Origin of the sequence: Bacteroides cellulosilyticus, from assembly GCF_020091405.1 — a bacterium.
Classification (GTDB): Bacteria; Bacteroidota; Bacteroidia; order Bacteroidales; family Bacteroidaceae; genus Bacteroides.
Map to the genome: position 1 here is coordinate 2,885,552 of NZ_CP081903.1, position 461,373 is coordinate 3,346,924.

At 43.1% G+C, this 461,373-nt stretch carries 360 protein-coding genes, 4 tRNA genes and 8 pseudogenes (1 of these 372 running past the window's edge); 185 read left to right on the top strand and 187 right to left on the bottom strand.

Translation table 11 applies throughout. The annotated features are described in order from the left end of the window. The 3 genes in view from K6V21_RS10280 to K6V21_RS10290 are tightly spaced (at most 24 nt apart) and all read left to right on the top strand, a layout consistent with a single transcriptional unit that may run on beyond the window. Window positions 1–718, top strand: the 3' portion of a protein-coding gene (locus K6V21_RS10280; RefSeq protein WP_217714758.1) for an efflux RND transporter periplasmic adaptor subunit. It extends 503 nt beyond the left edge of the window; the window shows 718 of its 1,221 coding nt (coding positions 504–1,221); its start codon lies beyond the left edge, outside the window; it ends in the stop codon at window positions 716–718. Window positions 719–742: 24 nt separating this feature from the next. Further along, the gene (locus tag K6V21_RS10285) at window positions 743–3,874 is read left to right on the top strand and encodes an efflux RND transporter permease subunit (protein WP_217714757.1); all 3,132 of its coding nucleotides are present in this window, start codon (window positions 743–745) and stop codon (window positions 3,872–3,874) included. Window positions 3,875–3,877: 3 nt separating this feature from the next. Next, window positions 3,878–5,251 carry an efflux transporter outer membrane subunit gene (locus K6V21_RS10290; protein ID WP_224321703.1) on the top strand — a complete coding sequence of 458 codons (1,374 nt, stop codon included), beginning with the start codon at window positions 3,878–3,880 and terminating at the stop codon, window positions 5,249–5,251. A gap of 124 nt (window positions 5,252–5,375) precedes the next feature. Here the strand turns inward: K6V21_RS10290 and K6V21_RS10295 are convergent, their stop codons facing one another. From K6V21_RS10295 to K6V21_RS10340, 10 genes and pseudogenes are all read right to left on the bottom strand, one after another. Further along, a complete protein-coding gene (locus tag K6V21_RS10295; RefSeq protein WP_224321704.1) occupies window positions 5,376–5,591 on the bottom strand; it encodes an immunity 17 family protein in 216 nt (71 codons plus the stop codon). 6 nt (window positions 5,592–5,597) lie between these two features. Continuing rightward, on the bottom strand, window positions 5,598–6,023 hold the full coding sequence (tsaE, locus tag K6V21_RS10300) for a tRNA (adenosine(37)-N6)-threonylcarbamoyltransferase complex ATPase subunit type 1 TsaE (RefSeq protein ID WP_224321705.1): 426 nt from the start codon (window positions 6,021–6,023) through the stop codon (window positions 5,598–5,600). Between the two features lie 25 nt (window positions 6,024–6,048). Further along, entirely contained in the window at window positions 6,049–7,638 is a 1,590-nt protein-coding gene (locus K6V21_RS10305) for a bifunctional response regulator/alkaline phosphatase family protein (protein WP_217714754.1), read from the bottom strand. Between the two features lie 77 nt (window positions 7,639–7,715). Beyond that, window positions 7,716–10,691, bottom strand: a complete 2,976-nt coding sequence (locus tag K6V21_RS10310; RefSeq protein ID WP_408912872.1) for a tetratricopeptide repeat protein — start codon at window positions 10,689–10,691, stop codon at window positions 7,716–7,718. A 60-nt stretch (window positions 10,692–10,751) separates the two neighbouring features. Continuing rightward, window positions 10,752–11,579 (bottom strand): metal ABC transporter permease, encoded by an 828-nt coding sequence (locus K6V21_RS10315; protein WP_026367615.1) that lies wholly within the window; start codon window positions 11,577–11,579, stop codon window positions 10,752–10,754. A gap of 1 nt (window position 11,580) precedes the next feature. Then, the gene (locus tag K6V21_RS10320) at window positions 11,581–11,997 is read right to left on the bottom strand and encodes a hypothetical protein (RefSeq protein WP_044269611.1); all 417 of its coding nucleotides are present in this window, start codon (window positions 11,995–11,997) and stop codon (window positions 11,581–11,583) included. A 113-nt stretch (window positions 11,998–12,110) separates the two neighbouring features. After that, complete coding sequence (locus K6V21_RS10325) at window positions 12,111–13,364, bottom strand: 3-phosphoshikimate 1-carboxyvinyltransferase (protein WP_217714753.1); 1,254 nt, start codon at window positions 13,362–13,364, stop codon at window positions 12,111–12,113. Between the two features lie 200 nt (window positions 13,365–13,564). Next, window positions 13,565–13,768 (bottom strand): annotated as a pseudogene (locus tag K6V21_RS10330) (hypothetical protein); the annotation flags it as partial. Continuing rightward, entirely contained in the window at window positions 13,765–14,097 is a 333-nt protein-coding gene (locus K6V21_RS10335) for a hypothetical protein (RefSeq protein ID WP_224321708.1), read from the bottom strand. The gene K6V21_RS10335 and the pseudogene K6V21_RS10330, both read right to left, overlap by 4 nt. A gap of 78 nt (window positions 14,098–14,175) precedes the next feature. Further along, a complete protein-coding gene (locus K6V21_RS10340) occupies window positions 14,176–15,090 on the bottom strand; it encodes a helix-turn-helix domain-containing protein (RefSeq protein ID WP_224321709.1) in 915 nt (304 codons plus the stop codon). A gap of 338 nt (window positions 15,091–15,428) precedes the next feature. Between K6V21_RS10340 and K6V21_RS10345 the strand changes: the two genes are divergently transcribed. The 4 genes from K6V21_RS10345 (at window position 15,429) to K6V21_RS10360 (ending at window position 20,869) form a co-directional block, all read left to right on the top strand. Continuing rightward, entirely contained in the window at window positions 15,429–16,739 is a 1,311-nt protein-coding gene (locus K6V21_RS10345; RefSeq protein ID WP_224321710.1) for a TolC family protein, read from the top strand. 160 nt (window positions 16,740–16,899) lie between these two features. Continuing rightward, the gene (locus K6V21_RS10350) at window positions 16,900–17,934 is read left to right on the top strand and encodes an HlyD family secretion protein (protein WP_224321711.1); all 1,035 of its coding nucleotides are present in this window, start codon (window positions 16,900–16,902) and stop codon (window positions 17,932–17,934) included. Between the two features lie 4 nt (window positions 17,935–17,938). Beyond that, window positions 17,939–19,534 carry a hypothetical protein gene (locus tag K6V21_RS10355; protein WP_224321712.1) on the top strand — a complete coding sequence of 532 codons (1,596 nt, stop codon included), beginning with the start codon at window positions 17,939–17,941 and terminating at the stop codon, window positions 19,532–19,534. A gap of 129 nt (window positions 19,535–19,663) precedes the next feature. Beyond that, window positions 19,664–20,869, top strand: coding sequence for a multidrug effflux MFS transporter (locus K6V21_RS10360; RefSeq protein ID WP_224321713.1), 1,206 nt, complete (start codon window positions 19,664–19,666; stop codon window positions 20,867–20,869). Here the strand turns inward: K6V21_RS10360 and K6V21_RS10365 are convergent. Continuing rightward, window positions 20,836–21,228 (bottom strand): hypothetical protein, encoded by a 393-nt coding sequence (locus tag K6V21_RS10365; RefSeq protein ID WP_224321714.1) that lies wholly within the window; start codon window positions 21,226–21,228, stop codon window positions 20,836–20,838. The genes K6V21_RS10360 and K6V21_RS10365 overlap by 34 nt on opposite strands. A gap of 232 nt (window positions 21,229–21,460) precedes the next feature. Between K6V21_RS10365 and K6V21_RS10370 the strand changes: the two genes are divergently transcribed. From K6V21_RS10370 to K6V21_RS10385, 4 genes are all read left to right on the top strand, one after another. Further along, window positions 21,461–21,898: a cupin domain-containing protein gene (locus K6V21_RS10370; RefSeq protein ID WP_217714746.1), complete on the top strand. Its 438-nt coding sequence runs from the start codon at window positions 21,461–21,463 to the stop codon at window positions 21,896–21,898. A 259-nt stretch (window positions 21,899–22,157) separates the two neighbouring features. Further along, entirely contained in the window at window positions 22,158–22,625 is a 468-nt protein-coding gene (locus K6V21_RS10375; protein ID WP_224321715.1) for a GNAT family N-acetyltransferase, read from the top strand. Window positions 22,626–22,638: 13 nt separating this feature from the next. Next, the gene (locus K6V21_RS10380; protein WP_044269598.1) at window positions 22,639–23,028 is read left to right on the top strand and encodes a DUF2721 domain-containing protein; all 390 of its coding nucleotides are present in this window, start codon (window positions 22,639–22,641) and stop codon (window positions 23,026–23,028) included. Between the two features lie 9 nt (window positions 23,029–23,037). After that, window positions 23,038–23,649 carry a radical SAM protein gene (locus K6V21_RS10385; RefSeq protein ID WP_224321716.1) on the top strand — a complete coding sequence of 204 codons (612 nt, stop codon included), beginning with the start codon at window positions 23,038–23,040 and terminating at the stop codon, window positions 23,647–23,649. Between the two features lie 2 nt (window positions 23,650–23,651). Here the strand turns inward: K6V21_RS10385 and K6V21_RS10390 are convergent, their stop codons facing one another. Then, window positions 23,652–24,899 carry a nitroreductase family protein gene (locus tag K6V21_RS10390; protein WP_224321717.1) on the bottom strand — a complete coding sequence of 416 codons (1,248 nt, stop codon included), beginning with the start codon at window positions 24,897–24,899 and terminating at the stop codon, window positions 23,652–23,654. A 284-nt stretch (window positions 24,900–25,183) separates the two neighbouring features. On the opposite strand from K6V21_RS10390, the gene K6V21_RS10395 reads away from it, so the two are divergent. Next, entirely contained in the window at window positions 25,184–26,602 is a 1,419-nt protein-coding gene (locus K6V21_RS10395) for an LruC domain-containing protein (RefSeq protein WP_224321718.1), read from the top strand. 442 nt (window positions 26,603–27,044) lie between these two features. Here K6V21_RS10395 and K6V21_RS10400 read toward each other — a convergent pair whose 3' ends face one another. From K6V21_RS10400 to K6V21_RS10420, 6 genes are all read right to left on the bottom strand, one after another. Then, the gene (locus tag K6V21_RS10400) at window positions 27,045–28,640 is read right to left on the bottom strand and encodes an aspartate:alanine exchanger family transporter (RefSeq protein ID WP_224321719.1); all 1,596 of its coding nucleotides are present in this window, start codon (window positions 28,638–28,640) and stop codon (window positions 27,045–27,047) included. A gap of 83 nt (window positions 28,641–28,723) precedes the next feature. Beyond that, complete coding sequence (locus K6V21_RS10405; protein WP_224321720.1) at window positions 28,724–31,924, bottom strand: S41 family peptidase; 3,201 nt, start codon at window positions 31,922–31,924, stop codon at window positions 28,724–28,726. Between the two features lie 786 nt (window positions 31,925–32,710). Beyond that, window positions 32,711–33,115 carry a lipocalin family protein gene (locus tag K6V21_RS10410; RefSeq protein WP_224321721.1) on the bottom strand — a complete coding sequence of 135 codons (405 nt, stop codon included), beginning with the start codon at window positions 33,113–33,115 and terminating at the stop codon, window positions 32,711–32,713. Between the two features lie 488 nt (window positions 33,116–33,603). Beyond that, on the bottom strand, window positions 33,604–34,242 hold the full coding sequence (locus K6V21_RS10415) for a recombinase family protein (RefSeq protein ID WP_117988839.1): 639 nt from the start codon (window positions 34,240–34,242) through the stop codon (window positions 33,604–33,606). 244 nt (window positions 34,243–34,486) lie between these two features. Continuing rightward, window positions 34,487–34,744, bottom strand: coding sequence for a hypothetical protein (locus K6V21_RS26815; RefSeq protein WP_408912788.1), 258 nt, complete (start codon window positions 34,742–34,744; stop codon window positions 34,487–34,489). 57 nt (window positions 34,745–34,801) lie between these two features. Further along, window positions 34,802–35,824 carry a DUF3871 family protein gene (locus K6V21_RS10420; RefSeq protein WP_224321722.1) on the bottom strand — a complete coding sequence of 341 codons (1,023 nt, stop codon included), beginning with the start codon at window positions 35,822–35,824 and terminating at the stop codon, window positions 34,802–34,804. Between the two features lie 592 nt (window positions 35,825–36,416). Here K6V21_RS10420 and K6V21_RS10425 point away from each other — a divergent pair. From K6V21_RS10425 to K6V21_RS10440, 4 genes are read left to right on the top strand one after another with little or no spacing between them, the layout of a single operon-like run. Beyond that, window positions 36,417–36,590, top strand: a complete 174-nt coding sequence (locus K6V21_RS10425) for a hypothetical protein (protein WP_224321723.1) — start codon at window positions 36,417–36,419, stop codon at window positions 36,588–36,590. Next, entirely contained in the window at window positions 36,583–36,846 is a 264-nt protein-coding gene (locus tag K6V21_RS10430) for a hypothetical protein (RefSeq protein ID WP_118421112.1), read from the top strand. The genes K6V21_RS10425 and K6V21_RS10430 overlap by 8 nt, the downstream gene beginning before the upstream one ends. Window positions 36,847–36,900: 54 nt before the next feature. Then, complete coding sequence (locus K6V21_RS10435) at window positions 36,901–37,065, top strand: hypothetical protein (protein WP_224321724.1); 165 nt, start codon at window positions 36,901–36,903, stop codon at window positions 37,063–37,065. Window position 37,066: 1 nt separating this feature from the next. Beyond that, window positions 37,067–37,843, top strand: coding sequence for a hypothetical protein (locus K6V21_RS10440; protein ID WP_224321725.1), 777 nt, complete (start codon window positions 37,067–37,069; stop codon window positions 37,841–37,843). Between the two features lie 376 nt (window positions 37,844–38,219). Here K6V21_RS10440 and K6V21_RS10445 read toward each other — a convergent pair whose 3' ends face one another. From K6V21_RS10445 to K6V21_RS10475, 7 genes are all read right to left on the bottom strand, one after another. Beyond that, a complete protein-coding gene (locus K6V21_RS10445) occupies window positions 38,220–40,013 on the bottom strand; it encodes a DEAD/DEAH box helicase family protein (protein ID WP_224321726.1) in 1,794 nt (597 codons plus the stop codon). Further along, the gene (locus K6V21_RS10450; RefSeq protein ID WP_224321727.1) at window positions 40,000–40,176 is read right to left on the bottom strand and encodes a calmodulin; all 177 of its coding nucleotides are present in this window, start codon (window positions 40,174–40,176) and stop codon (window positions 40,000–40,002) included. The genes K6V21_RS10445 and K6V21_RS10450 overlap by 14 nt, the downstream gene beginning before the upstream one ends. Before the next feature lie 64 nt (window positions 40,177–40,240). Next, a complete protein-coding gene (locus K6V21_RS10455) occupies window positions 40,241–40,723 on the bottom strand; it encodes a hypothetical protein (RefSeq protein ID WP_224321728.1) in 483 nt (160 codons plus the stop codon). Window positions 40,724–40,977: 254 nt separating this feature from the next. Beyond that, complete coding sequence (locus K6V21_RS10460; RefSeq protein ID WP_224321729.1) at window positions 40,978–41,976, bottom strand: hypothetical protein; 999 nt, start codon at window positions 41,974–41,976, stop codon at window positions 40,978–40,980. A 67-nt stretch (window positions 41,977–42,043) separates the two neighbouring features. Next, window positions 42,044–43,264, bottom strand: coding sequence for a site-specific integrase (locus K6V21_RS10465; protein ID WP_224321730.1), 1,221 nt, complete (start codon window positions 43,262–43,264; stop codon window positions 42,044–42,046). 129 nt (window positions 43,265–43,393) lie between these two features. Continuing rightward, window positions 43,394–43,467 (bottom strand) — tRNA-Pro (locus tag K6V21_RS10470). Window positions 43,468–43,890: 423 nt separating this feature from the next. Then, on the bottom strand, window positions 43,891–46,710 hold the full coding sequence (locus K6V21_RS10475; protein WP_224321731.1) for a M16 family metallopeptidase: 2,820 nt from the start codon (window positions 46,708–46,710) through the stop codon (window positions 43,891–43,893). Between the two features lie 153 nt (window positions 46,711–46,863). Between K6V21_RS10475 and K6V21_RS26735 the strand changes: the two are divergent. Next, a pseudogene (locus K6V21_RS26735) lies at window positions 46,864–47,076 on the top strand (transcriptional regulator); the annotation flags it as partial. A gap of 69 nt (window positions 47,077–47,145) precedes the next feature. Here the strand turns inward: K6V21_RS26735 and K6V21_RS10480 are convergent. Then, window positions 47,146–47,613, bottom strand: coding sequence for a hypothetical protein (locus K6V21_RS10480; RefSeq protein ID WP_224321732.1), 468 nt, complete (start codon window positions 47,611–47,613; stop codon window positions 47,146–47,148). A 677-nt stretch (window positions 47,614–48,290) separates the two neighbouring features. Between K6V21_RS10480 and K6V21_RS10485 the strand changes: the two genes are divergently transcribed. From K6V21_RS10485 to K6V21_RS10500, 4 genes are all read left to right on the top strand, one after another. Beyond that, a complete protein-coding gene (locus K6V21_RS10485) occupies window positions 48,291–49,292 on the top strand; it encodes an IS110 family transposase (RefSeq protein ID WP_224318936.1) in 1,002 nt (333 codons plus the stop codon). 434 nt (window positions 49,293–49,726) lie between these two features. Further along, on the top strand, window positions 49,727–50,707 hold the full coding sequence (locus tag K6V21_RS10490) for an Rpn family recombination-promoting nuclease/putative transposase (RefSeq protein ID WP_224321733.1): 981 nt from the start codon (window positions 49,727–49,729) through the stop codon (window positions 50,705–50,707). 419 nt (window positions 50,708–51,126) lie between these two features. Continuing rightward, entirely contained in the window at window positions 51,127–52,434 is a 1,308-nt protein-coding gene (gene guaA, locus K6V21_RS10495; RefSeq protein WP_044262509.1) for a glutamine-hydrolyzing GMP synthase, read from the top strand. A 227-nt stretch (window positions 52,435–52,661) separates the two neighbouring features. Next, on the top strand, window positions 52,662–53,165 hold the full coding sequence (locus tag K6V21_RS10500) for an HU family DNA-binding protein (RefSeq protein WP_044262508.1): 504 nt from the start codon (window positions 52,662–52,664) through the stop codon (window positions 53,163–53,165). Window positions 53,166–53,249: 84 nt separating this feature from the next. Here the strand turns inward: K6V21_RS10500 and aroB are convergent, their stop codons facing one another. Continuing rightward, window positions 53,250–54,311 carry a 3-dehydroquinate synthase gene (aroB, locus tag K6V21_RS10505; protein ID WP_224321734.1) on the bottom strand — a complete coding sequence of 354 codons (1,062 nt, stop codon included), beginning with the start codon at window positions 54,309–54,311 and terminating at the stop codon, window positions 53,250–53,252. 221 nt (window positions 54,312–54,532) lie between these two features. Between aroB and K6V21_RS10510 the strand changes: the two genes are divergently transcribed. After that, the gene (locus K6V21_RS10510; protein ID WP_044262504.1) at window positions 54,533–54,946 is read left to right on the top strand and encodes a hypothetical protein; all 414 of its coding nucleotides are present in this window, start codon (window positions 54,533–54,535) and stop codon (window positions 54,944–54,946) included. A gap of 99 nt (window positions 54,947–55,045) precedes the next feature. Then, window positions 55,046–57,958 carry a TonB-dependent receptor gene (locus K6V21_RS10515; RefSeq protein ID WP_224321735.1) on the top strand — a complete coding sequence of 971 codons (2,913 nt, stop codon included), beginning with the start codon at window positions 55,046–55,048 and terminating at the stop codon, window positions 57,956–57,958. Between the two features lie 77 nt (window positions 57,959–58,035). On the opposite strand, the gene K6V21_RS10520 is transcribed toward K6V21_RS10515, so the two are convergent. Next, entirely contained in the window at window positions 58,036–58,806 is a 771-nt protein-coding gene (locus K6V21_RS10520) for a porin family protein (protein WP_224321736.1), read from the bottom strand. 111 nt (window positions 58,807–58,917) lie between these two features. Here K6V21_RS10520 and cls point away from each other — a divergent pair, with 111 nt between their 5' ends. Then, complete coding sequence (cls, locus tag K6V21_RS10525; protein ID WP_022210507.1) at window positions 58,918–60,357, top strand: cardiolipin synthase; 1,440 nt, start codon at window positions 58,918–58,920, stop codon at window positions 60,355–60,357. An 82-nt stretch (window positions 60,358–60,439) separates the two neighbouring features. Here the strand turns inward: cls and K6V21_RS10530 are convergent, their stop codons facing one another. Genes K6V21_RS10530 through K6V21_RS10540 form a run of 3 tightly spaced genes read right to left on the bottom strand, consistent with a single transcriptional unit; the run spans window position 60,440 to window position 62,450 of the window. Beyond that, window positions 60,440–60,973 (bottom strand): RsmD family RNA methyltransferase, encoded by a 534-nt coding sequence (locus tag K6V21_RS10530; protein ID WP_217715455.1) that lies wholly within the window; start codon window positions 60,971–60,973, stop codon window positions 60,440–60,442. Next, the gene (locus K6V21_RS10535) at window positions 60,964–61,743 is read right to left on the bottom strand and encodes a DUF3822 family protein (protein ID WP_217715454.1); all 780 of its coding nucleotides are present in this window, start codon (window positions 61,741–61,743) and stop codon (window positions 60,964–60,966) included. The genes K6V21_RS10530 and K6V21_RS10535 overlap by 10 nt, the downstream gene beginning before the upstream one ends. 20 nt (window positions 61,744–61,763) lie before the next feature. Continuing rightward, window positions 61,764–62,450 carry a hypothetical protein gene (locus K6V21_RS10540; RefSeq protein WP_217715453.1) on the bottom strand — a complete coding sequence of 229 codons (687 nt, stop codon included), beginning with the start codon at window positions 62,448–62,450 and terminating at the stop codon, window positions 61,764–61,766. Between the two features lie 95 nt (window positions 62,451–62,545). Here K6V21_RS10540 and K6V21_RS10545 point away from each other — a divergent pair, with 95 nt between their 5' ends. Both K6V21_RS10545 and K6V21_RS10550 read left to right on the top strand, forming a co-directional pair. Next, complete coding sequence (locus K6V21_RS10545) at window positions 62,546–63,964, top strand: ATP-dependent RecD-like DNA helicase (protein ID WP_224321737.1); 1,419 nt, start codon at window positions 62,546–62,548, stop codon at window positions 63,962–63,964. A 94-nt stretch (window positions 63,965–64,058) separates the two neighbouring features. Beyond that, window positions 64,059–64,886, top strand: coding sequence for a hypothetical protein (locus K6V21_RS10550; RefSeq protein ID WP_224321738.1), 828 nt, complete (start codon window positions 64,059–64,061; stop codon window positions 64,884–64,886). Between the two features lie 44 nt (window positions 64,887–64,930). On the opposite strand, the gene K6V21_RS10555 is transcribed toward K6V21_RS10550, so the two are convergent. Together K6V21_RS10555 and alaS are read right to left on the bottom strand one after the other, a co-directional pair. Continuing rightward, the gene (locus tag K6V21_RS10555) at window positions 64,931–66,280 is read right to left on the bottom strand and encodes an ATP-binding protein (protein WP_224321739.1); all 1,350 of its coding nucleotides are present in this window, start codon (window positions 66,278–66,280) and stop codon (window positions 64,931–64,933) included. A gap of 759 nt (window positions 66,281–67,039) precedes the next feature. After that, window positions 67,040–69,658 (bottom strand): alanine--tRNA ligase, encoded by a 2,619-nt coding sequence (gene alaS / locus K6V21_RS10560; protein ID WP_224321740.1) that lies wholly within the window; start codon window positions 69,656–69,658, stop codon window positions 67,040–67,042. 152 nt (window positions 69,659–69,810) lie between these two features. On the opposite strand from alaS, the gene K6V21_RS10565 reads away from it, so the two are divergent. Next, complete coding sequence (locus K6V21_RS10565) at window positions 69,811–70,779, top strand: M23 family metallopeptidase (protein ID WP_007215113.1); 969 nt, start codon at window positions 69,811–69,813, stop codon at window positions 70,777–70,779. 5 nt (window positions 70,780–70,784) lie between these two features. Continuing rightward, window positions 70,785–71,162 carry a MerR family transcriptional regulator gene (locus tag K6V21_RS10570; protein ID WP_217715448.1) on the top strand — a complete coding sequence of 126 codons (378 nt, stop codon included), beginning with the start codon at window positions 70,785–70,787 and terminating at the stop codon, window positions 71,160–71,162. 83 nt (window positions 71,163–71,245) lie between these two features. Here the strand turns inward: K6V21_RS10570 and K6V21_RS10575 are convergent, their stop codons facing one another. The 30 genes from K6V21_RS10575 to K6V21_RS10725 all read right to left on the bottom strand — a co-directional run bounded on the left by K6V21_RS10575 (window position 71,246) and on the right by K6V21_RS10725 (window position 102,640). After that, window positions 71,246–71,953, bottom strand: coding sequence for a hypothetical protein (locus K6V21_RS10575; protein WP_217715447.1), 708 nt, complete (start codon window positions 71,951–71,953; stop codon window positions 71,246–71,248). Window positions 71,954–71,983: 30 nt separating this feature from the next. After that, window positions 71,984–72,553, bottom strand: a complete 570-nt coding sequence (locus K6V21_RS10580; protein WP_217715446.1) for a hypothetical protein — start codon at window positions 72,551–72,553, stop codon at window positions 71,984–71,986. Between the two features lie 58 nt (window positions 72,554–72,611). Continuing rightward, window positions 72,612–73,907: a phenylacetate--CoA ligase family protein gene (locus K6V21_RS10585; RefSeq protein ID WP_224321741.1), complete on the bottom strand. Its 1,296-nt coding sequence runs from the start codon at window positions 73,905–73,907 to the stop codon at window positions 72,612–72,614. Between the two features lies 1 nt (window position 73,908). Next, window positions 73,909–75,576, bottom strand: a complete 1,668-nt coding sequence (locus K6V21_RS10590) for a C45 family autoproteolytic acyltransferase/hydolase (protein ID WP_224321742.1) — start codon at window positions 75,574–75,576, stop codon at window positions 73,909–73,911. Beyond that, a complete protein-coding gene (locus K6V21_RS10595; RefSeq protein ID WP_224321743.1) occupies window positions 75,569–77,059 on the bottom strand; it encodes a phytoene desaturase family protein in 1,491 nt (496 codons plus the stop codon). Before K6V21_RS10595 ends, K6V21_RS10590 begins: the two co-directional genes overlap by 8 nt. Beyond that, window positions 77,056–80,913 (bottom strand): trifunctional MMPL family transporter/lysophospholipid acyltransferase/class I SAM-dependent methyltransferase, encoded by a 3,858-nt coding sequence (locus tag K6V21_RS10600; protein ID WP_224321744.1) that lies wholly within the window; start codon window positions 80,911–80,913, stop codon window positions 77,056–77,058. The genes K6V21_RS10595 and K6V21_RS10600 overlap by 4 nt, the downstream gene beginning before the upstream one ends. Continuing rightward, window positions 80,910–82,100: a DUF2062 domain-containing protein gene (locus K6V21_RS10605; protein ID WP_044262475.1), complete on the bottom strand. Its 1,191-nt coding sequence runs from the start codon at window positions 82,098–82,100 to the stop codon at window positions 80,910–80,912. Before K6V21_RS10605 ends, K6V21_RS10600 begins: the two co-directional genes overlap by 4 nt. A 2-nt stretch (window positions 82,101–82,102) precedes the next feature. Beyond that, a complete protein-coding gene (locus K6V21_RS10610) occupies window positions 82,103–82,480 on the bottom strand; it encodes a hydroxymyristoyl-ACP dehydratase (protein ID WP_224321745.1) in 378 nt (125 codons plus the stop codon). 1 nt (window position 82,481) lies between these two features. Next, window positions 82,482–83,033, bottom strand: coding sequence for a hypothetical protein (locus K6V21_RS10615; RefSeq protein WP_224321746.1), 552 nt, complete (start codon window positions 83,031–83,033; stop codon window positions 82,482–82,484). Next, window positions 83,008–83,640 carry an outer membrane lipoprotein carrier protein LolA gene (locus tag K6V21_RS10620; RefSeq protein ID WP_224321747.1) on the bottom strand — a complete coding sequence of 211 codons (633 nt, stop codon included), beginning with the start codon at window positions 83,638–83,640 and terminating at the stop codon, window positions 83,008–83,010. The genes K6V21_RS10615 and K6V21_RS10620 overlap by 26 nt, the downstream gene beginning before the upstream one ends. Window positions 83,641–83,647: 7 nt before the next feature. Continuing rightward, window positions 83,648–84,316: a polysaccharide deacetylase family protein gene (locus tag K6V21_RS10625; protein ID WP_224321748.1), complete on the bottom strand. Its 669-nt coding sequence runs from the start codon at window positions 84,314–84,316 to the stop codon at window positions 83,648–83,650. Continuing rightward, window positions 84,313–85,269, bottom strand: coding sequence for a beta-ketoacyl synthase chain length factor (locus tag K6V21_RS10630; RefSeq protein ID WP_224322024.1), 957 nt, complete (start codon window positions 85,267–85,269; stop codon window positions 84,313–84,315). Before K6V21_RS10630 ends, K6V21_RS10625 begins: the two co-directional genes overlap by 4 nt. Beyond that, window positions 85,269–86,459, bottom strand: coding sequence for a beta-ketoacyl-[acyl-carrier-protein] synthase family protein (locus K6V21_RS10635; RefSeq protein ID WP_224321749.1), 1,191 nt, complete (start codon window positions 86,457–86,459; stop codon window positions 85,269–85,271). The genes K6V21_RS10630 and K6V21_RS10635 overlap by 1 nt, the downstream gene beginning before the upstream one ends. Continuing rightward, on the bottom strand, window positions 86,459–86,716 hold the full coding sequence (locus K6V21_RS10640; protein ID WP_118217082.1) for a phosphopantetheine-binding protein: 258 nt from the start codon (window positions 86,714–86,716) through the stop codon (window positions 86,459–86,461). The genes K6V21_RS10635 and K6V21_RS10640 overlap by 1 nt, the downstream gene beginning before the upstream one ends. A 1-nt stretch (window position 86,717) precedes the next feature. After that, window positions 86,718–88,442: a beta-ketoacyl synthase N-terminal-like domain-containing protein gene (locus K6V21_RS10645; protein ID WP_224321750.1), complete on the bottom strand. Its 1,725-nt coding sequence runs from the start codon at window positions 88,440–88,442 to the stop codon at window positions 86,718–86,720. Beyond that, window positions 88,427–88,870 (bottom strand): acyl-CoA thioesterase, encoded by a 444-nt coding sequence (locus K6V21_RS10650; RefSeq protein WP_224321751.1) that lies wholly within the window; start codon window positions 88,868–88,870, stop codon window positions 88,427–88,429. The genes K6V21_RS10645 and K6V21_RS10650 overlap by 16 nt, the downstream gene beginning before the upstream one ends. Beyond that, window positions 88,867–89,301, bottom strand: coding sequence for a hydroxymyristoyl-ACP dehydratase (locus K6V21_RS10655; protein WP_044262457.1), 435 nt, complete (start codon window positions 89,299–89,301; stop codon window positions 88,867–88,869). The genes K6V21_RS10650 and K6V21_RS10655 overlap by 4 nt, the downstream gene beginning before the upstream one ends. Further along, window positions 89,298–90,383 carry a class I SAM-dependent methyltransferase gene (locus K6V21_RS10660; RefSeq protein WP_224321752.1) on the bottom strand — a complete coding sequence of 362 codons (1,086 nt, stop codon included), beginning with the start codon at window positions 90,381–90,383 and terminating at the stop codon, window positions 89,298–89,300. The genes K6V21_RS10655 and K6V21_RS10660 overlap by 4 nt, the downstream gene beginning before the upstream one ends. A 15-nt stretch (window positions 90,384–90,398) precedes the next feature. After that, window positions 90,399–91,283 (bottom strand): acyltransferase, encoded by an 885-nt coding sequence (locus K6V21_RS10665; RefSeq protein WP_224321753.1) that lies wholly within the window; start codon window positions 91,281–91,283, stop codon window positions 90,399–90,401. A 5-nt stretch (window positions 91,284–91,288) separates the two neighbouring features. Beyond that, window positions 91,289–91,546 (bottom strand): acyl carrier protein, encoded by a 258-nt coding sequence (locus tag K6V21_RS10670; protein WP_007212332.1) that lies wholly within the window; start codon window positions 91,544–91,546, stop codon window positions 91,289–91,291. Window positions 91,547–91,553: 7 nt separating this feature from the next. After that, window positions 91,554–92,774, bottom strand: coding sequence for a beta-ketoacyl-[acyl-carrier-protein] synthase family protein (locus tag K6V21_RS10675; RefSeq protein ID WP_224321754.1), 1,221 nt, complete (start codon window positions 92,772–92,774; stop codon window positions 91,554–91,556). Continuing rightward, window positions 92,771–93,499: a 3-oxoacyl-ACP reductase FabG gene (gene fabG, locus K6V21_RS10680; RefSeq protein ID WP_224321755.1), complete on the bottom strand. Its 729-nt coding sequence runs from the start codon at window positions 93,497–93,499 to the stop codon at window positions 92,771–92,773. The genes K6V21_RS10675 and fabG overlap by 4 nt, the downstream gene beginning before the upstream one ends. Beyond that, a complete protein-coding gene (hutH, locus tag K6V21_RS10685) occupies window positions 93,500–95,029 on the bottom strand; it encodes a histidine ammonia-lyase (RefSeq protein WP_224322025.1) in 1,530 nt (509 codons plus the stop codon). A gap of 123 nt (window positions 95,030–95,152) precedes the next feature. Then, the gene (locus K6V21_RS10690) at window positions 95,153–95,545 is read right to left on the bottom strand and encodes a polymer-forming cytoskeletal protein (protein ID WP_217715431.1); all 393 of its coding nucleotides are present in this window, start codon (window positions 95,543–95,545) and stop codon (window positions 95,153–95,155) included. A 22-nt stretch (window positions 95,546–95,567) separates the two neighbouring features. Then, window positions 95,568–97,826, bottom strand: coding sequence for a RelA/SpoT family protein (locus K6V21_RS10695; RefSeq protein WP_224322026.1), 2,259 nt, complete (start codon window positions 97,824–97,826; stop codon window positions 95,568–95,570). Window positions 97,827–97,895: 69 nt separating this feature from the next. Further along, entirely contained in the window at window positions 97,896–99,203 is a 1,308-nt protein-coding gene (locus tag K6V21_RS10700) for a lytic transglycosylase domain-containing protein (protein WP_224321756.1), read from the bottom strand. A 34-nt stretch (window positions 99,204–99,237) separates the two neighbouring features. Then, window positions 99,238–100,083, bottom strand: a complete 846-nt coding sequence (locus tag K6V21_RS10710; protein WP_224321757.1) for a DUF5683 domain-containing protein — start codon at window positions 100,081–100,083, stop codon at window positions 99,238–99,240. Further along, complete coding sequence (locus K6V21_RS10715) at window positions 100,084–100,971, bottom strand: ParB/RepB/Spo0J family partition protein (RefSeq protein WP_007212341.1); 888 nt, start codon at window positions 100,969–100,971, stop codon at window positions 100,084–100,086. It abuts the gene before it with no gap. Between the two features lie 17 nt (window positions 100,972–100,988). Beyond that, window positions 100,989–101,753, bottom strand: coding sequence for a ParA family protein (locus tag K6V21_RS10720; RefSeq protein WP_007215132.1), 765 nt, complete (start codon window positions 101,751–101,753; stop codon window positions 100,989–100,991). Window positions 101,754–102,130: 377 nt separating this feature from the next. Then, window positions 102,131–102,640: an HU family DNA-binding protein gene (locus K6V21_RS10725; protein ID WP_224321758.1), complete on the bottom strand. Its 510-nt coding sequence runs from the start codon at window positions 102,638–102,640 to the stop codon at window positions 102,131–102,133. A 512-nt stretch (window positions 102,641–103,152) separates the two neighbouring features. Here K6V21_RS10725 and K6V21_RS10730 point away from each other — a divergent pair. The 7 genes from K6V21_RS10730 to K6V21_RS10760 all read left to right on the top strand — a co-directional run bounded on the left by K6V21_RS10730 (window position 103,153) and on the right by K6V21_RS10760 (window position 110,547). After that, window positions 103,153–104,436: an ATP-binding protein gene (locus K6V21_RS10730; RefSeq protein ID WP_224321759.1), complete on the top strand. Its 1,284-nt coding sequence runs from the start codon at window positions 103,153–103,155 to the stop codon at window positions 104,434–104,436. A gap of 72 nt (window positions 104,437–104,508) precedes the next feature. Continuing rightward, a complete protein-coding gene (locus K6V21_RS10735; RefSeq protein WP_394799628.1) occupies window positions 104,509–104,823 on the top strand; it encodes a hypothetical protein in 315 nt (104 codons plus the stop codon). Between the two features lie 81 nt (window positions 104,824–104,904). Continuing rightward, window positions 104,905–107,064: a TonB-dependent receptor gene (locus K6V21_RS10740; RefSeq protein ID WP_224321760.1), complete on the top strand. Its 2,160-nt coding sequence runs from the start codon at window positions 104,905–104,907 to the stop codon at window positions 107,062–107,064. Further along, window positions 107,061–107,552, top strand: coding sequence for a DUF4625 domain-containing protein (locus K6V21_RS10745; RefSeq protein ID WP_224321761.1), 492 nt, complete (start codon window positions 107,061–107,063; stop codon window positions 107,550–107,552). Before K6V21_RS10740 ends, K6V21_RS10745 begins: the two co-directional genes overlap by 4 nt. 157 nt (window positions 107,553–107,709) lie before the next feature. Next, window positions 107,710–108,474 carry a 5'/3'-nucleotidase SurE gene (gene surE / locus K6V21_RS10750; RefSeq protein WP_044262530.1) on the top strand — a complete coding sequence of 255 codons (765 nt, stop codon included), beginning with the start codon at window positions 107,710–107,712 and terminating at the stop codon, window positions 108,472–108,474. Window positions 108,475–108,485: 11 nt separating this feature from the next. Next, window positions 108,486–109,622, top strand: coding sequence for a lipid-A-disaccharide synthase (lpxB, locus tag K6V21_RS10755; protein WP_224321762.1), 1,137 nt, complete (start codon window positions 108,486–108,488; stop codon window positions 109,620–109,622). Window positions 109,623–109,785: 163 nt separating this feature from the next. Continuing rightward, entirely contained in the window at window positions 109,786–110,547 is a 762-nt protein-coding gene (locus K6V21_RS10760; RefSeq protein ID WP_044262437.1) for a NigD-like protein, read from the top strand. Window positions 110,548–110,598: 51 nt separating this feature from the next. Here the strand turns inward: K6V21_RS10760 and K6V21_RS10765 are convergent, their stop codons facing one another. Genes K6V21_RS10765 through rsfS form a run of 3 tightly spaced genes read right to left on the bottom strand, consistent with a single transcriptional unit; the run spans window position 110,599 to window position 113,927 of the window. Then, complete coding sequence (locus K6V21_RS10765) at window positions 110,599–111,441, bottom strand: phosphatidate cytidylyltransferase (protein ID WP_007212352.1); 843 nt, start codon at window positions 111,439–111,441, stop codon at window positions 110,599–110,601. 21 nt (window positions 111,442–111,462) lie between these two features. Next, window positions 111,463–113,559 (bottom strand): ATP-dependent zinc metalloprotease FtsH, encoded by a 2,097-nt coding sequence (gene ftsH / locus K6V21_RS10770; protein ID WP_217715416.1) that lies wholly within the window; start codon window positions 113,557–113,559, stop codon window positions 111,463–111,465. Window positions 113,560–113,567: 8 nt separating this feature from the next. Further along, a complete protein-coding gene (rsfS, locus tag K6V21_RS10775; RefSeq protein WP_007212354.1) occupies window positions 113,568–113,927 on the bottom strand; it encodes a ribosome silencing factor in 360 nt (119 codons plus the stop codon). Between the two features lie 218 nt (window positions 113,928–114,145). Here rsfS and K6V21_RS10780 point away from each other — a divergent pair. From K6V21_RS10780 to K6V21_RS10790, 3 genes are all read left to right on the top strand, one after another. Next, window positions 114,146–114,216, top strand: a tRNA-Gln gene (locus K6V21_RS10780). Between the two features lie 79 nt (window positions 114,217–114,295). Then, window positions 114,296–114,928 (top strand): murein L,D-transpeptidase catalytic domain-containing protein, encoded by a 633-nt coding sequence (locus tag K6V21_RS10785; RefSeq protein WP_217715415.1) that lies wholly within the window; start codon window positions 114,296–114,298, stop codon window positions 114,926–114,928. 56 nt (window positions 114,929–114,984) lie between these two features. After that, window positions 114,985–116,163 carry a phosphoribosylaminoimidazolecarboxamide formyltransferase gene (locus K6V21_RS10790; protein ID WP_224321763.1) on the top strand — a complete coding sequence of 393 codons (1,179 nt, stop codon included), beginning with the start codon at window positions 114,985–114,987 and terminating at the stop codon, window positions 116,161–116,163. A 69-nt stretch (window positions 116,164–116,232) separates the two neighbouring features. Here the strand turns inward: K6V21_RS10790 and K6V21_RS10795 are convergent, their stop codons facing one another. The 3 genes from K6V21_RS10795 to rsmA form a co-directional block, all read right to left on the bottom strand. Continuing rightward, window positions 116,233–118,089, bottom strand: coding sequence for a DUF349 domain-containing protein (locus tag K6V21_RS10795; RefSeq protein WP_224321764.1), 1,857 nt, complete (start codon window positions 118,087–118,089; stop codon window positions 116,233–116,235). 116 nt (window positions 118,090–118,205) lie between these two features. Then, window positions 118,206–119,546, bottom strand: coding sequence for a magnesium transporter (mgtE, locus tag K6V21_RS10800; protein WP_217715412.1), 1,341 nt, complete (start codon window positions 119,544–119,546; stop codon window positions 118,206–118,208). A gap of 123 nt (window positions 119,547–119,669) precedes the next feature. After that, window positions 119,670–120,461, bottom strand: a complete 792-nt coding sequence (gene rsmA / locus K6V21_RS10805; RefSeq protein WP_217715411.1) for a 16S rRNA (adenine(1518)-N(6)/adenine(1519)-N(6))-dimethyltransferase RsmA — start codon at window positions 120,459–120,461, stop codon at window positions 119,670–119,672. Between the two features lie 171 nt (window positions 120,462–120,632). Between rsmA and K6V21_RS10810 the strand changes: the two genes are divergently transcribed. The 3 genes and pseudogenes from K6V21_RS10810 to K6V21_RS10820 all read left to right on the top strand — a co-directional run. After that, window positions 120,633–121,625: a lysylphosphatidylglycerol synthase transmembrane domain-containing protein gene (locus K6V21_RS10810; protein WP_224321765.1), complete on the top strand. Its 993-nt coding sequence runs from the start codon at window positions 120,633–120,635 to the stop codon at window positions 121,623–121,625. Between the two features lie 146 nt (window positions 121,626–121,771). Then, window positions 121,772–122,692 carry an Rpn family recombination-promoting nuclease/putative transposase gene (locus K6V21_RS10815; protein ID WP_224321766.1) on the top strand — a complete coding sequence of 307 codons (921 nt, stop codon included), beginning with the start codon at window positions 121,772–121,774 and terminating at the stop codon, window positions 122,690–122,692. Window positions 122,693–122,865: 173 nt separating this feature from the next. After that, a pseudogene (locus K6V21_RS10820) lies at window positions 122,866–123,102 on the top strand (PD-(D/E)XK nuclease domain-containing protein); the annotation flags it as partial. Window positions 123,103–123,239: 137 nt separating this feature from the next. On the opposite strand, the gene K6V21_RS10825 reads toward K6V21_RS10820, so the two are convergent. Beyond that, entirely contained in the window at window positions 123,240–123,461 is a 222-nt protein-coding gene (locus K6V21_RS10825; protein ID WP_224322115.1) for a hypothetical protein, read from the bottom strand. Between K6V21_RS10825 and K6V21_RS10830 the strand changes: the two are divergent. From K6V21_RS10830 to meaB, 30 genes and pseudogenes are all read left to right on the top strand, one after another. Further along, window positions 123,443–123,841 (top strand): annotated as a pseudogene (locus tag K6V21_RS10830) (GDP-mannose 4,6-dehydratase); the annotation flags it as partial. The gene K6V21_RS10825 and the pseudogene K6V21_RS10830 overlap by 19 nt on opposite strands. A gap of 15 nt (window positions 123,842–123,856) precedes the next feature. Beyond that, complete coding sequence (locus tag K6V21_RS10835; protein WP_217715383.1) at window positions 123,857–124,075, top strand: hypothetical protein; 219 nt, start codon at window positions 123,857–123,859, stop codon at window positions 124,073–124,075. A gap of 280 nt (window positions 124,076–124,355) precedes the next feature. Then, window positions 124,356–124,859: an HU family DNA-binding protein gene (locus K6V21_RS10840; protein ID WP_217715380.1), complete on the top strand. Its 504-nt coding sequence runs from the start codon at window positions 124,356–124,358 to the stop codon at window positions 124,857–124,859. 34 nt (window positions 124,860–124,893) lie between these two features. Then, complete coding sequence (locus K6V21_RS10845; RefSeq protein ID WP_217715379.1) at window positions 124,894–124,989, top strand: smalltalk protein; 96 nt, start codon at window positions 124,894–124,896, stop codon at window positions 124,987–124,989. Window positions 124,990–125,277: 288 nt separating this feature from the next. Further along, window positions 125,278–126,363 (top strand): carbohydrate-binding domain-containing protein, encoded by a 1,086-nt coding sequence (locus tag K6V21_RS10850; protein WP_224321767.1) that lies wholly within the window; start codon window positions 125,278–125,280, stop codon window positions 126,361–126,363. Window positions 126,364–126,423: 60 nt separating this feature from the next. Then, window positions 126,424–126,945, top strand: coding sequence for a glycoside hydrolase family 108 protein (locus K6V21_RS10855; protein WP_217715223.1), 522 nt, complete (start codon window positions 126,424–126,426; stop codon window positions 126,943–126,945). Next, window positions 126,945–127,481, top strand: coding sequence for a Pvc16 family protein (locus K6V21_RS10860; protein ID WP_217715222.1), 537 nt, complete (start codon window positions 126,945–126,947; stop codon window positions 127,479–127,481). Before K6V21_RS10855 ends, K6V21_RS10860 begins: the two co-directional genes overlap by 1 nt. Before the next feature lie 16 nt (window positions 127,482–127,497). Beyond that, entirely contained in the window at window positions 127,498–128,370 is an 873-nt protein-coding gene (locus K6V21_RS10865; RefSeq protein WP_217715220.1) for a hypothetical protein, read from the top strand. Between the two features lie 24 nt (window positions 128,371–128,394). Beyond that, a complete protein-coding gene (locus tag K6V21_RS10870; RefSeq protein WP_224321768.1) occupies window positions 128,395–130,440 on the top strand; it encodes a phage tail sheath C-terminal domain-containing protein in 2,046 nt (681 codons plus the stop codon). Between the two features lie 33 nt (window positions 130,441–130,473). Then, the gene (locus K6V21_RS10875) at window positions 130,474–132,006 is read left to right on the top strand and encodes a phage tail sheath family protein (RefSeq protein WP_217715218.1); all 1,533 of its coding nucleotides are present in this window, start codon (window positions 130,474–130,476) and stop codon (window positions 132,004–132,006) included. Window positions 132,007–132,052: 46 nt separating this feature from the next. After that, on the top strand, window positions 132,053–132,517 hold the full coding sequence (locus K6V21_RS10880; RefSeq protein WP_217715216.1) for a phage tail protein: 465 nt from the start codon (window positions 132,053–132,055) through the stop codon (window positions 132,515–132,517). Window positions 132,518–132,529: 12 nt separating this feature from the next. Continuing rightward, a complete protein-coding gene (locus K6V21_RS10885) occupies window positions 132,530–133,006 on the top strand; it encodes a phage tail protein (protein ID WP_217715215.1) in 477 nt (158 codons plus the stop codon). Window positions 133,007–133,011: 5 nt separating this feature from the next. Continuing rightward, on the top strand, window positions 133,012–133,194 hold the full coding sequence (locus K6V21_RS10890; RefSeq protein ID WP_217715213.1) for a hypothetical protein: 183 nt from the start codon (window positions 133,012–133,014) through the stop codon (window positions 133,192–133,194). 22 nt (window positions 133,195–133,216) lie between these two features. Then, window positions 133,217–133,876: a hypothetical protein gene (locus K6V21_RS10895; protein WP_217715212.1), complete on the top strand. Its 660-nt coding sequence runs from the start codon at window positions 133,217–133,219 to the stop codon at window positions 133,874–133,876. 8 nt (window positions 133,877–133,884) lie between these two features. Next, window positions 133,885–135,660, top strand: coding sequence for a type VI secretion system tip protein VgrG (vgrG, locus tag K6V21_RS10900; protein WP_224321769.1), 1,776 nt, complete (start codon window positions 133,885–133,887; stop codon window positions 135,658–135,660). Between the two features lie 50 nt (window positions 135,661–135,710). Further along, window positions 135,711–136,013 (top strand): PAAR domain-containing protein, encoded by a 303-nt coding sequence (locus tag K6V21_RS10905; RefSeq protein ID WP_217715209.1) that lies wholly within the window; start codon window positions 135,711–135,713, stop codon window positions 136,011–136,013. A 5-nt stretch (window positions 136,014–136,018) separates the two neighbouring features. Further along, on the top strand, window positions 136,019–136,438 hold the full coding sequence (locus K6V21_RS10910) for a GPW/gp25 family protein (protein WP_224321770.1): 420 nt from the start codon (window positions 136,019–136,021) through the stop codon (window positions 136,436–136,438). A gap of 147 nt (window positions 136,439–136,585) precedes the next feature. Further along, window positions 136,586–137,494, top strand: coding sequence for a hypothetical protein (locus K6V21_RS10915; RefSeq protein ID WP_224321771.1), 909 nt, complete (start codon window positions 136,586–136,588; stop codon window positions 137,492–137,494). A 633-nt stretch (window positions 137,495–138,127) separates the two neighbouring features. Then, window positions 138,128–141,343 (top strand): hypothetical protein, encoded by a 3,216-nt coding sequence (locus K6V21_RS10920; RefSeq protein WP_224321772.1) that lies wholly within the window; start codon window positions 138,128–138,130, stop codon window positions 141,341–141,343. Window positions 141,344–141,349: 6 nt separating this feature from the next. After that, window positions 141,350–142,093, top strand: a complete 744-nt coding sequence (locus K6V21_RS10925) for a hypothetical protein (protein ID WP_224321773.1) — start codon at window positions 141,350–141,352, stop codon at window positions 142,091–142,093. Window positions 142,094–142,097: 4 nt separating this feature from the next. Further along, window positions 142,098–144,362: a hypothetical protein gene (locus K6V21_RS10930; RefSeq protein ID WP_224321774.1), complete on the top strand. Its 2,265-nt coding sequence runs from the start codon at window positions 142,098–142,100 to the stop codon at window positions 144,360–144,362. Then, window positions 144,349–148,548 carry a contractile injection system tape measure protein gene (locus K6V21_RS10935; RefSeq protein WP_224321775.1) on the top strand — a complete coding sequence of 1,400 codons (4,200 nt, stop codon included), beginning with the start codon at window positions 144,349–144,351 and terminating at the stop codon, window positions 148,546–148,548. The genes K6V21_RS10930 and K6V21_RS10935 overlap by 14 nt, the downstream gene beginning before the upstream one ends. A 26-nt stretch (window positions 148,549–148,574) precedes the next feature. Then, the gene (locus K6V21_RS10940; protein WP_224321776.1) at window positions 148,575–149,168 is read left to right on the top strand and encodes a DUF4157 domain-containing protein; all 594 of its coding nucleotides are present in this window, start codon (window positions 148,575–148,577) and stop codon (window positions 149,166–149,168) included. Window positions 149,169–149,179: 11 nt separating this feature from the next. After that, the gene (locus K6V21_RS10945; RefSeq protein WP_224321777.1) at window positions 149,180–150,472 is read left to right on the top strand and encodes an ATP-binding protein; all 1,293 of its coding nucleotides are present in this window, start codon (window positions 149,180–149,182) and stop codon (window positions 150,470–150,472) included. Window positions 150,473–150,570: 98 nt separating this feature from the next. Continuing rightward, window positions 150,571–152,028 carry an aminoacyl-histidine dipeptidase gene (locus K6V21_RS10950; RefSeq protein ID WP_224321778.1) on the top strand — a complete coding sequence of 486 codons (1,458 nt, stop codon included), beginning with the start codon at window positions 150,571–150,573 and terminating at the stop codon, window positions 152,026–152,028. A gap of 222 nt (window positions 152,029–152,250) precedes the next feature. Then, window positions 152,251–153,195: a tyrosine-type recombinase/integrase gene (locus K6V21_RS10955; protein WP_217715193.1), complete on the top strand. Its 945-nt coding sequence runs from the start codon at window positions 152,251–152,253 to the stop codon at window positions 153,193–153,195. Between the two features lie 444 nt (window positions 153,196–153,639). Further along, a complete protein-coding gene (locus K6V21_RS10960; protein WP_224321779.1) occupies window positions 153,640–156,309 on the top strand; it encodes a PL29 family lyase N-terminal domain-containing protein in 2,670 nt (889 codons plus the stop codon). 730 nt (window positions 156,310–157,039) lie between these two features. Continuing rightward, a complete protein-coding gene (locus K6V21_RS10965; RefSeq protein WP_224321780.1) occupies window positions 157,040–162,832 on the top strand; it encodes an alpha-2-macroglobulin family protein in 5,793 nt (1,930 codons plus the stop codon). Between the two features lie 71 nt (window positions 162,833–162,903). Then, window positions 162,904–163,974, top strand: coding sequence for a DUF1573 domain-containing protein (locus K6V21_RS10970; protein ID WP_224321781.1), 1,071 nt, complete (start codon window positions 162,904–162,906; stop codon window positions 163,972–163,974). Between the two features lie 66 nt (window positions 163,975–164,040). Continuing rightward, on the top strand, window positions 164,041–165,141 hold the full coding sequence (gene meaB / locus K6V21_RS10975; protein WP_217715186.1) for a methylmalonyl Co-A mutase-associated GTPase MeaB: 1,101 nt from the start codon (window positions 164,041–164,043) through the stop codon (window positions 165,139–165,141). 82 nt (window positions 165,142–165,223) lie between these two features. Here meaB and K6V21_RS10980 read toward each other — a convergent pair whose 3' ends face one another. Next, window positions 165,224–166,135: a DMT family transporter gene (locus tag K6V21_RS10980; protein WP_044262345.1), complete on the bottom strand. Its 912-nt coding sequence runs from the start codon at window positions 166,133–166,135 to the stop codon at window positions 165,224–165,226. Window positions 166,136–167,227: 1,092 nt separating this feature from the next. Here K6V21_RS10980 and K6V21_RS10985 point away from each other — a divergent pair. From K6V21_RS10985 to K6V21_RS11000, 4 genes are all read left to right on the top strand, one after another. Further along, complete coding sequence (locus K6V21_RS10985) at window positions 167,228–169,312, top strand: sensor histidine kinase (RefSeq protein WP_224321782.1); 2,085 nt, start codon at window positions 167,228–167,230, stop codon at window positions 169,310–169,312. A 68-nt stretch (window positions 169,313–169,380) separates the two neighbouring features. After that, a complete protein-coding gene (locus K6V21_RS10990; RefSeq protein WP_224321783.1) occupies window positions 169,381–170,208 on the top strand; it encodes an AAA family ATPase in 828 nt (275 codons plus the stop codon). 13 nt (window positions 170,209–170,221) lie between these two features. After that, entirely contained in the window at window positions 170,222–171,223 is a 1,002-nt protein-coding gene (locus K6V21_RS10995; RefSeq protein WP_224321784.1) for a DUF4435 domain-containing protein, read from the top strand. Window positions 171,224–171,260: 37 nt separating this feature from the next. Next, window positions 171,261–172,514: a mechanosensitive ion channel family protein gene (locus K6V21_RS11000; RefSeq protein WP_217715181.1), complete on the top strand. Its 1,254-nt coding sequence runs from the start codon at window positions 171,261–171,263 to the stop codon at window positions 172,512–172,514. Window positions 172,515–172,656: 142 nt separating this feature from the next. Here the strand turns inward: K6V21_RS11000 and K6V21_RS11005 are convergent, their stop codons facing one another. Continuing rightward, entirely contained in the window at window positions 172,657–173,889 is a 1,233-nt protein-coding gene (locus tag K6V21_RS11005) for a hypothetical protein (protein WP_224321785.1), read from the bottom strand. 67 nt (window positions 173,890–173,956) lie between these two features. Beyond that, window positions 173,957–176,647 (bottom strand): TonB-dependent receptor, encoded by a 2,691-nt coding sequence (locus tag K6V21_RS11010; RefSeq protein WP_224321786.1) that lies wholly within the window; start codon window positions 176,645–176,647, stop codon window positions 173,957–173,959. A 229-nt stretch (window positions 176,648–176,876) separates the two neighbouring features. Here K6V21_RS11010 and K6V21_RS11015 point away from each other — a divergent pair, with 229 nt between their 5' ends. Continuing rightward, on the top strand, window positions 176,877–179,669 hold the full coding sequence (locus K6V21_RS11015) for an ATP-binding protein (protein WP_224321787.1): 2,793 nt from the start codon (window positions 176,877–176,879) through the stop codon (window positions 179,667–179,669). A gap of 121 nt (window positions 179,670–179,790) precedes the next feature. On the opposite strand, the gene K6V21_RS11020 is transcribed toward K6V21_RS11015, so the two are convergent. The 15 genes from K6V21_RS11020 to dxs all read right to left on the bottom strand — a co-directional run bounded on the left by K6V21_RS11020 (window position 179,791) and on the right by dxs (window position 196,258). Continuing rightward, window positions 179,791–181,233 (bottom strand): NADH-quinone oxidoreductase subunit N, encoded by a 1,443-nt coding sequence (locus K6V21_RS11020; RefSeq protein WP_224321788.1) that lies wholly within the window; start codon window positions 181,231–181,233, stop codon window positions 179,791–179,793. 45 nt (window positions 181,234–181,278) lie between these two features. Next, window positions 181,279–182,760, bottom strand: coding sequence for a NuoM family protein (locus tag K6V21_RS11025; protein ID WP_007212449.1), 1,482 nt, complete (start codon window positions 182,758–182,760; stop codon window positions 181,279–181,281). Window positions 182,761–182,821: 61 nt separating this feature from the next. Continuing rightward, window positions 182,822–184,711 (bottom strand): NADH-quinone oxidoreductase subunit L, encoded by a 1,890-nt coding sequence (gene nuoL, locus K6V21_RS11030; protein ID WP_224321789.1) that lies wholly within the window; start codon window positions 184,709–184,711, stop codon window positions 182,822–182,824. Window positions 184,712–184,859: 148 nt separating this feature from the next. Next, window positions 184,860–185,168, bottom strand: a complete 309-nt coding sequence (nuoK, locus tag K6V21_RS11035) for an NADH-quinone oxidoreductase subunit NuoK (RefSeq protein ID WP_217715168.1) — start codon at window positions 185,166–185,168, stop codon at window positions 184,860–184,862. Between the two features lie 12 nt (window positions 185,169–185,180). Continuing rightward, a complete protein-coding gene (locus K6V21_RS11040; protein WP_044262325.1) occupies window positions 185,181–185,696 on the bottom strand; it encodes an NADH-quinone oxidoreductase subunit J in 516 nt (171 codons plus the stop codon). Between the two features lie 101 nt (window positions 185,697–185,797). Then, on the bottom strand, window positions 185,798–186,286 hold the full coding sequence (locus K6V21_RS11045; protein ID WP_217715167.1) for a 4Fe-4S binding protein: 489 nt from the start codon (window positions 186,284–186,286) through the stop codon (window positions 185,798–185,800). Between the two features lie 57 nt (window positions 186,287–186,343). Further along, on the bottom strand, window positions 186,344–187,420 hold the full coding sequence (gene nuoH / locus K6V21_RS11050) for an NADH-quinone oxidoreductase subunit NuoH (RefSeq protein WP_044262323.1): 1,077 nt from the start codon (window positions 187,418–187,420) through the stop codon (window positions 186,344–186,346). A gap of 100 nt (window positions 187,421–187,520) precedes the next feature. Beyond that, window positions 187,521–189,113: an NADH-quinone oxidoreductase subunit D gene (locus tag K6V21_RS11055; RefSeq protein WP_224321790.1), complete on the bottom strand. Its 1,593-nt coding sequence runs from the start codon at window positions 189,111–189,113 to the stop codon at window positions 187,521–187,523. A gap of 30 nt (window positions 189,114–189,143) precedes the next feature. Next, complete coding sequence (locus K6V21_RS11060; protein ID WP_007215268.1) at window positions 189,144–189,737, bottom strand: NADH-quinone oxidoreductase subunit B; 594 nt, start codon at window positions 189,735–189,737, stop codon at window positions 189,144–189,146. Then, window positions 189,725–190,078, bottom strand: a complete 354-nt coding sequence (locus K6V21_RS11065) for an NADH-quinone oxidoreductase subunit A (RefSeq protein WP_007212460.1) — start codon at window positions 190,076–190,078, stop codon at window positions 189,725–189,727. The genes K6V21_RS11060 and K6V21_RS11065 overlap by 13 nt, the downstream gene beginning before the upstream one ends. Window positions 190,079–190,192: 114 nt before the next feature. Next, window positions 190,193–190,573 (bottom strand): hypothetical protein, encoded by a 381-nt coding sequence (locus tag K6V21_RS11070; protein WP_217715164.1) that lies wholly within the window; start codon window positions 190,571–190,573, stop codon window positions 190,193–190,195. A gap of 102 nt (window positions 190,574–190,675) precedes the next feature. Further along, entirely contained in the window at window positions 190,676–192,127 is a 1,452-nt protein-coding gene (locus K6V21_RS11075; protein ID WP_217715162.1) for a TrkH family potassium uptake protein, read from the bottom strand. A gap of 36 nt (window positions 192,128–192,163) precedes the next feature. Next, window positions 192,164–193,504, bottom strand: a complete 1,341-nt coding sequence (gene trkA / locus K6V21_RS11080) for a Trk system potassium transporter TrkA (RefSeq protein WP_217715160.1) — start codon at window positions 193,502–193,504, stop codon at window positions 192,164–192,166. Beyond that, complete coding sequence (locus K6V21_RS11085) at window positions 193,501–194,352, bottom strand: Bro-N domain-containing protein (protein WP_224321791.1); 852 nt, start codon at window positions 194,350–194,352, stop codon at window positions 193,501–193,503. Before K6V21_RS11085 ends, trkA begins: the two co-directional genes overlap by 4 nt. Window positions 194,353–194,356: 4 nt before the next feature. Further along, window positions 194,357–196,258, bottom strand: coding sequence for a 1-deoxy-D-xylulose-5-phosphate synthase (dxs, locus tag K6V21_RS11090; protein WP_217715156.1), 1,902 nt, complete (start codon window positions 196,256–196,258; stop codon window positions 194,357–194,359). Window positions 196,259–197,069: 811 nt separating this feature from the next. Here dxs and K6V21_RS11095 point away from each other — a divergent pair. The 6 genes from K6V21_RS11095 to K6V21_RS11120 all read left to right on the top strand — a co-directional run bounded on the left by K6V21_RS11095 (window position 197,070) and on the right by K6V21_RS11120 (window position 205,943). Next, window positions 197,070–197,792 (top strand): S24 family peptidase, encoded by a 723-nt coding sequence (locus K6V21_RS11095; RefSeq protein WP_224321792.1) that lies wholly within the window; start codon window positions 197,070–197,072, stop codon window positions 197,790–197,792. 4 nt (window positions 197,793–197,796) lie between these two features. Continuing rightward, complete coding sequence (locus K6V21_RS11100; RefSeq protein WP_217715151.1) at window positions 197,797–198,786, top strand: GSCFA domain-containing protein; 990 nt, start codon at window positions 197,797–197,799, stop codon at window positions 198,784–198,786. Further along, window positions 198,762–201,263 carry a bifunctional UDP-N-acetylmuramoyl-tripeptide:D-alanyl-D-alanine ligase/alanine racemase gene (locus K6V21_RS11105; protein ID WP_224321793.1) on the top strand — a complete coding sequence of 834 codons (2,502 nt, stop codon included), beginning with the start codon at window positions 198,762–198,764 and terminating at the stop codon, window positions 201,261–201,263. The genes K6V21_RS11100 and K6V21_RS11105 overlap by 25 nt, the downstream gene beginning before the upstream one ends. A 133-nt stretch (window positions 201,264–201,396) precedes the next feature. Beyond that, window positions 201,397–201,615 (top strand): twin-arginine translocase TatA/TatE family subunit, encoded by a 219-nt coding sequence (locus K6V21_RS11110; protein WP_007212470.1) that lies wholly within the window; start codon window positions 201,397–201,399, stop codon window positions 201,613–201,615. A gap of 114 nt (window positions 201,616–201,729) precedes the next feature. Continuing rightward, window positions 201,730–202,551 carry a twin-arginine translocase subunit TatC gene (gene tatC / locus K6V21_RS11115; RefSeq protein ID WP_224321794.1) on the top strand — a complete coding sequence of 274 codons (822 nt, stop codon included), beginning with the start codon at window positions 201,730–201,732 and terminating at the stop codon, window positions 202,549–202,551. Continuing rightward, window positions 202,551–205,943 (top strand): DEAD/DEAH box helicase, encoded by a 3,393-nt coding sequence (locus K6V21_RS11120; protein WP_224321795.1) that lies wholly within the window; start codon window positions 202,551–202,553, stop codon window positions 205,941–205,943. Before tatC ends, K6V21_RS11120 begins: the two co-directional genes overlap by 1 nt. Window positions 205,944–206,410: 467 nt before the next feature. Here K6V21_RS11120 and K6V21_RS11125 read toward each other — a convergent pair whose 3' ends face one another. Next, window positions 206,411–207,955 (bottom strand): MFS transporter, encoded by a 1,545-nt coding sequence (locus K6V21_RS11125; protein WP_224321796.1) that lies wholly within the window; start codon window positions 207,953–207,955, stop codon window positions 206,411–206,413. A 301-nt stretch (window positions 207,956–208,256) separates the two neighbouring features. On the opposite strand from K6V21_RS11125, the gene K6V21_RS11130 reads away from it, so the two are divergent. Further along, complete coding sequence (locus K6V21_RS11130) at window positions 208,257–209,477, top strand: glycoside hydrolase family 105 protein (protein WP_217715143.1); 1,221 nt, start codon at window positions 208,257–208,259, stop codon at window positions 209,475–209,477. Between the two features lie 4 nt (window positions 209,478–209,481). After that, window positions 209,482–210,450 carry a pectinesterase family protein gene (locus K6V21_RS11135; RefSeq protein ID WP_224321797.1) on the top strand — a complete coding sequence of 323 codons (969 nt, stop codon included), beginning with the start codon at window positions 209,482–209,484 and terminating at the stop codon, window positions 210,448–210,450. 114 nt (window positions 210,451–210,564) lie between these two features. On the opposite strand, the gene K6V21_RS11140 is transcribed toward K6V21_RS11135, so the two are convergent. Further along, a complete protein-coding gene (locus K6V21_RS11140; RefSeq protein ID WP_224321798.1) occupies window positions 210,565–210,912 on the bottom strand; it encodes a cupin domain-containing protein in 348 nt (115 codons plus the stop codon). Window positions 210,913–211,058: 146 nt separating this feature from the next. On the opposite strand from K6V21_RS11140, the gene K6V21_RS11145 reads away from it, so the two are divergent. From K6V21_RS11145 to K6V21_RS11165, 5 genes are all read left to right on the top strand, one after another. Next, window positions 211,059–212,825: a pectinesterase family protein gene (locus tag K6V21_RS11145; protein WP_224321799.1), complete on the top strand. Its 1,767-nt coding sequence runs from the start codon at window positions 211,059–211,061 to the stop codon at window positions 212,823–212,825. A 45-nt stretch (window positions 212,826–212,870) separates the two neighbouring features. After that, window positions 212,871–214,187, top strand: a complete 1,317-nt coding sequence (locus K6V21_RS11150) for an acetylxylan esterase (protein ID WP_224321800.1) — start codon at window positions 212,871–212,873, stop codon at window positions 214,185–214,187. 265 nt (window positions 214,188–214,452) lie between these two features. Next, complete coding sequence (locus K6V21_RS11155) at window positions 214,453–217,794, top strand: SusC/RagA family TonB-linked outer membrane protein (protein ID WP_224321801.1); 3,342 nt, start codon at window positions 214,453–214,455, stop codon at window positions 217,792–217,794. A 31-nt stretch (window positions 217,795–217,825) separates the two neighbouring features. Further along, window positions 217,826–219,955: a RagB/SusD family nutrient uptake outer membrane protein gene (locus K6V21_RS11160; RefSeq protein ID WP_224321802.1), complete on the top strand. Its 2,130-nt coding sequence runs from the start codon at window positions 217,826–217,828 to the stop codon at window positions 219,953–219,955. Between the two features lie 111 nt (window positions 219,956–220,066). Then, on the top strand, window positions 220,067–221,218 hold the full coding sequence (locus K6V21_RS11165) for a dienelactone hydrolase family protein (RefSeq protein ID WP_224321803.1): 1,152 nt from the start codon (window positions 220,067–220,069) through the stop codon (window positions 221,216–221,218). Window positions 221,219–221,628: 410 nt separating this feature from the next. Here K6V21_RS11165 and K6V21_RS11170 read toward each other — a convergent pair whose 3' ends face one another. Both K6V21_RS11170 and K6V21_RS11175 read right to left on the bottom strand, forming a co-directional pair. Next, entirely contained in the window at window positions 221,629–226,050 is a 4,422-nt protein-coding gene (locus K6V21_RS11170) for a two-component regulator propeller domain-containing protein (protein ID WP_224321804.1), read from the bottom strand. Window positions 226,051–226,074: 24 nt separating this feature from the next. Beyond that, window positions 226,075–227,229 (bottom strand): dienelactone hydrolase family protein, encoded by a 1,155-nt coding sequence (locus tag K6V21_RS11175; RefSeq protein ID WP_224321805.1) that lies wholly within the window; start codon window positions 227,227–227,229, stop codon window positions 226,075–226,077. Window positions 227,230–227,314: 85 nt separating this feature from the next. Here K6V21_RS11175 and K6V21_RS11180 point away from each other — a divergent pair, with 85 nt between their 5' ends. Further along, a complete protein-coding gene (locus tag K6V21_RS11180; RefSeq protein WP_224322027.1) occupies window positions 227,315–231,739 on the top strand; it encodes a two-component regulator propeller domain-containing protein in 4,425 nt (1,474 codons plus the stop codon). Between the two features lie 227 nt (window positions 231,740–231,966). On the opposite strand, the gene K6V21_RS11185 is transcribed toward K6V21_RS11180, so the two are convergent. From K6V21_RS11185 to K6V21_RS11215, 7 genes are all read right to left on the bottom strand, one after another. After that, entirely contained in the window at window positions 231,967–233,376 is a 1,410-nt protein-coding gene (locus K6V21_RS11185; protein ID WP_224321806.1) for a glycoside hydrolase family 140 protein, read from the bottom strand. A gap of 370 nt (window positions 233,377–233,746) precedes the next feature. Then, window positions 233,747–235,324: a fibronectin type III domain-containing protein gene (locus K6V21_RS11190; protein WP_224321807.1), complete on the bottom strand. Its 1,578-nt coding sequence runs from the start codon at window positions 235,322–235,324 to the stop codon at window positions 233,747–233,749. Between the two features lie 23 nt (window positions 235,325–235,347). Continuing rightward, a complete protein-coding gene (locus K6V21_RS11195) occupies window positions 235,348–237,150 on the bottom strand; it encodes a RagB/SusD family nutrient uptake outer membrane protein (protein ID WP_224321808.1) in 1,803 nt (600 codons plus the stop codon). Between the two features lie 20 nt (window positions 237,151–237,170). Next, window positions 237,171–240,389 (bottom strand): SusC/RagA family TonB-linked outer membrane protein, encoded by a 3,219-nt coding sequence (locus tag K6V21_RS11200; protein WP_224321809.1) that lies wholly within the window; start codon window positions 240,387–240,389, stop codon window positions 237,171–237,173. A gap of 281 nt (window positions 240,390–240,670) precedes the next feature. Beyond that, a complete protein-coding gene (locus K6V21_RS11205; RefSeq protein ID WP_224321810.1) occupies window positions 240,671–243,154 on the bottom strand; it encodes a glycosyl hydrolase family 95 catalytic domain-containing protein in 2,484 nt (827 codons plus the stop codon). A gap of 314 nt (window positions 243,155–243,468) precedes the next feature. Continuing rightward, on the bottom strand, window positions 243,469–244,125 hold the full coding sequence (locus K6V21_RS11210; RefSeq protein ID WP_217715118.1) for an HAD family hydrolase: 657 nt from the start codon (window positions 244,123–244,125) through the stop codon (window positions 243,469–243,471). 334 nt (window positions 244,126–244,459) lie between these two features. Then, the gene (locus tag K6V21_RS11215; protein ID WP_217715117.1) at window positions 244,460–244,678 is read right to left on the bottom strand and encodes a hypothetical protein; all 219 of its coding nucleotides are present in this window, start codon (window positions 244,676–244,678) and stop codon (window positions 244,460–244,462) included. Window positions 244,679–244,714: 36 nt separating this feature from the next. On the opposite strand from K6V21_RS11215, the gene K6V21_RS11220 reads away from it, so the two are divergent. Beyond that, a complete protein-coding gene (locus tag K6V21_RS11220; protein WP_224321811.1) occupies window positions 244,715–245,182 on the top strand; it encodes a hypothetical protein in 468 nt (155 codons plus the stop codon). A gap of 71 nt (window positions 245,183–245,253) precedes the next feature. On the opposite strand, the gene K6V21_RS11225 is transcribed toward K6V21_RS11220, so the two are convergent. The 6 genes from K6V21_RS11225 to K6V21_RS11250 form a co-directional block, all read right to left on the bottom strand. Then, the gene (locus tag K6V21_RS11225) at window positions 245,254–245,574 is read right to left on the bottom strand and encodes a HigA family addiction module antitoxin (protein ID WP_044262297.1); all 321 of its coding nucleotides are present in this window, start codon (window positions 245,572–245,574) and stop codon (window positions 245,254–245,256) included. 5 nt (window positions 245,575–245,579) lie between these two features. Next, window positions 245,580–245,900, bottom strand: coding sequence for a type II toxin-antitoxin system RelE/ParE family toxin (locus tag K6V21_RS11230; RefSeq protein WP_224321812.1), 321 nt, complete (start codon window positions 245,898–245,900; stop codon window positions 245,580–245,582). Between the two features lie 509 nt (window positions 245,901–246,409). Further along, entirely contained in the window at window positions 246,410–248,092 is a 1,683-nt protein-coding gene (locus tag K6V21_RS11235) for a glycoside hydrolase 43 family protein (protein WP_224321813.1), read from the bottom strand. Between the two features lie 16 nt (window positions 248,093–248,108). Then, a complete protein-coding gene (locus K6V21_RS11240) occupies window positions 248,109–249,332 on the bottom strand; it encodes a DUF4861 domain-containing protein (RefSeq protein ID WP_217714176.1) in 1,224 nt (407 codons plus the stop codon). Between the two features lie 93 nt (window positions 249,333–249,425). Beyond that, on the bottom strand, window positions 249,426–253,295 hold the full coding sequence (locus tag K6V21_RS11245; protein ID WP_224321814.1) for a family 78 glycoside hydrolase catalytic domain: 3,870 nt from the start codon (window positions 253,293–253,295) through the stop codon (window positions 249,426–249,428). Between the two features lie 21 nt (window positions 253,296–253,316). After that, window positions 253,317–254,921 carry a glycoside hydrolase family 28 protein gene (locus K6V21_RS11250; protein ID WP_224321815.1) on the bottom strand — a complete coding sequence of 535 codons (1,605 nt, stop codon included), beginning with the start codon at window positions 254,919–254,921 and terminating at the stop codon, window positions 253,317–253,319. 526 nt (window positions 254,922–255,447) lie between these two features. Between K6V21_RS11250 and K6V21_RS11255 the strand changes: the two genes are divergently transcribed. Then, window positions 255,448–256,305: an enoyl-ACP reductase gene (locus tag K6V21_RS11255; protein WP_007212500.1), complete on the top strand. Its 858-nt coding sequence runs from the start codon at window positions 255,448–255,450 to the stop codon at window positions 256,303–256,305. Window positions 256,306–256,404: 99 nt separating this feature from the next. Continuing rightward, window positions 256,405–257,109, top strand: a complete 705-nt coding sequence (locus K6V21_RS11260; RefSeq protein WP_007212501.1) for an SAM-dependent methyltransferase — start codon at window positions 256,405–256,407, stop codon at window positions 257,107–257,109. Here K6V21_RS11260 and K6V21_RS11265 read toward each other — a convergent pair. The 8 genes from K6V21_RS11265 to K6V21_RS11300 form a co-directional block, all read right to left on the bottom strand. Then, the gene (locus K6V21_RS11265; protein WP_044262289.1) at window positions 257,075–258,193 is read right to left on the bottom strand and encodes a hypothetical protein; all 1,119 of its coding nucleotides are present in this window, start codon (window positions 258,191–258,193) and stop codon (window positions 257,075–257,077) included. The two genes, K6V21_RS11260 and K6V21_RS11265, sit on opposite strands and share 35 nt — an antisense overlap. Before the next feature lie 57 nt (window positions 258,194–258,250). Then, window positions 258,251–259,120 carry a lipoyl synthase gene (gene lipA / locus K6V21_RS11270; protein WP_224321816.1) on the bottom strand — a complete coding sequence of 290 codons (870 nt, stop codon included), beginning with the start codon at window positions 259,118–259,120 and terminating at the stop codon, window positions 258,251–258,253. 51 nt (window positions 259,121–259,171) lie between these two features. Beyond that, entirely contained in the window at window positions 259,172–261,382 is a 2,211-nt protein-coding gene (locus K6V21_RS11275; protein ID WP_224321817.1) for a S9 family peptidase, read from the bottom strand. A 56-nt stretch (window positions 261,383–261,438) separates the two neighbouring features. Then, window positions 261,439–261,747, bottom strand: a complete 309-nt coding sequence (locus K6V21_RS11280) for a HigA family addiction module antitoxin (protein ID WP_217714172.1) — start codon at window positions 261,745–261,747, stop codon at window positions 261,439–261,441. 4 nt (window positions 261,748–261,751) lie between these two features. Continuing rightward, window positions 261,752–262,063, bottom strand: a complete 312-nt coding sequence (locus tag K6V21_RS11285; RefSeq protein WP_224321818.1) for a type II toxin-antitoxin system RelE/ParE family toxin — start codon at window positions 262,061–262,063, stop codon at window positions 261,752–261,754. A 162-nt stretch (window positions 262,064–262,225) separates the two neighbouring features. Next, on the bottom strand, window positions 262,226–262,987 hold the full coding sequence (locus tag K6V21_RS11290; protein WP_007212505.1) for a sugar isomerase domain-containing protein: 762 nt from the start codon (window positions 262,985–262,987) through the stop codon (window positions 262,226–262,228). Between the two features lie 35 nt (window positions 262,988–263,022). Beyond that, a complete protein-coding gene (locus tag K6V21_RS11295; RefSeq protein ID WP_224321819.1) occupies window positions 263,023–264,168 on the bottom strand; it encodes an MFS transporter in 1,146 nt (381 codons plus the stop codon). Window positions 264,169–264,201: 33 nt separating this feature from the next. Continuing rightward, entirely contained in the window at window positions 264,202–265,161 is a 960-nt protein-coding gene (locus K6V21_RS11300; RefSeq protein WP_224321820.1) for an ROK family protein, read from the bottom strand. An 813-nt stretch (window positions 265,162–265,974) separates the two neighbouring features. Between K6V21_RS11300 and K6V21_RS11305 the strand changes: the two genes are divergently transcribed. The 5 genes from K6V21_RS11305 (at window position 265,975) to K6V21_RS11325 (ending at window position 271,433) form a co-directional block, all read left to right on the top strand. After that, window positions 265,975–266,904, top strand: a complete 930-nt coding sequence (locus K6V21_RS11305) for a TIGR01212 family radical SAM protein (RefSeq protein ID WP_044262284.1) — start codon at window positions 265,975–265,977, stop codon at window positions 266,902–266,904. Between the two features lie 60 nt (window positions 266,905–266,964). Next, entirely contained in the window at window positions 266,965–268,164 is a 1,200-nt protein-coding gene (locus K6V21_RS11310) for an FprA family A-type flavoprotein (RefSeq protein WP_007212511.1), read from the top strand. Between the two features lie 52 nt (window positions 268,165–268,216). Next, the gene (gene nagB / locus K6V21_RS11315) at window positions 268,217–269,029 is read left to right on the top strand and encodes a glucosamine-6-phosphate deaminase (RefSeq protein WP_044262283.1); all 813 of its coding nucleotides are present in this window, start codon (window positions 268,217–268,219) and stop codon (window positions 269,027–269,029) included. Window positions 269,030–269,112: 83 nt separating this feature from the next. Then, the gene (locus K6V21_RS11320; RefSeq protein WP_224321821.1) at window positions 269,113–269,751 is read left to right on the top strand and encodes a hypothetical protein; all 639 of its coding nucleotides are present in this window, start codon (window positions 269,113–269,115) and stop codon (window positions 269,749–269,751) included. A gap of 47 nt (window positions 269,752–269,798) precedes the next feature. Next, window positions 269,799–271,433 (top strand): sialidase family protein, encoded by a 1,635-nt coding sequence (locus K6V21_RS11325; protein WP_224321822.1) that lies wholly within the window; start codon window positions 269,799–269,801, stop codon window positions 271,431–271,433. Between the two features lie 5 nt (window positions 271,434–271,438). On the opposite strand, the gene K6V21_RS11330 is transcribed toward K6V21_RS11325, so the two are convergent. From K6V21_RS11330 to K6V21_RS11345, 4 genes are all read right to left on the bottom strand, one after another. Continuing rightward, window positions 271,439–272,449 (bottom strand): AI-2E family transporter, encoded by a 1,011-nt coding sequence (locus K6V21_RS11330; protein ID WP_044262279.1) that lies wholly within the window; start codon window positions 272,447–272,449, stop codon window positions 271,439–271,441. A 51-nt stretch (window positions 272,450–272,500) separates the two neighbouring features. Then, window positions 272,501–273,115, bottom strand: a complete 615-nt coding sequence (locus K6V21_RS11335) for an L-threonylcarbamoyladenylate synthase (protein WP_044262278.1) — start codon at window positions 273,113–273,115, stop codon at window positions 272,501–272,503. Window positions 273,116–273,188: 73 nt separating this feature from the next. Continuing rightward, window positions 273,189–275,198: an AAA family ATPase gene (locus K6V21_RS11340; protein WP_217714168.1), complete on the bottom strand. Its 2,010-nt coding sequence runs from the start codon at window positions 275,196–275,198 to the stop codon at window positions 273,189–273,191. 21 nt (window positions 275,199–275,219) lie between these two features. Continuing rightward, on the bottom strand, window positions 275,220–276,005 hold the full coding sequence (locus K6V21_RS11345) for a Cof-type HAD-IIB family hydrolase (protein WP_217714167.1): 786 nt from the start codon (window positions 276,003–276,005) through the stop codon (window positions 275,220–275,222). A gap of 138 nt (window positions 276,006–276,143) precedes the next feature. On the opposite strand from K6V21_RS11345, the gene K6V21_RS11350 reads away from it, so the two are divergent. From K6V21_RS11350 to K6V21_RS11395, 10 genes are all read left to right on the top strand, one after another. Beyond that, window positions 276,144–277,022: a prenyltransferase gene (locus K6V21_RS11350; protein WP_217714166.1), complete on the top strand. Its 879-nt coding sequence runs from the start codon at window positions 276,144–276,146 to the stop codon at window positions 277,020–277,022. 1 nt (window position 277,023) lies between these two features. Then, a complete protein-coding gene (locus K6V21_RS11355) occupies window positions 277,024–277,641 on the top strand; it encodes a CPBP family intramembrane glutamic endopeptidase (protein WP_026367752.1) in 618 nt (205 codons plus the stop codon). 153 nt (window positions 277,642–277,794) lie between these two features. Next, complete coding sequence (locus K6V21_RS11360; protein ID WP_224321823.1) at window positions 277,795–278,961, top strand: MalY/PatB family protein; 1,167 nt, start codon at window positions 277,795–277,797, stop codon at window positions 278,959–278,961. Window positions 278,962–279,009: 48 nt separating this feature from the next. Further along, complete coding sequence (locus tag K6V21_RS11365) at window positions 279,010–280,668, top strand: helix-turn-helix transcriptional regulator (protein ID WP_224321824.1); 1,659 nt, start codon at window positions 279,010–279,012, stop codon at window positions 280,666–280,668. A 529-nt stretch (window positions 280,669–281,197) separates the two neighbouring features. Then, window positions 281,198–283,603 carry an outer membrane beta-barrel family protein gene (locus K6V21_RS11370; protein ID WP_224321825.1) on the top strand — a complete coding sequence of 802 codons (2,406 nt, stop codon included), beginning with the start codon at window positions 281,198–281,200 and terminating at the stop codon, window positions 283,601–283,603. Between the two features lie 216 nt (window positions 283,604–283,819). Beyond that, window positions 283,820–285,370, top strand: a complete 1,551-nt coding sequence (locus K6V21_RS11375; protein ID WP_408912818.1) for a pectate lyase — start codon at window positions 283,820–283,822, stop codon at window positions 285,368–285,370. A gap of 31 nt (window positions 285,371–285,401) precedes the next feature. Continuing rightward, entirely contained in the window at window positions 285,402–286,709 is a 1,308-nt protein-coding gene (locus K6V21_RS11380) for a pectinesterase family protein (protein ID WP_224321827.1), read from the top strand. 260 nt (window positions 286,710–286,969) lie between these two features. Further along, window positions 286,970–290,212, top strand: coding sequence for a SusC/RagA family TonB-linked outer membrane protein (locus tag K6V21_RS11385; protein WP_217714159.1), 3,243 nt, complete (start codon window positions 286,970–286,972; stop codon window positions 290,210–290,212). Between the two features lie 12 nt (window positions 290,213–290,224). Continuing rightward, a complete protein-coding gene (locus K6V21_RS11390; RefSeq protein ID WP_224321828.1) occupies window positions 290,225–292,306 on the top strand; it encodes a RagB/SusD family nutrient uptake outer membrane protein in 2,082 nt (693 codons plus the stop codon). A gap of 27 nt (window positions 292,307–292,333) precedes the next feature. Then, entirely contained in the window at window positions 292,334–293,962 is a 1,629-nt protein-coding gene (locus K6V21_RS11395; protein WP_224321829.1) for a DUF5123 domain-containing protein, read from the top strand. A 114-nt stretch (window positions 293,963–294,076) separates the two neighbouring features. On the opposite strand, the gene K6V21_RS11400 is transcribed toward K6V21_RS11395, so the two are convergent. Further along, a complete protein-coding gene (locus K6V21_RS11400) occupies window positions 294,077–298,495 on the bottom strand; it encodes a two-component regulator propeller domain-containing protein (protein ID WP_224321830.1) in 4,419 nt (1,472 codons plus the stop codon). 595 nt (window positions 298,496–299,090) lie between these two features. Between K6V21_RS11400 and K6V21_RS11405 the strand changes: the two genes are divergently transcribed. The 3 genes from K6V21_RS11405 to K6V21_RS11415 are packed head-to-tail and all read left to right on the top strand — an operon-like array spanning window position 299,091 to window position 306,635. Continuing rightward, complete coding sequence (locus K6V21_RS11405) at window positions 299,091–302,345, top strand: SusC/RagA family TonB-linked outer membrane protein (RefSeq protein WP_224321831.1); 3,255 nt, start codon at window positions 299,091–299,093, stop codon at window positions 302,343–302,345. An 18-nt stretch (window positions 302,346–302,363) separates the two neighbouring features. After that, on the top strand, window positions 302,364–304,349 hold the full coding sequence (locus K6V21_RS11410) for a RagB/SusD family nutrient uptake outer membrane protein (protein WP_224321832.1): 1,986 nt from the start codon (window positions 302,364–302,366) through the stop codon (window positions 304,347–304,349). A 21-nt stretch (window positions 304,350–304,370) separates the two neighbouring features. Next, window positions 304,371–306,635 (top strand): hypothetical protein, encoded by a 2,265-nt coding sequence (locus K6V21_RS11415; protein ID WP_224321833.1) that lies wholly within the window; start codon window positions 304,371–304,373, stop codon window positions 306,633–306,635. A 476-nt stretch (window positions 306,636–307,111) separates the two neighbouring features. On the opposite strand, the gene K6V21_RS11420 is transcribed toward K6V21_RS11415, so the two are convergent. Next, window positions 307,112–308,077 carry an IS110 family transposase gene (locus K6V21_RS11420; protein ID WP_224321834.1) on the bottom strand — a complete coding sequence of 322 codons (966 nt, stop codon included), beginning with the start codon at window positions 308,075–308,077 and terminating at the stop codon, window positions 307,112–307,114. Between the two features lie 230 nt (window positions 308,078–308,307). Further along, window positions 308,308–312,675 (bottom strand): two-component regulator propeller domain-containing protein, encoded by a 4,368-nt coding sequence (locus tag K6V21_RS11425; RefSeq protein ID WP_224321835.1) that lies wholly within the window; start codon window positions 312,673–312,675, stop codon window positions 308,308–308,310. Between the two features lie 150 nt (window positions 312,676–312,825). On the opposite strand from K6V21_RS11425, the gene K6V21_RS11430 reads away from it, so the two are divergent. The 6 genes from K6V21_RS11430 (at window position 312,826) to K6V21_RS11455 (ending at window position 317,109) form a co-directional block, all read left to right on the top strand. Continuing rightward, complete coding sequence (locus K6V21_RS11430; protein ID WP_217714152.1) at window positions 312,826–313,782, top strand: SPFH domain-containing protein; 957 nt, start codon at window positions 312,826–312,828, stop codon at window positions 313,780–313,782. A gap of 10 nt (window positions 313,783–313,792) precedes the next feature. Beyond that, window positions 313,793–315,133, top strand: coding sequence for an alpha/beta fold hydrolase (locus tag K6V21_RS11435; RefSeq protein ID WP_224321836.1), 1,341 nt, complete (start codon window positions 313,793–313,795; stop codon window positions 315,131–315,133). 40 nt (window positions 315,134–315,173) lie between these two features. Then, on the top strand, window positions 315,174–315,374 hold the full coding sequence (locus K6V21_RS11440) for a DNA-binding protein (RefSeq protein WP_217714150.1): 201 nt from the start codon (window positions 315,174–315,176) through the stop codon (window positions 315,372–315,374). A 25-nt stretch (window positions 315,375–315,399) separates the two neighbouring features. Further along, window positions 315,400–315,882, top strand: a complete 483-nt coding sequence (locus tag K6V21_RS11445; RefSeq protein WP_224321837.1) for a hypothetical protein — start codon at window positions 315,400–315,402, stop codon at window positions 315,880–315,882. A 135-nt stretch (window positions 315,883–316,017) separates the two neighbouring features. Continuing rightward, on the top strand, window positions 316,018–316,344 hold the full coding sequence (locus tag K6V21_RS11450) for a helix-turn-helix domain-containing protein (RefSeq protein WP_224321838.1): 327 nt from the start codon (window positions 316,018–316,020) through the stop codon (window positions 316,342–316,344). Between the two features lie 87 nt (window positions 316,345–316,431). Beyond that, window positions 316,432–317,109, top strand: a complete 678-nt coding sequence (locus tag K6V21_RS11455) for a HipA domain-containing protein (protein WP_224322028.1) — start codon at window positions 316,432–316,434, stop codon at window positions 317,107–317,109. 505 nt (window positions 317,110–317,614) lie between these two features. Here the strand turns inward: K6V21_RS11455 and K6V21_RS11460 are convergent. The 3 genes from K6V21_RS11460 to K6V21_RS11470 all read right to left on the bottom strand — a co-directional run bounded on the left by K6V21_RS11460 (window position 317,615) and on the right by K6V21_RS11470 (window position 319,484). Continuing rightward, window positions 317,615–318,502: a DUF4373 domain-containing protein gene (locus K6V21_RS11460; protein WP_224321839.1), complete on the bottom strand. Its 888-nt coding sequence runs from the start codon at window positions 318,500–318,502 to the stop codon at window positions 317,615–317,617. Between the two features lie 42 nt (window positions 318,503–318,544). Beyond that, window positions 318,545–318,892, bottom strand: coding sequence for an SH3 beta-barrel fold-containing protein (locus K6V21_RS11465; RefSeq protein WP_224321840.1), 348 nt, complete (start codon window positions 318,890–318,892; stop codon window positions 318,545–318,547). Window positions 318,893–319,115: 223 nt separating this feature from the next. Then, window positions 319,116–319,484, bottom strand: coding sequence for a hypothetical protein (locus tag K6V21_RS11470; protein WP_224321841.1), 369 nt, complete (start codon window positions 319,482–319,484; stop codon window positions 319,116–319,118). 642 nt (window positions 319,485–320,126) lie between these two features. Here K6V21_RS11470 and K6V21_RS11475 point away from each other — a divergent pair. From K6V21_RS11475 to K6V21_RS11620, 30 genes are all read left to right on the top strand, one after another. Further along, window positions 320,127–320,663 carry a UpxY family transcription antiterminator gene (locus tag K6V21_RS11475; protein ID WP_224321842.1) on the top strand — a complete coding sequence of 179 codons (537 nt, stop codon included), beginning with the start codon at window positions 320,127–320,129 and terminating at the stop codon, window positions 320,661–320,663. A 75-nt stretch (window positions 320,664–320,738) separates the two neighbouring features. Continuing rightward, window positions 320,739–321,227, top strand: coding sequence for a UpxZ family transcription anti-terminator antagonist (locus K6V21_RS11480; protein WP_224321843.1), 489 nt, complete (start codon window positions 320,739–320,741; stop codon window positions 321,225–321,227). 116 nt (window positions 321,228–321,343) lie between these two features. After that, complete coding sequence (locus tag K6V21_RS11485; protein WP_224321844.1) at window positions 321,344–322,090, top strand: DUF4751 family protein; 747 nt, start codon at window positions 321,344–321,346, stop codon at window positions 322,088–322,090. Window positions 322,091–322,345: 255 nt separating this feature from the next. After that, complete coding sequence (locus K6V21_RS11490) at window positions 322,346–322,504, top strand: hypothetical protein (protein ID WP_224321845.1); 159 nt, start codon at window positions 322,346–322,348, stop codon at window positions 322,502–322,504. Window positions 322,505–322,511: 7 nt separating this feature from the next. Then, a complete protein-coding gene (locus tag K6V21_RS11495; protein ID WP_224321846.1) occupies window positions 322,512–323,045 on the top strand; it encodes a GNAT family N-acetyltransferase in 534 nt (177 codons plus the stop codon). Between the two features lie 308 nt (window positions 323,046–323,353). Then, window positions 323,354–324,817, top strand: a complete 1,464-nt coding sequence (locus tag K6V21_RS11500) for a lipopolysaccharide biosynthesis protein (RefSeq protein WP_408912824.1) — start codon at window positions 323,354–323,356, stop codon at window positions 324,815–324,817. Between the two features lie 2 nt (window positions 324,818–324,819). Next, window positions 324,820–325,692: an SDR family NAD(P)-dependent oxidoreductase gene (locus tag K6V21_RS11505; protein WP_224321847.1), complete on the top strand. Its 873-nt coding sequence runs from the start codon at window positions 324,820–324,822 to the stop codon at window positions 325,690–325,692. A gap of 14 nt (window positions 325,693–325,706) precedes the next feature. Then, window positions 325,707–327,464: a thiamine pyrophosphate-binding protein gene (locus K6V21_RS11510; protein ID WP_224321848.1), complete on the top strand. Its 1,758-nt coding sequence runs from the start codon at window positions 325,707–325,709 to the stop codon at window positions 327,462–327,464. Between the two features lie 33 nt (window positions 327,465–327,497). Beyond that, window positions 327,498–328,487, top strand: coding sequence for an acyltransferase family protein (locus K6V21_RS11515; protein ID WP_224321849.1), 990 nt, complete (start codon window positions 327,498–327,500; stop codon window positions 328,485–328,487). A 78-nt stretch (window positions 328,488–328,565) separates the two neighbouring features. Then, on the top strand, window positions 328,566–329,714 hold the full coding sequence (locus K6V21_RS11520) for a polysaccharide pyruvyl transferase family protein (protein WP_224321850.1): 1,149 nt from the start codon (window positions 328,566–328,568) through the stop codon (window positions 329,712–329,714). A 26-nt stretch (window positions 329,715–329,740) separates the two neighbouring features. Further along, window positions 329,741–331,072 (top strand): UDP-glucose dehydrogenase family protein, encoded by a 1,332-nt coding sequence (locus K6V21_RS11525; protein ID WP_224321851.1) that lies wholly within the window; start codon window positions 329,741–329,743, stop codon window positions 331,070–331,072. Continuing rightward, on the top strand, window positions 331,065–332,090 hold the full coding sequence (locus K6V21_RS11530; RefSeq protein WP_224321852.1) for a glycosyltransferase family 2 protein: 1,026 nt from the start codon (window positions 331,065–331,067) through the stop codon (window positions 332,088–332,090). Before K6V21_RS11525 ends, K6V21_RS11530 begins: the two co-directional genes overlap by 8 nt. 172 nt (window positions 332,091–332,262) lie before the next feature. Further along, the gene (locus K6V21_RS11535) at window positions 332,263–333,288 is read left to right on the top strand and encodes a glycosyltransferase family 2 protein (RefSeq protein WP_224321853.1); all 1,026 of its coding nucleotides are present in this window, start codon (window positions 332,263–332,265) and stop codon (window positions 333,286–333,288) included. Between the two features lie 14 nt (window positions 333,289–333,302). Next, on the top strand, window positions 333,303–334,514 hold the full coding sequence (locus K6V21_RS11540) for a hypothetical protein (protein WP_224321854.1): 1,212 nt from the start codon (window positions 333,303–333,305) through the stop codon (window positions 334,512–334,514). Continuing rightward, window positions 334,489–335,214, top strand: coding sequence for a glycosyltransferase (locus K6V21_RS11545; protein ID WP_224321855.1), 726 nt, complete (start codon window positions 334,489–334,491; stop codon window positions 335,212–335,214). The genes K6V21_RS11540 and K6V21_RS11545 overlap by 26 nt, the downstream gene beginning before the upstream one ends. Continuing rightward, window positions 335,215–335,874 carry a haloacid dehalogenase-like hydrolase gene (locus K6V21_RS11550; protein WP_224321856.1) on the top strand — a complete coding sequence of 220 codons (660 nt, stop codon included), beginning with the start codon at window positions 335,215–335,217 and terminating at the stop codon, window positions 335,872–335,874. A 38-nt stretch (window positions 335,875–335,912) separates the two neighbouring features. After that, window positions 335,913–336,656 (top strand): hypothetical protein, encoded by a 744-nt coding sequence (locus tag K6V21_RS11555; protein WP_224321857.1) that lies wholly within the window; start codon window positions 335,913–335,915, stop codon window positions 336,654–336,656. Window positions 336,657–336,660: 4 nt separating this feature from the next. Continuing rightward, window positions 336,661–337,656 (top strand): NAD-dependent epimerase/dehydratase family protein, encoded by a 996-nt coding sequence (locus K6V21_RS11560; RefSeq protein WP_224321858.1) that lies wholly within the window; start codon window positions 336,661–336,663, stop codon window positions 337,654–337,656. Window positions 337,657–337,658: 2 nt separating this feature from the next. After that, the gene (locus K6V21_RS11565) at window positions 337,659–338,393 is read left to right on the top strand and encodes a WecB/TagA/CpsF family glycosyltransferase (RefSeq protein WP_224322030.1); all 735 of its coding nucleotides are present in this window, start codon (window positions 337,659–337,661) and stop codon (window positions 338,391–338,393) included. A 13-nt stretch (window positions 338,394–338,406) separates the two neighbouring features. Next, window positions 338,407–338,634: a phosphopantetheine-binding protein gene (locus K6V21_RS11570; protein ID WP_408912827.1), complete on the top strand. Its 228-nt coding sequence runs from the start codon at window positions 338,407–338,409 to the stop codon at window positions 338,632–338,634. Window positions 338,635–338,789: 155 nt separating this feature from the next. After that, the gene (locus K6V21_RS11575) at window positions 338,790–339,872 is read left to right on the top strand and encodes an ANL family adenylate-forming protein (protein WP_224321859.1); all 1,083 of its coding nucleotides are present in this window, start codon (window positions 338,790–338,792) and stop codon (window positions 339,870–339,872) included. 5 nt (window positions 339,873–339,877) lie between these two features. Next, window positions 339,878–340,612: an SDR family NAD(P)-dependent oxidoreductase gene (locus K6V21_RS11580; protein ID WP_224321860.1), complete on the top strand. Its 735-nt coding sequence runs from the start codon at window positions 339,878–339,880 to the stop codon at window positions 340,610–340,612. Between the two features lie 2 nt (window positions 340,613–340,614). Continuing rightward, window positions 340,615–341,580 (top strand): hypothetical protein, encoded by a 966-nt coding sequence (locus K6V21_RS11585; RefSeq protein ID WP_224321861.1) that lies wholly within the window; start codon window positions 340,615–340,617, stop codon window positions 341,578–341,580. Between the two features lie 15 nt (window positions 341,581–341,595). Beyond that, on the top strand, window positions 341,596–342,450 hold the full coding sequence (locus K6V21_RS11590; protein WP_224321862.1) for a polysaccharide deacetylase family protein: 855 nt from the start codon (window positions 341,596–341,598) through the stop codon (window positions 342,448–342,450). A 4-nt stretch (window positions 342,451–342,454) separates the two neighbouring features. Next, on the top strand, window positions 342,455–343,537 hold the full coding sequence (gene gmd / locus K6V21_RS11595; protein WP_224321863.1) for a GDP-mannose 4,6-dehydratase: 1,083 nt from the start codon (window positions 342,455–342,457) through the stop codon (window positions 343,535–343,537). Window positions 343,538–343,724: 187 nt separating this feature from the next. Next, the gene (locus tag K6V21_RS11600) at window positions 343,725–344,207 is read left to right on the top strand and encodes a DUF6169 family protein (protein ID WP_224321864.1); all 483 of its coding nucleotides are present in this window, start codon (window positions 343,725–343,727) and stop codon (window positions 344,205–344,207) included. A 7-nt stretch (window positions 344,208–344,214) separates the two neighbouring features. Beyond that, window positions 344,215–345,192 carry an NAD-dependent epimerase/dehydratase family protein gene (locus tag K6V21_RS11605; RefSeq protein ID WP_224321865.1) on the top strand — a complete coding sequence of 326 codons (978 nt, stop codon included), beginning with the start codon at window positions 344,215–344,217 and terminating at the stop codon, window positions 345,190–345,192. A 37-nt stretch (window positions 345,193–345,229) separates the two neighbouring features. Then, entirely contained in the window at window positions 345,230–346,180 is a 951-nt protein-coding gene (locus K6V21_RS11610) for an MraY family glycosyltransferase (protein WP_224321866.1), read from the top strand. 150 nt (window positions 346,181–346,330) lie between these two features. Next, window positions 346,331–346,837: an HU family DNA-binding protein gene (locus K6V21_RS11615; RefSeq protein WP_224321867.1), complete on the top strand. Its 507-nt coding sequence runs from the start codon at window positions 346,331–346,333 to the stop codon at window positions 346,835–346,837. A gap of 26 nt (window positions 346,838–346,863) precedes the next feature. Continuing rightward, on the top strand, window positions 346,864–346,959 hold the full coding sequence (locus K6V21_RS11620) for a smalltalk protein (protein WP_224321868.1): 96 nt from the start codon (window positions 346,864–346,866) through the stop codon (window positions 346,957–346,959). 64 nt (window positions 346,960–347,023) lie between these two features. Here K6V21_RS11620 and K6V21_RS11625 read toward each other — a convergent pair whose 3' ends face one another. Together K6V21_RS11625 and K6V21_RS11630 are read right to left on the bottom strand one after the other, a co-directional pair. After that, a complete protein-coding gene (locus K6V21_RS11625; RefSeq protein ID WP_224321869.1) occupies window positions 347,024–347,641 on the bottom strand; it encodes a response regulator transcription factor in 618 nt (205 codons plus the stop codon). Beyond that, the gene (locus K6V21_RS11630; protein WP_217714147.1) at window positions 347,631–348,341 is read right to left on the bottom strand and encodes a hemerythrin domain-containing protein; all 711 of its coding nucleotides are present in this window, start codon (window positions 348,339–348,341) and stop codon (window positions 347,631–347,633) included. Before K6V21_RS11630 ends, K6V21_RS11625 begins: the two co-directional genes overlap by 11 nt. A gap of 165 nt (window positions 348,342–348,506) precedes the next feature. Here K6V21_RS11630 and K6V21_RS11635 point away from each other — a divergent pair, with 165 nt between their 5' ends. The 6 genes from K6V21_RS11635 to K6V21_RS11660 all read left to right on the top strand — a co-directional run bounded on the left by K6V21_RS11635 (window position 348,507) and on the right by K6V21_RS11660 (window position 355,794). Continuing rightward, window positions 348,507–348,869: a BlaI/MecI/CopY family transcriptional regulator gene (locus K6V21_RS11635; RefSeq protein WP_217714146.1), complete on the top strand. Its 363-nt coding sequence runs from the start codon at window positions 348,507–348,509 to the stop codon at window positions 348,867–348,869. 21 nt (window positions 348,870–348,890) lie between these two features. Beyond that, on the top strand, window positions 348,891–350,735 hold the full coding sequence (locus tag K6V21_RS11640; RefSeq protein WP_224321870.1) for a TlpA family protein disulfide reductase: 1,845 nt from the start codon (window positions 348,891–348,893) through the stop codon (window positions 350,733–350,735). A 14-nt stretch (window positions 350,736–350,749) separates the two neighbouring features. Further along, on the top strand, window positions 350,750–353,008 hold the full coding sequence (locus K6V21_RS11645) for a M56 family metallopeptidase (protein ID WP_224321871.1): 2,259 nt from the start codon (window positions 350,750–350,752) through the stop codon (window positions 353,006–353,008). 15 nt (window positions 353,009–353,023) lie between these two features. Continuing rightward, window positions 353,024–353,788: a TlpA family protein disulfide reductase gene (locus K6V21_RS11650; RefSeq protein WP_224321872.1), complete on the top strand. Its 765-nt coding sequence runs from the start codon at window positions 353,024–353,026 to the stop codon at window positions 353,786–353,788. 93 nt (window positions 353,789–353,881) lie between these two features. Then, the gene (locus K6V21_RS11655) at window positions 353,882–354,487 is read left to right on the top strand and encodes a TonB-dependent receptor plug domain-containing protein (protein ID WP_224321873.1); all 606 of its coding nucleotides are present in this window, start codon (window positions 353,882–353,884) and stop codon (window positions 354,485–354,487) included. A gap of 59 nt (window positions 354,488–354,546) precedes the next feature. Then, on the top strand, window positions 354,547–355,794 hold the full coding sequence (locus K6V21_RS11660) for a carcinine hydrolase/isopenicillin-N N-acyltransferase family protein (protein WP_224321874.1): 1,248 nt from the start codon (window positions 354,547–354,549) through the stop codon (window positions 355,792–355,794). A 3-nt stretch (window positions 355,795–355,797) separates the two neighbouring features. Here K6V21_RS11660 and miaA read toward each other — a convergent pair whose 3' ends face one another. From miaA to K6V21_RS11710, 10 genes are all read right to left on the bottom strand, one after another. Then, window positions 355,798–356,694, bottom strand: coding sequence for a tRNA (adenosine(37)-N6)-dimethylallyltransferase MiaA (miaA, locus tag K6V21_RS11665; protein WP_217714140.1), 897 nt, complete (start codon window positions 356,692–356,694; stop codon window positions 355,798–355,800). A 128-nt stretch (window positions 356,695–356,822) separates the two neighbouring features. Further along, entirely contained in the window at window positions 356,823–357,383 is a 561-nt protein-coding gene (locus tag K6V21_RS11670) for an IS1096 element passenger TnpR family protein (RefSeq protein ID WP_118461859.1), read from the bottom strand. Window positions 357,384–357,406: 23 nt separating this feature from the next. Further along, on the bottom strand, window positions 357,407–358,174 hold the full coding sequence (gene lpxA / locus K6V21_RS11675; RefSeq protein ID WP_217714139.1) for an acyl-ACP--UDP-N-acetylglucosamine O-acyltransferase: 768 nt from the start codon (window positions 358,172–358,174) through the stop codon (window positions 357,407–357,409). 84 nt (window positions 358,175–358,258) lie between these two features. After that, entirely contained in the window at window positions 358,259–359,644 is a 1,386-nt protein-coding gene (locus K6V21_RS11680; protein ID WP_217714138.1) for a bifunctional UDP-3-O-[3-hydroxymyristoyl] N-acetylglucosamine deacetylase/3-hydroxyacyl-ACP dehydratase, read from the bottom strand. Window positions 359,645–359,647: 3 nt separating this feature from the next. Further along, complete coding sequence (lpxD, locus tag K6V21_RS11685; protein ID WP_217714137.1) at window positions 359,648–360,688, bottom strand: UDP-3-O-(3-hydroxymyristoyl)glucosamine N-acyltransferase; 1,041 nt, start codon at window positions 360,686–360,688, stop codon at window positions 359,648–359,650. A gap of 85 nt (window positions 360,689–360,773) precedes the next feature. Continuing rightward, a complete protein-coding gene (locus tag K6V21_RS11690) occupies window positions 360,774–362,000 on the bottom strand; it encodes an HD domain-containing protein (RefSeq protein ID WP_224321875.1) in 1,227 nt (408 codons plus the stop codon). A gap of 32 nt (window positions 362,001–362,032) precedes the next feature. Beyond that, window positions 362,033–362,863 (bottom strand): orotidine-5'-phosphate decarboxylase, encoded by an 831-nt coding sequence (gene pyrF / locus K6V21_RS11695; protein ID WP_224321876.1) that lies wholly within the window; start codon window positions 362,861–362,863, stop codon window positions 362,033–362,035. Between the two features lie 36 nt (window positions 362,864–362,899). Further along, window positions 362,900–364,651 (bottom strand): DUF4153 domain-containing protein, encoded by a 1,752-nt coding sequence (locus tag K6V21_RS11700; RefSeq protein ID WP_224321877.1) that lies wholly within the window; start codon window positions 364,649–364,651, stop codon window positions 362,900–362,902. Window positions 364,652–364,676: 25 nt separating this feature from the next. Next, complete coding sequence (prfA, locus tag K6V21_RS11705; RefSeq protein WP_224321878.1) at window positions 364,677–365,789, bottom strand: peptide chain release factor 1; 1,113 nt, start codon at window positions 365,787–365,789, stop codon at window positions 364,677–364,679. A gap of 4 nt (window positions 365,790–365,793) precedes the next feature. Beyond that, window positions 365,794–366,963: an AIR synthase-related protein gene (locus K6V21_RS11710; RefSeq protein ID WP_007215345.1), complete on the bottom strand. Its 1,170-nt coding sequence runs from the start codon at window positions 366,961–366,963 to the stop codon at window positions 365,794–365,796. 141 nt (window positions 366,964–367,104) lie between these two features. Between K6V21_RS11710 and K6V21_RS11715 the strand changes: the two genes are divergently transcribed. Together K6V21_RS11715 and K6V21_RS11720 are read left to right on the top strand one after the other, a co-directional pair. Further along, complete coding sequence (locus tag K6V21_RS11715) at window positions 367,105–367,263, top strand: hypothetical protein (protein ID WP_224321879.1); 159 nt, start codon at window positions 367,105–367,107, stop codon at window positions 367,261–367,263. A 2-nt stretch (window positions 367,264–367,265) separates the two neighbouring features. Next, on the top strand, window positions 367,266–367,688 hold the full coding sequence (locus K6V21_RS11720) for a type II toxin-antitoxin system VapC family toxin (RefSeq protein WP_224321880.1): 423 nt from the start codon (window positions 367,266–367,268) through the stop codon (window positions 367,686–367,688). A 24-nt stretch (window positions 367,689–367,712) separates the two neighbouring features. Here K6V21_RS11720 and K6V21_RS11725 read toward each other — a convergent pair whose 3' ends face one another. Further along, entirely contained in the window at window positions 367,713–367,937 is a 225-nt protein-coding gene (locus K6V21_RS11725) for a hypothetical protein (RefSeq protein ID WP_224321881.1), read from the bottom strand. A 619-nt stretch (window positions 367,938–368,556) separates the two neighbouring features. On the opposite strand from K6V21_RS11725, the gene K6V21_RS11730 reads away from it, so the two are divergent. Further along, entirely contained in the window at window positions 368,557–369,045 is a 489-nt protein-coding gene (locus tag K6V21_RS11730) for an RNA polymerase sigma factor (protein WP_217714133.1), read from the top strand. Window positions 369,046–369,058: 13 nt separating this feature from the next. Further along, entirely contained in the window at window positions 369,059–369,619 is a 561-nt protein-coding gene (locus tag K6V21_RS11735) for a hypothetical protein (protein WP_217714132.1), read from the top strand. Between the two features lie 121 nt (window positions 369,620–369,740). Here the strand turns inward: K6V21_RS11735 and K6V21_RS11740 are convergent, their stop codons facing one another. From K6V21_RS11740 to K6V21_RS11805, 14 genes are all read right to left on the bottom strand, one after another. Continuing rightward, window positions 369,741–370,322 carry a LemA family protein gene (locus K6V21_RS11740; RefSeq protein ID WP_007212564.1) on the bottom strand — a complete coding sequence of 194 codons (582 nt, stop codon included), beginning with the start codon at window positions 370,320–370,322 and terminating at the stop codon, window positions 369,741–369,743. Between the two features lie 138 nt (window positions 370,323–370,460). Beyond that, a complete protein-coding gene (locus tag K6V21_RS11745; protein WP_224321882.1) occupies window positions 370,461–371,366 on the bottom strand; it encodes a TPM domain-containing protein in 906 nt (301 codons plus the stop codon). Window positions 371,367–371,404: 38 nt separating this feature from the next. Then, the gene (locus K6V21_RS11750) at window positions 371,405–372,355 is read right to left on the bottom strand and encodes an alpha/beta hydrolase (RefSeq protein ID WP_118424332.1); all 951 of its coding nucleotides are present in this window, start codon (window positions 372,353–372,355) and stop codon (window positions 371,405–371,407) included. 21 nt (window positions 372,356–372,376) lie between these two features. Beyond that, window positions 372,377–373,123, bottom strand: coding sequence for a shikimate dehydrogenase family protein (locus K6V21_RS11755; RefSeq protein WP_224321883.1), 747 nt, complete (start codon window positions 373,121–373,123; stop codon window positions 372,377–372,379). 32 nt (window positions 373,124–373,155) lie between these two features. Further along, complete coding sequence (gene ubiE / locus K6V21_RS11760) at window positions 373,156–373,893, bottom strand: bifunctional demethylmenaquinone methyltransferase/2-methoxy-6-polyprenyl-1,4-benzoquinol methylase UbiE (RefSeq protein WP_118295409.1); 738 nt, start codon at window positions 373,891–373,893, stop codon at window positions 373,156–373,158. A 12-nt stretch (window positions 373,894–373,905) separates the two neighbouring features. Continuing rightward, entirely contained in the window at window positions 373,906–374,850 is a 945-nt protein-coding gene (locus K6V21_RS11765) for a phosphoribosylaminoimidazolesuccinocarboxamide synthase (protein WP_061436422.1), read from the bottom strand. A gap of 30 nt (window positions 374,851–374,880) precedes the next feature. Next, window positions 374,881–375,321 carry a hypothetical protein gene (locus K6V21_RS11770; RefSeq protein WP_224321884.1) on the bottom strand — a complete coding sequence of 147 codons (441 nt, stop codon included), beginning with the start codon at window positions 375,319–375,321 and terminating at the stop codon, window positions 374,881–374,883. Next, a complete protein-coding gene (locus tag K6V21_RS11775; RefSeq protein WP_224321885.1) occupies window positions 375,318–376,295 on the bottom strand; it encodes a PhoH family protein in 978 nt (325 codons plus the stop codon). The genes K6V21_RS11770 and K6V21_RS11775 overlap by 4 nt, the downstream gene beginning before the upstream one ends. Before the next feature lie 69 nt (window positions 376,296–376,364). Then, window positions 376,365–376,994, bottom strand: coding sequence for a M23 family metallopeptidase (locus K6V21_RS11780; RefSeq protein WP_394798921.1), 630 nt, complete (start codon window positions 376,992–376,994; stop codon window positions 376,365–376,367). Between the two features lie 15 nt (window positions 376,995–377,009). Then, entirely contained in the window at window positions 377,010–377,675 is a 666-nt protein-coding gene (locus tag K6V21_RS11785; protein WP_224321886.1) for a B3/4 domain-containing protein, read from the bottom strand. Beyond that, a complete protein-coding gene (locus tag K6V21_RS11790; RefSeq protein ID WP_217714128.1) occupies window positions 377,645–378,289 on the bottom strand; it encodes a lipoprotein signal peptidase in 645 nt (214 codons plus the stop codon). Before K6V21_RS11790 ends, K6V21_RS11785 begins: the two co-directional genes overlap by 31 nt. A 10-nt stretch (window positions 378,290–378,299) precedes the next feature. Next, complete coding sequence (gene pgeF / locus K6V21_RS11795) at window positions 378,300–379,121, bottom strand: peptidoglycan editing factor PgeF (protein ID WP_224321887.1); 822 nt, start codon at window positions 379,119–379,121, stop codon at window positions 378,300–378,302. Beyond that, on the bottom strand, window positions 379,118–380,290 hold the full coding sequence (gene obgE / locus K6V21_RS11800; protein ID WP_217714126.1) for a GTPase ObgE: 1,173 nt from the start codon (window positions 380,288–380,290) through the stop codon (window positions 379,118–379,120). The genes pgeF and obgE overlap by 4 nt, the downstream gene beginning before the upstream one ends. A 124-nt stretch (window positions 380,291–380,414) precedes the next feature. Further along, complete coding sequence (locus K6V21_RS11805; protein WP_217714125.1) at window positions 380,415–381,749, bottom strand: nucleoside hydrolase-like domain-containing protein; 1,335 nt, start codon at window positions 381,747–381,749, stop codon at window positions 380,415–380,417. 74 nt (window positions 381,750–381,823) lie between these two features. On the opposite strand from K6V21_RS11805, the gene K6V21_RS11810 reads away from it, so the two are divergent. Beyond that, entirely contained in the window at window positions 381,824–382,666 is an 843-nt protein-coding gene (locus K6V21_RS11810; protein WP_224321888.1) for a helix-turn-helix domain-containing protein, read from the top strand. A 95-nt stretch (window positions 382,667–382,761) separates the two neighbouring features. On the opposite strand, the gene K6V21_RS11815 is transcribed toward K6V21_RS11810, so the two are convergent. The 3 genes from K6V21_RS11815 to K6V21_RS11825 are packed head-to-tail and all read right to left on the bottom strand — an operon-like array spanning window position 382,762 to window position 385,502. After that, a complete protein-coding gene (locus K6V21_RS11815; protein WP_029427120.1) occupies window positions 382,762–383,334 on the bottom strand; it encodes an adenylate kinase in 573 nt (190 codons plus the stop codon). Window positions 383,335–383,387: 53 nt separating this feature from the next. Further along, window positions 383,388–383,924, bottom strand: coding sequence for a hypoxanthine phosphoribosyltransferase (gene hpt / locus K6V21_RS11820; RefSeq protein WP_217714123.1), 537 nt, complete (start codon window positions 383,922–383,924; stop codon window positions 383,388–383,390). A 39-nt stretch (window positions 383,925–383,963) separates the two neighbouring features. After that, window positions 383,964–385,502, bottom strand: coding sequence for a peptide MFS transporter (locus K6V21_RS11825; protein ID WP_217714122.1), 1,539 nt, complete (start codon window positions 385,500–385,502; stop codon window positions 383,964–383,966). Between the two features lie 272 nt (window positions 385,503–385,774). Between K6V21_RS11825 and K6V21_RS11830 the strand changes: the two genes are divergently transcribed. Continuing rightward, on the top strand, window positions 385,775–386,896 hold the full coding sequence (locus K6V21_RS11830) for a retron St85 family RNA-directed DNA polymerase (protein WP_224321889.1): 1,122 nt from the start codon (window positions 385,775–385,777) through the stop codon (window positions 386,894–386,896). Here K6V21_RS11830 and K6V21_RS11835 read toward each other — a convergent pair. Further along, window positions 386,890–387,717 carry a SecDF P1 head subdomain-containing protein gene (locus K6V21_RS11835; protein WP_224321890.1) on the bottom strand — a complete coding sequence of 276 codons (828 nt, stop codon included), beginning with the start codon at window positions 387,715–387,717 and terminating at the stop codon, window positions 386,890–386,892. The genes K6V21_RS11830 and K6V21_RS11835 overlap by 7 nt on opposite strands. 235 nt (window positions 387,718–387,952) lie before the next feature. Continuing rightward, the gene (def, locus tag K6V21_RS11840; protein ID WP_224321891.1) at window positions 387,953–388,513 is read right to left on the bottom strand and encodes a peptide deformylase; all 561 of its coding nucleotides are present in this window, start codon (window positions 388,511–388,513) and stop codon (window positions 387,953–387,955) included. A 286-nt stretch (window positions 388,514–388,799) separates the two neighbouring features. Between def and K6V21_RS11845 the strand changes: the two genes are divergently transcribed. From K6V21_RS11845 to K6V21_RS11870, 6 genes are all read left to right on the top strand, one after another. Beyond that, window positions 388,800–391,736: a TonB-dependent receptor gene (locus K6V21_RS11845; RefSeq protein WP_224321892.1), complete on the top strand. Its 2,937-nt coding sequence runs from the start codon at window positions 388,800–388,802 to the stop codon at window positions 391,734–391,736. A 27-nt stretch (window positions 391,737–391,763) separates the two neighbouring features. After that, window positions 391,764–393,035 (top strand): DUF4957 domain-containing protein, encoded by a 1,272-nt coding sequence (locus tag K6V21_RS11850; RefSeq protein WP_224321893.1) that lies wholly within the window; start codon window positions 391,764–391,766, stop codon window positions 393,033–393,035. A 12-nt stretch (window positions 393,036–393,047) separates the two neighbouring features. Then, complete coding sequence (locus K6V21_RS11855; protein WP_224321894.1) at window positions 393,048–394,922, top strand: heparinase II/III family protein; 1,875 nt, start codon at window positions 393,048–393,050, stop codon at window positions 394,920–394,922. A gap of 12 nt (window positions 394,923–394,934) precedes the next feature. After that, window positions 394,935–396,134: a glycoside hydrolase family 88 protein gene (locus K6V21_RS11860; protein ID WP_224321895.1), complete on the top strand. Its 1,200-nt coding sequence runs from the start codon at window positions 394,935–394,937 to the stop codon at window positions 396,132–396,134. Window positions 396,135–396,224: 90 nt separating this feature from the next. After that, on the top strand, window positions 396,225–398,018 hold the full coding sequence (locus K6V21_RS11865; protein ID WP_410490271.1) for a glycoside hydrolase family 2 protein: 1,794 nt from the start codon (window positions 396,225–396,227) through the stop codon (window positions 398,016–398,018). A 10-nt stretch (window positions 398,019–398,028) separates the two neighbouring features. Continuing rightward, on the top strand, window positions 398,029–399,585 hold the full coding sequence (locus tag K6V21_RS11870) for a sulfatase (RefSeq protein ID WP_224321896.1): 1,557 nt from the start codon (window positions 398,029–398,031) through the stop codon (window positions 399,583–399,585). A gap of 133 nt (window positions 399,586–399,718) precedes the next feature. Here K6V21_RS11870 and K6V21_RS11875 read toward each other — a convergent pair whose 3' ends face one another. Beyond that, complete coding sequence (locus tag K6V21_RS11875) at window positions 399,719–403,660, bottom strand: helix-turn-helix domain-containing protein (RefSeq protein WP_224321897.1); 3,942 nt, start codon at window positions 403,658–403,660, stop codon at window positions 399,719–399,721. A 343-nt stretch (window positions 403,661–404,003) separates the two neighbouring features. Between K6V21_RS11875 and K6V21_RS11880 the strand changes: the two genes are divergently transcribed. Both K6V21_RS11880 and K6V21_RS11885 read left to right on the top strand, forming a co-directional pair. Beyond that, window positions 404,004–404,822, top strand: coding sequence for a helix-turn-helix domain-containing protein (locus K6V21_RS11880; RefSeq protein WP_224321898.1), 819 nt, complete (start codon window positions 404,004–404,006; stop codon window positions 404,820–404,822). A gap of 239 nt (window positions 404,823–405,061) precedes the next feature. Further along, a complete protein-coding gene (locus tag K6V21_RS11885) occupies window positions 405,062–406,573 on the top strand; it encodes an NAD(P)H-hydrate dehydratase (RefSeq protein ID WP_224321899.1) in 1,512 nt (503 codons plus the stop codon). A gap of 104 nt (window positions 406,574–406,677) precedes the next feature. On the opposite strand, the gene K6V21_RS11890 is transcribed toward K6V21_RS11885, so the two are convergent. Further along, complete coding sequence (locus K6V21_RS11890; protein ID WP_224321900.1) at window positions 406,678–407,361, bottom strand: DUF5715 family protein; 684 nt, start codon at window positions 407,359–407,361, stop codon at window positions 406,678–406,680. Window positions 407,362–407,472: 111 nt separating this feature from the next. Between K6V21_RS11890 and truA the strand changes: the two genes are divergently transcribed. The 4 genes from truA to K6V21_RS11910 are packed head-to-tail and all read left to right on the top strand — an operon-like array spanning window position 407,473 to window position 410,354. Continuing rightward, complete coding sequence (truA, locus tag K6V21_RS11895) at window positions 407,473–408,234, top strand: tRNA pseudouridine(38-40) synthase TruA (protein ID WP_224321901.1); 762 nt, start codon at window positions 407,473–407,475, stop codon at window positions 408,232–408,234. Between the two features lie 28 nt (window positions 408,235–408,262). Then, entirely contained in the window at window positions 408,263–409,159 is an 897-nt protein-coding gene (locus K6V21_RS11900) for a DMT family transporter (RefSeq protein WP_115502595.1), read from the top strand. Window positions 409,160–409,176: 17 nt separating this feature from the next. Continuing rightward, window positions 409,177–409,647, top strand: a complete 471-nt coding sequence (locus tag K6V21_RS11905; protein WP_044262140.1) for a GAF domain-containing protein — start codon at window positions 409,177–409,179, stop codon at window positions 409,645–409,647. Window positions 409,648–409,697: 50 nt separating this feature from the next. Next, window positions 409,698–410,354 (top strand): DUF3256 family protein, encoded by a 657-nt coding sequence (locus K6V21_RS11910; RefSeq protein WP_217714110.1) that lies wholly within the window; start codon window positions 409,698–409,700, stop codon window positions 410,352–410,354. Window positions 410,355–410,409: 55 nt separating this feature from the next. On the opposite strand, the gene K6V21_RS11915 is transcribed toward K6V21_RS11910, so the two are convergent. From K6V21_RS11915 to K6V21_RS11930, 4 genes are all read right to left on the bottom strand, one after another. Beyond that, window positions 410,410–411,300 (bottom strand): YitT family protein, encoded by an 891-nt coding sequence (locus K6V21_RS11915; protein ID WP_007212615.1) that lies wholly within the window; start codon window positions 411,298–411,300, stop codon window positions 410,410–410,412. 143 nt (window positions 411,301–411,443) lie between these two features. Next, window positions 411,444–412,187, bottom strand: a complete 744-nt coding sequence (locus K6V21_RS11920; protein ID WP_224321902.1) for a LytR/AlgR family response regulator transcription factor — start codon at window positions 412,185–412,187, stop codon at window positions 411,444–411,446. 3 nt (window positions 412,188–412,190) lie between these two features. Further along, on the bottom strand, window positions 412,191–412,613 hold the full coding sequence (locus K6V21_RS11925; protein ID WP_224321903.1) for a sensor histidine kinase: 423 nt from the start codon (window positions 412,611–412,613) through the stop codon (window positions 412,191–412,193). Further along, window positions 412,568–413,260 (bottom strand): histidine kinase, encoded by a 693-nt coding sequence (locus K6V21_RS11930; protein ID WP_224321904.1) that lies wholly within the window; start codon window positions 413,258–413,260, stop codon window positions 412,568–412,570. The genes K6V21_RS11925 and K6V21_RS11930 overlap by 46 nt, the downstream gene beginning before the upstream one ends. 92 nt (window positions 413,261–413,352) lie before the next feature. On the opposite strand from K6V21_RS11930, the gene K6V21_RS11935 reads away from it, so the two are divergent. Further along, a complete protein-coding gene (locus K6V21_RS11935; RefSeq protein WP_217714106.1) occupies window positions 413,353–414,258 on the top strand; it encodes a DUF6268 family outer membrane beta-barrel protein in 906 nt (301 codons plus the stop codon). A 6-nt stretch (window positions 414,259–414,264) separates the two neighbouring features. Here the strand turns inward: K6V21_RS11935 and K6V21_RS11940 are convergent. The 4 genes and pseudogenes from K6V21_RS11940 to K6V21_RS11955 form a co-directional block, all read right to left on the bottom strand. Then, window positions 414,265–414,495: pseudogene (locus tag K6V21_RS11940) on the bottom strand (poly(A) polymerase); the annotation flags it as partial. Between the two features lie 73 nt (window positions 414,496–414,568). After that, window positions 414,569–414,901: pseudogene (locus K6V21_RS11945) on the bottom strand (RNA ligase family protein); the annotation flags it as partial. A gap of 35 nt (window positions 414,902–414,936) precedes the next feature. Further along, on the bottom strand, window positions 414,937–415,554 hold the full coding sequence (gene prfH / locus K6V21_RS11950; RefSeq protein ID WP_224321907.1) for a peptide chain release factor H: 618 nt from the start codon (window positions 415,552–415,554) through the stop codon (window positions 414,937–414,939). A 6-nt stretch (window positions 415,555–415,560) separates the two neighbouring features. Continuing rightward, window positions 415,561–416,958, bottom strand: coding sequence for an RtcB family protein (locus tag K6V21_RS11955; protein WP_224321908.1), 1,398 nt, complete (start codon window positions 416,956–416,958; stop codon window positions 415,561–415,563). A 515-nt stretch (window positions 416,959–417,473) separates the two neighbouring features. On the opposite strand from K6V21_RS11955, the gene K6V21_RS26820 reads away from it, so the two are divergent. Then, entirely contained in the window at window positions 417,474–417,530 is a 57-nt protein-coding gene (locus tag K6V21_RS26820; RefSeq protein WP_363317855.1) for a hypothetical protein, read from the top strand. A gap of 973 nt (window positions 417,531–418,503) precedes the next feature. Here the strand turns inward: K6V21_RS26820 and K6V21_RS11965 are convergent. The 3 genes from K6V21_RS11965 to uxuA form a co-directional block, all read right to left on the bottom strand. Continuing rightward, window positions 418,504–419,439 (bottom strand): Rpn family recombination-promoting nuclease/putative transposase, encoded by a 936-nt coding sequence (locus K6V21_RS11965; protein ID WP_224321910.1) that lies wholly within the window; start codon window positions 419,437–419,439, stop codon window positions 418,504–418,506. A 147-nt stretch (window positions 419,440–419,586) separates the two neighbouring features. Further along, window positions 419,587–420,402 (bottom strand): SDR family oxidoreductase, encoded by an 816-nt coding sequence (locus K6V21_RS11970; RefSeq protein WP_224321911.1) that lies wholly within the window; start codon window positions 420,400–420,402, stop codon window positions 419,587–419,589. A gap of 25 nt (window positions 420,403–420,427) precedes the next feature. Then, a complete protein-coding gene (uxuA, locus tag K6V21_RS11975; protein ID WP_224321912.1) occupies window positions 420,428–421,600 on the bottom strand; it encodes a mannonate dehydratase in 1,173 nt (390 codons plus the stop codon). 70 nt (window positions 421,601–421,670) lie between these two features. On the opposite strand from uxuA, the gene K6V21_RS11980 reads away from it, so the two are divergent. The 3 genes from K6V21_RS11980 (at window position 421,671) to K6V21_RS11990 (ending at window position 424,615) form a co-directional block, all read left to right on the top strand. Next, window positions 421,671–422,642, top strand: a complete 972-nt coding sequence (locus tag K6V21_RS11980; RefSeq protein WP_224321913.1) for an AraC family transcriptional regulator — start codon at window positions 421,671–421,673, stop codon at window positions 422,640–422,642. Window positions 422,643–423,398: 756 nt separating this feature from the next. Beyond that, the gene (locus K6V21_RS11985; protein ID WP_224321914.1) at window positions 423,399–423,779 is read left to right on the top strand and encodes a hypothetical protein; all 381 of its coding nucleotides are present in this window, start codon (window positions 423,399–423,401) and stop codon (window positions 423,777–423,779) included. A 2-nt stretch (window positions 423,780–423,781) separates the two neighbouring features. Beyond that, a complete protein-coding gene (locus K6V21_RS11990) occupies window positions 423,782–424,615 on the top strand; it encodes a retropepsin-like domain-containing protein (RefSeq protein WP_224321915.1) in 834 nt (277 codons plus the stop codon). 87 nt (window positions 424,616–424,702) lie between these two features. On the opposite strand, the pseudogene K6V21_RS11995 reads toward K6V21_RS11990, so the two are convergent. The 5 genes and pseudogenes from K6V21_RS11995 to K6V21_RS12015 form a co-directional block, all read right to left on the bottom strand. After that, window positions 424,703–425,125, bottom strand: a pseudogene (locus K6V21_RS11995) (site-specific integrase); the annotation flags it as partial. A 128-nt stretch (window positions 425,126–425,253) separates the two neighbouring features. Continuing rightward, a tRNA-Gly gene (locus K6V21_RS12000) sits at window positions 425,254–425,326 on the bottom strand. Between the two features lie 8 nt (window positions 425,327–425,334). After that, window positions 425,335–425,417: transfer RNA gene (locus tag K6V21_RS12005), tRNA-Tyr, on the bottom strand. Window positions 425,418–425,490: 73 nt separating this feature from the next. Continuing rightward, entirely contained in the window at window positions 425,491–425,985 is a 495-nt protein-coding gene (gene ribH, locus K6V21_RS12010; protein WP_217714088.1) for a 6,7-dimethyl-8-ribityllumazine synthase, read from the bottom strand. Window positions 425,986–426,123: 138 nt separating this feature from the next. Next, window positions 426,124–426,807 carry a tetratricopeptide repeat protein gene (locus K6V21_RS12015; RefSeq protein WP_044262115.1) on the bottom strand — a complete coding sequence of 228 codons (684 nt, stop codon included), beginning with the start codon at window positions 426,805–426,807 and terminating at the stop codon, window positions 426,124–426,126. A gap of 297 nt (window positions 426,808–427,104) precedes the next feature. Between K6V21_RS12015 and recF the strand changes: the two genes are divergently transcribed. After that, window positions 427,105–428,217 (top strand): DNA replication/repair protein RecF, encoded by a 1,113-nt coding sequence (gene recF / locus K6V21_RS12020; protein ID WP_022208806.1) that lies wholly within the window; start codon window positions 427,105–427,107, stop codon window positions 428,215–428,217. Next, window positions 428,214–428,504 (top strand): DciA family protein, encoded by a 291-nt coding sequence (locus K6V21_RS12025; RefSeq protein ID WP_007212658.1) that lies wholly within the window; start codon window positions 428,214–428,216, stop codon window positions 428,502–428,504. The genes recF and K6V21_RS12025 overlap by 4 nt, the downstream gene beginning before the upstream one ends. 3 nt (window positions 428,505–428,507) lie before the next feature. Here K6V21_RS12025 and K6V21_RS12030 read toward each other — a convergent pair whose 3' ends face one another. The 7 genes from K6V21_RS12030 to gap form a co-directional block, all read right to left on the bottom strand. After that, on the bottom strand, window positions 428,508–429,299 hold the full coding sequence (locus K6V21_RS12030) for a histidinol-phosphatase (protein ID WP_224321916.1): 792 nt from the start codon (window positions 429,297–429,299) through the stop codon (window positions 428,508–428,510). Further along, complete coding sequence (locus K6V21_RS12035; protein ID WP_240795334.1) at window positions 429,296–429,802, bottom strand: 5-formyltetrahydrofolate cyclo-ligase; 507 nt, start codon at window positions 429,800–429,802, stop codon at window positions 429,296–429,298. Before K6V21_RS12035 ends, K6V21_RS12030 begins: the two co-directional genes overlap by 4 nt. After that, window positions 429,744–431,486, bottom strand: a complete 1,743-nt coding sequence (locus tag K6V21_RS12040) for a S41 family peptidase (RefSeq protein ID WP_044262110.1) — start codon at window positions 431,484–431,486, stop codon at window positions 429,744–429,746. The genes K6V21_RS12035 and K6V21_RS12040 overlap by 59 nt, the downstream gene beginning before the upstream one ends. A gap of 85 nt (window positions 431,487–431,571) precedes the next feature. Beyond that, window positions 431,572–432,033, bottom strand: a complete 462-nt coding sequence (locus tag K6V21_RS12045) for a dCMP deaminase family protein (protein ID WP_217714084.1) — start codon at window positions 432,031–432,033, stop codon at window positions 431,572–431,574. Between the two features lie 4 nt (window positions 432,034–432,037). Beyond that, window positions 432,038–432,559, bottom strand: a complete 522-nt coding sequence (locus K6V21_RS12050) for a DUF4847 family protein (RefSeq protein WP_224321917.1) — start codon at window positions 432,557–432,559, stop codon at window positions 432,038–432,040. Further along, complete coding sequence (locus K6V21_RS12055; RefSeq protein WP_224321918.1) at window positions 432,556–434,613, bottom strand: M3 family metallopeptidase; 2,058 nt, start codon at window positions 434,611–434,613, stop codon at window positions 432,556–432,558. Before K6V21_RS12055 ends, K6V21_RS12050 begins: the two co-directional genes overlap by 4 nt. A gap of 183 nt (window positions 434,614–434,796) precedes the next feature. Then, a complete protein-coding gene (gene gap / locus K6V21_RS12060; RefSeq protein ID WP_007215415.1) occupies window positions 434,797–435,807 on the bottom strand; it encodes a type I glyceraldehyde-3-phosphate dehydrogenase in 1,011 nt (336 codons plus the stop codon). A gap of 139 nt (window positions 435,808–435,946) precedes the next feature. Here gap and mscL point away from each other — a divergent pair, with 139 nt between their 5' ends. From mscL to K6V21_RS12075, 3 genes are all read left to right on the top strand, one after another. Further along, window positions 435,947–436,384 carry a large-conductance mechanosensitive channel protein MscL gene (gene mscL, locus K6V21_RS12065; protein WP_007215416.1) on the top strand — a complete coding sequence of 146 codons (438 nt, stop codon included), beginning with the start codon at window positions 435,947–435,949 and terminating at the stop codon, window positions 436,382–436,384. Between the two features lie 393 nt (window positions 436,385–436,777). Then, on the top strand, window positions 436,778–438,331 hold the full coding sequence (guaA, locus tag K6V21_RS12070; RefSeq protein ID WP_217714081.1) for a glutamine-hydrolyzing GMP synthase: 1,554 nt from the start codon (window positions 436,778–436,780) through the stop codon (window positions 438,329–438,331). Between the two features lie 232 nt (window positions 438,332–438,563). After that, window positions 438,564–438,788, top strand: coding sequence for a type II toxin-antitoxin system YafQ family toxin (locus K6V21_RS12075; protein ID WP_291534612.1), 225 nt, complete (start codon window positions 438,564–438,566; stop codon window positions 438,786–438,788). A 68-nt stretch (window positions 438,789–438,856) separates the two neighbouring features. Here the strand turns inward: K6V21_RS12075 and K6V21_RS12080 are convergent, their stop codons facing one another. The 6 genes and pseudogenes from K6V21_RS12080 to K6V21_RS12100 form a co-directional block, all read right to left on the bottom strand. After that, complete coding sequence (locus tag K6V21_RS12080) at window positions 438,857–443,167, bottom strand: hybrid sensor histidine kinase/response regulator transcription factor (protein ID WP_224321919.1); 4,311 nt, start codon at window positions 443,165–443,167, stop codon at window positions 438,857–438,859. A gap of 76 nt (window positions 443,168–443,243) precedes the next feature. After that, window positions 443,244–443,558 carry an L-rhamnose mutarotase gene (gene rhaM / locus K6V21_RS12085; RefSeq protein WP_217714078.1) on the bottom strand — a complete coding sequence of 105 codons (315 nt, stop codon included), beginning with the start codon at window positions 443,556–443,558 and terminating at the stop codon, window positions 443,244–443,246. Between the two features lie 22 nt (window positions 443,559–443,580). Continuing rightward, entirely contained in the window at window positions 443,581–444,966 is a 1,386-nt protein-coding gene (locus K6V21_RS26740; protein WP_258771449.1) for a glycoside hydrolase family 105 protein, read from the bottom strand. A 54-nt stretch (window positions 444,967–445,020) separates the two neighbouring features. Then, window positions 445,021–447,030, bottom strand: a pseudogene (locus K6V21_RS26745) (rhamnogalacturonan lyase); the annotation flags it as partial. 213 nt (window positions 447,031–447,243) lie between these two features. Beyond that, on the bottom strand, window positions 447,244–449,328 hold the full coding sequence (locus tag K6V21_RS12095; protein ID WP_217714077.1) for a RagB/SusD family nutrient uptake outer membrane protein: 2,085 nt from the start codon (window positions 449,326–449,328) through the stop codon (window positions 447,244–447,246). A gap of 26 nt (window positions 449,329–449,354) precedes the next feature. Continuing rightward, entirely contained in the window at window positions 449,355–452,486 is a 3,132-nt protein-coding gene (locus K6V21_RS12100; RefSeq protein ID WP_224321920.1) for a SusC/RagA family TonB-linked outer membrane protein, read from the bottom strand. 398 nt (window positions 452,487–452,884) lie between these two features. On the opposite strand from K6V21_RS12100, the gene K6V21_RS12105 reads away from it, so the two are divergent. Genes K6V21_RS12105 through K6V21_RS12120 form a run of 4 tightly spaced genes read left to right on the top strand, consistent with a single transcriptional unit; the run spans window position 452,885 to window position 459,099 of the window. After that, on the top strand, window positions 452,885–453,574 hold the full coding sequence (locus K6V21_RS12105; protein WP_224321921.1) for a hypothetical protein: 690 nt from the start codon (window positions 452,885–452,887) through the stop codon (window positions 453,572–453,574). A 2-nt stretch (window positions 453,575–453,576) separates the two neighbouring features. After that, the gene (locus tag K6V21_RS12110; RefSeq protein ID WP_224321922.1) at window positions 453,577–456,309 is read left to right on the top strand and encodes a TonB-dependent receptor domain-containing protein; all 2,733 of its coding nucleotides are present in this window, start codon (window positions 453,577–453,579) and stop codon (window positions 456,307–456,309) included. Window positions 456,310–456,315: 6 nt separating this feature from the next. After that, complete coding sequence (locus K6V21_RS12115; protein WP_224321923.1) at window positions 456,316–457,470, top strand: DUF4249 domain-containing protein; 1,155 nt, start codon at window positions 456,316–456,318, stop codon at window positions 457,468–457,470. A gap of 12 nt (window positions 457,471–457,482) precedes the next feature. Beyond that, on the top strand, window positions 457,483–459,099 hold the full coding sequence (locus K6V21_RS12120; protein ID WP_224321924.1) for a hypothetical protein: 1,617 nt from the start codon (window positions 457,483–457,485) through the stop codon (window positions 459,097–459,099). Window positions 459,100–459,300: 201 nt separating this feature from the next. Here the strand turns inward: K6V21_RS12120 and K6V21_RS12125 are convergent, their stop codons facing one another. Next, the gene (locus K6V21_RS12125) at window positions 459,301–461,337 is read right to left on the bottom strand and encodes a beta-galactosidase (protein ID WP_408912881.1); all 2,037 of its coding nucleotides are present in this window, start codon (window positions 461,335–461,337) and stop codon (window positions 459,301–459,303) included. Window positions 461,338–461,373 lie beyond the last annotated feature (36 nt).

The following is a 461,373-nucleotide window of genomic DNA, read 5'->3' on the forward strand; positions in this document are numbered from 1 at the left end:
GGCTGATCTGGATCAGGCCGAGTTGGAATTGGGATATACCATTGTCCGCTCACCGCTTGCAGGGCATATCAGTGAACGATATGTAGACCTTGGTACACTGGTAGGTACGGGTGGTAAGTCATTGCTTGCTACCATTGTGAAGAGTGATACAGTACTGGTAGACTTCAGTATGACGGCATTGGATTACCTGAAAACCAAAGAGCGCAATGTGAATTTGGGACAGAAAGATTCTACCCGTTCCTGGCAGCCCAATATTTCTATAACACTGGCAGATAACACTGTTTATCCCTTCAAAGGTTTGGTGGACTTTGCCGAGCCGCAGGTTGACCCGCGCACCGGTACATTCTCTGTTCGTGCCGAAATGCCCAATCCGAAACATGTATTACTTCCGGGACAGTTCACTAAAGTGAAGCTCTTGCTGGATGTGCGGGAGAATGCGACAGTAGTTCCCCTGAAATCCGTTATCATCGAAAAAGGTGGTGCTTATGTGTTTGTAATGCGTCGTGATTCTACTGTAGAACGTCGTTTTATAGAACTAGGACCTGAATTCCAGAACCAGGTAGTAGTGGAGAGAGGTCTGGTGCCGGGTGAAACAATAGTGGTGGAAGGATATCACAAACTAAGCCCGGGTATAAAAGTTAAGGTTAACAATGCCCTGTTGAAGAAAGAAGACGAAGATCAAAGTCAGACACCGGATTCGGCTAAGACTGAAAAGTAATTGACGAACATAAAACAGACGCATATGAAAGTAAGTTTCTTTATAGACAGACCGGTATTCTCGGCTGTCATCTCCATACTGATTGTCATTGTGGGTATCATCGGGTTGACGATGCTCCCCATTGACCAATATCCTCAGATTACGCCACCGGTGGTGAAGATTAGTGCTTCATATCCCGGTGCCAGCGCACTGACAGTATCACAGGCGGTAGCTACACCTATCGAACAAGAATTGAATGGAACACCGGGAATGCTCTACATGGAGTCCAACAGTTCCAATTCCGGTGGTTTTTCCGCTACAGTGACATTTGATATTTCTGCCGACCCCGATTTGGCGGCAGTAGAAATACAGAACCGTTTGAAACTGGCCGAGTCCCGTCTTCCGGCAGAAGTGGTACAGAACGGTATATCCGTAGAAAAACAGGCGGCCAGCCAGTTAATGACTATCTGTCTGATGTCTTCCGACCCGAAGTTTGATGAAATATATCTGAGTAACTTCGCTACACTGAACGTACTCGATTTGCTTCGTCGTATTCCAGGTGTAGGGCGTGTCTCCAATATTGGTAGCCGCTACTATGCAATGCAGATTTGGGTGCAACCGGACAAATTGGCAAACTTCGGACTGACCGTAGCCGATTTGCAGAATGCTCTGAAAGATCAGAACCGTGAGTCCGCAGCCGGTGTGCTGGGGCAACAACCTGTACAAGGATTGGATATTACCATTCCCATTACGACCCAGGGGCGTCTTTCTACTGTAGGGCAGTTTGAAGAAATCGTAGTTCGTGCGAATGCGGATGGTTCCATTGTTCGTTTGCGCGACGTGGCACGCATCTCGCTGGAGGCGTCCTCATACAATACGGAGAGTAGTATAAACGGTGAAAATGCAGCGGTGTTAGGCATTTATATGCTTCCGGGCGCCAATGCTATGGAAGTGGCGGAGAATGTGAAGAAGGCGATGAATGAAATCAGCAGTAACTTCCCTGACGGATTGAGCTACGAGATTCCGTTTGATATGACGACATACATTTCGGAGTCCATTCACGAAGTATATAAGACTTTGTTTGAAGCATTGATACTGGTAATTATTGTGGTATTCCTGTCACTGCAAAGCTGGCGTGCCACACTTATTCCGATTGTGGCAGTGCCTATCTCCCTGATTGGTACGTTCGGTTTCATGCTGATATTCGGTTTTTCGCTCAATATCCTTACATTGCTTGGATTGGTACTTGCTATCGGTATTGTGGTGGACGATGCTATTGTGGTTGTGGAGAATGTAGAGCGCATTATGCACGAAGAGAAACTGCCACCTTACGAAGCTACGAAAAAAGCGATGGAGGGATTGACGGGTGCAATTATTGCGACGTCTCTGGTATTGGCGGCTGTGTTTGTACCGGTTAGTTTCTTGGGTGGTATCACAGGGCAGCTTTATCGTCAATTCACGGTGACAATTGTGGTTTCCGTATTACTTTCTACGGTGGTTGCATTGACTTTGAGCCCGGTGATGTGTTCGTTGATATTGAAACCGGAATCGCATAAGCGAAAGAATATCGTATTCCGTTATATCAACTATGCGCTGAATATGGGCAATCGTAAATATGTCCGTCAGATTTCACGAGTGATAGGGAATCCTCGCAGAGTATTGGCTGCATTTGGTGTGGTACTGGTAGCCATCTTATTGATAAACCGCCTGATACCGACCAGTTTCTTACCCGTGGAAGATCAGGGTTACTTCAAAGTGGAACTGGAATTGCCTGAAGGTGCGACACTGGAGCGTACACGTACCGTGTCAGAGCGTGCAGTGGAGTATCTGATGCTGAACCCGGCTGTAGAGTATGTACAGAGCGTAGTGGGTAGCAGTCCTCGTGTAGGCAGCAGCCAGGCACGTAGCGAACTGACGGTTATTATGAAGCCGTGGGGTGCGCGTGACGGACAAACCATTGACGAGGTGATGGCACAAGTGAAAAAGGATTTGCAGGAATATCCCGAGTGTAAAGTCTATCTTTCCACACCACCGGTTATCCCGGGATTGGGAAGTTCGGGTGGTTTCGAAATGCAGCTTGAGGCACGTGGAGATGCCACATTCGATAATCTGGTGCAGGCTACGGATACATTGATGTATTATGCATCGCAGCGTAAGGAGTTATCCGGACTGTCATCATCTTTACAGGCGGATATTCCGCAACTCTATTTCGACGTGGATCGTGATAAGGTAAAACTGGCGGGAGTGCCGTTGGCAGATGTCTTTTCAACCATGAAGGCTTATACCGGTTCGGTATATGTGAACGACTTCAATATGTTCAATCGTATCTACCGTGTATACATTCAGGCTGAAGCGCCTTATCGGGAACACAAAGAAAATATCAACCTGTTTTTTGTACGTGGGGCGGATAATGTAATGATACCGTTGACTTCTCTCGGAACCACTTCCTATACCACGGGACCGGGTAGCATCAAACGTTTCAATATGTTCAACAGTGCCGTAATTCGTGGCGGAGCAGCGGATGGTTACAGTTCCGGTCAGGCCATGGAAATCATTGAGCAGATAGCTCGCGAACACTTGCCGGAAAATATAGGTGTGGAATGGAGTGGACTTTCTTATCAGGAGAAACAGGCCGGAGGACAGACAGCAATGGTATTGGCATTGGTATTCCTGTTCGTATTCCTCTTCCTGGCAGCACTTTACGAAAGCTGGACAGTGCCCATTGCGGTGTTGCTTTCATTGCCTATTGCCGCGTTGGGAGCCTACCTCGGAGTGTGGTTGTGTGGATTGGAGAACGATGTCTATTTCCAGATCGGATTGGTAATGCTGGTTGGTCTGGCGGCGAAGAACGCGATTCTGATTGTAGAATTCGCCAAAGAACAAGTAGACCGTGGAGCGAATGTGGTTAAGGCGGCTTTACATGCATCACAGCTGCGCTTCCGTCCTATCCTGATGACGTCATTGGCATTTATTCTCGGTATGTTGCCGATGGTTATTGCCAGCGGACCGGGTTCGGCAAGCCGTCAGGCTATTGGTACCGGTGTATTCTTTGGAATGATTTTAGCTGTGACGTTAGGCATTCTTTTGGTACCGTTCTTCTTTGTACTGATTTATAAGGCGAAGGCAAAAGCGAAGAGTACGAATATTAAGAAAGTTACGAAGCGATTTAAACGATAAGTTATGAAAAGAAAATATACAATATATTACATGATGGCGTTGGTGCTGTTGTTCAGTTCATGCCAGTTGGGTAAACATTATGTACGTCCGGAACTGAACCTGCCTGGGCAGCTTGACTCAACGGAACAGGACACGCTCTCTATTGCCGACCGGCAATGGTGGGAACTCTACACCGATACTACGTTGCAAGCGCTCATAGAGCGGACGCTCGAATATAATAAGGATATGAAGATAGCTGCCGCGCGAGTGAAGGAGCTGGCAGCAATGAAACGCATAGATTTTGCTAATCTTTTCCCGCAAGTTAGTGGTAAGTTGTATGCAGACAAGGAAGCGGAGAACTATGGTGGAGACAATTATGATTCGGACCGTAGCTATGAAGCAAAGGCAATCGTCTCATGGGAAGTGGACCTTTGGGGAAACTTGCGTTGGGCGAAAGATAAGAGTATGGCGGATTTTTGGGGTTCGATAGAAGCGCAACGGGCACTGAAAATGAGCCTGGTGGCAGAAGTGGCCCAGGCGTATTTTGAACTGGTGGCTTTGGATAATGAACTGGCTATTGTTCGTCAGACACTGAATGCCCGTAAAGAAGGTGTGCGGTTAGCAAAGCTTCGTTTTGAAGGCGGACTTACCTCGGAAACCTCTTATCAACAGGCACAGGTGGAATTTGCACGTACTGCAACGCTGGTACCGGATCTGGAGCGAAAGATTTCCATTAAGGAGAATGACATTGCTTTCCTGGCAGGTGAATATCCACGGAAGATAGAACGTTCGGTGTTGCCCGAAGAGGTGAAATTGCCGGAAAACCTTCCTGTAGGACTTCCGTCTACATTGCTGGAACGCCGTCCGGATGTACGTCAGGCGGAACAGAAATTGATTGCGGCAAATGCGACAGTAGGCCTTGCGTATACTAATATGTTTCCCCGTCTGGCTCTGACGGCACATTATGGTTTGGAGAGTGCTGAATTCTCTGATTTCCTGAAATCACCCTATCATTTTCTGAGTGGTTCCTTGCTGACGCCGTTGTTTGCGATGGGTAAGAACCGGGCGATGCTGAAAGCTAAGAAAGCTGCGTACGAACAGGAGGTTTACTCTTACGAGAAATCAGTGCTGACGGCTTTCAAGGATGTGCGGAATGCAATTGTAGATTTCAATAAGATAAAGGATATTTATGAGTCGCGCCTGCAACTGGAACAAGCCGCGCAAACCAATGTGGAGTTGGCTCAGTTGCAGTATATCAATGGCGTAATCGGATATCTGGACGTGCTGGATGCGCAACGTGGATATTTCGACGCGCAAATCGGATTGAGCAATGCGATACGGGATAAGCAGATCACACTGGTGCGGCTGTATAAGGCACTTGGCGGGGGATGGCGGTAGCTGCCTGTGCGGACACCCTGCACAGGTCTATGCGGACACCCTGCATAGGTCTATGCGGACACCCTGCATAGGTCTATGCGGGCACCCTGCATAGGTCTATGCGGGCACCCTGCATAGTACGGCATCATCCCCTTGGCGTGTTCAGGAAGAAGAATACGGACATTGCGATGAGAATCACTCCCAGTACGCCATAGAATAACCGGGCACGCTGCCGTCCTACACTCTTTACGGCGAACTGTGTGTTGCGGGCAGTGAAAAACCACTCCCAGTCAAACACAGCCGCCAGTAATGAGATGCTGCCGGCTACCGCGAATATACCTTGTACGATGTATTGGCTCATAAGCTATTAATCCGGATTTTCCATTGTCAACCTGCGCGAACCGTCTTCCTGTTCCTCAATAGTCACTTTTATGGTATTGCCCGGTAGCAGTTCCTCCACCAGTTCCGGCCATTCGATGAAACAGAGTGCGCCACTGTAGAAGTAATCTTCGTATCCCATATCATATACTTCTTCCAGCTTCTTGATCCGGTAGAAGTCGAAATGGTAGATCAATTCTCCCGCTATGTCCGAACGATACTCATTGATAACGGCAAAGGTGGGTGACGTAACGACATCTTCAACGCCCAACTCCTGGCAAAGTGCCTTGATAAAAGTCGTTTTACCGGCTCCCATTTTACCATAGAGAGCGAAAACAGTATTGTCACCCATAGCGGCGATGAACTCGCGGGCGGCTTCATGGATATGGTCCAGAGATTGAATTTTAATTTCCATACTATATTTAATTATGATTTTACTTTCAGTTTCGTCCACTCAGTGTGATAAGTGGGATAATCATCTCTTCCATCGAAATGCCTCCATGCTGGAAGGTATCGGTGTAGTAGCTGACGTAGTGGTTGTAATTATTAGGATAGGCAAAGAAATCCCGGCCTGTGGCGAAGATATAGCGTGTACTCACGTTGGGTGAGGGGAGGTGTATCTCAGAAGGGCGGGTGATTTCAAACACCTGTTTGGGATTGTATGCCATGTTGCGTGACAGTTTATATCGCAGGTTGGCATTGATTTCTTTACTGTTGCTTTGCACTTTTATCGGGTTGTCTACGCGAATGCTACCGTGATCGGTGGTGATGATAACCCGGTACTGACGACTGGCAAGCGCTTTCAGCAAGTCACTCAGTGGTGAGTGGCGAAACCAGGAAAGGGTGATACTACGGTAGGCTGCCTCGGTAGAGGCGAGTTCGCGTATCATTTTGCTTTCCGTTCGGCTGTGGCTCAACATGTCGATAAAATTGAATACGGCAACATTGAGGTCATTCTGTGCTAAGGCGGGAAGTTGTGCCAGCAGACGTTCTGCACCGGAAGCATCATTAATTTTATGGTAAGAGAAGGTGTCACTGCGGCGATAACGTTCGATAATGGTACGTATCAGTGGGGCTTCATTCAGGTTTTTGTTTTCTTCTTCGTCCTCATCTATCCATAATTCGGGAAAAAGCTTGGCTATCTGGTCAGGCATCAGTCCGGAAAAGATGGCATTGCGGGCATATTGCGTGGCGGTGGGCAGAATACTGAAATAGAGTTGTTCTTCAATGTTGAATAAGCCGGATAGCTCATTGGCAAGAACGCGCCATTGGTCGTACCGGAAATTATCAAGTACAATAAAGAAAATCTTTTTCCCTTTGTCCAGCAGAGGGAAAAGGATGCGTTTGAAAAGATCCGGGCTCATCAGAGGGCGGTCGGTGTTTTCCGAAGAGGGCTTGCGTGTGTTAGTTGCCCCTTTCTCGTCTGATACCCAGTTGGCATAGTTTTTCTTTATGAATTTGGCAAAGGCAGAATTGGCTTCTGCTTTCTGCATGGCAAGCATCTCGCTCATGGGACTGTCTGTAGCTTCCAATTCCAGTTCCCAGTATACCAGGCGGCGATACAATTCCATCCAGTCTGTTGCTGTCAGCGAGTCATTGATTTGCATGCCTATCTTACCGAAATTTTGTTGATAACCGGTTTGTGCGGCTTCGCTGACTATATCCCGACGATGCAGATTCTTCTTTAGCGACAACAATATCTGGTTAGGATTGACGGGTTTGATCAGGTAATCCGCAATTTTTTGTCCGATAGCCATATCCATGATGTTCTCTTCTTCACTCTTGGTGATCATGACAACGGGGACGGTGGGGCAGATTTCTTTTATTAATGCCAGAGTTTGCAGACCACTCAGTCCGGGCATGTTTTCGTCCAGAAAGATTAGGTCGTAGGTTGTAGCGCGGCAGCGGTCGAGTGCATCCTGTCCGTTGGTTACGGTATCTACTTCGTAGCCTTTGCCTTCCAAAAACAGGATGTGCGGTCGCAACAAACTGATTTCATCGTCCACCCAAAGTAATCTATCTCTCTTCATATCTGTTAGTTTTTTAGCTACAAGCTACAAGCTACGAGTATAGCGCGGCAACTTGTAGCTCGTAACTCGTCACTGTTTCACTCGCCAAAGATAACACCATTTTCCGGGTCGTCCTCTTCCGTAGGCAGATTTTCTTCTCTCTGTCGTTCTTCTTCCTCTGTCGGCAGGTTCAGCAGAGGTTCATCCAGTGTATAGCCTTTTAGTTCCGGTTCCGGTATGGAAGAGAAATGTGTACGGTAGAAGGCATCATAATCATCGAAACTATATTGTTTGATTAATTGCGCATAGTTGGTCTCCGAGATGAGTATAGCACGCATACCACTGAGCCGTGCCGCCATTTCGGGATTTGCATAAAGTCGGTGGAAATACTGCTGTGTTTCATCGTAATTGTTGAACGGACGAATTTGCAACATACCGATACCCCGTTCGTGAGCAAATGCAAGGTCGAAGTTCTTAACCAGGAAAGTGGAGAAATTATAGCGTGCCACTTCAAACAGAAGCATATTCTCGTTTACTTTTCCTTCTTCATAAGCAAGGATAAAGAGGAACGGTACATTGCGCTCTGTGCTGAAAGCACTGTCTGGTGGGAGAATAGCGGCACTGCTCAAACTGTCACCCAGTAGATTGCCTGCTTCGGCCAGTTCGGCATTCCGGCGTTGCCAGATAGAACCGAATGTATGGCTGTCACGGGCCAGCAGACGCCCTTCCTGTACGCCTTTCAGTATATGGGCGGCCAGATCGGTGATTTCATTCTGCGGATATTGTTGTACAAGTTCTTTTAGAGTGGCGAGGAACCGTTCAGTTTCTCCTCCTTGCAGTCGGGTGACGGCTTCGAGGAACATAAACTTCGGGCGGTGTTGCCCTAATGGATATATTTCGGAAGAAAGATGTTCGGCAGCCCGCACGGTGGCTGTGTCGCCCATCTGGAAATGCTCATAAGCACGGACATAGAGTGAATCTTCGCGTTGTTTACCATGTATGGCATTCTCTGCGAAATCCGGGTCAGCCAGTGTCTTGGCATAACGGCTTTCGGGGAATCGGGCGATAAGTTCGGCTTTATATTTTTCAGCGGAACTGCCTTTTTTCTCATAATATTCTATAGCCAATTCCGTCAGGAATAACTGATAATAGGCTTCATCAGCTTGCGCGAAGTCCGGGAACTGCCGGATGAGCCTTTCGAACATGGCTTCTGCCCGTCGGAAATCGTGCATACGATCCTTGAAAACCATTCCGGCACCGTATAAAGCTTCCGATAGCAATGCGTTGGATGCCTGCATGGCCTCTTCTGTCAATGGGATCTGTGCCAGATAGTATTCCGGACGATGCGTGTCGTTGGCGATACTGTCGGCAGTTCCCTTTTTAGAATCTTCTTTGGGGGATACAGGACTTTCTGTGGTTTCATTTTCCTGACTGTTCCGGATACTGTCTTTGGGGGTAATATCTTCCGGTTCACTGTAATCTACCTCTTCAAAATCGTCCAGTGCAACCACAGTTTTGTTTTTCCTTCGCCAGTTGTCTTCCAGTTTTCTGCGTCCCCACAAACGTTGGAACTCTGCTTTTCCCTGTTCCACTAATTGTGGATTATAAAAATACCAATCCTGTTTTCCGCCTATTGCCGGCTGGGTAGTTTGTGAAGTAGTGGTATTGCCTTGCCCCGGTTTGCTGATAATCGAAGTTGCAGGTAACTGACTTTCCGCTTCTTCCCGCATCTGCAGGCGGTTTGTTTCCCGCTCTGCTTCTTCGGCCGCCTTGCGTTCGGCTTCCTCCCGGGCGATGACCTGTGCAATGATGTTTTCTATGACGGCCATTCGTTCCGCCTCCGGCATCCCGGCAAGGTGCTGCAAACTATCCTGCAACTGTATGGTATTGGTATGAGGTACCAGTTCGTCCAATATTTCCGAACGGGTGGTAATGTCGGCATATTCCCGGTGTGTCTTATCTATCAATCCTATTGCCTCTGCATATGCTTTCTGCGCTTCGGCATAGCGTGCCTGCTGCCAGTACAAGTTTCCTAATGTCAGTTGAAGAATTCCTTTCTCCACACCATTACGGGTGCTCTTTTCTATTCCTTTGTGGTATGCGGAAAGAGCCTGCGCCGTGTCTTTCCCGGCCAGGTAAACATTACCCAATGCATAGTAAATCTGATCCAGATACTCTTCGTTTTTCTCGTCTTTGCTCAGCCGCAGTAGCTTTCCTGTTATCTTACGGCTATTGGCGGTGGGCATCACTTCCGTCTGGCGGATACGGGCACTCAGTGCCAGTTCGTACGGAGGGTTGAGACGAATTACTTTGCTGTATGATTGATAAGCTTGTTCCGGTTGTTGCAATAGCTGGTAAGTCTGTCCCAAGAGATAATAGCATCGCGCTTTTTGCTGCTTGTTCTTCTCGTTTTTGGCGGTTTTTTCCAAATGGGGGATGGCTTCTTTGTATCGCTGACTGCCCAACAGGTAGTTTCCTGTTGCCGAAGCATAAGGGACTGCCAGTGATAGCGGCAGACTATCGTTATTTATCCGGTTCAGAGCATCTTCAGCATCGTATTGCCAGCCCAGAGCTGAGTAGCAGCGGGATAGCCAGATCAGAGCTTCGGAAGTGATGCTCGTCTGTCCGTCATAGAGGCGCACGATATAAGAAAAGGTTGAGGCAGCTTCCGGGAAATCTCCTTTCTGATATTGTGCTTTTCCCAATAGCAGCCATGCACGGTGTATGAAAGGATTGAACTCCCGACGTGCCAGCCATTTTTTGTATTCGTCCGTGTATGCCCGTCCTGGTTTACGTATGGGGCGTCGCTTGATAGAATGCTGACGAATGGCTTTTTGCGCTTTCTCAATGGCTCGCTCATAGTCGGAAGTACCGATACCTGTAGTTTCTTTATTGCCGATGGGATAGAGGGGGAGCATTTCCATGTAGTTATCCTTATTCCCTTGTTGCTGTGCCTGCAATCCGGCTTTATAAGCTTCGTTTCCGTTGAAGTAGACATTGTAACGGGTGGTTAGGGCATGATAGAAGCGTGTGCCGGCTGTATTCTTTCGGGTAGAACATCCGGTAATGAGCATCAAAGTGACTAAGATGCCAGTGAGGAGGATTGCTTTGCGTTTCAACTATGCCAGTAAGTTTTACGGGTTCTGCGTTTTCTGCCGTAAAGATAAATAAAAACTCTTTCCCAGCTTACATACTACGTATATAATGATGGAAAAGAAGATGATAGCCGCGCCGGAAGGAACGTTGAGATAATAGGATATCATTAATCCGCCCAGGCAACTGAGATAACCGATGCCGATGGATAGCCAGATAATGCGGTGGAAACGATGCGTAAACAAATTCGCAGTCATTTGTGGGATGGTGAGCAGGGAAATAACCAGCACAATGCCTACCATGCGCAGACATGCCACAATGGTCAGTGCAATGAACATCATCAGTACATATTCGAATATTTGTACGGGAATACCTTGTGAACGTGCAAATTCCCGGTCGAAAGCAACGTAAATAATCGGACGCAGGTATAGGATAAAGAAAATAGCCAGTATCACTGCAAGTCCCGCAAGCAAGGCGATGTCTCCGAATGTAATCGTCAGTATATTACCGAACAGATAAGCCGACAAATCAGGTGCGAACCCGGGTGAAAGGAAAGTGAACATGATACCCAATGCCATTCCCAGCGTCCAGAATACCGCGATAGCTGAGTCCTCACGCATATCATTGCGTTTGCTAAGCCACTCCACGCCAAAAGCCGACAGTACCGCAAACACTCCGGCTGCCAAAATGGGAGAAATTCCTGTATATAATCCCAGACCAATTCCTCCGAAAGAGGCATGTGTCAGTCCGCCACTAATGAACACCAGTCGCCTCGTTACGATATACGTACCGATAAGTCCGCAAACAATGCTTGCCAGCAAACTGCCGATGAGGGCATGTTGAAAGAAGGTGTATTGTAGTAGATCCACTTTAAAATCTCCTCTCTCCTATAATCAGGAATATTTCATCTTTGATATTGTTTGGCAGAGCTATTCCACGCAGTTGCAAACTGCGTACCCATCCGGCAACGTCGATGTCCTGCATCGTATAGAATACGTCCCTGAATTCATCTTCCTGTTCAGGAGTGTAATCTTCGGGGGCAATGCCGATGTACTTGTCCAGTTCTTCATCATCGTAGTACTCTATCTTTTTGCTGACGGCAGCTAACAGACTGTCCCGTTCGCATATTTCGTGCTGTCCGCAGCATTCTGCGTCGGCCTCTTTCACTTCAGGCATGGCATCCAGTTCTCCGCGCTCTATTTTCTTTTGTAAGCGTTGGTTACGGATGTATCCTGCCAAAAGGGCGATACAGACAAGTACAATAAGACTTATAATTAATATCCACATAGTTTTTTAATTAAGAATGAAGAATTAAGAATGAAGAATTACTTAGTGGTATGCTTGCGTAGCGCAGCCAAATTCTTCATTCTTCATTCTTTGTTCTTCATTTAAATTGTTCTTCATTTAATTATCTCAATTCCGAACCCTGCCTGTTTCAAATCCTCCCAATATCCCGGATAAGACTTGGACACCACTTGCGGATCAGCAATCCGTATGGATGGCATCCGAAGGATAGCGGGTGCAAATGCCATTGCCATCCGGTGGTCTTCATAAGTCGCAATAACGGGATGGGATTCCGGTTCGCAGCGCTCACCGTTCCAGATTAATATACTGTCCTGTTCCGATTTTACCACATATCCCAGTTTATCCAATTCTGTGATAAGCGCCTGAATGCGGTCGGTTTCCTTTATCTTCAAGCTCTGCAATCCGGTAAATCGGAAAGGTATGTTCGTTAAACAACAAGTCACAACGAAAGTTTGTGCCAAGTCGGGTATATCCACTAAATCTTCCTTTAAACAGACAACGGGAGTTCCCATCTTAGTCAGTACCACTCCTTGGTCGGTATATGTGGTGTGTACACCGAGTTTGGCAAATATTTCAGCTCCCCGGCTGTCGCCCTGATAGCTGCGTGGGAGAAGTCCGGGTAATTTTATTTCCGTTTTTGTAGATTCCTTTTTTTCATTATCCTGAATTAAGGCAACCATCTGGTACCAGTAAGAAGCACCGCTCCAGTCACTTTCTACAGTGAAAGGTATGTCTCTGTACTTTCCCGGACGGACGGTAATACTACTTTCAGAACTCCAGGCAGCGTCTGCACCGAATTCTTTCATCAGTTGCAGCGTTAGATCAATGTAAGGGCGGGAAATGATTTCTCCTGTAAGATTCAGCCTCAATCCGTTTTTCAGGATGGGACCGATCATCAGTAAAGCAGATATATATTGTGAACTGACATTTCCGGCAAGGCTGATTTCTTCGCCTGTTAATTCTGTACCTGTGATGCGCAAAGGGGGGAAGCCTTCTTTTCCGGCATACTCTATCTGTGCACCCAGTTCACGTAAGGCATCCACCAGAATACGTATGGGGCGTTGTTGCATCCGTTCGGTACCGGTAATGATGCGTGTACCCGGTGTTACACTGAGGTAAGCCGTGAGAAAACGCATGGCGGTTCCGGCGGCAAGAATGTCGATATGTCCGGGATTCCCGTCCAGTGCTTTTATCATGACACGGGTGTCATCGCAATCGCTCAAATTGCTTGGCGCGATATGCCCTTGGGCTAAAGCGTGTAATATCAAAGCCCGGTTACTGATACTTTTGGAAGCCGGGAGCTGGATAGTGGTATGCAAAGTGGTTGGTGCCGAAAGTTTATAGCGCATAGTTGTATTCCTTCTTAAACGTAATAGCTGGTTTACAGGCTACAAAAGTACGATAAATATCTGAATAAAGAAACTTGAGTTACATGACTTCTCCGTATGTATAAAGTATTACTGACCGAAATCAACCTATAACAGGCAAGATTTTATATATTCTTCTATTTCTTGTGCAGTGACGCTATAAACAGGTTCGAGCTGTTCAAAATGTGCATCTCTATTTGAAACCAGGCGACTTCCATCTTTTCTGTTTTTGAAGTGCGCCATCTCATAAAATCCAAATCCTCGCTCTGACGAGTGTTTATTTGCAAAGTCAGGGCAGTACCTCCTACTAGTAAATAGGATTTGATACTATCTAATTCTGAAACAGTTTCAAAAATTTGTTGCGTATGTGGAGCTAATCCTTTCATGTAAGCATTCTATTAAGACGGCGAGTAACCATAGATTTGATATAAGCATCCGGTTTCTTTGCTTTGAAATAATACCATGCCAAGAAACGATTCAGAGTATAAAGATAGTCCTCCTGGGGGACTAGGCAATCAAGCCACACCCGCTTTATTTTTTCAAAAGGATAAATTGAAAATAATTGATTGATCTCTTCTAAATCAAGATGTAGTAAGGTCTTTTCAATCAGTATATCATCTGGGATCTCCGTTATTGAATCCTCATTGTACGACCAGAAGCAATGTTCTTGCTTCAATTTCGCCAATAATTCTTGTTTAATACATTCACTTGACATCGATTCATTGTTTTAGAATAACACAAAATTAGTGATAATTCTTGTTTAAAACAAATCATCACAAAAAAAGATTCAGCTTCATTCCTCTTCAACGAACACTATATCTTTTCTGAAATCGACCGGTGATACACCGGCCTTCCGTTTGAAGAACTTTCCGAATGAAGACTGGTCGGAGAAGTTGAGGGTGGTGGCAATCTCCTGTATCGAGAGTTTGGAATGTGTCAGTAAGTTACGGGCTTCGCTGAATAGCATTTCGAAGATGAAGTCGCTCACGCTTTGTCCTGTCACGAGCTTCACGATCTGTGTCAGATGATGGGCGGATAAGTTCAGGTGGGCAGCATAGAAATCTACCTTATGTTCTTCACGATAATGCGTTGCCAATAGTTCGATGAATGATTTGATAATACTTTCGTATCGAGTCAGGCAGCCGTCCGTATGGGGGAGGTTGGTTCGTTCAAGGATGTCACTTAAATCAAGATAAAAGGCGAACAAACGGTTCAGAATGACTTCTTTGTGATAGAAATGCTCTGTACGGTCAATATTCTTATTGATGCTGGCTAATCGTTCGGCTAATAAAACGGCGTAAGGATGTGCTAAAGGAACTACCGGTTGGTTATATAGCCGCACACCGTATTTGGTCCGTCGGTAGATCATGTCGGTGGAGTCCATTTCATCCGTAAAAGCCTTGCTGACAAAGAGACATTGGCATTGAAAGTCATCACTACATTCATAAAAATGAAACAGATGAGCAGAAGATAGAAGTAAAAGCGTATCCGCTTGAATATCATACGTCTTGTAATTGATTACGGTATGTCCTTTTCCGGATAAAACCAATAAGATGATAAAAGCGTCCAGGTGGATATCTGACGAAAACTGTTCTTCTGCTTCCCGATGCCCGATAGTGATGCAACTGATTTTCTTTCGTATATCATTCCTGCTGCCACTAATGATGGGGAGTTCACTGATGTTTTTGATGCGTATGGAAGAGGCCATTAGGTGTGATTTTATGTTGTACAAAGATAATGTAAACCTTTGAAATCTCCAAATTAAACCAATTTTGCCCAATTTGGGATTTCCCTCCGGCAAAGAATTTATCCGACCTTTGCAGCCGTTTTGAGGTAAATGATAATTTAGCGGCAAAGCCGCTAAATTAAGTAACGAGCTACGAGCTACCAGTAACGAGTTGCTGCGCTGTACTCGTGGGCGAATAATAATTCGCCCGGCTATCACGCCGAAAGGTACTTGTCACTTGTAGCTTGTAGCTCGTTACTTATCGCGCTTTGCGCGATAAATTATCATTTTGATGCCCCTTTATTAATTTAATAGGTATTATGAGAAAATTGAAAGTATTATTTGTCTTTATCGGTGCATTGAGCATTTCGTTGGCATCTGCACAAACCTTTCAGAAGATGACAATTGAAGAAATGTTTGAGTTGGCAGATGCTAATAGTCGCAGTATTCGTACGTTCCGTCTGGCGGAAGAGGAAGCCGGACAGGCAGTAAAGGTGGCCAGGAATGCTCAACTTCCTTCGATTGACGTATCCGTTTCGGCAAGTTATTTGGGGGATGCCTGGTTGGCAGACCGTGATTTTACAAATGGGGAGAATGCCGCTATGCCACACTTCGGCAATAACTTTGCAATAGAAGCATCGCAGGTAATTTATGCGGGTGGAGCTATCACCAGCCGGATTGCCATTGCCAAATTACAACAGCAACTGGCAGAGTTGGATAAGGAAAAGAACAGGCAGGATATCCGCTTTTTGTTAGTAGGTAATTACTTGGAGATGTATAAATTGCAGAATCAGGCGGAAGTGTACCGGAAGAATATAGAGCAAACCCGGAAATTGGTAGAAGATATCAATGCCAAACAATCGCAAGGACTGGCTTTAAAGAATGATATCACTCGTTATGAGTTGCAGCTGAAATCTTTGGAACTGGCATTGACACAGATTGAAAATGGTATCCTTATCCTGAACAATCAATTGGTTACGGTATTGGGTTTGCCCCAGGAAACGGTGATAAATGTGGATACTACCTTGCTGGAACGACTTCCCAAGCCCTCGGAAGAAGCTCATTGGCAGGAAACGGCGGTATTGAGTTCTCCCGTACTGCAACAGATGAAACTGAATATCAAGCAGTCGGAGTATAATGAACGGATTGCAAAGGCTGAACGTTTGCCGTCCATAGCTCTTTTTGCAGGTGATAAACTAGATGGTCCTATTACGATTGAAGTGCCTCCCATTAACAAAAATCTGAACTATTGGTATATCGGTGTAGGAGTGAAATTCGATATTGCTTCTACTTTCAAGTCGGGTAAGAAAATTCGTCTGGCACAACTGTCCACCCAGCGTGCGCAAGAAAACGACTTATTGTTGCAGGAGAATGTGCGGACGGAAGTAAAAGCGGCATATATCCGTTTTCATGAGGCTTTTACCATTTGCGATACACAAGAGAAAAGCCTGGAATTGGCAGCACAAAACTACAGCGTGGTGAATAACCGCTATTTGAATGATTTGGCGCTGATTACTGATATGCTGGATGCCAGCAATTCTAAACTGAATGCGGAGCTGCAGTTGGTGAATGCGCAGATCAATATACTTTTCAATCTCTATAAGTTGAAGAAGACGGCGGGGTGCTTATAAATCGTCGTCAAGTAATTTTTCATCCGCAGATGACACGGATTATGCGGATTTTATTTTTCTGAAAGGCATAGCGCAGCCGTAGGGACTGTGCAATCCGCGTTATCTGCGGATGAAAAATGGTTTTTGATATATGAATGTAAACTAATGAATTAAATAAGACATGGAACGTAAAAAGAAAAAACTGATTTATAACGTAGTGGTTAGCCTCTTACTTATCACCGGACTGGTGTGGGTATGTTCCCATTTCGTTCACCTCGGCAATGTAGCCTATACAGACAACGCACAGGTGAAACAACTGATTGTCCCCGTCAACAGCCGTGTACAGGGTTTCATCAAGAAAATCTATTTCGATGAATACCGGGAAGTACATAAAGGCGATACTCTGGTCTTGATTGAAGATTCCGAGTTTCGTTTCCGCCTGGCACAGGCTGAGGCTGATTTTCAGAACGCCATTTCGGGAAAGAATGCGGTGGCCACCACAGTACATACTACTCAGAATAATATAGCAGTATCCGATGCCGGTTTGCAGGAGGCAAAAGTCCGTTTGGATAATGCCGAACGTGAATACCACCGGTATAAAAACCTTTTGGCACAGGATGCTGTCACTAAACAGCAGTACGATGCCGTGCAGACAAATTACGAGGCATCCAAAGCGCGCTATGAACTTCTGCTTCGCCAACGTCAATCTACAACTTTGGTAAAGCAGGAGCAGACCCATCGTCTGGAACAGACGGATGCAGGTATCAAACTGGCGCAAGCTGCCCTGGAGCTGGCGCGTCTGAACCTTTCTTATACCGTTATCCTCGCTCCTTGTGACGGAACTACCGGTCGGAAAGAAATTCAGGAAGGACAACTGATACAGCCCGGGCAGACTTTGGTTGACATTGTCGATGAAAATGAGAGATGGATAGTAGCTAATTATAAAGAGACGCAGACTACCCATATCCGGGAAGGCCAGCCGGTAGAAATAGAAGTGGATGCTGTGCCCGGAATAACGTTTAAAGGTGCTGTGAAATCTATTTCCCGCGCTACGGGTGCCAGCTTTTCTCTTCTGCCGCAGGATAACTCTGCCGGAAACTTCGTGAAAGTAGAACAACGTATTCCTGTCCGTATAGAATTCTCTGCCGGCAATCGTCCGGAAGATATGGAACGCCTGCGTGCCGGTATGAATGTGGAGTGCGTAGTAATTTATTGATATTATGCACGAAACAGGACCTTTTTCCATTCCGGCCATCCGTGATTTTGTTCCTCCTAAATTGCGTCCCTGGATCATCATTGCCTTTGTCATCGTTTTCCAATTTTCCGGTGGTCTCTATTTGGCGGCAGTCAGTGAGATGGTCGGTTCTACGGCATTGATACAGGAAGATATTATGATGGCAGGCTACGCTTCTATGATAGGCATGGGGCTGACATTCGCCATCATGTTTAGACTGAAGTTCCGCTTTGCTTCGAAAACTTCATTGATGACGTGTAGCATTGCTCTGATTGTTTCTAATCTGATCTGTATGCAGACGCATAGCATTCCTGTGCTGGTGATCACCTGTTTTTTTGCAGGAATCTTCCGCATGTGGGCTACGTTCGAATGTAATTCTACCATTCAGCTATGGCTTACCCCTAAACGGGATTTGTCGGTGTTTTTCTGTTTTATCTATCTGTTGGTACAGAGTTGTATTCAGCTGTCGGGACTGATAACAGTCTATACAGCATTTTGGGCAAAGTGGGAGTATATGCATTGGCTGATTATTGGTTTATTGTTATTGGTGATGCTGGCTACATTATGTCTGTTCCGTAGTTATCGCTCTCTGCCGAAGTTGCCGTTGTTCGGTATCGATTGGTTGGGGGCTTTAATGTGGGGACTTGTGTTGTTGTGCATCCTCTTTGTCTGTGTGTATGGGGAACATTACGATTGGTATCAGTCTTTCCAGATCCGGGCGGCAACCGTCATCGGTATACTTATTCTTGCATTGAATTTGTGGCGTGCATCTTTCATTCGTCACCCGTTCATTGCTTTGAAGACCTGGACGTATCGTGCCGTATGGCTTCCCTTTATACTATACATAGTAATAGATATTTTGCTGGCGCCTTCGCATCTCTTTGAGCACATCTATATGGAGAGTATATTAGGGTATGATGCCCTGAATGTAATTTCGCTCAACTGGGTGGTATTGCTGGGAATTGCAGTGGGGGCAGGCTTCACCTTTTTCACTTTTTCCCGTCGTAAGTGGCGATATAAGACAATGACTGTGATTGCCTTCTCTTCCATTACCGGCTATCTGATGTATTTTTATTTCGGCATTGAGTATGCTTTGCCCAAGGAGACATTGTTTGTACCGCTGTTCCTGCGCAGTTTCGGGTATGTGATGATAGCTATTTGTTTCCTTACAGTGCTGTCTCGTGTCCCTTTCCAGCATTTCTTTCAGGCGGTGTCCGTACAGTCGTTTGTCAGTGCCGGATTTGGCGGGGCTTTGGGAACGGCTATACTGGGGCACGCTCTCAATGGGGCAATGGCGAAAAATTCGATGTTACTGGGTTCGGCAGTGGATCATGTAAATCCTTTCGTCAGCCGGATACCCCTCGGAGAACTGTACGGTGCTGTGCAGCAACAGGCTCTGATGGTTTCTATGAAAGAACTGTATGGCTGGCTCATTCTGATGGCTTTGTTCTGTCTGTTGGTATTCCTGATTTACGAGAGTGATATTCGTCCATATAAAGTACTGTATCCTACCTATCGTTCCATTCGCCGTTTTGTGAAGCATGAGTTGCGTATGGACAAAAAACTGGAAGCTACAGCATAGGTTGAGAATTTTTTGTTCTTGTATTGGATAGCTTTGAATAAAATTGGTAGGGAGAATAAGGTGAATTATTCTTATTTTTGCTGCCCGAAAGTGGACGTATATTCCACGAAATGTATAAGTTAAGTTTATATGGTAAAAGATAATTCAAAGCTGTTTATTCTAATTTTATTAGGTATGCTGACGGCCTTCGGGCCTTTTGTTACGGACATGTATCTGCCGAGTCTTCCGTCTATGGGAGAATATTTCAGTACAAGTTCTTCAATGGTTCAGTTAGGACTGACTGCCAGTATGATCGGACTGGCCGTCGGACAGATATTCTTCGGCCCTTTGAGTGACCGTTATGGTAGACGCATACCGTTGCAGGTTGCTATGTGGTTGTTTATTGTATCAACGATTTTCTGTTTGTTTGCGCAGAATATTCAGCAATTCGTCGTTTTCCGGTTGATACAAGGTATTGCCGGGGCAGGCGGTATTGTTATAGCCCGTTCCATTGCTACGGATAAATTTTCGGGCAAAGATCTGGCAAAGATGCTGGCGATCATTGGGGCCATCAACGGCATTGCTCCCGTGGTAGCGCCTATTATCGGAGGAGTGTTTACGGAAGCCATCGGTTGGCAGGGAATTTTCATAATTTTACTTGCATTGGGTGTGCTCCTTTTGATAGGATGTATGCGTTTCCGGGAATCACTTCCAGTGGAAAATCGTCTGGCTACGAAATGGGCGGATACCTTTAATAGTTTCAAGGTGGTGCTTCGCAATAAACAGTATGTCGGTTATGTGCTACAACTCGCTTTTGCACAAGGAGTGCTGTTTGCTTATATTGCTTCCTCACCTTTTATAATCCAGCAACATTATGGCTATTCGCCCTTTGCTTTCAGCATTTGTTTCAGTATTAACGCCATTGCCATCGGTGGTGCGGCGGCATTTTCCGTGAAGTTTCGCCGGCCTGCAAACGGAACGCTGGTCGGTTGTATGGGTATGCTTATTTTTTCTTTACTCGAATGTTCCGCTTTGGCTTTGGGTTGCAGCTTCTGGATTTATGAACTGCTGCTGATAGCGGTTCTTTTTATGATGGGAATGACGTTTACCACCTCTACTGCATTAGCCATGGAGTGTGAGCGCACGAATGCCGGAACAGCTTCAGCACTGTTGGGTGCTGTTTGCTTTTCGTTCGGCGGCATTGTCTCTCCTCTGGTAGGCATTGGAAATATACTGGTTTCCACAGGGGTTATATTTGTTATCTGTTCTCTCTGTTCCCTTTCCTGTATTTTGTTGGCTTTAGGCAGAAGGCGTACGAAGCTTTACTTCGCATTCAGTACATCCCAGAAGCGTTGAGGCAGGTGAATGTTAGGAATATCCGCAGCCTCTTTAAATAAAGGAGCGATCTCTTTCGGGGCGAATCCGGCAATGCCGCATCCTATCTCTGTAACGAGGAAAATATATTGTGAGTGCTCCTTGGCAAAGCGGATAAACTCATCTACATAAGGTCTGATGGCTTCCGGTCCACCATGCATGGTCGGAATGCCATAGGTCTGTCCCTGTAATCCGGTTCCTTGTCCCCAGATGGCTCCCCATTTTTTCCATGCCAGATAAGCGGCTCCGCCGCCATGCGCGCCTTCCAGGTTGCTGCCAAAAACGAATATTTCGTCCGGATGTAGTTCTGTGATACGATTAGAGGTAATTCTTGTTTTCATACTTTTGTGATTAGGTCATAATTAGTTTTTTCTTCTTTTCTTCATTTTTAAACTCTTGCTTTTCAGCAAAAGTAACCTTTAGGTAACTATCTTACTGGTTTGTAACTTCTTGTTTATAAGTAAAATAGTATATAGCTTTGCATCATCGGAAAGTCACTGACTGCATTTGCGAAGTTAGTGAAAAAACTGATGAATGCAACTATTTTATAAACAATTTAAAAGCAAAAAAACAATGAAAGAACTTGCAGTAAAGAATTACAAGACCGCAGAAGGTCAGAAAATCAACCAGGGTGGTAATGAATTTACAGTGAAACCGATTGTTGAGCAAGCGGATGTGGACCAATGCCGTGTGAACTTTGTAGAAGTGGAACCGGGTAATTTTGCCTATGGATATCATTATCATGAAACGGACGAAGAGGTGTTCTATATCATCAGTGGTACAGGAATTGTCCGCACAGCAAATGGGGATGTGACGGTGAAGGCCGGTGATGCAATAACTTTCCCTACAGGCCCTGGAGGTGCACATGTCATTCGTAACGGTTCGGATACGGAAAAGCTGGTTTATATTGACTTCGATACGAATAATCTTCCGGAGATTGTACATTTCCCCGATACGAATCAAGTGATGGCCTACGGAAAATTCTCTAATGGCATTTATGATAAGAAGTAAATATCTGAAGAAGTCATATATAGGATAATCCTATATCTAAGCGGTACATTTGTACCCTCATTTATATCTGAAACGATAGGTCGTGGCAATAGCCCTTCCACCCGCTAACTCCGATGAATAAGGAGATACAGAGGTGTGGAAGGGGGATGCTTTATACCTCTTTTACAGATTCAGAAGCTAAAGAAGTTGGCATACTATGGGAGACTTCTAATTTTTATTGTAATTTTGCGTAATGCATTACTCTAAATAAATTTAGGATATGAAGATCAGAGAAATAACCTTGGATGATATCGACCTTCTCGTTAGGCTCAGATTCGATTTTATCAATATGATTGGAGTTGAATTATCCGATGAGCAAGAAGCTGCACTTAAAAAGCAATTGAATGAATATTATCGGAAACATATTTCTCTGGGAGATTTCGTTGCTTTTCTTGCAGTAGGGGAGGAGGAGGTTATGGCAGCCGCTTTCATGGTTATAAATGAGAGGCCTGCTGGAGGCGCTTTTATTACAGGTATTACAGGTACTCTGCTGAATGTAATCACTTACCCTGCATATAGGAAAAAAGGATATGCAACATTACTTATTGAAGCCTTGATTCAAAGAGCAAGGGAACTGAATGTTACAGCTATTGATCTCAATGCAACCCAAATGGGGGAAAAGGTATATCAAAATTTAGGTTTTCTGCCTATTAAAGATGTCGCTATGCGTTTGAAGTTAGAATATTAAAGATATAAGAAATATGGAAATCGATTTAACGACTCCGGCTCTGTTGTTTTCGGCAATTTCATTGATTATGTTGGCTTATACCAACCGTTTTATGTCGTATGCCCAGTTGGTACGTACTTTGAAGGAACAATACCGGGAAAATCATTCGTCGGTAACTGCGGCACAGATTGCCAATCTTCGTAAACGTCTGTATCTGACGCGTGCCATGCAGGTGACAGGGACAGGCAGCTTATTGCTGTGTGTCGTAAGCATGTTCTTTATTTATATACAACTTTATCTTGTATCCATCTATATCTTTGGACTGGCAATGGTGTTGCTGATTATCTCTCTGGCTATCTCTGTGTACGAGATTTATATTTCGGTGAAGGCTTTAGAGATACATCTGAATGATATGGATGAATAATCGGATAGAATGAGTAACCTTGTCCCCATATTAGGAGTGAACAGGCACCGCCTGCTGATTGACGGTGAGGGAGTGACCACATTGGTGGCTTTTCATGGTTGTCCTTTGCGTTGCAAGTATTGTTTGAACCCCCAGTCTCTATCCGATGATTTTGATTTCCCGCTTTATTCCTGCGAACAACTGTATGAGAGAGTGAAAATAGATGAGCTTTACTTTCTTGCAACCCGTGGCGGCATTACCTTTGGTGGTGGTGAACCTTGTCTGCGGAGTGAATTTATCAGCCGTTTCCGGGAACTTTGTGGGAAAGAGTGGAGGATTACAGTAGAAACATCTTTAAATGTCCCCCGGAAGTTTCTGGAGATTCTATTGCCTGTGGTAGATGATTATATCGTGGATATCAAGGATACGAATGATGAAATCTATCAGAACTACACAGGCAGAAGCAATCATCAGGTGCTCGAAAATCTGCGTTGGCTTATAGAGCATGGAAAAGCCGGACAGATCACAGTCCGTATCCCCCTTATTCCGCAATATAATAAGGAGGAGGATACTACGCATAGCATAGATTTACTAAGATCTATGGGACTGAGCCATTTTGATGTATTTACGTACCGAACTTAAAATTACTTCTTATCAGGTTCCGTCCAACGGTCATAATGTATATTCTCCGGTTTCCATTTATCTTTCGGAAGTGGGTTCTCAGCCGGATAACCGATAGGGATTACATTCAGAGGAACAATCTGTTCGGGTAATTGGAGTATTTTCTGTACTTCTTTTACCCGTTCGTCTATGGGATAAACGCCTGTCCAGACAGCTCCTAATCCTAAAGCTTGTGCAGCCAGCAACAAGTTCTCGCTGGCGGCGGAGGCATCCTGTACCCAGTACTCCATACCTGCACCACTGATGGCTTTGGTTAAATCTCCGCATACGGCAATAGCCAACGGAGCATCTTTGACCATCTTGGCGTAAGGAAGAGTAGAACCCAGTTCATTCATCGTTTCTTTGTCTCTGATGACAATGAAAGCCCAAGGTTGTCTGTTGGTTGCTGTGGGAGCTGCCATGGCAGCCCTTAACAATTGCTCTATTTTTTCATCTTCTACTTCTTTGGGCTGATAAGAGCGAATACTGGTTCTTGCATGTATGTTGTCAAGAACGGAAAGTTTATTATCCTGTTTCATGATAGGTTCCTCCATCTTATTAAGTTGATTTGGTTTCGGTTGGATAGATAATGCAGTTACTACTATAACCAAAGCTAGATTGAAAGTGTTCAGCGCATAGTGCATCGTTTGCCCTTTGGGTTTTCTGGATAGATATGAGATGATCAGGGTACATAATGCGATACCTGCCAGTAATCCCAGGAAAAGTATCCAGTCGAAACTGAAAGCGCTCGCCGGTTTGTCTGCCGAATGCTCCTTTGCATACTCCATGGCCTTATGTACGGACTGGATAATAGCTACGGAAGACTCTGTGGCTCCGGATATTCCATCCACTTCTTTATGGATTGCTTCCTCCGGTGAAAGATTGTTCCACTGTTGTAACAGACCGCTGTTCCGTACTTTGGCAAAGTAGCTGGGTGTTTCGGAGTTTTCCAGAGCTACTACTTTTAGAATACGGTCATCTTTTATATAGATTTCAAGAGGAACATTTCCGCCGTACCCGTTAATGTCTTTTGTTAGTTGCCGGGTAGATATTATCTGTACTCCGTCATCTGTATGTCGTAGTATCCCGGAAGTTCCTGTGCGCCCTTCTGTTGTATTTTCGCTTTCAGAAAGAATGTTCCCAAACTTGTTTCCCTTGCAGATGGTGACTGCCAGAACCAGGAAGAAACAGGTTATCAGGCTAATGATGACTTGGGCTTTTAATGTTTTCATATTTAGCTGCTATTTATAGTGTATGCAAATTTAGGGGATTTTTGCTGAAAATAGAAGTACTTATTAAAAAGTAATGGAGTGGTTTTACTTTATTTATCATATGGAGGGATAGATAGTTAATGTTGATATATTTTTTGTTTTAATGATGGATGGCCTATTTATAGCCACTTTTATTATAAATTATATTATTTGTTTTTATTAGTCTTTGATTTGTATATTTGAATTAAAAGTTGCATATTCGCATCGGAATAATATGCTAAATATGTTCATTTTATAAATAAAGTATGAAGAAATTATTATTGTTGTTTGTACCAATTTTTGCGCTTCTCTCGTGTGAAGTGAAAAATTCTTATCAGGAACCGGAGGCTGGTAAAGACTTCTCTTTGGTTGATGAAATTAGCGTGAGTGTTAATACTACGGAAAATACTCGCTGCCTGCTCTATGCCGGTGATCCTTATGTGGATGGTCATTTAGTCGGAGACCCCATTCTGATTGACTATGCTCCCTTTACGGAAACTGTCCGGATTCCTAAAGCTACAGATAAGTTGTATTTGTTGATGAATGGTCAGATGTCTACCTATTCGAAGGGGGATATTGTTGTCAATAAAGGTGTTACGAGGGCTGAGAGTGAACTGAGTGACGCGCTGATTACGGCCATCAATAATTATTATCCGGAAGGAATCAGAAATACGCCGAGTGATAGCTATGCTGAGTGTTCTGATTTGATAGTTGGAAGTGAAGAGAGTGAGGTCTGGATTACTTATGTGGGTAATGGTGGTGCTCACCTCAATAACAGTTTGTACTATTATACTTATAAAGATGGCGACGATGACTTTCAAAATCTGACTCTTGTATTCGATGGAACCCAAAGTATTGGTACGAAGAAAGCGCTTGGTAAATTTAAAGATTGTAAGATAGGGTTTGCTTGCTCGTATTCGTCAGGTGTTTATCGGTATTCAACTCCGAAATTTAATGTGAAGCATAACGATGGGCTATTACTGGCATCAGGGGTTATCAGAACACTGACGTTCAATGGTAAGGAGTATCAGACGTTGGGTATGGAGGATCAGATTCCAGGTGGATGGTTTGATCAGGATTACAATGATCTGTTGTGTGTGATTGAATCGACTCCTACTTTGAAGCCTGAGATTGAAGTTCCGGTTCCGGAACTGGATCCTGCTAAGATTGTCTGGCAAGGAATGTGGTTATTCGAAGATAACTATCCGTATCAGGGAGACTATGATTTTAATGATGTGGTGGTGAGATTCCGCATTGAAGAGCCTAAAGACGGCAATAATGCAATGGCATATATCCAGGTTATGGCAACAGGAGCAACCTTCAGTAATAGCTTTGGTATCAATGGCAAGACATATGTTGAAGGTTTGAGTGGTTTTATGAATGTATATTCAAATACTGCCAAGGTAGATACTGAGGTTATTCAGATTACTCTGCCGAAAGCATCAGAATATATCCCAATGCTGGATAACGGAAGAGCTACTTTCGACCTTAATTCTTATAATACGCATAGTGCTGATTTCCCCAATGTTCTTGAAGTTCCGTCAGCTGATTTCAAGTGGTGTCTGGAAAAAATCAGAATTGATGAGGCCTATCCTATGTATACGAAGTGGGTAGATAGTGGATGTAAATCGTACACTAACTGGTATAGCGGAGAACGAAATGATGATAAGGTATATTTGAAATAATATTTTTTTGAAGAAGTTCCTTTAGTTGAGGTAAATAGGTTTCTGTCCGGACTTGATGAACGGCTGAAACCTATTTTTTTGTTGCATTCAGTTCAGTTAATTCTTTATTTTGCGGGATATGAGCAACGCAATGACTTATTCACTATGCTAAACCGAAAGTATTTCCCACTACGACTGAAGGTATTTCCCACTACGACTGAAAGTACTTCCCACTACGACTGAACTCGTGTTTCACAACGACTGATCTTAGTGGAACACTAAATACATTATCGCACAAATACTTACGGGATATACAGAACTCTTGTTTGCTCCTTTCTGGCGGGATATGAATCAGTTACGAGCTACAGGCTACAAGCTACAAGTAGCTGCGCTATGTTCCGAAAGGCACTTGTAGCTTGTAGCCTGTAGCTCGTAACTTCATTCCTTTCTTTCCCGTTTAGACTTAAACCATAGTTGCAATAATCTGAATAAACAGTATGAGGAATACCATTGCAATAGGATAAACCGTAGCATAAGCCACACTTGGAATGTTGCTGTCAGTCATAGAATCAGCTGCTGCAAGTCCCGGAGTACTGGTCATACCACCGGTGATGGTTCCCAGCAAATCGAGTATGTTGATTTTGAATACAAACAGTCCGACGAATACCGCTACTAACATAGGTACCAGCGTAATTGCAGCGCCCACTCCGAATAGCAACCAGCCGCTTTCCTGGAAAGTCGCTACAAGATTGGTGCCTGCCGAGGTGCCGACTTCGGCTAGGAATAGCAACAAGCCCAACTGGCGTAATAACTGATTAGCCGGTCCGGACATAGACCACAGAATAGGACCTGTCTTACCAATTGCACTTAAAAACAAAGCCACAATCAAAATACCGCCCGTCAATCCCGGGGAGAAAGATAAACCACCGGGGAAAGTTATATTCAGCTTACCGAACAATACCCCTAAAACAATACCCATTGCGATAGGGAAGAAGTCTGTGTCTGATAACTTTTTAGCATTGTTTCCCAGCAAGCGAGCCAATCCTTTGAGTCCTTCTTTTTCACCTACCACCATTAGTTTATCACCGAATTTTAAAGTCAGATCCGGCGATGGAGACAGGTCGATACCGCTTCGGCGAACACGTGTGACAGTACATCCGAAGTTCTTCATCAGGTTCAGATCTCCCAATTGTTTATTGATCATATCCTTTTTGGTCAGCAATAAGGATTCGATCTCTTGCGTGTCTACCAAAGGCAATTCGCCCTCTTCGCGTTCTCCGACTAAAACGGAAAGCTGGTTCAGAGCTTCTTCACTGCCCACTGCCTGTATATAATCATTTTCATGGAGCACCGTTTGTGCTGTGGGGATGGAAATGATTTCATCATGTTTATGGCGTGAAATAACAGCTCCTGTCATGGCCCGTGCGTTGATTTGCATCAGGCTGCGGTTGAATACGGCAGGATTTGTAACACGATAGATACAGGTTGTCAGTTCGGGAAATTGGCCGCGACGTTCTTTTTCCAGTCGGCGGGCCTCCTTGTCCAGATCGATACGCATGATACGGGGGAGCAGTTTTACAAACAGGATGACACCAATAACTCCAAACGGATAAGCGATACCATAGGAAATGGATGCCAACGGAGAATTTGTACTGTCGATAGCTACGGCAAGTCCTGGTGTACTGGTCAGCGCACCGGCTATCAAACCTACCACACTAGGCGTATCGATGTCGAATAGGTATTTGAGCCCGACAGCTGTAAGAGAAGCCGAGCAGATAATCAGCATGGTAATGATGATCAGGGTCTTTCCTTTGCTTCGGAACGAGTCGAAGAAACCGGGGCCGGCCTGAATACCGATAGTAAAGATGAAAAGTACCAATCCGAAGTTTCCTAATTCTTTAGGAATGACTACACCGAAGTGTCCGAAGAGAAGAGCAATGAAAATAATTGCGGAAACATCCAGTGATAAACCTTTGATTTTGATTTTTCCCAGCATGAAACCCAATGCGACAATGAGGAAAAGGGCGAAATAGGAGGAATTAAGTAGGTCAGCAAACATGAATTTAGATTATTTGTTGATTTTGCCGCAAAGGTACGGAAAAAGGAGCCAAATTCATAGTCTGGCTCCTTAATAATCACTATCTAATGTAGTTGTTTCAATAATTCCTCTACCGCTACTTTCAGTTGTGCGTCTTCGCCTTTCACAATTGTTTCGGGTGAGTTGGCTACTTTTATATCCGGTTCCAACTGAGTATTCTCCAGATAACTGCCATCAGGCAGGCGGTAGCCAATCACAGGAATACCGAATACCAAGGTCGGATCTTGCAGGCGTTCCCATGATACACTGGTCATAGTGCCTGGGACAGGCATACCTACCAGCTTGCCCAGTTTCTGATGACTGTATACCCACGGTGTGCCGTGTGCATTGGAATAGTTGGCTTCGCACGTCAACATGATGGATGGCTTGTTCCAGCGGCGGCTGGGCATATCGCAGGCTTCACGACCGCGAACCACCTGTGTGAAGTATTTCTTACCACTGAACAATATTTCTATATCTTCGTGCAGACGACCGCCTCCGTTGAAACGTGTGTCGATGACAATACCTTCGCAGTTATTGTATTTTCCCAAAATGTCCGAGTAGATGGAGCGGAAACTGTCATCACCCATAGACTTGATGTGCACGTAGCCCAGTTTACCGTTCGACCACTTTTCAACATCTGCCGCACGTTGTTTTACCCAGCGTTCGTAAAGCAATGCGCTGAGTTCACTGTCCTTGATGGGGATTACTACTTCTTCCCAACGCTCTTTCGTCTTTGGATTATAGAGTGAAACAAGAGTTTTCTTTTTTACCTTGTCATTGAGAAGCACGTAATAATCGGTTTCGGGAGTAATCTCTTTGCCATCAATCTTTTCAATGACAACGCCGGCTTTCACCTTTGTGGTAGCCTTGTCGAACGGGCCTTTTTCTATCACTTCGGCAATGAGCATTCCTTTATCCTGATAGTTCCAGTCGAAAAGTAGCCCCAGGCTGGCTGTAGGCTCGCTTTGACCGTCCGGATAGAAACGGCCTCCGGTATGAGAGACATTCAATTCGCCCAGCCATTCACTTAAAAGTTCGGAGAAGTCATAATTATTATTGATGTGCGGCAGAAACTTACGATAGGCTGCCGTCATGGCATCCCAATTGACTCCGTGCATATTGGTATTGTAGAAACGCTTTTGCTGTTGCTTGTATACATGGTCAAACATATACTCGCGTTCGGCCGCCAGATCCAGTTTTACCTGAGCAAGATATTTAATGGGCTTCAGGTCATCGGAAGCCATGTTCATCTTCTGCATATTCTTACCGTTCAGAATGAAGAGGTTTTTTCCTTCTTTATCCATTTCCAGGGAAGTCCACCCGGCATCTACTTTGTGGAGTAGCTTGGTTTCCTTCTTGCGCAGATCCATCTTCCATAAGTTACGTCCACCTTCGGCACTTGCCAGGTAATAGAGGGTTTTGCCATCTTTGGAGATGAGGGTACTTCCCATATTAGATGAATTTGGAGTGAGACGCACGATGCGGTCTTCTATGTTTTTCAACTCTACCACGACATCTTTTACCTTACTGCTGTCTTTTTCCGCTATTTTCTTCCGGTCGGCGTTTGCTTCTTTATACAGTTCGTAATCCTCTTTGCTCAGACGGAATTTATCGTATGCATCCTGATTCAGGAATACCAGCATGGCATCATCCAGTGAACCCCATGAAGCATGCGCACGCATACCGTAGCGTTCGGTGATGAAAAGAATGGCGTTACCGTCGAGCACGAAGCTGGGCGAACCGCTTGTGTATCCGCTATTAGTCAGATTGACAATCTCGCCATTGCCTTGTGCGCTGACCAGACCTATATCCGAGTATGGATCGTGCTTGTTTCCGATAAATTCCAGTGTAAACCATTTGCCGTCCGGAGACCATGCATAGTCAAATCCTCCGCCTGTACTGTACCAGGTAGAGCCATCGGTGATCCGGCGTACTTTCTTGGTTTCCAAGTTGAGCACCATCAGGCGGTTACGGCCTTCAATGAAAGCTAACTCCTTACCGTCGGGTGAGAATTGCGGATGTGAACGTTCTACGGTGGTAGAGGGTAATAGCACCTCTTCCTTTATTAAAGTTGCGTTCGGGAAATTCGGATCTTCTTCCCGAACTATCTTAGCCAGATAAATCTGCCAGTTGCCACTACGTTCACTGGCGTAGGCCAGCGTCCGGTTGTCCGGAGCAAACGAGAGGCCATCTTCTTCTGCTGCCGTATGTGTGATCTGTTTGGTCGTGGCATAGTCCGCAGACGTGACGAATACTTCACCACGTACAGTGAAAGCAATCTGTTTGCCATCCGGCGAAACTGTAGCGGAGGTTGCTTTATCCGGATATTTCAGATAGGCTATTTGCGGCTGGTCGTCGCGAATGATTTCCACATTTATCTTCCGGGGATTCGTCCCTTCCTGCTGGGTATAAATCTCACCGTCGTATCCATAACACAAAGTGCCATTATTGCTCATTGAAAGGAAACGTACAGGGTGAGTTTTAAAACTGGTGATTGCTTTTACAGATTGCGGTTGTGAAAGCGGGAAAGAATATACATTGAATGAGTTGCCATTGCGTTCGCTCAGGAAGTACACGGTTTGTCCGTCCGGTGATAATACCGGATTGCGGTCTTCACCTCCGCGCTGGGTGAGGTTAGTGTGTGTGCCTGTCCGGACATCGTACATCCACACGTCGCGGGTGATGGAAGAAGTATGATGTTTTCTCCATTCGTTTTCACCTCCTTTGCGGTCCTGATAGAAAAAGCGTTTACCGGATTTATCGAAACATACAGCTTCGGCAGGGGTGGCCAGAATTTGTTCCGTGCGTCCGCCTGCTGAGGGAACTTTGTAGAGTTCAGTCATTGAAGCGGCGGGAAAGAGGGCGCTACTTGCGGGGTCCTGAATGGATGCCGCGAATAGGACATATTTGCCGTCCGGAGTAAAAGTGGAGGGGATTTCATTGGTTGAATGAGTAGTCAGCCGCCGGGCTGTTCCACCATTTGCGGACATCACAAAGATGTCGAAATTTCCATTCCTGTCACTGGCGAAGGCTATCTGTTTGCCATCCGGTGACCATACTGGGGTACATTCGTAAGAGTCTTGTGTAGTAAGCTGTGTAGCTGTTCCGCCCGTGGCTGGTACTTTGTAGATGTCCCCTTTATAGCAAAATACAATTTCTGTTCCGTCGGGTGAGATTTGTACATCACGCATCCAAAGGGGAGTTGTCGCATAGCTGGTTATTGCCGTGAAGCTAAAGGCAATGTAAGCAAGAATTTTCTTCATAAGTATATTTAATGCGTTTTTATGCAAATATAGGTAATTAGTCCGTAAATATGAAAAAAAGTCATTATTTTCCCTTACTCTGTTCAATCTGTTGATATCTACCGATACGATTCTTGCTGTTTCTGCAAATGTTGAAATCAACTTTTTACAATATAGTCGGTCTTAAAGTATATGAAAATAAGATTGTCACCTGCTGTTATTCAAACAAGCGGCTACGCATACGTTGTTTATTATCACCAGTCTCACAAATATAGTAATGTAGAATTATTACATCTAAAGAATTCATCAACAATAGAAACTATAGTATTGCGGACTTTGTGATTACGGGGAGATTTGTGATTGTTGATATTGGCAATGATCAATTGGTATGAATTTGGGGATAACAAGACAGCATCTTCCATAAAGCCGACAGAATAATGCACACCACCATCTGTAAAGAATTGATAGAAATCCGTTCTGTTCGGTCGGCTCTACTTGATAGGGAGTTTAAACCGCATGATAGGCATGAGCATATATAAAAGCAAAAAGCATCGATAACCTTGCGATTATCAATGCTTTATCGGTAGTCGGGATGACAAGATTCGAACTTGCGACCACACGCCCCCCAGACTTTTGAATTTATAGCTTGATAATGATTGATTATCAGATATATACACCCATGTCTATACTGCTCGGTTTAAATATGAGTTTAAACAAGGTTTATAACAGAGATATGGTGGATATTTAGATTGAGTAACTTTTAAATGGCGACACTGAATTTCTTCAATGTCGCCTTATTACTTAGTATTAGTTAACTTTCTTACAATAGAATGTTATGATACCTTCATCATCCCATTGCCAGTGAAATTCACTATCTGTAAGTTTCAATACTTCGATGGTATAAGAATTATCTTGGTTGACATAACTTGCGTTAATAATCTTCTTATCTGCATCATAAGTATAAGTACTGTAATCAGACTTTGTTTCTCCATTATCATCTGTAAAATAGAGATGCTTTTCTGTAACGACAAAATACGGATGACCATCCCATTCTAAGGTTTCTCCATCTTCGTTTATCTTTTCAATTTTCCACTTACCTACAAGGCTTGCAGCATTACCACCTCCCTCTTCATCATCATCACCACAAGCCATAAAGCTCACACTCATAATTACGGCAATAATTGCCATTCCAATAAATCTTAATGTTTTCATTTGAATAAATCTATTTGTGCTTCCATGTTCCCAATGGATAGCATTAATAAATAAGACAGTTGTGGGGAACACAGCATGAAGCTGCACACCGTTAAAATTGATTGCGACGTCAGAGATAGAATTTCTGTGTTTTTTGAAATATGTATTAGTAGCCAGTGTTCCCTACTGACTGTTATACAATAAGAAAGCGTGGGAACTATCGAATATTACTATCGTGAGGCTCTGGACTGCCCTAACATTGGTAATAAACAATAGCCCACGCCAAACGTTATATAATCCACTAAACAAGTGGGTATATAGCATTGACGTGAGCGTTCTTGCCTATTATTCCAATGTTATGAAATTGTCCAGATTTCACGATAGAATAATATCTTAAACGCTCTTCGTTAACTAATAAGTCCTTTCAGTTCTAACTCATTAGACCTCTGAAATTGCTGCAAAGTTACGAAAAGTGTTTATAATGGCAAGAACTATTGTTTATTAAAAGCTCATGTTTTTATAAATTGATTCTTTATCCGTTGAACTGTAGAAATACCAATACCTTGCAGTTTGGCAATATTCCTAATTGAATAGCCTTTCTTTAATAAAGCTATGGTATCTCTGTATTCCTCTTTCTTTCTGTCTTCCGTTTTAATACTGCCTTTCTTTCTTCCCAATTTACCACCTTTGGCAATGTAGTTAGCCCTACCACTGTTTAAGCGGTATTGTATATTTGACCGCTCTATGTTTCCCATCTCTGCCAATAAAGTTGTGAGTACTGAAACAATAGGATTGACCTTGCCATCTGTCTGTAAAGTGTAAAGCCCTAAATTCTGAATATATACAGATACCTTTGCCTCATGCAGTATTTCTAAAGAGCGAAGCACCTGCAAAGTACTTCTTCCCAAACGTGAGAGTTCAGATAGCAATAAGTAATTGACTGAATGTTGAGTGCAATACTCCAAACAGTCCGTTAGAACTTGCCTTTCCTCATTCTTCTTTGCGCCACTGATATGTTCCTCAAATATATTAATGATTTCTATATTCTTGGAAATGGCATACTTCTTTAAATCCTCTATCTGTCTTGTTGTGTCCTGTCTGTCATTATTTGACGAGACACGGGCATAAATTACCGCTTTTGTTTCCATCTTATTCTTTGATTAAAGTGATAACAGAAAGAAGCGTGTTCAAACCACTTATATAGATTTATTTGAACACAACTTCTTTTTGATAACTATTCGGCTTACTTGTTTTCCATGCCTTTTAGTAATGGCAGTAAAAGCACAATTGCAAAAAGCGGAACACAACCAATAAACATAGTGACTATTACAAAGAATAGCCAAACTAAAAATTTTATAAAGAACATCTTCGTTGTTTTTAAGTGATTAATAATTAATTGAAAGGTCTATTGCCATACTGATAATCTATTATAGATAAGCATACCCTATCAAAGAAAGAATGTCCTTTATCTGAATAGAAATACTTTTGATAGATATTATCATGTGTATCATTGGATAAAACATCCAATTTCAGCAACCAATATTTAAGAGCTTGTAATCTCTTTATGTATTGGAGATTATTTTCAGAATGGCAAATCAGTTCTTTCAGATATTCAATCTTATCTATAATGTTTTTCATTTCATTACTCATAACATTACAATTTAATAAAAAGGAGAATACTCCTTTTAAGAATATTCTCCATCACAATCAATCAATAAACCATCTATATTTTTCGTCTCCATGCAAAGCCGCATTTATACCAATTGCCATTTCTGTGGCATTTAGTGACCTGTCGAGGAAACTGTCTATATAGCTGTTCTTGTTAGCACCTGTCAGTAAATTGTAGAATTTCCACATTGATAATTCATTGCCAAAACTGCCAAAGTTATCATCACTTATATATGCTTTAGCAACACTGTTTATCTGTGTATCTGTCAGTAACATACGAGGCAGTGACTTTTGAAAACCTTGTGGCAATGATTGATAAAGCCGCATTTTGCCTAATAGTTGGCAGAATTGATGTTCTGTCATACAGGTATTGCCAAAAGACTGCATTAAATGTATGTGCTTGGCTGGGTTATACCTATGGAACATTTCTAATATGGCACGGTATAACTCATTTGTATTGGTTACTTCCAAACATGAAAGATAACCGTCTGTTGATACACATAAGTTCGTACACACTTTACAGGTAAAGCCTATGAATACCTTGAAACGCTCTGCGGTCTTCTTACTATATAAGTTCGTATGGTTATAAGCCCTAACTCCACCTATGGTAAGAGTTAACCTATTACCGTTCACAGTCTCGTAAATAGTAGGAATTTCAATCACAAAAGCACATCTTTCATAATAGATAGTCTTGTCACTCTCTAATAATTGATTGGCAGGCTTGTGAATTGCTTCGGGTATTCTTCCTTTAATAACATGAGATACCCTAATATCAGGTAGTTCAATCTGTTCACCTTGAAAGAATGTCCTTGCAGCGTCTTGCACCGTTTCAATGAATGAAACATGTGATAATGTAGCTTCATTATCTTTGGCGAATACAGGAATGATACAGTCACTCTTTAGATGTTCCAAAGTAGCCTCCATAGTATTGGCTTCAATGAACAAAGGTCTCTTTTCCCTTGTGGGCTGTTCTTCCATTACTAAAGTTGCATCTTCCGCATACTCACCCAAATTCAATGTTCTTCTGTTCTGTGGCAAATTGCCAATTACTAAATTTCTCATAACTAATTAATTTTTAAATGGTTTATAAATTGATGGAATGAAGAAATAGATATTTCATTTTTCTTCAAGTACTCTAGGGGGGTGTTAGAAAGTACTCTTCATTCTCTCTCGTAACTATTCTATTCATAAACCTATGAGAATTAACTATATATATACCTTAGTCTTTAAAGATGAGGGGAGGGGTATTTATATATAAGTACCTGTACTTTATCGTGCGTATTATCGTCCTGTTTTATATATGTGGAGGTAGTTACAGCCATTTCAGAACTGGCATCACCATAGAGCCATTGTTTAAGGAATGTATGCCATTCGTTTTTTTACCTAATTTTTTATTTGTAAATTTGTAATACTTTAGAAAACGAAAATGACATATCTTCAAATAGTCCACATCTTCCAATTATGACTAATGTTGAGGATAACTAATTTTTCTCTTGTAATCTTCCATAGATAAATTCATGCCATCAGATTAAAAATGAGCCATGCTATAAGCAACGGACTTATAGGGCTTTTTTCGTTTTGTACAATAGCGGTCAAAAGTGGGGCATTTAGGCGTGTGCCCCGCTTCCTGCCGCTTACTAATTTTCATTGTTATATGACCCATGTAGAAGTATATACCTATCAGGAACTGCGTGAAATAGCCTTACAGAACGGCATAAGGGACAATAAAGTCCATATCGGCGTATGGTTACAGACACAAGGCTATCAGAAACAGAGAGTACAGATTAACCACATAAGAAAAACATTTTATTTAAAATCCCATGATTGAGACAAGAATCCCAATAGCACCTGACACAAGTACCACCCTTACAGATGAAACAACAGAACACATTGTTAATCACAGGGTAACAATCAAAATAGACAGAGATTCTTTAAAAAAGAAATATGCAGAACTATACGAGCGACTGGCAAAAGTGGCGGAGAACTGTAACTTTACTCCGAAAAAGAGGCTTGTAAAAAAACAGGGGTACGGACATGTAAAAAAACAGGGTGTGCATACTAATAACTATATAGATAATAACTAATAAGCATAGACTTCTTGCGAAGTCTGCGTGACATATACACTCATATTTTTTCCAATGTATATAAATCGACTGACAAAAGAAACCTACCAGAACAGGAAAGAGGCTAAAATAGCCTTGGGAACTTCACTGTTCAATAAGTTATTCAAAGAAAAGATAATTCATTTTATTAATGACATGCCATCTGCCAACTATGGGATTCAGACTGATACCAGCGAGTAGAATGCTGGGGCTTGCAGCCAATGAAGCATACACCTATTTCTGTTTATTGATAAAGTCAGACTTCAATACATATATTTCACATGTAAAGCTCGATACGCTATCGGAACTTACAGGAATAAAAGAGACAGAATATATATCCAAACATATCAACACTTTAATTTCTAAAGATTTAATCCTTTATAAAGATAAGCAACGGCATCTTGGTAACAAGGGAGTTTTCGACACCTGCACTTACTATCTTTATAAACCAGAAAATGACTGGATTCGTATAGATACGGACTTATTGCAGGCGGACATATCCAACAAACTCAAAGGATTTCTCATCTTATTAAAGTGTCTATGCCTTAATAATACGAATTATACCGGATATAATAAATCAAAAATCAGTGAACTGCTCCATATCTCCCGACCGACTCTGAACGCTTATTTAAACCAGTGTATTGAAATAGGGTTGGTAAAAGAGAACGAAAAAGGCGGGTATGCAATTACAGATACACATCTGTTTAAAGTTGATGCAGTAAAGAATACACCGGACAGATTCTATTCTCCTGTCCGTGAATATTTGCAGCAACGGGGATTAATACCACCTGTTTACGAGAAAAAATATGTATGGAAGATGATGTATCATTTCAGTGGTATTCCTGACTATATGATTGCATCCTTAGAAAAGAAACATATTCCCCAAGGAACGAATTGTACTTGGGCGTATCTCGCAAAAATTCTAAAAGTGGATGTGGCAGAAAAGTCCCGTCAAGAGAAACGTTCCTTTATATTATAAATGTAAAATGCTTATAAAACAATGAAGTCCAACGTATAATGCGTTGAACTTCAGTTTTTAGTAAGTAAAGTATGTCTAAACTCTATTATTCAAGAGTGAGGGACATTTTTTGAACGGGGTCTATAAAAGTGTTTTTTGAGAAAAAATGTCCTCTTCCCCTTAATTCCATTTTTTCATGCCCTATTCTTTAGCAAAAAAAGTAATGCTGTCATCAAAGCTAATAATACAACTTTACAAATGTTTATAATGCAAAAATCCTATCAAGCTATAATCTGCAAAAAAAGTAACAAAAAAATATCGGCTGGCAGTCTTATTAAGGAGGACATTTTTCAAACAGGGTCTATAAAAGTGTTTTTTTCAGAAAAATGTCCTTGTCCTATATAATCTCACTAATCAGCAAATATCCCCTGTCTCCTTTGACCTTGCATTCGGAGGCAGTAAAAAAATCACTGATAGTTTTACCTGTAATGGCTTTGGGCGGATGTATCTCCAACAGTCCATAAATCCGAGTGATTTCTTCTTTTATAAATTTGCAGGAATACCTGTTGCCCACTTGGAAAGAATTCTTTATTAACTGAATGACTTCCGTTCCCGTTGCCTTCTCATTATATCGCTTCTGTATCATGGCTTCCGTTATCCTTTTCTTGGAATAATTCAACTGTTCAATCACGGCTTTACCCACTATATCATAAGCTTCAACGATAAAAGGGTCTGCTGCCATCAAGTCCTGTTTGTATTCCAGTTCCATTTCCGTGGCACATTCTCCAAGCATCTCCAACTGGCGGACAATTTCTTTGCGCTTGTCTTTAATGGATAAGGACTTGTTTTCCCTTTGCAGACGCTCCCCATCCCCCAAAGTACAATAAAATCCTTTCAGATAAGAGGTGAAAGAAGGACAATTGCGATACGCCTCATGGAAAGAACTCTCTTCGTGGTAGTAGTTCTTTATCAGTTCTTCATCCATGTAATTGTCTTTGGCAAACCAGTTCTCCTTTCCTTCCTTGTCCAGCATCCGGTTGAATGGCAAGCTTTCCAATGCTGCACGGTAAGCGTCACGGGATGCCCTGTCCGCAGCACAATCATAGAAGTTTTTCATGCTTTTATATATTTCCCCGCAACAGACAAGATATCCTTTTATTTCATCTTGGGTTCTTTGGGGCAATCCTTTATTTGTATTGCTGATATGGGAGATTGAAGACACCCCGTTCCGAAACCGTCCCACTATCTGGATGGTATCCGTATAAGGGTCTATCATCGTGTGTTCAGCAAAGAAAACATCGGTCAGTATGATTACATCAGGTTTCTCTTCCAGTTCAATATCCACCGCATTGAAGAAACGGCTTGTGAAGAAGTTGTACCTTTTCATTTTGTTTTTTTCCCATTGGTCGGAAGCATTCTTGAATTTATCCCTCTTTAGCTTCTCCACGCTTTTCGGGGCACAGAATACAGCCGACTGTTCCAACAAATCCAATTGTTTCATCAATGAATAGATTATGTCCGTTGAATTTATAAAGATGCAGACCTGCCTGTCTTCCAATTCTGGGAGTAGGTTCTTGAACGCTTGCAGGGTATTGTTCGTGTGGTACAGCCATATCTCCTTTTTATAATCGAAATCGGGCTGTATCTCTATTGTCTGGAAATGCTGTTCCTTGAAACGGGGGTCACTGAATTCTATCGGTGTAGCTGATACCAGTGCCTTGTTCTCAAACCGGAAGAAATCATTCAGAGGCAAAATGATGTCATTACGGTAATCCGCATCCTTTATCAGCTTATGGCATTCGTCAAACAGGAGGAAGCAATGGCTGTATATGTCCATTTCCAACTCTTCAAAGGCTGACTTTATTTTCGGAAAGCTTTCGGGCGTAGTCAGTATCTTATAATATGTCTTGGTGCTTCTTTCCAGATAGTTTATGACATCATCAGTGTATATGCCTTCATGCACTCCGAACAAATTGTCATTCTTATGCTTGGGGTCGCTGCATTTACCTGTGATAACGGGAACATTAGGCTCTATGATGATGGAATTGCGCTTTGCCTTGATTTCTCCATAAGTAGCACCAAGTCCGGTCAACTTCTTATAAAAGACTGTATTGGTAGGTATTTCGGGAAGAACTTCGGTAAGGTATTGTACCTTACCGAGTTCGTTCATACTGATTTTAATCTTTGTCATCGTCGTTACCATTGTCATCCACCATGTTGTCCATAGCATTTTCATACTCTTCCTGTCTTATTGCATCATAGTCAGGTGTTTCCTGCAATAAGTTACCGGGAGTATTGGCTTCCTGAACATACTTACTTAATTCATCAAATGGTTTAACTTTCACTATTGACATAATATAAAAAATTAATAGATTAATAAATAAGGGAAGGGATTGACCTTCCCCGTGAGTTATTCTTTTATGCAATCAAATCTCTTTCTATCAGATAATCCAGCAATTCAGTTGTCCTTGCCAAGCGGAAGAAGATTTTTCCTTTCAGATAAGACGCATATCCCTTGATATATTCACTTCTTTCACGGAACAAGGGAACGAACTGCAATCTTTTTTCATCGTATGCAGCCAACTGTCTGAATATTGCAAGCTGGAAATCCTTGTCTTCATCCTCTTCGAAAGCTGTCACATTGCAGGGATTGAAACCGAAGTCCTCGGTCTCTCCGGTCTGCAAATAAGTGCGCAGCCAATTCAGACCTTCTTGGTTTAATATCAGTTGGAAACCGGAAATCCTTTTTGATTCAATCCAAGCACAGGGAAAGTTATCCTTGTTAGTGTAGAATTTGACTGTCAACTGTTCGCCTCTTCTCATCATAACCTTTAATGCGTTCATTGCGCTTTCGTTGTCATACTGTGCTACCGCTTTCTTTACTTCAAAAATCAATTCCATAATTTTCTTTTTTAATTAGTTAAACATTACCAATCTCAAACGAGGTGCGCACCGTGTTCTTGATTATGATGCAAACTTACAGAGAAGTAGAAACGTATGAAATGAAGAAAAAAACATAAAGAATTCCCTTTTTTTATGTTTATTTCTTTATGTAAAAATACAGACGGTAACATATTGTTTATTAGCTATATATCTTTATTTATAATAGTTCTGCAATTAAAAACGGAATATTATTTCTTTTTATCTTATGTGCTTTACCAATAGGATTTCAAGTCTCCAATAGGGTTGTTGGGGGACATTTTACACATGGGGATTTTCCACCAGTTTGGGCGGACTTCATATTTCTGCAAATTTCTGATTGTGGCACGTAGATTCAGTATGTCGTTTTTGTTGCTGTCTTCATCAATCAACCCAAGATATATAAGAAGCTCCAGCATGAACTTCCCTTCATTATCTGTCAGAGCTTTACCTTTGGCTGCAAATGATGAATGACGCAACAGGTTATAGATGCTGAGGGTTACTGTATCAAGAATTGCATTTTCCCGCTTTCTGCCCCTTTTGCCAATGCTGGGATAATCTTTATCAAGTTCTCTTTCTGCTTCCTCCAAAGAAGGTGTGCCCAAGTATTTATCAAGATAGGGAGTTATCATGTTGAGAAACCAGCCATCATCGTTTGTAAGCTCTATCTTCTGCTTGTTGTATTCAATTGTGATGGTGTTATTCTTACTTTTCTTCCTCTCATGGAACATCTTGTACAGGTTCAACATGTCTGGACGAATGGAATAGCTGTACTTTACTTGCATAGGGTCAGCAACGTAATCCTCAAAGTCAAAGTAGCCGTTTGTCTGTGTATGCTTATAGTATATGCAGACAATTAGGAGAATTCCGTAGAAGACATCTTGGTCTTGTTGCTCAAAGGAGGGGTCTTCATTATTGCTGTATGAATTCCAAAGTTCCTCTATGCGTTCAGTTTTATAGTTGCCGCTTTCAAGCACGAGGTTCTTTCCAACGGTCATACTGAACTCATATCTTTCTTCATCTGTTCCATTGTTGGGATATGGAATGCTCTGTTCTTCTTTCTTTATGGATAAGTACAGGTCTTGCACTTCTGTTGGAAACTTCTTGCCAAGAAGATACACATCAGAAATGTAGTCCAGCTCATTATGCAGCATTGAACGGCTGAAACCTGCTTCATCAGTCAGCCATGATTCTATTCTTTTTATTGTGTTGATTGGTATTATCTGATATTCCATTATTTTTGTTTTTGTGTGTAAAGATATAAAAATACCACTTCACTGTAAAAATGAAATGGCATTTTTTTTAAAGAAGGTTCTGCATGGCGGCATCTATCTGTTCATTATCAAAATGGCTAAGATATATTTGTGTTGTTTTAATATCTTGATGTCCTAATGCTTCCGAAATAATACCTATATTAACTCCTGACTTCTTTAGAATAGTGGCGAATGAGTGCCTTGCAACGTATGTAGTGACTTCTGCATTGATGTTTAACTCTTTTGCAAATAAGCGTAATTCTTGGTTGACTTGATGGCAAATTTTATGTATGCGGTTATTCTTCTGCATAGGTGTAATATGCCGCTTATTATGCAGGATTGGAAATAGAAAACTTGTTTGTAAACAATAGTAGTTATATTTTTGGATAATCTCTAATGCTTTATCTGATAGTATAAGATTGATATTTCCATGTGTTTTCTGCCGTTGGTAAATAAGCCTTCCTTCTACTATGTTTTTACATGTAAGATTGGCTATATCCACGAAAGAGATTCCACCACATAGATAAGAGAATGAAAACAAGTCATGTGTTAGCTGTCGGAGTTCACTCTTACCACTGCAATCAGTGTTAATAATCTTTAGAATGTCTTCTTTTGATAGTGCTCGCTTAATCGTCTTGGTATTGAAACGGCTTAATTTGTATTCTATAAATGGATTTTTCTCTCTACTGACGATTTTAGCCTCAATTGCCTTGTTGAATGTTGCGCGTAACGTTCGAAACTGATAACTTAGAGTAGTATCTTTGTTACCTTTACTTCGTAACCAGTCTTCAAGTTTTTTACAGAATGCCACATCTATATGGCTGAAAGTGTAATCCAGCTTCTTGCCTTTATTGAAGTTCTTTAAAGTGTTATATGAGTTGAGATAGGCATAACTGTTGCCAATTTGCCCCTTTTCTCTCAGTTCATTAATTGTAAGTTGATAGAATTCTTCAACTGTTTTAGCTTTGATTTCATCATTAGTCTCGTTAATTAATGAAGTAGCTGTAAATTCTTCATCGTTAGCTTTCTTCTCTAATACCTTTTGTTGATACTCTAATTTAGCCTTAAGGATAATCTTTAGGATTAGGTCTTTATTAGGACAGTTGGACTTGGGGATATTTTTTTTAAAGTCCCAATGTTTCTCAGAGATTGATATATTCAAACTCTTGTACTTTATCTTTCTGTTCTGAGTGATTCTCAGCATAAGAGGATGCTCTCCATTAGATAAGGTTTTACTCTTGTAGCATATAATAGATATGGTAGTATTCATTGATGATATGGTTTAAACCTCAGTTTAAACATTTTGTTTAAACCCACGTTTAAACCGCATGATAGGCATGAGCATATATAAAAGCAAAAAGCATCGATAACCTTGCGATTATCAATGCTTTATCGGTAGTCGGGATGACAAGATTCGAACTTGCGACCACACGCCCCCCAGACGCGTACTCTACCGGGCTGAGCTACATCCCGAATTGCGGATGCAAAAGTAGTGCTTTATTTTTAAATAGCAAATATTTCCGTTGATTTTTGTTTTACTATTATCTTATTAGATAACGCATCTCTCTTATTCTTAATCTGTTATGGTGGAAAGTTTATTCTACTTTAGAATTAACCGAGGTGATGCTGTAACCTTTCATTTGATTATTACTAATGCGAATCGGTAGTTGAAATTCATTCATAATAGAAAAGAAAGGAATAAAGTTACGAGCTACAGGCTACAAGTAGCTGCGCTATGTTCCGAAAGGCACTTGTAGCTTGTAGCCTGTAGCTCGTAACTGATTTATATCCCTATAAAACTGCACTATCTTTTTGCGATTCTCCCATCAGTGGTTTCTTTTGCTTTTTCGGCATGAAACGGTTGTTCGTCTCATACAAGCTGTATTTTTTTCTCTATTATTCCTTTTCAGGACTAATCATTGAAACTTCTACCTCATTTTTCTGTTTGAACAGATCATCGGCAAACTTCTGAATATCTTTGGTTGTAATGCTGTTTACAATCTGTTCGTAGTCTTTTACAGGATTCATTCCGGTGAACAAATACTCATCGATGCTTCCCATCCAGTAGCCGTTTTCTTTCAGGTCTTCGGTATGCTTCTTCAACATGAACTCTTTTACCTTATTAAGATTGGTTTCAGATGGTCCTTCTTTGGCTATGTGTTCTATTTCCGCAAAGATGATTTTCATTAGTTTTTCCCGTTTAGAGGGTGCTGTGTCGAAAATTACTTGCAGTCCGGCTATCTCTTTAGGATATTTGGAGAGGTTACCACCTACGTATACGCTGTAAGTTCCGCCTTCATCTTCGCGTACTTTCTCTGTATAAACCAAGTCCATGACCTGGCCAGTCATATCCATCAGAATGGTATTTCTTAAATCATACTTGCATGTACCGATAAAGGAAACGAAATTAGAGGCTTTGGCTGTTTCCTGTTCACGGATGAACTCATTTTTGTAAACTCCTTTGCGATATTCTATTTTGTTATCTTTGAATGATTCCTTGCGGTTGATTGAAGGCAATGTTCCGAGATATTCGGCAATAAGCGGTTTCATCTCTTCAATATCTACATTACCAACAAAGATGAAGGTGAAATCGCTGGCATCTTTGAAACGATCCTGATACATTGCCAGTATCTTGTCATAATCCATCTTGTCGACCATATCGGACTTGACGCGTAGAGTACGGGGATGTCCCATTCGCAGAGCATACGTGACGCTGTCTCCGAATGCCGTCATGGGGTTCATTTCCTGGTTCAGCCAGGCTGCTTTGTTACGATTCTTGTAGGATGCGAAAGCATCATCGTCCCGGCGTGGTGCGGTAAATGTCAGATAGGTAAGCTGCATCATCGTCTCAAAGTCTTTTGGAGAGCAGTAACCATTGACGGACTCTGTCTTGTCACCGATGCCGTACCCCACAGAAGCTCTTTTACCTGCCAATACTTTTTCAAGTTCAACGGCGCTGAAGTTGCCCAAACCACCTACGGAGACGGCATCTAAACCATTGATGTTGATAATTTCCGAATCCGGAAACAGCGAACTTCCGCCCGGACTCACACCTTTCATGATAATCTCATCAGCTTTGAAGTCGGTCTTCTTGATGATTACTTTTACTCCGTTAGATAGTGTCAGCATGGTAGTGCCGAATACATCGTCCTTTTGTTCGGAAATGATTTTTCCTCCTTTCGGAGTTTCTCTCATCAGGGGCTCGTCTGATACTTTGTCGACGTATGGAGTCAGCTCCTCGGTTTTTACATCTTGCAGAATTTTCTTGATGGCATCTTCCGTCGGCATTTTTAGATTTTCTTTTTCGGGGCCGAAGATGGCGACCACCTGGTTGGTGTCCGTTACAAGTGTTTGCATCATCATGTTCAAAGGTTCTACGGGGATGCTCGGAGCTATCTGGCTGATGATGCCATATTCGTTTTCAATGCCCGGTATGGGTTCGTTATCAAGGAAGTGACGTACATATTCATTGATGTATTCATCGTTCTTGCGTTTGTCACGTTCGTTGTAGGCGGATTCCAAGTTGCGCAAATACTCGGCGCGGGCACGTTGGTATTCGCTCTCGGTGAAGCCGAACCGGCGGGCACGTTCCATTTCGCGAAGTAAGGTGGCGATACCACTTTCTACTGCATCTTCCTTGCAAACGACGATGCCGGTGAAGGCTTGTTTGGTTTTTGCAACGAAGAAGTCTCCGTCATAGCTTCCTGCGTAAATGTATGGAGGATTAGCTTCCTGAAGCAGTTCGTTTAATCGGGCATTCAGCATATTGCCAATAAGGTTGGTGGCATAGTTCTCCACCAGATATCCGATTTTGTCTTTCTCTGAGTCGGGAGTCGCCTTATGTTTGTTGAAGACGATGGCTTGAATATGAGGCTGTTCCTTATCCCGGGCAATAAGCACGATCGGCTCTTTGTTGTCATTTACCGGATAATACTCGCGTTTGGCAGCGTTGGGTTGTGCGGGGACATCGGCGAATAGTTTCTTGATCTGGACTTCGACGGCATCCACATCAATATCTCCTACCACAACGATACCTTGCAGGTCGGGGCGATACCATTTCTCATAATAATCCCTCAATGTTTGCGGTTTGAAGTTCATCACTACATCCATGGTTCCGATAGGAAAACAAGTGGCATACTTGGTTCCGGCAAACATGGCGGGGAGCAGTTTTTCCTGGAAACGCTGCATGGCGCTCATACGTGTACGCCATTCTTCGTTGATAACGCCACGTTCTTTATCAATTTCTTTCGGATCCAGGGTCAGATCGTTGCTCCAGTCGTGCAGAATCAGCAGACAGGAATCGACAGCACCCGGAGTATTGACAGGAACATTGGAAATGTTGTAAACGGTTTCGTCTACGGAAGTATAAGCATTCAGATTTTCACCGAATTTTACTCCGATACGTTCCAGATATTGTTTCAGGGCATCGCCTGGGAAATGAGTAGTCCCGTTGAAACACATATGTTCGAGGAAGTGGGCGAGGCCGCGCTGGTTTTCCTCTTCCTGTATGGAACCTACTTTTTGGGCGATATAGAAATCGGCACGGTTGGCAGGGAGATTGTTTTTGCGGAGATAGTAAGTCAAACCATTATCCAGTTTGCCGATACGTACATTCGGGTCAATGGGAATAGGAGGTTGCTGCTGCGCGAGAGCTTGTTGGAAGTTACAGCATACAATCAACGCTATAACCAATAAACTGTGGAATAAATGTTTCATATCTATGAAGATTAAAAAATGAATATTGTTCTATTTGTCTGGGAAAAGGGAAATGAATCACAAAGAAAAGACTTTTTTTGTATGGAAGATATTTTGTAATAACCTTTTTTTGTACAAAACGAAATTTATCAGAAAGTATCATACCATGAAGCTAAGTTTAGTTTGTCTTATTCAGCCTTAAATGAGGTACTTAATGCAAAGCGTCCGATAACTACAGAATTTGCTTTACTTTTGGAGGCAGCTTTAGGTATCAATGCAGATTTGCTTGTAAGAATGCAAACGGATTATAATATGCAAGTAGCACGTAGAAATAGTTCTTTGCTTGAGAGACTAAATAATATAAAGAAAATAGCTACTGTCTTTTAAGATAGAGTGCTTACGGGTAGAAGAGCGAGGTGTAAAGCCATATAACTTTCCCCCGCGCTCTTTTATTTTTTACAAGGTATCTGTCGATTCTTCTTTCAATTTATTCAGTAAGCTTTCTACGTTTTGAAAATGGTAATGTAAGATACCTTCCAATTGTTTCAGAAAACCTACATTGCTTGCCAGTTGCGTAATGAATTGTAGATGCAGACCGATTTCCCGGTTGGCTTGCAGAAGCGTTTTATGCGGGAGTGTGCTTTGCAGCATATAGATTCCACTGGCATCTTGTATTTCTGCAATGCCGTTTCCCCATTCGTGTGTGCCTATCAATCGTAGAACATGGATGAATTGTCTTAATTTGCGTTTCAGGCATTGCAAGCTTATATATTCCGAAGGCTCTTCGGCATACGTTATGTTCATAATGCCAATCAGTTGTAGATAGTACGCTTTCATGGCTTCTTCTGACGGGAAGCCCGTGCGTGGGTGCATTGCTGCGTTGGGTAATTCCTGAGCGGTTATCGGCTGAGTGTTGTTTTCCATAAATCGTTAAGTTTTAAAAGGTGAATAATTCGATTCATGGGAGAGGAGAAGAATTTAAAAAAGCAATCCCTGCCTGTCCCATTGTCGAACACTAAACCTATAGCCAGTATTTGGAGGTGCATTAACACTCCCCATGGGGGTACAGGGACCGCCATATAGGAGTGACGGGACGGACATAAAAATGCCCGCCACGGATTCTTGGCAGGTTTCCCTGCTATAGGTTTAAAAATATTCGACATCGCAAAGGTACAATAAAAAATGAAGTAGCCATGTAAAACGGTGAGGAAAATACGTTTATTATCCGGTTTACTTTATTAATAATGCGAATCAGAAGTTGAGATTCATTCATAGTGGTATAGAAATGAGTTTTCACCACAGAGTAACACAGAGTCTCACGGAGTTCTATTCTTTTGATTTCAAATTGATTAAACTCTGTGAGACTCCTTTAGATTTGCATTACTAAAACTTAGGGTTGAAATATTACCTTTGTAGTTAATAAGAGTTAACCAAGGGAAGCGGGTGACCTATTGTGAGATCTAGGCAGAAGCCCTATACACAGAACTAGTCCTGCCTCCCTTTTCAGTTGAATCGTCCCAATTAGAATTTTAGGTCGTTGGCCTATTAAAGGATTTAGTGAGTTCAACCTATGGTTAACTTCAAATAAGTAATGCGAAGTTATGAAAAAGAAATGGTTTATTGGCATTGACATCAGTAAAAAAACACTTGATGTTGTTATTTACGATCCCGCAAAGAAACATGCGGATGAGACAAACTACAAGCAAGTCTCGAATAATAAAACGGGTTATCAAGCATTGTTTGCCTGGATGAAGCAGAAGCGTATTTCTCCTAAACAGACTGTCATCTGCTTGGAGAATACAGGCATTTACAGCTATGATTTATGTCTGTTTTTAGAGTCATGTAAACAAGATTACAGTTCTTTCACTCCTCTGGATTTAAAGCGTTCTCTGGGGCTTGTCCGTGGAAAGAATGACCGTGTGGATGCCGAGCGGATAGCTTACTACGGTTACTTGCATCGGGATGAATTGACCTATTCCAAACTTTCCGGCAGTGCTGTCCTTATCTTGCGTGACTTGTCGTCCGAAAGGAAACGCCTGGTTAAGCATCTGACTGAAAACAAGGGATTTATCACGGACAGAAAAGACCGGGAGTCCACCTCTACGAGCAGGCGGGCAGAAGAAATGGTTAAGATTCTGGAAAAACAAATTCAAAGCGTAGAAGATGAGATGCACGGGATTGTCAGCTCTGATCCGACTATGAACTTAAACTATCAGCTTCTTAACAGCATTAAAGGGATTGGTAGTGTTAATGCCATCAATACAATCATACATACTAATAATTTCAAGGCATTTGAAACCGCACGGCAATATGCCTGTTATCTGGGTATTGCCCCTTTTGAACATTCTTCAGGAACCAGTGTGAAAGGGAAAACAAGGGTATGTGCTACGGGAGCCAGACTATTGAAAGCGGATCTATCGCAGGCTGCAAGATCGGCCGTTGTATGGGATAAGGAACTCAAAGAGTATTATGAAAGGAAAAGAAAAGAGGGAAAAGAACATGGAGTAGTGCTGAATGCGGTAAAGTTTAAACTTGTGTGCAGAATGTTTGCAGTAGTCAGAAGAGGGACACCCTTTGTTGATTTAATCACGTATAAAGAATAAACGAGCAGGGAAGCATTACGCTCCACTACTCGTTTGGTTTTATTAACAGTGTTTTTAGACCGAATTATTTGCTCAGGTCTTAGAATTCTGTGTCCTCTGTGGTGAACAGATTCATAACCTAACAGAAATGCACATATTCTCTCTACAGTTGTATTACACTCTTTTTGGTCTGTTTCTCCTGCTTCCCCCGTACCCGAACCGTATCAAGTCCGTATTATCTCCGTATCCTAACGCTTGGACTTGACACGGCCTTGGTACGGCTTTGATACGGACCGGGTACGGGGAAGGGCATGAGATTGGTTTATAAGTCGTAAAAAGAGGGCATCTATTTGGTTTACAGATGAGAAGTAATGAAATAAATTATTGCTTCCGGACATGTTGGAAACAGAATTTATGCTTACCTTTGTGCTAACTAGAAGACAAAAACAAAAGTTATGGAACAGAAAGATAAATATATACGTTTTGATTGGGCGGTGAAACGTTTGCTGCGTAATAAAGCCAACTTCGGCGTGCTCGAAGGCTTCCTCACCGTGTTGCTGGGTGAGCCTATCCGCATCGTCGAGATACTGGAAAGCGAGGGCAACCAGCAACGTGAAAGCGAGAAGTTCAACCGTGTGGACATCAAGGCGCGCAATAGCAAGGATGAAATCATCATCGTTGAAGTGCAGAATACGCGAGAAATATACTATCTGGAGCGCATCCTCTTCGGCGTTGCCAAGGCCATCACGGAGCATATCGAACTGGGAGAACTTTACTCCCAAGTGAAGAAGGTGTACTCCATCAGCATTCTCTATTTCGACATTGGCAAGGGGAACGATTACCTGTACCACGGTCAGAACTCCTTTGTGGGCGTACATACGGGCGATTTTCTGGAAGTCACCACCAAGGAGAAGGATGCCATCGTGCGAAAGTTGCCTGCCGAAATCTTTCCCGAATACTTCCTGATTCGTGTGAATGAGTTCAATAAGGTGGCCGTCACCCCGCTTGAGGAGTGGATAGAGTATCTGAAGACCGGTATCATCCGCCCCGATACGAAAGCTCCCGGACTGGAAGAGGCACGCCGCAAACTGATTTATTATAATATGGACAGGGCGGAACAACTGGCGTATGACGAGCATATCAATGCCGTGATGATTCAGAATGATGTGCTGAGTACGGCGGCGGAGGAAGGAAGAGAGGAAGGATGGCAGAAAGGTATGCAGGAGGGCAGACAAGAAGGCAGACAGGAAGGCAGACAGGAAGGTAGACAGGAAGGAAGACAAGAAGGGCTGGCAGAAGGGCTTGCAGAAGGGCTTGAACAAGGAAAGCAGGAGAAAAATATAGAGAATGCTCGTACGATGAAAGCCTTGAATATCTCCTCCGAGGTCATCCATCAGGTGACGGGTTTACCCATCAAAGACATAGAAGAATTATAAATAGCAAGATACTATTCATTTTCGTCTCGCCCGATTTTCGTTTTTTTGAGAAGCAGGCGGGACGTTCTGTTTTCCGACGTAGTTTTTTACAGATACCCTGGGTAGGTTCATGCCTCTGTCTCGAAGATGCAAGTCTTACAGGCTTAGGAAATACACGTTGGCAAATCATCATTTCATTCAAAACCGCTCCGATAATGAGTTGAATTAGATTCCTGATTTCCATTAACAATGCCGGAATAAAGGATCGATGAATAAAACTGATCTTCGGAAAGGTATGACTGCAAAAAAAACGCTACTCTGTTCTGAAACTTTAGAGAATCAATGTATTATAGTCTCTCTGAAAATCTTTATCTTTGCGGACAGTTTGAAAACAGAAGTGAATAATAATTGATACAATAACTTAAAACAACCAGAATCAAATGAAGCAGGATATGATTGTTATCCTTGACTTGGGTAGTCATGAGAATACGGTATTGGCTCGCGCCATCCGTGCGTTAGGTGTATATAGTGAGATCTATCCTCATGATATAACCGTTGAAGAACTGAAAAAGTTGTCCAATGTAAAGGGCATTATTATCAATGGTGGACCGTGTAACATAGTAGATGGCGTTGCCATCGATGTGAATCCTTCTATCTACGAGGCGGGAATTCCAGTGATGGCTGCCGGTCATGACAAAGCGACTTGTGCGGTGAAACTGCCACAGTTTACTGATGATATTGAAGCTATCAAAGCAGCTGTTAAGCCTTTCGTTTTCGAAACTTGCAAGGCCGAAGCTAATTGGAACATGACCAACTTCGTGAATGACCAGATTGAATTGGTACGTCGCCAGGTGGGTGACAGAAAAGTATTGCTGGCCCTTTCCGGTGGTGTTGACAGTTCCGTAGTGGCAGCTCTGTTGCTGAAAGCAATTGGCGACAATCTGGTATGCGTGCATGTAAATCACGGTCTGATGCGTAAAGGCGAATCCGAAGATGTAGTAGAAATGTTCGGTAATCAGCTGAAGGCGAATTTGATCTATGTAGACGTTACCGACCGCTTCCTTACTAAACTGGAAGGTGTGGAAGATCCCGAACAGAAACGCAAGATTATCGGCGGAGAGTTTATCCGCGTATTCGAAGAAGAAGCGCGTAAACTGGACGGTATCGACTTCTTAGGCCAGGGCACTATCTACCCTGATATTGTGGAAAGCGGAACGAAAACGGCCAAGATGGTGAAGTCTCACCACAACGTAGGCGGTCTGCCGGAAGATCTTCAGTTCGAACTTGTGGAACCGTTGCGTCAGCTTTTCAAAGACGAAGTACGTGCATGTGGTCTTGAACTGGGCTTGCCTTATGAAATGGTTTATCGTCAACCCTTCCCCGGTCCCGGTCTGGGTGTGCGTTGTCTGGGTGCTATCACACGCGATCGTTTGGAAGCTGTGCGCGAGTCCGATGCTATCCTGCGTGAAGAGTTCCAACTTGCCGGACTGGATAAGAAAGTGTGGCAATATTTCACCGTGGTACCCGACTTCAAGTCAGTTGGTGTGCGCGACAATGCCCGTTCTTTCGAATGGCCGGTTATCATCCGTGCTGTCAATACGATTGACGCAATGACCGCTACCATCGAGCAGGTAGAATGGCCTGTCCTGATGAAAATTACGGATCGTATCCTGAAAGAAGTAAAACATGTGAATCGTGTTTGCTACGATATGTCTCCGAAGCCTAACGCTACTATCGAATGGGAATAAAAGACTTTTTGCTAAATAGCTAGAGCATTAAGCCCTTTCGGATAGTTCATTTAAAGATACTTTCCGTATCTTTGCTATCTCTCTTACAAAAGGTGGTATCTTTTGCTGTAAAAGATGCCATCTTTTGTGTTATAAGATGCCACCTTTTGCTACAAAAGATGCCATCTTTTGCATGGAAGGAATAAGGGAAAGATATCAAAGGTAGTAATTAAAAACACGTAAAGACTATGGGAATGATTTACTTGGTAAGAAAGAAGCTCTTCCAGACTAAGGAAGGTGCAAAACAACTGTATTATGCCGTGCAACGTACACTGCAACCCAGAGGTGGGGTGACCGAAGACATACTGGCAAAACGAATCGCTCACCGGACAGGCAGGAGCGAAGGTGATGTAAAAGGAATATTGACCGACCTGCCTCACTTCATAGAAGAGGCCTTGAAGAATGGGGAGTCGGTATCCATCAAAGGACTGGGCTCTTTCCATATTGCGATAACCAGCGAGGGCTTTGAACACCCCGAAGACGTGATGCCGGGAACCGTGCGCATTTCGCGCGTTTACTTCACCGCTGACCGCGGATTGACCAGGGAATTAAGCCGGGAAATGAGATTTTTCCGCTATCCGCTGAGCAAATACTTCCCGGCAAGTATGCTAAGCAAGAAAGTTGTGGAAGCGGAGAAGAAGGCGGAACTGCAAGGAGAATTTCCGGAAGAAGACATAACTGAGAAACCCTAAAGAATACCCCTTCCACACTCTACCCCCTATGAATAAAGGGTTGCAGAAGTGTGGAAGGGGAAATAGTACAGGTGCACAGTGAGGTTATACCCCCATGCATTCCCGATAAAAATCGAACATTTCGTAAATGGTATCTTTGTCGGCACTCTGGTTGAGGCAGATGTCTCCGACTTCTTTCAATAGAGTGAAGTTGATGACGCCGGCAGTGTTCTTCTTGTCATGCTTCATCAGCTCATAAAGTTGGTCGTACTGTTTGCAATTGAAGGCAAAGCCACCGTAGTTCTCTTTGATGAACTGAATGGTCTGGCGCATTTTCTCTTTCGGAAAACCTACCTTTATATAAGAAAGGTATAGCTCGCAGACAATTCCCCAAGCAACAGCATAACCATGTAATACGGGGCGACCTTCGGCAAGAGCCAGACTTTCGAAGGCATGACCTACGGTATGTCCCAGGTTCAGCGCCTTGCGGATGCCGTGTTCCAGAGGATCTTGTTCCACGATATCCTCTTTTACTTGTACGGAACGGCCCACCATTGATTTCAGTGCAACGTAATCTATCTTGTCCGTATCGAAAGCCAATAATTCGGCAAGGTGCTCCGGGGTACTGATAAGACCGTGCTTCAACATCTCGGCATAACCGGAGAAGAAGTTGTGGGCATCGAGGCTGCGCAGGAACTCCGTTTCAAGAAGTACACTGGCGGCAGGTGCGAAAACACCGATTTCGTTCTTCAACCCGTTGAAGTTGATACCCGTTTTGCCTCCTACGGAAGCATCCACCATGGCCAGCAGGGTGGTGGGGATATTGATATAGGCAATGCCCCGCTTGAAGGTAGAAGCGGCGAAGCCACCCAGATCGGTCACCATGCCGCCACCCAGGTTAATCAGTAATGAATGGCGTGTAGCTCCCTGTTCGCTCAGAGCTTGCCAAACGGAAGCCAGAGTTTCCAGATTCTTGTGCACATCTTCGGCACCGATAACGATTTCGGTAGCTTCTTTCAGTGCCGGAATGTCATTGAGTTGCGGCAGACAGAGACGGTGGGTATGCTCGTCGGTCAATATGAAGAGCTTGTCATGGGGACAATTCCCGATGGCGTTTGCCAGGCTGCTTTCCAGTTTCTCGCAAAGGATTACTTCTTGTTTACTCATCTGATTAATTACAAATTACGAATTATAAATTACTGATTGTGGATTCTAAATTATGAAAGAGATGGATACCTTCTTTGTTAATTGTGGTACAAAGATAGCTCTTTTGGCAATAAAACGTTATCTTTGCCCATCGAAAATCGATGGGCTGACATGATGTTTCTGCCATCTGCCCCCCACAATCTATAATTTATAATTAGTAATTCATAATTCGTAATTTTAAAATGAGAGCATTACTACCGGTTTATTGTCGTCTATTAGGATATTTTGTGATAGCTTTGGCACTGTTTCTTCCGTTCCTGATGTTGATGCTGGGGAAAATGACGGATTCCAACCTCTTGTTTTATAAAGAATGTTCTAAGCTGCTGATGATGCTTGGCGCATTGATGATTCTGTTTGCCTACACCAAGAACGAGAATAAGGAAACTGAGCAGGTCCGTAATAGGGCTACACGTAATGCCATGTTCCTGACCGTATTATTCATCTTTGGCGGTATGCTCTATCGCCTGGCGAAAGGAGACATCATGAGTGTGGATACTTCCTCTTTTCTGATCTTTCTGATACTGAATGTTCTTTGCCTGGAATTTGGTATAAAAAAAGCGGCAGTTGATAGATTGTTTAAGCGAGATCGTCGATAATTAGAATATTTTATTTAAACCTCATTAAACTTTTCCATTGAAAGCTTGTCAAATGAAACAGTATAAAAACAGACATTTTGTTTCATAAAAAACAGGCGCATGAAAAAAGTAATCATCGGAACAGTGTTATTGTTGACAACCGCACTTTCCGCTTTCTCACAGACTAAGAACATTACCGTAGCGGGGCGTGTCATCGAGGATGACACGAAAGAGCCCGCAGTACAAGCCACAGTACAGTTACTTTCGTTACCGGACAGTGCATTTGCGGCGGGTATCGCCACTACAGCACAGGGATATTTCACCCTACCCAAAGTGAAGGCCGGGAAATATGTATTGAAAGTTTCCTATATCGGTTTCCAACCTACAGTGCTTCCTTTGCAACTGTCGGCTCAAAATCTCAATAAGAATGTAGGTACGCTGGCTCTGAAGACAGATGCCGTGATGCTGGCAGAAGCGGTGATTACCGCAGAAGCTCCGCAGGTCACCGTTAGCGAAGATACCTTGATGTACAATTCCAGTGCTTACCGCACACCGGAAGGGGCCATGCTGGAAGAGCTGGTGAAGAAACTCCCCGGTGCCGAAATTGATGATGACGGTAACGTGAAAATCAATGGTAAGGAGTTGAAAAAGATCATGGTAGATGGAAAGGAATTCTTTGGTGGAGACGTGAAAACGGGCTTGAAGAACTTGCCGGTGGAGATGATCGATAAGCTGAAAACGTATGACAAGCAGTCGGACCTGGCACGTATCACGGGTATTGATGACGGCGAGGAAGAAACCGTGCTTGACTTGACGGTGAAGAAAGGTATGAACCGTGGATGGTTTGGTAATGTGGATGCGGCCGTGGGTACTGAAGACCGCTACGCAGCCCGTTTAAATGTAAATCATTTTGTGGATAAGACACAGGTAACCGTCATTGGTTCTACCAATAACGTGAACAACCAGGGCTTTTCAGGTGGTGGAGGTGGTCCCCGCTGGCGTCGTAACAATGGTTTGAACGCGCCTAAAGAATTGGGTATCAGTTTTGCCACAGAGAATAAGAAGATAGAACTGGGAGGTAGTGCCCAATATAATTATAATGACGCTGATATCTCTAATATCAACTCGTCCGAGCGTTTCTTGCAGAATGGTAATTCATATTCCAACTCCAACTCGATCAACCGGAACAAGAATTCTACATTCAGAGCCGATTTCCGTATGGAGTGGAAGCCGGATTCAATGACGAATATCATTTTCCGCCCGAACTTCTCTTATGGTAAGACGGATAATGTTTCGAGCTCATTGTCGGGAACCTTTAATGCTGACCCGTTCAGTTTGGTTGCTAACCCGAATGATTATCTTGATTTTGATGCAATAAGTAGCGTAGACCCGTTGAAAGACATACGTGTAAATGCTACAAACAGCGGTACGCTTTCCGACAGCAAGAGCATTTCGACAGATGCAACTTTGCAGATTAACCGTAAGCTGAATGATAAAGGACGTAACATTACATTCCGCGGACGCTTCGGCTATGGCGATAATGACAATAATCAGTACACGGAATCTACGACACGTTACTATCAGATTCCTACGAACCCGGACTCTACTTTGATTCGTAATCAGTATATCACTACTCCGACCAATAACTATAATTATAGTGCACAAATTACGTATAGCGAACCGATTGCACGGGCCACTTTCCTGCAATTCAGCTATCAGTTCCAGTATAAATACAGCGAGAGTGACAAGACGACTTATGATTTGTATCAGATTAGTCCGGAGTGGGGAATTGGCGAACCGTTGCCTACCGGTTACGAGAACCATGCAGTGGATAGCTTAGGTAAATATGCCGAATACAGATACTATAATCATGATGCATCCGTATCGCTGCGTTTCATTCGTGAAAAGTATCAGTTGAGTGCAGGTATATCTTTCCAACCACAGAGTTCCAAGCTTTCTTATAAGAAAGGAAATTATATGATCGATACGACGCGTTCCGTATTCAATTTTGCTCCGAATGTCGATTTCCGTTATCGCTTCTCCAAGGTAAGCCAGTTGCGCTTTAACTATCGCGGACGTACCGGTCAGCCGAGTATGGAAAACCTGTTGCCGATTGTGGACAACTCCAATCCGTTGAATATCCGTGTTGGTAACCCGGGCTTGAAGCCTTCTTTCACGCACTCTATGCGTTTGTTCTACAATACGTATAATGCAGAACTTCAACGGGGTATCATGACGCATGCCAGTTTCTCGGCTACGCAGAACAGCATCAGTAACAGTACCGAATACAATGAACAGACCGGTGGACGAACCACAACGCCGAAGAATATCAATGGTAACTGGAGCGCATTCGGTATGTTCGGATTCAATACGGCACTGAAGAATAAGAAGTATACCATCAATTCATTCTCTAATATCAATTATCAGAATAATGTGGCGTATCTGTACAATCAGGAAACTAAAGTTGATGATAAGAATACGACAACGGGCTTGACACTGAGTGAACGTCTGAATGGCGCTTACCGCAATGATTGGTTCGAATTCGGTTTGAACGGTTCTATTTCTTACACTGCCGAGCGTAATAAACTGCGTCCGGACAATAACCAGGAACCTTACACTTTCTCTTATGGTGCCAATACTCAGTTGATGGCTCCGTGGAACATGACTTTCACTACCAATATCGCCAATCAGAGCCGTCGTGGTTATACGGATTCAAGTATGAACCGTAATGAGCTGATCTGGAATGCACAACTCTCGCAGACTTTCCTGAAAGGTGCGGCAACGATAAGTTTTGAAATGTACGATATCCTGAAACAACAAAGTAACATTAGCCGTTCATTGACGGCAGATGGTCGTTCGGTTTCGGAGTACAATGGTGTTAACAGCTACTGTATGGTGCACTTTATCTATCGCCTGAATATCTTTGGTAACAAGGCTGCCCGTGAGAAGATGGGTAGAGGTGGATTTGGTGGCCCCGGTGGTCCTGGTGGACCTGGTGGACGTCCCGGTGGATTTGGCGGACGCCGTTTTTAAAGTAAACTGACCAGTTATTATTATAAGTTTCCCCTTCCATTCGCTTTCGCTGAAAGAGATGGAAGGGGATTCTGTTATTAGCGTTTCCCTACACTAAAGCAAAAGCCTACATGGAATTCTATTCCTATGTTGTGAGGGGAGACAAGTGTCTGGTTTTCTTGAATAGAATATTTGAAAAGATCTTTAGGGAATTCTTTATCAATGGGAAGAAAGCCATATTCGGCACCGATGCCGGCAAAAAAACTTTTGTATTTGAAATCTACTCCGAGGCTTAAACCGATGTCCAGACGTTTCAGCCCATCGTTTTTTTCAAAGGTCTTATGCGTTGCTTCACCATTTACCAATGTGGCGCCATTGCCTTCACTGGGCGTGATAAAGTCATCATCATCAAGTCTTTCCTTAGTGGCAAGCACCCAGTTCACTTTGCTTTTTCCGCCAATTCCATAGGCAATGTATGGACCGCCACTGAATTGCAACCCACAGTTATTATTCAAAGGCAGATATGCGGCTACTTTGATGGGAACTTGTAAATAGATTCCGTTTATTTTAGAATCAATCCCCAATGCCATGTAGATTTGTTTGCCTTCCTCATTAGTGCCAAGGGCTGTTATTCCTTCGTCAACAGAATAGCTTCTGTTAAGGAATTGTAGTCCGGTTTGCATGGACCAAGTTTTGTCAATAGGGAATTCTACGCCGACTCCGAAACGGTAACCAAAGTTAGCATTGTAATTTTCATTCTTGGTGATGCCGGTCAATCCGGTTCCACCTTGTACACTGATTTTTACTTGCGAATGACAGATAGTAGTTGACAAGCCCAGCACGAGGGCGATTAAAAGATGTTTTTTCATATTTCATAGTATTAGTGTGTAATTACGCAAATATATGTAAATACTTTAAAGACAATCTCTTTTTTCTTATAAAAAAACAGGAATTCTTTTATTTTCTCTATATTTGCTTTTGTGATTGACTGGAACTATATACTAAACCAAGTAGCTACCGTCGCCTTTGATATTATTTACTTTGGCGCTATCATCGGAACAATTGTTGTCATCATTCTCGACAATCGTAATCCGGTGAAGACACTGGCATGGATATTGGTATTGATGTTTCTGCCTGTTGTGGGACTGGTCTTTTACTTCTTTTTCGGGCGTAGCCGGAGGCGCGAGCGAATAATAGAGCAGAAGATTTATAACCGTCTGTTGAATAAACCGATGGTGGAATACCTGGCGCAGGATGCCACTACCTTGCCTATAGCTTATAGCCGGCTCATTTCTTTATTTCGCAATACAACCCAGGCGTTTCCTTTTGACGGCAACCGTGTAGAGACTTATACCAGCGGTGCTTCCATGCTGCAATCTCTGTTGCGGGAACTGGCTAAAGCCCGGCAACATATCCATATTGAATTTTATATTTTTGAGGATGATGCCATCGGGCGAATGGTGCGGGATGTACTGATAGAGAAAGTACGGGCGGGCGTTGAAGTGCGTGTCATCTATGATGATGTAGGATGCTGGCATGTGCCCAACCGTTTCTATGATGAAATGCGTTCGGCAGGTATCGAGGTACGCAGCTTTCTGAAAGTACGTTTCCCCCTGTTCACCAGCAAAGTGAACTATCGCAACCACCGTAAGATTGTTGTGATTGACGGGCGAATCGGTTTTGTGGGTGGGATGAATCTGGCAGAACGCTATATGCGCGGGTTTTCATGGGGCATTTGGCGCGATACGCATCTTTTATTGGAAGGCAAAGCCGTGCATGGCTTGCAGACCGCTTTCTTGCTCGACTGGTATTTTGTAGACCGTACTTTGATCAGTGCCTCCCGTTATTTTCCGAAGATGGAGGCATCGGGTAATTCGTTAGTACAGATTGTGACGAGTGATCCTATCGGTCCCTGGAAAGAAATTATGCAAGGATTGAGTATGGCTATTTCCGGTGCGAAGAAATATTTCTATATACAGACCCCTTACTTCTTGCCTACGGAACAGATACTGGCTGCCATGCAAACGGCTGCATTGGCAGGAGTTGATGTTCGCCTGATGCTGCCCTTGCGTGCGGACAATCGCCTTACGCATTTAGGTTCTTGTTCCTATCTGGCAGATGTATTGCAGGCTGGTGTGAAAGTTTATTTTTATAAGATAGGTTTTCTGCATTCCAAACTGATGGTGTCGGATGATGAACTTACTACTGTTGGCTCTACCAATGTGGACTTCCGCAGCTTCGAGCATAATTTTGAGGTGAACGCTTTTATTTATGATACTGAAACTGCATTGCAAATGCGTGAAATCTTTCTTCAGGATCAACGCGAGTGTGTACAGGTCTTTCTTAAAAACTGGGTGAAGCGTCCCTGGTGGCGGAAAGCTGCCGAGAGTGTGGTGCGACTGATGGCACCGCTTTTATAATGAAGAATGAAAAATGAAGAATGAAGAATTACCATGCGGCATCATTGCGCAGCTAATTCTTCATTCTTCATTCTTTTATTTTTCATTTAAATATCGAGAAGTTCACACTGCCATATACCCGTCTCTCTACAAAGTTCGGATGATCTTCGAAGTTATCTTTCTTTCCATGTTCCAATACAAGCAAGCCTTCCTCTTTCAAGAGATTGTTTTCGAAGATAAGATTAGGAATGGTTTCCAATCCCTGCAATTCGTACGGAGGATCGGCAAAGATAAAATCGAACTGTTCACGTCCTCCTTTGATGAATTTGAATACATCGCCACGGATAGGGATACATTTATCGGTCTTTACCTCTTGCATTATCTTACAGATGAAAGCATGGTGGTCCCGGTCCTTTTCAACGCTGATTACGCGGTCGCAACCCCGTGATACCAGTTCGATGCTGATGCTGCCGGTTCCTGCAAAGAGATCGAGTGCGGATACTCCGTCCTCAAAATCCAGATAATTGGCAAGTACATTGAACAGATTCTCTTTGGCAAAATCCGTTGTGGGCCGTGCCTTGAAAGTACGGGGCACGTCAAATCTTCTTCTTTTATATATTCCGCTGATTACTCGCATGTGGTTATTGCTTGTAGGTCGAGGTTAGTGGCAGGGTTCATGATGAATACCTGCCGGATGAATTTTCGTAGTTCACTGAGCAAAGCTTCTTTGTCGGACAATTCACCGGTGAGGTGCATTTCGTCACGTTCCTGTTCAAAGCCGAGTTGCTTCCATATATATAATAGGTAATAGATGCGGTCCGCTGTCTGTTTGCATTCAAAAGAGTTGGCAAGCAACAGGTGATTGCGGTCGTAGCAATACAGGTCGGCGGCATCTTTCCGCAGATGCACGTACATTTTCCGGCTGTTGCCCAGGCGACTTTTGCTGGAGAAATGTTCGATGAACGAACTTGCCTGTGAATAAAATCTTACATCGGGATATTGTTCGCACAGGAAAGAACGGGCACTCTTGTCCATACTGAACAATACTACGGCATTATTCTTCCGCAGAATGTTGTATTGCACAATTTCGTTTTCCCGCTTCGGGTGGTTATGATAAAAAAGTGTTTCCGTCTGTTCGTCTTCAAAGAACTCCAGCGGCACGAGGGTAAAGCGCTTGTCCGCCATGAGTATATTTACCCGGCGATAAGGGTGTTTAAGCCATTCCACTTCACGGAAAGTCTGTTTTAGATTGGCTGTGAGGGAGAGTGATTCTTCTACTTTCCGGTCAAAGAAAGAGAGCTCGCCTTCACCTAGAGGGTTGAATACAGAAAAAGAAAATCCATCCGCACTGAGGCGGATGGATAACGTATATTGTTCCGATTTACTAAAGTCAATCGTTTCTATCATACAGTGTTGCGGATAGGGAATTATTCCCAGTTACCTGCGTTATTGTTAGCAGTTTCCAAGCTACCGATCATCAGACCGCAGTATTTACCCAACTTAGTTTGTACGTCTTTCATGTTAGCAATTTCTTGCTTGTCCAGACCACCCAGGTAAGTTTCATACGGAGTCTTAACTTCGAGCAGACAGAAAGGAGCACCGGATTTAGCTGTATCGTTCTTGATAGCCATTTCGAATTGTGCGCCGCCACCGTAAGGAACATATCTCATGGAATCAGGATTGAAACCTTTGGGGAATATTGTATCCAATACTGCAACCCACATGGTGTCACGCTTGAAGTTTTCCAAGCCTGCTTTCTTTACTTCATCGTATTTGCCGGTTTTCTTAGCTTTGTTGATAATGGCAATAGCTTTTCTTTCTGTCATACCGTCTTCCAACTGCTTGTCATTCAATTCACCTTGTTTGAAGATGAACGGCAACTTCTGATTTTTAACGAAGTCAATCAAAGTGTCGAAACTTGCCGTGTACTGTTGGTGGTTCAAATTACGATACTCCTGCTGTGCTTTACGGATGTCCATTAAGCGGGCAATAACTGCCTTCTCTCTGTGCTTTCTAGCCTTTTCGAAATTAATAGGACCCATAACGCTGGTATAGCAGATGTAGATCAGTACCACTGCACACAAGCCTAAAACGATATTAAATACTGTTTTCATGATAAATATGTTTTTTAGTTGTTATATTCGTACCGCAAAAATAAAATAAATAATTCTAATGGCGATAGTTCCTGTAACTTTTTTCTATTACAAAAATGATAAATAACTATTTAGAAACGCAAATTAAGGAAAATTTTCCTTATGAACCAACTTTTGAGCAAGAAATAGTACTAAAATCATTAGCTGCCTTCTTGTTATCTCCCCGTAATGATGCGGTTTTTGTGCTGCGCGGATATGCTGGTACAGGAAAAACTTCGCTGGTCGGAGCGCTGGTACGGACATTGGATAAGTTGCAACAGAAGTCAATTCTGTTGGCTCCTACGGGGCGGGCGGCGAAAGTCTTTTCGGCTTATGCGGGGCATCCGGCGTTTACTATTCACAAAAAGATTTACCGTCAGCAGTCTTTCTCCAATGAGGTGAGTAACTTCTCTGTAAACGATAATTTGACTACTCATACCTTATATATAGTGGATGAGGCTTCGATGATTTCGAACGAGGGGTTATCCGGTGCTGTGTTTGGTACAGGGCGTTTGCTGGACGATTTGATACAGTTTGTTTATTCCGGTACAGGATGTCGATTGATACTGATGGGGGATACGGCGCAGCTTCCTCCGGTGGGTGAAGAACAGAGTCCTGCCTTGTTTGCCGAGGCATTGAAAGGTTATGGGCTGGAGGTGATAGAGGTAGATTTGACGCAGGTAGTACGTCAGGTGCAGGACTCCGGTATATTATGGAATGCTACCCAGTTGCGCCAACTTATAGCTGAAGATGCCTGCGAGAGTCTGCCAAAGATAAAGGTATCGGGGTTCGCTGATATAAAGGTAGTTCCGGGCGATGAACTGATAGATACGCTGAGTACTTGTTACGACCGTGACGGGATGGATGAGACCATTGTCGTATGCCGTTCCAATAAGCGTGCGAATATCTATAATAATGGTATACGCGCGCAAATCCTTTGGCGGGAAGATGAATTGAACACGGGCGACTTGCTGATGGTAGCAAAGAATAATTACTACTGGACTGAGAAAAGTAAAGAAATGGATTTCATTGCCAATGGTGAGATAGCTGTTCTTCACCGGATGCGTCGTACACGTGAGTTGTATGGTTTCCGTTTTGCGGAAGTTCTGCTCACTTTTCCTGATTACGGGGATTTTGAACTGGAAGTTAATCTATTGTTAGATACTTTGCATAGTGATGCGCCGGCTTTGCCTAAAGCGGATAATGACAGGCTGTTTTATGCTGTGCTCGAAGATTATGCTGACATTCCTGTAAAGCGCGAACGGATGAAAAAGATGAAGGCTGATCCGCATTATAATGCTTTGCAAGTGAAGTATGCTTATGCCGTTACTTGCCATAAAGCGCAGGGTGGGCAATGGAAGAATGTATTTCTTGACCAGGGGTATATGACGGATGAATATCTGACACCGGATTATTTCCGCTGGTTATATACGGCTTTTACCCGTGCTACAGGTACTTTGTATCTGGTGAATTACCCGAAAGAACAAATCGTATAAATAGCTGGGATTAAAAAAAATATCTGTTCGCATACAGTAATTAACTATTTACTGCATTTTCATTATACGAATCCGATATAAAAAGACTAAAACAATGAAACACATCTATTCTATTCTAATGTTGATTTCACTCTTGTTTGTGGGTACTGCATGCGAGGATGATTATCGTGATATGGTATTTTTTACGGGAGATGCGCCTATTTACCAGATTGGGACTTGTGATAACCTGATCGGTTCCGTAAATCTCTATCTGAGTAAACCGGAAGGCATTATTGTCGGTGTGGATGGAGGTGATGGCAACTATGCCATAATAAATGGTAACGATGCCGTGGTGACCGCTGCTTTTGTGAAAAATGAAAATGGCTATCAGCGCATATTGGTTACTCCTAAAGGAATAGGTGAGACTGCGATAACGGTAAAAGACGGTAGTGGTTCTTCGGCAATGCTGCGAGTGAAGGTAGACGAATGTGTGAAATTAGTTTGGTCTAAGGAGAAGGATGGTATTGTGGTTATTGGAGAAGCTACAGAAGAGCAAAAGAAGACTATAGCGGATGCATTCACTGATTTCTTTACCGTAAAGGTGGGAGGACGTTATGAGATGATACCGGATAATGAATCTGATTTGTGGGAAAAAGGAACCCTGCGTGTTCGTCCGGATGATTCTGCTATTGCCCCTTTAGTAGGACAATATGAAATGGTTCCGGTTGTTGAAGGTGAAGCGGAACGTTTAGGCCTGCTATTTAAGTATAATGATGAAGAGCATCTTTATACTTTCAGTGGCCCCAGTCTTACCAGGACGTCTGTAATGGACTATATGGACTTTTGGGAAGATGTTACCGAAATCTGTCCGGTGGAAGTCCCGACAGGATGTAAAGTTTATCATGTGGAACGTCTAAAGCCACGTAATCAGAGTGGAGAATAATTGAAAAAGATATACTAATCTAACCTTTTTTGTCAAGAGAGAATTTATGTATGTTTAATGGAACGGGAGGGCTTCGGCTTTCCCGTTTCTAAATCTTCCAGAGAAAAGCCCTGGTATTCTATTTGATAATCTGTATATTTCTTGACTATCTCTGCCGCTTTATTCTCTAAAATGTGTAGGTTGATTCGTTCTCTATTCCGCTTTACTTCTCCTATCAGTAGTCTCTTCTCAAAATCGTTCACGGCAATGATGTCTATTTCGTTTTCTCCTTTCCGGTCCCAGTAGCTTTGCACGTCTGAATAGGACTTTGATTCGGCCAGTAATTGCCGGAAATACTTTTCGAGTACATAGCCGCTATACGTTTCATAATCACGCTCTACTATTTGACGTACATAGTCCAAGTTTCCAATTTCTACCGCACTGCGATACTTATAGATGAAGCGGAACCAGAATTGCAGGAAGTTATCCACAATCCGGTATTTGTTGTTCCGGCTTCCTTCCTTAGCCATGAATGGGCGTACGCGACGGATGATGTTGTATTCGTTCTCTAACTTATCCAGATAGCCACCGATGGGCATGTTCAGTGTACTTTCAATATCTCCGCGCGCTGTCTTAGAAGAAGCAATCAGTGCAAGGATCGAGAAATAGTTGTTATAGTCTCTGCCGAACTCTTCTATCAGTACATCTTTACCTTCCTCCAGAAAGTAAGAACCGGGAGACAGTACCGCTTTTAATATTTTCTCTTTGGTGAATGCCTTGCGGATGACCAGTTGCTCGATATATTTGGCCACACCACCGGTAAGCAGATAGAAAGCCAGCAGGTCTTCAGGCTTATAATCGGGATAATTATCGGTAAGGATTGCTTTCAGTGTACTGATTTCGAACGGATGAATATGCATCCGGGCAGTTGCTCTGCCATAGAGAGGTTCTTTCGAATTCTCGAATATTTGCTTCATCATTGAATAGATAGAGCCGCAAATCACTAAATTTATCCGGCTTTCTTCTTTATTGGCATCCCAGATATTCTGCATATCACTGAACAGTGAGCGACTGATGTTCCTGAATTCTTGAAATTCATCAATGATAAGTGTAAAATTCTTACGCTTGGAAAGTTGCATCAGTACTTTAAACAGTTGAGCGAAACTACTGAAACGACCGAAAGTCTCTCCCAGCTTTGCTTCTATCTCTTCCGTGAATTCCTCACAGAGCAATATTTCGTTTTTCCGCCCGATAAAGAAATAAAGCACCGGCGTTGCGATGAAAGCATTCCGCAATAACGTTGTTTTTCCTACACGTCTGCGTCCCACCATCATTGTCATTTGTGCCGATTCGGCGGACATTGCTTCAATTTCCCGCAGGATTTCCAGTTCCTGCACTCTATCGTAGAATTTCATAATCTTCCTCCTTAATTTGCCTGATTAGCGCAACGGCGGTTACTGTAACCGTGGTTGCGCTAATGGCAAAGATAGGGATTGTGGAGAGATTGGCAAAGGAATTGCCGACTATTTTTTTAGTTGACATTTGGCGGCAATGATACTTCAGGCTAATTTAATTCTACGGGCTGAACTATTAGAACTATTTACGGGGAAAGTGATATTTATATACAAACCATTCTTTTATATAGGGATGACTTATTGCTGATAATCAAATGATTGCAAGATACTGATTTCTTGTTTACAAGGTATTAAGAGTTTGTCGACAAGGAGTTAACTTCTTGTAGACAAACTCTTAATACCTTGTAGGCGGGAAATAGGATGCTTTTTAGTTTCTTTACATAATGTCTGCAAAGGGGATTAAACGATTACTATTGCAAGCATTCTTCCTTTAGAATGCGAGTGAATTTCTCTGCACCGACGTCGGAGAGATGGTTCACATCGAAAAAGTCGTCATAGAGCCGGTGGGGGGGCGGAACTACCCGGGCGTTTTATTTTCTCCGGTAGGAGAAAAGTTTTTTCCCAATAGGAGAAAAATAATTCAATAACCCGTTGGCGGAATTAATTCGTTTAAGTGACAAGTCGTTTTTTTAACGATACTAAAGATGTAGTCGCTTCAATAAATAAAAAGCTCCGCTTTCGACAGATTACAGGGCGTGCGCATTATAATCTGTCAAAAGCGGAGCTTCTATATTAATTATGTATAAGCTGGAAAGCGAATCAGATTCCGGCAAGTTCCAGTACCTTTTCTATTGCTGCATTCAGCCCGTCAATGTTCTTTCCACCTGCTGTTGCAAAGTGAGGTTGGCCGCCGCCGCCGCCTTGAATCAGTTTGGCAGCTTCCTTCACCAGGTTTCCGGCTTTCAATCCGCCGGCTACGAGGTTATCACTCAACATTACTGTCAGCATCGGTTTTCCTTCATTGATCGTTCCGGCAACGAAACACAGGTTTTCTGTAATCTCGCCACGCAGTTGGAACGCAATATTCTTAATGCTTTCTGCAGGTATCGGAGCACAAATCTTAATTACTTTTATGCCGTGGATTTCCTGCATGTTTTTCAGCAATCTTTCCTTTATCTGTGCCTCTTTCTCCCTCATGAAGTCTTCCATCTGTTTCTTCAATCCGGCATTCTCTTCAATGTACTTGCGAATGGTTCCGGCCAAGTCGGGTGCATTGTTGAAGAGTGCTTTCAGATCTTTCAGGGTATCTTCGATGGTGTCCATCAATTCCTCTACGCGTGCACCGGTGTAAGCTTCGATACGGCGTACGCCGGCGGCAACGGAACTTTCCGATACAATCTTTATCATACCGATGTTTCCGGTAGCGGCAACGTGTGTACCTCCACAGAACTCAACGGATGAACCGAACTGAATAACACGCACATGGTCGCCGTACTTTTCACCGAACAAGGCGATAGCACCCAGTTCCTTGGCATCTTCAATAGGAATATTGCGGTATTCCTTCAAAGGTATGTTGGCACGGATTTTAGCATTCACCAGATGCTCTACCTGGCGGATTTCTTCGTCTGTCACTTTCTGGAAGTGAGAGAAGTCGAAACGCAGTGAGTCGGGGCTTACTAAAGAACCCTTTTGCTCTACATGCTCGCCCAGTACTTCGCGGAGTGCAGAGTCCAGCAAGTGGGTAGCCGAGTGATTGGCTGCACAGGCAGCACGTTTGTCGGTATCTACGCAAGCCATCATCGGAGCTTCCGGATGTGCGGGCAATTTCTTGGTGATATGTATCGGAAGGTTGTTTTCCTTCTTTGTATCAATTACTTCAATCGTTTCGAATTCGCTGACCAATACACCTGTATCACCCACCTGACCACCGCTTTCGGCATAGAACGGGGTATAGTCCAGTACGATCTGATACAATGTCTGATTTTTCTGTTTCACTTGACGGTAGCGGAGGATGCTTGTTTCATATTCCGTATAGTCGTAACCTACAAATTCAGTAGTTCCTTCTTTCAGTGTGATCCAGTCGCCGGTTTCTATGGCAGCGGCATTGCGGGCACGTTGTTTCTGCTGTTGCATCTCGGCATCGAACTCCTTGATGTCGGCAGTCATACCGTTTTCACGGAGAATCAGTTCCGTCAGGTCGAGCGGGAAACCGAAAGTGTCATATAAGGTAAAGGCATCCTTACCGCTGATTTCTGTCTTTCCGGCGGCTTTGGCGTCAGCCATCGTCTTATCCAGCAAGCGGATACCGGTTTCCAGTGTGCGGAGGAAAGAGTCTTCTTCTTCTTTAATAACCTTGCTGATCAGTTCTTTCTGTGCTTCCAGTTCAGGATAAGCCTCACCCATATTCTCAATCAGAACCGGCAGTAATTTATACATGAATGCCTGTCTCTGCCCCAGGAATGTATAACCGTAACGAACTGCGCGGCGCAGAATACGGCGGATTACATAACCTGCCTTTGCATTCGAAGGCAATTGTCCGTCTGTAATGGAGAAAGCGATTGTGCGAATGTGGTCGGCAATCACACGCATGGCGATGTCTTGTTGGTTGTCTTTGCCATAGGTAGTGCCTGCCATATCAGCGATGGCTTTCAATATCGGCTGGAACACGTCCGTATCATAGTTTGAAGTCTTGCCTTGTAACGTGCGTACCAAGCGCTCAAAGCCCATACCCGTGTCGATAACTTTGGCGGGAAGTCCTTCCAGACTCCCATCAGCTTTACGGTTGAATTGCATGAACACAAGGTTCCAGATTTCAATAACCTGCGGGTGATCCTTGTTCACCAATTGGCTGCCCGGAACTTTGGCTTTCTCTTCTTCCGAACGTGAGTCTATATGTATCTCGGAACACGGACCACACGGGCCTGTATCGCCCATTTCCCAGAAGTTATCATGCTTGTTACCGTTGAGGATATGGTCTTTCGGAAGGTGCTGTTCCCAAAAGGCAGCAGCTTCATTGTCCCGTTCCAAGCCTTCTTCGGGGCTACCTTCGAATACGGTGGCATACAGATTCTTAGGGTCTATCTTCAGTACATCCACCAGATATTCCCATGCCCAGTTGATAGCCTCTTTCTTAAAGTAGTCACCGAACGACCAGTTACCCAGCATCTCGAACATGGTATGGTGGTACGTATCGTGTCCTACTTCTTCCAGGTCATTATGTTTTCCGCTAACGCGTAGGCATTTCTGCGAGTCCGCGACTCTTTTATATTTTGCCGGGTGGTTCCCCAAAATAATATCTTTAAACTGGTTCATCCCCGCATTAGTAAACATCAGTGTCGGGTCATCTTTAATTACCATTGGAGCCGAGGGCACTATCTGATGGCCTTTGCTCTCGAAGAAACTCTTGAATGAGTTCCGGATTTCATTTGCAGTCAACATACTCTTCTATTTATCTTAATCTGTTACTATCTTCTGTTCGCTATTATCTACTAACTACTTGCTACTTAGTATTAATATTCTTGAAAAAACTGTGCAAAGATAGCTTGTTTTTATTACTTTTGCCGTATTAATGAGCGAAATATTTCCAAAAGATGCGCAAAGTTTACTACATTTATAATCCACAGACGCAGACTTATGACCGTATTTACCCTACTGTCCGGCAACGGATGGTGAGTCTCCTGCGCCGTTTGTTTATCGGCATGGGCTTAGGGGCAGGTAGTTTCATTATTCTGCTGATTATCTTCGGTTCACCTTCCGAGAAAGAGTTGAGGAAGGAAAATAGCCAACTTTTAGCGCAATATAATGTGCTTTCCCGTCGTCTGGACGAGGCAATGGGGGTGTTGCAGGATGTGCAGCAGCGTGATGATAACCTGTATCGGGTTATATTTGCGGCTGACCCTGTACCTTCGGCTATTCGTCAGGCAGGGTATGGCGGCACTAACCGTTATGAACACCTGATGGATATGGCGAACTCCGATCTGGTAGTGAATACAACTCAGAAGATGGATATGCTCAGCAAGCAACTCTATATCCAGTCACGTTCCTTCGATGATGTGGTGGATATGTGTAAGAGCCATGATGAAATGTTGCGTTGTATCCCGGCTATCCAGCCTGTTTCCAATAAAGACCTTCGCAAAACAGCTTCCGGTTACGGAACGCGTATCGACCCTATTTACGGAACTACAAAATTCCATGCAGGTATGGACTTCTCGGCACCTTTGGGTACGGATGTTTATGCCACAGGAGATGGTACGGTGATACAGATGGGGTGGCAAACCGGATATGGTAACCGGATTGTGGTAGATCATGGATTTGGTTATCAGACTGTATACGCGCATTTGCGTGATTTCCGTACTAAGGTCGGAAAGAAGGTGGTGCGCGGTGAAGTCATTGGCGGGGTAGGCAGTACGGGAAAGAGTACAGGCCCTCACTTGCATTATGAAGTTCATGTAAAAGGTCAGGTAGTCAACCCTGTCAACTATTATTTTATGGACTTGAGTGCTGAGGATTACGACCGGATGATACAGATTGCTGCCAACCATGGTAAAGTTCTCGATTAACAGCTATGGATAAAGACCTGAAATTATATTATTCCATCAGTGAGGTAGCCCAGATGTTCGATGTGAACGAGTCCTTGCTTCGTTTCTGGGAGAAAGAGTTTCCACAACTTTCTCCGAAGAAGGGAAGTCGTGGGGTGCGGCAATACCGCAAAGAGGATATTGAAACTGTGAAGCTGATCTATCATCTGGTGAAGGAACGGGGAATGACATTACCCGGTGCCCGCCAGCGAATGAAGGACAATAAAGAAAACACTCTTCGTAACTTTGAAATTGTAGATCGTCTGAAAGCTATTCGTGAAGAACTGCTCAATATGAAGAGAGCCCTTGACGGATTTACTTATGAACAGGTGGAGGAACTGAAAAAAGATATTCAGCAGGGATAAGAGAATTGCAATAAATGAAAAGCGGATTGAGAACTACACGATGTAGACTTCAATCCGCTTTTATGTTATAGAAACTGCTTTACTTAGAATTCGAAACCGAACTTGATTCCGATACCATTTATTGACTCATTATCATAGTAATAGTAGCTGTTATAGTAGTATTCGTAATCATATTCTTGATATGCATATTCCAGTTTAAGATTCAGTGCCATTTTTTTGGCAAGGGCGAAGCGTACACCTATACCCAATGTAACAAAGGCCCCCTCTACATCACCAGCGGCATAACCGCTTTTAATATCAGCAAACGGAGTAATCTTGTTTTTGGTAAAATTTGCTCTGAAGCTGGCAAATATGGGAACAGAGTATAAATCTGCGTCCGTATAGTAATTTATTCCCAAACCACCTCCGACAAACAGATAATTGTTAAACTGATAACCATGTGTAGTTGATAAGGTAAATCTGTTAGCATTAGAATCACTCAAATCAAAAATGTAACCGGTTTCAACAAAGCCCTTATACCCTCTCAAAGTACTACTCTTTTTCCCGAAATTCTGGTATTTATTCTTTGAAGTACCTACTTCTTTCGTGATTTTCTCAACTTCATTCATTGGATAGGCAAATATGCTTCCATCAGCAGTTTGTATTTTCAGTGAACTGTTGGGTATTTGTTCGACAATAATGCCGCGAATAATACTTCCATTTTTCAAATAAACAACTTCGGTATAGTTTTGTGCTGCGCAGTGAAGGCTGATACCTACTAGTAAAGTGAATAATAATAGTAATTTTTTCATTGTATTTTGTTTTTAGTATATTTATTGGTGTTAGAGGTTGTTAATAACCTTATGGATGGAGCCTGCCCAATAATTACGCAGCCCGAAACCTCTTGCTTTACCACCGGTTGCCCAGTCCTGTATTATTTCTTTCGTTTCCGTATTGAAGAATACTACTTGATAAGAACCGTATGCTTCTGCTTTGTTCAGTAATTTGGCAATGATAACCAAGCCAATACCCGGTTTCTTTTGCGTGGGAAGTGCGTTTACAATTTGCTTAATCTGATCTTCACTCAGCACATAGCTTGCATTGGTCGTCATCAATTCTTGTGGATCGATAGCTTCATTGACCTGATTGACAGCATCGAGTGAGATTTCATTAACTCTTACTTTCAGCTTCTTACTTACGTCATATTTCTTGGCTTCGGTAATGAACAATTGGTTAATTCCATCAAATGCCACTTTAAATTGTGCCGGGGTTTCTGCTGCGCCAAATACTTTAGCCGCTGAATAGTCCACTCCATAGAAATTGATACTTTCAACTTCTTTAAGGAAGTTCTTGTTTTGTCCGAAACAAATCATGCTTGTTGCAAGGAACAGAAGGGTGAATAACTTTTTCATACAATTAATAATTTAGAATCAGTACTCAGTTTATTATTCTGTCAAAATTAGAAATTAGTTATCGTAAATCAAAGAATTTGATGCTTTTTCTACTCATCGGAGGCATTTGTATCTGGGAGATATATTCTGCCGGTTCAAACCGGATAGTAGGAGCTACCCGTATTTTAGACCGGAATAAATCTTTAATTTCTTTGGCAAAGCTTTCGCTGTTCTCGTCACTGCCAATCCGAATCAGTATCTCGTCTGTACCTAACTTGTTGGTGTACACCTCAACAACATAGTTCTTTACCCGGGGAATATCATCTAATATGTCGAATAATGCAGGTGGATACAGAGTTGTTCCTTTGTATTTTATCATTTGTCCTTTTCGTCCCAGCACGGAACTTAACCGGATGGTGTTTCTGCCACATGCACAAGGTTCCGTATATTGGTAACAGATATCTCCGGTTTTGAAACGAAGTAAAGGCATGCCTTCCACCCCTAAGGTGGTAATGGTTACTTCTCCCGGTTCTCCTGCTTTCACCGGAAGGTTCTTGTCATCCAGAAATTCTACAATGATAAGCTCGGGTTGCAGGTGTCCGCCATGGAATTCGGAACATTCGGTGAAGGACGATTGCATTTCCGTAGAGGCATAAGTGGAATAGAGTTGGAGTGACGGCCACTTTTCGCTGATACGCTGTCCAAGGGTGTTCAATGTAAAGTCAGGGTTGCGCAGTGCTTCGCCGATACATACACACTTCTTCATAGAACAGGTGTTATGATCAATTTGATTTCTTTCGGCAAACTCTATCAATTTAATCAGGAATGAAGGAACGACCATGCCGCAGGTAGGGTGAATACGGTGAATGGTATCCCATTGCAGTTCCGGTATACCGTTGCCTACACGGGCTACTCCCATACCGAGCTCTCTGGCTCCCAAGTAGTACGCCAGCCCTGCCATGAAGCGGCGGTCTATGGTAGTCATCAGTTGCAGTATATCGTGTCGGCTGCATCCGGCAGTATTGAAAGACAAATACTCGTTGTATGCCAGACGGTCCAGATCTTTGGAGGTCAGTACAAAAGTAACCGGATCTCCTAAAGTTCCGGAAGTGGTGACATAGTCGATAATATCATCCGGGTCTACACAGATGAATTCACTATTATGTAGTTGCAGGTCTGTTTTGGTGGTAACGGGAATTTGTTGGAGGTCTTCTATCTTCTTGATTCGGGTGATGTCTATGGAATGTTCTTTGAACATTTGCTGATAGAAGCGGGAATGTGCCTGCAAGTAAGCCAAGGTTTCAGTGAGTCTGGCTTCCTGATACAATTTAATCTCTTTAGGAGAACGAAACTGTATGTTTGGATTCTTTTCCATATTATTGGTTTTTGTTGATTTTTTGTTGGATTCGTACTTTTTCTGCTTGTTTGGGTATGGGCATTGTTAGTGCTTTCTGCCAATAGGTTATAGCTGTATCTGTTTGTTGTATTGCAGCATAATAATCTCCCAATACTTCGTAAACGTAATAGAACGAAGGATTGGATGCTTCATAAAGATTCAGGACTTTTGTTTCTATTGTTTCTTTCCGTTGGGTCTTTTCCCGGATGAGCTTCGTTAGCTGTTTATAAGCCATGAACTGTTTGTAGCTTGCTTGCCTGATAAAGTTGTCTTCGGGAATAGTCAGATTCAAAGTGGCGATTTCGTGATGGAAATCTATGGTATCGCTGAATATTTTGTTCAGATCGTATGCCATATACTTGCCGCATTGCCAGGGAGAAGTGGATACATACATGATCTGCTTCTCTGGCAGGAAAATAACAGAGTGATGGGCTATGAGTTGATTGATAGCCATTTCATTACCCATGCCCAAATCAATATTGTCCACTCCTTTTTGGTTGCGGAGTATGGAAGCAGCTTTCATCGGGTCGATAGGATTATTCTCTTTCAACAGTTCTTGCAGACGGGCAAAACGATAGGGACTATCGGAAGTAGCAATGTTTTCCTTATTGCGTTCATCGTTGCGGAAGGTCTCTGATTGATAATGGTTTGTACAAATAATCTGATTACCGCCACTCGTAAAGAGTGCCGTTTTCTCCGGTGACTTTTCAATGATAGCGGCTCTGCCATCCCGCGCAGAACCGATCAGTATGGATTCGGAAACAAATGTTTTCCGCTTCAAGGCGATGGCATAAGCTTCATCAATTGTTGAGGCATATTGCAGTATCTCTCTGGTCAGGATAGAGATAGGAGTGGCGGAAGCAGTCGGCATGTCCGATTTTGCAGCATTGATAGTCACCGTGAGTCCGGTTTCATTCATGCCCGAAAGTACACCGATCATACCCGGCCAACCTACAGATGCAAATTTATAGCTTTGCTCGAGCTGATAAAAAGATACCAGTTTGTTGTGTGCAAACTTATCCCCCATGTAAAAATCAAAATTGCGTCCGATGATGAGGGAAGAGTCGGCACTGTTTTCTCCCCAGGTGGCAAAGGAACTGCAACCTACCAACATGTAATCTTGCATGGCATGTCCCAGATCGTGAGCCGAATGATAATTGAGCTGGCGTTCGTAGGGAGTACCGATAAAGTCGTACTCATGGGTACAGGAGAGCGAAATGCCATAAATTTCATCTCTGAACTCTTCCGGGACATTCTTTCCTAAATTACGGTTGAAAAGTACGATGAAGAAGCGGAGGAATTTAAGATAGTTGTCAGAAGGTACGATTTCGCGTATCTGGTCAACGAAGACTTTTTCCTGATAGTATAGCAAATCAGAAGAAAGTTTGCCTATGGCCTCACCGCGCTGGAATGCGTCGCCACTCACCTTCAATTCCCACAGACCACTGTTGCTTTGCCGCAGATAATTGCCCGCATATTCCCGAAGACTATCTGTCTGTACCAATTCTCCGTTGGCTTTTGGGGTGTAGTCGGGAGTCAGCATATCCGCAGAGAAATAGAGTATGCTAACAAAGAGGATAATGGCAAGGAGAAGTACCCCTATGCCACATGCCGTATATTTAATTGTTTTCTTTACTATCTTATGCATGGCCTATTCGTTTAGCTAAATATTCATGTCCGAGTAATTCGCCGCAAGTGATGATGGAGGTTAATGTTACTCCTAAAGCACCGTGGACATTCAGGTTCTGTCCTGTGAGAAATAAGTTTCCCAGTTTGGTTCGGGTGGAAACAAAGCCGATTTGCGGACATTTGTAATCTTTGATAATTCCATAGGCGGAACCGTCACAAGTACCCGTAAAGTCTCTGTAGCTAAGTGGAGTAGTGGTATACATAGTCTCGATGTGATCGGTAAAATCGATCCCGTGGCTTTTGATGAACTCCAACAATTGCCTGGCTTTTTCCATTTTGAAGGCTTTATAGTCTTCACCTCGTTGTTCGGGAAGTGTATCCTGCCAGGCGGACAGTTCATCTATATACATGGGAGTCAGAATGGAAATGACGTCTGCATAATCACTGTTGCGGGAAGATGCTTGTGTGGAGATCATGCAATTGGTGGTATATCCCATATTGACTTTCTTATCATACCATACATCGTTGTCTCCATGCAGATAGAGGTTTTGATTCTGATACGGGTAACTTTTCTCTTTCATAATCAGATAAAGAGTGAAAATGCCGTATGTGTTTTCTAAAGAATTGATACGGGAGATATAGGCATTTTTGATACAGCGGGTTTTGTCCAGCAAGGTTAATGTTTGTTTGGGGTGTACGTTAGAGATGATGTACTTGCTTTCTATCCGCTCTGCATGGTTTATCTCTACCCCTGCTACCTGATTGTTCTCTACAATGATACGGGTGACTTCACTGTTGTTCAAAACTGTTCCGCCATGAGTGCGTATTACATTTATCATTTCAGAGGCCACTTGCATACTTCCGTCAATGAACCGATAGGCTCCTTGTATGTAGGAGTTGTTAATCATGGCGTGTTCATAGAAGTTGGAATGTTCTCTTAAACCACCATACAGAAGTGCCGAGCCGGCCAATACCGATTGCAAATCAGGATTGGTGGTAATCTTATCTATCATTCCTGCTGCTGAGGTATTGAAGAACTTCATTCCTTCAGTAGAAATAATACCTTTCTTCAGATTGTCCACACTGATCAGGTTGCCTACTTCTTTCAGTAACGTTGTATATTGCCGGAGATTTTCTTTTTCGTGAGGAAATGATTGGCAAAGGGTATCGGTAAAGCGTTCGTATCCCATTGCGTAATCATATACGTGATTCTTATAGAAAATCTTATCAAAAGCATTTTCATCCAGTTTCCGGACTTTGAGGTGCCCCATGATTCCTACATACCGGAAAAACTGATTCATGACTTGTCCTTCGTCCAGACTACCTATGTAATGAATTCCTGTATCCAACAAATGTCCTTTCCGGCGATAGGTCTGAAAGCATCCTCCAAACAGTTCGTTCTTTTCGAGCACACATACGTTATACCCTTCTTTACTAAGTATGGCTCCACATTCAAAGCCACCTAATCCGCTTCCAATGATGATGATGTCATACTTACTCATGGCAATTGCTTTTTAAGTATATAGATGGTATTCGATGTATATTTATCGTTTCGGATAGTCTTTACTTCCATTCCACACTCCCGGGCTATGCTTTGAATTTGAGCTTCGGAGGTGAAGCAGAGCTCATCCGTAGTGCGATTGAACTTGACAACTTGGGTAGAGAGAACTTCCGTGAGGCGGGTTAGCCGATGTTTATGGGTCTCAGCGGAATTTCCATCACGTACGATAATCATTCCTTCAGGACGAAGAAGATTGGCGCATCTCACTAGCAAGTCATGTTGATGTTCATAACTCATGTAATGCAATACATCATTCAGGATGAAGACATCACTTTCCGGGAACTCATAAACCGATGCGTCAGCATGTTCAAAGCGAAGGTTTTCGCCACGAAGCCAGCCGTGTTGAGCTATAGCTATTTTATCTTCATCATAATCGATTCCTACTATTTGCCTTTCTTTGGATATCATAGACAGCATATAACACAGAGGACCGAGACCACAACCGATATCCGTAATCTGTCCTTTCATCGGAATCAGTTGATTGAATAACTGGTAATTGTGTTCCATCTTTACTTTGATGCGGATGTACCACTCGATGACAGGACTTTTATAGATATAGTTCAGTACCAATGCCTCATAAAATGCCGGATTCGCCGGTGTATTCTTTTCCAGGCAAATACGTGCATATTCTTCTTTCATGTAGGAAGAGATGCGCTTGGTACGTTCCTGATAGGTCGTTCCGAATGAATCATCGTTATAAAGTATGCGAGGCAATATTTTAGAGTAAATAATGCCTTTGCGGACATAGAAAGGTTGTGCCTTGGCTATAATCTCTCCATTGCCGTATAGCAGAATAGGAATAATATCCAATTGCAGAGTTTTTGATAAATAGAAAGCACCTTTATGGAAACGTTTCATCTTGCCGTCATAGGTCCGGGTACCTTCGGGGAAAATGGCGATGGAGTATCCTTCTCTTACTTTTTCCCGCATCCGTTCCACACAAAGTTCATATCCTTCGTCTACATGGAAGAAACCTGCATATTGAATAATTTTTCCAAATACCGGGGAGTTCCATACCCAGTGATTGGTTATCATGATAATCTTCGGGGAAAAAGATAATAACTCCAGGATATCAATGAAAGACTGATGGTTAGCTATTATGATAGCCGGTTTTTTGAATGTCTCATTGGTTACGTTGATGTGTTCTTTACGTACGAATGTTGCTACTGTCAATATACCTTTGCAAGTAATGTTGATAATCCGGCAAACAAGCTGTTGCTTATAACCGCGGCGTACCGGAATGAGGTATAATAAGAAAATGAAAATTCTCAGAATGATGCATCCTGTAACGAAGAGCATGAAAAGGATGATCGTGCGGAGTAAGCCTATCAAGGTATACGGGGGTAATCCCTTGGAAGCCGGTTTAGCAATAAAGAACTGGAAAATAATAGGTTGTATGGTATAGGCTACTAATACCACCGCTGCCATTCCAAGGATGGAAATCAGTGAAATGGATTGCAGGGCGGGATGTTTGGCAAATACTAAAGTTCCCATTCCCACAACGGCTGTGAATGCAGAGAAGAAAATAGCTGTCTTATGGGAATTCAAGATCGCTTTTCCTGTCCGGTATTTGTTTTGGAGTCCATCCATGATGAAGATACTGAAGTCGTCTCCGATACCGAAAATGAAAGTAGAGAGGATAATATTGATAATGTTGAATTCGATACCCAGAATCCCCATCAGGCCCAAAATAATGGTCCAGCTGATAAGCATAGGCAGGAAACTGATCAGGGTTAATTCTATACGCCCGTACGAAATCAATAGAGCCAGGAATATAAGGAATGAAGAAATATAAAGTATCAGGTAAAAGTCATTATTGATGGCAGAGACCCATTGATTAGTGAAATAACTCCGGTCGAAGACTACAACATCCGTATTATCCTTGAATTGTTGATAGACTTCTTCCTTATTATCATCAGTGATGCGTACCTGGGTAACGAGCATCGTGATGGAGTCAGCACTTGTTTGCCATTCGTTCAGTAGGGTAGTGGCAATGCTATTTGTATCGTCCTGATAATTATAGGGCTGGAATGGGTGTTCTAACCATTGGTAAAATGCATTGAAACTACCTTCCCGGAAGTGATAGGTACGGGCGGCGTCTTCTATGTATTTGCGAATAGTTGGTATCTTTCCCGACTCTCCCCAATACTGGTTCCATTGTTCCAGACGCTTTTGCTGTTCTTCCGGTGAAATTAAGAATTGCTCGGCAGATGCATACGCTTTAATAAGTCCCTGCTCTTTAAAAGTGGATAAGTGCTGATTGGTATTTGCATAACTTTCGAGTGCTTCCGTCATGTTCTTACCTACGCTGACAAAAAGCACGGTTTTCTCTTGGGCATTGAAAAGATGCTCCAGTTTAGCCTCTGCCTGTTTCAAGTGTTGAGGCTCATAGTTGAGGCTCATCATGTCTTCGTTAAACTTTACTTTCTGTGAAGTAAACACGCTGATGAGTGTAATAATAACGATGCCGCCTACCAACCACTTGTTCTTTTCATAAGGATAGGCATTGATTTTTTCAATAAAGCGTAAGACCCTGCCTTGCTTCACATCAGCTTGTCCTTTCAGGAAGTGCGGAAGATAAATGAGACAGAAAAGAGTAGTACCGATAAGCGCCAGGGAAGCAAACAAACCAAAATCGCGCAGTAGTTCGGAGGTGGTAAAAGTAAGTCCGAAGAATGCACCAATTGTAGTGAAACTGCCTACTGTAAGCGGATAAGTTATTTCTTTAATCAATTGCTGGACGGTAGAAACATGATTTTGATGAGCCAGCATGTGTATGGAGTAGCTCAGCGCAATACCCAGAATAGCCGATCCGGCACCTACGGCAATTGCAGAAATATATCCCTGAATAAAGTAGATCAGGCATAAAGCGAACAATCCCCCGAATAAAACGGGAGTGACAATGAGAGGGATTGATTTCTTGTGCTTAAATACCAGCGAGATGAAAACAATGATAATCAGCAGTGCGATCGAAGAAGTAATAATGGTATCCTTTTTAATCTGCCGTGCATTATAGACACTGACAGAGGGACCTCCAAAGTAAGATGCATGAATGGAAGGATACTCTTTCTGAACCTGTTGCAACTCATTTTCAAGTATTCGGATCAGATTTTCATTCTCACCGGTACTTCCTGTTCCGAATACCGGAGTCATAAACATCAACAATGTATTTCCATCCTTCGAAAAGATGTGTCCGTTGTTGATTTCATAATTGGTTTCCAACTGAAAATCCTGCAGATGCTTTAATACGTTATTCCCAAGTCCTAACGGGTCTCTTTGTATATAACTTCTCAATGCTATACCTGCGGGAGAAAGAAGGTTGGTATAGTTCTTTCGCATCATGGCTTCTATGCCTTCCTGCGTTAAGAGTGAGTCGAAGTGCTGATAGTCTTTTTCCGTCAGGAACAGCGGAAGATTTTCATAGACAAAATCTGTTGCTGTTTCAATGGTTGTTTCATCTACTTCCGAAAAGATATCTTTAATCCAGGTTTGGTTAGACTCTTCTAATAAGTTTTGTTTCAGTTGGTCTCCGGCCTCTATCATTAAATCCGGAGTTACTGTAGAGTCGGCAGGAGAGATTAAGATGATAATCTTATCCTTTATTTTTAGGTTATCAAATACTTTGGTGATGCTCTGGCTGTTTTTCTTATCAGGAAAGAAACGGGTCACATTCTCTTCAAACCTGACTTGCCAGGCGAAGTACCCCATAAAAAGGACACAAACACAGAGTGACAAGTAGAAGAGAACTTTGTGTCTTTGAAAATAATTATATAGTCTGATAAAGAACTGAGTCATGTTGTTTTCGGCCTTCTGTATATAGTAAGCAGGCTGATCGTTATAATACCTGCCAGTATACTACAAGCGGTTGCAAAGATAACACTTCCAATTAAATATTGCTCTAAAACCGATTTCACATTTTCAAATGAAATATCGGTAAGATGAAGTTCAACCGGCCTGTTCAGGACTTTACATCCTGTCAGGTAACTGCCATATAACAGGAAAGGAATCATGGGAGGAATACTGATATTAGCTGCTACAATAGCTATTACTTTGTTGAGTTTAAGCACATGAGCCAAAAACAAAGTGGCAAGCATCTGGTATCCCCAAATCGGGACTATTCCCATAAATACACCTAACATAATGGCATAGGTAATCTTCAGATTCGATTCTTCGGACTGTGTAATGTGAGTCCGGAAGAATTTCCGGCAATTACTCCAGGTTAGTTTCCGAAAGAAGTTACGCGGATAAATCCAGAGGAAAGTAATGAACACTAAGAAGGTATTCAATATGCTGATGCGAGTGAAATCCCGGAAAGGACGGAAGTGGGAGACACGTTCTTCCTGAGGCGGATAATAGACATGTATGGGTATATTGCGGACTGTAGTTCCTCCCCATACTGCAAAGACCAGTGCTTCAAGCTCAAATTCATATTTAGCGGTATAGTAGAATCTCTGCACATTGATTTTATGTAGTGGATAGAGCCGGTAACCCGATTGGGTATCCTGAAGCTTTACTCCGGTTTCAAGTTTAAACCAGAAGTTGGAGAATTTATTGGCAAAAGTATTCTTGCCCGGCATATTGTCCGAAGTCAGATTACGGGCGCCTACCAGCAACGTATCCGGTTCTTTTTCTATTTCTTCCATGAAAATAGGAATGTCCGAAGCAAAATGCTGTCCATCGGAATCTATAGTGATGGCATATCGGTAGCCGGCTGCTTTGGCCTGCTTCAATCCGTTTTTCAAGGCAGTTCCTTTTCCTTTATTGGTAGGATGGGTGATGATATGCAGGTTCGGATAGTTTTCCAGAAGAGTAGGGGTGCTATCGGTAGAGCCGTCATTGACAACGATGATATCTTCTACATAGAAGAGTACATCTTCAATTACGGTAGTCAGCGTCTTTTCATTATTGTAGGTAGGTATAATAACTACAATACCAAGTTGCCTGGCTTTCTCATGCCATAGTTCCTCGCTACGTTCTTCCATATTTATTTGACGATTAGTTGTGCTTTTAATTTGATACAGATATCTTTTGAGGATGCTCCTTCAGCCAGAATCTGGAATGTATCCGTTTCGTTATTCTTGATAGTCAATGAGAGCTTTAATTCCGGTGTTTCATTCGGATTAATAACAGAAAGAAACTTGCATGAGGCTATTTGCTTGTATTGTAGGGGAGCTTGCTGTATTTTCTCTATGCACTCCTTTATTATTTGCAGCATACAAACGCCCGGAACTACGGGCTGTTGTGGAAAGTGTCCGTTATAAATAGCATGTTGTGGGTTGAGCATGACTTGCACTACCCAGTCTGTTTCATTGATATGCTCAGAGTGCGTGACTTTATAGAAATTGGAAAGAAGTTCAGCCATATTAGTTTGGGTTTTCTTTTAATTTGTCCAACTGTATACTTAGTCGCAGCCAGGGATGTTTGATTTTTATCTGTTCGGGATGTCCTGACGCGAACTCCGATAGATAGAATACTGATTTTCCAAATCCTCTGCCTGTGACTCTTTTTTCAAAGGTACCACTTTTCTTTTTGATGCGGATATTCTTTCCACTTAAAAATAGATTCCTGAAGTCTGTTTCCAGTAATAGCAGCATTTTCTTTTTCTTCATGGGCTCTATGCAGCTGTTGACGTGAAATTCATTTTCCCGGAGTGAAAAATCAAAAAGACTGAGGCCGAAGTAAGTAGATGCCAATATTCTTATTTCATTATCCGGCAATTTCCGTACAATTAATAAACCGCTGAAGTGATGCTTCATGAAGTCTAACTGCATATTGTATTTTTGCGAATATTCTTCAGCGCAAATGATAGGTGTCACATAAGATGTGGCATCTCCGGCTATTGTTTTTGAGGAGCCGCAGGAAGTGAATAGATACAGAATAAAGATCAGATTAGCGAATAGAAAACTTTGTTTCATCTTTCAAAGCATTAAATCTCTTGTTGTAAAACTCATATTCCGTATAATTGGTGGCTGTTTCGGAAAGACGTAATTTGTAAACCGACATATCTTTCTTATCCAGATATATCTCAATTTCCGAAATGTAGGCTTGTATGGCTTTATTGACCGGCTTAATCTTCACTATATAATAGGAATCATTTTCAAAATATTCCAGTTTGTAATCGGAAGACATTTTTGAGAGATCGCCTATCATGCAAGCTGTGAGCATATCTTGCATTTGATTCATCATCTTATTGGCGGTTAGGCTCATAACGCTCTTTTTACCGTCCGATACAATTTTAAGCCGGGAGTCGTTTATCACTATTAGGTAGTTGACGGGTTGGGCGTATTCCATACGTATTTTGCCACTCTTTTGATAATAGAATTTTCCTTTGGAGGTTACCTTCTCATCCAGAATATCCAGGTACTTCACTTGTGTAAAGTCACTTTCAATGGACTGCATGGCTTGTGCTTCCTTTGCCAGACGGTTTTCAAAATCCTGGGTATGGATTAGCTTCTTCATTGTCTGGGCATGGGTATAGGAAATACCCAATATGATTGATAATATTATTAGTATGGTTCTCATAATGCTTTTATAACATGCTGTCCAGACGGACAACTGTATATCCCTGTTCTTTAATTAAGTTAAGTATCTTTTTTAATAGCAGGTCACTGTCCGGCATCCGATCGTGTAGAAGGATGATAGAACCGGGGCGTAACCTTTTCTGAATACGCTTCAAAACTTTCTCTTTGGAAAGTTGCAGTGTATCGAGTGTTCTGATATTCCAGCCAACAGGAGTGTATCCCAATATGCGGACAGCTTTTGCTATAGTAGGATTCGTGACTCCAAACGGTGGGCGGAATAACTTGATTTTCTGCGAAGTTACTCGTTCTAATGCAAACTGGCAAGCTTGCAAGTCTTTTTTCATCCTCGACAGGCTGTACAAGGGAAAATGATTAGTGTGGGTAAAAGAATGATTACCAATCAGATGTCCTTCGTAGATGATTTGTCGGATCAACTCTTCATTCTCTTGTATTTTGTGACCGATGCAGAAGAAACAAGCCGGTATTTGTTGTTCTTTGAGTACTTGCAATACTTTGGGAGTTTGTATCGGGTCCGGTCCATCATCAAAGGTGATAGCTACAATTTTATCTTCAGTCTGTTTCTTGCAAAATACCTTGAGATAGATGTTAGAACGGATGTTGCAAGATGCATAGACTAGAAAGATAATCAGTAATGTGATCAGGATTTCTACTATCATTGTCTTTTCCGGATTAAAATAAGTGAATGGTTAATGGAGTGATAATGATTATATATCAGAACTGTCTGTCCCGGATTTAGATTCTCTTCAAAAGTTTTAGCCACTTTCCATAAAGCAAAGGAAGATGCCGTAGGATATTCACCACATTCATTCTTAAAGGTAGTGCATGTTGCTGTGGGAAACAGGCTGTTTTCTAAATCAGTATACAGGGTATCTCCTTTCGGGTTTCCATTTTTACCGGTAACAAACCAATCGACTTGTCCGGCTGTTAATCGGTTGCTTTGCAAAAAGCGATGAATCTTTTCAGCTACTTCCTGTGTACTGTTCGCATGAATAAAAGTTGATATACCGGCAAGTTCTGCTAATGTGGATTCGGTGATTTCTCGTCCCAGCAGGAAGAACTGAGCACCTTCGCCTGCTTGTATGCTCCTTAGCAGTCCCAGGCGTTGTTGTATAGTGTGACTGTTAGGGGTAATCTCATCAATAGCTCCTATAAGGACATTTTCATCACCTTCCCAGATTCTCATCATACCGTCCAATAGTGCACTTTCGAAACTTAATCCCCGGTGCACATACGTCATGTTGTAAGCATGTATCTGGCGGAGTAATGCTATTTGGGCTCCGATGGTGTTGAAGGTTGACTGGATAAAGGGTGTCGGATTCAGTAGTTGTTCTTCATTCTCAATGATTGTGTTCAGGAACTTCTCTGTATCTGCCAGGCATCCGAGTCCGGTTGCGGTGATGATCGCATGTACTTTTTCGGAAGGTAGGGTACTGATACATTCCAGTCCGCAGGCAACTCCCATTTTGATGATCCGGCTCATACGCCTCCGTAGTGTGGCATTTGTGATAATACTCTTGTAGTCCGGTTCGTTGGCGGATAAATAAGGGGATTCTCCGGAAACAGTATCCGCGTGAATAGAAGCAATATGATTGATATAGACAGGTAGCATCATTTCTCTTTTAATGTGGAAAACAGGATCGAAGAATCATTTCCACCGAATCCAAAAGAATTCGATAGTACATTACGAATGGGTAGTCCCTCGCGGAATGAGGTTTCGGGCATCAACTTGTTTTCTCCTATAGGTTCTTTGAAGTTCAGATTGGGATAGATGCAACCATGATATACGGAGAGAACAGAATAAACCGCTTCAATTCCTTCCGAAGCTCCTAATGTATGACCAATAAACGCTTTGACAGAACTGAACGGAGGAGTTTTATCACCAAAAATCCGCCGGATAGCAAGTCCTTCTGAAAGATCATTACTTGGAGTTCCTGTGCCATGTACATTGATATAATCAATCTCTTCGGGAGGGATTTCACTCTTAGCTATGGCTTCTGTCATAGACCAGAATGGTCCGTTTCCTTCGGGTGAACTGCCGGTCTGATGAAAAGCTTCATTCACATTCGAATATCCGCTTAATAAGCAATAAGGCTCTTTCCGGAGTAATTTCTCTGATTGAAGGACAATATATCCGGCTCCTTCTCCTAAGTTGAGGCCTGCACGGGATGCGTCAAAAGGACGGCAGTGTTCCTTATCCAAAATCATAAGTGAGTTGAAGCCGTTGAGGGTAAACTTGCACAAGGCATCTGTACCTCCTACAATGGCAGTGTCCAGTTGACCGTTCCTGATCATGCGGGCTCCTAACATGATAGCATTAGCTGCTGATGAACAGGCTGTACTGATAGTGGTTACAAAGTCATTTACTTTCAGATAATCCGCTATCATTTCAGTACTTGCACCGCAGTCATGAGAGATGACTTCCCGTAATCTTCCTTTTCTATTGTCCTTTTTAAAGGCATTGTAGAAATGTTCACTCAAATCCATACCGCCTACAGAGGTGGAAGAAATGAAACCTACACGCAAAGTATTCAAATCTAACCGGGCGTCATCGACTGCTTCCCGGGCAGCTAACATGCCTAATAAGGCTGTCCGGGAAAACGTTTTTTGTATATCTAAAGAGAGTAACCGTTTTAGTTCTTCATTACTGTATTTTACTTCTGATACGGGTACATTCAGTTCCGTTGGGAAAAGGGTTACTTTCCCCATACCATGCTGATGTTTCCTGAGTGAAGCTATATTTTCTGCAACACCCAGACCAATACCTGAAACAACACCTAAACCAGTTACATATATCTTCATTATTTTTGATTTTCAGAGATATAGTTAGCCAATGTACGTATTGAGTAGAAAATCTGTTTCCCTTCTGCAGGATTCTTTATTTTGATTCCATAGTTACGCTCTAAAATAAGAATAATTTCAAGTGCGTCAATAGAATCAAGTCCTAAACCACCGTCACCAAACAGAGGCTCATTGGGATCAATCTCTTCGGGTGTGACTTCTTCAAGATTCAGTTCTTCTATTAATTCTCTTTTTAGTTTTTCTATTAATTCTTCCATATCAATGTTGTACTTCTATTAGTTTAAAATCAGCTTTATACTCTTCCATTAAAAGGTTGCACCATCCGGTGATGCAAGCTTTTAAATTACTTTTCTTCATTACAATTCGTGCATATTCTTCCAATTTGTCTGCATCGAATTCTTTTTCTATGAAGAAAGTATTTTCTCCTTGTATTTTATGACGGATACATATCTCACCTGCTACAACGTTAGGCAGAGTGTATACAAATACCGTCGGACTGGCTGCATGGTCACCTTCCTGATTGATAATCATCTGATGACGAATATCCGTATTCAGTGAGGCGGCAGCATTAACCAGCAATATACCTATTTCTTCCGGTTGAAAGTTTTTCTCCTTTAACAGATATTCAACAGCAGTATATCCCAGTTTGCAAAGGTCGTCCATTTTGTAGAATTTCATGTTACTTCCGCCTGTATTTTTATATGCTTCGCGGACAAACTGCGCAAAGTTTGGGGCAGATGATGAAAAAACGGTCTCTCCATTCATACTTAAACAGCTATTCTCAATGGAAACAGTTGCGGTTGTATGAACTGTCACCGGTGATTGTACTCTTGAGGACTGTTTTTGATATGCGGGAAGTGTCAATACGATAGCAGCATTACAACCTCCGAAACCGGATGCTGTTTTGATACAATGCTTCATGGGTATTTCCTGATGGTCAGCTTGCACCAGAATAGGCATGCTGACACCGGGCTTTTCATAGCCTAATGTGCCGAATAGTACGTTTTCCTTTAGTTCGTGAATACAGATAATAGATTCAATCACTCCCGATGCCCCTAAAGTATGACCGAAATAAGATTTCAAACTATGAACCGGAACGGTTTCCAATCCGGCTAAATGAATAGCTTTCGATTCCATTTCATCGTTATAGACAGTAGCCGTTCCATGTGTATTCATGAAACTAACGTCTTCGGCAAGGACTGCGGCTTCTTCCATGGCCTGCCGTATGGCGAAGTAAAGTCCGTCTCCTGTACGTGACGGGCCTGAAATATGATTGGCATCGTTACTAATGGCTCCTCCGGACAGGATGATATCCGTATCGTTTCCTTCCGAACTCAGCAGGATAGCACCACAGGCCTCTCCTAAATTGAGTCCGTCTCTCCGGGCATCATAAGGGCGGCATCTTTCGGAACTGATGGATCTGAAAGATAGAAATCCGCTGGTAATGAAGTGGGAGAGGATATCACCTCCCGCTACTATGACTTTCTTGTATTTGCCGGATTCGATCCACCGCTTTGCTACAATCAAAGCGGATACTCCTGATATGCAGGCATTAGAAATAACTTCTACCCGGTTGCCGGCCTGAAAATATTCGCTTATTCTTCTTCCCATTTCCCATAGATGAACTCTGATATCAAGGTCGTCGGGATGATTGGCCAACAGGTCGATATTACCTTTAGTAGTGGATAGGATGAGGCCGCAGTCTTTATCCGCCAGATTCATTTCGGAATGGGACAGAATATCCTGAATGGCAAGTATGAATAATTGTTCCAAGCGTGTGTACGTACCCAATTTCTTTGCTCTTTCCCATTGTTCCGGTTGAATCGTGGCAGCTAATATAGAAGTATCAGATATGATTCCTGCTTCATGCCTGGTGATTCCGCTCCGATATTCCCGGATTGCTTTTATATTCTCCCGGGTATTTGCTCCTAAAGAACTGATCAGAGTATCAGCTGTGATATATACAGTTATAGGATGTTCCATTTCCTTTTCCACTCCTGATAAAAGGCCGGAGTTGCTAACTCCAGCTCCCTGTTAGTATTTAGAAAAACCTGAGTTGTACTTCCGGTAGCAACGATATTGTTGTCTGTGGCCCGGTATAGTACATATTCGAATTTAATCTTGGCAGCTTCACAAGAAATGTATCGGGTTTCAATGATAACTTCTTCACCGAAGGATAAGGATTGCTTAAATTGGCAATTTAATTCAACGATGGGTACCATATATCCTTCACTGTAGATATCCATATATCCTAAACTATAATGCTTTCCGAAAGACTCTCTTCCATCCTCAAAATAGCATACATATTCACCATGCCATACGATTTGCATGGAGTCTATTTCACTGAAACGTACCTTTATTGTGGTGCGGTCAATGAGTGCAGGTGTATGCAGATTCGTTTTTTGCCTCATTTCTTATCTAAAAATATTTTCATCCTACATTCTGCAATCACTCCTTCCGTAGTACTTACACAAGCAGATACCAAAGTAATGTCGAATACCTCCTGAATAACCGTAATTTCAGTGGATAATTCCTGTCCTGTCTCCGGTAAACGATGAAGGGTTAATTTATCTACCGAACCGATAAAGCCTAAGGGTACCGGTTCATTTTTCTGTAAATAGATATATCCGATCCGTGCCGCTGCCGATTGGGCTATGTGTTCAATAATACCTGCTTCCTGCAATTTGCCTTCCTGGCAGAAGATATTATCGTCAGTGACTGTGAGACCTGAATAGGAACAATTATCTTCAATGCCACAGAATGAATCTACCATAACGATTGGCGGTCGTTGTGGTATCAGGTTCAGGATTCCTTCACCGGATATGATAGGAGTTCTTTTCATTTCAGCTTACATTTTACAATACTGTGTCCCAATCCCAGGTTATCATATATTTCCTCTATTTCCAGCCCTGATTCTTGAATGCACCGTGCCATATCGTCGGAGTGATACATTTTGCTGTTACCATTTGCCATAGCAGTAAAGTATATACTGATCTGTGTCAGGCAGTAGGCAGCAGTTTCGAACTTCTGTCGGTCCCAGAATGTTTCCATGATGTAGAGTCGCCCTTCTGTAGACATGGACTGAGCAGCCCGTGAGAGTATACTGATAACTTCTTTCTCGGAAAAACAATCCAGAAACTGACTCATCCAGATCGCATCAAAACCTTTCGGGAAAGGTACATTTTCATCGAGAAGATTTACACCATGTCCATGAATACGCTCGTGGCCGGAAATTTTTTCCGTCTTTTGCTTCATCATTTCCAGTTGTTGGGGTAAATCCATAATGGTAACTTCTACTTTCTTGTTGTATTGCACACATTTGGTAGCCCATCTACCTGTATTGCCTCCTACATCAAGCAGAGTTCGGGGAGAGTGGCTGAATACGATTTCGAGTGCCTGATCGAAAGAATTGTCCGAATAAAAATGGTCGAAGCCGAACCAGCTTTTCTGTGCCTGCCCGGGTAAGTCGGATAATCCCTCGTAAATAGTAGGCCAGTCTCCCAGTTCTTTCAAACCTTCGGGGCGGCCATTTACCAACGCTTCTTCCAGGTGGAACAGACCTTTGTAATTGACGTCCTGATTAAAATTCATGTTCACTTGTGCCATCTCATCGTTCAACAGGAACCATCCGGCCTTTGCCAGTATATATTGATCGTCTTTTACCAATACAGTACCTATGGTGAGGGAGGCTTCCAGTAGAACTTGTGCTGCATATCTGGATAATTCGGTTTTCTGGCTGATCTGTTCCAGTGACAGACCTTCCCGATTATCGGATAGCAGGCGGAAAATACCGAATTTCAGCATCAGGCGTGAGACCTGAAATACGACGGGGCCAAAAGCGATTTCCTGAGCCAATCGCTGTGCTTGCACAGCGGTGAATCGCTCTTTGGCATATTTCTTTTGTAATGAAGGGAATAGTTTCATTCTGTTGATTTTTGTTTATTCAGATGGCTTCCAGAAAGAATAATAGTTAAACCATTGTTCGGGATATTGGCCGATTATTTTTTCCAGAGCATTCACATATTGTTCCAATAATAATTGTTCTGCTCTTTTCTCTTTCGAACCGGACACTTGCTCCGCAAGTATAAAATGGAAATGATAGGTTTGTTTAGCCTCCCGCATGGCAAAATAGAAGACTACCGGAACTTTCATCCGCGATGCCAACAGGAAAGGACCGATTGGAAAACGTGCTTCGTGTCCCATGAACTTGCAAGTCAGTAGTTTATCTGCATTCAGATAGCGGTCTCCTTGAAAACAGACATATTCTTTATGATCCAGTGCCTCTGTAATTTTAAATATATGTGCCAGATTATCTTCGTTGACCGGTATAATCTTGTAAGGTTGCTGCTGCCCGTTCTTTTTCAGTATTTCTTTAATCTTTTGATGTTCGGCATCGTACATCACCACATTCATTTTCTTGCTGTAGTCATTGAAAAAAGGAGTTCCGATTTCCCAATTGCCAACATGTGCACCGATCATGATTACTCCCTGATCTCCATCCAATACATTTAGAAACTCCTGATAGTGGTTGAACTTGAAATGATACTTGTCGATCATTCCATTTCCAATGGCTACCTTGTCTATAAGTATCTGTCCCAAACGATAATAGTTGTTCAGCAATAGTCCCACCGACTGTATGCGGTTTCGTTTTAAAATACGACGGGCATATTGCCAGATACTCTTTGTTGCTTTCGGAGCGAACGGAATAAAATAAAGAACAATCAGAGACAGAAAACCATAAGCGGCTTTTACACCACAATACCTGATCAGGTAAATGAAAAACAGGTATCCGGATACACCGCCACGGGTTTTACCTTTCCACATCTTGTTTATTCGTTTTTGTTTTCGGCCATACGTGTGATGACGAGATTATAGAAGTCCTGGAACGTTTTGATTCCGACAAAATCTTGCCCGGTTACATTAAAACCGAAGTTCTTTTCAATCAACACTACCATATCTACCAAGTCCAGACTGTCTAACTCAAGGGTTTGCATGAGCGGAGCATCAGGCTGGATAAGATCGATATCTACTTCAAATTCCTCGGATAAGGTTTCTCTTATCTTTTCAATGATTTCTTCGTGGGTCATACTTATATTACTTTACTTTTTTAATAATTAATGTAGAATTGGTTCCTCCGAATCCGAATGAGTTTGAGAGGAATGTATCAAATTCCATATTTACTCGTTGGGCGGGGATATTAAGTTGGGCAGATGCTTCATCCGGCTCTTCGAAATTCAGATTGGGAGCAATGAAGTTATTTTGCATCATTAAAGTAGAATAGATTACTTCACTGGCACCTGCCATCCACATTTCGTGACCGGTCATAGACTTGGTGGACGTCACGTATGGGCGATGTCCTTCAAATACCTCTGCTATGGCTTTTGCTTCATTCAAGTCACCTATTGGTGTAGAAGTGGCGTGCGCATTGATGTATTTAATTTCATCCAATGCGATTCCGGCATTCCGGATGGCCATTTCCAATGAACGCTTTGGCCCGTCTATATTAGGAACAGATATGTGATCTCCGTTGGATGAAAAACCGTAGCCGATAATTTCTGCCAGTATGGGGGCTCCTCGCCTGACAGCTGATTCATAACTTTCCAGTACCAGGCTGGCGCCACCTCCGCTGGGTACAAGCCCGTCCCTGTTTTTATCAAAAGGTCTGGATGCTTTCTGGGGTTCAGCTTCACGGTTGGAAAATGCACTTAACCCGTCGAAGCTACCCACAGAGAATGGATTAACTTCCTGTGCGCCACCACAAAGAATGCAGTCCTGCAATCCCGATTTGATAAGCAGATATCCCATGCCAATGGCGTGGGAACCGCTTGCACAAGCACCGGAGATTGTGAAGTTTACTCCTCTGAGTTTAAAGATGACTGACAGGTTCATCGACACAGTTGAATTCATCGACTGGAAGATAGAACCGGAACCTACCAGGACGGTATTCTTCTTTTCCCGGATAATATCCACAGCATTAATAATCGGTGCAGTGCTACTATCATTTCCATAGAGTACTCCTACTTCGTTCGCTTCCAGGAATGCTTCATCGATACCTGCATTTTTGAAGGCTTCCACACTTGCCAGATAGGCATATTCTCCTTGTTCAGGCAGGCAGAGACGTTTTCGTCTGTCCAGCATCTTTTTGAGATCAGGGCGCTCCAATAAGCCGGTCAGTGCAGACAGATATCCCATCTCTTTCCGTTGAGGATCAATGCCGATGCCCGATTTACCGTTATATAATGAGTCTGTTACTTCGCTCAGGTTTTTGCCGATGCATGAGTAAATCCCCATTCCTGTAATGACAACTCTTCTCATGTATGCAGTCCTCCATTGATTGAAATAACCTCACCTGTAATGTAAGAGGCATTGGGAGATACTATGAAACTTACGAGATCAGCTACTTCTTCCGGTTCGCCGAAGCGTCCGGCAGGGATATGTTTTTTCCATTCGTTCTCGTTGATATCTTCGGTCATTTCCGTGCGGATGAATCCGGGAGCCACCGCATTGACGGTCACGTGCTTCTTTGCAACTTCCTGAGCTAATGCCTTGGTAGCAGCAATGACACCTCCTTTGGCGGCAGAATAATTGGTCTGCCCGGGCATGCCTTTGATCCCCGATAATGAGACGATGTTGACAATACGTCCGAAGCGTTTGACAAGCATGTTCTTAAGCAATGCCTGGGTGACATAAAAGAAGCCGTTCAGGCTGGTGTTCAGTACCCCGCTCCATTCTGCTTCGGTCATCCAAAGCATCAGGTTATCTTTGCGGATGCCTGCATTATTTATCAGCACCTCGATATATTCATCCGGATGTTGTTCGCTCCAGTTATTTAAAGCTTCGGATACTGCCTTTGGATCAGTAACATCGAACTTCGATAGTTCTCCATCACCTCCTTTTTCACGAACTAATTGCAGTGTGTTTGCCGCTTCCTTATCGTTGCTTTGATAATTTATCAGCACGGTATATCCCATTGCTGCCAACCTGATGCTGACAGAACGTCCTATGCCCCGGCTTCCGCCTGTTATTAATGCGTATTTCATTTATAAATTGAATTTCTTATTTTTCAAGTATCCACTCATAGCCTCTATTTCCTTGTACTTGGGAGTATCCTGGGTAAATACAGGGAAAAATGCCCGGATCTCATTGTATACGCAACGCGATTCCGTACTGAGCTTTTCCTGTATCTTTAAGTAATCTACAGCCTGTACGATACCCATAAACAGGATGCTCATAACCTGGAAAGAATTCTCTATGACTGTTTTGGCTATTAACGCAGAATTAGTTCCCATGCTTACAATATCCTGATTATCATTGTTGTTTGGGATACTGTGTATATACATGGGATTAGATAACGTCTGACACTCGGCTGTTGTGGAAGTAGCAGTAAATTGTGAGGCTTGTAACCCATAATTCAATCCTAATACTCCCAAATTGACAAATGGAGGAAGTATTCCGTTGATGCGATCATGGAACAGATAATTCAATTGGCGTTCACTTAGCATTGTCAGTTTCGTTATGGCTATTTTCAGTTTGTCCATTTCAAAAGAGACGTAATCACCATGAAAGTTTCCGCCGTGATATACGTTTTGGGTTTCCGGATCAACAATCGGGTTGTCGCAAGCTGAGTTAATTTCGTTTATCAATACTTCTTCCGTATTTATAAGGGTGTCATAAACCGGTCCCAATATTTGTGGAGTACATCTTAACGAGTAATAAGGCTGCACTTTATGTTCAAAAATCTTTTCTTCATGTTTCTGTCCGTACAGTTCATTCTCTCTTTTGAGAGTACATTTACTGTCGGACATCCAGACTCTCATCATTTCAGCTATCTTTTGCTGCCCTTTATGAAGTTTGGCATCATTTAGCGGTTGAGAAACGAAATCATCATACGATGCGGCAATTTCATTCATCATTACCGAGGCGCATACGGACCAGTTGAGCAATTGGCGGGCATAAATCAAGTTAACAATGCCAATGCCTGTCATAACAGAAGTGCCGTTTGTTACTGAAAGCCCTTCACGGATATGTATGGAGAAAGGTTTGAGATGATTCTTCTCAAGTACCTGGGCGGTGGGTTGTAGCTGCCCTTGATAGAACACTTCTCCTTCACCGATCAGCGTCAACGCTATATGCGCCAATTGCACTAAATCGCCACTGGCACCTACACTGCCATGCTCCGGTATATACGGAAAAATATCCAGGTTAATGAACTTGACGAGTAGTTCGACCAGCTCTGTATGTATACCTGATTTCCCTTGAAGAAAAGTGAATAATCTGGCAATCATTGCTGCTTTCACATAAAGAGGAGGCAATGGCTTTCCCGCTCCGGTAGAGTGGCTCCTGATGATGTTGTATTGTAATTCCGTTAATGATTTATCTTCAATCCTATATTGAGCCATAGGACCGAACCCTGTATTAATTCCGTAAATAATTTTATCACTGGAGAAATCCTTCAAGAAACGAAAACTCTTATCTACTTCTTGAATACATTCATCGGAAATAATTACTTTTTCATCATCAAACAGTAGCTTTTGGAGCGTTCCCAAATTTATATATTTGCCGACTATCATAGTATACTTCATTGATATAGACTGCAAAAATAGCTATTTTATATCAATAATAGATGTCTATGCAAAATAAAACTTTTTTTTGCAAGGTGGTTTTTGACGGACCTGAATATATTGTAAATAATGTTATTCGGTAACAGCTTCCAATAATTTTATCTCATGGCTGGTATCATTCGTATTGCAGCTTCCATTGAATTTAGCCTGTGATTCTATTTCCAATTTTGTGGTATAGATATTGCCCTGCATCACACAGTTGGCTTTCAGGGTGAGTTCTTCCTTCACGTATGCATCACCGATGATAGTTCCGTGAAGGCAAGCGTGTGTACAAGACAGGTTGCCGTGTATTTTTCCTTCCGGACCGATGACTATTTTCCCGGTACACCGGATATTTCCTTCTACAGTTCCGTCGATACGCATATCTCCATCGATGGAACAATCACCTTTAATTAAACTTTGACTGGAAAGCGTGGTTAATTTATTGCTTACCTTATCTTCTATTCCTTTTTTTGAGTTAAACATACTAGTGTGCTTTTATAGTTTTTTATCCTTCTACGCGGGTTACTTGCTTGATGTTCTGTATCTGTTTCAGATTATTGCAGATGGTTTTCACATCATCCACATCATGCACGTACAATTGGATGTTTCCTTCAAAAATACCGTCTGTTGTTTCAATGGACAACTTACGGATATTTACATTCAGCTGACGCGAAATCACCTGTGTTACTTCGTTCAGCAATCCCATGGCATCTATACCTTTTATATATATATTCACCAGGAAGGAGAGTTCCTTATGGGTATCCCACTCTGTAGCCAGAATACGGTTTCCGTAACTGCTCTTCAAACGTGCGGCGACGGGACACTGGCGTTTGTGGATAATGATACGGTCGTTTTCGTCCATATATCCCAGTACATCGTCACCCGGAATGGGGTGGCAACATTCTGCCATGATATAATTCTTCTGGATATTCTCTTCCGTCAGTTTCAGGATTTGCTTCGTATTGATTTTCTCCTTTTCTTGCAGTGGTTTTTCTTCAATCGGTTCTTTGTTGTCCTTGTTACCGCCGAACGAGAAGGTGAGAAACTTCTTCCAGTTGGTTCCTTGTTTCTCTTTCAGGGCATTTTTATCCAGGTCGCCCAATACGATCTTTTTATTGCCGATGGCTATCAGAAACTCGTCCCGGTTCTTCATATTATGGGCTTTCACCAACTTGTCTATCAACAGGTCGTCCAGTCGCAGCTCTTCTTTTTTGAAGAATTCATTCAGAAGGGTTTCGCCTTCTTTCTGGCTGTTCCTTTGCTCTTTGCGCAGGATGGCGGCTATCTTGGCACGGGCACGGGCAGTAGTGGCAAATACTTCCCATTCCGGCTGTACGCGTTGTGATTTGGAAGTCAGAACTTCCACCTGGTCACCACTTTGAAGCTTGTGGCTCAGAGGGACAAGCTTATGGTTTACTTTTGCGCCGATACAGTGGCTACCGATGTCAGTGTGCAGGGAGAATGCAAAATCCAGTGCCGTAGAGTTCTGCGGCATAGTCTTGATTTCGCCTTTGGGAGTAAACACAAATATTTCCGATGCAAACAAGTTCAGCTTGATGGTATCGAGGAAGTCAATGGCATCCGGTTGAGGGTCATCAAGTATTTCTTTGATGGTGCGCAGCCATTTATCCAATTCGCCTTCATCTTCGCCACCTCCGCCTTCTTTATATTTCCAGTGGGCGGCGAAACCTTGTTCGGCTACGTCATTCATCCGTTCACTGCGGATTTGTACTTCAATCCATTGCCCGTTGTTTCCCATAAGGGTGACGTGCAAGGCCTGGTAACCGTTGGCTTTGGGATGACTCACCCAGTCGCGCAGACGGTCGGGGTGGGGTTTGTATATTTTGGAGATGGAGACATAGATATCAAAACAATCGTTCAGTTCTTCGTCCGCATTTCGTGGTTCAAAGATAATACGTACGGCAAGTAAGTCATAGATTTCTTCAAACGGTACATGCTTGGTCTGCATCTTGTTCCAGATGGAATAGATGGATTTAACACGCGCGAGAATACGGAATTTCAGCCCCATTTTGTCCAGCTGGGCACGTATCGGAGCAGTGAAATCATTGAATACTTTATCACGTTCGGTTGCTGTGGCTGCCAGCTTTTCTTCGATTTCCTGATACTCTTCGGGATGTTCGTACTTGAAACTCAGATTCTCCAGTTCTGTCTTTATCTTGTACAGTCCCAGGCGATTGGCGAGGGGAGCATAGATATACAATGTCTCGCCTGCAATTTTGAATTGCTTGTTGGGAAGCATCGAACCTAACGTGCGCATATTGTGCAGCCGGTCGGCTATCTTGATCAGAATTACGCGTATATCATCGGACATCGTCAGCAGCAACTTCTTGAAGTTCTCTGCCTGTGCCGAAGCACGGTCACCGAAAATACCACCGGATATTTTGGTCAGCCCGTCTACAATCTGGGCGATTTTCGGGCCGAATATGTTTTCTATGTCTTCTACGGTATAGTCCGTATCTTCTACCACATCGTGCAGCAAGGCGGCACAAATGGATGTAGAACCAAGACCTATTTCGTTGCATACAATTTGTGCCACAGCGAGGGGGTGCATAATGTAAGGTTCGCCCGAACGGCGTTTGATGCCCTTATGCGCCTGATTGGCAAAGTTGAATGCCTTTGTTATGATCTCAATACGCTTGCGGTGTTTGGTTGCCAAGTAGTCGTTTAACAGTTGCTGGAAAGCCTGTTCAATCATTTCTTCTTCGACTTTTTCTTTATCTTTCTGGCCCACATTCTCTTCCATATCCTGTTCTCCTTTCTTCAGTTGCTGCAAAAATAAGCAATTTTCAACATCACGCAAGCATTTGTGCCTTTATTTATATATCTTCAATTGCTTTCCGGCAGAAATGTTGGTATTGCGCAATCCATTCCAACTCTGAAGTTGTTTGACGGTGACGCCATAACGACCTGCAATGGCACCCAGTGTTTCGCCACTCCGTATCTTGTGGTAAGTCAGCTTCCCGTTGCCCGTTGTAGCGCGTCTTGCTGTAGAGCGGGTTTCGGGGATGGCTACAGTACGGCGGTTTTTGAATAATTCATTAGAACGGTGGGCGTAGATGGTGTCCTGGCTGTCGATAAATGTACTGATGTAATTCATTGGCAGGCGGAGGGTTTGCGCCTTGCTTTCACCGGGAATTATATTCTTTTTATATTGAGGATTAAGACTTTTGATCTCTTCCATACTCACGCTACAGATATCGGCAAGCTGTTCGAAATGTAAGTTTTTTGTTACCTGTACTGTGTCTGTTGCGTCGGGAATGTTGGTTTCCATGGGGCAGATGTTGTGCTTGCAGTAGTAGGTCATCACATAGTTGGCGGCGATAAACGCGGGCACATATCCACGGGTTTCTTTCGGCAAGAAGTTATAGATTTCCCAATAATCCGTTTTCCCTCCGGCACGGCGGATGGCTTTGTTGATGGTGCCCGGACCGCAATTGTAGGCGGCAATCACCAGATTCCAGTCTTGGTAAATGGCATACAGATCCTTCAGATAGCGCGCGGCAGCCCAGGTAGCCTTGATTGGATCGCAGCGTTCGTCAACGAGACTGTTGCTTTCCAGGCCATACATTTTCCCGGTAGCCAGCATGAACTGCCACAGTCCGCGAGCTCCTGCGCGCGAACGGGCGGAAGGGTTGAGAGCGGATTCGATAATGGGCAAGTATCTGAGTTCGAAGGGCAGTCCGTAAGTATCGAGTGCCTCTTCAAAGATAGGCATGTAGAAATTGCAGGCGCTCAGCATGAACGATACATTATTGCGTAAGCGTCCTGTGTACATATCTATGAATTTACGTACAATTTCATTGTATGGCATTTCCATCACGGCAGGGATGCGGCTGAGACGGTCGATGTAGACGGAATCACTGAAAAACGGATTCTCGGTGGAGGTACTGCAATCTTTGCCTAAATCAATATAATTCTTTGCTTTCCAGTCGTTGAGCAGGCTGTCCAGCGGATAGGTCATACTTGGAGGAAGTTCGATGCTTTCCTTCCTTTCCGTCCCGTTGTCGCGGATGAGTACATCCACGCTTTCTTGCGCTTGCACCTGGAAGGTGAAGAGTGACAGACAAAACAGGAACGGAGTGGCGATAAACTTCTTCATATTTACAGATTTATTCTTCATGTGTGATTATTCTTTGGTATGGCTTTATTCTCATTTAAAAACGGAAACTGCATTGCAGTCCGACGGATTTATTGGAGGTACCGGTGCTATATTGGTTGTTGATAACAGCCGGTTCTATTCTCATACTGAGGTCGGGCGTTATATCGAAATTAGATAATTCCGCATCTACATACGCATCGATAACCGATATCAGATAAACGCCGATAAAAGCGAAGATACTCAGGTCGCGATATCGACGGTATGTATCCTTTCGTTTTCGGAGCGTTTCTACTATTTGTGTCTGGGGAACCTTTTTGACATATCCCGGGGGGAGCAGGTCGTTGATACTGCTGGCATCCCAGTTGCCTTTGGAGGCATCCTTGTACGCTTGCATGTAGTCTTTATACATTTTCCCGTTCCAGGTCAGTGCATATGCACATCCGGCAAAGCCACCATATATAATAGGTAGTTTCCAGTATTTCCGGTTGTAGATCTGTCCCCCTCCCGGAATTACCAAAGCAAGCCATGTCGCTTTGGTCGGATTGGGAATAAAAACTTTTTTATTGAGTTCTTTGTTCAGACTGTCCGTTGGCGTATCGGGCACTTGCGGGGTGGGGGCGGAGGTCATCTCCAACAAACGCTTTTTATTTTCGGCAGCAATACTGTCGGCTACTGCGAGGCTATCAGCGGTTGAAACCCGTTGCAGAATAGGATCGCTTAGTGCATCCAGGCTATCCGGTACAATTTGCGATATCTTCCGCAATGTGTCCGCAAGCTCTTTTTGCTGTCGTTTGGCAGCGGCACGCGGACGGTCCTGCCCATACATAGCAATCCCTGCCGTCTGCACGAGGCAAAGCAGCAGGGCGATACACCATTGATATGTTTTAGTTCCTTTCGTCATTTATTTTTTTAGAGTATCGAGTATGCCGATAATACGTTCTAAATCCTCTTCGTTATTGAACGGGATACTGATTTTACCTTTTCCTTTCTCCGAACAGGTCAGCTGCACTTTGGTGCTGAAGAAGCCGGATAGCTGTTGTTTCAGCATATTAAATTCTTCGGGCAACTTGGCTCGTTTGGGAGCTATCTTGCGTCCGCCGCTTTTCACGGTTTCGCCTTCGCTCAGAGATTTTACTAATTCTTCCACCTTGCGTACGGAGTATCCGTGCTCGATGATTTCTTCGAATATCTTCACTTGCAGCTTCGGATCGGCCAGAGTGACGAGTGCACGGGCATGCCCCATGTCAATCTGCTTGTTTTGTATGGCCATCTGAATAGGTGCAGGCAGCTTCAACAGGCGCAGGTAGTTTGCGATGGTAGTGCGCTTTTTACCTACACGTTCGCTGAGGCGTTCCTGCGTCAGGCCGTATTGTTCCAACAGGTGCTGGTAGGCAAGAGCGATTTCCACAGAATTCAGGTCTTCGCGCTGTATGTTCTCGATAAGCGCCATTTCCATGACGTTTTCGTCGTCGGCGGTGCGGATATAGGCGGGGATACTTGTCAGTCCGGCAAGTTGCGAGGCGCGGAAGCGGCGTTCTCCGGCAATGATCTGATATTCATCGTCCGAGAGCTTACGCAAGGTGATGGGCTGAATGATACCTATTTCAGAGATTGAGTCGGCAAGTTCCTGAAGTGCCGTTTCGTCAAATTCATGACGTGGCTGATTCGGGTTGACGACAATCTTCGACAACTCTATTTCGTTGATGGAAGAAGAGCCTTCGGTCTGCACTTCGTCCATTGAGAGCAGAGCGTCGAGCCCGCGTCCTAATGCATTTCTTTTTTGTGCCATGGTTCTTCGTTTTTAAGTTAATTGTTGCGACTAATCAGTTCTTTGGCAAGTGCCATGTGGTTTTTGGCTCCTGTGGAGTCTGCATCATACAAGATGGTAGGCAGACCATAACTGGGGGCTTCACTCAGTTTGACGTTGCGTTGCACCACGGTTTCGAACACCAGTTCCTGGAAGTGGCGTTTCACTTCATCATAAATCTGGTTGGCCTGGCGCAGGCGTGAGTCGTACATGGTCAGCAGGAAACCTTCGATTTCGAGTGCCGGGTTCAGTTTCGACTTGATAATTTTGATTGTATTCAGCAACTTACTGATGCCTTCCAATGCAAAGTATTCCGCTTGTACGGGGATAATCACAGAGTCGGCTGCGGTCAGTGCGTTGATGGTAATCAGTCCCAGTGAGGGCGAGCAGTCTATCAAGATATAATCAAACTCTTCCTTCAGCGGGGCAAGTACTTCTTTCAATATCTTTTCCCTGTTTTTCAGATTGAGCATCTCTATCTCGGCGCCCACCAAGTTTATGTGTGAGGATATCACTTTCAGTGTATCAATCTCGGTGTCATGGATGGCTTCGCGGACATCAGCCCGGTCGATAATGCATTCGTAAATAGTGCATTCCGACTGCTTGATGTCGACACCCAAACCGGAAGAGGCGTTTGCCTGCGGGTCTGCGTCCACAACGAGCACTTTCTTTTCCAGGGTGGCGAGTGAGGCTGCGAGGTTAATCGTAGTCGTTGTTTTTCCTACACCACCTTTTTGATTTGCCAAAGCAATAATTTTTCCCATAATCTTAGTGTTTATTGGCAGCGAAATAAGTGATAATTCCGTATTGCGCCTACTAAAAAAGAGAAAGATTGCAAAATCTGTTGATAAGTCGCCTTTTTTGTTAATAACTCAAAGCCGTTTTATTTCATTTCGACCTGTTCCGGCACTTTTCGTTCTCTTGTTCAGCTTGCAAATATACGTAATTATCTTGAAATGAAATATCTTTTTTGTCTCGCTTGCAGAAGATTAAGATTTGTTTTAAGTGCCTGTCCGCATTTGGGGCGTGGTTTGTGCGAATAATCATGCGTTCTGCACTTTCATCTCTTTCAGCGGCTTTAGGCCGTTGTGTGTAAGGTGTTTAGACTGAAATCTCCGGTCGGGGACGGCTTTCAGTGCTTTCAGCCTGTTACCGTATCAATATCCTTTGCTTCGTCTTCCGGCTTATTTTTGGTCTGTACCCGTTCGCGTTCCAGCGTTTCGGGGCGCAGCATTTCGTGGGGGAAGTACTTGCTTAGCGGGTAACGGAAGAAATCCATGTCTTGGCGTAGCCTTCCCACCAACGTGCGATCCGGTTTGAAGTAGATGCGTGAAACCCGCACCTTGCCCGGCATCACGTCATCGGGATGTTCGAAGCCTTCGCTCGTTATGGCGAGGTTGAAGGAGCCGAGTCCTCTGATGGTGACGGACTCGCCCTCTCTGAGCGCTTCTTCTATGTATTTGGGCAGGTCCACCAGTACACTTTGCACGTCGCCTTCGCTCATGCCTTTACGGCTGGCCATGCGCTGTGCCAGCTTTTCGGTAGTTACTCCGCCGCGTGGTTGCAGGGTGCGCTGCACAGCGTAATACAGTTGCTTCATTCCTTCCTTGGAGCGGAAGAGTTTCTTCCTTACTAAATAAATCATTCCCATATCTTTGTTCTTGTTGATTGATGTTGCTGATGAGGCCTATGCTTCTCAATGTTAGCAGCATAGTACCCTAATGCTTGGAACTCATATTCCTATGGATTGTAGCTCCCTTTGTTTAGCCGCTCAAGATGGCATCTTGTGTAGTATGAGATGCTATCTTGAACAACACAAGATGCCATCTTGAGCGGCAAAGGTAATCATGCTTCAGTAGATATGCAAGCTTTTTGCGGGGGAAAGGTAAGGGAGATGTGCGTGATGGGGAGGGGAGGCTGCAGCGCGGACGTTAAATAACCGAAACTTCTCCTCCTTTTAGCCGCTTAAAGCGGGAAACTCCTCCTGAAAATGTGATTGGATGGAGGAAACTCCTCCTGATTTTTGTGAACGTGCCTCTTTATGCGGTGGGAAGTTTCTTTCGTTAGGTTGTATTGTATATGAAATAAAAATATAGGGATTTTGTGTCGTATATGAAACAAAAATCCTATATTTGTGTTGCGTATATAAAACAAATAAAGAAGATGGATCAAGAACTGATAAAACAGATTATAGGTGAAAATCAGGAGTTTGTTCAGAATGTGAAGTTGCTGCAACGTCCTTTCAAGTTTGAAGACAACGGGAACTATGTCTTTTTAGGCATTCGCCGTGCCGGAAAGTCTTATCTTATGTTTCAACGGATCCATGAGCTGATGAAAAGGGGAGTTGATATAGAAGAAATTCTCTATCTTAATTTTGAAGACGAACGTTTCATAGGACTGAAGTCGGAAGATTTGGATGAGATAAAGCGGGTGTATGAAGAAACATTTTCTTTTCGTCCAATTTTCTTTCTGGATGAGATACAGATTGTGCCAGGCTGGGAAAAATTTGTTCGTCGACTGGCAGATAAGAGCTATCGGGTATTTGTTACGGGAAGCAATGCTAAAATGCTGAGTTCTGAGATTGCTACGACCTTGGGCGGGCGTTTCCTGATACAGAATGTATATCCATTCTCCTTTAGGGAATTTTTAAAATTCGAAGGATTTGAATTGAAATCAAATTGGCTTTATACACCGGGTACTAGAAATGGGGTGGTGCGTAGTTTTGATACTTATTTCTATAATGGCGGTTTTCCGGAACTACTTTCTTTTGAAGATAAGCGTTCATGGTTGAGCGGATTGTATCAGAAGATATTTTTCGGCGATTTAGTTGCCCGTTATTCTTTGCGTAATTCGGATTCAATGCGGTTGTTGGTGAAAAAATTGGCGGAGAGCGTGATGCAACCTTCTTCTTATAATCGTTTGAAGAATATAGTTTCTTCAGCGGGAGAAAGTGTGGGGGTGCGTACCATTATTGATTATGTGGGCTATCTGCAAGAGACTTGGCTTATATTCAGTTTGGAAAACTATGCTGCGAGGTTCGCAGAGCGTGAGAGTAACCGTAAATATTACTTTATTGATAATGGAATCTTGAATTTGTTTATTTTCCGGCCGGAAACTTTATTGTTGGAGAATCTTGTTGCGATAACCTTGCATCGTCAGTTTGGAGAAAAGGTTTATTTCTACAATCAGCATATAGAAGTTGACTTCTATATACCGGAGGAAAGTTGGTTGATTCAGGTTTCATATAATATTTCGGATGTGCAGACTTTTGAGCGTGAAGTCAATGGAATTGTGAAGGCGGCTAAGTTCCTGAATGCGGAAAGACTTCAGATTGTGACTCGTAATGATGAACGGGTAATAGAAAAGGATGGGCTTTCAATAGAGGTGTTGCCTATCTGGAAATGGCTTATTCAGATTGGTAAAAGCCGGAGCGGTAACACATATTAAGTACCAGAGTTTGCGTTTTTAGCCAGAGATACATATCTTCGCAGCCTATTCAAATACTTGTCGATTAAGAAAGTGAATAACAGCGGAAAGAAGAGAGTAGTTATAGCATGGGTGCTGATGATGGCACTTCTGCCGTTCTTCGTGGTGAAGGCTTTTCACCATCACGAGGACGAGCATGCGGCTTCCTGTTCCCATGCAGATCATCCGCGCCATTCGTCCGATGATTGTGCTATCTGTCACTTTTCTCTTTCTCTTTTCACGGAAGCGCAGTCTGTTGACTTCCGTTGCATCTTAACGCCCATCACATTTGAGCAGGTTGTTCATCAGGATAAGATTGTTTATACACTGTCTTATTCACATTATCTACGCGCACCTCCCATAGCTTGATTACATAATTTACATTCATGTGGAGACGGGCTTTCTGTAGCTTGCCTCTCATTGTTTTATTCTAAATTAAGATTGTAATCAATGCGTATAGGAATTATTCCGGGCGTGATGGGAATGTTGTGTACAACCCTTTCCGTCCATGCGCAGGAATCTGATTCAGTCCGTAATGTAGCTTTGCCTGAAGTCGTGATAGCGGAAACCTATCAACAGCTTCAGAACAAAAAGACTGCACTTACGCTCGAAGTGGCTGACAGGGATTTCTTGCGGAAACATTTCACGGGTAACTTCATGCAGGCTATGGAAAATATCCCCGGCGTGCAGGCTATGGATATCGGTTCGGGATTCTCCAAGCCGATGATTCGTGGCATGGGCTTTAATCGGGTGGCTGTATTGGAGAATGGCATCAAACAGGAAGGGCAGCAGTGGGGTGCAGACCACGGTCTGGAGCTGGATGCTTTCAATGTGGATGCCGTGAATGTAATGAAAGGTCCTGCTTCGCTGCTTTACGGCAGTGACGCCATGGGCGGAGTGATTGACATTGCTCCGGTGCAGGTGCCGGCAGAGAATATGTTGTTTGGCGACGTGACGCTGTTGGGTAAGTCTGTGAACGGAACCATAGGCGCTTCACTGATGTTGGGTATCAAAAGAAATGCCTGGTATACGCGGTTGCGTTACTCGGAACAGCGCTTTGGAGATTACCGTATCCCGGCAGATACGATTGTTTATCTGACTCAGAAGATGCCGGTCTACGGTCGTCGGCTGAAAAATACGGCGGGATGGGAACGTAACGTCAATTTCTTTACCCAATATCAGAAGAAGGGATATAAGTCGAATCTCGCTGTGTCCAATGTTTTTCAGAAGACAGGGTTCTTCCCCGGAGTACATGGAGTTCCCGACTTGTCACGTCTGGAAGACGACGGTGACAGCCGGAACATCGATCTTCCTTACAGTAAGGTAAATCACCTGAAAGTAACCACTCATCAGCAGTATGCCTGGGAGAAGTTTATTCTGTCGGGTGATATCGGTTATCAGAACAATCACCGCGAGGAATGGAGTGCGTTTCATACCCATTACGGAACACAACCTCTGCCGGAAACTGATCCTGACAAAGAACTGGCCTTTAATCTGAATACTTTCAGTTTTTCGGCAAAAGGACGGTGGATCGGCTCTTCTTCTTGGGAACATCGGATGGGGTGGGACTCTCAATTCCAGCGAAATACGATTTCCGGTTATTCTTTCTTGTTGCCGGAATATGATCGTTTTACTACCGGTATATCCTGGCTTACGACGTATCGTCCGGATAATACATTATCCGTCAGTGGAGGTGTACGGTATGACTATGGTCGCATGCGTGTCTTTGCCCATGATGATCCTTACCTGGCTACTTATTTGCAGGAACAGGGGTATGATGAAGAGCAGGTGGAGTTCTACCGGTGGAACAGTCGTCGGGTAAACAGGAGCTTTGGCGACTATTCTTTATCATTGGGTGTGGTATGGACGCCCTCGACGCGGCATCAGTTGAAGGTAAATGTCGGGCGGAGTTTTCGTCTTCCGGGAGCTAATGAACTGGCTTCGAATGGTGTGCATCACGGCACATTCCGTCATGAACAGGGAGATGCTACACTTTCGTCCGAACAGGGTTGGCAGATGGATGCTTCTTATCAGTTGAAGTACGGGAGATGGTCCGTATATGTTTCTCCTTTCGTCAATTGGTTTAGCAATTATATCTTTCTGCGGCCTACGGGGGAATGGTCTGTTTTACCCCATACGGGACAGATTTACCGTTATACGCAGACGGAAGCCTTGTTTGCCGGAGCGGAGGCGAGTGTGGAACTGACTATTTTGCCCACTCTCAACTACCGTCTATCCGGTGAGTATGTCTATACCTACAATTGTGATGAACGTATTCCTTTGAGCTTTTCTCCACCTGCCACGCTGCGCAACACGCTCATCTGGCAAAGGAAGCGGTATATGCTTTATGCCGAATGGCAGAGCATAGCCAAGCAAAATCGTGTGGATCGCAACGAAGACCGCACGCCGGGTGCAAACCTCTTTCATATAGCTGGCTCTCTTGATTTACCCGTTGCCGGAACGGAAGTGGAGATTACTTTGACTGTCCGTAATCTATTCAATACGCGGTATTACAATCATCTCAGTTTTTATCGGAAAGTGGAGATTCCCGAACCGGGGCGAAACTTTCAATTATTAATTAAAGTACCATTTAAAAAATTATTCAAATGAAAACAAGATTTTATTTCCCGATGATTATTTCCCTTTTAGTGATAAGTGTCTCATTACTTACTGCTTGCGGAGACAGCGACAATCCGCTTAGTGATACTACAAAACCGGTGATTGATCTTAAATCACCTGCCGAAGGCGGAGTGCTGGCAATAGGCAGTGAACACGGAGTACATTTTGAGATGGACTTATCGGATGATGTCATGTTGAAATCGTACAAGATAGAGATTCACAATAATTTCGACCATCATTCGCATGATACCCGCACTGCTGAGACGACTGTTGATTTCACCTTTAATAAGTCTTACGATGTTTCGGAACAAAGGACGGCTCATATCCATCATCATGATATCGTGATACCGGTTAATGCCACTCCGGGAGATTATCACCTGATGGTTTACTGTACGGATGCTGCCGGAAATGAGGCGCATGTCGCACGCAATATCGTGTTGAGTGCGACGGGAGGAGATGACGGGCATCACGAAGAATAACGGTTTACGCTGGTTTTATTCGATATATCGAACAATATTGTATTATTTTTATTCGATATATCGAATGAAACGCAAACTTTGGGACAACAAAAGCAAAGTATTGTATTAGGTGCTTTCTTTATTTTTGCCTACTTTTGCATAGAAAATAAAGATGAATATGGAAAATCAGAGACCTTTGATATTGGTTTCCAATGACGATGGTGTCATTGCAAAAGGCATTAGTGAGTTGGTTAAGTTTCTTCGTCCGCTGGGAGAAATAGTTGTGATGGCGCCGGATGCGCCGCGTTCGGGTAGTGCAAGTGCGCTGACTGTAACGGAACCCATTCATTACCAGTTGGTTCGTAAAGATGTAGGGCTGACAGTTTATAAATGCTCCGGTACTCCGGTAGACTGCATAAAACTTGCTTTACATACGGTGCTCGATCGCAAACCCGATCTGATAGTCGGTGGTATCAATCACGGCGATAACTCTGCCGTGAATGTGCATTATTCCGGTACGATGGGAGTGGTAATTGAAGGTTGCCTGAAAGGTGTGCCTTCCATTGGTTTCTCTCTTTGCTGTCATGATCCGAATCCTGATTTTGAGCCTTCTGGTCCTTATATCCGTGAGATAGCCCGTCAGGTTTTGGAAAAGGGGCTGCCTCCGTTGACTTGCCTTAATGTAAACTTCCCCAATGTACAGGAACTCAAGGGAGTTAAAGTCTGCGAACAGTCCAAAGGACAGTGGACCAATGAATGGGAGAATTTCGCGCATCGCGGTGATACCCATTACTACTGGCTGACCGGTGAGTTCCAGAATACCGATTCCGATAATGAAAAGAATGATCATTGGGCACTTGATAACGGGTATGTAGCTATTACTCCGACCAAGGTGGATGTTACGGCTTACGAACTTATAGATGAACTGCAAAGCTGGTTCTAATCTGATTTGATATGAAGTATTACTTGATTGTCGGTGAAGCTTCCGGTGACTTACACGCGTCTCACCTGATGGCTGCTTTGAAGTTTGAAGACCCGCAGGCGGAATTCCGTTTCTTCGGGGGCGACCTGATGGCAGCAGTGAGTGGAACGATGGTGAAGCACTATAAGGAACTGGCTTATATGGGCTTTATCCCGGTGTTACTGCATTTGCGCACAATCTTTGCCAACATGAAACGATGTAAAGAGGATATCGTGGCATGGCAGCCGGATGTAGTGATACTGGTGGATTATCCCGGTTTTAACCTGAATATTGCCAAGTTCCTGCGGGCTAAGACGCAAATCCCGGTCTATTATTATATCTCTCCGAAGATATGGGCGTGGAAAGAATACCGTATCAAGAATATCAAGCGGGATGTGGATGAATTGTTTTCCATTCTGCCGTTCGAGGTGGAGTTTTTCGAAGGCAAGCATCATTATCCGATACATTATGTAGGCAATCCTACGGTAGATGAAGTGACTGCTTTTCGTGCGGAACATCCTGAAACGTACGATGATTTTATTCGTGAGACCGGATTGGAGTCTAAGCCGATCATCGCTTTACTGGCGGGTAGCCGGAAGCAGGAGATAAAAGATAATTTGCCCGATATGCTTCGTGCAGCTTCTGCTTTTCCTGAGTACCAATTGGTTTTGGCCGGTGCGCCCGGTATTTCTCCTGACTATTATTATGAATATATAGGCGGTGCGAAAGTAAAGATCCTTTTCGGACAAACCTATCGTTTGCTGCAACAGGCTGAAGCTGCATTGGTAACTTCGGGAACTGCTACGCTGGAAACGGCCTTGTTTCGGGTGCCGCAGGCTGTTTGCTATCATACGCCGATAGGGAAGGTCATTTCGTTCCTGCGCCGTCATATACTGACGGTAAAGTATATTTCATTGGTGAATCTTATTGCAAACCGTGAGGTGGTGAAAGAGCTCGTGGCTGATACGATGACAGTAGAGCAGGCCCGTGCCGAACTGGAACGTATCTTATATAATAAGGAGTATCGGCAACGGATGCTCGAAGGTTATGAGTATATGGCATCGCGTCTGGGAGATGCCGGTGCACCGAAGCATGCTGCGCAAGAGATGATACGCCTGTTGCGAAAATGAAATTCCTAACATAATGAAAGTCTTTTTGCTTCAAAAGGATATAAAATAGTTAAAAGAGATAAAGCCGGTGCAGTAAATGCCCGGCTTTCGTATTTTATAGTCAGAATACACGAAAGATTATGAACTAACAATTTTTACGAAAACAAGCAAAAGGACTTTGATTATGAAGAGATTACATTGGCTATTTTTTATGATGTGCTTGGCAGTACTACCTGCGTTGCAATCATGCGATGATTTAGATGACGGATACTCTATCGGTGATTTTTCTTATCCGAATTGGAGCACCGTACGCGTGAAGGGGAATACTTTCTATCTGGAAAGTGACACTTGGGGAACGCTTTGGCCTATTAATACTAATATGGGTTGGTATCAGCCTGTAGACGGGCAGCGTATAATAACAATCTTTAATCCCATCTATGATAATTATGAAGGATATGATCATGCCGTGAAGATTGAGAAGATCTGGCATGCCCTGACGAAAAGTGTGGAACCGCTGACATCGGAGAATGATGAGGAATATGGTAATGATCCGGTATTTATCTATAAAGGGGATATCACCATCAGTGGGGGATATATGAACGTTATCTTTATGCAGAATCTGCCGAAGAATTCGGGTACGAAACATCGCATCAGTCTGGTACAACGTGCAGAAGATGCCGAGGTTCCTTTAGCAGAAGAAGGTAATGATGACGGATATATTCATCTGGAACTTCGATACAATGATTATGATGACCTGAGTGGAGTTCGTGCTCCCGGATTAGTGTCATTCAATCTGAAAGAATTGAATATAACTTCTGAAACGAAAGGTATCAAGTTGAAACTGAATTCAGAAGTGAACGATGAAGTCGAAATTACCTTTGAAAAACAATCGGATAATTCCCAAAAAGCTTCTAGCTTAGATTTCTCAAAGATGCAATTGAAATAAAGTAAAGTGTTTTGTGTAGGGTCGGGTGAATGTGAATTCCTCCGGCCTTTTTTATTTCATCAACATTAAAACGTAGAGGTAAACCACTGCTGCGGGGATTGCCAGTAAAGCACTGTCGAAACGGTCGAGCATTCCACCGTGGCCGGGTAGGATGTGACCCGAATCTTTGATACCTAACTGGCGCTTCATTAACGACTCCGTCAGATCACCCCAAGTACCGAAGATGACAACAACCAGTGCCAGTCCCGCCCATTCCCAAACAGACAGGAATGAGAAGTAGTGGGCGAATACGAATGAAGAAGCAATAGAGAACACACCACCACCGATGCTTCCTTCCCATGATTTCTTGGGGGAAATACGTTCGAACAAACGATGCTTGCCGATTAACGAGCCTACACAATATGCTCCAGTATCACTCAGCCATATAAATACAAAGATGGAAAGTGGTAGGATGGGATTGTAGGTCACGCTGCTTTCTGCCGGGTTATATTGGAAAGCCAATACGTTGAGCAGCGCAAACGGTAATGCTACATACAGCTGGCTTAACATGGAAAAGGCCCAGTTGCCAATGGGATTTTTCTTTTTCAGATACAGTTCTGTAATTATCAGGTAAAGCAGTAATGCCAGATAAGGCAGAAATACCTGGGCTCCGATAGTAGATTGACAAAAGCCCATTACGGCCAAGAAGAGATAAGCGCCTCCTAAAGCGGTAATTGTTTTATTGATTTGTACTTCACCGTTTTGGTTTATCAGGTGGGCAAATTCGTGTACGCTCAGTGCACCGATAATGGTGAACAGGATACCGAATGAAAGGGGGCTGTATAGGATACAGCCCACCAATACTACTACGAATAACACACCTGTGATGGCGCGTTTTAAGAAATTGCTTTTCACGGTAATTCCGTTTTTAGTTCTTTATTCTTTTGCGGGTCGTTCTACAGAAACTTTGGTACCTTCTGCTGAAACCTTTGTTTTGCCGGTTTCTGTTCCGCCTTCAACATTGTTTTCTTCTTCCGCTTTTACTTCTTTTTCGCTCTCCACGGCTTCTTTGGCAGCTGCTTCTTCGGCTTTCTTAAGGTCTTCCGAAATCTTGTTTGCACTGATTTCTTCAGAACGGGAAGCCCAAGGACGTTTTCCGAAGATTTCCTCTACGTCTTCTGCGAAGATAACTTCTCTGTCTATCAGCAACTGTGACAGTTTGGCGTGCCCATCCTTATGATCGGAAAGTATTTTCTTTGCACGTTCATACTGTTCGTTCACCATATTCTTCACTTCTTCGTCAATCAGTTCAGCTGTTTTTTCGCTGTACGGGCGATTGAAAGAATATTCATCGTTGCTGTAATAACAGAGGTTGGGCAGCTTTTCGCTCATTCCGAGGTAGGCGATCATGCCGAAAGCCTGTTTTGTAACACGTTCCAGGTCATTCATGGCACCGGTCGAAATACGTCCCAGGAACAAATCCTCAGCGGCACGTCCACCCAATGTGGCGCACATCTCATCAAGCATTTGTTCTTTGGTGGTAATCTGGCGTTCCTCGGGCAAATACCAGGCAGCGCCCAGCGCACGTCCGCGTGGAACAATCGTTACTTTAATCAGCGGATTGGCATATTCCAGCAACCAGGAGATGGAGGCATGTCCTGCCTCGTGGATAGCGATGGAACGACGTTCCGCTTCCGTAGTGATTTTCGTTTTCTTTTCCAGGCCACCAACAATACGGTCTACAGCATCGAGGAAATCTTGTTTGCCTACGAACTTTTTGCCGTGGCGGGCAGCGATCAGTGCAGCCTCATTGCAGACATTGGCGATATCGGCACCGGAGAAGCCCGGGGTCTGGCGTGCCAACAGGTCTACGTCTACCGTATTATCTATTTTGATGGGGCGTAAGTGTACGCCGAATACTTCCTTACGTTCATTGAGGTCGGGAAGGTCTACATGAATCTGGCGGTCAAAACGTCCGGCACGCAATAAGGCTTTATCCAAAACGTCTACACGGTTGGTAGCAGCCAGGATAATTACACCGCTGTTGGAACCGAAACCATCCATTTCTGTCAATAACTGGTTCAATGTGTTTTCGCGTTCATCATTTCCACCCATTGCGGCAGCTTTGGCGCGGGCACGACCTACGGCGTCAATTTCATCAATGAACACGATACAGGGGGCTTTTTCTTTGGCTTGGCGGAACAAGTCACGTACACGTGATGCACCTACACCGACAAACATTTCCACAAAGTCGGAACCAGCCAGTGAGAAGAACGGTACGTTGGCCTCGCCTGCCACAGCTTTGGCAAGCAGGGTCTTACCGGTTCCCGGAGGGCCTACCAGCAATGCGCCCTTGGGTATCTTACCTCCCAGGTCTGTATATTTTTGCGGTTCTTTCAGGAATTCCACAATTTCCTCTACTTCCTGTTTGGCCTCGGCAAGTCCGGCTACATCTTTGAATGTCACTTTTACGGGAGTCCCCTTCTCAAACAGTTGGGCACGCGATTTACCGACATTGAAAATGCCGCCACCGCCTGCACCGCCACCACCGCTCAGACGGCGTGACATGAATATCCAGAAACCTATAAGGAAGGCAATAGGCAGAATCTGCCACAGTACGACCCCGAAATAATTGCGTTTCTTTTCGTAGTTGATAGAACCGTCAAAGTGCAGTTCATCTTTTTCCTTTTGCAGGAAGTTTCCCAAGCTTTCACGAGATGGTGCTTCAGTCGTAATCATGGGATTTTTACCCACTTTACTAGAGTCTGCCTGAAATACGTTTTTAACGTATTGCGGCTTGATATATGCTTCTACAGAGTTATCATCATAACCGATGATTTTGCTCATATAGCCGTCACGTACGTATTGCTGGAATTCGTCATAAGAGACACTTTTGATTCCGGTACTGTTTTCATTGGTGATGTACAAGCCCAGAAGCATCATAGCTATGATCATATACAGCCAGTTCAGGTTGAACTTGGGCATATTTACCTTATTGGGCTTTTTGTTAGCGTTATTATTATTGTTGTCCATAGGGCTTATTAATCAATGTCAGGTATTTGGGTTAATTTGGCGTCGGCCCAGAGATTTTCCAGATTGTAGAAGTCTCTCGTTTCGGGTAGAAACACATGGACCAGTATGTCGGAGTAATCCATTGCTACCCATTCGGCATTGCGCAATCCGTCTATTGCAAAAGGTTTGCTGTTAGCGCCTTTGCGGGTGAATTCCTTTACGGACTCTACAATGGCGGTCACCTGGCTTGGGGAGTTTCCCTGACAAATGACGAGATAGTTGCAGATAGTATCGCCAATTTTAGAAAGATCTGCTATTACAATATTTTTTCCTTTTTTATCTTGTATACCTTCGGTTATTTGTTGAATGAGTTTCTTTGATTCGTTCATTACTTATTATTAAAATTAAACAGTTGACAAATATACGCTGAATTCTTGTATCAAACACCTAAAAGGGAAAAAGTCTTTCAATTTTTGATTTTTTTTAGGTATATATTTCTTTGGCATACGGCATCTTAGCAGATTTTAGAGAAAAAAACACGAGAAATTGTTTTGGATTATCAAATTCTTTGTATCTTTGCAACCGCAAAACAGGAACGACCTGTTATTGGGCTATGGTGTAATGGTAACACTACAGATTCTGGTCCTGTCATTCCTGGTTCGAATCCAGGTAGCCCAACTAAAAAAAGCTGCGAATGTAATAAGTTCGTAGCTTTTTTGCTTTTTCTCCCTAAGTCTATTAACGTCTAATACAAATAATGGAGCTTATGAAGAGATTCATTCAGTTTCTGCTGCTATTTTTCTTTATTTTAGGATCAGAGGGTAGAGCATGTGTCAAATGTAGTGAAGGCATTACGGTAAATGCTGTCGATCATCAACGTCTGAAATCGAAAGCGCATGAAGCAAAGGCATATTGCGTTAGTAAGGGATTCAGTACGAATTATTGTTTCTTAGTAGATTTCAGCATACATTCTGGTAAAAAGCGTTTCTTTGTTTGGGATTTTAAAGGAGATTCCATTAAGTATGCAAGTCTTTGTGCCCATGGCTATGGGAAAGATAGTACACCTTCTAAACCTGTCTTTAGCAATACGCCGGGAAGTCTTTGCTCTTCTCTGGGAAAATACAAAGTAGGTATTCGGGCTTATAGCAAATGGGGAATCAATGTCCATTATAAATTGCATGGTCTGGAACCCACTAATGATAATGCTTTCAAACGTATTGTCGTATTACATTCTTATACTCCTTTGCCTGCGACAGAAGTTTATCCTTCACATCTTCCATTGGGTATGAGTCAGGGATGTCCGGTGATTTGCAATGAAACGATGAGGCAAATTGATGTGTTGTTAAAGGCTGAAACCAAGCCTGTGCTGTTGTGGATTTATAATGATTGATCATACTTTATGTTTTAAGTAATAATGTAGCAATTCTATTCAAAATAATTAAAACTATGGCAAAAGAGTTAGAACTCAAATACGGCTGTAACCCTAATCAGAAGCCGGCCCGCATTTTTATGCAGGAGGGGGAGTTACCTATCGAAGTCCTGAACGGACGTCCGGGATACATCAATTTCATGGATGCACTGAACGGTTGGCAGTTGGTGAAGGAGTTGAAAGAGGCTACCGGAATGCCGGCTGCGACTTCATTCAAACATGTTAGCCCTGCAGGTGCTGCTATTGGTCTGGAATTGGATGAGACAATGAAGCAGATTTATTTTGTTGATAACTTGCCGCTTTCTCCTCTGGCCAGTGCATATGTGCGTGCCCGTGGTGCGGACCGTATGTCATCTTACGGAGATTTTATAGCTTTGAGTGATGTCTGTGATGAGGCGACTGCCCGTTTTATTAACCGCGAAGTGTCCGATGGTGTTATTGCTCCGGGATATACGGACGATGCACTCGAAATTCTGAAGAACAAGCGTAAGGGTACTTATAATGTGATTAAGATCGATCCTTCGTATAAACCTGTACCGGTTGAGCGTAAGGATGTGTTCGGAATAACTTTTGAACAGGGACGCAACGAGATTCAGTTGAATGGCAGCGAATTGTTCGCTAATATCCCTACCCGGAATAAGACTTTTCCGGATGCTGCAAAGCGTGATTTAATGATAGCACTTATTACTTTGAAATATACGCAGTCCAATTCTGTATGTTATGTGAAAGACGGACAAGCGATTGGTATCGGATCAGGGCAGCAAAGCCGTATCCACTGTACCCGTTTAGCTGGGAATAAAGCTGATATCTGGTATCTTCGCCAGCATCCAAAAGTATTGAACTTACCTTGGGTAGAGAAAATCCGCCGTGCCGACCGTGATAATACGATTGATATTTATATCAGTGATAACCATGATGATGTGTTGGCTGACGGTATTTGGCAGCAGTTCTTTACAGAAAAACCGGAAGTGCTGACCCGTGAGGAAAAGCGTGAATGGCTGAATACTCTGAAAGGAGTAGCTTTGGGTTCAGATGCTTTCTTCCCGTTTGGAGATAATATAGAGCGTGCTCATAAGACTGGTGTGGAATACATTGCCCAGGCAGGAGGTTCAGTACGTGATGATCATGTTATTGAAACTTGCGATAAATACGGTATCGCTATGGCATTTACAGGTATTCGTCTGTTCCATCATTAATAAGATATAAATAACGAAGAGGGTGTTTCAAAAACGTTGAAGCACCCTCTTTGTATATATAGGCTTAAATTATTCGGCGCTACGAATGGAATCGTCGATAACTTTAATTTTTTGTTTTACCAACTCGATGTCTGCCTTCAGTTTTTCTACTTTGCGGTTTAGTTCCGTCAGCAGGCTGTTGCCTTTCTTTGAAGAAGCTGTCAGGAAGCCAAGATTATTCTCATAAGTCTGCAATTCGTTCTTCATGGCATCTGCTGCACGTACCAGTTTCTCGCGTTCGCGATAGAGTGACTGCGGGCTACCTTCCTGAATACTGCTGATGTTGGATTTGAAGTTACTCAACTTCTTATTGGCTGCGCTGATGTTGAAGTGGTCGAACAATTTATCCACTTGTCCGTGGTATTGCTTATACAAACGGTCTTTTTCCTTGAAAGGTACATGCCCGATGTTGTTCCATTCCTTCATTAATTCGCGTACCAATTGAGTCGCTTCATCCGTATCCATATTTTCATCAATGGCACCCAACTTCTCAATGATTTCCTTCTTCTTATTCAGGTTGTCTATCTCAACGGAACGTTGGGAAGAAGTAGCCTTGTTCTTCTGTTCGAAGAAGTAGTCGCAAGCGGAAATAAACCGTTTCCATATTGCATCAGAATATTTTTTTGCTACCGGACCGATAGTCTTCCATTCTTTTTGCAGTTTGGTTAGTTCGTCAGCGGTTGCTTTCCAGTCGGTACTGTCTTTCAGAGCTTCGGCTTTCTCGCAAAGAGCACGTTTTTTATCCAAATTTGCATTCATACCCTCTTTCAGGGCTTTAAAGAATTCACCTTTTTTGCGGAAGAATTCATCACACGCTTTACGGAAACGCTCGAATATCTTCACATTCATCTTTTGCGGTGCGAAGCCGATGGTCTTCCACTTGTTCTGCAGGGCAATGATTTCCTGTGTTTTATTATCCCAGGCAGCAAAATTGGTCAGCTCATTGTAGTCTATTGCTTCAATGATTTCACAAATCACTGTTTTCTGGTCAAGATTATGCTGCTCTACTTCCTTCAATGATTCGAAGTGCTGCTGATGACGGCGATTTACGGCTGTGGAAGCAGCTTTAAATCGGTTCCATACTTCGTCACGCAGTTCCTTGGCAACCGGACCCGTGTCGCGGAATTCCTGATGTAGCTTTTGTAACTGATGGAAAGCCGACACTACATCCGCTTCATCTGCCAGTTTTTCAGCGGCCTCGCATAGATGTGTCTTGATTTCCAGGTTTTTTTTGAAGTCATATTCGCGGAATTCATTATTCAGCTTCAACAGATCGTAGAACTTCTCCACATAGAGTTGATAACTCTTCCACAGTTCGTTGACTTTGGCTTGCGGAATAAGTTTCACTTCATTCCACTGTTGCTGTAATTTCTTGAATTCTGAGTAGGATTTGTTGGCATCGTCGGGTGACTCTACGAGTTCTTTCAGTTCCTCGATAATGGAAAGTTTGATTTGCAGATTCAGCTCTTTTTGTTGTTCCTGTTCAGCTGACAATGCACCTCTCTTTTCTTTAATGACGGACATGATATTTTTGAATTCCTCTTCAACGGTATCCGTTGTCGGAATGAAATTCTCTGCTATTCCCCCGTTTTCGATAAACAGCTTCTTTGTCGCTTCTTGTTCGGCATTATGAAGCTTATAGAAAGCCTGTTTCAGACTATCTATTTCCTGCTTGCCGGCATTTTCCACATCCGCGGAAATCTCTTTCAATTTAGCCAGGATATCTTCCTTGCTTAGCTTTTGTGCGGCTTCTACCGGCTGTTCTTCCTGCGTTGCTTCTTCAGCCGGAGTTTCCGTCAGAGCCGGTTCTGAAACCTCAGCTGCTTTCTTTTCTTCTTCTAATTCCACCGCCTTTTCGGGGAGATTAGTGTCATGAGTGTCCATCATTGTAGATACATTTTAAGAAACGGTTTTACCCGTTCGGGTTACATTAGGTCACAAATTAATGAAATAAAACAATTACTTCATACTTTTTTCATCAGTTTTTTTTCATTTTTCTTCATTTAGGCGAGTAGCACGGTTATTCCCATGTACAACATCATGCCTATAATGTCGTTGGTAATCGCTATAAACGGTCCGGTAGCAATGGCTGGGTCTACCTTCAACTTTTCCAGTGTCATAGGTACCAGTGTGCCGAAGATAGATGCGAACATCACTACGGCGAACAGGCTGATGGAAACGGAATAGGTGACGGTGGCGGTGGCGCCGAACCGGACAAAATTATAGATATATACTACTAAAGAAATGATAGTGGCATTGATGAGGGCTACTACGGATTCTTTGGTGATTTGCTTGAAAATATCTTTGGCATCCAGCGAATTGTTGGCGAGGCCTTGCACGATGATAGCCGAAGATTGTGTTCCGACGTTTCCACCCGTACCACCGATCAGCGGAATATAGAGCGCCATTTCGGGATGGGCGGCGAAGGTTGCGTCGAAGTTTCCCAGAATCATGGAATTGCCGATACCGCCCAGCATACCGATGATAAGCCATGGTAAGCGGGCACTGGTCTGGCGCATTACATTATCATCCGTTTCCACATCTTGGGAAAGACCGGATGCCAACTGGTAATCACGTTCCGATTGCTCACGAACTTCATCCATGACATCGTCTACGGTGATTTGTCCCACAAGCCGTCCGATGCTATCGATAACAGGAACGGCTACCAAGTCATATTTTTCAATGATCTGTACCACGTCGTCCACGGATGTATCCACATGTACGGAAATCGGGTCTTTCCGCATCACGTGTTTAACCTTGGATACAGAAGGGGAGGTGATCATCTTTTTCAGTGGAAACACACCTTGCAGACGGTTCTCGTCATCGATGACATAGACGTAGTAGATTTCGTCCAACTGTTCAGCTTGCTGGCGCATCTCTTTCAGACATTCCGGCATACTCCAATTCTCGTTCACGACCACCATTTCGGTACCCATCAAACCGCCGGCGGTGTCTTCGTCGTACTTCAACAGGTCTACGATGTCTCCTGCCTGCTCGATGTCTTCAATGTGTGAGAGGATTTCTTCCTGTTTCTCTTCATCCAGCTCACGCATCAGGTCTACGGCATCATCCGTATCCATATAGTCCACAAAGCGTTTGGCAATGGTTTCTGACGGGAGTATTTCCAGGAATTCCTTACGGACGTCTTCGTCCATTTCCATCAATACATCTGCCGCAGTCTCATTGTCCAGCAAGCGATATACAAAACGGGCCTCTTCCGGACTCAGGTCGTTGCAGAGTTCGGCAATATCCGCAGGATGCAGGTCTATAAGGAGCGATTTGACGTTCTCTGCGTCTTTCTGCTCTATGAGGTTTTTGACATTGTCAATGTAGGTTTCGTCCATAATTAATTAGTTTTTAGTTACAAGCTACGAGCTACAAGAGCTGTGTGGCATACTCGCAACTTATAACAATATAACTGTCAACCATAAATCTGTCATTCGTAGCTCGTAGCTTGTCACTCGTAGCTAACTCATCTTTTTTAACGCCTGCTCCACTTGGTTGGTCAAGTTGATGAACTCCTGTACGGACAGCTGTTCCGGCCTTTTGTTGAACACGGCATCTTCCGTCAGCGGACAGTCTTTGCCGAGTATCGGCTTTATCGAGTTTCGCAGCGTCTTGCGTCGTTGGTTGAAAGTGGTTTTTACTACTTGCTTGAACAGTTTCTCGTCACAGCCCAAGTCTTTAGTCTCGTTTCGCGTCATGCGGATGACGGCGCTTTTCACCTTTGGCGGTGGGTTAAACACATGTTCGTGCACGGTGAAAAGGTATTCCACGCGATACCATGCTTGTATCAATATGCTTAAAATACCATATGTCTTGCTACCGGGACCGGCAGCGATACGTTCAGCTACTTCCTTCTGTATCATGCCGGTGCAGCAAGGTATCAGTTCTTTGTTATCCAACATCTTGAAAAAAATCTGGCTGGATATGTTATAAGGATAGTTTCCTGTCAGCACAAACGGCTGTCCACCGAACAGGCGTTGCAGGTTCATTTTCAGAAAATCGTCTTCGATGATGTTGTCTTCCAATGACGGATATTCTTCGCGCAGATAGGCTACGGACTCATAATCCAGTTCCACTACCTTTACCTGACGTTCTTTCTTTACCAGAAACTGGGTTAATACACCCATACCCGGGCCTACTTCCAATATAGGAAGTCCGGGACATGCGTCTACGGTGTCGGCTATGTCCTGTGCCACTTTCAGGTCTTTCAGGAAGTGTTGGCCGAGAAACTTTTTAGGTTTTACTAGTCTCATTTATCAACTGAATCGTTACTTTTGAACAATCTTTGCACTATCTTTGCTTCGCGAAGACAGACTGCACCTCGGCATTAAAAATAAGCGAGCTTCTTTTGTACTGCTCTTGGTTTGCACTATCTTTGCAGCTCGCAAAGGTAATCCTTTTCGACGAAGAATAACGAATTCTGCATGAATAAACTATTAAAAAAGACACTGAAAATCCTTTTGCCGCTCGCTTTGGGCGGTTTTATTCTTTATTGGGTGTATCGTGATTTTGACTTTACACGTGCCAAGGAAGTGCTTTTGTATGGCACTAATTGGGGGTGGATGTTGTTTTCATTATTTTTTGGTGTAATGAGCCATGTGTTCCGTGGCTGGCGCTGGAAGCAGACGCTTGCGCCATTGGGTGCCTATCCGAAAACAGGTGATTGTGTGGATGCCATCTTTGTTTCTTACGCCGCTAATCTTGTTTTGCCCCGTGTGGGTGAAGTTTCCCGTTGTGGGGTGCTTGCCAAATATGATGATGTGTCTTTTACCAAATCGCTTGGTACGGTGGTGACGGAACGTTTGATAGATACGCTTACCATTCTTTTGATTACAGGAATTACCTTTTTGATGCAGATGCCCGTTTTCCTGCGTTTTTTTGAAGAGACGGGAACAAAAATTCCTTCGTTGCTGCATTTGGTGACGTCTCCCTGGTTTTATGTTGTACTTTTTTGTGTGATAGGGGTATTGGTGTTGCTCTATTTTCTTTTGCGTATGCTTTCTTTCTTCGAGAAAGTGAAGGGGGTGGTACTCAATGTGTGGGAAGGTGTGATGTCATTGAAGGGAGTGAAGAACATCCCGCTTTTCATTCTCTATACATTGCTTATCTGGATATGTTATTTTTATCACTTTTATATTACTTTCTATTGTTTTTCTTTTACCGGGCATCTTAGCTTTTTGGCCGGATTGGTTATGTTCGTAGGCGGAACCTTTGCGGTGATTGTTCCTACTCCCAACGGGGCGGGATCCTGGCACTTTGCCGTCATCACGATGATGATGTTATACGGTATCAACGCTACCGATGCGGGAGTTTTTGCTTTGATTGTGCACGGTATACAGACATTACTGGTTATTGTGCTGGGGCTTTATGGATGGCTGCATCTTTCGCTGGTGAACCGTACGAGGCAGAATTCATGAACTTATTGCTACAGTTTTCTGATTTTTATAATACTTTGCTGGTATTCTTGATGATAAATGCGTATCTTTGTCAGGCATTAAAAGTCCTCATTATAGGGATATTATAATGTATAAAGTACATATTTGCATTTAAAATTAGATGAATTATGAAATATTTGAATCCTAAAGCAGACTTGACCTTTAAGCGGGTCTTTGGCGAACATCCCGATTTGGTGATGAGTCTCCTGAATGCCTTGCTGCCACTGACTGCCGATCAGGAAATAGCTGATATTGAATATCTCCCTTCGGAGATGGTTCCCGAAAATCCGTTACGTAAGAACAGTATTGTTGACGTCCGTTGCAAGGACAAGCAGGGCAGACAGTTCATTGTGGAAATGCAGATGATTTGGTCACCGGAGTTTAAACAACGTGTGTTGTTCAATGCTTCTAAGGCCTATGTCCGCCAGATGAATGTTGGCGAAGAGTATGAGTTGCTACAACCCGTGTATTCATTGAATCTGGTAAATGAGATATTTGAACCGGAACTGGAAGGGTATTATCATCATTATCAGATGATTCATGTGGAAAACTCTGATAAAGTGATTGATGGCCTCCAACTGATTTTTGTAGAGCTACCCAAATTCACCCCGCATTCGTATTCTGAAAAGAGGATGCAGGTGCTTTGGTTACGATACCTGACTGAAATCAATGATGAGACCCGTGAAGTGCCGGAAGAACTAATGGCCAATCCCGAAGTAAAAAAAGCTGTTGATGCCTTGGAAGTATCGGCTTTTACGGATGCGCAATTGGCCGGTTATGAAAAATTCTGGGATATTATCAGTGTGGAAAAAACGCTGTATAATAGTGCGGAACGCAGAGGAATAGCTGCAGGAATGGCTGCAGGAATGGCCGCAGGAAAGGCTGAAGGAAAGGCGGAAGGGAAGGCTGAAGGATTAGCTGAAGGATTAGCTGAAGGGATGACAAAAGAGCGACATCTCATAGCCCTTAATATGAAAAAACAAGGTGTTTCTTTCGACCTAATTTCTCAGTGTACCGGATTATCTATAAAAGAAATAGAACTCTTGTAATATCACACATATTGTACATTGATGCTTAAAAGTTAAGCGTCGCCCCCTATTTTAATCATTCCAACATGTCAAACTAGCTTTCGTACTTTGACATATTGGAATGATTTTTTTTTGAAATTCCCTCCCCATGTCTCAATTATTAGATTCATTACCCCCTTGCTTTATCTCGCAGTGATATGGAAGTACATACTTCCTGCGGTCATGTGGATATAGTGATGCGTACTTTAGCGACTCTCTATGTTGTAGGGTTGAAACTTGACGAGAGTGCTGGTGTTGCCATGCGGCAGATTGACCTTAAAAATTATCCTGAACGTTTTGCACAGTGTGGTCTTCCGGTGGTGAAAGTTGGAATGAATTTCGATAGTGAGCGTCATATATTGGGAGATTGGAAAATAGAAAAACAGAATTAAATTACAAGGATGCAATACCTTGTCGACAAAAAGTTAGGAGTTTGTCAACAAGAAGTTAACTCCTTGTCGACAGGAAGTTAACTTCTTGTAAGAGGCTGATAATCAGTGCTTGCCTTTCGCGCTTGATTTCCGGGCTTTTACCCTTGTTTTCGTGTCTTGTTCAGCGCTCCGATAACGTATTTCCCATTGTTGTTTACCATACTCCACTTGGTGTTATGTATTATTTTCCAGACTTCATTTCCCAAACGTCCGTAATCTGACAGTTTTAATATTGCTTTTACCTCGTCCGGGTCTTTGATATGCAGATTTTCCAGTGAGAGCAGCAGACATTCCAGGTTATAGGTATTTTTGGTATGCAAAGGATTATGTGGAATGTATGTGGTTGATTCTACAGCATGACATTCCAGAGGATTTTGTGATAGCTACCGGGGAGATGCATACGGTTCGTGAGTTCGCAACTTTAGCTTTTAAAGAGGTTGGCATTGAACTACGTTGGGAAGGTGAAGGTGTGAGTGAAAAAGGAATTGATGTAAAGACTGGTAAATCATTGGTTGAGGTTGATCCTAAGTATTTCCGTCCTTGTGAAGTTGAACAGTTGTTGGGTGATCCGACAAAAGCGAAAACGTTACTTGGTTGGAATCCGATAAAAACGAGTTTTTCTGAATTAGTAAAGATTATGGTGACACATGATATGCGGTTTGTAAAGAAGCTATATATCAAGAGCCAAGTGACAGAATAATAACGGGGCAAATTGATGGATGTGAATTATAAGATTATCGATACCCAGCGAATCATCGATTATATTGCTTCTTTTCCTGAAGGTCTTCCCGTGGAAGAGATTATTCAGAACTCCGGTGCTGAAAAGTTACGGGTATATCCCGCTCTTTTTGAATTGGAACAAAGTGGATTTTTGGAAGTACTGGAGAGGGAGGAACTTGGAGCACCATTGATAGTACGTAAGAGGGGGCATTAAAAGAAACGACAGGTAACAGCGGTTATTTTGTTTTAGGCAGCAGCCGGGATTACTCTAGAAAAGGAGTGGTTCCGGCTGTTTTATTTAATTGTGTATCTTGGTTATAATGAGTCTGTAGATAAGTGGTTTATTCATAGTACTTTATGATAAACTCTGAAATAACCGTCTTGGTTATTCTGTTTTCTTTGGCTATTCCTGAATATATCCTCACCTTTGCATCGTTGGCCAACACAAGAATAAGTAAAACGAAGTTGAACTAAAATGTAAAAGGAGGAAGATTATGCCTTTATTGTATTATGCGAGACAATCGCAGTTGAAAACGAAAGCCGGTGTTAAGCAATGGCACCTGACATTGAAGAAAGTAGGACGTGCTGTAAGTTTACAGCAGTTGGGGGAGATGGTAGCAGAGAAGTGCTCGGCAACGCCGGGTGATGTGCACAACGTAATCAGAAACCTGATGTCAGTGATGCGGATGCAATTGTTAAACAGCCGTACTGTTCGTCTGGATGGTTTGGGGACATTTACCGTGATTGCGCGGACACGCGGTAAAGGGGTGGATAATGAGAAGGATGTGAATCCGAATCAGGTGACATCCCTGCATTTCATGTTTACTCCCGAATATACGCGTCCGGCGGCATTGGGAACTACACGTACATTGTGGCAAGGCGTTGAATTTGAAAAGTGGACGGGTGGAACTGCTACTGATGGAAATGAAGGTTCCGATGATGGTAACGGAGGAAATACCGGTGGCGGCGGAGGCCTCGATGAGAATCCTTTGGGATAGGTTCTGAAGCTTATGATTAAAAACACAAAATGACATGAAAAAAACGGTTTGGAATAAGATTCTGAAAATTGTAATAGCAGTGGCTTCGGCTATATTAGGAGCTTTGGGAGCTAATGCGATGAATATGTAATAAAAGTATCGTGATTAAAAAATGAACGGTGGGAATATGGTTTGATGGACTATATCTCACCGTTTTTTTGATTTCGGGGTGATATTTGTCTTTGCTAATTCGTCAAAATTAACACTAAAACGTAAAAAACAGTTTGAATTATAGTCTCTTTTTATGATTTAAAATATTGATAAATAGTTTATTGCACAATTCGTAAATCAAAATACTGAATTCGAAATGTATATTGCCTTTTTTTCCTCTACTTTTGAACAGTAGATAACTACTATTATTAATTAATACTTTTATATTATGGAAACTAAAAATAATCCGGAGCCTATTTATTATGAAAGAATAGACATGGGAAAAGAATCGAATTTTGTTCGTATTTCGAAGGAGGGAGTATATGTTGTTACAGGTACGAACCTGCAACATGGAATTACGGTATCTGCAAAAACTAATGCGACGATTGTTTTACGTGATGCCAATTTATGCGACCCGGGAAATATGGGAGTTGCATTCCATATTGCAGAAGATTGTTATATCACTGTGGTTCTTGAAGGAAAGAACATTTTGCAAAGTGGACGTGAAATGGCTGCTATTCAAACCAGGCAGAACTCTGTTTTGACAATTAAAGGTGATGGTGCCTTGATTGCATATGGTGGAGAAGGTGCTGCCGGCATAGGATGCGGATATGCTACCGAATGTGGTGATATAATTATCGAAGGGGGAACTATAGAAGCTTATGCAGGTTATCAGCACGAAACCTCCTGGCGTGCCGGATCTGCCGGAATAGGTGGTGCCGGACAATATGCCGGGCGAAAAAGTAAATGTGGAAATATAACGATCACAGGAGGAAAAGTCACGGCTAAACATGACAAAGGCATTTGGGATATTGGACCGGGTGATGCAGGGACCTGTGGTACTGTGCAGGTTAATGAAGGTACAATAACTCCCGGAGTACGGGTATATGATTCTGCTTCAGCTTCGGAACCTGTTCCGGCTCCTGAAGTTACTCCTTCTTCCAATATCAGAAAGATTGTGCAAATCAGACCGAATATACCTTGGCAAAATTCTGGTATAAGAGTAAAAAAAGGCCAAAGAGTACACATTGACTATATGGTTGGCAGATGGACATTTTCACGGGAATCCCGTCCGTGTACTACTGAGGGAGATCCCAGGATGATTGCTAAACCCGGTTATACTTATCCTGGAGGATATGAAGGTGAATTAATCGGCCGTATTGGAAATTCAATGTTCAGAGTTGGTACTCAGTGGAATGGAGTAGCTGCATGCGATGGCGATCTTGAATTCTGTATAAATGATGACCTTGAAGGAAGGTATGGAGCTGGATTATCTGATAATTTAGGAGTTGTAGCGATGGAAGTGCGAGTTTAAGAATTCTTTATAATTTCCTTTATCATTAATAAATCAATAGTTAAACTAAAAAAAAGTATTATGGCAGATGTCAAGAAATTAGCACCATTCATCCTGAAGTGGGAGGGTGGTTTCGTAAATGATCCCGATGATTTGGGAGGAGCAACCAATATGGGTATTACTATAGCAACCTACAGGGTATATCGCAAACGGAAAGGACTCCCCGAACCTACAGTAGACGATTTGAAACATCTATCGAATGATGAGTGGATTGATGTCCTGAAAAGTCTGTATTGGGATAAGTGGAAAGCCGACCAGATAAAAAATCAATCTGTTGCCAATATTTTGGTAGACTGGGTATGGGCTTCGGGAAACTACGGTATTGCGATACCACAAGAACTGCTTGAAGTTACAGCCGACGGCATTGTTGGAAAAAATACCCTTGCCGCTGTCAATAACTATCCTTTACAGGACGAACTCTTTGACAGGATAAGACGGGCACGCTTGGATTACATTGACCGTATCTGCAAGAGCCGCCCAAAGAACGAGAAATACAGACGTGGCTGGTGTAACCGTATCAATGACCTCCATTTCGAAGAATAATGATAAGGCGAATCCTTACATATTATGCAGCCTCTCTGGACGAGTACTTGCACCATAAGTTCCCGCAGCCCGAAGGTATGGCAGAAGTAGGATTCATTGGTAGTAGTGCGGGCGAAAAGCCTTGCAAACTGATTGTTTCACTTGTCAACATTGAGCGTGAAACGGCAGGAGGCATCTCGGCAGGTATCAATCGAAATAGTTCGGACTATATGCGGACGTTTGCGCCGTTATTGCTGAACCTTGACTTGATGCTTGCTGCTGTATATGACGAGAAACGATACGCCGAGTCGCTTTCCGTACTGTACGAATCGTTACTTTTTATCCAGTCGCATCCCTATTTTGAACTGGACGGGCAGAAATATACGGTAGAGATCGTCACACTTTCGGCACAGGATATTAATAATATCTGGACCACACTGGGCGGACAATATTATCCGTCGGTGATGTGCAAGCTGCGCAGGCTTGCGGTGGATGCGGAGGAAGCCGTCAGCAGTGGTGGTATTGCCCGTGAACCGTCGGTCAGCGTAACAAAATAGAAAGGAGAAAAAACAGATGAGCCGATATATAAACATAGCTACGATACGTATCGAACATAATTATTACAATCCGCCCGTAAACAGCTTTGTAAGCTTGGAACCGACACCTGAAACCAAAAAGTTGATGAAACAGCGAGGGGTGATGTTGAGACAAAGTCGTGGAAATGAGTGGCAATGGATCATGTCCGATGATGCTTCAGGATTTGCAGATAAGGATGTACTGGAGTTGTCTATGATTGTGAAGGACCCTTGTTTTCTGCAACAGATAGAGAGCGACGGATATGATCCTGACAGCTTTTATAAATTCAACATGGAAAACGGATTGGTGGAAGTGAATGACGGCTTTGTATGGAGAAAGGAAACGAACGGGCAGAAGCTGAAAAATGAGTTTTGCCGGATTGCGATGAAACCGGTAGAAACGGTGTCGGAGAGGTTACGAATACTCTATACGAAAGTAGAGCAATTGGGAGAGGGTCGGGAAGAAAACTGTGTACAGTTCGAGGCTATAAAACAAGAAATAAGGCAGTTGCAGGAAAGTTGTTGTCTGAAATTCACTATCCGGTTTTGTTCCTATGCTTATTATTGGGAGTATCTGTGTGTATTTAAGGATGAGAATGACATGCGGGGAAAAGACCTCATCTTGCGGACTCGCGAAAACATAGTGGCTTTCGGTCCGCCGGAAAAGTGTGAAAAAACAAGCCTGGGAACCAATGTTTGGAGACTGGCTTCTACTGGGCGGATTAAGGTGAAGGAACGGTACGACATAACGATGCAGCTTTACATCGGCAGAATGTTGGAAAGCCGGTTCATCTCACCACCGCAAATAGGGAAATTCCAGTCGGATTCTCCGCATACCCTAAGAGAGGTGTGCTATATTAAAGAACAATAATTGTAAATTTTAAAACTAATAATTATGGGAAGCATGAAAACTCCCGGCGTTTATATCATAGAGAAGAACGCCTTTCCGAACTCGGTGGTGGAAGCGCCAACCGCTATTCCGGCTTTTATCGGCTATACCGAGCGGGCTGTGAATGGGAATGATGACCTGACGAATGTGCCGTGGAAAATTTCGTCGATGACGGAGTATATACAGTATTTCGGTGGAGGGCCTGACTTGAAGTTCGAGGTAGATATAAAGGATGGCTCACTCTGTATTGAAGGGAAGAATAGTTATACATTATACTACAACATGATGCTGTTCTTTGCTAACGGTGGTGGTGCATGTTACATTGTTTCAGTGGGCAGTTATAAGGATGCATTGAAAAAGGACTCTATGATCACTGGATTGGGAAAGCTGACGCTTGAACAGGAGATTACGCTGGTGGCCATACCTGAAGCTGTGAATCTGAGTAGTAGCGAAGAGTTTAAGGATATTCAGCAACAGATGCTTTCTCATTGTGGTAACACAATGAAAAACCGTTTCGCGCTGCTTGATATCTATCCGAAAGCGAATGAGAAGACAAAAATAGAAGACCAAGTAAATTTCTTTTGTGATAATATAGGTTCCAGCTTCCTCTCCTACGGTGCAGCCTATTTCCCTTGGCTGAATACTTCGATAGTGGGAGAGCGAGACTTGAAGGGTGATATGTTTACATGGACTGATAATGCATACATTCACAGGACACAGCTAGATGCAGGTTTTGCTGAGATAGTGGAATCCCTTTTTGTTGAGGAGTTTGAAATAAAAGAAAATGTAGTAAAGAACGGTCATACTTTCAAACTTGAAGAAGTTGTTGAGGGTGATATTTATGCTGACAGTGACACGGAAAAAACAAAAGTAATAGGTCGGATAGAAAGTATAAAAGATATCAAGGAGGACGGGAATGAAGAAGTCATAAAAAAGAATGTGAAGGTAGTATGGCTATTTTCTAGTTTTATAGAGGAGCTTGAAATAAAAGAAGATGTAGTAAAGAATGGTCATACTTTCAAACTTGAAGAAGTTGTTGAGGGTGATATTTATGCTGACAGTGACACGGAAAAAACAAAAGTAATAGGTCGGATAGAAAGTATAAAAGACATCAAGGAGGCTGAGACTGGAAAAGTCATAAAAAAAGATGTGAAGGTAGTATGGCTATTTTCTAGTTTTACAGAGGAGTTTGAAATAGAAGGTAGTGTATTAAAGGACAATCATACTTTCAAACTTGAAGAAGTTGTTGAGGGTGATATTTATGCTGACAGTGACACGGAAAAAACAAATGTAATAGGTCGGATAGAAAGTATAAAAGACATCAAGGAGGCTGGGAATGAAAAAGTCATAAAAAAGAATGTGAAGGTAGTATGGCTATTTCCTAATAATGTAGATAAACAGGCGCTCCATCAAGCGTTGTACAATGTCTCATCCGTTTACAAGCAGGCTATAAAAGGTGTGCTGAAAAACTTGAATCTGTTTCCTCCGTCTGCTGCTATGGCAGGTATTTACACTATGGTGGATAATAGTCGCGGTGTATGGAAAGCTCCTGCTAATGTAACATTGAACTATGTGGGCAGTACGGTGGAAGACATTGACGATGAGCAGCAGGCCGAACTGAACGTCCCTATTCATGGAAAAGCCGTTAATGTGATACGCCTGTTCCGTGGCGAAGGTATCAAAGTATGGGGAGCACGTACATTGGATGGAAATTCCTTGGATTGGAGGTACGTGAATGTACGCCGCACCTTGCTATTCCTGGAAGAATCGATAAAGAATGCTGCCCGCGCTTATGTATTTGAGCCGAATGATGCAGGTACATGGATCAACATGAAGTGCATGATAGATAGTTTCTTGCGGAGTGTATGGAAACGTGGCGGACTGGCGGGCGCGACACCTGAAGATGCCTTCGAGGTGCATATAGGCTTGGGTGATACCATGACTGCTGAAGATATATTGGATGGTATCATGCGCATTACAGTACTTGTGGCTGTTACCCATCCTGCCGAGTTCATTGAGATAACATTCCAACAGCAGGCACAAAAGAGTTGATAACTGATTGTTGAACTTTAAATTATAAGAATCATGGGAGAATATAAGACCCCCGGTGTTTACATCAAAGAGAAGAATGCCTTCGGTAATTCCATAGTGGAAGTTGAAACCGCTGTTCCGGTCTTTATCGGACTTACAGAGGTAGCTCTGGATGGAACCTCATCTTTGCTGAATAAGCCGGTACGAATTTCATCAATGACGGAGTACAACACGTATTTCGGAGGTGCACCTACACCTCAGTTCATGCTTTCCTCTGAAGATATTAAGGCGGATGACAAGGATAAATTTTTGTTTTGTTTTCCTGATAGTGAAAAGAAAACGGCTTTGAAATGCGGAGTACTGGGGCATATTTGTACCTTGTATTATCATATGGTGCTGTTTTTCGCCAATGGCGGCGGAACGTGCTATGTAGTTTCATTGGGTGGATATAACGCTGATTTTTGTGAGTTGTATTCGGCCAATAAGGACACAGTGTTTGCCAATATCAAAAAAGAACAGGACATCACAATGGTAGTAGTGCCGGAAGCGGTAAACTCGGCCAACTGCATGAATGTTTATACCGATTTGCTGAAGGAGTTGTGCGACAAGCAAAAATATTTTGCCTTGTTGGATGTGCCAATGGAAGCGGGCGCTAAGACAGAGGATATATCGGATTCGTTTGGGACAGGTATAGGCACTACAAACCTGCAATACGCGGCAGCCTATTATCCCTGGCTGGAAACCTCGGTGTTATCGGATGCTGACATTGATAGTAGAGTGCTGGTCTGGAACTATAATGCAGAAACCACTCCAAGCACCTTTAGTGGTGATTCGAAGGTGGACGAGTATATCAAAAAGTGTATTACTATGATAAGCACATCGAAAGATGCAGCTGGTAAGGAACTGAAAGCGGACGATATTCAACAAGTTAAGACCGATCTTCATAATGCCTTGTTGCAGAACTGGCCGCAATATAAGTCGCTGGCGAAGAAAGTGAAAGACTATTTGAACCTGCTGCCTCCCTCGGCTGCAATGGCTGGAGTTTATACGATGGTAGACAATACACGTGGCGTGTGGAAAGCCCCAGCCAATGTATCTTTGAACTACGTGAACAAGCCTGCTGTTCCTATTACGGGCAAAGACCAGGAAGTATTGAATATGCCGATGACCGGAAAGGCTATTAATGCCATCCGTACCTTCCCCGGCGAAGGTATCAAGGTATGGGGTGCCCGTACACTGGACGGCAATTCGCAGGACTGGCGTTACATCAATGTGCGTCGCACGATGATTTTTCTGGAACAGTCGATAAAGAATGCCGCTCGTGCCTATGTGTTCGAACCGAACGATGCCAATACATGGATCAACATGAAGTGCATGATTGAGAATTTCCTGCGTAGTGTATGGAAACGTGGGGGACTTGCGGGCTCAACACCTGAAGATGCCTACGAAGTACATGTCGGCCTGGGTGATACCATGACAAGTGATGATATTTTGGAAGGGATTATGCGTATCACAGTGCTGGTAGCTGTTGTTCACCCGGCAGAGTTTATCGAAATCACTTTCCAACAGCAGGCGCAAAAGAGCTGAGAATAACAAAAAAAAATGAAAGTTAACAATTAAAAAATAGAATATTATGGCAGATAATGGATCAGCACAGAGTCAGGACACTAAGATGTGGCCGTTACCGAGTTTTCATTTCAAAGTGACATTGGGAAGTGTGGGTGAAATATCTTTCAGTGAAGTATCGGGCCTTGAAACCGAATTCGAAGAAATCACCTATCGTGCCGGTGACAGTAATGATTTCACGAAGTTGAAGATGCCCGGCTTAAAGAAAGTGAGTGACATTACCTTGAAAAAAGGCATGTTCGTTTCTGACTCCCAACTATGGAAATGGATTGGCAATGTGAACATGAATATCATCCAACGCGAAAACGTAACCATCAGTTTGCTGGATGAGTCGCATTCAGCCGTAAAGACCTGGTCATTGATAAATGCTTGGCCGAAGAAGATTACGGTGGAAGGTTTCAAGGCCGATGGTAATTCAGTAGCTATGGAAACATTGATTCTGGCACATGAAGGAATACAGATTACTGAATAATTTCTATAGATTATGATTGAGAACCTTGCATGGAAATTTCTGCCGCCCTATGAATTCTATTTTCGGGTGTGTTTTATGGAGAGACTTGTCTCACTGTTTTACGCCTCGTTTACAGAAGTCAGCGGTTTAGGGTGGAACTATGAGAAACAGACACAGACGGGGTCGGAGAATACTGCCCAAGAATTGCCCAAAGCAATCAAATACGGCAAAATAACTTTGAAATCACCGCTTGTGCCTTTAGTTGCACCGTTTGAACTCTGGGTGAACGACTGTTGTGACAGTTTGAACATGAAAAATGCCAAAGATCAAATTGTAGCTCTGGATATGGTCGTTACGCTACAAAGTCAGGCCAATGTTCCGGTTGCAGCTTGGCTGTGTTCGCATTGTTATCCGGTAGGATGCTCGCTCAGTGGATTGGATGCCGCAAGAAGTGGACTTGCAATGGAAACTGTCATTTTGAATTGTAATCGGTTGGAACGTAAACTGTAGAAATTATGCCTGTTGTTATAAAAGAAATACGTATCCGGACTGTTGTTGAAAAACGAATCGTTGCGGAGACGGAAATTTCGGAAGAGCTTATCCGAAAGGTTGGAAACCGCGTAAGGGACAGACTGGATGCCGAAGATAGTGTCCGGCCTGCCACCCGGCGGTGGCAGAGAAAGAAGAATGAACGTTAGTAATGCATAGAAGTAAGACAAAATGGGACGGATGACCATAGTAGCCTATACGGATGAGAATTTCAACAGCGAATATAAATCTGCACTGGAACTTCCCATCAATCCGGACAAGGTGAAGTTCACGAAAGGAGTCCGATATGCGGAGGATAAGCAGTTGGGGAGCCTGAACGGGTCGAACGTGTATGTGCGTTATCGTCCGGAAACCCTTTACTTTGAGTGCTTGCTCGATATGACCAATGCCATGGAGGACGATTGTGGGAAGAAACCCGTTCATGATGTGGTGAACGATCTGGAACAGCGACTCTATTGCTATAATAGTGAAGGGCATCGTCCTTCGTTCGTTAAGGTGCAATATGGCGACATTCTTTTTTTCGGGCAACTCAAGACGCTTGAAACGGAATATACTTTGTTCGACTTGGATGGCATACCTCTCCGCGCCGAATTGAAAGTGACACTGACGGGCTATTGCAGCCAGAAGGAGGAAAACAAACGATTTCCAAAACGTTCGCCCGATGTATCCCGGTTGGTTACGCTAAAGGAAGGGCAAACACTGGCAGCCCTATGTAATGAAGTTTATGGTGACCCGCTCCTCGTGGGCGAAGTTGCCCGATTTAATAACCTGAACGGTTACAGGAGCGTGCCCAGTGGTACAAAAATCCTGTTGCCGATGTTAAAAAAATAATTGAGATTATGGCTGAATCGCCTTCTGTACACAAAGACCGCGTACTAGCTTGTTCCGTTTATTGTAACGGAAGCAAACTGAAAGATGAGTACGCTTTAGTTGCCGCTACGGTGCATCAGGAACTGAACCGTATTGGCAAAGCAACATTGAAGTTTAATGCCGGAAATATAGGCAATCAAACCTTTGACGAGAGTGATGCCGACCTTTTCAAACCGGGCAATGCTATCCGTCTGGACGCAGGCGATACGGAAAAGGAAGATACGCTGTTCGATGGAGTGATTATCGGGTTACGCATTATCATTGATAAGGATTTTCGTTCCTATATGTTGGTGGAGTGTCGTGACCATGCCTATTCCGCCACGCAAGGACGTAAGAATTGTATTTTTGAGAAGAGGAAGGACTGTGACATCATTAAGGAAGTATTGTCTGCCTACGGTAGTGTGGAAGTAGATTCCACAACCTATCAGCACCCCACGCTGGTACAGTATTATTGTTCCGATTGGGACTTTGCCCTTTCGCGTGCCGATGCCAACGGCTTGTTTGTCTTCACTGATGGTAGTAAGATAAAGGTGAAGAAGCCCGATGTGAGTGCGTCGCCTGTACTGACTGTAACTTGTGGTGTTGACCTGACTGCTTTTGACCTCGAACTATCCGCTAACGACCAGTTTACGAAATATGAAGCGATGTCGTGGGATCCAGTTACACAGAAAGCTGTGAAAGTGTCCGCTACCTCCCCCTCGCTCAACAAGCAGGGTGACTTGCAGCCGAAGAGTATTGCCACGGGTGATAGCTTTCTGTTGCAAACCGATGCGCCTACAGACGAAAAAGCGTTGAAACAATGGGCGGATGGTATGGCACTGAAAGCTGGATTGGCACGTTATCAAGGATCATGCAGCTTTTATGGTTCCGCCAAGGTGGTACCCGGTTGCATCATCGAACTGAAAGGCTTGGGTAAACGATTCAACGGCAATCTGTTTGTCGGATCAGTGACGCATACTATCGAGAACAACGAATGGATAACCGAAGCGGGTGCAGGTGTTTCATCTCTGAACATTACTGATGAAACTGATGTGGTATGCCCTTCCGCTTCCGGCTTTCTGCCCGGTTTGCAGGGACTCCATGCGGCGGTAGTGACGAAACTGGACGGTGATCCGCTGAAAGAATGCCGTATCCAGATAGAATTGCCATGGATGGATGGGAAGAACAAACTGCTTTGGGCAAGGCTCTCCACTATGTATGCCACAAATGCATCAGGTAACTTCTTCCTGCCCGAACCGAATGATGAAGTGGTGGTGGGCTTTATGAATGAAGACCCCGGACATCCTATCATATTGGGTGGGGTGTATGGTGCAAAGCACAAACCGCCTTATGAATACGAGGCGAAAAATAATACGAAAGCCATTGTCACCCGTGAGAAGATGCGGATAGAATTCAATGAGGAAAAGAAGGTGATAACGGTTTCCACTCCTGGAAAAAACACAGTGGAAATCAGCGATGACGACAAGCATATTAAGTTGACCGACCAGCACAAGAATGAGATTGTGATGGATAGCAGTGGTATTTCCCTTTCGTCGGCAAAAGATATCAAACTGAAAGCGAAAGGTACCATCACAATGGATGCCACTTCAAAAATCAGCGCCACCGCCAAGCAGGATGTCAGTTTGGAAGGGCTGAACGTGAAAGTGCAGGCTAAAGTGGGAGCAACCGTTAAAGGCAATGCCACAGCGGAACTTTCAGCTTCGGGCCAAACTACCGTCAAAGGTGCAATGGTCATGATAAACTAATTGACAATTAGGAAACGGATTTTTAATTTATAACTTTTAATTTGAAAACTATGCCTCCAGCAGCAAGAATAACTGATATGCACACCTGCCCCATGCAAACCCCGGCGTTTCCCTCGCCGATACCGCATGTGGGCGGACCGATAACCGGTCCATGTGTGCAGAATGTTTTGATAGGGAAAATGCCGGCAGCCGTCGTAGGCGATATGTGCGTCTGCGTGGGACCTCCGGATACAATAGTAAAAGGTTCATCCACTGTAATGATAGGTGGCAGACCTGCAGCTCGTATGGGTGACAGCACCGCGCATGGTGGCACAATAGTCATTGGATGTCCAACAGTGATGATAGGAGGATAAAGAATATGAGCAAAAAGAACAATGTATTAGACAACGATGCCTTTTTGGGCAAAGGCTGGAGCTTTCCGCCTACGCTGACAGAAGACGGTGTAGATATGGTGGCTTATGAGCAGGATATTGAGCAAAGCTTGTATGTTCTGTTGAGTACATCGCCCGGCGAACGGGTAAACCGCTATGACTATGGTTGTCCGCTCCGTAAGTATACTTTTGAGGTGATGGATACGGAAATAGTAACGCAGATGCGGAATGACATCACAAGGGCAATCCTTCTCTTCGAGCCACGCATCACGCTGGAAGAAGTTTCCTTTGAAAAAAGGGAGGAGGAAGGGGTGCTGCTGATAAAGCTGGTATATACCATTGTGAGGACGAATAATCGAAGTAATATGGTTTATCCGTTCTATTTTAATGAAGGGACAAGTATATGATGCATGATGTGTGGATTTAATAATGACTTATAATATTTACTAATAGATTGCGAGTATGAAGTATTTTACTTTTCCTATAAAACGTACCTCATATGCAATAAGTGAGGTAAACAGATAAAATAGCAACAACATTAAAAATGAGCAACTATGTATACAGATCAACGACATAAAGACATCATCAGTCGGGTATTACGCCAAGTCGATGGGAAAAGAACGCAGCAATTTCGAATGGGGGATAAACGAGGGAGTAGTATGATGCAAAAAAGAACAATACGGTCTGTCAACAAACAAACTTGTGGTATAAATGCAGAAAGAAAGGTTTTGCAAGCAACAATAGATAATCAGATAAGTTGTTATAATTCTATAATTCAAAGAGTTGTATATCCCAAGACAAAAGATTGGCTTGATGATCAATGGAATAATCTTTGTATAGGTATTGATAATTATAACAAGGGGTATTACCTAAGCAATACTTCGGATATCATGAAATATATTAAAAATAGAGAAGAAGTTTGGTATCAAACTCGCGGACATCCAATGATAAAAGAATTACGAGTAAGGAGACTAGCACAACTTGTACGAGATGGACTACCAATATCAGCCAATTCAATAAAGCAATATAATTCTTTAATTAACGACATAATTTCATATCTTAATTCAGATATAGCTCCTACCAAAACAGAAGAGTTAAGTGAGTATTTTAATTGTTTTCCACATCTTGCAGGTGAGGTAAATTCAAATGAGAAGTTAGTAGGAGGGCATTTGTTAATATCCATGCAAGAAAAATGGGGCAAAAACGAGTTGCTTTTTTCTCGTCAAAAAGATGGTCCTCTTGAAGATATAGGGAGCATAAAGAAGGACTATATGCCTTGGAGAGCATATTGGTCTAATGGTGAAAAATGGAAAAATGAAGAGTCTACGTTTTTTCCTGCAACTTGGACTTTAGGCAGATTAAATAGAGAACTGGACTACTCTACGCTAATTGGTAGTAATAGGACCTTAGAGAGCCAAATAGTAGTAAGAAGAACTGATGATACATTTTATCCTGTAATTTAACTTGTCTATTACAGAGGATGTTATTGATCTGATTACAAGCATATTTATTTATCTGGAAGTAATGTTTGATATGTTGTAAATATTATTAAGCAGGTAAGGCTTGTTCCGTCAGATTTTTAATCTGATAAAAATAATATGTAGCCCTACATTTGCAAGTTGACGACAAGAGGAACATAAAATAGTGACTGGATCTCTCAGATATTAGCATGGATAATACTGAATATGAAGTCAGAATATATAATAATGAGTTTGTTCTTTTATACTGAGGTTTTCCTGTAGCGTTAAATGTCCGTCTTGGTGAGTTTGTAATTTGATGGTCATTGGTGTCAGGATTTTTGATCTGAAATAATATAGTAAAAACAAACAATGTAAGTCGGGTCGTAAATTCGATTGAATGCAAAGATTGAACGAAGATAGGTCTGAAAGTTTATGTGTGGGTGTTGATGAGCAATCATCTTTATGCGATTGTGAGCGCAGGTGAGATATAACTAAGCTATCTGTATAGTTGCAGATAGTGCGGGAGATAAGTGGTTATTGGAGGTGATGGTGATATGATATATATAGGCTAAATGGGAGTTGGAGTAAATGGGAACCAGCCTGAACGGGTTTTACTGTATAGTTTAAGAGGACGAAATGATGATAGAAAGAATGCCATATGAACTGAAAGGTATGCTCTGCATGGACTTTGAAACAGACTGTGCAGAGCTGGACGACTTTCCGGTACTGGAAAGCGACTGGAATAGGCTATTACATCGTTTGATCAAGGCAGGTGCTTCTCCACGCTATGGTGACGGAGAGGAGGACATATTGCGCCCCCTACTGGAGAATCAGGTGCTGACCGTATTTGTCGACATTGTCCGTAAGAAGTTGTCGGACTATGGCAATAACTTTGCTAATGTGCAAGGTACAGCCATGCAGACTGTTTATGTTCAGAAATTGCGGCATGACATCGACCGATGGATAACCCGGTTGGACAGCTATCTGCATAACACTTGGCAAGCAGGAAATAACAGCAGCCTTGCCGCTGAAACCGCCCGCTGGTTGAAGGATCGTCTGGAACAGTCATTGTCTGCCGATGATCTAGATGGAAACAATAACTATTACCGGATGCTCCGCACCGTGACCGCTATTCAGGAGAATGTCGATTACTATCTAAATCAAATAAAGGACAGTGGCGATATGAATCCTGCACTGTCCCTGCTCATTGTCTATCTGAAAAACTATGGTAGCATTGCTGAGGCTTTCAACCGCCGCCTTGCCACGTTGCCAGAACTCTATCGTAAGGATATCCTGCATGCCACACCACAGGAGGCGGTACAAGACAACGTTTACGTCATTATCACACCTACAGAAGGTCTCGGAGGTTTTACCTTGCCTAAGGATGAGTCATTCCCCGCCGGCCAAAATGCCACAGGAGAAGAACTTATTTATCGGACTGAAAAAAAAGAATATATCAGCCCCATGCAGTGTGTGGAAGCGGATGCACTGTACGGTTTTTCCAATCCTTCTTGTGGAGGAGCTTTGGAACTCTATAAACAAACTATACAACTTCAAGATACAACCGATGCCCAAACCCTGTTCACACATGGTGAAGAATTACGCATAGGCTGGCAAGTGGAGTCCCCTATGTTTGTGTTGAACGAAGGAGAACGGAATATTAGTATCTATTTCCACCTTACAGCCGATAGTTCTATACCCAACAATACAAAAGGTTTTGTCCTACAACTGAGCGGAGCGGAAGGCTGGATGGAGCAAACTAGCGAGTGTTATATTGAATCCGGTCGGTTATGTTTCAGCTTCAGCTTGGCATACGATGCAGTTGCTCCTGCATCCTGTATGGAAGAAGTGCATGGCACAACAACAGAATATCCTGTCATCCGTATCCTGACAGATAATGCGAGCTGTTCTTACAAGTGGGCAAAACAACTCATTTTCGACAGCGTGGAAATAAAGACGGAAGTGAACGGTATTCGCAACTTCAGCTTCTATAATGATCAGGGTGAAGTAGATACTACACAGCCCTTCCACCCCTTCGGTATACAGGCAGAGTGTGGCGCCTGTTTTCTTTTCGGTAACGAAGAAATGAGCCTGAAAAACTTGCAGGAAGTCCGTTTGAAAGGCATATGGAAGAAGCTACCCGGAACTGAAGCAGAATTCAACAAAATATATAAGGAATACGGAATCAATGCGGACGAGTTCAAAGTTTCCACCGAATACCAGAAAGGTGGCAGGTGGAAAAAATGCGGTGATGAGCAAAAGCTATTCAGCTTTAATGAAAACGGAGATCTGAATCCTGCCGAGATGGTATTTAGCTTTACAGTGCAGCCACAATCCATTTCCAGCGATGAAGCTGCCGTTCCTTACGAATACAGCCGTGACAAAGACGGTTTCTTCCGTATCACCTTGGGGGCCCCTTCCATCGGCTTTGGCACAAAAGCCTACCGCACCTTATTTTCTGAAACGATGGTACACAACAGTGGTTGTAAGGAAAAGAAACGTAAAGACTTACCTTCCGAACCGGTTATTCCTGTGATGGCGGATGTAGAACTTTCCTATATCGCTACGGAAGAGACGACTTTAAGTGATATGGAACGTTCGTTCATTCGACTAAGTCGTATTACGGCATTATCCCGGCAGGAACCATTCCCCATCGCTAAAGGAGAGAAGCAACCGTTTCTGCCTTCTGTCCCGGCTGAAAATCTGTTGTATTTCGGTTTACTTCACGCACTGGGAGAGCAGAACCTGCGGTTGTACTTCGATATGGTATTACCTCAGGAAAAGATCCCATTCTATGACCCGCAACCGGGCAGGCAGGTAACTTTGGCATGGGAATATTGGAGCGGAAATGAATGGCATCCCATTACCATAGAATCCGTCCTTGCCGAAGAAACGCTAGGACTAACGCAAAGCGGATTTATAGAAATCAAGTTGCCGGAGAAAATAAGCGGCAGCCATATGGATAAACAAGGCAAGGCATGGATACGTGCCGCCGTGACAGGCGACTTGTCTTCCTGTCTTGCCGTACGAGGTATCCGGACAAACTGTATCCGTCTCATCTCCCAAAATGGAGATGGTACTCCGTTGCCTGCCGGAACGATACAAGGTATAAAGGAACTGGATGAACGGATTGAAAGTGTCACCCAGCCCTTGAGTGGCTTCGGAGGCAAGCCTGCCGAAACAGCAACTGAGTTGGCTGTGCGACAAAGTTCACGCATCAGTAACCGTCATCGTGCCCTCATGATAAAGGACTACGAGCATCTTATGCTGGAATTTTTCCCCGAAGTGGATAAGATACAGTGCATTCCCATCCCGCAGAATAAGGGAGCATCGAAAATATGCCTGGTGGTATTCAGCCGTGCGGAAGACAGCCGTTATTTCCTCTCTCCGGCATGGAAACTGGCGGAAATACAGCAGCTTGTCCGGCAATATGCATCTCCGTTTGCTTCTTTGCGTGTAATTAATCCCGTTTACGAACGTGTGAATGTTCACTGCAAGGCAATCCTGTGGGACAGCGTGCCGGATAAAGGCAAGGCAGTCCGGCAACTTGTCGTTTTGGCACAGAACTATATCGCACCGTGGTATCGGAAAAAAGAAATTCCAATACTTAGGCAACGTTACTCCTACAAGGAACTTCATACCCGAATGGTGAATCATGAGGATCTGATGCGGCTGGTCACGTTGGAAGTGAACGGTAAGAGTTTGCCGCGTATAGATGTTGATACCGTGGACTTCACTTTCGAAGGCAAGCACCCTTGGAATGTATTGCTTCCGGTAATAAAAATAGAACTTCTTTCTCCCCACGACGGCATAGAGAAAGCCGAAGTCGGGAGTAACTTCATAATAGGATAGTGGCTTATGGAAATGAATAATAACAGACGCAACCGAAGTGTGCTGAAAAGCTACTTTCAGAAAGGTGATGTACCCACAGAACAACAGTTTGCTGAACTGATAGATTCCGTGTCGAACATTGTGGAGGATGGACAGGTGATGAGAACCCCCAGTGGATGGGCGTTTTTCCCTGGACAAGCCGGTCACTTGGATATCGGGCTTTACACGGAAGAACCTCTCACAGAAGTGGATATGCCCGCATGGACTCTCGCTGTCACATCCGAAAAGAAGCTGACTGTCAGGAATGCGAAGGGAGAAGCGGTGATGGAAGCATCGCAAGACAAATCGATAGTATTGTATGGTAGTCTGAAGGTGGAAGACGAAATTACCGCAACGGCTTACCGGACGACAGGCGGAGGAGGAATCACACCCAGCGGTGAAGGCTATCTGACTGTCCCTGCCGACAAACAGTGGCATGATCTGCCAATCGATGTGTCGCGTGAAGGTTTCGGTTGCCGTGTATACTCTGTATATGCCTCTTTTCGTGAACAGGGTACGGGGCTTTGCCAACTGACACGTGTTACCGCGCTTTGGCTTAACTTTATGCAACAGCGAATTGAATCACCCCAGAAGCACTGGTGGGGATGGACGGGCAGCGTCCGCTTCCGTTGGCAGATGCGGGAAAAGAATATATACCTGCAAATGCGTACCAAAAAGCAACTCCCATCCGGTGAGATACATTGCCGAGTGGTGGAAATGTATAAAGGATAAGCTGATGGGAAAAGACAATAATGGACCCTATATCAGGCAGTTGGCGGAAAACGAAAATCTGTACTCATACCTGCAAAGGCAGACGCTTGAAGAAGTGCACCGCCTCTCGGGAAAGGTATGGACGGATTTCAATGCCCATGATCCCGGGGTGACTCTGGCAGATATCGCCAACTATGCGCTGACAGAAATGGACTACAAGCTCGGTTTCGGTACGGTGGATTACTTGACCGGGGAAGATGGAATCTTCGAACCTGAACGTTTCGGACTCTTTCCACCCGAAAAGGTGTATACCACTGCCCCTGTTACACCGGAGGATTATCGAAGACTGTTCTTCGCCCGCATTCCGGAACTGGAAAACGTATGGGTGGAATGTAATGCGGCAACCGGCGGCTACACTGTCAAGATTGCTCTTTCCCCCTTTGAAGAAGAGGATAACGGAAAAACGGTGGTAAAGCAGGTTGCGAAGATTTACAACAGCCACCGTAATCTGTGCGAATACCTCGACAAGGTAATCATCGTACGGTCCGCAGAATTGGAATTTCATGCAGAATTTGAGATAGAGCCGGGCAAAGATGCATCTATTGTGCTGGCGAAGCTCTATGAAACCATCTTGCATTATCTTTCCGGCGGAGTGTACGTCTGTGCACCGGAAGGGCTGGAAACCTCTGGCTTGTCACCCGAAGAGTGGTTGGAAGGGTCGGAAAGCATTGTGCGTGTGGTAATCCCCATGCAAAAGAATACCGAATATGAGCTATATAAGAAACTTTGTCAGGTGGAAGGCATCCGGTCGTTCAGCACCTGCTACCTGATGAAGGATGGAAAGCCACAGACCGACTTCTCCGAAGGGTTCAGCTTGAAAATTCCATGTATGGAGAAAGAACTGAAAGTGCGTATCCGTCAGGGGCGCTCTGTTATGCGAGTCGATATGGAGAAGTTCGCAAGATATCTGAAAACCTTTTATTATGCTCAGAGGCGTATCAGCACGAATGAAAGCGACATAAAAGGAATTGGCTGGGGAAATATGACAGGAACATACCGCAACATTTTCACCTATTCCCCCATAGCCGGAGAATTCCCCGCATGTTACCGTCTCTCACCCGGACAGGAAACTCATGCTTCCTTTGAGGCATACTTGAAACTGTATGACCGAACAATACAACAAGGATTGCAGGAAGTGAAGGAACTTCCGAACGTGCTTTCCATTGACGAGAAAGACATGGATTGTCATTCTTCCTTTCGGAATATCTATGCACTGAAAAGTCGTTATCTGGACTTTCTTGACCATCTGTACGGGGTAGAGAGCCAGCCCGAATGGTTGGAAGAGTCAAACTGCTATGGTGAAATGGAGAGTGAGACGATTGGGCGGCGAATGTCATTCTTGCGCCATGTTGCCTATCTGATAAAAAATAGAGCAAAGGCGCGGGACATTACGATGTCGGAGGGAGAGCATAACGCCCCCATAGCGAAGGAGTGGTTTTGTAGGTTGTTGGGCATTAACGGAAACGAGGAACATACCGTGGGCAATGTTCTTCCCGGGCATAATCTACAACTGATAGAGAAGAAACCCGGCCGCCCCCTGGCGGACCGACTGGATGCTCTACTTATTGATGAACGTATACTGGAACCGGAGAACGTGACGACCGTAACTTATGAGCAACTGGCAACGGATGAGGAAGGAAAGCATAAAGAATATAGTCAGTTAAGAGCGGAATTGCCGATATTCAACCGGAATAGAATAAGCGGCGACTTATTCCGCCACGGCATTTCTCTTGGTAACTACCGGATTGTAGAAGCTAAAAAGGATGAGTATCTGTTGGTGTTCCACAATAAGGAGAAAGGCGGATGGACCAATCTTGGACGTACCGATGACAAAAAGAGGTTGAATACGCTGGCGAACATCCTGCGGAGATATTTACTGGAATTGAACCGGGAGTGTGAAACGGTTTACGTATTGGAACCGGTATTGGTGAGAAAAACGGAACCTTTCCGGCTACTGATTGTGCTCCCGATGTGGACGCTTCGTTTCCACTCGCCGCGCTTCAGGGAGATGTGCAGGGAATTATTGCGCTCTATTATTCCCGCTCACCTGGCAGGCCGGATATACTGGATGGATGAGATAAGTATGCAAGGTTTTGAACATTGTTACAAGTTATTAATGAGGGCTTTGACCAACAGTGACTTGGCGGATTACAGCGCCCAATTGCTGGAAGTCATATACGAGTTGCTGGGCAAAGCGGTAGAAATACAGACATTGGATGATACGAATTGACCATATATCGTTTGAGTTCGCTGCTGCGGACGAACGGTTCGTACACGACTTGTATGCGGACTGGGATGGCTTTTGCCGTAACTGTTTTGAAAAAACGGTGGATGAATGCTTTTCTCCTTTGGATAAGGACAGGGTGTTGCGTGAAATAGAATTGTTGGAACTGGATTTGGGTGGTATCCTCGAGGAGGACTTCTACCGTGAGTTTCCCCGGCGCCTCAAAGCGGAACTGCTGAAAGTGTTGCCTTCATGGGGCATACCGACAGAGAGCGAACGGAAAAAGACGGATGCTTCGCGCCTGGAAAATCTACTGTTCTATCTGGAACACGGTTATCAGAAGGTGGAATGGGACGACAGTGCTTTCGGCCTGACGGAAGAATTGGATTGGGCCGTTTCACAACAGGCACTTCATGCAGAGAGTATCGTATCTCTTTGTATGAAAAAAAATCACGCCTTGCGCCGTCTGTTATGGCAGACAAGTGATGACAAGGCTCTTATTCGGCTCTATGCCGACTTGCTTTCCACGTCATCGTTCGGCTTGCACGAGAAACGTCGTTTCCTTGCAATACTTCTGGAGATGAAACCCGGTATACCCGTGCGTTTCATTCATGAGGATACTGATGATAACAGGCTGCAAGGTATGGCGGAACTACTCGATACGCTGTCCGTCCGTCGGATAATGGAAACTGAAACAGAAGAACATGCTGAAGTCGATCTGCCCCCATACTGGCATTATTTGTATGAATGGCTTATCAATTATTATCCCTTTAACGGGATTGCTATCTTCGGAGGCAAAGGAGATTTTATCTGTCATCTGCACCATCGGTTGCTCACATTCATCCGTAAGCGGAACTACTCTTTCTACCTCTCCAAACAAGAACTGACAGTCAACTTCCTGCTTGAAGTCTTCGGGACTGATTACTATAGGGATGTATTAAATGCTATCTATGACCTCCAGCCGCACTATGCAGACGGTTCACCTGTGTATGACGGATATTTAAACCGGGAGTTGTATCGTATCTTTTTACAACTTTCTCTACTTCGTCTGCCGATGGCGGGAGAAAGTCCGAAAGAGAAACTGGATTCCGGGTGGAAGCAAACGGCATATTCTACAGATATGGAAATGGTGGCAGAATATCTAAATGATACGCAGAAAAGTATAGCGGACAAACGAAGTTTATTCAGACTACTGACAAAGGAAAAGCCGGAAATACTGATGGATTGGTTACAATCGGAGGCTGCCAAAGACAACGCTCTACTTAGTGTTATAGCTAATATGGTTGATACTGATCTTCTCAACCGTCTGCTTTCTTCCGTTTCTTTCATGGCGATGGAAGTGGTTGACCAGGTAAGAACCTATCTACTGAACCATATATCGAAAACAGAATGGCTAAAAGGGATTTCCGAAACTCAGTTTAACTTTATTTTTTGCAAAGCAGTGTTACTTTGGATAGAAAACGAACACTGCGGTCTTTCGGAGTCGGAACGCATCGAACAACTTCTGCATCAGTTCTATCAGGAGATTTCAAGTGGTAGTAATGAGTCTTCTATCAAAATATTATCTGAAAAATTGTACTTGTCGGAAGATGTTTGGAAGCAAGATGCAGGAAATGGTAAAATACGTGTTGACATTCTGAAACTTCGACAGATATTAGCCGACAAGAGTATACCGGAACTTGTAAAACGTAGAATGACGGCATTGTTCTTGGAGCAATCCATAGAAAATGAAGAGAATGCCATATGGCTGTTACACGAGCATGAAGTATTGGAGTATACACTTACTTTAATAAGTGAGCCCGTTTTAGAAGAAATTATCAGGCAGTCGGTTGTGCGGATGAACGGTATATCCCATATTACAGAATTGTTATCCCTGTTTGATTGGCTGGTAACTAACGAACAGGCCCTCTCAGCATATTTGAAGGATAGGACATCCGGACTGAAGGTACAGATGGTTTTATGGCTGGCAAAAGTTTCCCAATCGTCAATTAAGATGGAGGGCACTGCGAGAGAAATTCTTTATTTACTTCTTATGGCATTGTTTGGCAAGGAAAATATACCGGTTGTCATTAAACAGATATTTCAAGGAAGTATTAGGGAGACAGAAACCAGGAATGAGGAATATGATGATATGGAAGCAGTACTGGACTTGCTGATGACTATCGAGGCCGGTAACGGGAATCCTGCAAAAGTAAGGTTTGAGGAATGGGTACGGAAAACCAAAAAAGATTCCGACATCCTTCCCATACTGTTGGAAAACCGTTGGAGCGCTGGAAATGGCTTTACCGATTGGCTGGAAGACGCTACCATTTCTACAGATGGTAAGCGTGAGTTGTTACAGAGAATGGTTGTCGAAAAAGTACATGAATGGGTAGGTCTGCTACGTAGGCAACCCGAAGAAAGCAAGGCTGTAATGTTTGTTGCAACCTATTTGTCAGCCCCTCTTCTTCTGCAAAGCGTGGCACAAGCGGACTTCCGTCAAGCAGCGGTATTGTCGGAAACGATTGAATGGCTGCAATGTAAAGCTGATAGGATTCCATTCCTTACCGGAAATGACAGGCTTCTTTCAACGGCTCTTTCTGAAGCATTGCTGTTCTTTATGCAAGATAGAGATACATTAGGTGGAAGATCCTTAACGGAAAAGGAGGTGGTAAAAAAATTCCTGGCTCATTTGTATTTTGTCTATACCGGAAAGACTGATTTCCAAAGCGATACGGAATGGACGAATTTACCGGTCAATCTGGCTGTTGACTTGGAAATGGAGGTATGGCAAGATGTACGGGAGGACGAGTTTGCTGATGTATTGTTACAAAAGAATATAAGCAATACCATATTCAGTCATCATATTGTTTCCGTTCTGGAAAAGTATCCGGAGAAATTTTTGGCATGGCTGGAGAAGGATGCTGATCTGGTTTTGATAAAACGGATTGTCGATGTATCGGATATAACCATACTGGGACAATTGAGTCTGTTTTTGTCTGCCATTGCAGGATTTGAATATCCTGATGATTTCAGGCGGTTGACAGGCTGGCTCAGCCGATTCGCCAATGATCGGATATTTACTTCGGATATAACCAGAGTATTGCTGTTATGGGTAAGGGAAACAAATTGGAAAAAACAAACGCCGGAACAAATGGAAGATTATTTCATTTCCCGCCTGTTCGGTAAAAACGTAGCCCGATTACCGATAGAGTGGATTGCAGACAATACTTTGCCGGAAAGTGTACGAAAAAGAATGCTCTACAACCATATCTTCTTCCGACCGAAAGAACTGTTGGATTACATTCGTCAGTCTGTGGTACGGAATACATTGCATACAGATAAATGGTTGGAATGGATGAATACCGGAGAATGGCTGCGGCTGGTTGCAAGTCTGTCTCTTTCGCAAGCAGAACTGTTGCAGCAAGTTATGGATTACATATTGATAAGTTATCCGGTTCAAAAGGAACATTTAGAGACGGCTCTGGCAACCTATATCATTGAAAATCCTTCGGAAGAATGGGCGTACAATAGCAGGGAAGAGAAAATCCGCTCATTTGTGAAATCACTTCCTATCCTGCAAGAAAAAACAGAAAATGAATTTAAAAACATAGTGAATATGATAAGTGAAAAATTAATGCCGGAAGAGGAAAAGAATTGGTTAACCGGCGAACCGATGTCTGACCCTAAAATATTCTTTATTGATAATGCAGGTCTCTGTCTGCTGTCTGCGTGGTTTCTCCGATTGCTGAGTATGCTCGATTATCTGAACGAGGCAAGGAAAGATATCAAAGATACGAAATCAAGAATTCGTGCCATATTCTTGCTACAATACCTCACTTACCAAGAAGAAAAGGAATACCGGGAAACAGAATTGGTGTTCAATCGTCTGCTTGTTGGGTTGCCGATGCATATCCCGTTGCCAAAACGGCTGGAACTGACTGCCGAGGAAAAACAAATCGCTGACAGCTTACTATCGGCAGTAAAAGCGCACTGGTCCAAGATGAACGGAACATCGATGAAAGGATTTCTGCAAAGCTTTGTTACCCGTACAGGTCGCTTGGAGGAACAGGACGAAAAATGGGTACTTACCGTGGACGACAAGGCGTTTGACATCCTACTCGATTCCATCCCCTGGGGATTCCGGCAGATACGTTTACCGTGGCTGAAGAAATATATACAAGTAAAATGGCACGAGAAGCAGGAGTTCTGATATTGAATATTAAATAAAGAAATCGTATGGAAGCAGAGAAAGTACATCAGGAAAAAGTAGCACGTACCATACAGCAAAAGCAGGATGGCGGCGGTGCATTACAATTTGTTGATAACCGTATGGTGAACACGCTTTTGCAACGTGTTGGCTTAGAGGATGAAGAAGGATTTCAGATGAAAACTGCCCAGTTACAGTCTGATGAGGAAGAAGATACCTTGCAGGGTAAATTTGAACCTACTGTTCAGCGTGCGGAAGACGATGAAGAGGGCTTGCAAATGAAAGCGGATACTGTATTCCAACAGAAACCGAATAATACCGGTCTGCCTGATAATCTGAAAGCTGGGGTCGAAAGTCTTTCGGGGTTTTCAATGGATGATGTAAAGGTACATTATAATTCTTCACAGCCTGCCACTGTCCAGGCACTAGCTTATACGCAAGGAACGGACATCCATGTGGCACCCGGCCAAGAGAGGCATCTGCCCCATGAGGCATGGCATGTAGCCCAACAGCTGGCAGGACGTGTTGAACCTACTACGGAAGTGGGTGGTATGCCGGTCAACGACAATATAGGTTTGGAACATGAGGCAGACGTAATGGGTGCCAGAGCGAATAGCTTGTAAAAGAATAGTCTATGAATGAATTTATCGGATGGTTCAATCAAGTTCTGACTATTTCTATCCAGCTTTATTTCCAACAGGAGTGTGAATACTCCTCGCTGGAAGAAGTAAAACCACCTGTAAACGGATGGTTGGAAAAGGTGACTGGCATTCCTGACTTGACATTTGACGAACGGATGGTGGTCATGTTGGCGTTGATGCCGCATGTCTGTCCGCAGATACTGGACATCTTTTTTGTACAAAACAAGAACTTCGACCGACAATATACGGAATTCGGCGGTTGGAAAGGCTTGTCACATGGAGGTTTTCTGCCAACTGGTGAGACTGCCTCTTTTATCCTTGCCGGAGAAGATACGGAAAAACGGAAAGGGGTGATCCGGTTCTTCCAAAAGGATCACTGGTTCTACACAAAGAATATCCTCCGTCTGGAAGGTGCCGGAGAAAGTGAACCCTTTCTCAGTGGGCAATTGCGTGTATCGGAAGAATTCCTAAGCCGTGTCTTGCTGGACAAGGAATATAAACCTGATTATAACATCGGCTTTCCCGCCAAACGCATTACCACTCAGCTGGAATGGGAAGATATGGTACTGGATTATCAGGTAGCTACCGAATTGGAAGAAATCAATGTATGGATTTCCTCCGGTAAGACTGTCATGGAGGATTGGGGACTGTCCCGTATTCTGAAAGCTGGATACCGTTCGCTGTTTTATGGGCCTCCGGGTACGGGAAAAACATTGGCTGCGACTCTTTTGGGCAAGAAGAACGAGATGGACGTGTACCGGATAGACTTGTCCATGATTGTATCCAAGTATATCGGCGAAACGGAAAAGAACTTGGCAAAGGTATTCGACCTTGCCGAGAACCGGAACTGGATTCTGTTTTTTGATGAAGCGGATGCTTTGTTTGGCAAGCGTACATCCACCAATACATCCAATGACCGGCATGCTAACCAGGAAGTGGCTTACCTGCTGCAACGGATTGAGGATTTTCCCGGCATGGTCATTCTGGCTACAAATCTACGCTCGAATATAGATGAGGCATTCTCCCGCCGTTTCCAGTCGGTGATTTATTTTCCGATGCCGACGGAGGAACAACGGGCTGAGTTATGGCGGAATATGCTTCCAAGGAAATGGTTGGGAAAGGATGCAGAAGAGTTGATAACTATGGCAGCGGAAATGGAGCTTTCCGGTGGGTCTATTACGAATGTGGTGAGGCGGTGTGCATTACGTATGATCCAATCAAAGAAGAAACTGCTGGATAAAGTAATGTTGAAAGAGGCATTGCAGAAAGAAAAAATAAAATGTTGAATGTAAGTATACTTTTTTGATAGATTTAATTCATACAGTATTTATTGCATGGTTTAAGAATAAAAATGTATATTTGCGAAAACTAACTTTTAAACGTTATGAGTACAATTTTGCAATTAGCTCCACAGAATGTGTGGAAGCATTTTTATTCGCTGACTCAAATTCCCCGTCCGTCCGGACATATGGAGAAAATAACAGAGTTCCTTGTAAACTTTGGAAAAGGCTTGGGCTTGGAATCATTTGTCGATGAAATAGGCAATGTTATCATTCGTAAGGCAGCTACTCCGGGTATGGAAAACCGCAAAGGCGTCATTCTTCAGGCACACATGGATATGGTGCCTCAGAAGAACAATGATACTGTTCACGATTTTACAAAAGATCCTATTGAAACCTATATCGATGGCGATTGGGTAAAAGCTAAAGGTACAACTCTGGGAGCTGATAATGGTCTGGGTGTTGCTGCTATCATGGCAGTGCTGGAAGATAATGGCTTGAAGCACGGTCCGCTGGAGGCTTTGATTACGAAGGATGAAGAAACAGGTATGTATGGTGCTTTCGGTTTGAAACCGGGGACACTGAAGGGGGAAATTTTGCTGAATCTTGACTCGGAAGATGAAGGCGAACTTTATATCGGTTGTGCCGGAGGTATTGACCTGACGGCTACACTGGAATATAAGGAAGAAGCGCCCGCTGCTGATTCTGTGGCCCGTAAGATTACCTTGAAAGGTTTGCGTGGCGGACATTCCGGTCTGGAAATAAATCAGGGACGTGGTAATGCCAATAAACTTTTGGCTCGCGTGGCACATGATGTGCTGATTGAATTTGATTCTCAGCTGGCAAGTTTCGAAGGTGGAAATATGCGTAATGCCATTCCTCGCGAAGCGTGTGCTGTATTGGTGTTCAATCCGGAAGATACGGAAGGGCTGGAAGAGTATATTAAAGAATATGAGGCGCAAATCAATGCGGAATATGCTCCAATTGAAAGTGGCATTACTTTGACGATAGAGCCGGTTGAACTTCCTGCAGCTATTGTACCAGCTGAAATTCAGGACAATATGATTAATGTGCTGATGGCTTGTCAGGATGGCGTGATGCGTATGATTCCTACAGTGCCTGATACCGTGGAAACTTCATCTAATCTGGCAATAGTTATCATTGGTGGTGGTAAAGCGGAAGTACGTATTCTGGCACGCAGTTCTTGCGATACGATGAAAGAATTCCTGGCAGACAGTTTGACGGCTTGTTTTGCCATGGCAGGTATGAAGGTAGAACTAAGTGGAGGATATTCCGGCTGGCAGCCTAATGTGGATTCTCCGATTTTACATGCTATGAAGCTGTCTTACAAGCAACAGTTTGGAGTAGAACCTGCTGTGAAAGTAATCCATGCAGGTTTGGAATGTGGTATTATTGGTGCTAATTGTCCGGGCTTGGATATGATTTCCTTCGGACCTACACTGCGTTCTCCGCATTCACCGGATGAACGTGCATTAATTCCTACAGTTTCTAAATTCTACGATTTTCTGGTAGCAACACTGGAACAGACACCTGAGAAATAGAGAAATATCTATAGATTTTAAAAGCGGGGAGAATGTTTTTTAGAACATTCTCCCCGCTTTTTTTATTTGATATTTTTATTTAAAAAAATGCCGTTACTTTATAGGTAACGGCACAAAATATGGTGCAAACATAAGTGTTTTTCCATAAATGTGCAAATAAAGCTGTTCTTTTTTCTATAATTCTTTAAAAAAAGAGTAATTGTATTCAAAAAACATTCAATTATGAAACAAAAATTATTATTGGAGATGCTATCCTCCACTATTCTGGAACTTCGTGCAAATGGCCAGTGGGGCACTGCACATGTATACCGGAGCGCGCGGAATTCTTTCTTTGCATTTAATAATAAGGATATACCGTTCTGCAAATTGAATTCGAACCTTTTGAAACGTTTCGAAATTTATTTGCGCCAGCGAAGATGTAGCTGGAATACGGTATCTACTTATATGAAGGTGCTCCGGGCGGTTTATAACCGGGCAGTAGATAATGGTTATGCCTTATACATACCAAGGCTTTTCAGACATGTGCATACAAGTGTGTGTGCTGATCAGAGGAGATCTTTGGATGCTTCTGATATTGGTAACTTACTTTGTGAAACGGAGAAAGTACCCATTAATGGCACTTTGCCTTTAGATGTACAAAAAACAAAGATACTATTCGCACTTATGTTTTTGCTGCGGGGAATTCCATTTGTTGATCTGGTGTATTTGCGTAAGGCGGATATTCAGGATAATATTCTGAGATACCGTCGGCGGAAAACCGGTCGACCATTGACGGTGGCGTTGACGCCTGAGGCTATGAGGTTGATTCGGATGGTGGCTAATACAGATCAGAATTCTCCTTACTTATTCTCTTTCTTATCCAGTCCTGAAGGCACTGAAACGGCCTATCATGAATATCAATCGGCATTGAGGGCTTTCAATTATAAATTGTCTGTATTGAAGAGATGGATGGGAAGTCATGCCCATCTAAGTACGTATACTATTCGTCATACGTGGGCAACAATGGCTTATCATTGTGAAATACATCCGGGTATCATATCAGAAGCAATGGGACATTCATCTATCAAGGTTACGGAAACTTATTTGAAGCCTTTTCAAAATCAAAGGATAGATCAAGCCAATCAAGAAGTTATCTCTTTTGTGAAAGGGCATGCTGCTGTCTGCTAAAGATTGGGGCGGATTTTATAGAGTTTCATTATAAAACGCTGATATTTGACTGTTCTAGAAATACAAATAATCAGCTAATTTCCTGGGATATTTTCTCCGGTTGTTTTTCCTATTTCCTTTCTTATAGCTTATGTGTCGCGTGTATGTTATTGTATATCAGTAAAATATTGTATTTTTCTTTAGTGGGTTTTATCAAATATTCCTCTTTCTCACTCTATTCTATGTACTCTTTTCTTACAAATTAGTTTGATAGGTAATCTCTCCCATGTTTCGACATATTATTTGACTAATAAAAGACTTTTCCTGGAGTTTTTTCATACTTTTTTCTTTTTATTCAACAATTCCGTTACCTATAAAGTAACGGTATATAATGAGATGAGGATTATTGATTAGACTATTATTATTCTTTATTTTTTTAAATTTATAAATTTAAAGTTTTTTATTATGAACAAAAAATTTCTAAGTGCAATCCTGTTCGGGGCTTTAATGGTTGGCTCTGCGGGGACATTTACGTCTTGTAAAGACTACGATGACGACATTGACAGTTTAGATCAGCGAGTAACTGCTGTTGAGAAGCTTGTTAGTGATCTTCAAGCACAGATTAAGGATGGTGCTGTTATAACAGATGTATCATCTACTGCAACCGGAGTTACTGTAACTTTAAGTAACGGAAAGACATTTAATTTGACTAATGGTACTAATGGCACTAATGGTACTAATGGTGCAGATGGTGCACCTGGTTCTGTTGTGACAATCGGTGATAATGGTAATTGGTATATTGATGGTGCCGATACAGGAAAACCTGCTCGTGGTGAGAAGGGTGATAAAGGCGACCAAGGCGATAAGGGTGACCAGGGTGATAAAGGCGACCAAGGTGATAAGGGTGACCAAGGTGATAAGGGTGACCAAGGTGATAAAGGTGACCAAGGTGATCCGGGGGTATCAGCGCCTACTATCTACTATTATCCTGGAACTGAAGGTGCAGAGGCTGGCTATTGGGTAAAAGTAACTATTACTCCTGATGGTACAGAAAGTAAATCTGTCACTTCAGAAACATGTTTGCCAAAGGGGACGGTTACTGCTATATGGGATACAGAAAACGGCTATTTGATTCTTAATAATGTAGCTGGTACTGACGAGCCGGTTAAAATAAAGTTAGTTGATACCTTGCGTTCTCTAGCTTTTGTGCCACAAGTCATAGATAAAGGTTTAGGTATGGGCGTTATTGATTTTTATTCAATATTAGTTCCCGATAAAACAGTTGCTGGTAAAATGAATTTTGTTGCTACCAATACTCCGATTGTTACTTACCGCCTGAATCCTCATAATGCAGATGTGAAAAATGTAGAATGGTCTTTCATTAATCGTGTAGTAACGACTCGTGTTGCTGGTGATAATACTAATTTACTTTCTATTGTGAGCAAAGAAGCTGGTGATAAAGGTGGCTGGAATTTTGTGGTGAAGGCTAACAATAACTTGGCAAGCTTGGCCGCTAATCAAGAAGCTATTGTTGCTTTACAGGCATACAATAAGGATAATATGTCTGAAATTGTTTCAGACTATGCAGTAGCTAATATTAAGGATTTGAAAGATTTTAGTATTGCAAAGAAACATTTACTGGGAACAGGGGTTTCTTATTATACTACAATAAAGAGTTCTGCAATAGTAGACTATAAATTAGTATATAACAAATCTGTTAAATTGAAAGATTTGGTAGAAGCTTGGGAAACTAAAGAGGTGATGAAGAGTCTTGTAAGTCTTGGTTTTGAACCGACTTATGAATTTACCAAGGTTAGTAAGATGGGATCTGATGGAGTTACTGATCAATCGAAGTTTGTGACATTGACTGACCCCAAAAATGAAGGTGTTGTAGCCGTTGATAAGGAATGGTTGACTAATGGTGGTAGAGCTGCTATCGGCAAAACTCCATTGTTCCATGCCGTAGCTAAAGTGAATGGTACTGAAATTGCTTCTGGTTATTTTATGATTGAAATTGTTGAAAAAGAAAGTGTAGAGACTACGCCTTTAGAAGTAACTATACCTTTGGGTGATGTGGAGTATTCTAAACTTCCTGTAACAGAGCAGATTGATTGGGCAGAAGCTACAACTAAGATTTATGAAGAATTAGGACTATCTAAGGCTCAATTTGAAACACTCTATCAAAACTGGAACTGGCAATATCCTATAACTGGGGTTGAAGTTGCTGGTTATAGCTTTGGTGATGCAACAGCAACCGCAATAGCATATATCAATATTTCGAATGCTGTTGCTTTGAGTGAGAATACAGTTACGGCTACATTGCGTTATCCTTCAAAGGATGTATATAAGAATCGTGATGTCTTGATTCACTTTACATATAAGATTGTTGATAATTGCAAGAAGCCTGTATTGTCAGATATCTATTCTCCGAATGGTATTACAACTGTTAAGGGTAAGATGGTAAATAATAAATGGAAACTGGAAGCTAATTTGAGAGAGTCCTTTGAGAATTATCTGAGTGATTATGAACTGGCGCCGAAACCCAATAATCATACTCGCATATATTTCCGTCTTGAACCTACAACTCCTGTACAAACTGGTGCAACGATTTCTTCTGGCAATTATCTTACTCAAGCGATTTCTTTGGATGGAAAATTGACTGGTGAAAGTAAATCATACTCAGTTCAGATGGTTGCTGATCGTGCAAATGGTTCATCAGAGATTCTTTCAACCTTCACAGTACGTTTCGTAACTCCATTTACGGTAACGATTGATCCGGTTACATTGCAAACATTGCCTGCAGAACCTGATACCAAAGACCTCTCTAAGCTGGTTACTATTAAAGAAAATGGCGGAGAGAGCAAAGTACTCTATCAGAATGGTGCAATCAATGCTGTAAATGCAGGTAAATATGGTTTGACTAGTGCTGATTTTAAATTCTCTTACGGTGTGAATGCTGGTAGTGAATTTGGTGGTAACTTGACGATTAACCCTACTACAGGTATGATTACCTGGGATAATGAAGGTAGTATCTTGCATGAAAATCTGACAGCTGAATCTGTTGTGAAGTTTACAGTTGAAAGTCTTGTAGAGCTTACAAAGAAAGGTCAGATTACCGTAAATAAGAGTAAATAGTTAAAGCTAATAGAATTGATACAACTACTCTGTGAAGACTAGTCCTTTTTTTCACCATCGTGAAAAGTAAAATGTTGTTGTGTGAGGCTGTTTCCAGTGGGAAACGGCCTCACTCTTTTTCTGCCATTTTGTCTCCTGCCTTGTCATTCGTTTCATTTCCTGCCATTCTTGCTTGTTTTCTCCTTGTCTAATCTTCTTATTTTTGATGTAGATCAAGAAATATGTTATAAAACATACTTTTCTATAATATATCGCTCGAAGTTTCGAACAAAGGTCTTATTTTTGTGTTATAAAACATGATTTTAATAGGATAACAAGATTTTTAAGGAGGATAACAAAATGAAAATGTTAAAGAAAATTTTTAAGCACATCAGCGAAGCTGATAAGCACGTTTGGGGTTACTCTACAATTTATTAAACCCCTTTTTATGAGTGTGTATTTGATTTTTAGGTATTAGTTTAATTTTTAAGGTTATGAAAAAAAAGATTTTTAAAACATGGAGAAACATTCTCGCCGAAGTAGGTCGGAATGAGATGTTGATGATGGGTTATACCCTGAAGAAGTAAAAAAGCATTTGAACTAGACTTTATGAAGCGAGAAGTACGTCCTGAAAACGTATTTCTCGCTTTTTTTATATCCCTTTGAAAGCTTTTTTATATAAAAAACAGCTTTTGTTTAAACTTTATTCCCTTTCTTTGTTGTTAGTACAAAGACTAACAGAATAGTATCCATGGAAAGAATTCAAAGAATTTGTAGTTTGGTGCTGCTGGCAGCGTTTTGGGGCTGTGTGCCTGTGCTGCATGCGCAGTCGTTTGATAAGTTGTGGAAGCAAGTGGAGCAAGCACAGGAAAAGAGTTTGCCGCAAACTGTGATTAAACTGACGGATGAGATATTCCGGAAGGGGGAACGCGAAAAGAATACCCCGCAGATGCTTAAAGCCTATATGTGCCGGAATACATATCAGAATATACTGACGCCCGATAGTTTCTATGTCAATCTGAAAGGATTGGAACAATGGGCGTTGCGTGAGCAAAATCCGGTCAGCCGTGCAGTGCTGAATTCACTGGTGGCGAGTATCTATGCCGATTATGCCGATAATAACCGGTGGGAATTGCAACAACGCACTTCGCTTAATCTGGGAGAGACGGCTCTACCGGCGGATATTCGCGAGTGGAGTGCCAATTTGTTTGTGAACCAGGTAATGAAATATACCGGTGAAGCCCTGAAAGATTCTACCGAGTTATTGAAGACATCTTCGCGTACTTATATTCCTTTTGTGATTTTAGGAGATGCAAGTGAATACTACCATCATGAAATGTATCATTTGCTGGCATCACGTGCTATCGATGCTTTACAGAAAGTCTCGTGGTTTGATACGGATTCTTTGGTAAAGAAAGACATTATGGGTATTTATGGGCAGATGATAAATACCTATCGGAAGATGCCTGATCGGGAAGATGCTGCCGTACTGACTATGCTGGATTATATGGCTTGGCGTAACCGTGAAGGGGATGTCTTGCTTCGTCCCCGTGCTGTAAAAGAAGGTGAGAGCGAAGCACCGAACCAATATCTACGTGCATTAGACCGTATCATTAAAGACTATGGTAAACGTGATGTATGTGCAGAGGCGTATCTGGCTAAAGCCCGTTATTACCGCAACATACGTAAATATCCGGAAGCATTGCACGCCTGTGACGAGGCTATTACTCTTTACCCTGACTACAAACGCATATCCGCATTGCGTGAACTGAAAGAAAGCATATTGCAACCTCAACTTAACCTGACTGCAAGTAAGGCTACTTACCCCGGTGACTCTTTGAAATTGAGAGTGACCCATTGTAATCTGGATGGATTTACAGTGAACCTGTTTCATACTACTTTATTGAAAGAGGAAACTGATATGCCACAGATCAATTCCTCTTTTTATAAGAAATATGCCCGTAAAGTGAAGACAGAACACTTCTCTTTGTTGCGTCCGGATAATTACCAGTCAGCAGACAGTACATATAGCATGCTGATGCCCCGCGAACCGGGTGTTTATGTTATGCAGATTGTGCCTGATGACAAGAAAGGTAAAACTTCTGAAAACTATCTCTATCTTACCCGCTTCAAGGTGCTGACTTTGCCTTTGTCGAATAAGGATTTTGAGATTGTAGCTTTGGATGCTGAGACAGGAAAGCCTATTGCAGATGCTCAGATTACTTTCTATTCCAGTTACGGAACAAAGAATAATGAGGTGCTGGAGCAGAAAACTACAGATGCTTCGGGCAAGGTGGTAATGCCGTGGGGTAAGCAATTCCGTGCATTGAGTGCTACGAAAGGTACTGATACGGCAATGCCATTGCAGCGTATTTATAATAACTCTAATGGAGCTTGGAATGACACAAATGAAGAGTTCGATGAAGTGAAGATTTTGACGGACCGTTTCATATATCGTCCGGGACAGACTATCTATATAAAAGGTATAGCTTATTCCCAAGAGGGAGATAACGCCAAGGTTCTTCCCAATGCAACTTATACGGTGGAACTGTCGGATGTGAATGGCAATGATATTGGAGAGAGAAAAGTCCGTACCAATGAATTTGGTTCGTTTACCACAGAGTTTGTACTGCCTGCTGCCTGTCTGAATGGATCTTACACGATTGAAGTTGATGAAACTGATGGCCGGGCATTTGTACAAGTGGAAGAATACAAGCGTCCTACATTCGATATAGTTTTTGATCCTCAGAAGGATTCCTATCAGGTGGGAGACAGCGTACAGGTGAAAGGTACGGCGAGTTCCTTTAATGGTGTGCCTTTGCAAGGATTGGAACTGAGCTATACTGTAACCCGTAGTCTGTTTTCGTGGTGGAGATCTTATGGGCAGAGTTCCACTTCACTGGCTTCCGGTACTGTGATGATAGGAGATGACGGAATGTTCTCTATTCCTGTCCGCCTGCAAGGTGTGAAAGGGGAGAATTCCGGTTTTTATACCTATCAGATAGAAGCCTTTGTAACCAATCAGGCTGGTGAAACGCAAAGTAGTGTGACCACATTATCAGCAGGCAACCGCTCACTTGTTTTGTCTGTCGAAACGGAAGAGCATATCTGCAAGGATGACAGTATCCGTCTGACATTCGTAGCGCGAAACCTGAATATGCAACCTGTTGCAGTGAAGGGTGAGTACCGCCTGGTACAGACTGTAGACGGAAAACCGGAAGTCCGTTTCAGCGGACAGTTTACTTCTAATGTGGAAGTATTGTTGCCGGAATGGAAGAATTTACCTTCAGGCGCTTACGAACTACAATTAGCAGCCAAGGATGATCAGGGCAGGGATGTTGATTACAAGCAAAATATTGTACTCTTCTCTTATAATGACAATCGCCCTCCTGTAGAATCGCCTGTCTGGTTCTATGCACGTAATACAGAGTTTAATGCCGGACACCCTGCCCAATTCTGTTTGGGGACTTCTTATAAGGATGCTTATGTTATGCTGGATGTATTCAGCGGTAAAAAGCGTTTGAGTAGTACGGTGCTTCAATTATCCGACTCTATTGTTCGTTTTGATGTTCCTTATAAAGAGGAGTATGGAGACGGGATAGAGTACCTGTTTGCTTTTGTCAAGGGTGGTGAATTCTATTCTGAAAAGGTCGACTTGCAAAAGCGTATGCCGGATAAAACATTGACGATGAAGTGGGATGTGTTCCGTGATAAGTTGCGTCCCGGACAAGAAGAAGAGTGGCGTCTGACGATAAAAACACCACAAGGTACACCGGCTGATGCTGAGATGCTTGCTACCATGTATGATGCTTCTTTGGATAAGCTGTATCCCAATCGTCAGAATTTTAATGTGAACTATCCCCGTTTTAATTCTCAGATATATTGGTCTTATGGATATGTAGGTGGAGCCTTTTATTCTTGCTATTTCCCAATGAAGGTATGGAAAGTTCCAGCATTTATTTACGATACTTTTTATTCGGGAGAAGGTATGAATGAAGCAATGATAATTGGATATCGTTCCGAGAAAAAATCTACTTTAACAGGAAGCGTACAGATACGGGGAATGGCAAGTCCGCGAACTAAATCGATGGCTATGGCAGACAATGCCTCTGCTGATCTGGCAGATGCATTGGTTGAAAAAGAGGCAGGTCTGATCTTTGAAAAAAATATATCGCAGGAAACCGGACAGACAGCTGACGATGCGGAACTTGGCAATACCCCCGAACTTCGTACAAACTTTGCCGAAACGGCGTTCTTCTATCCGCAACTGCGCACCAATGAACAAGGTGAGATTTCCTTCTCCTTTACGATGCCACAAAGTCTGACGCGTTGGAATTTCCGCGGATATTCCCATACAAAGGGAATGTTGACCGGTCAGTTGGATGCTTCTGCTGTTACAGCGAAGGACTTCATGCTGTCTCCCAATATGCCGCGCTTTGTACGGGTAGGGGATAAGACCAGCATTGCTGCAACCATTACCAATCTGACAGGTAAATCTTTGAAGGGAACTACGAAATTTATTCTCTTTGATCCGATGACGGATAAAGTGATTTCCACTCAACGCCAAGCTTTCACGGTAGAAGCCGGGAAGACGGTTCCTGTAAGCTTCCGTTTCACAGTGACGGATAAACAGGATATGTTGGGTGTACGTATGATTGCTGACGGTGGCACATTCAGTGATGGCGAACAGCACTTGTTGCCTGTATTGAGCAATAAGGAATACATTACTGAAACCCTTGCCATGCCGATACGTGGTGAAGAAACCCGTACGTTCTCTTTGGACAGTCTGTTCAATTACAACAGCCGCATGGCCACTGACCGCCGACTAACGGTAGAATTTACAGGTAATCCCGCCTGGTATGCAGTACAAGCATTGCCCGTATTGAGTCAGCCCCGTACAGATAATGCTACAGCATGGGCAGCCGCTTATTATGCCAATTCCCTTGCTTCTTACATTGCCAACAGTCAGCCGCGCATCAAAGCCGTGTTCGACAGTTGGCGCATGCAAGGCGGTAAGAAAGAAAACTTCTTCAGCCAGTTACAGAAAAACCAGGAGGTGAAAAATATCCTTCTCGAAGAGAGCCCGTGGTTGCTGGAAGCTACTACAGAAGCCGAACAGCAAGCGCGTATTGCTACTTTGTTCGATCTCAATAATCTGTCGAACAATAATATGACCGCTCTTACTAAACTACAGGAATTACAAAATGCCGATGGCGCCTGGAGTTGGTACAAAGGTATGCCGGGTAGCCGCAGTATGACGGGATACATCACCGAACTTCTTGTCCGTTTGCCGTTGCTCACCGGACAAAAGAACTCTGCTGGTGCTCTTTCCATGCAGCAAAGTGCTTTTAACTATTTGCATAGCCAGGCATTGCAGGAATATCAGAATATCCGTAAAGCGGAGAAAAACGGGGCGAAGATCAATAGCCTTTCATATCCGGCAATGACGTATCTCTATCTGATAGCTATTTCCGGTGAGAAAGTGCCTTTTCTCAATGAAGACGCTTATCGCTATTTCCTCTCCATGGTCGGCAAGAACCTAAGTTCGAATGCAATGGGAGTTAAGGCGCAGTCAGCTATCATTCTGCAAAAGGCGGGTCGCACGGCTGAGGCTAACGAATTTATCGCTTCCATTAAAGAGCATCTGGTGCAAACTGATGAACGGGGTGCATACTTTGCTTTCTATGAAAGACCTTTCCTTTGGGGAGCACAACCTATTTCCGTTCATGTGGAGGTAATGGAAGCCCTGAGGATGGCAGGAGGCAATGATGCATTGGTGGAAGAAATGAAACTCTGGTTACTGAAGCAGAAACAAACTACAAGCTGGAACTCACCTGTTGCAACGGCAGACGCTATTTATGCATTGCTTTGCCAGGGGAGTGACTTGTTGGCATCACGTGGTGATGTACGCATTGTTCTTGGTAATAAAGTGCTGGAAACATTCTCACCTGCCAAGACCACAGTTCCCGGATTGGGATATATCAAGGAAAGCTTTGCAGAAGGTAGTCCTGAATTGCGCGCCAAGTCCATTACTGTGGAAAAGAGGGATGCAGGCATTGCCTGGGGGGCAGTCTATGCACAATATCTGTCACCTATTTCCGATGTAAAACAGCAAGGTGGTGAGCTGGCTGTAGAAAAGAAACTCTATGTAGAGCGTACTTTGACAGGTGGAAAGAAAGAATTGCAACCCATCACCGCTTCCACGCAACTGGCGGTAGGTGATAAAGTGGTTTCCCGTCTGACGATACGTCTGGACCGTGCCATGGATTTCGTTCAACTGAAAGATCAGCGTGGTGCCTGCTTTGAGCCGATGAATTCACTTTCCGGTTATCGCTGGAACGGTGGAATAGGTTATTATGTGGAGATAGAAGATGCTTCCACTAATTTCTTTTTCGATAGTCTGAGCAAGGGTGTATATGTGTTGGAATACAGTTACCGCGTTGCCCGTAGCGGGCAGTATGAAGCCGGGCTGGCAACTATTCAATGTGCCTACGCTCCCGAGTATGCAGCTCATTCAGCATCAGTGAAGGTCGAGGTGGAGTAGAAATTTTAAAACTTGCTTTTAGGAACTCTCATTTAAAACACCTACTTTTGTGCATCCTAAAATGAAAACGAATGAAACGAACCTTGATATGTATATATGCGCTTGCCGCCGTAGCACTGACTGCTACGGCGCAACCGCGTTTTTCATCCAATAAAGAAACTCACAACTTCGGACAGATCGAATGGAAACACCCCGTTAGCGTGCAGTATGTCATTACCAATACGGGTGATAAACCTCTGGTGCTTACTGATGTAGACCCTTCCTGTGCCTGTTCCGTAGCCCAGTGGACACAAACTCCCATTGCTCCCGGTGAAAAGGGGAAGATCGTTGTCGATTTTGATGCTAAGGCATTGGGGCATTTTGATAAGTCCATAGCTGTTTATTCCAATGCGCAGCCCAATCTGGCTTACCTGCACTTTACAGGTGAGGTGGTGCGCGAGATAAAAGACTTTACGAAAACCTATCCTTATCTTATCGGACAGATACGTATTGACAAAAATGAGATTGATTTCCCTGATACTCACCGTGGCGAAAAGCCTGTCATACGGATAGGTGTAGTGAATCTGTCGGACCGTTCGTATGAACCGGTGTTGATGCACCTGCCTTCCTATCTGGATATGAAAGTGGAGCCGAACGTGCTTCAGAAAGGTGAGAAAGGGCTTATCACATTAACTCTCAACACAGAGAAACTGACAGACCTGGGACTGACACAGGCATCAGTTTACTTGTCACGCTTCACAGGTGACAAGGTGAGTGATGAAAACGAGATACCTCTTTCGGCTATTCTCCTGCCTGATTTCTCCGGTATGACCGATACAGACAAGGCGAATGCTCCGGTAATCCGTCTTTCGGAGACAGATATAGACCTGAGCACACAACTGGCTAAGAAGAATAAGGTGAAACATGATATACAGATCACCAATACCGGACGCTCTCCGTTGCAAATCAGTAAGCTGCAAGTGTTCAATCCTGCTTTGGGAGTAAGTCTGAAGAAGAGCGTGTTGCAGCCGGGCGAAACCACCCGCTTGCGTGTGACGATAGATAAGAGGAATATCGCCAAGAAGAAACGCCACCTGCGCATTCTGATGATTACGAATGATCCGATGCAGCCTAAGGTTGAGATGAATATCAAAGCGAGTTAAAGATTTATGATTTCATAAATCATAAATCTTATCATAAATCATAAATTAGAAATCATAAATCTTATCATGGAACATCCTGAAAACGATGAATCCTATAAAGGATTGGTTGTCAATGCAGGCATTGAGCAACCTTCGTCTGTCAATCCCTATCTCCGCCCGAAACCTAAAAAGCGTCAGCGTTCCGTAGCGGAGTTTGTAGAAGGCATTGTGAAAGGAGACGTCACAGTGCTGAGCCAGGCGGTTACTTTAGTGGAAAGTGTGAAGCCCGAACACCAGGCATTAGCACAGGAAGTTATTGAGAGATGCCTGCCTTACTCAGGGAACTCTATCCGTGTGGGTATCAGTGGTGTGCCTGGAGCCGGAAAAAGTACCTCTATTGATGTCTTCGGCTTGCATGTGTTGGAAAAATACGAAGGTAAGCTGGCAGTGCTTGCCATCGACCCCAGTAGCGAGCGCAGTAAGGGCAGTATCCTGGGTGATAAGACGCGTATGGAGCAACTCTCCGTTCATCCAAAATCCTTCATCCGCCCCAGTCCGTCGGCAGGTTCTTTGGGTGGGGTAGCGCGTAAGACGCGTGAAACGATTATTCTTTGTGAAGCTGCCGGTTTCGATAAAATCTTTGTAGAGACGGTAGGTGTGGGACAAAGTGAGACAGCTGTACACTCTATGGTCGACTTCTTCCTGCTTATCCAGTTGGCCGGAACAGGTGACGAACTGCAAGGCATCAAACGTGGTATCATGGAAATGGCGGACGGTATTGTTATCAATAAGGCAGATGGTGATAACCTGGAGCGTGCTAAACTGGCCGCATCGCAATTCCGCAATGCTCTGCATCTGTTTCCTGCTCCCGAGTCAGGATGGACGCCACAGGTGATGACTTATTCCGGTTTCTATAACCTGGGTGTGAAAGAAATCTGGAAGATGATTTACGACTATATTGCTTTTGTGAAAGATAACGGTTACTTTGAATATCGACGTAACGAGCAAAGCAAATACTGGATGTACGAAAGCATCAATGAGCGTCTGCGCGATAGTTTCTACCACAATCCGGCCATAGAAGCCATGTTAAGTGATAAAGAACAGCAGGTACTTCAAGGCAAACTCACTTCCTTTGTTGCGGCAAAGAGCTTGCTCGATACCTATTTCGGAGAAATGAGGAAGAGTTAGTTACAAAGCTACGAGCTACAAGCTACAAGTAGCTGCGCTATCATGCCGCAAGGCACTTGTAGCTTTGTAGCTCGTAGCTAATTCACGCTTTTTTCCCTTCCTTCTCAAAGTCCGCCTTCGATTTACTCTTCGTTACGATATATACGCCAAGGAATACCAGGGCGATAGCTACACCTTTTTCCCAACCGAATATACCCAGCCCCATGATAATGGCAGCAATAGAAGCTACGATGGGTTGCATATAGTTGTACATACTCACTACTGTGGGACGCAACAACCTTTGTGCGGTCATAATGAAGATATAGGCAAGGAAGCTACCACCTATTACTACGTAGCCCACTTGTACGTATGCTGCGGTAGAAATTTCCGCCCACTGAATACCTGCCACATCATGATAAGAGAATGGAATATAGCACATGGAGGCATAGATAAACATCCACTTATTCAATGTGATGGGAGAATATTTCTGCGATAAGCCCTTGAACACAGTCAGATAAATAGAGAAGCTGATTTGCGCTACCAGACAAAGCAAGTCCCCGATAATACTGCTGTTGCCGTTGCTTGTGGCCTGACTGCTTAATATAAGCGTCAGCGCTCCCATGGCTCCTACAAAAATACCCAGTACTTTCAGGTTCGTGATAGGTTCCTTCAGATAAATGGCAGCGATAATCATGGTTACGATAGGAAGTGTGGTTGTTACGATGGAGGCATCGATGGGTGAAGTCATTGAAAGCCCGAAGATATACACTCCTTGATTGAACACCAGTGCAAAAAGTGAAGCAAAGAAAATCTTCAGCATATCGCGGTGATCCACGTGTTCGTGCTTACAGAATGCAGACAGTAGCCAGAAACAGGCGGCTGCACCTACCATGCGGAACGTAGTTACCGATAAGGCTGAAAACTCCATAAGTGCGGATTTGCCGATGGGAGCCATTAGTCCCCATAAAATATTGGCAGTCAGGGCGAATATATGCCCTTGTACATTCTTATTCATACTCTTTTTTCTTTTGAGGCTGCAAAAGAACAACTATTTTTTGAAACTAAAAAGTCTTTTCTCTTTTTATATACTTGTAGTCTGTTGGAAGTATATATCGGACGTGTTGCATCTATATATCGGACGTGTTGCATCTATATGTCGGATGTGTCGCATCTATATATCCAACGCCACCGATATATAGACGCTAAAGGAACAGGATGAAAGAAGGGCGTTTAGCCTTCTAATACGATTCGTCCTACCAATCATGCGGTTCATGCAGTGTAAGGAAACCGGAAGATTTACTATTTCTCCTTTTTACAGGAAGTTAGGAGTTTGTTGGCAAGAAGTTAACTTCCTGTCGACAAACTCTTAACTTCTTGTCGACAAGAAATTGATACTTTGTAGCATCTTGATAATCAGAGATGAAAATCACTTGTACAAAAAGGGGACTTGTACATGTATATTACTTTATTTTTACATACCTCTTACCTATTCAGCCTGCCTGAATCGGACTTGCCTGAAATTACATAGCTTGTTGTGGATGAGAATAAGCAATGTAATCATTCATAACATTGCTTATTCCGGATCATAACACTGCTTGTTTTCAGATGTTATTCAATGCATTTGAGTGTTTTTTCTTCTTGCAGTCTTTCAGCTTTTCCCAAACTCCCTGTTCATCGGTATTTCAGCTGAAAGATACCTGAAACAACTATAATACTGGAAGTTTCAGCCGTAACGCCGATGGACAGGGGATTTCGTGAGGTCTGAAAGAACGGAAAGAGCTTTTTTCTCAAAAATAGCGGATGCGGAGTGATACTTCATTTATAGTTCATAACGGAAAAGATATGAGTTTTCACCACAGAGTAACACAGGGTATCACGGAGTTCTATTCTTTTGATTTCAAACTGATTAAACTCTGTGATACCCTGTGTTACTCTGTGGTGAATTAATTCATAACCGCTCAGAAACGAATCAATTTCGCCAACGCCTACTTGTAGTGAAATCATAGAAAGACTTCTCATGACAGTTAAAATACAAATATATTTGCTCTAACCTCCAATTTATTCTATATTTGCAACATAAGTGACAAGTTCTTCAAATTGTCCGAATATGATAAACTACTTGATGAAAATTGTAATGATATTCTGGTTTATTATCTTCTGTCTGCAAGTTAGTGTTGCTCAGGAGATTGATATTAATCAGACCAGAAAACACCTGCTGCAAACACTACAAGACAATTCCGTCGACAAACAGCAGAGGATGGAGCTGTATATTGACTTGTACGACTTGTCCGATGATGTGACAAGCAAACGTACCTATATTAACGAATCGCTGCAACTGGCTATTCAGTTGAAAAATCAGATATATATTTTTGAGACACTGGATATTCTTTGTCGCAGTTATAAAGATGAACCGGACTCTTTGCACTACTATCAGCAGATAGGAGAAGAGTGTCTGGAAGGGGCTTATAAGAACTTTTATATGGCATGGCTCAAAGCTTTTCCTTCTGTTTGCAAGATGGATGAGGCGGAGAAACCTGATGAAGCCAATGAAGAAATTTCACGGTATAAACGCCACAAGGTAAATCTCTCCGATAAATCGCAGGAAGTGCAATGGGAGATGATTCTTTGTTCGGCAATGGAGTGCATCAATTACTTTTCACCGTCTGTTACGAATTTGGGAGACCGCATCATCCATTTGAAGAATATTCAACAGTTGGTCAGAGATTTACCTTTTGAGGTAAGTTATAAGTTCAATTGGTATTATCTGACTCGTATCGAGTTCATTTATCGTGCTGAAGGAAAAGCTGAAGAAGCAGCGAAGGCTGTTGAGGCTTTGGAACAAATGGAGCAACTATACGATAGCCAGTTTGAACTGCCTTTCTACAAGAGGCGTGCTTATATCCGTAACCGTAGCCGTGAAGCCTTACGTATGGGTGTTTATAGCGAAATGCTTTATTTCGTAGATGCTATAGGCAGGAAAAGAGCTGATGATATTTATTCCCGGATGAAAGCGTACTATCAGGATAAGACTTCAGAGACAGATGAAAGATCGTTCTTGGCTGCCGCTTTCCGCTATTATCTTTATACAGCACAATACGATCTTGCTATGCGGACGGTGGATGACTTGCTGGAACGGACAGATTCCACCGACACAAATGAGCGGACTGAGTTGCTGGCGAAGAAGATTAACCTGGTTACCCAATGGAAACAGCATTACAAAGAAGGATTTGACGCCTTTTGGGAATATACCAGCTTGATGGAAGATAATCATGTGGAGGAGACGAATGAACAGTTGGCTGAGATGAGGTCATTGTTTGAAGTGGACAAACTAAAGATAGAACAGGCCGAACTTCAGGCACGTTATCATCGTATCGCTCTTGCTGTGCTCATAGTCCTGCTTCTGGTTTTCTTTATCTGGGGACTTTATCAGTACTTGTTGACGAAACGGCTGAAAGCAACGAAGCGGGCACTGATTCTGTCGAATGAGAAAGTTGCTAAGGAAAGCGAACGAGCCAAAGCAAGCGACCGTATGAAGACGGAATTCCTACAGTCAATGTGTCATGAGATACGTACTCCACTCAATGCTATCTGTGGTTTCAGTACCCTGTTGCTGAATGAAGATTTGTCCCAGGAAGATAAAAAAGATTTTCCGGTTATCATTGAAAAGAACTCCAATCAATTGACTGAATTGTTCGAGGACATCCTGCAAGTATCGGACTTAAGCAGTTCGTTAGAGTTGCTTCCTATGGAACAGGTGGATATATTGTCGATTTGTGCCGGGCTTCTGGATATATGTAAGAGAAGAGCAGGAAATCCCGAAATCACCTGGTTATTTGAATCGGGATCGGACGAATGTCTTGTAAAAACGAATGCCCAATATCTGCAACGTGTTGTGGAACACCTCCTGAACAATGCTGCAAAGTTCACGGTTGCCGGTACTATTCGTATGAGCTTGGTGCATACCGAAGGAAAAGTACGTATTATGGTGAGCGATACGGGAATCGGTGTTCCGGCTGATAAGGCCGAATATATATTCGACCGTTTCACTAAATTGGATGAATTTATGCCCGGCACCGGATTGGGGCTTTATTCCTGTCGCCTCATTGTCACTCGTCTGGGTGGTTCCATTTATCTCGATACATCTTATCGGGATGGCGCATGTTTCTGCATTGATTTGTCGGATGAGAAGTGATTTTTCTATTTCCGGGCGTGGAAATAAAAGATAATCACGTATATTTGCTTTCATTAAAAGCAAAAACTATGGAAGAACAAGCCAATTACATCAAACGTATAGAGATACACAGGTTGTGGGATCGCTTTGACATAGCTTGGGACTTACGTCCCGACGTGAATATCCTTTCCGGTATCAACGGAGTGGGGAAAACCACGATCCTCAACCGTTCCGTCCACTATCTGGAAGAACTTTCGGGGGAGATAAAGAACGGCGAGATAGAAGGCGTACGTGTTACCTTCGACCGTCCGGATGCGACGTATATCCCTTACGACGTAATTCGTAGTTACGACCGCCCCTTGATTATGGGCGACTTTACCGCCCGCATGGCCGATCCGAACGTCAAATCCGAACTAGACTGGCAACTTTATCTCTTGCAACGCCGATACCTCGATTACCAGGTGAATATTGGCAACAAGATGATCGAACTCCTTTCCGGTGATGAGGAACAACGTTCACAAGCCGCTTCCTTATCCCTTCCCAAGCGGAAGTTCCAGGATCTGATGGATCAGTTATTCAGCTATACCCGCAAAACCATAGATCGCCGCAGCAATGAAATCATCTTCTATCAGGACGGTGAACGCCTGTTGCCCTATAAACTATCTTCCGGTGAAAAACAGATGCTGATTATCCTGCTCACCGTGCTGGTGCGCGACAATGCTCATTGTGTCCTCTTTATGGATGAACCCGAAGCCTCTCTTCACATCGAGTGGCAGCAAAAACTTATCGGTATGATACGTGAATTGAATCCCAATGTGCAACTGATACTTACCACCCATTCTCCCGCCGTCATCATGGAAGGCTGGCTGGATGCGGTGACGGAAGTGAGCGATATATCGGTGGAAATTAGGAATTAATAATTATCTCCCCATGGCTACTTCTTTAAAACATAATCTTACATCCGCCTATTTCAATGCCGCCAACAAGCTTTATCCCAAGAAGGCGCGGCGTCGCATTGTGGCGTATGTGGAAAGTTACGATGATGTAGCTTTCTGGCGCACATTGTTGGCTGAGTTCGAGACAGATGAATATTATTTCCAGGTGATGCTGCCTTCGGCTACCTCTCTTGCCAAGGGTAAGAAGATGGTGCTGATGAATACGCTGAACACTACTGAATTGGGCAAGAGCCTGATAGCCTGTGTGGACAGTGACTACGACTTTCTGTTACAAGGCAAAACGAGTGTTTCACATAAGATAAACAGTAGTCCCTACATATTCCAGACGTACGCATATGCTATCGAGAATTTCCATTGTTATGCTGAAAGCTTGCATGAAGTTTGCGTGCAGGCTACATTGAACGACCGTATGCTGATTGACTTTCCTGCTTTCCTGAAGCGTTATTCGCAAATTGTCTATCCGCTCTTTCTCTGGAACGTCTGGTTCTATTGCCAACGAGATACTTATACTTTTCCGATGTATGACTTCAATGCATGCACCCGTTTGCAGGAAGTCAATGTACATCATCCCGAACGAACACTGGAGCCCGTGCAGCGTGCCGTTGCCAAGAAACTTTCCGAGATGCGCAGACGTTTTCCGCGAAATATCAAGTCGGTGGAGGCTTTGGGTGTGGAACTGGAGAAGCTGGGACTGAATCCTGATACTACTTATCTCTACATACAGGGGCATCACCTCATGGATGGTGTTGTGATGAAACTTCTTATCCCCGTATGCACCGTGCTGCGTCGCGAGCGCGAACAGGAAATCAAGCGTCTGGCGGCCCACAACGAGCAATTCCATAACGAACTGACCAGCTATGAGAATAGCCAGACCAACGTCAGCTTGATGTTGAAAAAGAACAGCGGATACAAGAACCTTTACTTGTATCAGTGGTTAAAAGAAGATATAGGAGACTTCCTGAACAGGGAGCGATAATTACTAACCATTAACACCAAAATTAATTCTTAGTATCATGAGCATTGTACAACAAATTAACGAAGGACTTCAGGCTTTAGGTTTCAGCCAGTCATTGGCTGGCCAGTTAGATCAATTTATAGCATTCCTGGGAGTTCTCCTGGTAGCTTATCTGGCGGATACTGTTTGCCGGAAGATCTTGCTGAAAGTCGTTTCGCGTTTGGTAAAGCAAACAAAAGCCACTTGGGATGACATTGTTTTCGACCGCAAAGTGATGGTGCATCTTAGCCGTATGGTGGCACCTATTCTTATTTACATCCTGCTTCCTCTGGCATTTTCCGACGCGGAGTCGGCAACGTTGGCGCTTATCCTGCGCTTCTGCCTCATCTTTATCATTATTATGTTTCTTAGCTTCATCAGTTCGCTGCTTGCAGCTGTCTATACTGTTTATAGCGAGAAGGAACAGTTCCGTGACCGCCCTTTGAAGGGACTCTTGCAGACAGTGCAGGTCATCCTTTATTTTGTCGGTGGCATCATCGTTGTCAGCATACTCATAGACCGTTCACCCGGTGTATTGCTCACCGGTCTGGGAGCTTCGGCTGCCGTGCTGATGTTAGTATTCAAAGACAGTATCATGGGCTTTGTTTCCGGTGTGCAGCTTTCTGCCAACAATATGCTGAAAGTAGGCGACTGGATTACCATGCCTAAGTATGGAGCGGACGGTGATGTAATAGAAGTGTCATTGAATACAGTGAAGGTTCGTAATTTCGACAAAACCATCACTACCATTCCGCCTTACTTGCTCGTAAGCGACTCTTTCCAGAACTGGCGTGGTATGCAGGAGAGTGGCGGACGACGTATCAAACGTTCTATCAATATCGATATGAACAGTGTGCGGTTCTGTACGCCTGAAATGTTGGCGAAGTATCGCAAGATACAGCTGTTGGCAAACTATGTTGAACAGACGGAACAAGTGATTAAGGAGTATAATGAAGAGCATCATATTGATAACTCCATCCTTGTGAACGGTCGCCGCCAGACGAATCTCGGTGTCTTCCGTGCTTATCTGAATTGTTACCTGAAGAGCCATCCGGGTGTAAATCATGATATGACCTGTATGGTGCGTCAGCTTCAGCCTACCGATCACGGTATACCATTGGAACTGTATTTTTTCTCCGCTACCACATCCTGGATACCTTACGAGGATTTGCAGTCTGATGTCTTCGACCATCTGTTGGCTATTATTTCTGAGTTTGATCTTCACGTATTCCAGTCACCATCCGGTGAAGATTTCCGCGAAAGGCTTAATTGAGATAATCGGCACTGGTTCTCGATATTTTCTCATCAAGGATGGGAACAGATCAACAAAAGCAAACGCCGGACAGTTCCTCTGAACTTGTCCGGCGTTGCCTTTGTAGAAGCTATTGCTTCGTGAATTATGTGTGTTTCTCGTTTTATTGTTTGATCCAGTTGCCGCTTGTCCAGTTGTCTCCTGTCTTTACAGCTCCCTTATATTCGGCTTTGGTGAAGAAACTGTCGGCACTGAGGTCTTTGCCACCATCGACGGTGCCTTCGTAGAGATTCTCCCAAGTGAAGTTCTGTGCAGTGAGGTTGCCCGTTGCTGCTGCGAACATATCGTTGGTGTAAATGCCTTCTTTAGAAGATAATGTTTTGCTGATAGCTACATACTCCAGTTTAGACACACCCTCTTTCAGGGCTGTTTCAGTTTCTGTGGTTTCTACGGTCAGAGGTTGACCTTTGCCGGTGATGAGCGTATTGTAAAGTTCCACTTGTGTTCCGGCACGCAGGCGTACGCCCTGTTTGCTGCCACCGTTGCCAATCAGTGTGAGGTTGGCGAGGATGGGGTGGGCAACGGGCGTTGCACCGAAGCTCTTGCCGTTGTTGTCGCACTCCATCAGGCAGTCGCAGTCGTATCCCAGTTCGTCTTTGGGGCTTTGGTAAGCTACGAGGAACTGTGCTTTGCCGTTCCAGCCTTCGGTCCAGTCGAAAGAGTCGTCGCTACAGTCGGTAGATACCAGATACTTCACATTGACGGAACCGCCGAACCATTCGAAACCATCGTCAGAACCCATGTATGCCTGGCAATACTCTACCGTTGTTCCGTTTCCTACACCGTAGAAGGTGATACCGTTGGCTTCGTGCTCTTCGTCGAAGGCAAATCCGGTGTACTCTACACGAACATACCGCAATGTACCGGAATTGTCGGCGTCATTATTGCCACCATAGGGTGCGCCGCCTATTTCCGAACTACCCGTTCCGCCTTCGGCATTGGTGTGTGCGTATCCGCAGATGTGGATACCGCCCCATGCGCCCGGTTCTTTCTTTTCGGAAGTCATCACGATAGGGTTGCTGGCAGTGCCTTGTGCATCTATCTTGGCTCCTTGTTCTATGAGGATGTAGTCTACCACATCGTCATGTTTGGCAATAATGGTGACGCCTGCGGGAATCTTCAGTGTGGCACCGTTCTTTACGTGTATGCCGCCACTTAGCGTGTAAGTCTTTCCGGCTTCCAGTTCCGTATAGCTTTCGATGTCTTTCGTCAGTTCATACTTGTCGTCTTCACCGCCGTCCCCGTTTCCAGGTTCGTTGTTGTCGGTACATGCAGTGAATAAGGTCATACTTGCCGCGAGGGCCATAGTCATGAATTTCCAATTTGATGTTCTCATACTAATAATTGTTTAGTTGATAAAATGAGTTCCTATTGTTTGTCTCTCTCAAAGTTTTTCTTTTCTCTTACAGGTCATAGCTGAAGCCAACTTCAAAGCCTGTACCCTTTCTGAAGCGTTCCACTTCTACTTTATCTCCGGTGGTAGGCACTTCTTGCTTGAAAAGGATGTCTTGGTTCAGCAGGTCGTTGACTTGCAACTTCACCGCGAAACGCCGGTTGAAGCGGTAACTGCCTGTAAAGTTCAGCGTGTGTACCGGCTGCTGCTTGATGTCTCCCAGACCGGAGATGCCTACGGAGTGGATGCGGGGACCTTGCAGATTGTAGAGCAGGGCAACGCTGAGTTGGCGGTCGTTGCTGAAAGCGGGTGAATAGGTGAGGTCTGCATTTGCCAGGTAGGGCGATGCTCCCTGCAAGGCACGCTGGCTGTTGGTGTAGGCACCGCCTTCGGGCAGTTTCACGTTAGTGTACATATACGAGCCGTTCACGCCGAAACGCAGGTCTTTCACTATCTCTTTGCGGAATTCTATCTCCACCCCCGTTGCCATACCGTTGTCCGCATTGCGGAAAGAATGCACGGCGGAACCGCCTGACAGAGTCTGTACACGCTCTATCGGTGCTTTCAGGTGCTTGTAGTAGGCGGTGATGGAGAGCATATCCCCATTCTTTTCAAAGAGTTCGTAGCGCAGATCGATGTTATAGTTGTAGCCGTTTTGCAAATCAGCGTTACCGCGTATCTGTGCCGAACCGTAGGATTCCTGATAGAGGAAGGGGGCCATTTCGATAAACGAAGGACGCGTCACTGTGCGTGAGAAGGCAAAACGCAGACTGTTCTTTTCGTTCATCTGGTATTTCATGTTCAGTGAGGGGAAAAGGTCGTTTTTGTTCAGTTCACTGCGTTCGGCTTTTCCGCCATCGGTATAGTAGTCTACCCATTGCTTGCTGATTTCGTAGCGTACTCCCAGGTTCACCAATAACGGGGCTATGGGGTAGTATTCAGTGGCAATGTATCCTGCATAAATGCTGTTACCGGCTGTATAGCTATCTTTGGGCTGCTTCTTCCGGTCTATGGTGATGGAACCGTTTTCTACATTTTCCATGTTGAGGAAGGAGTCGGTATCGTAGATGTCGGTGATGGTAGGGTTCAGTTTGTTCAGGTTGTAGTAGAAGCGTGTACCCATATAGTCACGATTCTTGTCTTTATAGGTGAAACCGGCCTGCAACTTGTTGTTGTCGCCAAAGCGGTAGCTGACGGTGAGGTCGCCCACCCACTCATCTTCATTCAGTGAGCCGAAGTAACGCATGGTTTCTTGGCGGTTCAGTTTGAAGAGTTTTATCTGGTCATCTTCACGGATGAACATTACTTGGCGGCGGTCGGGTTCGTTGCTGGAGGTCTTGCTGTACGAGCCGCTCCAGTTGAGGTCCCACTGTTTGCCGAAGTGGTGCTTGCCGTTTACTTGATGGTTTTGCAGACTGTAGATGTGTGTCACGTTGTTGCTGCCTATCAGATGGTGGTCTTCGTAGTCCACACCTTCACGCCTCATATAAGTGTCGATGGCATTGCGGGCGTAGAAGAAGGTATATCCGATGTGGTCGGAAGTGCGGAAACTGTAGCCGAGATTACCCAGCGCGGCAATCTTTAACTCGTTGCTGTAGCTGTCGTAGTTGAATTCATTCAGGGTATTTCCTGTAGCTTCTAGGGTACGTATGGAGGCATTGTCCATGGTTTGCAGGTCGTTGCTTACTCCTATGGAGCCCAGAACGCTGACTTCATTTCCACCCAGGGTGAAACGTTTGCCGAAGCCGATATTTCCGCCGAATTCGGGTAGGGCAGTCTTTTTACTAACCTGAAAACTGGTGTTGAAGAGGCGGTTGTGGCGTGCATACTCTTCAAAGTCTGTTAATGACATGTCTATCAGTTTCTGATCCAGAGAAGGAGTGTTGAACAGAGAGCCGTCGCGGTCCATCCGGTAGAAATCTTTGCCTAGCGTATTGAACTTGCCACCTGCATTGAAGCTGATGGACAGAAAATCACTGCCTACATTCTCTTTGGTACTGATGTCGATGTGTGCTCCTGAGTAGTCGGCGAATGCACTGGCGTCATATACTTTGCTCACGGTAATATTCTGTACGGTAGATGCAGGGAAGATATCCAGAGGAATCAGTTTATTGTCCGGATTAGGAGAGGCGATGGGAAGTCCGTTCAGAGTGGTGGTGCTGTACCGGTCGCCCAGACCGCGCACAATTAACTGTCCGGCACTGGCGATGGAGATACCGGTTATCTTTTTTACACCTTCTTCCACATTGCTGATTCCTTTGATACTCATTTCTTTGGCACCGAGATTTTCGATTGCAAGGGTAGCTTTCTGCCGTTCCATCTGCAGGGCTCGTTCACCTTCCAGATTCTTTTTGGCCACTACGGAGACTTCGCCTAACGCTTGTGCATCACTCTCCATCTCAAAGTTCAGCAAAGTTTCGGCCTTGACTTTTATGCTATTGAGCAGGATGTCTTTGTATCCTATATATCTCACGGTTATGGTATATGTACCGTCATTTACATTCAGTGTATAATTGCCGTCAATATCGGCTACCACACCCTGGGCTGTCCCGGTTATCTGTATGGTAGCTCCGGTCAGTGGCTCTTTCGTCTGCTTGTCGAGGACGGTTCCTTTGATGTTTCCAGCTAGGGCGGTCATGGTGGAAAGCACCAGTAATAAAATGAGGAAAAATACTTTTCCAAAATCCAGTTTCATGCTCATCTTTTATCGTTTCTTGTTTCCGGTGCAAAGATGCGGCAACGGAATTACAACCGTAATACACATGTCATACAATTGATTCTCAATATGATTACATTTGGGTGACAGAATGCGTTTGATAATGGCGGATGCCTATTTAAATATGCTTTAGTTTTTTTGTTGATGGGAATAGGAACAAATTCAAGAAGTAAACGTTATCTTTGCGCTATTTAGAATCTTAATAGACATTGATATGAGTGCTGTCTCTTCACATTCACAAGAATCGGAACGCTTTCGTCGACTCTCTGCTATCGGACAGATAGGGTGGTGGGAAGCTGACTTTACTACCCGGGATTATCTTTGTTCTGAGTATGTATGTAATTTACTGGGTATGAAAGGAGATACTCTGACCTTTCGTGAATTCGGATTGTATATCCGTGAAGATTACCGTGAACGTATCAGTCGTGAGTTCGTCTCAATAGAAGAAGTTGAGGTGTACGAACAAACGTTTCCTATCCTTGCCATGCATGGTGTGGTTTGGGTTCGCTCCCGCCTGGGAGAGAAGTGGATGACGGAAGACGGGCACTTAAAAGCTTTTGGCATTCTCCAGGTGGTTGATGCCCCGGAGCATATGGGGGCTACAGATATTCTGAAACAGTTCAATGCTTTGTTGTTCCGGCAACACTCCGTATCGAACTCCCTGCGCAATTTTCTGAAAGATAAATGTCTGGACGAGGTCATTCCTAAAGTCCTGAAAGATGTACTGGAGCTTTTCCACGGCGGACGTGTGTATATTATTGAGTATGATGAGGGATATCATACCCAGAGTTGCACATACGAGGTTGTGGCAAAAGGGGTAGAGCCGGAGATAGACATGTTGCAGTCCACTGATACTCAGGGGATGGAGTGGTGGCACAATCACATACTGGCGGATAAACCTATTTTGTTAAGCTCTTTATCAGAACTGCCGGAAGAAGCCGAACTGGAATATAAGATATTGTCCGTACAAGATATTAAATCATTGATGGTGATTCCATTGCGGAATACCGAGCGCATCTGGGGATATATAGGTATTGACCTGGTGGAGAAGGAGCACAGGTGGAATAATGAGGATTATCAGTGGTTCTCTTCCCTTGCCAATATCATCAGTATCTGTATCAATCTGCGCCGTGCCAGAGATGAGGCGGAACGGGAACGTTCTTTCTTGCGCAATCTATATAAGTATATGCCAATGGGGTATGTACGTCTCTCTGTTATTTTCGGTGAGGGAGGCAAACCGGTTGATTATCTCATCACCGATGCCAACCAGTTCAGTGCCGACTTATGCGGTGCACCGCTGGATAGTTACCGGGGGCATCTGGCTTCGGAGATCTATTCGGAGGAAAAGTTGGCTGAGAAAATGATAGTTCTTGCCGAAATACACAACAGGAATACGTACAGGGAGCTGGATGAGTATTTTGAACTTACAGGTAAGACTTGCCACTGCGTCATTTATTCGCCCGACCCGGAAGAGCTGGTTTGTCTTTATATGGATGTCACGGAAATGCGGCAGACGTATACGGCGCTGGACCGCAGTGAAAAACTGTTGCGTAATCTCTTCTCCAACATTCCGGTAGGTATTGAAATCTACGATAAGGACGGATACTTGATTGACCTTAACAATAGAGACCTGGAAATATTCGGTGTCAAGAACAAGGCGAACACCATCGGTGTGAACTTCTACGAGAACCCCAATGTGCCGATGGATATACGCGAAAGAATGCAGGTTGAAGATGAACTCGACTTTTCTCAGGATTATGAGTTTACCAAGATAAGCGAATATTATGAATCGGGGAAAAAGGGGGGGATAGAACTCTATACCAAAGTAAACAAGATATATGACAGTAAAGGTGATTGCAGTGGTTTTGTACTCATCAACATCGACAATACGGAAAGGATAACTTCCATCAACCGCATCCGTGACTTTGAAAACTTCTTCCTGTTGATTTCTGATTATGCCAAGGTTGGTTATGCCAAATTGAACCTGCTCACTCGTGAGGGGTATGCCATCAAACAATGGTATAAGAATATGGGTGAGGATGAAGATACGCCATTGGCAGATGTGGTAGGCATTTATGATAAGATGCATCCGGAAGACAGGGTGCGTATATTGGACTTCTTCGATAAAGCCAAGAAAGGGGAAGCGACCAGTTTCAAGAGTGAAATGCGTGTGCTAAGAGCCGGAACACTGAATAAATGGAACTGGGTGCGTGTGAATGTAGTGCTCAACCGCTACGACCCAGCGAATGGACTGATTGAATTAATCGGTGTTAACTACGATATCACCGAGTTGAAGGAAACGGAACAAAAGCTGATTGAAGCCAAAGAGAAAGCTGAAGAGGCAGACCGCTTGAAGAGTGCTTTCCTGGCAAATATGAGTCATGAGATACGTACGCCACTGAATGCCATTGTCGGCTTCTCAAGCTTATTGGTGGAGACGGAAGATCCGGAAGAAAAGCAGGAATACGCCAAAATGGTGGAAGAGAATAATGAACTGTTGCTTCAACTGATTTCAGATATTCTGGACCTGTCTAAGATAGAGGCAGGAACTTTTGACTTTAAGTTCAGAGATTTCGACATTAATACTTTGTGCGGAGATCTTGCACGCTCCATGCAGTTGAGAGTGAAGCCGGGAGTGGAACTTGTTTTTGAGCCGACCTTACCGCAATGCGTCATCGTCAGCGATCCTAACCGCTTGCATCAGGTGGTTTCCAACTTTATAAATAATGCCATTAAGTTCACCACCACGGGCAGCATTCGGATTGGATACGATAAGCCGGACGACAAGCATTTGCGGGTATATGTGACAGATACTGGCATTGGTATTGCTCCCGAAGCTTGTCGTAAGGTATTCGACCGCTTCATTAAGCTGAACTCTTTTGTGCAGGGTACAGGACTGGGACTTTCCATCAGCAAGAGTATCATCGAGCAGTTGGGGGGCAAGATTGGAGTAAACAGTGAGTTAGGTAAAGGTTCGACATTCTGGTTTATTTTGCCGCTGGAATAATTCAGTTACAAGCTACAAGAGTTACAAGCTACGAGCTACAAGCTACGAGTGCCTTGCGGTGTGATAGCGCAGCCACTCGTAGCTTATAGCTTGTAGCTCGTAGCTTGTAACTCTTGTAGCACTAATTCAGTCCGAACGAGAACTTGTCGATGGATTGATAAACCACGCTCGCAAGGCTCAATACAATAATACTGAGCGTACAGATGACAAGGCTGGCACGCGTGTAGTTATCGCTACGGAAAGTGGCGATAGGCTCATCACTCTTGTTGATATACATGGACTTCACAATCTTCAGATAGTAATAGAGTGAAATAATCGTATTCACCAATGCGATGAACACCAGCAGATGGAAACCGCTCTGGAAAGCTGCCGCGAAGATAAAGAACTTCGAGAAGAAGCCTGCGAACGGAGGAATACCTGCCAATGAAAACAAAGCAAGCGTCATGAGGAATGCCAGTTTCGGATTGGTACTGTATAATCCGTTATATTCTTCGAGCGTGAAACGCTGGGCGCGAAGGGCGATAATCGTAATCACTGCAAATACAGAGAGGTTGGCGAACATGTAAATAAGTACATAATACACCAATGATGCCATACCCTGCCCGGTTCCGGCAATCACACCCAACATGATGTAGCCTGCCTGCGAGATACTGGAAAATGCCATCAATCGTTTCAGGTTTTCCTGGCGCAGGGCGAAAAGGTTGGCAAGGGTAATAGAAGCTATGATAACCCAATAAAGAACTTCCTGCCATTGATCCACCATCGGAGCGAATGTCTTGATAAGGATAGTCATCAATACGAAAGCTGCCGATCCTTTAGAAATAACACTCAAATAAGCAGTTACTACGCTCGGGGCACCTTCGTACACGTCTGCCGTCCAGAGGTGGAAAGGAACAAGAGAAAGCTTGAACCCCATGCCGGAGAAGAAAAAGACAAATGCCATTATTTGCAGGGCGTTGCCGTCCAGGTGGGCCGGGATATCATCGAAATAGAGAGTGCCTACTGTTCCGTAAATAAGCGAGATGCCATAAAGCAACAGTCCGCTGGAGAAAAGTGCGGTGAGGATGTATTTGGCACCGGCTTCGGCGGAGTGATGGCGGTACTTGTCGAAAGCAACCAATGCAGCCATCGGGATACTTGCTGTTTCCAGTCCGATGAAGAACATCAGGAAGTGTCCTGCGGAAATCATGAAGTACATACCCAGCAACGTGCAGAGTGTCAGCATATAGAATTCACCTTGTTTGATGATGGTGTCCGGCAGCTTCAGCCACTCGTGTGCCATCAGGAAAACAATCAGCGTACCTACGCTGAGGATGGACTTCACGATGCTTTGTATCGGGGCGTTATGGTACATGCCACCGAAAGCATCGGCAGCCGGACCGGGGATGATGGTAATCAACGTGTGTATCGTGAGTAGCACGACGGGCAACATGGTATTGAGTCGTGGGTTACCGTCCTTCTTATGAGCGTCAGGGCTCATGAATAGGTCGGCCACGAAGAGGATCACGATGACAGCTATCAGCGAAAGCTCTTCTTTGAGAATAAGGAATTGGGAATAATCCATATCTATTGAATGATAAGTTATTAGTTATAAGTTATTAGCATACCATTATTGAAATATACTCACCAGAGGCAATACGCTGTCTCCAATCATATTGCTGATCCACAACGGAGCAAGACCGAGACCTGCAACGCAGACGATGAGAATAATCACGGCAGTGCGTTCATCCCAGGTAGCATCAGTCAGTGCCAGATGGTGCTTGTTGGTGCAAGTGCCATATAGTATCTTACCGACGAGCCGAAGGATATAGACTGCGGTAATCACAATCGAGGTACAGGCGATAATCGTCCATGTGCGGTGGAAAACATCTGCATGCTGAAAAGCACCGTTGAAGATAGTCATTTCGGCAACGAAACCGCTGAGGCCCGGAAGTCCGAGGTTGGCAAGTCCGGCAATGACATAGCACACGGCGAGGAAAGGCATGATTTTCATCAATCCCGAAAGCTCGCGTACGTCACGTGTGTGGGTACGGCCGTATATCATACCGATAAGGGCGAAGAACAAGGCAGTCATCAATCCGTGGCTGAGCATTTGTAGGACAGCACCGGTACAAGCCGTTTGGTTCATCATCAGGATGGCGAAGAGCACGAGGCCGCAGTGAGATACGGAAGAGTAGGCATTAATATACTTCAAGTCTGTCTGTACACAAGCCGAGAAGGCACCGTAGACAACGGAGATACCCGTCAGTATCAGGAATATCCAGCCGAGTTCCTGAGCTGCTTCAGGCATCAGATACATGGCAATACGGAAACAACCGTAACCACCAAGTTTCATCAGTACACCTGCATGGAGCATACTTACGGCAGTAGGCGCCGAGGCGTGACCGTCGGGGCTCCATGTGTGGAACGGGAACAATGCACCGAGTACACCGAAACCGAGGAAGGTAAGCGGGAACCAAATACGTTGCTGTTCGATAGGAATATTATGCAATTGGGCAATTTCCAGCAGATTCATACTGGTAGCACCGGAACCGAAATAGATACCCAGAATACCAATAAGCAGGAATGCGGAACCACCCATCAACATCAGTGTCAGTTTCATGGCAGAGTATTCCTTACGTCCCGATCCCCATACACCGATAAGCAGGTACATCGGAATCAGCGCTACTTCATAGAACATGAACATGGTGAACAGGTCCGTGGAAATGAAGAAGCCGAATACTCCGAGGGAGAGCAGGGTGAACCAAAGGAAATATTCTTTCGTCAACGGTTGCAGGCGCCAGGAGGCGAAAGTACCGGTGAAGACTATGATGGCAGAGAGCAGCAGCATGGCTACTGAAATGCCGTCTACTCCCACGGAGTAGTGTATGTTGAGTGCCGGATACCAGGGTACATCCGCACGGAAGAGCATTTCGGCTGTGTCTCCGGCAGCACGCGCTTGCAGATAAGCAATGGTCAGGCCTACGGCGGCCAACACTAATGCCGATGCACCTGTCACCATCACCGTGCGTATCTGCTTGATGTTGCGACTCAGCCAGAGACCAAGTAGCATCAGCAGGGGGATGAGAACAAAAATACTTAATATGTTCATCTTTATAATTACTAATTACTATTTACTATTTACTATTTACGAATTACATTTCTATACTATACTATAACAGCAGCAACAGTATCAACGCCAGCGTACCCAACAGGAATACGTAAGTGTACTGTTGAATTTGTCCACTTTGCAGACCGCGTATCTCATCACTGGTGGCATTGGCACTCCAGGCAAGGAAGTTGAAGAAACCGTCTACTACGTGGCGGTCGAACCAGGCGATGGGGCGGGAGATGCAACCAAAGATTATTTTGTGAGTTACGAACTGGTACACTTCATCGATATAGAAGCGATGATAGGCAGCTGTCCATAATCCGCGGAAACGACGGGCAAGAGCATTGGCAACGGGTTGCTTTGCCCGTGCGTACATGGCTGTGGCAATTGCGATGGAGATGACAGCTATAGCAATACTGGTACCTGCCACCGCCCAGTCGAGATGAATCTCGTAAGCCGTACCGTTGGAAGAGATGAATTTACCGAAGGGGATGAAACCGGCTCCGATAGTAACAACAGCAAGGAACATCAGCGGGAAAGTCATAGTTAACGGACTTTCGTGGGGAGTATGTTCAGCATGAAGCTCTTTATTCTCTTTGCCCCAGAAGATACCATAGTAAAGACGGAACATATAGAACGCCGTCATTGCAGCAATCACTGTCATAATCCAGCCCATTACAGGACTGAACTGGAAGCATGCTGTCAGTATCTCATCTTTAGAGAAGAAACCGGAGAACGGAGGAATGCCTGCAATGGCAAGACAAGCAATCAGGAACGTAATATGCGTCACAGGCATGTACTTGCGCAGCCCACCCATAGCGGACATTTCATTGCTGTGTACCGCATGGATAATGCTACCTGCGCCGAGGAAGAGCAATGCCTTGAACATAGCGTGCGTGAACAGGTGGAACATGCCGGCCATATAGCCCAGACCGCCATGATGCGGATCAGCAGAAGTACAAACTCCCAGTGCCACCATCATAAAGCCGATCTGTGAAATAGTAGAGAATGCCAGCACACGCTTGATGTCACTTTGCACACAAGCTACCGAAGCGGCATAGAATGCAGTGAACGCTCCGACGTAAGCTACCAGGTGCAGCACATCGGGTGCATAACCGATGAACAACGGGAACATCCGCGCCACCAGGTAAACTCCGGCTACCACCATGGTCGCTGCATGGATCAATGCGCTGACGGGTGTCGGGCCTTCCATTGCATCCGGCAGCCAGATGTGCAACGGGAACATGGCGCTCTTTCCGGCACCACCGATGAACATCAGTCCCAAGGCCAGAGGAATCATTGCCGCACCACCTTTCAGCAATGCCATTTCACTGGGCTGGAAGGTGTAAGTTCCGGCATAATAACCGTAAATAAGGATACCGATCAGGAAACCCAGGTCGGCAAAGCGGGTGACGATGAACGCCTTCTTGCTTGCAGCCACAGCCGATGGCTTCGTATAGTAGAAACCGATGAGCAGATAAGACGAAACACCCACCAATTCCCAGAACAGATACATCTGGAAGATATTGGTAGCCACCACCAGTCCCAACATGGACATGGTAAAGAGGCTGAGAAATGCATAATAACGTTGGAATCCGTGCTCACCTTTCATGTAGCCAAAAGAGTACACATGTACCATCAGCGACACGGTGGAGATGACGATAAGCATCATCACGGAAATAGGGTCGAGCAGGATACCCAGGTCAATGCTCAGCGTCTCGGTGAAAGGCAACCACGTCACATTATAAGGCATTAGTGTGGCGAAAGTGCCGTCCGCCAGGCGCGGAGCGGAGAAATACTGCCAGGCAGTGGCGTAGCTCAGCAGGGCCACCACAGCCAGTACTGTGGTACCGATGATGCCTGCTGTTCGGTGCGTCATCCATTTGCCGCCGATTCCCAACGTGAGGAAGGAGAGCAAGGGGAGGAGCAGGATTAGAATTGTATATTCCATATATACTTTATTTTATCAGTTATTATTCTTGTTGTCTGACGGCCATCGCGTCAGGAGGCTGACGGTTATCGCTACAGGAGGCTGACGGTCATCGCTACAGGAGGCTGTAGTCCGTCGCTACAGGAAGCTGTAGTCCGTCGCTCACAAACTACCACTTCAACTCGTCCAGCTTGCCTACCTGGATGCTTCGTATATTGCGGTAGATGTTGATCATAATCGCGATTGCTACTGCCGTTTCAGCGGCCGAGATGGCAATGGAGAACAGGGCAAAGAAGTACCCTTCCATTCCGTCGGGGAAAAGGAAACGGTTGAACACTGCGAAGTTGATATCCGTAGCATTCAGTATCAACTCGATGCTGATAAGTATCGCCAGTGTGTTGCGGCGGGTGAAGAACCCGTAGATACCGGCGAAAAACATGATAGCCGAAACTATCAGATAATATTCCATGTGAATCATAATCAATTGTTTTTAGCGTTTACGTGCAATCACCAACCCACCTACGATACACGCCAGCAACAGAATGCTGACTGCCTCGAAGGGAAGCAGATAACCGAATTTGTCACTACTCAGCATAGAGTGTCCGATGGTCTTGATGTTGATTTCCAGCGGTACAAGATCGGTAGTAACGAGGAATTTATGTTTCAACGTAATGAATACTACGATGATGGCGCCGCCTACGGTTGCGCCCAGACCGGCCAACAGTTTGCTACGTTTCAACTTGTCGGTAGTACGGTCTCCTTCGCCACTGGTCAGCAGGATGGAGAAGACGTAGAGCACAACAATACCGCCGGCATAAACCATGATTTGTACCGAGCCCAGAAATGTGTAGCCCAGCAGGAAGTAGATGCCTGCCGTGCCGAAAAGCGTGAACAGCAGATACGTTGCCGAGCGTACCATGTGGCGTGTAGTCACAGTGAGAATGGAACACACGCTGATGAACACTGCCAGAAAGTAGAATACTACGGTTTCAAGGGTTATTTCCATATTCTTTTTACTTTATTATTCTTGATTCTATCTTAATTCTCCTCCTCCCGGGAGGTTGCTCTCCCCCGATAACGGGGGAGTCGGAGGGGGTGGGAATTGAGTTACTCCGGTTTCTTTTTCTCTTCTACATGACTGCCCGGATGGTTCAACGTCTTCACCAGCTTTGTACGGTCGAACACCGCATGCTCAAAGTCTGTGGCAAACGTAATCGCATCGTGCGGACAAGCAGTGACACAAAGTTGGCAGAACATGCACGAACCGAGATCGTATTCATACTTTGCCAATATCTTCTTTTTCTTGCCGTCCCCAGTCTCTATCATTTCACTTGTCACCTTGATGGTATCGTTGGGACATGCTATCTGGCACAGTCCGCACGCTATACAATGGTGTTCATTCCGGTCATTGTGCGGCATGGTCAGCGTACCGCGGAAACGGTCGAACATCTCCAGCGTCGCACGGTTCTCCGGGTATTGCTCCGTCACCTTCCGGCGGCAGAAGACGGTCATGGTAGTTTTCATACCCGTCAGCAAGGAGCCGATGCCATGCACAAGTCCGCCCAAATAGCTGTATGTTTCGTTCTTATCTTTCATTATCTCTTTATATTTAATATTTATCCGAAGGGAAACCCTGCTCCGGCGCTACGCCGGCTAAAAGTGCAGTTTAAATACAACAATCAGTACCATCAGGATGAGGTTTACCATCGAGATGGGTACCAGATACTTCCATTCCAATGCCAGGATCTGGTCGATACGCAAGCGGGGGAATGTCCATTTGATCCACATCAGCAGGAATACTACGAAGAATGCCTTGCCGAAGAACCAGATGAAGCCGGGAATATAATCCATCACAGCGTTGAAGCCATCCAGCCCTACAATATGAAACGGCATCCAGCCGCCCAGGAAGATGGTGGCAGCCACGCTGGCTACAATAAACAGGTTCAGATATTCGGCCAGGTAGAAGAAACCGAAGTGCATACCGCTATATTCGGTGTGGTATCCTGCCGTCAGTTCGCTTTCTGCTTCCGGCAAGTCGAACGGACCACGGTTACACTCTGCATTTCCGGCTATCAGATAGATAACGAAAGCGATCACTGCCGGAATGTGTCCTTTGAAGATGAACCATCCGTCAGCCTGTCCTTCTACAATTTCAGAGAACTGCATCGTACCCATCAGCACTACCATAGTCAATATACTCAGTCCTACAGACAACTCGTACGAGATAATCTGTGCTCCGCTTCGCATGGCTCCGATCAATGAAAACTTATTGTTGGATCCCCAGCCGGCCAGCAGAATACCCAGTACACCTATACTGGATGCTGCCAGCAGGAAGAATACACCTACATTGAAATTCAGCACTTCCATACCTTTATTAATAGGGAGGCAGGCAAATGTCAGGAATGAAGCTATGATCACCATGAACGGTGCCAGGTTGTAGAGGAAACGGTCGGCAGCTTTCGGAGTGAAGATTTCTTTGGTCAGCATCTTCAACACGTCGCAGATGACCTGAATGCTACCCCATTTACCTACACGGTTCGGACCGAGACGGCACTGGAAGAAAGCACATATCTTGCGCTCCATGTAAATCAGAATGATGGCGAGTACGGCATACATCAAAATGATGCACACGCCTATCACTACACATTCGAGGAATATCGCCAGACCTTCCGGCATCAGGGAAGTCAGCGTCTGGTGTATCCAGTTGGTTACTATACTAAAGTCAAACACGTTATTCTAGTTATTAGGTTTTAAGTATTAAATATTAATTGGCTGCGTCTTCATTCTGCATAGAATTAATACTTAATACTTAATAGTTAATACTTAATACTTACCTATCAATATCTGGCACTACGTAATCCAGCGTTCCCCCGATTGCAATCAGGTCGGCAATCTTTGCTCCGCGGCAAATGGTATCTACGGTGCTTACCAGCGGTAATCCCGTGGAACGGAAATGCAGACGGTACGGAGTCTTGTCGCCGTGGCTTTCCAGGAAGACGCCGAACTCACCACGGCTACCTTCTACGGCAGTATAATACTGTCCTTCGGGTACACGGATGATGGGTTTCATCTTTTCCTGATACGGGCCTTCGGGGATGTTATCAATGAGTTGCTCAAGGATATTCATACTTTCCATGATTTCGTCCATACGAACCATGTAGCGTGCCCAGGAGTCGCCTTCGGTATAAACGATTTCTTTGAAGTCCACTTTGTCGTATACTCCGTAGGGATGGCGTTTACGGACATCGCAAGCCCAGCCGCTGGCACGTCCTGTGCCACCTGTAGCTCCGAAAGCGATGGCATCTTCACGGCTCAGTACTCCTACGCCTTTCAGACGTTGCCGGGCAATGATATTGCCGGTGAACACCTCATGATATTCGTGGATGATGCCACGCAGGTAGGGGATAAACTCTTTCACTCGTTTCTGGAAGTTGGGATGCAGGTCGGCCTGCACACCACCGATAGTGTTGTAGTTCATAATAAGGCGTCCACCGCAGGTTTCCTCGAAGATGTCGAGTATCTTCTCGCGGTCGCGGAAACCATAGAAGAACGCGGTCAAGGCACCAAGGTCCATTGCGAGACAAGAGTAGAACAGCAAGTGAGAGTCTATACGCTGCAATTCGTCCATGATGGTACGGATATACTTCACGCGGTCGCTCACTTCAATGCCCATAGCCTGCTCGATGCATGCACAAAGGGCGTGGCGGTTCTGATGTGCGCCCAGATAATCCAGACGGTCGGTCAGTGCCAATGTCTGCGGGTAGGTGAGGCTTTCGCACATCTTCTCGATGCCCCGGTGGATGTAGCCGCAGTTGGCGTCTATCTTCTCGATGGTTTCACCTTCCAGTGATACACGGAAACGCATTACACCGTGCGTGGCAGGGTGTTGCGGACCGATGTTCACAACATATTCTTCGTCTCCGAAGAGTATCAGTTCTTTATTCTTTATTGTACCATCCGGGTTAAGTTCCAGTTCGGTAGTGGTATCAATGGTTTCTTCATTGTCCATACGTAGCGGATTGTCCTTTTCCGGATCATTGTCCTTACGCATAGGGTATCCTACCCAGTCGTTACGCAGGTAGAGGCGGCGCATGTCGGGATGTCCAATGAAGACGATACCGTAGAAATCGTATACTTCACGCTCTAGGAAATCAGCTGCTTTCCAGATGTCACTGACACTGGGTAACTCGGCATTCTCGCGGTCCAAGGTAGCGGTGCGTACGACTAAACATTCTCCGGTAGTGGTGGATTCCAGATGATAAACCACTCCTAAACCACGCGGCGTATCCGGCGTGTCCTTGTCGGTTGTTTCTCCCCAGTCCATACCGGTCAGGCATTTCAGAAAGTCCATCTGCTGCTCTTGGCGCAGGCGGAGCATTTCGGCATGCAAGTCCGTAGGTTCTATAAATCGTATATTATCCATATTTTGATTATGTTTCGTTATTGTAGCTCATCACTCGTCACTATCCGGTTTCGGTTCCTTCCGGTTTACTCCGCCGAAGAATTTCTCTATCTTCACTTTGCGTTGCAACTGCATCATGCCGTAGTAGAACGCTTCCGGACGGGGGGGGCACCCCGGGATGTACACATCCACCGGTAGAATCTTATCTACTCCATTCACTACGTGATAGGATTTCTTGAACGGTCCGCCGCTAACGGCGCATCCACCCACGGCAACCACGTATTTCGGGTCCGGCATCTGATCGTATAGGCGTTTCAATACAGGCGCCATCTTATTTGTAATAGTTCCGCACACCATAATCATATCTGCCTGGCGCGGACTGGCACGGGCTACTTCAAATCCGAAACGCGCCATGTCATAGCGCGCGGCACCCAGTGCCATGAACTCGATACCGCAACAGCTTGTTGCAAACGTAAGCGGCCACAGCGAATTGCTGCGTCCCCAGTTGATGAAATCGTCCAGTACGCCGAGGGCGACATTGGCACCTCCGGCATTAAGTTCGCGAACGAGTTTCTCCAACGTTTCATTATCCGTAAATTCTTCATACGGGATAGACTTTATTTTGGGCTTTTTTATTCTTTCCATTCCAATGCTCCTTTCCGCCATGCATAGGCAAGTCCTAATACCAGGATAAGTAAGAAAAATAAGATACTAAGCAATCCTGCTATTCCCAGGTCGCGGGCTATGACTGCCCATGGAAACAGAAATACCGTCTCCACGTCGAACATCAGAAACAGGATGGCAAACAGATAGTAACCCACCCGGAACTGCATCCATGATTTACCACGGGTAGGAATACCGCACTCGTACGCTTCCATCTTCTGTGGATTGTACGAACGGGGTGATATCGCCTTGGACAACGCGATAACAATACCCACGAAAGCAATTGCCGTCAGCAAGACGACTACTAACAAAGTAAAGTTCATAAATCTAATTAACTTTTAGATGTATATAATAGGATAGTTGGTCGAAAGGAGCAATCCCTCTGGATCGCTTTCGACGGACTTTGGCAAACTTTGCAGTCTGCCCGACTTATTTTATCAAATGATTATCTTTCTCAGCCCGAAGATATAGTAAGAGAGCGGGTCGGGCACAGGATAGAAAGAGGCATGCAACAATGAATCGCAGGCTGGAGACTCGGCCAGCCAACGCATCCGGAAGTAATTCAGTAACAGCAGGACGCTCTTGTTGCCGGGCACTTGCGTACTGTCCACATTATCTATATACAGAGGTGTGGAAAGGAAACGGTTATAGATGTTACGGATGTTCTGTTGATGTGAAGTAGGGGCTTGAGACAAGATACAGCGTTCGTCGTCATTGTTGCGTATGAAAGTGCATGATATACCCGCCGCCTGCGCTGCACCATCGTACAGCAATACGCCGAGTAAGAGGATCATGAGGTATTTTATACACTGTTTCATACAACTACTTTTTCATTCGGCTGCAAATGTATAACAATTATTGGCTATTTTGTTATACAGAGATGTCAAAATGTTCGGTTTTTAGCACTTTTTGACCTTCTATCAGCTTCTCTTCCAGAATTCAGGGGTGAAAAGCAGCAATACGGTGAACAGCTCGAGACGTCCCAGGAGCATAAGGAAAGCCAGTAGCCACTTCGCTATGTCGGGCAATGCATTCCATGAGAAAGCAGGACCCGTTTCTCCCAAGCCAGGACCCATATTGCCGATACTGGAAACCACACAACCCACAGATTCCACAAATCCGATGCCCAGCCCCATCATAATCAATACGCTGATGATGATAATTACTGCATATATAAAGCAGAATGCCAGTACGGTGGATTGTACGGAAGGCGAAATCACTTGTTTATTGAGCCGCACCGGAAGTATTGCATTCGGGTGAAGAATATGTTTGAATTCATTGCGCGCCACCTTGCCGAGGATCACCATACGGATACATTTAAGACCACCTGTTGTACTCCCCGCACAGGCACCCATCAGCATGACGATGGTCAGCAGTCCCCACGTCACGGCAGGCCATAGCATATAGTCGGCAGTAGCAAAACCGGTGGAGGTGTGCAATGAAATCACCTGGAACAATGATTGGCGGAATGATTCTTCCATTCCCATCGGTTTGGAATAGTAAAGTATCACGGCGATAACTCCGGTGAATAGTACCACCGACCAGAAATACCATTTCAATTCAGCATCATTGATGACTTTCTTGAATTTCCGGTTGACGAAGAACAGCAGCAATGTGAAGTTGATGCCCGAGATAAACATGAAGATGGATATAACGTATTCGATATATGGAGAGCTATAATAGGCTACGCTGGCTTGCTTGGTTGAGAATCCGCCTGTACCTGTAGTGGCAAAGGCATGGCAGACACTGTCGAACCAGTCCATTCCCCCCAGCATCAGCAGGGCGACAAGGACACAGGTGATACCTGCATAAATACTCCATATCCATTTGGCGGTGATGCCGATGCGCGGATGTACTTTGTCGTGTGTCGGTCCGCTGGCTTCGGCGGCAAACACTTGCAAACCGCTGACACCGAATATCGGAAGGATGGCGATAGTGAACATGATAATACCCAAGCCGCCTATCCATTGTGTCATGCTGCGCCAAAAGAGCAGACCGTGAGGGAGTGCTTCGATATCATCCAATATTGTAGCGCCCGTGCTGCTGAAGCCGGACATAGTTTCAAAGAAGGCGTTAGTGATGCTGGGTATATATCCACTGATGTAGAACGGTAACATGCCGAAAAGCGAGAAGGCTACCCAGGCAAAGCTGACGAGTACATATCCGTCCCTGCGTGTCAGTTGGCGGTCACCGCCTTTGCCCATGGCTGCCAGGAGTAGTCCGGCGCCTGCCGTAATACCTGCTGATACCCAGAAATCTACCAACGCTTCATCCTGGTAATAGAATGAAACGCCCGAGCAAAGCAATAGCATCACCGTCTCCAGCAAAAGGAGGATACCGATAATCCGTATAACCGTCTTGAAATTAATCATATCATATGAATGAAGAATGTTTTTTTAGTTCTTCATTTAATTAAAGTATTTCTCAATCTTTTTAATCATCATGTTCAGGCAGAATACCACAACATGATCGCCCGGCAGAATTTGTGTATTACCTGTCACTACTACACCTTCACCTTGACGAATCAAGCCTCCGATAGTGGTTCCCTTCGGCAGCCCGAGATCTTTTACCTGGTGTTTGGTAATTTTAGAGTCGGCTTTCACGGTGAACTCTGCAACATCGGCATTGGCAAAGGTCAGGCATTTTACGTTGCTGACGTCAGCATCCAGCATCATCTGATAGATGTGGCTGGCGGTAATCATTTTCTTATTGATAACCGTACCGATATCAAGGCTCTCCGCCATACCTATATAATCTATGTTTTCTACTTCCGCCACCGTCTTGCTGACGCCCATACGTTTGGCGGCAAGGCAGGAAAGAATGTTTGTTTCCGAGTTTTCCGTCAAGGCTACGAAGGCTTCCGTATTCTTCAGACCTTCTTCAATGAGCAGGTCCATATCGCGTCCGTCTCCGTTGATAATCATGATTTTATCGTCAAGAAGTTCCGTCAGGCGGTTGCAACGGTTCAAGTCGTTGTCTATGATCTTCACCTGCATATAGTCGGGTACATATTGGGCGGTTCGCACGGCAATGCGACTTCCACCCATGATCATTACGTTGCGTACATCGGCATAATCTTCCTTGCCGGCTATCTTACGTATATAAGGTACATACTTGCGGGTAGTGGTGAAGTAAACGATGTCATGCAGTTTGATTACATCGTCACCGCGCGGAATCAGTGTTTCGTTGCAACGTTTGATGGCTACCACGTGATAGGGTTTGTCTGTTTCGGCAAGTTGGTGCAGAGGAATATCCAGTATTTCCGCTTTTTCACGCATCTTGGTACCGATAAGTATCAGCGATCCGCCACAGAATTCCCACCATTGGCGCACCCAACTCATACGTATGGAAGATACGATTTCTTTAGCGGCAAGCATTTCAGGGTAAATCAATGAGTCAACACCCAGTTTCTTGAAAAATTCCTTGTTCTTAGGCAGGAGATACTCGTAATTGTCAATACGGGCAACGGTCTTTTTGGCACCGAGGTTGGTGGCCAGCATACATGCGGTCATGTTACGGCTCTCATCGGGAGTGACGGCTATAAACAGGTCAGCATCTCTAGCCCCCACTTCTTTCAATCCCTGAATGGAAGTAGGCGATGCCGTGACCGTCATTAAATCGAAGTTGGAACTAAGCGTGCTCAACCTCTCTTCATTGTCGTCCATCAATATGATGTCCTGCTTCTCGCGCGACAACAATTTTGCCAAGTGTGTGCCTACTGCGCCGGCACCGGCAATAATAATTTTCATTGCTCTTTATTACTCTTATTGTTTTGTTGTTCCAATCCCAGAACAGTCTTAGCGTTCAGAGGAGAGATGACAGCCTGTCCAGTCTCTTCTTCCAGTCTTATTCGGGCTTCACGGGCGATGCTTCCACCACGGCGGGCAATATCTTTATGTTCATCAAAATTCTCCGGGTTACTGACTTCAGAGATTTCTTTGGTTGAAAGTTCTGCCAACATGTTTAATACTAATTCCTTATTAGTCATGTTATCTCGTAGGTTCTCTTTCTTCAGTCCCTTGAAGCGTTTGTACTCTTTGGTGGTTTTATCAGCCCAGGTCTGATAAAGGATATCTGTCAATGTAGCAAACTGCGTGCCTTCCTCCAGTCCACAACGTTTCCACTCGTCGGTTAGTTCTTTGTGTATCTCGATACTTTTCAATCGCTGGTTTATCCAGCTATCAGAATACCCCAAGGTTTTGTACTCCATCATGGAACGCTTGATAGTCAGTTCTGGATCTTGCATTTCGTCCAGACGTTCTTTGGCTATCTGAGCCATCCAGAGCTTAAACGGTTCGGCTTTGGGAGAAGGTATGGATTGGATGAGGCGGAATAATTGTTCGGTAGTAGCTACGTCCGTCAGGCGCATCTTTCCATCGGTTGACAACATTTTTAACTGGTGACAATTTGTCACCGTTTGATTTCCTTCTTCTTTTAATCGCTGTTTAAGCTTGTTCCAGTACTTCCTACCGTCTACACTTTCGGTAAGAACACTTACTACATCCACTACTGAAAAGTACCACTCCTCCGTCTCGTCATCCCAAACCGTGCGTACTTTCTTTTCTTCAAAAACCTTGATGGCTTCTTTCTTTGTCATAATATTATATTTGTTCTATCGTATTCATTATTCCTTCCTCATCCATGCCACACAGATGATACAACTCCTGTATCGTGCCATGTTCTACGAATTTGTCCGGTACTCCTATGCGGTGCACGTGCGGTGTATATTCGTTGTCCGACATAAATTCCAGGATGGCAGTCCCCATGCCGCCTTTCCGTATGCCGTCTTCAATGGTGATGATGCGGGAAAATGAGCGTCCTATTTCGTGGAGCATCTCCTCGTCCAGTGGTTTGAGGAAACGCAGGTCGTAATGTGCTATTGAGATGTTTTTTTCTTTTTCCGCCCGTTCGATGGCCTTTGCGGCAATGTTCCCTATCGGGCCGAGGGTAACGACTGCCATATCTTTACCGTCCTTCAGCTTGCGTCCTTTGCCAACCGGGATTTCTTCCAACGGGCATTTCCAGTCCTTCAGCACACCGCGCCCACGGGGGTAGCGGATAACGAACGGACCTTTGTCCGGCAGCTGTGCCGTGTACATGAGGTGGCGCAGTTCGTGCTCGTTCATGGGCGAGGAAATCGTCAGGTTGGGGATGGGGCGGAAGTAGGCCAGGTCGAACACGCCGTGGTGGGTCGGTCCGTCTTCTCCTACCAGCCCGGCACGATCCAGGCAGAGCACGACGGGAAGTTTGAGTATGGCGATGTCATGAATGACATTGTCGTAAGCACGTTGCATGAATGACGAATAGATGTTGCAGAAAGGTTGCATCCCTTCTTTGGCCATACCACCTGAGAAAGTGGCTGCATGTCCTTCGGCAATGCCTACGTCAAAAGCACGGTCGGGCATTGCCTGCATCAGCATATTCATGGAGCATCCTGTAGGCATGGCGGGAGTGACGCCGACGATGCGTGGATTCTTTTCGGCAAGTTCCACCAAGGTTTCGCCGAAAACGTCCTGATACAGCGGTGGCAGGTTGTGTGTATCCGCTGTAAAGCGTTCACCCGTTTCGGGATCGAACTTTCCCGGTGCGTGCCAGATGCCCGGAGCTTTTTCGGCAGGTTCGAAGCCTTTCCCTTTAATGGTGTGCAGGTGCAGGATTTTCGGTCCCTTCATATCTTTGATGTCCCGCAGGATACGTGCGATGTTCTTCACATCGTGTCCGTTGATGGGGCCGAAATAGCGGATATTCATTCCTTCGAAGATATTCTGTTGTTGGGCAGCTATCGATTTCAGGCTATTTCCAAAGCGGATAAGTGCTTTACGGCGATCTTCGTTGAGGATGCCCACTTTGAACAGCATCTTGGATACTCTGAAGCGGAGCTGGTTGTATCGGTTTGAGGTGGTCAGGTTGAAGAGATATTGCTTCATGCCGCCTACACTGCGGTCTATGGCCATCTCGTTATCGTTCAGAATGATAAGCAGGTTGTTGGAGCTTGCTGAGGCATTGTTCAATCCTTCGAATGCCAGTCCGCCGCTCATGCTGCCATCGCCAATTACGGCAACCACATGGCGGTCTTTTTCTCCTTTTTCTTCTGCCGCTACCGCCATGCCGAGAGCCGCCGAAATGGAGTTCGAAGCGTGTCCGCAAGTGAAAGTGTCATAATCGCTTTCATCGGGAGAGGGGAAAGGGCGGATACCTTTGAATTTCCGGTTTGTGGAGAATGTTTCCCGACGTCCGGTCAGTATCTTATGGCCATACGCCTGATGGCCTACGTCCCACACGATGCGGTCGTAAGGAGTATTGAACACGTAATGCAGGGCGACGGTCAGTTCTACCGTCCCCAAACTGGCTGCAAAGTGTCCCGGGTTGCACGAAACTTCTTTAATAATGTCCTGCCGCAATTCTTTGCAAATTTCCGGAAGCTGATCAACGCTCAGTTTACGCAGATCTTCGGGATCAGAAATAGAATTTAGCAAGTTATATGTTGTTGGTTCTGTCTTCATCTCTGTTCTGAGGATTACAAATTGCAAAATTAGTAAAAGAAAACGGAAGGTATTCCCTTTTTATAGAAAAAAATATTAATCCAACCTTTGCTCCGTACGTTCTTCACTTGGATGTACCTTTGTACGGAGAAACACTGGAGTCTGTACGGAGATAAGTAAGGTCCGGATACGGTACATGTAGAGTGAAGGCAACCTACTTTTTCATAATTCTTATCAGGGCAACTGCAACAACAGTCTCATAACCGCTCAGAAAGGAATTATTTCACCACAGAGGACACAGAGAGCACAGAGGTTATAATTATCTCTGAATTAGAAGTCTAAAAACTCTGCGTTCTCTGTGTCCTCTGTGGTGAAAAGATTCATAACCGAAAAGAAAGGAGGCAAAGGATAATTGAGATTTTAGACACGGATTCATAACTTATCCGCAATGCAAAGTTATCGTCTATAGCTTCTAAAATCATCGTCCTTGCAACAAAGACTTAGAATGAAGGCTTCGTTTCTATAAATATAATCTCCGTTTTTATAAATGAAGCTTTCGTTTTTAGAAACGAAGCTTTCATTTCAAGTATTCATAGTAAGAAAGGAAAGTCTTATCAAGGGAGGGCGTTAGTTTTGATAGCATCCGTATCTAAAATAGAATCATATCGGAAAAGATTCATACCCTGTCAAATACGAATCAGAATTTTGATGCGGTTGCCCTGAACTTTTATGCTTTTGTTTGCTTGTTTAGAAACAAATTGATTAGTTTTGTTGCATCAAACAAAATTGGGTTTTCGTATAGAAAACAAATAGCTTTAGGACTTGAATGAAAATGGAAAAAGAAAAAAATCTTTTATTTAGTGTAGCAGACATTGTGAAGCGTTCCAAACGCATACTGAGTTTCAAAACTGATGCTGAATTGGCAGCTTATTTTGGTGTATCGCGCTCTACACTTAGTAACTGGATTGCACGAAACAGCATTGACTTTCCGTTGTTGCTGAGCAAGATGAAAGATGTGGATTATACCTGGTTGATATTAGGTAAGGGAACTCCTGGAACTCAACCAAAGAGTAGTAATAGTGAACAGGCGGCGGGTGACGTTGGAGTAATACACAATCCCAAAACGCCGGATGCGATGAAAGACCGCAGTGTAGCGTTGTACGACATTACTGCCGCCGCTAATCTGCGTACATTGCTTGCCAATAAGCACCAGTTTGTGGTGGGAAGAATACAAATACCCAGTATTCCCGTATGCGACGGTGCCCTTTATATTAGTGGGGACAGTATGTATCCCATCCTGAAATCGGGAGATATTGTAGGTTTCAAGGAAATGAACAGCTTCAGCAATGTCATTTATGGTGAAATGTATCTAGTTTCATTCGATATTGATGGCGATGAGTATCTGGCAGTGAAGTATGTGAACCGTTCGGAGCAGGAGGGTTGCATTAAACTTGTGAGTTATAACCCGCACCATGAACCGATGGATGTTCCCTTTACTTCCATTCAGGCAATGGCTATCGTGAAATTCTCTATCCGGAAGAATCTGATGATGTAAACGTATGAACTTTTCTACCCCTGTTGAATTACCTTCCGATCTGCCCCGTTTTACTCAGGCGGACGAACTTCTGTTGATGGGTTCCTGCTTTGCCACCAACATCGGGGCGCTGCTTGCGGATGCCAGATTTCGTCTGGATGTCAATCCTTTCGGGGTTCTTTATAACCCTTTGTCCGTTTCGGCTGCCTTGCGCGAGCTGGTAACGGGCAGGCTGTATAAAGAAGAAGACCTGTTCTTCTTCCGTGAGTGCTGGCATAGCCCGATGCATCATGGTGATTTTTCTTCTCCCTCGGCAGAAGAAGTGTTGCAGCGCATCAATGCCCGTCTGCAAACGGCGCACGAACGTATCCACCACTTGAACTGCCTGATGTTGACTTTTGGTACAGCGTGGGTGTACGAACAGAAATCCACGGGACATGTGGTTGCTAATTGCCATAAACAACCGGAGTCTGTCTTTACCCGTCGCCGGCTCAGCGTGCAGGAGATTGTATCGGATTACACCTCTCTCTTTTCCGGTCTGATTGCCCGGAATCCAAAGTTGAAAGTGATTCTTACGGTCAGCCCCATCCGTCATGTACGCGACGGAATGCATGCTAACCAATTGAGTAAAGCTACACTTTTGCTTGCCATCGATCAGTTACAGGCTTCATTTCCTGAACATGTCTTTTATTTTCCGGCTTATGAACTCTTACTCGACGAGCTTCGTGACTATCGTTTTTATGCTGACGACATGGTGCATCCATCCCCCCTGGCGGTGCGTCATGTATGGGAGAAGTTTGTGCAGACCTGCCTCTCTGAGGACGCGTTAGAGATTATGCAGGAAAGTGAAAATATCAATAAAGCGCTATCCCATAAGCCCTTCCATCCGGAGTCAGACGAGTATAAGCGTTTTTTAGGACAAATTGTGTTAAAAATAGACCGACTTAACAAAAAATACCCGTACTTAGATTTCAAAAAAGAGAAAGATATATGCCGTATACGATTGAAACAATAGCCGAACGCATCAGTGCACGACGTGTGGGGGACACGCCGGCAACTATAGATTGGTTACTTACCGATAGCCGTTCCTTGAGTTTCCCCGAAGAAACCTTGTTTTTTGCCTTAACTACCAAGCGCAATGATGGCGCACGCTATATACCTGACTTGTATTCACGCGGTGTTCGCAATTTTGTGGTCAGCAAAGAAGCCTATAAATGGGTGGAAAGCGGACAACTGGCAATGAGTAATTCGGATATGTTGGCTGTCAATTTCCTGGTGGTCGCCAATCCGTTGAAAGCTTTGCAGAAGTTGGCGGAACAACATCGCGAACAGTTTCAGATACCGGTTATCGGCATAACAGGCAGTAACGGAAAGACGATTGTAAAGGAATGGCTGCATCAATTGCTCAGCCCTGAGCGGGCGATTGTCCGTTCGCCGCGCAGCTATAATTCACAGATCGGTGTACCTTTGTCCGTCTGGCAGATGAACGGGCAGTCCGAACTCGCTATTTTCGAAGCTGGAATTTCGGAGATGGGAGAGATGCGTGCCTTGCAGAATATTATCAAACCTACCATCGGCATACTGACCAACATCGGCGGAGCTCATCAGGAGAACTTCTTCTCTCTGCAAGAGAAGACCATGGAAAAACTGTCGCTCTTCAAGAACTGCGATGTGGTGATCTATAATGGCGATGATGAGTTTATCAATAATTGTGTGGCGAAGTCTATGCTCAGTGCCCGCGAAATCGCGTGGAGCCGGAAAGATATGGAGCGTCCCCTGTTTATAAGTAAGGTGGAGAAAAAGGAGGATTGTACCGTGATCTCTTATCGTTATCTGGAGATGGACAACACCTTTATATTGCCTTTCATTGACGATGCTTCTATCGAGAACTCGCTGAACTGTCTGGCTGCCTGTCTTTATCTGATGCTTCCTGCCGGGAAGATTACGGAACGTATGGCGGCACTGGAACCGGTAGCTATGCGCCTGGAAGTGAAGGAAGGCAAAAACGGTTGCCTGCTGATAAATGATAGTTATAACAGTGATCTTGCTTCACTGGACATTGCACTCGATTTCCTTTACCGTCGTTCGCAGAGTAACGGACTGAAGCGGACTCTCATCCTCTCGGATATACTGGAAACCGGACAGAATGCGCCGACACTTTACCGGAAAGTATCGCAGTTTGTCGGTAGCCGTGGTATTGAGCGTATCATCGGAGTGGGTAGTGAGATCTCTTCGTGTGCCGCACGCTTTGACATCGAGAAGGCTTTCTATCCTAATACAGAGGCCCTGTTGCGTGCCATTTCCCGTGGAGAACTGCGGTTGGAGAATGAAATTATATTGATAAAAGGTGCCCGTCAGTTCGGCTTTGACGCCTTGACGGAAGAATTGGAGAAAAAGGTACACGAAACCATTCTTGAGGTGAATCTTGGAGCCATGATAGCCAATCTGAACTATTATCGCAGTAAATTGCGTCCGGATACGAAGATGGTGTGTATGGTGAAAGCATCAGCCTATGGGGCCGGTTCGTATGAGATTGCCAAGACCTTGCAGGAACATCATGTTGATTTCCTGGCTGTGGCTGTGGCTGATGAAGGTTCCGAACTCCGCAAAGCGGGTATCACGGCAAGCATCATTATCATGAACCCGGAGATGACCGCGTTCAAGACCATGTTCGACTATAAGCTGGAGCCGGAAGTGTATAGCTTCCACCTGCTGGATGCACTGATTAAAGAGGCGGAGAAGGAAGGAATCACTAACTTCCCGATTCATATAAAACTGGATACGGGTATGCATCGCCTGGGCTTTGCTGCCGAAGATATGCCGCGGCTGATTGAACGGCTGAAGGGACAGAATGCAGTGATTGCCCGTTCGGTATTCTCGCACTTTGTGGGTAGTGATGCGGCACAGTTCGATGCGTTTACACGTGGACAGATTGAAACGTTTGAGGCGGCATCCATGCAGTTGCAGGAAGCATTTCCGCATAAGATACTCCGGCATATCTGCAATTCGGCCGGTATCGAGCGTTTCCCGGGTGCACAGTTCGATATGGTACGCTTGGGTATCGGTTTGTATGGCATCAGTCCTATTGATAACAGCATTATCAATAATGTGAGTACATTGAAAACCACCATTCTGCAAATACGTGATGTACCCCAGGAAGACACGGTAGGCTATAGCCGCAAGGGACACCTGACGCGCAATTCACGGATTGCCGCATTGCCTATCGGATATGCCGACGGATTGAACCGTCATCTGGGCAACGGGCACGCCTATTGCCTGGTGAATGGCCAGCGTGCGCCCTATGTGGGTAACATCTGTATGGACGTTTGCATGATTGATGTTACGGACATTGACTGCAAGGAAGGGGATACTGTGGAGATTTTTGGTGATCATCTGCCTATTACGGTACTTTCCGACATTCTTGAAACCATTCCTTACGAAGTGCTGACAAGTGTTTCTACGCGGGTGAAAAGAATCTATTATCAGGATTAACCGTCTGTTCGTGAGTTGTATATGCTTCCCGATTATTCGGCTTGACGCAGAAAGTTTTCGTTTTAATCTGTGTAAATCTGTGTAATCTGTGGTGAAACTATTATATTTGCAACAAATTTAAAAGACTACGGATATGACAAATTTACTTTTATTAGGCTTTCTGCCCAGCGGTTCCGAATGGGTTATCATCGCCCTGTTAATACTGTTGTTGTTTGGTGGCAAGAAAATCCCCGAACTGATGAAAGGACTCGGTAAAGGTGTGAAGAGCTTCAAAGATGGTGTGAATGAAGCAAAAGAAGAAATAAACAAGGCAAAGGATGATATAGAAGAGCCGGCTTCAAAAAATAAATAAGCTACAAGCTACATAAGCTACGAGCTACAAGCTACACAAGCTACAAGTGGCTGCGCAATCATGCCGCATGGTACTCGTAGCTTGTAGCTCGTAACTTGTAGCTAACTTACTACTATGGCAGATAAGGAATTAACCTTTTGGGATCATTTGGACGAACTGCGCCGTGTATTGTTTCGGGTACTCGGTGTATGGTTTGTATTGGCTGTCGGTTATTTTATTGCGATGCCGTGGCTGTTTGACAATGTAGTGTTAGCTCCCTGCCACAATGACTTTGTCTTCTACGACGTGCTGCGCTATGTGGGAAAGGTCTTCGACCTCCATGATGATTTCTTCACACAGGATTTCCACGTTAAACTAATCAATATTAATCTGGCTGCCCCGTTCTTTATTCACATGTCCACTGCATTCTGGATGTCGGTGGTGACGGCTACGCCTTATATCTTTTTCGAAATCTGGCGGTTTATCAGTCCTGCGCTCTATGCTAACGAGCGGCGTGGCGTGAAGAAAGCCCTGTGCATTGGTACGGTGATGTTCTTCCTCGGTGTACTTCTGGGCTATTTTATGGTCTATCCGCTGACGCTACGTTTCCTTTCCACCTATCAACTGAGCGCGGCTATTGAGAACCAGATTTCTTTGAATTCCTACATAGATAACTTCATGATGCTGGTGCTCTGCATGGGGCTGGCTTTCGAATTGCCGTTAGTGACGTGGCTGCTTTCGCTCTTGGGACTGGTACATAAATCTTTTCTGCGCAAATACCGCCGTCATGCCCTGGTGCTTATCGTGATTATTTCAGCTATCATTACGCCGACTGGCGACCCCTTCACCCTGACTGTGGTTTCCGTCCCGCTTTATCTGCTCTATGAGTTGAGTATCCTGATGATTAAGGATAAAAAGACCGACGTGGACGAGACTGATGAAGAGAAGGAGGAATAATGAAAGAAGAAGCACGGGAATACTATCATTTCTTGCTCACTGTCTGCCGGGATGAAGATATTCCGCTGGTAACAGCTTATCGTCAGCTTCGTGAATTCCTGGAACGCCTTTGCCGTACGCAGATGCCGGACGGTAGCCTGCAAATGACGGACCTTTCCGCTCGCGTCAGTTTTGTGGCCTCAAAAGTGGGGCTCTCCGTAGTGGAACAAAACCGCCTGCACACCTTCCGACTGACTTCCAATGCCGTACTGAATCGGCAATCCGAACCTTCACGTGAGAATCTGTTGCGTGACATCAAGACATTGACCTTCTTTGTGAAACGGTTGACGGGTGAGGATATCCCTGCTGAACTATATCATCTGCTTCCCCGTGCGGATGCCACTTATATTGTTGCTCCGCCCGCAAAAGAACGGATACGCCGGATGCGTGTCTGCTTCCAGTATGCTGACGACACTTTTCTATATGTATTGCCGGTAGACACCGTTGCCGATGAACCGCTGAGGGTACGCTACAATGTATCTCAGGTGAATGAGGAATTTGCCGAGACCTGCAAACTGCTGTGGCGTCATGCGCAGGTTAATCTGCTGGATGTAGCTGTAGATGAGGCTGGTATACTGACGCCTTCCTTTATTATACTGGAACCGGACTATCTGCTGGATATCAGCTCGTTGGCAGAGTGCTTTAAAGATTACGGGCATCATCCGGCCAATTACTTGCTGGCACGCCTGCAATCTCCTGACAATACACGTCCACTGTTGCTTGGAAACATTGCCAATCTTTTTCTGGATGAGTGGATCTATGCCAAGGAGGAACCGGACTATCTGGCCTGTATGAAGAAAGCGTTCCGTACCTATTCTATTGATTTGGCCGCTTGTGCCGATTTGTTGGATAAAGAAAAAGAAAAGGAATTCTTCGCTGATTGTAAACGGCATTTCGACCATATCCGGCAAACGGTGACGGAGACTTTCCGTGCTCCCGGTTATGAACTGGATAAGACGGATGCCGTACTGGAACCTACTTATATCTGTGAAGCCCTGGGATTACAAGGCCGCCTGGACTATATGCAGCGCGACATGTCTTCCTTCATAGAAATGAAGTCGGGCAAAGCTGACGAGTATTCTATCCGGGGCAAGGTGGAGCCGAAGGAGAATAACAAGGTACAGATGCTGTTGTATCAGGCGGTATTGGAATACTCCATGGGGATGGACCACCGCAAAGTAAAAGCTTATCTGCTCTATACCCGCTATCCGTTGTTATATCCAGCTCGTCCGTCGTGGGCGATGGTGCGCCGTGTAATGGATGTGCGCAACCGGATTGTGGCGAATGAATACGGTATGCAATTACGTAATAGTCCGCACTATACGGCGGAGCGATTGAAGGATATTCATCCGGATACACTGAATGAGCGCCACCTGAACAATACATTGTGGAAACGCTATCTTTACCCTGCCATTGATGCCGTGACGCAACGCCTTCGGACGCTTACACCGTTGGAACAATGCTATTTCTATACACTCTATAATTTTATTACGAAGGAACTGTACACTTCAAAATCGGGAGATATTGATTATGAAGGGCGTACAGGTGCTGCCGCCTTGTGGCTTTCTACGCTTGAAGAAAAGTGTGAAGCGGGAGAGATATTATACGATCTGACGATCACAGAGAATCATGCGGCGGATCTGCATAAGGCATACCTTGTGTTGGCACGGGCCAACCAGCGGTCAGCGCAGACATTGCCGAATTTCCGTGAAGGTGACTCTATCGTTCTCTATCAACGTAATAATGATACGGACAACGTAACCAATAAAATGGTATTCAAAGGAAATATTGAGCGAATCACTGACCGGGATATCCGTATCCGCCTTCGTGCTTCGCAACAAAATACTTCCGTGCTTCCTCCCGACAGTCGTTATGCCATCGAGCATGATTATATGGATACTTCTTTTCGCAGCATGTATCTGGGACTTTCTGCCTTTCTTTCTGCCAATAAGGATCGCCGGGACCTGTTGCTATCTCAGCGACAGCCGGAGTTTGATGTTTCTTTCGATCCTCGCATTGCAATTGCTCCGGATGATTTCTCCCGTATCACCCTGAAAGCCCAGGCTGCTAAAGATTATTTTCTCTTGGTAGGTCCTCCGGGCACCGGAAAGACTTCCCGTGCTCTACGCGGTATGGTGGAAGCTTTCTATCATGAAGGAAAGCAGATATTATTGCTCTCGTACACCAATCGTGCAGTGGATGAAATCTGTAAAACCCTCTCTGCCATTGCGCCTGAGATTGATTTCATCCGTATAGGGAGTGAACTTTCCTGCGATATACCTTTCCGTTCCCATCTGATAGAGAATGTGCTGGAATCCTGCTCTTCACGTCGTGAGGTGCATGCCTGCATAGAGCGTTGCCGTGTTTTTGTGGGCACTGTCTCCACATTCTCCTCCAAAACGGAATTGTTCCGTCTGAAAACTTTCGATGTGGCTATTGTGGATGAGGCTACTCAGATATTGGAACCACAACTGCTGGGGCTTCTTTGTGCGCGTAATGTGGCGGGTGGAAATGCTATTGGTAAGTTTATCCTCATTGGTGATCATAAACAATTACCTGCCGTTGTGCTTCAATCCGAATCCCAATCTGAAGTCTGTGAGGACTGCCTGCACAGCATCGGTTTGCATAATTTGAAAGATTCCCTTTTTGAACGCCTCTACCGGAATTCTGCCGATACCACTCATCATTTACCACTCATCGCTAACCGCTCCTACGACATGCTTTGTCGTCAGGGACGTATGAATGTGGAAGTGGCTCGTTTTCCTAATCATGCCTTTTATGGCGGACTACTGGAACCTGTCGGTTTGCAACACCAGCAAGGGGAACTGACACTTGCTCCGGGGTTGGAAAATGATGAATTTGCAGATATACTGGTGCGTCGTGTGGTTTTTCTTGCCTCAGTGCCGGAGGTTGCTTCGCAATCGGCAAAGATTAATCATTCCGAAGCGCAGCTCGTAGCCAGACTGGCAGCTGCTATCTATCGGCAGTATGACGGTAGTTCCGGTTTTCATCCTGCCTTGACTTTGGGGATTATCACTCCCTATCGTAGTCAGATAGCTCTTATTAAAAGTGAAATAGCTGCTTTGGGCATTCCGTGTTTAAACGATATCCTGGTAGATACCGTAGAACGCTTCCAGGGGAGTGAGCGCGATGTGATTATTTATTCCTTCTGTGTGAACCGTACTTATCAGTTGAAATTCCTTGCCAATCTTACGGAAGAGGGTGGGGTGTGGATTGACCGGAAACTGAACGTGGCTCTCACCCGTGCCCGTAAGCAATTGTTTATGACAGGTGTACCCCATCTGCTACGGCAAAATCCTATCTATGCGGACTTGTTGGATAGTATTTTCTAAAACAGAAAGAATTGTAGCTTTCAGGAGGAGACCTGTTTTTCCCCTATTGGCAATATATATTTTCCCAATAGGGTAGTAATTCCTAATTCGAGTGGCATTTAGCAAATCTTAAACGTTCCTCTTTTCTTTATATCTTTTATTAGTATTTCTGAATGTAATAAACCCTTATCTTTGCCGAACGTTTTTTTCATAGAGATTTAGATTTAAGGTTAGAAGAATTGTGGAAGTCGTGAGACTTCCCTTTTTTTCATCTTAAAGTTTTGCGCTCCTGTATCTCTCTTGAGACCGCTTGTAGGTGTAATATGCTAAAGTCACCGAGGTCTTGGGTTTTCACAGGAGAGTGCAGAAGAGAGTCGCTTCGTGAGAAGGGGCTTTTTTTGTGCCTATACGTTTCTGTCTTTTATATATACCCAAAAAAAGGTGCCCATTTGGAGCACCTTTTTATTATCTTATATACTATTCCAGTATTATTCCAATACGATAGGTTTGTATTTCGGAACCAAAGCCTTCATTACAACCCAACCAATCAAATATGCTACTGCACAGATGCAGAAGATGATGAAGTATCCGGCCGGTTTGCCGGAGAAACCCATGAATTCCATGGCGGGACGCACATACTGCGCACCTTGTTTCAGCAGGTCTTTTGTCATTTCCACTTCCGTTCCGTCTGCCATTGTAGTTCCGGCGGCATAGGTAAACAACATACCGGATCCTTTATTAATAAGGAATGAACCAATACCACCAGCCATACCACCAATACCTGTTACAGTTGCAATAGCTGTTTTAGGGAACATATCACTTACGGTTGAGAAGATGTTAGCTGACCAAGACTGGTGAGCTGCACCGGCGATACCGATAATGATAACCGGGAACCAATAAGAGTAAGAACCCAATGGCTGTGCGAACAGCGCCAACAGAGGGAAGAATGCGAAAATCAACATGGCTCGCATACGTGCTGCATAAGGGTTCATGCCTGTCTTGTTCATAATAATGGTAGGTAGTTTACCACCATAAATAGACAACATAGTAATTGCATAAAGAACAAAAATCAGCAGCATGGCCGTAGAACTATCTGATGAGAAGCCGTAAACGTCGCTGATATATGCAGGAGTCCAGAAAAGGAAGAACCACCAGACACCGTCGGTCATGAACTTGCCGAATGCGAAAGCCCAGGTTTGTTTGTAACAGAAAGACTGCAGGAAGCTCATTTTCTTTTCTTCTTTTCCTGCTTCTACAGGGGCAACACCTTCTTCGTGCTTATCTTGTTCAATGTATTCCAGCTCAGCCTTATTCACATGTTTGCTCTTGGCGGGTTCTGTATACATGAACACCCACATACCCATCCAGATGAACCCGAGGGCACCGATCACGATGAAAGCCATTTCCCAACCGTTTCCTATACCGATCTCTTTAAAATATTTGGCTAATAGTGGAATCGTGACAGGTGCTGCAAGTGCACCTACCGTAGCACCGGCATTAAAAATACTGGTTGCGTATGCACGGTCCTTCTTTGGAAAATATTCAGCGGTAACTTTGATGGCTGCCGGGAAGTTACCCGCTTCACCAAGTGCCAAAACAAAACGGGCAGCAATAAAGAAGTAAACGCTGACTGTTGCAATGGTGAGTGCCATTGCAGAACCGGTTTCTACAGCAATCAGTGCATCCGAACTTTCCAATCCTACCCACAATTCGGTAGCATAACCGCAAACAGCGTGAAGACAAGCACCAAATGACCATACGCCGATAGCCCACAAATAACCTTTTTTAGTTCCCATCCAGTCGATGAAGCGACCGGCAAATAGCATACTGAAAGCGTAAATAAGAGAGAAGATAGAGGTAATGGTACCGTAATCGTTGTCGGTCCAATGGAACTCGGGAGCGATAAAGTCTTTCCACGTCAATGACAGCACCTGGCGGTCAAGGTAGTTTACTGTTGTCGCAAAAAATAACATGGCACAGATGGTCCACCTGTAGTTGGTCATCTTTCCCATTGCATTTTGATTTAAACTCATGATACGTTGATTTAAAATTATTAATTCTTATTTCTGGGGCCAAAAATACACATTATTTGATGTAAATCAATACATTTTTCGTCTAATTTCCTGCAATTTTTGTTTCAAGTGCAAATAAATGGCAAAAAAACTCGTTATCGTGCACGAAAACGCTCGTTCTCGTACACGAAAAACTAAGTTTATAGAAGGCGAAAATAAATAATGCACCTTTTCAGTCGAAAAATACACAACGTTTTAGGTGAGAACCGCTATCTTTGTCACATTACTTAATATAATCTATATACCTAAAAACAAGAACAGAATGATGAACAATCTGCTTTGTAAAACTTTTGTGATGGGAGCACTGATTTGCTCCACTCAGTTGTCTGCTCAGAAAGTAAGTGATAAGCAACCGTGGTCGGTACGTATGGTAGAGTCGGAGATGATCCGTTGCCCGGAATCATGGCAGTTGGATTTCCAACCGAAACTGAAATGGGATTATTGTCATGGGCTGGAATTACAAGCCATGCTGGATGTGTATGATACGTATGGAGATCAGAAGATGTTTGACTATGCGCTGGCTTATGCGGACACCATGATACACAAGGACGGAAGTATCGAAACCTATAAACTGCATGAATATAATATCGACCGCTTGAATTCAGGTAAATTCCTGTTCCGCATCTACGAACAGACGAAAGATGAAAAGTATAAGAAGGCTATTGATTTATTGCGTAGTCAGCTTGACACCCATCCGCGTAATGAGGACGGCGGTTTCTGGCATAAGAAAGTATATCCGAACCAGATGTGGTTGGATGGTCTTTATATGGGAGCACCTTTCTATGCTGAATATGCTTTCCGCAATAATCGTGTGCAGGATTATAAAGATATTGTGAACCAGTTCATAACAGTGGCACGCCACACGTATGATCCGAAGAACGGGCTTTATCGTCATGCCTGTGATGTAAGTCGCAAGGAACGTTGGGCAGATCCCGTTACCGGACAGTCGCAACATAGCTGGGGACGTGCTATGGGATGGTATGCAATGGCATTTGTAGATGCACTGGACTTTATTCCGAAACATGAGGCAGGACGTGATTCCATGCTCGTTATCCTTAATAATATTGCCGCACAGGTGAAGCGCATACAAGATCCGAAGACCGGATTATGGTATCAGGTATTGGATAAGAGTGGTGAGAAAGGAAACTATGTAGAGTCTTCCTGTTCTACTATGTTTGTTTATGCCCTGTTCAAAGCTGTTCGTAAAGGATATATTGATAAATCGTATCTGAAAGTGGCTCTCAAGGGATACCAAGGTATTCTTGATAACTTCATAGAAGTAGATAAAGACGGTGTGGTGACTATTACCAGAGCCTGTGCGGTTGCCGGTCTGGGTGGCAAAAACTACCGTATGGGAGATTACACCTATTATATTAATGAAACAATCCGCAGCAACGATCCCAAGGCGGTAGGTCCGTTTATCATGGCAAGTCTGGAGTGGGAGCGTCTGCAACAAGTAAAGGAAATCGTTAATCAGAAATAAGACAATGAAACGGCTAACTTATTATTTATGCGGCATACTTCTTCTCCTGGTGGGGATCATGCCGTTATCGGCACAGTCCCAATATAAAGATACGATTGTGGTTGCCCGTGATGGTTCGGGAGACTATCGCACGTTGACGGAAGCTATGGAAGGCATTCGTGCTTTTATGGATTACAAGGTTACAGTGCTGATAAAGAATGGAACGTATAAGGAGAAAGCGATAATTCCTTCTTGGGTGCAGAATGTAGATTTCATCGGTGAAAGTGTGGAGAATACGATTATCACGTATGATGACCATGCCAACATTAATAAGATGGGTACTTTCCGTACCTATACTGTAAAAGTGCAGGGAAACAATATTACCTTCAAAAACCTGACCATAGAAAACAATGCTGCCAGACTGGGGCAAGCGGTTGCCCTTCATACGGAGGGGGATAAGCTGGTATTTATCAACTGCCGTTTGCTGGGAAATCAGGATACCATCTATACAGGTGCCGCACGTACACGCCTTTATTTCGTAGATTGCTACATTGAAGGAACCACCGATTTTATTTTCGGTCCTTCTACCGCTTTGTTTGAGAACTGCGAAATCCGTAGCAAAACAAATTCATACGTGACGGCAGCTTCTACGCCCGAAGACATTGCGGTGGGTTATGTCTTTAAGAATTGCAAACTGACGGCCAATCCGGGTGTGGACAAGGTTTATCTGGGACGTCCCTGGCGTCCGTATGCTGCCACCGTATTTATCAATTGTGAAATGGGTAAGCATATCCGTCCCGAAGGATGGCATAATTGGGGAAAAGAGGAAAATGAGAAGACAGCTCGCTATGCTGAGTACAATAGTACGGGAGAAGGTGCTGCGGCAGCCGGTCGGGTAAAATGGGCGAAACAGCTGACCAAGAAAGAAGCAGCCCAATACGATGATCTGAATTACATCTATCGGATGTGTAGTGACTGGAAGCCTGAAAATTAATAACTTAGCTTCCTGCCTACAAAGAGCCAACTTCCTGCTTACAAGGAGTTAACTCCTTGTCGACAGGAAGTTAACTTTTTGTTAACAAGAAGTTAACTTCTTGCAGACAAGGTATTAGCGCTTCAGGAAATCTGCTCTCATGGGGCTGAAACAATCTATCAGAATACCAGCTTCCAGGCATACGCACCCGTGTTCCGCATCCGGTTCAATGTAGATGCCGTCTCCGGTTTCTACAATTTGTTTTTCACCGTTCACGGTAAACTCAAATTTACCGCTTGCCACATAGGTGGTTTGTGTATGGTAGTGGGTGTGTGGTGTACCGATGGCACCTTGCTCGAATTTTACTTTAACCAGCATCACTTGCCCGTCGTAGCCCATTATTTGGCGTACTACTCCTTCGCCTGCCGGTTCCCATGCGATTTCTTTTTCAAGAATGAAAGTGTTACTTCTTGTCTTTTTCATTTTGTTGCCAGATTAGTTGTTTTGCCGGCAAATATACGATTAATATTAATTTTTCTACCGATTGCGACTTTTTTTACACTTCGGATCCTTTGTTTTTGGGTAATATTGCACCGGAAAATAATAATACTATTTATATTTGATGAATTATGAAACACAAGTTGACATTATTGCTGGGGTTGTTCTTCCTGCTCTCGGCTTTCAAGGCTGACAAGCCTTTGATTACGATTTTCATGATTGGAGACTCCACTATGGCGAATAAGCCATTGACGGGTGGAAACCCCGAACGTGGCTGGGGACAGATGTTGCCCGGCTATCTTTCCGAGGAAATCCGTGTAGACAATCATGCTGTGAATGGACGTAGTTCCAAGAGTTTTATTGACGAGGGACGGTGGGAAAAGGTGATCTCACAGGTGAAGAAAGGGGACTATGTATTTATTCAGTTCGGACATAACGATGAGAAGTCCGATCCGAAGCGGTATACGGCTCCGGGAAGTACCTTTGATGAGAACCTGAAACGTTTTGTAAACGAAACCCGTGCCAAAGGTGGTATTCCCGTTTTGTTTAACTCCATTGTACGCCGTAACTTTGGTACGGCAAACGGAAATGCAGTGGCTCAGGCTATCAGTCAGGATGATATACAGAAAGGAGTGAATCCGGATGCAAAGCGGGAGGCTTCGGATCAGCCAGCTGCTACTGAAGGCGACAAACTGATTGATACACACGGTGCTTATCTGGATTCTCCGCGGAATGTAGCGAAAGAATTGGGTGTGGCTTTTGTGGATATGAATAAGATTACGCATGACCTTGTAGAGGGCATGGGGCCGGTAGACTCCCGGAAATTATTTATGTGGGTACCTGCCAATCAGGTCGCCGCGTTGCCGAAGGGACGTGAAGATAACACTCATCTGAATGTTTATGGTGGGCGTGTTGTGGCTGGTTTGGCCATGGATGCCATTGCCAAGGAAGTGCCGGAACTGGCTAAGTATGTTCGGCATTATGATTTTGTAGTGGCACAGGATGGCAGCGGAGATTTCCTTACCGTGCAGGAGGCTATTGATGCTGTTCCTGATTTCCGCAAGAATATCCGTACTACGATACTGGTACGTAAAGGTGTGTATAAGGAGAAGATTGTGATACCGGAAAGTAAGATCAATATTTCTCTGATAGGTCAGGACGGGGCAGTGCTTTCGTATGATGATTATGCGCAGAAGAAAAACTGCTTTGGCGAAGAAAAAGGAACCTCCGGTTCATCTTCCTGCTATATTTATGCTCCTGATTTTTATGCTGAGAATATCACGTTTGAGAACTCTTCCGGTCCGGTAGGACAGGCGGTAGCCTGCTTCGTAAGTGCCGATCGTGCTTATTTCAAGAATTGCCGTTTCCTTGGCTCTCAGGATACGCTTTATACGTATGGGAAAAATTGCCGTCAGTACTATGAAGATTGCTACGTAGAAGGTACGGTAGACTTCATATTCGGCTGGTCTACGGCTGTCTTCAACCGTTGCCATATCCATAGTAAAAGAGGTGGTTATGTCACTGCACCTTCTACGGATCAGGGACAGAAATATGGCTACGTATTTTATGAATGTCGCCTGACTGCGGATGATGGTGTACGGGATGTCGCTCTTTCACGCCCCTGGCGTCCGTATGCGCAGGCTGTGTTTATCCGTTGCAATCTGGGTAAACATATCTCTCCTGCCGGATGGAATAACTGGGGAAATAAAGAAGCTGAAAAGACAGTTTTCTATGCAGAATATGAAAGCACGGGTGAGGGTGCCAACCCCAAAGCGCGTGTTCCTTATTCCCATCAGTTGAAGAACCTCAAAGGGTATGAGATAGAAACCGTACTTGCCGGAGATGACGGGTGGAATCCGGTGAAAAATGGGGATGAACTGCTAAGTATAAAGCGCTGATTGATATTTGGATTTGATAAAGAAACTTATAACTATTAGAACACAATGATGATAAAGAATTTATTTGTATTACTGTTCGCCCTGATACTGCCGCTATCGTTTGCATCTGCGGAGAATTATCCGTACCGGAGCGATGTCCTTTGGGTGACCGTACCCAATCATGCCGACTGGATTTATAAGACCGGAGAAAAAGCTACGGTTGAAGTTCAGTTCTATAAATATGGTATTCCGCAGGATGGAGTAACCGTATCATACGAGATAGGCGGAGATATGATGCCTGCCGAAACTTCCGGCTCTGTCACCTTGAAGCAAGGTAAGGCTGTAATTCTCATCGGAACCATGAAGGAACCGGGATTTCGCGATTGCCGGATGACGGCAACTGTGGATGGAAAGAGCTATAAGCACCACGTAAAAGTCGGTTTCTCACCGGAGAAGATTAAACCTTATACGCAGATGCCGAAGGACTTTAAAGAATTCTGGGATAAGAATAAAGCGGAAGCCGCCAAATATCCGTTGACTTACACGAAGGAACTGGCAAAGGAATATTGTACCGACAAGGTGGATTGCTATCTTATTAAGCTGATGTTGAACAGTCGCGGACAGAGCATTTACGGCTACTTGTTCTATCCGAAGAATGCCACAAAAGGCTCTTGTCCGGTAGTGCTTTGTCCTCCGGGTGCGGGTATCAAGACCATCAAGGAACCTTTGCGCCATAAATATTATGCAGAAGAGGGATGTATTCGTTTTGAGATCGAGATACACGGGCTGAACCCAACGATGACCGCGGAAGAATTCAAGGAAATCAGTAACGCTTTCAACGGCAGAGAGAACGGCTATCTGAATAATGGACTTGAGAACCGTGACAACTATTATATGAAACGCGTGTATCTGGGGTGTGTGCGCAGCATCGACCTTCTGACTTCCTTGCCCGAATGGGATGGCAAGAATGTAATTGTCCAGGGTGGCAGCCAGGGCGGAGCTTTAGCTCTGATTACGACCGGTCTGGATCCTCGTGTAACAGCTTGTGTAGCCAATCACCCCGCTTTGAGTGATATGGCAGGGTATAAAGCAGGGCGTGCCGGAGGTTATCCCCACTTTTTCCGTACCGAAGGGATGGATACGCCGGAGAAGTTGAGAACGATGGCATATTATGATGTGGTGAACTTCGCCCGTCTGATAAAGGTTCCTACCTATATTACCTGGGGATACAATGACGATGTTTGTCCGCCGACCACCAGTTATGCCGTTTATAACACGCTGGATTGTCCGAAGGAAGCATTGATCACCCCGATTAATGAGCACTGGACTTCCAATGATACGGAATACGGGCAATTGCAGTGGATATTGAAGCATCTGAAATAAGCAACATCCACCTTATTTCTTATCCCCCCGGATCTCTCTTCAATGAAAAGAGTAAATCCGGGGGGATTTTTTGTGACTTTACCGTGAGAAAATCCCCCTATCCCTTTGTCTGCTGTGTTTTGAGTGGTATAGAGCGATTTTTCCACCGATTCAAGCATATTTTTCACCTGAGAGAGATAGATTATCCGCTACTTTGCAAGTGCAAGGCAGACATAAATGCTTTGCAGTGAACTCAGAATTTGTTTAATCAATAAATCATTTACTTATGAATTACAGGAAAAAGGTCGTGTTAATGCTCGGGGTTTTATCCTACCTCAATTTGGGAACTTTTTCTCAAGCTGCTCCCTCGACAGTGGATCATACTTCAGTAGCCGGTGTGCAGCAAGCTTCCAATGACAAGAAGACAATTAAGATTTCCGGTTCGGTCAGAGACGCTGCCGGTGAATCTATTATTGGTGCTACCATCCTGGAGAAAGGAACTTCAAACGGTGTCGTTTCCGATATGGATGGTAACTTTTCTATGACTGTGGCTGCTAATGGGATATTACACATCTCTTATATAGGTTATGTAGACCAGGATATAGCGGTTGCGGGTAAGAGTCTTTTCAATATTCAGTTGCTTGAAGATACGGAAATGCTGGATGAAGTGGTTGTTATCGGTTACGGTACGGTGAAACGTCGTGACCTGACGGGAGCCATAGCTTCGGTAAAAGGAGATGAGGTTGCCGCCAACCCTGTATCCAACGTTGCGCAGGCCTTGCAGGGACGTCTGCCGGGAGTGAACGTGGTGTCGCAGGACGGTCGTCCGGGAGCTACGATCTCGGTTCGTGTCCGCGGAGGAGGGTCCATTACCCAGTCCAATGATCCGCTTTACGTAGTCGATGGATTTCCGGTAAGCAATATTGGTGATATACCGGCTTCGGAAATAGAATCTATCGATGTGTTGAAAGATGCGTCATCTACGGCAATTTACGGTGCACGCGGTGCAAACGGTGTAATCCTTGTTACTACTAAGAGTGCCAAAGAAGGTCAGATCAAGGTGAGCTACGATGGCTATGTACAGGTCAAGAATGTATCGAAGACACTTGAAACGCTTTCGGCTCAGGAATATATTCTTCATAACTGGAGCTATGCCGCATCCAGAGGAACGGCTAACCAGGATGCTGTTGAGAAATACTTCGGTCTGGGAAGTAAGTATGGTAACCACTATGCCGACTATGCCAATGTGAAAGCTCATGATTATACGGATGACGTACTGCGCACTGCATTGTCGCATAACCACAGTGTGAATGTTTCGGGTGGTACGGATAAAACGAAAGTGATATTTACACTGGGCTACATTAATGATGAAGGAATCAAGATCAATTCGGATTACAACCGTCTGAACGCTTCTTTCAAGATTCGTCAGAAGCTCGCCAAGACGCTGGACCTGGATGTTGATTTCCGTTATACGGAGTCAAATCTGAATGGACGTGAGAATGTAACGAACGGTAAAGGCTCTAATGTGTCGGGAGCTTATCGCTATCGTCCCATTGACAATCCGTTGGGTGGTGTCTCTTATTCGGAAGTTGCGTCAGGCTTCAGTTTCGGTGTGGCTAATATCGATGACAGGCACAATCCGGTAGAACTGATCGATGATATCACGAATAAATCCTATTCCCGTTCATTGAGAGGATCGGCTGCTTTGTCGTGGGAGATCATCAAAGGGCTTGTGGCCCGCAGTGAACTGTCACTTACCCGTAGTTCTTCGAAAAGTACTTATTATGAGAACGGATATACAAACGGAGATAAGCGTGCCACCCTTAACCGGGGCATGGGAGATGGATTGCGTTCGGTGAGCACCTTAAATTATAACTTCAATATCGGCAAGAACAATGTATTCTCGGCATTGCTGGGTAATGAAGTCCTGAAGTCGGATTCCGAATCGTCACAAATCACGGGCCGTGGTTATCCCTCTACATTTGATTATGACACCACGATGGGGTTGATCCATACGGCAACCACCTCTTTCTCTGCCACCAATTCTTATAGTGTGCCCGCCCGTACAGTGTCCTTTTTCGGACGTTTGAGCTATACTTTCATGGACCGTTATCTGTTCACCGGTACGTTCCGTGCCGACGGCTCTTCTAAATTTGCGCCGGATAATCGTTGGGGATACTTTCCCGCAGGTGCTTTCGCATGGCGTCTTTCGGAAGAACCTTTCATGAACGGTACGAAAGATTGGCTTTCCAACCTGAAGCTTCGTTTGTCCTATGGCACTTCGGGCAGCGACAATATTAGTTCCAATCTGTGGCGTGAAACCTGGTCGAGCCTTGGTTCGGGCAGCAATCATACCCCTATCAACGGTGAACTCGGTTCATTCTATCGTCCGGACGGTTTGCTGGCCAACTCTAAACTGAAATGGGAAACTACCATTTCACGCAACTTCGGCATTGACTTCGGATTCCTGAACAACCGTGTGAACGGTAGTCTGGAAGTATACTGGAATACTACGAAAGATTTGTTGATGGCCGTACCTGTGGATAACACTACCGGATACTCTTACCAGTTCCAGAACTTCGGTAAAACATCCAATCGTGGTATTGAGCTTTCGGTGAATGTAGATGTGATAAACAAAGGTGATTTCCGTTTCAACGTAGGCGCCATCTATAACTACAACCGCAATAAACTGGACGAACTGCCTAATGCCGACCAGTATCTCTACTCTTCATACTGGGGTTCTTCCTCTCTGGTTCCTACCAACGACTATATGTTTGTGGAAGGGAAAGCGATCGGTCTGGTACGTGGCTTTATCAGCGAAGGATATTATACCGTGGACGATTTCAATTACACCAACGGCCAGTACGTTCTGAAAGAAGGTGTGCCCGATATTACGAAAGCCTTGACCGCTACATACATGCACCCTTACGATCTGCCTGCCGGACAGACTGCATTCCCCGGAGCTGCCAAATTCCGTGATGTGGATGAAAGCGGTACGGTAGACCTGGATGATGCTACTTGCCTGGGCGAAGTGATGCCTCGCCATACGGGAAGCTTCCAACTGAATTTCAACTATAAGAACTTCGATCTTTCTACTAACTTCAACTGGACGGCAGGCGGTAAGGTATATAACGTGGCTGCTATGATCAATGCATCCGGTCAGGAATTTGACGGAATCGGTGCGCAACGTGCATCCTGGGTGGCCGATGCTTTCAAGGTTTATAATGTGAATGCTGCGGGTGACTTGTATGCCGTTACCAATCCCGATGAGTTGAGAGCTTTGAATGCGAATGCCAAATATCATTTACCCTACCATCAGAGCGGTATTACTTCATCAGAATGGTTGGAGAATGGTTCATACCTCCGTTTGCAGACGCTGACGCTCGGATATACCTTGCCCAAGAACTGGTTGGCTAAAGTGCATGTGGATAAGATACGCCTGTACCTCACCGCAACCAATCTCTTCACCATTACCGGTTATTCGGGCATAGATCCTGAAGTGAATGCCAATCCTACAGGACAAAGCGGATTCTACAGTGACCTGAGAATTTTCCCGACGCTCAACATGGACTTCGGAACTTATCCACGTGCACGCACATTCACTTTCGGTGCTAACATAACTTTCTAAATAGTAATTGTAAAATAACAGAGAAACAGATATGAAAAAGATATTGAATATAACTCTCGCAGCAGCTTTCGCATGTGCAATGACCGGCTGCCAGGACTTCCTCGACACTTCCTCCCCGAGTGTAGTAGACCGCGATTTTGTCTTCTCAAATGAAGAGTCTGCACGTGGTGCATTGTATTATGGTTATGAAACCCTCCGTGCAAACCGGAGTGTGCATAATGTCGGATTCTTCTGGCATCCGGTTTGGGGGTCGGACATTGAAGACTCTCAGGACATCTACGATGAAGGTAGTGCCGGAATCTGTGAAAAATGGTATTATCCGGGTGGTACGGGCAACTATAACATTAACTCCGGTGAAGGAACGGAAGTGTTTACCAAGCTTTACGAAACGATATCCGTGGCCAATTCCCTGATATCCAGTTTTGAGGCGCTTGATAACTTCCAGTCGATCATGACCGGAGAACCTAATAACCTTTCGGATATCTACGGTCAGGCTGTGGCTCTGCGTGCTACGTGTTACTGGGAGTTGTGCCGCTGGTATGGCGATGTGCCCCATGCACTGAATGCCGGTGAACAGGCAAAAGGACTGACTTCACGTTATGCCATTTATGACTATCATATCCGGAAACTCAGGGAGGTAGAGCCTCATATGTATCGTCCGGGTGAAGGTAGTACGCGGGCGGATGTCATGAATCGTACATATGTTCAGGGACTAATAGGACGTCTTTGTATGTATAACGGTGGTTATGCAACCCGCCGTACCGACCTGGGTGCAGACTTCTATGTGGATGGTGACGGAAAGGTGCTTACTTTCGATGATTGGAGTGTGGAAAAGAACGGTGCCATTTATGGTCGCCGCAGCGATTGGAAAGATTTGTATGCCATAGCCAAAGAATATCTTCAGGCGATCTATATGAATCCCGGTTCGGTGGTATTGCGTACAACGGATCCCCGTTCTACGGGTAAGAACGGACAGGAGTATAATAATCCTTACCAGTATATGTTCCAGCAAATGCATGCTGCCGATAATATAACATTGGCTGATGAATCTATCTACGAACTCCCTCACGAATACAATGGCGGATCTTCCCGTCCGGCTTATATCGGTCGCCCCTCGTCGGGTGGTGACGGACAGGCACCTTGCGTGGCATGCGGACAGGATCGTATTCAGGCACATTTCTACTACGGTTGGTTCGACAATAACGACCTGCGTCGTGACGCTTCTGTTGCCGTTACGGGCAGTACAGGCGGTGGTCAGGAGCTGATGCAGTCATTCGACCGCAGTGCATGGGGTAAAGGATGCGGCCCGGGCACTAATAAGTGGGACTGGAACCGGATGACTGCGCCTGATACGAAAACATACGGTAATTCCGGCATTAACTTCTCCTATATGCGTATCTCCGATGCTTACCTGATGTTGGCTGAAGTATGTGCGGCATTGGGCGATGAAGGCAGCGCCAAGACGTACCTTGCCATCGTTCATAACCGGGCATTCCCCGGCAACAACGACCCGAACTTTGAGAAATATATCTCAGATTGTGGCTCTGTGTACAATGCAGTGCTTAAAGAACGTGCCCTGGAATTCAGTGGCGAAGGTGTGCGCCGTTTTGACATCATCCGTACCGGTATTCTTCCGGAGGTTGCCGTTGAAAACAGAAAGGTAATGTCGGCTATCATTGAGGGCATACGTCAGGATGGTTACTACACGTTTAAGAATGGCAATCAGATACCTGCCTATATCTGGACGAAGATGGTCGATGCTAAATCCAAGTATGGATATAGACTGACATCACAAACTCCGGCTGACAAGCAAGATGATCCGGTATTGTTTCCGGGATGGCGCGGACAGCATGATGATTGGGGAAGTCTGGTTCCAGCTTATGCAGGCGTGACGATGACCAACGTTGCAATCAAAAGTTTGTTTAAGTATATCGAACCGGGTTCTGCCGAAGCGTTGGCTTTGGAAGCTGATGGATATGTACAGACTCCCTGGGCTATCGATATGTTGAAATATGAGGATTCTTATGCGAAGAAACTCTTCGCCGGTTATACGGATGCCGATTATGCGGCAAAGAATCCGCCCATCCATTTATTGCCGAATATCTATCAGGTATTGCTGAATTCGGGAATTACGAATGGTTATGGTTTTAAGCAGCAGTAGTAGTAGCTACGGGCTACAAGCTACGAGCTACAAGTGGCTGCGCAGTGTTCCGAAAGGTACTCGTAGCTCGTAGCTAGTAGCTTGTAACTCTTTCAATTAATTGAAAGTAATATGGTAAGAAGATGTATTCTTTGCATGATGTTAGGGTTGGCTACTTCGGTAGCCGCCCTATCTCAGCATTTGTCCGGTTACGAACTGGAAAGAGAGATGCCTGTTTTCCTGGATCAACTGAAAGCAGAGTTGACTTACCCCATAGCTTGGGGAAATAGTCCGGTTAAAAATTTTAAGAAGTGGCGCAAACAGGCACGCAATGCCGTGCTGGATGCCATGCTTGCCCCTCCGCCTCGCACTACCGACTACCAGACTGAGATCGTAGCCGAAGAGCAGCGGAATGGGTATAAAGCCCGGAAGTTACATTTCAATCTGACCGGCTATTCCCGTGTGAACGCCTATATGCTGGTGCCCGATGGTGAAGGTCCCTTCCCGGCAGTAGTACTTTTGCATGACCATGGAGGTCATTATACGATTGGTAAGGAGAAAATGATTCGTCCCTTCGGAGTATCTCCCGAAGTCCTGGCTGATGCCGATGCCTGGGCTAAACAATGCTACGGTGGGCAATATGTAGGCGATTATCTGGCTGCACATGGATATGTAGTTATTTCTATTGATGCTATATTCTGGGGAGAACGCGGACGGAAAGAAGGCGTCGATGGTGACAAACACATGGCTGTGGCAGGTAACTTCATGATGCTGGGACGCAGTTGGAGTGCTTTCATGAACTACGAAGACATGTACACCACCGACTTTCTGGCTACATTGCCCGAAGTCGACTCCAAACGTATCGGTTGCATGGGCTTTTCGATGGGAGCTTACCGTGCCTGGATGCTTTCGGCACTCTCTGATAAGGTGAAAGCCGGAGCTGCCGTCTGCTGGATGGTGACTACGGACTGCCAGCTCTCATGGGAGTATGGAAAAGAAAGGGGAGGTTTTGCCAATATGCTGCCGGGTATCCGCCGTTATCTGGATTATCCGCATATCGCATCCATTGCCTGTCCCAAACCGATGTTTTTCCTGAACGGGGAACATGACAAGCTCTTTCCTCCGGTAGGAGTGAATGCCGCCTTTGCAGAAATGCGAAAAGTATGGGAAAGCCGTTCCGCAGGCGACAAATTGGTTACGGAACTGTGGGATATGCCTCATGATTGCGGAATAAAGGTACAAGATGCCATTCTCTCCTTTTTGGAAAAGAACCTAGCCCACTGATGACCTTATTCATATACCTTTGGTGGTAAAAAACATTTAAGTATATCTACGCTTAAACATTACCTCTTTACAGATAAAAATTCCCCGGTTAAATAGGTGTTAACTCCCCAGCTGGGGAGTAACGCACTCCCCAACTGGGGAGCATCGCACTCTCTAACTGGGGAACATCGCACTCCCCAGCTGGGGAGTTAACACCCCCCTAAAATGGGAGGTGCTACCCCCTCTACAATGCACTGTAGCGGGGGTCGGCTAAATTTATCCTATTCGGTTATCAAAATCAGAAGATAGAGATAAAGAAGGGAAATAGAGAAAAAGAGGCAGGCAGAATTATTAACAATCAGCCTGCCGGTAATGAAATCTTCAGAAGATGGAATAACCTCGACTTAATGGAGGAAAGCCGGAAGAAAACCTTAATTGTTTTGCTTTCGGCTTTCCTTGTATTCAGTCGGTGTCATTCCATATTGCTGCTTGAAGCACTTGCTGAAGTAATGCGAGTCATTCAGTCCCACCATGTAGGCAATCTGTGCCATGTTATACTCCTCTGTCTCTATGAGTTGAGCTGCCCGCTTCATGCGTATTTCTCTCAGGAACTCAACGGGAGATAAACCGGTCAGTGTCTTCAGTTTCTTGAAGAATACGGAGCGGCTCATGTTTACTTCGCCGGCAATGTCTTCCACCGTAAGGTCACCGTTATCCAGATGCTTCTCTATGGTTTCCATCACTTTATCCATAAATTTCTGGTCGTTGGGCGAAAGGGCCGGAGTGGTGGTTTCCTTTTTCCCTGCCAGGGGTTGTTCGGTGGATGCGGGCAACAGACTGGCGCAATACAATGCCTGTAACTTCTTGCGCTGTTCAAGCAGATTGAAAATACGTGCTTTCAGGTAGGCAGCGCTGAAGGGCTTTGTGATGTAATCGTCCGCTCCCAGCTTCATGCCTTCTATCTTGCTTTCGATGGTCGACTTGGCCGTCAGCATAACGATGGGAATATGGCTTGTGGTCATCTCTTCCCGCAGTTCGCGCACCATTTCTATACCATGCTTTTCGGGCATCATAACGTCGCTGATGATGATATCCGGCATATACAACTTACTCTTTTCCAGTCCGGTATTACCATTTTCCGCTTCTATAACATTGAAGTACTGGGCAAAGATGGTCCTTATGAAGAAGCGTAATTCCTGGTTATCTTCCACTATCAGGATGGTTTCTTTTTCACTGTTCAGGTTCTCCTCTTCGTTTCCGGTGAGAGAAGAGAACTGATTGCCAGTGCATACTGGTGAGGTATCACTTACCACATAGTCGGACAGGATGAATTCAACGGTTTCGTCGAAGTGTTCCTTTCCTTTCTGCAATCTGATGCTGAAGCAACTCCCTTCTCCAAGTTTGCTCCGGATGCTGATGCTGCCGTGGTGCATATCGATCAATTCTTTCACTAATGAAAGGCCGATACCGGTGCTGGCTTGGTTGAAGAGGTTCTTATCCACTAAATTCTCGAAGCGGACGAAGAGGGACTTTTGCTTATTCTCCGCAATTCCTATTCCCTGGTCTTCCACAGCAAGAATCACATCCTTTTCTTCTTCCTGCACCATCACTTTGATCTGTTTCCCTTGGGGAGTATATTTGAAAGCGTTCGATAAAAGGTTGAACAATATCTTTTCCAACTTGTCGGAGTCCGCCCATATCTTGAGGCTGGCGACTTCCGTATCCATACTGAAATCAATCTGGTGTTCATCGGCAAGGCTGTTGAAGCTTTCCATAATGTGGCGGATGAAAGGGATCAGGTCAATCTGTTGCACCCTCATCTTCATCTTCTTGTTCTGTATCTTGCGGAAGTCCAGAATCTGATTGACGAGCCTTAGCATCCGGTTCGTGTTTCGCTCTACCAGCACCAACTGTTCCCGTTCCTCATCATTCAGCTTGCCATGTTGCAGGACTTGCTCTACGGGACCGGCAATCAGCGTCAGCGGTGTACGCAGTTCGTGCGATATGTTTGTGAAGAAACGTAGCTTTATATCTGAAATCTCCTGTTCGACGGATACCTTATGCTTCAGCCTGAAGATGGTGAAGAGGATATAGGTGGCCGTAAAGATAACTAATAAGATGAATAGCACGTACAGGGAATATGCCCACGGTGTCTCCCAGAAGGAGGGAAGTATGTTGATATCCAGTGTACGCGTGTTCTCCACCCAGATGCCGTCGCTGTTTGTAGAGCGGACTTTCAGGGTGTAATGTCCTTTCGGCAGGTTGGTGTAAGTGGCGGTTCGCTGGTTGCCGATATTGTTCCAGTTGTTTTCGAAGCCTTCCAGTTTGTAGGAATAGGAGATGTTGCCGGGATACTTCATGTCCAGGGCGGCAAACTGGATGCTGAATCCATTCTTATCGTGAGGCAGGGTCAGGAGGTTCGTATCATCGATGTGGGTGGTCAGTATGCCGCCTTCTTCGGGAGTCACCGTCTTCTCGGCCTGTTGCAGGCGGGTGAAGATGATGGGAGGAACGTATGTACTTGTATGGATGGAATCCGGAAAGAAGTATAGGACACCTTTCACGGTATTGAACAGCAGATAATCGGACTCTGTTCGCAGAGCCGCCCCTTCATTGAAACTGATTCGTAGGGGGAAAGCTCTGGAGGGGTAGTTTATTATTTTATCCGTGGAAGGAATAAACTTGCACAGTTCTTTTTCTGTAGCACACCACAAATTGCCGTGCGGGTCTTCTTCGATGGATAGCAATACGTCCGAAGGAAGCCCGTCTCTCATGGTGTAGGCCTGAAAGCGGGCTTCAGCGCCCTCCAGTGAGAGTAGCTTATTGAGTCCGCCTCCGAAGGTGGCCACGTACATTTCGCCTTTCCGGGTGAAATATATGTTGTGCACGTCGTTGTTGCTGAGGCTGTTGGCGTTCCCCGAAATACGGCAATAACGTTGGAATTCTATCTCTTCCGGTTCTTTGAAATTGCCCTTGCACATCAGTAATCCTGTGGCGCTGCCTATCCATATATTCCCTTTAGTGTCGGAGGTGATGAAACGCGTACGGTAACATTGGCTGATAGGATAGTTCTTTAGCCGGTTCCGGTAGTTGATGAAACGGTCCGCTTCTTTGTCTGTTCCCCGTTCCAGGTAGTTGATTCCTCCTTCGAATGTGGCAATCCATATCCGTTGCTGCCGGTCTTCATGCAGACTGTATATCTCGTTACCGCTCAGACTGTATACATCGTTTGCGTCGGCACTGTACTGAACGAGATGATAAGTCAGGGGCTTCCCCTGAGGCTTGGCGGCGAATAGTCCGTTGCCTTTGGTACCTATCCAGATGGTGCCTTCGTGATCTTGTATGATGGAATAGCCTATTCCTAACCGGTCCGTGCTGTAAGGGGAAATAGTCCCTGCGGACGTAAGGTTGCCCACATAGCGCCATTGGCTGTCGTAGACACGTATTATTTTGTCTTTATTGCCCGTCCATATATATCCGTTGCGGTCCTGGTAAACGGCGCGGACGTTGCTTCCCGGGAATTCCGTGTCATCCGGGGCAGCGGTAAGCAAATGGAAATGATTGGTATTGAAAGAGATCTTCTCCAGGCCGTTTCCGTATGAACCAAGCCATAAATTACCCTGTTTATCGGTAAAGACATTGGTCACCTTATTGTCAGCGCTCCAGCCCGATTGCAGGGCCGGATTGTAAAACGGACGTATCCGGTTGTTCTTACGGTCGTACCAGGCAAGTCCTCCTCCCGAAGGATGTACCCATAAAGAGCCGTTGACATCCTCGTATATATACATTTCCGGTCGGGAATCGACGATGTCTTTGCCGTACTTGTCTTGCAGAATGAAGTGATCGAACTGCTCGTTTTCAGGATTGAAGTGCGTCACTCCTTTAGTGTTGAGGCGTATCCATGCTTCACCGTTGGTATCGATATAGGCTGCTTTGATCTGATTGTCCTTTAATGAAGGATAATTCCGGGTATTATAGTGACGATGGTTTCCGGAACTTTGTTCATATACAAAGAACCCGTCGCTGGCTGTGCCGATGAATAGCTTGTCCTTTTTGAGTTGTCGGATGGTTTTGATAGACGAGCCGGTGGGGAACTCTTGCCTTACAAACTGGCCGGTGTCCGGATTATATTCGTATACGCATCCTTGTTTGGAAGTGAAGTAGATGGTATGATTGTTTTCCAGTGCATCGTAAAAAGGCTGTTTGTCCTTTTCCGGAGGAGCGACGAAGTAAGAAGAAAGTTTCTCTTCATTCCCGTCACGAGTCAGGCGGTATAATCCGTTCTCGGTAAGAATCCATTGGTTCTCCCGGCTATCCTGAAAGATAGACTTGATAGGCTCTGAGTATGAAATCTGATGGGATTTGAAGAAGTCTGTGGCTTTCATTTCATGTGTTTCCGGATGAGTGGAAATATGAATCAATTCATTTTGTACGGTAATTATCCATACGTCTCCACATGGAAGCACATGCATGTCCAAAGACAGGTAGTTGTCGTAAGGGATAGCCTGGAACCGTTCAAGCCGCGGATTGAAACGATAGACCTGGTGATTGTAGCTTTGTACCCAGATATATCCGTATCTGTCTTCTTTAATATTGTCCAGACGGTTATTGCTCAATCCGATGCTGTCGCCCGGATGGGCTTTATAGTTGTTAAATGTATATCCATCAAATTTGTAGAGACCGTCCCAGGTAGCGAACCACATCACTCCTTTGTCATCTTGCAGGATGCTCATGATGGTATTCTGCGAGAGTCCGTCTTCTGAAGTATATTGTGTAAAGGTATGTGGTAATTGTCCGAAGCAGAAGCCGGTGGCAATTACGCAGAGGATTAGAAATATTCTGATTCTTCTCATGGTTAGTGTATTACTGGATACGCTTTATTTCAGCCATTTATTGAAAAACTCCAAAGTCTCTTTCTGCATTTCCTTATTGAAGAAGTGTTTCTCTTCCCATATCTTGGTAACCAGGCGGTCGGCAGCCTTCTGGCTCTGCCAGACAGCCTGCATGGTGTCATAGGCATCTTTAACACCTTCTACCGGAAACAACTTGTCCCGGCTTCCATTGAAAAACAGGGTGGGTTTCGGGCAGGCGATGCTTGCCGTATGCGGATAATCCAGATAGCGGCGCAGGTTCGGTATCAGCATGGAATAGGCTGATCCGCCTTTGTTTTGGTTGTTGGTGAGTGTCATCAGGTGTTCGGTGGTGTTCATCCAGCAAATGGAGGCGGAGACTTTTATACAGTCGGTGATGGCGGAGAGCATCCAGGAACGGTAGGCTCCCATGGAGAAACCTACGCATCCTACTTTATTTTTATCCACAAATGGCAGTGAGGCCACGAACTCCGCACTTCGCACATCATCCATATTGATGAACGCTCCCCATGAACTCCCCATTTGCAGGAAGTTGGAAGCTAATGCTTGTTGTCCGTCATAGTTCACCCCTTCCTTTCTGCCACGTTCACCCCAGAACAAGGCATCGATGGAAAGTACCACATAGCCGTGTTCGGCAAAATAGTCTCCTGTATATTGGCCGTCATAGCAGCCTATAGCCCATTTGTCGGCGTCCGCTATGATTTCAGCGTTTACACCGAACGGGCGTACCATTTTTTCCTTACCGATGGAGAAGTGCGCGCCATGATCGTGCAGCATGACGACTGCCGGAAAGGGACCGTCACCGTCCGGTACTAACAGGTAGGCGGGAATACGACACCATTCCGATACGTTAAATAGTATTTTTTGAGCCTTGTATCCGTTGCGCTGTTCGGTAGCAATTACCGTCATGGCATAATCGGTAGGGGCGGGAGGCAAAATCTGCATACAGTCCAATAGGGTTTCCCGTGCCTGGGCACGCCATTTATCAAACTTGCGGATAGGGGAGTTTCCCCACGCTGCCGGGTAAGTGAGCTGTTGTTTCAATTGCTCATAGAAGATCGGCATGTTCTTGACAACACCATATGCGGTGGTATCGGTTTGAGCAATCATACTGAGATGTCCGGAGAGAACAATCAAGAAAATGGTTGTAATGCGTTTCATGGTCAGTGGTTGTTAAAATCTAAACAAAGATACATGATTTTTCTATGAAATACGTATCTTTACCGCATAGAATAAGCCTGTTATGATGAAAAAAATCTTATATCTGATCCTTGGGTTGATAGGTGTGTTGTCAGTAAAAGCGCAGCCGGATTGTTTTTTCACCCATTATTCGTCTGAAGACGGACTTTCTCAAAATACAGTAATGAGCATCCTGCAAGACCGCAAGGGGAATATTTGGCTTGCTACCTGGGATGGCATTAATAAGTTCAATGGTTATTCATTTAAAACGTATAAGGCGCGGCTTGATAATCGTATCGTGCTGAGCCATAATCGTGTAGACCATATGCTGGAAGACAAGTATGGCTTCCTTTGGCTACAAACCTATGACAATCACGCCTATCGCTTCGATCCCCGTACGGAAACGTTTGAGCGTGCGCCGGGTGATGATGAAGAGGGGGGCACAGCCAATATAACGAATATCAAAGTCCTTCCGGGTGGTTCGGTATGGTTGCTGACGGAGACTGAAGGGGTGATCCGGGTGGCAACTGATCCGCAGGATTATAGCCTGACTTCCCAATATTATTCTACTCAATCGGGACAGTTTTCCGCCTCACGTGTGCTTCAGGTATATGAGGACCGGGCAGGTAATGAATGGATATTGTCTGATAACGGATTAGGGATGTTGGCACCCGGAGAGGAATTACCGGTCTTTTATTTCGCGGAAACTGCAGATCGGGAGAGGAAAGGCGGACAGGCCTTTTATTCCTGTTTGGAGCATGGTCCCGAAATCTATTTCGGATCGGATAACGGGCGCGTATGGCGCTATCAGAAGGAGAGCGGGCAGTTTTTGTTGCTGAGCCTGCCGGTTTCATCCCATATTGTGGCAATCAATCATATAGATGGAAATGAGATCATACTGACCACTTCGAAAGACGGATTCTTTACTTATAAATGTGATACAAAGAAGACAGAACACTTCCCTGCCTCCCGTTTTCCTGATGCACCGATTCATGGTACTTATGTGGATAAAGCATCGGAAGTATGGTTCGAGCAACATATTCCGGGTACAGTGGTACACTTTAATCCGCGTACACAGGTCTTAAAGCGTGAAGTAATAGCCGTGGAACCTACCAGTACGGACCGTTCTCGTCCGGCTTTCCATGCACATGAAGATATCAACGGCGTACTTTGGGTACATCCGTATGGCGGCGGTTTCTCATATTTTGACCGTGAAAGTAATAGTCTGCGTCCGTTCTATAATGAGTTGTCAGGGCATGAATGGCGCTTTTCCAATAAAATACATACTGCTTTTTCCGACAATCAGGGGAATCTGTGGATGTGCACTCACTCTAAGGGATTGGAGAAGGTTACTTTCCGTCCGTCTCAGTTTGGCATCGTAACGCCGGTACCACACGATTATGAGTCATTGAGCAACGAAGTACGAGCTCTTTGCGAAGATGCAGACCAAAATTTATGGGTAGGCTTGAAAGATGGTAAACTACGGATATATGATAAGAACCGTGTAAATAAGGGCTATCTGACCGAAAACGGTACTGTGTCGCACAGTGGTACTCCGTTGCGTGGTAATGTTTATTTCATCTTGCAGGACAGTAAACAGAATTTCTGGATTGCAACCAAAGGGGATGGCCTGGTGAAAGCAGAAAAACAGAGAGATAGCTATCACTATAAGCTGACCCGTTATCAGCATCAGGAAGGTGATATTTATAGTTTGAGTGACGATAACGTTTATTGTGTATACGAAGATAAGCATGGACGCATCTGGATTGCTACATTTGCAGGCGGCATCAATTATATGGCGCACAATCAGGGTGGTAAGGAGATTTTCGTGAACCATCGTAATAACCTGAAAGGATATCCTATTGATTATTGTTACAAAGCCCGTTTTATAACAGGTGATGATCAGGGGCATATCTGGATAGGAACTACCGTGGGCGCTTTGATGATGGATGCAGACTTCAAGAATCCCGAAGATGTGAAGTTCCGTCATTTTCTGCGTGTTCCGGACGATGAGCATAGCCTAAGCAATAATGATGTGCATTGGATTGTATCTACCCGGGATAAGGAACTCTTTATTGCAACATTTGGCGGGGGACTGAATAAGTTGGTATCGCTGGATGAGAACGGTAATGCCAGTTTCAAGTCTTATACGGTACAGGACGGTCTGCCTTCGGATGTGTTGCTTTCCATACAGGAGGATAAAGCCGGTAATTTATGGCTCAGTTCGGAAAACGGTATCAGTAAGTTTATTCCTTCCGAGGAGAAATTTGAGAATTATGCCGATAAGGAGATATTTTTCCGGGTACGTTTCAGTGAAGCGGCTTCGGAATATACTGCTTCCGGTAATATACTTTTCGGGGCAAGTACAGGTATTTTCTATTTCAATCCCGATTCCATCGGGAAGAGTAATTATGTGCCGCCAATGGTTTTCTCCAAGTTGCTGGTGGCGAATGTAGACGTGGTGCCGGGACGAGGTTCCGTACTGAAACAAGGATTGGATGATACCAGAAAGCTGGTTCTCTCGCATCGGGAGAATATTTTCACCATACAGTTTGCTGCACTCGACTATTCCGCACCTTCCGAAATACAGTATGCTTATATCCTGGAAGGTTTTGAAAAGGCTTGGAACTATGTAGGCAAACAGCGTGTGGCTACTTATACCAACTTGCCAAAAGGACATTATATCTTTAAAGTCCGTTCTACCAACAGTGACGGTATATGGACTGAAAACACGCGTACATTGGACATTGAGATACTACCTTCCTTCTGGGAAACTCCGTTTGCTTATTTCCTGTATGTGCTTTTCTTCATCATGATTATTGTAGCGGCGGTGTATATCTTGTTCACTATTTATCGCTTGAAGCATGAGGTGTCCGTCGAGCAACAAATGACGGATATGAAACTGCGTTTCTTTACTGATATCTCTCATGAACTGCGCACTCCGCTGACTTTGATTTCAGGCCCTGTGGAATATATACTGGGGAATACCAAACTTCCGGATGATGCCCGTGAACAGTTACAGGTGGTAGAACGGAATACGAACCGTATGTTGAGGCTTATCAACCAGATACTGGACTTTCGGAAGATACAGAACCGGAAAATGAAGATGCAGGTTCAACGTATGGATGTAGTGGCTTTTACTCGCAAGATCATGGCGAACTTCGAGTCCGTTGCCGAAGAACATCAGATAGACTTCCTGTTTGAAACGGAGAAGGAAGAACTGTATCTTTGGGTAGATGCGGATAAATTTGAGAAGATCGTATTCAATCTGCTTTCCAATGCTTTTAAGTACACTCCGAATGGAAAGATGATCACGGTGCTTGTGCGTGAAGATGAGAAATCTGTTTCCGTAAGTGTGGAAGATCAGGGAATAGGTATTGCGGATAATAAGAAAAAGTCGTTGTTTGTCCGTTTTGAGAATCTGGTAGACCGCAATCTGTTCAATCAGTCCAGCACCGGCATTGGTTTGTCATTGGTGAAGGAATTGGTAGAAATGCATAAGGCGACCATTACCGTTGATAGTAAGTTAGGAGAGGGGAGTTGCTTTAAGGTGGATTTCCTGAAAGGTAAAGAACATTATGATGAATCGGTGGAATTCTTGCAGGATGATGCCACAGTGAGTATGGAAGTCGCAGAACAGGTGACCGATATTGTTATACCGGATTCCGACCCTCAGGGAACTATGTTGCTTGTGGAAGATAATTCGGAACTCCGTCTGTTCCTGCGCAGCATCTTTGCTTCCGAGTACAGAATCGTAGAAGCGGTGGATGGTATGCAAGGTTGGGGTAAAGCTTTGAAATTCCTCCCGGATATCATTATTAGTGATGTAATGATGCCCGGAAAGGATGGCATCACCATGACGCGTGAACTACGTGCCGATATGACCACCAGTCATATTCCCATTGTATTGTTGACGGCCAAGACTTCCATTGAAAGCAAATTGGAGGGGTTGGAGTATGGAGCGGACGATTACATCACGAAGCCGTTCAGTGCCACTTATCTGAAAGCACGCGTAAAGAACCTGCTCACACAGCGCCGGAAGTTACAGGGTATCTATCGGGATAACCTAATGACGGGAAATGTAACAGCTGACTCAACGGAAGAAACAGTAGAAGAGCAAGGACCGGAAATGTCTCCGAATGATCGTAAGTTTATGGACAAACTGGTGGAACTAATGGAGAAGAATATGGATAATGGAGAATTGGTAGTAGACGACTTGGTGCAGGAACTGGCAGTCAGCCGTTCAGTCTTTTTTAAGAAACTGAAGACACTGACGGGGTTGGCACCTATTGAGTTTATTAAGGAAATGCGTATCAAGCGTGCCGTGCAATTCATTGAAACCGGAGAATATTCCATGACTCAGATCTCTTATATGGTGGGTATTAATGATCCCCGTTATTTCAGCAAATGCTTCAAACAGAAGATGGGAATGACTCCGACTGAGTATCGGGATAAGGGAATGAATAAGATCAATTCGTCAAAAAACACATGAATTCATCAAAATGGACATCTTTGTAAACTTATATGGGTCTGATAAACAGTCGATTGCTAAATTATGCAGAAAATACTGATTTATGGAGTTACATTTTGTATTTTCTATATACTTTTGCCCGTGTCGTAAAGCTAAGAAGATGATAATTACTTGAATTCAAGAAATTATGGCTGGTTAGGGTTAAGAGGATGTCTCCAGGGACATCCTCTTGTTTTTATTAAAACTATCTATTGCAATGCTTCTATATACTTCCGGGTTCCGTCTGTTAGGATGAGTACCCAGTCATTGCCGTTTGAATGACCGCCTTCAGGCTGGAACGTTTCTACTTTTGAACTAAACTCACCGATATAAGATAGCTCTGCATTGCGTGGTGAATACCACCAAGCCTTTTTAGTCTTTCCATGAATCTTGCTGAGGTTTATTTGCATGGGGCGTCCGGTATAGTTGTACACTAACATATAGTCGTTGCCACGTGTTGCAATGAGACGTTCATACTTTGTGCCGTTATCGCCGGCTATGCAACTCTGGTCGGCTACTCTTTCAAAGAAGGGAAAAGCAAGTATCAGTTTTTTCAAATATTGCATCTGGTTGAATCCGGGATCTTTCAGGGCTTCATACCATAATTTGGTAGCACCGTAGGCTGGATTAACTCCCGGCTTTAGGAATTGCATGATGGAGCTATGACCGTACGTATGGCCGAATGAACCGGCAAAAACCGACCAGTAAGCATATCTGCGTACATCGCTGTCTTTCCAGAAACCTTCCTTAGGGTCGTGAAGTCCTTGGGGAATGGCCTCATAAGACGGCTCTCCATCAATAACCGGACGTAGTGGTTTTTGAGCAAGACTATGTTCCACATATCGCCAGTTGTCTTCTTCTGTGCCTTGTGGTAACAGTGTTTTTTTGTCATCTTTGCTTTGTCCGTAGCGGCGGTGTCCACTTTGGAACATATTGAAATCCAGCCAAGGGGCATCGTTGAACCATTCTGCCGAGAGTGTCCTTCCGAAAGGATGGAAAGTCATGAGATGGTTCTTATCAATGGATTTAATGGTGTTGGCAAGCATATTCCAGACTTCGGTTTTGATGTTTCCATAGATATCTCCGCCAATCATCCAGATGATGTTGGGGCGATCTTTGTAACGGTTGGCGAGAAAAGTACCATAAGCCTTGGCTTCTTCCACATTCATTTTTCCACTTTTTACCAGCCCGCCCCAGATGCAGACCATACCGATATAAATCCCTCTGCGGGCGGCGGCATCGATGATAAAGTCCATATGATCCCAATATCCATATATACCCGGTCGGTTGATATTGGAGAAATCAAATCCATTCGGCATAGATGATTGTCCATAAAAGTTCATGGCAGGTACCCCGTTGATGGTTTGTACCTGTACTACGTTGAAGCCTGCTTGTTTGCATTGTTCAAGATAGTATTCCGCTTCATCCCGGTTCAACCTTTCGGGAAGCAGCCAACCGGTATCTCCGAGCCAGAAGAAGGGAGAGCCATTCGTATGCTGAAGGTAGCGGGAGTTCTCTGAAACTTGCAGTGAACCATTCTCCCAAGAGAGAGATTGGCGTTGCGGTAATGCTTGGAGGCATACGCAGATAAATGATAAACAGAATAATACTTTCTTCATGATATAGCTTCTTTTGATTTTTGTAATGTTTTAAAAATGACTTGGTATAAATGGGCGTTTTATTTTTCCAGTTAGAGAAGTCTTTTTTCCCAGTTAGAGAAAAATAATTTAGTAATAGGGGAACAATAAATTGGGGGATAAACCGGCATTTGTGTACCAAGTTATTTTTTTAAGCCTTACATAAATGTTCCGTCAATAGTGGTTTGCACTTATGTATATGCAAAAATAGAAGTTTATAGCTATAATAAGGAAGAAAATATGGTTATTTTGGGGTAAATGATGATAATGCCCTCAGAAAGTCTTAATCTAACTTTCTGGGGGCATTTCAAACTGCTATATATTCCTTTTTAAGGATAGACTATCAGGTATATTAATACCAGCGCGGATCGCCGATTCCTTCGTAGAGAAGATTATCGTTAGTGATGTTGAAGTCACCTTTTGCAGCATCGGCATAACCCGGATCAAGGGTCTTGCCTGTGGTATCATAGAATTTACCTGTACCGCCTTCGTCTAAAGAAACGAGATTGGCAGTGTTGAAGTAGTTGTTATTAGAGAAAGTAGGCACTGCTGTTGCACTGTTGTCTGAGAAACCTCTACCACATTTAGGCATATTAGACACCATATTGTTGGTGAATGTAATGCTGTTATTCTTGAAGCGTACGTAGAATAATCGTCTGCTACTGCTATTACTTACTCCATCCAACGTACAGTGATCAATCTTAATCACGGGAGCTGAACCTGCGAAGCTGCCTGAAGCATCATCATAGCGGACAAAGTCACGGCCTGTACAACTGTTCCAGATAGTGCTGTTAGTGATATTGATAGTTTTGATGTAACCGGTACGACAGTCAAACATATCTCCTCCGTTGCATACGATGTCGTGAATCAAACAGTTGTTAATCGTTATTTCATCTATGGTAGCCGCCACGTTTACATAATAGAAGCCTTTTATGTAATTGGATATTTCGCAATCATCGACAATCAGTGAACCATAGGTGGTGGCGGTCTTGAATTCAAAAGCTTGGCTTCCATCAGTATTCGTACCGTCCATCACAACTTGTTTTATGCTGAGTGAAGCACCATCACTTAATGTGATGCATCCATTGATAACTGGACGATCGCTTGGGCGTACCGCTTTAATTTCAATATCGGCCGAGATGTCAATCTTGCCTATTACTTCTTTTCCGTCTTCTATTGTGACATTGGCGTAAGTGCCCGGATAGAATGCGAATGCGTCTCCGTCTTTGGCATTTTTCAATATCTGTGCGAAATCATCTCCCGGCTCAATGGCAATGGCACCGGCCAGGTCGATCAATGTAGTGAAGGTCACAGTTCCGCGTGTTTTCGTACCGTTCATTAACTTGGCGGTGTAAGTTGTTTCAGGAGTCAAACCTTCAATGGTTGCGGCACCTGCTGCAATTTCGGCGGAAGTAACGGTGTGGCTGATATTACCCGGAGTCAGCACGATGCTTGTTGCCGTTTCACCAGCTGTCCAGCGCAGGGTAACAGAGGATATTGTCAGATCTTCTTCGGAAACACTGCTGAATATCTGTTCGGTACCGGTCTTGAAATAGACACCGTTCCATTTGGACTCAGTGATGTTTTCTCCGATGGCCTGTATGCGGGCAGAGTATTTCGTTTCGCCTTCCAGTCCGGTAATGGTGTAAGGTATATCCGTATTGCTAATGCCACTCAATGTGCGGACGGGAGTACCGGCAAATGTCAGACTGTCATTGGCAAAAACTTCGATGTTATAGCTTGTCGCTCCGTTTACGGCACTCCATGACAAACGTACGTTCACTTGATTGATGACTCTTGCTTCCAATGAAATGGGAGAGAAGAGGCGGTCGTAATCGATGCTTGTGAGCTCTGTGCTTTGATCCTCGCAGGCAGATATCAGGGCGGTTATGGCCAATCCTAATATATAGATATATTTCTTCATTTTCATATTCTTTCTATGTGAAACACTAATTAGTTATTGGTTAACATTCCATTGCTACTGTCAATGAAGGTCTGCCAGATAGGCCAGAATTGATTTTCATTAGGATTCTTCTGATAGAGCGCTTCAATCAGTGCATCAGTGAGCTTTTCTGTTGAAATCCAGGTTGTATTGCTTTCGTAACCTAAAGCAGCACCAGCTTCATCCGTATCTCCGTGGTTCAAACCGTAGATTTTCAAAGTTTCTCCATCTTCGGCAGTCTCGTAATAAAGCTTTTCGGGAAGGTCGGAGTAAGCACCTTCTCGGCGTGCCAGTTGAGACATTTTTGTTTTAGCTTCATCCAACTTGGTTTTCAGTAAGTTCCAGCGAATCAGATCGGCTTTTCTTAAAGACTCTCCGGCGAATTCTAATGCGCGCTGCTCAACGATGGCGTCAAAGAAGGCTGTCTTGCTGGCGGTTGCTTTAGCCATATAGTCACTTGCTTTTCCTGCCGGCAGTGCGCGGTCCAGAATAGGCTTCAGATATTGAGCCGCTTCAGATGGGGTACTTAATTCATTGACAGCTTCAGCGGCCATTAAATATACATCGGCCAGACGCAGATATTGCCAGTTTATGCCATCGTCATTTGTAGAAGTTACGACACGGTTCATCCATTCGTAACGGAGCTTACCGAAGCACCAGCTTTTCAAACTGCGAAGTTGCTGAACTCCATTTGCGTATAAAGGAGTCTCTGTAGAGCCGATGTTGATACCGTCTCCTTTCCATTCGTAAGGCACACAGGTAATGTCGCGTCTTACATCCTCTACGTCATAATCATAGTACAGATAAGGGAGCGGACCGTTTACACCGCCCTGGCTTTGTTGGGTGTATTGGTCAAAAGTCTGATGCTTTACACCGAAAGTATAGAGCACGCGGCCACGTCCGTCCGAGAACGGAATTTCCCAGATGGATTCTCCACCTGCTGCGGTGTTGTCCTGACATAATTTGGTGAAGTTTTCTTTGAATGACCCTAAAGTGCATCCGCTTTGGTTAATGATATCCAAGCATTCGTTCTTTACGATTTCGTACATGTTGGCAACGCTCAAGCGTGGATCGTTACTTCTGCGAATTCCGTCTGCCCGTTGGCTATAACCTGCTGCATAGAGTGCTATGCGTGCGCGCAGTCCTTTGACAAAAGCTTTGTTGACGCGTTCCGTGGTTTTGGTAATGGAAGAAGCATTGGGCCATGCTACCATATCTTCTGCTTGTTCCAAATCACTCAACAGGCGTATATAGATGCTGTCTCTGTCTGTTCTCGGCAAATAAACCGTTTCAGAACTATTGGGCTCAAAACGGGCGGGAACGTCACCCCATCCTTTGATCAGATCTAGGTAGATGACAGCTCTGAGCGTCATGGCTTCTCCCAGTAAGTGAAGAAAATCAGGATCGCTGAGGTCTGCATAATTGCTTAGTCCGCGGATGCACAGATTAGCACGTTCAATGCCTTCATAGAACTTGGCCCAGGCATTGCTGGAATTGTTCATCTGAGTATTTGATGGACGCGCGGCATAGGTGGAGAGTTCGTATTTCCCGTCATCTGCAATCTTGGTCGGATCTATATTGTTGATCCATTCGATATCTGTATTTATTCCGTAATAGGGGAGATAACGTCCGCGGTAGGAATTTGTCTCACCAAATGACTGGTGTATACCCATTACGGCAGCTTCCGCCAGAGAATAAACCTGGAACAGGTTGGGCTCCTCCATGGCTGATTGGGATGGAGCATCTAAGTCACATGAGGTCATGCCGCATAAAAGTGACAATGACACAAGAGTGGAATATATTAATCTTTTCATTTTTGTACTATTAGCTTATGTTAGAAATTCAGGTTAACACCTACAACAAACTGACGGCTCTTTGGGTACGCTGAATAGTCAACGCCCGGAGTCAGGTTCGTTTTGCGGATGGTTGAAACTTCAGGATCATACCCGGAATAGCTGGTGAGGCAGAATACATTGTATGCAGTCACATAGAAACGCAGATTCTGAATCTTAACCTTGTTTAGCATCGCTTTGGGCAATGTATAACCTAAGGTCAATGTACCCAAGCGCAGGAATGAAGCATCTTCTACTGCCCAATCACTGAATACCATACGGGCGTTATAAGGTGACCACAGAGTGGTGTTGGCATTCATTGCAGCCAATTGGGCGGGGTCGTTGCAGATAGTTCCGTCGGCATTCAGGTTTGTCCAGCGTTTGCCATCGGCCATGTCCGAAATCATGTTGCGGTATTGGTATTTACCGGTTTGGGTAAACTCAATCTTATTGGCGTTGTAGACGTCGTTTCCATAGCTCCAGTTAAAGTTGGCACTTAGGTCAAATCCATACGCGCGGGCATTGATGGTGAAACCTCCTGTATGCACCGGGTTGGCGTCGCCTATGATTTCACGGTCGTCAGAAGTTACGGCATTGTCTTCACCGGGATTTAGATTCTTCAACTTCATGCTACCCGGGCGCACAGTTCCTACCACGGCAGAACAGTCAGTCACACCTTCTTTCAGTATCCATTTTTTTGAGGTGGCGTCATAGCCTTCGAAATCGCTAACCTCATAGCGACCGTCGGAACGGTATCCATACATTTTACCGACAGAACCGCCTTTGGCTATCCAGAAGTCATAACCGATTTCAGAAGAAGCCCAGTATGTCTCTGCGCCAAAGTCGTCCATGATACCCAGGTCTTTGATTTCATTCTTGTTGAAACCGATATTGGCACTGAAACTTAAACCAAAATTCTTTTTATCAATAGCTGTCCAATTGATGGTTGCTTCCAGACCTTTGTTTTGGGTCTTACCCATATTGCGGTACTGATAGTCGTAACCTGTACCGGCAACAGGAAATTGAATCAACAGATCCTTTGTTGTATTCAAATAAGCTTCGATGCTACCGTTCAGCTTGCCACCTAGTACAGTAAAGTCTAAACCGATATTACGGGTAACGGTTGTTTCCCACTTCAGGTCAGGATTAGGCATTGTTTTAGAAGCAGACCAATAGTTGCTGAAACCGTTAATCCATGATGTTGCAGAAGAAGAGTAGTTTAGGTTCATTTGTCCCGAAGGAATGTTGTTATTACCAGCAGTACCGTAACTGAAACGGAGTTTCAAGTCATCTAACCAAGATTTTGTGCTTTCCATAAAGGGTTCCGATGAAATACGCCAAGCAGCAGCGGCAGAAGGGAAGTAACCCCATTGGTTGCCGGAGGCAAATTTGGAAGAACCGTCGGCACGGAATGTTGCGCTCAACAGGTACTTGCTTTGATAGTCATAGTTAATACGTCCGAAGTAGGACAATAACTTGTCGTCCGGATTGAGATAATTGTCAATAGAGTAGGGAACACCTTGAGTTGAAAATTTCCAGGCATCCTGAGCGGTGAAGCTGCTTGGGAATCCATGTACGATGTTTGTTAATACTTTGGACTTGGTGATAACCCATTCATGACCGATCATTGCATTCAGGTGATGGCTGTCTCCTTCAAAAAGCTTGGAGAAGTCGTAACTGATGGTATTGGTATTACGGAATTTGTGGCGGCTGGTATTGGCAAGCTGAATGGCCGGTTTGCCCTGGTTTTCAGAGGAGGGTACATTCTTAATATAATAGGTGGTTAGACCCCAGTAGCGCTGGTCGCTGTTGCGGTAGTCATCATAACCTACTTCGGTTTTAACTTTAAAATTCTTGAATATTTCCCAGCCGAAACTACCGGCAATGTTCAATGTCTTGCGTTCTTGTTGGCGGTCATTGTCCGAGATGGCTGTCAGCGGGTGGTATAAGTTACCCAAGTCATCATCTGCGCTACCTGCCGACGCATCGAGGTTTGACAGAGGTATCGGAGTGTAGATGACAGAATATTTCAGACGCTTGTCAGAGTCATAAGTACTGCTTACATCGTTAGCGCCACCACCATTGATGTCTGTTTCTGAATAGCGGGCTTGGAAATCAAGGGTGACATTCTTTACAGGTTTGGTATTCAACTTTAAGCTGAAGTTGTCACGCTTGTAACTTGATCCTTCCATGATGGCTTTATCATTCATGTGGCTATAACTGAAGGCATATCTGATTTTGTCACTACCACCGTTAATATTTAAATTGTGGTTGAAAGTATGTCCGGTACGTCCGAATGTCAGATCTTGCCAGTCATTGGAAGGAATGTTATTGTACTGGTCCATATCTGCGTAAGTTCCGAAATACTTTTCATAAGAACTCATGTCATCAGATTTGATAAGTGCGGCCAATTCATATTGCCATTTCGCATAATCGGCCGGAGAAAGAACGTCCAGTGTCTTGGCTATTTTCTTCCAGCTATAATATGCATTGTAGCTGACATTGACTTTACCTTCTTTTCCACTTTTAGTAGTCACCAGGATTACACCATTCGCACCGCGTGAACCGTAAATAGCTGTAGAAGAGGCGTCTTTCAGTACGGTCATGTCTTCGATGTCAGAAGCGGGAATATCACTGATGGACTCTACCGGGAAGCCGTCTACGATGAACAACGGAGTGTTGTCGCCTGTAATGGAACCGCCGCCACGTACGCGAATCTTCATTTCGGCGTCGGGAGAACCTTCGGTGGTGGTGATCTGTACACCGGCCATTTTACCAGTCAGTGCTTCTGTGGCTGAAGCCACCGGAACGGCTGCCAATACATCCGAACTGACTGTCGCTACAGAGCCCGTCAGGTCTTTACGTTTTACGGAACCATAGCCGATAACCACAACCTCTTCCAAAGCCTGCGCATCGTCCTCCATCACAACATTAACTTTAGTTTGACCTTTCAGGGGGATTTCCTGAGGTCTCATTCCCACATAAGAGAATACCAATGTGGAATTGGCGGGAACACTAAGGGAGAAATTACCGTCAATATCGGTAATAGTACCGTTGCTGGTGTTCCCTTTCTGTACTACGGAAGCACCGATAACGGTTTCTCCCGTCTTGTCTGTCACAGTACCTGTTACGGTTACATTTTGCGCTGATACGCTAAGCGATATCACGGCTACTAAACAGAATAGTAGCGCGGCGCGCATGTTTTTCATTTTGTTAGACATTCTTTGCATGTTATTAATTAAGTATGATTTTTTTCCTTTGTGTGTTCGGGCACACTGTTAATTCGTTGCTGCAAATGTATAGGGATGTGAAAATATATATGTGTAATATCTGTTTTTAGGGTGGTATTTTTTGTTATTTACTGTCTATTATGCTTTTGTGGATAACCTAAATGATGTTATATAACAGAAAAGAGGGGAATTTATTGCTCCCCTCTTGACGTTTTAACATAGTGACGACTGACTTCAGCCGGTATCCCTATAGTTTTGGTTACTATTTATTCTTATTGATTTCTTGCGGTCAGAATGTATTCGTTTCCTGCATTTGTTTCGATATCATACACATAAGTCTGTGCATATTCCGGTATGCAAACCGGAGCATTGGCGGCAATCAGTGGTTTGCGGATGCTCTGTGATTGCAATAGCGGGTTGTCAGACACCTCTTGGATACTTGGAGTCAATTTTTCCCCATTCAGATACAAAGGAGTCTGGGTCCGTATGCGGAGTGTACCGCCAATATTGGAAGTGATAACGGCTGTTTGTAATTCTCCGTTTTCCCACTTCATCTCTTTCACTGTAAATCCGCCACGGCAACGGATACCTTTCAATGTTCCCTGTTTCCATACGTCGGGCAATGCCGGAAGAAGATGGATAGCTCCGTCATGGCTCTGAACGAACATTTCGGCAATACCGGCAGAACAGCCAAAGTTACCGTCAATCTGGAAAGGCGGGTGTGCATCGAACAGGTTCGGATAAGTACCACCGTTTTGTCCCTTTTCATCGGTAGTGGGGTGCAACTGTTCGGTTATCAGTTTATAAGCATGGTTACCATCGAGCAGACGTGCCCACAGGCACACTTTCCAACCCATTGACCAACCGGTAGAGTGATCGCCACGGCCTATTAAAGACTTCTTGGCAGCTTCAAACAGGATGGGAGAGTTGTAGGCGCTGATTTGGCGTCCCGGATACAAGCCCCAGAGATGAGAAACATGGCGATGGCGGTCTTTGGGATTATCCCAGTCGTGCATCCACTCCTGTAACTGTCCCCAACGGCCTACCTGCATAGGGGCTAAATTGTTAACTACAGTCTGTAAACTGTCGGTGAAAGCGGTGTTTTCGTCCATTAAACCGGCAGCGGCAATCGTATTGTAGAATAAATCGTAAACCATCTGATTGTCCATCGTGGTTCCGGCAACTACAACAAATGTACGTTTGCCATTTACTACAGGACTGTTTTCAGGAGAATAGGAGGGGGCCACTACCAGCCAGTTATTCTCGGGTTCACGTACCAGAAAATCGAGGTAGAACTCGCAGGCACCACGCATCAGGGGGTATACTTCGGCTAGATAGTTTTTGTCGCCGGAGAAGAGGTAACGATCCCACAGATGCTGGCAGAACCAAGCGTTGCAAGTGGCCCATACGCCGTAGCTTGGTCCGTCTACGGCACCGGTGCTGCGCCAGATATCCGTATTGTGATGCAATGTCCAGCCGCGACAACCGTACATGGCGGCACTTTCGCGTCCTTGTATGGCTGCTTCTTTTACTAATTGCAGGAAAGGTTCGTGCATTTCGGGCAGGGAGGTACTTTCGGCAGGCCAGTAGTTCATTTCTACATTGATATCAGTAGTATATTTGCCATCCCAAGGAGCACGTAGCTGGTAGTTCCAGATACCTTGCAGATTGGCGGCTTGCCCGCCGGGCTGTGAACTGCATATCAGCAGGTAGCGTCCGAATTGGAAGTATAAAGCAGCCATTTGCGGATCGAAGCTTGTACTGAACTCTTTGACGCGTACATCTGTCGGCTTGTCGGCTTGAGCATTGCGCCCCAGGTTCAGAGATACCCGGTTGAAGTACTTCTGATATGCATTGATATGGGTGGCTTTACTCTTCGCATAGTTCTTGTTGACCTGTTTCAGATATTTCTGTGCAGTGCTGAGTGCATTGCCCGATACATCCTTATAGTTTACGAAGTTGGTGCCGATGGATACGTATAATGTAACGCTATTGGCATTTTTGACTTGCAGGGTGCTGTCTGATGTTGCTTCCAGACTGCCGCCACTGTTCTCTATGCGGGTGAGGGCGGTGAATTCCACTTTGCCTTCGATACCTTCGTGGTCGTTAGCTTTTCCGTTCAACTGTAATTCTTTGCGGGAGGAGATGCTGCGTACCACATTACTTTTATAAGGCGTGGTATATTTTGCAGTGAATGAGATGCTCTTCTTCTGTGAAGCTGTCAGGCGGATTACCAGGACCTGATCGGGGAAAGAAGTATAGGTTTCACGGGTATAGGTTACTCCATTGGCGGTGAAGCGGGTGGTAGCTATTGCCTTTGCAATGTCCAGGTCACGATAATAATCGTTGTAATTGTTGATTCCATCAAAGTCAAGATGCAGGGAACCTACAGTCTGATAAGGCATCCCGTTGGCGGATGGCGAACAGATGGTGGGGCCGCAAAGCTCTTGTGCCTCTTTATTCTTGCCCTCAAAGATGAGTTGGCGGATCCGTGGCAAAGCATCTTTGGCTTTGGGATTGGTGTTGTTGTAAGGAGAACCTCCCCATACGGTTTCTTCATTCAATTGGAATTGTTCGTGTACAGGGTCGCCAAAGACCATGGCGCCTATACGTCCGTTGCCCAGTGGCAGAGCTTCTACCCATTGTGTGGCGGGTTCGTCGTACCATAATTTGAGAGTTTCATTTTCCTGCTGTGCCTGCAAGCTACTGCTTATGCAGATTGCGGCAAAGCATGTCGATAACCATTTCTTCATCATTGTTTTTCATTTTTTGTATTTCAGTTGCAAGGTTAGGCAGTTTTCGACACTTTCAGGGGTAATATCTATTTAAAAAGGAGTAAAAATGATGCATACAGCGGGATTATTAATGCAATCTTTTGCCAGTTAATTGGCACGACATTGCCAACACGGTGGCACAACATTGCCAATTAACTGGCACAACATTGCCAATTAACTGGCACAACATTGCCAATTAACTGGCACAACATTGCCAATTAACTGGCACAACATTGCCAATTAACTGGCACAACATTGCCAACACGGTGGCAAGATTCAGGCAGTAGAGGCTGAATTTAGTATTTCAAGACGCTCTCGATAATCTCCTCAGCCTTATCCACAATGTAGTCAGGATGGAAGGTTTCCAGTTCAGCGCGTGGGCGGAATCCCCAGGTCACTCCGCAGGAGGTTATATCTGCATGGATAGCTGTCTGCATGTCTACACCGGAGTCTCCTACATAGAGAACATCTTCTTTGGCTGTCTTTGCTATTTTCAGGATATCGTATACGACGGTGGGATCGGGTTTTACATTTACCCCTTCACGTTGGCCGAAGACGGCGATGAAACGAATTGTAGGAAAATAGTGGGCAATTAGTTTCTCTGTGGCTGCTTGATATTTGTTGGAAGCGACTGCGAGTTGCAGTCCCTTGGCCTGTAGCTCGGTTAGAAGTTCCGTGATGCCGGGGTAGGGGCGGCTTTTGTCTGCATTATGCTGGTCATAATAGGGTACAAATTCTTTTCGTATGCGCAGGACATTTTCTTCCGTCTTTTCTCCTTCGGGCAGAGCACGCTCAAAAAGTTTGTTGATGCCGTTTCCAACCATGAAGTTGTACTCTTGTTCTTCATGTGTGGGATATCCTAAGGCGGCTAATGCGTGATTGGTACTTTGTGCCAGATCGGCAATGGTGTTCAGGAGGGTACCGTCTAAATCAAAAATTACGAGTTTCTTCATTTTTCTTACTTTCTTTTCTTTATGAACGCAAATATACGGCATTTCGTTCAAATTATCTGTAATGAGTTGATTCGTTTCTGATGGGTTTTGAATAGAATGGGTACGCGGACGACGCGGATAAGGCGGACAAACGCGGATTTAAAAAGCTGCGCTATACTATTATAAATGATAAATTAAAGTCCGCGTTTGTCCGCCTTATCCGCGTCGTCCGCGTATCTATTGTTTCATTTCTTTTCAATTATGAATGAATTTCAACTTCTGATTGGCATTATTAATAAAGTTAATCGGATAATAAACGTATTTTCCTCCCCGTTTTACATGGCTACTTCATTTTTTATTGTACCTTTGTGATGTCGAATATTTTTTTATCACGCAGCAGGGAAACCTGCCAAGAAACCGTGGCGGGCATTTTTATGTCCGTCGCCTCACTCCTATATGGCGGTCCCTGCACCCCCATCGGGAGTGTTAATGCACTTCCAACAGCTGCGTGGTAGATGTTCGACAATGGGAAAGGTGGGGATTGCCTTTTTTTCTTTTTCTTCTCCTCTCCCATAAATCGAATTATTCACCTTTTAAAACTTAACGATTTATGGAAAACAACACTCAGCCGGTAACCGCTCAGGAATTACCCAACGCAGCAATGCACCCACGCACGGGCTTCCCGTCAGAAGAAGCCATGAAAGCGTACTATCTACAACTGATTGACATTATGAACATAACGTATGCCGAAGAGCCTTCGGAATATATAAGCTTGCAATGCCTGAAACGCAAATTAAGACAATTCATCCATGTTCTACGATTGATAGGCACACACGAATGGGGAAACGGCATTGCAGAAATACAAGATGCCAGCGGAATCTATATGCTGCAAAGCACACTCCCGCATAAAACGCTTCTGCAAGCCAACCGGGAAATCGGTCTGCATCTGCAATTCATTACGCAGCTGGCAAGCAATGTAGGTTTTCTGAAACAATTGGAAGGTATCTTACATTACCATTTTCAAAACGTAGAAAGCTTACTGAATAAATTGAAAGAAGAATCGACAGATACCTTGTAAAATAATAAAAGAGCGAGGGGGGAAAATTATATGGCTTTACACCTCGCTCTTCTACCCGTAAGCACTCTATCTTAAAAGACAGCAGCTATTTTCTTTATATTATTTAATCTCTCAAGCAAAGAACTATTTCTACGTGCTACTTGCATATTATAATCCGTTTGCATTCTTACAAGCAAATCTGCATTGATGCCTAAAGCTGCCTCCAGAAGTAAAGCGAATTCTGTAGTTATCGGACGCTTTGCATTAAGCACCTCATTTAAGGCTGAATAAGACAAACTAAACTTTCTTGCAAAGTCCTTCTGTTTTATACCTCTACATTCTAATTCTTCCTTAACCAATTCACCCGGATGATAAGGACGGAATGACTGTAAATTGTTAGCTGTTATACTCATAGTTCTTACTTATAATGATTTGTAATATCTACCAAAGAACAAATTTCCACGAGAGTTTGGTTACTAACATTTGTAACTTCCCGAAATTCAAGTCTATATTGATCATTAATACGTAAAGAAGAAAGTCCTTTCTTATCGCCTTTCAACTTTTCATAATTTAGAGATCTATATTGATACAGGTCTTCTATTCTATAGGCATTTAACAAAGCTTTGACACACCTTAAATAGCCATTAATTATTTGAGGCTGGAAACAATGTTTTTTATCATTAGTCTTTCCTTTTTCATAAAGTTCCGCCAAATACTCTTTCTCAAATTCTACATTCATACGTATGTTCTTTGTTGACACAAAGGTAATATATAATAAATAAATTCGCAATTTTAGCGAATTATTTTTCATTAGGAACAGTTTTATATAGGCAAAAAATACTAGTAATGCAAATCTGTAGCTGAGATTTATTATCATTCTGTTATGGGCAAACCAATAATCCTGTATGATAGGCGCCCCATATACAGATGATCAATATTTACAAAACAAGATATTTGTGAGATCAGTCGTATGCTTAGGGTATCTCAGTATGATACTTAGGGTACCTCAGTATCATACTGAGATACCCTAAGTCGTATACTGAGATACCATTATTATAATATATCTGATAATCAGCTGCTTACAAAAAGAGTTTTCGTTGTTGATAAATTCAAACAAATGAACTGTTTAAAATGATGAATTATTTCCTTTCGATGCCTTATTGCCGTACCAAAAAAGCCTCCGGATGTCATACACTTATACATCCGGAGGCTCTGTATTATCGCGTAACTTGCACGCTTAGAAAAATCTTATTTCTTCGTAATGCGGAACCAGTCTACATCTGCCCAACCACCGTCATTGGTAGTAATTGCAGGGCGGGTACAGAAAGTACCTACCTTGACACCGATCCATTTTCCTTCTTTTGCCTGGAATGACTTGCCAAGAGGCTGGTATTTCTTTCCATCAAGACTATAGCTGAAGTCACACATAACCAGCAGATCATGTCCGCCTTCACTCTTTGAAATCTTCTTGTTGGCATCGCTGCTGAATTTTACTTTCAGATAGATGGTGTTGTCTGTCAGGTCTACCGTACCGTTTACTTGTTCCGGTGTGCCTTTGTCTGCCTTCAGACAGGATACTTGCGAGAGAACCAGCCCTTTGTCCGTATTCTCCAGGATCAGTCCGGCATAGTCCATACCCATCACTACCAATCCGGTACGTTCGCCTTTGTATTTATCTACCGGCTTGAAAGTCAGTTTCATGGTAGCAGTGAAGTTGGGTGCCGGAGCCTTCTGCAACAGCAGATTGGCAACATCGAACAGATTCTTGTATTCTTTCACTACCGGGTAAGAATACAGGCGTACAATGCTTTGGTCTCCTGCGTAGTATGCCCACTTCTCGTTGATATTGGCATGCCACTGCCATTGCGGAGACAAAGTATAACCGTCGAACTCGTCACTTTCCTGCGGAGTGCAGATGGGATATGTCTTACCTACGTTTGGCTTTTTGTAAGTCATTACAGGTTCACCACAACCGTCACCGTCTTTGTCGATACCGATTACGGGCCAGTCATTCACCCATTTCATGGGTTGCAGATGTACCAGTCGGCCATAAGCGCCTACATCCTGGAAGTGGAAGAACCAGTCTTCTCCGGTCGGGGTATCTACCCATGCACCTTGGTGAGGGCCATTCACGGGGCTATTACCTTGTGCAAGCACGGTTTTCCATTCGTACGGTCCGTATACATTCTTCGAACGGAGCACTACCTGCCAACCTGTAGGTACACCACCTGCCGGATGGAAGATGTAGTAATATCCGTTACGTTTGTAGAATTTTGGTCCTTCACAGGTCTGGTGCACCTCATGTCCGTCAAATACGATACGTGACGGAGTGATGGCCTTGGTGGCCTCAGCGTTCAGTTCGCAAATGGTGATTACGCTCTTCAGTTCGGCGCGGCTACCTGCGTAGGCATGTACCATATACACTTTGCCGTCCTCGTCCCAAAGCGGACAAGTGTCGATGATGCCTTTACCCGGTTTCACCAATACAGGCTCAGTCCACGGTCCTTTCGGGTCTTTGGCTTTTACCATGAAAGCGCCTTGGTCGGGATCTCCCCAGAAGATGTAAAACTCACCGTTGTGATGGCGGATGGCAGGTGCCCATACGCGGTTACCATGTTCAGGACGTTCGGGAGTTTCTATTGGGGGCAGAGCGTAAGGTACGGCAGCGCCAATGATAGTCCAGTTCACCAAATCTTTGGAGTGGAGTATCTGCAATCCGGGCAAACAGTTGAAACTGGAAGATGTCATGTAGTAATCGTCTCCTACACGGCAGGCATCCGGGTCGGAATAGTCTGCATAGAGTACCGGGTTCTTGTACTTACCGTTTCCCTGGTCGGCTACCCATACCTCGGAAACATAATTTTTCTGCTGTGCTGCCAGCGGAAGGGCGAGCAACAGGCATAGACTCATCAAGGTCTTTCTTGCTTTCATGATACGTTTTTAGTTATTAGTGATTAGTTATTTTCACCACTGCCGGATGTTCCAGTTCTTCTTTCCATTCGCGGATATAGGCGAACCATGCTTCGGGAGTTTTATAACCGAAGGTTTCTTTCATGGAAGTGAATGTGATATTGTGGGTGAAATATTTGCTGCCTTTGGCACCGATGGTGTACAGGTAATTAGCCTTGTCTTTCACTTCGGCCTTTACGTACTTTTGCGGAATGTATGTGCCCAGTCCTACGGTTTCTTTAGCGTACTTCACGGTGTCGTTTACGGGCCAGTCTGTTCCCCAGCAACCTATCAGGCCTTTATGGTCGGAGTAAGATACAGAGCCTTTGATGTCTATTACACCGGTACAGAAGATTTCGTCTTTCAATGGTTCTTCAAAGAAGGTTTCCACAAACACATCGCGGTGTCCGCCGTAGAGGGTGTAGCGGTTCGTCATGCGTAGTTCCGAACCTTGATATTGCCAGTCTGTCACTTCTATTTCGGCAATGGTGCGTACCGGACCGTAGGCAATGATGCGCTCGGTAAGCGTGGATACAGGTTCGATATGAGTGGATTTCTTGCCGTCCCAGCCTTTCAGCGCGCCTAAACCGCAGCTGCCGCCTACCAACAGGACATCGTCACCGAAGCCACGTGCCAGTTGCTCGTCGGTGGGATAGAATTGTGATTCTTTGATTTCAAAGCCTTTATTGAATTTGCCGTAGATGTCGACTGTTTGCTTCTTGTCAAAGTACAGGCGATAAGCCACCAGTTCAGATTCGAAAGCCGGACCGTGGTGATGCATCTGATTGTAGATGTTACTGGTTCCCGGAATGGTTACCGAATGTACGGGGACATGCTTGCCTCGCTTGTCGCTTACCAGCATCTCGGCATATACACGGGCAGGATAAGTTTTGTCGCTTTTGGCGGAAGACAGAGTGACGGTCACTGTTTTCTTGCTCTTGGCAGGCAGGTCGATGACAAATGCAAGTTCATCCGGACGGAGGTCGCCATTCAGGTCATCCAGTTGCGAAGGTATTTCTTCGCTTCCGTTCATGACTACTGCCGAACGTACCCGGAACTGTGGATTGATTTCACTGAGTTTGATTACTACCGGTTCGTCCGCTTTTGCCTTGTTCCAGGTGTTACTTACTTCCACCTTGAAACTCTTTTGGGTTTCTTGTGCTTCTGCTGTGACAGAAAGACCGCACAATAATAGCAATACTGTAAAGATATTCTTCTTCATGGTTTTAAATATATAACTAATTTGCTACAAAAGTAGTGCAAACCTACCGTAATTCCTTTTCCATTTTGATATAAATACTGTCGCCTTTGTGAGTTATTCCTTCCAACCGGCTTCCTCAAAAGAGGTGACTTCCACCTGTTGGGGATCGAGGCAGGCATACTTGATGCGCTGTCTCCTCCATGTATAAACAATGTGTATTTTTCCGTCTTTACCCTGAATGACTGAGGGGTATGAATATTGATTGATCGGCGAATCCTCCAATACCACAGCCGCTTTCCAATGCATACCGTCGTCACTGATTGCTACGTTGATGGGGGTACGTTCTTTCCGTTTTCCTTTGATGTAGCGATAGTGGTTGTATACCAGCAAGTGCCGTCCGTCTTTCAGTGTAATTCCATCAATGCCGGAATTGTTGTTAGGCAAGTCAATGAACGTTACCGGACTCCAGGTTTCTCCGTTGTCTTCACTCCAGGTGGTAGCAACAGAGCCGTTGTTCTGAGTACGGCATAAGGCTTGCAACTTTCCGTCTTTATGTGTCAGGATGGTGGGCTGTATCACTTGTATGGTTTTATGCTTCTGATTACTGAACTTCACCTGATCTGTTTCCACAATCTCGGAAGCAGTTATAGGACCAATTTTTCGCCAGGTCTTTCCTTCATCATCGCTGATTTCGAAATGAATCCGCCAACCGTTCTCATCTTCCGTGCTGCTGGGGCAGATCATCCGCTTGCCGATCCATACGGGCTTGTTTTTGATGGGACCAAGGAAGCCTTCGGGAAGTGCCCGGGATTTGCTCCATGTTTTTCCACCGTCTTTCGAAGTAACGACATGACCACTCCATCCGGCTACGTTCACACCTATCTTATAATAAAGCTGTAGTTCTCCTTTCGGTGTTTCGGTCAGTACGGGATTCCAGCAGGCGTATTTGGTTCCGTCCAATACACCGTCCGCTACCATTTGTGGTTCCGTCCAGCCTGTTTTTGTCTTGCGGCTAACCCAAATGCAACAATCGGGATTCTTCTCTTTGGTTCCCCCGAACCAGGCTGCCACTATTCCGCGACGTCCTTCTACGATAGTAGCCGCATGGCTCTCCGGGAAGGGAGGTTTCCGACAGATAAAGTCATCTTCCAGCAGGCCTTTTCTTCCTTTTCCGTATGATATGTTCTTTTTGATCTGGAAGTTATAGTTCCCCGAACCTATCTTACAAACTGTGTATCCGTCTTTCTGGCGGAGTATTTGTAAACCTTCGGATTGCTTCAATGGCTTTCCGTTTTCGGTGAGGGCGGAGGTATCTGCATTGGGCAGCCATATAGTAGCCGTACTATTGGCAGGTACACTGATCTCCCAGGAATACCCGGTAGCTGTTTGTGACCAGTCACTCGTTACTTTGCCATAAGGTGTAATGTGAGAAGCACGAATAAATCCTACTTCTTCCAGTTCGAAAGCAGGTTTCATCCGGATTTCCTTGAAACCGGGAGCGGCATTCCGGATACCTGCCAGATGTTGATAGCAATAGGGGAGGAAATCGCCCAGTAACATGACGTGGTTGCCGCTGTTCATGGCCGGATCAGCTGTGTTCCCGTTCCATAACTCCCAGATGGTGGTAGCTCCGTTGGCCGCCATGTATCCCCATCCGGGATATTTGGTATGGGTAGCCAGAACGTATGCTACATCTGTGCGTCCCATTCTTACAAGCTCGCGCATCAGCCATTGTACGCCAATAACTCCGCATTGAATGGTGGCATTGTAATAGTCTATCGTTTTATGAATGATTTGTCGGGCGACGGTTTCTTTTTCCGTATCCGGTACCATGTCGAATGCCAGTGGGAGAAGGTTGGCTGTTACGGTATTATTGCTGTAATATTGTTTTTCCTGATTCCAGAAGGTCTTGTTGAAACCTTCTTTTACGTGTTCTGCCAGTTTCCGATATTCCTGAATATCCTCAGCCAACTGCTGGTGGTGCAGCTGTCCGGCAATATCCGGAGTGTGGGGCATATCTAACTGAAGCTGTGCAAACTTTATCATATATTGCAGCAGCTTGTAGTAATAGGCGGTTGCTATCAGTTTACCATCGGTAATGCGGGCCGGGTCTTTCGAATGTATTAATTCGGGAGATTCGGGCGGAAGACACCAATCGCCGTAACGGTCGCGGGTGATGATATGCGATTGGTTCATGAACTCTGTGCGGATGTGCTCCATCCATTGCTTCATGGCTGGATAATGCTTGCAGATGGCTTCCGGGTTTCCATATTGTTCATACAGCATATTACTGATGAAAATGAAGGTTGACGGCCAGGTCACGTTGTCTGTATAGTAGTAATAATAGGCCGGCACTACATCGGGTATGCATCCGTCTTCCCGTTGCGCATCGCGGATATCGTCCATCCACTTGGCATAAAGCGGACCGTTTTCCATCAAGAAACTTTCACCCAGTGCACCGTTGGTATGGTCGCCCAGCCAAGGCTGGCGTTCATCACGCTGGGGGCAATCGAGCGGTATTCCCTTATAATTACCACGGATTCCCCAGAAGGCATTCTTCACTAATTGGTTCAGGATAGGGTTGTCACATTCGAATGTTCCGGTGAGAGGCATGTCGTCGTTTACAACTTCGCCTGTAAAGTTGGCAAGGGTAGGAGTACCCGGAAATTCGCTGACTTCTACATAGCGGAAGCCATGATATACAAAGCGGGGAGCCCACTCTTCAATGCCTTCTCCTTTCAGGATATAAAGGTCGGTTACTTTTGCGGACCGTAAGTTGGCGGTGTATAGTTCTCCATCCGGTTGTAGGGTTTCTGCAAAGCGCAGGCGCACTGAGTCGCCCGCATTTCCTTTTACCCGGATGCGCAGCCAGCCTACCATGTTCTGCCCCATGTCGAGGATATATCCATTGGCCGATTTACGGATGGTGCGGGGATTAACCTTCTCCACTACCTTGATACCCGGTATGGTTTGTCCGCGCAGATATCCCGAAGGTATGGAAACGCGTTCCGCCTGCAACCAGGTACTGTCGTCATAGCCGGTTTCCGACCAACTTCCTAATTCTTTTCGGGCATCGTATTCCTCACCGTCAAACTCATTGTTACTGCGGATGGGACCGTCGGCTGTCAGTTTCCAGTTCGTGTCTGTGGCAATCGTTTCCCGGCTGCCGTCCGTATATTCTACGATCAGGTTCATCCGGACTTTTGGATAGCCGAAGTTATGGATTTTATAAGTGCGATAGTTCTGGCGCATGAAGTGGTATCGTCCGTTTCCGAGCGTAATACCTATGGCATTATCCGCCTGTGAGCGAAGCAGACTTGTTACATCATAGCTGTTGTAAAGTACGGTTTTCCGGTAGTCGGTAGGAGCGGGAGCCAGTACAAGGTCACCGACCCGTTTGCCGTTGATGAGGCATTCGTAAACTCCCAGTCCGCTGATGTGCAGGGTTGCCTCTTTTATTGCTTTGCTGAGGTTGAATTCTTTGCGTACATACCGGGCGGACAGGCGTGAAAACATGGTTTCACTATCCCAGGGCATAGGTCTGTCCGTACCAATCCAACGTCCTTTCCAACGAGTTTCTCCCATCAGTCCCATTCCCCAGAAAGCAGGCTCGCTCCAGGCGCTCTCACCTGTACCGGTTGTTACCTGTACTTTCCAATAATAACGCTTGTTGGGTTGTAAAGAGGGACCTTGGTAGCTTATCCAAATGGACGCATCAGAGCGTACCTCGCCTGAATCCCACACGTCTGCCCGATTCTTGCTTAGAAGTTCCGGGGAGGACGCAACGAGCAGGCGGTAAGTTGTCTGCATCACATTGCGTTGCCCGCTTTGGAGCCGCCAGCTGAAACGCGGTTGAGGGGTATCCAGACCTAAAGGATTAGTCAGTTGTTCCGTGCGAAGGTCTGTTATGGAAAGAGTATCGCTCTGTGCTGTTTGGATAAACAGACAACACAGAGCGATCAGTATGATTACTTTTTTCTTCATACACCAGCGGTATTATATACCTTATAAATCGATGTTCAAAGCTTTGGTTGCCGAATTATTATAAGTCTTCCCGTTTACTTTCAGGTCTTTGGCCTGCTTCACCTGCAATGCTGTGCCTTTGGTATCTATCTTCACGTTCTCTATAGAAACATTCTCAGCCTGGCTGATAACAATACCTTGCTTGGCGTCCGTAACAACTACATCCTTTACGTGTACATTACGGATAGGCATTTCAGGCAGTCCATTGAAGAACATAGCACGTCCTACACTTCTGCAAGTAACATTTGTGATATGGATATCACGGAAAGCGGGAGTTTTTTCCGTTACAGGAGGAACGGATGATTTCATTCTGCCTTCCAGGTCATCTTCCGTTTCTTCACCGGCACCTTTACCGCCATAGAACAAGTCGAACAACAAGGCTTCGTGCGGGATATCAATCATATTGATGTTATGAATATAGATACCTTCTACTACACCGCCACGTCCGCGGGTACTCTTGAAGCGTAAACCTACATCCGTACCCAGGAAAGTACAGTCGGTTACATAGACGTTCTTTACGCCACCCGACATTTCGCTACCTACTACGAAACCACCGTGACCGTGCAATACGGTGTTATTTTTTACAATCACATTCTGACATGGTTCGCCGCGTCTGCGACCGTCTTCATCTTTTCCCGATTTGATACAGATAGCATCGTCACCGGCATCAAAGATATTGTTGACAATCAACGCGTTCTTGCAAGATTCCAAGTCCAGTGCATCACCATTCTGGGAGTACCAGGGGTTAAAAACCTTCACATTGTGAATTGTGATATGCTCGCATGACAACGGGTGCAGACACCAGCTGGGAGAGTTCTTGAAAGTTACACCTTCCAATAATACTTTTTTACTCTTAACGATATTCAGCAATACGGGACGCAGCCACGGGCGGATTTCATTCCATTCCTCATCCGTATTAATGCCTTCCGGGTTATTGAAATCTTTAGTAGCCATAGCGCCTTTCAGTGCACCGGCAGTGGGATACCAGATGCTACCGGATGCATCGACTACACCTCCTGAACTTACCAGGCTACTCCATTGGCCCGCAGTCAGTTTGCCTTTTTTTACCGGACGCCAGCTATCACCTGAGCCATCGAATACACCATGTCCCGTAATCGCTATATTCTCAGCATTCCATGCTGAAATAGGAGATTGGCAACGGCGGGTATCCAAACCCTCAAAAGATGTTTTAATAATAGGATAAGCCTCGAAATCATCTGTGAACAACACCAGGGCGTTCATTTCAGTATATAGATTGACGTTGCTCAGTAACTCGATAGGGCCGGTCAGCCACAAGCCTTCGGGAATAACAACTTTACCGCCACCTTTGGCATTTACTGCCTTTATAGCGTCGTTGATAGCTTTGGTATTCAGTACGATGCCATCTCCTTTAGCGCCAAAATCTACAATATTGACTGTATAATCCGGAAAAGCGGGTTGTTCCACTTTCGGCATATTGAAGGGTAAATTCTCATAGATACTTTCATCTATATAATTTCCGTTTTGGGCATTTACCGTACTTTGTGCAGGTAACAACGGAAGGGCCAGTGCAACAAGCACCCATAGTTTTTTGATAAATGTGTTCATCCGTGATACTATATTTAGTTATAAGTTATTAGTTATCAGTTATTCGTTGTTAACTAACAGGCTTCTTCAACTTCTCATTTTCTTTCCTTTTTTATTATCCTCCCGCAAGCGGCTCTCCCGAGTGGCCTGCGAAAGAAATAATAAATGATTCATGTTAACCTAATTCTAACCTTAAATAAATATTATGAAAAAACCTCTTAATTACCGGTTGCAAATGTATCGGGCTTTAGCTAAAACCATGTGCACAATTTGTTGGTTTAGGTGGATTTTTTGTGGTTTTGTCCTTTTCTTTGCACACTTTCGGGCTTTTTATGCAGAAAGTTCATATCTTTAAATAAGATAGGCGGCATTTCAGCATAGCAAAAATGAGCAAGCTTATTTTGCTATGCGTTCAATTTGCACTATCTTTGCAGCCTCAAAATAGTAAACGTGGTGATAAGATGCAAGTTGATGAGGAGGCGAACAATAAGAGCAATTTCCTTGTTGATTTGTTTATTAGATACCCGTCAACTTTAATATTATAGGTATGAGTTACAATTTGTTGAAAGGAAAAAGAGGCATTATTTTCGGTGCTCTGAATGAGCAGTCCATTGCCTGGAAAGTAGCTGAAAAAGCAGTAGAAGAAGGTGCAACGATCACCTTATCAAACACTCCGGTAGCAGTTCGTATGGGCGAAGTTTCCGCACTGGCAGATAAATTGAAATGTGAAGTTATCCCCGCTGACGCAACCAGCGTAGAAGATTTGGAAAATGTATTCAAACGCTCCATGGAAGTTTTGGGCGGACCGATTGATTTTGTGCTTCACTCCATTGGTATGTCTCCGAATGTTCGCAAGAAACGTACATATGATGATTTGGATTATGATATGCTGGGTAAGACGCTTGATATTTCCGCAGTGTCTTTCCATAAGATGATACAGGCTGCCAAAAAGCTGAATGCAATTGCCGATTACGGTTCAATCCTTGCATTGAGTTATGTGGCTGCGCAACGTACATTCTATGGATACAATGATATGGCAGATGCAAAAGCTTTGCTGGAATCCATTGCACGCAGTTTCGGTTATATCTATGGCCGCGAACATAATGTACGTGTCAATACCATTTCACAGTCTCCGACTATGACTACTGCCGGTTCCGGTGTGAAGGGTATGGATAAGCTGTTCGACTTTGCCAACCGCATGTCTCCGCTGGGCAATGCTTCAGCCGACGAATGTGCTGATTATTGCATCGTAATGTTCTCCGACCTGACCCGTAAGGTAACCATGCAGAACTTATTCCATGACGGTGGTTTCTCCAGCGTGGGTATGAGCTTGCGTGCCATGGCTACTTATGAAAAAGGACTGGATGAATATATGGATGAGAATGGAAACATTATATATGGTTAAATGAAGAATTAGGAATGAAGAATGAAGAATCAGGCTGCGCTGTTGCGTTGCATGGAAATTCTTCATTCCTAATTCTTCATCTTTAATTATCGCAAAACATTGGAAACAGCTCTTTATCTTTTGCCCGTCACTTTGGGTGATACACCGATTGAAACGGTGTTGCCTTCTTATAATAAGGAGATCATACTTGGGATTAGTCACTTCATAGTAGAGGATGTGCGTTCTGCACGCCGCTTTCTGAAGAAGGTGGACCGGGAAATAGATATTGATACACTGACTTTTTACCCGCTGAACAAGCATACATCACCTGAAGATATTTCAGGATATCTGAAACCGTTGATGGCGGGATTGTCTATGGGAGTGATTTCCGAAGCCGGCTGTCCGGCAGTCGCTGACCCGGGAGCGGATGTAGTGGCGATTGCTCAACGGAAGAATCTGAAAGTAGTGCCCTTGGTGGGACCTTCTTCAATCATTCTTTCTGTCATGGGGTCAGGCTTCAACGGGCAAAGTTTTGCTTTCCACGGTTACCTTCCTATTGAGCCGGGCGAGCGTGCCAAAAAAATAAGGACTCTGGAGCAGCGGGTTTATGCCGAACACCAGACTCAACTATTCATTGAAACACCTTACCGCAATAATAAAATGGTGGAAGACATCTTGCAAAATTGTCGTCCGCAAACCAAACTCTGTATTGCTGCGAACATTACGTGTGAGGGAGAATATATCAAAACCAAGACAGTGAAGGAGTGGCAGGGAAAAGTGCCCGATCTTTCTAAAATTCCTTGTATTTTTCTCTTGTACAAATAACATCCTTCAGGTGCTCATATTCGTTTTCAAAGCAGCAGCTGAAGAAGTTCTTGCCTAAATTATGCTCTATTTGTTGGAAAGTCCAAAGCTTTCCGTCTTTTACCTGCTTGTCCCGTAGAAGATTGTCGTCTTCTACCTCAAGAATGAAAAGATAGATCAGCCGGTTCGTCACTTTATTCTCAAAGTGATACATGATATTGAATTGTAAATCTTGTATCGGTGCTTGTGGAAAAGCTTGTCTCACAAGCCGGACGATGCCTTGTTCCAGGGTTTCTCCATATAAGAGATAACATTCCATGGGTATATCAGTCTTCCCTCGGTCGAGAATACAACGTTGGGGGCGTGGACGAAGATACAACATACCGTTATGAGATACAGCGATACGGACTACCGGATTGATATATTCATTTTTCTTGTTGATAGCATCCACTGCCAGGCTTCTGCCAATCACATCCCCTTTGGTATTAACAATGGGCACGAAAGCTGTGTGCTCCATCACTTGATTGAAATAGAGGATTCCGAACTGATTGAATAATATACTCAGAATAAATACAGCTGGCGGACAATACCGGAATAAAACATCCCTGGAAGTTTCACTTAAGGGACCAGGTAACAGAATTGTGATGAAGACTCCCAGGAAATGAAGAAAAGCGATGATGACAACTACCCGTGTTGTTACAATGGCAGACTCTGCCCCTTGCGCAAAAAGTTGTTTGCAACATTTCTGTGACTGGGAAATCTGGTGAGCGAGAAATCTTTTCCTGTTCAGGAAGATAATAACTACGGGTATGAGAGTACTGATCTCCAATGTCAGTGGAAACATTTCACGGGAACTGCAATCACCGAAGATTAAAGTGGTCAGACTCAAAAGCAAGAGCATTCCGGTAGTGCAATAAAGTAGGAAATTGGGGATTCTTGCTCCTTTTCCCCATAAGGTATATAAACTATAAAGAGCCCCTACACCTGCACCAATGTAGATGGAAATGTCTTGGGTTATAAATTCGCACAATATAATAGATACGATAACCGGGATAAATCCCAAAGACATATTAAACTTAGATGATAGAACTCCTTTTTTTGACATTGCAAACTTTATTTTGTCGTTATCTCATAGATAACAAATAAGTAGAGCAATTGGTTTTTACTTCGTTTCTTTTTTGTAAAACTGTACCTGTTTTTCGGCATGAAAAGAAGAACGCACCAAAGGTGCACTTTCTACCTGATCAAATCCTTTTGCCAGACCGGTTTCTTTGTAAGAAGCGAATTGTGCGGGAGTAACGTATTCTGCCACAGGGTAATGTTTATGTGAAGGTTGCAAGTACTGCCCGATGGTCAGGATTTGACATCCTGCACGGCGCAAGTCATCCATCAGTTCTTCCACTTCTTCCGGAGTTTCGCCTAATCCTACCATGATTCCTGATTTTGCTGTGACTCCGCTGTCGGCTATCTGGCGTATTACTTCCAGGCTTGTTTCGTAGCGGGCTGCACTACGTACCAGTGGAGTGATGCGTTTCACCGTTTCCATATTGTGGGAGATAATTTCCGGTTGTGCTTCAATGACCTGGGATACCAATTCTTTTCTTCCTTGAAAGTCGGGGATCAGCACCTCGATGGTAGTTTCCGGATTGAGGCGTTTGATTTCGCGTATGGTGCATGCCCAATGTGCAGCGCCGAGGTCCGGTAGATCATCCCGGTCTACGGAAGTGATGACAGCATGGGACAGTTTCATCAAGGCTATGGATTCCGCCACATGGGTAGGCTCTTCCATATCTAATGGAAGCGGTTTACCTGTCTGTGTATTACAGAATTTGCAGCAACGGGTACAGATGTCACCGCCTATCATGAAGGTGGCAGTCCCTTTACCCCAACATTCTCCCATATTAGGGCAACGTCCGCTACTGCAAATGGTATGCAGGCAGTGGGATTCAACTATACGTTTGGTTTCGGTATACCGTTCATTGGCTCCAATACTTATTTTGAGCCATTCGGGTTTGCGTACTCTGTCTTTCATGATAGAAATAAAGAAATCTGATCTATGTAATCTGTGGTGAACTTTATGATCTTAAAGATTTTTTTCAAAGAAATTCGTCAGCTTCGTATACAGATGATAACGGGTGTTTCCGCCATAGATACTGTGGTTACGGTTTGTATAGAGTTGCATATCGAATTGCTTGTTCAACTGCACCAGGTGCTCTGCGTATTCTGCACAGTTCTGGAAATGAACATTGTCATCCGCCATTCCATGTACCAGCAATAAATTGCCATGCAATTTGTCTGCCCGGGTGAAAGCGGAAGAGCCTTTATATCCTTCAGCATTCTCTTTGGGAGTGCGCATGAAGCGTTCGCCATAAATCGTGTCGTAGTAATTCCAGTCAGTGACGGCTGCTACTGCAACTCCGGCCTTGAATACGGGCGTTCCCTCACTCATACTCATGATGGTCATGTATCCGCCATAACTCCAGCCCCAGATGCCGATACGGTTTTTGTCTACATACGGCTGGCTACCCATATATTGGGCTGTTGCCACCTGATCTTTCGCCTCTTTCACGCCAAGATTCAGATAAGTGCATTTTTCGAAGTCTGCACCACGTCCGCCGGTTCCACGTCCGTCTACACAGACTACGATAAAACCACGACTGGCCATATAGGTTTCCCAACTGATGCTCCATGTGTCCAGTACCTGTTGTGAACCGGGGCCGCTGTATTGATACAGAAGTACAGGGTATTTTTTGGATGCGGAGAAATTCACCGGCTTCATCATCCAACCGTTCAGACTTACACCATCTCCGGTCTTGAAAGTGAAGAACTCCTTCTGAGGTACACTGTATTTGGCTAAAGTCTGTTTCAGATTATCATTCGTAACAAGCGTACTCAATACTTTACCTGTATTATCATTTAGAGTAATGACAGTGGGAGTATTCAGGTTTGAATAACGATTCATGTAGTACTTCATGTTCGTACTGAACTGTGCACTGTTGAGACCCGGTTGAGAAGAAAGTTTGGTTTTCTTTCCCTTGCGGTCAATTTGGTATACAGCCTGGCGCAGCGGGCTTTCCTCATTACTGATATAATAGAAACTGTTATCATCAGCATCCCAACCCAGGAATTCTTTTACTTCATAGTTCCCACTGGTAACCTGTTTAATCAGATTTCCACCCATGCTGTACCAGTACAGATGATTGTAACCACTCTTTTCGCTCACGAAGCTGAAGTTTTCCGGATAGAAAATGATATTATCGAATACGCCTTCTTTGATATAAGCGTCACTTTCGTCACGCAACACCTGTTTGCAAACAGTAGAACGCGGATCACCGAAATACATGTCGAGGCGGTTTTGATGGCGGTTTAAGGTGATAATGGCCAACTTGTTAGGATCTTGTGTGAAGCGGATACGCGGGATGTACCCGTCAGCATCCAAGGGAACCTGCATCTTGCGGGTTACTTTCGATTTGATATCGAAGGTATGTACACTGACCTTTGAATTTGCCTCTCCTGTTTTGGGGTATTTATAAGTATAATCTCCCGGATACTTCTCAAAAGCTGTGATATGAGGATTGCTTCCGGCAAAAACAGGGAAGCTGTAAGAAGGCACTTCCGTCTCGTCAAAGCGGATATAAGCCAGCATCTTACTGTCGGCACTGAACTCCAGGGCACGGTTGAAAGAAAATTCTTCTTCATATACCCAGTCGGGGATACCGTTCAGAACGGCATTACGCTTGCCGTCTTCCGTAACCTGGCTTTCGCTGTTTCCGTAGAGAAACTTCACAAGATAGATATTATTATCCCGTACAAATGCAACCATTGTTCCGTCCGGTGAAAATACAGGTGCTTGCTGCGGTCCGCCGTCTGAAAGCTTTTCTACTATGTTATTGATTTCTCCGTTGACATTTCGCTTCAGACTATATATATAATGTATAGCTGTATAAGAGCGGCGATAAATCGGAGTCTGTTCTGTAGCAATAAGCAGTTTGCTGCCGTCAGGTGAAAAACTGTAGCTGTCAAACGTCTTAAACGGACATTCGCGTGCGGTAGCAGCATCGAACAATACTTCTACCTGTTTTCCTGTCTTGAAAGAGTATTTGATGATCTGCGTTCCTTCCGCATTCATTTGCGAATAGTGTTCCCCGTCTCCGGGAATGGGAATGACTCCGTAAATATTTTCAGCGCGGAATTTACCTGATACAATATCTTTTAAATCGAGAGGCTGACCGCCTTGTGCAAAGCCTGCCAATGTGCAGAGGCAAAGAAGAATTGCAATACTTATCTGTTTCATAATCCTGTTTGATTTCTTTAAATAGGTAAATCTGGAAATAAATTATTAAAAGAAGACTATAACAACGAGGCACACATTTTGCGTATTTCGTGTAGCCTGTTATTTAGCGTGCTTTCTTTACGGGCAACAGCCATATTGTAACGGGTTTGCATGTTGGCAAGCAGTTCTGCATTAATATTCAAAGCGGCTTCCACCATTAAGGCAAAGTCACTGGTTATGGGGCGTTTCCCGTTTAGTATCTCATTGAGCATAGTATAGGATACCCCTAAAACTTCTGAAAATTTCTTTTGAGAAATTTTACGGCATTCCAATTCTTCTTTCAAAACATCTCCCGGATGAGTTGGTATTCTTTTTACTGTATTCATAATTCTATTGATAATGATTGGTTATATCCAATACGGTACATATTGTTACAACTGTCTCGTTTCCTTCTTTTTTTATTTTGAATTCCAGTCGATAATGATAGTCTAAACGAATAGAAAAGCTATCTTTGCCATTCAGTGCTTCAAAATTTAATGAATTGAAGACGAATAAGTCTTCAATTCTTGTTGCTCCCATCAAGGTATCTATACGCTTCTGGTATTTCTTTATTACAGATGCATCAAAGCGGTGTTTCTTATCCTTGCATTTGCCATCTTCATAAAGTTCACGCAGATAGTCTTTGTCATATTCAATAACCATTGCTTTATCTTTATGTTACAAAGATAACTCTAATTTGAGATATTCACTCATTTAGTGAATATTTATTTTGTTTTATTATCAAGAAAAGCCCGTCCAGCTTTGTGGGGGCAAAGCTGAGGCGGGCTACCGTCACTCATAAATGATGATTGGGGCTTCTTTTGGTTAGAGGATTTTTACTTTCTTTTGATATTCGGCAATAGCAGCATCCAGGCGTTCGTGAGCAGTTGTGTCGCCCGGAACGTTATGTGACGGATGGATATACAGATGTACGCCGCGATCTGCCAGAATTTCGGCAACGGTAGTGATGGTCATCCATACCATAGTAACGAAACTCAGGGTTGACAATGGTCCCACCTTGTCGAAATGATTCTTCAAAGGCACGGAAGCATCTACCAAAGGCACGCAGGAGTCCACTATGATATCGGCAAGTTGGAACAGGTTCTTACCGCTGGAATGACGGCTTGCTTTGTCGCCAGTTTCTCCGGCTGAGCCGTAAACGATTACCTTCATGCCACGCTTCTTTGCTTCCAGTGCCATGTCGATGTTTACTGCATTGATTCCTGTGTGAGAGAAAATCCAGATACAGTCTTTGGAATCGAAATCATAATTCTTCATGATTGCCTGTCCGTAACCCTCTGTTCTTTCCAGAAACAGGAATTGATGGATACCCATTTGGCCGATGATTTGTGTAAAGAATGTCAGCGGAAGTTCGCACAACGGGTGAAAACCTACAAAACTACCGATGCGAGGATACATCTCTTCAACGGGAATTGTTGCGTGACCACATCCGAACGTGTGTACCCAACGGCCGGCTTCGATGGAATCTGCCATAGCGGTGGCTGCCTTTTTGATATTCTCCAATTGCGTGGCTTCCAGTTTTTCCATGATGCCATGCGCGTTTTTTAACCATTCAAGTGCTAACATAATTTTTTTGATTTTTAGGGGGTAAATAATTTCTTTTATTTGAGTGAGCGTTTAAACAATAGAAGCATGATGAGCAGGGAGGCAATCATCATATAAGGATACACAACGATACTGTATCCTTGCGAGATAATTCCCGTGAGGCTGTTCAGTAATGTCTGTCCGATCAGAGCTATAACAAGGGCCACACTGAATGCCGTTCCCGACAGAGAAGCGTACCGGCTGCCGACAATGCTGAGTATGACGGGGAAAGTAGATGCTAGTCCTGCACCGACAAGCACCATGCCTATGGCAGCACGTGCAAAGTCCGGTGAAAAAGTGAGCATTGCAAAACCTATTGCGGCCGTAATCAGGCTGGCGCGAAGAACAGTTTCCTGTTTTATCTTCTTGAAGAGAACCACCAGCAACAGACGGGCGACAGTCAGTCCGGCCACCATGCAAGTCAGTGCCATGAGCGCCCGGTTTTCGGGGATGTTGGTGGTTTGTCCCAGGTAGAGTGTAGTCCAGTTATTGCATACACCTTCGATACCGCTTTGGAAAAAGAGGATAAAACTGAGTAATAATAAGCTGCTTTCTTTTAACAACCCCAGTCCTTCTTTGATTGGGAATCCTTGCGGCTGTTTGGGGGCAGGGAAGCGTACACCGAGACAGAACAGGATACCTGCCAGCATTACAACGCCCGTGCCTTGCAGTATAATTTCAAAAGAATAATATCCGGACAGGAAACTGAGTAATACAGGAATCCCCAGCGCACCGATACCATAGAATGCACCCAGCAGACTAAGGCGCGAACCTTTCTCCGTTTCGTCGGAAATATCAGCTACTAAAGCATTTGTTTCACCGTTCAGAATCCCTCCTCCCAGGCCGATACCGATAATGGAAAGTTGCAACAATGGGATACTTGTAAAGAAAGCAATTCCTTCCAGTCCGAGCAACACGACCAGGCAACTGAGCAGCAGTAACGCTTTGTGTCCGAAGCGGTCTACAATAGGACCGAACAACAGGGAGCCTCCCAATAAACCGAGAGGCAGGAACGTCACCAGTGCGGTGGCTTGGAGATTGTCCAAACCCAGTTTGGTGGTGAGGGACGGTAGTACCGAGCCCAGGGTGATCATCGAAATGCCAAAGAAACACATACCGATGCACGCAGCCGTGAAAACCAGATTCTTGTTGTAACTACTCATATTAATATAATAAAGATAAGTAAGGTGGTAAGATTACTCGTACAGGTGCTTTTTAATAGCGAGAAAGGCAGCTCCTATCAGTCCGGCATTACCGGACAATTGAGAGGCTACAAATTCCACCTGCTTGATACTGAGCGGTTGTGCCCATTTGCAGGCTTCTTTGTAGATATCATCTATAAAGATACCGGCAGGGCCGAATACCCCTCCACCCCAGATTATCTTTTGCGGATTCAGCAGGCTGACAAAGTTGGCAGAGGCCATTCCCCACATTTCTATGGCTTTGTGTAGTACGGAAACTGCAATCGGATCTTCCTCATTGTATGCGCTGAATACATCATAAGCGGAAATGCGGCAGATAGGTTTTTGACGTAAGCGTCCTTTATAAGCTTTATTTGCACGGACTGCATCCCGCACTCTGGCTCCGATACCATTTCCCGAGGCATAATATTCGAAACAACCGCAGGCATCGTATTCTTCTTTATAAGGAGGTTGCAGTGCCATCCAGCCGGTAGCGCCGATGATGTCGTTTGCGCCGTGCAACACGTGTCCGTCGATGATGATTCCAGCGCCTATACCGGTTCCTACGGCAATGAATACTGCACTATGGCAGTCTTTGGCTGCTCCCTGCCACATTTCTCCATACATATAGCAAGTACGGTCGCTGTCGATGTAGATTTCTATATCCGGTGCCGTTACGGTACGGAGTACTTCTTGTAGCGGGTAGTTTTCCCAGCCGGGGATGTTCGGGGCCCATACACGTCCCGTCTGCGAATAGACAATGCCGGGGACACATATACCGACGCCGTCAATCTGGATACGGCTTCTGCGGGCAACAGTCAGGAGTTTATCAAGGATTTCTGCGGCAAGTTTGCCTACTTCGTGTCCCGTTCTTCCTTTCAGCAGACGCTTTCGGTTGAACAACATACTTCCGTCAGGGAGGAAAATAGCGCTTGCTATTTTGGTGCCGCCTATGTCGAGAGCGATGGTAGCCATGGTGTTATAGTATTTATAGGTTGATCTATCAAGGTTTTAGGCAAAGCTATGAATTAATTTCGTTTTCCATGCTTCTTTATAGAAGGAAATGTATGTAAAACATGTTGCTGATCACTAAAATATATTTAATGGATTCGTTCTGATGTGCGACGCTCGTATTCTATCTTGTTTATTATCAATGGGAGAAACATTTTTTAATGCAATACAAAATAAATGGTTTTATGTTCGTTAACGTTTGTCTCCGGAGCTGTTAGGTGGATATGTGAGTTATAGCAAATACGGTTCAGATACGGCTCGGTTATGTACCGGATATGCATAAATCGTATTTGATATCAGGTGATTATTTGTTTTGGCTATGTCTGTTTGAACTTTTGCAGTAGGCTTTACCGGATGTTGACCTTGGTTAACAGCCCTGCCAACCTTAGTAAACAGGTCCGTCAACCTTGGTTGATAAGCCTGTTTACCAAGGTCAACACCTGATTATTCCTAAGGCTGATGGGGTATTTCGCTGGTTCTTAGTAGAATAGTGACTGATATGAAATGAATGAATGCCTCGTCCTATATGGTTTGACTGCGAAAGTGAGAGCAACCCCTTGCCCTCACACCGGATTTTTTACTACCACCACGCTTAATATCTTAACTATCAGCGGTTACACACTAAAAGTGAGAGCAGTGAGGGTAACTTGAATCAACTTTTCATTGAACGCTGAATTCAACTTTTATGTGCGACACCTTTTTCCGGGCTCACATTTGTATCCTAACCGAAGCTTTATCTCAAAGAAAAGCCTTATTTTTGTAACAAATAACAGCTTTATGGATGTAGCACCTATATTATATAATGAGTTTCCGCTTTTCCTGAAACGTTATTTTCCGTATAAGGTACAGAAAATATCACTGAATGCCGGTTTCACCTGCCCGAATCGGGATGGTGTGAAAGGATATGGCGGTTGTACCTATTGCAATAATCAGACTTTCAATCCCGAATACTGTCGTACGGAAAAATCCGTAACTCAGCAGTTGGAAGAGGGGAAAGTCTTTTTCGCCCATAAGTATCCCGAAATGAAATACCTTGCCTACTTTCAGGCATACACCAATACTTACGGTGAATTGGAAGCATTGAAGCGGAAATATGAGGAAGCACTGTCTGTTCCCGATGTGGTCGGTCTGGTCATCGGTACCCGGCCGGATTGTATGCCGGATACTTTGCTGCATTATCTGGAAGAAGTGAATAAAAACACTTTCCTGTTGGTTGAATATGGTATTGAAAGTACCCACGATGCCACACTCCGCCGAATCAATCGCGGACACACTTTTCAGGATACGGTAGATGCTGTGGAAAGAACTGTTGCCTGTGGCATTCTTACCGGTGGGCATGTTATATTGGGACTTCCCGGTGAAACGCATGAAGACTTGGTTGCACAGGCCGCTACGCTGTCGCGCCTTCCGATTACAACTCTCAAAATGCATCAATTGCAGTTGATACGCGGTACCCGTATGGCACATGAATATGAACAACATCCCGAAGACTTCCACCTTTTCGGGGTAGAAGAGTATATTGATTTGGTAATAGACTATATAGAGCATCTGCGCCCCGATTTAGTTTTAGAACGCTTTGTTTCGCAGTCTCCTAAAGAATTGTTAATTGCACCCGACTGGGGACTGAAAAATTATGAATTTAATCATCGGATACAAAAAAAAATGCGTCAGCTCGGAGCTTATCAGGGAAAGAAATATGATATGTGAGAAAAAAAACTTATTTTTGCGGCTGTTTGAATATAGAATCAATCTAAATAAAGAAGTTTTATGAACCAGAAGACTATGATAAAAGGAAAAATACACTATGTAGGAGTAAATGACCGTAACAAGCACCTGTTTGAAGGCTTGTGGCCACTACCTTATGGAGTGTCTTATAACTCTTACCTGATAGACGACGAAACAGTGGCTTTGATTGATACGGTAGATGCTTGTTATTTCGAAGTATATCTTCGTAAAATAAAAAGTATTATTGGCGAACGTCCTATCCAGTATCTCATCATTAACCACATGGAGCCCGACCATTCCGGTTCGATCCGCCTCATTAAACAACATTATCCCGATATTGTCATTGTCGGTAACAAGCAAACCTTCGGTATGATCGAAGGTTACTATGGTGTGACAGGCGAACAATACGTTGTAAAAGACGACGATTTCCTGGCATTGGGACATCACAAACTGCGTTTCTACCTGACACCGATGGTGCACTGGCCCGAAACTATGATGACTTTTGACGAAACGGAAGGTGTACTGTTCTCCGGCGATGGTTTCGGCTGTTTCGGTACGTTGGACGGTGGTTTCCTTGATACCCGTATCAATACGGATCGTTATTGGGATGAAATGGTGCGCTATTACTCCAATATCGTTGGTAAATACGGTTCTCCGGTACAGAAGGCTTTGCAGAAATTGGGAGGATTGCACATCACGACCATCTGCTCTACCCATGGACCTGTTTGGACAGAGTATATAAGTAAAGTAATAGGCATTTACGATAAACTAAGTCGCTATGCTGCCGATGAAGGAGTGGTGATAGCTTACGGTTCCATGTATGGCCATACAGAGCAAATGGCAGAAGCCATCGCAGCGGAACTATCTGCACAGGGCATCAAGAATATCGTGATGCACAACGTCAGCAAAAGCAATCCTTCCTATATCATTGCAGATATCTTCAAATACCGTGGTCTGATTATTGGTAGTCCCACTTACAGCAATCAGATTTATCCGGATATCGAGTCCCTGCTTTCCAAAATACTGATACGCGAAGTTAAAGGCCGCTATCTGGGTTACTTCGGATCGTTCACGTGGGCGGGTGCTGCGGTGAAGCGTATGGCTGAGTTTGCCGAGAAGAGCAAGTTTGAAATTATAGCCGACCCTGTAGAGATGAAGCAAGCGATGAAGGACATCACTTACGAACAATGCGAACACCTGGCACGTTCTATGGCTGAACGCCTGAAGAAGGACAGGGAATAGTAATTCTTGATAAGATACCCCTAATTTATTAACCTGATAAAAAACAATCACAATGAGATTAATCATTCAACCGGATTATCAATCCGTATCCAAGTGGGCTGCCCATTACGTAGCCGCTAAAATTAAGGCCGCTAATCCGACGCCTGAAAAACCGTTTGTTCTGGGTTGCCCTACCGGTTCGTCACCGCTCGGCATGTACAAGGAGTTGATAGACCTGAATAAGAAAGGAATTATTTCTTTCCAGAACGTGGTTACTTTTAATATGGATGAGTATGTGGGTCTGCCCAAAGAACATCCGGAAAGCTACTACTCTTTCATGTGGAACAACTTCTTCAACCATATCGACATCAAACCGGAGAATACCAATATCCTGAACGGGAATGCGGCCGACCTGGATGCTGAATGTGCCCGTTACGAAGAAAAAATCAAGTCTTACGGCGGTATCGACCTGTTTATGGGTGGTATTGGTCCTGACGGACACATTGCCTTCAATGAACCGGGTTCTTCTCTGTCTTCCCGCACACGTCAGAAGACCTTGACGACTGATACGATTATCGCCAATTCCCGTTTCTTTGACAATGATGTAAACAAAGTGCCCAAAACGGCATTGACTGTTGGTGTAGGTACAGTGCTTTCTGCCAAGGAAGTGATGATTATTGTGAACGGACATAATAAAGCTCGCGCGCTCTATCATGCAGTAGAAGGTTCTATCAATCAGATGTGGACCATCAGTGCTTTGCAGATGCATGAGAAGGGTATCATTGTAGCTGATGATGCAGCTACTTTTGAACTGAAAGTAGGCACATACCGCTATTTTAAAGATATAGAAGCTGACCATTTGGATCCGGCTTCTTTGCTGAAGTAAATATACGGCTTGTATAAAGGTAATTTGCGCAGTTCGTTTCCACTAAGTAGGTGCGAAGCGGGCTGCGCAATAAGTCGTTTTCTATGAATGATATAGATTGCCCTTACGACGACCTGCTATGCCATTCCCTTTCGCTGTTCCGTCAATTTCGATTGTACGATGATCGCATAGAAGAGGATAATGCTTTTAACTTTTTAAGGGAAGCGGAAAAAGTAGTCAGTGATACCAGAAATGGGATTTGTGCGGCTAAATTGGGATGTGTAATAGAATGTCTTGCCCACAGATTTTATATAGATGATGATACGGATGGAATATTGGAAGAGGTAGATACCTTTCTGATTAAATTTTGGAAAGGTTTGAAGCAACCTTCTCCGGAAGCATTTATTGCTTCCTTATGGATTGGAGAATATTTTCTGCTACGCTTAAAGAACCCGAAATCCCGCCTTCATGGTCGCAGTAAAAAGATGGTCTCCAAAATCCTGTCATTTTTGGCTGATATGCTTCGGAAGCCGGAAAAACAAAAAGTACTCTGTCTTTCTTCTGTTGCTGTTTTTGAGGAAACAGTGGACTGGATTAAAGAAGTTTGTGATATGCATATTTGTGAAAAGCAAGTCGTGATTCTATTGGAGAGACTTTATCAACTTCAAGAAAAGGGGATGTTGGGGGGAGAAGCAGATGAAAAGAATTCTTTACGGCGGCAAATATGGGATTTTTATTATTGAATGTTATCTTTGTAACCAATAACACGCTATTAACTTGATCTAATATTATGAAGAAGCCGGTAATTCTGTTTTTATTATTCTGTTTACTGTGTTCAGTTCCAGTTGTCCGTGCTGCGGATACAATTTTTGTTCGGGAGACACAGATTCCTGTTCTGATAGAAAGGGCGGATAATGTTTTGTTCTGTTTGCGCCTGGACGCAAAGGAGAGCAAAGTGTTGGATGAGATCGTTTTGGATTTTGGAAAGGATACGAACCTGTCCGCAATCCAGTCTGTGAAACTTTATTATAGTGGTACGGAAGCATTACAGGATAAGAGGAAGGGACGTTTTGCACCTGTAGAATACATTTCAAGTCATACGCCTGGGAAGACTCTGGCGGCTAACCCTTCTTATTCCATACAAAAAGCGGAAGTTGCTAATCCGCAGAATCGTGTTGTTCTTGTCGCTAACCAGAAACTATTTCCCGGTATTAATTTCTTTTGGATTAGTTTGCGGATGAAGCCGGAAACTGCGTTGGATACTAAGGTAATGGCGGTTGTGACTTCCGCTACTCTGGATGGTAAGAAAGCACTTTTGGATATCGTCTCCCGGCAAGGTATTGAGCATCGGATGGGAGTGGGCGTGCGCCATGCCGGTGATGACAATTCGGCGGCATATCGTATTCCGGGCTTGGTGACTACAAACAAAGGAACTTTATTGGGTGTATATGATGTGCGTTATAATAGCAGCGTCGATTTACAGGAACATATAGATATAGGGTTGAGCCGCAGCACAGATGGTGGGAAAACATGGGAAAAGATGCGCCTGCCTCTGGCTTTTGGTGAAACGGCCGGATTGCCTTCGGCTCAAAATGGAGTGGGAGACCCTGCCATATTGGTAGATACGAAAACCAATAATGTGTGGATCGTTGCTGCCTGGACTCATGGCATGGGAAATCAGCGTGCCTGGTGGAGTTCGCATCCGGGGATGGATATAAACCACACTGCGCAGCTTGTTTTGGCGAAAAGTACAGATGATGGTAAAACATGGTCAGAGCCTATAAATATAACAGAGCAAGTGAAAGATCCTTCCTGGTATTTTCTGTTGCAAGGTCCCGGACGGGGAATAACGATGGAGGATGGTACTTTGGTTTTTCCCACGCAGTTCATAGACTCCACCCGTGTGCCGAATGCAGGTATCATGTATAGCAAGGATAGAGGAAAAAGTTGGAGAATGCATAATTATGCCCGTACAAATACTACAGAAGCGCAGGTTGCTGAGGTTGAGCCGGGTGTACTGATGTTGAATATGCGTGATAACCGGGGCGGTAGCCGTGCCGTAGCAATTACGAAAGATTTAGGTAAGTCATGGACCGAACATGAATCTTCACGCAAAGCATTGCAAGAACCGGTTTGTATGGCAAGTCTGATAAGTGTAAAAGCGAAAGATAATGTCTTGAATCGGGACTTGCTTATCTTCTCTAACCCCAATACAACGAAGGGGCGTCATGATATTACTATAAAAATAAGTCTGGACGGTGGCATCACCTGGCTTCCGGAGCATCAGCTTTTGTTGGATGAGGGCAATAACTGGGGATACACTTGTCTCAGCATGATCGATAAAGAAACTATTGGTATTCTTTATGAGAGCAGTGTAGCTCATATTACGTTTCAGGCAATAAAATTGAAAGATGTTGTGAATTAATAGCCTTATTTCTTTCCATCCAGATATTCCCTCTTGAACATATCCACAAAAAGGAAGAACAGCGAGAGTAATAGCGGTCCGAAGATGACCCCCATAAAACCGAATAGAGAAAGACCGATGACGACTCCGAATATTGTGATAAGCGGATGTATATCGGCCATTTTCTTTTGCAGAATGAAACGTATCAGGTTGTCGAGCTGAGAGATGATCAGTGTTCCGAATATCGCTAACCCGATACCATTGAACCAGTCACCGGATAAGGCCATATAAACGGCAATCGGGAACCATACCAGTGCTGTACCTACCATGGGGATGACCGTTGCAAGGCAGGTAAGGAATCCTGTAAGCAGAATGTCCGGTACATCAAAGAACCAGTAACCGATCATGGCTACTCCACCTTGTATGATTGCCAGCAAAGGAATACCGACAGCGTTGGAGTGGACAATCATCTTGATGTCGTGCACTACATGTTCTGTATTGGCTTCACTGAAAGGAAGTATTTCGCTGATGTATTTCTCCATCCTCTGTCCGCCTATCAGCATAAAGTAGAGCACGAATACCAGAACGAAAAGGTTGACCGCAAAACTACTGATACTGCCCATGACGAATTGCCCTATGGCAGGAAGTGCGGAGATAATAAAGGAAGTGGTATCCTTGCCCAGTACGTCATAACCGGTTTTTTCCTTGATGATATTTGCTGCACTTTCAATCGGGGCAATGATACTCTGCGGATCCAGATTGATATCCTGCAATTTGCTGACTAATAACCAGACTGCCAGCGCCAAAGGAACCAGAAAGAAGAGGATGGCTTCGGTAGTAATAAGGGTTGCAGCCACACTTCGTTTCATCTTCCGTTTGTCGGTCAGATGTATCATCTGTCTTCTGACCAGGATATAGATGGTTAATGCACCTAATAAACCGCCCAGAAAGGGAGTAATTTGTAGGAACAGGATTATACCCAGCCCGATGATTATAGTGATTAGTGAATATTTCCAGTATTGTTCTTTTGTACTCATATCCTTTTTGCTGTTTTCTATAAGAAACAAACAAAGTGGGCATTTGGTTGGTTATCCTTCATTCAACCAGCCTTTTCCCTGACGGATAACTTCAATTTCTCCACTTGTGCAGTCTACAATGGTAGAAGATTCTGTACCACCGATGCCACCGTCAATAACCAGATCGACAAGGTCGCCGAATTTTTCATCAATCAATTCCGGATCGGTGCAGTATTCTATATCTTCGTGCGCTTCGTGAGGGAGAGTGGTAGTCATGATGGGAGCGTCCAGAATACGGGCTATTTCCTGGATAATGGCATTGTCGGGCATACGGATACCTACTTCTTTTCGATTACGGAAAATCTTTGGCAGGCGGGTAGTTCCGTTCAGGATGAAAGTGAAAGCACCGGGCAGGTTGCGTTTCATCAGTTTGAACGTATTGTTATCTACCTTTGCATATTCGCTGATACTACTTAAATCATAGCAAATAATGGAAAGGTTATTCTTGCGCGGATCTATCTCTTTGATACGGCAGATACGTTCGATGGCACGTTCTTTCAGCCCATGGCAACCAATGGCGTACATGGTATCAGTGGGATAGATGATGAGGCCACCGTCATTCAAAATATCCACTACCTGTTGCAGGTCTTGTGGATTATTGTTCTTTTCGTAAAGTTTCAGAAGCATAGGGCTGATAATTAGTCTATATATAATGACACAAAAGTAGGGAATAAGTTTCTTATTCTCAAATAAGTGTGGCTTATTTCTTGGATGATTTTTTTCGAAGTTCTTCTGCCAGTCGCCACTGCAATGCTGCCTCTACTTCTTTTCCTGCCTGCATCAGGGCATCTCCGAAAAGTTCATGCGCTCCGGCATGCTCCGGTTTCAGGGTGGTGGCTTTGTCCAGATCAGCTATGGCGCCTTCGGTTTCTTGCTGTTTCAGACGTAATTTTCCCCGGTTGTAAACAGCTTTAAATTCAGCCGGACGTAGTTTGACGGCACGTGTCAGGCATTCTTCCGCTTCAAGATATCTGCCGTCATTGAAGAGGGTGATGCCTTTACGTATCCATGCATCCGTATATTCCGGATAAAGTTCCAGCGCTTTGTCGTAGTTGGCGATGGCGGCACGAGAGTCATGGGCAAGAGTAATGGACTCATTACCCATCAGATAATACTCACGTGCGTAGGCTTGCAACCGTTTCTGTTGCTCTGCCATTTGGGATTTTAGTTGATCGTTGTTGTCTCGTAGCTTGTTGATAACACCTAACTTGCGACGGATGAGGCGTTGAATAACAGGCTTTTCTATGTCGTATCGGGAGTGTATAGCTTTAAAGAAATGGTTGAGGAAGACTTCAAAATCTCCTTTATCGAATGCTTTGGTTGCAGCAGCATATTCTACGTCAGCTTGCGCCTGTTTCAGGGCTCGGTCTATGGCCTGCCGGTTATTGAAACGTTCGGCAAAATTCACTATTTCCGGGCGTACAAAGATATCAGCCCGATTCACAGGTTTCTTTAGTTGAATACCTTCCAGTGAGGTGCAGCGGCTGAGGGCGACGTACGCTTGTCCACCGGCAAATACACCGCCGGTGAAATCGATGACTACACGACTAAAGGTCAGTCCCTGACTTTTATGGACGGTGATAGCCCATGCTAATCGTACGGGAAACTGGGAGAAGGTGCCCAACACTTCTTCTTCAATTTCTTTTTTCTTTTCGTTGTATTTATAGCGAATGTTTTTCCAATGCTCCGGTTTGACGTCACATTCTTTCCCATCATCAGTGATGACGTAGAGCGTTTCTTCTATCTCATCGAACCCACTTACTACACCGATAGTGCCGTTTACCCAGCGGCGGTCGAAATCATTCTTGATAAATATGACCTGTGCACCCGGTTTCAGTACAAGTTCACGCGAAGTGGGCAGACTGCTTTCGGGAAAGTCACCAGTGACTTCTCCCCGGAAGGTAACAGCGTCTCCGGGCAGTTCTGCCAGTTTCCGGTCATTGATATAATCTACGTTATCGCGACGCGTAGCGAGGGTGATATACATATCTTCCTCATTCTCTTCGATGTCGGTTCCGTAGCGGGTATTGAGTAGTTGCAGGTCAGCGGCACCGGCAGTATTGCTGCGAATATGGTCCAGAACGCTGACAAAGACTTTGTCTGTTTGGCGATAGACCTTTTCAAGTTCAATGGAAACAAGGTCTATCTGGTTGAAAACCCTTGCAGAGAAAAAGTAAGGAGTAGGATAGAAGCGGTTCAGGATTTCCCGCTCATCGCCTTTCACTACAGGTTCGAGCTGGAAAACATCGCCTACTAACAAGAGTTGTTTCCCACCGAAAGGTTCGCGCAGGTTGCGTGAGTAGACACGCAGGATACGGTCTACGGCGTCAATAATATCTGCCCGTACCATGGAAATCTCATCGATAATAATGAGTTCCAGTTCTTCCAGTAGTTTTCGTTGGGGTTTGGTGTATCTGAAGAATTCGTGAATGCGTCCGCGCTGCAAACTCAGATTCGGATCGTCGGGAAGCAAAGGATGAAACGGTAGTTTGAAAAAACTATGCAGGGTGCTGCCACCAGCATTGATGGCGGCGATACCGGTAGGCGCCAATACCACATGTTTCTTTTTTATATTCTCGCAGATATATCTCAGAAAGGTAGATTTACCCGTACCCGCCTTTCCGGTCAGAAACACGGACTGGCGGGTATATTGTATGAGACTCAGAGCATCCTGGAACTCTTTGTTGTTGGTATCTACTGTTTGGGACAAAACTTTAAATATTAGAGAGGACTATATAATGGAGAAATGTTTAAGTGCATTGGCTACTCCATCTTCATCAACCGAAGTTGTGATGTAATTGGCATGTTCCTTCACTTCATCCACGGCATTTCCCATAGCTACTCCAATGGCGGCATGGCGCAGCATACTTACATCGTTGCCGCCGTCGCCGAATGCCATTGTTTCTTCCAGGCGGATACCAAAGTGGTTGATGATTTCGTCAATGCCTTTCTGTTTGGTGTTTCCTTTGGCAGTGATGTCGGCAAAAGCAGGAAACCAGCGTCCGGCTTCGCAACCAGGCAATTGAGGAAGAATCACTTGCTCTTGTTCCAGTGTGATAAACGGAGTCATCTGGAAAATCTCCTGTCCGATAGCTTCTTCGGGCGTCTTTTCCGGAATGATATCTACTTTCAGAAAGTCGTTGAATATCTTTTTCACCATTTCGTCCGGCTGGCAGACGCAGACGTCATGTTCGCTCACAAAGATACAGGGGAAATTCTGTTCGGAGGAGATGCGTGCCAATGTCTGTACGTCGGCAGCGGGAATCGCGCTCTTGTAAATCACTTCTTCACCTACGAAACAATATCCGCCGTTCATGGTTATATAACCGTCTATTAATCCGCGGTCCTGCAAGGCAGAAAGGTTGTTGATGATAACTGCGGGGCGTCCCGTAGCGATAAAAATCCGAATGCCTTTGGCTTTGGCAGCGGCGATGGCTTCGATGGTGGTTTGGGGAATAGCATGGGTATTAAAACTCACTAAAGTGCCGTCGATGTCAAAAAACAGGGCTTTAATCATATAATTTCTATTTTACTTGGATGCAAAAGTACTCAAAAGTGAGGATATTTTGTACTTTTGTCTCCTAAAGAAATCGTAAATAGTCATTATACATTAATAAAATAATAAAAGCTGTTTTTGAACGCAGTTAAATCGCAAATGAAGAAGCATTCCTTAAAAGATTGGCTGATAGCTGTACGCCCCTGGTCGTTTCCGGCATCAGCAATGCCGGTGATTGTCACGCTGGCATATTTGTATTGGGCATACGGGGTAATAGAATGGGCGAACGGACTGTTAGGGTTGGTCGGTATTGTTATTTTCCACGCTTCGGGAAATGCGTGGAGTGATTATTTCGACTTTGAACGGGGAGTGGACAGGGTGGATACATTTGGCGTGAAGACCCTGACAAGCGGGCAATTCATGCCATTGGAGATACGCAACCTGGCCATAGGCCTGATGGTGCCGGCGGTGATGGTCGGTCTTTGGCTGGTAGTCCGTACGGGGCTTCCCTTGTTGTGGATAGGTGTTTGTGGAGCTTTGTGTTCACTGCTTTATCCGTGGCTGAAATACCGGGCTTTCGGAGATTTCGTTATTTTTGTAGCTTATGCCATACTTCCTACTTTGGGTATATCTTATATTACTATGGGGAAATTCCTGCCTGATGTATGGTTGATAATCGTTCCGGTGGGATTGATTACAGTAGCCATCCTGCATGCTAATAATACGCGTGATATAGGTACGGATGTAAGGGCCCGGATTAGTACTCTTGCCATGAGGCTTGGGGTGAAGACGGATATTTTCCTATATATGTTCGAGGTGCTTTTCCCGTTTCTGTGGATCGCGGCTTGTGTAGCGTTGGGATATTTTCCGTGGTGGTCTTTATTGACGATAGTAGGAATTCTGCCTGCAATAGCCAATGCACGGACTATGTTGCGGTTGCCGAAAGAAGGGATTGGTGTCATATCCAATCTGGATGAAAAGACGGCGAAACTGCAACTCTTGTTCAGTTTATTGTTTACTGTTACATTCCTGATATAGTATGAAACGAATTATTATTCCTTTATTGATAGCTGCTTTCTTGTGGTTCTTTATGTTTTCTCCCTGGACAAGCGGAATATTCAATTTCTGGACGGCCATGAGCTTTTCGGCTATTGTGTTGATGAATATGGCTTTTGCGCTTCGTCCGCAGTGGTGGATAGAAGATGTGAAGTTCGATTGGAAGAATATTGCCGGAGGGGTGGGATTGGCTGTTGTTTTGTGGGGAGTATTCTGGTTGGGAGATAAGGCTTCCGCCTGGCTTTTCGACTTTGCCCGTCCGCAGGTGGAACTGATTTACGGAATGAAAACCGGTGAAAATCCTTGGTTACTCTCCATATTACTACTCATATTGATAGGTCCTGCCGAAGAAATCTTCTGGCGGGGATATGTGCAGAATGCACTTTCGAAGCGCTGGAGCCCGAATGTCGGTTTTATAGTGACAACATTAGTTTATGCATTGGTACATATCTGGTCGTTCAACTTTATGCTGGTGATGGCGGCGTTGGTGGTTGGTGCTATCTGGGGATTGGCTTACAGATTGTATCCGCAGAAATTGGGAGCATTGATTGTGTCGCATGCAGTGTGGGATGTGGCGGTATTTGTTGTGTTTCCGATTTAACATAGCTCTTTTGCGGTAATTTTTCATCCGCAGATGACACAGAATTACACGGATTTATAAATTGAAGTAAAAGAAATCTGCGTTATCCGCACTATCTGCGGATGAAGAATGAAATCTTGATTTACAGGAATATAGAATATAAAACAAACAGCAATGAAATACAATTTTGATGAAATCATTGAACGTCGTGGCACTAACTCGGTGAAGTGGGACGGTGTAAAGAATATCTGGGAGCGTGATGACTTGCTCCCTATGTGGGTGGCCGATATGGACTTCCGTACTCCGCCTTTCGTGATGGATGCTTTAAGAAAGCGCCTGGAACATGAGGTGTTGGGATATACTTTTGCTTGTGAAGAGTGGTATACTTCTATTTGTACATGGCTTCACGACCGTCATCAGTGGGATATATCCCGAGAGATGCTGACATTCGTTCCGGGAATCGTTCGCGGGCAGGCTTTTGCCCTGCAATGTTTCACTAATCCGGGGGATAAGGTAATGGTGATGACTCCTGTTTACCATCCTTTCTTCTTGGTAACTGAACGTATGGGGCGTGAAGTGGTATATTCACCCTTGGAATTACAGGATGGACAATATCATATTAATTTTGAGCGTTTCCGTAAAGATTTGCAAGGTTGTAAAGTGTTGATTCTCTGTAATCCCCATAACCCCGGCGGACGTGTATGGACAGCAGAAGAGTTGAAAGAAATAGCGGCTATCTGTTATAGTAATGGAACATTTGTGATTTCTGATGAGATTCATGCCGATCTGACTTTGCCTCCTTATAAGCACCATCCGTTTGCTACGGTTTCCGAAGCAGCAGCATCGAACTCACTTGTCTTCATGGCTCCCAGTAAAGCATTCAATATGCCCGGATTGGGAAGCTCGTATGCGATTACTGTTGATAAGGATATTCGTGAACGTTTTCAGACCTTTATGGAGGCGGGTGAGTTTTCTGAAGGACATTTGCTTGCCTATATCGGTGCGGCAGCTGCTTACATGCATGGTGCAGAATGGTTGGAGCAAATGCTTGATTATATAAAAGGGAATATAGATTTTACAGAAGAATATCTGAAAGAACATATTCCGGGCATTGGCATGATACGCCCGCAAGCTTCTTATCTTGTTTTCCTGGATTGTCGGGCTTTGGGGCTGACACAGAAAGAATTAACCCGACTTTTTGCAGAGAAAGCACATCTGGCTCTGAATGACGGAACTATGTTTGGTCAACCGGGAGAGGGCTTTATGCGGTTGAATATCGGTTGTCCCCGTTCAGTGCTGAAGCAGGCTTTGCAGCAATTACGTGAGGCTGTTGTGCAGTAATATCAAAAAGAAGAATCTATTTTTGTTGGCCGTACAGGTCTATACTACATGAAGAAACTCTTATATCTTTTTATTGTAAGTGGTATTCTGCTGTGTGCTTGCAGGCATACCGATAGTACTGCTTTGCTCCGCCAGGCGGATGCGGTGGTTTATGGTAATGCGGATAGTGCAATGAAACTCCTGTCGTTAATCAAGAATCCGGAGCGGTTGCCGTTCGAGGAAAAAATGTTGTATGGCTGGTTGCGTACATTTGCACATAATGTACGGGGAGCCTCCATGGCGGAAGACTCCCTGATTTTGCCGGCATTTCATTATTTTGTCGCCGGTCCGGACACGGTAAAGATGCTGAATTCATTCGTGTTGAAATCCAAATATTTATATTGGCAGAAAAAGCATGAAGAGGCTATGGCTGTACTGGATAGCGGTATTGCGGCGGCTACGGCATGTAGAGATACTTATCTGATGGTCAATATGCTTTCTGAGAAAGCAAACAGGTATGTGTACGTTGAGAAGGATTATAAAAAGGCAATAGAAGCACATCTCAGAGCGATTGCCATTCGTGAAGATGAAGGCCTGTGCTATTCTTTGGGCATTGCCATGGGATTGCAGGGAAATGATTCTGCTCCTTACTATATGGACCGGAGCATTGAACTGGTGGAGAAAAAGAAAGATACGATGCGCTTGGTGCATTATCTGCGAAACTATGCACAGTTATTATCCTATATAAATGATTATAAAAGGTCGGCAGAAGTGTCAAAACGCCTGCGGAATTTAGCGTCTGATGAAGAACAGGTTGCCATGACTGACTTGGTGCTGACGGAATGTTTCCTGAAAATGGGAGAGTTGGATTCAGCCCAATACTACCTCGATCAGGGCAGAGCGCTATTTGACCACCAGGAGAAGTTTTTAACTACAGAAAATATGATGACTTATTATCAGGGACTGATAGATTATACACGCCATCGTACATTTGATTTCCTGAAGGTGATGCGTTATAATGATTCTGTCCACAATGCCCTTTATGCCTTGCAAAGTACCATTCGGCGGAAGGATGAAAGTAAGGAATCACTTTCGAATGCCAATTTGCAGCTGACGGTAGAGCGGCAGGAAGCGCAACTGACGCTGTTAGCTTGTTTGCTGTTACTGGTTGTTACGGGTGGTGGTGCCTTTTTCTATATCCGGGCCCGTCGTCATCGTCTGATTGAGGCAGAAGAGCGAATCGAAACACTGAACCGCTTGCTGGCAGATGCTACGAAGGGAGACAGTGAACCGGGGACTGCCGGAAATGTCAATCAGGAAGTGGAAGACGGACAGTTTTTCCGAAAAATACTTTTGCAACAGTTGGGCATTATTCGTTTGGTCGCTACGCAGCCTACATCACAAAATCAAGAACTACTTCGCCGCATATCCGGCATTACGAACCGGGAGTTACCCGTAGAAAGTCTTTTGGTATGGGAGGATTTGTATCCCGTGATCGATCGTATATACGATGGCTTTTATACTCAAATGAACAGATGTTTTGGTTCTGTACTGATAGATAAAGAACAGCAGCTCTGCTGTCTGCTTTGTGCAGAGTTCTCTACAAAAGAAATTAGTGTAGTGACGCAGCAAAGCATTCCGACTATTTATCAGCGGAAGACGAATATCCGGAAGAAGCTGGGAATGGGGGAGAAGGAGGACATAGTCGGTTTTATTCTGGAGAAATAACAAATATTACCTGCTTTTCGCACACTCTTATGTGTATTCGTATTTATCGGGTTATGATGCACCACAGATTACACAGATTTACACAGATTAGGGAAGATATCTCTGATTATTAATAAATTAAATCTGTGCTAATCTGTGTAATCTGTGGTGAAATAATTCCTTTCCGCACGAAATGAAATAAAAGTTGTTTCCGGTTCACGGTACAGCCTTATTGATATCTGTCAGGGCCTTTTTATTACTCAGTCCCGGTAATAGGTATTACGTGATCCCGGTAATAGGTATTACGCGATCCCGGTAATAGGTATTACGCGGTAGCGGAAATGGATGCGCCTGTTCATGTATATAAATAGTATATAGACTCTCAAAAGGCAAATATAGAGAAATGTAAATTTAATGTATTGATAATTAGCTTTGTATGTGTCTCCGATATAGAACTTTTATATCCCGATATAGAGTGTTTGAGACATGTTTCACCCCTAACTTTGCATCAGGTAAAAACGAAAAGTGAAACATTTAAATCAATCGAACGATGAAAGCAAATTCAATGAAGACTATCGGGAAAAGACTAACATTCTTAATCCTTATCATGTGTGTGGCAGTTTCTATTTCTGCTCAAAGTTATCAACTCTCCGGTTGCGTACAGGACGAAAACAATCAGCCGGTGGAAGTAGCAAACATTCTGTTGAAACAGGCTAAAGACAGTACTTATCTTACGGGTATGCTGACGGATGCACAAGGGTGTTTTACCTTTACTCAACCTAAAGGGGAATATCTGTTACATATTACTCTGATAGGTTGTGAAGATATCTATTTACCCGTCTCCCTACAGGGAAATAAGAATATAGGTATGCTCACCCTGAAATCCTCTTCTACCTTTTTGAATGAAGTAACCGTTACGGCAGCCCGTCCGGTAATCAAGCGCCTGGTGGACAGAGTTGTTTTTGATACACATAATGCCATTGCTACTGCCGGGGGAAATGCACTCGACCTTTTGCGTGAAGTGCCCGGTTTGCGCGTTGGGCAGAACAGTATTGATATCATAGGTAAAGGAGGCGTGAAGATATATATCAATGATCGTGAAACGAAACTTTCAGGTGACGAGTTGATTGACTATCTCCGTTCTTATGACGCCTCTCAGATACAGAAAGTGGAAGTAATCACTACTCCGCCCTCCAAATATGATGCGGCTGGTAATGCAGGTATTATCAATATACGCCTGAAGTCACGCCCTAAAGATTATCTGGGAGGTACGGTATCTGCTTCTTATAATGCAGGCGAAAAGGAAAATTACGGTTATGGTGGTGTAAACCTGAATATCAGTAAAGGTCGTGTATCTTCCTTTATCAATGCAGGCACTACGCAAGGCAACTATGAGACCCGCGAGGCGAATCGTCGCTATTTTGCCCTGAATACTTGGGATGGATGTACGGATTATAAGAAATACATGCAGAGTTATTATGGCCAGGCAGGTGTGGACTTTGCTCTGGAACGCAACTGGACGTTAGGTTTGCAAGCCGTTTACAATCACAACAACCCTAAAGATTCCAAAGCAGTTTCTATTACGGAAGTTTATGATGTGGCTACTGCCCGTCTGGACTCTCTCTTATTCTCTGACAGTGAAGAAGGAACTAAAGCCGACCGCATCAATTTGAATTTCCATACCGATAAGTCCTGGGATGATAAGGGTAAAAAGATGACCTGGGATGTGGATTATCTGTATGATAAGAGGGATGGCCACATGGGATTCCTGTCTGACACTCAGACCCCTGATGGTGTAACCATACCCGGAACCAATTTCGATTACAGTTATTTGCAAAATCGCAAAGTAGATGTATTCTCTTCTGCACTCGACTTTACACTTCCGTTTGAGAAGTATAAGGTGACCGCAGGTGCCAAGGTTTCTTTCACGAATACCCGTAACCGTATCAATTATGATACTTCGGACCCGACACTGGTGCAGGACGACTACTTCCACTATAAAGAACAAATCTATGCTCTTTACGCTGACTATAACCGCGCGTTTGGCAAGCAGTTCTCCATGCAGCTGGGTTTGCGTATGGAACACACCCGTACTACCGGTATCTCTGAGTCGGAGAATACGACGGACAAGCACGATTATACCCGTCTGTTCCCTACACTCTATTTCCTATATTCACCCAATGAGCAGAATGCGTTGAACCTTAGTTTGTCCAATCGCATTTCCCGCCCTTCACAGAATATGGTGAACCCTTTCCCGTTCTATCAGAACAAGTACACCTATGCTTGCGGAAAGGAAGACCTGAAGCCGAGTTATACGTACAATGCCGAATTGGGATATACATTCAAGAACAATCTCAATATCTCTGCCTTTTATTCTTATTCGGACGATGTATTCTTTCAGGTTGTAGGTCTGGATCCGGAAACGAACGTCAGTTCTTTCCTGTGGGATAACTTTATGGAGACACACTCTTTCGGGCTGAATAACTCCTATACATTCCGTACAAAATGGATGCAAGCTTATGCTCAGCACGGTGTAAACTATAGCCGTACAACTTCCAGTGCCGCTTCCACATCAGCCGAAGAGAAAGGATGGGCTTATAATGCCAGTTTGCGCAATACGTTCTTCCTTAATCCGAAGAAGACATTTATCGGAACGCTTTCAGGTTGGTTTACTTCACGCCAGTATAGTGGAGTATATCTGATAAAACCTACTTATGGTGTCAGTGCGGGTTTGCTCTATCGCATGCTGGATAATAAGCTCAGTCTTAGCCTGAATGTCAATAACATTCTGGTTAGCCATTCGAAGCTTGAAACCGTTTCCAATGGAGTCCGGATGACGACGGACAATCAGTTTGCCTTTACCGGTTTCCGCATCGGTGTTTCCTACACGTTTGGTGGAGATATCCGCAGCAAGGGACAGCGTAATAGTAACTCAGATATTCAGAACAGATTATAAACATTGCTTTCATCGTTTTTACCTAGCTGAAAGCACTCCCGTGGCGGGAGACGGACGGCTTGTCAGAGTGAAACAGAGGTTTCACCGGACAGGCCGTTCACTTTATTTCCATAAAGTATATGAATCATTCCTCCTTTTCTACCAGTTTTTACCCCTTACTTTCTTCATGATTGCTCACTTTTGCATACCAACAAACAAATCTATAAGAGGAAGTATATGAAAAACAAAATGAAAAACCGAGTAATAGAGATGAAGGACTTATGCCTTTTATGGCTCTTCTTGTTCTTATTAGGTGGAATACCGGCAGGAGCGACTACTATTTCTGATGATGAATCAGCATCCGGTACGGAAGAATTAATCGCTTTCCCCGGCGCTGAAGGTTTTGGCCGGAATACTACCGGTGGTCGCGGTGGTAAAGTTTATCACGTCACTACATTGGAAGATGGAATGCAGGCAGGAACCTTACGTCATGCACTTGCACAAACAGGTGCACGTACGGTGGTTTTTGATGTAGCCGGGACTATCTTCCTGAACAGACCTTTAAGAATCACTAACGGAGATTTGACTATTGCCGGACAAACGGCGCCGGGGCAAGGCATCTGTATTGCCAGACGTCCGGTAACTATTAATGCCAACAATGTTATTGTTCGTTATGTACGGTTTCGTGTCGGCAATGAAGGCGGTGGAGAACCCGACGGACTTGGAAGTACCGATTGCAAGAATGTTATTGTAGACCATTGTTCTATCAGTTGGTCGGTAGACGAGTGTTGTTCGGTGTACGGTGGTGAAAACCTGACTGTTCAGTGGTGTCTTGTTTCCGAAAGCCTTCGGACGGCCGGTCATGCCAAAGGAAAACACGGATATGGAGCCATCTGGGGAGGAGCGAAAGCGTCTTTTCATCATAATCTGCTGGCACACCATGAAAGTCGTTTTCCCCGACTTGGTCCCCGTCCTTTCACTCAGGAACGTGAGCATGTGGATATGCGGAACAACGTTTTTTATAATTGGGCGGGAAATGGCTGCTACGGTGGAGAGGGAATGCATGTGAACATCGTGAACAATTATTATAAACCGGGTCCGGCTACTCCCAAAAAAAGTCCTGTACGCTATCGTATTGCCGCTCTTGGAGTGCGTACTACGAAATATTGTACCAAGGCGGATGGTAAACCTAATGTTTGGAAACCTATGGAACATGTATGGGGGAAATTCTATGTGGACGGTAACGTAATCGAAGGTAATAAGGAAGTCACCAAGGATAACTGGACAAAGGGTATTTACGAACAAATAAACAACTCATCCTGCGATAATACTTTCACCAAGCAAGTGAAGAAAGAGATGCGTCTGGTCAAACCTTTGGATGCAGGCATTGTCACTACACATACCGCCGAACAGGCGTATGATCTTGTATTGGCCCATGCAGGCTGTTCCAAACAACGTGATATTATAGATATACGTATTATAGAAGAAACCCAAAACGGTACGGCTACTTACATTGGCAGCGTGACGAAAGGTGCTGAAAATGCTCCCGGATTGATCGACTTACCGGCAGATGTGAAACCGGAGGGAGCTACTAGCGCCTGGCCGGAATTAACGAATGGCGGTGTTACAGCCGATGAGCTAAGAGATACTGATGGCGATGGTATTCCGGATGTATGGGAAACGGCTCATGGGCTGAATCCGAAGGATGCTTCCGATGGCATTACTACTACATTGAGTAAGGAAGGTTATACCAATTTGGAAGTCTATATGAACAGTCTGGTACCATAGAAATTAAGAAACAATTATCAAACATAGAAGTATGAAGAAGATTATTTTTACTGTACTACTTGTCGGAATCTTATCCGGAGGATGTGCACAGGATAAGGAAGCAGTCTCTCCATTTCAGGCAGTAGTGGCTCAGGATGGCAGCGGCGACTATGCAACTATTCAGTCTGCCGTAGATGCGGCACCGGAGAACCGGCGGGAACCATGGCTCATTTTCGTAAAGAACGGTTCGTACCGTGAACAGGTAATTATCCCTGAGACCAAGACTTACATTCATCTCATTGGGCAGGATAAGGATAAGACGATCATCCGTCACCTTCTCAATGTGGGCGGAAAACCCGAAGAAGGTACTGCACCCGAGAAAACCGCTTACTGGAAACATTCTGTTCATAATCCTTTCTCCGAAGTTTACAAATTAGAAGGCAGCGTTGTTTATGTGAAGGGAGCCCATTTTTATACGGAGAATATCTCTTATCTTAATGACTGGGGGGTAGATAGCCAAAATGGTCCTCAAGCTTTGGCTATGAGTAGCCAAGCTGATTGTGCTGCATACAATAATTGCATTTTTCGATCTTTTCAGGACACCTGGATGACTTCCAGAACTGACTCTCACCGTCTTTATGCGAAAGATTGCTGGATTGAGGGCGCGGTAGATTACTTTTATGGCAGTGGAGATGCTTTGCTTGAGAACTGTACATTATATAATGTACGCAGTGGTTCTGTAATAGTTGCTCCCTCCCATAAAAATGTGAGGTTCGGATATGTATTTCGCAACTGTATAGTGGATGGTAATGCCGCTGCTTCCGATGGTAAACAAAAGTTAGGACGTCCGTGGCATAATTCTCCTCGTGCTGTTTATATACATACCACTATGCGCATTCCTCTTGCTCCCGAGGGGTGGACAAACATGGGTGCTATTCCGGGGTTATTTGCAGAGTATGACAGTCGCGATGCTGAAGGTAATATACTTGACCTGAGCCAACGTAAGACTGAATATGACGGACGTGGCCCGGATAATCCGCCGAAAGGTTCCTGTCGTGCAACAATCACCAAGGAAGAAGCGGATGGCTATGTATACGAACGTATAATTCCGGGAGATGACGGATGGGATCCCCGTGTGATGATGGAAAAATTGCCGTCTCCCGCAAAGTTGAAGAAAAAGGGGCTGAAAGTTAGTTGGAAAGCAGTACCTGCTGCTGCCGGATATGTCATTTTTGATAATGACCGTGTTATAGGTTTTACAAAAGAGCCGATCTATAATTTGTCATCTGAAATAAAAGGAAATTTAAAAGTATGTGCTGTCAATCGTTATGGTTCATTAGGAACAGAGGGTACTCTTTAGTTAATGAATTGTAATGCCACTATAACATATTGACATTTTTTGCATGTAGAATCCCGGGCTTGTGAAAGTCCGGGATTTTTTGTTAAAACTGCTCTGTTTTAGGCTATAGCTTAATTTTTACTCTCTTTTCGGATGATTTTACTCTTTAATCATCCTTCTAATTCTGAATTTTGCAAAAGAATTAATAACACAGGTTAAGTTAAGAAATGAAAAGCTTTACGAAAAACACTGTACTTATTGTTTAACTAAATAATACTATCATGAAACAAGAAATCGAAAAGATGAAGAGCAGGTTACTTCTGCTGGCATTCATTTTAATGGTGCCTATTGGAGTGTTTGCTCAAAACATTACGGTAAAAGGTAATGTGACTGATTCGGAAGGAGAGCCGATTATCGGTGCCACTGTTATGGAAAAAGGCAAAAGCCAGAATGGTGTCATCACTGACTTAGATGGTAATTTTACTCTGAATGTGTCAGGTAAAGGAAAAAAGATTGTTATTACCTATATAGGTATGAAAACAGAAGAAGTGGATGCGGTAACCGGAAAGACCTTGAAGATTGTCTTGAAGGATGATTCGCAAACACTGGACGAAGTAGTAGTAGTTGCCGTAGGTTATGGTAACGCACGCAAGAAGGATTTGACCGGTGCTATTTCTTCTGTAGGTGAAAGTACTTTGAAAAACATTCCTGTAACTTCTGCTTCAAGTGCCATTACAGGACGTCTGGCTGGTGTAAGCGTTATCACATCAGAAGGTTCCCCCGATGCTACGGTTAGCATCCGTGTGCGTGGTGGTGGTTCCATTACACAAAGCAATGAACCTCTTTTCATTGTAGACGGTTTTCAGGTAAGTGGTATTGATGATATTCCACCTACGGATATTGAGAGCATTGACGTATTGAAAGATGCCTCTTCTACTGCTATCTATGGTGCAAAAGGTGCTAATGGTGTAATTTTGGTTACTACTAAAAGTGGCCGTGCTGGTAAAACGCAAATAAGCCTGAATGCCTCTCTGGGTTTCAATCGTTTTTATAATGAAACAGAAGTTCTTTCTCCCTATGAATATGTGTATCTTCAGAGAGAGTTGGATCCGGCGAAGAATGCCGGTTTCTTCGATCGTTATGGGCAGTGGGAAGATATAGATATCTATAAATCAAAAGTTGGTAAAAACTGGCAACGTGATTTGTTCGACAGGACAGGTCTGAAACAGAGCTACAATATGAATATCAATGGAGGTAGTGAAGACCTGGTCTATAGTCTTAGTTATACGCATGACGATGAAACTTATATTATGCAGACTTCGCAGTATCGTCGTGACAATGTCAATTTGAAGGTAAACAAGAAATTCAACAAGAAGCTGAGAATGGACCTCAATGTTAAGATGTCCAATACTACGATTGACGGTCCGAGTGTATCAAGTGGTTCTAAGTTGCGTGACTGTGTGAAGTATCCTACAATAGGAACTCTGACAGACCTTACTGATGAAGATTTAAGTGGAGACGATGGTATCATTGAAAATATCAGTAGCCTGAATGACCCTTATTTCAATATTGTAAACGAGTATAAGAAGCAGTCTAAATTCAACAATTCTTATAATGCCGCTCTGATATGGGATGTTATAAAAGGATTGCAATGGCGTGCTGAAGGTACTTACGGATTTAGCTTTGACCGTACGGATAATGTCTACTTGAAGAATACAAGTAAGGCAAACCAAACTGCCGGTCAGCCTGTAGGTGTCCGTGAATATTGGAACGGACAGAATTGGGCTTTCCGTACCTTGCTGAACTATAAGTTCAAAATGAAAGATCATAGTTTTGATGTTATGGGAGGTATGGAAGCGTTAAGTTCCAAGAAAGATAAAATGCAAATCACGGCTGATTACTTCCCAAGTGATTACGGAGTGAATGATATTCTTTCTATGTGGAACAATGGTACGTCAGAACCTACTTATACAACGATTAACGAGCCGAGCCGAAGTATGTCTTATTTTGGTCGTGCTAATTATATACTTAAAGATCGCTATTATCTGACTTTCACACTGCGTGCCGACGGTACCAATGTATTTGCTCCGGGCAATAAGTGGGGACTCTTTCCGGCAGCTTCAGCTGCATGGCGTATGTCTGATGAAAAGTTTATGGAAGCTACCAAAGACTGGTTGTCTAACTTTAAGTGGCGTCTTAGCTATGGTAAATCCGGTAATGCCCGTGTAGGTTCCTATTGGCGTCAGACTTACTCTCCGGTGACCAATATTAAGAACTTATATTATCAGAATGAAATAGGACAGAGCAGTTTGCAACCAAGTACGCGTTTGCGCAACGAAAACCTTACTTGGGAATCTAAATATTCTACAAATGTCGGCTTTGATCTGGGGTTGTTTGAGAACCGCCTGAACTTGACTTTTGATTTCTATAATGATGTAACCAAGAACTTGATTATGGAGGTTCAGTTGCCTTCTAATGCCGGTTATAATACTCAATATCAGAACTTAGGACAGACAACCAACCGTGGTGTGGAATTGACATTAAATGCTAATCTGATTAATACGAAAAACTTTTTCCTGGATTTTAACTTTAACATCTCGTTCAATAAGAACAAAGTGGATGCTCTTTATGGAGCAAACGGAGACGTGATGATCCTTTCTGGTGGAGGTACAGAAGTGGGAAGTGATAACTACCGCGTATTCGTAGGGAAAGAAACAGGTTTGATGTATGGTTATGTCTGTGATGGCATGTATTCTTTCGATGATTTTGATTTTGATCAGGCTACGAAGAAATGGGTACTGAAGAAAGATGAAAATGGTAATAATATTGCTCCGGACAATTTTGGTGTACTTTCTAAAGGAGGTGGTTATTACGGACCGGGGCATCTGAAGCTGAAAGACCTGAATGGCGATGGTGTAATTGATGCAGACAATGACCGTAAAGTAATTGGAAATGCTTTGCCTAAACACACCGGTGGCTTTAGTTTCAATGCTGGTTGGAAAGGATTTGACTTGACCGCCATGTTTAACTGGTCGTATGGCAATGATATTTTGAATATGAATAAAATTGACTATACGTCTTATGTAGGAGCCAAAAGGTATCAGAATATGAGCACTGAAATGAAGCTGGAAAATCGCTTTACTACTATTGATCCGGTAACCGGTTTGAATATTTATTATGGTGACTATGCTAATCCCGAACGTCTGAAGGAAATCAATGCAAACGCTACAATCTGGCATCCATTGATGAATAACTCCATTACTACGGATTGGGCAGTAGAAGATGGGTCATTCCTGCGTCTGGGTACATTGACTTTAGGATATACTTTGCCGAAGATGCTTACAACAAAATTCGGAGTAAAGTCTCTGCGTGTTTATGCTACTGCTAACAATGTGTTCTGTTGGACTGCTTATAGTGGACAAGACCCTGAAGTAAATACCGGTAAAGCTATGACACCGGGTTATGATAGATCAGCTTATCCGAAGTCCAAATCGTATGTTTTCGGTTTAAATCTAACTTTCTAAATTATTATACTTATGAAAAAATATAATCTATTATATATACTGACGGCAGGAATGATGCTATTCACTTCCTGCGAGGATTTCTTGAATACGGATTCTCCTTCCGAACAAAGCAAGGAGAACTTATTTGAGAATGAGGGAATGACTCGATCTGCCATAATGGGAGTATATTCGGAATTGGCCGGAACCTATGTATATGGTCAGAAAATGTCAGTAAACTGGCAAGGAGTTTCTGATATTGAGCAGGCAAGCGGTTATCAGGAAGATCCGGCTACAGACAAGACGAGTGATTCAGGTGCGGCCAATTACTGGTGTGACTGGTATAATAAAACATTGCAGTGGGGATATATCTTTAAAATGGCAGAACTTGCCAGCACGGCAGTAGATGGTATTCGTGCTTCTGAAGCTTTCAATAATGGCACTACGGCTATGAAGCGTTATATGGGTGAAGCTTTGGTACTTCGTTCTCTTTCATATTTTGAACTTGTGCGTCGTTGGGGAGATATACCTTTTAAAGAAGGTATGTCAAGCTCGGACCTTTCCAATGTCTATATGGGTAAAATCAACCGCGACAGTATATATGCTTGTATTGTAAAAGACATGCAAGAAGCCATAGAATACCTTCCTTGGGTTGGCGAAGTGGCTGATTATAATAGTGAGCGTATAACTAAAGGGTTTGCGAAGGGGATGTTGGCACGTATCGCTCTTTTTGCCGGAGGCTGGTCTGTACGTGATGGTAAGGAATTCCCGGCTAATACGAGTGTGGAACGTTATTCCAATACTGAGCAGAATCCGGGTATGGAAGAAGTAGGAGAGTATTTTATAGGTCGTCCTGCCAATTGGAGGGATTATTACGAGATTGCCGAACAGCAGTGTGCTGAGATTATAGGTGATCCGGAAAATCCTCACAGACTGGATCCGGATTATGGAGATATCTGGAAATCAGTCTGCGGTCTGAAAGCCAATACATATAATGAGAACTTGTTTGAGGTAGCCAATGGAGTAGGCTATAGTGGTGATATAGGTACTTTGATGGGACGTGCCATGGATGGTAATTTGGGATATGGCCAGCGTGGTTTTGGCGGTACTTATGTTAGTACTAATGCTTATTATTTCTATTCGTTCGATCAGAATGACACGCGTCGTGACTATGCCTGCTACTGGCCTGTTTACAAAAAAGATGGTACTATCAAAGAAGTAATGCAGAATGATATTATGTCTGTGAGATTGGGTAAATGGTCTTTCTTCTGGACTGCCGAATCTTATCGCTCAATCGCATTGACCGCTACGGCTCGTACTCCGACAGGCATCAACTGGATTGTGATGCGTTATCCTGATATCCTTTTGATGTTTGCTGAGGCTCGCTATATGTTAGGTAAAGGTGAAAATTCAGTAAGTGATGTGGCTGGTATTAGTGCTGCCAGAGCGCTGGAGATGGTTCGTGAACGTGCATTTGGTTCAGGAGCGGAAGCTGTTATGGACTATAAGAAAGTAGATTTCTTTGATGCTATTGTCAACGAACGTGCATGGGAGTTTGGTGGTGAGGGTATCCGTAAACTCGATTTGATTCGTTGGGGATTACTCGATTCTAAGATTGAGGAGATGAAAGTGGCTATGCTCTATATGTTGGATGGTAGCCATCCCGTAGAAATCTTTGATAAGACTTATCAACCTGAAGAGTTTCCCAATAAACTGTATTTCAAGTACGATGAGAATGGAGAATTTATAGATTTCTCTTCTATTAATTTTTATACTAAGAGAGCAGCCAATCCGGATGAGAAAGTATATACGGAAATAAAATGGTTTCCGGAGACTTACTGGAATGTGAAGGAAACGGATATAAACAAAGATCATAGCTTGATCAAGAATGCTACAAAAATATTGGTATGTGCTTCAGGACTGAGAAAATCTTATGATTATAGTCAGTTGTTGAGTACATTGAAGTATGGTTCTCTGATTCAGGATAGATTGAATGGTTACAAAATAGGTAATGGAGTTTGTAATTATCGTCACTTGTTCTCTATCTATTATGATGATATCTATAAGTCTAAGGGATATTTGTCCAATTCTTACGGATATGATAATAGTGCTCAATAATATGATAATTATTAAAAGAATAAACTTATGAAAATTAGAAATTTCTATTATATTTTGCTGGGAATTCTCACATTCTCGGTGATAGCATGCGAGGAAGCTAATGAATGGGAAGTGGATCCCAGTCATGACAGATTATTCCGTTCTACGAAGTTTGAAGTAAAAGAAACGAATCCAACTTCTGCTCTTTTGAGTTTCAGGGGAGTCACAAATGCTACAAAGTATGTATTTGATTTCAGTGAAGGTGATAGTTTGCTTTTTAACAATATAGTATTTACCACAGAACTTCTTGTAGATACAATGAATGCCTACAATAAAGAAGCTTCTGAAATAAAAACGGAATATCGTGCTCTTTTTACGGATCTGAATGGTACGACACGTTATTCGGTGCGTATGAAAGCTGTCAATGGAAATACCGGGATGGAATCGGGATATGTGCAGTTGTGTTTTGACACTACAGACGAGCAGATATTTACTACCGTTACTCCGGGAACTACCAGTGTCTCTTTGAATTGGCAGGCAGAAAAAACAGCTACGCGTATTGAGTATGGTGAGTTAGTAAAGACTGAGATCGAGGGTGAAGAGGCAAAAACTGATACGATTTGGGCTACAGCACACGAACTCACTTCAACAGAAAAACAAGCTGGTGAGTTAACAATAGACGGGCTTAAACCGGGAACTAATTATATTACGTATATCTTCAATGAGAAGGCTCGCAGAGGTTCTTATAAATTTAAGACTTTGGGATCCTCCAAAGGAACGACTATTTCAGTAAAAGCAAGTGATGATATTAATGCCTTGTTGGCGGGTGCACCGGCTGGCGATGTGACTTTGTCATTTACGGGTGGACAAACTTATGAGGTTGGTGAATTTATAATTCCCGAAACTGTTGCGAACTTGTATATAGCCGGTAACGTGGTAGGAGGTAAGATGCCTGTATTAAATATGACCAAGTTTACATTCTCTGCTCTTATGGATAACTTCTATGTACAGTATATGGATATTATCAGCGATGGTAAGTCTCAATTTATGATTGAACTTGGCGGTAGCACCGGCTTTAAGAATGTAAGTTTTGAGGGATGCAACATTAGTGAAATTCCAAGAAGTCTTATCCGTACCAATTCTGGTAATCTTGAAGTTGAAGGAATTGCTATTAGTAACTGTTTCATTAAGAATGTGGGTTTAAGTGGATATGGACTTTTGAATATCGGTAAGTTGAAGTCGTTAAGTACTATTTCTATTACCAATACTACTCTGTTGAATATTGGTGATCAGATTATGGATTTACGTGTACAGACAGATAAAGTTACATTTACTCAATCTACTTTCTGTAACTATGATATTAACATGCCTAAATTATTGCGTTTGGATAAGCAACCGAAAGAAATTACTGTAACAGGGGTAATTTTTACGGGAGATAATAAGGGCGGTAAAATGAATTCTGGTAATAGCGACTATTCCAAGTATCTGAGTTTTGCCGGATGTTATTTAACTTCTGATTTCCAGGAAAATGATAAGAAGTTTACCGATGCTCAAATCTTAAAAATCTCATCAGAAGAGTTATTTGAAGATCCAAAGAATGGTGATTTTCACTTTAAACCGGAAGCTAAGTTTGAAGGGGATGGTAAAGTAGGAGATCCGAGATGGTGGACAAAATAATCTGACAGGTATTAGTTTCAGGATAAACTATCCTCTCTGAAAAGAAGTCCGGGTTTCATGGTGAAGCCCGGACTTTTATTTTCAGACAAGGTCTTTTTGTTTCTCTTTCTTTAATTATAAGGGAGTACGTAGTTTATTCTCTTTGTATTCCGAAGGCGTCATTCCCATTTGTCTTTTGAAACACTTTCCAAAATATTTAGGATCGTTGAAGCCTGTCATGTAAGCCACTTGTGAAAAGTTATATTCTCCGCTGTCTATTAATTGTACGGCACGTTTAATCCTGATTTCGCGTATGAAGTCCACGGGAGACAGACCGATAATGGATTTTAGCTTCTGATAGAAGACAGAACGTCCTAAATTCAGTAACTGGGCAAATTCGTCGACTGTAAGTTCCGAGTTTTCCATTTGTTCTTCCATTACTTGCATCACTTGCTGCATGAACTGTTCATCGTATGAAATGATCTGAGGTTGCGAGGGGGTCAGTTTCTCTTCCAGAGTGGTTTCCTGGGTATTGTTTAATTTTTCCGACCATGCTTTCCAGTAGATTTCCTGCAATTCTTTACGTTGGTGAAGCAAAGACTTGATACGGATTTTTAGATACGTTGCACTGAAGGGCTTGGTGATATAATCGTCTATCCCTTGTTCCAGTCCTGATATGCGATCATCCAGTGATGATTTGGCAGAAAGCAGAATGATAGGTATGTGACATATTTCTCTGTTCTCCTTAATATTCTTTACCATATCAAGGCCATCCATAGCAGGCATCATAATGTCACTGATAATCAGATCGGGAATATATTCCCGGGCTTGGTCCAATCCTTCTTGTCCATTGGTGGCGGTGATTACCCGGTAACTTTCTGACAAGATATCTGATAAGAAGTTTCTTAGCTCTACGTTATCTTCGACAATTAAGATGGATATGGGGTCTTCTTCATTCGATATCTGATTCGGTTCATTGGCTGTCTCTGAAAGAGTAATGTCAGCCATTGAAGCTATTTCAACCATGGGTCTTATTTCATTTTTCTTTTCAGCGGGGACTGAATTTCCGTCATTCAATATAAACTCTGTATTTTCTCTTCCCTCATAAACTTTTTGATTCATTGGTAATATAACGGTAAACTCGCTGCCTACACCGGGTTGACTTTTTACTTCAATGTTGCCACAATGTAATTCTATCAGTTCTTTAACAAGTGATAGTCCTATGCCTGACGAGGGCTGCAATATGTTGAATTTTACCAATGTTTCAAAGCGTTGGAAAAGTGTTTGCTGTTTTTGAAGATCAATGCCAATGCCTTCGTCTTTTATAGAAACAATTAATCTGCTACTTTCTACATTGGCAATGACGGTGATAGACTTATTGGCCGGAGTGTACTTGAATGCATTGGATAGCAAATTAAAAATGATTTTTTCAAACTTATCCTGATCGATCCAGGTTTCTATAGCTTCCTGGTTTGTTTCCAATTGGTAATTGATATTCTTTTCTTCAGCAATAAGGCGGAAGTTATCCATTACTTTTTGTAATAGGCTGAGGACGTCTGTCTTTTCCAGCAGCACTTTCATTTTTTTATTCTCTATTTTCCGGAAGTCCAATATCTGGTTTACTAAATGCAACATGCGCTCCGTATTCTTGTGCACCAGGGTTAAATGTTTACGGGCATTGGCTGTGAGAGTTTCGTGTTCCAGAACTTCAGTAACCGGACTGGCTATGAGCGTTAACGGAGTACGTAATTCATGCGAAATATCGGTGAAAAAACGCAATTTTATATTTGCCAGTTGTTGTTCAATATTTATCTGATGACGCAACCGGTATATGTAGAGAATGATATAGACGATAGTTGCTGTGGATAACACGAATAATACGACATACAGAATCCATGCCCAGTATGTCTCCCAAAAGGTTGGAAGTACGGTTATAGGCAGGATACGTGCTTTTTCCATCCATACTCCGTCGCTGTTGGTGGAACGTATCTGTAATTCATATTCTCCCGGAGGCAGGTTGATATAGCTGGCTGAACGGCTGTTATCCACTTCATTCCATTTTTCTTCCAATCCTTTCAGACGGTAAGCATAGCTGATTGATTCCGGCGCTACATAATCCAAAGCTGCAAATTGGAAAGTAACATTACGCTCGGATGGTTTCAGCCGTAGTTCTTTCAGATCATTGATATCTAAATTCTGGGAAGTTCCCTGTATTTTAAAACCGGTGAATACAATGGGAGGGGCATAACTACTTTTCTGAAGATGTTCGGGACTAATTTTGAGTATTCCGATATCTGTTCCTAATAGCAATTGATTATTTTCCAGCACAGGAGCTGCCTCTGTAAAGTAAAGCTCTTGTTGCATGTACTTTTTATCATAATATTCAAATGTTTCCTTTTCCGGATTGAAACGGGTGAGTGCATTTTCTGAAATTACCCATAGGCTTCCTTCTTTATCTTCTATCATAGACTGGACGAGGTCAGATGGTAAACCATCTTTTGTCGTATAAGGTTTAAATTCGATGTGTTCACTTAATAGATTTTCAGAAAGGACTTTATTGATTCCTCCGGTAAATGTAAGAATGTAAGTTGCTTTCCTGTTATCTGTGTAGACATAGGTAACATCATTGCTGCTGAGGCTGGATACTTCATCTGGATGGCGTAGATTTCTATAGAAACAGATATCTTCCGGTTGTTTAAATTCACTGGAGAAAGTCAACAAGCCCTCCGTAGTGCAGACAAGAATGGCATTATTAACTTCAGTGATATAGCGTACTTTGGTAAAATGGCCTTTAGGATATTTCTTCAGCCGATTATCATTATGTATGAAACGAATTTCTCCTTCAGCTGTTTCCTCTAATAAATTTAGCCCTCCACCATAGCAACCTATCCAGATTCGTTTCTGGTGATCCTGATAAATACTGTAAATACTATTATTGCTCAAACTATACGGATTGTTTTCCTGGTGAGTAAATTGACGTATCTGAAAATGATCTTTGCTGTCTCTTGTTAATCGGAAAAGACCATCCAATTTACTTCCCATCCAGATGATTCCATTTTCATCTTCCATAAAACAATAGATGTTCTTTTGGAAAGATATGGGCTGTGAACTGATGGTACCTTCGGGGGTCAGATATCCTTTCAAACTTCCATCCGGCTGATAAATTCGTACATATCCTTTTTTGCTGGCTGTCCAAAGCTCATTTTTTTCGTCTATCAGGAAAGCACGTGTCTCAAAACCGGTATCCATAGCTTGCAGAGAGCATGCGTATGTAGAAAATGAGATTTTTGTAACATCCCAGTGATTGCATATCCAGAGATTGCCCTGTTGATCTAAAAAAGAGTTCAGAATAACGGGGGTGAATTTTGTATCAGGATTATTATAATCAGTATAATAAGATTTCAGTTGTTTGTTTTTTCGGTCATAATAAGAGAATCCACCTCTATGTGGGACCATCCACAGTGTTCCTTGCTTATCTTCAAATATCAGGTCGCGGCTTAAGCGTTCGGCTTTCGGCAGGTCTTCTTTCGGAGTAATATAATGTTGCTTCTCTTCTGTTTCTAAATTGTAACGCACTACTCCGGGCATATCGGAGTATAGCCATAATTCTCCGAAGCTATCTTTGAATACAGACAAAACTTCGATGGAGGGATTAGTAGGAGTACGGGGATCTATTAACTGGCATCTTTGATCTTTTGCAAAGTAAATATAGAGTCCGTTGTCTGTGCAAAGTCCTATGCTGTCTTTTCCCAGTCTATTGATAGAATTGATAGTATTGGAGGTTGAAAAGGGCATTTCATGAAATTGAAGTTGCTGTGTCTGGGGGAGATATATTACTAACTGGTTGTTGGCAGATACTAGGTATATATTGCCGTTATCTTCTTTGATATTCTTGAATGGAATATCGGATTCTATTTTCTTTTTACCAATGATAGAAACTCCTTTGTTGGTTAATATCCACTCGTCACCATCGCTATCTTGAAAAATGGAGATTATTTGATCTCCTTTCAGATTCTTCTCTTCGATATTATATAAGGTTATTCCTTCTCCTTCCTGAGCCTTGTATGCTTGTTCGTCGATGCGGAATGCTCCACGATTACATACAATCCAACTTACTCCTTTAGGTAGTGCATAGACATTCTGCACAGCGTAGGTCTGCTGTTTGGGGGTTTCATAAGGGCGTAAGATGTCTATGAATTTTTCCCGGCGGCTATCGAACAGATAGACTCGTGAGTCATAAGTCTGACACCAGATGTCACAGGTTTGTGTCTGTATGATTTTGGCTATGCGGTTACTGGTTAAGGTGCATCCGTCTCCCGGAAATGCTTTATAGTTTTTGAAAGTGTATCCGTCGAATTTATTTAAGCCATTCCAAGTGGAAAACCAGATAAATCCTTTGGAATCTTGCAGGATGTTGGTGACAGACCTTTGTGCCAATCCGTTATAAGCGGAGAAACGTTGAATTTGACAAATTGGTTGTGCGATGGCTACACAAGGGATAAAAAGACAAATCAATATTAAATAATGGACTTGAAATATAATGCACTTTTTCATAGTATTGACTAATTTGTAACTGCTTTGCAAAGATATAAATTATCTGTTTTACTACTATGTATTCTAATAGTAAATGTGGGTGGATTTTCAGCATTTCGGTAAAGGAAGTATGGATGTGGAATTATTATATAGCATATGTGGAATATTTGTTCCCTTAGGTATATTATCGGGCTTGTGACTACCCAGAAAACTGTTTTTAAACATTGTGAACATTCGTTTCCACCTATTGCGATAAATTTTCCCCCTTTACTGTGTTGGTATTTCTGAATTTTGCAACAAAATATTAAAAATACTCTGAATATGAAAAATGCACTAATGATAATTTTTTGTTTTGCGGAATATGAAATAGAAAAATCAAAAATATGGTTTTGTCCTCAAACTATGTATTCTCTTTACGTAAGCAATGTTTTTCGTCTCGCTAATAGTAAAAAACTTCTCGTTTTTGGATATTCTTTAATGTAATAGTAGTAAAAACTATTTAGTTATTTGTCATTAATTATGCCTTGATAAATTGATTTATTTTAAATAAAGGCTTATAAATAATTTAGTTATTGTTTAACCAAGTAATGCTATCATGAAACAAAAAAATGGAAAGATGAAAAGTAGATTACTCCTATTATCGGCGCTGCTATTAATGGTGCCTATCGGAGTGTTCGCTCAGAACATTACAGTAAAAGGTACTGTGAAAGACTCGCAGGGAGAGACCGTTATCGGTGCCACTGTAGTGGAAAAAGGTAATACTTCCAATGGTGTTACCACCAATTTAGATGGTCAGTTTACGATATCTGTTGGTAAGGGTAAGAAATTGGTGATTTCTTATATCGGTATGGAAACCCAAGAAGTGGATGCTATTACCGGAAAGGATTTATCAATTACGCTAAAGGATGATTCGCAGTCACTTGATGAAGTTGTGGTCATCGGTTACGGTGGTAGTAAGGCACGCAGGGACTTGACGGGGTCTGTTGGTTCAATCTCAGGTGCTAAATTGGCTGCTGTTCCTGTGGCGTCAGCCGGAGAGGCGCTGCAAGGTAAGATTGCCGGTGTGCAGGTTACTACGGTCGACGGTGCTCCCGGTGCAGATATCAATATCCGTATTCGTGGTGGCGGTACCTCTTTGAGCGGTGATAACAGTAATCCACTGTTTGTTGTCGATGGTTTTATCGCGGATAACATTAATGATATACCTCCGACGGATATTCAGTCTATCGATGTATTGAAAGACGCTTCTCTTACAGCTATCTATGGGGCAAAGGGAGGTAATGGTGTTGTGTTGGTAACGACCAAATCGGCAAGTGCAGGTAAAATCCAGGTAGAATTTAACACCTATGCACAGTTCAAACAATTAGCAGGGAAAGTTGATTTGTTGAATACTTACGAATTTGTCCGTTATCAGCAGGATTATACGATAGGCAGTAACTCTAAAGTACATCAGTTCCGCGAGGATTTCGGTAATCCGAACGATATGGATCTCTATCAGAATGCAGTGACCCACGATTGGCAAGATGAGGTTATGGGTGGATCTGCACTTTCGCAGATGTATAACGTGACAGTGAAAGGAGGTAGCGAAAAGTTGCGTTTCAGCACTTCACTGACCCATCACGATGAAAGTGGTATCGTGGCAAGTTCCGGTGTTCGTCGTACGAATATGAATACCAAAATCAATGTGCAGATTAGTCCGAAGTTATCAATACTCATTAATCCGCGCTTCTCTTACCGCCGTGATTTGGGTGCTGGAGCAGATGGTATCGGTACGGGCGGTTTGATTGGCGTTCTTCGCTATCGTCCTACCAATGGCCTACGTGAGTTTATATATCGGGATGACGAAACCCTTAATTATAATGACGAAAAATTTTGGATGCTGTCCAGCCCTTTGGATGATATTGATCAGAATTACCGGTTAAGACACCGTTATAGCTTTATCAATCAGGCATCTGTTATTTGGAATGCTTTTAAAGGATTTACTTTCCGCTCGGATATTGCCCAATCATGGGAATTTGGAGAAGATAATCGTTTCTACGGCTATCTAACAAGTACTGGTATCAATAATAACGATAAGCCTGTAGCTTCCATCAGCAACTCTCGTAACGATAAGTATATTTGGACCAATACGGCAAATTATGATTTGAGCTTGGATGATGTGCATAACTTCTCTTTCCTGTTAGGACACGAGGTACAACATCAACAAACAACGAACAAATTCGAATCTGCCCGTTATTTTCCGCAATCCATCATCCCGCGGGAAGCTTTAGCCAATATGGGGTTGGGTACAGCATATCAGGTTACTTCCAGTGTTTCTACAGCGAACCGTATGCTCTCTTTCTTTGGACAGGCAAGTTACAACTATAAGCATAAGTATCTGTTGTCCGCTACGTTCCGTGCCGATGGTTCTACGAAGTTTGCTCCCGGTAATCAGTGGGGGTATTTCCCTTCCATCGCCGGTGCTTGGGTTATCTCAGAAGAAGCGTTTATGGAAAATGTGGATTGGATCAATAATCTGAAACTGCGTGTAGCGTTGGGTATGGCAGGTAATAACAGCATTGATTCCGACCTTTGGAGATATCAATATTCCATAGCATCCAACGGAGGTCCGAGCTGGGGTGAAAGTACGGAGAATGGTGAAACTTATTATGCGTCGAATAGTACTTTCCCGAATACGGAAATTAAATGGGAAACAACTATAACCCGTAACTTGGCTGTCGATTTAGGGTTATTTAATGGTCGCCTCACCATTACGCCGGAGGTTTATTGGAATACGACTCGTGATTTGCTTTATCGGACTTTGATTCCCACCACTACCGGTTACACCCGGCAGATGCAAAATGTGGGGCAGGTCACGAATAAAGGATTTGAATTGACTATCAACGGAGACATCATCCAGAAAAGAGATTTCATTCTGAGTGCGAATTTAACTATGGGCTTCAATAAGAGTCGTGTAGATAAAATCAATGGAGATGATAAAGAACTGTGGACTACTTCCAGTCGTTGGAGTTCAAGTGACAATGACTTTTGCTTGAAAGAAGGTGGTGAAGTCGGTTTGATTTACGGATACGTATATGACGGTATTTATGGGTTTGACGGATTTGAACGCTCTGGTTTCAACTATGTACCTAAAGAGGGAACGGTGAATTGTGATGCCATTTACGGGACTTATCCTGGACGTCCGAAATTCAAAGATATTACTGGTGACGGTATCGTGAATGAAGAAGACCGTACTGTAATTGGTAATACGAACCCGCGCTTGCAGGGAGGTTTCGGATTGAGTGGTCAGTGGAAGAACTTCGATTTTACAGCCAATTTTACCTATATGCTTGGTTTCGATGTGCTCAACTCTACGGCATACGATTTGTCTTCAGCTAATGGTTCCAGTCAGACCAATCCGAAGAATGTGCTCGCCAAATTCGGTTATGATAGTCGTTGGGTATATCATGGAGATATTTACAATACCAATGCTGACGGCTCTACCTCTCTTTATAATAAGGGAGAACCTCTTATCAGTAATAGCCAGCATATTGAATATCTGGATGTATACGAGCGGATTAATTCTGGTAAGACTCTTTGGAATCCGAATGACGTAACAGCAAGATATACACATTCTTACTTTGTTGAGGATGGTTCTTTTCTTCGTTTGCAGGACATTACTATCGGTTACACCCTACCAAAAAAACTGACCCGGAAATGGGGTGTTGAACGTCTGCGTGTATATGCCACTGGATCCAATCTTTTCTGTTTAACCGGTTATAGCGGTTACGACCCGGAAGTAGATATCCAGAGCGGTTTGACACCAAGTGTCGACTACAACCGGTATCCGCGCAGCCACGGTTATCTGTTTGGTCTAAACTTGACTTTTTAACTTTTAAATTGAATGACAATGAAGAAAAATATTTTATACATACTATTCGCTCTGGGAGGGCTGACCTCTTGTTCTGACTTTTTGGAAGTGCAGTCTCCTTCGAGCTTTACCGACGATTATGTGTTTAGCAGCACGGAAGAAGCTAATCGTTTGCTCAACGGTGTCTATACGGCTCTCTGTTCCAACAGCATCTACGGGAACGCTTATCTCAATACGTTTTGCCTGAACAGCGATGTGGAGTTTACTACCAGTACGGCCGAAATGCAAAGTACCAGCCATAATGAATATAAGCTGTTTGACTGCGAAGCGGATGCTAGCAATTTGCTGAGTACTTGGAACGCTGCTTATTCTGCTGTCGAAAAAGCTAATAATTTCGTGAGCGCTGCCGAGCAAAGTGACTTGTATGCCGCAGGAAATGCCGAACTTCTTCAGATGGTTGGTGAGGCGAAGTGCATTCGCGCCATGTGCTACCTTGATTTGGTGATCATGTTCGGTGATATTCCTTTCTCGATGACCCGTGCTTATGATTCTGAAAGTCTGGTGATGCCTATAAGTAACCGGGATGAGATTTTGGCAACGCTTATCGCTGATTTGAAAGAAACAGCATTGCAGATGAACTTTTCCAGCGAGCTTTCCGAAGGGGTAGAACGCTGTTCCAAAGAATATTGTTGGGCGTTGATTGCCCGTATAGCTCTCTATCGAGGTGGATATTCATTGCGTCCCGGCGATTCCAGAACAGATGTCGGTACTATGCAACGTCCTACGGATTATACAGAGTATTATAAAATAGCGCGCGACTATTGCGACTCGGTCATCACATCGGGCACTCATGCGTTGATCAAAGATTACTATAATGTATTTATTGATGAATGTAACTATAAAGTGGCGAGCGGTGATGATCCTATCTTTGAAATTCCTTTTACACGGGATGTTAATGGCGCCATCGGGAATATTCATGGTCCCAGGGGTACAGACTCTAGTGCCGGAGGAACGGAAGCTCCTAATTTATGGGGTACGACCGGTGCCAACGTGCGTGTGAATGCTTTCTATCGTTTTTCTTTTGACAAAGAAGATGTTCGCCGGAATACGATTGGGTATTGGGGATATGACTATGCCGGAACACCGACATTGCTGAACGACTACAACAACTATTGCAACAAATGGTCGAAGTTTTGGGATGAAAACCATATGCAAGGTTATATGAGTGGAAGTAATACCGGCATCAACTTTCCGTATATGCGCTATGCTGATGTCCTGCTAATGTTTGCCGAAGCGGAAAACGAACTGAACAACGGTCCTACAGAAGCTGCGAAATCTGCCTTGAAAGCTGTTCGCGAACGTGCATTCCGCGGTGCCGGCAACCAGGCTGAGATGGTAGATGCATATGTGGATGCTGCCGGTTCGAAGGAAGATTTCTTCCAATTGATTTTCGATGAGCGTGCATGGGAATTTGCAGGAGAAGGATTGCGCTGGAAAGATTTGGTTCGTTGGAATCTCTACAATCAAGTGATATATAAGACTTTCTGGAAGTATTACGGCTATGGAAGTCAGGATTATTCGTATGACTTTGATAATAAGTACGATACGTATCCTACCAATATTTATTATAAAATAGTTGATAACCCGGGGGATGGTAGTTATCCGAATAAGACGCTTCCGGTACTTGAGTTCTTTAAATATGATGACGGAACATTAACCATCGACAATCAATGGGAAAGTTTCGGACTGAATGTAGACAAGATGCCTACAGGTACCGAATGGACTACCAATACTTGGTTCCAATGGTTGGATGACAATACTGGTATTGCTAAAGCACAGTGTCGTTGTTCTTTACGCGGATATATCTACATCGATCAGGAAGGAACGTTGATGCCGTCTGGTATGCCGGAGTATCAAGAAGGTGTAAACCTGAATAATCTTCCTCCGGTTCGCTACATCCTGCCTATTCCGAGTGACGCAATCTCTCGTAGCAATGGGGTATATCAGAATTATTATGGTTATTAACTCAACTAAAATAGAAACAATATGAAAAAATATACAGCATATATAATGGCTCTGTTTGCAGGTGCCTTGTTTGTGCTCTCCGGTTGCAAGGATGATGATGTCGTGGACGGAGGAGAATACAATAGTGAACGTTTGTTCATGCCGATGTTCCGTATGGAAGAAAATACCAATGATAACTCCGATCCCTATGCCTGTGCTATCGCTTCGAAAGCTATTCATAGCACAAGCAACCGCATTAATGATGTCCAACTCTATTGGTATGGTGTGAAAGGAGCAAGCGGATACCGTATCCGTTGCAAAGTGCAAGGTACTGATTGGGATAAAAACAGTGTACTGGATACCATCGTGGGGCCGGAAGTACTTGAGTTTTTACATGAAGACTTGCAGTATAGCGTAGGCTATTCATATGCTATTCAGGCACTTTCATCCAAAGGCGATGCCTATAACTCCAAATGGTATGGAATGGGCGACGGCTCTCATCAGAAAGATTACATGACGATCACTACCGGTGACCGTTATGCGGTGCCGAGTATTTTCTGGGTGGAAGACGTTACCTTCGAATCCGTTCGCGTTTACTTCAACAACACGGTTGAATCTACTTCAGAATATGAGGAATTCATCAAAAACGGTGCCGAGATTGTAGACGGCAAGTGGGTATTTCATGACATACAGATAGTGCCGACTGCCGATAACCCTGATTTGGAGTCTGTCTATCATACCATGACAGAGGAAGACTTTGCTAATGGATATGTAGACTTTGACGGATTCGTTTCCAATGGTTCCTATATTGTTACGGGCAATAACAACAATGTTGCGCGCGTATACGATCGGAACTATAACAAGGCGTTTATGCGCATGCTGGGTGAAGTGGGCGACCCGATTGCCATTCCTGCCATCTATGATGCAGGTGATACTATTATGGCGGCCTACTATAATACGGATAATCTGCAAGCTTCCCGTCTGGATACTATTTTGTCTAATTATATGGGTGACAATACTATCACCGAAGGGCAAGTGTTCTATCTTGAAGGAGGCAAGAATTACTATTTGGCTTCCAGTTTGGCGTTGACAAAAGGGTTGACGTTAGAAACGAATCCGGAAGATTTGGCTGCCGGAAAGGGAAGAGCTGTTATCTATATGGGTGTAGGTACTAGTGACGAGAGTGGTAACTCTGGAAGAGCTGCCAATTTTAATTTGGGACGTAATGCGCAGAGCGGAGCGGAAAATGGTGTTTTGCTTTCTTTCCAGGATATCAAGTTTAATGAAATTAACTTTACCGTACAGAAATTCTACAATTACTTGGATAAAAATGGCACAGGAGGAAATTCGAACTATGCTATTTCTGCCAACTATTTCATGAATATGAATTCGCAAGGTTTGGGATTCACGATGGGTGAGTTGAGTATCACTAATTGTACGTTCAGTGGTATGATACGTGGTTTTATTCGCTTCCAAGGTCCTAATCGTCAAATTATTCAGAGGCTGACAGTGGAGGGCTGCGTATTCCATGATTGCGGTGTATATGATGCTAACGGTCGTGGTTATGCATGGTTTGCCGGTCCTGGAAACCGCAAAGATTCCAACTTCTTCCAGAATCTGACTGTCCGTAATAATACCTTCATTGATAGTCCGCGTCATTCGCTTGTAGGAGAGAATGGTAATTTAGCATGGCCTGCCGGAACGACTTGGAACGTTGTTATAGAGAACAATACATTTGTCAATTTCTCTACTCGTTCCTCAAATTCAGGGCATGGATTAATATTGGAAACTCGTTATGCTCCTCGCGGAAGTAAGTTTACCTTTAAGAAGAATCTCTTTGTTATGGTACGCCAGAACGACAGCGATAATCGTCCATTGAATATGAAGGGTATGCGTATCGATACCAAAGCGATTGAATACGATTTTGCCGACAATTATGCAACCACTGTTCCCAACTGGACTACTTCGAACTTGATTGATGGCTTGTTCAGTAATCGTGCGTTCAGCAACACGAGCGATGGTGCAGGGTATAATAGCGGTGCTCTTAATCTTGGCGGCTATGGTGAAACTCGTATTAAGTTCGGTGACAATCGAAATGAAAATGAAGACGATGCGGTTGGCTATCAATTGACTCCAGCCGAGTTGTTCATGAATTCTGCTCCATTAGCACCTGAAGGTCATAAGGATATGCACCGTTACAATGTGGATGGCTTCTATTATAATTTAACACCGAGGGTCATGGCTCATCCGATTTATACAAAAGGCATTGGTGACCCACGTTGGAGGAATGGCGATGCTTGGAAATAGGTATTAAAATCATAATTTCCTCTTGAAATTTAAAATTTAGGAGGACATTCTTTGCTGGAAAAGGCTGTTCGTGATGAATAGCCTTTTCTTCGTTATACGCCTTGGGGTACACTGTAAGATACAAGTCATGAATGATCTCTGATAGTAAGAACCATTAGCTAATAGCAAGGATAATATGCAGGACGAGCACGCGAAACAAGCAAAGTCCTATAACTATCCGAATGTTTATCAGGTAAAGTCGGAAGATAATATGAGATGAAAGCATACTTTTTTATCCGGGGAAGTCTCACGGACATTATGCTGATGTATCTTCATGGTTGAAACATTAAATTCAGAACCGAAAAGAAATGAACTATAATAAGAAAAATGAATATGGTTAACGATAATTAGCATAGTTATGCAGTTCTCGTACATGAAAAGCTCGTCGGGGTTGATTGCTCACCCCCTTGCCGCATGGTGTTCCCTCCGTAGGAGCTTTATGGCTTCTCGGACTTGAAGCCATCTACATAGAGTTTTTCTTGAGTGACAACAGCAAAGGCTTGCCTTATAAGTTTGTTAGCGACTGCAATGAGTGCTACCTTTCCCGGCTTGCCATTAGATCGTAATCGGTCAAAACATGCCTTGCATTCAGTATTACATCGTAAAGATGCAAAAGCAGCCACATAAAGTTGGCTCCGCAAGGAAGAATTACCGTTACGATTGATGTGACCTTTGACATTGACTGACGTACCGGATTGTTGGTAAGTAGGTGACAATCCCAAGTATCGGGTGAGTTGCTTGGCATTATCAAAGTAGGTGAAGCCTCCCGTAGCCATGATTAACGCAGCTGCCAGCGTAACACCAATACCTTTGATTGAAGTAAGCAAATCCATCTGTTTCTTGTATTCGCTTTGCGCCAGAGAAGCCAACTCCTCTTCCAACCCTTTGATTTGTTTTTCAAGAAAGATAATTGTCTTTTCAATTGTTTTCTTGCATTTAGGGTCAAAGAATGGGAGTACTTCCATGGAGCCTTTCAAGTTCCCAGTTGCTACGAGCTGTTTCTTGAGTTGGCGTATGACCGTCCGTTTTTGCTTCAAGATAAGGATGGTGTCATTACGCAACTTGTAAGATGTTGGCTGCATCTTCTCACCGTACATGGCGATCAAACGAGCGTCTATTTCATCTGTCTTTGTGACAGAAAGCATAACACGGGCAAAGTTTTTAATCTTTAGAGGATTCTCAAGACTAACAGCAATACCCGCTTCTGAAAGTAGATAAACTAGTAGGGCACTATAATTACCGGTTGCTTCCAACACACAGTGGTGTTCCGCTACGGAAATGGTTTGAATAAACTCATGAATGCCTTTGGCAGTATTCTTGAAAGAGTTTGTCCTACTACCTTTAGCAGAAGAATAAGCAACTACGAAAGTCGCTTTGCTGACATCAATTCCAACGTAAGTCATGGTCTTAATATTTTATATTATAACATCTATACATCTTGAGCCACCATTGCAAATGCGGGGTCAAAGCCCATTGAACTATCCGGTTTCTGATGTAAAAGTGTGGGGACAAAACATTTCTTACGATCTGCATGATCAATGAATCATCGGCCTTATTCCACACTCTGATGTTGAAGCTTTATGCAAAAATATAACGATTAAATAATATACAATGAATGAATTTTGCCAACGAGTTAACTATATTCTGAAGGGCTTACTCCATATCTTTTCTTGAAACACTTACTAAAATATTTAGGATCATTGAATCCTGTCATATATGCTATTGTAGAAACATTATATTCTCCGCTTTCGACCAATTGTTTGGCACGTTTAATGCGCATTTCGCGAACGAAATCAATAGGAGAAAGACCGGTCAGGCTTTTCAGTTTCTGATAGAATGCTGTGCGTCCCATCCCTAAGTTCAGCGCAAATTCATCAATTGCAAAATCAGAATTATCCATTTGCTTATCTATTATTTCCATCACACGTTTCATGAATTGTTCATCAAAAGAGGTAATCTGAGGAGGTGTCGGCTCTATCTCTGCAAAAGGTGTATTGGGATTCTTTAGTGTTTCAGACCACTGCTTCAGATAGAGTTCCTGTAACTGTTTGCGCTGGTGTAGCAGTGATTTGATGCGTGTTTTCAGATAGGTTGAACTAAAAGGTTTGGTGATATAATCGTCAATACCTTGTTCCAGACCCGAGATCCGGTCATCCAATGAAGACTTGGCTGACAGTAGAATGATAGGAATATGGCAAATATTCCGTTGCTCTTTGATCGCTTTCACCATGTCCAAGCCATCCATAACAGGCATCATCACGTCACTGATGATAAAATCCGGTACATGTTGCAGAGCCTGCTCCAGGCCTTCTTTTCCATTCGTAGCCTCAATGACTTTATAGGTTCCGGAAAGGATATCGTTCAGGAAGTTTCTCAATTCTGCATTATCTTCTACGATTAACACGGAGATAGGATACTTGTCCGTATTATTATCGGTGTCTTTTTCTTCCATCTTCTCCTGTAGAATAACATTTTTCTCTGATGTTTTGGAAATGGTTTTATGTTTGTCTTGTTTCTGATTATGAGTGGACGGAGCATCACTCAGGATAAACTCCGTGTTTTCTTTTCCTTCATAAACCTTCTGGTCAAGTGGCAATGTCACAATAAACTCACTACCCGTTCCTGTTTCAGTATTCACTTGAATATTACCCTGATGTAATTCGATCAGTTCTTTTACTAAGGACAGGCCAATACCGGAAGATGGTTGCAGAATATTGTTATTTACCAATGTTTCAAAACGCTGGAATAGTGTCTGTTGCTTCTTAGGGTCAATGCCAATACCTTCGTCGGCAACGGAAATAACGACTTTATCTTTTGTCGTATGGGCATACACTGTAATTGATTTATTGGCAGGTGTGTATTTGAATGCATTAGACAATAAATTAAAGATAATCTTTTCGACTTTATCCTGATCTATCCAGCAATGTATTGACTCTTTATCTGTTTGCAGACGGAAATTGATATTTTTTTCTTCGGCTATGAGACGGAAATTATTCATCACTTTCTGCAATAGTTCTACAATATCTGTTTTCTCCAGCAATAGTTTCATCTTTTTGTTTTCTATTTTGCGGAAATCGAGTATCTGGTTGACTAGTCGCAACATGCGCTCTGTATTATTGTGAACTACTGTCAGAAGTTTACGGGCACTGGGAGTGAGAGGCTCATGTTCAAGAACTTCACCTACAGGGCTGGTAATTAGAGTCAAAGGTGTGCGTAGTTCATGAGAGATATCCGTGAAGAACCGTAACTTTATATTTGACAGTTGTTGTTCCATATAAATCTGATGACGTAGTTTATAGATATATAATATGATATATACAATAGTAGCTGTAAATAAGATGAATAAGATAATATAGAGTAATACCGCCCAGTATGTTTCCCAGAATGTGGGAATTACAGTGACAGAAAGCTTTCGCACATTGTCTGTCCATACACCGTCACTATTGGTTGAGCGTATTTGTAATTCATAATTTCCCGGAGGAAGATTAATATAACTGGCCGTGCGGCTATTCTCCACTTCATTCCATTTTTCTTCCAGCCCTTTTAACCGGTAAGCGTAGTTGATGGAAGTCGGATTGACATAGTCTAATGCTGCAAACTGGAAAGATACGTTTCGCTCGTCAGGTTTTAATTTTAATTCCTCCAGATCATCAAGATCCAGTTGTTGCTGAACTCCCTGTATTTTTAAACTAGTGAATGCAATAGGAGGAGTATAGGTACTTTTACTGAAGGCAGCTGGATTTATCTTTAAGATTCCTGCATCCGTACCTAATATTAACTGATTCTGTAATATAGCGGGTGAAGCTTCACTGAAATATATTTCTTTCTGCAGATGCTTTTCGTTATAATGTTCGAAAGTTCCGTTCTCCGAATCAAATTTGGCTAATGTATTTTCTGATATGACCCATAGATTTTTCTGTTGATCTTCAATCATGGATAAAACTAGATCCGACACTAGACCATTTCGTTTGGTGTAGGTCTTGAATTGGATCTGATCGGTTAACAAATTATCTGAAATAATCTGATTGATGCCTCCGGTGAATGTAAGTACATACGAATTTTTACGACTGTCTGTATAAATATAAATCACGTCGTTACTACTAAGGCTGGATGCCAAATCCGGTATGCGTACATTGGTATAGAACTTAATGTCTTCCGGGCGTTCAAAATTGCAGGAGAAGGTAATCAATCCTTCGGTTGTACCGACTAAGAGGGTATTATTCACTTCTTTGATAACACGCACTTTGCTAAATTTATCTTTTGAATAGTCTTTCAGTAAATTACCGTTATGCAGGAAGCGGACTTTTCCATCTGTCGTTTCCTGAAGCAAATTAATGCCTCCGCCATGAGTGGCTATCCACATTCGTTTTTTTGAATCTTGGTATATGCAATAAACACTATTATTGCTTAAACTATAGGGGTCTTCTTCCTTATGTACATAGTTTCTTATCTGGAAGCTTCCATTTCTTTCAGGGCTTAACCGGATGATCCCGTCCCATTTACTACCCATCCATATGTTTCCTTGTTCGTCTTCTGTGAAACAATAAATGTTTTTGGAGAACGAAATGGCTTTTGTGCTGATAGTTCCTTCCGGTGTCAGGTAGCCTTTAAGTGTTTTGTCCGGATTGAAAATCCGGATGACTCCTTTTTTGTTTGCAACCCAGAGATTTTGTTGCTTATCGACCATGATTGCGCGGGTTTCATGCCCGGAGTCAAAAGTGGTTAGTTGGCTGGCATTAGGAAAAAATGAAATTTTATCCATCCAGAAATTATTAGCATACCAGAAGTTCTTTTGATTATCTACATAAAAATTTAGGATAACCGGAGTGAATTTAGACTCTGGTTTACTATAATCGGTGTAATAGGGCTTTAATTCTTTATCTTCCCGGTCATAATAGCTTAGGCACCCCAGGTGAGGTACAACCCATAAAGTTCCCTGGCTATCTTCAAATATAACGTCACGACTTCTAAGTTCAGCTTTGGGCATATTTTGTGTAGGGGTTTCATAGTGCTGCTGCTCGTTAGTCAATGGATCATACCGTACAATTCCACGTTGTTCTTTTGAGAATAGCCATAATTCATTATGGCTGTCCTTAAATAATCTCATAACGTTAAAATGCATTTCTACATTCCTGAATTGTTTGCTTTTTGCAAAGAAGAGTATGATACCATTGTTGGTACCTATTCCGATAGTATCTTTCCCAAAACTTAGTATACAGTTTAGTCGCGAATAGTCCAAAGGTATTTCTTCATATTGAACTTGTCCGTTTTGTTGATTATAGATTGCTAAACGTTTGCTTGATATCAGATACATTTTCTCATTGTTTTCACAGAAACTAGTGAAATGGGTTTTATCAGATATTGTTTTTTGCCCAACTATACAAACGCTTTTATCTGTAAAAATCCATTCATCGCCGTCAGCATCTTGTTCGATTCTGGAAATTTTTCTACCGGGTAGGTTGCCGATTTCTGGAGTATAAGGTGTTATGGCCCCCTCATCCTCATTTTCTAATTTTTGTTCATCTATCCGAAAGGCTCCGTGATCGCATACGATCCAACTGACTCCTTTAGATAAGGCATAGATCTTGCGTACTATATAAGTTTCCCCACTTTTTTGTTCAAAAGGTTGGAGAATATCGATGAATTTTTCCTGATGACTGTCGAATAGATAAACCCGGGCATCATAAGTCTGACACCAGATATTATTTTGTTGGTCGGGTACAATTCTTAATATACGGTTACTTGTTAGTGTACATCCATCTCCGGGATATGCTTTATAATTTTTGAAGGTATAACCGTCATATTTGTTCAAACCATTCCAGGTGGAAAACCAGATGAATCCCTTGGAGTCCTGTACAATATCTGAAACGGTTCTTTGTGTCAATCCGTTATATATAGAGAAGTGTCGGATTTGACAGCTTGGTTGTGCGAGGAGCATGGTTGGGATTAGTAGTACCAGACAGATTAATAAGTGGGAATTTGTTGTGTTATACTTTCTCATGTGCTATTAATTAATATTGTGACATGCAAAGATATAAAAAAAAAGTGAATTGCTTAATCTTCTTTAAAATAGATGTTCTAAAAGTTCTTTTTTACTAAATGAAATAATATATTTGTGATATCAAAATGATATCAACTTAATCTATCAGTTATGGAAACAAAAGAATTGAATTTCAAAGGGTTTAAGATGAATGGCTTTTTAGGATTGTTTGTTCATCTCATTGTGCTGCCTGCACTAATTTTCTTTGGCTTTATTACGTGTGTGCCAACGGCAATTGTGGCTGGTATTCTCTGTATTGTCTGGCTGATAATGTTTGCCGGTTATATGCAATTGGAACCGAATGAGGCTCGGGCTATGGTGTTTTTTGGTAAGTACAAAGGTACATTCAAGGAAACTGGTTTCTTTTGGGTGAATCCATTTCTGGATAAGAAGAAACTTTCTCTTCGTGCGCGTAACCTGGATGTGGAACCTATCAAGGTAAATGATAAGATCGGTAATCCTATTCTGATAGGTTTGGTGTTGGTCTGGAAACTTAAAGATACCTACAAAGCTATGTTTGAGATTGATTCGCAGACAATGGCTTCATCTGCCCATACGGGGGGAAATGCCAACCAGATTAATATAGGTAATGCGGTTGCCAGCCGTATGAACGCTTTTGAGAATTTTGTGAAAATACAAAGTGATGCCGCTTTACGCCAAGTGGCTGGACAATATGCTTATGATGATAACGAAGCGGATACTGAAGAACTGACACTTCGCTCCGGTGGTGAAGAAATCAATGAACAGTTGGAACAGAAGTTGAACGAACGTCTTGCCATGGCAGGTATGGAAGTAGTGGAGGCACGCATCAACTATCTGGCTTATGCTCCTGAAATAGCTGCGGTAATGCTCCGCCGTCAACAGGCTTCGGCTATCATTACTGCCCGTGAAAAGATTGTTGAGGGAGCTGTTTCCATGGTAAAAATGGCTTTGCATAAACTTTCTGAAGAAGAGATTGTTGAACTGGACGAAGAAAAAAAGGCGGCTATGGTCAGCAATTTGCTGGTAGTACTTTGTGCCGATGAGGCAGCACAGCCGATTGTTAACGCAGGTACATTAAATCATTAATCAAGATAATATGAGCTTTTCTTTTTTATATAAGTGGGCATTAGTGCTTGGTTTATTGCTGGGACATGTAGTAGCGGTTTTTGCTCAGGATACAAATATGAACCGTGCGAAGCATGTGTACGAATTATTTGTGGCAGATCAGGGGGACAGTATTCATGCTCTCTTGAATAAAAATCTGCAGGAAAAATTATCACCGGAAATTTTTAAAGACATGTTTAAGCAATCGGAAAAGCAGTTTGGAAAACTTCAAGCCAAAGGAGAGTGGAAGCAAGAGAGTGCTGAAGGCATAACACTTTATTATCGCGATCTGAAGTTTGAACGTTACAGTCTCCGTTTTTTGCTGTCTTTCGATGCTGACGGAAGCATGAATACCATTCGTCTGATGCCTGTGCCTGCTGCTTCTACAGCCAAGCCGGTAGCTTATAATAAAGAGAAAATGCAGGAACGAGATATAACGGTGGGAGCGGATGGCTTTAAATTGCCCGGAACGCTGACGTTGCCTGTAGGCAAGAAAAAGGCTCCTGTCGTAATCCTTGTGCATGGTTCCGGTCCGCAGGATCGTGATGAAACTGTCGGTCCCAATAAGCCTTTCCGTGATTTGGCTTGGGGATTGGCAGAACGTGGTATTGCAACGGTTCGTTATGATAAGCGTACAAAAGTATATGGTGCAGCTTTTATTCCGGAAGGCCAGAATGCAAACTATGACACTGAAAGTGTAGATGATGCTGTAGCCATTATTGCTTGGGTGAAGGGATTACCGGAGGTTGATGCAGACAGTGTTTATGTACTGGGACATAGTTTAGGGGCCACACTTGCTCCTCGCATTGCAGAACGAGCAGATGGGGTGACTGGAATTATCCTTGTTGCCGCTTTAGCCCGTCCATTTGAAGATGCTATTGTTGAACAAATGACTTATATATCTTCTCTGACAGACTCTTCCGCTAATGCCAAAAAGCAGATTACAGAAATAAAAAAACAAGCGGATAATATAAAGAAACTGGGCACGCCGGAATATGATGATAAGATTCCTTTATTGTTGGGTGTTCCTCGTTCTTACTGGGAATTTGCTAATGCCTATAAACCGGTAGAAGTGGCATCTAAACTGACTCTTCCCATACTTATATTGCAGGGCGAGCGTGATTATCAGGTGACTATGCAGGATTTTGGCTTATGGCGCTTCGGGTTGATGCGCAATAAAAATGCTTTCTTTAAATCTTATTCTAAACTCAATCATATGCTACAGGAAGGTAGTGGTAAGGCTACTCCGTTTGAGTATAATCAGGCGTCACCTGTAGTCGGATATGTCATGGATGATATTGCATCGTTTATTCATAATGGAAATCTGTTATAATGTGAACTCAATTGTAAATTGTTAAATAGTAAATAAAATCGTGGCTAAAAAAGAAACTTCAACCAAAAGCTTTGTCCTTCGTGTAGATGCTGCAACTATGGATGCCCTTGAGAAGTGGGCAGCCGATGAGTTCCGCAGCACTAACGGGCAGCTTCAGTGGATTATCGCTGAAGCGTTGAGGAAAAGTGGGAGGATGAAGAAAACTAAAAATCCTCCTTCGTCTCAGGAAACTGAATCGTAATATATAATTCATAATTTATAGTCTTATGTTAAATCTTGGTCCTTATTCAACGAAAGAGTTCTCTAATATTCGGGTATATCCCACCCTGATAGATCGTATGCTGGAAGGTGTTGCCATAGTATTGGCAATTGCTGCCTGGGTGTGTGCAATATGGGTGTATACCCATATAGGGGACAAGGTTACTGCTAATTTTTCTCTTATGGCTGCCGGATTAGGAACTTTTTGTCTTCTTTTGGTAGGCATTTCCGCTTATCTTCCTATTCGTTGGATACGTTTTCCGGTACGTATTACGGAGCGCAATGTTGCAGTGCAGTATCTTATGGCAACCCGCATCGCCCGGATTCTGAATGTCTTTCTGACTTTACTTTTTCTTACTCTTGTTTTTAATAAAGTGGAGGTGGAATATGGCATTCCGCAAGGTTTGTGTAATATGGTAACGAGTGCCGTCGGTGGTTTACTGATATTGGCGCTTATTGTGTACTATATATTGGCGTTTAAATATAAATAGCATTGGAATATAGAGTTCTGTATGATATAGAAATAACTTACAATATTTTGATTATTTGATAAAATGAACAATCTTCGTATTCGGATATAATAGTATCTGAATACGAAGATTGTTGGATTAATCAAATACAATAATATGCCATTACTTTATAACTTTGACATTGATACAGTTGAAGAATTATTAGTTATTCTCGCTCGGAACATACAAAAGCGTAGACTGGAGAAAGGGCTTTCCCGAGAAGCTCTCACTGAACTTAGCGGTGTTCCTACTCCTACTATTGCTAAATTTGAGCAAAAACATACTATTTCACTGGCATCCTATGTAGCCTTAGCAAAGGCTTTGGGTTACACTAAAGCAATTAAAGAGCTATTATCCGAACCATTGTATAGTACAATGGAAGAGTTGGAGATAATTCATAAGAATAAAAACAGAAAAAAGGGGCGTAATGAAATTAGTAAATAAATTGGCGGTGATTTATCATGCTCGGACTGTCGGAAAAAACCAGATCTATTCGTTGCTAAGCCAGAGCCATTTTGGGGAAACTTCGGAATTTTCGAAGATAGCCTACCTGATGGTTATGGTCGCTATCTGCTTAACAGATTGCTAAAAAAACAAGGGGTAAATGACGGAGAATTGACTCCTTTGCAAAGATTGAGTATTGTCGGAACTTCTGGAATGGGAGCTTTATGTTATATTCCGGAAACTTACGTAGGGGAAGAAAAAACTCTTCCTGAATTAGATAATCTCCAGCAGATAGCTTTGGATGTGTTATCCGAAAAATCGGATAAAGATGAAGAGGTGCTTTATTTCAATAGTGGTAATTCTGGTGGTTACCGTCCAAAATGTCTGTTACAGGATGTAGAGGGGGCTTGGTTAGTTAAGTTTCGTCATACGTATGACCCTAAAAATATGGGAATGATGGAATTTCGCTATAATGAGATTGCCCGCAAATGTGGAATTACTGTACCCGATTTTAAATTAATGGAAGGAAAGTACTTTGCAAGTAAGCGTTTTGATGTAGAGAATGGAGTCACCCAGTGCAGTGGCGGGTATAATGGGGAACATGCCACTTCTGTTAATAATCAGGGAAATCCGAGCCTTGAAGACATGCTTATTGTGGGAGAAAGTATTCGTATTTCTCGAAAGAAAGGTTTGGAAATAATCCGGGGTATTGCGAACTCTTGCGAAGAACTCTTGGCTAAAGAATATGAATTTATCAGAAAATAAGTGGATTCTGCTTAGAAATACCTAGTTATGGCTACTAACCTCTTTCATTATACCTCATTTTAGGGATTGTGGCATCCGGGCAAATGCCCTACTTTTGCAACATCAGATTTAATGAATTAGTTAGTCATAATTACGTAACCACTTTTATTAAGGAAAAAGCTTCCCGTCTTCCCCGATGCGATATCGTGAAAGAACGGGAATTTTTTCATTTAACACCCTACAAAATAAAAATTCGTTGCTCCATTTCTGTGTGCGGCATGACAAAATGCAAATAATCTTCTAATTGACGAATTTAATAGAAAAATCGTCAATAGACTGACGATTTTATCAAACTGACAAGCCTATATAGAAGTAGTATAGTCGGTCGTAATATCAAAGTATCAATTCCTTGTCGACAAGAAGTTAGGAGTTTGTCAACAAGGAGTTAACTTCTTGTCGACAGGAAGTTAACTCCTTGTAAGAGGCTGATAATCAGTACCCGTATTTTCTCTTGATTTCCGGGCTTTTACTCTTGTTTTCGTGTCTTGTTCAGCGCTCCGATAACATATTTCCCATTGTTATTTACCATACTCCACTTGGTGTTATGTATTATTTTCCAGACTCCATTTCCCAAACGTCCGTAATCTGACAGTTTCAATATTGCTTTTACCTCGTCCGGGTCTTTGATATGCAGATTTTCCAGTGAGAGCAGCAGACATTCCAGATTATGGGTATTTTTGTTGTACGCGTATCCCGGAAACTCAATAAAAGAATATCTCCTCCATACATCAACATCCTCCCCCGTCGGGGGAGTTAGAGGGGGAAGTCCTTTATTTTCATCTGCTTTGTTTTGTTCTGTTTTGCTTTGTTCGGAATTGTCAGCTATTTCGGGTAAACTGTCTGCATCCTGCACGCTATTTTTGGGATTTTGCATACCATCAGTTTCCCTGTCATACTTATCATCTTTATTATCTTTATCATCTTTATCATTCTTGCCGTTCTTATCTCCTTTTTTATCTTCTTCGGGTTTTACCAGCATGTAGGGTAGGGACGCTAAGTCCCTCCTCCTACGTTTGGTGGCATCCAGCCACACTTTCTGTATATTGACTGAAGTCAGTATGCAGTGCTCTTCGTAACTTCCCTTGTCGAAGAATCCTTTTTCTATCAGGACATCCACGATTCCCTGCATTTCGTCTGCCGTAATCTCCTTTCCCGCCTTATTGCTGAATAGTACGCACTGCTCGTCATTCCAGTACAGATAATATCCGTTCTCTTTGTAGATTTTGCATATCAGTTTCATTACTGCGGTTTCCGCTTTCATTCCATATTTTGCTTCAATCAGTTCCATCGATACCTCTTCGAACAGGTTTACCTGTGTCGGGAAATAAGGTATACTGTTATATATCATTGCCATAACTCTAATTTTAAATTTCTAATGTCTGTCAATTGTCAACTGTCAATTGATTGGTCTCCATTCCAGAAAATTCTCCAACTGGAAGCTTCTCCATGCCTGCAGGTCTACATCCCAATATATGATGTGCCCTTCTATACGTTTTATGTCGTATGTGCGATGGAAACTGCCTTCATAGGGTAGAAGAGTTGCCTTGACGAAGCGGAATGTTCCGTCCTGTTTGTAGTATGCTACGAGTGCATATCCGTACTGCATGTAGTCGATGAGGCTTTCGATCCTGTCTGTCATCCATTGTGCCGCGTCTTCCGTATAAGCTTTTTCGAGCATAATACGTATTTTCCATCTCTTTTTGAGTGCTTCATTGAGTGAAGCGGTCTTTTTTCGCTTTTTCATTGCGCTTTAATTTTTTAATTTAGAACTCATTACTTTTTAATTGTCAATTGTCAACTGTCAATTGTCAATTGTTTAGCGGGTGTTTATGTCGGGCATAAAAAAGAGAAGATGTCACTTTTTTGAAAAAGCGGCATCTTCTCATTTGCGGGGCTTAATCTTTGCTAAAGCGTGGGCAAAGATATAGGTTGTTTCAATAGGGTGTAACTATTTAATTATTGTCTGTTTATTTCTTCTTTTTCTTCCCTTTTTTCTCTTCTTTTCTTTCCTGTTTCATCTTCTTTTCTCTCGCTTCCTGGGAGTATAATTCTCTGTTCAATTCCCCCAGTTTTAATTCTATGGTCTTGGATGACAGGTGAGTGCGGTCTTTTGTTAGGAAGAATTCTTTTTCCGCTGCCCAGTCTGCCACCGCTTTCATCGTTACGTCTTCTTTTTTACCGAAGCACCCCTTCTTTATGGCTGCGAGTAGCACCTCCATTCCCTCTTTTCTGCACTCGAAAGGCACCCCTTCCACTGTCGGACTTTGGGGACGTCCGGGTCCTCTGTCAGTCCCTTCTACAATACCCTCTGAAGCCGTATTCTCTAGTTTTTCCAACTCTTTTTTTCAAGGCTTTCAGCCTTCTTTTGATTCTTCATTTTTCTCTTTAATTTAAGTTATTAATTAAATATATTATAATTGTATTAAATTATAAAAATGCGGCAAAGGTAGTGTAATCTTCCTTATGGTGAATGGAATGGGTGAAAAGAAAAAATAGAAAGGAATTTTTGTGTGTGTAAATTGTTTGTATACAGGTGTTTATATGCTTATTTTGTGGGTGTCCAAAAAACGTTCGTTTAATGAGCGCAAAGATAACGGGTATTTTTTGAACCTGCAAGATGTTTAATAAAAATATTTTAGAACCAGGTCTTTTATATAGCTATATTATTGATAATCAGTCTAACATTTTTGTCGTTTAATATATTTAATATCTCTTCATTTTTATGTTTTCGAATAATCTGTTTTTTCTCATATTTTGACGTCCAAAAAACGAACGATTAAAAGACAGTTTTTGCTTGTAATCCTTTCGTTTATGGTCTTTCACCTATAAGGTAATGAACGGCTATCGTAAATCAATTGGCAAGAGGAACACAAGGCTTGCCGTATTCTACATAAAGTGTTCGCAAGTGATTGAAACTCAGGTGTGTGAAAGGGTTTCAAAGCCCCGGAGGAATACCCTTTTCTGAACAAAATCATAGAATGGAAGCGGAGAAAGAAAGTGAAATATGGTATGCTATGCGTGCCACCTACCGTAGAGAGCCTGATGCCATGCGTCTTCTTGAAAAAGAGAAAATGGGCTGTTTCGTCCCTATGCAATACAAGATAAGTCTGAAGAAAGGTAAGAAAGTCCGTGCCTTGGTTCCTGTTGTCCACAATCTGCTTTTTGTTCATGCCCGTCCTTCGGATGTGAAGCGTGTGAAGTCACAGGTCACTTACCTGCAATACATCACCGATACCCGTAGTGGTCAGAAGATTATTATCTCCAACAGTGAAATGCAACGCTTCATTGCCGTTGCCGGTACCTACAATGACCATCTGCTGTACTTCCAACCTGATGAATTGAACCTGTCTAAAGGAACTAAAGTTCGTGTCACGGGTGGTGACTTTGAGGGCCAGGAAGGTATTTTCCTGAAAGTAAAGGGTGCCCGCGACCGCCGTGTGGTTGTCGAGATACAAGGTGTCATCGCTGTTGCCATGGCTACTATCCATCCGGACCTGATTGAAGTAATTAAATAATTGACTGTTGATAATCAATGATTGATCGTTGACAGTTGATAAATCATAAATCTGAAATCGTAAATAAAAATAACTATGTCTCTTTCTGCAGAAACAGCTGCCCTTCAGCGTGCAGCACATGAGCTGATGTATTTGGGTGTTGACGGGAGTCCCATCTATAGCGATGATTTGTCCCGCCGCAACGGTGAAGTCTACCGCCTGACTACTGCCTTGTATAACTCCGGTGCCAAAGGTTCCACAGTTGAAGAACAGGCGGATGTTTGTCTTGCTCTCTTGATGGGGTATAGTGCCTCCTTCGTTGATCATGGTGAAAAACAGCAACATGTTCAGGAAGTGTTGGATCGTTGCTGGAATATCCTCGATACTCTTCCCGCTTCGTTATTAAAACTTCGCTTGCTCACTGCTTGCTATGGTGAAGTGTTCGATGAGCCTTTAGCTGACGAGGGGCGTGCAATTATTGCTTCCTGGGATTCATCATCGCTCACTCACGAGCAGCAGGAAGCTATTACAGAATTTCAGAATGTGGTTGATAATCTTTATCCGTGGGAATACATTGACGAATAGAAATTGTCCGCATACTATTTACTTAAATAATAAAGCTGCATTGCTGCTGAGGCCTCGCGACATGCTACTTTCATTATAAATAATTTCTTATTTTTTTATTTAAAGATAAAACTATCATGAAAAATCAATGGTTTGTATTTACTTCTCTCGAGAATCCTAAAGAAACAAAAACGGCTTCTCCTTTTTTGGATTATCTTACCTGGAATACCAAAGGACGTTGGACTGCAGAGTATAAAGATGGCAAGTTCTATCACTATGAAAACGGCGACAAGGGCAAGTGTCATCCCGATTGTATTCTGAATTATATCTCCGACGCAGGTGAAGACTGGCAGATGAAGATTGAAGGCGATCATTTTGTACATGCCCCTAAAGGTGATTACTCACGTGCTCATACTGACACTGTGATGCATTACATCGGTTGGGACGGTCGTAAGTGGCGTGCCGAATTATTGACTCTGATCGATGGCCTGCATCCGGAACTTATTTCTAATTGTCCCGAAGGTATGCTCCTCAAAGCCGACAATGCAGCTGCCGTTTATCTGGTTCAATTTGGTCAACTTCACCTCATTCCCAATCCGGATGTTTACTTTGCATTGTTCCCGAACTGGGATAAGATACATGTGAAGGGTGCGGATGAAGTAAATGCTATCCCTATGGGCCTTCCCCTCTCTCTGGATGCTTGCCTGATTAAGGCTGATGACTCTGCTCCTGTGTATTTGAGCACGAATGGCGTGAAGAGCCATATCAAATCAAGAGGAGATTTTGAGAAAGTAGGCTTTGACTGGGATAAGATCAAGACAATGACCGCGGAAGAAGTGAATAAGATCCCTACTGCTCCTGAGTATGAAATTGCTAACTGGTAATTCATTAGATTGAAATCAGAAGACAATGGAGGAGAGAGTTCGCTCCTCCATTGTCTCCTCTTTCTACTTTTGTGCTGTCATCCTAAAATAAAAAAACTAATGGCAAGCAGTACAGATTTTAAGAGGCTTCCTTGATTTACTATCTTTTATTTTTGACCTCATTAGTCTTGCAAGATATAAAATAAATAAAGCTCGTAATGTGTTGTCACTTGAAAAAAAATAGTAACTTTGTATTGAAATTAATAATTTATAATTATGTCAAAGCCTATAGCACCAACGCCTCCATTGAAAGGTAAAGCTGCATTAGATTTTATTGCAGAATTGGAGAAAGAAAAAAAAGCATCTGCCGAAGAAAAGAAGCGTGTGAAAGAAGGTGCAAAACGTATTAGAGAAATGTTGACTTTCAGTTTCTAAAAGGAATATGAAAGAAGGTACTCGTGTCATTAGGCTATCGCAAGATTACATTTTTAAAGCCTTTGATTGTGGAAATCAGGATTTAAATGATTTTCTACTTCAAGATGCGAAAGAATATGATAAGCGCTTACTTTCTGTGACGTATATATTGGAAACGGATGAAGATATTGTTGCCTATTTTTCTGTTTCTAATGATAAAATTGCTATTCCTGATAGCGATAAGGCGACTTGGAGAAAAATAAAGGCTCTATTCCCACATCGAAAACACAGGAGTGATTATCCTGCTGTAAAAATAGGACGCTTAGGTGTCTCTTTGAAATATCAACATACTCAAATTGGAACAGATATTTTGGATTTTATAAAGGAAATGTTTATTACTAATAATCGAACAGGATGCTCCTTTGTTACTGTTGATGCATTAAAATCTGCTCTCTCTTTCTATTTGAAAAATAACTTTTTATTTTTAGACAAAGTAACGGCTGCTGATGATACGCAGGAAACTTATTTGCTGTATTATAATTTAGCTCAGTTGCTGGATTAATTAGCTTTTGTTCACTGCTACAGCCTCGGAGAACGCTTCTGTGAAAGGTTAGCGTCCAAAAATGATGTATATGAAAATCCATAAATTTGGTCGTACCGATTATGGTAATTTATTGCCGATAACCATCGGGATAATCAATAATAAACATTAAAAAATAATCCTTCTTTTGACAAATCTTATAAGGAAACCGCTTAAATGCGGCTTTCACTATGGGGCACGTCAAAATAGGATGCTACCTTTATATGTTGCAAAACAGTAAGCGTATAGCGAAAAATACCTTACTTCTTTATATTCGTACTTTTATGATTATGGCTATTACTCTTTATACGAGCCGTGTAGTCTTAAATGTACTAGGAGTGGAGAATTATGGTATTTATAATGTGGTGGGTGGTGTTGTCGCTATGTTTTCTGTTATTTCAGGTTCGCTATCATCGGCTATTAGTAGATTTATAACTTTTGAGTTAGGGTGTGGTAATATTGAAAGGCTGAAAAGTGTATTCTCGACAAGTATCAATATTCAAATTGCTATATCTTTGGTCGTTTTTATTGTTGGTGAGAGTGTGGGAACTTGGTTTCTCAATTATGAGATGAATATACCTTCTGATCGTCTTGTGGCAGCTAACTGGGTATTGCATTGTTCTCTTCTTACGTTTGTTGTTAATTTGATTAGTATTCCCTACAATGCTTGCATTATAGCACATGAGCATATGAAAGCTTTTGCTTATGTCAGCATTCTGGAGGCTGTGTTAAAACTTGCAGTTGTGTATGCACTGTTGTCATCACCTTTTGATAAGCTGTCTACCTATGCCGTATTACTTGTTATAGTGGCTGTTGTCATTCGAATTACTTACGGTATTTATTGTAAACGCCATTTCTATGAATGCAATTATAGATATGTTTATGATAAATTAATCATAAGGGAAATGACAAGCTTCGCAGGTTGGAGCTTTTTTGGAAACTGTGCCTATATATTCAATACACAAGGAGTTAATATTTTAATTAATTTATTCTTTGGAGTAACAGTTAATGCCGCACGTGGAATAGCTACACAATTAAATGCAGCTGTCATGCAATTTGTAAACAACTTTACTATAGCCATAAATCCTCAAATAACAAAATCTTATGCATCTGGTGATCGGAAATATATGTTTATGTTAGTTTGTCGCGGAGCTAAATATTCTTATTTTCTATTGTTTGTGTTCGTTGTGCCGTTTGTGTTGGAGACAGAGGCAATTCTTACTATGTGGTTAAAGGTTGTTCCTGAGTATACACCGGTCTTCATGAGACTGGCAATGTTTGGTTCATTAGCAACATTATTAGGTAATTCCATGATGACTGCAGCGTCTGCTACAGGGAAGATAAAAAAATATCAATTATGGGTAACTATGGTTGGCTGTCTTGTATTTCCATTGACATGGATGGCATTTAAATTAGGATATCCAGCTGTTATAACTTATGTAATTTATATTGCTATTTATATGCTACTTATATTTGTTCGTTTACACATACTTAAGGGGTTACTTGATTTTCCCGTAATGCCATTTATCAGGCAGGTGATATGTAGGCTTGTATTTACCTCAATAGTAGCTTTTATAATTCCTTGTGGAATAATATATAGTATGAATTCTTCTATTTTACGTTTGTGTATTGTATTTGCTGTTAGCTTTTTATCTACTTGTGGGTCAATCAGCTTATTGGGTTTAGAACAAGATGAAAGGGCTTATTTTATTTCTAAATTCAAAAATATAATGTTGAAATTTAATAAAGTATAGTCATGTCTGTAAAAGAGTGTTTGAAAAGGGCTGTAATTTATATTGTAAAAGGTGTACCAGTCAAAAAAGTCACAACATCTATCGTTCAAATTGCTCCCAATGAACTATTGAAGGGCCGAGTTGCATTATTAACAGGAGGTACGAGTGGAATTGGTTTTGCGATAGCTAATGCTTTTCTAAAAAGTGGTGCAAGCGTTGTGATTACAGGGAGGAATGAAAACCGAATTCAGGATAGTTGTAATAAACTATTACAGAATAAGGATTTTCAGAATAGAATATTTGGTGTTGTAATGGATAATACAGATGTAGCTGGTTTTGAAACATGCTTTCAAAAAATATTGTCTCTTTTGGATGGACGAAATGTTGATATTTTAATTAATAATGCAGGCATACGGGGAGGGCACATTGCTACTGTTACTGAGGCTGACTATGATATGATACTTGATACAAACTTGAAAGCAGTATTCTTTCTTTCACGACTTGTCGGAAAATATATGAAAGAAAATAAAATTACTGGTAATATTTTGAATATAATTTCTTCATCGGGTCTTCGCCCTGCGGCCTCTGCCTATACGTTGTCTAAATGGGGTGTGAGAGGATTAACTCTTGGATTGGCAAAATCTCTTATTCCTTATGATATAGTAGTAAATGGATTGGCTCCGGGGCCTACGGCAACTCCAATGCTCATGAAAGATGGTAGTGAAGAAATCGGACACACAAGTAATCCTTTAGGAAGATATGCAATGCCGGAGGAAATAGCAAATATGGCCGTTGTACTGACTAGTGGCATGGGAAGAACTGTAGTTGGTGACATTGTTTATATGACAGGAGGAGCTGGAATAATAACGTTTGATGATATGGATTATAAATTTTAATTTGCAATATAAATATGGGTAACTTTTATACGGATGAACGCAATGTTCAAATAGTATTATTTTTATTGAAAGCTAATGGTATTAAAAAGGTAGTTGCCTCTCCCGGTGCAACCAATATTACAGTTGTTGCTAGTATGCAGAATGATTCTTTTTTTGAGATGTATTCTGCGGCTGATGAACGTTCAGCAGCTTATATTGCTTGTGGACTGGCGGCAGAATCTGGGGAACCGGTTGTTTTATCATGTACTGGTGCTACTGCCTCTCGAAATTATATGCCTGGATTGACGGAGGCATTCTACAGAAAATTGCCTTTAATAGCAATAACTTCCTCTAAAAGTTCATCCATGATAGCTCAATTGGTAGCACAGGTAACGGATAGAACATCTCCCCCTAGTGATGTTGTAAAGCGTAGTGTCTTGGCTGGTATTGTAAAAGACGAAGATGATGAATGGGATTGTATGATTAAGATAAATCAAGCTTTGAGCACTCTGAAGCAGAATGGAGGAGGCCCTATTCATATAAATTTGGAAACGACTCATAGTGATGACTTTTCTGTCAAGGAGCTTCCGAAGGCTCGCATTATTAAATGCATTACAGTATATGATCAATTTCCTGAGATACCTAGTGGCAGAATAGGACTGTTTATAGGTTCTCACAATCGCTGGACGGATGAGGAAAGCGAGCGGCTTGATAGATTCTGTGCTTCCAATAATGCTGTGGCTTTATGTGATCATACGAGTAATTATAAGGGTAAATATAGAGTACTTTTTTCTTTACCACTATCTCAAGATAATTATATCCCTAAATTATCTCAGTTTGATTTGCTTATTCATATAGGTGAAATTTCTGGCGAATATTCTGGCTTAAATTGCTTATATGTGAAAGAGGTTTGGCGCGTGAACGAAGATGGAGAAATTCGTGATACTTTTCATCAATTAACCCATGTCTTTGATATGTCGGAATCTAGCTTTTTTGAACATTATATAAAGTGGGATACGCCTATGTCAGATAGTTTTCTGACAAGTTATAAGGAAGAATATGGGCGGATGCTAAATAAAATGCCTGAAATACCTTTTTCGAATATTTGGGTAGCCAAGCAGCTGGCTCCTCGATTGCCTGAGAATTCAGTGTTACATTTGGGAATTTTGAATACATTACGATCATGGAATTTTTTTGAAATACCAGATTCTGTACTTTCATACTCCAATGTCGGTGGCTTTGGCATTGATGGTTGCCTTTCTACTTTGGTAGGTGCATCTTTGGTCCATAAAGATAAACTCTATTTTGGATTATTTGGTGATTTGGCTTTTTTCTATGACATGAATGTAGTAGGTAACCGTCATGTGGGGGCTAATTTACGAATACTTCTTATCAATAATGGAAAGGGAGTTGAATTTAGAAATTACAATCATCAAGCTGCGCAGTTTGAGGAAGCGGCAGATGCATTTATTGCTGCAGCTGGTCATTATGGTAATCAGTCTCCAGAGCTTATAAAACATTATGCTCAAGATTTAGGATATGAATACTTGTGTGCATCAACAAAGGAGGAATTTGAACAAGTTGTTTCTCGTTACTTAACTTCGGAAATTACTGATAAACCTATCTTGTTTGAGGTCTTTACGAATACAGAAGAGGAAAAAAAAGCTTTGAAAATAGTCAGGAGCATTGAAAGTGATGGCTCTATGGTCATAAAGAAAGCGTTAAAAAATGCGGTTAAGCAAACATTGGGAGAGAAAGCCATTGAGCAGGTGAGAAAAACTTTTAAAAATTGACAATAATTTGAAGTTTTACTGATATTTTTTTTGATGATGGAGAAAAGAATTTATAACCTTGATAATGTTAAAGTTATTTTGATGTTGTTGGTGATTATAGGACATACATTATTGAATTCTTATGGTGATGATAGTATAGAATATATTCGTTTTATTTGTAGATGTTTCACTATGCCTCTTTTTACTTTTATATCAGGTTATTTGACGAAAAAAGAACAAGCGTTTTGGAAGAATGTAAAATATCTACTGTATCCGTGTCTTTTGTTTACTGTGGTGAATGATATACTTCAGATACTGGTTACTCCAAATTATGTATTTTCTTGGAAACAACCAGGTTTTGCAATGTGGTATTTATTGGCATTGTTTATATATCGTGTACTTTTACCTTATTTATTGAGAATTAAGTATGTGCTATTACTTAGCTTCTTACTGTCTTGGCTGGTTGGCTTTATTCCATTTATTGGTAATGACTACTCTCTTTCTAGAATATTCTGTTTTTTGCCATATTTTCTTTTAGGGTATTTTGTCGCCCATGAAAATAGATTTAGTATTATTAAAGATGCAATATTTACAAAGTTAAATTGGAGAGGGTATTTGGTATTTATAGTACTTTTTCTGTTTTGGGCCTTTGTTATAGAAAGATATCCTGGTGTTACTTATGCTACAGGATTTACAAATGGATTTGGTTTGAGTATAAAAGGTTTATTTGTGCGTATTGCTTTACAGGTAACGATTGTGATAACAGGTTTCTGTGTAATGAAAATATGCCCTAATAAGGAGACTTTTTATACAAAATATGGGAGTAATACTATGAATGTTTATCTTCTGCATGCACTTGTCGTTCTTCCTTTCATTTATTTAGTATTTCCCTCATTTGGAGAAGCAACATGGTTTGAAAAAATTGCACTAATAATAGTTCCTACAATTTGTTGTTTGCCTTTATTCAGCAATATAATCAATCAGTTGATGAAAATTATCTTATGTCAAGGTAAAGTTCATAGAGAGAAGATAGCGGATTTATGAAAAGTGATATAAAGGTAAGATAAAAATAAACAAAGAGGATGTAAGATTTAAGTTTTAATAAAAAAAGATTAGGGTTATATGAAAATAGTGTTGTCTGGAATAGAAACAAACAATAAAGGAGCTGAATTAATGCTATATGCTATTCTGCAAGAGATAGAACGTAAGTATCCTGACGCATGGGTATATGTACCTATATATGCGATCGGACAGGGATTAAGTTATATTCATACAAATCTGAAGCTACGGAACAAACCTTTTGCGAAAATAAAGAAAGCTGCGAGGAAACTTCATATTCCGGGAATTTTGCGAAGACTTCATTTGCCTTATTATTTTATTGATGATTCCAGTGCGGTTAATGATGCTGACTATTTTATTGATGCAAGTGGTTTTGCCTTTTCTGATCAGTGGAAACCGACAGATTATATTGTGAAAGTTTGGGAGAAGCAACTTATGGGATACCACAAACAAGGAACTAAAATTATCTTTTTACCTCAAGCTTTTGGTCCGGCCAATTTACCTAACACAAAAAAGGAATTAGCTCTTTTAAATCAGTATGCTGATATAATTATGCCTCGTGAGGAAGTGTCTTTGGGATATTTACAACAATGTAATGTGAATATGAAAAAAGTTCGTTTATTTTTAGACTTTACTTCTATAGTGTATGGGCAATGCCCGAAGAGGTATGATCATCTAAAAAATGGTGTTTGCATAATTCCTAATCTTCGTATGATTGATAAAGGAGTAATATCTCTGGAAAATTATCTTGAGATATTAAATAAGGTGATTGATAAAGCTATTTCTGACGGACATAAAGTTTATTTGCTGAATCATGAAGGTAGGGAAGATGAAGAATTGGCTTATATGTGTAGGGATAAACTGTGTAACCGTATAGAAGTTGTGACTGGTTTGAATGCATTAGAGGTAAAGGGACTTATTGCTACGTCTATATTATGCATAACTTCCCGATTCCATGGAGCTGCATCTGCTTTGAATTCCTGTGTGCCATGTTTAGCGACAAGCTGGAGTCATAAGTATGCAGAACTTTTTAAAGGTTATGGAATGACTGATTGTATTCTTGATGTAACAAATTTAGTTTCATGTATTGATAAAGTTAGTGAATTTCTATCTACTAACAAAAGTCAGGAAATACGTGAACATCTGCGACTGCAACTTCCCGAAATTCAGTCACAAACACAAGATATGTGGAAATGTGTTTGGAGCATATAAATTAATCCAATAATAAAAATGTTTTTATGAATATTGCAATTGTAGGTACAGGCTATGTAGGATTAGTATCGGGTACATGTTTCGCAGAAATGGGAGCGGATGTCACTTGTATAGATATTGATGAAGGAAAGATATTGAAACTTCAGTCAAGCGAGATTCCTATATATGAACCAGGGCTAGATAGTATGGTGAAGCGTAATGTAGAAGCGGGGCGTTTAAAATTTGCTACTGATTTAACTTCATGTATAGATAATGTAGAAATAGTTTTTAGTGCTGTAGGTACTCCACCTGACGAAGATGGTAGTGCTGATTTGAAGTATGTGCTTGATGTAGCCCGTACCTTTGGACAGAATATAAAAAAGTATACGGTATTAGTTACTAAAAGCACTGTGCCGGTAGGTACAGCAATGAAAATAAAAGCTGTAATCAAAGAGGAATTGCGGAGAAGAAATTTATATATTGAATTTGATGTAGCTTCTAATCCTGAATTTTTGAAAGAGGGTGCTGCTCTGAAAGATTTTATGAGTCCAGATCGTGTAGTCATCGGAGTGGAGACTGAGCGTGCTAAAGAGATAATGAATAAACTTTATAAGCCTTTCGTCCTTAATAATTACCGTATTCTTTTTATGGATATTCCTTCTGCGGAGATGACTAAATATGCTGCTAACTCTATGCTTGCTACTCGAATTAGTTTTATGAATGATATCGCTAATCTTTGTGAACTTGTCGGAGCCGATGTGGATATGGTTCGTCGGGGAATTGGCGCGGATGCACGTATTGGGACAAAATTTCTTTATCCGGGTTGTGGATATGGAGGAAGTTGTTTTCCGAAAGATGTGAAAGCGTTGATTCATACAGGGAAAGAGTATGGTTATGACATGAAAGTGATTGAAGCGGTGGAAGAAGTGAATGAGTATCAGAAGAATGTTGTGTTTGAGAAACTCTTCAAGATTTTTGATGGTAATTTGAAAGGTAAAACAATTGCCTTATGGGGGTTGTCTTTCAAACCGGAAACGGATGATATGCGTGAAGCACCGGCTTTGGTTATCATAGATAAGTTGATAAAAGCAGGTGCAAAGGTGAATGTTTATGATCCGGCGGCAATGGATGAATGTAAGCGGAGAATTGGTGATGTTGTCGTATACTGTGAGGATATGTATGAGGCGGTGATTGATGCGGATGCTCTTGCAATGATTACGGAGTGGAAGCTGTTTAGAATCCCTAGCTGGAAAGTTGTGAAAAAGGCCATGAGAGGAAATGTAGTAGTTGATGGACGTAATATTTATGAAAAAACTGATTTAATGATGGAAGGTTTGAGATATACTCGGATTGGATACAATGAATGGGAATATGAATGAAAATATTGTTTTGCCTCTTGTTACAGTAATTATACCGACATATAATTCTGAGAAATATGTTATAAAAACGCTAGAATCTGTAAGAAATCAGCATTATTTGAATTGGGAAGCTGTGATAGTTGATGATGGTTCAGAGGATTTGACTGTTCAGATTATAGAAGAATATATTCAAAATGACTCCCGCTTTCATTTTTATCGAAGAAATGTAGAAAAAAAAGGAGGAAATGTATGTCGAAATTTAGGTATTGAATATGCAAAAGGCACTTTTTTACTCTTTTTGGATGCAGATGATTTACTTGCTCCCTATTGTTTGGAGCAAAGAGTAAAAAAGATAAGTAATACCTCCTTAGATTTGGGGGTGTTTAATATGTATTCTTTTTTGGGGGATAAAAAAAAAGCAAAACTATATTCTAATTTAAATGTAGATAATGTTTTGTTTCATTACTTTGCTTTAGATTGGGTTTGGCAAACCAGTGCTCCTTTATGGAGAAAAGATTTTATTGTGAAAATAGGAGGCTTTAATGTGAATTATTCGCGTCTTCAAGATCCAGAATTGCATTTAAGAGCTTTCCTAAATGTCCCCAATTATAAACTATTTCCAGATTCTATTCCAGATGCATATTATAGGCAGGATTTTTATTTGGATAAAGATATTATTCGTAAAAAACAAATAAATTGTTATTGGAGCATAAAGCAATTCTTACATGATTATATTTTTTCACTACAAGAATATAAAACGTTAAATCCATATATTTATCACAAAACAATGAATGCTTTGATGACAAAGAGCATGATTCATTATTGGAATACTAATGTTGAAGATTATGATGCTTTTGTAAAATATTTCAAAGACGTAAGAGAGAATTGTGATTTTTTTTTAAAGCTTTTATCTAGTGATTTTTTTTCTAGGATATTTAAATTAATTATAAGGGTTGAGTTAGGAAGAGAAGTTATCCTGTGGTTACTTTCTAAAATTAATATCTATTATAATAACAAAATTAGTGATAAACCACTTTGATATCTTCCCCTTTGAATCTTAATGAAAAGAATATTTTTTTAGATGATAGATATGGACTACAACTATAAAAATGAGTAGCTATACAATGATTGCTTACAGTTTCAAGGAATTGGCGGATGCTTAAAAAAAATCACCTAAAGAGGTTAATGTAGTTTTTTATTTATAGACTAATATGTATAAGGTCTCTATTTCTTTCCCGGTATATAATGTGTGTGACAGAGTGGAAAAGTCTTTGTTGTCAGCTCTAAATCAAACTTACTCTAATCTTGAGTTTTTGATCATTGATGATAAAGGAACTGACGATAGTATGTCTATTATTTATGAAGTTGTTTCTAAACATGAAAGAAAGAATCAAATTCGCTTTATATCTCATAAACAAAATTTAGGATTAGGAAGTGTGAGAAATACTAGTATTGATTATGCAACAGGAGAATTCCTTTATTTCATGGATAGTGATGATGAAATCTCTTTTGATTGTATTTCTCTACTTATGAGATATATGGAGTCGTATAGAGTTGATTTTATTGCATCTTCGGCATCTGTTATATTAAGCGATGGAAAAAGGGAGAAAATTGGATATAGTAGCATAATGCATTGGAAGAGTAATGATTCAATTCTGGAGAACGTCTTTATTATGCATAATTCGGTTCCAGTTTATATGTGGAATAAACTTTTTTCATTAGAATTTTTGCGTGGTAATAATTTACGTTGTATTCATTCTTATGTTGAAGATGATTTTTTTACATTTAGGTGTCTATGTTCAGCTAGCTCTTGTTTATGTGTGCCAGATCAGACGTATAATTATATGATAAATGGAAACTCTATTACTAATAACTTAATGAAGAAAAATATTCCTCTAAAAACAGCTCTTATATATGAAGATATTTTCTTGAGAAAATTAGAACTTATTCAGAAAATAGCTAATCGTAAAATAAGAAACTTCATGCTGTATGAAACTGTTAATATAGCCTTGATAAGGATTGGTATGATTGATATTTCAGATAAGATAGATTATATGCAAAAGAAAAATGTGATTGAGAATATGATGCGTTGGCCGACTTTGAATTTATCTTATTTCTTACGACAAAATAAAAGAGTTGTTTTTAAGGTTTGTTTTATGGATCTCATGTGTTTATTTCCTCTTAGTGTCAGAAAGGCTTTAATTATAAAAACAAATAATTATCGAATAAGTAAATAATAACCATTGATATTTTGAAAACATTCTTTTTGGTATGCCTCTTATATATATTCTTTTTTAATCCTAATGTTGCTTCTCTTGGAAGCCTGTTGGTGAGATTGGTTTATCCAATTTTGATAGTTAATGCATTTTGTAGACATTCTGCTTATTTGAAATTGTTGAAGAATACCATAGTGGAAAATTCATTGGTTGTTCTGCTTTTGGCTTATTCTATTCTGTTGTCTCTTTTTGCAAAAGGGAATATCGATATGCTAAAGGGGTGTATCAACCTGTCTTTAGGGGTGTTTTTAACTCCATCACTAATTTTAATATTAGGGTATAGTGGTCGCAATAGTAATAAAATCTTTCGGTTAGTTATCATTAGTGGATTTGTGGCTGTTGCTATAAGTTGTATCTGCTTTATTTTTCCAGAAATCAATGATATTATAAGAAATATACAATTTAAAGAAGATAACAAAATTAGTGAAATATCATATAGAGGCTTTGGCTTTTCTAATGGATTGTTTTTTTATTTTCCAATTATATTATCAGTTATTACTATTTTTTCAATTTCAAGAATTGAGAACAAGGCTATTGTTTTTCTCTTTTTCTTCTTGTTTAACTTTGTCGTCTTGATAAATGCGAGAATAGGATTTCTTCCTTTAATGATATGGGTAATATATAAAATGCTCCATAAAGTGAAGCTTTTCTTTTATATAGTAATAATTTTAATTCTCTTTATATGGGGAGTTTCGTGGTTGGCTTCATATTATGATGATAGTTTATTAGGGTTTGTCTTTAAATGGTTATTGGCTGGAATAGGTCAAATAACTAATCCATTATTGGGGACAAATTTTGATACATTAGGTGAAAATCATTTTGAAACATTGGGGGGTACAATGGTGGTTTATCCTGCTGATTACATTCACTGGCTTATGGGGTCAGGAATAAATTTGTTTGGGCGAGTTGTAGGTAATAATTCAGATGTAGGTTATGTGATACAATTATATTATGGTGGGATTATATTTCTTATGTTATTAATAGGACTTATAGTATTTATGTTCGTGAGGCTATTGAAAAGAGGAACACTGACTAAAAATTATCGCTGTTTTCCATATTTATTCATGGGGATAGTTTTGATAGCAAATGTGAAAGGCGATTTTCTAGTTCAGATAAATAATGGTTTCCTTTTTCTTTTCTTTTGCTATTGTGTGATTTTATATGAAAAAAAATATGTACTTGTTTGATAATCGGAAAATTGTAACAATAATAACCGTAGTATATAATGACATACGGATAGAGGAGACAATCAAGTCTGTAATTCCTTTCTTGACAAATGCAGTGGAATATATCATAATAGATGGTGGCAGTAAGGATGGTACAGAATTACTTTTAAAAAAATATGAATCTTATTTAGCTTATAGTGTTAGTGAAAAAGATTTTGGTATCTATGATGCGATGAATAAAGGCGTTAGTAAGGCTAATGGGCATTATATATTGCATTTGAATAGTGGAGATATTCTATTAGCATTGCCTTTGGAACGATTGATAAATGCTGCATATAATCAAGTCGATATATTATCTTTTCCCGTTTCCATAAATGCCGGTGAGATGATATACAAGCCTCTTTTTGATTGGCGAGTGAAGTTTAGGACATCATTACATCATCAAGGTACATTTTATAGGAAAGAACTTGTTTCATATAATACTTCATATAAAATATTTTCGGATTTTAACTTGAATCAGAATCTGTATATAGAGCATAGGAAAGTCATTTGTTGTGTAAATCCTATTGTTGCTATTCATATGGAAGATGGAATTTCTGCTAAATCGAAAGGGCGAAGGAAAGAATGCTTAAGGGTAATTAAAAATAATTTTGGGATTACTTATTGTGTGGCTTTTTATATTTATATGATAATGAAGGTAATATTGAAACGTAGATATTAAATGGAGCGAGTTATTGTTGATATTTGCGGTACACTATATAAATCCAATACGACATTTGACTTTTTAGATAGGATATTTTATGAAAATAAAAAATATAAATTTTGGCGTAAAGTATCTAGGTGTTTCTTTTTAAGAAAGCTAAATTCTTTGTTGTTCGTTTTATTGCAAAAAGATTTCAAAAGAATATATTTCTTAACCTATTTGAAAGGGTATTCAAAAGATTTATTATTACTCTATGCGCAGGATTTTTTCTGTAATTATTTGAAGCAAAGAGAGAATAAAGAAGTAATCGATTATTTATTGAGTACTCCAAATTGGAGTTTGGTATTAGCGTCAGCAACAATTGATCCAATTGCAAGTATAATAGCTAAATCTCTCAATATATCAAATTATATTTCTTCTGATATGGAATATGATAATTATGGCGTTTGCACAGGTAAACTCAAGAAAGATTTACTAGGTAAGAAGAAAGATGCATTATTAGAAAAAGGCTTTGGGGAAACTTATGAAGCTACAATATCTGATGATTATTGGGATTTACCCTTATTTAAATCGTCTAAATTTACAATAGTTGTGTCAAGCAAGAAACGAATCTCTTTTTGGCAGCAAGTTGCTGCGGAAAATGAATTAACAAATGTGCGTTTTATATGTGTGGATTGAAATTTTACATTCCATTTTTTTATACTTATAGTACGAGAATGGATTCTAATCTTATAGGTGTGTTGAACTGGATATCGCAATATTTGTTCCCAATATTGTTGATTATTTTGTTTGAAAAAGGTTTCTTCCCATTTGTGCCGTTTTTCGTGTTAATATTGTTGTTGTATACCTTATATGAGATAGGATATATTCAAAATGATACAGAAACTATAAAAGAAGAGATAAGTCCAACTTTACGTCTTTCTCAAAACGAACTGCAATATTATGAGAATAACAAATATTTCATTTATTGTTTTCGCTTAACTTTTTCATTATTGCTATCTTTTGTGCTTTACTATGAAATGCCGAAAGCTTTTTACTCAATTTTAATGTGTTGGGGAATGTTGGGGATATATGTTCTGTATAATCAAGTTCGAGGTTATATTACTCTATTTCTGCATTTCTTATTGATGTTAATGCGATATGTTTCTCCTGTTTTATTATTTATTCCTTCAGTTAGCATCAATTTGATATTTTTCTTATCTGTAATATACCCCCTCCCTGCTGTTTTAGTAAGGCTAGCAAAAGGCAAAATTGTAAACGTGTCATCTATATCAATATTTTATCTGAAAGATTATAAGGATAGATATCTTTTTGTACAGAGATATTATACTTTCTTTTTGCTGGTCTATGTTCTGCTTTCTTTGATTGTAACAAGTTTTGCTAATTGGGGATATGTTATGATATTAGCTTATTTCCTTGCAAGAGCTATATTTTTTAATTTATATATAAAACATGGTTAATGGTATGATTTTGATCACTGGTGGATCTGGGTTTATTGGAACCAATCTGCAAGAACTTTTTATAGCTTTAGGGTATTCGTTCGTAAATTTTGATAAAAATGAGCCAACGAAAAAGGATCATTTGCAGTACTGGTTTAAGGGAGATATAATGAATCTTAGTGATTTATCTATCGTATTCTCTAAGTATTCTCCTTCAGTTGTTATTCATTTGGCAGCAGTTACAGATACGGCTAGTGATAATCTGGATGATTATAAAGAAAATACGATTGGTACAAAGAATGTTATAGATGAGATACTTAAGCATCCTAATTTGGAAAGATGTATTATTACTTCTACTCAATATGTTTATAAAAGTTTGAAAAAACCTTTTCCTAGTTCTGATGAGGAGTATGTTCCTCATACTACTTATGGCATAAGTAAAAAAGAAACAGAAGAAATTGTTCGTAATTCACCATTAGAATGTTGTTGGACTATTGTCCGTCCAACTAACGTTTGGGGACCATGGCATATGAGATACCCTGAACAATTATGGAAATTTATGGATAAGGGATGGTATATACATCCAACTAAACGCTCTGTAATTAGAACGTATGCTTATGTGAAGAATCTTACTCATCAATTGAATGGAATATTGAATGCTAAGCCAGATATTGTGAATAAGCAAACCTTTTATCTAGGTGATTTGCCTGTTGATTCAAATATATGGTTATCAGAGTGGATGCTGCAATTAAAAGGACAAAAATTACGATATATATTTCCTTTTGTTATGCGTTCAGCAGCAATAATAGGAGATATTCTAAGAAAAATGGGCATTAAATTTCCAATGTACTCTGTGCGTTATAAGAATATGCTTGAGGATTATTACGCCCCAACTAATGTAACGATACGTCTTTTCGGCTTGTATAATAATGATTTGACATCGAATGTAAAAGAAACAATAGGTTGGTTACACAGAGATGCAAAATTATATTTTGATTATTGGAAATTCAGGTCTAAGTGAGTATGCATATATTTTCGATCGCCATAGAATTTGATAAAGAGTTGGTAGAACAAAAAATCAGAAGCCATATCAAACGGAAAGAAAAGGGATATATTTGTGCTGTAGACACAAATATCGTCTCTATAGCTAATAGAAATCCTTCTTATTTATCTGTTATAAATGATTCTATTTTGAATATCTGTGATGGTGGGACTATTGCTTCTTTCGGTAGTAAAATATATAATCTTAAATTGGAACGTTATACTGGCCCAGACTTATTGCTTGATTTTATATCACGAGGATATCGACAAGCTTTTCTTGGCAATACCTCAGAGAACCTTACTCTATTGAAGGATAAAATGCAAGGAGCTGGAATTAATTTAGATTCTTGTTTATATTATTCTCTTCCATTTAAAGCTGTTGATGAGTTTGATTATAAAGGAATAGCTGATAAGATAAATCTGAATAATATTGATATCGTTTGGATTTCTTTGGGAGCTCCAAAGCAAGAGATATTTGCATCAAGATTATTGCCTTATATAAATGGGGCAATATTGATTGCTGTTGGTGCTGCTTTTAATTTTTATATAGGACAAGGTGCTTATCATCGTGCTCCGAAATGGATGCAACAAATGAATATTGAATGGTTGTATCGTTTGGGAGTAGAACCTCGTAAACAACTTAAGCGCATTGTATCAACGATGAAAATATATCCACAATTATTATGGAAAGAATATAAATGCGTACGTAAAGTATAAAATTGAAAAAGATATGAATGTATTAGAGACGATAGAAAACATTATTAATATTGTTTTGATGAATCGTGGTAAGGCGAAAGTTAATAGTATTACAGCCGGTTCCAGCTTGCGTGATGATTTAGGTTTAGATTCTTTAGATCTTGCAGAATTAACTGTACGTATAGAAGCCGAGTATGATGTAGATATCTTTGAAGACGGGGTTGTAACTACAATAGGAGAGATTCTGGCAAAGATACAATGATGCGTGGTAAATTATTCTATAAGGATTCTACAGAGCTTTTATCTGTATCTTATTCCCAACTATTACAAGATATAAAAGAAACAGATTTTTTTAAGCCTTTCTGTAAAAGTCATTCATTCTATGATATATTTAGGAGTATCATAGTATCCCTGTTGGTGGATAAAGAGATTGTCCTTTTGGATTCGGACTTTTCAGATGTAGAAATTGAGAAATTGATAGGAACTCTGTCTTTATTGGATCAAGAGGTATCGGTTGATATTCCGCACGGGATATCCGAAGAGAATCTGGCCGGTTTCATAAGGCAAAATGTTTCTTCGTGGAGAATAACTTTGTTCACTTCCGGCACTACAGGTTTGCCAAAGCGAGTTTCGCATACCTTCGAATCTATTACCCGTTTTGTACGCAGCGGTGACAAACATCAGAATGATGTCTGGGGCTTTGCTTATAATCCTACTCACATGGCGGGTTTGCAAGTCTTTTTTCAAGCCCTACTGAATCTGAATCCGATGATTCGCTTGTTCGGATTGGAGAAGAAAACTATCGTTCATGAAATACGGGAAAACAGTATAACGAATATTTCTGCCACTCCCACTTTTTATCGTTTATTATTGCCTGCAGAAGATGTCTGCCCTTCGGTAACCAGAATAACTTCCGGTGGTGAAAAGTTTGATGAGCATGCTTTGTCTTTATTGCGGGAAATGTTTCCCAACGCCAGGATAACTAATGTTTATGCTTCTACTGAGGCCGGTACTCTTTTTGCTTCCAAGGGAAATGAATTCACTATCAAGGAAGCAATGGAACATTTGATAAAGGTGGAGGAACATGAACTCTTTTTACATAAATCTTTGATGGGGGAATCATCCGGTCTGCAAATCGAAGGTGACTGGTATGCTACAGGTGATTTGATTGAGGTTACCGGTCACTCTCCATTCACTTTCCATTTTATCTCACGTAAAAATGAGATGATAAATGTAGGAGGGTATAAAGTCAATCCTACCGAGGTGGAAGATGTTATCCGGCTTTGCCCCGGTGTCTTGGACGTATCGGTCTATGCGAAAAAAAATGCTATTTTGGGGAATATTGTTTGTTGTGAGGTCGTGAGGAATTCTGAAGATATGACCGAGCTTTTTCTCAGGGAGTTTCTTCGGGATAAACTACAGGAATTTAAAATACCGCGTTTCGTGAAGTTCGTTGCTAATCTGCAAACCACAAGGACTGGTAAAATTTCAAGAAAATAAGAAATATGGAGATAAAGAATATATTGGTTACAGGCGTTTCACGAGGGCTTGGCATCCAAATCGTGAAGTCTTTGCTGGCGGATGGTCATTATTGCGTGTATGGTGTCAGCCGGAGTAAGACTCCTGAATTGGAGATACTGCTCTCCACTTATCCCGATCGCCTGAAGTGGATTGGATATGATTTAGGCAATGTGGAAGATATCCGTAAGGTTATCTTTAAAGAGTTCATTGGTTTTGACACTCCTTTGCATGGCTTTGTCAATAATGCGGCTGTCGCTTATGACGACATTGTGACCAACTTGAATTATGAGCCGTTGTTGAATATGTATAATGTGAATGTGTTTGCTCCCATGATGATAACGAAATACGCTATCCGTCATTTTTTGTTGCATAACACCAAGGGGAGTATTGTGCATTTATCTTCGATCAGTGTCCATACCGGCTATAAAGGCCTTGCCATGTATGCTTCTTCCAAAGGTGCTTTAGAGGCTTTCTCCAAGAATACTGCCCGGGAATGGGGCGAGAAAGGCATCCGTTCCAATGCACTTGTGGCAGGTTTTATGGAGACGGATATGAGTGCTACGCTGACGGATGATCAGAAGAACCGTATTTATAAACGTACTTCCTTGAAAATTCCTACTACCACCCGTTCTGTGGCAGAGACTATAAAATTCCTATTGTCCGACATGGCAGAATCCGTTACAGCTCAGAACATTCATGTCGATTCAGGTACTATTTGATTATGGAAATAAAGGTTTGCACGACGAAAGAGTGGACGGAACAGGAATGGGACAGTTATGTCACCAGTTTTAATGAAGTTTTTGAAAGAGGGTATCCAAAAGAGTATTTCAGGCATAAGTATCTGTCTACATTGGATGGCTGTTCTTATCATGCTTTGTTATTGAATGATGCAGGGGAGGCAGTAGGTGCTTGTTCTGTTATCCCATACCATTATAGGAATTCTTCCGTTGAGTTTAAGAACGGCTTGGCTGTGGACGTTTTCATTATTGAGTCTTATCGTACCGATCCGTTGATGCTTCGTCGTATGTACAAGAAATTGACAAAACTTTTAGTGGAAAAGTCTGTCGTTGCAGTTATGGCTGTTCCTAATGCTACTGCATATCCCTATTGGAAGAATGTGGTGAAATGGAAAGATGTCGGTTCACTTCGATACTGGGCTGTTCCTGTTCGTGCGGGGAATATTATTCATAAATCAGGTTTTATAAATCTTTTCTCGCGTGCTTATTGTTCACTGATGCTTGGAATATCTTCTGTGCTATGTTTATTGGGAAGATGCCAGAAGCGTTATAAATATTCTATAATAGAATCAGAATTTTTCTTGAGAGAACGGTTTGGAGCCGATTATTGCTGTGAAGAAAATGAGGGCGTCAAGAACTACTATCGGATAATGGACGAGGAAGGCGTCAGAACTGCCTATCTGATTTATTCCCGGGAAAATGGGACTTTATCCTTCCGCTCCCTATATAAAGGTGTATCGCATATATTAAAACGTCATGATGTCGATTTGATCTTGTATGTTGGCCCTTTTAGTTTCTTCCAGACTCTGTTCTTTAAAATTCCTCGCAAGTTTGAACCTAAATTATTGCCATTAACTTGCGATTTACTATTACCACAAGAAAATTCTTATAACGATATTTTAGACTTTTCTAATTGGGATTTTGGGCTTCTCAATTATGATGTCAGATAACCTTCATACTTAATAATGAATATACTGACCTTCGACATCGAAGACTGGTATAACTGTGACTTCATCTCGGGAGATTTCGACTGGGACAAACATGAAGTGCGCATATACCAAGGCGTAGACCGTATTCTCGAAGAATTGGAGAAACGGAACCAGAAAGGAACATTCTTTTGTCTTGGATGGATTGCTGAAAAACATCCGGATGTGATTTGTTCCATTCAAAAGCAAGGGCACCATATTGGTTGCCATTCTTATCAGCATGAGTTATCTTTCCGTTTTGATGAGAAGACGTTTAAGGCGGATACTCTGAAAGCGAAATGTTTGATAGAAGATGTGACGGGAGAGAAAGTGAATGCTTTTCGTGCTCCAGGCTTTTCTATAACTAAGAATAATACATGGGCACTTTATAGTTTGGCGGAAATGGGATTCAAATATGATTGTTCGATGTTTCCAGCCCCTCATGATTACGGTGGTATGCCAAGTTATGGAGAGGCTGTTCCTAAGCGGATTGATGTAGGTGATGGAAGAATTATCAAGGAGTTTCCGATAAATATCCATCCGATAATGGGCAAACATATTGTTTTTTCCGGCGGTGGTTTCTTCCGGTTATTTCCTTATTGGCTGATTAATCATTGGGGAAAGCATAGTGACTATATGATGACTTATTTTCATCCGAGAGATTTTGATGTAAATCAGCCTGTAATAGAGACACTACCTGCAATGAGACGTTTTAAAAGTTATGTTGGTATAAAAGGTGCATTTACTAAGTTTCAACGGCTATTGGATCATTATGAGTTTTATAATGTGGAACAGGCAGATGAAATCATAAATTGGGAAATCGCTCCTATCGTGGAATTGAAAAGTTTAAAATAGAAATATGAAAAAAGTAGCATTACTAACAGGTATCACCGGCCAGGACGGTTCTTTCCTTGCCGAGTTTTTAATTGAAAAAGGTTATGAGGTTCACGGCATCCTTCGTCGTTCTTCTTCATTCAATACAGGACGTATCGAGCATCTTTATCTGGATGAATGGGTACGTGACATGAAACAACAGCGATTGGTCAATCTCCATTATGGAGATATGACGGATAGTAGTTCACTGATCCGTATCATCCAGCAGGTGCAACCTGACGAAATTTATAATCTTGCGGCACAAAGCCATGTGAAGGTATCTTTTGATGTACCTGAATACACGGCTGAAGCTGATGCGGTAGGTACGCTTCGTATGTTGGAAGCTGTCCGTATTTTGGGTTTGGAGAAGAAGACGAAGATTTATCAGGCTTCCACCTCGGAACTTTACGGTAAGGTTCAAGAGGTTCCTCAGAAAGAGACCACTTCTTTTTATCCTCGTAGTCCATACGGTGTAGCTAAACAGTATGGTTTTTGGATAACGAAGAATTATCGTGAGAGCTACGGTATGTTTGCCGTAAATGGTATTTTGTTCAATCATGAGAGTGAACGTCGGGGAGAGACTTTTGTAACCCGTAAGATCACTCTTGCTGCTGCCCGTATTGCACAAGGTTTTCAAGATAAGTTGTATTTGGGTAATTTGGACGCCCGTCGTGACTGGGGATATGCAAAGGATTATATAGAGTGTATGTGGTTGATTCTGCAACACGATACGCCGGAAGATTTTGTGATAGCTACCGGTGAGATGCATACTGTTCGCGAGTTTGCCACTTTGGCATTCCATGAGGTTGGCATTGAACTCCGTTGGGAAGGTGAGGGTATTAATGAAAAAGGTATTGACTTAAAAACGGGTAAAGTGCTTGTTGAGGTTGATCCTAAATATTTCCGTCCTTGCGAGGTTGAGCAGTTATTAGGTGATCCTACTAAAGCGAAGACTTTGCTTGGTTGGAATCCGACGAAAACTAGTTTTTCTGAGTTGGTGAAGATAATGGCGGTGCATGATATGAAGTTTGTGAAAAAGTTATATCTGAAAGCTCAAGTGGGGAAATAAGGATTCAATCTTATTGATTTTCTAAAAAATAGCTGTATCTTTGTAGCAAGTTTATTAATCATATCTTTTATGAGCAAAAGTATAGAACATAAGAAGAAATCTGTCTTCCAACGAATATTGGAAGATAAGAGAGCTATACGCAAATGTGTTCAAGAGGGAGGTGATGTTAAAAAATTAGCTAAAGAACGTGGAATTAAGTTCTCAACTCCCTTATGAAGTTACAGAAGAAAGTGAATGGAACTATTCCTTTATAACTAAGCATGGCATTGTTTACCATGCTTATTTTATAGATTTCTCTATTTATCATCCAGCTTTCAATGATGTTTATACTTTTAACATAGAGCCGGAAACAGATAACCCTCATCCTATAGATAATCGAATAGCTCAAACGATAGCACATCTTTTAAAACTTTTCTTTTCTGTTAGAGAAAGAGCTATGATTATGGTTTGCGATAACTTAGATGGGAAAGAAGAAAAAAGAAAGATTCTATTTTCTAGATGGTTTTTGAAATATAATGATGGGGGGATAATAAAATATGACGCCGCAACAACAACTGATGATTATCAATTATATGTATCCATTTACCTAAACAGAAACAATTCTCAACGAGATGAGTTAGTTGCCGCTTTTTATGATTTGGTTAAGAATAATCTTTATCCTATAGATTGATTTTTTCATGAATATACTTATTACTGGAATTCACGGTTTCGTGGGTTCCAATCTTGTTGTTGCCTTAAAGGAGCATCATGTCCTTTATGGACTTGATATTATTGCACCTGAGAAAGAGGGAGTTGAGAAAACTTTCTCTTGGAAAGATATTGAATCTACTGCTTTTCCGATGCAACAATTGCCCCAGTTTGATGCCATCATTCATTTGGCCGGTAAAGCCCATGATACAAAGAATCAATCAGCGGCACAGGTATATTTTGATATCAATACGGGACTGACACGGAAGATTTTTGATTTCTTTTTGGAGTCAAGAGCGAAGAAATTCATATTCTTTAGTTCTGTGAAAGCTGCTGCTGATAGTGTGGTGGGAGATATGTTGAGGGAGGATGTGATACCTACGCCGGTGGGACCATACGGGGAAAGTAAGATAGCTGCTGAAAATTACATTCTTTCGAAATTAAGAATTAAAAATGAAAAATTAAAGCTGCACGATGATGACAAGCAGGTGTATATATTGAGGCCTTGTATGATTCACGGTCCGGGTAATAAGGGTAATCTGAATTTGCTTTATAACGTTGTGAAGAAAGGCATTCCTTGGCCTTTGGGTGATTTTGAGAATAAGCGTTCGTTTACTTCGATTGATAACCTTTGCTATGTGGTGGAGGGACTGCTTACAAAGGATATTGCAAGTGGCATTTACCATATGGGAGATGATGAAGCTCTTTCTACGAATGAGTTGATTGCCCTTATGTGTGAAGCTATGGGTAAGGAACCTCATATCTGGAAGATGAACAGGAAGATGATGGAAGGTTGTGCCGGTTTAGGGGCATTGCTCCATCTGCCCTTGAATACTGAACGCCTCCGGAAGTTGACGGAGAATTATGTGGTGAGTAATGAAAAGATAAAGTCTGCGCTTGGCATAGAGAAAATGCCTGTTTGTGCGGCTGAGGGGATTATGAAAACGATAAGATCATTTTCAGATTAAAAATTAATAATTCAAAATTAAAAGGGAAAGTACTGTTATGTATTACCTGATTATATTGGTTCTGCTATTTTTAGCAGAACTTTTTTATTTTAAGCTGGCTGATAAGTGCAATATCATTGATAAGCCTAATGAGCGTAGTTCACATACGAAAGTCACTTTGCGTGGCGGCGGGATCATCTTCTATTTCGGTGCATTGGCCTATTTCCTGACGAATCATTGGGAATATCCCTGGTTTATGGTGGCATTGACTTTGATAACATTCATCAGCTTTGTGGATGATATCCGTTCCACTTCTCAAGGTCTGAGATTAGTATTCCATTTCTCCGCTATGGCCTTGATGTTCTACCAGTGGGGATTGTTTTCGCTTTCCTGGTGGTGGATAATCGTAGCATTAATTATTTGTACCGGTATTATTAACGCTTATAATTTCATGGATGGCATCAATGGAATCACCGGCGGTTATTCCTTGGTTGTTTTAGTAGCCTTGGCTTATATCAATGCTGAAATTACGGCGTTTATTGAGCCTGCTTTGATTAATACTGTTTTATGCTCTGTCCTGGTGTTTTGCTTTTTCAATTTCCGCAAGAAAGCGAAATGTTTTGCCGGTGATGTCGGTTCGGTTAGTATCGCTTTTATTCTTCTTTTCTTGATAGGTAAGCTAATTCTGACGACCGGAGATTTCAGCTGGATAATCCTGTTATCCGTTTATGGTGTCGATAGTGTCCTGACTATCATTCATCGTCTGATGCTTCATGAGAATATTGGTTTGCCTCATCGGAAACACATGTATCAGTTGATGGCGAATGAATTGAATATGTCTCATGTGATGGTAGCGTTGATTTATATGGCAGCACAAGCAGTTATAATAATGGGATATATTAGATATCTAAATTATGGCTATGCATTTTTGCTATGTACTATTCTGCTACTTGGCTTGGTTTATATTTGTTTTATGAAAAAGTTCTTTAGATTGCATCAATCTGTTTAGAATCAGCTGATTATAAATTAGTGATAGGAAACAGCTCCCGGTGGGCTGTTTTCTTTGTTTATGTGTGTATATATCCTCACCTTTGCATCGTTGATCAACACAAGAATAAATAAAAACGAAGTTGAATTAAAATGTAAAAGGAGGAAGATTATGCCTTTATTGTATTATGCGAGACAATCGCAGTTGAAAACGAAAGATGGGGTTAAGCAATGGCACCTGACACTAAAGAAGATAGGTAGGGCTGTAAGTTTGCAACAGTTGGGAGAGATGGTGGCTGAAAAGTGTTCGGCAACACCGGGTGATGTGCACAATGTGATCAGAAACCTGATGTCGGTGATGCGGATGCAGTTATTGAACAGCCGTACTGTCCGTCTGGATGGACTGGGGACATTTACCGTGATGGCGCGGACACGCGGCAAGGGGGTAGATAATGAGAAAGATGTAAATCCGAATCAGGTGACATCCCTGCACTTCATGTTTACTCCCGAATATACCCGTCCGGCAGCTTTGGGAACTACCCGTACATTGTGGCAGGGCGTTGAATTTGAGAAGTGGACCGGTGTGAATGGTTCTGCCGGTGATGAAGAAGATCCGGATAATGGCGGTGGTGGAAATTCCGGCAGCGGAGGAGGACTTGATGAAAATCCTCTGGGATAGATTCATTGAAACACAAAGTAATTAACATGAAAAAGACAGCTTGGGATAAGATTTTGAAAATAGTGATAGCCGTAGCATCGGCTGTATTGGGGGCTTTAGGAGCCAATGCAATGAATATGTAGCGAAGAGCGCATATATGTAGAAGAACAGAGGGCATATTAGGAATCTTCCTAATGTACCCTCTTTTTATAGATTATCCTTGATATCCTGCAATTCCACCAGCTTATTCACAATAGCGTAAATGGTGAGACCTGCCGGAGAATGTATTTGCAGTTTACGGGCGATGTTCCGACGGTGGGTAATGACAGTGTGGATGGAGAGGTAAAGTTGGTCGGCAATGGCTTTATTGGTCATGCCTTTCACAACGCAGGTTATTATTTCTTTTTCACGCTGGCTGAGCGTTTCCTGCTCGTTTTCTTTCTCCTCTTCTTCTTCAGTGCAAAGCAATTGGTTTATTTTCGTGGCAATTGTTTCTGTGTCGTCACAGATGGATAGATGGTCATCGTACTCTTTTAATGAATTGCTATCAATGACGGAACACACAAGCGCGAGATATTTAGTCTCCGCTTTGCCGTTTTCCGCTTTGAATGTAGCAATGTCAAACCACCCGCCGAAGGTTGGATTGACAATGAGAATATCCGGTGTGTTCAAGTGGATGTAGCTTTGCAGAGATTCCGGAGAAGAGACTTCTATTGGATGTACATTCAGGTTGGGCAAGCGCTTTAGTACTGCTGTAAGCCCACTACGAATAATAACTGAAGTCTCCGCAACTGCTATTTTTATAGAAGAGGCATTATTGTTCATTTTTCAATCTCCTTTCCAATTGTGCCACAGCAGGAACAAACATGTAGTCTTCTACCTGGCAGTGTGAAGCAAGGTCATGTTCGCAGTTGAAGATATCGAAAAGAACGGCGTTGAGCTTGTTGTTATTCTCTTTTTCCGGATAATATTTAATGATGATATTTTTCAGCTCTGTCAACTTGGTCTCTATCTGATTGTGTTTGCTGGCAAAGGTTGCTATGTCGTAATTCTCGGCAAGCTTGCCTTCCAGTAGTTTTTCTACATAGGTAAACACAGCCTCGTTTTCATACTCCATATGACGGCGTACTTCTTTGGCATATTCATCGAAGAATTTTAAAATGAGATAGGCTATGTTGTCAGTGCCTGAGCAGTCAATGGACTCGATAAGTTTACGGCGAATGACTGGTAACTTGAAATCAAGAAAATAAGTGTGTGCCTGTTTCAGATAGTCCATAAGTGCAGGGATGGAAAAAGCGTCTTCATCCTCACTATAGGTATAGGCATATTGTTCTTCACTGATGAAATTGGCTACTGCGAGAAAGGTGCGGTAGTCTACGCCTTGAGCTTCACAAACGTCCTTCACGCTTTTATCTCCAAAACCCAGGGAGAGGCCAAAACGGCTCATAACCATTAATAAGGAGTAGTTATCACAGATAAGGTCGCTCATTTTGTCTGTGGCGCGATACTTATGCGGTTCATTCATTGCAGATTATCCTTTCTTTCTTTGTTTATTCGTGCGCAAAGGAACGGATTTTTCCTGAAAATAGCAATCGCTATTTGTAGGTATTTTCTGTTTAGTCTTATTTAACGAGAAAAATTAGTTTATAAACTAAATATTTTAGTTATTTGCAGAAAACAAATAAAGACTATGAAAGGATTGACTGCGAAAGAAGAAGAAATCATGGGATTTTTCTGGGAGAAAGGTCCGCTGTTTGTGAAGGAGATGCTGGCTTTCTATGAAGAACCGAAACCGCATTTCAATACTTTATCCACGATTGTAAGGGGCCTGGAAGAGAAAGGTTTCCTGGCACATAAGACGTATGGCAATACGTACCAATATTATGCGGTGGTGAATAGGGACGATTTCAGCAAAGGAACGTTGAAGAAGGTAATCAGCAAGTACTTTAATAATTCGTATCTCAGTGCAGTGTCGTCTTTGGTAAAAGAGGAGGATATTTCGCTGGACGACCTGAAGCAACTGATTGCCGAAGTGGAGAAAGGAACAAAATAGTAACTTTAAATGCCGGAGATTATGAAAAACATTGCGATAACTTGTTTGGTTCTGGTAGCTGTCTGCGTAGGTTTACAGGCAAAGAAAACAGTGAAAGCACCTTATTTCATGGCAGCTAGCAGTAACCAGCTTGAAATAGAGAAAGTGACGTTGGGCAAGGATACAACGTGGGTGGATGCAAAAATATACACGATCTCGGGCGACGATGTGAGAATAGATTCGACAACGGTTTTGCAGGTTGCCGGAAAAAGATATGCATATTTGGGTGGCGATGGCTTCTCTAAAGGATTGTGGACACGAGTGCCGGCTTCGGGTGAGTTGTCCGTGACGTTGAAATTTGAACCACTCCCTATGGATGCGGAAAGTTTCGATTTCATGGAAATGCCGGATGCGGATGATAAGGGTTGGTGTATATACGGGGTGCGTCTGGACGGGAAAAAGCCTGCTATCGGAGTACCTGAGAAACTTCTGGACCAGCAGTTGGATTACTCCCTGCCTTTGCCTGAGCCTGAACTGAAGAATGGAAAGACAGTGATACGCGGGCAGATATTGGGATATAATCCGAGATATGGAACCACTTTGAATTTTAATTGTGCGGACTGGTTGTTTTTTGACGTGTTCGGACAATCAATCCCAATAGCCGAAGACGGTAGTTTCCGCTATGAGACTAATCTGATGTTGCCCGGTGATGCAACTTTACGGGTCGGGAAAAAGCGTTTTGAATTATTTCTTGTCCCGGGTGGTGAACTTGTAGTGACTTTGAATCTGCCGGCGATTTTTTGGTCGGAGACACGTCTGTTCAAAAAGAAAGAGAATGGACAACTTGTTTGGTTTGAGGGGACTTATGCCGGATTGAATACGGAACTGGCTAAATATGGCTCATTGATGAATATCTACAGTGCCGATAATTTCTATGAAAATATCTGTGGAATTACTCCTAATCAGTATAAGAAATATGTGACTAAGATTTACGAAAAATATCGTGAGGACATATTAAGGAATAAGTCGTTGAGCGATGCTGCACATATTTTCCTGATAACTAAACTGGAAATGTCGTATTTCTTTGCCATCAAGGGATATAAAAGTAACATCAGTTATGCCCCGATGATTAGCGGAAAGAAAGGGGTGAAGCGGGCAGATATGACAGTGGATGAAAACTATTATGATGAAATCCTGAAACTGGATTTTATTCATTCGCCTAATATCCGTTATGGTAGTTATCCGGACTTTGTCCGTGTGGCTACCGGAGATTTTAAAGGAAAGTTTGAACCGGAGCCTATCTGGGAGGATATTTTGCGTGCAAAGCCTTTAGGGGATGCTCTTGCCCGGATGAAGCCGTTGAGTGAGGAGCAACTGTTGACTTTGGATAGTATTGCCGAGACGGAGATAAAGAAAGCTCTGAATATCCGGAATCAAAAAATAGTAGATTTGCTTGCGGAGAGTGCAAAGAAAACCGGTTATACCATTTGCCAACTGGATACCGCAGTTACGGCAGATAACCTTATAGCTACTATCACCCGCCCCTATCGTGGAAAAGTGGTATTGATAGATATGTGGAATACCTGGTGTGGACCCTGCATAAGGGCAATGAAGAGCTTACAGCTGGTTAAGGAAGAATTGAAAGATGTGGTGTATGTGTATGTGGCGGATGAATCTTCGCCCGAAGGAAAGTGGAAAATCACGATACCTGATATTCACGGTATGCATTACCGGATTACCAATGAACAGAGTTCCGCTATGGGAAAACTGTATGAGTATCCCGGAATACCTACTTATTTCATTGTAGACCGGGAAGGAAATATTGCATATAAAGTTACCGGTTTCCCCGGAGCAGAAGTGATAAAAAAAGAATTGAGTAAATTATAAAATAGTACATCAATATGGGAATTTTCTTTGTCTATATATTGAAGTCATCGATTTGTCTGGTGGGGTTCTACCTGTTCTACCGTTTATTGTTGAGCCGCGAAACGTTTCATCGTTTCAACCGGATAGCATTGCTGAGCATATTGCTACTGTCGTGCCTCTTGCCACTGGTGGAGGTGACTGTGGAGAAACAGACAGAGGTTCATCAAACAATGATGACTCTGGAGCAGTGGCTGATGCTGGCAGATATGATGAATGCTGAAAGCACGGCAGAGTTGCAGGCAGAGGAAGTGACGGTGACCTGGATACAAGTAGCACTGCTGGTGTATCTGGTCGGTATCTTGTTCTTTGCCTTCCGAAATGGGTATTCATTGTTGAAGTTAGGCGGACTACTGCGGTCGGGTAGGAAAGAGCAACTTGAAAAATACACCGGTGGCAAAGAGAAAGTGATTCTGATTGTACACGACCGTGATATAGCTCCGTTCAGTTGGATGAAGTATATCGTTATCTCGCAGAAAGACTTGGATGAGAACGGGCGGGAAATACTTATTCATGAGTTGGCTCATATACAGAACCGGCATTCATGGGATTTGCTGGTGGCAGATATCTGTATCTTTTTTCAATGGTTCAATCCGGCTTCGTGGCTATTGAAGCAGGAACTGCAGAATATCCATGAGTATGAGGCAGATGAAACAGTTATTGAAAAAGGCGTTGACGCGAAACAATACCAATTATTATTAATTAAAAAAGCTGTCGGCACAAGGCTCTACTCTATGGCCAACAGCTTTAATCACAGTAAACTTAAAAAACGTATCACTATGATGTTAAAAGAAAAATCGAATCCGTGGGCGAAGTTGAAGTATCTGTATATACTTCCGGTAGCTGCTATTGCAGTTACTGCTTTTGCCCGTCCTGAAATCTCGGAAACCGCAGAAGAGATTTCAAGAATGTCGGATGCACTCGGGATAGAACAAGCAAGCTTGCTCTTCTCTCGTTTGCACGACATTTCTGCCGTCAAAGTTAATGATTTGACAGCAATTGTGGAAGCAAAAGCCGCAAAAACTACCGAGGAAGCAGTACAAATGAGTACAGTATTGAAAGATACGGCGAAACCTGTAGAAGTGAAATACATACCTACAGAGGTGACCGACAAGCTGAAAGGTACTCCGCTTTATGAGGTGGTTGAACAGATGCCGGAATTCCCCGGTGGCGGAATGGCTGCTGCGTTGGAATACATTCAGAAGAATATGCAGTATCCTGAATCTGCAAAGGAAAACGGTACGCAAGGCCGTGCTATGGTGCAGTTCGTTGTTGATAAAGAAGGAAATGTGACGGAACCTAAAGTTATCCGTTCGGTAGATAAAGAATTGGATGCTGAGGCCATCCGATTGGTGAAGTCGATGCCGAAGTGGAAGCCGGGTATGCAAAAGGGACAGGCGGTAGCAGTGAAATATACAATGCCGGTGTTGTTTAAACTGGAAGGGGGAAAGAAAGTGAACTCTTCGATAGTGGTGAACTCAATGCCAACAGGTTTCTCTGTTCTAGGTGCAAATGCCCCTTTGTATATTGTGGATGGCAAAGAAGTTACCTCCTCGATAATGTCCGCTTTGGATGCTAATAAAATAGAGAGTATGACTGTTCTGAAAGGTAAAGATGCTACTGACCTATATAGCGAAAAAGGAAAGAACGGTGTCATCCTGATTACCTTGAAGGGGAGTGAGCAAAAGCCTATTACTTTATCAACCAAGAGTTCTGCTGTCAGTGTACCCGGAGTGAATGCGGTTTATCTGAATAATAGAAGGTCGGATTGGGCAGATGTGGATGTGTTTGTTGACGGCGAAAAAATCGAATTGTCCGGTAAAGCATTGGATGAAGTTGTATCTCCCAATGAGATAGAGAGCATCAATATTGAGAAAAATGCAGAAGATGCAAATAGGGGGAAGATCTATATCACTACCAAGAAAAGTAAAGGAAAATACACTATGGTTACTAGTGAAGGCAAGGAGAATGTTTATTTTACCGTCAAAGGTGGTGAGAAAGCTTCTGGCAAAGGTGAAATGAGAGTTGAAGGGGTTGTTCAGGATAAAGATGGAGAGCCTGTCATTGGTGCCACTGTTTTGCTTGAAGGAACAAATATGGGAACGGTTACTGATGTGGATGGGCGCTTTGTCATACCTGCTGCAAAGGGGGACAAGTTAGTAGTTTCCTATGTGAATATGAAGACCGCTAAGGTGAAAGTCGCACCGAAGGTAACGGTTACTTTAAAAGACGAATAATACGTATATTTTAGTATGAAAATAAATTCTCTCTTTTTGTTTCTCTCTATGATGTTTGTGTGGGCGGGGCTTTGCTCTGCCCAGACTACCAGTGATAAATATTACCTGATCAACGGATATTTTTTTAATGGCATGCCACCGGGAATCAGGAATGCGCAAGGAGACCGCTTTGTCATGCTGAAAGATGACGAAGGACACATGGCTTTGGAGATTAGGTTGCCTAAGGGAAAAACTCTGCCGGAGTACGCTGTCAAATATCGGATTCCGGTAGAAGAAGTACCCGGAGGAGAAGAACTTCTGAGAATCTCCCGTTCGGGGACGGAACCGGTGATAAGCATATCCAGCAATTCGGTTACTCTTGATGAATGGGTGGGAAAAGCATTTCCAGACTTTAAAGTAACGGATACTACAGGGCGTGTCTGGACCAAAACTGATATACTTGGAAAGCCTTTTGTTCTGAACTATTGGCATACCGGTTGCAGACCATGTATCAAGGAAATGCCGGACCTGAACGAATGGATGAAAATCTGTCCGGATGTAACTTATTTCTCTACCACTTGGAACACAGCGGATCAGATAAAGAAGATTGTGGAAAACCGTCCCTTCCTCTTTACCCATATTGCCGATGACTTGTTCTTCTTCAATCTGTTTAAAGTGCAGGTCACGCCAACTACGTTGTTGGTAGATAAGAAAGGTATTATCCGTTATTGGGAAGAAGGTACAAGCGAGAGTAAACGGGCCTATTTGCTTGATAGATTAAAGGAATTATCAGCCGAATAATCAACTTTGTTTCTTATTTCTTTGTTTAAATCATTACTTTTAAGTATTTTTGTTTGAGACGGTTCAGTATTCTATCACTTAAAAGATAATGCTATGAGACGAGGAAAACAAATTCACCAGGGATATAGCTTCTTTTGGGGAGTATTTCTATTATTAGTAATGTCTGCCGCTATATCTATTTATGCTGAAGCCCCTTCTATAAAGGAGCTTGTACTTTTCAAAGATACTTTGAAGAATGACACGATTGTGCCGCAGTCTCCGAAGAAAGGCGGTACATTGGTTATTAGAGATCGCATTCCTATTCCATCTGATGAGCCTTTATTTATTGTAAATGGAATGGAACTTCCCTATGAGATTTTTGCAGCATTGAACCCCGCGCATATTGAAAGTCTTGAAGTTTTGAAAGATGCTTCAGCCACTGCCATTTATGGCACACGTGGAATAAATGGGGTCATTATTCTGAAGTTGAAAACTCCACAACAGGTAAAGGAGGAAAAAAACATTAAGAAAATAGATGATTTTCTCAAGCCAAAGGGAGTAGACAGGAGGAATGCACGTTACTATATTGACGGCAAAGAAGTTCCGGCCAGTACTGCGTATCAAACGAGTATTGAGCAAATGGAAGTAAAGACCGGTGCAGACGGAATACTGGAAATTTATATTAAACCAATGATTTTCCTAAGGGGAGAATATGAATAAAAGTGATTGTCAAGAGTGGAATGATCAAAGATTACGGAATGGGAAATACCTGATGACTTATGTTAAAACAAATATCCTTATTAATCCTGTGTGCGGTAGCAATCGTCTTATTCACGGCTCCTGTGCAAGCCTGTACTTCTGCTGTTGTATCGGGTAAAGTAACGCCCGACGGTCGCCCCCTGCTTTGGAAAAACCGTGATACGGACTTTATGCGAAACCATATTGATTATGTGAAAGGCGAGAAGTATAACTTTATTGCTGTAGTAAATAGCGCCAATGCATATCTGAAAGAGGCATGGATGGGAACTAATTCCTCAGGATTTGCTTTGATGAATACACAATCGTATAATCTGGTGGATGTAAAGGGCGATGAAGAACGGGGGGCAGCCAATGGGCGTGTTATTTATCGTGCACTCGAAGTTTGTGCAACGGTAGAGGACTTCTGTCATTTTCTGGATACCATTTCCAAGCCCAGCGATATCGAAGCTAATTTTGGTGTAATCGATGCACAAGGCGGGGCAGCTATGTTTGAGGTAGATTATCATAAATATGTGATGTATGATGCCAATAACCCGAAGGACGCTCCTTATGGTTATATTGTCCGTACCAACTTTTCTTTTGCTGGTAAGGTGAACGAGGGTGCCGGTTATGTGCGCTATATGGAAGCAGACCAGGTACTGATGAAAGCTTCGGCTACGGGTAGCATTACCCCACAGTCTATTTTCAATGATTTATCGCGTTCGTTCCGTAACCGTATGCTGGATATTGATTTGCGTAGCGGGGCATATAATCGTCCTCAGGCATCGGGTTGGTTTGTAGATCAGGATTTCATTCCGCGTAGCAGTACATCATGTTCCGTGGTGGTACAAGGGGTGAAACCGGGTGAGAAGGCCGAACTGACTACTATGTGGACACTGTTAGGGTATCCTCCTACCGGTATAGCTGTTCCGTTGTGGGTGAAAGATGCCGGTAAACTTCTTCCCGGAATGGTACGTTTCGGCAAAGAACATGAGGCAGCTCCGCTCAGTGATTGGTCACTTCGTTTGGCAGACAGAGTTTTCAGCTATAAGCAGGGAATGGGTACTGGACGTTATCTGAATTGGGAGAGGTTATATAGTCCTGAGAAAGGTGACGGTTATATGACAGCGATTACTGCGGTAGAAGATGAAGTCTTCCGCACGACGAAGCCATTGCTGGAAGAGTGGTATAAAAAAGGAAGCCTCGATACACAAGCAATACCGAAGCTGTATGACGAACTGGAATCATCCATCAGAATGATTTATCAGAGTTTACTGGAATCAGAATAGAATTTACATTATCGAACGGAGGTACGCCAGTATCTCCGTTTCTTGTTCCGGATGGAACCAACGGATTTCTTCATCTCTTTTGAACCATGTCATCTGCTTGCGCGAATAGATGCGGGAGTTCTGTTGGATTTTCTCTATGGCAAAAGGCAAGGTCCATTCTCCGTCGAGATATTTGAACATCTCTTTATAACCTACCGTATTCAATGAATTAAGTGCCCGATAAGGATATACCTTTCTGGCTTCTTCTTCCAAGCCATCCTCTATCATAATCTCTACCCGCCGGTTAATGCGGTCGTAAAGTTCTTCCCGGTCGCGCGTCAATCCTATTTTGATGATGCGGAAGGGGCGTTCTTTTTTCTGTTGTGTACGGAATGAGGTGTAGGTCTTCCCTGTCATATAGCATATCTCCAGTGCATGGATTACGCGTTTAGGATTCTTCAGGTCTACTATTTTGTAGTATTCCGGATCGAGTAACTTTAGCTCTGCGCACAATCTTTCCAGACCTTCCGTTTCATACTTATGTAGCATCACCTGGCGTGTTTCAGCATCTACGGTCGGAATATCGTCAATGCCTTTGCAAACGGCATCCACATACATCATAGAGCCACCGGTAAGCAATACTGTATCCTGTTCGGTAAATAAGGTTTCCAGAAGTTTCAGTACCTCCGCTTCATATTGGGCGGCACTGTAATAATCGGTGAGTTGCAAGGTTCCTACAAGGTAATGTTTCACGCGTTGCAGTTGCTCGGGGGTAGGGGCTGCCGTCCCTATTTTCAAGTCGGCATAGAGTTGCCGGGAGTCTGCGGAAACGATGCAAGTTTGGTAATGCTCTGCCAGCCGCAGGCTGAGTTCGGTCTTTCCGACTCCGGTCGGTCCAATAAGCACTATCAGGGTTTTCATAAGGAAATGGTATTTAGAGAATCATTTCCCATCTGCAGATAACGCGGATAACGCAGATCTCTTCTAGGCTTAAGTCTTTCAAATCTGTGTTATCCGCGTTATCTGCGGATGAAAAATTTTAAATAATATTAGAACTTTTCTTCCTCGAACGGTGCTGCGCCACCTTCGCCTCCGCCCATGTCGAAACCTTCCTGGTCGAATTCTTCCAGATCAAAGTCCTGATCTCCATAGAAGTTTTCATCCAGATCAAGCGATCCGCTGTTGGCTGCCATTTCTTCGAAGTCAATTGTCTGTTTCGGAGCATCACCTTCCTTCTTGGTACACTTGGCACCTTTCATTTCTTTTCCGGTAATGATCTCGGAGAGTTCAATGAAGAAACAGCGTTCTGTCATGTAGTCGAACACATAGAGTAGCTTCTGCTTTTCATCTTCTATCAGTTCGCTGATAGTGGTGTCTTTCATTACCCAACTGTCCATCTCCGGATTGTCATCCATCTCTTCCAGTGTAATTTCCTTTTCTTTTTCCCAATCATCATCACAGATGAAGAAAGAAGTCATCTGGTCGTTAGTATAGCCTACTGACTTCACTATAGCCTCATGGAAGTCGTAGAATGTAGCTTCCGGGTCAATTTGTATTTCTCTTACGAAGTCGTCCACTTCATCGGAGATAAGTGTAAATCTGTATATCATATTCTAATTACTTTATCGTTTTATCACCTAATAATACCACGTTCGGAGTCACGGATGAAACTGACAATGTATTCGATTTCCGGGCTCGTCGGAATTTCTTCTTCTATTTTCTTTAATGCGTCTGAAGTGTTCAATCCACTTTGATAAATGATACGGTATGCGTTGTGTATATTCTCAATGGTTTCATTGGAGAATCCGCGACGACGCAACCCGATAATGTTGATACCGCTGTAAGCAATCGGTTCCCGGCCTGCAATGATGTATGGCGGAATATCCTTACTGAAACGGCAACCGCCTTGTATCATGCCATATCCGCCTACACGGCAGAATTGATGCATCAATACATTGGCACTGATAATGGAGAAATCGTCTATCACAATCTCACCTGCCATTTTGGTAGAGTTACCAATGATGCAGTAATTACCGACAAGGGCATCATGAGCTACGTGTACACCTTCCATCAACAGGTTATTGTTACCGATAATGGTTCTACCTTTGGCAGCCGTACCACGATTGATGGTAACATTTTCACGAATGGTATTGTTGTTACCGACTTCAGCGGTACTCTCTTCTCCCTGAAATTTCAGGTCCTGAGGGATGGCACCGATAACAGCTCCCGGAAAAATCGTATTTCCATTGCCGATACGTGAACCGTACAGAATGTTGGCATTTGCCATAATCTTGTTGTTATCGCCGATTACCACATTCTTGTCAATGAATACAAAAGGAGCAATCTCTACGTTTTCCCCGATTTTTGCCTCGGGATGAATATACGCTAAGGGACTTATCATGCTGATTTATGATTTATGATTTATAATTTATGAGATATTCGCACTTATAATTAGTCACGAATAAATCTTAAATCATAAATCCTTTTACTTGTTCTTAACTATTTGTGCCATAAACTCTGCCTCGCAAACCACTTTCTCGCCTACGAACGCATAGCCTTTCATCGTGGAAATGCCACGGCGGATAGGTACAAGCAATTCTACGCGGAAGATAAGGGTGTCACCTGGCACTACCTTCTGACGGAACTTCACACCATCTATTTTCATGAAGTAGGTGGAGTAGCGGTCGGGTTCGTCTACAGAGTTCAATACAAGCAGACCGCCTACCTGTGCCATAGCTTCAACCTGCAACACACCCGGCATTACCGGTTCCTGTGGGAAGTGCCCCTGGAAGAAAGGCTCGTTGGCAGTGATATTCTTCACGCCTACAATATAATTGGCACCTATTTCAATCACCTTGTCTACCAATTGGAATGGGTAACGGTGTGGCAACAGTTCGCGGATACGGTTTACATCCATGACGGGTTCGCGGTTGCAGTCGTAAGTCGGAGCCTGTATATCGTGCAGGCGGATTTCCTTACGCATCTGGCGGGCGAACTTATTATTAATGGTATGTCCCGGACGTGTAGCGATGATACGTCCCTTGATAGGCTTGCCTATCAAAGCTAAGTCGCCAATTACGTCGAGCAATTTGTGACGGGCACATTCATTGGCCCATACCAAAGGTTTGTGATTGATGTAACCCAGTTGCTTGGCATCCATGTGGGGAACTCCCATTACGTCGGCCAACTTATCGAAGTCTTCCTGAGACATTTCTCGTTCGTAGATAACGATGGCATTGTCCAAATCGCCGCCTTTGATAAGACCAGCCTGCAACAGTGGCTCGATCTCGCGTACGAATACGAATGTACGGCTGCCGGCTACTTCATCTTGGAATTTCGACATATCCTCCAGCGTTGCAAACTGATTGGGAATGATGGTCGAGTCGTAAGATACCAGTACATTCAGACTGAAGTTCTCGTCGGGCAACACGATAATGGAAGAACCGGTCTTTTCATCGCGAAACTCGATTTTTGACTTGATGATATAGAAATCTTTAACGGCATTTTGTTCTTCTGTACCTACGCGCTCTATTTCTTGTGCATAATATTGGGCGCTACCGTCCAGAATGGGAAACTCAGGACCGTTGACTTGTATCAGGCAGTTGTCTATGCCTAAGGCATAAAGGGCTGCCATGCCGTGCTCTACAGTGCTAACCTTCACACCATTCTTGGAAAGAACGGTGCCGCGAGTGGTTTCAGTCACGTTGTCCGCAACCGCATCAATGGTAGGTTGTCCCTCCACGTCGATACGCTGGATTTTATATCCGTGGTTGTCCGGAGCAGGATTGAAAGTAACGGTCAGGTCAAGTCCCGTGTGAAGGCCTTTACCACTGAGGGAAAAACTGTCTTTCAGAGTCTTTTGTTTCAACATTTGTTACTTATTTATTTGTTGTTTTAATTCATTCAGTTCTTTACGGAGCTGGCGGATTTCCTTCAACATCTCAGGTAGGCTCCGTTGAGCTATGGACGCTTTGAAATATTGTTTCAACTCCATTGGAGGTGTACCAATCAGCTGGCTGCCGTCTTTTAAATCGCCCGGTATGCCCGACTGGGCGCCGAGGCTTACTTTATTACCGATGTGGCTGTGTCCTGCAATGCCTACCTGACCGCCGAACATGCACCATTCACCTATTTTAGTGGAACCTGCTATGCCTACTTGTGCTGCCATAACAGTATGTGCACCTATTTCGTCATTGTGCGCTACCTGTATCAGGTTATCCAGCTTTACGCCTTTGTGCACGATGGTTGCTCCCATTGTAGCACGGTCTACACAAGTGTTTGCGCCTATCTCTACATTATCTTCCAGTATTACAATACCTATTTGGGGGATCTTCTCATACCCTTCAGGGGTGGGAGCGAAGCCGAAGCCGTCTGCACCGATCACGCTACCGGAGTGCAGAACACAATGATTGCCTATCCGGCAGTCATGGTAGACGGTTGCGCTGGCGTATATGACACAGTCATTGCCTATTTTAGCACCGCTACCGATAGTCGCATGCGGATGTATCATTGTATTGTCTCCCACTTCTGCGTATTCACCAATGCAAGCGAAGGGCGCAATGTAAACATCCTTGCCGATTTTCGCGGTCTCAGCAACGAAAGCCAACGGATCGATACCCACGCGTTTGGGCTTACTCTGTTCGTAAAGATTGAGCAGTTTAGCCAAACTTTCGTAGGCGTTATCTACTTTTATTAAAGTAGCTTTTATTTCCTGTTCAGGAACGAAGTCCTTGTTTACCAATACAATACTGGCTTGGGTCTCGTAGATATAAGATGTATATTTGGGGTTTGACAGAAACGATATAGCACCGGGGATGCCTTCTTCTATCTTGGCAAAAGTATGTACAGTTGCATTCTCATCTCCAACGATTTCTCCTTGGATAAATGTTGCAATTTGTTTAGCAGAGAACTCCATTGTCTTATTCTTGTTAGATGGTTTTAAATCACAAATAACGGACTTTTTTTTTATATTTCCTTGTCCTTGGGTGAATATTTTATACTTACCTATGCAAACGTTGGTAGCAAAGATAGTATTTTTTTACCTTCTTAGACAATAGGGAAATATTGAGCATGTCCGATGCTTCAGCAATATTCTTAATACTTCCGTCTTTATAAAGGATATCAATACTATCGTCTGCCGGGTCGTACATATTCTTCTCGATGCTGGGGGTAGAGACGAAATAGCTCGCTTCAGAGAGGGGTATGTCCAGTTGCTGACTGATTTGCAAAGTTAACTCTTTTTTTCTTTCTTCACATATTGGTTCGGTAGAAATTTCCACTTTAAAGATATTACGGTTGATCATACCGAGGCTCAATGTGGACAGAACCTTGTCGTTGTGGGTGCTCCAGACCTTTAATGCGGTCCATATATCATTGTCGTCCAGTTGGATAAAGTTCTCCAGACACTCCGGATTGTTATAGAAAGTTTCCTTGTTGATGTCATTGTAAAGGAAAAAACGCAATGCCGGTGAAGCAAATAATTCTACACCTTTACTTGCTAATTCTTTGGCACGGAGCAGGGCGCTGATGAGCATTTTCTCGTATGCCACGGACGTTTTGTGCAGATATACCTGCCAGTACATCAAGCGGCGGGCCGTGAGGAAGTTCTCAATGGAATAGATGCCTTTGGATTCTACCACGAGATGGTCTTCTTTCACATCGAGCATCTTGATGATGCGTGCCGAGCCGATGTTACCTTCTGTTACGCCGGTATAGAAACTGTCGCGGCGAAGGTAGTCCATACGGTCCATGTCGAGTTGTCCGCTGACCAGTTGGTGCAGGAACTTCTTGGGGTATTCGTCCTTGAATATCTGGATGGCAAGTGTGAGTTGCCCGTTCATTTCTTTGTTGATACGTTCCATCAGCATGAGGGAGATATCCTCGTGAGATACACCCTGTACAATGGTGTCTTCCAGTACATGAGAGAAAGGACCGTGTCCGATATCATGCATCAGAATGGCCGCCTGCACTGCTTCGGCTTCACTGTCGAAGATGAAGTTCCCTTTGCTAGTGAGGTGCTGGATAGCTTCGCTCGTCAAATGGAAAGCACCCAGCGAATGTTGAAAGCGCGTGTGCTGTGCACCGGGATAAACCACAGACGACAAGCCCAGTTGCTTGATGCGGTTTAAACGCTGCAAAAGGGGATGCCGCACGATGTCGTACAGCAACCCCTTCGGGATATTGATGAACCCGAACACCGGGTCGTTAATGATCTTTCGTTCGAACACGTTGTTAGTGATTAAGGGTAAGTGATAAGTGATTAGGCGTTAATCACTCCCTTCAACTGTTCCGCCATCTGCTGTTGCACTTCCTTTGCGGCGTTGCGTGCAGCTTCTGCAAATTTTTCAGTCTTATCCACATAAATGATGCCACGGCTGGAGTTTACAATCAGTCCACAAGTGGAGTTCATGCCATACTTACAGACTTCTTCCAGTGAGCCACCCTGTGCACCTACACCCGGCACAAGCAGGAAGTGGTTAGGAACAATTTTGCGGATATCTTCGAAAGCACGGCCTTGTGTAGCACCTACCACGTACATCATCTGTCCGTTGTTAGCCCATTCCTGAGATTTGCGCAGTACTTTTTCGAAAAGACGTTCGCCGTTGGGATCTTCCGTCAACTGGAAGTCGTGGGAACCTTTGTTGCTTGTCAGTGCCAGGAGGATTACCCATTTGCCTTCGTAAGTCAGGAACGGGGTAACACTGTCTTCACCCATATAGGGAGCTACGGTTACAGAGTCGATGTCCAGTTCGTCGAAGAATGTGCGGGCATACATGGCAGAGGTATTTCCTATGTCACCACGTTTTGCATCGGCAATGATGAATTGGTCGGGATAGTTTTCCTTGATATATTTCACAGTCTTTTCAAAAGCAATCCAGCCTTTCACACCCATGCTCTCATAGAAAGCGAGGTTCGGTTTGTAGGCAATGCAAAGGTCAGCCGTTGCGTCGATGATGGCTTTATTGAAGGCGAAGATCGGATCTTCTTCTTTCAACAAGTGTTCCGGGATTTTCTTGATGTCTGTATCCAGACCTACGCAGAGGAATGATTTCTTACGCTTGATATTTTCAAAAAGTTGTTGTTTATCCATTACTGAATCTATTTAATCTGTTTATAATTCGTTTGGTTATTTCTTGAATAAGTAGCCTTCTATGCGTAACCTGAGAGCATCTTTCCTTTTCTTATTGTAATCCAAAGAGAAACTTGTTAGCATGAAAAGGCATCTGTCGGAATTACACTTAAATCGGGTAGGGGGCATTTGATTATATTTGTGATTATCAAGTGCCTCCATTGTTTTCAGGTCAATGAAGATCGTATCGCTCTTATTATTAGTCTGAGTGGTAAGGGGAACAGGCAGTATTCCTGTTTCCAGATAGTCGTATGGTATGTGGAAGTATCTGTCCTGTATATCTCCATCCGGTATGGCTATGAACTGATGGTACCCGTCCGGTATCTGGATGCTGACTTGATGGGAACTCTTGCCGCTGTATGATACAAAGGAAGCGGAATCGTCTGTTGTATCGGTAGTACCGTAATTTTTGGAAGAATAGAATGAGGCATCCTTATCCACAAGGTCGGCTATACTTTTCCGTCCGAACCAGTTGCGCAGATATCTGAACTTGTCGTTTACTTGCACTGCCGTTTCTGCCGGGAGCGATTCCATCCAGTCATCGTATTGTTCACGGGTGAGTGGCAGTTTCAAATTAGTGCGTTTCAGTTCTTTCTCTACGCTGCTGCGCATGATATTCCGTGTGATACTTGCATAATTAACAGGCAGTGCCGAAGTTAGCAGAAAGAGGATGGAGAACGAAATCGGTATCCAACTGATGCGCCGGGCTTTAGTGAAGACGAGTCCGATACAAACAATGTAGCACCAGATGTTGAGAGTTATAAGGTAAAGGCGATTGATGGTGACGCCGTAATCGTTGAAGCGGCGTATAATGCCGATTGTCATCAGTACCAGCATCGGCAATACCAAAGCGGGCAACCAGCGCGCAATCCATTCGTTTATAGGTTTCTTCTCCTGAATACGTACGGGATACAACCCGAATTCAATGGCGATACATCCTGCCATCAGTGCTACCACGAGCCAGGATACCCAGCCTGTGGGCAGTTCCCAACTGATAAAAATGCGGGCTGCATAAACATAAAGCACGAGGAGGTATCCTGCCATGAGCGGGAGAAAGAGAAAATGTATCGTGCCGTTCAGGAACTCCGATGGTTGCGGCTCCCGGTTATGTTTTTGCTCATCTTTGGGCAACATGCCAAGGAAGAGCAACATCGGAAGCAATACGCTACATATAATAAGAATATATAGATAGCAATTCCAACTTACATCCACGTTGAAGAGTTGGCGAAGCGAGAACACCAGCAGACTGATTCCACCGCTCATGATAAGCCCCACTACATTGGCCGTGACAAAAGCGCCAACCGTATATGAAGCGAAGTTCCAGCTTGGAATATCATTCTTTTCTTTGATGAATGAAAGGAAGAAAGCCGAAAGCCACAGTGCCAGGATGGCGGCTCCGTGGGCTATGCCTATTTCGGTAAGCGACTGTTCCGGTGAAAGGCTGTAGAGGTACACCGCATCGGCAATCAGCAATACGTGCATTACTATATGTACGATCACTCCTTTTATCTTGCTCTTTATCTCTTCGCTCCACAGGTGGAGAGTGAGTGAGAGCAACGTACCGATAGAAAAATAGTAACCCAAAACCATCACCAGCTTCCTGTCATCATCCAGGTCGGTAGCTACCAGATAGACTAAATAAGCGGTAAGTGCAAGGACAAAACATACTGTAGAAGGAAAGCGCCTCAGGCAATTTTGAAACGCTTCCGTCAGGGTATGAAATACTTTATGTAGTAGCTGTCCTTTCATTCGCTCTGCTTCTTAACCTGTTGGTTTACAGTTCGCTTTCTTTCAGGCGTTCTGCATTTTCCGCTACAATCAAGTGGTTGATACAGTCCTGAATGTCACCGTCCATAAAGGCGGAGAGGTTATAGATGGTATAGTTGATACGATGGTCGGTGATGCGTCCTTGCGGATAGTTGTAGGTACGGATTTTAGCGGAGCGGTCTCCGGTAGATACCATTGTCTTTCGCTTGGAGGCAATATCGTCCAGATATTTCTGATGTTCCTTGTCGTAAATAAAGGTACGCAGACGTGAGAGGGCACGCTCTTTATTCTTCGGTTGGTCGCGTGTTTCGGTACACTCAATCAGGATTTCTTCGGAAGCGCCGGTGTTCGGATTTCTCCATACATAGCGCAGACGTACACCGGACTCAACTTTATTTACGTTCTGTCCGCCGGCACCGCCACTTCGGAAAGTATCCCATTTGATTTCGCCTTCATTGATCACTACATCGAACTCTTCTGCTTCGGGCAGCACGGCTACGGATGCGGCGGAAGTATGCACGCGCCCCTGAGTTTCAGTAGCCGGAACACGCTGTACGCGGTGTACGCCCGATTCGTATTTCAATGTTCCGTACACATTGTCGCCCGTAACGCTGCAAATGATTTCCTTGAATCCGCCTGCTGCGCCTTCGTTGACGCTGGATATTTCCATCCTCCAACCTTTCGTTTCGCAATATTTGGTGTACATGCGGAAAAGGTCTCCGGCAAAGATAGCGGCTTCGTCACCGCCTGTACCTCCACGAATTTCGAGGATGGCGTTCTTGCTGTCCTGTGGGTCGGCAGGTACGAGGAGGAGTTTGATATGTTCTTCCAGTTCCGGCTGGCGTGCCTGACAGGCATCCAATTCTTCGCGTGCCATTTCCCGCATCTCCGGGTCTGTTTCATTGGAGATGATTTCTTTGGCTTCCTCGATGCCGCTCAGCACCTGGATATATTCTTTGCGGGCCTCCATCAGGTCGCCCAGCTCTTTGTACTCTTTGGTGAGTTTTACGTAACGCTTCTGGTCGGCAATCACTGCCGGGTCTGTAATTAGCGTCGATACTTCTTCGAAGCGGGCAACAAGCCCTTCGAGTTTCTCTAATATGGTATTGTTGTCTGCCATTGAATTAGTATTTGAATTCTCCGAACTCACTATTGATAATCAGTTCTTTCTGGTTGCTTTCTTCAATACGTCCAACAATCTGTGCATCGATGCCGAAGCTCTTGCTGATGGCAATTACTTCCTCGGCATGCTCGGGCGACAGGTATACTTCAAGGCGGTGTCCCATATTGAATACCTTGTACATCTCTGCCCAGTCCGTATTGCTCTGCTCTTTAATCGTTTTGAACAAAGGAGGAACAGGGAACAAATTATCCTTAATCACGCGGCAATTGTCACCTATAAAGTGCAGTACTTTTGTCTGTGCACCACCCGAGCAGTGTACCATACCGTGGATTTCAGGGCGAAGTGCATCCAGCAACTTCTTCACTACCGGTGCATACGTGCGGGTAGGGGAGAGTACCAATTTACCAGCATCCAGCGGGCTGTCTTCTACGGCATCCGTCAGTTTCAGACCACCGGAGTAAACCAGTTCTTCGGGCACTGCCTTGTCATAACTTTCGGGATATTTCTCTGCCAGATATTTGGAGAATACATCATGACGGGCGCTGGTCAGTCCGTTGCTGCCCATGCCACCGTTATATTCCTTTTCGTAAGTAGCCTGTCCGTAAGAAGCCAAGCCTACAATTACATCGCCCGGACGGATATTGGCATTATCAATCACATCGCTGCGCTTCATGCGGCAAGTTACGGTACTGTCTACGATGATGGTACGTACCAAATCGCCTACATCGGCAGTTTCACCGCCTGTAGCATATACGCCTACACCCATTTCGCGGAGCTCGGCGAGCAATTCATCCGTACCGTTGATGATGGCGGAGATTACTTCTCCCGGAATGAGGAGTTTGTTGCGTCCGATGGTAGAAGAAACCAGGATATTATCTACTGCACCTACGCAGAGCAGGTCGTCGATATTCATAATCAGTGCATCTTGTGCAATGCCTTTCCAAACAGAAAGATCACCTGTTTCTTTCCAGTACATATAAGCCAATGAGGACTTCGTGCCTGCACCGTCGGCGTGCATAATGTTGCAATACTCCGGGTCACCGCCCAAAATGTCAGGGATAATTTTGCAGAAAGCCTGCGGGAAAATACCTTTGTCGATGTTCTTGATGGCATTGTGCACATCTTCTTTAGAAGCGCTGACACCGCGCATCATGTATCTTTGGTTACTCATGAGATTAATAAGTTTGTTCAATATTGATGGCGCAAAGATAGTGATTATTCTTCAGATACCTGCTTATTCTTTAACTGTTATTGTTCCGTCAATTAAAAGAAATGCGCTATCTTTGTAGAATAAAAACTAATAATAAACTTTATGGAAGAGAAGAAGGAAAAACAAATAGAAGAAAAAGCTATGACTGAGGTGGTGGCTAAGAAGAGGAGCAGTAGGAGAAGAACTGTGAGCAAGACGCTTGAAGCTGCAAGAAGACTTAAGGGTAGTCTTATCGTGAACGATCCTAAATTTTTGCTTTAAGCATGAGATACCTTATAGATACAAACATTTTTGTTTATTTGGCCACTGACGTAGATTCTTTAAATCGCGATGTTTTGTCATTGCTTGAAGAGCCTGATGCATTGTTGTATATGAGTGCCGAGTCTGTCCGCGAATTAATAGTTGCCTATCGCAACAAAGGCTTGTGCTCCAAGCGGTGGAAATCAATAGAAGAGATGGTAGTCGCCATTGAAAACGACTTCTACGTCAAGATACTCCCTTTAAAGAAGGAGCACATGAAAACTTACGCAAAAATGGAAATGAATGAAGCCCAGGGACACAAAGACCCTTCCGACCATGTAATCATTGCCCATGCCATCACTGAGCATTTACCGCTCATCTCCAGCGATACCCGCTTTGAATTCTATAGAAATCAAGGGCTCGATCTGATATTCAACAGAAAGTAATCCTCGTAAATCACAGATTGCATTCTACTGTTTTACTTTCAATCTCTCCCAAATCGTTTTCTTTTGAGACATTTTTATTAAAGCACCCCCCATCAGGCAACAAGCGCAACGCAATTCTTCTTTTGAAAGTGTATTCAGCTTATCCGTAATACAGGATAAGGGATAGTTTTCTTTGAAAAAGGCGAATACGTCGGCTGAGTTTTCTAAGTCGGTTTTCATCTGGCAGGAGCAGGTAAGAAGTTCATCCATCGTGTTATAAGTTTTAAAGGGTTAGTCGTGTGTTCCTACTTCTCTAATGTAAAAAAGAGACGTGGGAACTATTAGTATTATTATTCCTTCCCAAAGGCTCTGGTAAACCTATCAAGCAAATAATAAGTAATAGCCCCACGCCAGAGTGTATATAACAAAGTTATACGCAACCCAGACGTGGAGACCTTCACTTATTATCCGTGCTTGTAAAAATTTACCAGACTTTTAGGAAGACGAATAATAAAATGATATCTCCAAATCGCAAAATATATTTCTTTCCCAACGAAAGAAATACGCAACAAAGATACAAGTTTTTTTGAAAAAGTATGCATAGAGTGAGATAGAAATGAACTATAAATCTTTATCGTTAACCTTACTGAACAGTGATCTTTAAGTGAAGTAATTGTTGCTATTATATTGCCAATGTTTTGCCATCGTACTGGCAAGCTTTTGCCAATACGGTGGCAAGACTTTGCCAACGCGATGGCACAACTTTGCCAATGTGGTGGCAAAAGATGGCAGATGTACTTCGAGCGTGAACAGCTTTAACTTACTTTTTTCTTTCCTCTTGCAACTAATTCCCTAACCGGGCGTCTTATGTATAAAAGACTATCTTAAGATGGAACAAAATAATAAGGAAAAACAGTTCACTTCCCTCATCGAGGAATACAAGCGAGTGATCTATAAAATCTGCTACATGTATGCAACGGATGGAGATAATTTTAAAGACCTCTACCAAGATGTAGTAATAAACCTTTGGAAAGGCTTTGAGGGTTATGAAGGAAAGGGTAAACTTTCTTCGTGGATTTACCGCGTGGGATTGAATACCTGTATCTCCTTCTACCGCCAGCAGCAACGCCGGGGCGAACATACTTCCTTGGATTCCCTCTACGGCTTGGAAGCAGAGGATAGTGAAACGACCAAACGCTTGAAAGAGATGTATCGCCTCATTGCGGGACTGGACAAGTTTGAACGCGCCGTCATCTTGCTGTGGCTGGATGAAAATTCTTATGAGGAGATTGCGGAAATTGTCGGCGTGCCGCGCAACACCGTAGCTTCAAAATTGAAACGAATTAAGGATAAACTTACAAAACAAGCGAATAGCTAAAATAAAACAGATTATGGAACTGGAAGAATTGAAACAAAATTGGAATATAATGGAAGAAAGGCTCGGGCGCCTGGAAATGGAGCAGCGCCAGCAACTGAATAATAAGGTGGTCAGTAAAGTAAAGCAGGTACAGGATCGTGTGTTGCGTCGATTTACGGTTTTGATTCTCTGTTTGCCTCTCATGGCTTGGCTTTTGGTGCGCAATCAGGTGTATGATTTCAGCGTACTGACGTGGGTATTGTTGTTTCTGTTTGTAGTTGTGATACTCGCCCGGCAACTTACGTGGATGTTGCTACTAAGGAAGATTGATTGCCTGAAGATGACTGTACGTGAAGTGTGTCTGGCAGAAAGTCGTTTCCGGATGTCTTTCAAAGTGGGGATAGCTGTGAGTGTGTTGTGTGCCGTACCTTTACTGGTAAGTATGATATGGGATATGTCCCAAATGGGGGATCGTTATATATTGATAGGTGCCTGGACCGGGCTTGTCGTAGGGGTGCTGATAGGAATCCGTTTGTTTCTCAAAGCCTGGAGTGGGATAAAAGAACTGAAAGAGGCAATAACGGATTTGCAATAGTAATCTTAAAAAATGAAAGTACCCCTTCCACCCTGGAAACTCGAATAGATCGGAGTTTCCGATGGGTGGAAGGGGTATTTGTTTTTTATAGAACCGTTTGTTACGGTAGGAATATACTTATTTAGAACTGTACCTGCGGTGCTGTTTCAGCTCCTTCGGAAGCTTCAAAGTAAGCACGCTTTTCGAAACCGAACAGACTTGCAAGAATGTTCTTCGGAAAGCGGCGGATGGCAGTATTGAAGTTCTTTGCTGCATTGTTGAAGTTGGTACGTGCCACGTTGATACGGTTTTCAGTACCTTCCAATTGAGCTTGCAGTTCCAGGAAATTCTGGTTTGCTTTCAAGTCGGGGTAATTCTCAGTAATGGCAAGCAACTTACCCAATGCAGAAGTTACCGCACCTTGAGCTTTCTGGTATTCAGCCAACTTTTCCGGAGTCAGATCATTAGCATCTACTTTAATTTGAGTAGCCTGACTACGGGCCTCTACCACACCTTCCAGAGTTTCTTTTTCATGAGAAGCGTATCCTTTTACCGTACTAACCAGATTCGGAATCAAGTCGGCACGGCGTTGATATTGTGTTTCAACGTTTGACCATTGTCCGCTTACGTTTTCATCCATAGTTACCAGTCCGTTATAACCAGTGACACCCCAAATGACGAGGAGAGCTAAAACAACAAGAATGATAATAGTTGATTTCTTCATACTTTTCTTTTATTAAATGATTATTAATTAGTTACAAGCTACAAGCTACAAGTTACAAGCTACGAGTTGCTGCGCTGTGGTACCGAAAGGCACTTGTAGCTTGTAGCCCGTAGCTTGTCACTCTGAGAGTTTCAACTCTCAGAATCGGGAACCGGCACCTCCGCCACCTCCCATACCTCCACCGAAGCTGCCTCCGCTGAAGCCACCGCCGCCTCCGCCGAAGCCTCCGCCGCCACCAAAGATGACCGGACCTCCTCCGCCACCTCCGCGATAGTTTTCATCATACGACTGTTTGCGGCGTACTACCTTGTGTCCGCAGTTGCGGCAAGTATAGGTAACATCTTCCGTTTTTACTCCGTTGATTCGGGAAACCACTTTACTGCTGGTGCGTTGCAATTTGTGCTGTCCGCAGTTGGGGCATTTGCTTGCGGCACGTGCTGCCATCCAACCGATTCCTCCGGCAACAACAAAGAATCCGATAACTGCTGCCAGAATGCCGAAGAAGGAAATGTCTTCTTCATCATCTGTATCATTCACCATGCTACCGTCCAGTCTGCCGCATACGGCACGCACACCGGCAACCATACCCGCATCCCAGTTACCATCTTTCAGATAAGGAATCATGTCGCGCGTCTGGATACGTTTACAGATGGCATCGGGCAGATCTCCTTCCAGTCCATAACCTGTATAGAACTGGATGCAGCGCTGGTCGGTCACCAGAAGAATGATCAGACCGTTATTCTTTCCTTTCTTTCCCACACCCCATTCATTGAGCAGGCGGTGTGCAAAGTCAAAGCAATCATCATTGCCGATAGACGGAACTACGGCAACTACTGTCTCAATGCCCGTCTGTTGCTCCAATGCATACAGCATACGGTCGATGCTGTCGCAGGCAGCCTGAGAGAGGATGCCGTCCGGATTGCAGACATAGCGCATTTTGTTCTGAAGATGTACTTTGGGGATATTGTCTGTAGTATAGACCTTCTGTGCCTGCATGGATAGCAGCAGGCATAGGAATAAACTTATGGAGATTAATCTTTTCATACTAATGTATTTGTGGGACGAATATAGGAAAAATCACATCAATAGATGTATTTTCCTACAAAATTCTTCACACGTTCGGTGTATTCCTCCGGATGATCCTTGTAGGACATGGCGTGTGTGGCACCGGGGGCAAGCCACAATTCTTTAGGTTCCGATTTTGCCTCGTAGAGAGGATATACCATCCAGGTGGGTACGTATGTATCTGCATCGCCATGAATGAAGAACATCGGCAGTTTGCATTTCCTGACCTGATTCAGCGAAGAAGCTTCCTTGAAGTTCCAACCGTATTTCGCGTTGCACAGCCAGCTGGTGGTGTACATCAACGGGAAAGGAGGCAGTCCGAACTGTCCTTTCAACTCGTAGGAGAATTCGTCCCATACGCTGGTATAACCGCAATCTTCCACAAAACATTTCACAAAAGGTTGTTGAGGCTCACCGGATACCATCATGGTGGTGGCGGCACCCATAGAGATGCCATGTACTACCATTTGGGTATTTCCGCCGTAAATATCGTTGGCAATGTCCATCCAGCGCAATACGTCCAGCCGGTCTTTCCAACCCATTTGAATGGCAGGGCCTCCGCTTAATCCCTGATTCTGCAGGTCGGGCAGCAGAATGTTATACTTTAAATCTTTATTGTAAAGGTAACCTATCATCAGCATACGGATGCAATCGTCCGTATAACCATGCACGATGACGGCTGTTTTGTGGGTAGGTTCGGGAGCGGCTGCGTAAATGGCATGCAGTTGCACCCCGTCAGGGTTGATAATAAAGGTATCCCGTAAAGCACCGACAGTTTGCAAACTATCTATCCAAGGCTTGATTTGCGGGTACTCGCTGAGCATATACTCGTAGGAGCCGGGAATATCTTTCCCTTTGTTGTGCTCCGGTCTCAGCGAGTAGCCGAGCATGTAGAAACTCGCACCTGTGAGGGCAATAATGATAACTGCTAGCAGTCCGATCAGACTGTACTTGATACCTTTCTTCATCTTTCCTTCCTTCCTTTCACTCTATTTGTTCCATATTTCCCATGCGGCAAATGCTTGCAATAACAGCATTTCCAGTCCGTTTTTAGTAACGGCACCGTGAGCCTCTCCCTTTTTCATGAAAAGGGTTTCATTAGGATTATATAACAAATCGTAGAGTAAATGGTTGGGAGTTAATTGATCATAAGGAATATCCGGACAGAAATCCACCTTAGGATACATGCCTACGGGTGTGCAGTTTACGATAATAGTATATTCCTGCATGATCTCCGGTGTCAGTTCGTCATAAGTGAGGTAAGACGATTCCTTTTTTGTACGCGATACGAATACGCTTTCGATGCCCAGATTGGCCAGTCCGCGATAGACGGCTTTGGATGCACCGCCTGTACCCAGAATCAGCGCTTTCTTGTGATGGGGTTGCAGTAAAGGCTCAATGGACTGTGTAAAACCTATGATATCCGAGTTGTAGCCGACAAGCTTTATTTTTCCCTTCGGCTGGCGGATGATTTTGATGACGTTCACTGCGCCGATCTTTGCGGTATCTTTGTCCAGCTCGTCAAGAAAGGGGATGACCTGCTCCTTGTACGGGATGGTCACATTTAGTCCGCAGAGGTTGGGATTTTCCTCTATGACTTCCATAAAGTCATTGATGTTGGGTATTTCAAAGTTTACATATTCGGCGTCGATATTCTCCGATTTGAACTTTTCATTGAAATATCCGATGGAAAACGAATGTCTCAGCGGATAGCCTATTAAACCGTATTTCTGCATAATTCTCTTAGTGTGCTATGTCAATAATTATTTCATTTAGTCGCAGTATAAAGAGTGCATATACCGAATGTCAGTCTGCGGAAATTAACCTGACTGAAACCTGCTTTGCGAATAACTTTCTGCATCACTTCGCCTTGCGGGAAAGCACGGATGCTTTGGGGCAGGTAGGTGTAAGCACTATTGTCTTTTGACAGGCATTTGCCGAGCAGGGGGATGACTACTTTGGAGTAGATGGTGAAAAGTTGTTTCATTGGAAAACGGTCCGGTGTGGAGAGTTCCAGAATGACGAGATGTCCTCCGGTTTTCAGCACGCGGCACATTTCCGCCAACCCTTTGTCCAACCCTTCGAAGTTGCGGATACCGAACGCTACGGTTACAGCATCGAACGTGTCATCGGCAAATGAGAGAGAGGTGCAGTCCTCCCGGGCAAAGGATATTTTGTCCGAGAGGTGCGCCTGTTTTACTTTATTACGTCCCACGTCCATCATTCCCTCTGAGATGTCGGTGCCTATCAGTTCGTCAGGCTGCAACTCGCGGCAGGCAAGAATGGCAAAGTCACCTGTACCGGTGGCTACGTCCATGATGCGCTTCGGCTGGAAAGGCTTTAACCAATTGATCGCTTTCCGACGCCAACTGCGGTCGATGCCTAATGAAAGGGTATGGTTCAGCTTATCATAAGCAGGAGCAATGTTGTCGAACATTTCTTCTACCTGTTCACTCTTCTTTCCGTCCTCACCGTAGGGTTTGATATGTTCCTGGGGATAATCCATACTAACCGTTTATCACTTATTTAAGTATTCCGTTACGTTTTTCTCGATACGTGAAGCAATGTTGCTGGTATCTTCCTTCACGAATTGCTCTCCGGTGATGTGCTCGTACAGTTCAATGTAACGCTCACTGATGGATGCTACGATTTCGTCTGTCATTTCCGGAACTTGTTGTCCTTCCTTGCCCTGGAAACCATTGTCCATCAACCATTCGCGAACGAATTCTTTAGAAAGTTGTTTCTGTGCTTCGCCTTTTTCAAAGCGTTCCTGATAACCTTCAGAGTAGAAGTAGCGGCTGGAGTCCGGTGTATGGATTTCGTCCATCAGGTAAATAGTACCGTTGTGCTTACCGAATTCATACTTCGTATCTACCAGAATCAGACCACGTTCTGCTGCGATCTCGGTTCCTCTGTTGAAGAGTGCCATGGTGTATTTCTCCAATACGGCATATTCTTCGGGAGTAGCCAGGCCTTTAGCAAGGATTTCTTCTTTTGAAATGTCTGCGTCGTGTTCACCGATTTCAGCTTTCGTAGTCGGGGTGATGATGGGTTCGGGGAATTTCTGGTTTTCCTTCATTCCTTCGGGCAACTTTACACCACAGATTTCGCGTACACCGCTTTTGTAAGTACGCCATGCGCTACCGCAAAGATAACCGCGTACAATCATTTCGATGGGGAAACCTTCGCACATCACACCTACCGTTACCATCGGGTCGGGTGTAGCTGTCTTCCAGTTGGGACAGATATCAGTAGTCGCATCCAGGAACTTGGCTGCAATCTGATTCAGCATTTGTCCTTTGAAAGGAATGCCTTTCGGCAAAACAACGTCGAATGCGGAGATACGGTCGGTTGCTACCATAACCAGCTTTTCACCATTGATGTTGTAAACATCGCGTACTTTTCCGTGGTACACACTTTTTTGTCCCGGAAAATTGAAATCAGTTTTTGTTAATGCTTTCATCATTGTTATATATTAAAATTTTGATAATTGTTATCTAAAGGAAAAAGCTCCATTGCCTACTGGAAGTGATTCATATTTATCATAGAAATTCTCTAAAACTTTGCTTTCTAAAATCTTAGGGGATTCCTTCCCTTTTATTCTTAAATAATATACGTCAACCCCTCCTTCCATTTTCATATAATTATATCTGCTGTAAACCCATGATGATTTAGGATCATTATAGTGATAATGTCTGATGTGCTGTTGTATTCGTGTCTTTAACTTATCAGCTTTACCGATATAAATAATAGGCGATTTTCCTTTTGGAAGTATAAAACGTTGTTTTCTGCTTACAAAAAAGTAAATTGCGGGAAAGTCGTCGATCATGTTTATATCTATTTCACTTTCTTCGAATAATGCTAAGGGGCCTTTTATATTTAGGATTCTATTTGTATCTAAATAGCTTTTCAAGAAGGTAAAGCACTGTTTCATAGCTTTTCCTCCTTTCGTCTTTCCTGTTCCGCTTTTGCCTCCTTATCAAATCGTTCGTAAGCATCTACAATGCGGGTTACCAACTGGTGACGCACAATATCTTTCTTGTTCAGTTCCACAAAGCTGATGCCTTTCACACCTTTCAGGATGCGGAGTGCCTGTACCAGTCCCGAAGTCTGGGAAGAGGGCAGGTCGATCTGTGTCATATCTCCCGTTACGATCATCTTGGTGTTCATACCCATGCGGGTGAGGAACATCTTAATCTGCTGGGTAGTGGTGTTCTGTGCTTCATCCAGAATTACAACTGCATCATTCAACGTCCTTCCGCGCATAAAGGCGAGGGGAGCAATCTGAATGACGTTCAGTTCCATGTATTCTTTCAGCTTGGCAGCCGGAATCATATCCTGCAAGGCGTCATACAACGGTTGCAGATACGGGTCTATCTTATCCTTCATGTCACCGGGCAGGAATCCAAGTTTCTCACCGGCTTCCACGGCGGGGCGACTGAGGATGATTTTCTTGATCTCTTTATTTTTGAGGGCACGTACGGCAAGGGCAATGGCAGTATACGTCTTTCCCGAACCGGCAGGACCTATGGCAAATACCATGTCGTTCTTGGCGAAACCTTCTACCAGTTTAAGCTGATTTTCACTGCGGGGGATGATCGGTTTGCCTGTCACGCTGAATACGATGACGTTACCCGACTTTTCTGCTTGCGGTGCATTTCCTTTGATGATGTCGATGATCACCTCTTCTTTCAATGAGTTGTATTCGGCGCAGTATTTTTCCAGTTTGGTAATGTTTTCTTCGAATGCGCACATCTCTTCTTCATCTCCCAACACTTTGATGACATTGCCGCGTGCAACAATGCGCAGTTTGGGGTACAAAGCTTTTATCAACTGCATATTGGCGTTATTCACACCGTAAAAGATAACCGGGTCGATATCCTCAAGAACAATCAGTTTTTCTATCATTGAATTGTTTATAAGTTCATGTCGTTTTATAGGTAAAACAGTTGCAAATTTAGTGAAACGTTTGGATACTTAGCTGGTTCCGGCTGTTTTTTTTGTTGCAGGCTTCACGATGACGCCTTTTCCATTCTTGGTGCAGTGAATACATTCTTTGCGGAGTGTCCTTTCTTTGAAATCGAAAATGAGATTGGGGTTGAAATGCTGTCCGTTGATGCGGGTTTCAAAATGAAGGTGTTCGGTGCTGGCACGTCCGGTACGTCCGGTCAGTGCAATGGGTTGTCCGGCCTTTACGACGTCACCACTCTGAACAAGATTCTTAAAATTATGACTGTATATCGTTTCCAATCCCGAAGAATGGCGCACAACGATTACGTTACCGTAAGCACTGTAAGGCTTCGACATACGTACAATGCCATCGAAAGCACTGCGTATCGTGTCTTTGGCGCAAGTCTTGATATCAATACCCGAGTGACGGCCGCTACCGCGTCCGTAAGGAGAAATCACTTTTCCTCCGGGAAGCGGAAAGCAATAGGCGGTATCAGGTATTTGCTCCAGATGCAATTCTAACAAATTTTCGTTATCGAAAAGCCCCGGTGTAGTAACCCGGATATGATTGATTTCCATTTGCGAGAAACTTGGTTTCTCTTCAGGCGGAGTATAAGCCAGTGCGAATGATAGTAGCAGAAAGAATATGTTCATGATTAAAGGTCCTTCTTGTTATTCAAAATAGATAATTTTTCCTCCATCCGAAGAAGTATATTTTTTCAGTAACTCCTGTATCATCTCGGCAGCTTCCCGCAGACCTTCCTGTCCGCTGTAACCATTGACGATGGCAAGGATATGCTGGGTGCCTAAATCCATTTTGGTACGTTCGTTGTCGCTGGTGGGAGTACCGATACCGCCTACGGCATCGCGATAGACCGGAAGTCCTTCGATGTTCAGAACGCCCCGTCCGATACCTTCGAATGGTTCTTCAGCGCGTCCAACTCCCAGTTTGAGGTCAGTGCCCTGTATCTTGTCCGCATCGAAACCACCGATGGAATAACCGGTGCGCAGGGATACCAGATTAATCAGGTCAACCAATGTATCTATTTGGTAAAGGGCAATTCCACGCATCAGACGGCGTCGTAAGGCTTCGGCAGAAGGACGGTAACGGCTGGGGTCTTTGCCGCAACGTTTATAAGCTTCCCGGGTAGCTGCAATGGCGGGTTGCAGTTTGATGTCCTCCGGCTGGGTAGTGGAAGTCAGTTCCCGGGTGAAAGCATTGATTTCTTCCCAAAGCCCTTCGCAAAAGGCTGTATTGGTAACTTCTGCATAGACGGCTGCACCTTTGAAGATGGGGCAGGCCTTCTTTATTTCTTCTGATACGGTGATCTGGTACATAAACTGAAACTGCTATTTAAACTTTTCATGTAAAACAAAAATAAAATAATCACTCCGCAACTGATGGCAGCATCCGCTAAATTGAATACCGGACTGAAGAATACAAAATTGTCTCCTCCTATAAACGGCATCCAGCTTGGCCAGTTAAACTCAAAAAGAGGAAAGTAGAACATATCGACCACTTTTCCATGCAGCCAACCGGTATATCCTTCCCCTATAGGTACGAAAGTAGAAATCTCGGCGGGTGTACTCTTACTGAAAATAACGCCATAGAATATGCTGTCGATGATATTCCCGATAGCTCCTGCCAGTATCAACGAAACACATGCAATATAACCACGCTTATATTTAGCTTTAATAAGTATGACGATATACCATCCAATCGCGATGGCAAATATTGTGCGGGCAATAGTCTGAATGGCTTTAGGCACTATCTGCATACCGAAAGCCATACCGGGATTTTCTATAAAGCGAAGATAAAACCAATCCGTGATATGAATGCTTTCATTATAAAACATATTCGTTTTAACTTCAATCTTTATGACTTGGTCAAGAATCAAAATTCCCAATACAATGAGAATCGATAGCTGTCCTTTGGACAAAATGTTCTTCATATTAAAAAAATTATGGTTTTGTGTCTACTATCATAATTCCCGATAGTATACGTCCTGATTTAATCCCCAGCCGTCTTGCCGAGAAAAATTCTTCATGCCTCGTATAGGTACAAATGCCAGATGTTTCTATTTGCTCGCCGGGTACACCGAAGTCGAGCAACTGCATCCGGTTTGCAGCCCACAGGTCGATATGATGCTTATGTGTTTCGGGTTTCCATTCTGATATATAATCCATTGCAAAACCGTTCATGCGGAAAGCTTCGTACACTTCTTCGCCCACTTCAAAAGAAGGCAAGGATATGCCGGGGCCGATACAAGCGATTACGTCTTTTCCATCGGTTCCGTAGAGTGCCCGCATCCTGTCGAGAGTGTGTCCGGCTATGTAATTCACCGTTCCCCGCCAACCCGCATGGGCGGCGGCTACCACTTGGTTCTTGCGGTCATACAACAGGATAGGAATACAGTCAGCCGTAGAAATACAAATGCAGCAACCCGGTTCCTTGGTGATTAGTGCATCCACTCCTTGCAGCATGGCCGTGCGCTCGTCAGAGGTGGCATTGAGATACTTTTCATCAATCACCTCCACCTTTGTACCATGTGTTTGGAACGGAATGACTAATTCTTTAGGCTGTTGAGGCATGGAGTTACAGAGTAATTCCTGATTGCGACGGACAGATTCCGCATCATCTCCCGTGTAAGGCGTACAGTTGAAAGAGGCATAATCTCCTTTGCTGAAACCTCCCCGGCGGGTAGTTGCGAAACAAAAAATGTTGGAGTACGGTGTCATAACCCCGTATCCCAACATTCGTTTATCTTCTGTCAGAGCAATCATTGCTTGTCATCCTCCCAGTCTTCTTCCTCATACTCAAAGTCTTCCAGGTCTTCCACGTCCTCATCGTCTTCCACATATTCATAGCTGAGGTCTTCATCCTCACCCATGTCTTTCAACTCTTGCTGGAGTTTGTTTACATCCTTCGGACGGTGAACAATAGCTTCTATTTTGTTGCTATCCTTATTCAACTCTTCCCAAAGAATGTCTTTCAACACGGAAAGTCCCATGCCGGTAATGGAAGAAATGAATACATGCGGAACGTTTGCAGGGAGTGTAGGCTCTATTTCGTCCATCAATTCCTGATCGAGCATATCGCTCTTGGTGATGGCAAGTACCCGTTGCTTGTCCAGCATTTCAGGATTGAAAGTGCTCAGTTCATTCAACAGGATTTCATATTCTTTCCGGATATCATCGCTATCGGCAGGCACCATGAAGAGCAACAGAGAGTTACGCTCGATGTGCCGCAGAAAGCGCAATCCCAACCCTTTTCCGGCACTGGCTCCTTCAATGATACCGGGAATGTCCGCCATGACAAACGACTTACTGTCACGGTAAGAAACAATACCCAGATTGGGTTCCAATGTGGTGAATGGATAGTTGGCTATCTTGGGCTTGGCGGCAGATACGGAAGCAAGCAAGGTTGATTTTCCGGCATTCGGGAAGCCTACCAGACCTACGTCTGCCAAGAGTTTCAGCTCCATGATTACTGTCATTTCCTGCATCGGTTCGCCCGGTTGTGCAAAGCGGGGTGCCTGACGGGTGGCTGTCTTGAAGTGCCAGTTACCCAGTCCGCCGCGTCCGCCTTTCAGCATAATAACTTCTTGTCCATGCTCGGTGACGTCGCAGATGTATTCGCCCGTTTCGGCATTGTATACCACTGTGCCACAGGGAACTTCAATAATTTTGTCTTCTCCGTCCTTACCAAAACTGCGGTTCTTGGAACCGGATTCTCCATGTCCGGCCAGTGCATGGCGGTCGTAGCGCAAATGCAACAGCGTCCAATAGTTACGGTTACCGCGCAGGATGATGTGACCTCCTCGTCCTCCGTCACCTCCGTCGGGGCCGCCATTGGGTATGTATTTCTCACGCCTCATGTGCGTAGAGCCTCGTCCGCCCTTTCCGGAGCGGCAATATATCTTTACGTAGTCAACAAAGTTCGATTCAGCCATTTCTTTCCTTACGATTGATTTTAAAATACTTATTTTCTTTTTCGATGCAAAAGTAACGATTCTCCAAGACTACCTCAAACTTTTTTATTCCTTTTTATTTATTAATCCGCAGTGGAGGGCATTTCTAACTTATTTTTAGCACTACTCGTTTATAAACGGTAAGTGCCGGAGTTGCTTCATCCGTCAATTCTAAAATGATATGTATGTTTTGGCCCGCAGCATCAGCAGGGATATGTACTTTGCATTTTTCCGCATTATCCCTTTCTATTTCTACTTCACCTTTGTAACTGCTTGGTTCAGTATAAACACTCCACTTGTATATCAGCTTGTTACCATCAGGATCAGTTGAACCGCTGGCATCTAAAACTATGGAATTTCCGGCTTTTACCTTCTTAAAAATACATTTCAGCGAACGGTCTCCATCAAGCACTGCATGCGGATGGTGATTCACCGCTTTATAATCATCGGTTGTAGTCCACAACATACGTGCTGCAAAATTATTCCAAATGTGCAGCTGCCATTTGTTGATGGCGGCACAGCCCTCTTTACAGCTTCCATGCATATAATAAGGGTCATATTGCGTTTCATCTTTCCCGCTGCGCACTATAAAATCCATACCTCGTATACCACTCGTCTTTTGATTGGAGAAACGACCGCCCCATCCTCCATATTCAAGTGAGTCGGGTACGTTCAGGCCATTCGCATATACATAAAAGAAAGCTGGAGAGTCACCTTCCGTTGCCCACTTCCGGTCAGGATAATGCTTGCCTAATGGCTGATGACTTTGAATATTCTGTTTAAGCCATTGATCGGAAGGTCCCCAACCATATACTTCTTTATTTCTGATATATACTATTTCCGGGAAGTTCTTGGCTATCCAGGCTCCGGCATCATCTTGCCCTAGAACATCATATATGCGGATTTTTGCAGTAAACTTCTTAAGGGCTTTTTCGCTGCGTGTATGCTTCACTTTCCATAAAGCTTGCGCTATCGTATTCATTCCACCCCAAGCTGCAAGCCATACGGGGCGTTGATCCTTTTTCTTATCAACTACCGAGATTATCAATTCTGATCCCGGAGAATCTTTAGCTTGACCTACTCCGGTCATGTTAGAGGAAGGTTGCCCTCGTTTAATAATTGCTCGTAGTTGATTCAAACTGGGATACCCTTCTGCATGTTTATTCAAGCGCGGCAGAACTTCTCCAAATTGTTCTACTACCTCTGAAATTTTAGCCGTTTTATCTGGGTCATCCATCCAGACTTGTGAACTGATTAACCCCTCAATGTCGATTACATTTGAGCATAATAACAAGTGTATCATTGACTGGATATCATCCGGATCAGTTCCCCCTAAATCAGTGGTTACAATCAGCCGATGTTTGTCCTCATTAGCCACTTGCGCCTCTGAATAAAGGCTCCATGCTGTAAGAAAGAAAAAGAAGAAAAGTACTTTTTTCATGGCATTTAAAGATTATTTTTGCAAATTTACCACCAAAATGTGAATAACACTCTCTATTTATATATACGAATATAATGAATTCCGAGAAATGCTACAGTTTTGATAAGTTCCGTGAGGAGTTTAAACCTTATGGACTTACATGTGAGACATGGATACCCCGTGTTATGCCCAGATACGATAGGCATAATGAAATAGAGATAAATTACCTGCCCCAAGGGAATATCACTTACTTGCGACACAGCGAAAAAATAACGATACCCAATAAGCGGTTTACGATATTCTGGGGACTTATTCCTCACCAAATAATTCATTATGAGAATGTAGAAAAGTATTATGTATGTACCATTCCTTTTGCGCATTTTTTATCTTGGAAGCTTCCGGCACAGTTTGTAGACAGCTTGCTCAGAGGAGATATTCTATATGAACAAACAGATGAATATTCTCAATATGATGAGTTCTTACTAAATAATTGGTTGAAAGATAGCAGCGTAAATATGCAATCGGATCTTATTTTATTAGAAATGCAGACCAGAATCACTCGTATGGCTCATCACTTGCAGTCTTCAGATGATGGTATAGCATTGGCTTCATACCAAACGACACTTATCGAAAAAATAACCATATATCTTACTAAGAATTATTGTAATGATATTAAAGCCAATGATATCGGTGATGTAGTAGGTCTGCACCCTGATTATGCCAATCATATATTTAAGAAGGCATTTGGTACTACAATAAGTGACTATATTGCTGAGTTAAGAATAGCTCATGCACAACGTAAATTACTGACTACTGACATGAGCATTACCGACATTGCATACGAATGTGGATTCAATTCTGTAGCCCGGTTTAATGCTACATTTTTTAAGAAAATCCAATGTACCCCGCGTGAATATAAAAAGAAGATCGTGAAATAGTTACTTGTTATTTTAGGGCAGACGGGAGAATAACAAAGCGCGGTAATATCATTTTCATGGGTATTATCGCGCTTCTAAATTATGATTGTGTAACTTTACTTTGCAGCGTCGATCGCAGCGCAAACATCAGCAAAGATTTCTTCCAATGCACCTTGTCCTTTGATGTGCTGGTATTGTCCTTCCTGCTTGTACCAGTCAATCAGCGGAGAAGTCTGTGAATGATAAACATGAAGACGTTTCTTGATAGTCTCTTCGTTGTCATCGGCACGACCGGAATCCTTACCACGTTTGATGAGGCGGACCATCAGTTCATCTTCAGGTACATCCAGGTCAAGCATAACGCTTACTCCCTGATTTCTTTCAGCAAGCATTTTCTTCAGAGCTTCTGCCTGTGCAATCGTACGGGGGAAACCGTCAAAGATTACACCTTTGCTGTCTTCAAAGCTGTCGAATACACTTGCAAGGATATCAATCATCAGTTCGTCAGGGATCAACTGGCCTTGATCGATATAACTTTTAGCTGTTTTGCCCAGTTCTGTGCCGTTCTTGATTTCTGCACGCAACACGTCACCGGTTGAGATGTGGTTAATACCGTACTTTTCTACGATTTTCTCACTTTGTGTTCCCTTTCCTGAACCGGGAGCACCGAAAATTACAATGTTCAACATTTGTGATTTACAATTTAACTGTTACTTATATTATACCTAATTCAAAATTCTTTTTAATCCACTACTGTATAAATATCCGCATAATTGCGTCCGAAACCGTCATAATCCAATCCGTAACCTACAATGAAGTCATTGGGGATTTCCATGGCTACATATTCGATATTCAAATCCACTTTCAACTTATCGGGTTTCACCAGCAACGAAGCGATGTGGATTTCTTTCGGGTTACGTGTGCCCAGCGTGTCCAACAGACGTTGCATAGTCAGACCAGTATCTACGATATCTTCCACAATCACTACCGTGCGGTCTGTCAGATCTTCGGTAATACCAATCACTTCTTTGATAACTCCGGTAGAAGACACCCCCTGATAAGAAGCCAGTTTCACGAAAGAAATCTCGCAGGGAATAGTAATGTTTTTCATCAGATCAGCAGTAAACATAAACGAACCGTTCAGGACGCTGAGAAACAGAGGATTTTTACCAGCCAGATCGCGGTTGATTTCATTTGCAACGCGAGCTACTTCTTTCAGAATGTCCTGTTCCTTGATAGAAACAGTAAACTTTTTGTCTTTTATTTGTATGGTGTCCATAAGGGATAGATTTTTTAAATTGGCACAAAAATACAATTTTTATTCCACTCCATGCATCATCTTCTGCAATTTCTTTGAAAGCAGGAAGAGGATAAGAGAGGCTACACCGGACATGATAACGAATACCATAAAGAAGTCGAACATGGTTTCAATGCGGAATCCGAGCAGGGTTTTCACCTTCCCGTCTTCGGGGTAAAGGCCACTTAATGTTCCGGCAAATTTATTAGCAGTGGACATGGAAAGATACCAAATTCCCATCATGAGAGATGCGAAGCGGAGGGGAGTCAACTTGTTTACCATTGATAATCCGATAGGAGAGAGGCACAATTCGCCTACTGTATGGATAAAATAAAGTCCGGTCAACCAGATGAGGCTGACTTTTACCCCAGGCTGGGTGTCTTTCACACCGAAACAGATAACCAAATATCCCAGTGAGAGCAATAATAAACCGATAGCTTGTTTGGTTGGAGAAGCCGGTTCAGCACCTCGTTTGTTTAAGAAGCCCCATATTCCTGGCATGATAGCAGCCAGGATTACCACGAAGAACGGATTGAAAGATTGTATCCATGAAGCTGGGACCTCCCAACCTAAGACGAAACGATCAGTTTGTTCGGCTGCAAAGAGGGTTAGTGAGGCGCCTGCCTGTTCGTAAGCTGCCCAAAAGAAGATGACAAAAAAGGCGATGATATAGATGACGAAAATTCGGCTACGTTCTATTTTTGTCAGGGAGCCTTCCAATAGAATGCTGACAGGGAATACAATACAGGCGGTAAAGATGCCAATGCTGATCCAATCATCTCCGAAACACCAGTAGAAGAAGATGGCAAGCGCAATGGCCAGCATACCCAAAAGCAGATAGTTACGTTTCTTTCTACTATTATCCACTTTTGTCTGTTGAGTGGTTTTCTCTACTTTCGGTTGTTCTTTCTTGGCATCGGGAATAATCCCCAGTTGTTTGCCGTCAGGATCAACAAGGTACTTATTCTTCTGTGTTTCGAATATAACTATGGTAAATAGGGTGAAAATAGCGGCTATTAGAAATCCCCATTTAAAATCATGAGGATTTCCTGTCTCACCGAAATAACCGCAAACTAGCGGCGCAAAGAGCGAACCTATATTTACTCCCATATAAAATATGGTGTAAGCGGAATCCAAGCGTCTGTCTCCTGGTTTGTAAAGTTGTCCTACAAGAGAAGTAACCGTGGGTTTAAAGCACCCGTTGCCCAAAATGATAAAGGTGAGTCCCCCATACATCAACCAGTGGGAAAGCTCTTTAGTATCCAGCATCGACGCACTGAAGAACATCAGGAACTGGCCTACCGCCATCATCATGGCACCCCAGAAAACGGAACGCCGGATCCCCCAGTATTTATCAGCAATATATCCGCCGATGAGCGGAGTAAGATAAACCAGTCCGGTATAGCTGCCATAAATAGAGGCGGCATGTTCCTTATCGAATAAGAGTGCCTGGGTTAGAAACAGAATGAAGATAGCACGCATACCGTAGTAGCTGAAACGTTCTGCCGTGCTGGTAGCAAAGACAAGGTAAAGACCTTTGGGGTGTTTGGATGTACTCATTATAGTATAGATATTTTCTTTATGGGAGGCAAAGTTATAGAATCTGATTAAAAAAACGTTTCTGTATTCAAATAAATTGTCTCTCCTTTGTGCTGTAAGTGGAAAAAAATATATTTTTGCATACGAAGAGGATGAGAAAAAGATTTAGCAGGAAAGAGGTGCAGTCGCCTCGTAAGCTCAGGAGCTTTCTTAGAATGTAAATACTCTGGTATAAATACCACGATTTACATTAGTAAATACTCATCCTCTTCTTTTTTATACTTGTTGATAAGATGAATGGAATTCTGATAGCTGTATTTATTGTTACCTGCTTATTGGTCTACAAAATTATTTCTTCGAGTCGTAAACAGGAAGGATACAAAAGGTGGAAAGCAGGAAACCGCGACAACACGGAGCATACTGCCAATGCCGGAACCACCCGTAAGGGATGGTTTAGCCAGCTTTTTAAAACTTCTGCTCCGCGAATCTCTCCCTGGTTTAAAGAAGAAGCCATCTCTCAGTGTGCAAACTTGTTGGGAGTGGAAGAAATGAAGTTGAAAGAAATATTGAAGGATGTTTCTGCCCACTACCGGGAGTTCTGGATAGGTAAACGGAGGGGAGGTTACCGCATGATTTCTGCTCCGGACCACGAACTGAAGCCTGTTCAGGACGCTATTAATCACCGAATCTTATCCTTTGTAAATGTTCATCCGGCAGCTACCGGCTTTCGGTCCAGGATGTCTATAGCCGATAATGTCCGCCCGCATTTGGGAAAGCGGTGTGTGCTGAAAACTGATATTCATGATTTCTTTAGTTCCATACGCAGTCCTCGTGTGAGGAATACATTTGAGGCAATGGGGTATCCGCCTGATATTGCGAAGGTGCTGGGAACTTTATGCTGCTTACATCGTTGTTTGCCTCAGGGGGCATCTACAAGTCCGGCATTGAGCAATATAATCTCTTATGAGATGGATAAAAAGTTGTCTGCACTGGCTGCCGAATATGGTCTGACTTATACCCGGTATGCCGATGACCTTACTTTTTCGGGGAATGTTTTCCCGAGAGAACAGATTCTGTCTCAGGTCAAACAGATTGTCCGGGAAGAGCAGTTTGAATTGAATCATAAGAAAACCCGTTTCCTGAAGGAGCACAGTCGGAAGATTATCACAGGAGTTTCCATCAGTTCCGGTGTGAAGCTGACTATTCCTAAAGCCCGGAAAAGGGAAATACGCAAGAATGTGCATTATATTTTGACGAAAGGTTTGGCAGAACACCAGCGCCGGATAGGTTCTCACGATCCGGCTTATCTGAAACGGCTGATAGGGACACTTTGCTATTGGCGGTCAATAGAACCGGATAATGTGTATGTGTCCGATTCTATCGCAGCCTTGAAGCGCTTAGGGAAAAGTTATTGATTGTTGCGTTTCTGAGGTGTCGGTTCTATATCGTAGTATCCCTCTTTTGTTTTTATAATCTTGAATTTTCCCTCTTTAACCCATTTATTCCAATCATCGAATAGTCCGGTGATATACTGGAACAGGTCTTCCGCAATATTGATTTCCGCACCCGACTTCAGGTTCAATACTAATTGGTCGTTTTCAACGGAAAGGAACTTTTTAGCTCTGTCTACCGCAATTAGATAAACCGTCTGGTTGTATGCACGGTCTTCGTTCAATCCTGTGTGGTAGTTGTAGGGGCCGATTGCATCGTCAGACATCGGACGCTTGGTTTTCAAGAAGGTGGTGTCGGTGATGGAAGCCCGTAACTTGCGGGCCTCTTCCCATGCTTTCTTATGTTCCGAAGCAATCTCTTCGTTTTTGATGTCCTCTTGAATTTGCCTGTACATGGCTTTGAACTCAGGCCCTTCACCTGAAATCGCAAAATTACCGCTTTCGATGCGAGCGTTCACCAAGGGATTACATACTACCTTGTTGTTGCATACAAAACCGATATGCTTGCCTATCGACTGTTCGGTAGCGTCTGCCCATATCTTAATGGACTGGTCGTTCACTCTACCCATAATCTGATAGGCCATTTCACCTGTTCGCTCACTCATAAAAGAGTCAAGCCTTATAGAAACAAAATCTTTGGTTGTTACGATGGGCTCTGCCGAAAGGCTGTCTTGTGTGCCGCTTGTGATGTAGTACCAGCCGTTGGGGCGGTATGGTTCAAAACTCCCTCCCAGTGAAGTTAACGCTAAAGACGCAGTTACTAATAAAACAGTGAACGTTTTCATGCTCTGACTTTTTATATGTAGTTATTTAATCTTTATTTTTAGTCCGACACCTATCTCGCAAATCGGTATCAACTTGTGTATCTCGGCTTTTGCCCAGAAAGAAACGCAATGGCACGGATATAGCTCCCGAATATTATTCTCTTGCAAAGATAACAACTAATCAATATAATTACTATCAGACAGGACTAAATAAACTTGTTTATCAGACGTTTTCTATTATGATAAGGAATTACTGTTACTTTCTTCTGTTTTCTTTAATAATCCGCACTAACTTATTCTTTATGAGCTGTCTTCTCAGCGGAGACAAATGATCTATGTACAATTTTCCTTGTGTATGCTCAAACTCATGCTGAATGATCCGCGCGGTATATCCGTGATAAGTCCTGTTTTGTTCTTTAAATTCACTATTCTGATACTTTATCGTTATTGACCAGGGGCGTGTAACTTCTTCGTAAAGGTCGGGAATACTCAGGCAACCTTCCCCTGCAGTCCATACTTTCTCGCTATAAGCTATTATTTCTGCATTGATGAATGTTTCCTCTATTCCGCAATCCTCTTCCACAAAGAAGTGTTCTCTTTCCTTAGCGGACATATATGTATAGGTATCTCTGCTGTTTACTATGAACAGCTTGATGGGAAGATTGATTTGTGGTGCGGCTAATCCGCAGCCGTCCGCATCTCTCAGCGTCTGCCACATGGTTTCTATAATTTCCTGGATATTGGGATAACTCTGTTCTATGTCTTCACATTCTTTTCTTAATACGGAGTTGCCGTAGACGGTTATCGGTTTAATCATATTCTTTTTTGTGGCAAAGGTAGGCTGTAACTACCATTGTTCATCGTAAATTTTAGACGTATTTTCTATGTGTATACATAAGTTCTATGCGCGAAATTATATATGCAAAAGGTGTTTTGAATGCTTTAAGATGTACTCTTGACCGGATATTCTACATTTTCTGACCAGTTTTTAGTCGTTTTTGCCAATAAAAGGACAGTAATAGATATATATTGCTTTTATTTTCAACATCTCTCAATTAATTAACCATTAAATTTGCAATATAACCATTAAATTTTATACGCTTATGAAGACAAGATTGCTTATCTTATTATTATTCCTATATGTAGGAGGAAATCTAGTAGCTCAAAATGCTACAATTACGGGTGTTGTCACAGATAGTGAGACTAAAGACTTCTTAATTGGCGCAACTGTCATGCTAAAAGGCTCGAATAAGGGAACAATAACAGATGCCAATGGGCAGTATACCTTATTTATACCTAAAGGCAAGCAGACAATCCAATTCTCTTTCATTGGATATCAGACGCAAGATTTTGATATAGATCTTAAATCTAATGAAGTGAAGACACTGAACCTCGTTATGCGTCCGGATAATCATCTGTTGAAAGAAGTAGTGATCAGTGCTCAAGCCAAAGGGCAGACAGCGGCGATTAAAAGTCAGTTAAATGCAACTGGTATTATGAATGCTGTATCTGAAGAAAAGTTGCATGAACTTCCGGATGTAAATGTTGCTGATGCTATTGGTCGTCTTCCCGGTTTAATGATCCAGCGTGATGGAGGAGAAGGTCAAAAAATCATCATACGTGGTTTGGATCCTAAGTATAACTCGGTAGCTATTAACGGTATGAATGCGCCATCAACAAGTAGCACTGATCGGAGTACTGACTTGAATATGATTTCACCGGACATGATTGCTGGGGCTGAAGTGTTGAAAGCCAGTACGGCCGACAAGGATGCCGATGGATTGGGAGGAACGGTAAACCTAATTATGAAAGATGCCCCGAGAGACTTCAAACTTAATGTAACCGGAGAAACAGGCTACCATTCACAAATTAATGGAATGGGGCGGTATAAAGGTGGTATCATGGCGAGCAATCGATTTTTTAGCGAAAGATTAGGTGTCATATTTACCGCAAGCGCTGACCAGACGGACCGGAGCAATGATACATTTAATGCAGCTTATAAAGTAAATGGTAATACGCCTACTCCTGGGTTTGATTACACGAAACCATGGATTACAGGGGTTAGTCTGGAATCAAATTTAGAAAAGCGTCAACGTTTTAACGTAAACCTGAATATGGATTTCGACTTGGGAAAAGGTTCTAAACTCAAAATGTCTAATCTCTTTAGTAGAATGAACAGAGATCGTGATATTCGTCAAAAACGTTATGATTTAGAAGGAACCCGATTGAGATTTCAACAAACTGACCGTAATTCACATAATACCAATATTACCAATATGTTGCAAGGCGAGTTCAATGTTTTGGGAGCAATCTTGAATCTCGGAGTGGGACGTAGTAGTTCGCGCACAAGGACCCCATACGATCACCAAATGCAATTCCGGCTGAATGCCCCCTTTACAGCTGATATCGATGCATTATCTTATCAACCTCCCTATTTGATAGCTAATTCTAAATTCGTCAAAGAAGATGATCTTACACAATACTATCTGTATGAAGCTATTTTTAATACAGAGTTTGCCAAAGAAACAGAATACAGTGCATGGCTAGATTTAAAGAAGCCTTTTAGTTTCGGCGAAAAGGTCAATGGATACATTAAAATCGGTGGAAAGTTCCGTCAAAAAGAAAGAAGTCTTGAAACAGCTCGTAGGTATAGACGTATGGATTTGTCTGAAGGAGCTGATCCTGTATTCGAGAATATGCCTGATTTAACTCCATCATCTTTCAAAAATTCCTATATAGGTATCACTGATTTCTTAGACTCTGGTTATAAGCCTCATGACTTTTTAAACAATAAGTATAAGGATTTATGCATTAATTTTGCACTAGATCATAATGCCATGAGAAACTTTTATAATATCAACCAAGATATATATGGCAAAATCCTTACCACAAAAATTCTGAAAGACTATGATGGGAATGAGAATCTTTGGGCAGGATATATTATGGGTGAAATAAATTTTGGCAAGTATGTTACATTTATACCAGGTGTACGCTACGATTTTTCTCACCTGAAGTACAATGCATACAGTGGCTCTAATGTTCCTGACAATGAAGAAAAAGAACATGAGTTTGAATATGAAAAGAGTAATGACTCCGACAAATATGGATATTGGCTACCACAAATCCATTTGCGTATAAAGCCAACAAACTGGATGGACATCAGGCTGGCATACACTGAAACACTGTCAAGACCTGATTATAACCTGCTTGCTCCACGAACAATCATAAAACCGAATGTGAATGAAGTAACATGGAGCCGTACTAATTTGAAGCCTGCTTTATCTCGGAATTATGATGTTATATTGACGTTCTATCAACCGGATTATGGACTCTTTACTATTAGTGGATTTTATAAAGATATTAAAAACTTTACTTATACTCGCTCTGCCTATATGTTGAATGGTACAGTGACGGATCCTGCTAATTTTGACTTACCTATGAGTTTGTCAGGTGGTAGCATTACCTATCCTTTAAATAGTCCATATAATGCAACGTTGAAGGGGTTGGAATTTGATTTGCAACTGCAATTCCGCAAAATGAAGAACTTCATGAAAGGTGTGGTATTCAGTGCTAATCTTACTCTTATGGACTCTAAAATGAACTACTTTGAAACGTTGAAGTCAAGAATTAAAAATCCGGATTTTACTCCCGGAGGTACTGAGAAGCCATTCCTTCCAACCAACTCTGACATTATATATACAGACCGGTTGTTAAAGCAACCCTCTCTACTATTCAACGTTTCTTTGGGATATGATTACAAGAAATTCTCAGGCAGAATATCTTGCAACTATCAAGACGGAGTGTTGATTGCAGAACAGCATCGCCAAGATGCAGCTGATGTGGAATCTACACGTCCATTCGTGAAATGGGATATGCAGTTGAAATATAGTTTGACCAGACAATTCTCTCTGTATGCTACTTTGTCCAACTTTACACAATCTTCCGATCGTAAACGTCGTGATATAACGAACTATCCGTCCAGAGTTGAATACTATGGTTCGGCTGCATACATTGGCTTTAAATATGATATCTTTAAATAAACATTGTTCCACTAAAACACTAAAGTTATGAAACTATATAAAATATATTCTAGAGCTATAGGATTACTTTTCGCATTGTCACTCTTGTGTGTTGGCTGCGAGAATGAAGATATACTCGATATTAATGATTTGGAAATCTCTCCAAGTAATCCTGAGAGTGTAGTTATTGTAGAACCGGACGATGGTATTACGTCGGTCAACGCTTTAACCAAAGCTATTAATGAAAATGGAGATGCAACATATATATTGCGTCGTGATGGGGTTTACTATATGGAAGGCAAGAATGTCTTCAAACATAATGTTGTAATTAAGGCCGAAAATGGTTCTGGCAAAATGCCTATCATACAACCTATTTGTGACGCGCAAGGAGCTTTAAATGCTGATATGATCCGTTTGGAAGGTAGCGCCACTTTTGAGAATATCTATATCATAGGTAAAGATGCGGCAACTGGTAATCTCATGCAACGTTTATTTCGTATTGACGAATCAAATGTGAGACTGAAATTTGACAATTGTTTTATTGACCATTGCAGGAACTTCTGTATTCGTACTGACAATGTCAATAATAAAATTTATCTGAATAACTCTACCATTCGTAATTTAGCTCTCACAAGTGATCCAGCCAATGGCAGATTGATAGATTCACGTGGAAACGAGCAAGATAGTATTGTTATCAATAATTGCTATGTTTATAATAACACTGCCCATATTGTACGATTTGACAATGTAGTCACAAACTATTTTGGAATTAAGCACAGTACATTCTATAATGTTGGGCACCATATACAAATAAACTATGCTATCAAAGTTGAAATAGAGAACAATATTTTCGCTAATGTAGGGTGGAAATCGAGTGCCGAGAGTGATGTGTTTTGGCAAATTTCAATACCAAAGAAAGATGAACGTGCTCAGGATATTAGTATGAGTGTTTGCAATAACAACTTATTTTTCTCTGAGGAATTTGAAAGACTGTTTGCCAAATACCCGCAGAATTTGAAGCGTACTACACTCTCTGACGATGGCTATCAACTGATAGAGGAAGGTAAACTGACTTTTAAAGATAATTTCTCGGAAGTACTGACTTTTGATTATCCGCCTGTTTTGCCAATGGAATATATTGACAAGTTTTTTGAGAATATGGGAAGTAATATGTCCAAATGGGCAGATCTTCCATTTTATGTTGACGAAGACGGAGTAGAAGGTATTGAAGTAGGAAAGACATTCACATTTCATTATTCAACCTCTTTCAAATCAGCAACAGCTTCCACAACCCAAGGACCTATTGGAGCATCATTTTAAAACTAAAAGAAAATGAAGAATATACTATTTATATTTTTAGCAGTGTTATACTCTGCTTGCATATCGGCTCAAGAAGGAGATAGTAAGAAGGTTAAAGACAGAGTACATCCCTATCTGATAATGACAACAGAAGATGAATCTGTCATCCGTTCTGCTATACAAACAGATGGAGTGTGGAAGGAATATCATGCCATCATGATAGAAGAGGCCGATAATATTCTTGGCAAGCCTAATTGCCAAAGAGTTATTCTTGGCAGAAGATTGCTTGAAGTGTCGCGTGAATGTTTGCGCAGGACGTTACTTTTAGGATATGCCTACAGAATGACTGGTGAAGTGAAATATGCCAAACGGGCAGAAAGTGAATTAGATAATGCCGCAGATTTTGTTGATTGGAATCCATCTCACTTTTTGGATGTAGCTGAAATGACTACAGCTATGGCTATCGGATATGACTGGCTTTACAATTTTATCAGTGATCAGACTAAGCTTAAAATAGAGAAAGCTATAGAAACCAAAGGTTTGAATCCATCATTAGACAGCCAATATAATAGCTGGCTCTATCGAAATAATAATTGGAATCAGGTATGTAATGGAGGAATAACACTTGGTGCCTTGGCTATTTATGATAAAATTCCAACCCTTGCTGATGAGTTGATCAATAGGGCTGTCCAGTCTGTTAAACTACCCATGTCCGTGTATGCACCTGATGGTGCGTATGCCGAAGGCTATTCCTATTGGGGATATGGGACGACTTACAACCTCCTCTTAATTGATGCCTTGGAAAATGTTATGGGAACTGATTATAATCTTTCTCAGGAACCAGGTTTCTTGAATACTGGAAAGTTTATCCAGAATATGCTACTTTCTGATGGCAAATCCTTCAACTATGGAGATTGTTCATCATCTGGTCGCGTAAGTCCTGCTATGTTTTGGTTTGCTAATAGGACTGCTGATAAAGATATTCTTTGGAGTGAGAAATACCAGTTTAGCCTGTCTTCTAAAAAGAGTATTAGGTCCTATCGATATGCTGTATTGGCTTTGATATGGGGCGCTTCTACTTCTATGGATAATCTGCCTAAACCTACTCAAAGAATGTGGGTATCAAGTAAAACAACCACTCCTGTTGCCCTTATGCGGACTACCTGGGATTATCAACATGGATTATCCATTGCACTCAAAGGAGGGACAGCACAATCAGGACACACACATTTGGATGCCGGTTCTTTTATCTTTATCAGTAAGGATACTCGCTGGAGTACGGATTTAGGTCCTCAGGATTACAACTCATTAGAATCCAAAGGTATTGATTTGTGGAATAAGACTCAGGAATCTGATCGTTGGAAAGTGTTTAGATACAATAACCTGGCTCATAATACACTTTCTTTTGACAATAAATATCAAAATGTGAATGGCTATGCAACGATTACAGACTTTTTGGATAATGAAAACTACATGTATGCTATTGCAGACCTTACAAAGATATACGAAGGTCAAGCAAAGGAAGTAAAAAGAGGAGTAGCTATCATTGATTCTCACTATGCCGTTGTTAGGGATGAAGTAAAGACATTGGGACAGCCCACTGTTATTCGCTGGAATATGGTGACGGAAGCTCAACCTGCTATTATAGGAGAACATACAATACAGCTATCCCAGAATGGAGAAAAACTGTTATTGGAGGTGGAATCTCCGGCAAAGGTCAGAATGAAAACTTGGAGTGCGACATCACCCAACAGTTGGGATGCCAAAAATCCGGGTGTGATGTTCGTTGGGTTTGAAGCTGAACTGCGGCCCAATACAACAGAAGTATTACAAGTTAAACTCATACCGGAAGGTAATTTCGATTCCAGCAAAGAAATAATGCCGTTAACTGATTGGAAAAATAACTAATAATAAAATTATATGAAGAAAAAGACATTGATTTTGGCAGGACTAGTAATGGGACTCCTCTTACCATCATGCAGTAATAATAGTAATGATATGATGAGTTCTGTGATAGAAAAAGGATTAAAACGTAGCATTGAACAGTCTGAATTTATGGCTGCCAGTCTGATGGATCAGCCTGACAGGCTTCCAAAGACCACAGAGAAAGATGGAACTCTTGTTACGTCAGATACGCATTGGTGGTGTAGTGGTTTTTTTCCAGGAACTTTATGGATGCTTTATGAAGCTACTGGGAATGAAACGCTGAAAAAATATGCCGAAAGCTATACGATGCGTATTGAAAAGGAGCAATATGCTTTAGATACGCATGATTTAGGTTTTATGATGAACTGTAGTTTTGGAAATGGTTATAAAATAACAGGAAATGAAAACTATAAGAAAATTCTGTTACAAAGTGCCCGGTCATTAGCAACACGCTATAACGAAAATATAGGAGTTATTCGTTCGTGGGATAATAAGCCTAAATGGATGTATCCTGTAATTATTGACAATTTAATGAATTTGGAACTATTAGAAAATGCATATAAATTATCACAGGACTCATTGTTTGATAAAATTGCAAACAGCCATGCTACGGTAACTATAACAAATCATTTTCGCCTGGATTATAGTTCATGCCATGTTGTAGATTATGATACCATAACTAATAAAGCGCTCAAAATGGATACCCATCAAGGATATTCAAGTACTTCGGCATGGGCACGTGGACAAGCGTGGGGATTGTATGGCTATACAATGATGTATAGAGAAACCCAGAACGAAAAATATCTTCAGCAAGCCATTAACATTGCGAAGTTTATCTTGCACCACCCAAACCTTCCGGAAGACAAGATACCTTATTGGGATTTTGATGCACCTAATATTCCGGACGAACCACGGGATGCTTCTGCTGGGGCTATCATAGCATCCGCTCTGTTAGAGTTGGGGCAATATGTCAATGATGATAAGCTTTCTAAAGAATATCAGTCTGTAGCCGCTCAACAACTGAGAACACTCTCGTCAGACGAGTACCTGGCGGATCCCCGGACAAATGGCGGGTTTATTCTTAAGCATTCAGTGGGAAATAAACCCCGAAACAGTGAAGTTGATGCTCCACTTACGTATGCCGATTATTATTATGTAGAAGCGTTACTCAGATATAAGAAACTGTTGCAATAGGTATTTCGGCCAATTATATAAGAATGCGGGTTAGGACGGTTAAGGCAATCTAACCTGCATTTTATTTATAAACAACACTTAACAACTACCATGAAAAAGAAATTGGTTTATTTGTTTTTACTATTATGGGTCTGCTGCAATCAAGTACAGATTGCACGCGCCCAATTTGCTATGACAAACGTATATGGACGGAAATGTGTACTATTAAATGGGAAATGGGATGTAATCATAGACCCTTATCTGCATGGGCATAAAGACTCCATCTATAAGGATAAACCTTTAAAAAGTAAGTCCGATTTCAAAGAATATGCTTTTGAAGGAGGAGTACGGCTTAATGTGCCGGGTGACTGGAATTCTCAATATCCGGAATTAAAATATTATGAAGGTACAGTATGGTACGCAAGGCATTTCAGTATAAAAAGGAGTTCTGACGAAAATGTATTTCTATATTTCGGGGCAGTAAATTACCAATGCACTGTATATCTGAATGGAACCAAAGTGGGGGGACATGAAGGAGGATTTACTCCATTTCAGATAAATATAACAGACCGCATTGTTTCTGGAGACAATTTTCTTGTATTGGAGGTTAATAACTATAGAAATAAAGATGCGATACCTGCTTTACTCTATGACTGGTGGAACTATGGTGGCATAACTCGGGATGTTATGATTGTGAAAACTCCCCAACTCTATATTGACCATTATTTTATACAGTTAGACAAATATAAGCCGGATCTGGTTCATGTCAAAGTACAACTTTCTGAAAAGCGTGTAAATGAAAATATCCGAATTACTATTCCCGCTTTAAATGTACTTCGACAGTTGAGCACAGATAGCACAGGTATGGCGCAGGCCTCCATAAAAGTTAAGCAGTTACAACGTTGGTCACCGCAAACGCCTCAGCTATATCTGGTTCAACTGGCTACTCGCAACGATACTATTAAAGAGGAACTCGGATTTAGAAATCTTTATGTCAAAGGGAAACAAATTTATCTGAATGGTAGTCCTGTTTTTATGAAGGGTATCAGTTTTCATGAAGAAATAGCTCAAAGACAAGGTAGAGCTTTCTCTCAGCAAGACGCAGTAGCTCTGTTATCCGAAGCAAAGGCATTGGGAGCTAATTTGATACGACTGGCACATTATCCTCAAAATGAGTACATCGTAAGATTGGCTGAAAAAATGGGTTTCATGCTTTGGGAAGAAATACCACTTTGGCAAAATATAGATTTCACTAGTAAAGTAACTCTGCAGAAAGCATTGACTATGCATTCTGAAATGATAATGAGAGATAGAAACAGATGTGCTTTGACATTTTGGGGAATTGCTAATGAAACCAGTCCCTCCAAGTCGCGCAACAGTTTTCTAAAAGAAATTATAAATAATTGTCAAAAGATAGATACCACCCGTTTACTTACTGCTGCTTTTGATAAGGTGAAGTGGAATGGTGATACCCAAACATTTGAGTTGGAGGATACACTTACAGAATATCTGGACGTTATATCTATCAATAAATACATGGGGTGGTATCATCCGTGGCCAATTAAGCCATCTGAAATTAGCTGGAATATCTGTCCTGATAAACCGCTTTTTATTTCCGAATTTGGCGGAGAAGCATTATATGGCCAGTCTGGAGATGCTACAGTAGCGAGTTCTTGGAGTGAAGAATATCAGGAACAGCTGTATAAGGACAATTTAGAAATGTTTATCTCTATTCCTAATTTGACAGGTATAGCCCCTTGGATTTTGTTTGATTTTCGTTCTCCCTATCGTTTTCACCCGCTCAATCAAAATGGTTGGAATCGAAAAGGGTTAATCTCAGATCAAGGATATCGCAAAAAAGCATGGTATGTAATAAATGAATTCTATAAAAACATTAACTTTTAAGTATCTCACAATGAATATTCATATACTTTCTTTACTGGGCGTTGCAACTATTACACAAGTATCAATTGCGACGGCACAGACTGCGCCTAAGGTCAATATTTTATTTTGTGTAGCTGATGATGCAGGTCATATGAGTGCTTATGGGGTTCCATGGATAAATACACCTGCATTTGATACTGTAGCTCGTAATGGGCTTTTATTTAATAATATGTATACATGTAATGCCAAATCCGCACCCTCACGTGCTGCTATGATTACAGGTAGAAATTCATGGCAGTTGGAAGAAGCCTGTAATCATTGGCCGAACTTTCCTGAGAAATTTAAATCCTATCCGGAAGCTTTAGCTGATAATGGATATTATGTAGGCTGCACGGGAAAGGGTTGGGGACCTGGATATGCTGTCAATTCAAGAGGTGAGAACCGAAATCTTACCGGGCAGGTATGGAACAAACGTAAACTTACGCCTCCAACTACGGGGATTTCTGATTGTGATTATGCAGCCAATTTTAACGATTTTCTAAAGAGTTGGGACAAGTCTAAGCCATTTTGTTTTTGGTATGGAGCACTTGAACCGCACCGTGGCTATGAATATGAATCTTCTAAGCGCTTTGGAAAGAATATCAATGATATTGATTCTGTACCATCCTATTGGCCAGACAATGAGATTGTGAGAAGAGATATGCTGGATTATGCAGTGGAAGTAGAGCATTTTGATAAACATTTAGGTCTGATACTTCAGTCTTTAGAGGAAATAGGCGAACTTGACAACACTGTTATAATTGTTACTTCTGATCATAATATGCCTTTTCCACGTTGTAAAGGACAGGAGTATTATAACTCCAATCACATCCCAATGGCAGTCATGTGGAAGAATGGGATAAGACATCCGGGAAGACAGATTAATGAATACATCAGTGTCATAGATTTGGCACCTACTATTTTGAAAATAGCAGGTATAAGTGAGATGCAATCAGGGATGCAAGCTATCACTGGAAGAGACTTTGTTGACTTGCTGAAAGATGAAAACACAGGGATAGACCGCAATTACGTAATGATCGGTAAAGAACGGCATGATGTAGGTCGCCCCAATGATCAGGGATATCCTATCCGTGGGTTGATCAGAGGAGACTTCCTTTACCTTAAAAACTTTAAACCTGAACGCTGGCCTGCAGGTGATCCTGAAACAGGTTATATGAATGTGGACGGTAGCCCTACTAAAACTGAGATTCTGAAAGCCCGTCATAATCCCAAAACAAAATATTTATGGCAACTGTCTTTTGGGAAACGGGAAGCGGAGGAATTATATAATATAAAAAAGGATCCTAATTGCATGGTCAATTTGATTCAAAAGAAGGAATATGCTTGCATAAAAGATAGAATGGAAGAAGAAATGACCAGACGATTATTGGATCAAAAAGATCCGCGAATGTATAATAAGGGGGATATCTTTGATAAATATCCGGACACCAGCGAAGCCCATGACTTTTGGCACAGGATAAGGAACGGAGAACGAGTACCGGCAGATTGGATTAATATTTCTGATTTTGAAAAAGACTTTCCGCAATAAGAGTTTTTCTTGTAAAAAAGAAAATAAAAGAGTATCTATATGATATTTCATCCGCAGATGACACAGATTTATAATAGCAAATAATTGCTATATCTGAAGAATATCTGCGGATGTCAAACTGGTAATTCTGTTCCTATACCTTTTTCTGAATAGAATATTGTTTCGGAGTCATACCAAACTCTTTCTTAAAGCTTTGTCCGAAATAGCGTTGATCTGAATATCCAACCATATAACATATTTCTGAGACAGGATGAGAAGTTTGTTTTAACAGCTCTGCGGCCCGTCGCATGCGTCTTTTTCTGATTAAATCACTTGGTGACAAATTTGTGATTTCCATAGCTCTTCGATATAAGGTAGAACGGCTTATATTTAATAAACTAGCCAATTTATCAATATTAAACTCAATATCTGCTATGTTATCTTCTATAACGTTGATGATATTAGCAACGAATTTGTCGTCATCTGATGTGATAAGTACTTCTTTAGGGTCTATAATCAACTCTTTCCGAATGTTCTCTTTGATTGCCGTACGTACATCAAGTAGCTGTCTTATTCTTGCATCCAGGCTAGCTACATTGAACGGTTTTGCAATAAACACATCAGCCCCTGCTTCATATACCTTCTGCTCCGTTATTTCAGAGGAAAGTGAGGACATGAAAATGACGGGTATTGCTGATAATATCTGGTATTCTTTCATTTTGCGACATAACTCAAATTTATAGTCGTCTTCTTTCACCACATCAAAGATAACTAGAGAAGGTATTTTGTCGAGCATGTGCTTTATGTCGGTAGCAGCTGTGTTTAGTGATACGTTAAACTTATTTTGGAAAACAGATTTAATGAAGAGGTCTATGTCTTTGTCTCCCTCATACAGATAAATCACTGGCAAAGTTTTATCCGAATCAATATTCAATTCATCCACAGTTCTATCTTTTTGAACAGTTACAGGTAATAACAGCGATACAGATTGTGCTTTATCCAATGTTTTCATTTCTCTTGCACTGTAATGAGAATCGCCTAATAGCAAGTCGAAAGTATATTCCCTCATCCGGTTTCCTTCGATATTACGTATGGATAGTTCGCTATGATGCACTTTTAGATAATCGTATGCAATTAAAAAGCGAGTGTTTAACTCTTGTACATTAGACTCTCCTTCTCCACTTCGCGATGCAATAATACTTACGTTCAGCCTGTAATCATGGGAGTCAAGCATATATTTCACCTCAACCCTACCATTATCTATTATATAGGAAATAGCATCTTCCATAATATTATATAGAGCTACTTCTATCTTAGTTATGTCTATGATAGTTGTAACAGAAGTCACGTTTCCTTCTATTGAATAAGTTATATGTTTGGCGGCAAACTCATCTAGAAATAAATTGCAAATTCCTTGGATAACAGGAATAATATCCACTTTTGATAACTGTACATCATATTCCCCCAAGGATACTTTTTTGAACTCCATCAACTTCGATACTTGTTCCGACAATTTGAATACATTGCCTGACATCGTATGTAGCATACGCTTAACATCTGTATGTGTCAACTGGTCATAATTTTTCAGTAAATATTGCAGAGGCGCATAAATCAGAGTTAAGGGTACCTTAAAACCATATGACAAACGAGTGTAATAGTCTAATTTCCACTTAGACAATGCATCCTTGTGTCGCAATTTAGAACCTAAATTAAAGTTTCGGACAACTAATAGTAAAATGCCTGCAACTATGGTTACATATAAGGAGTAGGCCCACCAAGTTCTCCATGGTGCCTTTTCTACCACAATCTCAATAGTCCGTATATTGTCCATCCAGATACCCGAAGCATTAGTTGATTTTACTTTAAAAGTGTATGTGCCGGGAGTTAAATTGGAATAAGAAGCGTTATTTCTTGATGCGTCTGTAATAATCCAGTCTTTATCAAAGTCCTCTAACATATAGGCATACTCTATTTTTAGCGGATCTTTATAATAGAGAGAGCTGAAAGACAAGGAAAATTGAGTATCTTTATACGATAGCACTAACTTGCCCGAATTATTAATCTCGTGCAAGCGATTTTTCTTCTCATCGGAAAAATTCTCTTTATTCAGAAGTTTTATGCCGGATATATAGACATTATGCGGATAAGTGTCTGGTGTCAATTGAGTAGGATTAAAAAAGTTGAGTCCATTTACTCCTCCTATGAATATTTCTCCATTGCGGTTGACGCATGTTCCCAAAATATACCATGTCTTTACAATATCTTGATTTACATTCAATTCATAATACACAATCAAATCTTCTAGATTGATCTTATAAATACCGTGTAAACTAACCGCCCATACATTCTCCATATTATCCTGTATAATAGCCCCAATATAGGAACTCTTTCTTGAATATGGGAATTCTAATCTGGTAAACTTATCTTGCTCAATGTTGTATCTATATAATCCGTTTGCTGTTCCGGCCCATATTCTTTTTTGATGGTCTATATATATTGCCGTTATCCACGATCCACCAAACATATTTCTAGGGTATAATTTCGTACTTATAACTTTCAAATCATCGTCCAGTTGTAGGCGATATAACCCATCATTGTCTGATGAAAGCCAAATGTTTCCATTGCTGTCCCTACAAATGGCTCTGTGTTTGCCTTTCACCTTTTCTGGATAGTCTAATCTGGTGAATTTGCCGGTTGAAGCATTGATGCTACCAACCCCACCTTCGGAGAATGCTAACCAGATATTATTGTAATAGTCCTTAAATATGGAACGTACATATCGCATTCCATATTGCTCTAATGCAACATTCAGTGATTGATCGTCATAAAAAAGGCATCTTCCCGAATCGAAAAATTTGATTGCGTTTTTTGTGCTGATCAAGAAGGTTTGATCTTTGAATTTGGTGATGCACTGTATTTTGTTGCCAGCCATTATGTCATTTGTATTTCTCCGGTCAACATATTGCGTAATAGTATAGTCATTTTTATTGTTCCATTTTATTTTATTAATTCCATTGGATGTGGCCAACCATAAATAATCATCGTCACAGTATATGGAAGAAATAATATTGCTGGATGGAACATTCTTTCCATTTTTACTATGCTTGATGGCATGAAAGTTGGAGGACTCATCATTGTATAAATATACTCCCTCTAATGTACATATCCAAATTCTGGATTTCTTGTCTTTATAAATTTTATTAATAGTGTTTTTCAGTTCGCTATCTCCTGATTTATCTATTAATAATTTATTTTTCAAGACTGCCTTTCCGCTATGGTCATATTCGTATATGGAAATACCATATCCCCTGGTTCCCACCCACACTTGATTTGCGTATTCGAAGAAGGAGATAACTTCATGATTATAGGCAATATGCTTAAATCCTGATATTCCCACAGAATCCAAAGTATCTATGTTACTATATAATATTTCTTCGCCACGGCATATCCATAGTTTATTACGGCTATCAATAAATAATTGAACAATTTTGTCTCCACTATATAAAGTGTTGGTCTTCGTTTTACCGTCATTTTCAATATGAATGATCACCAAACCGGATTCCGTGCCCAATAAGACTTCTTGATTTCTATAAATCACCATAGAGGTAATATGATTATTCAGTGATTCCTTATATATGGTTATTTTGTGGATGAAATTCCAGTTATAGTCAAAGAGGAAAACCTCTCTGTCTGTAGCTACAACTTGATAATCGCTGTTACACTGATAAGCTATAATATTTTTGGATTTCAACAATGGAGAACAAAGGTCACATTGGTTATTTATATAGTTGTAGGCATAAAGTCCTTCATTGGTTCCTATATACAATGTTGTTTTTCTGTGGCTTAAGAAATTAACATAACGGTCGCTTATCATTGAATGAATTAATGGCTGAAGAGAATAACCATCAAAAAGAAAAACGCCGTTATCCAAACCTAACCACATAAAGCCTAATGTATCTTGTTCAATAGAAGTAATTGTATTATAGAAAAAGTTTCCTTTAAAATCAAAAGACTTTATGTTTTGTGCCATTCCATAAAATGGATAGGACAGCAAAATACACAATAGTACTAAGATAACTTTACTAATATGTTTCATAGTATATTCAGCTAAAACTTTACATATAAGATAGTCGCCTTTATCACACCTATATCTCTTCAGGTTTCTACTAATATGCTATTTTCTATTAAGAAAACAAATCTACTAATTTATATTGTTTAATGTGCTATTTAGAATCTTAAAATGCAAAAAATACATTTGGAACTTGAAATAATTTAGGTTGTGATGTCTATTGAGTTATTCACGTATGGCGGGTGGTTTCCTAAAATTATTATAAAAGATTAAGATTGTCTGTCTCTATCAGTCTTTATGATAAATTTTAGCCAGCCTGTTTCGGGACATGCAATATTTATGTACTTTTGCATGCATGCCGATAAGTTTATTGGAACATATCATATCACAGTCTTTTGTCTCTGTAAAAAAGATAGAAGTCATTGTCCCCTCAGAAGATTTGCAGGAGTATATTGACAGCTTCTATGTCTTTCCTTGTTGTGCCCTGTCGGATACCTTGGCATATAATGACGGAACACCTATGTTGGCATTTCTGCCGATGGCGGAGGACAGCGTGGAATTAGAATATAATCATGTTATTTCAAGTTTTAACTCCGGCTGGTTCAGTACAAGGTCTTTTGCCCGGATGTCCATACGTCTTTTCGGACAAGTGCCTTATTTGTTGATAGTGCGGTTTAAGCCTGCATCTTTCTACCGATTATTAGCTCTGAATGCCAGACATTTTAATACCCGCCCGTTCTGGAATTTAGAATCCGTATTGGGTGATATGGATGCCCTGCTGAAGGATATGCAACAATGTGCCAGGGCAGGAGAGAAGATACAACTGATAGAAACCTACCTTCGGGGCGTAATATCAGCGGAGGAAAACTCCAATAGGTTGTTGGATGAGGCCATTCATTATATCAGGCAGCATAAAGGAACGTTGTCTATCGATGAATTGAAGTCGTACTTAGGCGTCAACTACAAATGGCTGGAACGGAATTTTTCTGAGGCTATGGGCATGACGCCCAAACAATATTCCTCTTTGCAACGGTTCATCAATGCTTATACCGCTTTTCTGGTGCAGAAAGACTTAGCTGGTATTACTGCGGAAAGCGGTTATAGCGATACGAACCATTTCATCAAGGATTTCAAGAAATATACCGGTGATACGCCAATGCAGTATTTGCGTACATGCAAAATCAGATAAATAAAACAATATTACCCGCTTCTTACCTTCATCGTACCCTCTTCGTATCCTCCTCTTGCCAACTTCGCTAATCCAACTTCTGTATAGAAGCGAAGAAGATGCGAAGTTGGTTAGGTGGAGAAGAGGTATACTTTTTTTTCTTGCTTATCTCTAATAAATAATCTATCTTTGTTCTATAAACAGTGTTATCAACCTGTGCATGTTAGTACTTTCTGAACTTCTTTTATAAAACAAACAGAATGAAAATATTTCCTACCCAAAGCATCAAAGAGTTGGATGCTTACACCATAGAGAATGAACCGATTGCTTCCATCGACCTGATGGAACGTGCCTCGCAGGCATTGGCAAAAGCCATTGCCGGACGTTGGGACGCAGAAACACCTTTTACGGTATTTGCCGGACCGGGCAATAACGGGGGGGATGCATTGGCCGTTTCCCGTTTGCTAGCAAAGAAAGGCTATAAAGTCTCGGTTTATTTGTTTAATACCAAGGGAGAGCTTTCTCCCGATTGTGAGACGAATAAAGAACGACTTGCGGATGTGGAGAATGTGGATTTCCATGAAGTGACATCACAATTTGTCCCGCCCGTGTTGACGGTTGACCATGTGGTTATCGACGGACTGTTCGGTAGTGGATTGAACAAGCCGCTGAGTGGTGGCTTTGCTGCTGTGGTGAAGTATATCAATGCTTCGTCAGCACAGATCGTGGCTATTGATGTTCCTTCGGGATTGATGGGGGAGGAGAATACCTTCAATATCAAAGCTAATATTGTCCGTGCGGATGTAACGCTGAGTCTGCAATTGCCGAAGCTGGCTTTTCTCTTTGCTGAGAATCAGGAGTTCGTGGGTGAGTGGGAATTGCTGGATATCGGTCTGAGTGAAGATGCGATAGAGGCGATGGGGACTGATTATAGTCTGCTGGAAGCTGAGGATATGCAGGATTTGTTGAAACCGAGAAATAAGTTTGCCCATAAAGGAGACTTCGGACGCGCCCTGCTTATTGCCGGTTCGCAAGGAATGGCGGGAGCTTCCATACTTGCCGCAAGAGCCTGCCTGCGTTCCGGAGTAGGATTGCTGACGATGCATGTGCCTTATTGTAACAATATGATTGTGCAGACTTCTGTGCCGGAGGCTATGACGGAGCTGGACCCTAGTGATACCTGTTTTGCCTGTCCTACGGATACGGATGATTATCAGGCAGTGGGCATCGGTCCGGGTCTGGGAAAGGCGGAAGAGACAGAGGGTGCGGTATTGGAACAGATAGACAGCTGTTTATCTCCTATGGTAGTGGATGCTGATGCTTTGAATGTACTGGCAGGGCATCGCAATTATATCGGACGTTTACCGAAGGGGAGTATTCTGACACCGCATCCGAAAGAGCTGGAACGGTTGGTAGGAAAGTGTCAGGACTCTTATGAACGCTTAACGAAAGCACGTGAGTTGGCGAGAACATCAGGAACATATATCATCTTGAAAGGTGCTTATTCTGTGGTTATTACTCCGCAAGGGAAGTGTTATTTTAATACTACAGGTAATCCGGGTATGGCAACAGGCGGCAGTGGAGATGTATTGACGGGTGCAGTGCTGGCTTTGTTGGCACAAGGGTATGCTTCGGAAGATGCAGCTTGTCTGGCGATGTATGTTCACGGGCTTGCCGGAGATATCGCTTGCAAGAAGTATGGGGCGATAGGAATGACAGCCGGGGATATCGTGACGTGTCTGCCGTTGGCGTGGAGGATGATGGAAGAATGAAAAGACAAGATATCAGGTTTTAAGTATTAAGTATTAGGTATTAAGTATGCAGTGTTATGGTACAGTCTTATATACTGCATACTTAATACCTAATACTTAATTTGTTATTTTCCTCTCGTTGTAATATGGAAGCATCCTTGCTTCAACTCATACTTTATATAGCATTTATCCGCTTTCCGCAAGTCGCGCAATACTTCGGAGAGTACGAGTTTCAATGTATCTGAACTGACATCCTGTAGCGGGCGTCCATCTTCATCTTCCACTTTCTTGAAGCGCTTCCAACTGACATCGAATGTAGTTCCGTAGAAATGCGCAGAGTTTGCCGAGGCATTGCCATTGCGGCGACGCAGGCGTTTTACGTCATCTTCGGTGCGGAGTACAGAGGTTACGATTATTTTATTGGGGTTTAGTCCTTTGGCGGTCAGCGAGTCAAGGAAATTGGTACCGATGGTATCCAGTAGTTGTGCTGCACCTTTAATGAGATATGGGATGGAATGTGTCAGCGAGTCTACTACATATAAATCATTCGTTTCGATGTGCTGAAGTTTTTCCTTCATGTGTTCGGCCTCTTTGCGGGAGGCAATTGGCGTAATGCCTATGGCTTGTGCGACATTCAGATGCGCTTCATTCAAGTCGCCGAAGGTTCGTCTGTAACTGATTACTCCTTTAATGTTTCGCGGTTCGTTCAGTTTGAGGGACATATCTTTCTTTTTGCATCCGGCAAGGGAAGTGCTGGTGATGATTATTGCTAAAAATAAGAGCGGAAGTTTATTGTATACCTGTTGCATATTGCTTGAAAATGTTTTTATGTGGGCACAAAAGTAGGAAAAAGAAAAGAGAGTTCTTCCTTATAGCCTTATTTTTGTACCTTTGCGCCCGGAAAATGAAAGCAAAAGAGTATGCAACGGTATTTTATTTATTTAGCTTATGACGGAACCGCCTACCACGGCTGGCAGATACAACCCAACGGAGACAGTGTACAAGAGTGTCTGATGCGTGCACTTGCCACATTGATGCGCCGTGAAGTAGAGGTTATCGGTGCCGGACGTACCGATGCCGGTGTGCATGCTTCCCTGATGGTAGCCCACTTTGATAGTGACGAACCGCTTGATACGGCTTTCTTTACCGACAAACTAAACCGCCTTTTGCCGCCCGATATTTCTGTTTACCGCCTCCGTGCAGTGAAGTCCGATGCGCATGCCCGCTTTGATGCAACGGCACGCATGTATAAATACTACGTGACTACGGCAAAGTCTCCCTTTAATCGTCAATACCGTTGTCGTCTTTTCCAGACACCCGATTTCGAACGAATGAACGAAGCGGCCCGTAGTTTGTTTAATTATACGGACTTCACCAGTTTCAGCAAACTGCATACGGACGTAAAAACAAACAACTGCCGCATCATGCATGCCGCCTGGACTCAGATAGATGATGTAACCTGGGTGTTCACCATTCAGGCGGACCGTTTCCTGCGCAATATGGTTCGTGCAGTTGTCGGCACTCTGCTCGAAGTAGGCCGTGGCAAGCTCACCGTTGAAGGCTTCCGGCGTGTCATTGAACAGAAAGACCGTTGCAAGGCTGGCACTTCCGTTCCGGGCAATGCTCTGTTTCTGGTAGATGTCACATATCCCGAGGAATTATTCATCGCAGATAATAACTGAATAACTAACAATTAATTAACTAAGAACCATGTGGTTATTACTCGCCTTTCTCTCAGCTGCCTTGCTAGGCTTTTATGATGCATTTAAGAAGAAATCATTGCGCGATAATGCTGTGCTTCCCGTTCTGTTTCTGAATACGGTATTCTCCAGCCTGATATTTCTTCCTTTCATACTGATTTCCGCTTTTACTCCTGCTTTGAACGGAACTATGTTTGAAGTACCTGTTGTAGGTTGGGAGGTACATAAGTTTATCATTGTCAAGTCGTTCATAGTTCTGTCTTCCTGGATATTCGGTTACTTTGGCATGAAGCATTTGCCGTTGACGATTGTCGGTCCAATTAATGCTACCCGCCCTGTAATGGTGCTGGTGGGTGCCATGCTGATATTCGGTGAACGTCTGAACCTGTATCAATGGATCGGAGTTATGCTTGCCATACTTTCTTTCTTTATGTTGAGCCGTTCCGGCAAGAAGGAAGGCATTGACTTTAAGCATAACAAATGGATTTACTTCATCGTGCTGGCTGCCATCACCGGAGCTATCAGTGGACTTTATGACAAGTATCTGATGAAGCAATTCAACCCTATGGCGGTGCAATCGTGGTATAATGTTTATCAGGTATTTATAATGTGTCCCATCATCCTTTTGCTGTGGTATCCCAAGCGAAAAGAAAGTACCCCTTTCCGTTGGGACTGGACCATCATCCTGATATCCATCTTCCTCAGTGCCGCCGACTTTGCCTACTTTTATGCCCTGAGTTATGAAGACTCCATGATTTCCATAGTCTCAATGGTTCGCCGTGGCAGTGTAGTGGTTTCCTTCCTTTTCGGAGCGCTCTTCTTCCGTGAAAAGAATTTAAAAAGCAAGGCTGTCGACCTCATTTTGGTATTGATTGGAATGTTCTTCTTATATTTGGGAAGTAAATAAATCTCAAGATAGAATATATGGCAGAAGATTTATGTATCAGCAATGGCAGCAAGGCTGAAAAGTATCAGACTTTGCTTCCCCAGATAAAGAGCCTGATTGAAGGTGAAAATGACCTTATAGCCAATCTGGCGAATGTTTCGGCTGCGCTGAAAGAGACTTTCGGTTTCTTTTGGGTGGGATTCTATCTGGTGAAAGAAGAAGAACTGGTATTGGGCCCTTTTCAGGGACCGATAGCCTGCACACGTATCCGGAAAGAACGGGGTGTTTGCGGCACGGCATGGGCTAAGGCGGAGACGTTGGTGGTGCCCGATGTAGATGCATTCCCCGGACATATAGCTTGCAGTTCGTTGTCGCGCTCGGAGATCGTTGTTCCGTTGATTCGTGAGAATGGCGAGGTGTGGGGTGTGCTCGATATAGATAGTGAAAGCCTGAATACCTTTGACGAAACAGATGCACGTTTTCTTGAAGAGATATGCTCCTGGCTCTGAAGATTGTGTTGAAGTAATAAAATACAAAATAGGAATAACAGAAAAATAATATGATGAAGAAATTGACTATGTTTTTGTGTTTGGCTTGTGCCTGGACGTGTTCTCTGCAAGCCCAGGAAGCTAAAACCTTTTTCAAAAATATGCCCGATAGCCTCAGTCCGTTGCTTACTGCCGTGAACCGTGCCGACTGTATCGACTTCCTTGAAAGTAAGATGAAAGCGGAAGTAACCAACCGTTTTGGCGGCAAATCGGAAATGACGGAGCTTGCTCCCGACTATATCCGTATCCAGATGACACCGCAAAGCTCCTGGCAAATGAAACTGCTGGCTACGAGCGACAGCACGAAAGTAATCTGTACCGTATCTACAGCTTGTGCCCCTGCTTGTGATAGTGATGTCCATTTCTATACCACCGGTTGGGAAGAATTGCCCGCTTCTTCTTTCCTCACGCCTCCTGTAATGAAAGATTTCCTGTCATTACCCGATACGGTGATGGATTATGAAGTGAGAGATGCCGGCGAACAGGCAGATATGTTGCTGATGAAAGCCGATCTTTCTGCAAAGGACAATACACTGACCTTTACTTTTACAACTACTGACTATATGGATAAAGAAGCGGCAGAGAAACTGAAACCGTATCTCCGCCGCCCTGTAGTGTATATTTGGAAGGGGAATAGCTACGAGTTACGAGCTACAAGTGACAAGTAGTTTCAAAGTGCGATAGCAAAACACAGCGCAGCTACTTGTCACTTGTAGCTCGTAGCTACTTCACCTTTATTCTGTCGAACCCTTCTCCATATACCCCGATTACCGCACTTTGTGATACAAATGCGTTTGGATCTATATCCTTTATCAATCGGAAAATAATTGTTGATTCGCGCTTCTTGGCAAGTACGAACAACATCTTTTGTTCCTTACCGCTATAAAATCCGGAAGCATTAATGACGGTGGCGCCCCGGTGTGGATATACATTGATGTGCCGGGCTATTTCATCATATTTCTCACTGATGATAAAGAACTGTACGGATTGCCGGGCACTGTTCACTACCTGATCCAGAACAAAACTGCAAATGTACAGGGTTACATAACCGTAAACCACCTTCTCCCAATCTTTCAACACAAAGTAACTGGAAGAAATGATAATCAGGTCACAGATCAGCATTACACGGCCTAATGTGATATCCCGGTATTTGTTGATGATGGCGGCAATGATATCCGTTCCGCCTGTGCTACCGTTGGAAGAAAAGGCGATGCCTATGCCGCCTCCGCAGAGGGATGCACCGATGACGCACGCCATAAAAGGCTGATCGTGCAGTAAGACCACGCCGCTTGCCAGTCTCTGAATGATGGAAAGGAAGAATGTCAGGGTGAATACGGCAAACACCGTTTTGATACTGAACTTCCAGCCCAGGATGCGGATGGAAAGTAGTAACAGGATGAGGTTGATACTGAAATAAGTGTACTGCACAGGGAAGCCGGTGGCGAAATAGACTATGGAGGCGATACCCGGCACTCCTCCGGTGGTGATGTCATTGGGCAACAGAAATACTGTCCAGCCTATACCATAAAGAATTAATCCGAGGGCGATCATTAAATAATCTCTTGTTTCCCGAATCAGGCTTTGCTTAGTAGGGACGTTTACGATTGTTTTCATCTGTTTTATGCGTAAGTTTGGTAATGAGTTTTAGAAACTTTCTCTATAAAATGTGCGTTGTTTGTTTACGCCTGCAAAGATAGATGTAATATTCGGAAATCTTGTCTAATCCGTCATGGTTCATGAGGGGATGTGCCTAATTTTTATTTGCTGATTAAATTTTTATAGACTACTGTTTGCAGTAATTCCTCCCGTCGCAGGGCTGAAACTGGAAGTTCTTTCCCATTGATGAAGACTCTTCCTTTGGCAATGGAATCAATGTGCGAGAGGTTTACAAGGAAAGACTTGTGTATTCTGAAGAAGGCGCTTTGAGGCAGAATTTCTTCCAGTGAAGCCATGGTCTGATGGATGATGAGAGTTTTGGACTTGAAGTGCAGTTTCAGATAGTTCTGCATACCTTCTACATACAGTATATCTTTCCAGGATATCTGGGTAAATGCATCCCCCTGCCTGATATACATTTCCCGGGCGGTTTCTTCTATTCCATTATTTTGCAGTAAGAGTTGGGTTCTGAAGGTATGGGCGGCCTTGGTCACTGCCTGGAAGAAACGCTGAAAAGAAATTGGTTTCAGTAAGTAGTCAACAACATTGAGTTGATAGCCTTCCAGGGCATATTCGGAGTAGGCGGTAGTTAGTATGGTCAACGGTGCTTCATCCAATGATTTCAGGAAATCGATGCCGGAAAGATAGGGCATATTGATATCCAGAAACATGAGGTCGATAGACTGGTTTTCTAATATTCCTCTTGCTTCGAGTGCAGAAGAACAGGTGGCGTTGACTGTGAGAAAGTCCAGTTTGCTGATGTGGTTGGCAATGCCTTTGATGGCGATTTGTTCGTCGTCTACGATGAGGCATTTCAGGGGTTGTTGTTCAGGGGAGTCTTTCATCTTTTATATTTCAATGCTAAGTGAGGTTTGATAATAGGCATCTGTTTGGTTGACGGACAACTGGTACTTCTTGTGAAACAGGATGTCCAGTCGTTTGATTGCATTGGCCAGTCCCAGTCCGGTGCCTGGTCGTTGCAGATGCGGGGAACTGGTGTTGCCGACTTCAAGAAGGATATGATGGACATTTTGTTTGAGCCGTATCTGTACTTGTCCTTTCTCCGTGGGTGTGTGCGATGCATGTTTAAAGGCATTTTCTATGAATGTCAGTAATAACAAAGGCGGGAATTCGATGCTGCCGTCTTCTACTTCCCATTCGGTGCTTACGGCCAGTTTGTCTTCCCAGCGAATGTTTTCTATCGCTATGTAGTTTTGCAGGAATTCTATCTCCTGTTCCAGGCTGATAAGTTCTTTCTGACCGTTATACAATTAGTAGCCAGGATATCGGAATATTTCTCTAACAGGGAGGAAGCTGAAGGCACATTATCCTGCATCAGGATGTTGATGTGATTCAACACATTGAACATGAAGTGAGGGGTGATTTGCTGCCGTAATGTCTGGAAGAGGAATTGAGATTTCTCTTTTTCTAATTGCAGGTTTTCCGAATAGAAGCACAGGCCACAGAAGGCGAGATTAATAACCAATGTACCCGGTAACAAGAGGATAGAGTTGAAAAGAAGGCTCTCTTCTCCCTCTACGAAGATGTTGGATACAGGGAACATACCTGTTTGTTCAAGATACTGGAAGAGAACGAAGTAGGAAGCTACCAGTGTACTTGTGGGGATGCAAAGCACTATAAACAATATCCAGAAAGGTTTCATCTGCTTGGTGCGTATCGCTTTTTTCAGCAGATGGTTGCATAGATATTGGTTCACCAGCATATAACTGCCACTTATGCAGATGGTGAGAAGCGTTGCTTCGCATATACTGGTCGACATATTGAGGAATTGTATCCAGAAAGTGCCGGCAATGAGTAGCCAGAAGATAGTAGAGAGCTGCCGCGGTTTGAAAGTCAGATGTTTCTTCATGTTGCAAAGATAAGGGATAAAGTGGTTGCTGCTTATCCGTTTCGTCATAAGCAGGCCGGGGTTTGGTCAAAAAGATTTCCTCGTTCGCATTGATATTGACAATCTTTGTGGCATACAAATCATTAAAAGAAAGAGCAAAAATGAAGTGGATATCTATTGCAACAGTCTTAGTTCTAATGCTTTCTGTGGAATGCACTGCACAGATCACTATTAAAACAGAGTATTTCGGTACATCGGCTTATCGGGATGAACACAATCAGAAAGTGGGTAACAGTAAAGGTTCCGCTATGGTCTATCACGGAAGTGCCAATCTGCCTCTGTCGATGAAAAAGAACGAAAGCAATCAGCCTACGATATGGGGTATCGGACTTTCGGGAGATTATGCGTCTCTGAATAATAAGAATATTGCAGAGCCTCTTGTGTTGTCCGAGATTCTGAATTTGCAGATGTCGCTTTTCCATGTGCGGCCTTTGAGTGAGAAATGGTCGATGATGGTAAGCGTCGGTGTCGGCGTGTATACGGATGATACACGGTTTTCGCATTTACGTTTCCGGAACGTATTGGGAAGTGCGGGGTTGGTCTTTGTCAGGCGTATACTCCCTAATCTGGAACTAGGTGTGGGTTTGGCATTGAACAATGCTTTCGGTTATCCTATGGCGTTTCCTGCATTATACGTAAACTGGAATTATGGGCATAAACTGACTTGCAGCTTTTCGGCTTTGGATGGAGCTAACCTTGCGGTTGGGTATAATGTGAACAAAACGTTCAGCATTAATTTCATTACGGAAATGGGTGGGCAGATGGCTTTGACAGAGTTGAATGGTGATGATAAGATTTTTACGCACCAGTACATTGTGGTAGGTTTCCGTCCTGAATTCAAGGTTTCCAAGCACATTTCTTTGCCTGTTACGGTGGGGATAAATGCGGTGCGCAATGCTTATTATGATGGCAGAAGCTTGTCAGCGTTCTTTAAGGCGATGGGGAGGGAATATGATCCTTGTTTCCAGATAGCGCCGTATTTCTCGGTAAGTATTGTATTGCAGTAAGTTGTATTTCACATCATGCAGTAAAGCGGCTGCCCACAATATTTCCTGTTCCTGTGCAGGTAAAGCCCGATATTCCGGCTGTTGCTGCAATGCCTCCAGTACCATGCCGGTATGTACGGCTACACTACCTTCTTCGTGATGCAAATAGTACTGCATCACGAAGTTCATATCTTGTACCCACCGGAACTGTTGTTCCAGTGAGTCCCAATTCTTATTATCTGTCAGTTCCCAATTCATTTTATTCCTCCTTTCCTATTTTCCAGATGAGGCGGGCACGCTTCCAGTTGCGTGTCCAGTGCTCATCGGTCAACACATAAAAGTGTGTTTCCAGTTTGCGATACTCTATCGAATGTATGGCATACAGGTTTTCACCGAATATCTCGATGTCCCCTAAATCATTTTTCATGAGTTCCCAACGCTCGCGCAGTTCCCTGGTCCACGGTGAGGTGGTGGGCGCTGCATGCGAGCGGGCAAATACACCGTGGCGGCTCAGACAATTATTTTCTCCGTCCAGCTTTTCGGTGTGTATCAGGGTTGCTATCTGTTGGATGTCTTCCCAATACGTATGGTTGATGCGGTCGTCACTGGTCGTTCCGGGAGAAAACGAGTAATGATACGTGCGACCATATTTTTCTGATAACATAAGTTGCTCCTTTCTTTTTAAATCATTCATCTACTTTAAATTAGCGGCTCCTGGATCACCTTCACCGGATTGCCACGTTGCAGGCAGTTGTGATTACTCCAGTTAGCCTGTGCCTGAATCATGGCTTGCTCTATGCTCCATGATGCCAGTTTCAACAGCAGGCGTTCGGTGGCCAGCTTCTTGTTTTGCCATTGCGAGCGTTGGTCGGAAGCTACTACGCTCATTCCGGTAGGGATATGGACGGCACGGACGGCAGACTCCGTCTTGTTTACGTGCTGACCGCCCGGTCCGGATGCGCGTAAGGTCTCATAACGGATTTCCGCTTCCGTAGCCTCCTGGCTTTCGGAGAGCGTGAAGGTCTGCACACCGACAAACCAGTTCTTCCGTTTATGATAAATGCGGTACGGACTTTTGGCAATCCACTGCACGCTACCTTCCCAGTCCTCAATCAGCGCATGATAATCTCCGCCTTGCAGGGAGATGACGGCTGAGAGCAGGGTACGGTTGAGAGGTCCCGTTTCGCGTTCCACGATTTCTGTTTTCACTCTTTTGGCGGCGGCTTGTTTCAAAATCTTTTCCAGCACCAGCGCCACTACGCGGCAACATTCGGCAGGGCCGCGTCCGGAGGTGATTTGCATATATACTTTCTCCATAGCCTCTTACTCTTTATTCATCCTTACAATGCGCGGCATGAATTTGCCCTGCACTTCTACTAATGTCTCTTGGGGCTGCATCACCCGGTCGATGTTCTTGTAGGCTAATGGCATCTCTTCGATGCTGCCTCCAATCAGTGTGACCCCGGCCTGCGAGAGAAATTTCTTCATGGCCGACTGGGTGAAACTCTCCTTTGCCTTCTGGCGTGACATAGCCCGTCCGGCACCGTGCGAAGCGGAACATAATGACTCTTCCACACCCCGACCTGCTACCAGATAACCGGGAGTTGCCATGCTTCCGGGGATAAGTCCCGGTTGCCCAGCCTGTGCAGGAGTAGCCCCTTTGCGATGCACGATGGCGGTGCGCCCGGGTGCAATCTCCTCTTTCCAGGCGAAGTTGTGATAATTGTTCACGTTCGCCATTGGCTTCAGTCCCAGAGCTTTCGAGAGGTTCAGGTGGATTTGTTCGTGACAGGCACGGGCATAGTCGCCTGCCAGGTTCATGCTCATCCAGTATTCCTGTCCTTCTTCCGAGTTCAAGTCGAGCCAGGCAAAATGCTGCGCTTCACGTGGCAGTTTGCAGACTTCACGGGCTATCCGGCTGTAATGCATGGCAATAGCTGCTCCCAGTCCGCGCGAACCGGAATGTGACAGCAATGCCATATAATTGCCTTCGGGCAGTCCCAGCATATTTTCTTCTTGCAGAAGAAGCTCTCCGAACTCCACGAAATGATTTCCACCGCCGGAACTGCCCAATTGACGAATGGCCTTTCCGCGTAAGTCCCTCAGAAGAGGTGTCAACCGAAATTCTTCCCGTTCTGTCACTTCATGCTCCTGTGCAAAGGTCAGGCCGCCCTCCATGCCGAAGTGGGTATAGTTTTTCAGTGCCTCTTTTATCTGATGCGAGTATCTTTTCAGATAATCCGCTTTGGCATCGAACACCGTCAGGCTCATCCGGCAACCGATATCCACCCCTACGGCATAGGGGATGACGGCATTGTCCGTGGCGAGTACACCGCCGATGGGCAGACCGTATCCGGCATGTGCATCGGGCATCAGTGCGCCGGCTACGCTGACGGGGAGCCTCATGGCCAGGTTCATCTGCTGTTTGGCGAGGGTTTCTATGAACTTGCTGCCATAGGTTTTATAGGGCAGCGGCTCATCGAGCAAGTCGTATGCTGTGAACTTCTTTTCGATGAGGGTGGGGGACAGGTGTTCGGCCAGTTTGCCCCATGTCTCATTCTCTTTATAAGTATCGGGATTTTTCAGCACGTCGCTCAGTGTCTTGATAATCTGTTCTTTGCTTTGGTGCTTGCAATGTTTGCCGACGATGGCTACTGCCAGACTGCGTGCTACATTGTCTCTATATCCCAGCTTACTTAAATCTTTTAATCGTATTCCCATATTTTCTTTTTTCATGTGTACGCATACGGCATGGGCTGCCTGCCTCGCGACGGGGCAGTGCAATATGCGTTTTGTACCCAATGCATGGGATGATGATAGGTACAACACTATCTGTCCACTGCATTGAAGTGAATAATAATAAAATTATAAATGTGATTGTAGGACTAATCAAGAAAATAGCAAAGCCCCATCATCCCGATGAGTCAACTTAGTCCTGGCTGAGATATTATAGTTCCAACATAAATTAGTCCCTTTCTTTCAGTTTTAAAGGGGTGAATACTGTGTTTAACAGTGGCAAAAGTAATGCATCTTTTTAAAGTATGCAAGGAAAAAGAACGTTTTTTTGCAGATGTAAACAGTTAGAGTATCTTCTTACAGCATCAATCCTTGGAGTCTGTATGGCATTGTCCGGACTGATTAAGTCAAAGATATTCTAAAGAATAGGTAAACTTTAAGAGATAAAGTTAGCGCTGATCGTCTTTTAAGCTATAATCATCCCACCACTTCCTGTATTCGTGGGATATGGGAGTAGTGGGTATTTCTTTATACTGTTGTATTTGTTTTTGAAGTGAATCTATCACCTTGTATTTTTCTTCCAATATAAGGCGAAGGACAACGAGTACCAGAATCAATATCATGTACATGCAGAAAGCAGTAATGTGTATAAAGAGGAAGAAATTTAGTTTCCTTCTGTTGTAGGGGTGTGATGAGTATTTCATAGTATTTAAAATTGAGTTATAATATGTAGTCTATATGATAGTTCTTCATTGGGCATGAGTAATGCTGATGCTCTAAATGAATAAATCTGTAATAGAATGTCAGATGGATAGGACTGGATTGAGGTTTGCCGAGTATTAAATTACCGACAAACTGTATTTTGTCTCTTATTTCTTTGAGGCAAGTTGAATTGAGAGTTTCAAGAACCTCATGATCCTGCGTTTTTATGATATACATGGCAGATGTTTTTCCTTGTTGTATAAACAGGATTATCTTGTACCATCGGGAGTTTTGTCTCGTGAGTACTTTGTAGGATTTGATAATGGGTGTTTGCATATGTAACGCGCCTAAAACAGTCTATCCTACTGCTGAGGTCTGCAACAACCCGAGGTGAAGAATAAACTGAATAGACGCGTATATCGTAAGTTTCAAGAACATACGAATGCCTATTCAGTTCAGTTCACCTCTATAGAGTTGCAGTTTCAGCAGCGACTAAACTAAATTCCATAAAATGTACTTCATTGTGAAGTACATTGCAAATATAAGCGAAAAAGATTAATAATGCGAGTTTATAGTTGAATTAATATAGGAAGAGCACCAATTACTCTAAATGGTAACTTTATTAACATGCTGGGGTCACTTTATTAACCCCACACGGTAACTCTATTTACATACAGAGGTAAAGGTCGTGACATACCGAGGTAAAAGTCGTTACAATATGAGGTAAAGGCCGTTACATCCTGCGGTCTGTCTTAAACTCGTTGACGGAGTTAACTCCCCTCTGCACAGAAAGGAATTAATTCCGTCAACAAGTAAAAAGCTAATTCTTTATAATGTAGCAATCTCTTCTTCGGAAAGACCAGTAGATTTAATAATTACATCTATGGGAGTATTGAGTTCTTTTAGGGAAAGAGCTATACTATAACGCTCTTCTTCACGCCCCTCTTCACGCCCCTCTGTGCGTCCTTCTTCCCGTCCTTCTTCACGCCCTTCTGCGCGTCCTTCTGCACGTTCCGTATAGATGTTGTCTCGGAGGATAACAATATTATCCAAATGCCGATAATAGGCCTTCAACTCGTCTTTAGTCATCCTGTCTATCTTCAGGTGTTCACGAACCTCCTCTAAACCGGGAGCAGTAGCGCTATCGGGAATATCACCTGTATTCAGATAATGAATCCATTCCTCTAACGGGCTTTTGGCCACCTGATTGAAATCATTTACTTTCAGAATATAATACTCGGGATAAAGTTGGCTGACAGTATCAACACTGAAAGTCTGTTTCTGAAAAGGAGTTAGTTCCAGAATATCCCCTTCATGGATACCGCGGAACTCTGTTTTGCCATGATATACGATATCTTTTCCATTGCCTAGGGAGAAATATACGATATTAACGCTGTAAACTTTGCGTACTTTATCGTATCCTTCGCCACGATTGATGTATTCCGTCACAAGCTTGGAAGTGCCGAACAGCATGCGCTGGAAGTAAGCATATTCATTGTTATTCTGGACTTCAATCAGGATAAGTTCGCCTTTCGAATTTTCAGCAAGCATATCCACACGATTATACTTATCAAACTCATCCTCTTGATTACTTTCGCTTTCCAGAAGTTTCTGAATCTTGATGTTTTCTTTCAAAAGGGTAGTCAGGAATCCTTCCAGTACCCCAAAATTGGCTTTGTTGCGCAGCAGACGCTTCATTGCCCAATCGAAACGAATATAATTACCAGCCATAAGTTCGTCTCCTTTCTCTTGTTTTGTTTTCATTTCAACAAAGGTAACTGGAAAATGTTGAATATCAAACGGTGGATATGGATTTATTTTAAGTGCACGTTCGCATTCTTTTATTAAACAACAAAAGCTGTCTCAGAATTCTGAAACAGCTTTTGTGTGGAAAAAATATGGTGTAACTTTTTATACTCCGCTGAATGCACTAAATCCGCCATCTATCGGCAGCAATGCACCCGTCACGAAACTTGCCGCATCGCTGCACAGAAATTGTACGGCGCCGTTCAGTTCGTTGATATCTCCAAAGCGTTTCATCGGAGTTTTGGCTAAAACTTTCTTGCTGCGGTCTGTCAGCGAACCGTCAGGATTGATAAGCACGGCACGGTTCTGGTCGCCGATGAAGAAACCCGGAGCGATAGCATTCACACGGATGCCGTCTCCGTACTTCAGTGCGAGTTCGCTTGCCAGCCACTGAGTGAAGTTAGCAACAGCTGTCTTAGCTGCCGAGTAACCCGGAACGCGGGTGATAGCGCTGTAAGCAGCCATGGAAGATACGTTTACGATACAGCCTTTACCTTGCTTAGCCATCACTTTGCTGAATACCATAGAAGGATAAACGGTTCCGTTCATGTTCAGATTAGTCACTTTCTCCCAGCAGGTAACGTCCATGTCGAAGAAGTTCTGGTCGGGAGCCAGCGTAGCACCCGGCATATTGCCACCGGCAATGTTGAGCAGGATGTCGATACGTCCCCATTTGGTAACGATGTCATCAGCCAATTTTTCAAGGCTGGCGATGTCCAATACATTACCTACGATGCCGATCACATCTTCACCGTAAGCTTTCAGTTCTTCTACACGTTTGTCCAGTTGTTCCTGACGGATGTCAACGGCTACTACTTTGGCACCTTGCTCCATGAAACATTTGGCAATGCTGCCACCCAATACACCACCTGCACCGGTGATAACGGCTACTTTACCTGCAATACTGAATTGTTCGTTCATAATCTCTTTATTTAATTATTAGTTTTTAATTGTTTATTTCGTCTTGCACCACTGCCATCATTCCTTCTACCTGTGCCAATGCCAGCATACGGCCGTGGAATGAATATCCGGGGTTATATCCCTTGTCTTCGTCACCCAGCATCATCCGTCCGTGGTCTACGCGCATAGGCAGTTCCGGGTTTTCTTTCTCAAAGATACGGATGAGGTCAATCAGATGTCCGCGTCCGGTCAGGTGCGAGCTTTCTATAAAGTTGCCTCCGGGCATGGCAGCCGTGCTGCGCAGGTGGACAAAGTGAGTACGTTTAGCGAATTTCTTTGCTAATTCACGGGTATCGTTATGTTCGCCTGCACTGAGGGAACCGGCGCAGAAGGTCAGTCCGTTATGCGGGTTATCCACTGCATTCAGGAACCAGGCGATGTCTGCTTCGTTGGTGACAATACGTGGCAAACCTAATACTTGGAACGGAGGATCATCGGGATGCACACACATATTCACACTATATTCTTCGCAGACAGGCATGATGGCGGAGAGAAAATAACGCATGTTTTCGCGTAGCATATCACGGTCGATACCTTTATAGAGTGCCAACAGCTTCTTGAAGATGTTCACCGGATTCTTATCTCCTTCTTTGATATTTCCGTTGACGAAACCTTGCGTCTTTACGATGATCGTGTCGATGAGATCATCCTTTTCTGCTTCGGTGATGGTCTTGTCCAGTTCTGCAACCTTTGCCAGTTCTTCGGCGGAGTAGTCCTTTTCGGCTCCTTCGCGTCCGAGGATTCGAAGGTCGAAGTAAGCGAAGCGAACACGGTCGAAATAGAGTGACGAAGTGCCGTCTGCCCAGGGATGTTGCAAATCCGTGCGTATCCAGTCGATAACGGGCATAAAGTTATAGCATACGGTTTTCACACCGCACTTGCCCAGGTTTGCCAGACTGACTTTATAGTTTTCTATCAACTGTTCACGTTCCGGTCCGGCATACTTGATCGCCTCGCAAACAGGTAGGCTTTCTACTACAGACCAGCGTAAGCCGTAAGACTCGATATAGGTTTTCAGATCGTTGATAGCCTCTTCGGTCCATATTTCACCATTGGGTACATCGTGCAAGGCAGTCACAATTCCTTCCACGCCGATTTGCCGCAGCATGTCGAGCGTGATTTTGTCTTTCTTGCCAAACCATCTCCAGGTTTTTTCCATAACATTTATATATTAATAGTTTAACTGATTCTTGACTGCAAATATACGTGCAAAAATAATGCTGCGATAAATGAATATTTGCAGAATATATGCGGATTTTTGCATGTATGCAGTAGCATTTCTATTGTCTTTCCTTATCTTTGTGTGTGAATTAAACTTTGCAGAATATATGCGCCGACCGATTATAAATGAAAAGTTGCCTATATCGGAGTCGAATCCGATCAAGGCACGGCATTACGATTATGATCGTTTCACTTATCCGTGGCATTTCCACAGTCAGTATGAAATCATTTATGTAAAGGAGAGTCATGGTCTGTGCTTTGTAGGCGATTGCATTGAGAAGTTCTCTGCGGGTGATGTGATTCTGTTCGGTACTAATCTGCCCCATTACATGCGGAGCAATGATATTTATGGTTCGGAGAACGCCACTTCACGCGTGCAAGGGACTATCATTCAGTTTGAGCAGAACTTTATGCAGTATTCCTTTGATTATTACCCTCAGTTTCAGCAAATAAAAATGCTGTTGGAGGAATCGAATAGAGGTATCATCTTTCCGAAACAGGATGCAACCCGGGTAGGGGAGTTGCTTTCCGGCTTTCTTTCATTAAGTGGTTTTCACCAGATAAGTGGGTTGCTGGATTTGTTGCAGGAGCTGGCAGTCAGTCCGCAAAGAAGGACGCTGGCAAGTCTGCATTATTACGAAAAGTTTCCTACGCTGGGGAACAAGCGGATTGATAAAATCATTTCCTTTATAAACAATAACTACACCCATAGCCTCAAATTGAATGAAATAGCCGGAATGGCGAGCATGAACTCCAGCGCCTTCTGTCGTTACTTTAAGGAGAATATAGGGAAGACGCTTTTGCAGTATGTGATGGAAATGCGTGTGGGATATGCTTGTAAATTGTTAGCATTGGGAGAGATGGATATTTCGCAGATAGCTGTGGAATGCGGCTTCGATTCGATCACTCATTTCAATCGCACGTTTAAGCAGTTGGTTAATCTGACGCCGACGCAGTACAGGAGTAATATTATGAAATAAGAGGGAATGTTTTTGAAATAATTCTGTTCACAATGAAACATTCTTTATTGTGATTTGCTTCAAATTAAAAATAATGTTTACTGATTCCGGCAGATAATCGTTGCCTTTTGTCAATAGCAAATTTATGTATTATTAACTGGAATACTGCCAAGATGAGTGTCATGACTCGAATGTCTTATGATTGTGAATTTCTGATATCTTTTGCCTGTGGTTAGCGAGGCAAATGCCACACTTTATTCTCCTCTATGCCACATCTTAGTCCGCTGAATGCCACATGTTTAAACTGTTGAAGTGTGGCATTGGAGACGACGGAGTGTGGCATTACGGTTGTACAAGTGTGGGCTCACGGTTCTATAAGTGTAAGCCCACGCTTATAGAACCGTGAGCTATCGGAGCCTGCTGCGTTGAGGGAATAAAAAAACGGGGAAGCAGTTGCTTCTCCGTTCTTATATGCCATGAAATGTAGTTTAATGCAAAGTTGAATAAAGATTATCTATAAAAGGATGATACAAAGATACGATATTGAGAAGGTGATGTCAAGTGTTTCGCTAATTATTTTCGGTTTGCATATTTGTTTTTTAGCTTCTTGCATTCTTCTCCTACCATTACATATAACATCTACTCTTTGTTAGGACAGTTGGACTTAGATATGCTTCTATTGAAATCCCAAAACTTGGAACTTACAGATATACCTCTATTTTTCTGGTAAAAGGAACATCTATTTTTAGAATGTTGTATCTTTGCAAAAAACGGTGTATGAAAGATGTACTTAAAATATCAATCTTACTAATTCTTGCACTTAGCAACGCGGCTTTATTTGCACAGACGAATAGATATCTTAATTCAGATAAAGACACGTTAGATATAAAATTTGTAAAAGATACGTTGGTAACAAGTACAATCCAAGATACCCTTGCTACTACACATGCAGCTAAAGATTCAATAACTGCAAAACAAGATGAAATTAATGACTCTGCATTGTATTATCGACTAATCTTACACTACCGAGACAGTGTGAATCACAATCTTAAAAGAATATACAATAAAGATGCCTTTAAATTTAAGGATGATTATTTTCGAGAAAAAATGAGAGAACTGTGGATAGGAGATGTTTTACGAGATATATTTTTTAAATAATTATGAAGTTCTATTTTTTATCCTTATGTATAATGCTTGCTGTCAGTTTTGCTGCTAAAGCACAATCAAAGCTTATTTTTAAAGATAAGTTTATGTATACGGATGTACAGGTGTTCAATGAGACAAAAAAGCACTCAATACCCTCTCTTATTGATACAGGTTGTTCGTTATGTGTAATTGATTCTATTTTTGCTATTGATTCATGCGGAATAAAAGGAGATGAATTACAAGCAATTCCTGTTAACCAAACTAAAGATAAGATTTCAAGTGCTTTTATAGATTCTATCTTTTTTTGTGGAAAGACATATTATAAAGTGCATTGCTTAGTTGCAGATCTTACTGGGCATTATCAAAAATATGCACCAAAATTTATCGTCGGGGCTAATGTCCTTAGATCAGGAGCTTGGAAATTTGATATGGAAAAGAATATTGTTGAACCCTACGATTCTAATAATAAAACGAAAGGAATTATTTATAAATGGAAAAACCATGAAGATTATCCTGATGTGGCAATAGATTATATCATTTTAGATAGTAAAGTCAATGGAAAAAAAACACGATTTGCTTTTGATACAGGATGTAGAAACAATAAACTTCAACGTGGTTTATATGTAGGAAAACCTGAGCGAATTCAAAAGGAAACAGCGAATATCGTAAATAAATTATCAATTAAGATGGCTGAATTATGTAGAAATGTAACATTCAAGGTAGGAAAGGATGAGTATACGTTAGATTTTATAATAGGTGATGGCAATATTGGGCTCTTAAACATCGAATTCTTACAAGGTCATTCCTTTATACTTAATTATAAGAAGCAGATACTTGAATTGTTGTAAAAGAGAGCTTGAATTATAATTTCAACCTTATTTGTGTATCAATAAAGTATAAATCCATAAAGTAATTGTTGGGGACTGTATCGAACACTTCATAATCTTCATTGCTTCTTCTGATAGCCCTATTTTTATTAACTTGCCTGTTTTCTGACGGATGTAATGTAGTCTCTTTCCTTCTATAATATTGGCTTTTGTTAGATTAGCTATATCTGTGAAGTTGATTCCACCACATAAATAACTGAACATGAATATGTCTTTACTCAGTTGAATATATTGTCGTTTACCAAGTTGAAGTTCAGTCTGCTTATCGAGGATTATCTTCTGAATATACTCTTTATTGGGGCAATTAGGCTTTGGCTTATTCCTCGTAAAGTCCCAATAGCGAGGCTTAATAGATATGCCTAAACTCTGATATTTACGCTTTCCACTTTTAGAAACTTGAAGCATTAATGGACTTTCACCATTAGATAATGTCTTTGATTTATAACAAACCACTGATACAGAGGCATTCATACGCGTTTTCTGGTTTACATCTTGGTTTACATGCACCCTCTGAAATCGCCTAATTTTGTAGTTTTATGGACTATAAAAAAAGAGAAATCCTGATAGCCAATTATTTGACTATCAGGATTCTCTCTAAGAGCGGAAGACGGGGCTCAAACCCGCGACCCTCAGCTTGGAAGGCTAATGCTCTATCAACTGAGCTACTTCCGCAATTTTTGTGGGCAAAGATGGATTCGAACCACCGAAGTCGAAAGACAGCAGATTTACAGTCTGCCCCATTTGGCCACTCTGGTATTTGCCCTTTTGCACTTTGAAATCTATCTCAATTCTCTCATTGAGTAGCTTTGTTTCTCAATTGCGGTGCAAAGATACGACTATTTTTGTAAACTCCAAGCGAAATCGATCATTTTTATTGCAGTAATTGCACATTCGTCACCTTTGTTACCCAGTTTGCCACCGGCGCGGTCCTCGGCTTGCTCCATCGTATTGGTGGTAATTAATCCGTAAATCACTGGTACGTTGCCAGTTGCGTTTAGTTGGGCGATTCCGTTGGTGCTTCCCATACAAACATAGTCAAAATGTGGAGTATCTCCTCTAACTACGCAACCAATTGCAATAACTGCATCCACATTACTATATTCAATGAATTGGTTGGCGCCAAAAATTAATTCAAAGCTACCCGGAACTGTTTTCACCAAAATGTTTTCGTCTCTGACACCATGTTTTTTTAAAGTATTCATTGCACCCTCTAAAAGTTTTCCGGTGATATTGAAGTTCCACTCAGAAACAACAATGCCGAACTTCATTTCTTTAGCATCAGGAACAGAATTGAAGTCGTAGTCTGAAAGGTTATGATAAGCTGTTGCCATAGTTATTCTAAAATTGATAATTAAAAATAAAAGGGGGGATAAAAAAAGAAACGGATTACACGGATTTCACGGTTGTTTCTTTTTTATCCGTGTAAAATCTGTGTAACCCGTGTCTGATATACTATATAATAAGGTATATTACTTCTTCAGCAGTTTGGCTTGCTCGATGTACTTATCGATATCCATTGACTGGTAAGAACGGAAATATTTGTCCTTAATCTTGGTATATGCTTTGATAGCGTCGTCATACTTGCCTTGCTTAACGAGGATTTCTCCGGCTTGTTGCAAGTAGATAGGACTGAGTGAATTGTTATCAGCTTCGTCAGCAGCGCTCAGCAACATTGAAGCAGCTTTGTCTAGCTGGCCTAATTGTGCGTAGCAGTTACCCATTGCACCTTTCATTGCAGGAGCTATCATCTGGTCTTTTCCGCTGAAGCTATCCAGTGCTTTCACAGCAGCTTCGTATTGTCCCAGGTGGGCGTAGCAGATACCCATATATGCTTTTGCCAGGTTGGCAGCTTTGGTTCCACTGTATTCGTCAGCAATTTTAGCGAAACCTACGAATCCGATACTGTCGCCATTCAATGCCTGTTCGTAAAGGTCGGCCTCAAAGTATTCCTGTCCTTTGAACAATGCAGCCTGTGCCTTTTCTTCGCGTGGTTCAGCATAAAGGTTCTTGTACATTACTATACCGGCTACGATAATGATTACTGCTACTACAGCGCCGATAATTGCTTTTTTGTTTTTAATGAGAAATGCCTCCGATTGTGATAATGCTTCTTCCACATTCAGGGCTTCGTTAGCTTTCTTTTGTTCTGCCATTTTATATATTCTTTTTGTTATTATTCTTATTTAGCCATTTCGACCCGCAAAAGTAACTTTTTTATAGGTATCAACGAAATTTAGCGGCATCTTTTTTTCTTTTACACTTGAAAACCCGAAATTCTTCCTACTTTTTAATAAGCTAAGCTTCACCTCCGCATTAAAAATAAGCATGCTTATTTTGTACTGCATTCGGTTTAGATAAATCTCTCACATTCGGAAAAAAGAATGAATTCTCTTTTCGCTCACTAAATCGAGATTTTGCATTATCTTTGTAACTGAATTTACTGCTGTAATATGATACTGAAACGTATATCCATACTTAATTATAAGAATCTGGAACAAGTAGAGCTCTCATTCTCACCCAAGTTGAACTGTTTTTTCGGACAGAACGGCATGGGGAAAACGAATTTGCTCGATGCCATTTATTTCCTTTCGTTTTGTAAGAGTTCGGGCAATCCTATCGACTCGCAAAACATCCGCCATGATCAGGAATTCTTTGTCATTCAAGGTTTCTATGAAGCTCCCGACGGTACGCCGGAAGAGATCTATTGCGGTATGAAGCGCAGGCAAAAGAAACAATTCAAGCGGAATAAAAAGGAATATACCCGCTTGTCCGATCATATCGGATTCTTGCCTCTGGTCATGGTTTCTCCTGCCGACTCAGAATTGATTGCCGGAGGCAGTGACGAGCGTCGGCGCTTTATGGATGTCGTAATTTCGCAGTATGATAAAGAGTATCTGGAAGCTCTGATACGCTATAATAAAGCGTTGGCTCAACGAAATACGTTGTTGAAAAGTGAAGTCCCGGTAGAAGAAGAGTTGTTTCTCATTTGGGAAGAGATGATGGCACAGGCCGGTGAGATTGTTTTCCGCAAGCGGGAGGCTTTTATCAGTGAATTCATTCCTATTTTCCAGTCATTTTATTCTTTTATCTCACAAGATAAGGAGCAGGTAGGGCTGACTTATGATTCGCATGCCCGTGACGCATCCCTGTTAGATGTAATAAAAGCAAGTCGTGTGCGTGACCAGATTATGGGATACTCTCTGCATGGCATTCACAAAGATGAACTGAATATGCTTCTGGGTGATTTTCCTATCAAGCGGGAAGGTTCGCAGGGGCAAAACAAAACCTATCTTGTTGCCCTGAAATTGGCTCAGTTTGATTTCCTGAAAAGGACCGGCACCACAGTACCTTTGCTTCTGCTGGATGATATCTTCGATAAACTGGATGCCTCCCGCGTAGAGCAGATCATCAAGTTGGTAGCCGGTGATAACTTTGGGCAGATATTCATAACAGACACGAACCGGGAACATCTGGATCGCATTCTTCATAAGGTAGGCAGCGATTACAAAATGTTTCAGGTAGATCAAGGAGTCATAACAGAACGGGAGGAGGATGAAGCATGAAGCGTAACGATGCCGAACAAATAGGTAAACTGATACGTACTTTCCTTCGGCAGGAGAGTCTGGAGTCGCCACTCAATGAGCAGCGGCTCATCAACTCATGGGCAGAAATTCTTGGCCCCACTATTGCCTCTTATACCCGCGAACTCTATATCCGCAATCAGATTTTATATGTTCATCTGACCTCTGCCGCTCTGCGCCAGGAGCTGATGATGGGGCGTGACTTGCTGGTACGTAACCTGAACCGTCATGTAGGTGCGCAGGTAATCACGAATATCATATTCAGATAGGGATTAGTGGTTAGTTATCAGTGATAAACTATCCACTCTCTGTATCTTCAATGCTTTCAATTCTTCTATGGCACGATTGTAATAAACAGGCGTTTCCAAGTCTTTATTGTTATGCGCATCCAGCCCGATGATGGCAGTACAACCTTCATTGGCGGCAATGTGCCAGAAGTCCGGGCAGGGATAAGTCTGCAAATTGTGCGCCTCATTATAAGCTACATAACCGATATTATATTCCAGCGGAATATGGAGGCGTGCGGCTGTGCGGCAGATATGGCGGCTGATTAACTTACAATGACGGTCGAACTGAGGATATGAGCGCATGAATAAATCCGGGTGAGCCAGACAGCAGAATAAACCACTCTCCATTCCCTCGATGGCACTCTCTTCATAGAGTTCCAGCATATCGAGGTTCTCGGTATGATGCCCGAAGTAAGGGAACTTCTCATCTGTATGGTAATGGTGATTGCCGAACAGGATATAATCCAGTTGATACTCTTTGATTTTCTCCTTCAGCCAATGGGTATAGGCGGGAAAATACTCGCATTCCAATCCGATTTTGATACTGATCTGATCCTGGTATTTCTCGCGGAGCGAGCGCAGACTTTCTACGTATCCGGGTAATTCTTCGGGGAGCATACGCATGTCAGCCACATAATCGGTGTGATACTTCCACGGAGTGTGGTCTGAAAATCCCAGTTCCTGATAGCCGCCTTTGATGGCGCTGAGCACGTAGTCTTCGTCACTACCCGTAGCGTGCATGCAACGGGTAGTATGAGTGTGATAATTTGTTTTCATTGAATTGTTATAATCGTATCCATGCGGATGTCGAATGGCTCCGCAGGCACTTCTTCCACTAATTGAAAAGGAAAACAGATGCCGGCTTTGAAAGCCGTGAGGCGGGGGAGCAGTCGGTCATAATAACCTTTGCCTCTACCTAGACGGTTACCTGCATGATCGAAAGCTACGCCGGGAACGGCGACAAAGTCGATAGCTGCATAGTCGGTGAAGAGTTCTCCGGTAGGTTCTTCAATACCATAACTTCCTGTTGCCAGATCTTCGGGACCGGTATAGACACGCAATTCCAGATCGTCACCTACGACAACCGGAAGCAATATCCGTTTTTCACGGCTCCACTTCCGGACAAATTCATGCGTATCGACTTCGTCCTTCAGTGAATAATAGAGCAGGACGATATGTGCCGCCCTGAAAGCCGGGTGGGCTTCCAGGGCGGCAAGTATTTCAGCAGACTGGGATTGATGCGTAGTGGTAAGCCCGTGCCGGGTCTTTAACAATGCCATACGCTTCCGCAGTTCTTTTTTTCTTTCCTTCATCTTTCGTTTCTTCTTTCACAACATCTTCCGGAGCCTTGGGAAACGCTTCGCCGTTCTCCAGAATTTCCAATGCCTTTTGTACGGTAGGATCGCCCTGGTTGATATACCTTATATAAGGCTCCCTGCCTAGTATATTATAGATAATGTTTCCATAAAGGTTTCTTTCCATCAGCTTGTAGGACTTGTGAATAAGAATATTGCGTCTCTTCACTCCCTTGCTGTCTGCAAAACGGATAAACTGTTCTACGATACCTTGCTGGCGAAGATATTTCAGCATGTCTTCTTCATTTTCGAACTCATTCAGTTTAGCCCGGTTGCGGTCGGAATACTGGAAGCTGAACTGTAAAGTCAGTCCTTTATTGAGCACTTCAATCAGATAAGAAGAGGTTCCAGTAGTATCCTGCGGTACGAATACATCCGGCATAATACCACCACCACCGTAAACGGGACGTCCCAAACGGGTGGAGTAGCGCAAATTCTCGTCCAGCTTGATGCTATCCTTAGAGAAGAATTCACCATGCTCGTAGCGGGTCAGCCAATCCATTTCGTACTTGGCATCCTTACCGTTCTTATACGGACGTTGTATGCAACGGCCGGATGGAGTATAGTAACGGGCGATTGTCAGGCGGATAGCAGAGCCATCGCTGAAATCAATCGGTTGTTGTACCAATCCTTTTCCGAAGGAACGGCGTCCTACGATTGTACCACGGTCATTATCCTGAATGGCTCCTGCAAAAATCTCACTGGCGGATGCCGAACTTTCATTGGTCAGCACAACCAAAGGCATCTTCTGGCAACTGCCTGTTCCGTTGGCATAATCTTCCATACGGGGGTATTTGCGTCCCTGGGCATAGACGATGAGTTGTCCTTCCGGCAGGAATTCATTCACCATACGCACGGCAGCCTCCATGTAACCACCGGTGTTGTCGCGCAAGTCGATAATGATTCCCTTACAATTCTGATGACTGAGTTGAGCAATAGCATTCAGCAGTTCTACATGAGTGGTACGTCCGAACTTACTGATTTGAATGTATCCATAATCATTGCTGAGCATATAAGCTGCATCAATTGTATTCTGTGGAATATCACCGCGGGTGATGACAAAGTCCAGCAAATCCTTTTCTGTGGCACGTTTGACACCCAATTTCACCTTGGTTCCTTTCGGGCCTTTCAAAGTGCGCATGGCTTTCTCATTGGTCAGCTTTATTCCGGCGAACAAGCTATCGTCTACCATAACGATGCGGTCGCCTGCCATCAGTCCTACTTTCTCGGACGGACCACCTTGAATGACACTGTTCACATGAATCGTATCATCCTGGATGGTGAATTGAATACCGATACCGCTAAAGCTGCCTTCCAACTCTGAATTAACTTCCTCCAGATTCTGGGCAGGAATGTAAGTAGAGTGGGGGTCTAACTCAGCCAATATCTGTGGCATTGCTTTTTCCACAAGGTCCGTCATGTTGACGGTGTCTACATACTGGTCTTCAACAACCCGCAGCAAAGCATTCAGCTTGTTGGACGAGCCATTAATAATGCCCAGCGTATTTCCGGCGAAATGCCTGGCATAAAATGTTCCGATCAGAATTCCCATTACCACGCTGATTGCAATGACGAGCGGGGTAAAGCGGGAAGAGTTTTTTGTACTCATATCTTTTAGTTGTTAGCTACGAGCTACAAGCTACGAGTGGTGGCTGGTGGTTCGTAGATTTTAGTTTATTGTTTGTTTAAGGTTTTCATTCACTACTTGTAGCCTGTAGCTCGTCACTTGTAGCTACATATACTACCTCGATACCTGCACGCTTCAAAAGTTCGATACCGTCTTCCAAACGATATTTTTCGGAGTAAACCACTCGTTTAATACCTGCCTGGATAATCAGTTTTGAACATTCGATGCATGGCGAAGCGGTGACATACATAGTGGCACCGTCGCTGCTATTGTTAGAGCGTGCTATCTTCGTGATTGCATTCGCCTCGGCATGCAACACGTAAGGTTTGGTAACGTTATTATCGTCTTCACATACATTTTCAAAACCGGCAGGCGTTCCGTTATACCCGTCAGAAATGATCATTTTATCTTTGACGATGAGTGCACCTACCTGACGGCGTTTACAATATGAATTTTCCGCCCAGATACTTGCCATACGTATATAACGCTTGTCCAGCGCTTCTTGTTTTTCTTTAGCAGAACCTTCCATAGTCTTAATTACCTGAATTACGTTGTGGAGCGAAAGAGATGAACTTTACAGTCTGTCCCTCTTTGTAATAAATATATAGATTCTTATTATCTCCTCCATATTTGAATGCACTCTTTAGTCCGTCCATAAAGGCCTTACCTAAATACTTATCCCCATCGGTGCCTCCTCCATTTTTTATGGTAATCTTTAATTCCCGATTATCCCCATTTGCACTCCAGTCACCATTGACAGAGGCACTGGTGGCTTTCCCGCTAAAAGTTCCGATTGCTACATCGTTTACGTTAGCACCTTCAAACACTAAAGTGTAATTATCTCCTGTAATCGTCTTAAAACTTTTTTCTCTGGCATCTTGATCGTTTTGCCAGAAGTCGTACATTTTGTTTTGTCCTTCCACTGCAATGTAAGTCATGTACCAGGTTTTTCCGGTGAAGATGTCGATGACATCGTCTTCCTGCTCACAAGCGCTCAATACGGGTATGAAGAGAGCGGCTAACAGTAGCTGTATATAGGTCTTCATCTTTTTCATTTCTTTATTCCATTTCTGATTAATAATGCATCAATAGTTGGTTCTTGTCCGCGAAAGCGTTTGTATAGTGTCATCGGGTGTTCTGTTCCTCCTTTGGAAAGAATGTTTTCCCTGAAGGAAGCGGCTACTTCCGGATTGAAGATTCCTTTTTGTTTAAACAGTGAGAAAGCATCCGCATCCAGAACTTCCGCCCATTTATAGCTGTAATATCCGGCAGAATAACCTCCGGCAAAGATATGCGAGAACTGTGTACTCATACAGGCATCTTCTACCATAGGAAGAATCTGTGCTTTCTTCCATGCTTCTTTTTCATAAACCTTCACGTCGCCATCAAATGGGGTAGTACGGGTGTACCATGCCATATCCAGTAATCCAAAGCTAACTTGACGCAGGCAGGCATAAGCGGCATCGAAATTAGAAGAATCTACAATGCGCTGTACCAATTCGTCCGGGATGAGTTCTCCGGTCTGATAATGTCTGGCAAATGTGTGAAGGAACTCCTTTTCAATAGCGAAGTTCTCCATGAATTGAGAGGGGAGTTCCACAAAGTCCCAATATACATTTGTACCGCTCAGGTTTTCATAGGTGGAATTCGCGAACATACCATGCAGACTATGCCCAAATTCATGCAGGAATGTCTCCAGTTCACCAAATGTCAGTAAGGCGGGTTTGTCTTTTGTCGGCTTGGTGAAGTTCATCACGATAGATATGTGCGGACGACTGTTTTCACCGGTTGCCTCGTCAATCCATTGCTCTTTATAAGAAGTCATCCATGCACCTGCGCGTTTACCCTCTCTGGGATGGAAGTCTGTATAGAGCACGGACAGGAATTTACCATCTTTGTCAAATACCTCATATGCATCCACATCCTTATGGTATACCGGGATATCGCTGTTTTTCTTGAAAGTAATGCCATACAAGCGGGTGGCCAGACCGAATACACCTTCTTTTACCTTGCTCAGTTCAAAATAGGGACGGAGCATTTCATCATCTATCTGGAACTTCTGGTCTTTCAGTTTATGGGAATAATAAGACCAGTCCCAAGGCATCACTGTGAAGTCACTGCCTTCCATTTGGCGTGCCAAAGCCTCTACCTCTGCATATTCTTGCTTGGCGGTGGGAGTGTAGGCATCGAGTAGCTGATCCAGCAGTTTATATACATTGCCGCTGTTTTCTGCCATTCGCTCTTTTAGGTTATATTCAGCAAAACTGCTGTATCCCAAAAGTTGCGCAATAGCCAGGCGGGTATTAACAAGCTTCTTTACAATCTCCAGATTGTTGGTTTCATTGTCATGGGTACATTTGGTATTATATGCCATATAAAGCTTACAACGCAAATCGCGGTTACTGGCATACGTCATAAACGGGCTATAACTGGGGGCCTGCAAGGTGAATACCCATCCTTCCACGCCTTTTTCTTTGGCAGTTTCTGCGGCTGCATCAATGGCGCTTTGCGGCAGGCCGGCAAGTTGTGCAGGGTCTGTCAGTACCAGTTTATAGTCGTTGGTTTCTTTCAGGTTGTTTTCTCCGAATTGCAGGGTCAGTAAGCTAAGTTCTTTGCTCAGAGCACGGTATTGCTCTTTGGCTTCTCCTTCGAGATTAGCTCCACTACGAACAAAGCTATTGTACACCTTCTCCAGCAGCTTGTTTTGCTCGGGAGTAAGATTAGCCTGGTCTTTCTGGTCATACACTGCCTTAATGCGTGCAAATAACTTCTCATTCAGAGTGATGTTATTGCCATGTTCGCTCAGCAACGGCATGATGGATTTTGCCAGTTCCTGCATGTCATCGTTGGTTTCCGCACTCAGCAGATTGCCGAATACAGTGCTGACTTGGTTCAACAGTTCGCCGGACTTTTCATAAGCAGCGATCGTGTTGGCGAATGTAGCCGCTTCCGGATTATTGGTGATAGCATCAATCTCCGCATTGTGACGGTTGATACCTTCACGAATAGCGGGTTCATAATGTTCGGTCTTTATCTTTTCAAACGGGATAGTACCGTGAGGCGTAGAATACTTTTCAAAAAAAGGGTTTTGAGCCTGTATTATATTCATAAAGCAGAGTAATGTTAGCGTTAGTTTTAATTTTATCATACTTACTTAGGTTCGGTAAAAATAATCTAACCGCAAAAGTGCAAAAAAAATAGCTGATTTAATGAATAACCCGTTGTATTTTAACAAAAAACAGGCAACCTCGTCGAGATTGCCTGTTTTAAATATTATTTTGTACTCTGCTTATTAGTTGTTAACTGAAGCCATGTGAGCGATCAGGTCAAGAACCTTGTTAGAGTAACCGATTTCGTTGTCATACCAAGATACAACTTTTACGAAAGTATCAGTCAAAGCGATACCAGCTTTTGCATCGAAGATAGAAGTACGAGCGTCACCCAAGAAGTCAGAAGAAACTACTGCATCTTCAGTGTAACCCAGGATACCCTTCAATTCGCCTTCTGAAGCTTCTTTCATAGCAGCACAGATTTCAGCGTAAGTAGCCGGTTTAGCCAAGTTAACTGTCAAGTCAACTACAGATACGTCCAAAGTCGGAACACGCATAGACATACCAGTCAGTTTGCCGTTCAAAGCAGGGATTACTTTACCTACAGCCTTAGCAGCACCAGTAGAAGACGGGATGATGTTGCCAGAAGCAGCACGACCACCTCTCCAGTCTTTCATAGAAGGACCGTCAACTGTTTTCTGAGTAGCAGTTGTAGAGTGAACTGTAGTCATCAAACCATCCAAGATACCGAACTTGTCGTTCAATACTTTAGCGATAGGAGCCAAACAGTTAGTAGTACAAGAAGCGTTAGATACGAATTGAGTACCTTTCACGTATGTTTTTTCGTTTACACCGCAAACGAACATCGGGGTGTCATCTTTAGAAGGAGCAGACATTACTACATATTTTGCACCAGCTTCGATGTGAGCTTGAGCTTTGTCTTTGCTCAGGAACAAACCAGTAGATTCAACTACGTATTCTGCACCTACAGCATCCCATTTCAAGTCAGCCGGGTTTCTTTCTGCAGTGATGCGGATAGCCTGGCCGTTAACGATCAGCTTGCTGTTTTCAACATCTGCTTCGATAGAGCCGTTAAACTGACCGTGCATAGTGTCATACTTCAGCATGTAAGCCAAGTAATCTACCGGGCAAAGGTCGTTAATACCAACGATTTGAATATCGTTTCTTTCCATTGCAGCGCGGAATACGAAACGTCCGATACGTCCGAATCCATTAATACCTACTTTAATCATTTTGTTTAAACTTTTAAGGGTTTTATAATATTTGTTCAAATATCTCTCTTCTCTTGCGCATTTATTTCTGAAATGCGGTGCAAAAGTAAGAAAATGTTTTTATATTCGCACTTAATTTTATAATTAAATAATGGAAGTGATGGGAAAAAGTTCATTTTTACAAGATTTTAAATCATTTGCCATGAAAGGCAATGTGATAGACATGGCTGTCGGTGTAATCATCGGTGGCGCGTTTGGTAAAATTGTGTCCTCTGTTGTGGCAGATATTATTATGCCGCCTCTCGGTTTACTGGTGGGAGGTGTGAACTTTACAGACTTGAAGTGGGTGATGAAACCTGCTGAAGTTGTGGACGGTAAAGAGATTGCCGCCGTAACCTTGAATTATGGAAATTTCTTGCAAGTGACGTTTGACTTTCTCATTATTGCTTTTTCTATTTTCCTGTTCATCAAGTTGCTGACCAGGCTGACGGCTAAGAAGGAGGCGGAAGTTCCCGCAGCACCTCCTGCTCCTCCCGCACCTAGCAAAGAAGAGGTCTTGCTGACGGAAATCAGGGATATCTTGAAAGAAAAACGATAAAAAGAACAAAAAATAATCCTCAACGTACCCGGTCCGTGTCTGGCCCGTACCTGGTCCGTATCCGGTCTAAGCGCTTAGGTACGGAGCAAATACGGACCTGATACGGTTCGGGTTATAAGCAGTAGGGAAAACGGAACAATTCATTCCCTGTCAACAAGGAGTTAACTTCCTGTCGACAAGAAGTTAACTCTTTGTTGACAGGAAGTTAACTCCTTGTAATGTATTGATTATCAGTGATCATTCTTTTGAATGATTTTACTTATTCCATGTGACTTTTTGTCTTCCAAATAGGTTAATTATATCATAAATATAGATTTTTCGGCTATTATTCCTGTTTTTCGCTTGGTTTTTTCTACTTTTGCGGAACATTTTAATTAAATCCATACAGATTATATGCAAGAAAAGATTGTCATTCTTGATTTTGGTTCGCAGACTACGCAGCTTATAGCCCGTCGTGTCCGTGAATTGAATACGTATTGCGAAATTTTACCTTATAATAAGTTCCCGGAGGGGGATGAGAGTGTAAAGGGGGTTATTCTTTCGGGAAGCCCGTTCTCTGTATACGATGAAAGTGCATTTAAGGCTGATCTGAGTGAAATTCGTGGAAAGTATCCTATTTTGGGTATCTGCTACGGTGCGCAGTTTATCGCTTATACCAATGGCGGTAGGGTGGAGCCTGCCGGAAGTCGTGAGTACGGACGTGCACACTTGAGCTCTTTTGACAAAGACAATGTGCTGTTCAAAGGCGTGAAGGAAAATACACAGGTGTGGATGAGCCACGGAGATACAATTACGGTTATCCCTTCCAATTTCAAAAAAATAGCTTCGACGGATAAGGTGGCGATTGCTGCTTATCAGATAGAGAACGAAAAGGTGTGGGGCGTACAGTTCCATCCGGAAGTATTTCATAGCGAAGATGGCACGCAGATGCTGAAGAACTTCGTGGTGGATGTTTGCGGTTGCAAACAGGACTGGAGTGCCGCTTCCTTTATTGAAACGACGGTTGCCGAATTGAAGGAACAGTTGGGTGACGATAAGGTAGTTCTCGGTTTGAGCGGTGGTGTGGATTCTTCCGTAGCTGCTGTATTGCTGAACCGCGCTATCGGTAAGAATCTGACTTGTATCTTCGTAGATCACGGTATGCTCCGTAAGAATGAGTTCAAGAATGTACTGCACGATTATGAATGTCTCGGTCTGAATGTTATCGGCGTGGATGCCAGTGCCAAGTTCTTTGCAGAACTGGCAGGTGTAACGGAGCCTGAGGAAAAGCGTAAGATTATAGGCAAGGGTTTTATCGAAGTATTTGATGAGGAGGCCCATAAGATTAAAGATGTGAAATGGCTGGCACAGGGTACGATCTATCCTGATTGTATCGAGTCCCTTTCTATTACCGGTACGGTTATTAAGAGTCATCATAATGTAGGTGGTTTACCTGAAAAGATGCACCTGAAACTTTGTGAGCCGCTTCGCTTGTTGTTCAAAGATGAGGTTCGCCGTGTAGGTCGCGGATTGGGTATGCCTGAACATCTGATTACTCGTCATCCTTTCCCTGGACCCGGTTTGGCTGTGCGCATTTTGGGTGATATTACTCCGGAGAAAGTAGCTATTTTGCAAAATGCGGATGATATCTTTATTCAGGGCTTGCGTGACTGGAAAGTGAAAGAAGCTGATGGCAGCGAAACTTCTCTTTATCATCAGGTTTGGCAGGCGGGCGTTATCTTGCTTCCCGTGCAGTCAGTTGGTGTGATGGGAGATGAACGTACGTATGAACGTGCCATTGCGCTGCGCGCTGTGACTTCTACGGATGCTATGACGGCAGACTGGGCACATTTGCCTTACGAATTCCTGGGCAAGGTTTCCAATGATATTATTAATAAGGTGAAAGGGGTGAACCGGGTAACCTATGATATTTCGTCAAAACCGCCTGCAACGATAGAGTGGGAATAGGATTATTCTTTTTAAGAGTGTATATAAATAGCCTCAACTGTATAAAGTTGGGGCTATTTTTAATCTATGTTTATAATTTAATGTTCTGAAAAGGAAGTTGAATAAGCATCTTTTTTCTTGCAGATGTTATATAAGTGTTATACATTTGTGATACATAATATAACAAATGTAAGATATATGGAGGCAGCGATAGATAGAAAACAAACAGCGTTTCGGCTCAGTACGGATTTGCTTGACCGTCAATTCTCGAAAAATGCAAAAACTATACGAACTATTGAATTTGCTTATTAAAGATATAGAAATACCCGAAACATTTCTGCCGCATAAGCTTATAGGACAGTATAAAGGTTGTATGGAATGTCATATTGAGGGAGGCTTTTTACTAATATGGATTGACGAAGATCGTAATTATATAGACGTAATCAGGTTGGGAAGTCATTCTGAATTGTTTGAATAGTGATGTATGCTATTATAAAGAAAAGCCCGGGATTGAAAACTTCCCGGGTCTTTTTTTCTATGATTATCTTATTCGAACGTCTCTTCTTCTTTATCATCATTTTCCTTTTCTTCCGGATCATTCTTACCGCGTAAATATACAGATGGGGATACTCCGAACTGTTTCTTGAAGCATTTACTAAAATAGAATGGGTCTTCGATACCTATCTTGTAAGATACCTCTGCCACTGTATAACGATTTTCAAGTAAAAGTTCGGCAGCTTTCTTCATGCGGATGATACGCATGTATTCATTGGGGGAATAGCCGGTTATTCCACGTACCTTGCGATAGAAGGTTGAACGCCCCAGTCCCATTACTGAAGCAAGGTCATCTACGGCGAATTCACTGTTACTAATCTGTTCTTCCAGAATAGCCTGAAGCTTATCGGCAAATTGTTTGTCTTTCTCTGACGTACAGATAGCAGGAGTAATCATTCCCGGATCATCCGAGAATTTCTTCCGTAACTTTTCACGTTGCTTTATCAGTTGGAATGCTCTTGCCAGCAATAGCTTGGGACTGAATGGTTTGGTGATATATGCATCCGCTCCGCTTTCTACGCCTTTCAGATGATTTTCCGCTGAGCTCATAGCTGTCAATAATATAATAGGTATATGACTGGTATCGAAATCATTTTTAAGTTTGCGGGTGACTTCAAATCCCGTAAGTCCCGGCATCAATACGTCGCAGATGATGAGATCAGCATCGTAAGTACGTGCGCGTTCCAAGCCTGAAAGTCCGTCCGCTTCAGTTACCACCTCAAAATAAGGCTTGAACTCTTCTTTCAGGAACTCACGTACATCGTTGTCATCCTCGATGATCAACAGTTTGTACTGATTTGAAGGAGTTTTTTCCTCTGCAATATCTACGTCCGGAATGTTTTCCTCTTCATAGCTTTCCTGCCGATATGCCTTTTCTTCCAGAAAGGCATCGTGAGGAATCAGGAAGTCTTTCTCTTCATATACACTGGTGTCGGTGGGGAGTGAAACCGTGAAAACAGATCCTCCCCCCTGATTCTCATCATAAGTAATGCTGCCTTTATGAACATTTACCAGTTCGTGTGTCAGGTGCAATCCAATGCCGGTGCTGTTACTTGAGAAGTTGCTTTGCATGAAACGTTTGAACAGTTCTCCCCGTTTCTCTTTGGCAATGCCGATTCCTGTGTCTGCTACGGAAATTTCCAGACATTTCTTATACTCGTCCACTATGGCTGAAAGTGTGACTTTACCATTGCTTGGAGTATATTTAAAAGCATTGGACAATAAATTATAAACCACCTTGTCCAGATTTCCTTTGTCGATAAACATTTTATAGGAAGCTACTGAAGGTTGGAAACGGAAATCCATGTTTTTAGATGCCGCTGTGTCCTTGAAACTTAAAAAGATCTCATGCAGGAAGCCCATGACATCTGTTTCTTCCAAAGAAAGGGCCAATTTGTTGTTTTGCATTTTTCTGAATTCCAATAACTGATTAATCAGACGCAACATACGCTGTGTACTTTTATTCATGACTTTCAGTGAATTGGTCATTTCCTTGGGAACTTTATCTATACTTTGTATTTTTTCCAGCGCTCCTTGTATTAAGGTCAGGGGAGTACGGAATTCATGTGAGATATTCGTAAAGAATACAAGCTTATATTCCGTCAGTTGCTTTTCTACCTGCACTTTATTACGCAAAAGATTGAAATCACGCACCAACTTGTAGGTGATGTAAAGCGCAACTATAAACAATAGGGTATAAATGAGGAATGCCCAGGATGTCTGCCAGAAGGGAGGAGCTATTGTAATTCTCAGAACGGCCTCCTGATCGCCTGAGATGCCGGTAGCATTGCAGACTTTTACATGCAGACTGTACTTACCCGGTGGTAGGTTTTTGTAAGACGCAAAGCTGAGCGGAGAGGGCTTACTCCATTCTTTATCATAATTCTCTAAACGATAAGTATAGGTATAACTGTTTATTTTCGAATAATCGAATGTCGTGAAATCTATTACGAATGATCTTTGAAAATACTTCAATTCTATCTCATCTGTGTACATCATGGCGCTGCTTAACGGTGAATCAGTATCTCCCGGGCGCATAGATATTCCATTGACTTGCAGATTAGTGAAAGTAACCACCGGATTGAGAGCAAAATTAATTCCTGTTTGTCCGGGATTGATTACCAGTAATCCGTAGTTGGTACCGAATAGTAAACTGCCATCTTTACTGACGCATGAACTATTGTCGCTATATACATCCCCCAGTGTATAAGCCGAGGAGAAGAAGTTTTCGAAAGCCTGCGTTTCAGGAGTGAAGCGTGAAATTCCATATTCGGTTGCAATCCACAGTTTACCTTGCCTGTCTTCTGCAATGGCCTGAACCATGTTGTTTACCAATCCATTGTTGGTATCATAATGTTTGAATTCCAAATTCTTATAGCCACTATCCGGGGTACACATGCTTAAGCCGCCGCCTGATGTACCGATCCATATCCGGCCTTTAGTGTCCTGATAGATACATTTTATCTCATTGCTGAGTAGTTTCCCATTATTGTAATTGTAGGTCAGGTAGTTCGTGGCATTAGCTATCAGAGAGTCCGGATGAAACACGGATACCCCGTCACTGTTTCCTATCCACATCCATCCGTTTTTATCTTCCATGATGGCGCGTGTTCGTCGCTGTCCGAAACTTTTGTTCAGAAAATGCCGGAAGGTATATCCGTTTTCACCTTTGACGGCTAAATCCAGTCCGCCTCCGAAAGTTCCTATCCACATTCTCCCTTTCCGGTCGCAGTATAAGATGAAGATATTATTATTACTGATGGATGAAGCATTCCCGGATTGGTTGGTATACCATTTATCACCAATGCGAAGCCCTTCGCCACGACTTCCCATCCATACGGTTCCTTCATTATCTTCGGCTATCGCATATATATTGGAGTTGAAATGAAGTTTCTTTTTCTGTGTCTTCATTTGCGGATCATAGACTATGACTCCTCCGCCCCGGGTACCAATGCAAATATCATCATTTTTTAACCGGGTAATCATACGTACGGTGTTTGAACGGTCTGACAAAGAGACTGCCTCCGGAAAAATGCGCTTTATTCCTTCATTTAAAATCGTCAGGCGCGCTATTCCGGCATATTCGGAACTAACCCAGATAGTACCTGAACTATCTTCCATGAGATATTGCAGATAATTGGAACTGATATGGCTGAAGCCGTCAATCTGAAAGTCGAAATGTTGGAGCTCTTCTGTAAGGGTATCGTAGGCAAACAGTCCGTTGCCATAGGTGGATATCCAGATGATGCCTCGGGAATCGTGTACTACGTGATAGCGTTCCATATCCACGTAGTTTAATTTGTCGGGAGTGGAGAGTTGAAGAGTCTTGAGGGCGCGGGTCTTCGAGTTGACATACCATACCTTACCGGTATTGTTATAGATCCAGAAGTTACCGAGATTGTCCGTCAGGACATTTCCGTTTTTAATGTCCAGTTCTGCCTGACGGTGGACTCGGTTTGTTTTCGTATTGAACAGGTATCCTCCGTTCGAAGTGAATATAACCCAATCATCTTGCAGACAAAGCGTGCCGTATATGGTCAGGGCGCTTTTCTCTTTTTGTAAATGGGCAACTGTTACGCTTGGCTTGTTTTCTTCTTTTTTAGAGATGATACCGTTTGTTGACAGGAAAAAGACATCTTTTCCGAAAGATTGTGCGGCAAAAGTATTGCGCTTTTCAACCAGAATAGTCTTATCACCGGTTACCTGCACTACGCCACAATCGGTACCTATCCAGATATTTCCCTGCTCATCCGGGTATACATAAGCGACACTGTCTGAGGGGAGATTGCCTAAAGATTTTCTAAAACTGACGGAAGAAAATGCTCCGTTTTGATAAGTCACCCGTCGGCAGCCGTTTCTGCTGTTCCATAGCCATACGTCACCATTGGCGGCTTCTGCCTTGCGGTCGTAGTTTTGTCTGTATTCGCCACAGCCGGTGAAATCTACGAAACAATCTTTTCTTAGATCGTAGCAATTGAAGAATTCTCCGGAAGTTTCTATCCATAGGAAACCATTCTTATCTTCGCTGATGGTTCTGGCGTGATTGGTCGACAGGGAGATCCGGTTGTTACCGGATTCGCTTTCCGGGAGGAAAGTGACAAATGAATTGCCATCGTAGCGGCTGAGACCATTCAGGGTTCCCATCCAGATAAATCCTTTGCTATCCTGGAATATGTAACAGATGGAATTGTTGGCCAGTCCGTCTGTGGTTGTCATGTGCGTGGAGCGCACTTCGATGGATGCAGAAGTACTAAGGAGGCTAACTAGCAAAGATACACACGTAAGCAAGATGTGCTTTTTCATGTTTCATAGATTTTAGTGCGAAACAAAAATACGGAAAAAGTGCATTGTAACAGACTATCAATGCACTTTTGTTTTTTTAATCCATGTGGAATACTTCAGGCAGGGGTATGGTTACCGGAGAATTGTCGGGATTCACCTTCATGATGTCTGCCATATAGTCCCACCATTTTTGTACAATAGGGTTGGCACCCATATCTTGCGAGGATTCTTCGCCTTTCGTTTTCTGGCAGGCAAAGAGGATATTGGTTTCTTTGTCCCAGTAGATGGAGTAATCATATACTCCACCGTCGGACAACATCTTTTTCAATTCCGGCCAGATGGCCGCATGTCTTTTTTCATATTCCTTTTCGTAGCCGGATTTCAGGAACATTTTGAATGCTTCTCTTTTCATGGTAACTTTGATTTATAGTGAGCTAATTGGAATCGGTCACACTGAAAATCGGTTCTTGTGTTTTCTGTTCGGTGTGATAGAACTGAATGGCGCTGTCATTCATCTTCGGATGTTGCTTATTTAGCAAATTGATCATTTCGGCACCTGCCCAGATCACAGGACCATAGCCGTGCGCGGCATACACATTGACCGGACGATAATAATAGAAAGCCGGATCGAATGCCATGCCGGTACCAACACAAGTACCTTCCACCTGTCCTTCTGCATTGATCTGTGTGGAGACGGCTTGCCAACCCAATTGAGCAACCGGGCCGTAGGCCATTGCATCCAGCCATCCTTGGTTGATGGCATGGGCGATGCAATATACATAGATGGCTGTTGCTGAAGTTTCCAGATAAGAGTCATTCCGGTCCAATAACTGATGCCAGAGCCCTTCTCCACTTTGGCAGGCAGCTAAACCGCGAACATGTTCGCGAAACAGCTCCATGAGTTTTGCACGCTGAGGATAATTTTCCGGCATTACGTCCAGCACTTCGGTCATGGTGAGCAAAGCCCAGCCATTGGCACGTCCCCAATGGAAAGCCGGGTGATCTTGCATACCTTCTACCCAACCGTGGCGGAATAGTTTCTTTTCCGGTACCCACATCCGTTCTGCAAACTGGAATATCTGCCGGGTAGCTTCGGCAAGGTAATTGGACTGGTTATCTTTGGCCAATTTAGAATACCAGGCAACAGGCGGAACCCCCATAAACATATCGTCCAGCCACAATGTATTGTATTGGGGACGGATACGGGCGAAAGTTCCGTCGGCAAGGCGGTATTCCTTGTTCAAGATGAAATCGAGATAATTGTCTATCAAAGGATAGAGATTGAGAGATTGATCTTGTAATTGGGCTTTGATCATGGCTGCACATACGGCTCCGGCATCATCGAGGGCATGGGGAGTCAGAATTTGCTTCATTTGCGGATCAACTTTACCATTTTTCTCTTGTAATTCCCGGAAATACGGAGCCACTTCTGCGAGGAAGTTGAATCGGTCGGTGACGTATTTCATGTAGTTGGCGTCTCCCGTAGCTTTGGCAGCGGCCATCATGGCAGAGTACGTTACTCCCCATTCGTAACTGGCAAGGCGGAAAGCGCCCCGTTCCAGTTGTGCATCAGCCGGGAGGTTCTTGTAATCCGTGATTACCTTTCCGGTTTTTTCACTTACAACGCGGGTAGGAGTGTTCTTTTCCAGATAGCGGAGTATGCGGTCGATGTCTGTCTTTATTTCTGTAGCTGTAAGTTCCTTATAAGGTACTTTGTAGGCCGGTTGTAATAGATGCAACGGAGTGTTGGAGTCATTTATTACTTCTTTCTTTTTCTGGGCATAGATACTGATACCGGTTCCTCTGAACCACCCTTTCAAGTCCGGACCGAAATAGAAACCGGGTTGGGTAGGCTGGTTGTAAGCTACGTTCTGTGTGGCAATACTGATGCGATACACCGGATCTTCCAGAAAAGTATGGAAACGGTAATCAGTGGCTATCGGAGAGACATAAAGACGGAGAGCGGTGTTGTCTTCCGTGCGGAGAAGAACTTCCTCACGCCAGTCGCCTGTAATGTCGCCTTGCAGACAGGGAGTTGCTTTGGTGCCGCTGTTTGATACGGCTCCGGTGAAAGTAGCCAGTGGTTTGCAAACACCGGCTTTCCAGTCGTATTTGGAAACTACATTCTTATCCAGCAATTCACGAAGCAGATCTCCATCCCACCATACAGCCATGTTGGTAGAAAAGCTTTCTATATCCGGATTGATAACTTCTCCTTTTATATTGCGTAGTCCTTTCGATTCCCACGACCACATTTCCACACCCGGATTCGTCGGGTCGATATCAGCTGCCATACAACGTCCTACATCTGTACCACTTTTCACTTGGAACAAAACCTTGCCCGTTGCCGCATCACGGAAACTTGAGCCGTCTCTTTTATTTTCGTGGCAATCCCATACCTGGAGCCCTTTCATTGTAGGGGAGAATTTCGTCAGATGTATGGCATCTCCGTGTCCCATTCCGGTGGAATAAAGCCCTTTACCATTATTATCAATAGCGCAGGAACCGTAGATGATTTCATCACATCCGTCTCCATCTACATCGCCTACACGAAGATTATGATTACCTTGACCTGCATAAGCTTCATTTCCGGGAGTATTACTATCGAATACCCAACGTTGCTTTAGCTCTTTTCCATTCCAATCGAAAGCGGCAAGTACTGCACGTGTATAATATCCGCGGCACATGACTGCACTGGGGTGAACGCCATCCAGATAAGCCACGGCTGCCAGGAAACGGTCGCTACGATTGGCACGGTTATCTCCCCAATCTTCCAGTTGTCCGCGTTCGGGAATATAGTCGATTGTCTTCATGGCTGCTCCTGTAAGTCCATTGAAGACGGTGAGGTATTCATTGCCTGTCAGGATACGTCCCTGATTGCGCAAAGGATCTCCCTGACGTGGTTTACCGCGAGGATCTTCTTTAGCGAAGTCACCGCCGGTGGGTTGTGTAGAGTCCCCTGGCTCACGATAATCGGCAGAGGCATCTCCGATGATATTTCCCTGGCCATCAATAGTGCCGTCGGAAGTTTTCATGATGATTTCGGCACGTCCGTCCCCATCGAAGTCATAAACCATGAACTGGGTGTAGTGTGCACCTGCACGGATATTGCGTCCCATATCAATGCGCCAGAGTCTTTCACCGGTTAGACGGTAGCAATCAAAGAATACATTGCCTGTATACCCGTCGTGGGCATTGTCATGAGCATTTGAAGGGTCCCATTTGAGAATGATCTCATATTCTCCGTTGCCATCTACATCTCCGATGGAAGCATCATTGGGAATATACGTATATTTTTGTCCCGCAGGAGTTATGCCATCTGTCGGAGGATCAAGAGGAATATTGATATAGCCTATCGGTGCGTTGGCAGGCAAGGTGTAGCTACCTTCGATGTGTCCGGTTTCTGCACCGTTTACAACTGGTTTTATGGTATAAGTAGCTGCTTTCTTACTTTTATATGTATCCCGATAAAAGGTTCCTGTTGTGGCAGGTACTTCAGCTACTTTTTTTCCGTCACGATAGAGGTTGAAAGAAGTGTTTACCGGATCGGAAGAGAGATATCGCCAGGAAACAGCTACTTCTGACTGATTTTCGCGGATAGCTACCACACCTCTTCCCAGCTTTTCCTTTTGCAGCTTCGAATAGTCATAAGACGGAGCATCGGTTGCGCTACGAAAGTGGTCGTAGGGCATATGCAGACCGTCGATGCGTGTGATTTGCTCCTCATAGGTGGGTGTCAGATCCTGCCATTGATAAAGCACATCCGTATCTATTTCTAGCTTATATTGGGGGGCAGGTATGGCACTTGATGCTCCAATGACAATCACTGTGGCTACGGCAATCGTTGCGATATTCATCAGGGATTTTAAAAAAGGTTTTTTCATAATATTTGTTGTTCTTATTAGTTGCAGAATTACGAGTCTTATTTCTTTTTGATTGGAATACAAAAGTACGGCAAAATACACTATTTCCCTATGGAGAAAAGTCCGTTTTCATGTATTTTTGTTCAATCTGCTATTCTTCACTATGCATAATAAAACAAAACGAGTTCTGGGTATTTACTCCCCAAAACTCATTTATCTGTTCTGTGGAATCAATTAATAACCGGGATTCTGCAGGGCGTCCTTCTCCTCTTTGCTCAGAGCACTGCCGGATGCATTGGTAATACCATCCAGGAATGATTGTGGAATGGGGCGATAATAGTGTTTGGATGAATTAAACTCACCGATACCTCTGGATACACCATCATTAAATTTGTGCCAGCGTGTGTCTAATGTTTTGGTACGTGCCAGGTCTTCCCAGCGAAGCAACTCACCGCAAAGTTCACGAGTACGTTCATTCAATAAGAAACACATCATCTTGTCTGCATTGCTGCTGCAACCTAATTCTGTATAGATAGGTGCGTCTGCGGAAGAGTTATAAACATCCTCCACACTGCTTAGCGTCATTACACTCTTGGTGGAAGCCGTTGTTTCCTGTCCTTCCATATTATTGGATTCATAGTAAGTATTGGCTTCAGAATAGATTGCACCGTCAGCAGAATAACCTCCACCTTTGCCGGAGCAATAAGAATTGTTCTTGTATGACTGACCGCCATCTACATTTTTGCTGCGATCTTCGCCGGCTGCATAGCCTGCACGTTCACGAAGTTTGTTGATCCATTCGATTGCATTGCTATAATTAGACTCACCTTTACGGATATAAGCTTCTGCAATCATCAGAACGTCATCGGCCGAACGGGCGATAATGGCGTCGCGTGTACCGAACTGCGAAGCGATCGAGTTACGATATCCATCACGGAATTTGGATAAAGCTACAGAACGTTTGTGAGGAATGATACCATAATAGTTACCTGTATAAGAGGATACATTCCAGCTATGAGCTTGGCTTTTGAAATAGCGAACATAAGTATGGGTATTACAAATAACACCGTTTTTCAGCACGTTCTGAGTCGGATCATTCACATACGATTCATAACGGGTATCTCCCGGATTATTCACGATATATTTGAGACCCAGCTCACCTGCAACAAAACGTTTATCGCCTTCTTTCGCTCCTGCGGGAGCATATCCGCTGGCAATGTCTTCTTTAGTCCAGGTGGGCGCACCGTTTGTATCGTTCGCTCCGTAACAGGTGATGAATGATTTCCAGAAGCGAGAGTCGTTTACGCGGTCAAACACCTGCATAGTATATTCGGTTGCACTGACATACGAGAATTCACGTCCTCCCGAGATATCACGTTTGGTTCCCGCCATATCTTGATATACGGAAGGATAGTAAAGATGCATTTGATTACCGTAGCGTCCCCATGTGGATTCGTCATTGGAGAATTGAGCTGCTAAAATAACTTCACTTACTTTTTCATTCGCTCCATTGGGTTCATTATAATCCCACAGTTCTACATAGTTAGTGCACAGGGGATGTGCTGCAACTACTTCCTGTCCGTATTTGATGACAGCATCAAGGTCAGCTGATACATAACTGCTGTTCCAGCCGCTATACAATTCCGAAGCACGGAATAAATGGGCTTTTGCCAGGAAATGTGCGGCGGCATATTTCGTGATGCGCCCTGTAGCTTCCCCTTTTTGAGGCAATAATCTATATGCCTCTTCCAGGTCTGCTATAATTTGAGCATAGATTTCTTCTTCACTGTTGCGTGTAAAGTAAGTCTCTGCACTGGTTGAAGGAGTCAGTTTCAAGGGGACTCCTCCGAATTGCTTTACCAATTCAAAATATGCATAGGCTCTTAAGAAATAACCTTCTCCCAAGCGGGTATTGTAAGTTGCACTACTCTGATTATAGTATTGCGGCATATTGCTGATAATGATATTTGCCGGTTCTACTAGTCCATAATAATTATCCCACATCGGTTGGTTGGCTCCGTTCTCAGAAGAATTTAAGTCCTGGCTATAGTGATTCCATGCCGGCATGGTGTTGTTGGCATCTGTAAATTCGTCTACACCCATGTTATGGCATTCAATAGCCCAGATGTAGTTGAATTTGAATTTCAGTTTCTGATAAGCACCTGTCACCAATTCGTCCAGACCTTCCTGCGTCTTGAAACGGTCTGTGCTGTATTGGGTCTTTAAATCTTCATCCAAAAAAGATTCGCTGCATGAAGTCATTGAACCGCCTATCACACTGGCTAATGCGGCTGCAAATAATATTTTGTTTAATTTCATAATGTTCTTTCTTTTTTAATGGTTTGTTAGAATCCGATGTTAACACCAATTACAAAACTCTTGATTGTGGTAGGCGAACCGAATGTCTTCTTATTGTTGTCATAGTTCATTAAATCTGTATCCAGCCAGTCACAAGCCTTGTAAATGGAGAATGGATTCATGGCCTGTACATATACCTTCAAATTGCTGAGTCCTGTGTTCTTCAGCTGTTTCGTTGTGAAGTTATAGCCTAATGAAATATTACGGACTTTGATGTAAGATCCATCCTGATAGCCCATAGAAGAACTGTAGGTATCGGCGGCTTCACCGTTTGATCCCGGAGAATAATATTCTGCGTTTTCGTTGGTGCCTGCTACCCAGTAATCAATTTTACGTTGCATGTAGCGTCCATCCAAGGTGAGTGAACCTTGCGGTACATCAAATCCCCAACGTGAAAGAATGAAGACCGACAGTTCGAAGTTCTTGTAATTGAATGTGTTAGTCCAGCCTGCTGTCCAGCGAGGACGTACGTGACCTACAATCTGACGGTCGTTGGTTGCATCAATCTTATCATCATTATTGAGGTCTTTTACTTTGATCTGACCGGGTTTGCGGCCATATACGGCTGCTTCTTCCGCTTCCGAAGTTTTCCAGATACCATCATACACGTAATCATAATATACACCGATTTCTTCTCCGACGAACCAGTTGTTATTTACGTCTTCAGTTCTGCCGTTGGACAGTTCATCAATCTTGTTTCTATCCATTGACCAGGTTACGGTACTGTTCCAGGTAAAATCTTTAGTTTCAACAGGAACGGCATTTACCTGTAAGTCGATACCCCAACCGGAAGTTTTACCGACGTTGGCATAAGTAGAAGTATAACCCGTCAGTGAAGGTATGGACATGGCCAGCAACAAATCATTGGTTTTAGTCTTGTAAGCGTCAATACTACCGCTCAGTCTGTTATTGAAGAAGCCATAGTCAATACCCAGGTTGTACTGCGTTGTTCTTTCCCATCCCAGCTCGGAGTTGGCCATCTTGGCGGGATCTTTGGCAGAAGGATCTGAAGGAACATAACCCAGGGAGGAGTCTGTCTGTCCCCAGTTGTAATACAAACCGGTGATGGCACCTTTGGTAGCATAAGCATCAATTGCAGCATTTCCGGTTACACCGACACCGAAACGGAGTTTTAATTGACTGAGCCAGTTAATGTCTTTCATGAAGTCTTCCTGATCAATACGCCATGCCAAAGCTGCAGAGGGGAAACTGGCCCATTTGTGTCCCGGAGCCAACTGTGAGGCACCATCCCAACGCATGGAAGCTGTCAACAGATATTTATCTTTGAAACCATAGTTCACGCGGACCATATAAGATGCCATCTGAGTTTCAGTCAGTCCTGTACCAAAGGAACTCAGAGTACCGGCAGTACTCAAATTGTACCATAACTCATCGGCGGAAGCAACGTTAGTGGCTCTCATATCGCCCATTTCGTAGTGGTATGCTGAAGCTGATTGCATTAATGTCAGACCTAAATTATGGTGTTCGGCAAATCTCTTATTATAATAAATCAGGTTGTCCAATGTCCATGAACGCTTCTGTTCGTTTTTGTACTGGGCACCGTTGTTACCATCACCATTGATACCTCCGGCGGCATTTGCAATTCCTAACGTATAGTATTGGAATTCAGGACCGAACTGGAGTCTGTACGAAAGACCTTCCAGCGGCTCCCATATTTTCCCGAAATCAACCTGGGCATACATACTGGCGTTTGCACGGAAAGTACGGCGTTGGTTGGTGTTGTAGTCCAATTCCCGAATCGGATTGATGATGTTTACATCACCATTAGGATTACGAATGTAGTCACCGTTTGAATCATAAGGCACAGTCCAGGGGAGCATACTTCTTAAAGCATTGTAAAGGTCGCCCGAACCGGTTACTGATTTGGAGAAATTGTAACCGTAATCCTGATCCGAATAAGAAGCATTGATTGAAGTTCCCATTTTGAAGAAATCTATCGGATTAATGTCAAATGAGGTCTTCAGGGTATAGCGTTCGTAAGCCTGTCCCGGTTGTGTACCTTTCTGGTTTAAATAACCGAATGAGGCATATCCCTGGAATTTTTCTGAACCGCCTGATGCACTTAAAGTATGTTCGTGAGTGATACCGGTTTGCTTTCCGTTGGCTGCCCAGTCATAGGAACCGACTTTTGAAGCATCATAAGTTCCGTTTGACCATGCTTGCTCAATATTTGCCCATGAAGCGGCGACGCTGCCGAAAATAGCTTTATCAGCTGCATAATCGGGAGTTGCAGAAGCATAAGAACCCATGTTATACTTGGCAGTACGTGCATAGTCCAACCATTCTGCCGCACTCATCATTTCGGTTACATCATGCAACGTCTCAAAAGTGACTGTACCGGAATAGTTCAGCGTCACTTTTCCTTGTTTACCTTTCTTGGTAGTCACGAGGATTACGCCATTTGCACCGCGGGAACCATAAATGGCAGTTGCAGAAGCATCTTTCAGAATGTCGATAGCTTCAATATCCGAAGGATTGATGTTTTCGATGCCGCCGGTTTGGATAATCATACCGTCAACAACATACAAAGGACCTTGCTCCGCATCGATAGAACGTACACCGCGGATATTGATACCACCGACTTCACCCGGACGTTGGCTGGATGTGATGTCCACACCGGCAGTTTTTCCCTGCATTCCTTCCAGCGCATTCTTGACAGGCATCGCTTTCAGTTCTTTTTCGCCTACGCGAGCCATAGCACCGGTTACGTCACTCTTCTTCTGAACGCCGTAACCTACTACTACAACCTCATCCAGCATGGCATTATCTTCCTGTAATGTCACTTGTAAATTCGTTTTCCCGGCAATGGAAATCTCCTGATCTTGATAGCCTATGAAAGAAATTGAGATAGTACCTTTATCCGGTACGTTGGAAAGAGTAAACCTGCCGTCCAGATCAGTGATAATTCCGTTAGTAGTACCTTTCACTACAACATTAGCACCGATGATCGGTTCTCCGGTTTGGTCAACCACAGTGCCCGAAACTGTTTTGCTTTGCGCATAAGCCCCTATAGCCAATACTGAAAACAAAGCGATGAGGAACAGCCGCTGGAGTTTACCCGTGCGACCAAACAAGCTTAAATTCTTGCTGTTTTTCATACTTTAATTATTAAGTTAAACAAAAGTTAGTTTTCTATTCTCTCAGGAGATTCCCAGGTCTCCTTGCTGTGAAAAAGTGTTGCAAATATACATGTATGGGGTAGAAAAGGGAATGTAGGATTGTGTCAAAGCATGGAAAATTCCGTCTTTCTGACTTGAAAATTATGTCAATACTCATGGCTAAAATCAAAATGAATAGTCCCAATGGCATTTTAATTATTCCGGGCTTTCATGCTAGTAATGTTGGTGATAGGCACGTGAATATATAGCTCTATAGACTGCAATACTTAATAAATCTAAATGTTTTAACCTTTATGCACACTTCTTTCTTATTTATTGCTTCCTTTAGGCAAATAATTGTCTTTTAAAGGCATTCTTTTTTTTAATCTTAATATTTTATGGATATTCGAAAGGTATATTTACTTATCCTGTTATGCACATTCTGTATCTTGTCTCCGGTGTATACACAGCAGCCTCTTTCTGATGAATTCAGGAAAGCGGCAGGAGATTATGCAGCGCTTTATACCAGTAAAGTAGAAGTGGGCTATAGTCCATATCTCTATATAAACCATCCTTATTGGGATACGGATGAGCTTAAGAAAGGAGCGGTTTGCTATGGCGGATTAGTGTATACCGACCTGCAACTTCGATATGATACTTTTAAGAAGCAATTGATCGTAATTACTCCCGAAAAACGAATACTCCTCCAGGTTGACATGAGGAAAGTAGACTATTTCATTATCGGAGATAAAAAGTTTGTGCCGCATAACGATACTTTTGCTGCAATCCTATATGATAGTCCGCAAATGCGATTGACTCAGTATGTTCAGTGCAAAATGGGGACGCCTGTTGAGAAAGGACGGATCAGCTATAGACAGTTCGAAAAGCCTGCACGTTTTGTTTTGTCTAAAGATGGGGTGGACTATACTGTGACTTCCCGTTCCAGTTTTCTGAAACTCTTTCCGGCTTATAAGAAACAATTGAAGAAGTATGCAAAAGAAGAGCAATTGAGTTTTAATACGCTCTTTCGTGCAGAGTCGTTGACTGAGCTAACAAGACATGCAGATTCTCTAATTAATAAGAAATAGTTATGACAATATATAAAATAAGGTATATAGCAGCCATTCTGTTTATTATATCCCCTTTCGTGGCATTTGCACAGCAGCAGGCAGGAGATAGTATTTCTATTTTTGAACTGATAGATGCCGTTGAGAAAAACACTTCGTGCCGCATCTATACGACGATTGCAGAGCCGTTTAAAGTGAAAAAGGCTGAGACCTTAAAACCTACTGCCGAGAGTCTGCGACAAGCATTGACTGCAACGCGTTATAAAGTTACTGTCTATGGCAACCAGATTTTCGTTCTGCCCGAAGTTTTTTTATCTACTACTCTTACACCGATTCTAAAAGGGGAGCAGATGAAGGAAGAAGAACAAGCCTCTTCTTTTATTCCTGTCGTAAAATCTTCTTCGGAGAATAAGGTTTATGAGATAGGGAACAGATATAAGCCTTCTTCGGAAGAGATGGTGGTGCTGACCGGAAAAGTAACGGATTTCAAGTCCGGACAGAATCTGGAAGGCATTAACATCGTTCACCGGGAACCGTGGGTTGCCACAGCTACCGACCGTCAGGGGAATTTTACCATTAAGCTTCCCGTCGGATATAATACCATTGAAATCAATGGATTGAATATAAAGGAAACACGCCGGCAGTTCATGGTGTATGGAGAGGGAGCTACCCACATAGAACTGGAAGAAGAAAACCATTTGCTGGATGAGGTTCTCATCGTCTCCGGACGTGTGCAGAATGTAAGGAGCACTCAGTTGGGAATGGAGAAGTTCCAGCCCAGTTTACTGAAGAACATTCCTACAGCTATGGGTGAGGTGGATCTGCTGAAGATGCTTCAAACTCTTCCGGGTATCAAAACAGTAGGCGAGGCATCCAGTGGCTATAATGTGCGCGGAAGTGCCGCCGACCAGAATCTGTTGTTGCTGAATAATGGAACTATTTATAATCCGAATCACTTATTCGGTTTTTTCACTGCCTTTAATTCGGACATGATAAAGGATGCGGAACTTTATAAAAGCAGTATTCCCAGCCAGTATGGAGGGCGCATTGCATCCGTGCTGAATATAACAAGCAAAGAGGCGAGCAAGGAAAAGTTTACGGGTTCGGCGGGCATCGGACTTGTCACCAGTAAGCTGAATCTTGAAATACCGATCATTAAAGAGAAGACTTCACTGCTTTTGAGCGGACGTACCACATACTCGGACTGGATTATGAAGATACTGCCCGAAAAGAGTGGTTACCGTGATGGTAAAGCCGGATTTTACGATTTGGGAGGCGTATTCTCGCATACATTGAATGAGCGTAATAAACTAAATATATACGGCTATTACAGCCATGACCGTTTCGCTTTTAACGATAACCAGAAATACGCTTACAACAATATGAACTTCTCTGCAAACTGGAGAAGCATATTCTCTGAGAAACTGACGGCAAATTTCTCTTTCGGTTATGATCATTATGATTACCGGAATGATGAATCGGTAGAAGAGGCGGCAGCCGCGCGCTTGTCATTTGCTATCAACCAATGGTTTGGAAAGGCTGATTTTAGTTACAAACTGGATAATAACCATACCTTGAACTTTGGACTCATGAGCCAGTTCTATAATATTAACTCAGGGACTTATGAACCACTGCATGAAAGTTCACTGGTGAAATGGGATCAGCTTCAAAAGGACAAAGCGCTGGAAAGTGCCATTTATATTGGGGATCAATGGGAGATAACCCCTAAGCTGTCCGTAAATGCGGGTATACGCTATTCCATGTTCAATCTTTTGGGGCCGCGCACGTATTATACTTATCAGGATGGCATGCTTCCTTCTTCCACCACCGTTGTTGACTCAGTATCAGTGGGTAGCGGAAAAGTGGTTAAGACTTATCAGGGACCGGAGTTCAGACTGTCCGCCCGCTATGCTTTCAATGATGACTTCTCCGTAAAAGCTGGTTTCAACACCATGCGGCAGTATATTCATAAAGTATCGAATACTACCATTATGTCGCCTACGGATACCTGGAAGCTGAGTGATACGAATATTAAGCCCCAAAATGGCTGGCAGCTGGCCGCAGGAGCATATTATAATACACCCGGCCAGGTACTGGAGTTGTCGGTGGAAGGGTACTATAAGAAGCTGAACGATTATCTGGATTATCGCAGTTCGGCCAAGCTGATCATGAACCATCATCTGGAAACGGATGTGATTAATACGGAAGGATATGCCTATGGCGTTGAATTTCAGGTAAAGAAGCCGTCCGGCAAGTTGAACGGATGGGCCAGTTATACGTATTCGCGTACTTTCCTGCGTCAGAATGACCCGCGCATAGCCCGTCCGGTCAATGGCGGAGACTGGTATCCGACGGAGTATGACAAACCGCATGACTTCAAGTTGGTGGGAAACTATAAGTTTACCCGTCGTTACAGTGTGTCTTTCAATATGGATTATAGTACGGGACGTCCTACTACAATTCCCGCCGGACAATATTACGACCAGGGATTGCAATCCATGCAGGTGTACTACACGGACCGTAACAGTTACCGGGTTCCCGATTACTTCCGTCTTGATCTTGCTTTCAATATAGAGCCGAGCCATCATCTGACTCTGCTGACGCATAGTTCTATTTCCTTCGGTGTCTACAACCTGACCGGAAGGAAGAATGTTTATTCCATTTATTATGTATCTGAGAATGGTAGTGTGCAGGGATATAAGATGTCCATTTTCGGCGCTCCTATTCCTTTTATTACTTATAACATAAAATTCTAAAGGGATATGAAGAAAAGAACGAATATAATAATCCTGGTAAGTTTGCTCTGTTTTACTTTGAGCAACTGTATAGATGAGTTCGATGCAAAAATTCCGGACGACGGTGTAGGCTTGCTGGTGGTTGAAGGTAATATCATATCAGACAGTACTGTCGTGTTTTCATTGAGCCGTACTTTCTCCTTAAATGAAAATGGCTTGCCTCCGGGATATAATCAGGTTACAGCCGATGTCAGTGTTGTGGGAGAAGACGGTTCGCGCATAGCGGGAACTTCCATTGGTGACGGGCGGTATCAGGTACGGATAGGGACGCTGAATAAGCAAGTGCGTTACGGACTGAAAATTGTATATGAAGGAGATACGTATAATTCTGAACTACAGTATCCGATAGAAACGGCTGCAATTGAAGAGGTCACTTTTGAGCAGCCGGAGGATTACGGGGATATATACATTCGCCTTTCTACGCGCAATGCAGGAACTGCAGGACCGGCATATTATATCTGGACTTATGAGGAAGACTGGGAAGTAAGGGCGGCATTTTATTCTAAATGGATATATGATCCTGTGACAGATGAAGTGAATACTTATGACAAGGCACCTTATGCACAAGGCTGGATTCATGCGGAGGCCACTAAAACTCTTGTTGGCTCTACGGAATCGAATGCCGAAAATCTGTTGAAAAATAAAAAGATGTATTCTTTTACCTCCGACAATCTCCGCGCTTCGTATTATTACAGTACGTTGATGAAGCAGAGAGCCTTGTCAAAAGGAGAGTTCGAGTATTATGAGAACAAAATAAAGTTGAGCGAAGAGATGGGCGGTTTATTCACTCCCCAACCCTCGGAACTGCCTACTAATATCACTTGCAGCAATTCGGATAAACAGGCCATTGGCTATGTGGGAGTTAATATGAATGTAAGCGAGTATCGCCTTTATATTTCTACCAATGATATACAATATGATAATCCGTATAATTGTAGTCTTTTCCCGGACGAGGAAACGGAAGGTAAAACCAATTACGATTTATACATGGCAGGATATCGCATTGCTTTTTCTGAAATAACGGGGTATCAGTGGGCTAAAAAGGAATGTACTGATGTGCGTAGCTTGGGTGCGACTCTCAATAAACCTTCTTTCTGGCCGTTACCGGATAGGGAATATTAATATCGGAGTATTATGAAAAGAATTATATCGATCATTATTGGTTTGGTTTTGGTGCTGGGCTTGCAGGCGCAGGTCACTGAATGTATGAAAATATATACGGATAAGGATAATTATCTGGCAGGAGAAGACATGTGGATAAAAGTCTGCGTGACCGATTCGGCAGAAGCTCCGCTTAGTAAAGTGGCTTATGTGGAGATCGGCGATATGCGCCAGGTGTATGCACAAGGCAAGATTGCTTTGAAGAATGGAACGGGATGGGGGCGTATCAAATTCCCGCAAACCATGCATTCGGGTGCTTATCAGCTTACGGCTTATACCCGTTATATGAGAAATCAGTCGGCAGACCGCTTCCCGAAGAAATATATTGCTGTTCTGAACGCCAGTCAGGCCACGGACGGAGATGAGGTGGAATTATTAAAAGATTCGGTTTCTTTGACTTCGGGTAATCCGGTACTTTCGCCGTTACGTTTGTCAACCGATAAAGCCGTGTATGGAAATCGCAGTAAGGTGACTTTGAAGTTACCGGAACTGCCGGGTGATCTGAAGGATCTTTCTTTGTCTGTGGTGAGAAGGGATTGTGCGTTACAGGCTTTTCCGTCTGCCGTTGAAGTGCAAAAAAACAATAAGGCTGCCGGAGAACACTTTATTGCCGAGTGCGAAGGACACATTGTGACCGGAAGATTAATAGGAGCATCGGCCGATTCGGTGGATGCCCGGCTGTCGTGTGTTGGAAAGGATATCCGTATCTTTGACGGACAATTGCAGTCCGATGGCACTTATGCCTTCTATACCTCGGAAATCATGAATACTCAGGATATAGTGCTGACAGCTTTGCCGGGAAAAGGACGTACGGGCCGGTTGGAAGTAATTTCTCCTTTTGCAGAAGTGCTGCCCGCGAAACTTCCCAAGCTTCGATTGGCATATGATGAGGAAGCATTGATAGAACGTAGTATCGGGGCGCAATTACACCACATCTTACCGGTAGATTCCACTCACGGACAAGCTGTGTTGGAACAGTTGCACGATTTCACGCCTTCGCTCAGTTATAATCTGGACGAATATGTTCGTTTCAATACGGTTCGTGAAGTTTTTGTAGAATTTGTAATGGGAGTACGCGTAAGCAAGGCGGATGGCGCAACGATTATCAGGATATTGCAGGATGATGTAAAGCGGTTCAGTACTTTAAAAGCGTTGGTACTGATAGACGGAGTTCCTATTGAAGATCATGATGCGGTATTGGACTATAATGCGCGTTTATTGCATTATATTCATCAGTATAGCGGCAGATATACGTTTGGCGGTAAACTGTACGATGGGATCGTTTCGCTGATAACACATCGTGGAACCCTTCCCGGACTGCGTCTGGATGAGAATTCCCAACTGTTTGCTTATGAATTCCCGCAGAACCGCCCTGCTTTTACAGCTCCGGTATATGACTCGGAAGAGCAACTGCATTCACGTATTCCCGATTTCCGCCACACGCTTTATTGGAATCCGGATATTACGGCTGCAACGAATACTGTCAGTTTCTACACATCGGATATGAAAGGAACTTATGTGGCAACCCTGCAAGGGATTAACAGCAAAGGTGAGCGTGTACAAGCACAAGGTGAGTTTGTAGTACGATAGTATATTCCTTTCAGGCTCTTCTCTTAGTATCCTCATGCAAAAGATGGCATCTTTAACATCAAAAGATGGCATCTTTTGTAGCATAACATGGCACCTTTCGCAGCAAAAGATGGCATCTTTTGCATAAGAGGATTATGAGATGAACCGGAAAAGTCTTATTCTTCCACCTGAAAGGGTTATATCTTCCGGTTCCAATATCCATCACCTTAAAGCAAACACCAGTACGCCTGCTGTCGGAATCTCTGTAGTTCCGATCAAAGCTTTGGCTCCTTCAGGGAGGGTAAAGCTATAGGGCTTGTCGCTATAATTAAGGACTATCCCCAAACCGTTGCGGTATTCCATTGTCACACCATAGGGCAGATCCATTACAGGGATATTCAGTTTCGCATAGAGTTTTGTAAGAACATCTCTTTCCAAGGTTCCGTCCGTGCTGTCGATTCCTATGTATGTGATAGTACCTTTGCCAAGTTTACGGGTAGTAATGGCCGGTTTTCCTTCATAAAATTCTTCGATATACTTCCCCCAGCTCTGGCAATCCTTGCCCGGTTTTAGTATTTCTCCCCAAGTGTTCCAGGTGTATTCTTTGCCATCCATCACAAACTTTCCCGGTTCTTCGGGGAGAAGCAAGTCGTAAAACTCCATTTCATTTCCCGTCAGGTCGTAGATAAGCGAGCCGAAAGGGGCTTCCGGTAAACGTCCGTAACGGTCTTTCTGTGCCGTGCGGCAGGTTAATACTAAATTACCTCCGTTCTTTACGTACTCACTCCAACGGTCTGCCAATGCCTTGTCCGCCATCTGATAGGCAGGGGCGATGACTACCGGATACTGTGACAGGTCTTTGCTTTCATTGATGATATCGACCGGGGCACCGAAGCTTTTTAGGGTACGGTAATACTTGTCAATGTGTGCCATTGTATTCCAGGTGCGGTTTTGCTTCTGCCTTTCGATGCTCCATGCGTTTTCATGGTTGAAAAGAATGGCGGTGCGACGGGCTTGATAATCGGCAGGCTTCACATCACGTGCCTTTGCCTGCGTGCGCAGTAGCTTCACTTCCTTGATGAATTGCTCGAATTCACGTCCTCCGGGAGTGATGGTTGTTCCGTCCGTATTCGCAATTCCGTAATGATATTGTTCTGTTCCGTAAAGCGGTTGGCGATAACGGTATGTGCAAATAAAATCACTTCCGCCCGCAAATACGCTCCAAAGCCATAGCCGGACAGCACCGGGAAGAGGTTGCGGATTGATACTTCCCCAATTCACTTGTCCCGGTTGCAACTCCATCACACCGTAAGTTCCCTGTACGGGACGGAAAAAATCGTTGGCGAAAGCGATGCGTAGAGGGTTTCCTACCCGGTATCCGCGACGCCCGATACCTTCGTTGTCACCGTAAACCATGTAGCGGGTGTAGCTCACAAAGTCCAGATCGGGACTTCCACCGATGTGTCCTTCATCGTAGTTGGGAATATAATTGGTGGTTACCCATTGGTTGCGGGCATACTTCTTAATCAGCAGGCATTGCTCGTTCAGGAAATCATTGGTCTGCCGGGCTGCAAAGCGCCGGTAATCCAGTATCTGGTGATGATTCATAAACATCTGTGCAGTCTTGGGGAGAGTGATTTCATCGAAAGCAGAGTAGACTTCACTCCAGAAAGCAGTGCCCCAGGCATCATTCAATTCTTTGATATTATTATGATATTTATTCCTCAGGAAATCACGGAACGCTACTTCCGCGGACTGGTTATAATCGAATTGTACGGCAGGCTCATTGTCGAGTTGCCAGCCCACGATGCGGGGATCGTTGCCATAATGTTGTGCCAGTTTTTCTATCATCTTGTAGGAAAGCTCCCGATAGCGGGGAGAAGCGAACGAGGCATGCTGGCGTGCACCGTGGTCGAGGAGTGTTCCATCTTCGTATTTAATCAGGATTTCAGGATATTTGCGGCTTAACCAGACGGGTGGGGTGGCGGTGGAGGTACACATCACTACTTTTAGTTTGTATTTATCTGCCAGAGCGACTGCTTTGTCCAGCCAGGCAAAATCAAATTTACCTTCTTCCGGTTCCAATTGTGCCCAGGCGAATTCGGCGAAGTGGGTGAACTCAAAGCCTAAGCCGTGCATTTGCTTGAAGTCGCGTTCCCACTGGCTTTCGTCCCAATGTTCGGGATAGTAGTAGACACCGGTTAGGGTGAGGTCTTTGTCATTGAACCAAGTGGACTGTGCAAAGAGCATTCCGCTCATCAGGCATGCACAGAGTAGGGTGAAGATCTGCTTTTT

Bases quoted from the DNA above. Each gene is read 5' to 3' on its own strand.
- K6V21_RS10285 (WP_217714757.1), top strand. From the start codon at position 743: ATGAAAGTAAGTTTCTTTATAGACAGACCGGTATTCTCGGCTGTCATC.
- K6V21_RS10290 (WP_224321703.1), top strand. From the start codon at position 3,878: ATGAAAAGAAAATATACAATATATTACATGATGGCGTTGGTGCTGTTG.
- K6V21_RS10295 (WP_224321704.1), bottom strand. From the start codon at position 5,591: ATGAGCCAATACATCGTACAAGGTATATTCGCGGTAGCCGGCAGCATC.
- tsaE (WP_224321705.1), bottom strand. From the start codon at position 6,023: ATGGAAATTAAAATTCAATCTCTGGACCATATCCATGAAGCCGCCCGC.
- K6V21_RS10305 (WP_217714754.1), bottom strand. From the start codon at position 7,638: ATGAAGAGAGATAGATTACTTTGGGTGGACGATGAAATCAGTTTGTTG.
- K6V21_RS10310 (WP_408912872.1), bottom strand. From the start codon at position 10,691: ATGCTCATTACCGGATGTTCTACCCGAAAGAATACAGCCGGCACACGC.
- K6V21_RS10320 (WP_044269611.1), bottom strand. From the start codon at position 11,997: ATGTGGATATTAATTATAAGTCTTATTGTACTTGTCTGTATCGCCCTT.
- K6V21_RS10325 (WP_217714753.1), bottom strand. From the start codon at position 13,364: ATGCGCTATAAACTTTCGGCACCAACCACTTTGCATACCACTATCCAG.
- K6V21_RS10335 (WP_224321708.1), bottom strand. From the start codon at position 14,097: ATGTCAAGTGAATGTATTAAACAAGAATTATTGGCGAAATTGAAGCAA.
- K6V21_RS10340 (WP_224321709.1), bottom strand. From the start codon at position 15,090: ATGGCCTCTTCCATACGCATCAAAAACATCAGTGAACTCCCCATCATT.
- K6V21_RS10345 (WP_224321710.1), top strand. From the start codon at position 15,429: ATGAGAAAATTGAAAGTATTATTTGTCTTTATCGGTGCATTGAGCATT.
- K6V21_RS10350 (WP_224321711.1), top strand. From the start codon at position 16,900: ATGGAACGTAAAAAGAAAAAACTGATTTATAACGTAGTGGTTAGCCTC.
- K6V21_RS10355 (WP_224321712.1), top strand. From the start codon at position 17,939: ATGCACGAAACAGGACCTTTTTCCATTCCGGCCATCCGTGATTTTGTT.
- K6V21_RS10360 (WP_224321713.1), top strand. From the start codon at position 19,664: ATGGTAAAAGATAATTCAAAGCTGTTTATTCTAATTTTATTAGGTATG.
- K6V21_RS10365 (WP_224321714.1), bottom strand. From the start codon at position 21,228: ATGAAAACAAGAATTACCTCTAATCGTATCACAGAACTACATCCGGAC.
- K6V21_RS10370 (WP_217714746.1), top strand. From the start codon at position 21,461: ATGAAAGAACTTGCAGTAAAGAATTACAAGACCGCAGAAGGTCAGAAA.
- K6V21_RS10375 (WP_224321715.1), top strand. From the start codon at position 22,158: ATGAAGATCAGAGAAATAACCTTGGATGATATCGACCTTCTCGTTAGG.
- K6V21_RS10380 (WP_044269598.1), top strand. From the start codon at position 22,639: ATGGAAATCGATTTAACGACTCCGGCTCTGTTGTTTTCGGCAATTTCA.
- K6V21_RS10385 (WP_224321716.1), top strand. From the start codon at position 23,038: ATGAGTAACCTTGTCCCCATATTAGGAGTGAACAGGCACCGCCTGCTG.
- K6V21_RS10390 (WP_224321717.1), bottom strand. From the start codon at position 24,899: ATGAAAACATTAAAAGCCCAAGTCATCATTAGCCTGATAACCTGTTTC.
- K6V21_RS10395 (WP_224321718.1), top strand. From the start codon at position 25,184: ATGAAGAAATTATTATTGTTGTTTGTACCAATTTTTGCGCTTCTCTCG.
- K6V21_RS10400 (WP_224321719.1), bottom strand. From the start codon at position 28,640: ATGTTTGCTGACCTACTTAATTCCTCCTATTTCGCCCTTTTCCTCATT.
- K6V21_RS10405 (WP_224321720.1), bottom strand. From the start codon at position 31,924: ATGAAGAAAATTCTTGCTTACATTGCCTTTAGCTTCACGGCAATAACC.
- K6V21_RS10410 (WP_224321721.1), bottom strand. From the start codon at position 33,115: ATGAAAACATTAAGATTTATTGGAATGGCAATTATTGCCGTAATTATG.
- K6V21_RS10415 (WP_117988839.1), bottom strand. From the start codon at position 34,242: ATGGAAACAAAAGCGGTAATTTATGCCCGTGTCTCGTCAAATAATGAC.
- K6V21_RS26815 (WP_408912788.1), bottom strand. From the start codon at position 34,744: ATGAGTAATGAAATGAAAAACATTATAGATAAGATTGAATATCTGAAA.
- K6V21_RS10420 (WP_224321722.1), bottom strand. From the start codon at position 35,824: ATGAGAAATTTAGTAATTGGCAATTTGCCACAGAACAGAAGAACATTG.
- K6V21_RS10425 (WP_224321723.1), top strand. From the start codon at position 36,417: ATGACCCATGTAGAAGTATATACCTATCAGGAACTGCGTGAAATAGCC.
- K6V21_RS10430 (WP_118421112.1), top strand. From the start codon at position 36,583: ATGATTGAGACAAGAATCCCAATAGCACCTGACACAAGTACCACCCTT.
- K6V21_RS10435 (WP_224321724.1), top strand. From the start codon at position 36,901: ATGTATATAAATCGACTGACAAAAGAAACCTACCAGAACAGGAAAGAG.
- K6V21_RS10440 (WP_224321725.1), top strand. From the start codon at position 37,067: ATGCTGGGGCTTGCAGCCAATGAAGCATACACCTATTTCTGTTTATTG.
- K6V21_RS10445 (WP_224321726.1), bottom strand. From the start codon at position 40,013: ATGACAAAGATTAAAATCAGTATGAACGAACTCGGTAAGGTACAATAC.
- K6V21_RS10450 (WP_224321727.1), bottom strand. From the start codon at position 40,176: ATGTCAATAGTGAAAGTTAAACCATTTGATGAATTAAGTAAGTATGTT.
- K6V21_RS10455 (WP_224321728.1), bottom strand. From the start codon at position 40,723: ATGGAATTGATTTTTGAAGTAAAGAAAGCGGTAGCACAGTATGACAAC.
- K6V21_RS10460 (WP_224321729.1), bottom strand. From the start codon at position 41,976: ATGGAATATCAGATAATACCAATCAACACAATAAAAAGAATAGAATCA.
- K6V21_RS10465 (WP_224321730.1), bottom strand. From the start codon at position 43,264: ATGAATACTACCATATCTATTATATGCTACAAGAGTAAAACCTTATCT.
- K6V21_RS10475 (WP_224321731.1), bottom strand. From the start codon at position 46,710: ATGAAACATTTATTCCACAGTTTATTGGTTATAGCGTTGATTGTATGC.
- K6V21_RS10480 (WP_224321732.1), bottom strand. From the start codon at position 47,613: ATGGAAAACAACACTCAGCCGATAACCGCTCAGGAATTACCCAACGCA.
- K6V21_RS10485 (WP_224318936.1), top strand. From the start codon at position 48,291: ATGAAAAAGAAATGGTTTATTGGCATTGACATCAGTAAAAAAACACTT.
- K6V21_RS10490 (WP_224321733.1), top strand. From the start codon at position 49,727: ATGGAACAGAAAGATAAATATATACGTTTTGATTGGGCGGTGAAACGT.
- guaA (WP_044262509.1), top strand. From the start codon at position 51,127: ATGAAGCAGGATATGATTGTTATCCTTGACTTGGGTAGTCATGAGAAT.
- K6V21_RS10500 (WP_044262508.1), top strand. From the start codon at position 52,662: ATGGGAATGATTTACTTGGTAAGAAAGAAGCTCTTCCAGACTAAGGAA.
- aroB (WP_224321734.1), bottom strand. From the start codon at position 54,311: ATGAGTAAACAAGAAGTAATCCTTTGCGAGAAACTGGAAAGCAGCCTG.
- K6V21_RS10510 (WP_044262504.1), top strand. From the start codon at position 54,533: ATGAGAGCATTACTACCGGTTTATTGTCGTCTATTAGGATATTTTGTG.
- K6V21_RS10515 (WP_224321735.1), top strand. From the start codon at position 55,046: ATGAAAAAAGTAATCATCGGAACAGTGTTATTGTTGACAACCGCACTT.
- K6V21_RS10520 (WP_224321736.1), bottom strand. From the start codon at position 58,806: ATGAAAAAACATCTTTTAATCGCCCTCGTGCTGGGCTTGTCAACTACT.
- K6V21_RS10530 (WP_217715455.1), bottom strand. From the start codon at position 60,973: ATGCGAGTAATCAGCGGAATATATAAAAGAAGAAGATTTGACGTGCCC.
- K6V21_RS10535 (WP_217715454.1), bottom strand. From the start codon at position 61,743: ATGATAGAAACGATTGACTTTAGTAAATCGGAACAATATACGTTATCC.
- K6V21_RS10540 (WP_217715453.1), bottom strand. From the start codon at position 62,450: ATGAAAACAGTATTTAATATCGTTTTAGGCTTGTGTGCAGTGGTACTG.
- K6V21_RS10545 (WP_224321737.1), top strand. From the start codon at position 62,546: ATGATAAATAACTATTTAGAAACGCAAATTAAGGAAAATTTTCCTTAT.
- K6V21_RS10550 (WP_224321738.1), top strand. From the start codon at position 64,059: ATGAAACACATCTATTCTATTCTAATGTTGATTTCACTCTTGTTTGTG.
- K6V21_RS10555 (WP_224321739.1), bottom strand. From the start codon at position 66,280: ATGAAATTCTACGATAGAGTGCAGGAACTGGAAATCCTGCGGGAAATT.
- alaS (WP_224321740.1), bottom strand. From the start codon at position 69,658: ATGTTGACTGCAAATGAAATCCGGAACTCATTCAAGAGTTTCTTCGAG.
- K6V21_RS10565 (WP_007215113.1), top strand. From the start codon at position 69,811: ATGCGCAAAGTTTACTACATTTATAATCCACAGACGCAGACTTATGAC.
- K6V21_RS10570 (WP_217715448.1), top strand. From the start codon at position 70,785: ATGGATAAAGACCTGAAATTATATTATTCCATCAGTGAGGTAGCCCAG.
- K6V21_RS10575 (WP_217715447.1), bottom strand. From the start codon at position 71,953: ATGAAAAAATTACTATTATTATTCACTTTACTAGTAGGTATCAGCCTT.
- K6V21_RS10580 (WP_217715446.1), bottom strand. From the start codon at position 72,553: ATGAAAAAGTTATTCACCCTTCTGTTCCTTGCAACAAGCATGATTTGT.
- K6V21_RS10585 (WP_224321741.1), bottom strand. From the start codon at position 73,907: ATGGAAAAGAATCCAAACATACAGTTTCGTTCTCCTAAAGAGATTAAA.
- K6V21_RS10590 (WP_224321742.1), bottom strand. From the start codon at position 75,576: ATGCATAAGATAGTAAAGAAAACAATTAAATATACGGCATGTGGCATA.
- K6V21_RS10595 (WP_224321743.1), bottom strand. From the start codon at position 77,059: ATGAGTAAGTATGACATCATCATCATTGGAAGCGGATTAGGTGGCTTT.
- K6V21_RS10600 (WP_224321744.1), bottom strand. From the start codon at position 80,913: ATGACTCAGTTCTTTATCAGACTATATAATTATTTTCAAAGACACAAA.
- K6V21_RS10605 (WP_044262475.1), bottom strand. From the start codon at position 82,100: ATGGAAGAACGTAGCGAGGAACTATGGCATGAGAAAGCCAGGCAACTT.
- K6V21_RS10610 (WP_224321745.1), bottom strand. From the start codon at position 82,480: ATGGCTGAACTTCTTTCCAATTTCTATAAAGTCACGCACTCTGAGCAT.
- K6V21_RS10615 (WP_224321746.1), bottom strand. From the start codon at position 83,033: ATGAAACAAAGTTTTCTATTCGCTAATCTGATCTTTATTCTGTATCTA.
- K6V21_RS10620 (WP_224321747.1), bottom strand. From the start codon at position 83,640: ATGAGAACCATACTAATAATATTATCAATCATATTGGGTATTTCCTAT.
- K6V21_RS10625 (WP_224321748.1), bottom strand. From the start codon at position 84,316: ATGATAGTAGAAATCCTGATCACATTACTGATTATCTTTCTAGTCTAT.
- K6V21_RS10630 (WP_224322024.1), bottom strand. From the start codon at position 85,269: ATGCTACCTGTCTATATCAATCATATTGCTTCTATTCACGCGGATACT.
- K6V21_RS10635 (WP_224321749.1), bottom strand. From the start codon at position 86,459: ATGAAGATATATGTAACTGGTTTAGGTGTTGTTTCAGGTATTGGTCTG.
- K6V21_RS10640 (WP_118217082.1), bottom strand. From the start codon at position 86,716: ATGGAAGAATTAATAGAAAAACTAAAAAGAGAATTAATAGAAGAACTG.
- K6V21_RS10645 (WP_224321750.1), bottom strand. From the start codon at position 88,442: ATGGAACATCCTATAACTGTATATATCACAGCTGATACTCTGATCAGT.
- K6V21_RS10650 (WP_224321751.1), bottom strand. From the start codon at position 88,870: ATGAGGCAAAAAACGAATCTGCATACACCTGCACTCATTGACCGCACC.
- K6V21_RS10655 (WP_044262457.1), bottom strand. From the start codon at position 89,301: ATGAAAAGAACTCCTATCATATCCGGTGAAGGAATCCTGAACCTGATA.
- K6V21_RS10660 (WP_224321752.1), bottom strand. From the start codon at position 90,383: ATGAAACTATTCCCTTCATTACAAAAGAAATATGCCAAAGAGCGATTC.
- K6V21_RS10665 (WP_224321753.1), bottom strand. From the start codon at position 91,283: ATGTGGAAAGGTAAAACCCGTGGCGGTGTATCCGGATACCTGTTTTTC.
- K6V21_RS10670 (WP_007212332.1), bottom strand. From the start codon at position 91,546: ATGACCCACGAAGAAATCATTGAAAAGATAAGAGAAACCTTATCCGAG.
- K6V21_RS10675 (WP_224321754.1), bottom strand. From the start codon at position 92,774: ATGAGAAGAGTTGTCATTACAGGAATGGGGATTTACTCATGCATCGGC.
- fabG (WP_224321755.1), bottom strand. From the start codon at position 93,499: ATGAAATACGCATTAATAACAGGCGGAAGCCGGGGCATAGGACGTTCT.
- hutH (WP_224322025.1), bottom strand. From the start codon at position 95,029: ATGATAGTCGGCAAATATATAAATTTGGGAACGCTCCAAAAGCTACTG.
- K6V21_RS10690 (WP_217715431.1), bottom strand. From the start codon at position 95,545: ATGTTTAACTCAAAAAAAGGAATAGAAGATAAGGTAAGCAATAAATTA.
- K6V21_RS10695 (WP_224322026.1), bottom strand. From the start codon at position 97,826: ATGGAAGAGAATGTGGGCCAGAAAGATAAAGAAAAAGTCGAAGAAGAA.
- K6V21_RS10700 (WP_224321756.1), bottom strand. From the start codon at position 99,203: ATGAAGAATAAATCTGTAAATATGAAGAAGTTTATCGCCACTCCGTTC.
- K6V21_RS10710 (WP_224321757.1), bottom strand. From the start codon at position 100,083: ATGACGAAAGGAACTAAAACATATCAATGGTGTATCGCCCTGCTGCTT.
- K6V21_RS10715 (WP_007212341.1), bottom strand. From the start codon at position 100,971: ATGGCACAAAAAAGAAATGCATTAGGACGCGGGCTCGACGCTCTGCTC.
- K6V21_RS10720 (WP_007215132.1), bottom strand. From the start codon at position 101,753: ATGGGAAAAATTATTGCTTTGGCAAATCAAAAAGGTGGTGTAGGAAAA.
- K6V21_RS10725 (WP_224321758.1), bottom strand. From the start codon at position 102,640: ATGGGAATGATTTATTTAGTAAGGAAGAAACTCTTCCGCTCCAAGGAA.
- K6V21_RS10730 (WP_224321759.1), top strand. From the start codon at position 103,153: ATGGATCAAGAACTGATAAAACAGATTATAGGTGAAAATCAGGAGTTT.
- K6V21_RS10740 (WP_224321760.1), top strand. From the start codon at position 104,905: ATGCGTATAGGAATTATTCCGGGCGTGATGGGAATGTTGTGTACAACC.
- K6V21_RS10745 (WP_224321761.1), top strand. From the start codon at position 107,061: ATGAAAACAAGATTTTATTTCCCGATGATTATTTCCCTTTTAGTGATA.
- surE (WP_044262530.1), top strand. From the start codon at position 107,710: ATGGAAAATCAGAGACCTTTGATATTGGTTTCCAATGACGATGGTGTC.
- lpxB (WP_224321762.1), top strand. From the start codon at position 108,486: ATGAAGTATTACTTGATTGTCGGTGAAGCTTCCGGTGACTTACACGCG.
- K6V21_RS10760 (WP_044262437.1), top strand. From the start codon at position 109,786: ATGAAGAGATTACATTGGCTATTTTTTATGATGTGCTTGGCAGTACTA.
- ftsH (WP_217715416.1), bottom strand. From the start codon at position 113,559: ATGGACAACAATAATAATAACGCTAACAAAAAGCCCAATAAGGTAAAT.
- rsfS (WP_007212354.1), bottom strand. From the start codon at position 113,927: ATGAACGAATCAAAGAAACTCATTCAACAAATAACCGAAGGTATACAA.
- K6V21_RS10785 (WP_217715415.1), top strand. From the start codon at position 114,296: ATGGAGCTTATGAAGAGATTCATTCAGTTTCTGCTGCTATTTTTCTTT.
- K6V21_RS10790 (WP_224321763.1), top strand. From the start codon at position 114,985: ATGGCAAAAGAGTTAGAACTCAAATACGGCTGTAACCCTAATCAGAAG.
- K6V21_RS10795 (WP_224321764.1), bottom strand. From the start codon at position 118,089: ATGATGGACACTCATGACACTAATCTCCCCGAAAAGGCGGTGGAATTA.
- mgtE (WP_217715412.1), bottom strand. From the start codon at position 119,546: ATGGACGAAACCTACATTGACAATGTCAAAAACCTCATAGAGCAGAAA.
- rsmA (WP_217715411.1), bottom strand. From the start codon at position 120,461: ATGAGACTAGTAAAACCTAAAAAGTTTCTCGGCCAACACTTCCTGAAA.
- K6V21_RS10810 (WP_224321765.1), top strand. From the start codon at position 120,633: ATGAATAAACTATTAAAAAAGACACTGAAAATCCTTTTGCCGCTCGCT.
- K6V21_RS10815 (WP_224321766.1), top strand. From the start codon at position 121,772: ATGAAATATTTGAATCCTAAAGCAGACTTGACCTTTAAGCGGGTCTTT.
- K6V21_RS10835 (WP_217715383.1), top strand. From the start codon at position 123,857: ATGGATGTGAATTATAAGATTATCGATACCCAGCGAATCATCGATTAT.
- K6V21_RS10840 (WP_217715380.1), top strand. From the start codon at position 124,356: ATGCCTTTATTGTATTATGCGAGACAATCGCAGTTGAAAACGAAAGCC.
- K6V21_RS10845 (WP_217715379.1), top strand. From the start codon at position 124,894: ATGAAAAAAACGGTTTGGAATAAGATTCTGAAAATTGTAATAGCAGTG.
- K6V21_RS10850 (WP_224321767.1), top strand. From the start codon at position 125,278: ATGGAAACTAAAAATAATCCGGAGCCTATTTATTATGAAAGAATAGAC.
- K6V21_RS10855 (WP_217715223.1), top strand. From the start codon at position 126,424: ATGGCAGATGTCAAGAAATTAGCACCATTCATCCTGAAGTGGGAGGGT.
- K6V21_RS10860 (WP_217715222.1), top strand. From the start codon at position 126,945: ATGATAAGGCGAATCCTTACATATTATGCAGCCTCTCTGGACGAGTAC.
- K6V21_RS10865 (WP_217715220.1), top strand. From the start codon at position 127,498: ATGAGCCGATATATAAACATAGCTACGATACGTATCGAACATAATTAT.
- K6V21_RS10870 (WP_224321768.1), top strand. From the start codon at position 128,395: ATGGGAAGCATGAAAACTCCCGGCGTTTATATCATAGAGAAGAACGCC.
- K6V21_RS10875 (WP_217715218.1), top strand. From the start codon at position 130,474: ATGGGAGAATATAAGACCCCCGGTGTTTACATCAAAGAGAAGAATGCC.
- K6V21_RS10880 (WP_217715216.1), top strand. From the start codon at position 132,053: ATGGCAGATAATGGATCAGCACAGAGTCAGGACACTAAGATGTGGCCG.
- K6V21_RS10885 (WP_217715215.1), top strand. From the start codon at position 132,530: ATGATTGAGAACCTTGCATGGAAATTTCTGCCGCCCTATGAATTCTAT.
- K6V21_RS10890 (WP_217715213.1), top strand. From the start codon at position 133,012: ATGCCTGTTGTTATAAAAGAAATACGTATCCGGACTGTTGTTGAAAAA.
- K6V21_RS10895 (WP_217715212.1), top strand. From the start codon at position 133,217: ATGGGACGGATGACCATAGTAGCCTATACGGATGAGAATTTCAACAGC.
- vgrG (WP_224321769.1), top strand. From the start codon at position 133,885: ATGGCTGAATCGCCTTCTGTACACAAAGACCGCGTACTAGCTTGTTCC.
- K6V21_RS10905 (WP_217715209.1), top strand. From the start codon at position 135,711: ATGCCTCCAGCAGCAAGAATAACTGATATGCACACCTGCCCCATGCAA.
- K6V21_RS10910 (WP_224321770.1), top strand. From the start codon at position 136,019: ATGAGCAAAAAGAACAATGTATTAGACAACGATGCCTTTTTGGGCAAA.
- K6V21_RS10915 (WP_224321771.1), top strand. From the start codon at position 136,586: ATGTATACAGATCAACGACATAAAGACATCATCAGTCGGGTATTACGC.
- K6V21_RS10920 (WP_224321772.1), top strand. From the start codon at position 138,128: ATGATGATAGAAAGAATGCCATATGAACTGAAAGGTATGCTCTGCATG.
- K6V21_RS10925 (WP_224321773.1), top strand. From the start codon at position 141,350: ATGGAAATGAATAATAACAGACGCAACCGAAGTGTGCTGAAAAGCTAC.
- K6V21_RS10930 (WP_224321774.1), top strand. From the start codon at position 142,098: ATGGGAAAAGACAATAATGGACCCTATATCAGGCAGTTGGCGGAAAAC.
- K6V21_RS10935 (WP_224321775.1), top strand. From the start codon at position 144,349: ATGATACGAATTGACCATATATCGTTTGAGTTCGCTGCTGCGGACGAA.
- K6V21_RS10940 (WP_224321776.1), top strand. From the start codon at position 148,575: ATGGAAGCAGAGAAAGTACATCAGGAAAAAGTAGCACGTACCATACAG.
- K6V21_RS10945 (WP_224321777.1), top strand. From the start codon at position 149,180: ATGAATGAATTTATCGGATGGTTCAATCAAGTTCTGACTATTTCTATC.
- K6V21_RS10950 (WP_224321778.1), top strand. From the start codon at position 150,571: ATGAGTACAATTTTGCAATTAGCTCCACAGAATGTGTGGAAGCATTTT.
- K6V21_RS10955 (WP_217715193.1), top strand. From the start codon at position 152,251: ATGAAACAAAAATTATTATTGGAGATGCTATCCTCCACTATTCTGGAA.
- K6V21_RS10960 (WP_224321779.1), top strand. From the start codon at position 153,640: ATGAACAAAAAATTTCTAAGTGCAATCCTGTTCGGGGCTTTAATGGTT.
- K6V21_RS10965 (WP_224321780.1), top strand. From the start codon at position 157,040: ATGGAAAGAATTCAAAGAATTTGTAGTTTGGTGCTGCTGGCAGCGTTT.
- K6V21_RS10970 (WP_224321781.1), top strand. From the start codon at position 162,904: ATGAAACGAACCTTGATATGTATATATGCGCTTGCCGCCGTAGCACTG.
- meaB (WP_217715186.1), top strand. From the start codon at position 164,041: ATGGAACATCCTGAAAACGATGAATCCTATAAAGGATTGGTTGTCAAT.
- K6V21_RS10980 (WP_044262345.1), bottom strand. From the start codon at position 166,135: ATGAATAAGAATGTACAAGGGCATATATTCGCCCTGACTGCCAATATT.
- K6V21_RS10985 (WP_224321782.1), top strand. From the start codon at position 167,228: ATGATAAACTACTTGATGAAAATTGTAATGATATTCTGGTTTATTATC.
- K6V21_RS10990 (WP_224321783.1), top strand. From the start codon at position 169,381: ATGGAAGAACAAGCCAATTACATCAAACGTATAGAGATACACAGGTTG.
- K6V21_RS10995 (WP_224321784.1), top strand. From the start codon at position 170,222: ATGGCTACTTCTTTAAAACATAATCTTACATCCGCCTATTTCAATGCC.
- K6V21_RS11000 (WP_217715181.1), top strand. From the start codon at position 171,261: ATGAGCATTGTACAACAAATTAACGAAGGACTTCAGGCTTTAGGTTTC.
- K6V21_RS11005 (WP_224321785.1), bottom strand. From the start codon at position 173,889: ATGAGAACATCAAATTGGAAATTCATGACTATGGCCCTCGCGGCAAGT.
- K6V21_RS11010 (WP_224321786.1), bottom strand. From the start codon at position 176,647: ATGAGCATGAAACTGGATTTTGGAAAAGTATTTTTCCTCATTTTATTA.
- K6V21_RS11015 (WP_224321787.1), top strand. From the start codon at position 176,877: ATGAGTGCTGTCTCTTCACATTCACAAGAATCGGAACGCTTTCGTCGA.
- K6V21_RS11020 (WP_224321788.1), bottom strand. From the start codon at position 181,233: ATGGATTATTCCCAATTCCTTATTCTCAAAGAAGAGCTTTCGCTGATA.
- K6V21_RS11025 (WP_007212449.1), bottom strand. From the start codon at position 182,760: ATGAACATATTAAGTATTTTTGTTCTCATCCCCCTGCTGATGCTACTT.
- nuoL (WP_224321789.1), bottom strand. From the start codon at position 184,711: ATGGAATATACAATTCTAATCCTGCTCCTCCCCTTGCTCTCCTTCCTC.
- nuoK (WP_217715168.1), bottom strand. From the start codon at position 185,168: ATGATTCACATGGAATATTATCTGATAGTTTCGGCTATCATGTTTTTC.
- K6V21_RS11040 (WP_044262325.1), bottom strand. From the start codon at position 185,696: ATGGAAATAACCCTTGAAACCGTAGTATTCTACTTTCTGGCAGTGTTC.
- K6V21_RS11045 (WP_217715167.1), bottom strand. From the start codon at position 186,286: ATGAAAGATAAGAACGAAACATACAGCTATTTGGGCGGACTTGTGCAT.
- K6V21_RS11055 (WP_224321790.1), bottom strand. From the start codon at position 189,113: ATGGATAATATACGATTTATAGAACCTACGGACTTGCATGCCGAAATG.
- K6V21_RS11060 (WP_007215268.1), bottom strand. From the start codon at position 189,737: ATGGAAAGAATAAAAAAGCCCAAAATAAAGTCTATCCCGTATGAAGAA.
- K6V21_RS11065 (WP_007212460.1), bottom strand. From the start codon at position 190,078: ATGAACTTTACTTTGTTAGTAGTCGTCTTGCTGACGGCAATTGCTTTC.
- K6V21_RS11070 (WP_217715164.1), bottom strand. From the start codon at position 190,573: ATGAAACAGTGTATAAAATACCTCATGATCCTCTTACTCGGCGTATTG.
- K6V21_RS11075 (WP_217715162.1), bottom strand. From the start codon at position 192,127: ATGATTAATTTCAAGACGGTTATACGGATTATCGGTATCCTCCTTTTG.
- trkA (WP_217715160.1), bottom strand. From the start codon at position 193,504: ATGAAAATTATTATTGCCGGTGCCGGCGCAGTAGGCACACACTTGGCA.
- K6V21_RS11085 (WP_224321791.1), bottom strand. From the start codon at position 194,352: ATGACAAAGAAAGAAGCCATCAAGGTTTTTGAAGAAAAGAAAGTACGC.
- dxs (WP_217715156.1), bottom strand. From the start codon at position 196,258: ATGAAGACAGAACCAACAACATATAACTTGCTAAATTCTATTTCTGAT.
- K6V21_RS11095 (WP_224321792.1), top strand. From the start codon at position 197,070: ATGGAAAAAGAAAAAAATCTTTTATTTAGTGTAGCAGACATTGTGAAG.
- K6V21_RS11100 (WP_217715151.1), top strand. From the start codon at position 197,797: ATGAACTTTTCTACCCCTGTTGAATTACCTTCCGATCTGCCCCGTTTT.
- K6V21_RS11105 (WP_224321793.1), top strand. From the start codon at position 198,762: ATGCCGTATACGATTGAAACAATAGCCGAACGCATCAGTGCACGACGT.
- K6V21_RS11110 (WP_007212470.1), top strand. From the start codon at position 201,397: ATGACAAATTTACTTTTATTAGGCTTTCTGCCCAGCGGTTCCGAATGG.
- tatC (WP_224321794.1), top strand. From the start codon at position 201,730: ATGGCAGATAAGGAATTAACCTTTTGGGATCATTTGGACGAACTGCGC.
- K6V21_RS11120 (WP_224321795.1), top strand. From the start codon at position 202,551: ATGAAAGAAGAAGCACGGGAATACTATCATTTCTTGCTCACTGTCTGC.
- K6V21_RS11125 (WP_224321796.1), bottom strand. From the start codon at position 207,955: ATGAGTTTAAATCAAAATGCAATGGGAAAGATGACCAACTACAGGTGG.
- K6V21_RS11130 (WP_217715143.1), top strand. From the start codon at position 208,257: ATGATGAACAATCTGCTTTGTAAAACTTTTGTGATGGGAGCACTGATT.
- K6V21_RS11135 (WP_224321797.1), top strand. From the start codon at position 209,482: ATGAAACGGCTAACTTATTATTTATGCGGCATACTTCTTCTCCTGGTG.
- K6V21_RS11140 (WP_224321798.1), bottom strand. From the start codon at position 210,912: ATGAAAAAGACAAGAAGTAACACTTTCATTCTTGAAAAAGAAATCGCA.
- K6V21_RS11145 (WP_224321799.1), top strand. From the start codon at position 211,059: ATGAAACACAAGTTGACATTATTGCTGGGGTTGTTCTTCCTGCTCTCG.
- K6V21_RS11150 (WP_224321800.1), top strand. From the start codon at position 212,871: ATGATGATAAAGAATTTATTTGTATTACTGTTCGCCCTGATACTGCCG.
- K6V21_RS11155 (WP_224321801.1), top strand. From the start codon at position 214,453: ATGAATTACAGGAAAAAGGTCGTGTTAATGCTCGGGGTTTTATCCTAC.
- K6V21_RS11160 (WP_224321802.1), top strand. From the start codon at position 217,826: ATGAAAAAGATATTGAATATAACTCTCGCAGCAGCTTTCGCATGTGCA.
- K6V21_RS11165 (WP_224321803.1), top strand. From the start codon at position 220,067: ATGGTAAGAAGATGTATTCTTTGCATGATGTTAGGGTTGGCTACTTCG.
- K6V21_RS11170 (WP_224321804.1), bottom strand. From the start codon at position 226,050: ATGAGAAGAATCAGAATATTTCTAATCCTCTGCGTAATTGCCACCGGC.
- K6V21_RS11175 (WP_224321805.1), bottom strand. From the start codon at position 227,229: ATGAAACGCATTACAACCATTTTCTTGATTGTTCTCTCCGGACATCTC.
- K6V21_RS11180 (WP_224322027.1), top strand. From the start codon at position 227,315: ATGAAAAAAATCTTATATCTGATCCTTGGGTTGATAGGTGTGTTGTCA.
- K6V21_RS11185 (WP_224321806.1), bottom strand. From the start codon at position 233,376: ATGAAGAAAGTATTATTCTGTTTATCATTTATCTGCGTATGCCTCCAA.
- K6V21_RS11190 (WP_224321807.1), bottom strand. From the start codon at position 235,324: ATGAAAATGAAGAAATATATCTATATATTAGGATTGGCCATAACCGCC.
- K6V21_RS11195 (WP_224321808.1), bottom strand. From the start codon at position 237,150: ATGAAAAGATTAATATATTCCACTCTTGTGTCATTGTCACTTTTATGC.
- K6V21_RS11200 (WP_224321809.1), bottom strand. From the start codon at position 240,389: ATGTCTAACAAAATGAAAAACATGCGCGCCGCGCTACTATTCTGTTTA.
- K6V21_RS11205 (WP_224321810.1), bottom strand. From the start codon at position 243,154: ATGATGAAGAAATGGTTATCGACATGCTTTGCCGCAATCTGCATAAGC.
- K6V21_RS11210 (WP_217715118.1), bottom strand. From the start codon at position 244,125: ATGAAGAAACTCGTAATTTTTGATTTAGACGGTACCCTCCTGAACACC.
- K6V21_RS11215 (WP_217715117.1), bottom strand. From the start codon at position 244,678: ATGGGAGAGGAGAAGAAAAAGAAAAAAAGGCAATCCCCACCTTTCCCA.
- K6V21_RS11220 (WP_224321811.1), top strand. From the start codon at position 244,715: ATGGAAAACAACACTCAGCCGGTAACCGCTCAGGAATTACCCAACGCA.
- K6V21_RS11225 (WP_044262297.1), bottom strand. From the start codon at position 245,574: ATGAGTATAACAGCTAACAATTTACAGTCATTCCGTCCTTATCATCCG.
- K6V21_RS11230 (WP_224321812.1), bottom strand. From the start codon at position 245,900: ATGAATGTAGAATTTGAGAAAGAGTATTTGGCGGAACTTTATGAAAAA.
- K6V21_RS11235 (WP_224321813.1), bottom strand. From the start codon at position 248,092: ATGAAAGCAAGAAAGACCTTGATGAGTCTATGCCTGTTGCTCGCCCTT.
- K6V21_RS11240 (WP_217714176.1), bottom strand. From the start codon at position 249,332: ATGAAGAAGAATATCTTTACAGTATTGCTATTATTGTGCGGTCTTTCT.
- K6V21_RS11245 (WP_224321814.1), bottom strand. From the start codon at position 253,295: ATGAAGAAAAAAGTAATCATACTGATCGCTCTGTGTTGTCTGTTTATC.
- K6V21_RS11250 (WP_224321815.1), bottom strand. From the start codon at position 254,921: ATGAACACATTTATCAAAAAACTATGGGTGCTTGTTGCACTGGCCCTT.
- K6V21_RS11255 (WP_007212500.1), top strand. From the start codon at position 255,448: ATGAGTTACAATTTGTTGAAAGGAAAAAGAGGCATTATTTTCGGTGCT.
- K6V21_RS11265 (WP_044262289.1), bottom strand. From the start codon at position 258,193: ATGTCAAAAAAAGGAGTTCTATCATCTAAGTTTAATATGTCTTTGGGA.
- lipA (WP_224321816.1), bottom strand. From the start codon at position 259,120: ATGAAAGACAGAGTACGCAAACCCGAATGGCTCAAAATAAGTATTGGA.
- K6V21_RS11275 (WP_224321817.1), bottom strand. From the start codon at position 261,382: ATGAAACAGATAAGTATTGCAATTCTTCTTTGCCTCTGCACATTGGCA.
- K6V21_RS11280 (WP_217714172.1), bottom strand. From the start codon at position 261,747: ATGAATACAGTAAAAAGAATACCAACTCATCCGGGAGATGTTTTGAAA.
- K6V21_RS11285 (WP_224321818.1), bottom strand. From the start codon at position 262,063: ATGGTTATTGAATATGACAAAGACTATCTGCGTGAACTTTATGAAGAT.
- K6V21_RS11290 (WP_007212505.1), bottom strand. From the start codon at position 262,987: ATGTTAGCACTTGAATGGTTAAAAAACGCGCATGGCATCATGGAAAAA.
- K6V21_RS11295 (WP_224321819.1), bottom strand. From the start codon at position 264,168: ATGAGTAGTTACAACAAGAATCTGGTTTTCACGGCTGCGTGCATCGGT.
- K6V21_RS11300 (WP_224321820.1), bottom strand. From the start codon at position 265,161: ATGGCTACCATCGCTCTCGACATAGGCGGCACCAAAATAGCAAGCGCT.
- K6V21_RS11305 (WP_044262284.1), top strand. From the start codon at position 265,975: ATGGATGTAGCACCTATATTATATAATGAGTTTCCGCTTTTCCTGAAA.
- K6V21_RS11310 (WP_007212511.1), top strand. From the start codon at position 266,965: ATGAACCAGAAGACTATGATAAAAGGAAAAATACACTATGTAGGAGTA.
- nagB (WP_044262283.1), top strand. From the start codon at position 268,217: ATGAGATTAATCATTCAACCGGATTATCAATCCGTATCCAAGTGGGCT.
- K6V21_RS11320 (WP_224321821.1), top strand. From the start codon at position 269,113: ATGAATGATATAGATTGCCCTTACGACGACCTGCTATGCCATTCCCTT.
- K6V21_RS11325 (WP_224321822.1), top strand. From the start codon at position 269,799: ATGAAGAAGCCGGTAATTCTGTTTTTATTATTCTGTTTACTGTGTTCA.
- K6V21_RS11330 (WP_044262279.1), bottom strand. From the start codon at position 272,449: ATGAGTACAAAAGAACAATACTGGAAATATTCACTAATCACTATAATC.
- K6V21_RS11335 (WP_044262278.1), bottom strand. From the start codon at position 273,115: ATGCTTCTGAAACTTTACGAAAAGAACAATAATCCACAAGACCTGCAA.
- K6V21_RS11345 (WP_217714167.1), bottom strand. From the start codon at position 276,005: ATGATTAAAGCCCTGTTTTTTGACATCGACGGCACTTTAGTGAGTTTT.
- K6V21_RS11350 (WP_217714166.1), top strand. From the start codon at position 276,144: ATGAAGAAGCATTCCTTAAAAGATTGGCTGATAGCTGTACGCCCCTGG.
- K6V21_RS11355 (WP_026367752.1), top strand. From the start codon at position 277,024: ATGAAACGAATTATTATTCCTTTATTGATAGCTGCTTTCTTGTGGTTC.
- K6V21_RS11360 (WP_224321823.1), top strand. From the start codon at position 277,795: ATGAAATACAATTTTGATGAAATCATTGAACGTCGTGGCACTAACTCG.
- K6V21_RS11365 (WP_224321824.1), top strand. From the start codon at position 279,010: ATGAAGAAACTCTTATATCTTTTTATTGTAAGTGGTATTCTGCTGTGT.
- K6V21_RS11370 (WP_224321825.1), top strand. From the start codon at position 281,198: ATGAAAGCAAATTCAATGAAGACTATCGGGAAAAGACTAACATTCTTA.
- K6V21_RS11375 (WP_408912818.1), top strand. From the start codon at position 283,820: ATGAAAAACAAAATGAAAAACCGAGTAATAGAGATGAAGGACTTATGC.
- K6V21_RS11380 (WP_224321827.1), top strand. From the start codon at position 285,402: ATGAAGAAGATTATTTTTACTGTACTACTTGTCGGAATCTTATCCGGA.
- K6V21_RS11385 (WP_217714159.1), top strand. From the start codon at position 286,970: ATGAAACAAGAAATCGAAAAGATGAAGAGCAGGTTACTTCTGCTGGCA.
- K6V21_RS11390 (WP_224321828.1), top strand. From the start codon at position 290,225: ATGAAAAAATATAATCTATTATATATACTGACGGCAGGAATGATGCTA.
- K6V21_RS11395 (WP_224321829.1), top strand. From the start codon at position 292,334: ATGAAAATTAGAAATTTCTATTATATTTTGCTGGGAATTCTCACATTC.
- K6V21_RS11400 (WP_224321830.1), bottom strand. From the start codon at position 298,495: ATGAAAAAGTGCATTATATTTCAAGTCCATTATTTAATATTGATTTGT.
- K6V21_RS11405 (WP_224321831.1), top strand. From the start codon at position 299,091: ATGAAAAGTAGATTACTCCTATTATCGGCGCTGCTATTAATGGTGCCT.
- K6V21_RS11410 (WP_224321832.1), top strand. From the start codon at position 302,364: ATGAAGAAAAATATTTTATACATACTATTCGCTCTGGGAGGGCTGACC.
- K6V21_RS11415 (WP_224321833.1), top strand. From the start codon at position 304,371: ATGAAAAAATATACAGCATATATAATGGCTCTGTTTGCAGGTGCCTTG.
- K6V21_RS11420 (WP_224321834.1), bottom strand. From the start codon at position 308,077: ATGACTTACGTTGGAATTGATGTCAGCAAAGCGACTTTCGTAGTTGCT.
- K6V21_RS11425 (WP_224321835.1), bottom strand. From the start codon at position 312,675: ATGAGAAAGTATAACACAACAAATTCCCACTTATTAATCTGTCTGGTA.
- K6V21_RS11430 (WP_217714152.1), top strand. From the start codon at position 312,826: ATGGAAACAAAAGAATTGAATTTCAAAGGGTTTAAGATGAATGGCTTT.
- K6V21_RS11435 (WP_224321836.1), top strand. From the start codon at position 313,793: ATGAGCTTTTCTTTTTTATATAAGTGGGCATTAGTGCTTGGTTTATTG.
- K6V21_RS11445 (WP_224321837.1), top strand. From the start codon at position 315,400: ATGTTAAATCTTGGTCCTTATTCAACGAAAGAGTTCTCTAATATTCGG.
- K6V21_RS11450 (WP_224321838.1), top strand. From the start codon at position 316,018: ATGCCATTACTTTATAACTTTGACATTGATACAGTTGAAGAATTATTA.
- K6V21_RS11460 (WP_224321839.1), bottom strand. From the start codon at position 318,502: ATGGCAATGATATATAACAGTATACCTTATTTCCCGACACAGGTAAAC.
- K6V21_RS11465 (WP_224321840.1), bottom strand. From the start codon at position 318,892: ATGAAAAAGCGAAAAAAGACCGCTTCACTCAATGAAGCACTCAAAAAG.
- K6V21_RS11475 (WP_224321842.1), top strand. From the start codon at position 320,127: ATGGAAGCGGAGAAAGAAAGTGAAATATGGTATGCTATGCGTGCCACC.
- K6V21_RS11480 (WP_224321843.1), top strand. From the start codon at position 320,739: ATGTCTCTTTCTGCAGAAACAGCTGCCCTTCAGCGTGCAGCACATGAG.
- K6V21_RS11485 (WP_224321844.1), top strand. From the start codon at position 321,344: ATGAAAAATCAATGGTTTGTATTTACTTCTCTCGAGAATCCTAAAGAA.
- K6V21_RS11490 (WP_224321845.1), top strand. From the start codon at position 322,346: ATGTCAAAGCCTATAGCACCAACGCCTCCATTGAAAGGTAAAGCTGCA.
- K6V21_RS11495 (WP_224321846.1), top strand. From the start codon at position 322,512: ATGAAAGAAGGTACTCGTGTCATTAGGCTATCGCAAGATTACATTTTT.
- K6V21_RS11500 (WP_408912824.1), top strand. From the start codon at position 323,354: ATGGCTATTACTCTTTATACGAGCCGTGTAGTCTTAAATGTACTAGGA.
- K6V21_RS11505 (WP_224321847.1), top strand. From the start codon at position 324,820: ATGTCTGTAAAAGAGTGTTTGAAAAGGGCTGTAATTTATATTGTAAAA.
- K6V21_RS11510 (WP_224321848.1), top strand. From the start codon at position 325,707: ATGGGTAACTTTTATACGGATGAACGCAATGTTCAAATAGTATTATTT.
- K6V21_RS11515 (WP_224321849.1), top strand. From the start codon at position 327,498: ATGATGGAGAAAAGAATTTATAACCTTGATAATGTTAAAGTTATTTTG.
- K6V21_RS11520 (WP_224321850.1), top strand. From the start codon at position 328,566: ATGAAAATAGTGTTGTCTGGAATAGAAACAAACAATAAAGGAGCTGAA.
- K6V21_RS11525 (WP_224321851.1), top strand. From the start codon at position 329,741: ATGAATATTGCAATTGTAGGTACAGGCTATGTAGGATTAGTATCGGGT.
- K6V21_RS11530 (WP_224321852.1), top strand. From the start codon at position 331,065: ATGAATGAAAATATTGTTTTGCCTCTTGTTACAGTAATTATACCGACA.
- K6V21_RS11535 (WP_224321853.1), top strand. From the start codon at position 332,263: ATGTATAAGGTCTCTATTTCTTTCCCGGTATATAATGTGTGTGACAGA.
- K6V21_RS11545 (WP_224321855.1), top strand. From the start codon at position 334,489: ATGAAAAAAAATATGTACTTGTTTGATAATCGGAAAATTGTAACAATA.
- K6V21_RS11550 (WP_224321856.1), top strand. From the start codon at position 335,215: ATGGAGCGAGTTATTGTTGATATTTGCGGTACACTATATAAATCCAAT.
- K6V21_RS11555 (WP_224321857.1), top strand. From the start codon at position 335,913: ATGGATTCTAATCTTATAGGTGTGTTGAACTGGATATCGCAATATTTG.
- K6V21_RS11560 (WP_224321858.1), top strand. From the start codon at position 336,661: ATGATTTTGATCACTGGTGGATCTGGGTTTATTGGAACCAATCTGCAA.
- K6V21_RS11565 (WP_224322030.1), top strand. From the start codon at position 337,659: ATGCATATATTTTCGATCGCCATAGAATTTGATAAAGAGTTGGTAGAA.
- K6V21_RS11570 (WP_408912827.1), top strand. From the start codon at position 338,407: ATGAATGTATTAGAGACGATAGAAAACATTATTAATATTGTTTTGATG.
- K6V21_RS11580 (WP_224321860.1), top strand. From the start codon at position 339,878: ATGGAGATAAAGAATATATTGGTTACAGGCGTTTCACGAGGGCTTGGC.
- K6V21_RS11585 (WP_224321861.1), top strand. From the start codon at position 340,615: ATGGAAATAAAGGTTTGCACGACGAAAGAGTGGACGGAACAGGAATGG.
- K6V21_RS11590 (WP_224321862.1), top strand. From the start codon at position 341,596: ATGAATATACTGACCTTCGACATCGAAGACTGGTATAACTGTGACTTC.
- gmd (WP_224321863.1), top strand. From the start codon at position 342,455: ATGAAAAAAGTAGCATTACTAACAGGTATCACCGGCCAGGACGGTTCT.
- K6V21_RS11605 (WP_224321865.1), top strand. From the start codon at position 344,215: ATGAATATACTTATTACTGGAATTCACGGTTTCGTGGGTTCCAATCTT.
- K6V21_RS11610 (WP_224321866.1), top strand. From the start codon at position 345,230: ATGTATTACCTGATTATATTGGTTCTGCTATTTTTAGCAGAACTTTTT.
- K6V21_RS11615 (WP_224321867.1), top strand. From the start codon at position 346,331: ATGCCTTTATTGTATTATGCGAGACAATCGCAGTTGAAAACGAAAGAT.
- K6V21_RS11620 (WP_224321868.1), top strand. From the start codon at position 346,864: ATGAAAAAGACAGCTTGGGATAAGATTTTGAAAATAGTGATAGCCGTA.
- K6V21_RS11625 (WP_224321869.1), bottom strand. From the start codon at position 347,641: ATGAACAATAATGCCTCTTCTATAAAAATAGCAGTTGCGGAGACTTCA.
- K6V21_RS11630 (WP_217714147.1), bottom strand. From the start codon at position 348,341: ATGAATGAACCGCATAAGTATCGCGCCACAGACAAAATGAGCGACCTT.
- K6V21_RS11635 (WP_217714146.1), top strand. From the start codon at position 348,507: ATGAAAGGATTGACTGCGAAAGAAGAAGAAATCATGGGATTTTTCTGG.
- K6V21_RS11640 (WP_224321870.1), top strand. From the start codon at position 348,891: ATGAAAAACATTGCGATAACTTGTTTGGTTCTGGTAGCTGTCTGCGTA.
- K6V21_RS11645 (WP_224321871.1), top strand. From the start codon at position 350,750: ATGGGAATTTTCTTTGTCTATATATTGAAGTCATCGATTTGTCTGGTG.
- K6V21_RS11650 (WP_224321872.1), top strand. From the start codon at position 353,024: ATGAAAATAAATTCTCTCTTTTTGTTTCTCTCTATGATGTTTGTGTGG.
- K6V21_RS11655 (WP_224321873.1), top strand. From the start codon at position 353,882: ATGAGACGAGGAAAACAAATTCACCAGGGATATAGCTTCTTTTGGGGA.
- K6V21_RS11660 (WP_224321874.1), top strand. From the start codon at position 354,547: ATGTTAAAACAAATATCCTTATTAATCCTGTGTGCGGTAGCAATCGTC.
- miaA (WP_217714140.1), bottom strand. From the start codon at position 356,694: ATGAAAACCCTGATAGTGCTTATTGGACCGACCGGAGTCGGAAAGACC.
- K6V21_RS11670 (WP_118461859.1), bottom strand. From the start codon at position 357,383: ATGATATACAGATTTACACTTATCTCCGATGAAGTGGACGACTTCGTA.
- lpxA (WP_217714139.1), bottom strand. From the start codon at position 358,174: ATGATAAGTCCCTTAGCGTATATTCATCCCGAGGCAAAAATCGGGGAA.
- K6V21_RS11680 (WP_217714138.1), bottom strand. From the start codon at position 359,644: ATGTTGAAACAAAAGACTCTGAAAGACAGTTTTTCCCTCAGTGGTAAA.
- lpxD (WP_217714137.1), bottom strand. From the start codon at position 360,688: ATGGAGTTCTCTGCTAAACAAATTGCAACATTTATCCAAGGAGAAATC.
- pyrF (WP_224321876.1), bottom strand. From the start codon at position 362,863: ATGGATAAACAACAACTTTTTGAAAATATCAAGCGTAAGAAATCATTC.
- K6V21_RS11700 (WP_224321877.1), bottom strand. From the start codon at position 364,651: ATGAAAGGACAGCTACTACATAAAGTATTTCATACCCTGACGGAAGCG.
- prfA (WP_224321878.1), bottom strand. From the start codon at position 365,789: ATGGCAGACAACAATACCATATTAGAGAAACTCGAAGGGCTTGTTGCC.
- K6V21_RS11710 (WP_007215345.1), bottom strand. From the start codon at position 366,963: ATGAGTAACCAAAGATACATGATGCGCGGTGTCAGCGCTTCTAAAGAA.
- K6V21_RS11715 (WP_224321879.1), top strand. From the start codon at position 367,105: ATGGAAGAGAAGAAGGAAAAACAAATAGAAGAAAAAGCTATGACTGAG.
- K6V21_RS11720 (WP_224321880.1), top strand. From the start codon at position 367,266: ATGAGATACCTTATAGATACAAACATTTTTGTTTATTTGGCCACTGAC.
- K6V21_RS11725 (WP_224321881.1), bottom strand. From the start codon at position 367,937: ATGGATGAACTTCTTACCTGCTCCTGCCAGATGAAAACCGACTTAGAA.
- K6V21_RS11730 (WP_217714133.1), top strand. From the start codon at position 368,557: ATGGAACAAAATAATAAGGAAAAACAGTTCACTTCCCTCATCGAGGAA.
- K6V21_RS11735 (WP_217714132.1), top strand. From the start codon at position 369,059: ATGGAACTGGAAGAATTGAAACAAAATTGGAATATAATGGAAGAAAGG.
- K6V21_RS11740 (WP_007212564.1), bottom strand. From the start codon at position 370,322: ATGAAGAAATCAACTATTATCATTCTTGTTGTTTTAGCTCTCCTCGTC.
- K6V21_RS11745 (WP_224321882.1), bottom strand. From the start codon at position 371,366: ATGAAAAGATTAATCTCCATAAGTTTATTCCTATGCCTGCTGCTATCC.
- K6V21_RS11750 (WP_118424332.1), bottom strand. From the start codon at position 372,355: ATGAAGAAAGGTATCAAGTACAGTCTGATCGGACTGCTAGCAGTTATC.
- K6V21_RS11755 (WP_224321883.1), bottom strand. From the start codon at position 373,123: ATGCAGAAATACGGTTTAATAGGCTATCCGCTGAGACATTCGTTTTCC.
- ubiE (WP_118295409.1), bottom strand. From the start codon at position 373,893: ATGGATTATCCCCAGGAACATATCAAACCCTACGGTGAGGACGGAAAG.
- K6V21_RS11765 (WP_061436422.1), bottom strand. From the start codon at position 374,850: ATGAAAGCATTAACAAAAACTGATTTCAATTTTCCGGGACAAAAAAGT.
- K6V21_RS11770 (WP_224321884.1), bottom strand. From the start codon at position 375,321: ATGAAACAGTGCTTTACCTTCTTGAAAAGCTATTTAGATACAAATAGA.
- K6V21_RS11775 (WP_224321885.1), bottom strand. From the start codon at position 376,295: ATGATAGAAAAACTGATTGTTCTTGAGGATATCGACCCGGTTATCTTT.
- K6V21_RS11785 (WP_224321886.1), bottom strand. From the start codon at position 377,675: ATGTACCAGATCACCGTATCAGAAGAAATAAAGAAGGCCTGCCCCATC.
- K6V21_RS11790 (WP_217714128.1), bottom strand. From the start codon at position 378,289: ATGAAGAACATTTTGTCCAAAGGACAGCTATCGATTCTCATTGTATTG.
- pgeF (WP_224321887.1), bottom strand. From the start codon at position 379,121: ATGATTGCTCTGACAGAAGATAAACGAATGTTGGGATACGGGGTTATG.
- obgE (WP_217714126.1), bottom strand. From the start codon at position 380,290: ATGGCTGAATCGAACTTTGTTGACTACGTAAAGATATATTGCCGCTCC.
- K6V21_RS11805 (WP_217714125.1), bottom strand. From the start codon at position 381,749: ATGAAAAAAGTACTTTTCTTCTTTTTCTTTCTTACAGCATGGAGCCTT.
- K6V21_RS11810 (WP_224321888.1), top strand. From the start codon at position 381,824: ATGAATTCCGAGAAATGCTACAGTTTTGATAAGTTCCGTGAGGAGTTT.
- K6V21_RS11815 (WP_029427120.1), bottom strand. From the start codon at position 383,334: ATGTTGAACATTGTAATTTTCGGTGCTCCCGGTTCAGGAAAGGGAACA.
- hpt (WP_217714123.1), bottom strand. From the start codon at position 383,924: ATGGACACCATACAAATAAAAGACAAAAAGTTTACTGTTTCTATCAAG.
- K6V21_RS11825 (WP_217714122.1), bottom strand. From the start codon at position 385,502: ATGAGTACATCCAAACACCCCAAAGGTCTTTACCTTGTCTTTGCTACC.
- K6V21_RS11830 (WP_224321889.1), top strand. From the start codon at position 385,775: ATGAATGGAATTCTGATAGCTGTATTTATTGTTACCTGCTTATTGGTC.
- K6V21_RS11835 (WP_224321890.1), bottom strand. From the start codon at position 387,717: ATGAAAACGTTCACTGTTTTATTAGTAACTGCGTCTTTAGCGTTAACT.
- def (WP_224321891.1), bottom strand. From the start codon at position 388,513: ATGATTAAACCGATAACCGTCTACGGCAACTCCGTATTAAGAAAAGAA.
- K6V21_RS11845 (WP_224321892.1), top strand. From the start codon at position 388,800: ATGAAGACAAGATTGCTTATCTTATTATTATTCCTATATGTAGGAGGA.
- K6V21_RS11850 (WP_224321893.1), top strand. From the start codon at position 391,764: ATGAAACTATATAAAATATATTCTAGAGCTATAGGATTACTTTTCGCA.
- K6V21_RS11855 (WP_224321894.1), top strand. From the start codon at position 393,048: ATGAAGAATATACTATTTATATTTTTAGCAGTGTTATACTCTGCTTGC.
- K6V21_RS11860 (WP_224321895.1), top strand. From the start codon at position 394,935: ATGAAGAAAAAGACATTGATTTTGGCAGGACTAGTAATGGGACTCCTC.
- K6V21_RS11865 (WP_410490271.1), top strand. From the start codon at position 396,225: ATGAAAAAGAAATTGGTTTATTTGTTTTTACTATTATGGGTCTGCTGC.
- K6V21_RS11870 (WP_224321896.1), top strand. From the start codon at position 398,029: ATGAATATTCATATACTTTCTTTACTGGGCGTTGCAACTATTACACAA.
- K6V21_RS11875 (WP_224321897.1), bottom strand. From the start codon at position 403,660: ATGAAACATATTAGTAAAGTTATCTTAGTACTATTGTGTATTTTGCTG.
- K6V21_RS11885 (WP_224321899.1), top strand. From the start codon at position 405,062: ATGAAAATATTTCCTACCCAAAGCATCAAAGAGTTGGATGCTTACACC.
- K6V21_RS11890 (WP_224321900.1), bottom strand. From the start codon at position 407,361: ATGCAACAGGTATACAATAAACTTCCGCTCTTATTTTTAGCAATAATC.
- truA (WP_224321901.1), top strand. From the start codon at position 407,473: ATGCAACGGTATTTTATTTATTTAGCTTATGACGGAACCGCCTACCAC.
- K6V21_RS11900 (WP_115502595.1), top strand. From the start codon at position 408,263: ATGTGGTTATTACTCGCCTTTCTCTCAGCTGCCTTGCTAGGCTTTTAT.
- K6V21_RS11905 (WP_044262140.1), top strand. From the start codon at position 409,177: ATGGCAGAAGATTTATGTATCAGCAATGGCAGCAAGGCTGAAAAGTAT.
- K6V21_RS11910 (WP_217714110.1), top strand. From the start codon at position 409,698: ATGATGAAGAAATTGACTATGTTTTTGTGTTTGGCTTGTGCCTGGACG.
- K6V21_RS11915 (WP_007212615.1), bottom strand. From the start codon at position 411,300: ATGAAAACAATCGTAAACGTCCCTACTAAGCAAAGCCTGATTCGGGAA.
- K6V21_RS11920 (WP_224321902.1), bottom strand. From the start codon at position 412,187: ATGAAAGACTCCCCTGAACAACAACCCCTGAAATGCCTCATCGTAGAC.
- K6V21_RS11930 (WP_224321904.1), bottom strand. From the start codon at position 413,260: ATGACGAAACGGATAAGCAGCAACCACTTTATCCCTTATCTTTGCAAC.
- K6V21_RS11935 (WP_217714106.1), top strand. From the start codon at position 413,353: ATGAAGTGGATATCTATTGCAACAGTCTTAGTTCTAATGCTTTCTGTG.
- prfH (WP_224321907.1), bottom strand. From the start codon at position 415,554: ATGGAGAAAGTATATATGCAAATCACCTCCGGACGCGGCCCTGCCGAA.
- K6V21_RS11955 (WP_224321908.1), bottom strand. From the start codon at position 416,958: ATGGGAATACGATTAAAAGATTTAAGTAAGCTGGGATATAGAGACAAT.
- K6V21_RS11965 (WP_224321910.1), bottom strand. From the start codon at position 419,439: ATGAAAACAAAACAAGAGAAAGGAGACGAACTTATGGCTGGTAATTAT.
- K6V21_RS11970 (WP_224321911.1), bottom strand. From the start codon at position 420,402: ATGAACGAACAATTCAGTATTGCAGGTAAAGTAGCCGTTATCACCGGT.
- uxuA (WP_224321912.1), bottom strand. From the start codon at position 421,600: ATGGAAAAAACCTGGAGATGGTTTGGCAAGAAAGACAAAATCACGCTC.
- K6V21_RS11980 (WP_224321913.1), top strand. From the start codon at position 421,671: ATGAATATTTGCAGAATATATGCGGATTTTTGCATGTATGCAGTAGCA.
- K6V21_RS11985 (WP_224321914.1), top strand. From the start codon at position 423,399: ATGAAAGATGTACTTAAAATATCAATCTTACTAATTCTTGCACTTAGC.
- K6V21_RS11990 (WP_224321915.1), top strand. From the start codon at position 423,782: ATGAAGTTCTATTTTTTATCCTTATGTATAATGCTTGCTGTCAGTTTT.
- ribH (WP_217714088.1), bottom strand. From the start codon at position 425,985: ATGGCAACAGCTTATCATAACCTTTCAGACTACGACTTCAATTCTGTT.
- K6V21_RS12015 (WP_044262115.1), bottom strand. From the start codon at position 426,807: ATGGCAGAACAAAAGAAAGCTAACGAAGCCCTGAATGTGGAAGAAGCA.
- recF (WP_022208806.1), top strand. From the start codon at position 427,105: ATGATACTGAAACGTATATCCATACTTAATTATAAGAATCTGGAACAA.
- K6V21_RS12025 (WP_007212658.1), top strand. From the start codon at position 428,214: ATGAAGCGTAACGATGCCGAACAAATAGGTAAACTGATACGTACTTTC.
- K6V21_RS12030 (WP_224321916.1), bottom strand. From the start codon at position 429,299: ATGAAAACAAATTATCACACTCATACTACCCGTTGCATGCACGCTACG.
- K6V21_RS12035 (WP_240795334.1), bottom strand. From the start codon at position 429,802: ATGGCATTGTTAAAGACCCGGCACGGGCTTACCACTACGCATCAATCC.
- K6V21_RS12040 (WP_044262110.1), bottom strand. From the start codon at position 431,486: ATGAGTACAAAAAACTCTTCCCGCTTTACCCCGCTCGTCATTGCAATC.
- K6V21_RS12045 (WP_217714084.1), bottom strand. From the start codon at position 432,033: ATGGAAGGTTCTGCTAAAGAAAAACAAGAAGCGCTGGACAAGCGTTAT.
- K6V21_RS12050 (WP_224321917.1), bottom strand. From the start codon at position 432,559: ATGAAAAAGATGAAGACCTATATACAGCTACTGTTAGCCGCTCTCTTC.
- K6V21_RS12055 (WP_224321918.1), bottom strand. From the start codon at position 434,613: ATGAATATAATACAGGCTCAAAACCCTTTTTTTGAAAAGTATTCTACG.
- gap (WP_007215415.1), bottom strand. From the start codon at position 435,807: ATGATTAAAGTAGGTATTAATGGATTCGGACGTATCGGACGTTTCGTA.
- mscL (WP_007215416.1), top strand. From the start codon at position 435,947: ATGGGAAAAAGTTCATTTTTACAAGATTTTAAATCATTTGCCATGAAA.
- guaA (WP_217714081.1), top strand. From the start codon at position 436,778: ATGCAAGAAAAGATTGTCATTCTTGATTTTGGTTCGCAGACTACGCAG.
- K6V21_RS12080 (WP_224321919.1), bottom strand. From the start codon at position 443,167: ATGAAAAAGCACATCTTGCTTACGTGTGTATCTTTGCTAGTTAGCCTC.
- rhaM (WP_217714078.1), bottom strand. From the start codon at position 443,558: ATGAAAAGAGAAGCATTCAAAATGTTCCTGAAATCCGGCTACGAAAAG.
- K6V21_RS12095 (WP_217714077.1), bottom strand. From the start codon at position 449,328: ATGAAATTAAACAAAATATTATTTGCAGCCGCATTAGCCAGTGTGATA.
- K6V21_RS12100 (WP_224321920.1), bottom strand. From the start codon at position 452,486: ATGAAAAACAGCAAGAATTTAAGCTTGTTTGGTCGCACGGGTAAACTC.
- K6V21_RS12105 (WP_224321921.1), top strand. From the start codon at position 452,885: ATGGATATTCGAAAGGTATATTTACTTATCCTGTTATGCACATTCTGT.
- K6V21_RS12110 (WP_224321922.1), top strand. From the start codon at position 453,577: ATGACAATATATAAAATAAGGTATATAGCAGCCATTCTGTTTATTATA.
- K6V21_RS12115 (WP_224321923.1), top strand. From the start codon at position 456,316: ATGAAGAAAAGAACGAATATAATAATCCTGGTAAGTTTGCTCTGTTTT.
- K6V21_RS12120 (WP_224321924.1), top strand. From the start codon at position 457,483: ATGAAAAGAATTATATCGATCATTATTGGTTTGGTTTTGGTGCTGGGC.
- K6V21_RS12125 (WP_408912881.1), bottom strand. From the start codon at position 461,337: ATGAGCGGAATGCTCTTTGCACAGTCCACTTGGTTCAATGACAAAGAC.